The sequence below is a fragment of the Dyadobacter sp. 676 genome, from assembly GCF_040448675.1.
Lineage (GTDB): Bacteria > Bacteroidota > Bacteroidia > Cytophagales > Spirosomataceae > Dyadobacter.
In genome coordinates this window covers 4860761-5322133 of the sequence record NZ_CP159289.1, presented here as the reverse complement: position 1 = coordinate 5322133, position 461373 = coordinate 4860761, and the positions used below count along the sequence as shown (strand labels likewise).

Below are 461373 nucleotides of genomic sequence, written 5' to 3'. Positions count from 1 at the left end.
AATGCACAAATCGTCGACGATCTTGGAAGTATAAGGCAGAAGGTTGCTCACCCATGCCTGCGACTGGCCGTATTGTTTGAAATCCACAAAAGATCCCACCAGCGGGAACGACGCCTGGTTGGCCGTCATGCCGGTAAGCCTCTGCGTACCACGCACCGACGGCGGAATTTCCTGCCCGAACATTTCACGGAGTTTCGGCTTGTAGTCGAAGAGCTCCTGCTGCGAAGGTGCACCGTTCTGAAACAGGTAAATCACCCGTTTGGCCTTGGGCGCGAAATGCGGGATGCCGGGCGCCAGCCCTTCCTCCTCCAAACCTCCTCCTTTCAACAGGTCGGGCATCAGCAGCGAGCCAAGCGCCACGCTTCCTATCCCCAGGCTCATCGTGGAAAGAAAGCGCCGTCTGTTAAAACTGAATCCGTGTTCAATGATTTCCTTTTCCATTTTTTGACTCCGGCATTCGGCAATCAGCCGTCCGCGTTTATTTAATTACTGCACCTATGGTATTACAACATCACATTATTCGACAGCCGATTGCCGACAGCCGAATGCCGTTAAGATTTCGTGATGGTTTCTTCGAGATTATAAATGGTGGAAATGACACGCATCAGCGAGGCCAATGCCTTTTTATCGACATTCTTGGTGAGCGGGTATTCGCCAACCGAGATCATTTTACCGGCCGTTTCCGGCTTCATTTCCGTCAATTCCTTTTGATAATAGCCCGTCAGGATATCCAGTTCTTTCCTGCTTGGTTTACGGCAAACGATCTGCCTGAACGCCCTGGTGATCTTATCCTCGGTGCTGCTTTTCTCCTGCAACAGTTTCGAGGCCAGCACGCGCGACGCTTCAAGCACGGTCGGGTCGTTCATCATCACCAGCGCCTGCAGCGGGGTGTTCGTTTTCAGGCGTCTTACCTCGCACAAATCCCGGTTGCTCGCATCGAAAATCGCCATCGTAGGCGGCGGCACGGTGCGCTTGATGAGCGTGTACATGCCACGGCGATACAAGCTGGCACCATGGTCCTGATTGTAAACCGAGAGCAGGCCACGTCCGGAAGTGGCGCCTTCCCAAAGCCCCGCGGGCTGGTAGGGCTTCACGCTCGGTCCGCCGATGGTACGGTTGAGCAAGCCGCTGCTGGCAAGGACGAGATCTTTTACGAACTCCGCGTGGATGCGGTAACGCGGCCCCCGCGCGAGGTACACGTTGTCGGGGTCGCGCGCCAGGTGCTCTTTCGTCACTACGGCCGATTGCCGGTAAGTAGCCGACATCACCATTTGCTTTACGAACCGCTTGATATCCCAGTTATGCTCCATGAAATCGACGGCGAGCCAGTCGAGCAATGCTGGATGCGTGGGCAATTCGCCCTGCATGCCGAAATCCCCGGAGGTTTTGACGATACCCTTCCCAAAGAACTCCTGCCAGAGAATGTTCACGTACACCCGGGCTGTCAGCGGATTGCGTTTATCAAACAGCCACTGCGCGAGGCCGAGGCGGTTTTTGGGATATTTTTCGTCGAAAGGAAGGATAGCGGTCGGCGTGCCTGCCTGCACTTCCTCGCCCGGAGCATCGTAAGCACCGCGTTTGAGGACGTAAGTCTTGCGCAGCGTGTCCAGATCGCCCATTACCGACACGATCAACTGGTTGGTATCCGGCTTGTTAATGAATGTGAGTATCTCTTTCACATCCTTGTCGGTGATCTCCATCAACGGCTTTTTCGCGTAAGTTTCCGGTCCACCGATCACCGATTCTATCCCGACCTCGTTCACATTATTGAAGAACGCGAACATCTGGTAATATTCCTTTTGCGAAAACGGGTCGTACTTGTGGTCGTGGCAATGTGCGCATTCCAGGGTTACGCCCAGCAATCCTTTTCCAAAGAGGTCGTTACGGTCGGTGACGTACATAATTCGGTACTCCTCCGGAATTACGCCGCCTTCCTCAGTGATTTTATGGTTCCGGTTGAATCCCGTTGCCAGCAACTGCTCCTTGGACGAGTTGGGAAGCAGGTCGCCGGCCAGTTGCCAGGTCACAAAGTCATTATAATGCATGTTTTTATTGAAGGCGTGGATCACCCAGTCGCGCCAGGGCCATTGGGTACGGTAGCCGTCGTCCTGGTAACCGTGTGAGTCGGCATAACGGGCGAGATCAAGCCAATGGACCGCCATTTTTTCCCCGTATGCGGGGTTGGCCAGTAATTTATCTACCATTTTCTCATAGGCGTCCGGGCTATTGTCGGCCAGGAATTCGTCCATTTGTTGCAGGCTGGGCGGCAAGCCGTTCAGATCCAGGCAGAGGCGTTTCAGCAAACGCTCCTTGTCTGCTTCGGCGCTCGGTTCCAATCCTTTTTGTTCCTGCTTTTCGAGAATAAAATAGTCAATATCGTTCCTGGGCCAATCCTTGTGGTCTACCTGGGGCAGCTTTGGCTTTTTCGGTGCCACGAATGCCCAGTGCTTTTCGTATTTGGCACCCTGTTTGATCCATTTGCCTATGAGGTCGATCTCCCGCTGGGTAAGTTTGAGATTGGAAGCGGGTGGCGGCATGCGCAGTGATGTATCTTCGGTCGTCAGGCGCAGATATGCCTGCGAAAGCTCGGGCTTACCGGCTACGATGGCGTGCGCCCCGGGATTATCCTTCAATGCGGCGAAAGCACTCGCGGGATCGTCTAGGCGTAGCCCGGCCTCGCGCTTGTTCGCATCGGGACCATGGCAGGCCAGGCACTTGTCGGACAGAATTGGCCTGATGTCGAAATTATAACTGACCTGCTCGGGCAGTTTTTCCTCCGTGGCGCTTCCCGACTTGTTGTTACACGACTGGAAGCTCAAAGCAGCGGCTACCGCCCCGGCCAGAAGCAAAAAGCTTTTCCTCAAATACATCATCTTGGGTTCAGGTTCACTCGTTACATTTTTTTACCCAGTATATAAATCTAACTAAAAAAATGCACATTTATTGAAGCAATAATGCCAATTTCAAAACAGCTAACTATCCTGTTCTATACTGTTCATGCCGAATTATTTTACTTTTCTTAACAAAGCACCATTTTAGTTATTCTACTGACAATTATTGTGTTGGCAATGTTTATTCGTGTCGGCCAGGCGCAATTCGGGGTTAAAATAAGCCAATGGAGCTTTTCGGAGGCAGCCAGCATCCACGGGACCGGCGGTTCAGCCCAAAACAAAAGAGAGCAACGCCGCTACCGGCATCGCTCTCTCATGCTTTTTAGTCGGACGACCGGCTATTTCGCAGCCTTGATCCAGGCATCGATTTTTTCTTCCAGCAGCTTCAACGGCACGCACCCCGATTCCAGCACGAGCTTGTGGAATGCCCGGATATCGAACTTTGCCCCCATTTGCTTTTCCGCCCTTGAACGAAGCTCACGGATTTTCAGCTGCCCGATTTTATACGATAATGCCTGCCCCGCGCCGGCCATATACCTTTCCACCTCCGCGGTAATGCTCTCCTCCGACTCCGCTTCGTGATCCAGCGAGTATTTGATCGCCTGGTCACGCGTCCAGCCCTTGGAATGCAGGCCCGTATCCACCACCAGGCGGATCGCCCGGTGCATTTCCGCGCTCAGCATTCCGAAGTACTGGTACGGGTCGGTATAAAGGCCCAGCTCTTTCCCCAGCGACTCGGTGTACAGCGCCCAGCCTTCGCCGTAGGCGCTATACCACAGGTTCTTGCGGAATTCGGGCAACGCGGTATTTTCCTGCTGCAGGGAAATCTGATAATGATGACCCGGAATGGCCTCGTGCAGAAAAAGGCTTTCGTCGGAAACGATATTATAGGCTTTCGCGTCGGGCACCGGCACGTAGAATATCCCAGGGCGGGAGCCGTCGGGAAGGCCCGGATTGTATTCGGCGGATGCGGACGCCTCCCTGAAAGCCTCCGTTCTCCGCACCTCGAAAGGCGTTTTCGGGGTCAGCTCGAACAGCTTCTGCAAATTCGGCTTCATCCGCTCGTGGATCTCGTTGAAATGGGCGATCACCTGCTCGGCTTTGGTAAACGGCATCAGTTTCGGATTGCTCCTGACGGCGTTGAAAAAGGATTTCAAGTCGCCCTGGTAGCCTACCTGCACTTTTACTTTCTCCATTTCGGCCGAAATCCGCGCCACTTCCTTCAATCCGATCTGGTGGATTTCCTCGGCGGTGAGCTCGGTGGTGGTGAAATATTTGATGTAATAGTTGTATAAGGCTTTGCCGTTCGGCAATGCGGCAAAGCCGTCCGAAGTACGGCCTGCGGGCAGGTATTCCTTTTCCATAAATACGTGCATTTTCTCGAATGCCGGAATGACTTTGGATTCGACCATCGAAGCATATTCCTTTTCGAGCCGGGCCTTGTCTTCGCTGGAAAAATCTTTCGGGAAGTTTTTTACAGGTGAATAAAAGAGATGGTCCTTCACCGGCCCGTGATCCATGTCGGCCAGCTGCGGGATCACCTTTTTGATCAACGGGGCGGGCAGAACATAACCCAGTTTAATCCCTTTGCGCATATTCACGACTGCCGTGTCGCACCACACCACAAAGCCGTCGACCCGTTTGAGCCAGTTGTCATAGTCCTTAACCGTCTTGAACGGCTGCAAACTGCTCCCGCTGGCCATCTGACCGATCATCAGGTGCGTCGAAAAGATCTGATTGATCGGCATGAGCTCGGTCGGGTATTGAAGGCCTTCCAGGTTGATCCCGCATTCCCATTCGATCAGGTCCCAGCTGGTCCGCTCCTCGGGGGTCAGCTTCTCGCGGTCGTATTTGGCAAGTTCGTCCTGATACTTCCGGTAAAAAGCGATCATCCGCGATTTGCCGGCCTGCGAGAGGTCGTCGGACATCTTGTCGTTATAACGGTTGTCCCCGTTCATGGTCGCTTCCAGCGGATAAAGCGGAAGCCTTTCTTCGTAATATTTTGCGAAAACTTCACTAATCGGCGGCATGGTCTGTTCTGCTTTTTCTGATTTCTGCCGGCAGGCCAGAACAAGGAGAACCGTGGCCGTAAGCACGTAATAAACCAGTTTTTTCATGGAAGATAATGGTTGAGAATCCGTAAAGTAAACGAAAAGTGCCGGAAGAAATCAAAGTTCTCCGGCACTTTCAATATCGTTATCGGGCTGGTTCGCTGGTTAGCCCGTGGTATTAATGGTAAAATTTCCAAGAATATTGAGCTCTCCTCCGCCTTCTACCTGAATGTTGCGAACGGTGATATTCTGCCCTATCGACACGACATGCCCGGGATTCACCCTCACATAGTCGGCCACCCCCGGCGCGCGTCCGGCCGACCAAATCGAGCGGTCGAGCCATGCACCCGACCCGGTGGTCTCGATCACGTTCGAGAAAAGGGAGGTCGTGCGGAAATTCCGGAACAGCAACGAGTCGGTCGTCGAACTTGCCGTACCGAACCAGTCCCTGAGAATATCGGAATACACCCTTCTGAAATCCACCTGCATCTTCACCTCCTGGTTCTGGTTGGATGGCGATGTGGTGGGTGGTTCCAGATCATTGTTCAAATCCGGTACTACGCCTACCATTTGCCTTTTGATACCTTTACCGAAGACGAACATCGGGGCTGCAACACCATGGTCGGTTCCGCGGGAAGCGTTGGAATTTGCCCGGCGTCCAAAGTCGGAGAAAGTCATTCCCACCACGCGATCGGCGGTTCCCTGCAATTTCAGGTCGTTCTGAAACGCCGCCACGCCGTCCGAAAGACGTTTCAGCAAATTGGCATGCAAGCCAATCGTCGTATCGCTGGCCGAAACCTGGTCGCCGTGGGTATCGAACCCGCCCAGCTCCACAAAGTAGATCTTAGTTTGCATTCCGCCGTGGATCAGCCGGGCCACGATTTTAAGCTGTTCGGAAAGGTCCGACGTCCCCACCGGTGTCGGATACGTCGCTTTGGTAGCCCCGAGTTCATAGGCTTTCTTGATCTGCCCCGAATAACCTGTGGAAAGAACCTGCTGCTGTCTGACGTGCTCGATCATTTCGCCCGCATCGCAGCAAGGCAAATCACTCGACGATATTCCGCGGCCACCATTCATCAGATTGTAAAAATTGGTAATATTTTCCACCGAAATATTCATCGGGCTTTCCGGTCCCAGCAAGCTCGTCGAGTTGAGCACGCCGATCTGCAGGGCCAGAGGGTCCTTCATCGTATCGTTCGGATAGTTTTGCGGGTATCCCGGAAAACGGTTGTTAAGGTACCGCCCGGCCCAGCCGCTATTGGCATACTTGTCGGAATCCACAGCCGTCATCCAGATATCGGACGACCGGTGATGCGACTGGTTGAAGTTCGGATAGGCCACCGAATTGATGATCGCCAGTTCGCCATTGTTATACATATCCCGCATACCCGTCATCACCGGATGGAGGCCGGCCTCGGGCATTCCCGAGAGCGGCAGCACCTTGTTTTGAGGGATGGCGATGTTGCTGCGGATGCTCTGATATTTGGAATAATATTGAAGCGGGATTACGGTATTAAGCCCGTCGTTACCGCCATTGAGGTAAATGATTACCAGGATACGGTCCGTATTTACAGCCGCGGTGTTCATAAGTGACTGCACCAGCGAAGAACGGCTGCTCAAACTGGTTATGCCAAATCCGTTTACCATTACAGGTAAGGCCATGGCTGAGGCGGATGCCAGAAAATTTCTTCTTTTCATAAAATTACTCGATTAAAAAACCTCATATTCGGCCATTCTGATCATATACCGCATCAGGGTTGCACACCTGTCGCGGACAGCCTTTTGCGCGCTGGTGCTCGCAGGGTTGTTGCGATAGTTATTCAACTCGTACTGCCATTCAACCCTTGGCAGGTAATTCATCAGTACGGCGTCGATGAGGAAGTTCTTCTGCGTGTCGGTAAGTTCAAGCGCAAAAAGATTTTTCGAGAACTCGGCCAAAACCACATCCGGTGTAATGGACGGCGTGGTGGACACACTCGGGAAGTTGGGCTGTATCTTTTGTATCCATTGAAGGAAGTCGATTCCAAGCATGTAACCCGGCTTGATCTGAAGGTTAGGAAAAACGATCGAATCGCTGTTACCGCGCCGGGCGGTGATCGTCGAGCCATTGATCCAGTTTTTGGAATATCCCACCTGATAATAGGGCGGATAACCGAATACCAGCGGCTGGTTGAGCAGTTCCATATTCATTCCACCCATTCCCCAGAGGAAGAAGCGTATATAGTTCACGAATGCGGGCGTATCCGACATCATATCCGGAACCGGCTGTTCGAAAAACCGCCCCATTCCCACCAGATATTCCGCAGGCGATTTGATAATAGCCCCTACATTCCGGTCGTCGAAGAAAATCTGGCTTTTCAGCAGTTTTTCAACTACCGGTTTGATGTTGTAGTTGTTCTGAGCGCTCGAAAAAAACGAAGCCAGCGGGATGATCACGTTGTCCTCGATATCCTGCGTCACATTCTGGTTGACATACCAGCGGTACAGTTTCCGGCAAATGTGTTTCGGCGTTTCCGGGTGACGAAGCAGCATGTCCATCAACTCGTTAAGCTCCACATCCCCGGCGGTATCGTCCGAGCGTCCCGCGATAACCGTATTTCCGTATTTGGCCGAAAAAGTTTTGGTAGACGTGTCATGAACCGCACGTCCAAATACGGTCCCGAAGGTGGTACTTCCATGGAGATAGTAATTGGAGACCATCCAGCCGGTAAGCACTTTCGCGGCTTCCTTCACATCCGATTCGGTATAGTTAGGATTGCCGTAAAAGTCGTGTTGCCCCACCGTGAAAAGCTCCTGCAATTCCCTTGCGTAGTTTTCATTAGGGTGTTCCTTGTTGTTACCGTTCCCGTTTTGGTAAATCAGCATGGCCGGGTCCTTCGTGATGCCGATCGCCATCGTCTTGAAATTCCCGAGGCTGTTGTCGCGGAGGAATTTCAGATAGCGGTACCCCATCCGGTAGTCGGCCATGATATTCTGGGAGACCACGAAATGGTTCTGCCAGAAAAAGGTAATTTTTTCAAGTACCGACGGTTTCCCGTTCTGTTGCAGCATCAGCCCCAGCCACCAATAGCGCAGGTGAACACCATACTCGCCGCTCTTGGACGCATTGAAAGGAAAACTGATCAGCGACTGCTTATAAGTGGGGCTGGTAGACGTGAGGTCGATCGGCGGTGGCGGATCAGCGGTAACTGCGACATTCGCAAACAACTGGTCGACCGCCGTACCGGGGTTGAGCCCGGTGAATGCGGTAATTTCCGCTCGTGTAGGCCCGAAAGTAGCTCTTCTGAGCAGGTGTGCCGCTTTACTGGCCGTGAGGGGTACTGTATAAGGATCAAGATAAGCCATAAGTGTCGAATTAAATGTTTTTCCGCCCGGCCGGGGTACACGGTCATCGGCTGATAAGGACCTTGTATGATTTGGACAGCCCGTCGGTAAGGGAGAATTTCAGCAGGTAAAGGCCCGGCGACATCCGGCTCACATCTATGCCTTCGTCCGTAACTGTGTCGGAAGTGTACACCGTGCGGCCTGCCGCATCCATAAGCCGGGCGGATGCCAGGCTGCGTATGATGTTCTGAGAGATGAATAATTTGCTGGAAACGGGGTTCGGATAAACCGCCCAATCAGGCCGGCCATCGATGTCGACCTTTACAATGCGGCTGTAAGCGAATGGTTCGTCGTTGCCGTCGGTCGCACGGTCTACCATTTTCAAACGGTAGAAATTGCTGCCGTCCAACGGGTGATTGTCGGTAAACTGGTATTGCGTAGGTGAAGCCGCTGTGGCAATGCCCTCGCCCCGGGCGGCTACCTTCCCGATGCCCTGCCACGACTTCGCGTCACCGCTTCGCTCGATTTCAAAATGGCTGCTGTTAATCTCCTCGGAAGTAAGCCATTCGAGATAGCTCGCCCCCTCGCGTCCGACTGCCGTGAACCGCACGAGCGTTACCGGCAGCGCCCCATCGCGCAGCGCGCCCAGGGTATACACATTATATGTATTCGGGACCACCTCCTGAACCGTAGTGATTGAACCCGACGTGTAGGTGCTGCCTTGACCAAAGAGCGAGGTAGCGTCGACCGCGGACGTCAGATTCACCCATTTGCTGCCGTCCCAGCCCACAACGGTAAGTTTTGAAAGTGCCCGGTTTCCCAGCAAAGCGGCTATGGCGCTGTTTTCGTTCCAGGAAAGGGTTATCCGGCCCGGTGAAGTGCCATTAATGTCCCAGTACTCCTTCGTGCTCACCATCTGCAAATCGCCAACCATGCTTCCGGTATTGAACGGGCCACCTTGCGGCAAAACGCCGTAGTTCCCGCCAGCCGGGTTGCTGGTCACGGCTATCCCGGGGTCGACGCCGAAATAGGCACCCATCGCCTGGTCGGAAGCAATCGAGAAAGGCCGCAGCGTTCCATTGTCCCCGACGGGAAAAACGAAGGGAGCCGAACCGGCTTTTTTGACATAGCCATCGACAAATCCGTCATTGCCAAGTACTCCGGAAGTCACAGCCTCTCCGAAATTTACGACACCGATTGGAGAGTCTCTGCTGGTAGAAAAAGTGCTGTTACCTTGTGCAACCGCCGCGGGGCAGTATTTAAGAAAAAACAGGAGGCATAGAATTATAGAACAAATTCTAAACATAGTTATAAGGTTATCCAATTCTACATCAAAGATAAGATATTTCAGTCACACCATTTGTTACAAATATATACAAATTACTTCTACAAAATGTTTAATTTCTGGTAAAAATACATTAAGAATCAAGCAAATAGTTATCTACAAGCCGCAAAATGCGGTTTTTAAACGCAAAATTTTTTTAAAATTCTTCTACAAATGCTCTAACAATTTATGTACACTGCCAAAACTATTCGTGCACTTTATTTCATTCCCTGCTATGAATCCATGGCAGCGCACATTAATTTGCGGGGACAACATTAGCCAAGCCATGGGATTGAGAACTTATATCAGGGAGAATTTCCTGGAAGACATCCGGCCTTACAAGCCGGCGCAACTGACCGCCCCCCGAAAAATTGCTCGACGTTGTGTCGGCATGGAAGGGACTGGAAATGATAATTGCCGACATCATCAACCGCTTTGGACTGAGGAGAGAGAGCTGCATCGAGTTCGGCGTGGAATTCGGGTATTCGGCGGTGGTTTTTTCTAATTTTTTCGAACGGGTAACGGGCATCGACACTTTCGAAGGCGACATTCATACCGCCAACAAGCAGGAACATTTCCAGCAAACGCAGGAGCGCCTTCGCCCGTATGGTAACATCCATCTGGTCAAATCCGATTACCGCGACTGGATCGTTCGCGACAACCAGCGCTACAATCTGGCGCATGTCGATATCGTCCACAATTACAAGGAAACTTTCGAATGCGGGCTATGGGCGGCACGGCATAGCGACTGCACGATTTTTCACGACACGGAGAGCTTTCCGGAAGTTCGCAAGGCCGTCAAGGATATCGCCCGGGCAACCGGCCAGCAGCTCTATAATTACCCGCACCATTACGGGCTGGGCATTCTGGCGGACACCAAGTCGATCGAAAGGCATAAATGAAGCAGAAGGTTCTGATCATCGGCAGCTCCAACACCGATATGGTGGTCAAAACGGCGCATTTCCCCCGCCCCGGCGAAACGGTGTTGGGCGGCACATTCCTGATGAACCCCGGCGGCAAAGGTGCCAACCAGGCTGTGGCCGCAGCCCGGCTCGGCGCGGATGTGCGCTTCGTCGCCAAAACAGGGCCGGATATTTTCGGCAAACAGGCGCGGGAAGGATTTGAAAAAGAAGGCATCGACATCCGTTTCGTTACCGAGTCGCCCGGCCTGGCCTCCGGCGTGGCGCTTATCACCGTCAACGCGCAAGGCGAGAATGAGATCGTCGTCGCATCAGGGGCCAATATGGACCTGCACCCTGCCGACATACCGGATCAAGCCTTCGATCAGGTCGGATTCGCCCTTTTTCAGCTTGAAATACCGCTTGGGACAGTTCAATGGTCGCTGGGAAAATGTGCCGAAAGGGGCATCCGCGCCGTGCTAAACCCTGCCCCGGCAATGCCGCTGAGCGCACAGACGTTGAAGGGCCTCTACCTGATCACGCCAAACGAAACGGAAACCGAACTCATCACGGGCATTGAAGTGACGAGCGGGGAGGCTTTGCAAAAAGCCGCACAGTCGCTGATCGCACAGGGCGTGCAAAATGTTATCGTCACCCTGGGCAGTAAGGGCATTTACCTCGCAAGCGACGGTTTTACGGGCATTATCCCCGCAGAGGTCGTAGAAGCCGTGGATTCTACCGCCGCCGGCGATGTCTTCAATGGCGCATTGTTAAAAGCCCTGGCCGACAGTGCTACGCTTGAGCAAGCCTGCCGCTTTGCCTGCCGGGCGGCAGCGATTTCCGTCACACGCATGGGCGCGCAAAGCTCGGCCCCTTACCAGCATGAATTAGCCTCTTTTTTTAATGATCATGAATAAAATACCCGTCATCATAGATTGCGACCCCGGCCATGACGATGCCCTGATGCTCATGCTTGCACACGGGAGCCGCCGGTTCGATATCAAAGCGGTAACCATTTCCGCCGGTAACCAGACCCAGGCCAAAACGCTGCACAACGCATTGAAAGTACTTACGCTCATTGGCGCTACCGATGTCCCGGTATACCGCGGGGCCGAGAAACCGCTCTTCCGCGAGCTGGTCGTAGCCGATTATGTGCATGGCGAGACTGGCCTGGACGGTCCGGCCTTGCCTGTCCCCGCCATGCAGGAGCAGCCGCTAAGCGCAGTGGAAGGCATCGCGTCGATCCTCTCAGCGGCGGAAACTCCGGTAACCTTCGTGCCGACAGGCCCGCTGACCAACATCGCGACATTCCTGCTCGCATACCCGCACCTGAAAGGTAAAATCGCACGGATCTCGCTTATGGGCGGGGGGATATTCCGCGGCAACATGACGCCCCTCGCCGAATTCAACGTCTACGCCGACCCGGAGGCCGCCGCCATTGTTTTCAAAGCGGGCGTTCCCATCACCATGTGCGGGCTCGACGTAACGCACAAAGCGCTGGTTTTCCAGAAGGATATCGATCTTTTGCGGGCACTGGGCAACAAAACCGGCCGGGCCGCGGCCGATCTGATGGATTTTTTCTCCATTTTTTACCGCGAAAACCGGGTGGAACTGAACGGCGGCGCAGCTTTACACGATCCGTGCGCGATCGCCTGGCTAATGAACCCCGGTATTTTCACGACAAAATCGTGCTATGTGGATGTGGAAACCAAGGGTGAACTGACCCGCGGGGCAACCGTGGTGGATTTTTACAATACCCTCCGGATGGAGCCGAATGCGACCGTGGCCTATGATATCGACCGCGACGCGTTTATAGATATGCTCTTCAATGCGATAAAGGCATTGCCTTAGAGCAGTACGGAAACTTCCTCCTCCACATCCCGGCTCGCCGCGCGGTGGCGCACCACCACATTGCCGGCATAAAGGATAAGCAACCCGCCAAAGGCGCAAAAGGCCATCATCCCGACCATCGGCATGGCCGTATTGTTATGCAGGAAGCTTACGATCGCAGAAATAACCGCGCCTGCCCCCATTCGCCAGCTACCCATAAGCGCCGACGCACTACCTGTGTGCTTGCGGAACGGTGCCAGCGACAATGCCGATGCGTTGGGCCCTGTAAGCCCCTGGCCTGTGAGGAAGACGAACATCGTGCCTATCAGCGAAAACAGGTTGAACCAGTTATTGTAAACACCCACGATCAGTATCAACCCGACAATACTCTGGTAAACAAGCGTAAACCGGATGATTTGTTCGCTCGTGAATTTTTTGAGCAGAAAGTGGTTCAGTTGGGTCGAGCCGATCATTGCCACGGCCAGGAAGGCGAAAATCCAGCCATATTGCTGCTCGGAAACCTTGTAGATATTCATAAAAACGTCCGAAGAGCCCGAAATATAGGCGAAAGGCGCGGCCGTGGCCAGGCCACCGGCGAGCGTATAAATCAGGAACTGCGGCTGGCTGATCACCGTAATGTAGCCTCCCAGCACCGCATTGGGCCGGAGCGATACCGAATTGTCGGCGCTCCTGCCTGTGGGAAGGAAAAAATAAATGGCTGTGATGATCAGGCTGACAATTCCGGCCAGGATGACAAAGATCCAGTACCATGCTATGGAAGCTGTTACGTAACCTCCTATAGTCGGGGCGATCATCGGCGAAACGGCGATCACCAGGGTAATGAGCGAAAAAACTTCTGCCCGCTTGCTGGCAGGGAACAGGTCGCTGACCAACGCCTGCGAGGCCACCAGTCCCACACATCCGCCCATGGCCTGGAAAAAGCGCATGGCGATCAGCGCGTCTACCGAAGAGGTCATCGCGCAACCGAACGACGCGATCACGTAGAGCACCAGTCCCGCGTATAACGGTTTTTTACGGCCAAAGCGGTCGAGGAGAGGGCCGTACAGCACTTGCCCGATACAAATGCCGATGAGGTAGCTGGTCAGCGAAAGTTGTACTTTGTCGATAGTGGTTTTCAGATCCGATGCGATGCGCGGGAAGCCCGGCAGGTACATATCGATGGAGAAAGGACTGACAGTCGCCAGCGATCCGAGGATCAGGATAATAAAGAAGTATTGCTTACGGCTCATGGACTTACATTCACTCAATGCAAAGATAACGGGTATGCCGGCACTTTAAGTTCCTGCATTTCAATAAGTGCAATCTTTTCATTAAACTATAACAAAAGCCTGTGCAACCATGCCGTTGTCCACCCCGTATTTTTGTATATATTTAATATCACAATCCTAACTGTTCACTTCTGATCCGTACCTATGAGAGCTATCTTTATCCTGGCGGCCATTTTCCTTTTCAAAACGAACCTGCCCGAACCGAAAGCTGCTTCCACCACCATTCCGCTCTGCCATACGCCGGCCAACGCGATGGCGGAACTCGCTGCGAGTCCGAATTTCCGGATGCTACACGAAACACCGCGCGCATTCAGATACCAGGGCGCAGGCGAAACCGTATCTTTTCCTGCCCCGGATGGGAAAACAGCTTCCGGGTTCCTTCTTAAATCTCCCAAAAAGTCGGACAAGTGGCTTTTTGTTTACCAGGAATGGTGGGGACTGAACGATTACATCAAACAGGAAGCGGCCAAATTGCACAAAGATCTCGGCGATGTAAACGTGCTTGCGCTGGATATGTACGACGGCAAAGTGGGAACGACCCGTGAGGAAGCCGCCAAACTGATGCAGGGCGCCTCCGCGGAACGCCTTGCGGCCATTACCAAAGGCGGTATCCAATATGCGGGCCCCAATGCAAAAATCGCCAGCATCGGCTGGTGCTTCGGCGGAATGCTTTCGTTACAGAATGCGATCCTGGGCGGCAGGCGGGTTGTCGGGTGCGTCATGTATTATGGCCGCCCCGAGAACGATATAGAAAAACTCAAAAGCCTCGATACCGACGTACTGGGCATATTCGGCAGCCAGGACCAGGGCATTCCGCCGGCCACTGTCTCCAAATTCGAAGAAGATATGAAGGCAGCGGGCAAAAAAGTGACCATCAAAATGTATGACGCCGTCCACGCCTTCGCCAACCCCAGCAACCCGAAATATGACGCTAATGCGGCTGCGGATGCTTATCAACTCTCGCTGGCATATTTGAAGAAGAAGTTCGGGTAAAAATCGCGTTAGCACGTCAGGGATGTAACAACGACGAAACGCTATTGTAACGACGTATTGGTCGTTGCATGCCCAGGGGGCATTTGGGTAAAGCCCGGCTCATCGCCGGGCTTTGCTATATCTTTCAAAAGAGGCTTATTCCCCTTTTCTTTCCAAACGCGACACGGGCGCCGCATCGGCATTTTGATCCGTATGCGCGGCTACCGTTACTGCCTGCATTTTGTCTTCAACTTTTACGCTTGCAGCGCTATGAGACCCCGTACCGATGTGCGGGGCGATTACCAGCGACACGATCGACATCAGCTTGATGAGAATGTTCATCGAAGGGCCCGACGTATCTTTGAACGGGTCGCCAACAGTATCGCCGGTAACCGCGGCTTTATGCGGGTCCGACTTCTTATAGTAAGTTTCCCCGTTGATTACCACGCCCTTTTCAAAAGATTTTTTAGCATTGTCCCAGGCTCCGCCCGCATTGTTCTGGAATATTCCCATCAAAACACCGGAAACCGTTACACCGGCCAAAGTGCCGCCGAGCACTTCGGGACCGAAAAAGAAACCCACCAGCACCGGAACAATGAGCGCGATCAGCCCCGGGGCGACCATCTCCCTGATCGAAGCCTGCGTCGAAATCGCCACGCATTTATCATATTCCGGCTTGGTATGGCCCTCCATGATGCCCGGCAGCTCGCGGAACTGGCGACGCACTTCCTCTACCATTTTCATGGCCGCACGACCCACCGCCGCAATGGCCAAAGACGAGAAAATGAAAGGGATCATCGCCCCCACAAAAAGTCCTGCGAGCACATTAGCCTTATAAATGTCGATAGAGCTGATCCCTGCCACGCCGCAGAATGCCGCGAACAATGCCAGGGACGTCAACGCAGCGGAAGCGATGGCGAAGCCTTTACCGGTTGCGGCGGTGGTGTTGCCGACGGCATCCAGGATGTCGGTGCGGCCGCGGACTTCTTCAGGCAAATGCGCCATTTCGGCGATCCCGCCGGCGTTGTCGGCAATCGGGCCGAATGCGTCGATAGCCAGCTGCATGGCCGTTGTAGCCATCATACCCGCCGCTGCGATGGCTACGCCGTATAAACCGGCAACTTCATAGCTCAGGAAAATACCCGCCGCCAGTACGAGCGTGGGCACCACCGTGGATTCCATCCCCACCGACAGCCCGCCGATAATATTGGTTGCGTGGCCCGTAGAAGACTGGTTTACAATAGATTGCACTGGCCGCTTACCCATTGCTGTATAAAACTCCGTAATCATCGACATAATCGCTCCCACAACCGAACCCAGCAGAATAGCCCAATACACGTCCATCGCCGTAAAATCCACACCGCGAATATTCAGGTTGCCTTCCGGCAACATCCACATCGTGAGGGGATAGCTTATAACCAATACCAAAATGATCGAACCCCAGTTGCCACGGTTCAGTGCCGCCTGCACATTTCCGTGGTCGTCGTTCACGCGGACGAGGAACATTCCCAGGATCGAAGAAATCAGGCCTACGCCGGCGATCACCATGGGCAGCAGGATCGGTGCGATGCCTCCGAAATTGTCGGTACCGCTCGCAACGATCTCGCGGCCCAATACCATTGTCGCAAGGATCGTCGCCACGTAGGAACCGAAAAGGTCGGCGCCCATGCCGGCCACGTCGCCCACATTATCGCCCACGTTGTCGGCGATGGTGGCCGGGTTACGCGGATCGTCTTCGGGAATGCCGGCTTCTACCTTACCCACAAGGTCGGCGCCCACATCGGCCGCTTTGGTGTAAATACCGCCGCCCACACGGGCAAAAAGGGCTATCGACTCGGCTCCCAGCGAGAAACCGGCGAGTACTTCGAGCACCCGCTCCATCGGCAGGCCATTTACGTCGGTACTGTCCCCGACAAAAATCGAATACAAAACGATAAACAAACCACCCAGGCCGAGCACCGCAAGGCTTGCCACGCCGATCCCCATCACGGAACCGCCCGTGAATGAGACTTCGAGCGCTTTGGTAAGACTCGTACGCGCCGCCTGCGTGGTGCGTACGTTGGATTTGGTAGCGATATTCATCCCGATGTAACCCGCAAATGCGGACACGAATGCACCCACCAAAAACGAAATACCGATAAATGCGCTCGAATTTTCAACCAGCGTACCGGAGTAGCCCAGTAATACGCTCACGATCAGACCAAAAACAATGAGTACACGCCATTCGGCTTTCAGGAAGGCCAGGGCACCGTCTGCAATTGCGTCCGCTATGGTTTTCATTTCAGGATTCCCTACATCCTGCCGGACAACCCAGCCTCTTTTGAAGAACATAACCAGCAAGCCAACAAGGCCTAACGCCGGCACTAAATAGGTAATGTTACTCATGCTCCGATCGATAATTTGGTTAAATGGTTTATAATTCTCGTAAATATAGAGAAAGGCACCTCATATCAAAATCGCAAAACCCTTATTTTTGATCAATTCGTATAGATTTTATAAAAATTTCGTGAGATTTTAACCCCCTTCGGCACCAGATTTTCAGTAACAAACTGGTCCTCAAGGAATAACGAAGGCAGCGACGGGGCATCGCAGTGGGCGCTATTTGTGGTATTAAAAAATGATTGTATTGGGATAATCAATGAAATTTTAGGCAAAAATTGCGGGTTTTATCGCTTCGGGCGAAGCAGGGAGAGCAGTACGAAGCTAGCCACGAAACCCACGGCTCCGGCTGCTGCCGCAAGAAGTGTGCCACCTATCAGATATTGTACTAAGTTGACATGAATGGACTTCAGTGTGAGGTTTTCCCAGGACGTGATCTGCGCGCCGTTCCGGTAAAACAGTCCGCCGAATTTATAGCTTGCGTAAATAATAAAGGGAATCGCCGGTGGAATGCTGATGTGCGCCGCGGTGAGGAAAAGTACCTTGTTCATCCTGAAAAGGATCGAAAGCGGAATGCCTACCATCAGCTGGAATCCCCAGATCGGGACGATACCCATAAAGAAGCCGAACCCAACCGACCTGGCCTTGCTCAGGTTACTCTCGCCGGGCTTTACGGCCTCCTCGCGGATGATCTTCCAGAGCCCTTTCTTCCGGATGTAGCGAAAGAGGCGGCGGGGAAGATAATATACCAGCGTAAGCGTAACCAGCCAGGTATTGAGGATGCTGATGCGCGTAAAGTCCCGGAATGGACGGAAATGCGTTACGCGCTCGTCCTTATCATAAATAACCTGGATATCGATCGGGATTATGGGCACGTCTTTCCATGCCATTTTGACGATCACCTCGATTTCCGTCTCAAATTTGGTAGTGAAAAGCGACATGCGCTTTAATGGCCCGAGCGGGTAAAGCCGGAAGCCGGTTTGTGTATCGGGCAGTGTGAGGCCGGTTTCCAATTTGAACCAGAAATTGGAAAACTTGTTACCGAATGAGCTCTTGCCCGGCACGCCTTCCTGCTTCATATTCCGCGAGCCCATCAATAAAGCGCCCGGATTCTGCCGGGCCGCCTCGATAAAAAGAGGAATATCGGAAGGTAAATGCTGTCCGTCGGAATCAATGGTGATGGCATTCTCGAAACCCAGCCGGACCGCCTCCGCAAATGCCTTTCTGAGCGAAAAGCCCTTGCCTTTGTTCACGGTATTGTCCAGTACCCTGATCTTCGACCCGTAGCCCCCCAGAATCCGGGCCGTGTCGTCGGTCGAACCGTCGTTTACAACGATCACCTCCTGGCCCGTCGCATGCTGCAAAACGCCGTCGATCACCCGCCGCAACGTGTTGCGATTGTTATAGGTAGGAATGATCACACAGCATCGAATTTCCGACAGCGTCATTATGGCTTTAAATTGAAGGTTAAAGAAGCGAACGAAAACCGGCCCTGGCTTTGAAGTAGGTCTTTTCACCGTACTTGCCCGACGCGCTCACGTCCAGTAGCTCGTCCCCTTTGTATTGAATTTGAATCGTCAGTTCGGGTGTTTCGGTGGGGTTAAATACTTCCAGGAACTTGCAGCTGCTCATTTCCCGCAAGGCGAATGCCTTACCGAACGCTTTGGACAAAACCGCCTTCACTATCTCCAATTGCACAACGCCCGGAAGCACAGGGGAGCCCGGGAAATGTCCCTGAAATACGGGATGGGTGGCATCGATTCCTACGGTACAACTAATCTGTCCGGGGGGCCTCGTCCAGGTTGGTAATAGTATAAAGACTGCTCAAAGGCATGATGTTAAAGGTCTTTGAAAAGGTTTTCGGAGATCGGCTGATTGAATTTTTCCTGCTGGAACTTCATAATGCTTTTGTCGCCGCCTTTTTCGAAGAAGGAAAGCTCCTTCAAGCGCAGCGAAGTTTTGGAGAAGTTCATCGCAATTTTGGAATAGATATTTTTCAAACGGCGGTTCACCGGCGTCAGCACGATCTGGTAATCGTCGCTGTCTTCCAGAACTGTCGACGAAAACCCTTTGTTCTGCTGGAAATCGCCATTCACCAGGCCGATCATGAGCTCCTTGACCTGCGCGGCCATCCGCCCCGCCTGTCCTACGTTCTTTTCCTTATTGCCCTCCTGCACCCGCAATTTGTCGCCGTTGATCAGGATTATGTACTTCGATGGCGTCCGTTGCTCCCAACGCATTTTGTCCTTTTGCTGGTAATAGAATACACCCGACGATTTCTCCGGCTCTTTCAGCACGGCCAAGTGCTTTTCTTCGGTAAACCATGCCTGAATGGACGTGGTGGCATGCGAAGTTTTCCGCAGGTCGGCCAGTACTTTTTCCGGGTTGGCCACCGGCCTGAACGACTGCGCCTGCACACAACCGAACACCAGCGCAAACACACCGACAAACAATGCTTTAATACTGTTCATAAGGTTCCTTCCCGATCAGTCGCGGGAGCGGTTCTATTTGAATACCCATTTCACGACAATGCCCGATAATGTCGCTCAGCGAATCGGCGGTCAGCGGTAGACGGTCATGAAACAGAACGATGTCCCGGGGTTTTAATTTTGAAATAATTTTCTGAATGAGCTGGTATTTGTTCTTCGCGCGCGTGTCCATGCTCCTGAGCGACCAGCCAATGGACTGCATTTGCAAGTCTTTCAAAACAGCCGCGTAACGCGGGTTTGTAACCCCGAAAGGCGGCCTGAAAAACACGGGCGTACAGCCGGTAATATCGCGGATCGTTTCATTACAGCGCTGAATATCGTTCTTTAATTTCCTGACCGAAAACAAGGCGATCAGGTAGTGATGGCTGTACGAATGGTTTGCGACCGTATGCCCTTCCTCTACTATCCGCTGCAATAGCCCGGGATGGTCGGCCGCCTTTTTGCCTATCACAAAAAATGTGGCTTTCAGGTTATTCGCTTTCAATGTATCCAGGATGCGTGGGGTAGAATCCGGATCGGGACCGTCGTCGAATGTCAGTGCAACGGCTTTTCCCCGGCCCGCGCCGCGGTTAACCTTATTAATTGATTTCACAAAGTAGTTCGCCTGTATCTGCGCCGATCCGTAGGCTGTTATGCTTACAAAGAGCAATGCAATCGTGGCCAGCACAAGCCACAGGTAATCTGTTTCCCAAAAAATAATGGAACCGAGGGCCGCGGCTGTAATGCAGAAAAACAGAAGGAGGTTATGCTTCAACGGCTTTCAGTAAAGTTAGTCCCAAATTATTTTTTCGCAGCGTATTGCAAATCAGCACGTTTCTGACGCCGACACCGCTTCCCAACACATCCGCCGCATAATGCAGTGCAAATGCGGAGGCTGTCGCATACACGCCGGAAAGCGCCGCGTAGCTGACATTGCTTGCCGCCCCGTGTACAGAATCGCCCGCATACAGCGCCAGATCAATGTCCCCGGCCCGCAGACCATTCCTGTCGAGAAACGCATCGATTTCTTCCCGTATGCTGCCGGTCCCGCCGCAAGTGTAAACGTCGGCAAGTTTGCCCAGGGCGTTACCTGTATTTTCGTTGGAAAGTATAAAAAAGGAGGCGCCCGATGTCAGCGGCGAGGCCGCTTCTAATCCTAACCGCCCGGCTATATCGTCCAGAATTTCAATATGTTCGTCGGCCGCGCCCACGAGTACGTTGCGGTCGCCTTCCCGCAAAAGCATCGAGGCGTCGAGCAGCGCGTGTTCGAAAGAAAGCGTGTTCTGCGTGTGGGTCATATTATAGCCATGATTACCGATGCTGAGCGAAATTTGCCCGGCCATGGTATTGTGCGTCGACTGGATGAATGAAGTGGGCGGAAGCAAGCCTTCGACGGTCAGCGAAGTATTGAGAAACTTTTCGGTATCCTGCAAACATCCCAGCCCGGTGCCTACCACGATCGCGTCCGGCTGCTCAATGCCCGCCTGTGCGATGCAATCCCTGGCGCAAGCCACCGACATGCGCAGGACCTTGCTCATCCGGCGTAACAATCCGGCATCTATATATTCCTTATAATCAGGGTTAATCAATGCGGATGCAGCGCCAACCGGCCCCAACGCCGCTGAAAAACCCGGATTGCGGAAGGTGGGCTGGTGCGAGATCGTGGACGCGCCCGCGATGTACAAGGCTGGCTTACTCATATCTTGTAAAAATCAACGATGAATTATTTCCGCCAAATCCGAACGAGTTCGAAAGAACTGCCTTCACGTTTCCCGTTTCCAGCTGCGTTACCGGCACAAGGCCCGTTTCCGCGATCGGGTTCCGGTAGTTGAGATTCGGGAAAAGCAGGTTATTTTGAATGGATAATACCGAAAATACCGCCTCGATAGCGCCGGCCGCGGCCAATGTGTGCCCCGTAAAGGCCTTGGTGGAGCTGAATGGCGGAATGCGGTCGCCGAAAACGTTTTTCAATGCCACCGATTCGGAATGGTCGTTGTTTTTCGTGCCCGTACCATGGGCATTCACATACGAGATCCCGCCCGTATCGACCCCGGCGCGTCGGATCGCGTTTTCGATCGCCAGCGTGGCGCCCTTTCCGTCCGGCGACGACGCGGTCTGGTGATAGGCATCCGCCGCATTGGCCCAGCCGCTCACCCGGCAAATTGGCCGGTTACCGGTAATTTCGAGGCTCTTGCCGCCTTCCAGCAACAAAAATCCCGCGCCTTCGCCCAGGTTCAGTCCCGCGCGGGTTTCGTCGAACGGCCTGCACCATTGATCGTCGTAAATCATCAGCGACCGGAACCCGTCGATCGTGAAACCGCTCAATGCGTCGGAACCGCCCACGAGCACGCGGTCGAGCGTGCCCTGAAGGATCAGGCGCGCACCCAGCATAATCGCATTCGCGCCGGACGAACAGGCCGTCGAAAGGGTATTGATATAACCCGTAATGCCCAGCTCCTTTGCGATCCGCTCGGTAGTGCTGCCACTGTCGTGTGTGGTCAGCAACTTGTAGTCGGGCGTATTTCGGGAAAGGTAATCCTTATAAAAAACCTCGCTGCGATCCATCCCACCGACAGACGTCGCGGAAATAATGCCGGTTCGGAGCACGCCGGAACGCTTGTTGCCGCCCCAGGCCTCGCGTGCCGCCTGCAAACCCAACAGGGAAGTCCGCGAAACGTATCCGGTGCCAACGTTCAGCGCATTGCGCAGGTCGTCGTTGGAAGCTTTTACTTCCCCGGCCAGCGGAGCTTTGCTGCCCCGCAGATAACGCACGGGCCCAATGCCCGTTTTGCCTTCCTGCAAAGCCCGCAGGTTTTCCGCCACCGACATGCCGATGGCCGACACCACGCCGATACCGGTTATGCAAACGCCCATTCGGTATTAAGCTTCTTTTCTTTTACGGATATACTCTGCCATCGTGTTCACAGACTTGAACGCTTCCTTTCCTTCCTCAGGATTGGTAAGCTGGATGCCGTGGTATTTTTCCAGAAGCACGATGAGTTCCAGCGCATCGATCGAGTCCAGTCCCAGCCCCTGATCATTGAAAAGCAGCGCGTCGTCGGCGATGTCGGCCACAGTCAGGTCTTCCAGGTTGAGCTGTTCGATAATCTGTTTTTTAAGATCTTCTTTTAAACTATCCATACTTGTAATAATTGAGTCCCAGTTAAGATGTTACCTGTGCAGCGGCTTGCGACAGGCGAAGGAGATTTTCCCGGTTAAATTCCACATTGCCTCCTTTGTCCTCCACCGTGAAAAGAAATACATCGGTAGTATTCGCCGTCACTTCCAGCCATCCGCCGAGCAATGCGCGGCTGCCGGAGCCGAACAGGATTTGCCCGTAATTCAGGTAAAAACCGGGGGCGAAGTTAGGCAAAACGGCAAACATATTTTCACCGAACCATTTGTTGAGAATGGCTATTTCTCCCAGCACGATATTGGGTAATGTGTATACAAAAAGCGAAGGGCTCGGCGAGCCGCCATCTTTATAGGACTGTGTAAAACGGCGGTCGGTTTCCGCACTCGACGACGCATTCGCAAATACCATCGCAATTTCGTCATCGGCATACGCACCGGTAATGCCCGGATTGGCGCGTTTGATCAGCTCCGAAGCCAGGTAACCTGCCTGGGAAAGCACGTCCATCTTGTAAAACTTGGGATATGTCAATCCCTGCTTGCGGTAAATCTGCTTGAACCAGGAATCCTCCGAGCCCGCATCGCGCCTCGCGACCAGCTCGCCATTCACCAGACATTCATCCGCCCGCAGATTGCAATATGCTGTTATTACTTTCATAAATACCTGATCATCAACGACGCGTTGCCCCCGCCAAAGCCCGAGGCGGTTTTCAGTACCGTCCGCAATTTTTCCGGTTTGTTTTCGCGAATGATATTCAAAGGTTTGGACGTGCCCGTTTCATGGTAGCCCAGACTTTTGATCAGCATTTCGTTTCGTATCATTTGCAGGCAAACAGCTGTTTCAATTACGCCGGCTGCGCCGAGCGTATGTCCGAAATAGCCTTTCAGGCTGTTCAGCGGCTTGTCGGGCAATCCAAGCCGGTCAAATGCGATGGCCTCCATTTCGTCGTTGAAAACCGTGCCCGTGCCGTGCGCACAGATAAAATCGATTTCGCGGATATCGATTCCGTGGTTTGCCATCGTCCGGCTTACGCTTCTCACCAGCCCCTCGCCTGTCCGCGACGGTCCCGAAATATGGTTCGCGTCATTGGCGCTTGTACCTGTAAGCAGTTCAAGAGGCGAATTTGCGAAAACCGCCTTTATGCCCGAAACCAACATCGCACCGCAGCCCTCGCCCAATGTAATGCCTTTACGCGCCGCATCGAACGGAGCACAAGGCTTGTCACTTACGGCAAAAAGGGATTGAAAACCATAGAGCACAAAGTCGGACGCGACGTCGCAGCCGATTACAATCACATGCTCATATTGACCGGCCGCGACCATATTCCCCGCGGTGTTCAGCGTAAGAACTCCTGAAATACAGGCATTTGAGATCACCATCGGGTAATGCGCCAGACCAAACTGCCGCATTACCGCTTCGCAGGCCCCGCCGAATTGATCGTTCAGATTATCGTCCAGTTCGCCTTTGGTGGAACTGATCAGGACGATGGTCCGGCCGGAGGCCAGGATTGACCGGTCGACCTGCTGGGCAAGAGCCGATAGCGCCCTGATTACCAGCTGCTGAAAGCGCAACGGGCCGTTCAGGCCTGCGATTTTCGACAAATGCATATCCTCGCCACCGAAGCCCGCGCCCGGCGTAAGCGCAATGCCGCTGCGGTTGGCGGAAAGCGCCTCCCAGTTGGCCTCCACGCTGTCGCCTAACGGGCTGACGATCACCTCGGCACCGATGTAAATCATAGGTCGTACTGCGCTTTCCATTCCCTGTAAAAATCCGGCGAGATCAGTTCCAGCTCGCGCGAGTCGCGGTCGAGAAAAACCTGCATCGTTTTACCGGTGGCGCAAAGCTGGCCGGTCGTAACGTTGAGCACCTCGTATTCAAACTGTATTTTCGCAGATTTGGTCGGGATATATTTGGTAATGACCCTGATCGCCTGCCCGTAGTAAACAGGCGCCTTATGGTCAATCTCCGACCTTACGATTGGTGTTACATAGCCTTTGGCATGGATATCGAGGTATTCCAGCCCGTATTTTTTCCCAAAAGCCTCCCTGCCGTCCTCGAAAAATTTCAGGTAGTTGCCGTGCCACACCACACCCATGGCGTCGGTCTCGCTGAACCGTATATCGATATCTATTTCGGAAGAAATCATGCAATCAGTTATTAGGGGTTACTCGCTCACTACGATTTTTAGTTCACATCCCAGCAATATACGCCCATCCAGGAAACTTTCGCCCTTCACAAGGTAAATATTTCCCAACCGGTGCAAGGGAGTGACCACCGTACGAATGGTAGCGCCTGCAGGAGGCAACCCGGTCACAAGCACTTTGCTGACGGCCCCGATAAAGCCGATTTTAGGCTCCCCGCCTTCCTCCCTGTCAAGGTAGCCGAACGACGCCGCGCAAGTCTGCGCAATATGCTCGATCAGTCCGGTTTCCTGAAAAAAACCATCGTTTACCAGCACATTATCCGCCATAACCATAAAATCCGATTCGAACCGTTCGTGGGTAGCGGCGATAAGGTGATCGACCATCACAAACGGCGGGCGGTGGGGGATGTAGTCGGTTATGGCATCTTTCGCGACGATCATTATTGAAAGAAATTAAAGTAGTTAAACCATTGCTCGGGGAATGCCTTCACTTTTCGTTCCAGCTCTTGCACATACAGCCGCGCGATCTGCTCCGGCTTCATTTTCGCTTCAATCGGCTTTGTAGCGCTCAAATGGTAACTATACTTGCCATCTTTCGCCGCAAACACAAATGTGACCGGCGCATCGAACTTCGAGGCGATTACAAAAGGGCCATAGGGAAACTTTGCCTTGCGCCCGAGAAAATCCATTTCGATATATTTGGCGCCTTCCAGGTAACGATCGGCGTGAATCGCAACAAATTCATTGTTGACCAACGCGTTACGGATCGATATAATGTGTGAAAGATCGTCCTTGATGGCGATCACCCTGAACCGAGAGCCGCCGGTGGATAAATCCATGTATTTCTTGATGTTCTCGACCTCCGCGTCCAGCATCACGATATTGATCGTAGGCGTAATTCGGCCTTTCAGCAGGTTACCGGCCGTTTCCCAGTTGCCTACATGGGCGCTTAGCAAAATCCCCCCCCCGGCCTGCGTCGCGGATGTCGATCAGGTATTGTTCGTTTTCGAAAACGTGTGAGAATTGCCGGTCTTTCCCCAACAGGAATGCCGCCCTGTCTACAAGCGTTTGCCCGAAAATATAGAAATTCCGGCGGGCCATTTGGCGGGCATCGGCACCGCTGATATGAAGGGTATTCCGGTAAAAATCCAGCAAGGCCTTCCGGGGCTTTGCGGCAAAAATGTAGTAATAGTAAGTGACCACCCGAAGGAGCCCGTAAGCGAACCCGAGTCCCAGGCTATTGATAAAAAACAGGAAAATTTTGTAACCCGTTAACGATCCCTTGGTCTTACCGTCCCAACGGCTCATTCTTACAATGCGAGTTTCTTGCGGACAAGCTGATAGAAGTCCCCAAAGGTTTCGATTCCTCTGAAATCTTCACCAGTGAGCTTGATATTGAGATTTTCATCGATGAGCACAACCAGGTCGACGTAGTCGAGACTGTCCAGATCCAAAGTGTCTTTCAGACTGTTTTCAGGAAGAATCAAATCCCGGTCCACCTCAAATTCTTCAGATAAAAAATCTCTGGTCTCTTCAATAACTTCTTCCCAACTCATTTTAACGTCGTTAGCATACATAGCTGCAAAATTAGTTTATTCTTACCGATAGTTTAAAAATATTCCCAAATTTTCAAATAAAGACCCCGCCCTGCACAATAATTTCCATTGAAAATCATTGCGGTTGACGGATGGAATATTGGAGGTAAACAAAAATACAAAATTTCGGCAGGCGGAGAACTGCCGTTCACGAAGTTGTAGTAGTAATGTGACCCGGTCGGAGACCCCGTCGGAGACCCGGCGTTTTCAGACCTTCCTGACAATCAATGTGGAATTGGTCCCGCCAAAGCCGAACGAATTGGAAAGGAATACATTGATTTCCTGCTCCTTAGTGTCGGAAATGATATTGATTTTCGCAGAATCCTCATCGGGGTTTTCGAAATTGATGTTGGGCGCTATAAAGGAGTTCTGCATCATCAGAAGGGAATAGACTATCTCGCTGGCCCCGGCCATCCAGCATTCATGGCCGGTCATCGACTTGGTGGAGCTTACCGGCACGTCGCCGCCGAATACCTCGTAAATCGCCCGTGCTTCGCTGCCGTCGCCCACCGGTGTGGAAGTGGCATGGGCATTGATGTAACCGACGTCGGCGGTGGTAATACGGGCCTGTTTGAGCGCCATTTGCAGCGAACGCTTTTGGCCGTCGATACTTGGGTTGGAAATATGGTCACCATTGGAAGAGAATCCGTAGCCAATCAATTCGGCAAGGATCGGCGCGCCCCTTTTGACGGCCGCTTCGTAAGATTCCAGGATCACGGTGGCCGCACCGCCGCTGGGAATCAGTCCGTCGCGGTCGCGGTCGAACGGGCGCGAAGCCTTTTCGGGCTCCGACTCACGTACGGAGAAAGTACCCAGCCCGTCGAAGCTCGCCATCGCCGACGCATTGATTTCCTGCGCGCCCCCGCATATTACGCGCTCCTGCAAGCCCTGACTGATCATCAGGTAACCCATTCCGATCGAATGCGAACCCGACGCACAGGCCGCGCTCAAAGTGAAATTGATGCCTTTCAGTCTGAAAATCGTCGACAGGTTCATGTTCACGGTGCTGTTCATGTTCTGGAAGATGGCACCGCTGCCGATCAGCGTGGTATCGTGCTTTTCGCGGACCTTATCCACCGCCTCCACCACCGACGCCGCCGTGCTGTCGTTCCCGTAAATGATGCCGGTTTCGTTCTGTTCCAGGAAGTCGATATCGAGCCCCGATAATGCCAGGGCCTCGTGGGTGGCCATATATGCATAGAGCGCAGGCTGGTGCATACCCACGCGCTGACGGCGCGAGAGGTAGTTTTTCAGGTCGGGCTCCTGTACCATGCCCGTCAGAGCCGAGCGGAACCCGAAATCTTTCCTGACCTGATCGAACACGATGCCACTTTTACCGGCATATAACGATTTCGCTACCTCGTCCAGGTTTTTGCCCAGACAGGAATAAATGCCGATACCCGTGATGACAACCCTATGGCTCATGGATTATGAATAAATTCCTCCGTTGATATTAATAACCTCCCCGGTAATATACGCCGCCTTGTCCGAAACCAGGAAGCTCACCAGGTGCGCAACTTCCTCCGCTTTGCCAAAACGGTTCATCGGTATCATTTGTTTCAATTCGTCCTCGTTGAGGTCTTTCGTCATGTCGCTGGTAATAAACCCAGGCGCTACGGCGTTCACGGTAATTTTCCGCTTGGCGACCTCCTGCGCGAGCGACCGGGTGGCCGCGATGATAGCGCCTTTGGCAGCCGAATAGTTGACCTGCCCGGCAACGCCCTTCATACCCGATACCGACGCGATGTTCACAATGCGGCCCGAACGTTTTCGCAGCATTTGCTGAATCGCATTCTGGGTTACATTATAAAGGCCTTTCACCGAAATGTCCAGCACATCGTCCCAATCCTGTTCCGGCATCCACATAAACAGCCCGTCGCGGGTAATGCCCGCATTATTCACGAGAACACCGATGAACCTGCCTTCGCTCTTTTCGCGCCAGCCGTTCAACGCCGCATCCACCTCCGCCTTGTGCTGCACATTGAAATGCAGCAGTTCGCCACTGCCTCCGTTAGCCTGGATTTCGGCCAGCGTTTCTTCCGCCGCGGCCCGGTTGGAGGCGTAATTGACCAATATATGTAAACCATGGTCCCGGGCGAGCTGGACCGCGATGGCCCTGCCGAGCCCCCTGGATGCACCGGTTACCAATGCGCAATTCATAAGTGGAAAGGGGTTTCTTTGATATATTCAAAAACGGCTGCAATGCTTTCGGCCTGCGGCACGTCGTCTTTTACAAACTGCGCCCGCTCGCGGATCTGCGCATACACCGATTTGGCGTTTGGAGAAAGCTTTTCCCGCTCCTCGGGGTGCAGTAGATCGATCGCCTGGCAAATCGCCATAATATGAATGGCCATCACCTGGAATGCGTTTTCAAGCACCTGCTTGGCGATCACCGCCGCGTTGGTACCCATGCTCACGATGTCCTGGTTGTCGTTGTTGTTAGGAATGCTGTGAATGTAAACGGAAGTCGACAATGCCTGGCTTTCGGCCGTGGTGGAGGTGGCGGTGAACTGCACGCCCTGAAAACCGAAGTTCAATCCCCAGGTTCCGGCGTTCAGGAACGGCGGGAATTTGCCGTTCAGCTTGCTGTTCATCAGGAAGTTGAGCTGGCGTTCCATGAGCATGGTGAGTTTGGTCAAAACCAGTTTCACCTTGTCCATTTCCAGCGAAATATAGTCGCCATGAAAGTTGCCGCCGTGGAAAACGTTATCGTCTTCCGGCCGCACGATCGGGTTGTCGTTCGTGGAATTCAACTCGTTCTCGACCACTTCCTGCGCATATTGAATGGTATCCAGCACCGGGCCCAGGATTTGCGGCACGCAACGGATCGAATAGTATTCCTGTATTTTTCGTTCGAATTCGGTCTTCTGCATCGCCGTATCGTCGCGGAAAAGCTCCTCGCGGCTGCGGATCAGGCCGCTGCCCGCTACGAAATCGCGCATATGCTGCGCCACTACCTGCTGGCCTTTGTGGTGTTTTACAGCGTTGAGTTGCTTCGAGAAGGAGTCGTCGAAAGACTCGATCGCTTCATTGATCATCGACGAGGCGGTAATGGCCCATTGTACCAGCCTTTTGGCATAGATCAGATTGATGGCAGCCATGCCGGTCATGCAGGAAGTGCCGTTGATCAGTCCCAGGCCGTCGCGAAGCTCCATTTTGAGTGGCTTAATATCTTTTTCGGCCAGCACTTCGGCCGTTTTGCGGCGTATGCCGTTGTCGTACACATAACCTTCGCCGATCAGGTTCAATCCCAGATGCGAAAGCTGCACAAGGTCCCCGCTGGCGCCTACGCTGCCGTGTTCGAAAATTTCAGGAACGATCCCGTTGTTTAGAAACGCAACCAGCTGTCGGATCACGGCCGTACTGACACCGGAATTGGCTTGCAAAAATGAATTCAGGCGCGCGAGCATTACCGCACGCGCATATATTTCGTTGAGCGGCTTCCCTACCCCGCTCGAATGGCTGCGGATCAGGTTGTATTGCAGATTATTGAGCTGATCGGTTTCGATACGGTATTGCGCCATCGGGCCAAAACCGGTATTGATGCCGTAGATGATCTTGTCCTTGGAGAAATTCGTTAAAAAGGCAAATGATTTGGATACTTGATGGAGGGCGTCTTCGGCTAAGATAAATTCCTTCTTTTCAAAAGCATACTGCTCGATCTGAGCTAATGAAATACGATTCATTTAGTGCTGGCGTAATTAATATGGTGTAAAATAAATCTTTTTTCGGCGTTTTGGCAAACACGAACCGGTAAGCGGCAACGGGCACGGAAGTTGCCTGAGTGATACAATTCATTAATTTTGTCGGACATTCACGTTTCCCCTGTCAATGCTAGGAGATTTACTTTTAAGGCTAAACAAATTCCTTTCCAGTCACAAACCCGCGTTTTTTGTTAGCCTGCTCGTCATTGTCAGTATCCTCCTGGCCGGCATCACGCGGCTAAAAGTAACCGAAAGTATTTTCGCCACGCTACCGAAGGGTAAAAGCTTCGAGGAGTTCAATCGATTGGTGGAAAGTAAAAACATCATCAACCAGATCGTTTTCTCTCTTCGGATTCCCGCCGAAACGGACACCGACGCCGCTCGGGAAATAGCCGAAAACTTCACCGATTCGCTTGGCCGCTATACCAATGGCTACGTCCGCAATATCCGGGCCGAACGGCCCAATGTGCAGGAAGATGTTTACCGGTATGTGTACAGCTACTTCCCGCAGCTGATCGACGCCCCTTACTATCGCCATATAGCTTCGCGCATCGTACCCGATTCCATCAGGGCCTCGGTTACTTCCGCCTACAACCAGCTGCTTACACCCGGCGGCTCGTTTTTGAAACAATTCGTATTGAACGACCCACTGGGCATTACCGGACTGTATTTCAAGGAATTGAATGCAGCGAACAACAGCAATGCGATGGTTATGGAGGACGGAATTATGTTCTCCGCCGACCGCAAAAACATCCTTATTTTCGCCTCAACGAGTTTCGATTCGGGCAGTTCCGATAAAAATGTGGAGCTTTTCGAGCTCATGGAAGCCTTCAAAACGAAATGGAACCGGCAGCACCGGCATAACCAGTTCTCATACTTCGGCACATTCGAAATTGCGGCCCGGAATGCGATACAGGTCAAGCAGGATTCCTATTTCACCTCCTTTCTCGCACTGGCGGGCATTCTGGCACTGCTGATCGCCTATTACCGCAAACTGCTTATACCTATATATATTACATTGCCAGGCATTTTCGGCGCATTGTTCGCGCTGGGCGTTGTAGGCTATGTGCGCCCGGAGATTTCCGGCATTTCACTGGCAACCGGCGCGGTGATCTTCGGCATCCTGCTCGATTACGCATTCCATTTCTTCACGCACCTCAGGCATACCCACTCCATTCCGGTCGCGATCAGGGAAGTAAGCGGCCCGCTGCTAACGGGCAGTTTTACGACGGTAATGGCATTCAGCGCGTTGCATTTCGCCAACTCGACCGTCTTGCAGGATTTCGGGCTGTTTTCGTCGCTGGCCCTTTTCGGTGCGGCGGCGTTTACACTCACCGCGTTGCCCGTTATCCTTTCCGCCACCCGTTTCGATATACACAAGATACCCGGCGAACAAGGCTCCTTTCGTATTCCCACCGTTCCCGACCGCTGGCGCGGCGCCACACTGGCAGGCATTGCGGTCCTGACCGTCGTATTTCTCTATTTCTCAGGCGGTACCAAGTTCGACGCCGGCTTTGAAAACCTCAGCATCCAGGACCCCGAGCTAAGCGGCCGCGAGGAAGCGCTGACCGGCATCAACCCGCGAAAACAGAAACGGATCTACGTTTTTGCCTCTGATCCCCGCCGGGCTGTCGCCGAGCAGGTCAATCACGATGCTTACCAAAAACTAGCCGCATTGCGCAGCGAGGGCCGCATTGTCAGTTTTGTATCGTCCGGCGCACTGCTGATTCCGCAGGGCCTCAAACGGGAGCGGATGCAACGCTGGCAGGATTTCTGGACGCCGGGCCGCACCGATTCCACCTTCCGCGTCCTTAACGAGTCGGCGGCTAAAAACGGCTTCAATGCCTATGCATTCAACGATTTCAAAGGCTGGATCGCCGGACGGGGCATTGCCAACGTTTCGCTCGACACGCTTTTGAGCGAACTGGGCGTGGATAACCTGATCGATATAAAATCCAATGGCGCCACCTTCATTTCCACGGTCGTGGTTGACCAGACGAAACTGGCCGGGGTAAAAAAAGAACTGCGCGCTGTCAGAGGCGTGGAGCTCTTCGACCGCGGCGAGCTGGCGGGTGAGCTGCTGGCGATGGTCAGGGACGACTTCAATTACCTGTTATTGATTTCGGCCTCCATCGTATTCTTTACATTGCTGATTGTTTACGGCCGCATCGAGCTCACGTTGCTCTCCTTCCTGCCGATGGTGATCAGCTGGATCTGGATTCTGGGCATCGCGGCCATTCTCGGCATCAAATTCAATTTCGTGAATGTGATCGTGACGACGTTCATATTCGGCCTGGGCGACGATTTCAGCATTTTCGTTACCGACGGACTTTTGAGCAAATACAAATCGGGGAAAGACACGCTGCGCTCCTACCAGGCGGCCATCGCATTGTCGGCCACTACCACCCTCATCGGCACCGGCGTGCTGATATTCGCCAAACACCCGGCCATTCACTCGATTTCCCTCATCAGCGTACTGGGCATTGTATGTATCCTCTTCATATCCTTTGTTTTTCAGCCGGTACTCTTTGATTTTTTTGTTCAAAAACGCGTCGCCAAAAAGAAAGCGCCCGTCACGATGCTGCCGTTCCTGATCAGCATTTCGAGCTTCACCTATTTTCTTTCGGGCTGCCTGTTTTTGCATTCCAAACTGGTGACGATTCTGTTGTTGCCGATGTCGAAGAAGAAAAAGAAGGCGGCGATCAACAATTCGCTTTCTTTTTATGCCAAAACCGTGATTTACTCCGGTCCGCATGTGAAAAAGAATATTTCGGGACGGGAAAACCTGGATATGGACAAGCCGGTGATTTTTATCGCCAACCATACTTCGTTCCTCGACATCCTGCTGGCCATTATGCTCCATCCGAAAATCGTGCTGATGGTGAAAGGCTGGGTTTACAAATCGCCGTTTTTCGGGCCCATTATCCGTTATGCGGGCTACATTTATAGCGAGGACGGTCCCGAAGAGAACCTGGAAAAAGTCCGGGCGCTGGTAGCCGACGGCTATTCCATCCTCATTTTCCCGGAAGGCACCCGCTCCGAAGACGGTAATATCGCCCGTTTTCACAAAGGGGCATTCTACCTCGCCGAACAGCTTGGCCTGGACATTCAGCCCATATTGCTGCACGGGGCACATGACGTACTGCCCAAAAACGACTTCCTCATCCGCCCGGGAGCGCTCAATGTATGTGTGCTGCCGCGTATCGCGTACGCAGACCCGCGCTGGGGCACGACCCTGCGCGACAAAACGAAGGCTATTGCCGCGTTCTTCAAAGACGAGTTCGCCGCGTTCAAGTACGAAATGGAGGATACCGATTATCTGAAACACAAAATTTTCACCAATTACGTGTTCAAAGGGCCGGTGCTGGAATGGTATTTCAAAATCAAGTGGCGGCTAGAAAGCAAAAATTTCACTTACTATAACGAGCTGATCGGTGACCGGAATCGCATTATGGACGTTGGCTGCGGATATGGATACCTGTCGTTTTTCCTGCATTACAAAAATGAAGGGCGGCTGATCACCGGCATCGATTACGACGAGGAAAAGATCGAAATCGCTCAAAACAGCTACAACAAAAGCGCTAACCTGCGGTTTGTGTATCAGGACATTATGGCCGCTGACCTCGGTACGCAGGATGTCCTGTTTTTAAATGATGTGCTGCATTATTTATCCAAAGAAAAACAACGTATTTTGCTCGCCAGGTGTGCGGCCGCGCTGGCACCGAATGGATTGCTTTTTATCCGCGACGGCATTACCGACATGACCGCCAAACACCAGAACACGAAAAAAACAGAAGCATTGTCGACGGGCCTTTTCGCATTTAACCGGAAAACGGATGATTTCCATTTCTTTTCGTCGCGGGATATCCGCGACTTTGCGGATCGGTACGGTTTTAGTTATGAGATGCAAGAACATTCGGCAAATACCTCCAATGTCCTCTTCGTATTGCGTAAACTTTCAACGCCGCTACCCGTTACTACGCCGATTACTAACTAGCATTTCTCCATTAGACATTTAAATGCAAACTTCCGCCGTGCAAAAGGAATACGATTTTGTGATTGTTGGGAGCGGACTAGGCGGTCTGGCTTGCGCCAACATTCTGGCCATGGAAGGTTATAGTGTGGTGGTACTGGAAAAAAACCACCAGATCGGCGGGCATTTGCAGGTTTACAGCCGCGATAAGCACATTTTCGATACCGGTGTGCATTATGTGGGTGGCCTGGACGAGGGCGAAAACCTCTATCAGTTTTTCAAATATTTCGGCATTATCGACAAGCTGAAACTGAAACGGCTCGACGACGACCAGTTCGACCTGATCCGTTTCGACGACGGATGCGAATACGCTTACGCCCAGGGATTGGAGCATTTTGAAGCGAAACTGATCTCCTATTTCCCCGAAGAAGCGGAAGCCATCCGCACCTATTGCCGGAAACTGACGGAGACTTGCGACAAATTTCCGCTCTACAACCTTGAAACCGCCGGCGACAGCTATCTTACCGACGAAGACGTATTGTCGCTGAACGCGTACGACTACATTGCGTCGCTGACTGGCAACGTCCGGCTGCGGAATGTGCTGGCCGGCAGCAACCTTTTATATGCAGGTGTAAAGCACAAAACGCCTTTCTATGTGCACGCGCTGATCCTGAAAAGCTATCTGACGGGCGCTTACAAGTTTGTGGACGGCGGCTCTCAGATCGCCATCCAGCTCAGCCGCACGCTACGGCAACACGGTGGAGAGATTTACAAACATCGAAAAGCCGTGGCTGCCCATTATGACGAAAGGGGCCGCATCACCGAAGTAGTTTGTGAAAACGGCGCGACTTTTCGCGGAAAAGAATTTATTTCCAATGTACATCCTGCGGTAACGATCGATATTTTCGGACAGGAGCGGTTTTTAAGTGTGTATAAAAACCGTGTACAGGCGCTGGAAAACAGTATTTCTACATTCCTGGTACATATTTCGTTCGTTGAAAACAGCTTCAAATACCTGAATTACAACATTTACCAGCACCATATCGACGACGTCTGGGATGGTGTCGAATACGCCCGGGCTACCTGGCCGCAGACCTATTTTATTTGCACGCCATGCATTTCAAAAAAGGGTGAATACGCCGATTCGATGTCGGTTATGTGCTATATGGACGCTTCCGAAACCGCCAAATGGGCCGGGACTTTCAGTACCGTGGCCGAGCCCGGCAAACGGGACGCTGAATACGCTCAGTTCAAAAAAGACAGGGAAGCACAGGTGATCGCAAGGCTCGAAACCGTCTTCCCGGGTATTTCGGCGAAGATCAAAGCGGTGCACAGCGCCTCGCCACTTACTTTCCGCGATTACATCGGCAACGGCAATGGCACGATGTACGGCATTCTTAAGGATTCGACTTCGCCCATGAAGACGCGGATCAACACGCGGACTAAAATCCCAAACCTGCACCTGACAGGCCAGAACGTTGCCCTGCACGGAATTTTGGGGGTTACCGTCGGCGCATTTGTAACGTGCTTCTCCTTTGTAGATAAAGAAAAACTCATTCAAAAAGTAAAAAACGCCTGAATATGCAAACTGTCGATGTGCTGGTCATTGGGGCCGGCCCTGCCGGAACCGTCGCGGCTTCTTACCTGAAAAAGCAGGGCTACGACGTCACGATCCTTGAAAAAGAAAAATTCCCCAGGTTCCAGATCGGGGAAAGCCTGCTGCCGTGCTGTATGGAACATTTAACGGAGGCCGGGCTGCGCGAGGCGATCGAACCGTTGAATTTCCAGAAAAAAACGGGGGCGGCCTTTATGCGCGGGGAGAAGCGCTGCGAGTTCTTTTTCGAAGACCAGTTTACCAAAGGCTGGACGTGGACCTGGCAGGTGAAGCGTGCGGATTTCGACAGCAAACTGGCCGAAGCGACGCGCGAAAAAGGCGTGGACGTAAACTTCGAATGCGAAGTAACCGCCGTGGAATGCGGCCCCGGGAAGCAAATCGTAGATTACAAAGATGCCCAGGGCAACCAGCACCGCATCGAGGCGAAATTTATCATCGATTCGAGCGGTTACGGACGGGTTTTGCCAAGGCTTTTTAATTTGAGCAAACCATCGGCATTCACGCCGCGAGGCGCTGTTTTCTCCCATTTGGAAGATAAAAACCGCTCCGAAGAGGCGAGCAGCAACATTTTCGTGCATTCGTTCGACAACAACAAGTCGTGGATCTGGGCGATCCCTTTCTCGGACGGTTCGACATCCGTCGGTATCGTCGGCGACAGAGAGAAGATCGAGGCGCTTGCGGCAAACAACGGGGAGAAATACAAGGAATTTATCCGCAATTTCGAGGACCTTAACGGCCGTTTTGCCGAATCGGAGTTCAAATTCGAGCCGCGGGCGATCCTGGGTTATTCGATCGGCGTCACTAAAATGTGGGGCGAAGGTTTTGTGCTTTCCGGCAATAGTACCGAGTTCCTCGATCCGATTTTCTCGTCAGGTGTCACTTTTGCGACCGCATCCGGCCTGCTTTCGGCCAAAATGACCCACCGGCATCTGCGAGGCGAAACCGTGGATTGGAAAAAAGATTACGAAGATGTGATCCAGAAAGGTATCGACGTATTCCGCAGCTATGTTTCAGGCTGGTATAGCGGTGATTTCCAGACCATCGTATTTGCGAAACATATCGACGAGGACATCAAGCGGCAAATCTGCTCGGTACTGGCGGGATACGTCTGGGACCAGACCAATCCGTTCGTAAAAAAACACGATACGATTCTGCCAACACTTGCCAAAGTGATCAAAATGAAGGAAAAAGCCGAAGCGGCGGGCTCCTGAGCGAAATCAGGAACCCAATAGTATTAACCCGTGCTGCGAAGCCTTGTAGTGATTGTAGATCATAATATGCTTCGGGGTACGGGTATTTTTTTGTGTCCACACGCAGGCAGCGGGTATGCGCTTGCCCGCGATCATCTGCGCGCCCATCCAGGTAGCGAATGCCGAGGCCGTCGGATAATCACCCACCATGTTTTTGTAGGTATGGCAATTAGCTGCTCCAAACAGCGCTTTTTGAAGATTGAAATACCAGTGGTCGGTGCGGTTGTCGCCGCTGATACCCATGATTACGGCATCGATATCGGTTGCCTGTAACCCGTTTCGCTGCAAAAATGCCGTCACAACCTGCGGCAGCTCTTTTTCGATGAGGTTATTACTTTGAAAAACATCGCGGATCTGCGCTATGGCTTGCTCCGGACGCCCGGCATTCACGACAAACATTGCGGTACCTTCGCCGTTCGCCGAACCGGGCGAATCGAGCTTAAGCAGGTTTTCAGACGTAAAATACCCCCTCTTGAACGAACCTGCGAGCAAGTCGATATTATGGTTATAATCGGATATTTCTTCAATGCTTCCTACCAGGAACTGCTTGCCGCGCTTTTCCTCCAAAAGCAGCATTGTATCCAGCAATGCGGCCTCGAATGCGAGTCCCTTGTGTACATGGGTTGCGTTATAGCCGGTCGTCTTGCTCATCAGCGCCAGGTTACCGGCCACTGCATTGGGCGTGCTCTGCACAAAATTGGTGGGAGTAAGCGTACCCTCGTTGTAATCGACGATCTGGTTCAGGAATTTGAGGCAATCTTCCAGGCCGCCATTAGCCGTGCCCAGGATAATACCTTCTATCGGTGCCTTCCGGATCAGCGGAAGCCCGGCCCCCACGCCCATCCGCACCGCTTTACCCATTCTGCGAAGCAAGCCGGCGGGAATCAATTGGCCATAGGCGGGTTCAATGGCCATATACCTGTCCCCTTCGTGCACTTTGATATCGCCTTCGAAAAAAGCATCGTCAAATGTACGCTGGGGCGATATGCAGGCTGAATCGGTAATATACATTCTTGAAAAATAACTCCCGGTGGTTGCAATTATCGGGCGTCGGAGATAAACTGCCCGATTTCGCTGGCGTACGCGTCTGCATACATCTTTTTTTCCTCTTCGGTCCAACCCAGTTCGCGCGCCATCAGATCAGCAACAACCGGCAGGGAGTTTAAGGTTTCATTCCAGTCGGTAATTTCGAGGCGAATGCGGCGGGCAAGGAAGTCGCGCGGCATAACAACCATTTCATTCCGAACGGCATACACCACTTCCGCTCGGATGTAAGGATAGGCGGGGCTCAGCCGCTCTTTCAGCCGTGCGTCTTCCCTTGCGAGCGTGGCTACCTGGGGAGCGCGGGAGCCATATTTCAATACCAGATGCCGCGCGATGTCCTCGGGCAATGCAAATTGCGCATTCAGATCCTGCCAGCTTTTAGCACGGTAGTTTTCGCCCCCGGCCAGAACGTAATCCGCTGTTTTACAGGCACGCACTTCGCCCAGCACCTTATCGGCCTCGTCGATCGTATCCTTTGCCATCAGGCGGTAGGTCGTCCATTTTCCTCCCAGCAAACTGATCAGCCCCGAGGTTTCGTCGACTTCCACTTCATGGTCGCGGACCAGGCTTTTCGTCGATTTGGAAGGATCGGCTGCCAGCAACGGCCGCAATCCCCCGAAGCCGGCCCGGATTTCAGCCGGATCAATCGGTTTTGCCAGATAGGGGTTCAACGTCGCCGCCAGATACTCCCTTTCCTCATGGTTAAGCGTCGGTTCTTTATCGATCTCGTCGCATTCGGTATCGGTCGTCCCGACCATCGTCGCGCCTTCGAACGGAATGGCGAATACCACACGGCCGTCGGAAGTTTTCGGGATCAGCATGGCATATTCGCTGTTCAGTGTCTGATGGGGCAATGAGAGGTGCACGCCTTTGCTCGGGCGCAGGCGTTCGCTCAGAGCGGCATTCGCCATCAGCCGGATATGGTCCGAAAACGGGCCGGTGCAATTGATTACCAGTTTGGCGCGGATGGATAATGGCCTGCCCGTCGGCACGTCCACTGCCTCAACGGCATCGAGTTTGCCGCTTTCGTTTTTACCAAATGCTTTCACTTCCACATAGTTGGCTACCGCAGCGCCGTTCTCAGAGGCTGACTGTGCCAATGCGAGGCAATACCGCGCATCGTCGAGCTGGCCGTCGTAGTAAAGCACGCCGCTATGCAGCTTCTTGCGGTCCAGCGTCGGAATTTTGGCGAGTACCTCCTTTTTGTTAAGCCATTTACTTTTGGGCAATGTATCGTTCGTAGCGAACGTATCGTACAGCGACAAGCCGATCTTGAAATACAAGCCTTCGAACCACGAATTGACCGGCGTCATCAACGCCAGCGGGCGGGCCAGATGCGGCGCGTTTTTCAACACAATGTGTCGTTCTTCCAATCCGTGACGGACCTGTTTCAGTTGTGCGAAATCGAGTTTCTTGAACGCCTGTTCCAGATAGCGTACGCCGCCGTGAATGAGCTTGGTGGAACGGGAAGAAGTTTCGGAAGCAAAATCTTTTTTATCAATCAGGGCCACCTTGTATCCCCTTAAAACCGCATCCAGGGCACATCCGGCCCCGCTGGCGCCCGCGCCGATGATACAGATATCGAATAATTCATTTTGCAGCCTGGCAAGCGATGTGGTGCGGTTCATTGATACTTAATGCAGATTCAGCGTAGTTGGGACCAGCTGCAAAAGTACAAAGTTGTGCCCGGAAAAACCCATATTATCAAATCAATATCCGTTGGTAATTTTGCGATAATAATTGCATCTTACCGGCAAGAAAGTTAACATTACCGCTACCTTTCATTTACAAACTCAAATCTATTATCTAACCAAAACCAAAAAAACATGGGCTTAATCTCTTTTATCAAAGGTGTTGGAGAAAAAGTATTCGGCAAAGATACTCCCGCAGCCGCCCCTACTCCCGAAGCGGAGCCGCTCCGCGCCAGCGCATTGCTCGCGCACGTGAAGTCGCTCGGACTAGCGTATAACAGTCTCACCGTCAAGACATCCGCCGACACGGTTATTCTCGAAGGCGAAGTAGCGAAACAGGAAGATGCGGAAAAAATCGCATTGGCGGTAGGCAATGTGGAAGGTGTGGAAGTGGTAGACAACCGCCTTAAAGTGGCCACGCCGGAGCCGGAAGCCACCTATCACACGGTAGTAAAAGGCGATACCCTTTCCAAAATCGCGCAGACCGTCTACGGCGACATGATGAAATACCCCATCATCTTCGAAGCCAACAAACCCATGTTAAAAGACCCGGACCTGATTTATCCCGGACAAGTTCTGAGGATTCCGGCGTTGAAGTAGCTGTAAGCTATAAGCTATAAGCCGTAATGTAAATACAGCATATAGCTTAAAGCTTATAGCCTAAAGCGTTTCGAAAGAGCATAAAAAAAGACAACCCGAAAGGTTGTCTTTTTTTATGCTCTTTCGAAACAATCAATCTTCCGCCGCAACAACGTTCAGCGTTACTTTGTGTTTCACTTCTTTATGAAGGTCGATCAATGCGGAGTATGTACCGATTGATTTCACGTCGTCGACAGTGATTTTCTTGCGGTCGATATCGAAGCCTTTTGCTTTCAGGCTGTCGGCCACTTGAGTGTTGGTAACACGTCCGAAGATACGACCGCTTTCACCCACCACAGTTTTGATATCGATGGTCAGGTCGCCGATCGCCGCTGCGATGTCTTCCGCGTCCTTTTTCAGCTTCTCAGCCTTGTGTGCCGCCTGGCGCACGTTTTCGGCAACGATTTTGCGGTTCGACTCATTGGCCAGCAACGCAAAACCCTGCGGGATGAGGTAGTTACGACCGTAGCCTGCTTTCACAGTCACGATATCGTTCTTGTAACCTACCCCTGCTATATCCGTTAAAAGTATGATTTCCATTTTTGTAGCTCTTTACTGTATTATTTCAATTGGTCGGCAACAAACGGCAACAGTGCCAGGTGACGTGCTCTTTTGACTGCCTGGGACACCTTGCGCTGATATTTCAGGCTGGTACCGGTAAGGCGGCGCGGAAGGATTTTACCTTGCTCGTTTACAAGTTTCAAAAGGAAATCCGGATTCTTGTAATCGATGTATTTGATGCCTGCTTTTTTGAAACGGCAGTATTTTTTGCGGTTAATGTTTTTTTCAACCGGCTCGTTTACGAGTGACATAGCTTATGCGTTTTCGGTTTTTGACTCAGTTGCTTCTTCTTTCTTCTTTCCTACCAGACCCTTACGTTTCTTTTCGTTGTAAGCAATAGCATGCTTATCCAGGGCGATAGTCATAAAACGCAAAACGCGCTCGTCACGACGGAATTCGGTTTCCAGAACATCCACCACGTTTCCTTCCTGCGCAGTATATTCTACTACGTGATAGAAACCGGAGTTTTTCTTTTGGATGGGGTAGGCCAGCTTACGCAATCCCCAGTTTTCTTCATGTACAATCTGGGCACCGTTCGAGGTGATGATTGACGTGAATTTTTCAACGGCGTCCTTTGCCTGGGCCTCAGACAAAATGGGAGTTAGAATGAACACCGTTTCATATTGCTTAGACATACGGTAATTGGTTATTGTATGATAAATTAAAAACCTCATCCCGACACAAAGGTCAAAATGAGGGTGCAAAAATAGGGTTTGAAATTTAAAATTCCAAACCCTTCCATGACCTAACGGAAACTTTCGGCGATACTACTTCACGGTGAAATCGCCTTCCCCGATCTTGAAGCCTTCGCTATACAGCTCGATGGTGTATTTCCCATCCTTCATCGGAATGCCGCCACGGCCGTAAAAAATATCCACCGACTGCCCGGTATTGGTAAAGCTCACCGTTTGCTTGGAGCTGTAAATCAATTCCTTGCCATTATGCATAAAGGAACCAGAGCCGGTTGCCATATCCGACAGCACCGCGCCGTCCGGATCGAGTATACGCAGGTAAATATCCTTCTCGTTCTGCTTCGCTACCGCATTTTCGCCAAGCCTGAAGTTCACCCGGAGTTTATCGATACGTTTAGCCTTGTACTTGCCGCCCTCGCGTTCCTTGCCTTTGGAAGAAACCGCATTGACGGTCACGTTTTCGGCCCGCAGTGCCGAGGCCAGCGTTACTTTTTCCGCAAGCTCTTTATTTTGAGCCGAATATGTAGAAACCGAATCCGCAAGCAGTTGCTTTTCCGACTCCAGGCCGGTCACTTTCTGGCTCAGTTCCTCGTTTTTCGACGTGGCGATTCCCAGTTCCTGTCTCAAACGGGCAATTTCGCCGTCCTTTTCCGAAAGTACCGATTCGTAATTCTTGATCTTCTGGTTATAGCTCGCGGCCGAATAGGTATTGGCGTTTTTCAGTTCCTTTTTATCCTTTTCGAGCTGCGCCTTCAATGCCACCAGCGAATCCACGCTTCCGCCCAGCTTCTGGATCTCGGCGATCTTGATATCGAGTTCTGTGGAAATGGAGTCCAGTTTGGTTTTGATGGAAAGCACCTCTTCCGTTTTGGCGGTGATGATCTCATCCTTGGCGAGGTTTTCCTGCTTTTCGTGGTATATAAAGTAAACAAGCACCAAATTAAGCAACAGCAAAACGGCCAATGCGGCCCATAACAGCGTTTTTCTGTCTTGCTTTTGTTCCTGGTTGTAGTCCATACAGAAGGTTAAATTTTGAATTTAGTTGGTAAAAGAAGTATGTTTTTTTCAATTTTGAAATACACAAACCGCGATTTATAGCCTCCGGTAAATAATTTCCGGCATTAACTACCTAGTTCTCAATTTTTTAGTATCTCTCTCATGCCTTCCATTGCCTCCAACCTGGCCCGGATCGAACAAGGACTACGCAAAGAAACACGTCTGGTCGCAGTTACAAAAACCAAGCCGGCTTCCCTGCTGATGGAGGCCTACGAGGCCGGGGCACGGCTTTTCGGGGAAAACAAGGTCCAGGAGATGGTAGGCAAATATGAGGAGCTGCCGAAGGACATCCAATGGCATATGATCGGGCATTTGCAGACTAATAAAGTGAAATACATGGCGCCTTTTGTGAGCCTGGTGCATTCGGTCGACAGTTTCAGATTGCTGAAAGAAATCGATAAGGAAGCTAAAAAGAACAGCCGCATTATCGACTGCCTTTTGCAAATCCATATTGCCCGGGAGGAAACCAAATTCGGCCTTTCGGAAGAAGAAGCGCTTGCAATCATCACATCCCCCGAACTTGCCGCTTTAACGAATGTCCGCATTGTCGGGTTAATGGGTATGGCGTCCAACACGGATGATCCGGAAGTGGTAAGAGCCGAATTCCGCGGTTTGAAAAACACTTTCGAATCCTTTAAATCGTATGAAAGCCAACAGGTTATGATGCGCGAGCTATCCATGGGCATGAGCGGCGACTACCTCATCGCCCAGGAAGAAGGCAGCACGCTCGTACGCGTAGGAAGCGCTATTTTCGGGTCACGATAGCACTTTTGTTGCGCTATCCGCACTTTTTTCGAGAACCGACCTCACCTGTTCCCGCACAAATTCGAACGGAAGCTGCGCACACGGCAGCCCTGCCTGTCTTACAAGCAATGCATTCTCCTGCCGGCCGTATCTGCCCGAATACGGGTTGTAATTCAGAAAGTTGTTCAGCGCCCCCATCAGGATAATACCGAAGGTGCCGGTTGCATTACCCAGATGCGACGGCCCGCTGTCGAGCCCGATGAAGAACGAGGCGCGGCGGATCACTTCGGCGGTTTCCAGAATGCTTAGCTGGCCGCACAGGTTGCGGTATGCGGTTGTTTGTATATTTAAATTGCTTTCCAGACCTATTTCAATCAGGTGATAATCATACTCTTTTGCCAGCCAATGCACGAGCTGGTTCCATCGATCGGCCGGCCAGTCTTTGGGCTCGTAGTTCGAGCGGCAATGCATGACGATGTATTTTTCGGGCAGGCCAAGGCTATCGACTTTTGCTTCGTGCGATGATTGCGGGTACAAACGTGGCTGGTCGTCGGTCGGAAAAGCTGCTTTCGGAGGGATCAGGCCGCCCGTCTGCGCGAAAACTTCCAGCAGATTGCCATAATCGAAGTAGTTGAATACATTGATATCCCGCTTCAACGCCACAGGGTTTTCCGTAAACACCTGGCATTTCGGGCAATGGTTGTTATTCCTGAATTGCAGTTCAAAAACTTTATCGAATACATTGCTTTCCAACAGCACGCGCCGCTCTGTCACGCAAAATTCTTTAAATACCTCGTTCACATTAGGATTATAACGCACAAGCTCCGCGAAAGCGGGTTTCGCAAACCAAACAATGTATGCATTCGGGTGTTGCCCGCGTACATAGCGCGAAATCGGCTCGGCGGCCACGATGTCCCCGAAATGCTCCGTACGAATGACCGCGATCAAGCTCCTGCCCGCTTTTCAACCCTCGTTTCACGCTCCGGAAATGCGCCCTGGCGCGGCGGCCTTTCCAATGGGCCTTTGCAATGTGTGTATATTTATGATAGCGGTGCGTCCACAGCTGAATGAAGCGTTCTATGGTCATTGGTCTGATCGTTTCCTCCGTGATCGGCATCCCGAAATGCCTTTTCGAAGCGCGCAAGTTAATAAAATTGCGATAAACAGTTGGTCGCGCCTGCCCCCGGGCCTAACTTTACCAAGCCGATTTGCCGGGTTCCTATTGAACGGCAAACGGCATTCTATCCCATTTAAACCATACTTAATACCGGTTTATACTATGAAATTCATGATACAGGCAGGCGGCATACTCGGAGCACTGGCCGTCTCACTCGGCGCATTCGGCGCACATGCATTGAAAGGAATGCTGGAAGCGTCCGGCCGCACCGAAACATTCGAAACGGCTGTAAAATACCAGTTTTATCATGCCCTCGCGCTGGTACTCGTGGGCATACTTATGCAACGTGCGGGCGAGGACGCCGTGAAACTCCTCGGCTGGGCAGGCAATGCATTCGCCATCGGCGTGATCATCTTTTCAGGCTCGCTCTACGCGATATGCTTCACAGGCATTACCAAATTTGGGGCCACAGCACCGATCGGCGGACTGGCACTGATCGCAGGCTGGGTGTTGCTGGTTGTGGCGGCGGGGAGGTTATAATGATTGAATGATTGAATGATTGAATGATTGAATAATTGAATAATTGAAAGTAGGGAGGTCATTCATTATAAGTATTAATACAGCTATAAATGACTATCATTCGGTCATTCAGTCATTCAGTCATTCAAAATTTATTCACTCATTAAAGCATCAGCCCCTCGACAACGTAAACGGTCTCTGCGCGTCGATTTTCAGGAAAATGAAGAGGAGTACGGAAAACGACCATAGCGACGAGCCGCCGTAGCTGAAAAAGGGCAGCGGGATACCGATAACCGGCATCAGGCCGATGGTCATCCCGATGTTGACCATAAAGTGGAAGAAAATAATCCCCGCCACGCAGTACCCATATACCCTCGCGAAGCGGCTACGCTGTCGCTCGGCGAGCACAACAAGCCTGGATATCAATGCAATAAAAAGGAATACGACGATGGAAGTGCCCAGGAAGCCATGCTCCTCTCCTACGGTACAGAAAATGAAGTCGGTGCTCTGCTCGGGTACGAAGTCGAATTTGGTTTGGGTACCCTGCAAAAATCCTTTTCCGGTAAGTCCGCCCGAACCGATCGCGATTTTGGACTGGATCACGTTCCAGCCGATACCGCGCGGATCGGAATCCGGATCGAGCAACACCATAATGCGGCCCCGCTGGTGTTTTTGAAGCACATTATTCATAAAGAAATCGACCCCGAACACGATTCCGATCATCACGAAAGCGATGAGGATCGTCGCCCAAAGCCCTCCCCGGCGACGCGTCATTACCGGCATCAGCCATATTACAAGCCCGGCAATCACGATAATGGCCCCGGCGATGTACCATTTCACAAAAAGCAATGTGATGATCAGCAAAGACGCGCCGATCATCCCGATGGCAGGAATAAACCCGGGCATCCCTTCGCGGTAAAGTACGATCGCAAACGAGGCGAAAACCAGCATCGAACCCGTTTCGTTCGACAACAGGATCAGGAATGCGGGCAATGCGATGATCCCCATGATCGGATAGTAATCCTTCAATTTCCGGTTGAGGCTGATCGCCGGATCGCTCAGGTATTTGGAAATCGCCAGACTGATCGCCAGCTTGGAGAACTCAGCCGGCTGCAACGAAAAACTGCCCAGCTTGATCCACGACCGCGATCCGTTGATATTGGAACCCGCAAAAAGCACGACCACGAGCAGGAATATGACCACGGCATATATTACGAAAGAGAACGTTTCGTAAAACTTATAGTCGATCACGAGGATACAGATAATCAGCAATGCGGCCGTTCCGATCCACATCAGCTGTTTTCCGGCATTATTCGAGAGGTCGAACATGCTCGTGTGCGCTTCCGGGTTGTACACGGCGGCATAGATATTCAACCAGCCAATAACAAGGCAAGCGATGTATATCAACACCACCATCCAATCCACATTCTTGGTAATCGGCTTGCTTTCAGCCATTTCAATATCGATGTTTAAGATTTCTGTTAAAGCGCTTTGCCCTTGTTGTCGCGTGGTAGCGCCACCGGCTTACGCATGGCGGCGGGGTTTGCCGGGTGGGGCGCGCCCGCTTTACGATTCGCCGGATCGTTGGGATCAGCCGGCTTTACGGCCTCCGTTTTTTTCTTCGTGCTATCGGCTGCAACGGGTTTCTTTGTCGTGGTCGGCAAAACTACCTTGCTCATCAGGTCGAGCTTCATCATCCGCTCTTCCAGTGCCTTGTTCGTCACCTTACGCGTGAGGTATTTTTCAATGATCAGGCTGGCAATAGGCGCTGCCGCCACACCTCCTGCACCCGCATTCTCCACGAAAACCGCAATCGCGATTTTGGGATCTTCCACCGGCGCGAAAGCGATAAAAATAGAATGGTCGTCCCCGCGTTTGTTCTGCGAAGTACCGGTTTTCCCTGCAATCGTAATGCCTTCCACGCGCGACCGCCGCGCCGTACCGGCCTCCACCGCCCCGATCATTCCTTCGATCACCGGCTCGAAATTATGCGGTTCCACGCCTGTTTCATGCCTTTCGAGGAACTCCGGCTTTACCTTTTTCTTGTCGCCAATCCCATGGATCACATGCGGCGTGTAGTAATACCCGCGGTTGGCGATAATCGCCGCCACATTCGCCATTTTCAAAGGCGTGATCAGCAATTCGCCTTCGCCGATGCTGAGCGAGTAAATGTTGGAGAATTTCCAGCGGTATTCGCCGTAAAAACGGTCGTAATACTTTTTATTGGGCAAGTTCCCCTTGTACTCGCTTGGCAAATCGATCCCGAGCCGCTGCCCGATCCCGAATTTCGCGATATCGTCGTGCCAGGCATCCAGCCCGACGGCCGATGCTTTGAAGGTATTTTTGATATTGTTTTTATAAATCAGCCTTCTGAATACATTATAGAAATAGGGATTGCACGAATGCGCCACTCCGAGCGCGACCGTGCTCGTTGCGGGGTGGTTATGGCATCCTACCGGGCAATTGGCATGCGTAAAACCGCTTCCCGGCGTAATGACACCTTCCTGCAAACCGATCAACGCCTGGATCAGCTTGAATGTCGATCCCGGACGGTAACTCGCCATCACCGGCCTGTTGAACAACGGCTTGTAGGGGTTGCGGGCCAGTGCGGCAAAGTTTTTGGAGAAATAACGGCTTGCCAGGATGTTGGGATCGTATGTCGGTGCGGAAACCATCGAAATGATCTGGCCGGTCTTCGGTTCGATCGCCACCACACTGCCCACCTTGTTGACCATCAGGCTATCCGCATACTGCTGCACTTCCAGGTCCAGGCCAGTGTAAAGGTTCTCTCCCGCAACCGCCATCGTATCGAGCTCGCCATTCTTCCATGGGCCTTTGTAAACGCCGTTCACATTCTGCATTACAAACTTGGTGCCTCTTTTCCCCCTCAGTTCATTCTCATAAATCTTTTCAACACCGCTCTGCCCGATGTAGTCGCCCTGCCGGTAATAAGGCTCCTCCTGCTTTTCGAGCTGGCCTTTGGTGATCTCGCTCACATATCCGAGCGTGTTAGCAAGCGTAGGCGCCGTATACGTACGCAGGGAGCTCTTCGCAAATTCAAACCCGGAGTAATCGACCATAATGTCCTGTATCGACGCAAAATCCTCCTTGGAGAGCTGCCGCAGGAACAGAGAGGGCTTCACGGGGCTATAAGCCCTGGCCGCCGTCATGAGGCTGTCGAAATCGCGGCGTTCGATGCCCAGGACCTTGCAAAATCGCAGTGTATCGTCCATACGCACCTTGGCGGGCGTCACCAGCAGATCGTAAACGGGAGTATTATATACGATGAGTTTTCCATAGCGATCGTAGATCTGCCCGCGGAAAGGAATTTCGGTTACACGCTTGATGGAGTTGCTGGACGACTCGATAGAATAGCTCTCATCCAGCACCTGAAGGTAGAAAAGTCGTAATAAGTATATAACACCTACTAATGCAAAAAAACCAATAATAACAAATCGACGACTTTCGAGCATTCTGCACTAAAAATTCCGGTTCTCAAATTTCACACGAAGTTCGGAATAGCAAAAGATTAATCAAAGGGCGTTTTCTGTTAATAAATAATAAAAACTTCATTTTTAGGACATTTCCCCCTTTTGTTCCCCCCTGGCGACCACCATTACGATATCCTCCTTATCGATCAGCACCAGGCCATCGGGAAGTCCTTTGGGTTTGCGCACGAATTTCTTCGGCGTGACGATCACCGGGCAAAGCGAATCGTTCTTTCGTTTCGAGTAGAACGCAGCCAGTTCAGCCGCCCGCTCGATTACCGGCGCGGGAAATTTGCAGCCGGGCTGGTTTTTGATTATGACGTGCGAACCCACCACATCCTTCGCGTGCAGCCAAAGATCTTCCTTATGCGCCTGTTTCGTCAGCATATCGCTGTTCTTCGCATTCCTGCCGATCAGGATCGTGTAGCCCATGAAATCGATGCGTTTGAAGAGCCCATCGACGGCCGGGCCGGCACTGCCTTGTTCCAGTTTGTGGGTTTTAATGTATGCCCGCAGGTCCCTCAGCGATTCGAGCGATTCTATGTGCTCCAAATGCTCGTGCAACCGCTTCCGTTCCGTTTCACGTGCAGCCAGACTATCGTTCAGGCGGTCGATCTCGACCTTTTCGTTCTTGGCTTTACGGTAATAGCCCTCCGCATTTTTTTGGGCGGAAAGGTCTTTTTTCAATTTAATGGTAATGGGTTGATCCCGGTAAAAATCATAAAGCTCGACCTTTTCCGCCCGCTCGGGAATCGTATGCAGGTTGGCCATGATAATGTTGGCCAGTTCGTCGTTTTTCGTTGCATTTTCCAGATCGACCAGTTTCCGGAATGTGTTTTCAAGGTAATTGTCCGTCTGCTGAATACGTTTTTTCAACAACCGCACAATATCGGCCTTCTCTCTGTCGAGTCCGCTCAACCGGATGTAGGCCAGGTAAAAAGCATTCAATGCGGCGACCGGATCATTCAGGACCTGCATCACCTCGCCGGTTTCGAAAAGCGTCAGCGCTGGGATATTTTCGATTTTGGTAATATAGAAAACGGACGATTCCAGCTCCCTTAAAACCTCCTTCACGATCTCCCAACGTCCGGCTAAATCCTTCGTCCCGGCCAGCTTAGCGGAAAGGTATTTGTTTACCACCTTTCCAAAAGTCGGAAAAAGTGGCTCAAAACGGCCTTCATGCGCGACAAACGCCTCCCACGACTGATCGATATGCCGATTCAGCGAAGCCACCGTCAGGCTGCGGTCGGTCGAGAGCTTGTTATTGAAAAGCTGTGTAACCTCCCCTTCCGCATTCAGGGCGATAAAATTCGAGCGATTCCCGAAGAGCTTGAATATCAAATCCCTGCCGCTTTCAAAATGCACCTGAATCGCCCGCTCGTTTTGGCAAACCTTTACGAAATCCACCTTATCCCCTTCGAAATCATTGAAAAGATTCACGCTGTTCCGGCGCGCGCGGTCGAAGCGATCGGGAAAGCTCAGGCAGGAGAAGCTGTTGGTTAAAGTTGCTTTGATGAAAAATGGCTTTACCAGCTGCTCATTCTGCGCTTCTTCCGCAAAAACGATAATGAGTTCGTCCTTTTGCTGGCTGAATGCTTCAACGAAGCGCTTTCCCGCCAGCTCGGAGTGCAGGCGCGGAGCGAGTTGTTTTAAGAAATGGTAATTCTGATGCACTTTTTAATTCGGGTTGTGTTGGGGCAAAAGTAGGGAGGAATGGAGGAAGGAGGAAAGGGAGGAAGGAAATTCACTAAAAAGGTCCATCCTCAGCCACTATGAGAGCCACGGAGCGGTCACCTGTTTGTAGAAACAGATCACAGCGATATTTTTGGCTCCGTAGGAGGCTCCTAAGGAGCCAAATCGCGAAAAAGCAACATTTGCTATAAACAGGGCGGCCCTCCGGGCCGGAAAGTTGTTTCGAATGTATTCGGAAGGGCGCTACATCCCCCGTGCACCAACCGACCACACCTGACCTTTTTATTCACTCATTCACTCATTAAAAACAAGAGAAGCCTCCCGACACCGGAAGGCTTCTTCTGCAATACTACTACACTTAAAAACACTAGTGCACGGACGAGGCGTCGACTTTCGTTTTGCCGCTCCGGGTCCACAACACAAAAGGAACACAAATCAAAAACATCACGCCCAGGTACAGGAACACATCCATATACGACATTACCTGGGCTTGTTTGGTGACGGTGAAATCCAGCAGCTTATAACCGCTGTTCAGCGCTACGTCGGGAGCCATGCCTTTCGCCATGAAGCTGTGCTGCAGGTTTTCGACACGTTGCTGTACAACGGGGCTATTGATATCCAGCTTACTTACCAGATCGTTACGATGGGCCATGTTCTGGCGTGCGATGAAGGTCGTGATGACCGCAACTCCGAACGAGCCGCCGAGCTGCCGCATCATCCCCGTAAACGCCGCCCCTTCTCCGATCTCACGGCCTTTCAGGGTCGATAACGCAAGGGTGGTAATGGGGACGAACAGCAGCCCCAAGCCGATACCACGAACGATAAGCATGCTGAAAAACGCATCCTTACCGGTGTCCGGCGTCAAAATCAAATATCCCCAATAGCTGTACACAAAGAAGAATATCATCCCGATAGCCACCAGATATTGCTGTTTCACGCCGCGTTGAAGCAACTGTCCTACCACCGGCATCATCATCGCGGTAACAATGGCGGCCGGCACCATGAGCATACCCGATTGCGTGGCCGTCCAGCCTAATGTCGCCTGGGTGTAAAGCGGAATAATGAACGTCGAGCCATACAGCCCGAAACCCAGGATGAAAGACAGTACCGTCCCGACCCGCAGGTTTCCGTTCGCCAATACGCGCAGGTTCACAATCGGGTTTTTGTAAGTCCATTCCCTCCATATAAAGAAGAAAAAGGCAAAAACCGATACGATCGACAGTACCAGGATGATCTCGTCATTGAACCAGTCTTCTTCCTGCCCCTTTTCGAGCACATATTGCAACGAGCCCACGGCAACTGCCAGGAAAATAATGCCCCACCAGTCGATTTCGTTGGCGGCTTTTTTCGCGGCGAATTTCGGACTTCTGACAAATTCCAGCGTCAGCATCGCCGCGATAATACCCAATGGGATATTGATGTAAAAAATGTAAGGCCAGCTGTAATTATCTACGATATACCCCCCCCAGCGGCGGGCCCAATGTAGGACCTACGATCACCCCCAGGCCGTAGATGGCCTGTGCGATACCGCGTTTTTCGGGCGGGTAGCTTTCGGTAATCAGGGTTTGCGCGGTTACGAGCAATGCGCCACCGCCAAAACCTTGTATCAACCTGAAAAATACCAGTTCCCAGATATTATCGGCGTTACCGCAAAGGAAGGATGCCACCGTAAATATGATAATGGAGGCGGCAAAGTAGTTGCGGCGACCAAACTGCTGCGAAAGCCAGCTAGTCATCGGCACGATGATCACATTGCCGATCGCGTAGGCGGTGATCACCCAGCTTACCTCCGACAACGTGCCGCCCAGGTTTCCGCGCATGTCGTTCAGCGCCACGTTCACAATCGTGGTATCCACGATTTCGAGGAGCGCACATAATACGGCCGTGATGGTGATGATTACCCTGCGGTAGCCGTATTCGACGAGTGATTCCTGCATTTCCATCGATTATTGGTTTTTAGAATCAAAAATTCGGTTCAATCGGGAACCTCAGTTCAGCTCCACGTCCACGAACACATTCATGCCCGGGCGCAGTTGCGAGATCATTTCGTCCTGCGCTTTGGTAAATTCGATGCGCACGGGAAGGCGTTGCACCACTTTCACGAAGTTGCCGCTCGCATTGTCGGGAGGCAGCAGGGCGAAACGCGCGCCGGTTGCCGGCGAGAATGAAGCAACTTTCGCCTCGAATTCATGGTCCGGGAATGCGTCGACGTGGACTTTCACGTTCTGACCGATCTTCATTTTGGTCAGCTGCGTTTCCTTAAAGTTGGCGGTAACCCAGGGTTTGTGGGTCGAGATAATGCTGAACAACGACTGCCCGGCTTGCAGGTACTGACCCACCTGGGCATTCACTTTGGACACGCGGCCGTCGGTTGGCGCCGTAATGACGGTGTACGACAGGTTCAGTTCGGCATTCGCAATCTCGGCCTGGCGCGCTTTGATATTCGCACTCGCCACGGCCGATTGCACCGAGGTGGCCTTTGTCTGGCGGCCGGCCGCTTTGGCCTGACGCTCGGCAGCCGCCTTTTGTGCTTCCAGAACCGCCAGCGCACGTTCCGCTTTCTGCTTGGTAGCCTGTGCCTGCTCGAATTCCTGCTGGGTGATCGAGTGGTCTTTGATCAGATTCTCATAACGTGCGAAATCCTGATTGGCTCTCCACACGTTCACTTTCGCTTCTTCGATCTGCGCGGCTACGACTGCAATGTTCGCCTCGTAGGTAATGCCGCTGGCTGCCGATGCATTGGTTGTTTCGTGTGCTACCGTCAGGCTGCTTTCCGATCCGAGGAGGCCCGCTTTGGCCTGTTCCAGTTTTATCAGCTGGTCGCGGTTGTCGAGCACGATCAGCGTATCGCCTTTCTTCACGGTCTGGTTATCTTTTACCCGGATTTCCGTTACGTAACCCGAAATTCTGGGGATTACAGGACTGATATCCGAATCGATCTGTGCGTCGTCCGTCTCTTCGTGGTGCAGGCCGTGGTTATATTTTGTAAAACCCCATGTGCCGCCGCCAATGATCAGCACGGCCAGGATAATGAGGAAGCGGTTATTCTTCTTTTTAGGTGCTTCTTCGGTGGTGGTGTTTTTGGTTTCCATATTCAATGAATGACTGAATGATTGAATGACTGAATATTAGGGAAGGAGAAGGAAAGGGAGGCTCTTCTCCTTTCTTCCTTAATTTATTACTCCCGCGGTTTGTTCTAGTTTCTTGTATGCTACGACCGCATCGGCCTTGGCCGCTTCATAGTCGATGCGGGACTGGACCTGCGCCACATCCGCATCGAGCAGTTCGGTGGTGGTTACGAGGCTGTTGTCGTATTTGTTTTTCGTAATACGGTAATTTTCATTGGCTTGCTCCACTGCTTTGGCATACACATCGATCTTACGTTTGCTGAGCACGTAGTTGTAATAGGCGGTGTTCACTTCCAGGTGAATTTTATCCAAAATGATCTGCTCGTTGGTTTTCAGCTGATAGGCCTTTGTGCGCGCCTCGGCGATTTTCGCATGTGACTTCCAGAGGGACGCGACATCATATTTAAAACCGATACCTGCATTCACCGCATTCGGAACAGTGACCACGCCCGGGATATTCAGTGCCACGTAACCGGCTGAAAGTGCTACGCTTGGGTACAAATCCGCTTTTGCTACTTTGATATCGCTGTCCGCGGCCTTCTGCCGGATGCCATTCGCGGCAATATCCTTACGGTGTGCCAATGCGGTTTGTTCCCATTCGGCAGCGTTGCCTTCTTCCTTTAAAGTTGCGAAGCTGCTTGAGTCGGCCTGGATCACGGTTTCTTCCGGCAGGCCTAGCAGCAGGTTCATATTAATAGTGGTGATTTTCAAATCGTTTTGCGCATTCAGCAATGCGAGTTCCACATTCGACTCCTGTAATTTGGCCTTCATCAGGTCGTTACGGGCGAGCATGCCGTTTTTCTCACGATTGGTGAATTCCTGCACGCGTTCGCGTTCGCTGGCGAGGTTTTCGGTAACCAGGTCCACCGCCTTCTGGGCTTTATATAAATTGCCGTAAGCGGCGACGGTGTTCTGGATTACTGCCTCACGGTCATGGTCGGCGTCCAGCCTGGCTGCTTGTTCGACGTATTTCGCCGATTCGAGACCGTACTTGAAACGAAAACCCGAAAACAGCGGCAGCGACGCGCTCGCCATGCCGTACATCGCCTGATGGACGTTCGGCATACCGCCCGAATTACCGGTGCTATCGTTGCCTTCCTGTTTGATTTTCAGGTTCACATTTGGCGAGTTTACCCGCAGATAGGAACCCGAAACGCTCAGGCTTGGCAGCTGGTTCTCCTTCACCTGACGAATGCCAAGCGTAGCCAGGTCCACATTACTTTGGCTCAGTTTCAATTGCTTGCTGTTCTGAAGACTCATTGCAATGGCCTCTTCTAGCTTGATCGTGCGTGCGCTCTGGGCAAACGAATGTCCGGTCATGGCAATCCAGACGATCCCGGTTGCGAGCGAAACCATTCTTTTAATTCTGGATGTGGTGTTCATTGATTATTGTTGATTTGAATAAGTTCTTAAGATGGTGGCTCAACTCCTGGCGGAGGTGTGCCTGAAACGCTTCCTCGGTCAGATGTTCGAGGCCGTTGATCACTTTGTAGAAATCCTGTGAGGCGATGGCGTAGTTGACCGTTCCGTAGAGCGTCGTGGTCACCAGGCTCACATTAATATCATTCCTGAATTCACCTGCCTCCTGCCCCTCGCGGATCATCCGGCGGATCAGCTCCACGTTCCGCACTTTCAGGCCCCGGATGTATTCGGTAATCACGGGCGTCCGCTCGGACGACAGCTGCTCCCGCATCATGATATTATGAAAGCACTGGTTGCCCATCAGGCGGTCGATCACACTGTCGATAAAGACGTTGAACTTTTGAAGCGCGGAGAGCTCGCTGGCCATCACCAGCGTTTCGAGCCGGGAGCTCGACTCCGTCATGCGCAGCTGGAAAAGCGCCTCGATCAGCTTTTCCTTCGAGCCGAAATAATAGGATATCATCGAGACATTCACATCCGCTTCCTGAGCGATATCCCTTACCGAAGTACCGGCGAAACCTTTCTGTGAAAACAGCCGCTCCGCTACTTCTATGATCTGTAATTGTTTCGCGTTGTATTCCATTAACCAACTCATTAGCAGGGATTTTTCCTTTTATTTTTGCTAATGGTGACACAAAGGTAACCGTCGCTGAAACAAAAATCAAACGATCGTTTGAATTAATTAAACAAACGTTTGATTAGTAACAGCAAATATTGGATTAATACCATTAATTTTTTTTAATTCCATTATTAAAATAGTATTAATGGGACTATACAAAGGCATATTCGTGCCATACGGGCACTTTTGCGCACGCGGCCTTAGCAGGAAAAAGTATAAAAACGATTTACCGGACGCGATCCGGATTTTCACTCACGAATGCACCCCAGCCGCCTTTTTTGGCTTTTTTAGAACCGGTCGTGCTCACCGACGCCGGCGAGTTGGCATGGTACTGATGGCAGACCGCAATAGCAATGCCGTCGGTGGCATCCATGAACTCGCGGTTGAGCTCCATTTTCAGGATCTTTTCAAGCATATAGGCGACCTGCTCCTTCGAGGCGTTACCGCTGCCGGTAACCGATTGCTTTACTTTTTTGGGAGAATACTCTACGATAGGAATGTTACGCGCCAGCGCAGCCGCCATCGCGACGCCCTGAGCACGGCCCAGTTTGAGCATGGATTGAGCATTTTTACCGTAAAAAGGATCTTCGATGGCCATTTCGTCGGGAAGGTAGTCGTCGATAAGTTGGGTAAGACGCTCGAAGATTTTCTTCAATTTCAACTCGTGCGTACTATATTTGCTCAGATGAATCACCCCGTACTGAACCAGCGAGATCTGCTGTCCCTTGACCGATATCACCCCGTAACCCATCACTTGCGTTCCGGGATCGACCCCTATAATGACCTTTTCCGATACCTGCGTTTTTAACATGGTGCAAGATAAGGAACTCTCTCCTCCAAAGCCAAAAAGCGGCCAGGCAAACGTGGTCCGGGCGATCAAGCTCGTAGTGACGATCCTGATCGTCAGCTACATTTACCGCACCTTCCGTAACGAGCAAAAAGGTATTATCGACATCGGTAGCATGTTCGCGACGATATGGTCGGAGGGGAACATGCCGGTACTGGTGATCATGGTAGTCCTCGTGCCTGTAAACTGGGCCCTGGAAAGCCTGAAATGGCAGACACTCACGCGAAAAATCATTCCAATCCGCTTTGCGGAAGCGTTTCGCGGGACACTCACGGGCCTTGCTGTGGGCGTAGCGATGCCCGCCCAGCTGGGAGATACGCTCGGAAGGGTGGCCGCGCTCAAATCCGACCGGAGACTCGAAGCGATAGGAGCGGCGCTGATTTCCAACGGCATTCAGTTTTATATTTCTATACTGGCCGGTACCGCGGGTTGGCTTTACCTGCAAGACGGCATTCCTATGCCACAGGCAATCAAAACGGCGCTGCACATTACGCTCATAACAATTTTACTGCTGGGGCCGGTGGCATTCTTCCTTCGCAAACCCCTGGCCTCCTGGCGACCGGAAAGCACCATATTCCGGAAAATACAGCAATACACAGGCGTAATCGGGACTTATAGCGCCGGGGACCTCTCTCTCGCTACATTATATGGAACGATGCGCTACCTGATTTTTCTCTCGCAATTCCTGCTCGCGTTGTCCCTCTTCGATTTTCAGGTTTCGCTCACAGACCTGTCGGCTTGCGTTACATTGATTTTTCTGGCTAAAACCCTTATTCCGGCCGTCAATGTGCTGGGCGATCTCGGCTTACGCGAATTTACGGCTCTGGTAGTTTTTGCCGGCTATCAGCTGCGCCCGGAACAGGTCATCGCTGCTACGTTTCTGATCTGGGTCATGAACGTCCTCGGCCCAATACTGGTGGGGATTTTCCTGATCTGGAAATACAAATGGAGGAAAATAAGGATATAATGGGCTGTTTCGTATTCACATCATCAGCCACTGCGGTCATCTGGATACTGCTGGGCAGCTACGCCGTTTTCACATTGGCGCTGACTGTGCTCTGGCACCGGATTCGCATGCCGAAAGCAGCAACACCCCTCCCGTCAGACCCTTTCATAACGGTTATCATACCCGTCCGAAACGAGGCTGAAAACATCGTTCCGCTACTGGAAGATCTCGACGGGCAGACTTTTCCGAATTTCGAAGTGCTGGTCATGGACGACAGTTCCACTGACGATACCGCGGCAATCGTACAGGCATTCGCTGCCCGTTCGAAGGCGCGGATAAGGCTTGTTCCCCTACCCGACATCCGCACTTCGGCCCCGAAAAAGCGGGCCATTGAAACGGCCATCGGTCAGGCGCGCGGCAAGCTCATCGTAACCACCGACGGCGATTGCCGCGTCCAGCCGGGATGGCTGCGGGCAATCGCATCATACTATACGCAAACCGGCGCGAAGCTGATCAGCTCCCCGGTGACGTTCGCCAGAGAAGCCAGCCTCGCCGATCATTTGCAAACAGTCGAGTTCGCCAGCCTCATCGGCAGCGGGGCCGCCTCCCTGTCGGCCGGGTACCCGTCCATGTGCAATGGCGCCAATCTGGCTTATGAAAAGGAGGCATTCCTGAAAGTAGGCGGTTACGAGGGCGTCCGCCACATCGCTTCGGGCGACGACGAGTTCCTCATGCACAAGATCGCCGCGCATTATAAGGGCGCAGTCCGCTTCCTGCGCCACCCCGACGCGATTGTCAGTACAGCGCCCCATCGCAACTGGGCGAGTTTTTACCGGCAGCGGAAACGCTGGGCGAGCAAATGGAAGCATTATCAGAGCAAAACACCTCTGGTACTGGCGGTTTACATTTTTGCAAGCAATTTCTCGCTCCTCCTCGCAGGCGCGATGACCCTCGCGGGCGTGATCCCTGGCGGCATATTCGCAGGAATGCTGGCGGTAAAGTGCATTCCGGAATGGTTCTTTCTGGGATCAGTGCTGGTATTTCTTCAAAAAACGAGGTCGCTGGCATTTATTCCGGTCACACAGGTCATTTACCCATTGTATGTCTGCTTCTTCGGATTGGCTGCACAAAAGGGTCAATATGAATGGAAGGGCCGGAAGCTCGACTGATCCGGGCAGGCACATAAAAAAGCTGCCAGCAAAATGCCGGCAGCTTTAAGTTTCACATAACGCTATATAAGATCAATTCATTCTATCTTTTGAGCACCTTGGAGGCGTACTTCCCTTCTGCATTGACCACGCTCACAATATACATTCCTGGTGAAAATGCCCGCACATTTACTTTAATTTCCGTTTCATCGGCTGCCGGTATCAGCCGGTAAACCTGCTTTCCTCCAAGTGTGTAAATTTCAAGTTTTTTCACCGGCGAGAAGCTTTTGACATTCATCTCGTCCTGGGTTGGGTTCGGGAAGAAATCCACCGCCAACCGGCTGTCGAAGCTGCCCGCCTGTACACCGCGGATCGCACTGTATTCGAACGACTCGTCATTATCTACCTGCTTCAGACGATAATAATAGTTCTTTGCAGGTACAGCTTCCGATGAAAAAGGTGTGTCGTTGAAAGTGTATGTATTCTGGGCGGGGTCGTAAGTTATCCGGGCAACGGCGTTGTAAGTCCTGGCGTCCGACGAGCGCTCCACCTCAAAGTGTGAGAAATTTTTCGCCTCTGTTACTTTCCATTTCAGTTCCGCACTGCAATTTACATTTTGTACAGTAAAATATGCTAATGTTACCGGCAAAGCTGTTGAAGGAGGCGGTGTTGTGTAACATGCAGTGGTTGACAAGGGATACGTAACGCTTACCACCGACGAGGGGGTAACCGTTACCCGGATTGTGGCCCCCCGGCGCTCGCAGGGAACCGTTGCGGTCATCGGCGTCTTCCACCCATTTGCCGTTCTCCTGCTTGTAACCCGGCCACGCAATACCGTTTCCGTTCACATCCACGGCGGCTCCGGGAAACAGGATGCTGCCCGACAACGGCATATTGCTGTCCTCCTGGATTACTTTCCCGTCCGGGTTGATCCATTCGATTTTTGCCGTCTGGCTGTTCACATCGTAGTTTGGCGTAACATTATAATCCAGCCACGGCGCATTTTTCAGGCATTTGGAAGAGGCGGTCACATCGATTTTCTTTTCGATCGGCTCGGGGATCGATGGCAGGAACGGCCAGAAATGCACCTCGTCGCTTTTGTGTACGAAGCTTTTCGCGATGATCTGCCCGTTGATATTACCGTTGTTTTCTTTCACCACATCGGCCTGCGGAGCGAAAATGGTACCGCTGATCTGACCATTGCCACCCAATGTGACAGACCTGGTCGCGTCGGGAAAATTATAAAGCACGTAAGCACCCTGCGAATCCGACATTCCGCCGAAGCCCGGAAAATCGATACGGTCGGTCCCGTTTGCCCCGCTGAATGTGGGGAAGTCGACAATGTTGATGATCAGACCAAAATTTCCGTTGTAGGACGTTTGTCCGAGTTGTGGGCCTTGCGGAATGCCCTCGATGTTTGAGTTTCCGATTTTGTTCCAGACAGCAGCCGAGACGGTCAGGACGTTGATCTTGTTCGGATCTACGACAATTTTGGGGTTATTACCTATAATGTTTGGGTCAAGGTAAGGCCCCACGGGGGCCGACGCCATAATATTACCGTTCTGATCACGGATAGGCAGGTTGTCTGCCATTTCTTTCAACTGATTCGACCTCTTGATAAAAGTCACAAATGCGCCGTCGATATCGATCTGGTCGGCTCCGGTCCCGAATACGCTTTCACAAACCGGGTTGGCCGATTCGCCGACGGCCGGCGACCAGGTGTCGACGTTTGCGTTGATCGTGATATTGGGCATTGCCGAATAGTCGCCGGTACTGCCGTTGATACGGATGGTCGAAGCCGCGTTGTTATTATCCTTGTACCACACTTTCAGATTCGATCCGGAACCATCGGAAGGGTTGCAATTACCGATTTTAACGTAGTTATCGCCATTTATCTGCAAGCTTCCGCTGTTAAGTTTCACCGCACCGCGCACCGCCAGTCCTATCGATGCATTGCCCACAAACAGCGCGCCGTGTTCTTTGTTGAAGCTGATCTGATACTGATTGGTGGTCACGTTTCCACCTGCGGCGATGGGTCCTTCGGTTTCGCTGGACTGCAAAGTGGCGTCACCTTTAACGAATATATTGAACCGTTTTGCGGCGGAAGTGGGACTTTGGGCAAAAGTATTAACGGCATCCAACGACAGGAGTGCCAACAAGCTTACTAATAGAGGTTTGGGGGACATGTGTTGAGTCTTTTGATTTCTGACCCGACGAAATTAGACCGCCCATTTTGATCGGCTATTCTTTTTGTGACCACCCTGCGGTAGTTTGGGGTAATGCAGGAATTTTAAGGGGTGACAAGTTTTCCTAAAATTGCACTAATCGAAGATTACGGACAACTATAAACAAAACATTCCCAAAAGGTTACTAATATGTTTGACGCTGCACTATTCACATTTATTCTACAATAATACCTCAAAAATGCATGGTATTTCTAGAACTCCGTGACCTTAGTAGCATAAAACGTTCGAGAAAAGCGTTTTAACCGCATTTTAACAAGTATAACGATTCCAAGTCGCACGTCGCAACAAAATACAAAAAGCCGGGATTGGCACCCCGGCTTATACAATTATTTGTAGGCATTCATTTCGTCATTTGTAGGTCGAGCGGCGCTTCAATTCCCTGATCTCGTTCTGCATTTCCTGCAACATCCGCATGAGCTGCTGCATGTCCGTTTGCGGCTCGGGCAGGGCCTTGCTATGAAAGCTGTAATACTCCCAAAGTTCAATCACTTCGCTAATAGGAACCGTGTATGCAAAATACTGTTTGTTGAATGATTGCAGCAACATCGTACCATCCGCCTGGTTAATGGTTACCTGCTTGAAAACAAAATCCTGGTCACCTTTCAGGATGACGATGCAGGGGGTTTCCGGTTTCAGCGCCGTCCAGTCCTGCACATATCTCGTGATAATATCAGCCCCTTCCGGTACGGGCAGCATGGAGTCGCCCACAGTGGGGAACATCCTGAAAGTGCCGTTTTTGGGCACGGTAGGCAGATTGAAACGCGGCAATGTCGCCAGAAACTCCGGGTCCGCATATCCCGATCGGTAACCCGCCCGCGCCTGTACCGGAACATATTCGATATTCTCCTTGTCTTCCTTGTCCACCGTAATCGCGAGTACGCGGATCTGGTTGCCTTTCATGAAAAGCTCGCTCCCCTCTTCCAGATCTTTCAGCTTCTGGTCCGACAGCTTGCTAAGCTCCATTTTAAGGAGGCTATCGATGCTCATCCGGAAGTACTCCGAGAAGTTGATCAGATCTTCCACCGTGGGATTGGCCGTCCGCCCGCTTTCGATCGCGTTGAGCTTCACCCTGCTGATCCCCAGCTTTTCGGCCAGGGCTTCCTGGCTAAGTTTCTGACGCAAACGGAGGAACTTGATATTGACCGACCAGAAAATGTCCTGCGCACCCATGAGTTGATATTTTTAAAATCAGACATAAGATATTATCAATACCAAAAGTAGCAGCATTTTTTATTTTTCCTACAAAAAAGTGAACAAATAATTTTGACGGGGTATTCAGGGACGACCACGAGCGAAAAACAGGCCGTTTGTCCGGTCCTGTACCGCACCCTGCCAGCCGGCTAAACAGGTCGGTCGAGCGCCTGGCGCTCCGTGTCAGGGCACCAGTTTGATCTTTTATAACGTTTTTGTGTTGTACATGAAGGGAATCTCCCCGATATGGAACCTGAAACCCACCATCCTATGAATGACCAAGTTGTGCTGGTAACCGAAAATGACGAGGCTATCGGCCTGATGCCCAAGCTCGAAGCCCATGAAAAAGGCGTACTGCACCGTGCATTTTCAGTGTTTATTTTTAATTCGAGAAACGAAATGCTGCTACAACGGCGGGCGTTCGGCAAATACCACTCGGAAGGCCTGTGGTCGAACACCTGTTGCAGCCACCCATTTCCCGGTGAAGCGGTGCACGAAGGCGCCGTACGGCGGCTGCGCGAGGAAATGGGGATCGAAGCAGACCTGAAATTCCTGTATACTTTCCGGTACCGCGCCGATCTTGAAAACGGCCTCACCGAACACGAACTCGACCACGTATTCTACGGCGTTTCGGACGAAACGCCCGTCATCGACCCTGCCGAAGTCAGTGATTACAAGTATCTGACAATGCCGGAAATCGAGGCGGATATTGCGCAGAACCCGCACGTCTATACCGAATGGTTTAAGATTTGTATGCCGGTAATCGCCCGAAAACTGGAACCGGGCAACAACGAAACATTCTAAAACGCCGGTCCGTGTGTGAGGGAAATGAGCTTCGTGGTCAGCCGGGGCGTTTTGTCGAGAAATTTCAATGCCAGGTCGGTCGTCAGGCTTTTCCCGAAGAGTTTTTGAAGGTGGTAACCGGCCCTGATCCTCGCCCCGAATGTCGTATTCCAGGCATGACGATAGTTTTTCAGGGCCTGCACGTACGTTTGTTTTCCATCGAAAAGCAGGGAAAGCTGCTCCGCCAGCAATTTGGAGGCCCGCATGCCCATGCTCATTCCGTTTCCGCAAAGGGGGGTAATCGCCCCCGCCGCGTCGCCCAGCAGGAAAATGCCGCCCGAATCGGTTTGTTTTTTGCTGAAATGCACGTTACTGATCACCAACGGCTGCGCATGCACGAACGCCGAATTTGTAAAGTAATGTTTCAAAAAAGGGTTCCGGCACAAGACCCGCTCCTCCATTTGCTTCACATCCTTTCCATTTTCAAGCAGATTCCGCGCGGTGGTGAGGTAGCAAAGGCAATACCAGTCGCGATCGACTTTCGAAATGCCGCAGTAGCCGTTCGAAAAATTATGCAGTTCGATACGATTGGAGGCCAAATCCGTTTTGATATGGTATTTAACACCTATATAATTCTGATCGCCGCTCCTTGACACGACGTTTTCATCCGACTGGATAAATTGCGGCGCATATTTACCATAACTCCCGCAAACGACCTTTGAAGCGAAAACCCCTGCCGTGGTATGGAGCTGAAAACCGTCCGTCGGGTTACCCTCCACACCGGTAACCCGGCATTCCTGCATCGCATGCACGCCTTTGCGTAAGGCGATAGTAAAAAGATGGCTATCCAGACTATACCGGCTGATCCCGAAACCGCCTGTTTCCAGCGGGTGACGAAGCATAAATCCGCGCTCCGAACTAATACCCAGGCTATTGATTTCCGGCAATGCCATTTCGGAAAGCGGCAGTCCGAGACTTTCCAGAAACGGCCGGCTCTCCATTGAAATATATTCCCCGCAAACCTTGTGAAAAGGGTACCTGCCTTTTTCAAACACGACTACGCGGTTGCCCCGGTCCGCCAGCTGGATCGCCAGGCATAACCCCGCTACCCCGCCGCCGATAACCGCACATTCAAAATAGTTAGTCCACGTTTCCATAAACGATCACTTCATGCCTGAATGCCCATTTATTGCGCACCGTAAAACGGCCGGCACCGGCCCGCCTCAACAGGTCCAGCCATTCCCGCTTTTTAAACCCACGTAAAACGGACAACGGCGCGTCGTTTTTGACAAGGTATGATTTCGAAAAAAGACGGGTAAGTATTTTGATCGAATAATGCGCCAAAGGGTTTCTTTCCAGATCATTGATCACCAGAATCGCCCGGTTGCTCAATGCAAACCGGATTAGTCCTATCAGCTCGTCGTTGGTAAGGTGGTGACAAAAAAGGCAGGCATGGATGATATCGATCTGTTGAATATACCTGTACATATTGCGGAAATCATCACAAATAAGCGTCACGCCTGTGTCTTTCAGGTTTTCTTCGGCGTAGGCAATACAATCCGGTTTAAGGTCGACGCCGTAGAGAAAGACGTCAAAACCGGCCGCTTTGTTCCAGCCGGCAATGCGTTTCAGCGTGTCGCCCCCGCCGCAGCCAATGTCGACGAGCGAATACCGTCTGCCTTTTTGCAGCACCTTCTTCAACGCGCCAAAGGAAATGCCGTAGCCACCGAGCCGGTGATTAATAAAATCCAGTTCTTTCAGGTTTTGAAACAGGTCTGCCGACGGGATATCATCCGCATCGAGCAACTCCTTTTGCAAGCTTCTATGCCTGAACATAACGCAACTGCATTGTTTCGATACTTAGTCCCGGACCGAAGGCCGCCGCAAATATGCGGTTGCCCAAATGCGCCGGTGTCGCTTTTTCGAGAACTTCTTTCAGGACAAACAGCACGGTTGGCGAGGACATGTTTCCGTAATTTTTCAACACGTTATAGGTGGGCCCAAGCAGACATTTGTCCAACTCCAATGCCGCCGCGAAGTCGTCCACGATACGTTTTCCGCCCGGGTGCACGGCCCAGTGCCGGTAGTCCTCCGCTTTCAGCCCAACCGCCCCGAGCATCGGCCCGATATTCTCCCGGATCAGATCGGGCACATACGAGGAGAGATTCATGATAAAACCGGTCTCCGAGAGTTGCCAGGCCATATCCGAGTAGCCATTGTGCAGCACCATGGAATTAAAACCGTCGATCTTCACCGCGTGCAGGTAACGCTCGTCGGGCTGCGACGATACCAGTAATGCGGCCGCTCCGTCGCCAAAAATCATGTTGGAAAGCAGGTAATCGTCGTTGTATCTCTTTTGAAAATGGATCGAACAAAGCTCTGTACAAACAACCAGCACTTTGGCATGGGCATTGCTTTTACAAATGGCATCAGCATTCCGTAATGCCAGTATAGCCGCATTGCAGCCCATGAAATTGACGCTGCTGCGCTCGATGGACGGATTAAGCTTCAACTCGCGCATAAGTTCGACGTCCAGGCCGGGCGCAAACAGTCCCGTGCAGGTGACGGTAATCAAATGGGTGATGTTCTTACTGATAGTTTCAAAACCGGGGATTTGCCCGACGGCCCTCCTCGAAAGCGCCGTCGCATGCTTTTGGTAAAGTTGCATCCTTTCCGAGAGCGTAGGCTCGGGCAGCAAATCGACGTTGCGGCTAAAAAATTCGAACTCGCTGGGGTCCTTATCGAAATCGGGGATTACGGAATAGCGCTTTTCAATACCCGTTTTGCCGGCGACGATCCTGATCTTGCGGCGGACCACCGGGTCATCGGTCGATCGCAGGTAGAAATCGGTGAGCGTTTCCTGTGCATAACCATATTCGGGAACGGCTGTTTCAATAGAGGATAAGTAACTCAATGGAATTCTGTTGATAATAATTAAAACGATGAAACAACTATTCATGCAAATCGCCGCCACCCAATTCATCCGCATCGTATTGCGGAAATTGGCTTGCCGGCGGTCTTTCCATACCAGCGAAAACCAGATCCCGAACCATATCACGATGGGGATGAAAAATACCTGGACAATGTAAAAAATCATTCCAAGTTCCCTGGTTGTAAAGTACAAATAATAAAACATATTGCAGAGTAAAAACATGGCGGCCGTAAACACGAAAGTGCCGATGTAGCCCAGTTTATAACTCAATGTAACAATGCCGTCGCGCAGGTCCTGCTCATGCTGGTACACCTGCGTGAGCGGGTATGCGCCCGCGATCTGGAAAGAACACCCCATCAATACGAAGATATTGGCCGTATCGAGCCGTAACGCAGCGCCCGAAATGCCGGCCATCGACATATAGTAGGTAAATGCGCCCTGAAAAACTACCACGGTCAGAAACCCGGCAACCGGATACTTTTTCAACCTGATCTGCCGCGAGCTGTATGCTCGTGACGCGGCGATATACAGCACCAGACATAGCGCGAATAACGCATTTACGAAAACGAAAGCCAGGACGGTTGCGAGGGCATCGAGAAAAAGCGTAAGGTAAAAAAGGCGAACGGTGGGAAGGGGCGGTTTTTCGAGCCCGCCGATGCTCTCCTCATCGCGGTCGATGTAGCTGTTGTAACCGTTGCTGGCAGGGTATACAAGGAAATGGATGATCAGAAAGCTCCACAACGCCTGCCTGTGCATCACCGTTTCGGCCTGGCTGTATGCGAAGAGAAACAGCGGTGCCAGGAAAAACGAGAACGGGATTCTCAGCAACTTGATAGTATTACGGTCGACAAATGCAGACATGCCCCAAGTTATGCAAAAAAGCAACATAACGGCGGGGCGCGGTTTCCAGGCCGAACCTCCGGAGAATAGGCTGTGCGCAGTGGTGCCCGGAGCGCACGGCAATGCCTTCCTTGTTAAGCGCCGCGCCTACCTCTCCCGTTTTATATCCGTCCAGAACGAATGATAACACCGATGCCTTATGTTTTGCTGTGCCAATCAGGCGCAATCCGGGAACGTGTCTGATCAACCCGGTGGCATATTCGAGCAGGAAACTTTCGTAGTTGCAGATGTTTTCGATGCCGAGGCGGGTCACATAATCCAATGCCGCACTGAGCCCAACCGCGTCAGCGATGTTACCGGTACCCGCCTCGAACCGCGACGGGTCACTATGGTACTGAATGTGGTCGAATGTAACGTCGACAATCATATTGCACCGTCCCTGCCACGGCTGGGTTGCATTGAGAATATCCTCCTTCCCGTACAACGCCCCAATACCCGTCGGGCCGAAAACTTTATGCCCCGAAAACACAAACCAGTCGCAGTCGAGCGCGGTGACGTCGGTACGCATGTGAAAAACGGATTGAGCGCCGTCCAGCAAAACTTTCGCGCCCGCCGCGTGGGCCTTGCGGATGATGTCCGAAGAGGGCGTTACGGTCCCCAACGCATTCGAAACCTGCGTAAACGAAACAAGTTTGGTTTTGGAATTTAAAAGATCGGCGTAAGCATCGAGCAAAATCTGGCGGTCGTCGTCCACGGGGATTACCCGCAACACGGTTCCCTTTTTATCAGCCAGCTGCTTCCAGGGAACAATATTGGCGTGGTGTTCAAGATGGCTTATGATGATTTCGTCGCCCGCTTGCAGATGCTGGTCGCCCCAGGTTTTGGCAACCAGGTTGATTGCCTCCGTGGTTCCCCGTACAAAAACGATCTCGTTCCCCGAACCGGCATTCACAAAGGCCCTTACTTTCTCGCGTGCAGCCTCGTAGGCATCCGTTGCGCGGCCAGCGAGCAGACTTGTTTGCGGCTCGCTCAGGTCGAAGCCGGTATGCTTGCTGCGGCATTGAATGCCATTCCTGATTGTTGATCAGTTCGCTCTTCTGCCGTTCCTTATACTCTCGATCGTCAGGCGCAATTGTTCGCTGATCTGGTTATACGGCTTGCTGTACAAATCCGAAACGCGGGTATGCACATCCAGCACCGTGTTCACGGCCGTCAGATTGTATTCGCGCGGGTTCTCGACGTAGTCGATAAAGGTATGCGGCAGTTCGCGCTCGTCGCGCCGTGAGCAGTCCACTTCCGCCGTACTGCCTTCCTTCACTTTGTTCAGACGGTACACGCCGGACTCTACCGGAATCCAGTTCAACAAATGCATAAGCCAGCGCGGCGTAATCAGGCACTTAAAGAAATCCATAACCTGCCACCAGCCTTTCGCCTCCCTATTTGCCGGACCGGCCGGTGCCGATAGATTATACCAGGATTCGCCGCTGACTGGTCCGGTTCCGGTAATATTCTTTGCGGAAACCGCCGATTTCCCTACCAACATTTGGCTCATTTTCCTATGTTTTTATAGAATTCGTGGATTGATCTATTCGGTAATTTACCACTAAAAAATATTCTATATTAATTCGATAGACTATATATTATATTTTGATTTTTCTTAGCTTTGGGCATCTCAATCTATTATTTCATTATGCAGGCGGGCAATCTGATCGACATTTACAAGAACGAAACCATCGCTACAGAGGCATTCAAGGATTTCAGGTTAAGGCGGGGGATCGTCTGCAAGAAATGCGGCGGAACGCATCATTACTGGCTCGCGCCGAAGCAGCAGTTTCAATGCAAGCGATGCAGGTTCCGGACTACCTTGCAAAGCGGGACCGTGCTCGAAGGCAGCAAACTTCCGATCTCCTACTTCTTTATCGCGGTATATATGATCCTGAAAAAAGGGAGTGCGTTCACAATCCAGGATTTCCAGGAAGAAACCGGTCACAAATACTACGAGCCGCTTTACGACTTTATCCGGAAAGTACGCACTTACCTGAACGCCAACGACCCGAACACCGTGCTGATCGATCTGGTGGAGCTATTCAACTACCATTTGGTCAGCAGGAAGTTTCAGGATCGCGTGGCGCAGGACTAATAGGTTTTGGTAAAATGGTTGTCGGCATACTGCACCTCGCCGCCTTTCAGTTTGACATAAGCGCGGTAGGACAACGCATGCATACCCGTAGGAAAGCCGATTTTAAACGACTCGATGTTGACTCCCACCTTCGCCGCCACTTTAAACTTCGCCGCTGGATAAGGCCCGTCTACCACGAGGTCAACCGATGTGGCTTCGGGCAAAAAAGCATACACCACGCCGTATTCGTCGATCGGAATGTTGCCGGTCTTGTCAAAATTGACGCTGAATGTCTCGATGACCCCGCCCAACGGATGGAAGGTCGCCACGCCGGTATGGATTTCCGGGAAAATTTTCTCCTCCGGCTTGACATCGTTCTTATGCGTGTGATTGCTGCATGAGAACATGATGACGGAAAATAACGGAATAGTCAACCATAAGAGTTGCTGTGCCTTGCTGAAACGTTTGTGATTGCCTGCCATGGTTGCTTTTGTTTTTGGCAATGATAATCATCGAAGCCAAACCCAACCGCAATGAACCAGCCAACGGCAACCGTTCAATGATCAAACGTTTCATTTATAAATCTCCTTCAAATCCTTCTCGAAAAGCGTATAAGGATCGTGATAAAACTTCACGAAATCCGCCTCGCTGACCTGGCCGGGAAAGGGAGCGTAAAAATGCGTGGGGTTTTTCGGATCGTTACGCCAGACGAGCACGTAGGCAAGTTGCAGCTTTTCCGCTTTCAGTGTTTTGAGAAGTGTTTCGGTCCACCAGGTCGGATTGGGAATGCTTTCCAGGCCGGTTTCGGTGAATGCGGCGAGTTTGCCTGCTTTTTGTGCATAATCTGAAACGATTTTGAGCTTTTTCAAACCGGCTTCGGGATTGTATTTGCCGTCGCGGCCGAAGTCGCCGTAGTTATCCATTCCCACCATATCCACCCACTCGTTACCGGGGTAGCGTTCGAGGAATTCATATTCGGAACTGAATTTATTATCCGGCGAAAATGCGTAAATGAAGTTGTGCACGTTCAGCTGATCCCGCAGGTAGGACACCGTGAAACGCCAGACGGCAATGAAATCTTCCTTCGAAGTATGCCCCTTGCCCCACCAGAACCAGTCGCCATCGAATTCGTGAAACGGCCTGAAAATCATCGGTGCGAGCGTGCCGTCCCGGCCTTTCACCGAATGCGCGAAATCGGCGATGGTTTTCAGGATCTGCTTGTATTGCTCGTGATGCGAACCACCGGGTTTGATCAGCGCCATGGCGGGTTTTGAAACCCCCTCCTTCCAGTAAAAACCACCTTCGGAGGCCGGATTCGCTAAATGCCAGGCTACGGTGGTAATACCGCCGCGGTTGTACGTAGCCACGACGTTTTTCCGCAATGCCTCGGCCGTCCGGGCGATCTCGTCCGCCGGTCGGCCGGAAAGACCCATAAAGTCGATGCCGATTACGGCCGGGTGCGAGCCGGTCACCGATTTTACGTCCGAGCGTTCTTCGTCGCCCGACCATCCGTGGCCATATTCCGTCGCGTGCTGATGCCCGAAAAGAATATATTGCTCCGAAAGCTTTTTCAGGTTCCGGTAGAGCGCCGCAGTTTCCGGCGTCGCCCGGGGGTCGATTTGCGCGATGGCCGCGGCAGTAAAGAGTAAAGCGGCTAACAGGCTCATTACAAGTCTTTTCATGGAGTGTACAGGTTCAGGATTTTGAGATAATGCAAAGATCGGGAATAATCGCATTCCGCAGGATCGCCGCCAGTTTCAGGATTAATTCGAAGAAAATTCGAAAAATAAGGCACCACGGCGAACTTTTATAAAGCAGCCATTGTAATAGCTGAACTATATTCAAAATATAAGTCGAATTTTTGAATATAATTCTAGATCGACTTAATCTCACAGAATAATGAACGGAAACGACATCGTTCTCGACAAAACCGACCTCAGCATTCTCCGCCTCATGCAGGAGAACGCGCGCATGACAAACGCCGATCTCGCGCGCGAGCTGGAAATGGCGCCCTCGGCGGTACTGGAAAGGGTCAAGAAGCTGGAACAGAAGCAGGTAATCGTCAAGTACACGACGCGGATCAACCCGGTGGCATTAGGCCAAACGTTGCTCGCGTTTATTGCCATGAAATCGTCGGAGGGCATGGGCAGCAACAATACCGCCAAGGAACTCGCCAAGATACCCGAGGTACAGGAGGTGCACCACATTGCGGGCGAGGATTGCTACATGGTGAAAGTCCGTACGGCGGATTCGGCGTCGCTCATGGAACTGATGCGCAATAAGTTCAGTAAAATACAGAATATCATATCCACACGCACCACGATCGTCCTCGAGACGGTCAAGGAAGAGCAACAATTAGTTATACCTGAAAAATGAAATCGCCATGCAAACGTCAACAAAAACTCCGTCAACTTTAATGGTAGTACTGGCATTCGCCACAGTTTACATCGTCTGGGGATCCACTTATTTCTTCATACAGAGAGCACTCGAAGGCTTTCCTCCCTTCTTTCTGGGCGCATTCCGTTTTATCATCGCCGGCCTGCTGATGCTGGGCTGGAGCCTGATGCAAGGTGAAAAAGTATTTTCCTGGAAAGTGATGAAACCCGCCCTCGTGACGGGTTTATTGTTACTGTTCGTCGGTAACGGCGTCGTCATCTGGGTCGAGCAATTCCTGCCGAGCGCGATGGTGGCCATTATGGTATCTTCGGCACCGCTGTGGTTTGTATTATTGGATAAACCGAAATGGGCTGAAAATCTGAAGAATAAATCCACTATTCTCGGCCTGGTGGTGGGTTTCGCTGGTGTGATACTGTTGTTTTATGAAAAAATCATGGCGACGGTTTCCTCGCTGAACAGCGGGCGCGACCTTTTTGCGATGGTGCTCGTCGTTGTCGGCTCGATGGCCTGGGCGGGCGGTTCCTTGTATTCGAAATACAACTCGGTGTCCAACTCCGCAACCGTTAACTCGACCTGGCAAATGCTGGCTGCCGGCGTCGCGTTCATTCCAGGGGCGCTGTTTTCAGGGGAACTGGCGTCCGTCGACCTTGCGGCCGTTCCGGTGAACGCCTGGCTAGCGACAGCCTACCTGATTCTCGTCGGTTCAATTGCCGGTTTCAGTGCGTATGTGTGGCTTTTAAAAGTGCAGCCGGCTACCAAAGTGAGCACCTACGCCTACGTGAACCCGGTTGTAGCCGTCTTGCTGGGCATTTTTTTCGCGCATGAAACCATCACGCCATTGCAGATTTCGGGCCTGATTGTGATTTTAGGCAGCGTTCTTTTGATTAATTTGCACAAATACAGAAAGCCCAAACAGGTGGCGGCTAGCTATTAATCTATACTTCTTAGGTGTAAAAGGCTGCGGCACGTGTTGCTCGCGGTCTTTTTGCATTGTATAGAAGCTCCTACGGAGCCGGACCGCGTTAAATTACGCCGTTTGCCTATAAACAGGTTTCCGCGCCGCGGCCTGTTCTTATCGTAATCGCGACGTTAGTTACCCTGCCAGGCGCACTACTTCCCCAACAACATGCAATGCGAACGCAGGCGGTCACTTGTTTGTAGCCAAAAGACGCTAACATTCCATATCGGCTCCATCGGAGCCTCCTGTGCTCGTATCTACAACATTTTCGTGCTGCCTTGCTATATTTGATCCGGAACTTTTACCTGAAAACAAATGAAATGGATCACGCGTGAGCGCCCGAAAATCGACCGCCTGGCCTGCCCGTGGCTGATACGGCGTTTCATCGATCCGGACGCGGAAATCATTTATGTGCCTGAAAACGAAGTACTGAACCAGGCAAAAACGCTTGGTGCAACGCCATTCGACATTCCCGGCGTCGAGTTCACGCATTATGACGACCAATGTACATTCGATTATTTCATAAAGAAATACGAGCTGAAAGACCCGGCTCTGGGCATTATGGCGCCCATCGTGCGCGGCGCGGATACCGACGACCACACATTGGCATTGCAGTCGTCGGGACTGTGGGCGATTTCCGCGGGGCTGGCTTACAATACCAGGGACGACAGGGAGCTGCTCGAAAAAGGCATGCTTATTTACGACGCCCTGTACAGTTGGGCAACACATTTGCGGAAAGAAAAACATACCCAAAGTCCCACCGAGCATTTGCTTTTGCAGATTTACAAAACGTATATCCGCAAAAAAGGAGAAAAGAAGACCAGGGTGCCCGCCTGGACGAAAGACCTTAAAAACCTTATCCAGGACCACATCGATACCAACCTGAACCTCAACCTCAAAATTGCTTCCGAAGAACTGGATGTGAACCCCGCCTACCTGTCGCGCGAGTTTTCAAGGTATTTCGATAACCTTTCGTTTGGTGAATATATCCGGAAACTGCGGATCGAGAAGGCCATTCAGCTGCTCGGATCTTCGGAGGACACCTTGGCGGAGATCGCCTACCTTACCGGTTTTTCCGACCAAAGCCATTTCAACCGTGTTTTCAAGGCTCATACCGGGCAGACGCCGTCGGAATACAGGAAATTTATGCGAAAAGGTAAAGGAAATACAAAACGTTAAAACCATTCTATCCTTACAGCGCATTGGTTTTTAGAATTGCAGGGCGATTGACCGCTTTTCACTCTAAAATCCAGTGTTATGCCCCGTATTTTTACCGGAAAACTCCTGATTACGTTTTGTAGCCTCCTTTCACTTGCAAATAGCGCTACCCGCGCACAGCAGCAGCCCGCGGCTCAGCCCATATACCCGCGTGTGGCGGGCTACGTAGGCATTCTCCACCCTATTGTGACATTCAGCAAGGAGGGTACTACCACCAATTTTGACAACTATTACGCAGTGGGACTACCTACCGGTATCAATATCTGGAAAAGTCCCGAAATCGGCTTTTCCGCCGAATTCGTGCCGCTCGTAAGGGCCGAACACGGCAGCAGTAAAATGGCCAATTTCCTTTTTCATCCAGGCATACTCGTTACATTAGCACCCGGGCTTACCTTCGCCGGCCGCGCCGCATTCGAGACGGCCGGGAGGTACGGCTTCACGCCGGTTTTGAATAAAATCGTGAAGAAAAACAAGAATAGCGGCTATTTTATAGCGGTGCCGGTGCCATTCCGCTTCGGGAACGGGCACCCGGCATCCGTCACGGCAGGATTTCAGTTCGGGATCACTTTCTGACCACAGGCATCAACACATCGAGGCGTCCATGATTCGCTCCACTTCGGAAATGTCGCGGTTACGGCGGATCAGCGTCATGATTTTTTCAAAGTCGATCAGTTGCGAGGCTTCGAACGCTATTACGCCTACGAAACTTTTGCCTTTGCTTATGAAATTCAAATGCTTGATCTTCGCACCGTTAACAGATTCTACACTGGAAGTAATCTTGTGCAGGCTTACGGCATTCCGGTAAATAATCCGGAGAAAAAAAGTTTTGCCCATTGTCGTGTCGATGTTTAAAGTGGTTTGTTGAGAATGTACTTGTAACCGGCACCAATGGCCGGCCGTTTGTTACCTTTACGCTCGCCAGCCCCGTTTGGTGCCAGGATTTGATATTAAATTTTGTTAAAACTGGCCTGTTCCGCCGCCATGGAATCCGCCCAGGTCCAGCTCGCAATGCTGCTCCATGCTTTGTTCGAAGCTACTTCCGAATCTGATTCATAGATACTTACAATGATATCCACGACCCGGTCGAGCTCGTCAAATGTATTGAATTTGCTGAAAGAAAAACGCACATTCTCCTTATTGGCCTCGCACGCCAGCGCCTGCATCACATGCGAAGCCCCTCCTCCCGAGCAAGCGCTTCCTCCCGACACCGCGATTCCCGCCCGGTCCAGTTCCGTAACGATACTTCCGGCACTCAGGCAAGGGAATGATACGCTCAGTACATTGGCAACGCTGTTTTCGATCGACTTACTTTCGCCATTATAACAAATCCCCTCAATCCCTGCGATCGACAGCTTCGACACCAGGTATTGTTTCAGTTTAGAGATCTTCGCCTGGCTTTCGTCCAGGTTGCGGTACGACACTTCGAGCGCCTTCGCCAGGCCCACTACGCCGGGTACATTCTCGGTTCCCCCGCGTTGCCCCCGTTCCTGGCCGCCGCCGTAAATCAGCGGTTTCAGCCGGTGTTTTTGATCGATATACATGAATCCGGCGCCTTTCGGTCCGTGAAACTTGTGCGCCGAGCCGACGAGGAAATCGATAGCGGCTTCCCGTAAATCAAAACGGACTTTGCCCATCGTTTGGGTCGTGTCGGTAAAAAACACGGCGCTATATCGCTGCGCCAGGACGCCCACCGCGTGGATATCCGTCAGGTTCCCGATTTCGTTGTTTCCGTGCATCAGCGCAATGAGCGTACGCGGATTGGCGCGCAGGAGGTTTTCCAGATGGTAGAGATCGATATTCCCGCGTTCGTCAAGTTTCACAAAACTGATTTCGATATCCCCTTCCTTTTCATGGCGTTTCAATGTTTGTAAAACCGCCTTGTGTTCGATGCGGCTCGTGACGACGTGGCTAAGGTCATAGGCCTGAATGGCGCCCGACAATAACAGGTTGATGCCTTCTGTCGCCCCGGCTGTGAAATATATTTCTTCGGGCAAAGCGCCCAGCAGGCCTGCAACCGTGTGCCGCGCCGCGTCAATGGCATCTTTTGCCTTTCTTCCTGCGCCGTGTACCGACGATGGATTGGCATAATGTGTGGTCAAAAAAGGCAGGATCGCGTCGATCACCTCCGGGTCCGGCGCGGTCGTAGCCGCATTGTCCAGATAAATTTCCATGTTCCTCTGGTTTGTTGTTGAATCAAAAATTAGTGGCAAGCACAGCTTTTCCGGACCCGAAACGGCCCTTTCGGCTATGCAATACCCGATTTACTTCCGTGGTTGGATTCTTAGATTTATCAATAGAATTAGGTTGGGGCACCTTGACGAGTCACAGGTTGCCAGAAGATCACAGAGCCTAACCTCTCCCTTCGTTCTTAATAAATCTATTAATTCGATAGACAAAGATTAATAAAAGAATTCAGGAATGCAAATACGAGGGCGTTTTTTTGATATTTTCACCTCCGGTCTTACAACACAGGTAATGAACATTTGGAGAAATTAGAACGGCGCCGAAAATACACTATACCCGTGCTCCTACGGTCACCGCGCATTACCGTCCATGACCGTAGGCCGGATCATCTTTCGAATCATTTCCCCGCCTGTTGCTCCGTTTCGGGATATCCTTTTCTCAGCAATGCGGCAAGTTCATTCACTGTAATCACGAAATTGCTATCCTTCGCCAGGTTCGTAAACTCGCCCGGATCTTTCTGATGGTCGTACAGCTCCACACCTGCCTTGCCTCCGTCCCATTCTGTATAACGGAAGCGCTCGGTGCGCACGCTGCGGCCGAAGATTTGCCCCCTTCGCACCTGTGTATAAGCGGGTTTATCCCAAACCGCCGACGGATTTTTGAGCAGCGGCACAAGGCTTTTCCCCTGCAAACGTTGCTTCGGATCCAGGCCACAGAGCTCTGCCAGAGTCGGGTAAATATCCAGCAGTTCCACCGTGCGGCCAGACGCTTTGCCCTTTGCAGCTCCTGGAACCGAGATGATCAGCGGTACCCGTGCGGAATTTTCGAAAAGGCTCTGCTTCATCCATTGCCCGTGCTGGCCCACATTGTAGCCATGATCGCTCCAGAGCACGATAATCGTCTTTTCGGCAAGTTTCAATTTATCGACCGCGTCGATTAGCCTGCCTACCTGTGCGTCCATGAAAGTAATGGTTGCATAATAAGCCCGCAACGCTTCGCGGCGTTTCGCTTCGTCGAGGCCCCAGTGCGGCGGCTTGGTAAATAATGCCGCCTCCGGAATGTCGTCGAGGTCGTTCGGTACCTCTTCGGGAAGCGGAACCTGGTCCGCGGGGTACATATCGAAGTATTTTTTAGGAGCTACATACGGCGTATGCGGACGGAAAAAGCCCACTGCCAGGAAAAACGGCTCGTTCTTTTTTTCGGTCATGATTTTAATGGCCTCGTTGGCGATCATCCCGTCGGTCTGCTCGTCGTCGGTGCCTTCCGTTGCCCGCCATGCCAATGCGCTTCCCAGCCCGCGATCCGGTGTAAGATTTTTGATCAGCGGCTCTTCCGTTTTATCCCGGCCTTTCGGATTGGCGCGGTGGTTCCACGAATCGGGATCATCCAGCCCGTCGGTACCAATCTGGCCAGGTACGCCATAATGGAAAATCTTGCCTACCCGCGCGCTGTAATAATCGTTGTTTTTAAAAAGCTGCGGCAGCGTGACAATGTCGGGAAGGTTTTTGCGGAAGTGGGTTTGCAGCTCGTAAATCTTCGTCACATCCGGCCGCTGGCCGGTCAGCAGCGACGATCGGCTGGGGCTGCATAGCGGAAACTGCGTATAAGCCTTGTCGAAGCGCACCCCGCGCCGGGCAAGACGATCGATATTCGGCGACTTGACGAATGTATTGCCGTAAATACCGAGGTCGTTGTTCAGGTCGTCGACTGCGATAAACAGGACGTTATACTTCGGTTTGGCCCTCTTCGGGCCGTCGCCCGCCGCGAATGCTTGCGAAGGAATGTTCAGCAGTGCCGGCAATGCGGGCAGGGCTACTATCCACATGCGCCGCAAAATTTTCCCAAAAGTAATGCGATGTCTTCTTACCATTTTCATTTGCCTTGAATAATCCGTTAAAAGGTGACTCCGATGGAGCCCGGGAACTTTGCATCGATCTTTTTTTACCGGAACAGATCGCTCCTTCGCAGCTTGCAGCACCGCCGAATGCGCCCCGCCCTCATGATCCGCTACTTTCCGCCACGGGCGCTGGATTCCTGCTTCGCTTTATCATAATCGTAAAACCATTTAAAGATCTTGTCGTAGTCTTCTGCGCCTACGCGTTTGTACCAATTCTCATACTTCGCTACCAGCTTTGCGGCAATTTCGGGTTGCCTCCCGAATTGGTCGTTCAGCTCCGTACGGTCTTTTTCCACATTGTACAACTGCCATTTCTCGCTCTTTTCGGCAACCAGTTTCCATTTTCCGTCACGAATGGCGCGATTACCCTCGTGCTCCCAGAAAATCGGGTTCCTGCGATTGACAGGCTTGCCTGTGAATGCCGGTTTCAGGCTCACCCCTTCCAGCGGCTGGATGGTATTACCGGCATACGTGGCCGGGTATCCGGCATTGCCCAAATCCACGAGCGTAGCCATAATGTCGATGATATGAGCAGGTTGGCGTTCGAATTTGCCATTCCGCGCGGCCGGAATTCCCGCCGGCCACGACACAATGCCCGGCGAAGAAATACCGCCCTCGTGCGTATGATGTTTGTAGGCCCAGAAGGGTGTACACGCCGCCTCGGCCCACCCCTGGCCGAGAAAAACCGTCGATTCCGCATTGCCGGGCTGATCGCCTTCATAACGGCCTTCGATGCCAGGCTCTGCATTACCGCCGTTGTCGGACACGAAAAGAATGACGGTATCGTCAAAAACACCCCGCTTTTTCAAACCGGCCACCAGGTCGCCGATACTTTTGTCGAGCCGGTAAATGACGGCTGCGTAAATAGCCATCATATCGTCGTACCGTTTTTTCTCCACATCGCTCAACGCGTCCCATTTCTTCACATTCGGATTGATCGGCGGCAGTTTCCACGACGGGTCGATCAACCCGAGCCTGATCTGTTTCTCGTACCGTTCCTGCCTCAGTTTTTCCCAGCCTTTCAGGTATTTTCCCCGAAACCTTGCAATATCCTCTTCGGGGGCCTGCAACGGAAAATGCGGTGCATTGTGCGCCAGATACAGCATAAACGGCTTTTTCGCGGCAACGGCCTCGTCGATAAACCGAAGCCCGTAGTCCGTCCACAAATCGGTCGAATACCAGTTTTTCGGGAGCTTTTCCGGGTCGTTGGTAACCTCCTGGCCGTTCAGGAACAGCCTGGCGTTATTGCCACCGGGATAGTAGAAGCCTCCCGCAGGCGCGTGAAGCGAGCGATCGAAGCCGCGGTTCGACGGGTACACGCCGTGCTGATGCCCCACGTGCCATTTACCCGTCATCGCGGTGAAATAGCCCGCGGCCTTCATCACCTCGGCGATTGTTACGGTATTATGGCTGAGCTGCCCGCGGTATGCCGGGTGATCGCCGCCCTTGTCGTCCATCATATGCCCGATACCAGCCTGATGACTATATACGCCGGTGAGCAGCGCGGCTCGCGTGGGGCAACAGCGGGCGGTGTTGTAGAAATTGGTAAACCGCACGCCATTCCGGGCGAGTTCGTCAAGATTGGGCGTCGGGATTTCGCTGCCGTAACAACCCAGGTCCGCATAACCGAGGTCGTCGGCGAGGATGACGATCACATTGGGTTTCTTTTGGGCAAAAATAGCCGGCGTTACACATATGAACGCGAGCAGCAGGAGACTAATGATTTGTTTGCCGGGCATGTGAATTTTGGAATTGTGAAATCATAAATTAATATGAGAACATAGTGCTACACCATTGAGGGCTGTACGGCCAGACCACCCACCGGCAATGTCACGCTGATTTATACAGGTTTCCATTTTTATGATGGATGATAAAAAGATAAGAGCCCGATGCCGCCCATGTCTCTCCGACCGCACCGGATCATGGCTATTTGCTGACGGATATCACGCAAATGCATATACAAAAAAGCGCATATTCCAAATCCGTCCCTGTTGTCACAGCATTGCAAGCTTTGCAAATGTACCATCCGGAAATGGCGGTTATTTCCGGCGGGCAGGCTTTAATAATAATACTTATCCTATAAATTTAATAGACAAATTAAAGTTTTCAATTCCAATAATGCAAGGATTCCCCCGCATTACCGGAATATTTTAAGTGTGTGTATCGGGCGGGGTTCCATCAATCGATTTTCGTTACTTTCAAATCGGTGAAATGCCCCAGTGTACCCGGTCCGATCCAGAGCGCGACGCTGCCGCGCAAGTCCTTACCCTGTTTGAGGTCATTGACGATCAAAGTCGGTTGCGATGCTCCGTTGACATAAAATTTCGCCGTCTCATCCTTTACTTCAATCTTCACTTTGGTCCATTCCGCCGGCACCATGTCGGCATAGGCTTCGTACTTTTCAGGCGTTTCGCGGCGCAGCTTTTCCCATGGATATCCCGGCATGGAAACATATTGCGTCGAATGGTTCCTGCGGACCTGATCGTTGGCCCGACCATTGGTCGGGCGTATATAAAAAAGTTCCATCTTGGAAGTGTCCGAGGCCACCCGGAATGCTATTCCGACAAATCCGCGGGCTCCTTCGCCTGCATTGGCCTGCGGCTGTCCCGAAATTTCAGCCTCGATGGTTCCATTATGAAAGTCAACGTCTTTTAAAACAGCGATTGTTTTCTCGTTGGCGACCATCCCGGGCATTTGAAGTGCGACCGCCGGTTTGCCTTTGTAATCACCCGCGCTGACCGACACCTGATAAGGCGTAAGCGAGGCCGGTTTGAGATCGATGTTCTGCGCGTGGGCGCCGTTCACGAGAAACGACAGGGCAAGCGAAAACCCCAGGACGGTGGTTGCTGTTTTTTTCATGGCTTTGATAAATGTTTTGGAATGGTTATCAAACACATAACCATTCCAAAGCTACTTATTTGCCGGCACTTTTTCCAGCGGCCCTTTCGGCTCTTTTTTTAATGTGGCTGTCGTCTGAAGGCATGCGCTGCACAAGAGCCGGCGGAGTGGCGCCGATTCTCCGTTTGTAGGCTTCCAGCGAAAGCAACAACTCTTTGGCTTTCGCGGGGTTGGATCGCAGAAGGTTGTTCTGCTCCCCCACATCTGTTTTGAGGTTGAAAAGTAAGGTATCCGTCGCCGGGACAATCACCACACTTCCCATTTTCACATCCTTCTGTGGCAGGCGGATCTTCCAGTCGCCCTTGCGGTAGGCTTCGATGACGCCGTTGGAATAATAGGCGAATTCATCGCCTTTCCGCTTTCCTTTGCCGAACAGCACCGGACTGATGTCCTCCCCATCCAGCGGCTTTCGGGTTTGTGTTTTCTGGCTGCCAGTGAGGCTGATAATGGTCGGATAAAGGTCGAGCTGCGACGCCAGCCCGTCGTAAACCGAGCCCGCTTTGATTTTCCCCGGCCAGTACGCGACGGCCGGCACGCGCTGGCCTCCTTCGAAAGTAGTTCCTTTGCCCTGACGTAACGGGCCCGCCGAGCCGCCCTCTACATCAAAGATCAGCCAGGGGCCGTTGTCGCTCGTAAAAACGACCAGTGTATTCTCCTCCAAACCGTTCGTTTTCAGCGCTTTCATCACTTCACCCACGCTCCAATCGAGCTCCTCGATTACATCGCCGTACAGACCTCTTTTGGACTTGCCTTCAAATTCCGGCGAAGCGTAAATGGGCACGTGTGGCATATTATGGGTAATGTAAAGGAAAAATGGCCTGTCCTTGTTCTGACCGATGAAACGAACCGCTTCTTTGGTATAGGTCTGCGTAATGTATTTCTGGTTGACCCTGATACTATCGACGTCATTACCGCGCAGGTACACAATGCCCATCATGTCGTTGCTGTACGGAATGCCGTAATATTCGTCGAAACCATTTTGCAATGGCAAAAATTGCCGATGATGGCCCAGGTGCCATTTTCCGAAAATGGCGGTACGGTAGCCATTGCCTTTCAACGCTTCGGCGATCGTGACCTCGTCGGAAGGAATGCCTGTAAAACTTTCCGGGAAAAACACGTGATCGATCCCGAGCCTGCGGGGATAACGTCCGGTGATGAGCGCGGCGCGCGTGGGGCTGCATACGGGCGAAGCAGAGTAAAAAGACGTCAGTTTGATACCATGGGCGGCAAGTCCGTCGATATTCGGCGTGCGGATGTCGGTGGCACCGAAAGCGCCGATATCCCCGTAACCAAGGTCGTCGGCCAGGATTACGACGATATTTGGCTTCCGCTGTGTTTGTGCCTGAGCGGTCAGCATTGCCAATAGCACCGCGGCAGCCGTTATTAATCTTCTCATGGAAGGATATTTGATTTTTTCTTTTTGTAAAAATCCGCTTTCCCCTGTTTCTCCTCACGTCGGACTCTCACCTTCCCGACCGGACCGCCATGCACGGCAGAGCGTACGTGAAAAGCAGGTAAGAGTATGTCCGGCCTTCGCGTGGTTGCGAAATGACGTTTTGTAGGTAGCGTATGTGGAGAAGCGGCGGGCACACCGTTGCGTTGTGCCCGCGGACCTGTGAACCTTATTTTACAGCCTGAAATCGTTCCAGTTTCTCCTTTTCTTCGGCCAAACGTTTCGCGTCCGCTTTCAGATAGCCGAATTGATGAAGGTCCTTGTCGGCATTTTCAGCTACCCAAAGCAGGAATTTCTTCGCTTCGGGGTTGGGATTATTTTTGGCGATTGAAAAATGAATGTTTTCGACCGGCACATTTTTGATTTTACCGGTTTCAAGCGTGGCAAGAACCTCATCGAGATTATCCAGTGCTTTCTCTTCTTTCGAAACACGGCCATTTCCGTCCAGATCAACGGGGATAATCGTCAGACCTTCCAGTGGTTTGCGGGTTTGCAGATCGTACGCGAGACCGGGTGTGGTGTAGGTAATACCTGTTTCATCCTTTAAAAGTGCCTTGATCAAATGCTCGTCGGCTCCCGCAATGGCCTTGCCTTTGATATTCTGCTGTTCATAACCGAAATATCTGGCGAAAGTGAGCGGTGCGCCGGCTTTTTGAAGACGCGTATAAATCGTATACTGGGTTGTAAGCGACTTATCTTTTTCGGCATAAATATCGTGGAAGAAAATCTGTTTGTAAGTCTTCTCGTTCAGCCCTTTATCCGCATATTCTTTCGCAAACGCCGATTTCGCATTTGCCACGGGCAGCAATGCGTAGCGGCCGATCGAAATGTACTCGCGGGTGTCTCTCACGTCCTTTTCCTGCTCATAAGCCTCTATCAGCAGGTCATATTTCGCCGGGTCGGTGACGGTACGTGTTTCGATCGCGATCTGCGCCTTAGGATTGGCAGCGGTATATTCCTTGATCCATTTATCGACGATGGGGTAAGCAAAGCGCACGCCGGTAATAATTACCTTGTTTTCAGTTGATTCCTGAGCAAATGCGTTCAAGGACGCGGCCAGAGCGAGGCCTGTCGCGAGGAAGAAAGTCTTAAAGTTTTTCATGATGTAAGAAATGGCTGGAACTGTGGGCCGGCTGGTCCAACAGTGTAATGAATGATATGTAACCAGGGTGAAAATCGTAATGCGTCATCGGACGTCGCTCATTGACCGCAACAACATGATGTAACCGAGAAAGTACAACGGGAAGAGCCCACCATAGGCACAATCATAATGCGCGAAGAATAACGATCCATCGGTTTCATGTTTGAAAAAGCTTGTGGTATCGATCCTGTCTGCTGGTGGCTAACAAACAAAATCTACTTATTTGATAGACAAAGTAAATTTAAAGAAATTGAAATCGCAAGGGGTTGCGTGGAAATTCGTGGAAAAATAGGTTGCAGAGTATTACCAGACGACTTGCAAGCCTTCGGTCGTGTATTTGCGGATGTCCTTATCGATAGTAATGAGCGAGCAACCCTGATGGAGCGCCTGCCAAATAAGCGTCCTGTCGAACGGATCCTTATGATGATTCGCTGAGAGTTTGTAGAAGGAGGAGCACAGCTCTATTGAAACCGGCAATATCCGGAATTCAGCTTCCTGTGGGCAACAGTAGCTCCCAATGTCCGACCGGTAGTATCGCATTATCAACCGCCTAAGATTTCCGTCTTCTGTTACTCCATTTCCTGAAATCCTTCCAGATCGCATCGGGGTACAGGTTGATTCCGTAGCTGTAATAAAATCCGCTGAACCGCTCCCTGAACTCGCCGGAGGACAGCGCATTGCGGTAACCGATTTGTGAGTTGATGCCGGCCCAGCGCCAGGCGCGGTATTCGCCATACACGCCTGCCTGCAGAGGAACGAAATAATCCTTTCGCGAGCCGGAAGCGAGGCCATCGAACAAGTCGCGGAAACGGGTATTCTCATTGCCGATGCCGATTTCCAGCGGCGCGGACAACACCCAGCGCCTGTTGCGGATCACCGTATGCCAATACGCAAAATTCACAAACCGGACATCGGTAGCGGTGTAATAAGAGAGGTTCAGCGTATTAGAAAGTATTTTACGCCAGTTGACGAGCCGCCGCGCGGCATTGTAACCGAGCCAATAATAACCTGCGGTAAGCCGGTTGCGTTTCTCGCCAAAAGTTATGCCCGCATTGACCCCGAAAACATTGACACGCTTGTGCTGGATAAATGTACCGCGTGCATCAAAATTGAAGAACAGCTTGACTTTGTTTTGTACAGCGGCGCTGGTTTCAAGCGCGCTGGCGGTGTCCGGCGGCACGGGTACAACGAGGGTGTCGGAGGAGCAATCCGCTTGGGCGTGGGCAGGCCATTGTCCGGCAAGTAGCAGGAACCATAGTAAAAAAACAATCTTGCCGGGGCGCTTTCGCGGTTCCTGAAAACCGTATTTCATCTGGACTTTAAAACAAAACGGCGCGGGCCTGCTTCGTCTTTTTGTCTTGTCAGGGACCGCCGGGGCGTATTGCATCAAGTAACGCAAAACCGGCGAAAGAAATTTATGGATTAAAAAAATTTAATCTCCCCGCGTCAGTTTACCCGCTTTGTAAGCGCATTCAGTTCATTATCAGTGGGCGTTGCGGAGGGGACGCCATCGGCGGGAATATCGATCTTTGCGGTCCAGGCAATGGCATTCAACACAAGTTTCCGGAAGTTGTCGTTCTGCCAGTTCTTGTGCATATGCCCGCCGGTAAAGCCAAATCCGCGGCCGCCGTCGGGCCGCTCGAAAGCCCAGGCGAGTGTCTGCATTTCTTTCCGGACAATGACCGCTTCGCGTACGGCAGGGTTGTTGGAATGGGTTCCGTCCGGCTTTTCAAGGGTCGATTCCGGCGGTAATGCCTGCAAAACGGGTGTCACACCCTTCATATCAGGCGCGAAACGCATGTGATAGTACCACTCGTCAACGATAGCGAAAGGCTTTACGCCCCGCGCAACCGGATGATCCGGAAAGCGTGCGAAACTGGCTTCCCAGACGGGATTGACCGACCAGTTGGTTTCAAAATACCCTCCAATCCAATTTAGAAAGCGCGCTCCGCCAGCCTGGGCGTCCACTTCCAGGGAAAAATGCAGGTTAACAATGCCTGTACCCCTTGCCGTTAGTTCTTCCATTTTCGCCGCATGCACAAGCTCCAAATGATCCTTGCCGCCACCATCGAGGTAGAACACGATCGCAGCTGCATTATCCAGTACCGATTCGTCCTTCGGCCAGCCGTTATGCACAACTACGGCTTCCGCGCCCGGCAAACTATCGTTCAACGCCCTGGCAAGCAGTGTGCAGCCGCCGTTATGCTCGTGCTCACCTTTGCCGTGGCTGTCGGGACCAGCAATGAAGACGATTTTCCTGGGCGAACGATCATGCTTATTTTCTGAATTTTGCGCGAATAAAACCGTGCAGAAAAGCATCAGCGCGCATATGAACGTGATTTTCCTGTCCATCGCATCTTTGGGTTAAGTACCGGCTCAGGCGGGGAAGCCTCAATAAACCTGGGAGGGACAGTATAAAAATCAGGCCATTGGTTACTTCATCGCCAGACTAATAAGTTCGGCCGTATTTTTCACATTGGCTTTTCTCATGATGCTGGCACGCTGGTTGGCGACCGTATTGGAACTGATATCGAATTTTTCGGCAATGTCTTTGCTGCTCATACCTTCGGTGAGGCATTTGAGGATTTGCTGTTCGCGCGGGGTAATGATTTTCCAGATGGATTTCTCCTGCGCCTCTTCCTGCGCGGGGCGCGTGTCGGGTACGCGTGCAAGCTGTTTAAGCAGGTTCTTAATGATCACCGACGACGCATACGGCGGGAAATAGAGATCGCCTTTGGCAATAGCCCTGATCGCCCTGAGCATTTCGTCGCGGCTGGTGTCCTTTTCCAGATATCCCGAAGCTCCGTTCAGCGCCGACGAAAGCACGTAATCGGTGTTGTTATGCATACTGAACACCAATATTTTCACGGAAGAGAATACCGGTACGATTTGTTTGATCACATCGAGTCCGGACATCCGGGGCATCGTCAGGTCGAGCAGGATCACGTCGGGCTTTACTTTTTCGACCATATCCCACACTTCGTCACCGTCAGAAGCCTCGCCGGCAATCACCAGGTCGTCCTCATCTTCGAGCAGGGTAATAATGCCCTGCCTCACTACCGAATGGTCGTCCACAACTAAAATCCGAATGGGCATAAGCCGTAAGCTAATCAGCAATAAGTCATTATAAATCAACCTGAACGACCAGCCTCGTACCGCTATCCACTTTGGAAATGATCTGCATTTCGCCGTTGAGCAGCCGCGTCCGTGTACGGATGTTTTCCATTCCGTTGCGGGTCAGGAACTGGCCTTCTTCTGACTTCAAATTACTAATTAAAAATCCTTTTCCGTCATCGGCAATTTCCAAAACGATGCGATTCTTATTTTGTTCCAATTTTATCTTGATCTGATCCGCATTCGCATGTTTGACCGCATTGTTCAACGCTTCCTGGGCAATGCGGTAGAGGCCGGTTTCCATTGGGCGGCCCATCGGGATACGGTCCGCCGTCTCACCTTCGAATGTGACGCTGATTCCCGATACCTCGGCCGTTTGCTGACAAAGCAATTTCAACGCCGACGCCAGGCCGAAATCGCTCAAAACGGACGGCATTAAATTGAACGATATTTGCCTCGTTGTCTGGATGATATCCTGAATGAGCACCACAAGCTGATCGAAGCGTTTCCGGTGTTTTTCGTCGTGAAACTGAACCGCTTTCAGCTTCTCGGCGTGTAGTTTCAGGCCGGTCAGCATCTGGCCAATTCCGTCGTGCAGCTCCAATGCAAAACGTTTCCGTTCCTCCTCCTGGCCTTCTATCAACGCACCGGCCCTTACCCGGTCTTCGGCGAGTTGCAGCTCGTATTTTTCTTCTTCGAGGCGCAGCAGCTCTTTCTGCGTTTCCACAAGCTGGATATTTGCCTCTTTCAACTTCCGGTTGGAGAGCTGCAATGCATCCTCCGACTCGGTGAGCATCCTCACCACCCGGCGTGTCGTGTTCACTACCGGCCTGAAAATCAGCAATCCTTCGGCGACCAGCACGAGAATAGTCATCAAATCGAGTATCCATTCTATGCGTTCGAGGTTTTCGAGCCTTTCGAAGCTCTCCTTATCGAACTGGAACACGATGCGGTCCATCCGGGCCAGGAACTTCGGTTCGCTAAGCAATACCTCATCCAGTGCCCGCCGCTTTTCGGCAAGTTCGGAAGAGTCGCTGCCGATAATCCGGAAATTGTCGTAAATCCCATCGAAAACAGGTCCCATTTCGCGAAACATGGTATCGAGGGCCGGACTTTTCCAGGTAACGAAACCCTTGTCGACGGATAGCTTCTTCGCTAAAAGTGCCTCATGGCTGTCCTTCCAGAGTCCGAGCAGCGCTGCAAAATCAACCGAATCGCGGTGTCCAATGCCGTTGACTTTCAGAATTGCCAGCTTGGTAAGCCGCTGGCTGAGCATTCGCTGGCGGCCGGCGACATTTACCACGCGACTGTCGTGGTTGAGGTTCCGGATCGTTCGCCTGATCAGAAACAGGCCACTTACGGTGAGCAGGGCTACAACGCACAATGCTACTACGTAAAATCGCGTCAGACTACCGGCTACGCGTTTATCGAGTCTTTCCATTTACAGGGCCGAAGGCCGGAAGCGGGGATAACCCCGGGTTGGTGAACTTGTCTGCGACCGGACAGTCGCGGAGGTATCGATGCCCTGGGAGCCGCTGCACGCCGTTCCGCCACAACGACTACAAACCTACGTAAACCCGGTTCTCTTTCACCATCACCGGGAAAGTATTGATCCGGTATTCGTCGTCGTTCAGACACTGTCCGGTTTGCAATGAAAAGGTTTTTTTATGAAAAGGACAAGCTACCTTCGGTTCTTCCCCGTGGCTGCCGATCATTCCACGGGAAAGGGCCATTTGCTGGCGATGCGGGCATTGGTTGTCGGTCGCATACCATTCCCCTCTTCGCGCAAAGTTGTAAATGGCAATTTGCTTGCCACTGATAAACGCGCAGCCCCCGCCGTCTTCGGGGATATCGTCGACATAGCACGCCATGTGCCAGGTTACTGCATTGATTGTGTCGGTGATCGTTTCCATTTTGCTCTAAAGTTGATCGTTGTGCCTCCCCGGGTTGAAACCCGGATTTAAAAATCTTTGCTATTGATTTGCTATTGATCCCCGGGTTAAAACCCGGGGCAATGGGATTTTTCATTTCAATCCATTTCCGTTGGCTTCAGCCGACGGGCAGCGCGGGCAATGGGATTTTTCATTTCAATCTATTTCCGTTGGCTTCAGCCGACGGGCAGCGCGGGCATTGGATTTTTATTTTCAATCCATTTCCGTCGGCTTCAGCCGACGGGCAGCGCGGGCAATGGGATTTTTATTTTCAATCCATTTCCGTTGGCTTCAGCCGACGGGCAGCGCGGGCATTGGATTTTCATTTTCAATCCATTTCCGTTGGCTTCAGCCGACGGATAGCGCGGGCAATGGATTTTCATTTCAATCCATTTCCGTTGGCTTCAGCCGACGGATAGCGCGGGCAATGGATTTTCATTTCAATCCATTTCCGTTGGCTTCAGCCGACGGGCAGCGCGGCCGGGAAGCCGGCAATGCGCCATGGATACCCCGGCGCTATGCCCATTCGGTAGCCCGTTTCTGCTCGCGCATTTCCGCGAACGATACGCTCGGGTCTTTCATCGGGGTGTTCACGAAATGCGTAAAGCGTTTGCGGAGCTCGGGACTTTCCACCACCTCGCGCCATTCGCATTTATAGACGTCGATGAGGTTTTGCATATCGCGTTCCAGTTCGTCGGCGATGCCCAGCACGTCGTCCACAACCACGGCTTTCAGGTAGTTCATACCACCCTCCATTTTGTTGAGCCAGGTTGCAGTACGGGTCAGTGGGTCGGCCGTTTTGATATAGAACATCAGAAAACGGTCGATGAGGCGCAGACAGGTTTCCTTGTCGACGTCGCTGGCGAGCAGCTGCGCATGCTGAGGTTTGGCGCCGCCGTTGCCACACACGAACAGGTTCCAGCCCTTTTCGGTAGCAATTATTCCAAAATCCTTGCTTTGGGCCTCGGCACATTCCCGTACACAGCCCGATACCGCCGATTTCAACTTATGCGGGGAGCGCAGGCCCTTGTAGCGTTCTTCTACTTCAATCGCAAATGATACCGAATCCTGCACCCCGAAACGGCACCAGGTGGAGCCCACACAGCTTTTTACCGTTCTCAAAGACTTTCCATAGGCATGGCCGCTTTCAAAGCCTGCACCTATCAGCTCTTCCCAGATATCCGGCAGGTCGCCCAGGTGCGCACCGAAGAGGTCGATGCGCTGGCCGCCGGTGATTTTGGTATACAAGCCGTATTTCTGCGCTACCTGACCGATCACGATCAGTTTTTCGGGCGTGATTTCCCCGCCCGGAATCCGCGGAACTACCGAGTACGTACCGCCTTTCTGAATGTTTGCCAGATAACGGTCGTTCGAATCCTGCACGACCGCACGGTCTTTTTCGAGGATATTTTCATTCCAAAGACTGGCTAGCACGGAGGCCACAAGCGGCTTACAGACCTCGCAGCCATCGCCCTTGCCATAGTGGTCAAGCACCGCACCGTAAGTCCTCAACCCATTCATTTTCACCAAATCCAGCAATTCCTGGCGCGAATAATCGAAATGCTCGCAGATCACATTACGGACATAAACGCCTTTTTCTTTCATGACGCCTGCGATCAGGTCTTTCACCATCGGGACACATCCGCCGCAGCCGGTGCCGGCCTTGCAGCACTTCTTCAATGCGTCCACGGTGTGATGGCCGTTTTCACCTACCTCGTGGCAAATCATGCCTTTCGTAACCGCCTCGCACGAACATATGAGCGCGTCGTCGGGCAGGCTCATGACGCCCGCGCCCACTTCCTCGCCTCCGCGGGAGCCCAGGATCAAGTCTTCGGAGTCGGGCGGGAGAATGGTTTTATTCTTGCAGGTTTGCAGGAGCATATTATATTGCTCTGCCTCCCCCACGAGGATCCCGCCCAGCAAAGTTTTGCCGTCGGTGCTTACATTGATACGTTTATAAATGCCTTTGGCCTTGTTTTCGTAACGGATTGTGCGGCAAGCAGGCTCTTCCACGAACGGGTCGCCGAAGCTCGCCACGTCAGTACCGATGAGTTTCAGCTTGGTCGACATGTCATAAGGCAAGAACTCCTTCTCGCCGCCGGTCAGCATCGTCGCTACCACGTCGGCCATTTCATAGCCCGGCGCGATGAGGCCGTAGATCATATGATGTGCCAATGCGCATTCGCCGATCGCGAAAATGAATGGATCGGAAGTTTGCAATTGGTTATTCACCACGATACCGCCACGTGGGTGGGTTTCGAGTCCCGCAATTTTGGCAACCTCATCACGCGGACGGATACCCGCCGAAATCACGAGCATATCCACGTCGAGGAAACTATTATCGGCAAACTGCATCCCTTCAATGCGGTCGTCGCCTTTGATTTCCTGTGTACTTTTCGATAAATGTATTTGCAAGCCAAGGGATTCGAGCTGGCTTTGCAGCATGCGTGAGCCGGCGTCGTCGATCTGCCGCGGCATGAGGCGCGGGGCGAATTCTACTACGTGCGCTTCTTCCAAGCCCAGGTCCAGCAATGCTTTCGCCGCTTCGAGGCCCAACAAACCGCCACCGAGCACAGCACCTTTTCTGGCTTTTTTTGCATACGACTGGATCAGTTCCAGATCCTCGATGGTGCGGTACACAAACACCCCGTCCTTTTCGACACCCGGAATCGACGGAACGAATGCCCCTGAACCGGTAGCCATAATAAGGTAGTCATAATATACTATATGTCCATGGTGCGAACGCACCAGTTTCTCTTCCCGGTCGATATCGACTATCGGATCGGACAAAAACAGCCGTATCCCGTTTTCGGCATACCAGTCGGCGCCGGCCATTGAAAGGTCATCTGCCGTCTTGCCTGCGAAAAACTCGCTCAAATGTACTCTGTCATAGGCAGCACGGGGTTCTTCACCAAATACAGTGATGGTAAAATCCTGTCCGTCTTTTTTTCTCGAGAGGAGCTTTTCACAGAATTTGTAGCCCACCATACCATTGCCAACTACGACGACCCGGGTGTTTGAAACAGCTTTCATAGTAATTAATAACTATTTATTTGTGAAAACATAATTATTTTATTGCACTATTCAAATATTGCGAGTGTGTTATCACTTTTTCGATAAGTCAAAAGTAAATCGTGTTTTTCTAAATTCCTAACTTTTAATTCGTGTTTATGATTAAAAACAAACATAAATTTTGGCAAAATGATTGTTTTATAAAATTTGACTAGTAAATTTGAACCAATAATTGATATAGTTACAAAATACTATATATAGTACATTTCTAATATTCACCCTATTATATATAAGAGATGGAAGCGAAACTGACACTGGTAGGAGCCGGTCCTGGCGACAGCGAACTGATCACACTCAAAGGCATGCACGCATTGCAATCCGCAGATGTGGTGCTGTACGACGAGCTCGCCAACGCCGCATTCCTGGAATTTGCACCAGCCCACGCATTGAAGATGTATGTAGGTAAGAAAGTGGGGAACCCTTCCTTCTCGCAGGACGAGATCAACGGCCTGATCGTCCGCCTCGCCCGCAAGCGCGGTCATGTCGTACGGCTCAAAGGCGGCGACCCTTTCGTGTTCGGCCGCGGGCATGAGGAGATCGAATATGCGCAGGACCACGACATCGTTTGCGAAATGGTACCAGGCATTTCCAGCAGCATCGCAGTTCCGGCTTCACTCGGTGTACCGGTTACCCGCCGCGGGGTAAGCGAGAGCTTTTGGGTGATTACCGGCACAACGCAGAACGGCGAACTCTCGGACGATCTCCGGCTGGCAGCTCAGTCGAGAGCGACGGTCATTGTTTTAATGGGTTTGAATAAACTGGAAGAGATTTGCGCATTATACAAACACTTCGGACGCGGACATTTGCCGATGGCCGTGATTCAGAACGGCACCAGGCCAGACGAGAAGAGTGTGGTCGGACAGGTTTGGGAGATGCCCCGTCTCGTACGCGAGAGCGGCATCGGTACGCCGGCGATCATGGTGATGGGCGAAGTAGTGGCCCTTAGCCCGGCTTATGCATTGGAATACCTGCAAAACATGCAGATGGCTTTTTGAACCGCTTGCTTTCACTCCAACCTAAACATAATCACAATGAGAAAAGCTGTTTACCTCCTTTTGCTGGGTATTACCGCGACCGGCTTGCTTGCGCCGACGCGGACATTGGCGCAGTTCAGCCTTTCGGGCCAACTACGGACCCGGACGGAGTTGCTTGACGGACAAGGCGCTATGCTTTCCAAGGGCGAAAAGCCGGCCTTTTTCACTTCCCAGCGTACCCGGCTGAATGCCGGCTACAAGGGTTACCGGACGCAGTTTTTCATTGCCGTGCAGGATGTACGTGTTTGGGGACAGGATGCTTCCACCAACAACCGCATTACCAATTCAGCGATGAATGGGTTGATGCTGCACGAAGCCTGGGGGGGAGATCAGCTTGCTGGATACCAACCAGACAAAGCTGGGTAAAGAGTTCGCATTAAAAATCGGGCGGCAGGAACTGCTCTATGACGACAGCCGTGTACTCGGTAACCTCGACTGGCTGCAACAGGCGCGGCGCCACGATGCGGCCTTGATCAAGTACGGTTTCAATGGCTTTACCGCACATCTGGGAGTCGCGTATAACCAAAACCGTGAGCTCAAAACCGGTACTTTATATGATGGCGTGCCCGTAGGCTACACAGCCGGAACTAACGGCATCGGGACAATGTACAAGTCGCTGCAATTTCTGTTTTTGGGCAAAAAATTAAAACAGGGAAATGCCTCTTTCCTCATTGTAAAGGACGATTTTCAGAAATATATACTGGATACGGCCGGCGTGAAGAAACTGACCAACGGCGTGCGGAGCCGGATTACTTTCGGGCCTTACCTCCAAACCAGACTGGGCAAAAACTGGACTGTGACGGCCAATGCTTTTTATCAGACCGGTAAAGATAAAGACGGTGCGTCGCTAAGCGCTTATATGTATTCTGTCCGGGGGATGTATGCGATGAACCGGGTATTTTCCATTGGTCCCGGCTTCGACTACACCTCCGGCACAGCTACCGGTTCGGCCAAGAACCACACATTCGACCCGCTTTACGGCACGCCGCACAAGTTTTGGGGACAAATGGATTACTTCTATGCCGCTAACGGCTTCGGCAAGGGCGGGCTTTCGGATTTTTACATCAATACGACCATCAAAGCCTCTGAAAAGCTTTCGATCAACACCGACCTGCATCATTTCGCCAGCGCAGCCGCAGTGCGTGTAGCTGACAATCAGAAACTTTCATCCAGCTTCGGCGAAGAGCTCGATATTATCGCCAACTACAATCTCACGAAGACCATCAGCTTCCAGGGCGGCTACTGCACCTTTTTCTCGACCAACAGCCTCGCGCAGGTGAAAGGCGTGAAAAATCCGCAGAAAATGTCCAACTGGGCTTACCTGATGATCAATATCAAGCCCGAATTCCTGAAATAAGTCTGTCATAACCATCACTTTCAAACTCTTATTACTATGGAAACGACCAATAAGCCGCTTGAAAAACTCAATATTTTCAGCTTCAAGGGCGTGCAAATGCGTACCTTCCACCTGACCTGGATGGCGTTCTTCCTTTGTTTTTTCGGATGGTTCGGACTGGCCCCGCTGATGACCGTCATCAAAACCGACCTGGGATTGACTAAGCCGCAGATCGGTAACATTATCATCGCTTCCGTAGCGGCGACGGTGATTGCCCGCATCGCGATCGGGAAACTTTGCGACTCGTGGGGACCGCGTAAAACGTACACCGCATTGCTGGGCCTCGGCTCGATCCCGGTCATGACGGTCGGTTTGGTAAATTCATACGAAGGCTTTTTGCTTTTCCGCCTCGCCATCGGCGTGATCGGCGCTTCTTTTGTGGTGACGCAATACCATACCTCGGTGATGTTCGACAAAAAGATCGTCGGAACGGCCAACGCGGTAGCCGGCGGCTGGGGTAACCTCGGCGGCGGTATTACGAACATGGTGATGCCATTAATTTTCGCCGCATTCGTAGGCGCAGGCTATCTGCCCGAATCGGCCTGGAGGATTGCGATGGTGACCCCGGGAGCCGCATTGCTGATCTTCGCATTTGTATACTACTTCTTTACCAAAGACACTCCGGCAGGGAACTTCGAAGACCTTGCCGTTGCAAACCCGAAAGCTGCCAAAACCAAACGCACATTGGGCATCGCCATGCGCGACCCGCGCACCTGGGCGCTGTTCCTCGCTTACGGGGCATGCTTCGGTATCGAGATCACTTTCGACAATGTGGCTGCATTGTATTTCTCCGAAAACTTCAATACTTCGCTCGCAACCGCGGGTATCCTCGCCGGAACGTTCGGTTTCATGAACATCTTCGCCCGCGCCGTAGGCGGTATCGTGGCCGACAAAGTGGGCAACAAATGGGGAATGCTGGGCAAAGGACGCCTGCTCGCATTGCTGCTGGTACTGGAAGGAATCGGCATCGCATTGTTCGCGCAAAGCGGCAGCATTGTAGGCGCGGTGATCACGATGCTTTGCTTCGCGATGTTCTTGAAAATGGCCAATGGCGCTACTTATGCGATTGTTCCTTTCATTAATCAGAAAGCGATCGGTTCCGTAAGCGGTATCGTAGGTGCGGGCGGTAACGTGGGCGCGGTACTCGCGGGTTTCCTGTTCAAATCGACTTCAATCAGTTACTCGCAGGCATTTATGTACATCGGGGTTGCCATTGCTTGTGTGGCTGCCATCGTTGCATTGATCAATTTCGAAAAAGCACAGACAATCGCAGCGGAAAGCGGCCAATTGGAGCCGGTAGAGGCATAATGGCATCGCAAAATAGATTTCAAATTCAATTGCAATCTCCATTGAAATTGAATTTGAAATCCAAGCTCAATCTCAGTTGACTAAAGTCAACTGCAATAGATGGCTGCTGCTAGCAAATAAAAAATCCCCTTGCCCCGGGTTTTAACCCGGGGATCCAAAGCAAAAGAAAAAAAGAAAGATCGATATTAATACCAGTTCTAGTCATTCAGTCATTCAATCATTCACTCATTAAACATGAAACCAGCCCCCAATTCCTACAAATCGACCTGCTGTTACTGCGGCGTAGGCTGCGGGGTCGTGGTGACGAAAGAAAGCAATGGCCAGCTGAGCCTGGAAGGGGATAAAGAGCATCCTTCGAACAAGGGAATGCTGTGTTCCAAGGGCATGAACCTGCATTACACGGTCATGGACCAGTCGGATCGCCTGCTTTACCCACAAGTGAGGCTGAACCGATCGATGCCTTTGCAGCGCGCGACCTGGGACGAGGCCCTTGAACGCACAGCGGCGGTTTTTAAAGCATTAATCAAAAAATTTGGACCCGATTCGGTAGCATTCTATGTCTCCGGTCAATGCCTCACGGAAGAGTACTACCTGGTAAACAAGCTGATCAAAGGTTTCATCGGGTCCAATAACATCGATACCAACTCCCGCTTGTGCATGAGCTCGGCGGTGGTCGGGTACAAGCTGTCGCTGGGCGAGGATAGCGTTCCGGTTTGCTACGACGACATCGAGGCGGCCGATGTCATGTACGTGACCGGCGCTAACCCGGCCTGGTGCCATCCCATTATCTGGCGGCGCGTCGAAGCGCACAAAGCGGCGAACCCGGATACCAGAATTATCTGCGTGGACCCGCGCGTGACCGACACCGCCCGCTCGGCCGACCTGCATTTGCAGATCCGCCCAGGCACCGACATTGTCCTCAACAACGCGATCGGCCGTTTGCTGGTCGAAAATGATTATCTCGATGAGCGGTTTATTACAGACCACACCGATGGTTTCGAATTATTCCGGCTACAAGTAATGCAGCGCACTTTGGCGGAAGCGGCCGACATTTGTGGTGTTCCTTCCGCCGACATTGCCTTAGCCGCCGAATGGGTCGGCCGTTCGAAAGGCTTTTTGTCATTTTGGACAATGGGTTTGAACCAATCGGTAATCGGGGTAAACAAAAACCTTTCGCTTATCAATCTGCATTTAATTACCGGCAAAATTGGCAAACCGGGTAATGGGCCATTCTCGCTCACCGGCCAGCCGAATGCCATGGGCGGCCGGGAAACAGGCGGCCTTGCCAATATTCTTCCAGGTCACCGGGAAGTCGTGAATACCGAACACCGCGAGGAAATGGAGCAGTTCTGGAACACGCCTGTCCGCATTGCCGACAAACCCGGCCTCACCGCCACCGAAATGTTCGAGGCACTCGCCGACGACAAACTGAAAGCGATCTGGATCATCAATACCAACCCGCTGGTGAGCATGCCGGATATGAATGCCGTGGAGAGCGCATTGAAAAAATCACGTTTCGTGGTCGTTCAGGACGTTTCCAACCGCGCCGATACTGTGCATTTCGCCGATGTGGTACTACCGGCAGCCGCATGGCTCGAAAAGGACGGCACCATGACCAATGCCGAACGTCGCATTACCTACCTTCCCAAAGTGCTCGACGCACCGGGAGAAGCCCTGCCCGACTCAGAAATCCTCTGGCGTTTTGCGAAGAAAATGGGCTTTGAAAAAGCATTTAATTACAAAACCACTTCCGAGGTTTACGATGAATATGTGAAGGTTACGAAGGGAACAACGATCGACGTTACCGGTGTAAGCCACCATTTGCTGAAAGAAAAACGCAGCGTACAATGGCCGTTTCCGGCAATCGGCCATCGGCAGTCGGCAGTCGGCAGTCAGAGGGAGCCGGCACATATCAGCGCCGCGGCCGGTGGTGTGCCATCCGGCGGGCATGGCACGAAACGCCTCTTCACCGACCATCAATTCTATACACCCGACAAAAGAGCAAAAATCCACGCCGTCCCCGACGACAACAATTCCGAACCCACCGACCATCAATTCCCGTTGGTTTTAACCAACGGAAGGATTCGTGACCAGTGGCACACGATGACCAAAACGGGCCGCGTTGCGAAATTGAACAAACACATCCCCCAACCTTTCTTGCAAATACACCCTGAAGACGCGTATGAACGCGGCATTTTGGAAGGCAGCCTCGTCACGGTAAGCAGCCGTCGCGGGGAGGTGCGCGTAAAGGCGCAGATTACCACGGATGTGCGCAAAGGCTTGTGCTTCTTACCTATGCATTGGGGCAAAATATTGGGTAGCACCCTGGTACGGGCCAACAACCTCACCAGCACGCTGGTTGATCCGAAATCCAAAGAACCCGATTTCAAGTTCTCCGCGGTTCAAGTCGCATTATATCAAAAACCGTTTGAAAAAATCATCATCATCGGCGCCGGATCGGCCGGGCTGGGCTTTATCAATTCCTACCGCCAGCTGAATGCCGACGATGAGATCCATGTTTTTTCCAAAGAAATATATCCGTTCTATAACCGGGTAATGCTACCCGACTATATCAGCGGCTCGCAAACCTGGGAACAGCTCGTGAAGCTGCGTGAAGACCAGTTCGCCGAAAACCGCATTACTGTCCACAAAGGCGTAAGCATCGTGCATATCGACCGGAAACACAAAACCGTCACCGACAGCAACGGCACCGAGCACTATTACGACAAGCTTATTCTCGGCACGGGCAGCAAGGCATTTATGCCCAAGGGCGTGCCCAATCTGCCCGGCATATTCAACATGCGCTCGCGCCTCGATGCAGACTCACTCCTACCGTTTTTGAAACAACCCGACCCGCACGCGGTGATTGTCGGCGGCGGCATTTTGGGGCTGGAATTGGCGGCGGCATTCCGAGAAATGGATGTGAAAGTGACCGTCATCCAGCGCAGCGGCCGGTTTATGGAACGCCAGCTCGACCCGCTGGCCAGCGAGCTGCTTTACCAGGAGCTGCTCGACCGGGGTATCGAATGTTATTTCAATGACGAGGTGGCTACCTTCTCGGGTTCGGATACCGTGGAAGGAATCAGGCTCAAATCGGGACGGAAGATCGACTGCCAGGTGGTTGTACTGGCAATAGGCACCGTCCCGACCATCGATCTCGCCAAAGAAGCAGGCTTGGAATGCAAACGTGGCGTGGTCGTGAACGACTATATGCAAACCTCCGACCCTGATATTTACTCGGCGGGAGAAATTGCCGAATGGAATGGCCAAATGTGGGGCATTACCCTCGCCGCCGAGCAACAGGCGGAAGTAATCGCCAACTACCTCGCCGGCGACATTTCGCAACCTTACAAAGGCAGCACATCGATGAATATCCTGAAAATGGAGGGCTTACACCTTTGCAGCATCGGCATGACCGACGCCCCGGCCAACGATCCCGCTTACGAGCAGATCGTATTTATCGATAAATCGAAGCGTTACTATAAGAAATGCATCGTGCACCGCGACAAGCTTGTGGGTGCGATTCTGATCGGCGACAAAAACGAATTTCTCGAATTCCGCGACCTGATCGCGGGCGGCGTGGAGCTTTCCGAAAAGCGTTTGCAACTCCTGCGCGCAAGCCAGAAGGTAGAACCGATGACGGGCAAACTGGTATGCTCTTGTAACAATGTAGGACAAGGAAACCTCGAAAAAGCCATTGCCGGTGGCTGCGGCGATTTCCAAAAGCTCTGCCAGACAACAGGCGCCGGAACCGGCTGCGGCTCTTGCCGGCCGGAGGTGAGGTCGATACTTGAAAAAGCGTTGGAAGCAAATTTGGTGGCGACCTGACTACACTTGACCATTCCTGACTACACTTGACCATTCTTGACTACACCTGACCACAATTGACTACACTTGACCACACTTGACAACACCTGACTACACCTGACAATACCTGACTCCACCCGACCACAAAACCGTAATACACGATGCGCGATTACTACCACATCAAAATCAACCTGCCCGGGGGAATTGCTTCGCCGGGGCACCTGAAAGACATTCTTTTGGCGGCGTGGAATGCGAATGTCCGGAAAGTCCGTTTTGGGTCGCGGCAGCAGTTGCTGATGACCGTGCATTACGAGGATATGCGGTTTCTGGAAAGTGATTTCAAAAACCTGAGTATTTTTTACGAGGTCAATACCGACCGCCGGCCTAATATCGTGAGTTCTTATTGCGGCGAAGAAGTTTTCCGGACAGGGCAATGGCTCAATGCGAGCGAGTACCATTCGGTGCTCGATAGTTTCGATTTCGAACCCAGCTGGAAGCCGGGCCTGAAAGTCAACATTTCGGATTCCAATCAGAGCTTTACACCCTTTTTTACGGGTAATCTCAATTTCATTTCCTCGCCCGAGCCCCATTTCTGGTATTTGTATGTGCGTTTGAAGCAAACCAACACGGTTTTCAAATGGGATGACCTGATCTACACCAACGAAATAGGACGGCTGTCGAAAGTGGTGGAAGAATGCATGTTGGAAGAGGGCCTGAATGACGAAAATGCCTTGAAAACGGCAGTGAGCGAACGCATTCGCTATGTTTTCCAACCCTCACAGCAGGAGTTGGAGTTGCCTTCCTTTTCCCTGCCCTATTACGAAGGTTTCAACCGCTACGAATCGCGCACTTGGCTCGGGCTTTACCGGCGCGACGAGGAATTTTCGATTGAATTCCTGCTCGATGTGTGCGCATTGTGCCTTAAAACCAGGGTGGGAGAAATTTGCTCAACACCATGGAAGTCATTAGTTATCAAGGGAATAGAAGACCAATACCGCGAGGCGTGGAGCAATGTTCTCGGAAAGCACAATATCAATGTCCGCCATGCCGCTAACGAGCTTGCCTGGCAGACCGAAGACCATAACGGCGACGGCGCCCGGCTAAAGAACGAGCTGATCCGCTATTTTTCCAAAAACGACACCCGCACTTTCGGGCTTTGCTTCGGCATCCAGACCCGCCCTAAATCCGAGGTATTCGGCTCGATACTCATTCGTAAACGGCCATTGCTGCGGATTGGACAGCTTCCATTGTTCAGCGTTTACGACCTTTATTATACCGAAAACTTCAACCCAAACAGCCGCGCGCTGGTGCTGTTTGAAAGGGGCTTGTTTAAAATACATTTGCCTGCCCAGCTGGAACGTCTTTGCAGGCGGTTTAACAATCAGCGATCGAGGGATACTCTGAAAACTATGCTGTCCGAGCCCGACGAAGCCAAAGCGGCCGTCAAACCGGCAAAGATGGTGCACCAATGCCCCGATTGCCTGACCATTTATGATCCCGAGTTTGGCGACATCCTCGGCGATATCCCACCCGGGACCGCCTTCGAAGACCTTCCGGCCGGCTACTGCTGCCCTACCTGCGACAACGGCAAAGCCGTTTTCCTGGCCGTCGAATTAACCCGATCATCCAACCTCGAACCAGCCTGACCATGACAGCGACACCCGCCATCGAAACCCGTTTCTTCGCATTCGAAAGCGACTTTGTCGGCAGCCTGCGCTGCATTCCGATGATCGTGCGCTACAAGCTCGACACCTGCCGCGTGAAACTGCAACTTGCGGACTGGGCCAGACTCAATTACGACGAAAAAGACCTGCTGGCGGAAATGCCGTGCCACACGGGGCCGGAAATCGAAATCTATACCGATTACGTGAACGAACTGGTTTGGAAATACACGAACACAGTACCTGGTCTGCTAAAAAACCTCGACCCTTCGTGGCTCTACGCGGACGTTCCCGCGGAGGTGCACGAGCGAACGCAGGAATGGAACTGCCCGGCCATTTCCGCCAGCCAATGGATGCGGCTCGATATCCTTGAACGGTTTGCATTGGTCAAACTCAGTCGCTCGGGGCATGAAGGGCGGAATTTTCCGCGTGCATTGGCGGAGTTGGGGTTGGCGCCCGCTCGCCCGGCTTAGGTACCCACGCTTATTTTTGCGCGACACGACTTACGGTCAATAGCTTGCGCAGTTCTGCCTGAACTTCTCCGGACGACGGCCCCGCCGCGTGTGCTGCTACCATCCGGCCCTGCGCGTCGATCAGCAGATAGCGCGGAATACCCCATACGTGGTATAAATTCCAGATGGATTCAGGCGCATCCGGGCCATTGAGCATATGCAGCCCCCCCTGGGACTTTGCCCGCCGCAACCATTTTCTTCCAGGCCAGCGTATCCCGGTCGACAGACACATACAGAAATGCGACCTGATCATTGCCTTGAAACTCTGCCTGTACTTTTTTGGAATCCGGAAACTCGTCGATACAATAACCGCACCACGTTGCCCAGATATCGACGTAAACAATTTTCCCGCGCAGATCGGCCAACGACACCGTCTTTCCATCCGGCGTTATGCCTGAAAATACGGGCGCCGGTTTCCCCGGGCCCAACTTTCCCCATCGTGCAATATCTTCGCGTATTACGCTTTTGAATTCCCCGGACGCTATCTCTTTTTCAAGTTTTTCAGCGAGTTTGATCATACTTGGCGTAAGGCCGTTCATCCTGATTTGGCAATCAGCACTTTTCACCCGAAGAAAGTCTTCAATTTGTTTGGGATATTTATTTGACTTTATCTCTTCTTCTACAAGCAATGGGAAAATTACATCCAGGGAATCGCTGTCCATCGCTTTGTTTTTATCGTAGATCGCATTATTGATATGGTGCTGGTAAAAAAATGACGCGATCAAAGCATAGTCGTACATCCCGGTTTTCAACGCAATGGTGTCGATCGGCATTTTATTTACAACCTGCCTGACCGGGTCGGGAATTTCCGACGAATCTCTTCCCAATGCGTAATTGTATTGATATAACAGCATACTCATTTCGATATGTCTGGCAAGCAAATCGAGCAAGTCTCCCGATACCTTTTCTTCTGATTTCAGCTTGTTAAACAATTGATCGTAACCTCGCTGCAACGAGTCTTTTGCTTTTAAAAACTCATCCATTTCAAGCTGGATCGCATATTTCCCATTCCATTTTTCCAGGTTATGCCTGAATTGGCCCGCTTCATTAATGAATTGGTTAACCGCCGCTCCGTCGCCTTCGTAGCTTACAGATAACGTCCCTTTCGGTTTCGGCGGCTCGATGGCCACGTCGTTTCCCGGCTCGATAAAAAAGCCTGTTGCCAAATGTTCTGCGCGGGCGTAGGCAAAAACAGGGGCATTCAATTCAAATTGCGCTACGCCTTTTCCGGTGCTGTCCAATACCACTTTCCCCAATTCGATATCATCCAGATTTACCATATTGGCCCGGAAAATTCGCACCGTATCCCCGGCGGCCGGGCGGTGGTTAATCGAGATGGTCACCCGATTCCCCTTCCGATCGCAACCGGCCAGTTGAAAGGCAATACCAGTAAGTAATAAAAGGAAATGGAAAGAATAGCGCATCTGATTGTTAATTTTGGCTTGAATACAGTTCATTCAAACCTTGATACGCTAGTTAGCGATATTTTGTGGAGTATATCTATCCGGCAGTTGAAATTTATTGAACAACAATTTTTTCGTAAATACTATCACCTCCAATAATCAGGGTTATAATGTATGTACCGGATGCCAGCGCTCCGAATGAGACTTTATTCGGATTATTTTCAGAAACTATTTTACTTCTTTTAAGCAAATGCCCGCTGATATCCGTCAGGATTAACTCGCAATTTCCTAATCCCGCCGCTATTTCGACAATGACGTTCCCTCCACCCGAAGGATTAGGCTGAACACGGATCAGGCCGTCATCCGGAACGTCCATTTGTACGGCAATGATACGGGAGACCTGCCTCCGGCCGTCGTGGTCTACCTCGACCAGTCGGTAATAGACCTTCCCCCACCGTCCCGTAACACCCCCGTCCTGGTAATGATAATGCCTCGTCTCCCGCGATTCGCCCGCGGCCGCGATCTTACCGATCGATTCGAAACGACGCCCGTCGGCCGACCGTTCGATCACGAAGTGACTCGCATTGTTTTCCTCGCTCGTCCCCCATTGCAATGTAACGCCGCCGTTTTCCCAAAAGCCCGAAAAACTGGTCAGCCGTACCGGTAACGGATCGGTAACAACAACCGTGATCGTGTCGGAGAGGCACGCATATTCGTCATGCACAATGTATTCGGTGTTTTGAGACGGATTTACTACAATTTCGCAATTCGTATCGCCCGTGCTCCACGCATACGTGCCCACGTAGGAAGCCCTAAGCGTAATACCCTGGCCTTCCGGCATTTGAAGGGATTGCTTCGCATTGACGTCTTTCATGATCGTAAACTGGTCTCGGACAACGCCGTCGGATGCGATCCATTGACCGTCCAGCCGGTTACCTTCCACTTGCAAAAGCAAGGCTCCGCCGTGTTGCGCATCCGCCATGGGCAGGGCGTCATGCGGGTAGCCCGGCGTTGTCGCGCCGAGCTGGCCAGCCGAGCCTGCCACCACGTAAACCGTGCCCGCATTTTCCGGCGATTTTTTAATATAAGGACACGACCCGGCCGAGCCATCATACCTGCCGTTCGACTGGCTTATATTATGAACCGAAGCATCGAAGGAATTTTCGGAGCCATAATGCCCTTTCATCAGTTTCGACCGTTCGTAATCGTGGCTGTGCCCGCACAGAATGAGATCCACGCCATTCCGTTCGAGGATCCGGATAAAATTCTCCCTGATCTTCATCAGCTCGGCCTCGGTGTCCGAATCGTGCGAACCTTTGGTAAAAGGCGGGTGATGCCAGTAGGCTACGACCCAATCCTTGTTTACATTGGCCGCCAGATCCGCTTTGACCCATTGTACCTGCTTGCCGAGCGTGTCGTATAATCTCATGGAGCCATCCTCTTTCCCATAGGAGTCGAGTGATAGAAAATGGATATTTCCATAATCAAAAGAATAGAACGACTTCGTCCCCGATGCCGTGCCCCCCGCCTCGCCGCCCGTCGGGACCGTGAAAATACCATAGTACGGAACCGCGTGGTCAACCTGGCGCGACGCATTGTTGGCATAATCGTGGTTTCCAGGACATGGATAGAGCGGCGACTGTTTTAAAAACCGCTCTTTGTAAATATTGAAGAAACCACTTTGATATTCCGTGTCGTTCCCGTTGGCGTAAGCATTGTCTCCGAGCAAAAGCCAGGCATTCATATAATCCTGACCGAGGTAATCCGCCAGCCGGTCCCGCACGGCCAGCTGGTTCGCGGAATTGTTCCCGCAATCGCCTAACGCCCCGATGCGATACTTACCGGCCTTGGCAGGTGGCGGCGGGGTTTGAAAAAAATTACCGGCGTCGCCTTGCAGCACAATCTGCGAAGAGCCTATCGAGTAATAATATTTCGTTTCCGGTTGAAGGCCGGTGAGTTTTACCTCATGCTCCGTCACAAGCGACGTGCTGTCGACGGTCTCCGACAGTGAACCGGGAGAAAGCCCGAAACTGACGCGGCTATCCGTTGCGATATCGGTACGCCATCGGATGACAATGCTGGCAGGTGTGGCTGATTGCAGATAAGGCCCCCCTCAAAAGTCCGGGGACGGCATGCGATAAAAGCAGCAGGGACAAAATGTATGTTTTCATAGGCGATAGTGTGTGAACCGGTTAATTCATTATTCTTTCAGTATCCTGAACCCCTCCCGCCCCGCTCCGGATGGCAGGGAATACAGACCGGGCCGCAAATGTTGTACATTAAAATTTCGCCTGTCGCCGGCGGGCGAAGACGATTCCAGCAAAACGCGGTTTCCCCGAACGTCAAAAAGCAAAAGTTCGCCAGCCACCGGCTTCCCGAGAGAATTGCTGAGCGTAAAAACATCGCGTACGGGGTTCGGATAAACCTTCCAGCTCTCATTCCCCGCCCCGCACTTCGCGGCGATGATCCGTGTTCCCTGCATCTTGCCGTCCATGTCGGTTTCCCTTATCCGGAAATAACCCTGGCTTAATGCCCCTTCGGTGTCAAAGAAATAGTCGTTCGTTACCCGCGAATTGCCCACGGCCTGCACCCTGCCGACAGTCTTCCATTGCCTGGCGTCCGTACTTTGTTCTATTTCGAAGTAATCCGCATTCACCTCCTCGGTCGTCTGCCAGCATAACCGCGGACTGTTGCCACGGCATTCAATGCTGAACCTGCTGAAAACAACCGGCAATGGTCCGGAGGTCTTGGTAAGCGTATTATTTCGGGTGATCAACCAAACATCCGGATCCAAAAGCACTTCTGTTGCTTCGAAACCAAGATTGTCGGCAAAAAGCTGCCCGTCGGAGGTATGATCGAACACGACGAGTTTCTGCTGGTTGGTATTCGTGTTGCGGAAAAGCAACGGCACAGGCAGCCGAAAAAAGCCCACCGACGCATGCGACTGGGTCTGATTCAGTCTCACCTGCACCGAATTACCCACTGGGTACCATTCCACCTGATACGACGGGTATCCCTGCCCGGTAAACCACTGGTCAAAAAAATAGGTGAGGTCCTTACCGCTTGCCGCTTCCAGATGACTTTTAAGATCGGCCGTCGTCGCGTAACCATACGCCAGCGCAGGGTCGGAGAGGTAATTATTAACTGCCGTAAAGAATGTGGCATCACCCAGGATCCAGCGCAGCATATAGAGCAAATGTGAGCCTTTCAGGTAGCTGAGACGGTTGCTGAAAATGCGGTTAACGTCGCTTACATTGTCTACCCACACGGAGCCGCCCGGCTGGGATGTGATCGTGTTGATCTCGTTGGTCCTGGTGGTCTTGGTGTTGGCCGGGTACTTGGTTTCCATGTAAATGCTGGCGAGATGCGTCGCAAAACCCTCGTTCAGCCAGATATCCTGCCAGGCTCCGCAGGTAACCTTGTCGCCAAACCACTGATGGGCAAGTTCGTGGGCTACCAGCGTTTCGTTCATATTAACCATAAACGAACAGGTTTGATGCTCCATTCCGCCTCCCCAGCCAAACTGTACATGGCCATATTTTTCGTTTTTGAAGGGATAGTCTCCGAACAGGCTGCTGAACTGCACCATCGCATTCAGCGCGTTTTGCGCGCCGTTCTGAAAGGTAAGCTGGCTTTCGGGATAATAATAGGTTTTAAACGGCACGTTTGTCCCCCCGATCATCACGTTATTGTCCAACACGTTATAATTGGTAACGGCCATAGCGACCAGATAGCTTGCGATCGGGTAACGGTGCTGCCAGTGTGTGCGGGTTTTGGAACCGGCGACAGCAGTTTCGCTTTTCAGCAGTCCGTTTGAAGCGGCTTTGTAAATGGCCGGGTGCGTAATGTAAATGTCGATCGAATCGGCCTTGTCGTCGAGGCCATTTTTGCAGGGCCACCAGTCGCGGCTCCCGTATGGCTCGCTTAAAGTCCACAGTACAGGCGTTACCGGCGATCCGTGCGTAGAAACAATAAAAGCCGAATTCGCCGCCGACGGCGTTCCTTCATAGCTGATCGTCACCGAATCCCTGGCGCCCTGTGAAAGCGGGTTTTGCAAAGTAATGGTGAGCGCGTCGCCTGCATGGACAAATGCGACATCGTTGCCCCGCTGCCGCACCGATGAAACGGTAAGTGCGCTCGTCAGATCGAGCGTGATGTCCGCGCCGTCCGCATTCATCACAAAATGGGTCGTTACCATGCCTTTAATGTAACTGACCGCCGGATCCACCTCCCATTCGCAGCGGTCATAGGTAACGTCAAAATTATCGGAAGCCATTACGCGGAGCGACGCGCCATCGATCCGCGCCTTTGCGCTTCTGCCTTCAAGCGCGGCGATGTCCGGCGTAGCGGGATCCGGTTGGCATACCTGCCCGTATGCCCTTCCGGCCAGCCAGAAAAAGAACAGGAGAAAAGATGTCCTCATAGCGTTCCGTTAGCGTCAAGTAAATCACTATCGATACGCTAACTTACCAAATAGCAGGCAATTATGCCCGATTTGCTCCTGAAATGTCCGAATGGCTGGTTATTGTTGAAAAGCGGTCAGTTCCCCGCAAAAAACGAGCAGCTTTTGCAGGTCCGCCGCATCGCCGAAATCGACGTGGTACTCACGTAGGTAGCGCGATAGCCGCCGTTTGTGGCGCGCGTACACGTTCATGAAGGCGCGGCGCGAGGCGGGCCGCACTGTTCCGTTCTGGTCGACCAGAAAAAAGGAGGTTTTTAACGACTGTAAATGCCCCGCCGAATTATTCTCCCACAGAAAATGCCCGCCCTGGTTGCTAACCATCAGGCCGGAGGGAACAGAGCCCGCAGATGCAGAGAACCTCTGCCCCGAATGGCTGAGCTTATTGCCGACGATCTCCGAACGGGTCCTTGCAGCGAGCCGAACGCGTCCGGACGTTGCTACAACCTCCATATCCAGATGCGCGTCCGTGAGCAGAAACCCGCGCCCTGCTATTTCCACGTGGTCGATGAGGTATTTGCCGGTAAATAACATCGTATCCGCCCGCTGGTTAAGAAACTGCATCCTGCCCTCGGTAAAGTGGTAATTCATCAACGCATCGCGCCGGGTCCCGTTGCGGAAACAGACCGTCCCCTTCACGAATCCCGGAAAGAGATAAGCCGAACGTTCAGGGCCCGTCATGCAGCTGCCGGTAAGCGGAGCAACGTTTACCCGGGCATTCGGCGCCATAAGAGGCAAAAAAAGGTACGAGGCAAGCAGTAGCAATTTCATAACTGTTCTGTTTGACCTATGTTTATAACACTTTGTGGTTAAAGATGTTAAAAACGGATTCGCATACTCTGAAAGTGATGAACTTTCATTACAACCGACGGCACAACTATAATATCGCTTAAATTTTCGCGTATTATGAAGAATTTTTCTACAACAATTAATCACAAAAATCACTCTAATTCTATCAGATAGTCATATTACTACTACATTTTTAAATTTAAACGTATATATTGCTGTTCAAAAGGTCCAGTTAAACCATTCAACGTTAACTAATTATTAAGGGAAAGGAACAGGCACGGTTTTGGTGCCTCGATGCCTGCATCAAATACGGATATGATGGAAATCGGAACAATCAAAGCGGTGCACATATATATGCACCGGCAGTTGTATGTAACTGCGGCACTTGAACTGAACCTGAAAGGCGTTAAATATATCTTTGGCGGCCACGAGGTCTTTCTTTCCGGAATGCATGGGGGTGAATCGGCGGATGCTCCGTACCTGGGCAGGTTTCTGTTCCGATGTATGCATGTATGCAAGGCCGATAACTGGGACCAGTTGAAAAGCTCCAAGGTCCTTGTAGAAATAAGAAACGGTAAAGTCGTCGCCATCGCCGATACCGCGGGGAACAATTGGTTTAACCCCAAAGAAGAATTCGAAGCAATGAATCTCGAAAAAGAGCAGATCGAATCGACCGCCAGGGACGCGACAAAATCCTGAAATATCCCTTGGGGGGGCTTATTCCAACCGGATCGCAAAAACCCCGTCCTCGTCTCGCTCGGGTACCGCTACTTCCAGCTGTTCTTTCCGATTAGCCCTCAGGTAATTTTCTACCGCAAGTATGGCGTCGTTCTCCGACGCCGCGCCGGTCACTTTCAGGACCACTCCCGGTTCCAGTTTTCCGGCCTCGTCCAGGTTTTCTATGTTCGGCATCGTGCTGTTTGTTTTAAGTTGAGAAGCGCTATTTGAAAATGGTTATCAGGAAGTGCCGGACATCGGCGACATTCAGCACTTCCTTCTTTCTGATTTCTGACAAACTACTTTTTGGGAATGCTGGTTCCCGTGCCACCCGGAACAGAACTTGGCGTGGTGGCACTGCCCGGAACCGTCGACGACGGGATAGTCGTGCTTTGCGGAACCTGGGACGGTGTCGTGTTGGCGCCGGGGATAGTGGTTCTTGGCACATTCGTATTATTCGGACTTTGCTGCAAGTTGCCCGGCGTGGTCGTCCGCGGAACGGCGGTCGGGTCTGTCGGGGTCGACGGGCGGGTTGTCGGCGACGAAGTGCTGTTAGGCGTGGTCACGCTGCCCGGAACTGTGCTCGAAGGAACGGTCGAAGGCTGTGTGGTGGTACCCGGCACGGTCGTAGGCGACGGCTGCGTGACAGTGCTGCCCGGCCTTACGGCACCCGGCAAGTCCGATGGCTGCAAAGTGCTGCCCGGGACAGTTTTAGGTTGTGTCGTATTGCCCGGGTAAGTCGACGGCTGCGTGGTGCTCGGGACGGTGGATGGCGGCGTACTCGATGGCGTCGCCGCCGGCGTTGTGGTCTGGGCCCAGGCAGCAGTGCCCCCGAATATGGCTAATGCGATGACACTCAATTTCAAAGCTTTCATGATATTTATGTTTGATTGATGAAATTTCAATTACGTGACGTGATTTGTAAAGAATCGTACCAGCGGGAGACTTGCGGCATTAAAATTTCGATCCGGGGACCATATATTCAAGTTTGTCCTAAACACCCCCTTAAATAGACGTTTTTACACATCCTGTTTCAGCTATTAATTAATGAGCTTTGTATGGAACTAAATCCGGATACCAATGGAAAAACAACTGGACACCATAACCGACCGCTGGGAGGAAAGCCTTGCAACACATCCTGTCGTTTCCCGGGAAGAATGGGTGAAAGCGCGGAAGGACCTCCTTAAAAAAGAAAAAGAACTCACCCGGCTCAACGATGAACTCAGCCGCCAGCGACGGGAACTTCCGTGGATGAAGGTCGATAAGTCTTACATTTTCGAAGGTGCCGAAGGGGAACTCCGGCTGTCGGACCTGTTCTACGGCAAAAGTCAGCTGATCGTTTATCATTTCATGTTTGCGCCCGAATGGGAAGAGGGCTGTCCCGGATGCTCATTTCTGGCCGACCATATCGATGGCGCGAACCTTCACCTGAAACATCACGACGTTTCGGTAGTGGTGGTTTCGCGGGCGCCGCTCGAAAAACTGCTCGCATTCAAAAAGCGGATGGACTGGAAATTCACTTGGGTGTCGTCCTACGGCAGCGACTTCAACTACGATTATCATGTTTCCTTCACGGAAGAACAATTGAAAAACGGCACTGTCTACTACAATTTTCAGTATACCCGAAACGACGAAGGGACCGAGTCGCCGGGAACCAGCGTATTTTACAAGGACCGGGCAGGAAACATTTTCCACACCTATTCCAGCTATGGGCGTGGCGGCGACATTCTCATCGGTGCACATAATTATCTGGACCTCACACCGAAAGGGCGAAATGAGAACACCATCATGGACTGGATGCGCCATCACGACAAGTATGAAGATTTCAAAGGCGATTCGGGGTGTTGCTGCCATTAGCGGTAGCCTCCCCCGCTTATTCAGATATGCGATGGTCAGGCTTGTAGAAGCGCTTCTGAAATAATCAGGGGCGCTATCCTTTTTACTCCTCTTCTTCACTGCGCCAAACAGACGATAGTAAAACAAACGGGAAACCGACTTTAACGCATGAGAATCAACGATATCTCGCGTTCCCTAACCCTTTAGAAGAAGCGCTGCTTCTACTTTTATGTCTGGAATCCGACAATTTCAAAAATATGGGAAGAATATTGTCATTTTTCCCGCCATCGCCGTATTTGCCGGCCTGGTAGCCTATCAGAACCGCGAAGGCAACGACCGGTCGTGGGGCATTTACAAGGCCGATGCGGAAAGTACCAGCTATTCTCCCCTGGATCAGATCGATATTTCGAATGTCGGACAATTGCGGCCCGCTTGGACGCATACGTACAGCGATATGAAAGAGGGCAGTCGCCCGGGCAGCAGCGAATGCAACCCGATTATCGTCGACGGTGTGATGTACACGACTTCCGCTAAACACCGGGCGTACGCCATAGACGCGGAAACCGGTGAACAAATATGGTCTTTCGATCCCTTCGACGGAGCTGAGGGAGGCGGTGTGAGCCGTGGCGTTACCTATTGGGAAGAAGGTGAGGATAAACGTATCCTCTTTACCGGTGGCGACAATCTTTTCGCGTTGGATGCGCGCACGGGCAAGCCAGTCGCAAGCTTCGGACAAAACGGTCGGGTGAGCATGAACGTGGGCCTGCGCGACGACCCCGCCACGATCTCGGTAATTCCAACCTCCCCGGGTATCGTGTACAAGAATTTGCTGATCATGGGCGCGGAAGTGTCGGAATTATACGGTGCCCAGCCGGGCTACATTCGCGCTTATAACTGCAAAACCGGCAAACTGGAATGGACATTTCACACAATTCCGCTGCCCGGCGAGCCCGGTTACGAGACCTGGCCGCCCGATGCCTATAAATACGCCGGGGGTGTCAACGACTGGGCCGGCATGAGCCTGGATCTCCGCCGTGGCATCGTATTTCTGGCGCTGGGATCACCCTCCTACGACTTTTACGGTGCCGACCGGAAAGGGAACAATCTCTACGGCAACAGTGTCGTAGCGCTGGACGCAGCCACTGGCAAGCATATATGGCATTATCAGATCGTCCACCACGATCTCTGGGACTACGACCTGCCCGCACCACCGAATCTGGTGACGGTCAGGCGCGACGGCAGGGAAATCGACGCCGTAGCGCAGGTTACGAAGCATGGGTTCGTATTTGTTTTCAACCGGGAAACGGGGGAACCACTGTTTCCTATCGAGGAACGAAAGGTACCGGCTTCGAATATTCCCGGCGAGCATGCTTCCCCTACCCAGCCATTTCCACTCAAACCCAAGCCTTTCGCAAGGCAATGGATGACCGAGGCCGACCTTACCCGTTATAGCGAGGCCGGTCACGATTCAATCGTCAAAAAGTTTCGATCGATGCGATATGAAGGCCTTTTTACCCCACCCGACCTGAAAGGTACGCTAATGCTTCCCGGTACCCGCGGCGGGGCTGAATGGGGCGGGGCGGCTTACGACCCGGCTTCTACCGTACTTTTTGTAAAATCGAACGATTCTCCCGAAATCCAGTCGATGAAAAAAGTCGACCTGGAACAGGAAGCCAGAGACCAGACCGTGTTCGACCAGGGAAAAACATTGTATATGACTTACTGCGTCGCATGTCACGGCAAGGACAAAAATGGCGACGAACCAAATTATCCCTCGCTGATAGGCCTCCGCAACCGCATGACGCGCGAAGCGGCCCTGGACAAAATCAAAAAGGGCGGCGGTAAAATGCCCGCATTCGCATCGGCAGTCAAGGGAAAGGAAAAGAGCATTATCGCATTCCTTTTCGACCGTCCGCAAAACTCCGCCAAAATCACCAGGCAGGAGACCGGTCAGACGCAAAAAGGAGCAGACAAGTATCTCAACCTTACCGCATACGGCCATTTCCGCGATCCGCAGGGAAACCCGGCGCTACGCCCGCCCTGGGGAACCCTGAATGCCATCAACCTGAGTACCGGGGAATACGAATGGCAGGTGACTGTCGGTAATGATGAAAAACGTCAGCAAGGTGGCCCTGAAACCGGGCAGGAGGGCTCTGCGGGACCGATCGTTACGGCCGGCGGGCTGGTTTTCATCAGCGGCACCCAGGATCGGAAACTCCGCGCTTTCGACAAAAAAACGGGCCGGCTCGTCTGGCAGGCAACACTCCCGGGCGTAGCAAACGCAACCGCCTGTACTTACATGAGTGGCGGCAAGCAATACGTGGCCCTGTCGGTTGGCGGTACAAAGGAGAATCCTTCGGGATCCGTTATGGCGTTCAGTCTGCCTTAAAAACTATAATGCCCCCGCTGCGATGCCCAGGACCAGCATCCATAGCATTGCAGCCCGAGGCATTACAGAAATGGCCTTTCGAACAGAAATCAGTCCATCGCTTGCCCAAAAACGTGGGAATCATTGAGCGGCAGTCGCTTTACCCGGCAAAAAAATCAATGGGTCGCGCAGGAAAGCGGCGATCCAGACGAGGGCCATGGGAAGGACCGCATTGAATGGGGTACTATGAGAAAGCTCGGTCGCCAATGCCCCGGCGAAATAACAGGTAAGCAGGATAAACCCGATTTTCATCGTCTTAGGGTAAATGAAAAGGGCCGTAAAACTAATCTCCATCAAGGCCAGAGGAACAAGATAATCCCCTACGCCGACTTTCGTGAGCGTCGCCACGATTTCGGGATTTTGACTCAACTTCATAATTCCGCTAAACACTACCAGTAACGAGGCGATGGCAGTTACGGCAATCGCAGCGATTTTCTTTGCTTTCATATACATTTTGAATTTTTGCCAAAACTAGCTATCTTTACTATACAAAATATAGTAATATACAAAAGGTTAGTAATAACCTTTTAGTTAGCAAATATTCAAAATGGCATTCACTCATCATCAAGGTCCCAAACCCAGCGCTGCACAATGCAATAACAAGCTCAATGCGGCTGGCGATGCGTTATACGTTATCGGTGGAAAATGGAGGTTACGCATCATTATTGCGCTTGCCGAAGGGCACAAGCGATTCAACGATATCCAGCGGGCTCTTCGGGGCATTTCGGCCAGGGTGCTTTCCAACGAGTTGAAGGAACTGGAAATCAACGGGTTTGTAGTGAGGAAAGTTTACACAGACTTTCCCGTATCGATCGAATACGAGCTCACGCCTTACAGCGATACGCTTGCACCTGTTATCGAGTCGCTGATAGAATGGGGCGAAATGCACCGCCGGCAGATCAGGCGGATGGACAAACCGGAAGAAATGCAGGCTACTGCTCTGGCAGCGATACTGTAATATGCCACATATCGCCCGAGTTGCTGACTTTCTCGGTCCCCCAAACGCCCGGCCCGCCGTCGGGCCGCAGGTAAACGCCGAACACGAGCGTGCTGATTTGCGAACCTTTTACCAGGACACTTCCGCATGCGGCTCCATTGTCGCAGTTACCCGTAATCGGTGTTTTCGAATGCAGGATTTTCGTTTTCGACATATCGATCTGCATTTCCTCATTGCCCGAGAGCTTCGTCAATGTCAATGAGGGGGACTGTAATTCGAGCTCGGTGGCAAAACCGAGGCGTTTGTTTCCAAAGTTCGTCGTCGCACCGAGGCCGATGAATGAAAGCACGGGGTCGGTTACCGGACGGTTAAACTGTAACCGTAACTTTCCATAATAATACCGGCTCGTATCGCTCTTGGACGCATTTGCGGCCAGCAGGGGTTTCGCCGAAAGAAATACCTGCAAACCTGCATTCATGAACAGGTTAACACCCTTTCCAACAGGCCCTTGCGGGTGTGCGGTAAATATTTTGCGGGCCGTGTCGGCGTAGTAATAATTAGTATTGACCACCGGCACCGCCCTGACCTGCGTACTGCTCGCTCCCGAGGCAGCACCGAACGTCATTCCGGTCACATGCTGCGGTACGTTGACATACGGCTGATCGTCAAAGCTGAATGTTACCGACAATTCCGTTTTGAGCTTCTGGAAATAAAGTCCCTCGTCGGTACTTCCGTTTTTGTTGTAAAAGAAAGCCATCGTCTGGGGAATGGATGTAGGGCCTTTGGGTACCGGTGGCTGGTAGCTGTTGTTGACCCCGTCCTGCACCAGTTCATAAGTACTGAGGACATTGGCGCCCTGCGCATGGGCAGCACCTGCCGACAAGATGAAAACGGCGCACATTACTGCCCGAATGAGTATTGATAATGAAGATATTAGCATGTGTAAAATGTTAAGAGTCGTTGTGGAAACCAATAGCAATATAAAGTTTATGGTTAAGGCTGTCCAATGATCGGCGCACTTATTTATCGTTTTAGCAGTATAATTCAAATTTATCTCCGCATCTTACTATTACAGGAATCGACTGCTGTAAACCTCAAAGTAAGTATTTGACTATTAATCAAATGTAACGCTATGGTTATTTTTTCCGAGAGAAACTTTTGCGGCAGGTACTTTAGGGCATGAACTGGTACGGCGATGCCGCACAGTCGTTGTTCACCGGCATCACGGATATTTTTGTGCGGTATTACCCAAAATGAACCCGGGCAACCCGATCGAAAATCGGGTTGCCCGGGTTCGCTTATATTGGTGTATTATCGTGGTTCCGTAATGACGTCCTGGACGTACATATTTTTCAGAAAGAATTTGCCATTGGTATAGGTGATTGTGTCCACCGGTCCCGACGCATTCAGAGCGTTATTGACCCTAACAAATTTTGATGCGAACTCTCCATGAATTTCACTCTTTTTCCGATCGTAATACAAGATTTTGAGGTAATTCCAGGGACCTTCGAGAAGCCTGTAAGTAGCCATTCGTTCGTCATTTTCCGGATATGACATCAAGGCAAAAACAGCACGGACCGTATCATGCGGGCATCCATTACCAGCAATGTATTGGATCAAACTATCAGTGAGCGCATAGCTTCCAGGCTTACCGGGAGTATAATCCAGATACATGACTTGATATTTCTCTTCTTCCAGTTTTCTGACCAGGCTCATTGCGACCATATGATCGTCACAAAGATCCGTTCTTACAATCGCCCCCCCTGTCAACCGTGATCCCGGCTTCAAAAGGCACACCGTTGATCTCGGCGCTGATCACTTCCTGTACTATTCCCGGCTTAAAAGGCGGCTGCTTGTCGCAGGATAGCAGGACATAAAGCATTAGCACGAGTATATAGCCGAATCGTTTCATAGCTTTGATACAGGTTGGTATGCTGCGCTTGTTTTTATCGCGGTTCCGTGATGACATCCTGGAAAAACATGTTTGCAAGGAAGAATTTGCCGTTGGTGTAAGTAATTGTATCTACCGCTTCCCTTGCGTGCTGCCGTTTATTGATCCGCACAAATCTTGCCGCGAATTGTCCCTGCATCTCTTTCTTTTCGGGATCATAATACGATACTGTGAGAAAGTTCCACGGGCCTTCGAGAAGCCGGTAGGTGTCCATCGACACATCGTCTCCCGGAAAAGCATCAAAACTTAAACTCGTGGTAACCGAGTCAAGTGTGCACACCACCCGGTTACGGTGGCTATTCGCACTGTCGGTGAGCACGTAATTCCCGGGTTTGGTATGGAAAAAATTCAGGTGGATGATGGCATATTCATCATCTTCGATTTTTCTGACCAAACTCATGGCTACGACATGCTTATCGCACATATCCGTCGTCACCCACGCGCCGTGGGGAACTGTTATTCCTGATTTGAACGGTTTGCCATTCACCTCGCCGGTAATCGATTCGTTCGCCATGAATGGATCCATCGGCGGATGTTTTTCGCAGGAGAGCAGGAAAACGAGTATTAATATGAGTGTATAACTATATTGTTTCACGGCTTTGATGCAGGTTGATATACGACCTTTTTCCGGATTACCTGGCTACCGCAGCGTGCCGTAACGATATAAATACCGGCCGGCAGCCGTTTTCCAGCCAGATCGAGCCTGATAACATTCCTACCTTCGACACCCTGAAAAACCTGCCTATTTACATGCAAGCGCCCGTTCAAGCCGGCCAGGCTTACTTCAATTTGATTAGCCTTCTCCGCATTGAAAGTGAGCTGTACTGCGCCGGACGCCGGGTTAGGCTGCAATATTGTTTCGTCACTTTCGATTTGAAGCGAGTCATTCTCCTTCTGTCCCTTTCGGTATCCACCATTGGGATCGTCGTTCACCCAGATTTGTATCCAGTTCTCGACCACCTGCCCGTCGGAAGACGTAATTTTCAATTTCAGGTAGAAGAGGTGATTGCCATTATGGTACAGCCCAACATTATAAAACTCACCGGTGCCGTTACCCGAATAGTTAATGCCATCCGCGGATTCCTTCCACTGATATGTATAAGGCGGACTCCCACATTTTGCGATAGCCTCGTACGTGTAAGTCTGATACTCATATCCACTCGTCGGCCCTGAAATCCAGCCGTTCAGAACATTAGGCTCAGACTTGAAGGCTTTAACAATTGCGGCCTTATCGTTCATTACTTTCGCATTATTGTGCGTTGCGTCCCCCATTACCGAACCTGCAAAGGATTTGTTAGGATTGGAGTAGTAGAAGATTTTGCTTCCCGGTGCATTCCCCCTAGCAACAAGAGTATTAAAAATTGCGAAAACATAGCCCCTCGAATACGGCAAACCGAAATTGTCATCATCATGGTTACAACCAAACAAATGGCTGAGCTCATGCGCGCCAATTACGGGAACGTTTGTACCGTTCAATGAAACAACCGCAAAAGCACGTGCATTTACGGGATGGAGATATGTTTTAGGATCTGGAACTCCGCCGAACGCCTTAAAGTATCCCTGCCAGGTGAACCAAAGAACTAAATCCGCTTTATACTGATTACGCAGAGCCTGGGCATCCGCATTGTTGGAAAGATTCAATGCTTCATCTAATATTATCCCGGTGGTGGGTTGGTAGGTGGTCTGCGCGACGCCCGCTAGCTCTGCAAGCGCGGTCCCGGTCACCCCGCTATTGATTACAGTCTGATTGAAAATGTCAATAGTATTAGAGGCGTGGTTAGCTGCCGAAACCGGGCTCACGGTATTCGGATAAATAAATAATACCCGAATACCACTTGTGCATGGCTCGATTTTCGCGTTGTCGCCGGGCTTTCTTCCCCGTTCGTCGGATTCGGATAGCGGATCCACTTGCATTGCCGATCCAATGCCGGAGGCGCAAAAATTCGAGCTCCCGGCGTCGTTTTCATGCCCTAGTAGCAACTGCCCGTCCTCACCCAGGTCGCAGATTTCATAAGATCGCTCGAAGCCCTGGATGATTCCGCCTTTCATGCCGTTACGGGAAGTGAGTAACACAGATAGCAGACTCTCCCCCGCTGTCCCGTAGACCTTGTAATTCCGGTCGTCGGAATACTCAATAGTCTTAATGTGGACATCGTATTGCTCCGAACGGCCGGGAATTGTAATCTGCAAGCGGTTGTTCGATAGCACTTCCGCGATCGGTCGCATGCGCACGATGATCGTTTCGCCCCGGTACTGCCCGTTGTTGGTCAAACCGTCGAACAGTTCCTTTCCATTGAGTGAGAGGCTGGCATAATCCGGTGTGTCCGGTAAAAGTAGGTCTTTGGACGTTCCCTGAGCGTGGGCGCATGTGAACGAAGTGCTTGCGACAGCTATGCAACATAGCCAGACAGTAAGAATACGAAAAAACAAGAGGCAGTCATTAACCCGGAGAAAATCCATAAGCGTACCTGTTTTGGTTCCCAAAAAAAACTTATCGAAATGGCCCCGTGACTTGCCACGGGAGGAACGGAGTAGGTAGGTGCCCGACTAGGGGCGGCCGACTAAGCGCCGGCCATGGTTCTTCGAATTAAATGGATATTTTTTTCAAATCAATTTAGAAATGGGCATCGATGATCAAGCAACCTGGATGAGTTACCAAGCGACGGAATTTCACTTTTTCATCACACTTTCTCCTGCAAAATTCTGATAACACGCTCCTCCAACGGCGGGTGAAGGTCACTGAGCAGCCACCATGTGTGAATCTTCGCACCTGCACCAACGAGTTTCCGGACTACTCCCAAATGCCCTGGCTGCAAGCCTTCGTGCGCGGTCGCCCAGAGCGTCTGATCGAGCACGGTGCCCCCGAATTCGTTACGTGCTTCCAATGGTGCTTTGTGCGCGAGCAGGACATCGACCACCTCTTCGTGGCCGAAATAGCAAGCCCAGTGCAATGCCGTCCAGTCCCGATGGTCCCTCGAGGCGGGGTCGACTCCCTTTTCGAGTAAAAAACGGACCGTCCCGACGCGGTTGAGCATCGCTGCCCATACGAAAGCAAGGGCGAGATTGGCTTCCCGAGTCGATGCCACTTTCAACCACGGCACCGCGATCAAAGGCGCATCACCTCTCAGTCTCCCCGCATCATCGAGATATGTGGCCACCTGGCCGGTTTGTCCCATGGCGGCGGCAGTGACCACATTATCGATTCTTGCACCCCTTTTTATCAACATTTCCGCGCTTTCGGGGTAATGGAAGTAGATGGCTGTCACGAGTGGCGCACCGTCGTCGCGAACTCCGTTGACCGCCGCTCCGTAGTCGAGGAGTTTCCCGGCCAGGGCCGTTTGCAGTCCTGCCTTTGCAGGATGTACGCTGGATACCAGTAAATCTAGCGTGGTGCCCCAATTGGTATCATAGGTTTCCGCCAGGGCATCCGGTTCCGCACCTGCCGATAAAAGTATTTCCGCGATCTCCAACGCATTCGCGGGTGTAAGCTGGCGGAAATTCTCAACGCCGTTTGCCGCCAGGTAATGCAGTAATGTAGCCCTGTGCCCGCGCGATGAGCGCTCGCGCACCAACGCGGAATCCGCCTCCAGCAGTGCTTGTAATGTGGCCGCATCGCCCTGCACAATGGCGTCCACGGCCCCTTCGAACTTCGCCACCCGTGACCCGGGCGTGCGCAGGTCGGCAATGTGCGCGGTTAAAGCGGGCCAGTCTGTGAACCCGTGCTCCCGAGCCACCACCAGCCGGGCGTCGTCGAGGCCAAAATTGGTGTCAGGCCGGTTCAATTGCGTAAGTCTTTCGGGCTCAGGATGGTATTTGCGAATATGTTTGGCCGAGTCGTTATGCACAGACCGACAGGCATCCGCCAGGGCGGCAGCCTGTTTTTCGTAGTATTCAGGCGTCGGGTCGGTGATAAGAGGGGTAATATCGGTCGTGTTCATGAGTTCGGTTTGTTGCCAGCTGAAATATAGGACAATTAGAAAGTTTTTGGAGAAAATACAAAACCAGAGTACCGTGCAAGGCAATGCAGATTATTCAAGCTGCGCCCTGAACCAGCGGTAACCGTAGGCCTCGAGAGTAATGGTATGCCGGCCCTTATGATCGAGCACACTTTCGATATTGTTCATGAGGTCGATCAACCGCCCGGTGCCCGCCTGCTGTTCCGGCACGACCAGTTCAAGGGATTTTTCGCTGAAATTATGCCATATAAGCAGCACTTTGCCTTTCCAGGAATAGCGCATACCCAGTATTTCGCGATGGCCGGTTTCCATAATCTCCCAGTCGCCATAGCCGATCTCCGGGCATTCTTTTCTTAGCCTTATCAAAGTCGTCATCCAGTTGAGGAGCGATCCGGGATCGCGCCTTTGGTTTTCGACATTCACGTGCTCGTAAGCATAATAACCTTCTTCGATCACCGGGTTGATCAGTTTGCCGGCCCTCGAAAAACCGGCCTGGGTCTCGCCCGTCCATTGCATGGGAGTGCGGACGGCATCGCGTTCTTTCAGGGCAAGGTTATCCCCCATCCCGATTTCATCCCCATAGCGGATCACGGGTGTGCCGGGAAATGAAAACATCAGACTGTAAGCGAGCTCGGTTTGCTGGCGGTTGCCCAGCATCGGCGAGAGCCGCCGGCGGATACCGCGATCGTACAGCTGCATATTTTTATCGGGACCGAACCGTTCGAAAACGACCTGTTTTTCATCCGGCGTCAGGCGGCCCAGATCCAGCTCGTCGTGGTTGCGCAGAAAAAATGCCCACTGACTTTGTGGCGCTTTTTCGCGGGTTGCTTCGAGCGCTTTGATGAGTGGCTGTGTGTCGGCCGTCGCCAGGGCATAGAATGTATATTGATTTACAAAAAAATTGAACATCAGGTGAATGCCGTCGCCATCTTCCCCGAAATATTGCTTACTTTCTTCAGGCAACACATTGGCCTCGCCCAGCAGCACGGCGTCACCGCGTCGCCATTGCAGGAAACGGCGCATTTCTTTCAGGTATTCAAAATGGAGGGGCGTGGTTTTACCACCGGCATCCGGCGATTCGAGGATGAACGGAACGGCGTCGACCCTGAAACCGGCAATGCCAAGTTCGAGCCAATAACCCATGATCCGGTTGATTTCCGCGCGCACTTCCGGATTATCGGTGTTCAAATCGGGCTGAAATTCGTAAAACCGGTGAAAATAATAGGCTCCGGTCCGCTTGTCGCGGGTCCATGTGGCTTTTTGCACACCGGGAAAAACCATCCCCTTGTTCCATCCTTTCGGTCGTTTATCCGACCAGACGTACCAGTTTCTCTTCGGGTTGTCCCTGGAACTCCTCGATTCGCGGAACCATCGATGCTCGTCGGATGTGTGGTTCACGACGAGATCGATGATGACCTTGATCCCCAGCTTGCGGGCCTTATGAATAAAATCCACAAAATCCCCGCTCGATCCGTGGCGCGGGTCTACGCCGTAAAAATCGCTGATATCGTAGCCGTTGTCGCGGTTTGGGGTTGGCTGGAATGGCGCCAGCCAGATCGTGTCCAAACCCAATGCGTGCAAATAGTCGAGCCGGTTGCATAAACCTTCGAAGTCGCCCGTACCATCGTTATTGCCGTCCATGAAAGTCTCAAGATCGAGGCTGTAAATGACGGCATTCTTGTACCAAAGTTCTTCCAGCATAATGCCCAGGTTGATAATGCCCTGCCATCAAAAAAGCAGTGCCACCGGAGCAAAAAACCGTCAGCGACCTATCACAAAGTGTTTTTGTACTTCGCATTTCCCGCTCGCAGTGGTCACCGTGAGCACATAATTACCCGGAGGCAACATCCCCGTCGCCACTTCAACCTGTTTTCCCCGCGCCTGCAGACTTTTTGCAACCCGCCCTGTGTTGTCGCGGATCAAAATAGTAGAACCGGCGTTCAGGTTTTTAAGCACAATGCGGTTCGCTGCCGGGTTAGGGAACAGTACCGCGGCCTCGTCATTCGTCCGCTTCAATGTTTCCACGGCAGAAAAACTGACGGTACCGTCCGTATCCACCTGCCTGATCCGGTAATAGCTTGTCCCCGGCAGCGGAGCGGCGTCGAGGAATTCGTACCGCTGCTCCACCGATGTATCTCCCGCGCCTTTTACCGCGCCTAAAATTTCAAAATGGCGCGCGTCACCGCTCCGTTCTACTTTAAAATGGTCGTTCCGAACCTCCCCCGCGGTTGTCCAGCTCACGCGTGCCGCCGATTGCTCGACCTCTCGCACTTCTACACTCTTGAATGTCACCGGCAATTCGGAGCAGTCTTCCGCGGAAATGGATTCGATGTTGGTATCCATCCATGCTAGATGGCTGAGTAGCCATGTTTTAAGGTATTGCACCTCTTTGGCGTGGGTATTGCCCGCCAATGTGTAATGCTCGTTGAACATCACCGCGGTTTCCAGGATATTCCATCTTGTAAAATTACGCTGCATGGCATTTTGCGCCGTGAGTTCCCCCTGCCTTTGGTCTATAAAATCGGAAATGGCCTGGTTGCTCCACGACGTTTGCCGAAGCTGCTGGTAACGGTTGATCAGTTTCAGTTTGAAATAACAATCCGTAAGCAGCCGTGCAGGCCAGAAAACGGTCATAGGAGGCCTGTCGGGGCAATAGATATTGAACTGCCATGCCCACGTACCCGTCGGCAACACCGATTGCTCGTAGCACCATTGCTGGTTTCCCATCGATTTATCGAAGTCCCACGGCGCACCCATCACCAATTCTCCACCCTCATCGTCGCGTTTTTTGTAAAAAAAAGTACTTGCCCGCCAGTTGTCCGAATTCTTGGTGATCTCCTGCAACAACAGGTAGTCGATCGTCGCGTCCTCGTCGAGCAATGGCCGGTAGCCGGTGGTAGCATTCCTGAACGTGGAACTCGCAAGCACCTGCTCGAAATGGTCCACATAATTTTTAATGTAATTGAACTGCAAATCCCGGTTAGCGATGTTGGTGTATTTGTGCAACTTGGGATATTCGACGTGAAAAAAGGGCTTCGGCTGTCCGGGTGCGTCGTTTCCAGGGTAAGCCGACGTCCATTTAAGGTCTTCGTCCTCGGCAACCTGCAACAGATACCCGCCGGAAATCTTAGCCGGATCGGCATCAGTTTCACTCAGCTTCTTGATATTGATCCGATTGGAACCTCTTTTTACCTTTTCCATCAATATGTACACGCCGTGGTAAGACATCCCGCCGGTTTCCTGAAGAAATACTTCCACATAGCGCGTTTTCGGAGAGTAACGTCCCGTGCGCGTGTACATTTCATGCGCAAACACGTCACGGATAAACGATTTGTCGCCATAGCAGGCGTTTAACACCCAGTCAGATTCGGCCGGCATGCCGAGCAGCGAAACATCCACACCTGCTCCGGCCGCATCGACCGTTTCGACGCTGTACGACTTTTTCTCCCAGTAAACGGACGTATTACCGCGGATTTCAATGCCAATATTGCTTTCGAACTGAAAACTGTTCGTAACGGAGTTTACATCGAATGTGTGTAGTCCGCCGTTACCGGGTGCGGTGATCTTGAAGGTCGCTGGAATTTTGTCGACATCCGGAATCACCGCGCCGTTGGTGTTGATCACCACAATGGGAAGGTTAGATGTGACGGTAGTTTGAGCAAAAGCCTGCGAGCCGCAAAAGAGCAGCATCAGGAGGCCAAGCCAGTTGGTCGGAAGTAGTAAGTTTTGAGCCATAAACGAAACACTGATTAACTTTCATAAACATTTATCACTTTGTAGAATTCTATGGATAAATATAGAAAGTTAACGATTCCATCATATTGAATTACAGTATATTCCTATTAAGTGGCTCTTTATACCCGCCTATACTTCCAGAAGCTCCCATTTCCTCACGTCCGTCCAGTTATGGGTGGTTAGTTCCGTTGAATAGATCTCGATGAACATTTTGTTTTCGGCATCATATTCGCCATCGCGCCATTCGTCCTCATCCTTCCGCATAAACCGCACGAGCGAACCGTTTTCGGGCAAAATCTTTTCTTCCATAACCTGAATTTTAAGTAAGTACAGGCGTACAGGTTACAAAAACTTTGCCCGAAGCGCCGCCTAGCCTCCGTAAATATCGAATGCCTGCAAATGCTTTCTGAAAATGGCCTCGAAACGGTCGGCCTCCTTGTCCTGACGCGCCCGCCTGCATTCACGAACGATGCTTTGAAGAATGAAAAGATCGGTATTGACGTCACGGCTCTTGCCCCCGTCCGTGCGCTTGATCCAGGACAGGTTCTCGTCCGACCGGGCTGCCATTACGCGGGCGGAATCCAGCGCCTTTTCATTTTCCCCTACATCGAACAATGCACCGACGAACCCAGCGGAAACCTGGTCGTACGGGATCGTGTCGTCGGGCATGACGGCCATTGCCTTGTTTACCACCTTACGGGCTTTTTCGATCTTCTTCTCGGCAATGAGCTGTTGCGCCAGGCGCAGGAACGACAGCCGGGCCGTTATCACCGGCGAGCCCCGATAAGTGTCGTCGTAATACACTTTCGGATTATCCGTTTCCCGCCAGTACATTTTGTTCATCATATTATTGTACATAATGTCGGAATTGACATATCCGTCCGAAGCCCCCGGTACCCGCACGGGCAGCAGGCGATAGGCATAGCCTTCGAGTTGCAGGTATTCCTGCAAACCCAGATTATGCGACGAACCCATTGTAGAGGAGAAATACACGGGCCGTTTCCAGTTATTGCTCGAAATGATATCCAGCATCACCAGATCTCCTTTCAGCAGGTCGGTTTCGCCGATTTTCCAGCTCATGGAGTCGCTCAGGTATGGCAACAGCTCGTTTTTAACAATGTTCATTTTCTTAACTTCGCGGGTATCGACGGGCAAAAAGAGCGTCGACGACGGCAGAATGGACGTCGTTTCGCCACTCGTGAGCGGCACCTGGATCGCTTTGTTGTCCTGATGGATCAGTTCCAGGTATTCTTTCAAATTGATACCACCTTTTACGGAAGGGATTTCATAGAATGGCAGATACTCGTTTTTCCCGAGCTGATAGTTGCCGGAATCGAGCGAGAGCGGCAATGCGTCCGACTGATTGATCTTCCGCTTCAATTGCCGGATATACCAATCGGCGCCCAGGAACGTCTGTACACATACGCGCACATCGGTGCGGAACCCCTCCACCTCCTGCACATACCACAACGGGAACGTATCGTTGTCCCCGCCGGTGAAAAGGATCGCGTTGGGCGCGCAGGAATTGAGCAGGTTACGCGCGAAATCGACCGAGTGGTATCGGTCCGACCGATCATGGTTGTCCCAGCCGTTCGCCACCATGATGGCCGGCACCGAAAAGCACGCCACACTGGCCACGCCTGCACGCAACGCTGGCCTGCGCACGGCTTTTTCCAGAAATTTCGCCGCAGTCAGGACGCCGAAACCGATCCAGACACAAAAAATATAGAATGAGCCGACATAAATGTAATCGCGCTCCCGTGGCTCTGTGGGAGGTGAGTTGAGGTAGATGACCAGCGCCACACCGGTCAGAAGAAACAGCAGGCCGAGTATCAGCAAATCCTTTCTGCGGTGGTAATACATAAAAATGATCCCCGCTATGCCGAGCAGGAACGGGAGCATCAGAAAGTTGTTATGCCCCCTGTTCTGACTGATACTTTTCGGAAACGAATTCTGCCACGGCAACAAAACGCCCGCCCCTTCCCGGTCGCTCTCGCGTCCTACAAAATTCCAGAAGAAATATCGCCAGTACATATGTCCCAGCTGGTGCGAAAAAAGGTACGAAAGGTTATGGCGCATGGTAGGTTTCTCCCCCTCGGCCAGGCCGGTCATTTGCTGGTACAATTTCGAATGTCCGGGCTGCGAGCTATACAATCTGGGCAACAGCATGTGGCTGCCCGGTTCGTACTCGTAGACCGGCTTGTAATCGATAAGAACATATTTCCCGTCCTTTTTGGCGTATACCGGCGCTCCGCGTTTCTGGCTAACGGGCCGGGAAGCGAACGAAGGCCCGTAAAGCAGGGGCCGGCTTTCATATTGCTCTCTTTTTAAATAATACACAAAGCGCAGCACGTCGCTCGGGTTGTTCTCGTTGATCGGCGTGTCGTAACCCGACCGCACGAGCACCAGCGAATAGGAGGCATAACCGATCAGGATAAATGCGAGCGAAAGCAGGCCGGTATTCAGCAGGGCGCGGTTTGTCCGGTGCGAAAAGCGTATGCCCCACACCAGCATCCCTAAAAAAAGAACCGTAAAACATATGATACCGGTGTTGTAGGGAAGCCCGAGCGAATTCACGAAAAAGACTTCGAATTTCCCCGCCAGCTCGGGTAACCCGGGTATGATGCCCGCATTGATGATCCCCAGGACCAGCAGTCCGGCAAGGAAAGCCACCGATCCTCCGAGAACACCGGGGCGCGGATATTTTTTGAAATAATATACCAATGCCAGGGCGGGAATCGTAACAAGGTTCAGCAGGTGAACGCCAATCGACAGGCCGACCAGGTAGGCGGTGAAAATCAGCCAGCGGTTCGCTGTGGCGGGGTCGTCGATGGTTTCCCATTTGAAAACAGCCCAGATGACGATGGCCGTGAAGAAAGACGAAAGCCCGTAAACCTCCGCCTCCACCGCCGAGAACCAGAACGAATCGGACCACGCGTAGGCGAGCGCACCCGCCATGGCCGCACCGTTGACAAGCAGCAGGTCGGCAAAGCTTCCCTCCCCCCGACTGCCTCACGGCCAGCTTCCACGCCAGCAGACTGATTGTTTTGAACAGAAAAAAGATGGTGAACGCGCTGCCCAGCACCGACACCATATTGACCCAATAGGCCACTTTCGTGACGTCGCCAAGGGCCAGCGTTGAAAAAAGCCTCCCGACAAGCAGAAAAAGCGGGGCACCCGGGGGATGTGGTACCTGTAATTTGAAAGCACAGGCGATAAACTCCCCGCAGTCCCAGAAACTGGCAGTCCGCTCCATGGTGAAGACGTAGGTCGCGAGGCTCACGGCGAACACCGCCCAGGCCGCGATGCCGTTCCATTTTTTGAAGGATATCATGTTTGAAGGTGTTTGGGTGAAGCACCAAAACTATCCAACACGATACCCGCGCTGCAAACAGGCCATCTTAAAAAAAGTTAACAAAACCCTTTGATTATGAGGGTTTAACTTTATTTAACATCGCCGGCACCTCGCCGTGCAGACGATGGCAGCCCGCATCAGAAAATCAGGGAAATACAATAAAAAAGAGAGGTCCAGAGTATCGACCCCGCTACCACAGTGATCACAACGCCTCCCAGAAACGGCAATTCAGCAGATTTCGAAAGTTTTACCGATCTTTCCATTCTTCAAAATATTATTAATGACAGAGGACAGGAACCCTGAAAGAGTCAGAATTCCATTTACAAAAATAAATATCTTGTGTGAAATAGGAAGTAGCCTGAATTTATTTGTAGTTTCCGAATATATCGACTGCTATTAGTAGCATTTCGACATAAATATCGTACAATTTCAATCCACCGTCGGGTTACCGAACCCGGCCTTCCTTCGCTTGTAGATTTCGACCTTCTTGAAAAGCTCCAGAATATTGGTCACTTCCAGCTTTTCGAATATCCGCGCTTTATAGGTGGATACGGTACTTTCCTTGATATTGAGGTCGATAGCGATGTCCTTCGTCCATTTTCCCGTGAGCAGCATGTCCATGATTTCCAGCTCCCGGTTCGAAAGGATTTCGAGCGGGCTCTCCTTGCTTTCGCGTTCGAGCAGGGTGTTGTTGACGAGCTGGTCCTGGATCACATTGCTGATGTAAGTCCCGCCGGCGAGCACCGACGTGATGGCCTTTTCCAGTTCCTCGTTCGAAGTATCTTTCGGCAGAAAGCCGTTGGCTCCGGCTTTAACATAATGTATAGCGTACAATTCCTCGTCCTGGGAAGAGAATACCAGAATTTTGACCTTACTCTGAATGTCGCGGATCTTGCCGATCATATTGAACGCTTCGCCTCCCGGAATTTTGATGTCCAGGATAACGAGATCGAAAAACCTTGATTGAAGAAGTTTGAGGGTTTCGCTAAATGTAGCAGCCTCGATAACCGTTACCGAGGGTAAAAAATCTTCAATTAATAATCTGACGCCCATTCGCACAATGGAATGGTCTTCTACTAGCAAAACTGTTTTCATTCAAATACCTTTTACTTCAAATCAGTTTTAAAAGTAGTTTAATATACGTAAAATTTTATGTAGAAAATTAACTACATATCAATTATTTCGAAAAAATAATGTGAACCGAAGTTCCGTGCGGGATATTAGGCTTCGCATGTAACCGGGCGCGGATCAACGAACTGATCTCCTTTACGATCAATAGCCCCATCCCGAAGTTCTGGGCCACATTTTCCGAAACAGGCAACTGCCTGTCGCCGCTGTTGATCCAGCCACTCACCGAGCCGTCCATTCCCGGGCCGGTGTCGCTGATGATCAGGTGCAACTCGTCCCGGAAATCTTCGTGCGTAACGCTGATGGTACCGTCGTTGGTCGCCTTGTTGGCGTTGTCAATGAGGTTGTGCAGGATAATGCCGACCAGTTGCGGGTTGTTTTTAATGATCACCCCGGGCGTAACGCCGTTAACGAACCGGTTGCCGTTCACCTCGGCATCCTGCGTAAAAATAGCAAACTTCTGGTCGACCATCTCGTTCAGGTCGAGATAGGTGAACTGAACGCTCGCATTCTTGTAACGGAACTCGGTGTATTCCAGCAGGTTTTTCATGAAATGGTAGAGACGGTAGCTCGACTGGCTGATCGCCCTCACCGTGGGAAGGTCGGGGTGGTTACGCGCGAGACGCCCCGTGGTCGTCATCAGGAACCGCAACGGGCTTTTGATATCATGGGAGATACTCGCAATCAGGTGCTTCTGGTGCACGTATTCCGTTTCGAGCTTTTTCTGCGAATCTTCCAGGCTCTCGAGGCTCGAACGCAATTCGTCCCGGCGTGCATCGAGGTCGCTGATCGTATCATAGAACGAGCTGAAGAAGAAGTAGTTGATCAGTACGAGGATCATAAAGTTCTGAAACAGCAGGATCGCGATCGATATCCGCCCCGACCCTTGCGGCCCCCACACGATGTAGGCGCCGAGATGGTTCCCCAGCAGCACATATAAAATGAAAGGCACCACGGCGATCACCGAATAGATAATCCCGAGGCGGTTTCCCAGGCCGTAGAAGGCGGCGATGATGATAATCACGACATATTGCAGCGTCACCAGGTCCAGGCCGTTCCGGAACACATACAAATTGGTCCATATAATGACCATAAAGATCACGATAGCAGTATGGACGGCCTTCCGCCATTGAAAACCGCGCGAAAGCGCGATATAATAAACGACCGCTATGACAAGCAAAACAGCCGCCCTGGCAGCCTGTAAGCGGTAATTCTCCAACAGGTAGTAAATAAGCAGGAGACTTGTTGTAAAAATTTTCAGGTGAAGCGCGTAGGAAAGTGCTTTAATGCGGGCCCGGTTAAGAATACTCGGTTCACATTCCAATTGCTTTCGTACAGGCCATTCCAGAATCGATCGGATCATGTATTCAGATTTTCTATATCGCATTCCACGCCGGGGTCAGACGAAGCGACAAGACCCAAATCTACCTAAAAAACGTAAGAGACAATGTAGAGATATTGCCACAAGCGAAACAATGGCAAACTACAATGGCTTTTTAGTACCAATGCTAATTTTGTAAATTCCTGCAAGTGAACGGTAGCGAAGAGTGTGCAGGCGTCCTGAAAGCGAACGTATGAAGTACGTTAATACACGTTGAGTATAATTTACACCTTCCGGTTTTACCGAGAAGGTGTTTTTCAAAAATGGGTGCTTAAAACGAAGGGGCAATCAGCAGAGCAGGACAAAACGCCTGTTGCCGTCGATCCGGATATTTTGACAGATAACCTGGTTTGGCCCGAAGGCCCGGATGATGATGAGAGAGAGGAACGTAGTAAGTAACAGCCGCAGCGTGTGTGTGTGTTTAGCCTTGTTTTCCGGGCTTGTCCTGGGCCTTTTTTGATTTTTTTACTTCACCCGGTGTAAACTCACCGTTAATCCACCGGACAAAATTTTTCGATTGAACCTGATAAACCTGCGCGGACAAAGGTTTCAGATCCGATTTTTCAATTTCAAGAAGATAATCAGCCAGAAGTCTGTTGATCTCTTCCAAATATTTGCTTTGCGTCTTCATGAGAGGATTTGTGTTTTTACAAAGAAAGTACTATTCTGATACTCAATCAAGTGCGTGATTTTTGTATCCCGCTGCAAGTATAACCCATTCCGGCTGATCCGTTTTGGTTTTTGGGGTGAGTGCACTGAATTTGAGGGTGTAATGAGGCCTTCGTGGGGAGACGATCCGGAGCTATCAAATCCCTTCAGTACCCACTAAACTTTTACTACAAAACCGCTCCAAAAGTCGGCTACCGGCGATTTATAGCCTTTACGATGCGGTTTGTCAAACCATCTCTTGGTCCGCCGCGTTTGTAAAAAGGTAAAAATTCCACACACCCGAACCGGCCTGGCAGCACATCCCGCCTACTCCTGCCACACTTTGGGGAATATATCGGTGAAGAAGCGGCGACAGATAATCCAGTTGGTCGTGGAAGCAGTCACAGATCACCCTGGCGAAATACATCTTAAACTACTGGTTTTGAGCGAACAACAAGCTTATCCCCATTCCCCTCCGGCACTTTTCCTCGTGTAACGGTAAGCCATATACTTTCAAAAAGGGCAAAACCCGGTGCCGAATGTACTGTCATTTGTTGTCAATTGTTGTCAGGTATTGTCAATTTCTGGTGGATTGACCACAAACACCCACCTAACCACTATTTGACCCGAACGCAAAACAAAGGGACGCGATCCGAAGCAGACCGCGTCCCCAACGTAGCTATTCCGGCTACTAATCCTTCTTGCGGAGGTACACATTATTGCTGATCGATTCCAGCCTCACTTCGGGTCCGCCGCCGTTGAACTTGCCTTCCAGCAGGTAACCAACGATAGGGTTTTTCTCTTTTTTATTGCCAAAATCGATGTCCAGATCGGAATACACTTCGCCGGTGATGGTCTTCACAGCCACATTGGCACCCCTGGATTTCGGCCAGGTCATGTCCACGTATCCGCTGATCGTTTTCGCGGCTACGGCTGCGGTGGCGCCCTGGATGTCGATATTGCCGTTGATCGTCTCGAGTTTCAGTTTCGCATTACGCGGCAGCGTTACCTGGTAGTTGATGTCGCTGCATACATAGAAGCTGTTATTCCCGTCGTCATTCCGCCACGTGCTTTTTTCGCCCGGACAGTCTTCTCCTTTCCCTCCTTTCAATTTTTCCTTATCCAGGTCGGTTTTAAGGACAATCTCCCCGGATGTGGTGCTGGTAGTCACTACAAATGCGTCATTCAGCTTGTTTTGATTGATTTTCACCGACATATGGACTGCCACTTCCGGTTTATCCCAGTACCGCACCCGTATGCTGTCGCCGAAGCGGAGGTTCAGGTTCACGGTCTTGCCCGATTCATAAGGCAAACTTTTATCGATGATCTTTTGGCCAAAAGCAGGCGCACACATCGCGCCCAGGATGGTCAGGAACAGAATCTTTTTCATGGTAATAGATGCAGGTTAGGTGTTATTTCTGCTTGCGGACGTAAATATTGCTGCTAATGGTTTTGAGCGACATTTCTACGCCCCCCCCCGCCGATGGTGCCATCTACATTGGCGCCGCCGCCTACTTTGGCCATTCCTTCCTTGTTGTTTTTCACGCCCAGATCGAAATCCGTATACATTTCGCCGTTGATCGACCGCAGTTTGAGATTCGATTTGACATTCGCGGGCAGGGTAATGTCAATCTCCCCGCTGATGGACGAAATGGCCGTCGGCTTGTCCTGTGCGAGGTTGGAAAAAACCGCCGTTACCTCGCCGCTGGTCGTATTAGCAACAACAGGACCGGTAATGTTGGTCAGGTTAATATTGGAGTTATTGGTTTTGATTTCCAGGTCGCCGTCCATATTCGAGATCGAAAGCCCCGAACCACCCTGCCAGTTGGTTTCCACAAATTTCACCGCCACCTGGCGCGGCAGCTTGACCGTGTATTTGATCTGCTTGCGGGTAGCCTTCTCGATTCTGAGCCCTGAAGCGTCCGGTGTCACAGCCAACCCTATCCCCGAATTATCCACGGCAGAGTAATACAACGGCTTCCAGTCCCTTCGCCCGTTCCGGCGGCGCCTCGTAACCCGACGACGCCTGAATGATCACCTCGTCGCCGTTATACCCTTCGATTTTCATCGTGCTCGCCGAAAGTTCCAGCACTACTTTTTTGTCTTTCGAATTGGCGAGTTTGGTTCTGTATTCGGGGGTTTGCGCACACGCCATTCCCAGACTCCACAAGAAACCCGCACTGATTAACAGTACTTTTTTCATGGTTTTTGATATAAAAATTGATTGTTTGCTCTTATAAAGGGCTCGAAACCCCTGCACAACATTGCCCCAGGCATTCCGCTTCCCGGACCTCTGCGTTCCCTGGAAATGCATCGCGGGGAAACGGGGCGCGGTTAAACGTCGGCATTCAGCCTGCTTACACCTTCGGTAGCTTTGAGTCGCACCACGTCCAGGACTTCCTGGTTTCGGGCCAGCTGCTGAAACTGGTCGACGGCCCGTTTTTCCCTGATCGCCACGAGCGCTTCGATGAGCGAGATCTGGATATTGGGATCTGTCTGGATCGCCAGCGACCGGATCAGCGCCTCTTTCACTTCGTCTTCGGCGGCAAAGTGCGTCAACGCCTGGCAGGCTGCCAGCCGTACATTCACGTTCGGGTCGAAGTTAAGGGTATTGATCAGCAACTGCGTAATATCGCTGTCGGCCTCGCGAATATCGTAACTATGGTTTACCGCCTGAATGCGTTCGCTGGCAGAAGTGTTGTTCATTTGTTCGAATGCCAGCACCTTTTTCATTTCCCTGACTTCTTCGGTTTCTTTCCCGCCCAAAGCCATCGAACCGCGCTCCGATTTCGATTGCAATACCCAGCCCGCCCCGAAACCGATAACGAGCAGCGCCAGCCCGGCCGCAATGCGCAATAGCCACGTTCCCAGCCGCCGCACGGGCCCCTGTTTAGGCGGATCGAGCATAAGCGCGAGCTCGTGATTGAAAGTCAGCGAGGGCTGTTCTTTCCGCGCATGAACAAAGTAGCCAAACTGCGCCGCGTAGCTTTGCAAATGCTCGGGCACGTCGCCACTTTGAAAAAATTGCTTCAGGGCACGTTCCTCTTCCAGCGACGTTTCTCCGTCATAGTATTTCTCCAGTAGCCTTTCAATATCGGGTACCATAATTCTCTGCTTTTAAGTAATTCTCACGCAACTTCTGCCTTGCCCGCGAAAGGATCGTCCGGATGTTGACGTTGCTCAGGCCGGTTACCTCTTCGATCTCTTCCAAAGTGTACTCCTCCACGTCGCGCAGGTGCAGTACCAGCCGCTGTTGCTCGGGCAGCTCGCTGATCAGCCGGTGCATGAGCCCCGCGCTGTCGCTGTTCTCCACCTGGCGGTAAGGCGATACGTCCGCTGCCTGCATGGCCACCATATCCTCGTCGCGACTTGTTTTCTGCTTATGATGGGATTTCAGCCGGTCGAGACAGAGGTTTTTGGTCATCTGCACGGCCAGCGCCTCCACACTCTGGTAGCTTTCCAGCTGTTGCCGGTTGGTCCAGAGCCTCAGGAACACGTCCTGAATGGCATCCTCGGCCTCCTCGCGATTGCGAAGAAACATCTGCGCCAGCCGGAACAGGCGCCCCTGCACGGGAAGAATGCGTTGGTTGAAGGCTTGTAAATCCATATTCAATGGCATAGACGACCAGCGGCTGAAAACGTTACAGGATTTACGAAAAAATTTTTATCTCCGTCCAGCCCCGGACAAAACTGTCCGCTTTCGGACAAGCTGCTTCCTTCAAAATATGTCCTGATCGACCGGAAACGGCATTTTCGGTTTTTGGCAAAGTATTTGTTTTGCATTATTATAACTAATAGCTGCATCGTATTATGAAAAGAACTTTTCTCGGGGAATTTGAAGAGATCGTCCTGCTGGTAGTTGCGGGCTGTACCGAAGAAGCCTACGGCGTTACGATCTGGGAACGTGTGCAGGAGTACACGGGCCGCTCGGTTTCGCTGAGCGCCGTACATGCCACCTTGTACCGATTGGAGGAAAAGGGGTTTCTGACCTCGGAGATGGGCGGCGCTACGGCCGAGCGTGGCGGCCGCCGGAAACGTTTTTTTACGATTACCAACTATGGCAACCGTGCATTGCAGGAGATCAACGAGATCCGCCGGCAACTCTGGCAGGCCATTCCGGCCGAAAAGCTGCAACCCCGGCTCAGCTTTTCATAATATGGAAAAGGACCCGCAAAACTATCGTCCGCCCCGGTGGATCGACCGGCTGCTGACCGTCATTATAGCGCCGCATTTCCTGGAAGACATTCTGGGCGATCTGCACGAAGTATATGGCCGGCAGGTCGCGCGCGGCAGCCTGCGCAATGCGCGCATACGCTATCTGCTCGCCGCCGCGCGTTATGTGCGCCCCTACTTTATGAAACGCAAACCCCATACCTGTTCCCCCACTTACATTTTCAGTCCTGCCATGATCAGAAACTACCTTAAAATTTCGCTCCGGACGCTGGCCAAAAACAAGGCTTACAGCTTCATCAACATCACCGGGCTCGCCCTGGGTATGGCTGTGGCAATGCTCATCGGCTTGTGGATTTTCGACGAACTGTCGTTCGACCGCTATTTCAAAAACTTCGACCGCATTGCGCAGGTATCGCAGCACCAGACCTTCAACGGGCATGTAGGCACTCAAACGTCGGTACCGTTCCCTATCGGCGACGAGATTCGGAAAAACTACGGAGCAGACTACAAATACGTGGTGATGGCTTCCTGGACGAGCAAGCATATTCTAGCCGCCGGCGACCGGAAATTCAATAAAAACGGGGCATATTTCGAACCCGACGGGCCCGAAATGCTCAGCTTGCGCATGATACACGGCACGCGTGCGGGTTTGAAGGACCCCTATTCCATTATGCTGTCGGAATCCGTGGCAAAGGCATTTTTCGGCGACACCGATCCTGTCGACAAGACGATGAAAATCGATAACAACCTGAATGTGAAGGTAACCGGGGTTTATGAAGATCTACCACATAACACCTCTTTCCGGGAAATGTCGTTCATGCTGCCCTGGCAACTCATGATCATCGCCAGCCCCTGGTTGAAAACGATGGAAGATCCCTGGCGCCCCAATTCCTATCAGACATTCGTCCAACTCATCGATAACGCCGATATCGACCAGGCGACGGCGAGGCTCAGGGACATCAAGAAACGAAATATCAATAGGGAACAACTGAAATACAAGCCCGACGTGTTCCTGAACCCCATGAGCGACTGGCACCTTTATTCCGAATTCAAGGAGGGGCATCGCACGGGCGGACGCATCGAATTTGTGTGGCTGTTCGGTATTATCGGCGTGTTCGTGCTGATGCTGGCCTGTATCAATTTCATGAACCTGAGCACCGCGCGCTCCGAAAAGCGGGCAAAGGAAGTGGGCATCCGCAAGGCCGTCGGGTCAGTCCGTAACCAGCTGATTATCCAGTTTTTTTCAGAATCCTTTCTCGTTGCCGGCTTTGCGTTCGTCCTGTCCGTCGTGCTTGTGGCGCTGTTCCTGCCGTCATTCAACGAGGTCGCCGACAAGAAAATCGCCATGCCATGGACAGAACCCCGGTTCTGGCTGGCAGGTATCGGTTTCAGCATCATTACGGCTATTATCGCCGGCAGTTATCCGGCTTTATATTTATCGTCATTTCAACCGGTAAAAGTGCTGAAAGGAACTTTCCGCGCCGGCCGGTTTGCCGCGGTGCCCCGAAAAGTACTGGTTGTCGTTCAATTCGCGGTATCGATCATCCTCATTATCGGTACAGCGGTGGTTTTCAGGCAAATTCAGTTTGCCAAAAACCGGCCGGTGGGTTACAGCCGCGACGGGCTCATTTCCGTTACCCTGGCGACAGGCGATATCCATAAGCATTTCGAAGCCGTAAGGCATGAGCTGAAAAGCAGCGGCGCCATTGCCGAAATGGCCGTATCCGGTAGCCCCGCTACCGAAACGTGGTCATCGACCAGCGGTTTTGAATGGAAGGGCAAAGATCCCGAACAATCGGTGGATTTCCCGTTCGACGAGGTTTCCTATGAATACGGCAAAACCGTCGGGTGGCAATTCGTGCAAGGCCGCGATTTCTCTCGTGCATTCGCGACAGACTCAGTCGCGTTGGTTGTAAACGAAACCGCGGTTAAGTTCATGGGCTTACAAAACCCTGTCGACGAGCCGATTACCTGGTTCAAAAAACCCTACAAGATCATCGGCGTGATCAAAGACCTGGTCGTCAATTCACCTTATGCACCCGCGCAGCCTCAATTTTTCTGCCTTTCCCATGAATCGGGCAACCTGGTGAATATCCGTCTTAACCCCACTGCCGGTACTTCCGCGTCGATTGAAAAGATCAAAAATGTTTTCGAAAAATACGATCCCGGGTCGCCGTTCGAATATGAATTTGTAGATCAGCTGTACGCCCGGAAATTTTTCGATGAAGAACGAATTGGCAAGCTAACCACATTTTTCTCCGTTCTTGCGATCCTGATAAGCTGTCTCGGGCTGTTTGGCGTAGCCTCGTTCATCGCCGAGCAGAGAACGAAGGAAATCGGGGTAAGAAAAGTGCTCGGCGCGACGGTTATGAACGTATGGGGGCTGCTCTCGCGTGACTTCGTGCTTCTGGTTTGCATCGCATTCCTGATCGCCTCGCCCGGCGCATATTATTTCCTGGATGGCTGGTTGCAGAAATACGAATACCGCACAACAATTTCCTGGTAATTTTTCGCGCTCACCGGGCTCGGAACGCTGCTGATTACGCTATTCACGGTCAGTTTCCAGGCGATCAAAGCCGCTATGATGAACCCTGTCCGCAGCCTGCGCTCCGAGTAGCTGTTCGCAAATGTCGGTTCGATGCATGACTTACACTTCTAAACCATTCAGCTATGTCCGGTCCCCGCCCGCCACGCTGGGCAGCTTACCTGCTCGAAAAGTTTGTGAACCCGCGCTTTCTGGAAGACATCCAGGGAAACCTGGAAGAGCTCTTCGCGCGCCGCGTGCATGAGGCAGGCGCCACACGGGCACGATGCGAATATGCCCTTGCGGCGATCAGGCACCTGACTCCCTATTTTTTAAAAAGAACTCCTGACCCTTACCATTCCAGTCTCAACACCGGTATGCTGAAAAACCATTTTATATCCGCCTGGCGCCATTTCAGGAAAAACATACAGTTTACATTATTGAATGTCGTAGGACTGTCAACAGGATTGGTGTGTGCTTTGCTCATTTACCTCTGGGTGACCGACGAGCTGGCTTTCGACAAATTTCACGAAAAGGATTCGCGCCTTTATCAGTTAATGATCCATGAAAAAGGCGGCGACCGACTGGTAACATCCGAAGGTACAGGGGGAATTCTGAAAGAGTTCCTCCCGGCGGACATGCCCGAAGTGGAAATGGTGGTATGCACGACACCCGCTGCCTGGTTTCAGAAATTCAGTCTTTCACGGGAGAACACGACGGTCGGGGCGTCGGGGAATTTCGTCGGTCCGGATTATTTCCGGGCATTCTCATTCCCGTTGGTCCGGGGCAGCGCGCAATCCGCTCTGGCCGACAAAAATTCCGTTGTCATTTCGGAACAAATGGCCCGCCGCTTGTTCGGGTCGCCGCAGCAGGCCATGAACCGGCTCGTCGAATGGAAATGGCAGGCATTTTCCCGCAAATGTCAGGTAACCGGGGTGTTCCGCGACCTCCCCGCGAACTCGTCCGAGCAAGCCGACCTGCTGATACCGTTGAGTGCCTGGGACGAGATACTGCCGCAAAGCAATATGCCTAACACCGCCAGCGGGCCGTTTCATAACTATGTCGTTCTAAGACCGGACGCCGACGTGCATTTACTCGAACAAAAACTTGCCGGATACGCTAAAAAACGTTTCAACGATGCCAATTCGACATTGTTCCTGCGGAAATATTCCGACGGTTATCTGCACGGGAAGTACGAAAATGGCGCCCGGTCGGGCGGACGAATCGAATATGTCCGGCTTTTCAGTGCCATTGCCGCGTTTATCCTGCTGATCGCCTGTATTAATTTTATGAACCTGTCGACGGCGAAGGCATCGGTGAGGGTCAGGGAAGTGGGCGTCAAGAAAGCACTGGGAGCGAGCCGGCTAACGCTGATCTGCCAGTTCCTCGGCGAGTCGATCCTGATGAGCTTTATCACGCTGGTAATCGCGCTGGGCATCGTGTGGCTGTTGCTGCCGCGGTTTAACCTGATCACCGGCAAGCAACTCACCTTGCAGCCCGACACACAGCTCGTAGCCGCATTACTCGCTATGATGCTGGTCACCGGCCTGCTGGCGGGTAGTTATCCCGCACTGTACCTTTCCCGATTCAACCCGGCGCTTACTTTGAAAGGCAAACTAATGCATGTCGTAGGGGATTTATGGGTAAGAAAAGGACTTGTAGTGTTTCAGTTTGCGGTTTCGGTGATTTTCATCATTTCGGTGGTCGTTGTTTACAAGCAGATCGACTACGTGCAATCGAAAAATCCGGGCTACGAAAGGGCCAATATCGTGTATTTCGAAATGGAGGGACGCGCGGCGGCGCAACGCGATGCGTTCCTGGAACGGCTCAGAACACTGCCGGGCGTCGCGAATGCGTCGAGTATCCAGCAAAAAATCATATTACCCGCATTCCTGCCCGCAACGGGCGTGCGCTGGGACGGTAAAAACCAAAAAGACGAAATCCGGTTTTATCAAATGCCCGTCAACTACGGCCTTACCGAGACGCTTGGCATCCGGATGATTGCCGGCCGGAGTTTTTCGAAAGATTTCGGGTCCGATACGGCGTCCGTGGTGCTGAACGAAACGGCCATCCGCCGGATGGGTATTACCGATCCCGTCGGAAAGCAGATCATGATTGGCGGACGTGCGCGGAACATCGTCGGCGTAGCCCGGGACTTTCATTTCAATTCCTTTCATGAGGAAATCAAGCCATTCATTTTCAGGCTTTCACCTGACGAAACCATGCTGGCTACGGTTAAAATCCGACCCGGCGAAGTACCTGCCACGCTCGCGAAGATCCGGGCGTTTTACAGGGATTTTAACCCCGGTTATGCATTCGACTACCAGTTCCTGGACTACGACTATCAGGTCCAATACGCGTCGGAACAGCTTGTAGCGCAGCTTGCCCGTTATTTCGCGGCGCTGGCGATCCTGATATCCTGCCTCGGGCTGTTCGGCCTGGCCGCATTCACCGCCGAGCGACGTCGTAAAGAAATCGGTGTACGGAAAGTGCTGGGCGCTACCACGGGCAGCGTTGTAGCCATGCTCTCACGTGAGTTTTTAATGCTGGTTTCGGTTGCGATCGCCATAGCCTGTCCGCTGGCGTGGTGGCTCACAGAGCGATGGCTCGGTCAGTTTGCGTACCACATACAAACCGGTGCGGGCATTTTTGCGGGTGCCGCTCTTGCCATGACCGTCATTACCCTGGCCACGATCAGCTTCCAGTCTGTCCGCGCCGCGTTAGCCAACCCGACACAGTCTTTAAAATCGGAATAATTTGCCAATCCGAATGAATTGCACCGCATTCTGCCGCTGCCCGCGCTAATCGCCGGCAGTCTTCGCGAAGCATCGGGCCGACTGTGCGGGAAATGCCCGGCAGGCAATGCAGGCCGGTTATGCGCTTAATGAACCAAATCTGCGCTTCGCACGGTTTCCCCGGCAAGTTTCCCTGGAAGACATCGAAAAACGCTGATCATCGAAGTTTAGGTTCGATCCAGACGGCAGCCAGGCAAAGAACCAATGCGCCAAACCAAACCCAGCCGGGCAATTTCCGGCTGGCACCGGTAACGGCATTTTCCGATTTTTTCAATGTATTTTCCGGGGAGGATCGCATAAAATGCCGCAGTCGTGAAGCATACCGCAACGGTGAATAATCCTGTACGTACATTTCGGCGCTCAGTGAGTCGCCGAGCGCCACCCAACCCTCCTGCACGGGCAGCAATGAAGCCGAAGCCGAGCGGTCGTTCAAAGCCGAAACCATTGTAAAAACGGTATCACGGCCCACTGCCAGAAAGGGCGGAACGATGCCAAAATTGTTCAGGTGAATCGTTACGGGCACATTTTTGAAAACCGGCGCGTCCCAACGGACCGCGTTTACGGGCGCCGGGCGCACGTATGCGAGGATTTCATTCCAAACCTTCCCATATGTAATGCTATCGCCCGAAAGTTGCAAGGGGAATGTTTCGTTCAGCAAGCTTGCGGCTACTTTCCCGGTCGTTTTCCCGACCGCCACAGGGTAATGCGGCACATGCTGCATGAAATGCCCCGGCTCAAACCGGAAAGGCATTGCGGTAAGACCAATCGATACGGGCACTACGGCCTCATTGGAAATTTTGACGGCCTGAAATCGGGTTCCCAACGCATTGTTAATCGCATGAAGTCCGGCAACCGGATCACCCGATTGTATAAAAATCACACTCTTTCCTTCATTGACAACCTTCCTCACGACCGCATTTCTCGCATTCGACGTGTTGGTAATGATAATATCCGGTTCGGTTACCCGGTTGATATTCAGGCTGCTCCGTATATTTCTGGATAATGTGGCATCGTACTGCACCGAGTGTCCCTGCTTTCCAAGCCATGTGGCGAGGGTACGTGTTTCAAAATCGGGATGATCGAGGAGAAAACGAAAGGCGAGTTTCCGCTCGGGCTGCACGAAGAAGCGAAGCGTGTCGACTACCCGGTCATTTAAATGCAAGGTAATCGTCGTCCTTCCCTCGCCGAATGCCGGAAAGGCGAGCCGGAAACGATTGTTGCCCGGGTTCAACATTATGCTATCGAGCGTTTGATCGGCATACCGGATTAGCAACGGTTGTTTCCGGGAAGATTCGATACTGCCCTCCACCCGCTGTAAACCTCCTTTTTCCAACAAACCGTGCCACCAAAGGCCATGAAATTCGTCGGGAGCGAAATAGGGAAGCCATTGCGGGCCGGGGCCAATCCGCGACTGCCGGATGGCCGCAAAGACAGCCTCATCGAATGCCTGGCCCGCTATTACCAGCGTATCGACCTGCGCATTACGAACGTCTTCGGGAGAAAGTACGCGTGCGTCGGGAAGGCTGTCGCGAAGCCGGTCGAAAACATTTCGGGGAACATTTCCGCCGACCAGCAAGCCCTTTTCCGCTTCGCGAGCCGATTTGAAACAGGGGTCCAATATCCATGCCAAAACGACCAGCCAAAGGAACCCGTTCAATACCAGCCGGATAGCCATCCTGCTCGAATGCCGGTGCCGGATAACGAGCAAACCGCATTGCAGGGCCAGCAACGCGAGCATGGCGAAGATCAGCAACAAATTCAGAGGTTCCGTCCAGTTAAAATCGGTTTCGATCATTCGTTATTCAATTCTCCCAAAAACATTTAAATCAGCCTATCGCAAGGCCTTCCAGAATGCGGCTTCCAGCTTCTTCTCCGCTGCCCAGCCCGGCCGGCTTTTCAGTGTTCCGCCCGCCCGGCCATACAAACCGCGTTTCAGGACGACCGTCTCACGGGCAGTTAATTTATGGCCGCCCGTTAGTTTTTGCAGCGCCGCTATCATATCCCAGTTTTGCAAACCTCCATTGAAAGGACCGCTTTCTATCAGCCTTTGTGTCAACTCCATACCCAACCGGGCGAGCCGTCCCTGTTCGGCCCGGGAAAGCGTGCCTTTTTCGAGATAACCCAGCAATGCCGCGGCCAGGTCGGCCGTCTGTTTCGCGTCGAACCGCTTCGTGTAATCCCATTTCGACGCCATTTCCGTGAGCTCGCCGGTGAGTCGCTTTTCCCTTTCCTTAATCGGTGGCGGATCGTACCCGCTCTTTTTTACGTAGGTCCGTGCCTTTTGCTGCGCCGTTTTAAGGTATTCCAATGCCTTGTGTTCAAAAGGAAGCGCTTTTTCGGGTTGATAGGTGCGCAAATGCAGTTCCGATTGCCACATTTGTTCCAGGGCCATTTTAAGCAGGCTGCGGGTCGACTGCTCATAAAACGTATTTGTTTCCGCGTCGTCGTGGGAGTGGGTATATTGCTCCATCAGTGCCGTCAGCGGATCCTTTTCGCCGGGAGGTTTGTGCGCGTGCGTATGGGCATGTTCGCCTGCGGGTTCGCCCACGTGCGCCTCCGCTCCTTCGCCGTGCCCGTCGGAATGGTGCGTGAATGCGTCGATCACATTGCCGCCGTCCTCGGCAGCAGGATGATCGCCCCCGCCGATGCTGGTTTCAAATTCTTCTCCCAGGTATTGACCATAGCGCAGCCGCAGTACTTTCTGATCGAAGCCTATCTCATTGGAAGCCGCATTGAAATCCTTCGCTTTCAGCTTTTTCCGCTTGGCTATAAGCTTTTCCGTGTCGATAATGATCTGCCGCTGGCTCCTGAAATATTCGGGCATAATATTGACGGCCATCGTCGCCAGCTGGGCCTCTTCAACTTTTGCGGTATCTTTAAATACCACGAAATACGTGTCCGACTTGGTAAAATTCTCCTCCGGCTCCCGGTTATCGACCGCCGCCCAGTAGTAATACAGCTCGTCTCCGGGTGCGAAATCCAATGCATTCAGATCAATGGTTTTCTGAACACGGGCTTCCTTAAAGTTGGCCGGAACGAGCGGCATCCTCACCTCCCTGAACTTGACATTTTCTCCCGAACCCCGTGCCACGGTAGCGACAATAAACGCCTGCTTCACCCGAAAATCATCCGCTATGCTGGCCGAAACACGGATCGTTTTGGGATCACTCAAAAGATGATAACGGTACAATTCCTTCGAGGCCGGCTCGATGCGCGGCGCAAGGTCGGGCAGCGCTTCCATTTTGTAAAAATCCGACTGGTAAACCAGCGAGTCTTTCCAGTAAGCTCTGATGGCATACAAACCGGTGCCTGTAATAAGGTCTTTATGCGCAAAGCCGTCACGCGTTTTCTTCAAATTCACCTCTTCGCCACGACTGTTGGCAATGCGTACCGCCACTCCTTCCTCACGATCGAAACGGACCGTCCATTCCACCGCCGAGCCGATAACGGAGCTGATGTTCAGGTCGGACGACCGCCTTCCCGGCAGCCCTGTGTAGTCCGGCGGCGTTACTTCGACACTGGCAAAGCTGAATTTCGGAACGGTTATCCCCGCAGTTGGGCGCCGGACATGCCCTTGCGAAGTTCCCTTATCGGGCCCCTTACCCGTTTCCCGCCATGCAGACCATCCATAGTTAACGCCTGTTGCCAGCAGTAACACACCCAGATATGCCCCTATCCCGCTGTACACGCCACGGCGCGGAAACGATACTGGATTGGAGGCGATCCGTTCGAGTTGCATTTGCTCTACAATGTTCAGATCGGGCTTTTCGAGCAGGTCGAGGCTGTATTCCAGGCCCGGATTACTGCTGTGGATCAACGAAATCGCCATGCGCTTGCTGTCGGTAAATGCCTTTGCGGCAAATGTGCCGATCAACCAGCCAATGCCGCCAATAAACAATTGCAGCCACGGATGGCCGGTCAAAAAGGCCGCTGCCAACAGATAGAAAGCGCCCCCCCAGCAGAAAACATTTGAAAATGGCCAGCCACCGGAGATGGGTATTCACCGATCTGACAAGTTTTTTCAGATTAGCCATGGCTCCTTGATGGTTTACGGAGTGCCAGCAGGCGCTCGGCTATTAGCAAACCTAAAAACAGCAACAGCAGCCACGGCCGCAATGCCGCCTCACTCCCGGCATTCAGCGAAGGCACTTTTTCAAATAACGCATACAACTGACTGTTACTCAAACGACCGACATCCGGTTGCAAATTCAGGTCCCGCACCAATAACTCGCCGAGCCATTCCGGAAACCGCCCGCTCTCGACGAACCGGGAATCCGCCAATGTCAGCGAGTCGGGCAGGAAGATTACGGTAGCCGGGGCGTCCCACTTTGGAGCGGCTCCTGAAACGACATACTTTGTTCCCGCCCCGGCGTGCGTTACCGGCTTGTTGGTAAAGACCCAATCGTAATGCCTTGCCGGGTTGTTTTTATATTCTGTTTCAAACAAAAAGCCGTACACTCCGGCCAATGCGACCAATGCTGCTTCGATGGTCCGTCTTTCACCCGCATCCCCGTTTTCGAGCAGCACGCGAATCGCCTTTTTACGCGCAGGGTTATTTTCAAGGAGTGAAACTCTCTTTTTTCCGGAGGAATCGGCAACCGGAAATAGCTGGTATTCCCCCGGAATATAAATTTTCGGAAAATCGGCCAATGCGGGATCATTGCTGAAATAGAGCTTAAAATTTTTCCCGCTGCCGCCTGCCAACGCATTGATATTCTGCTGCAAATAAGTTAGCGGTGCGGGGACCGCCTGCATCGGGGAAATACCGGTCGCCTTTTCCGGCGCGGCTCCGAGCCAGTAAACCTTCTCCCCGGCGCGCCAGGCGTTTTCAAGTTCGAAACGGTAAGTACCCGTCACCAGCCGATCGGGCTGCACCAGATGGATCGTTTCCAGTCCGCCGGCGTTTTTGAACCATTCCAAAACGGGTTTGCTGATTATCAGCGCGAGCAGCGCCACAAGGAAGCAACGTAACACCATCAGCCACACTTCGTTCAAACGAAGACCGCGGTGCCGTAATGTAGTCGGGTCTCCCAGCCAGCGCATGGCAGCCCATTCGATGGTCCGGCCTCTCTTCTGGTGCCAGAAGTGGATTGCGACGGGTATCGCAACGGCCAGTATCCCCCAAAGCATATATGGTTGCAAGAATGTCATCAGCCTTTTCTCCGGGTTAAGAATGCCTTCAATACCTGTGCTATGGGCTCGCTCATGCGCGCACGGACCAGATGCACGTGCGGAATCTGTAATGCAGTTTTCAAATCCGCGAGGTAAGACCGCATCGATGCCCGGAACGCCGTTGCTGCCGACTCCGCGTCCAGTTCCAGCTCGCGGGCACTTTCCAGGTCGCGGAACCGGTAAAAACCTTTCAGGTCGAAATCGGTTTCCCGGTCGCCGAGCAATTGAAAAACGACGATCTCCCGGTAAGGCCCGGCCAGCGAACGTATCCAGGAAAGCCATTCGTCATCCGCTTGCAGGAAGTCGCTTACGAAAATCAACTGTTCCTTCTTTTTAGTCCGAAATTCAAACCCCTCTATCCCCTCCGTTGTCCAGGGGCCCTCCGCGGAGGCTTTTTCCAGGCCCACCAGGATCTTTTGAAATGCTTGTCTGGCCGACGACGCCGATCCCGCTCCGCTGATCGTTTCCACCTTTCCGGCTTTCAAACCGTACAAACTCATCTGGTCGTTCTGAATGTAACATAAATAAGCCAGCGATGCCAGCAGTATACAAGCGTATTGCAGTCTGCTGACCCCATTTTCAGTATAATTCATCGATCCCGACAGGTCCAGCACGAAGCGGATCTGCCGGTCGCTTTCGGTCGAGGACTCGCGTACAAGATGTTTGTTCGTTCTTGCAAAAAGTTTCCAATCAATGCGTTTGGGATCATCGCCGGGCTCGTAATGGCGGTATTGTTCGAACTCGATGCCTATACCCGAGCGCTTGCTGGAATGAATGCCCAGCATCAGCTCTTCGCTGACCAGTTTCCCGGTCAGTTGCAGGTTTTTCAGCTTGATCAGGCTGGAAGCCAGTAATCCGGTTGTTTTCTGCATTGGTTTGATAAATTGCCTGGTGCTAACGCATTATGCCCGACTGCATTCATTGGGACGGAGCCTGGATCGCATTTGTTACCATCTCTGATGCCTACGAGGGGCAGGGTGGTTCGCATTTCAGGCGAAACTGCCTGAAGTTACAACGCCGTCAACAACTCCTGAATGGCATGATCGCTGGTGATCCCTTCGGCTTCCGCCCGGAAATTCATGGCGATTCGGTGACGCAAAACAGGGTATGCCAGTGTACGGACGTCCTCTGGAACCACCGAAAATCGCTCGTGCAGCACCGCACGCGCCTTCGCGCATAACACAAGCGCCTGTCCCGCACGCGGGCCGGCGCCCCAGTCGCACCATTCACGCACAAATTCCGATGTGGTCGTTTCGGGCCTTGTGGACCGCACCAACTGATTGATTTGAACCAGCAATTCATCGGCGATGTGCACCTGCCGCGTCAATTTTTGCAGGTCAGCCACTTCGGAATCCGACAAAATACGGCCGATTTCGGGTTTGAAAATGCCCGTCGTGGTCTTCAGAACATCCAGCTCCTCCTCTTCGCTGGGATAGCTCAGTTTGATGTACAACAAAAAACGGTCGAGCTGCGCCTCGGGAAGCGGATAAGTACCTGCCTGCTCGATCGGGTTTTGCGTCGCGATGATCAGGAACGGATCAGGCAGCGGATAGTTTTCGCCACCATAAGTCACGCTTTTTTCCTGCATGGCTTCCAGCAATGCGGCCTGCGTTTTAGGCGGCGTCCGGTTGATCTCGTCGGCCAGTACCACATTCGCAAATACCGGTCCACGATTGAATTTGAAGAACTTCCTGCCGGTTTCGTGATCTTCTTCCAATATCTCCGTTCCCACAATATCGCCCGGCATCAGGTCGGGCGTAAATTGTATCCGGCGGAAGCTCATATGCAGCGCCTCGGACATCGTCTTGACCATCAGAGTCTTAGCCAGCCCCGGCACACCTTCCAGCAAACAATGCCCGGATGCCAGCAATGCGGTCAGGATTTCCTCGATGGCATCCTGCTGGCCAACGATAACTTTCGCGATCTCGGCTTTAAGTAATGGTAATTTTGCAACCAATGCGCGGTAATGAGAAGTTGTCGTCGAGTTTTCCAAATCTTGTAGTGTCAATAATATTAAATGGTTAGTAAATATTCCCACCTCCTTTTTCCTCCCTTTCCCGTCACCCCATCAACGCATACACCACAATATTCACCCCAAACCGTGTATTGTCTACCGCGAGGAACCGTTTGTTCCGAAAATCGTAATCCCATTCGCAGCCGTAATCCTTGTTGCTGTACAGGACGCCGATCTTGCCGTTGACAGTAATGGCTTTAAGATAATCGTGCACGAGATCGTCGCCCCATCCGTTCAGCTCGAAAGAAGTGGTCGGCGGACCGTCGTCGAATTTGAAAAAACTGTGGTAGACCGGGTGATTGTTTGGAATTTTCTGCAAGGCTTTCGGGCCGAATGTACGGGCCATTTCCTGCTCGAACGATTTGGCAAAAAGGCCGTCGATATCGTGGTTACAATCGTCCACGAATACGAAGCCGCCGTTTTGTACATACCGTTTAAAATGGTCCCGCTCCCGGGCCGAAAATTCCACCAATTTGTGCCCGCTCATGTAGCAGAACGGGCTTTTGAATATTTCGCTACTGCTCAATTGAACCACTTTTTCCTTCTCGTCGACCGGTATCGTGGTGTACTCGACCAGCGAATGCAGTAAATTGGACGGCATTCGCTGGTCGGTATCCCAGTTACCGGAGGTGTATTGGATTCTGGTGAAGAAAAAAGGTTTCAATACTAAACTGCGTCAGATAACGATGAGAATGTGAACTCCCGGATTTTCATCGGCGGGATCAGATAATTACTGTTGCTTTCGGTGCTCACCACGCGCTCGGGTTTACCGAGCGTTTCGAGGTTGTTGAGCATGATCACCGGACTCTCATTAAAACGGAAGTTTTTGATCGGATGTTTGATGACCCCGTTTTCAATGTAAAAAGTACCGTCGCGCGTGAGGCCCGTAAGCAGGAGCGTCTGCGGATCGACCTCCCGGATGTACCAGAGCTTGGTGACCAGGATTCCACGCTGCGTGGATTTGATCAGCTCTTCCATGGTCGCCGTACCGCCCGCCATAATCAGGTTCGTCGGGAATGGCACCGGTTTTACATTATTCTTTTGCGCCCAATACCGCGAATAAACCAGGTTTTTGACGACTCCTTTCTCGATCCAGCTGACCTTGTTGGCTGCCTGCCCATCCCCCGCCCACGGCGACGCCGGCAAGTCCGGGTGTGTCGGGTCCGAATAGATATTCACCCGCTCATCGACGATCTTTTCGTTCAGCTTGCTTTTCCCACCCGCCTTACTCAGGAAAGAGCGGCCCTCGTCCGCGCTCCGGGCGTCGAGGTTGAAGAATATGTTTTCCAAAAGGACGGCTGCGGCAGTCGGTTCGAGGATTACCGTGTATTTGCCGGGCTCCAATGCTTTGGCATCGATAGAACCTTTGGATTTTTGAATAGCGATTTTAGTCGCGGCCGCCGTATCCAGCTTGGTTACATCGCTATATCCTTTTGCTACATAACCAGAGCCTTTACCGTCCGGCGTGCGCACTGTGAGCGAGAAATTGACGCTCGTGCTCGGATAATAGGCAAAAAGCCCTTTGGAATTCATCATAGCCGAATAGCCTTTCTGGTTCTCGAGAAAACCGGCGGCAGTCATGTTTTGGCTGCGCGTGAGTTCCAGGCTTTTAGCCACGGCATCCGCACGGTAGGCGGGATCGATAGCGGCCGTAGATTCGAAGAAACCATTCGATTTCAAATAAGTCTGGGGTTCCAAAATGCCCACGTACTCCGGGTTTTCCGGAGCCAGTCGGGCCAGTTCTTCCGACCTTCTGACCACCTTTTCAATCGATTCATCGCTGAATTCATCGATTGTCGCAACGCCGACTTTTTTACCAAATGCGGATTGTACCTGCAAATTCTGGTTGATCAGCGAACCGCTGGTCGATACTTCGTTTCGGGCATAGCGCAGATTCCCCCGCTCCTCGCCCAGGATATTTACCTCACATTCATCGGCTTTTGAATAGCCCAGCACTTTCTGACAAAGCGCCTTTGCTTCTGCTTCTGTTAGTATGATGGACATTTGAATGATTGAATGATTGAATGATTGAATGATCGAATGACTGAATGATTGAATGAGCCGCCGTGGAACGGGGAATGAGTGAATGAAATGTCAAGTATAGTCAAGTGTGTTCAGGGGTTGAATCTTGACAATTTCACGACCACATCTGACTCAATGACGATTATTCAATCATTCAGTCATTGCACCGGCGACCCGGTCAATCATTAGATTTTCCTAGCGGTGTTAATAACGTTCACCCCGTTAAAGCGTGCCGTCGAACTGCCGTGCGATACGGCGCTGGATTGCATGGGTTGCCCTTTGCCGTCGAAAAACGAACCACCGAGGCGGTAGTCGCGCTCGTCGCACACCTGCACGCACGAGTTCCAGAATTCCTGGGTATTCGATTGATAGGCCACATCTTTCAGCATGCCGACGATCTTCCCGTCTTTGATTTCGTAAAACAGTTGACCGCCAAACTGAAAGTTGTAACGCTGCTGATCGATCGAGAACGAGCCGTCGCCGATAATGTAAATGCCCTTTTTGACGTCCTTGATCATCTCTTCCACCGACAACGGCGTTTTACCCGCCGCCAGCGACACATTCGGCATGCGCTGGAACTGCACCGAGCTCCAACTGTCGGCGTAGCAGCAGCCATGCGACTCCTTTTCACCAATGATATGTGCCTGGTCGCGGATCGCCTGGTAGTTTACAAGAATGCCATCCTTCACAAGATCCCATTGTTTGGTATTGACCCCTTCATCGTCCCAGCCGACGGCTCCGAGCGAGCCCGTCTGCAATTTGTCGGCCACCAGCGTCACCTGCTTGCTGCCATACTGGAAGTTTTTAGACTTCCATTTATCGAGCGTGGCGAAGGACGTTCCTGCAAAGTTGGCCTCGTAACCCAGCACCCGGTCGAGTTCCAGGGGATGCCCTACCGATTCGTGGATCGTCAGCCATAAATGCGAGGGATCGAGGATCAGGTCGTATTTACCCGCTTCTACGGATTTCGCGGTCAACTTTTCCTTCGCTTGCCGAGAGGCAGCAGCGGCGTCTTCGAGCATGTCGTACCCTTTATTGTAACGGGTCGTAACGCCGGCGACTTTATCGGCGGGATTTGTCTGCAGATAGTCGTAACCCATTCCCATTGGCGCACTCAGCGAGCGGCGCGTTTCAAACTTGCCTGTTTTGGGATCAATGGCCGTCACATTGAAAAGCGGCCAGATACGGTGAATATCCTGATCGATGTAGGAGCCGTCGGTAGAAGCGAAATATTTCTGTTCATTCACCTGAAACAGGACCGAATTCACATAGTTGGCACCGTTTTTCATGGCGGCGTCGTTCACCGAAAGCAGCAGATCCACCTTTTCTTTAATAGGTACTTCAAATGCGTTCTTCCTTATCGGCGCCTTCCAGGTTACTTCTCCAAAACCTTTTTGCGGTGCAAGCTGCACGGGCTCCTTCATAAGCTTTGCATTGGCCTTGGCGATCGCAACTGCCTCTTCTGCCGCTTTCGCCAGCTGCGCTTCGCTCTTGGCATCCACGACGGCAGCGAAACCCCAGCAACCATTGGCAATTACCCGCACGCCGACGCCGTAAGATTCGGTATTGACGATATTTTCGACCTTGTCTTCCCGGGTTGTGACGTATTGATTGAGGTATCGCCCGATGCGTACATCAGCGTACGACGCTCCCTTGGATCTGGCCGCATTGAGGGCCGCGTCGGCGAGCCGCTTTTTGACGGCCACGTCGGCGCCCGGCACCAGAAATACCTCCGGCGAAACCGGTCGGCCGGTAGCAAAGCCCGGCAACATGAACGCTCCCGTCCCGAGCCCGGCGATTTGAATAAAATCTCGTCGTTTCAAAGTGTAGATGTTTAGCTAATAGAATTGATTAGGTGAGTCGAAAAAGTGCAATTCATAAGTTAATGAATGGCTGCACTAGTTTCAACTCACCTGTTATGGATGGCAGGATATTAGTTTAAATGGATTACGTTTACCGCTAAACAGCGTCGGAAAGGCTGGTAAACGTAAAATCGCGGATTTTCAGCGGCGGGATCAGGCTGCCATTCGTGCGCACCGGTTTCCCGATAGCCTCCACATTGTTGAGCATGATCACCGGACTTTCGTTGAACCGGAAATTCTTGACGGGGTATTTGATCTGCCCGTTTTCGATATAGAAAGTGCCGTCACGCGTGAGACCTGTGAAGAGCAGGGTTTGCGGGTCGACGCTGCGGATGTACCAGAAGCGCGTCACGAGAATCCCCTTGTCGGTTCCCTTAATAAGGTCCGCCAGTGATTCGTTACCTCCCTCGAAAATGATGCCTCCCGGGGATGGAATGGCTTTCAGCCCTTTTTTATCCGCCCAGAACCGCGAGTAATACATATTTTTGACCACACCTTTCTCAAACCATGTCACCTTTTCCTGCGGCCGCCCGTCGCTGGCAAACGGGGAGCCCGGCACTTCGGGATGGGTCGGGTCTGAATGGATGGTCACGCGCTCGTCGAGCAGTTTTTCGCCCAGGCGGGTCTCTCCGCCTTTTTTACTGAGAAAACTGCGGCCTTCGTCGGCATTACGGCCGTCCATGCTGCGCATCATATTCAGTACCAGGTCATGGGCCGCGGTTGGTTCAAGGATCACGGTATATTTCCCCGGTTCCAGTGCCTTCGCATTCACGGAAGCGAGCGCTTTTTGCATAGCGATTTCGGTGGCAGTAGCGGTGTTCAGCTTTGATACGTCGTTGTAATCGCGTGCCGCATATCCCGAACCCGTTCCATCGGCTGTGCGCACGGTCACGGAAAAATCGACAGATGTGGATTTATTATAGGCAAAAAGACCCTTGCTGTTTCCCAGCGCAGAAAAACCGCTGTTGTCCTCCATGTATCCGGCGGCGGTAAGGTTCTTTTTTACACAGGGATCGATGCTGCCAAAAGCCGCTTTTGCGCGGTATTCGGCATCGATGCCTGCTGTACTGTCGGCGAATGCTTTGGTTTCGAGGTATTGCTGCGGGCCGAGCATAGGCATATACTCCGGATTCTCCGGTGCCAGTTTCGCGATTTCCTCGGCGCGACGGACAGTTTTTTCCAGCGACGCGTCATCGAATTCATTAATGGTAGCCGTCCCCGATTTTTTACCGTAAACCGCAGTAACGGAAAGGGCCAGATCGGTAGTTTCACCGCTGGTCGATACCGAATTACGTGCGTAGCGGATATTACCGGTACGAACGCCGGTCAGCGAAGCACTGATCTCGTCAGCCTTCGAAAACGCCAGCACTTTATCTATAATTTTCCTTGCTTCTTCTTTCGTTAAAATAGCCATGTTGTTAAGAGTTTGGAGTTGAGGGCGGGACGGTAATGAGTGAATGAGTGAATTTTGAATGATTGAATGATTGAATGATTGAATGATTGAATGATATTTTCATTTAAGAAGCTCGCTCGTCCACATTCGGGGATAGCTTAATATTCATTGAGCTTTCGCTGTTCTACAAAATGACTATTCATGACCACTCCTGATCTTCATGACTAAATATTAACACACTCCCATTCGACGGCGGCTCACTCATTCGGTCATTCAGTCATTCCCCGTTCCACCGCGGCTCATTCACTCATTCAAAATTCACTCATTCAAACCTCATTCACCCCCTATATCTTCCTCCCTGTATTGATAACGTTCACTCCATTAAACCGTGTCGTGGGACAGCCGTGGGATACGGCGCTGATTTGGGCGGGCTGGCCCTTGCCGTCGAAAAACGAACCGAATGTGCGGTAATCGTCCTGGTCGCAAAGTTGCACGCACGAGTTCCAGAATTCCTGCGTATTCGATTGGTAGGCCACGTCGTCGAGCATGCCCGTAATCTCCCCGTTTTTTATCTCATAGAAAACCTGACCGCCAAACTGAAAGTTATACCGCTGCTGATCGATAGAATAAGAACCCCTGCCGATAATGTAAATCCCTTTCTCAACCCCTTTTATCATATCGAGCGCACTGCGTTTTTCGGTTCCGGGTTTCAGGCTGATATTCGGCATACGCTGGAATTGCACCGAACTCCAATTATCAGCATAGCAGCAGCCATGCGACTCTTTTTCACCCAGGATCTGCACCTGGTCGCGGGTTGCCTGGTAGTTTACCAGGATGCCGTCCCGGATAATATCCCATTCCTTGCAGGGCACGCCTTCGTCGTCGTAACCCACGGCGCCCAGCGTCCGCGGCTGCGTTTTGTCGGCCACGATATTGACCAGCTTGCTACCATAATTGAAGCTCTTCGTTTTCCATTTGTCGAGCGTAGCGAAGCTGGTACCGGCGTAGTTAGCCTCGTAGCCCAGCACCCGATCGAGTTCCGTAGGATGCCCTACCGACTCATGAATGGTAAGGCCGAGGTGGTTAGGATCCAGCACGAGGTCGTACTTACCGGGTACAACCGACCGGGCGGTCACTTTTTCTTTCGCTTGCTTCGCGGCCATAATGGCATCCTCCACCATATCGTAGGAATTGCGGTAGCCTACCAGACCATTCGGGCCGGCGATCTTTTCACCTGCCAGGCCATCGAGGTACTCGTAACCCATCCCCATCGGCGAACTGATTGCATCGCGGGTTTTGAATTTGCCCGAAGCCTTGTCGGTAACCGTTACCGTAAATGTCGGCCAGATGCGATGAATATCCTGGTCGATGAACGAGCCGTCGGTTGAAGCGAAATATTTCTGTTCGTTAATGAAGAAAAGGCTGGATGTGACAAAACTGGCGCCGGTGTCCATAGCTGCACCATTAACCTTCATCAGTAAATCTATTTTTTCCCTTACCGGAACTTCAAATGCATTTTTGGTAAGCGGTGTTTTCCATGTTTTGTCTCCTACCCCCTTTTGCGGCGCGAGCACGACGGGCTCTTTCTGGAACTTGGAGTTGGCCCGGGCAATGGCCACAGCCGTGGCGGCACATCTGGCAATGCCGTCGGGAGTCACGTCGCTGGTGGCCGAAAATCCCCATGTGCCGTCGGCGATTACCCGGATGCCAATGCCATACGATTCGGCATTAACGATATTCTGGACCTGTTTTTCCCGGGTAAAAAGGTATTGTTGCAAATAGCGGCCGATGCGGACGTCGGTGTAAGTGGCGCCTTTGTCGCGCGCGGCATTTAGGGCGGTTTCGGCCAGTTTTTTCTTCGTTACGGCATCCAGCCACGGGCCGAGCAGCTGCTCTTCGGCCACGGGATCCCCGACTACGGGAACTTGCGGGAGCATCATCGCGCCCAGGCCAAGGCCCGACATCTGCATGAAGTGTCTTCGTTTCATTGTTAAGGTTTAGCCTTCCGGCAGTAGATGAAGGAATAATCGCATTGAATCTCCAATGTAATCAATATATCCTCAACAAATATTCGTGTGGCAATTTTTTTGCGCTAAAATACGGAGCGCCGGAAACCTCGAGGTTACCGGCGCTCGCCCATTTCGTTAAATCAACATCTAGTATAAACGTGAAACCATCAACGTCCGCAACTGTTGCTCGTCCCACGGCTTGTTGACATAGCTGTGAAAGTATCCCTTTCCTGCTGCCCAACGAAATTCGTCCGTATAGGCATTGCCCGTAAGCAGCACACGCATACTGGCAGGATATTGATCGGAAGCCAGTTTGAGGAATTCCAGCCCTGTCATCTGCGGCATCTGATGATCGGCAAAAATGACGTCGATTGGATGTTCGCCGAGGATTCTCAGCCCTTCTTCGGTCGATTTGGCCAGGTAAATCTTGGCATCCCTCCGGAACGTCGCTTTAAAGGAATTCAGATTATTAATTTCATGGTCAACATAAAGGATGCTCATAGTTATCAGATCGATCGGGGGTTACTACAAAGCAAATTTATGAATTAACTCATTCAACCGGAACTACGTCCCGGACCGTTAAAACAATTGACCTTATCTTACAAATTCCCCAAAGTACCGCATTCTGCGCCCCCGCAACAAAAACCGGCTCAATTCCAGCACCTTAACAACAAAAAACCGATAGAACAGCAGATTTTCTTTGGTTTAAAATATTAAAAAATAATTAAAACATTCGCTTACATATCCTTATAACGGGCTTTCAAAATGTTCATCATATGGACATTTACATCCCATTGGCTCACAAGCGGCATGCAGGTGTAAGGCATCGCAGGCATGTAGGGGGCGGGACCGAACTCGGTGGTAATGGTAAGCGGCGTTCCGTTTCGAGCGTGGAGGGCTGCCACGCGGTCCCACCAGCCCAGGTGGGCGTTCAGCACTTCCTCCCATTCGGGCGCGCGCGGGTCGTTTACCTGCGGCCCCTCGGGATGGCCTACGCGGCTGTGAATGTGGTCGGTACGGGAAATAGCCATATCGACCTCTTCGGGCAGATCGGCGAGCAGCGATTCGTGGACGCTGCACCAGTGCGAAATATCGAGGGCTATGCGAAGACCAGGGTCGGCTTGCAGGTAACCCATGGCCACATGGGCTGCGAAGAGGCATTTGCCGCGATGTGTTTCATGGATGATGGGAATACCCGACTCGGCGGAGAGCCTCGCGGCAAGCGCGAAAAGTCGTTGGTTCCGGGCTGTATCGAAGTAGTCCTTGCCTGTCTGGCAATTGATCAGCACCGGCCTGGCGTCGATCAGGTTCCGCAGGTATTTTTCATAGCTGGCGGCGTGTTCATCGATATTTTTTTCGAACGACTGCCAGTACTGTCCGATCAACTGCAGGCCATGACCCGCCAAAGTATCGAGTATGGTCTGCTTTTCAGCCGTTTCGAAGGGAAGCGCCATTTCGACACCATCATAGCCGGCGGCTTTTACATTCGAACAAAAGGTGTCAAAAGGCAATGTGTTGCCCCATTCGGGGGCATAGAAACGGATGGTCATCGTCGGCGATCAGCTTTTTTGCAATAGTTTTTCAATTTCTTCCAAAGACCTTCCTTTGGTCTCGGGTACGCTGTTCCGGATGAACAGGAAGTAGATCAGACAAATACCCGCATGGATCAAAAAGGTAACGGGTATGCCGAAATACTGATTCATGACGGGGAACAGCGCGGTTGTAAAGAAATTGGCGATCCACAATGCAAGGGTCGCTACGGCCATCGCATTTCCGCGGATGCGGTTCGGAAATATTTCCGACAACGCCACCCAGGTAACAGGCCCGAGCGTGGCCGAATAGACGCCGATGAACAGCAACACGAAAACCAGCACCCAGATACCCGACCATTGCAGGTAAAACGCTGCCGACAATGCGATCGCGTCGACGAACAGCAGGAACGCACCGTATTGCAACAGTTTTTTCCTCCCCGCCTTGTCGATGGTGCCTATGGCGAAAAAGGTGAATACAAAATTGGTGACACCGATAATAATAGATTGCAAAAAGGCCGAATCCTGCGCCATACCCGCCTTTTTAAAAAGCTCCGGCGCGTAGGAAAAGATGGAGTTCTGTCCAACGATCTGCGAAAATACGGCGATCATAATGCCTATAAACACGATGTGCCATACTTCTTTCCGGAAGAGATCGGACACCCTGACGTTTGTTTTATCAGCGAAGCTCTGTTCGATCTGTTCCTGTTCGGCCAGCGCGTAATCCAGCCCGCCGACGCGTTCGAGGACGATATGCGCCTCAAATTCCCGGCCAGCGCGGATCAGCCAGCGGGGACTTTCGGAAGCCGTAAAAAGACTGAAATAGAACAGCAATGCCGGAATGGACTGGGACGAAAACATCCAGCGCCAGTTGTCCTCGACATTCAGCAAGAGATAATTGGAAAGATAGGCGAGCAGGATTCCGACTACAATGGACAGCTGGTAAAACGAAACCGTGGTGCCACGCATGGGTGCGGGCGAGATTTCGGCCAGATATATGGGACATACCAGCGCCGCCGCGCCGACTGCGACTCCGCTGAGCATGCGAAAACCGATAAACATCGGAAAGTTCTCGGCCCAGCCTGTGCCTCCGCCGGTTACGGCAAAAAGGATCGCGCAGATCATCAGCATTTTTTTGCGCCCCAGCCGTTCGCAAAGCCACCCGCCAAGAACCGCCCCGATGGCCGCCCCGAGGTTGATACACCCCACCGCCCAGCCAGTTTCGAACTCGTTGAGCCCGAAATGTGCCTGAAAGAATGCAACCGTGCCGGAAATGATTACGAGATCGAATCCGAACAATATCCCCCCCCAGTGCCGCGATGGCGCTGAGCAGGTAGACGTAACCTTTGTTGATCTGAACGGGACCGGACTGCCAGTCGGAGGAGAACGTACCGGCGGTGTGTGCCATAGTGCGCGAGTTATTTTAATGAAACATCTGCTTCTTTACTTAGAAAATCAGCCTCCGATTCCGCCAGGCCCGCAGTATCCCAGGTCAGCAGGGCCTCGTCGGGAACGATGTCGATCGGCGTAATGCTCGATGAGGACGGAGACGATTCGTTGTGACCGACGTTCGTCGAACGGTTGTAGCAGGAAATCAGCGACCAGCGGGGGCGGTCCGAGACGTTTGCTTCGGAACGGTGGAGGATATTGCTATGAAAAAACAATGCGTCGCCGGCGTTCAGCTCTACAAATACGTGTTCCATCGTTTTCAGCGCGAGGTCCACGTAGCGCTGCGACGCCCCTACCTGTTCACCCGAAAAGCCGTGCTCTACCCTGCCCATTTTGTGGGACCCCTTAATGACCTGTAAACAGCCATTTTCCACATTCGCTTCGGTTATGGCGATCATGACCGACATCATCTGGTCGGGATAGAGAAATTCATTTTTATACCAGTAACCATAATCCTGATGCCACTCCCATGCCCCGCCCACGCGTGGCTCTTTCTGCATGAGCTTGGAATGGTAATGGCACACCGAATGCCCTGTGTCGCCGGGCTGCCGTTCCATCAGCTGATCTACCGCACCCACGAGCGTCCTGCCGCGCGTCAACAGGCCGTAAACATCGTCGCCGGGCTTGTACCATAGCGAGAGCTTGCTGCGCTTGCCGGTGCTGTCGTTGACGTTGATCGCGTGTTTGCTGATCGCCGCGTCATCGATAGCGATGCGATACAGGCGGGACACCTCCTGCTGGTCGTAAAATCCACGGACGATCAGATAGCCGTCCCGGTTGTACTGTTCAATTTGTGCGCGGGTCAATTGTTGCTTTGCCATAGTGACGGGAATAGGAATAGTACTTTAACATCACAAAATTCATTTATTCCGGGAAATAAACGAATGAAGGATTTTGTCCAAAACATGGATTATTTTACCTTTATTTCACATTGTCCATCATCAAAAACACACATTATGCGCAAAAGCCGGGGCTTCGAAGGCGAACTGATTATCGAAATACCCAAAGTAGCCACTTCACATTGCGAACAGCTGCCGCTGATCGCCCAATTGTTCATCGCGAGAATGGGCTATTATCCCAAGGCCATGCACCACTATTACCAGCGCCCCAACGGCATTTCGCAAGCCATTTTACTCTATTGCAGCGACGGCCAGGGATGGGTGGAGACCGGCGGGAACGTCGTGCAGGTGCGGGCGGGCGAAATATTCGTCCTGCCGATGGATGTCCCTCATTCTTACGGCGCCGACGCGAAAAATCCGTGGAGCATTTACTGGATGCACCTCGGCGGCAGCCATTGCGACGCAGCAGCCGCGGCGGTTATGGAACGCGGCGGCGAGCCGGCACGCGCAGTCCAGGTAGGCTTTTCCGAGGAACGGAATGCCCTCTTTACCCACATCGCACGGACATTGCTGAAAGGGTATAGCGCCTCCAACCTTCTGCAAGCCAACCTGGCGCTCCCGCATTACCTCTCGTCGTTTATCGCACCGGAACATTTCGGCTCTCAGAAACAGTCGGTACGGGATGCCAGTCCTACGGAAAAGGCGATCCTTTACATGCAGGAAAATCTCTCGAATAGCCTTACGCTGGATAATATTGCCCGTTCGGTAAATTTATCGGGTTCATTTTTTTCCAGGAAATTCAAAAAGGATACCGGTTATGCGCCGATCGAGTATTTCAATTACCTCCGCATTCAGAAAGCTTGCCAGCTGCTGCATTTCGGCGCAATGCGTGTCAATGAAGTCGCCTCGGCGATCGGAATCGACGATCCTTTCTATTTTTCGAGGCTTTTCAAACAGCAAATGGGTATACCGCCGGCGCACTACCGAAAAAATAAGGGCATATACGGACAGTAAAATTTCCGGCCGGAAGCATTATTATGCATATTTAGACCTAATCTATCATAGTCGGACATGTTCAAAAAAATCCTGCTGGCCCTGCTGGCCGTTCTTATCGCCATTCAGTTTATCCGTCCCGAAAAAAACTTCTCCGATGACCAGTCTCTGGACATTTCCACCAAATACGACGTCCCGGCCGATGTAAAGCACATTCTGTCGGTGGCTTGCAACGACTGCCACAGCAATAAAACCGTGTATCCATGGTATTACAACATCCAGCCTGTTGCGTGGTGGATGAACGAGCATATCGAAGACGGCAAAAGGCATCTGAACTTTTCGACCTTCGCCGGATTGTCGATCGCCCGGCAGAACCACAAGCTGGAAGAGACCGTGGAAATGGTCGAAGACGATGCTATGCCCCTCGGGTCGTATACCGCATTGGGTATGCATCCCGAAGCCAGGCTCTCCACCGCCCAGCGCCAACGGCTTATCGAATGGGCGAAGGCCCAAATGGATACGCTGAAAGCCCGATACCCTGCCGACAGCCTGATCATGCCTAAAAGGAATCCTGCCGGGGGTAACAGCTAGCCGGGTCCCCAATTGAAGAGCGGCAGTACTACCGGCCCGGATGGTACTGCCGCTGATTATTATGCCGCTGACAATCAATTTTTGAAAACAAGCTGCGTGAAAATCCGGTCGCGATCCTTCTCTATCCGGAGTAGGTAAATACCGCCGGCGAGCCCAGGCACGGAAATCCGTCCGTTACCGTCCATATCCCGGTGTATTACTTCCACTCCTGCCATATTGGTCAGCTTCACGGTGGTACGGCCGGTTTGCGGCGGCATTTGAATATCGATGTAGTCGGTTAACGGATTGGGACCGATCCGGAAAGCCGCGTCGCCGTTGCGGTACAATGCGATGATTCTGGAATGCTCGTACCCGCCATCGGCATCCACCTGTTTCAACCGGTAATAAACAGTAGCCGCCGGTACTTCGGTGTCGGTGAAAGTATAGTCATGCGGCTGTGCCGTAGTTTGGCTGCCTTTTACTTCCCCTATCATTTTAAAATCGGTTCCGTTCCCCGAGCGCTCGATTTCGAAACGATCGTTATCCGTTTCGGAAACGGTTTTCCAGTATAGCTGCGCCTGGCCGTTGTCGAGCTCCTTTAAATTGAAATAAGCCAGCTCCACGGGTAACGGATCCTCTACCGGTAATGTCACATGCCCAAGCAGCCTTACATATGCCGCCTGATAATAAATGGCCGGCTCGGTGATCTCCCAGCTGTTGGTCGGCCAGCCGGTGTTGAAATCGAGATAGCTCTTCTGGCGAGGCTGGCCATAAGGAGGCGATTGGGTGGCGATCGTGTAATCGGCATTCGGGCCGCCTACTACGTACCCCGGCGCCGGGCCATTCGGCGATGTGAGCGCGTTGTCGTAAACAGTGCCGTCGTTGAACCAGGTGTGGTAAATTTCATTGGCGCAACGGTCGCCGCCGATTGAATACATGTTCGACAGATACACCAGTCCCTGCGGATTGACGCCGTGGAAATAATGGATTTGCTCCGTGGCCTTGCGTCGCAGGCTGGCCGCATCGCCCAGGCCCGCCTTGAGCATGGTACGGTTCACATTGGCATAATCAGCCTTGGGCATGTTGCTGCCCCAATGATACGACCAGTCGGGCATAAATGCGCGGTACAGATCAGCCTCTGTCCAACCGAAGAAATCGTTCCAGTTGCCGTCCACTGCCGTCCCCGCCGAATTCAGTATCGCGGCAGCCACGGTGGGATTGGCGGCAGGCAGTTTGGCATACCGCAGCAAAGCATCCTGCAATTCGGTGGCATCCACGCCCCAATAACCCGAGCTCATCACATCGGTAGCAGCGTAGTTACTCACTACAAACTGGTTGTAAATCGCATTCCCGGTCCGCTCGAACAGGTAAATCGCCGCTATCACCATCATATTCCGCTGCGGCCCGACGGCCACATCGGCATCCCCCGAAACAATGCTGCCGTCGTCGCAATTGGTCTGGAGCGTATTGGTGTTGAAAAACGGCAGCACATAATCGAAACAGCTCACGGCCTTCGCTTCCAGCTGTGCCGCGTAGGCAGCGAGCGCGGGAATACCCGCATACACGAGGGCCGCGTGCGAGAACACCGACGCTATCGTGGCAGAAGCGGATGTGCAGGTCGGGCCGTAATAGCGGCCGTCGACATTGGCGCTCGGCGGCGAAGAAATGTTTTCGCTGTAATTCCGGCTACCCATTTTGTTGTGGGTGCTGCCGTCGGCATTGGTCATTTTAAAGAGCCAGTCGAGCTCCCACTTCACCTCGTCCAGAATATCGGGAATGCCGTTTTTGCTTTCGGGGATATTAAAATTGTCTGAAAAAACGGTCGGGTTCTCCTCGTACGCGTACAACAGGTCATGCAGGGGACTGTGGGTGAAAGAGACATATTTGTTATAATCCCCGGCATCGAACCAGCCGCCCGTAAGATCCTTTTCGAGGGCCGCATTATCCTGGTCGTAGACATAACGGCAGTTGGCATCCTGCGACGGGTTCATGAAATTATTACCGTCGGTCCACTTGCTTTGAGCGAAAGGTGCCGCCTTGGCCATATTGCAACGGTTATAATAAAACATCTTCATCGCCGCCAGCATTACCTTGCCGTACGGATTGGCCGCGATTTCGAAAACCGCCGAACGCTGGTTATTCACCGGATCGAACACATAATAGGTACCGGCGGCCGTCAATGCGGAAAAGTCGAACCACCAGCCCTGGTCGCCCGAATTGGCTTGGGTATTCCCGTTGTTCCAAATGCTGACCGGACCGGAAAAGGCCACCGCGTTGGTGATGTGGTTGCGCACCTCCATCGTAGCCGGAGGTGAATAATTCAGCGCGGCGTTGTACCCTTGGACCGGATTACTCAAAACCGCCACTTTTTCCGCGGCGGGCGCATAGCCGAACTGATCGACATGAATGAACTGGCTGATCTGCGCAACTCCCCGCACCGATATTAACAGACACAGTAAAAAAGTACAAAAGCCCGTTCCGGGCGAAAGAAGGTAGCTTCCTCATGGCTAGATGGTTTTGAATTGAATAAATCCGGTGTTATAACGAACAACAGCGAAGGCAGGAACGCCTTTTCAAATAGGATGAGAGTCGATTTCGGGCCGTTCAAGCTAACCGGGACCGAAACACTTTCAAAGTTATTCTAATATCCAATAGAACAATCAGCTCCGAAATATAGAAGTTATTAAGCGTACCTATTTTCTTTAATTTAAAAATAATCCAAAAAATTATTTAAATATTGATTTGCTTTTCTTATAATTGCATAGACAATTATTGGCTAACTTACTATCGGAAGGATATGCCGATCTATCAGCAACTAGGGACCATTCCGCCCAAGCGGCACACGCAGTTCCGTAAAAACGACGGCGGGCTTTACTATGAAGAACTTTTCGGAACGATCGGTTTCGAAGGCATGTCGTCCCTCCTCTATCATACCTGGCGGCCTACGCAGGTCAAATTCCTTGGCGAGCCCTACGATGTGGCGCCGCGCATTGCGGTAACGAATAATATGACGATGCGGAAGCTGGTCGGCTTCGACGTGGGGCCTGCAGCCGATTACCTCGAGAGCCGGGTTCCGTTGCTCGTCAACCGCGACGTGGTGCTCGGCCTCGCCGCTCCAACCGGCACGCCGATGGATTATTTTTACAAGAATGCCGATGCCGACGAACTGTTGTTTATCCACCGTGGTTCGGGAAGGCTGCGGACACCCTTCGGAGAGGTGCCTTTCAAGTACGGCGATTACGTGCTGATCCCGCGGGGCACGATTTACCAGATCGGGTTCGATACATCCGACAACCGCCTGCTTTACCTGGAATCGCATTCGCCCGTTTATACCCCGAAGCGCTACCGCAACCATTTCGGGCAATTAACGGAGCATTCGCCCTATTGCGAACGGGATTACATTCTCCCGCGCAACCTGGAAACGCACGACGAGCATGGCGACTTCGTTGTCAAAATCAAAAAACAGGACCATATTCACCCGGTAACCTACGAAACACACCCTTTCGACGTGATCGGCTGGGACGGGTATAACTATCCCTGGGCCTTCTCGATCCACAATTTCGAACCCATCACCGGCCGCATACATCAGCCGCCACCGGTTCATCAGACATTCCAGACCGATGCATTTGTGGTGTGCTCGTTCTGTCCGAGGCTCTACGACTACCACCCGCTGGCGATACCAGCCCCCTACAACCACAGCAATATCGATTCCGACGAGGTGTTGTATTATGTCGATGGCGACTTCATGAGCCGCAACAACATTGCTCCGGGGCACATCACCCTGCACCCGGGGGGTATTCCCCACGGCCCGCACCCCGGCGCATACGAGCGAAGCGTCGGCAAAAAAGAAACGCAGGAGCTGGCCGTAATGGTCGACACCTTCCGGCCCCTGATGCTAACGGAACAAGCCATGGCAATCGACGACGGGCTGTATTGGCACAGTTGGGGAGAAGGCTAGCAAAGCGATCAAGAATTGTCGAGGAATAATCAGCCGTGGTCAAGTATTGCCAGAATGATAGCATTGGAGGGGCAACATCAATTAACTTATTGACAGCTAACAGTTTAATTAAGACCTCTGATCACACCCGACCCACTAACGACAAATAACTATAACTGGCAACTCCTGACAACGCTTGACAATACCTGACAAAACCAGACAACAAACTTAAACACGTCACAATGTCCACACTAACAGCACCAACCGCGCCGTCCGCCACGACCGACTTCTTGCCTATTAACGGTACGGATTATGTAGAACTCTATGTCGGTAATGCGCTGCAATCGGCACATTATTTCAGAAACGCATTCGGGTTTCAGCCGCTGGCGATGGCCGGGCTTGAAACAGGTCTCACCGACCGCGAGTCGTATGTTGTGGTACAGGACAAGATCCGGCTTGTCTTCACTTCTCCCCTGCATGGCGGTACGGCCATCGGCGCCCACATCGATCGCCACGGCGATGGCGTCAAGGCCATCGCATTGTGGGTCGACGATGCTAAAAAAGCCTACCGCGAGACCGTGGGCCGTGGTGCCCGGCCGTTTTTGGAGCCTGCGGTGGAACAAGACAAGGATGGCCGGACCGTCCGGTCGGGAATCTGCACCTACGGGGACACCGTACACATTTTTGTCGAACGAAAGGATTACCACGGCGTTTTCCTGCCAGGCTTTGTCGCCTGGCAACCCGAGCATTCACCCGGTCCGGTCGGCCTGCGTTACATCGACCATATGGTAGGAAATGTCGGCTGGAACGAAATGAACCGGTGGGTGCAGTTCTACGAGGAAGTAATGGGCTTTAAAATGCTGGTTTCGTTTGATGACAAGGATATTTCAACCGAATACTCGGCACTGATGAGCAAGGTCATGAGCAATGGCAACGGGCGCATCAAGTTTCCGATCAACGAACCGGCCGAGGGAAAAAAGAAATCGCAGGTGGAGGAATATCTCGATTTTTACGGCGGGCCGGGCGTGCAGCACATCGCCGTCGCCACCGACCACATCGTCGACACCGTACGCGCCCTGCGCGACCGCGGGGTTGAATTTCTGCGCGTTCCCACGGCCTATTACGACGACCTGATACGCCGCGTCGGGCATATCGACGAAGACATTGCCAGCCTGCGGGACCTGGGCATCCTCGTCGACCGCGACGATGAAGGTTACCTTCTTCAGATTTTCACGAAACCGGTCATGCCACGTCCTACGCTCTTTTTTGAGATCATTCAAAGAAAGGGTGCCCAATCGTTCGGGAAGGGCAATTTCAAAGCGCTATTCGAAGCTATCGAGCGGGAACAGATGCTGCGAGGTACACTTTAACGTAAACCGTTTTTAACCATGAACCAGGATTTTGAACGATACACCGAAGCCGACCACCGGATGTGGCAATTGCTTTTCGAACGACAAATGAAACAATTGCCACAAATTGCCAGCCAGGCTTATCTGGAAGGCATTTCCAAAGTCGGTTTTGTGGCAGGGCACATTCCGCATTTCGAACGGGAAACCAACCCGGCGCTCCGTGCACTGACCGGCTGGGAGGTGTATGTGGTTCCGGGCCTCATTCCGCACCGCGAATTCTATACGCATTTGTACAACAGGCAGTTCCCCGCGACGAGCTGGCTGCGCAAGCCCGAGCAGATCGATTACCTCGAAGAACCCGACATGTTTCATGACACCTTCGGTCACGTGCCGCTCCTTAGCAACCGGTCGTTCTGCGATTTTATGGCACATTTGAGCGAAGTGGCTTTGAAGCACATCGATCACGAGGAAATTCTGCAACGCATTTCGAGATTGTACTGGTACACCGTCGAGTTCGGGCTGATCCGGGAGAACGGCGATCTGAAGATCTATGGCGGTGGTATCATTTCCTCCTCCGGGGAAAGCCGTTACTGTCTGCGCAGCGATATCCCGAAGATCGATTTCGACCTCGCGCTCGTACTCGACACGCCCTACCATATCGACCGCTATCAGGACCACTACTTCGTCATCGACTCGTACAACCAGCTTTATGAATCAGTAACGGGTCTGGAACCATTACTGGAAGCCTATCTGGCCCAACAGGCATAAAAATTCCGATATCATGTTACAATCGTGGCTGCCGGTCCCGTCCGGTTCCGATTTCTCTATATATAATCTGCCGTTCGGCATATTCAGCGACGACCGCCCGGCACGCGCCGGCCTGGCGATCGGTGAATGGGTCGTGGACCTGCCCGCTACCTATGCGTTGAACCTTTTTTCGCGTTATCCGGAGGCTGGTGGTGTTTTCCGCAAGCCGGTATTGAACGATCTGATAGGGCTTGGCAGGGAATTTTCCGGATATGTGCGAAAAACAATCCAGGACGCACTGTGCGACGGTGATTCGATATTGAAGCGGTACTCGGAACATTTGCTTATTCCTCTGAAAGACGTGCAGACGCATATGCCGCTCAGAGTAGGCAATTATACCGATTTCTATTCCAGCGAAGAACACGCATTCAGCGTCGGCAGGCTATTCAGGCCGGAGAACCCCCTTTTTCCCAACTGGAAACACATGCCCGTTGCCTATCACGGCCGGGCGTCGTCCATAACGGTGTCGGGCACGCCGGTGCGGCGTCCGTGGGGACAGACGGCTCAGACGGGTGCCAACCCCTTGTTTCAGCCTACCAACGCACTGGATTACGAGCTCGAACTCGCATTTGTAATCGGCAAAGACTCATCCTGTGGCCAGCCTGTGCCTGTCGCCGAAGCGGAGGATTATATTTTCGGCGTCGTGCTCTTCAACGACTGGTCGGCGCGGGACATCCAGCGGTGGGAATACCAACCCCTGGGGCCATTTACAAGCAAAAATTTCGCTTCGGGCATTTCTCCCTGGGTCGTAACCTGGGAAGCCTTGCAGGTGTTCCGCGTACCCGCGCCCGTGCAATCTCCCATGCCGCTGCCCTACCTCGCCGCCGCTCCCCGGATGAACTTCGACCTCTCGCTGACGGTCGGAGTCAAGCCTGAAAACCATCGCGAATGCACATTATGCGAAACCAATGCAAAACATCTTTACTGGACCGCCGCCCAGCAGATTGCCCATCACACCGTTACCGGCTGCAATCTACAAGTAGGCGACTTGCTGGCTACCGGCACTATCAGCGGCACCGGCCTCGCCCAAAAAGGCTGCCTGCTGGAAGCAACGCTGAATGGAAAACAACCGGTGCAATGCGGTGACGGCATCGAAAGGCGGTTTCTGGAAGACTACGATGAAGTGATTATACGGGGCTTTTGCCAAAATGGGGACATCCGTATCGGTTTCGGTGAGCTGCGGGGACAAGTTTTGCCCGCATTACCGCTGTAAAAAGGTTGCCGACAGGTCTACAACAAATGGGGTTCCGGTTTTGTAAAAATAAATACCAATTGGTATATTTGCAACATGAACATAGGAACTTCCAAAGCCGAGCGCACACGCAACTTTATCATTGAGAAAACCGCCGAGCTTTTCAACCGGAAAGGCTATGCGGGTACGTCTATGTCGGACATTACCGAGGCCACAGGCCTCACGAAAGGCAGCATTTACGGCAACTTCGAGAATAAAGAAGAAGTGGCCCTGGCCGTTTTCGAATACAACCGGTCCCTGGTTTTCAATACCGTGCAGGCGCAACTCGAGAAAGCCGCTACCTATTATGAAAAACTGATGGTGTATGGCCGCGTGTACAAAGATGTGATCGCGACGGTTGGCAACCGTGGCGGCTGCCCGATCCTGAACACAGCCGTGGAAGCCGACGACACCAACGTACCGCTCCGTTTGAGTGCCGCCAAAGCGATTTTCAGCTGGAAAAAGAGCCTGGTCGATATCATTCAAAAAGGAACCGAAGCCGGTGAATTTCAAAAGGACATCGATGCCGAAGAAATGGCGGTTTCCATTATCGCGTTGATCGAAGGAGGGGTGATGATCTCGAAGGTAACCAACGACTACGGCAATATGGACCACGTACTGGCGACAGTCCAATTGCTGGTCAACCGCATTAGGGCATGACCAGCAATTGAACGGCCTCTTTTTATTCCTCCTCCTCCGCGTTTTTCAGCTTGGATAGCAATGCGTAGGCCCCTTTCAAAACGAACTCGGGGCTTTCCCTGCTTTCGGCAGGCATTTTCACTTCCGTAAAACCATTTTCCGAAATGCCCTTCGATACTTCCACCATCCTGAAACGCCTTTCCCCCGCCGAATCTTTGACGAACACGTAGGATTTGCCTTCAAAATCGAGTACAGCCTCGTCGGGCAGGGCGTTTACCGGACTGGCCCCGGTTTCGATAACAGCTTTTACGAAATTTTGCGGCAACAGGTTATGGTCCTCGTTTTCGAGGTGGCAATGCACGCGCACGGTGCGGTCGTCGTTGATTTTCTGATTGATCAGGTAAACGCTGGCCAGGTCCTCCTTCGCGGGATTGTTGCTCACGCGAAACCGGACAAGCTGCCCGAGTTTCACTTTCGGAATGTCCTGTTCAAATACCGACAACTCCACATGCAAATGATCGGTATCGACGATCTCGAACATCACGTCCGTCGGATTTACGTACTTTCCCAGATTCACATTCACGACCGTCACCGAACCCGAAATGGGGGAACGGATAGATGCGGTACTTGCGATATGCCCGTTTTCCAGACCGCTCAGTTCGATACCTGCGGTACGGACACGCTCTTTCAGGCCCGCCAACCGCGCCCGCAGCATTTTCAGCTCGGAAGCCGATTGCTGCAAAGCTTTTTGCGCGTTTACATTCTCCTTACTCAGATCGCTTTGCCGCCGGAACTCCTGCTCGGCGTATTCCAGCTTGCTGCGCGTTTCGAGATAGTCCTGCTGAATGGGGATAAAGTCCGGGTTTTCGATCACCGCAAGCACCTGGCCTTTTCGTACCTTCATCCCTTGTAAAAGCTCCGATTTCCGGAGAAATCCACCCAGCGGCGCCGAAATGCTGACCAGGTTCTGCGGCGGGATGTCGATTACGCCGTTTGCAATGACAGCCCCGCTCAATTTCCTGATGGAGAAACCACCCGTCTCGATACCCGCGGTTTTAAATTGGCTCTCCGTCAGCTCGACGAAGTCGGTTTCTTCCTGCGTATCGGCCGTTTCGGGTTCCCCCGTTTCCCTCTCGCTCCCCGATTGGCAAGCCGCCATTCCGAGCACCAGTAACAAGCATACTATTATATTTTTCATCGATTTATTCGGTTTACTGCTCATTTAAAAGATATTCTACTTGGATAACGGATTGATTGTAAGCATACAACAAATCCAGCCACGTCAGGCGGATACCCAGGGCACGGTTCCAGGCCTGACCGTATTCAATGTACCCGATCTCCCCGGATTCGTACGCCATGACAGCATTATTCTGGATAACGCCCGCCAGCACAAGCGTGGATTGCTCATACAAATCAAGGTTCTGGCGGGCCGTTTCCAGGCTCCGCATGGCCTGCTCCAAATCGCTCCCCAGTTGCAGCCGCACGGCTTCGATCCGGTTCCGGGTAATCTGCTCGCTCACTTCCGACGCCCTTACCCGTGCTCTCCCGGCGCTATTGAAAACAGGCAGTTGCAGCCCCACCTGCACGCCCTGAAAGCGCTTTCCACTACCGTAAAACACTTCGCCGTTGCCGGTATTCTGGAAACCCGTAAGCGATTGGTTGAAATACCCGATGCTGAACTCAGGCAACATGGCCGACTTCTGAACGGCCGTTTGCCGGCTGCCAATCACCGCCTGCTGGCCGAGATAGCGCAAATAGGCGTTTGTCTGCAACGCGGAGGTGTCGGGCACGGCTATGGTCAGGTCCCTGCGTGTAAGCGAGTCGGGTTCGGCTTCGGTAAGGCCGTCTCCGTTCACCAATGCCTGCAATGCCCGCTGGAGATTTAGCAGATCGCCCTGGTTACGGACGAGCTGCGCGCGGACTTCGCCGAGCTGGCTTTGGGCCGTGGCATATTCCAGCTGGCTGGTTTCCCCCGTTCTGAACCTCATTTCCGCGGCTTTCACGAATCGCCCGGCGCGGGCCAGCTCGGCTGCCAGCAGGCTTTGCCGGGTTTTCAGCAGGATTTGCTGCTGATAGTTGATCTTCACCTGTCTCACCAGTTCGGTCCTGCCAAGCTCCAATTCGGCCTGTGCGCCGTTGAGTTCTTCGGTTAAAAGCGATTTCCGCTTGTTTACCGTTACGGGATTCGGCAGGTTTTGCGACAAAAAGAAATGGTTGTCAAACTTGATACTGTTGTATTGCCCTCCCATCCAGGTCAGGTCTGTTTTGGCAAGATCGGTGGCCGTTTTGACCAGTGCTTTCTGATAATCGATACGGTAAGAGCCGCCTTTCATCGTGGGGTTACGTGCCACGGCCTCTTCAATGGCCTGCCTGAGCGTGACTTTCCGTGCGGGTACCTGTGCCTGCTGCGAATGCGAGCGTGAAGGGATTAGTAAACCGGCGATCAATATCGCCGCGATACCGGTCGTTTTAACGGCATTTCCCCACCGTTTCTCGACGATCCAATACCAAACCGGCAACACCAGCAAAGTGAGCAGCGTTGCCGATACCAGGCCGCCAATTACCACCGTCGCGAGCGGGCGTTGCACCTCCGCTCCGGAGCTCGACGATAGCGCCATCGGCAAAAAGCCTAACGACGCCACCAGGGCAGTCATGAGCACCGGCCGGAGCCGCGTTTCAGTACCTTCGAAAATCACTTCCCGCAAATCTTTTGCCCCCGGTTTCCGCAGGAGATTGAACTCGGCGATCAAAACAATGCCATTGAGGACCGCCACGCCGAACAATGCGATGAACCCGATTCCCGCCGAAATACTGAAAGGCATACCCCGTACCCAAAGCGCGAGTACGCCGCCTATCGCCGAAAACGGGATGGCCGTGAGCACCAGCAGGCTTTGCCGCAAAGAATGGAATGTAAAGTAGAGAAGTATAAAAATCAGCAATAGGGCCACCGGCACCGCCACGGCAAGCCGGCGGTTGGCTTCCTTCAAATTCTGAAACTGGCCGCCATAGGTAACAAAGTAGCCGGGTGGCAATTTGACCTCCCGGTCGATCCTGCTTTGCAGCTCCTTCACGATGCTCCCCACATCCCGCCCCCGGACATTAAATGCCACCGTAATGCGGCGTTTGGCATCCTCCCGCTGGATCTGGTTAGCACCGGTTTTCATTTCGATGGTCGCGATCTGCGCGAGCGGCACCTGTTGGCCTTCGGCATTGGTTACAAACAGTCCGCGGACATCGTCGATATTCCGGCGGTCGGTCTTTTGCAGCCGCACCACGAGATCGAAGCGTTTCTCGCCTTCGAACACCAGCCCTGCACCCGCGCCCGCAAAGGCGGCATTCAGGGTGCGGTTAGCCTCCGCGACAGGGATATTGAACTGCGCCAGTTTATCGCGGTCGAACCGTACCACTATTTGCGGCAGGCCGGTTACTGCTTCTACGTAAATATCCTCCGCCCCGCGCACCGCGCCCGCGAGCTTGCCCACGCGCGCCGCATAGCGTGCCAGCACATCGAGATCCTCACCGAAAATCTTGATCGCCACATCCTGCTTTACGCCCGTCATCAGTTCGTTGAAGCGCATTTGAATAGGTTGCTGAAATCCGAATGTCACGCCGGCAATCGATTCCGTGAGTACAGCATGCATTTTTTCTGCCAGTTCCTCCCTGCCCGAAGCCTTTTTCCAGTGGGATTTTTCCTTTAAAATCACCATCATATCCGCCGCTTCTACCGGCATCGGGTCGGTGGGGATTTCCGAGGAACCTATCTTGCCAACCACTTCTATTACTTCATCGGGGAAGTTTTTGAGCAGTATCGCGGATGCTTTCCGGGTCGCATCCACGGTCTCGGACAACGAGCTGCCGGTTAAGACCCGCAGCTCCACAGCAAAATCCCCTTCGTCGAGCTGGGGGATAAATTCGCCGCCCATGCGCGAAAACAGCCACAGGCTTCCACCCAGCAATACGACCGCGAAAGCCGAAACCAGCCATTTTCTCCTGAGCGAAAAATCCAGTGCGGGGAGGTAAGCACGCCGGAAAAACCCGACTATCCTGTCGGAAATGCCCGGTTTGTATTCATTCTTCTTGCTTAAAAACAGAGCCGACATCATTGGAATGTAGGTTAATGACAGGATAAACGCGCCCAGGATCGCGAAACTGACGGTCTGCGCCATGGGCCTGAACATCTTGCCCTCGATTCCGACGAGCGCGAGTATCGGCAGGTACACGATCAGGATAATGATCTCGCCGAATGCCGCCGAGTTACGGATTTTGGAAGCTGACTCATAAACCTCGCGGTCCATTTCGTCCTGGGTGAGCCGGTGCTTGTATCGCTTGGCTACGATATGATGCAAAGTGGCTTCCACGATAATCACCGCGCCGTCGACGATCAAGCCAAAATCAATGGCCCCAAGGCTCATCAGGTTGCCGGAAACCCCAAAGAGGTTCATCATACTCACCGCGAAAAGCATCGCCAATGGAATGACCGAAGCCACAACCAGGCCTGCCCGCATGTTCCCGAGCAGCAATATCAGTACAAAAATGACGATCAGCGCGCCTTCGACAAGGTTTTTCGAAACGGTTCCAATGGCACTGTCGACCAGCTTCGTCCTGTCCAGAAATGGCTCGATCACCACGCCTTTGGGCAGATTTTTGCGGATTTGGGCGATGCGCTCTTTCACATTTCCGATCACTTCCGAAGAATTGGCGCCTTTGAGCATCAGCACCAGCCCGCCCACCACCTCGCCGTCGTCGTTGCGGGTCATGGCCCCGTACCGGACCGCGCTTCCGTAGCCCACCCCGGCAATGTCGCGGATCAGCACCGGCAATCCCGTCGCGGTTTCGCCTACCTGAATTTTCCGGATGTCGTCCAGCGTGCCGATCAGCCCTTCGCTGCGGATGAAATAGGCATTCGGCTTCTTGTCGATGTATGCGCCGCCCGTGTTCTGGTTGTTTTGTTCGAGGGCTTCGAAAATACGGGCAATGGACAATCCCGCGCTCCTCAGCCTGAGCGGATCGATTGCTATTTCATATTGTTTCAAAAAACCGCCGAAACTGCTCACATCCGCGACACCGGGCGTTCCGAGCAGCTGCCTGCGCACGATCCAGTCCTGGATGCTTCGCAGCTCCATGGGCGGATATTTCGTTTCGAAACCAGGCCTGGTATGCAGTACGTACTGGTAAATTTCCCCGAGGCCGGTGGTTACGGGGGCAAGTCCGGGTGTGCCGGTCCCGGGCGGGACCTGTTCTACCGCCGTATGCAGGCGCTCCGAAACCTGCTGACGCGCCCAGTAAACGTCCACATCGTCTTCAAATACAATGGTAACAACCGATAATCCGAAACGCGAGATCGAACGGATTTCTTCGATATGCGGGATCGTCGCCATCACTGTTTCGACAGGAAATGTAACCAGCCGCTCTACCTCCTGAGCGGCCAGCGAGGGGCTTGTGGTGATGATTTGTACCTGGTTATTGGTGATGTCGGGAACGGCGTCGATGGGTAGCCTGGTGAGCGAGTAACTCCCCCACGCTACCAGGGCCAGTGTGAATATTCCGATCACAAGCTTGTTGCGGATCGAAAAATGTATGATTTTATCTAGCATTTCTAATATGAAAAGAATGGATATACCACGTCGCGCCGGACGCTGCCAGGCGACAGGTGCGGCGGCTTCGGGGCAAAGCTTGCATCGCAACGACTTGCCCCGTCGATAAGCGGATTATACCCTTTCTTTCGGCGGTTGCCAGATGCCGGCCATGTCGCCGGCGGAAAGTGTCTGGAGATACGAAAATCCTGTCGGTGGAACCAGTTGTGTTACAGGGTTATCGGGCAGAACCGCGGCTACCGGACTGATGGTTACGCTCGCACAGCACGCACAAATGCAGAGTGGGGAACAAAGGTCGATAACCTCGCTATGGCCGTCTCCGGCATCGGAAACAGCCTTAGCCGCAACGTCGCTGTGCGTCACCGGCTCGTCCTGGCACGGAATGCAGGAAAGGGCAAGCACGTAAAATGCGAATAAATATGCGACCAGGACCTTCATGTTGCAAAATTAGGCTAAATGGCAATGCAACAGGTAGGCAAAAACCAAATCGCGGCGAATAAGCAACCGGCAACCGTTAATCAGTCGTGAAGGCCGATGGTAATTTAGTTACCGAAAATATAACATTGCCGGGAGCGCAACGTATTTCCTTTTTTCTAAATTGGGAAAAAAATGCCTGTCATTAACCAATCTTCCAAGCAAAAACCATTAACACAATGAAAGTAAAGTACTTGCTGACCATGATCCTGGCCGTTGCCATCTTCGCTGTAACTGCCAAAAACGTTAAAACGGCCAACGACCTGATCGGAACCTGGAAATACACGGTTTCCAATGTGCCGCCTGAGTATGAAACAGGCTTCATGACCTTCGAGCAGAAGGACGACAAAACCACCGGCTACCTCGGTCAGCAGGAGCGTATGGAAATGAAGGAACTGACCATCGACCAGGGCAAAGTAACTTTCAAACTGGATTTCCAGGGCGGCATTCTCACCGTCACGATGACGCAGGACGGCGACAAACTCTCGGGCACGATCGTCTCGCAGGACGGCGAGTTTCCGATCACGGCGGTCAAAGAGCCCGCCAAATAGGGGTTGCCGATTTATTTTGAAGCCGGGGATTACATGCATCTCCGGCTTTTTTATCGGCTGCCCGGTCATTTCGACCGCACATACTTCTCGATATTCAAGCGCTCTATCCCTGCCGCCTCCACCTTCTCTATGCCGCGCTGAATCAATGTATCGTCTTTAATGGAGATCGTAAAATGGAATTCGTTCCCCTCCCATTCGCGGGCGGTGCAATATTCGAGCTTTTCGGTGTAGGTACTATCCTTCAACGTGTAAGTCCCGCCACCCGCCGAAAAGCTGGCGGTTGAGTCCTTTCCCTTGTTCAGGTCATGTTGTAAAAAGGCGAAATGGCTTTCGTTGATGATCTTGATAAAGGAAACGTTCTTCGTGTAGTCGGTTACGGTGGTGTCACCTTTCTCGATCAACGTACCGGTCAGGAGCTTCCAGGTGCCTTCGGGTCCGGCCGGGGCCTTTCCGCTTTCCGGGCCGCCTTCCGGCCGGCCACAGGCTGTGAACACCGATATTGCCACAAGCAATGCGGGGAGATGTACTTTCATAAATGGTTAATGGCAGGAGTTTTAAAATTAATTGTTCAACGGAGCACCCAAAGTGAATAAAAACCCGCTATTTTCATAACCTTTTATTCCAGGAATCGAAACACCCCACATTACCGATTGCCCCGCCGAACACGGATCGGCTGGATTTTCTTTTGCGTTTAACTTGTTCGGGCCAGACAGCCTTCCGTTCACACACCCGCAAAATCACCCGGCGGCAGCATACGCCTTTCATAAGCATTCATTCCCATTCTTAACCCCGCATCATCATGAAACACCTGTTCGTTTTCGCTTTGCTCGGCACACTGCCGTCATTTTCAAATATCGCCTCCGCGCAGGTAGGGATCGGTACCACCACGCCGGACCCCAGTGCGCAACTCGACATTGCCGGGGACAAAAAAGGGGTGCTGATTCCCCGAATGGACCTGGACGGGAGAAACGGAATTGCGTCGCCGGCAACTGGTCTGATGATCTATCAGACAGACAACAATCCCGGATTTTACTTTTACAACGGGACTGTGTGGAATAAGGTCGGTACCGCACCTGCGGGCTTTTCCGCCATAGGCAAGCCGTCATCTGTTGTTACGGGCTCACAACGCATTTCGAGCCAATGGTCGACACCGGCATTTGCATCCGGCGGCACATTTGATGGCTCAACGTCGACCTTCACAGTCGCCGAGAGCGGCTATTACAGGCTGTCGGCCAGCATTAATTATGAGTTCAGGGAACAGGGAATCTCCCTTCCCACCAACTCGATTCCTTACGTCGCCGTCCGCAATGCTACCACATCGCAGGTATACGCCAAAGGCATATTTCCCATAACCAATGTTACCATTCCGCCCAATTCCAAGCAACGGCTGCCTGCCGCTACCGGTACGATCAACATCGAGGGCACTGCGCTACTCAATACCGGCGATGTACTCGAATTGTACTTCGATCAAAACAATTCCAGCATGACACTCTCGCTCGACGACGGCGACAACCACCCTGTCGTGCACTGGTCTGCCCTGAAAATCAACTAAATGAATTCCGGGCACCGAATCGTCGCTGCGTTCTGCGCCCACTTCCGCAGCCGGTATGCCACGGCCTTGTCCAGCCCGTTCGCTTCGATCGCGAGCTCGGCCGGGTATTTCCGGTAGCCGCCCGGCCCGTCGGCTCGGTGGTGCCGGGGCCGTCACAAAAACCCGCCCTGAATCATTCCGGAGCGGGCTTTGTTGATTGCATAAAGAAATTTGAAAACAATGTCGCTCCCTGAACGATCGCCTCACATACGCGTACTCCCCCACGCCGCCACGCTCGACATCATTCTTAAAAACACCCATTTCCCGGACGATCTTCTCGACAACACATCTCCAATCCAATGCGCCATCGAGTGGAAGGACAGCGTTCCGGTTCTGGTATTCCGATTCAAAAACACGGCCTATGATTTTAACGAACCGCTTCTTTCTCATGAATTGAAAAACGGCGAGCGCGGCTGGTTAAACCAATCGGCGATTTCCGTCCGCCTGCTGCTCGCGAACAGCGTCATCGCTGATCATGTCACGGAACGGAAATTTATTCTATCTAAAAATGACAGCCAAAGTGTGAAGGAAGTTCTAGGCCTCTAACTGGATCACCAGGCGATAATTGCCATACAACAAATGCCGTCAGGCATGTAATATTGGTGGCAAATCAATCAACGAAAATTTTAACAAAATGCCCCTCGGGCATGTAACAACAATGCATTGCAACAGCATTGTCGTTACATCCCTGACGGGATTGTCATTCAACGGTCATCGGTTCCCTTTCTACCAATCCTACATCGCTACCCGATTCGTCATTCACCCTTTCCCCGTTCCACGTCGGCTCATTCACTCATTCACTCAGTGAAACTCAATACCCCGGGTTCTGCGGCGCCAGGTTCGGGTTCACCTGCAACTCCACACGCGGCAGCGGCATCAGGTAATCCCGGTTAGCATCGAAATTATCATGCGGTTCCAGCGAATTGGGTCCTTTGAAAACTTTTTCGCCGAGGTTGCGCCGCTTGATATCGTACCAGCGCTTGTATTCGAAAGCGAGTTCGAGGCGTCGTTCGTCGAGGATCAGGTCGATAAGCGCCTCTTTGCCGAGACCTGCTTTGACATCCTCCGGAAACGCAGTTTGCTTGCCCGCCCAATTTCGGGCCCGCGCCCTTACCTGATTAATATACCCCAACGCCTCCGCATTAGGCCCGTTCACCTCTACCGACGCTTCGGCGGCGATGAGCAGGATTTCCGCGTAACGCATAGCCGCATAGTTATGGTCCGAATAGCGGCCTTCGGAATTGGAATTTCCCGCAAAACGGGCGTATTTGGCTATATGCGGACGTTTTGTATTCGGGAACTCGGTGTACGGAACGAGCTTGCCGCCGATCAGCAGCGAATCTTCGAAACTTACTTCCTTGCGGTAATCGCGGTTGTCCCAGGTGCTGTACACTTTCAGCGAAGGCACGATTACGCTCCATCCGCTGCGTGGCGCGTCGCCTCCGCGAACACCTGTCATAGGAGCCATAATGTCGTCATTGGCTCCGCCATCGCCCGATTTCTGGCCCAGGAAGTCGATATCAAAAATATGTTCCTTCATGTTCGGGGCCTGCGGCGCTTTAAAGAGCGTCTGGAAATCGGCTTCCAGTGCGTAGCCAAACCTGTCCCTGTTATCGATCACCCATTTCGCTTCGGTATATGCCTTCTGATACTGGCCCATTGTGAGGTGTACGGAGGCTAGGTAAGATGCCGCAGTACCCTTTGTCGCCCGGCTGCGCACTTCCGAAGGCTGTTTTTCGGGCAGCCATTGCTTCGCGAATTCCAGGTCGGCGATGATGTTGGCATAAACCGTTGCCGCGGGCGTTTTGGAGATGGATTTGACCAACTCGGGGTTACTGATAAAATAATCGATATAAGGAATATCGCCGAAAACCTGCACGAGGTGAAAATACGCGAACGCGCGGATAAAGCGCGCTTCGGCGATGAGCGGATTTCCTGTATTTTCGGGCAACGCGAGGCTCTGCGCACCGAAAATAGCCGCATTGGTCGCACTGATTACCTGGTACCATACCGGCCAGAACTGGTTGACCATATTATTATTGTCGTCCATATTGAAATCGTTTACCTGCTGGCGTTCGGCAGGCGTGCCCCGGTCGCCGATGTCCTCCATATCGCTCCTGAGCATCAGCGCCGATACGAACTGGCGGCCGTAGAGGCGTTCGGTGGCTATCCAGCCATAAGCGCCCATAATCGCCGTTTCCACATCTCTGGAAGTCCTGAACAACGCCTCCGGCGCAAGTAGCCCCATAGGTTTTTCGTCGAGGTCCGCGCAGCCCAGGAGCAACGAAACCATCGCCGTCAGGATTACTGATCTATTAAGTAAATGCTTCATTGTCATGTCCGTTTAATGCTTAAAAACCGAGGTTCAAACCAATGGTGTAGGATTTGGCGTTGGGATAGCTGCCATAGTCGAGGCCGAGATTGCGGTTGCTGTCGGTGTTCCCGTCCGACGAATAGTTTACCTCCGGATCGTAGCCCTTGTATTTCGTGAACGTCAGGATGTTCTGGGCGCTGGCATAAATGCGCAATTTACTGATCCTGAGTTTTTCGAGCACGGGTTTAGGAAAATTGTAGCCTAACGCGAGGTTTTTCATCCTGACAAAACTGCCATCCTTCACCCAGCGTGTCGACACCCTGCGCGTACGGCCAACGGCGGCTTTGGGTACGTCCGTATCCGTATTCGCAGGCGTCCAGCGGTTCAATGCTTCCGTGGTCGCATTGTTGATGGCCGAGAGCAGGTTCAGTTCCATGAGCGTGTAGCTGAGCAGATCGTTGCCTTTCGAGGCCTGGAAGAATATGTTCAGATCAAAGCCTTTCCAACTAAAATCGTTGTTCATGCCCCAGGTAAATTTCGGATGTGGGTTACCGATGATCGTACGGTCGTCGCTGTTCAGGGTGCCGTCGGGCTCGCCGGTAAGCTGGCCGTTCGCGTCCTTTTTACCATTGATATCCCTGAATTTCTCCCCTCCCGCTACCGTCTCGAAACCGCCGCCGGGGACGAAACTATCGCCTTCCTGGTAAACACCGTCGTAGATCCAGCCGTAAAAACTGCCTACCGGATAACCTTCACGCAATATCTGGGTCTGCCCCATTCCCACCATATGCCCCGGCGCGGAGCCATAAAGAATATCGGTTCCTGCGGGCAGTTTCAGGATTTTATTACGGTTCAAAGAAAAATTAATGTCGGTACTCCATTTGAAGGCGCCCACGAGGTTACGGGTATTCAATGTAAACTCGACACCCTTGTTTTCAACCTCGCCGATATTCTGCAACTGATTGGTATAACCCGAATACTGCGGCAATTGCACGCTGAAAAGAAGGTCTTTGGTAACACGTCGGTAATAATCGGCCACGAGGTTGATCCGGTTGTTGAACAGGCTTACATCTGCGCCAAGGTCGAACTGATGCGTCGTTTCCCACGTAAGATCGTCGTTGGCGACGGTGGTAGGCCGGACGGCATTCACGGGTGTTCCGTTGATGATCGTATACACATTCGAAAAACGCGCCATCGTCTGATACGGCTCGATGGCCTGGTTGCCCGTAAGACCATAGCTCACGCGCCATTTCCACTGACTGATCGCCGCAATATTTTGCATAAACGGCTCACCCGACATTTTCCAAGCGAATGCGCCGGACGGAAACGTGGCCCATTTGTGGTTTTTGCTGAAATTCGAAGAGCCGTCCTGACGGATATTGGCTGTAAAGAGGTATTTATCGGCCAAAGAATAGGTTAACCGGGCATAGTACGAGGCCAGTACCCATTCTGTGAGTCCTGAATTGGGACTTTGCCAAACGGAGGAGCCACCCAGGTTCCAGTACGAAACGGCATCGGTAATGAACGACTGCCCCGATCCGCCCCAGTTTTCACTCGATGATTTCTGGTAGGAGTAGCCCGCCATTACCGACAGGTCGTGCAATGCGCCTATCTTTTTGTTGTAGGTCAAATAGTTTTCATTCAATAACAACGTGCTCTTGTTGCCGTTCACCGTGGCTGCTCCACCTACATTCCGGCCATCGTTCAGGGTAGTAGGCGTAAATGTGCCCGTGCGGCCGCTATTGGTCGTCGCGCCGAGCGTCACCCTGAATTTCAAATCCTTAAGAATATTGTATTCTGCATATAGGTTGCCCTGGATGCGGTCGGCCAGCGACTCGTTTTGCAGCTGCGTCGCAATCGCATAGGGGTTATCGATAGGGTCGCTCAGCCGTGCGACGGTAAAACGGCCATTGGCGTCGCGAATCGGCTGGTCGGGCTCGAATTTCAGAGCCGCCGACATCACGCCGGGCGTGAGGCCGCCCGAACCTTCCTGGGTTTTCGATTGCTGGCGCGAGACGCGTTGCGCGAACAGGTTCAGCCCCAGTTTGAGCCGTTTGGTAGCGTTGATATCGATATTGCTCGTCACCGAATACCGCTTGTAGCCCGAGTTGAGGATAATGCCTTTCTGGTCGTAATAAGCCCCGGACACATAGTACTTCACCGCCTCGCTGCCGCCTGCTACCGACAACTGGTGGTTCTGGATGCCGCCGCGGCGAAAGATTTGTTCCTGCCAGTCGGTATCGGCCCCCTGTGAAACGATATTGGGCCGTACTTCCTGCACATAGTCGAGAAACTGCGCGGCATTGAGCAAATCCAGCCGGTTGATCTCCTTCTGGCCGGAATACGAAGTATTGAACTCGATACGTGGCTTGCCCGAGGTCCCTTTTTTGGTCGTCACCATGATCACGCCATTGGCACCGCGCGAGCCGTAAATAGCCGTTGCGGACGCGTCTTTCAGGATTTCAATGGATTCGATATCCTCCGGCGGCGGCAACGTACCGCCCACGAAGCCGTCTACGACGTAAATCGGGTCGCTGCTTGCATTAATGGAAGTTCCTCCGCGAATCCGCACTTTGAAAGATGAGCCCGGTTCGCCGTTGTTGGCCTGGATCTGCACGCCGGCGGCACGGCCCTGTAATGCCTGCACTGTGCCTAGCGCGGGGTAGGCAGTCAGTTCCTGCGATTTCACGGAGGCCACCGAACCGGTCACATCGCTTTTCTTTACAGTTCCATAACCCACTACGAGCACTTCTTCGAGCGATTTCTGGTCTGTTTTAAGACCGACGTTGATCTCCGTTCTGCCGCCAACCTGTACTTCCTGCGGTTCGTAACCTACGAAGCTGTAAATCAATGTTGTATTGGGGTTCTCGATTGTCAGGGTGTAGTTACCATCCGCGTCCGTGGACGTGCCCGTTTGGGTACCCTTGACAAGAATATTCACCCCGGGCAAAGGCTCTTTGCTTTCGGCGTCGGTCACGCGGCCCTTGACAGTAACCTGCGAAACCGCCTGCAACCCGTTTTTCGCCGATGCCTCCGGCTCGCCGGCCGGCCCTTTGGGCGCATCCGACGGACGGATAACTATATTTTTGCCCGAAACTTCATATGTAAGTCCCAGCGGCACCAGAAATTCTTCCAGAACCTTCGAAAGTTCCCGGTTCGATTGCTGAATGGTAACCTTCCGCCCCGACTGGATTACCTTGGAGCTGAAAACGAACCGGACGCCGGCCTGCTTTTCGATCTGGTGCAGGACTTTCTTCACTTCCAGGTCCTGCGCCTGCAAGCTGATGCGCTTGTTGAGCAGTTCCTGCGCACGTACGTCCGCTGCGAGCGCATTCCCGACCAGCCATACCGCCATTATCAATTGCGCAACGCTTATCCGCATAAGAACTAACCATTTACGATGGAACTGTACCGGTATTTTCATACATTTGAACGGTTTTGTTAATTGAAACTTGGCAAAATCTTCCTCCTCATCCCATTTGTGTGAGATGTGATGGTCTGCTAACCACTGAGGATATCCGGGCCGGCCATGTTGGCGCATGGGCCGGCTTTTTGTTTACATATTCTTACAGCCTTTTCCTTCTACCACAATCCGCCCGTCAATGCTCTTATAGCCAGCCCCAACGGCTTTGCAAACCAGATCGAGCTGCTCGTAAAGCGACATTTCCGTGAGTGTAGCGGTGATCGGGCATTCATCCATAACGTTCTTGTCGTAAATGATTTCGATGCCATAGGCGTTTTGCAAAGCCGCAAATACATCCGATACCGGTGCTTCATCGAATTCGAGACGGGGCGCCACTTTGCCTTCAGTTACCACTTCCGGTTCGGCCACGATGCTTTTTGTGATTTGGACAGATTTCCGGACAAAAACTACCTGCTGATTAGGCTCGACCACCACACCCGTCAGCTCGCGGGAGCTTTGCTTTTCGATCGCATCGGGATCTTCGCGCGAGAACACAGCTACTTTGCCGGTTTTTACAGCGACCTCCACTTCCTGTTCACCGGCAAAGGACCGGACGGTAAAACTGGTACCTAAAACTTTGGTAACCAGTTCATTGGCGTACACAAAAAACGGCTTGGAAGGATCTTTGGCAATCTCGAAAAATGCTTTTCCCGAAAGAAAAACCTCGCGCTGCGTTTCCCTGAAACGGGCCGGGTAACCCATTTTGCTGCCGGGGTCGAGCGTAACCCGGCTGCCGTCTTCGAGCCGGACCATGAGCGGATACGAAGTCGTGTTCACGGTTTCGCGCATTTCAACTCCGGCGGCAGCCACAAGCTGTTCATAATTGATCACTTTCGATTGGCTTCTAAGCCAGAACAACCATCCCAGGCCCGTCAGAAGCACCAGCACCGCCGCGATTCGCGCCACGCGGCCGGTATACCAGGGCAAAAGGACATCGGCATGGTCCCTGTTCCGGACTTCCAGCCGTTCGACGATCCGCTCAACCGCCTTCCGTTTTTCGGGGTTATTCAAAGCCGCATTTTTGGGACGGACAGCCAGCACCAGTTGGCGTGCACGGTCCACTATTTCACGTTTATCGGGATTGGCTGCGAGCCAGTTCTGCCAGGTTTCGTCGTCCTCCCGCGTTGGGTTCAGTACCCAGTTGCGGAACGATTTGTCCCAAACAAACTCCCCCAGACTGAAATTGCGGTAACGGTCCATATTCGAAATTTAGCTTTTCAAACACCATTAGACCACCGCGACGGCGGGATACTGTATTTTTCAGATTTTTTTTGAAATTTTTAAATGAGGTATTTCAAGCTTTAAAAAGGCAGGGCGAAAGCCAGCGAAACGATGGTCCTCCAATGCGATTTGATAAATTTGAAAGCCTCTTGCAGCAGATTGGAAACCGACTGCGGCTGGATATCCATCACCATCGCGATCTCCTCGCGCTCCAAATCGTTGTAGAAGCGCAGAAAAACGGCTTCCTTTTGCCGTTTGGGAAGCTCATTGAGCATTTCGGTCATCCTCGACGCGAGTAGCCTGTCGTTTTCGGATTCTATGAGCTGGTAATCGGCACCGAATTCGAGGTCGAAAATGATGTCCGATTCGCTGTAATAGTCCATACAGTCCATCCTCGGCCGCGAAGCGATGCGATGCAGGCGGCGGCGTAGCGACGCGAGCAGGTAGGGTTTGGGCGGAATGCCTGGATTCAATGTATTTCTCCTTTCCCAAATAACCAGAAAAACGTCCTGAATGCAGTCTTTGATCAACTCGCGGTCGCTGGAAAACTTGGTGCCGTAGTGAAAAAGAAGGTCGTAGGTGCGATTAATAAGGTGTTCATAAGCGGTTACATTCCCTTCGAGCATTTCCCGCCACAGCCTCTGCTCTTCTTCGACATACAGGTCCGGACGGGTTAAAGCCTTCATGAAATCGATGAATTTTAGTCAGGTTTGCACGAGGAAAAGCAGCCTCCGATGCTTTCTTACTACTATTCATCGCATTTAATCTTCAATTTATTACAATCAGAGGCTACCGCTCGCCCTATACGCACAGTCCCGTTCAAGCGGTTTCAGCGACCCGCTTTTTCCTTCAATTTTTTCAAAGTCCGGGAATCGACGGGGATGATCGTGCCGTGTTTATGTCCGTCGGGAACTGCAATTTCCGTGGAAATATCGGTAAAAGACTTGAAGTCGGCGGTCTTTACGGCACCATAGGTCTTGTCGCGATACTGGTCGAAATAGACCAGCCAATCATTTTTAACTTTCACGACGGTTGGCCCTTCGGTAAGAAAGCCCGTGAAAGGCGCGGATATATTCCGGTAGGGCCCCAAAACGTGGTCGGCAAATGCGACTTTGATATTCCGCTGCGGGCGGGTATTGTCCTTCAAAACCAGCACATAATCATCTTTTTTGCGCTGGGCGATCACGCAATCGATCACACTGAAGCCCGGATCGAGGAACAGTGCCGCTTTGGAAAATGTCTGAAAATCCCTCGTCGTGACGTAGTACATCCGGTGATTGTTGCGCTCGTCTTCCTCTCCTTTGAGAAATTTGAAAGGGATGGTAGAAGCCCAGATGATCACGAAGCGGTCGTTCTCCTCATCGTAAAACAGTTCCGGCGCCCACACGTTCACGACTTCCGGTTCATGCTCCATCACCGGGACGAACCGCTGCTCCGACCAATGCATCAAATCCCTGGAACTCGCATAGCCGAATCCCTTGTCGCCTTTCCAGTTCGTCGTCCAAACCAGGTGAAATGTCCCGTCCTTCCCTCTCGCGATAGAAGGATCCCGCATAAGCCTGCCGCCGACTTCGGGTTTGAGGTAACCGCCGCCGAGGTCCGTCCAGTGATAGCCGTCGCGGCTGTACGCCAGATGCAGGCCGTCGGTCGCCGGTTCGCGGAAAGATGTGAAGAGGTAGGCGTCTTTTTGGCAGGACAATGACAGGAGAGCAAGTATTGCAAAAAGATAGATTCGACTCATATTAATTTTTACAACGGTTGGTCATTCATTCTAACCTTCTGCAATCGGGAGATCGGCACCCGCTACTCATTCTTCCCATTCGACTTATCGATAATCACTGCCAGTAAAATCACCAGCCCTTTCACGACCTGCTGCCAGAACGGCGATACATTTAGCAGCACCAGCCCATTATTGAGCACGCCGATGATGATCGCCCCTTGTACGGTGCCGAGAATGCTCCCGCGCCCGCCCGAGAGCGAGGTGCCGCCAATCACGACGGCTGCGATAGAGTCCAGTTCATAGCTGATCCCCGCATTGGGCTGGGCGGAATCGAGGCGTGAGGTAACCATGATCCCGCCCACCGCTGCGAGCGCTCCGGCAATGGTATAGACGATTATTTTAACCCTGTCGACATTGATCCCCGAAAGCCGCGAGGCACTTTCGTTACCTCCGATGGCATAAATGTAGCGCCCGATCCGCGTCTTGTCGGTCAGAAAGACGGCCAGCGCCACCACTACGATCGATATCCACACCGGCACCGGAATACCGAGGAACCAACCCGTTCCGATAAACAGGAACGTATCCCCCAGCCCGCTGATCGGAAAGCCGCCGGTCCAGAGCATGGTAAGGCCGCGGGCAACCGTAAGCATCGCAAGCGTGGCTACAAAGGGAGGCACATTGAAACGCGTGATAGCCCAGCCGTTGAATGCACCCAACGCGGAGCCCGCGAGCATCCCCGCCAGGATCGCGCCGAGCACGGTAAAACCGATGAAAAGGTTTTGAGCAGGTATTTCAATTCCGTTTTTGAGCAAACCGGCCGTAATCGCGCCACATAGTGCGAGTACCGAGCCGACCGACAAATCGATCCCGGCCGTGAGGACGATTAAAGTCATGCCCACCGAAATGCAGATATTGACCGAAATCTGCCGCATCACATTCCAGAGATTGGAAAAGGTCAGGAACTTGTCCGACAAAATGCTCAATGCCAGGCACAGCAGGAACAATGCGATAAGCGATTGGAACCTGGCCAGGGGGAGAACATTTTTTAACCCTGGCTGTCGGCTGTCGGCCCTCGGCGATTTCTGCGAGGTAGCCGTACGCTCGTTATTGGTTACTTCATGCATCTTTTGTAACAAAAGAATTTACTCGTTCACATTTACATCAATTCAAAAAAAGCCGACTGCCGATAGTCGAAGTCCTGTCAACCTCTCGGCTACCTGCCAACAGTGGAAGTCCCCCTTATCGCCGCTTTCAGAATCCCGTCTTCCGACGCTTCACTCGCTAAAAACTCGCCTGTCAGACGGCCTTCCGACATCACCAGTATCCGGTCCGAAATGGCCAGAATTTCGGGTAATTCCGACGAAACCATTAAAATGCCCAAACCTTCGTCGGCGAGGCGGATGATGAGTTTATAGATTTCCGTTTTGGCATTGATATCGATGCCACGCGTCGGTTCGTCGAGCAGGAGCACTTTCGGACGTGTCGCCAGCCATTTGGCAAGTACAATTTTCTGCTGGTTGCCACCGCTGAGGTTCCGGGCCTTTTGCTCTTTGGACGGCGTTTTAATGCGTAACTCGCTGATATAATGATCGGCCAGCTCACATTCTTTCGAATTATTGAGCGTGCCAAAGTTTTCCATTTCCTCCAACGTGGTGAGACTGATATTGTTTTTAACCCCCAGTCCCAACACCAATCCATCTTTTTTCCGGTCTTCGGGTACGAGCGCGAGCCCGGCCGCGATGGCGCGTGCAGGGGAGTCGCAACAAACGGATTGCCCGGCGATGACCACCTCTCCGGAGGCATGCGCGGGGTACAACCCGAAAATCGATTCCAGCAACTCGGTACGTCCTGCGCCCATCAGACCAAAAAGGCCCACAATTTCTCCCTTACCTATATTAAAAGAAACATTACTAAGCACATTACCCGCCTTCACACGGCTTTTCAGGTTCAGGTCCCTAACTTCCAGTAATGCCTCGCCGGGCGCACGATCCGTCGTTTTGCGCATCACGTCGATTTTCCGACCCACCATTTTGCCGATCAGCAAATCCTGTGTCATACCGGCCATTTCGCCGGATTCGATACTTTTACCGTCGCGGAGCACTACGTAGCGGTCGGCAATGCGAAAGAGCTCGTCGAGCTTATGGGAGACGTAAACGACGGCCTTATTCCGAGATTTGAGATCAGCAATAATATCGAACAAAACCTCTACTTCCGCACCGGTAATGGCCGACGTCGGTTCGTCCATAATGATCAGCTCCGCATCTGTAAGCAGTGCCTTCGCGATTTCGACGATTTGCTGCTGGCCTACCTTGAGTTTAAAGACCCGGACATCCGGACTGACTTTTAGCCTCAACTGGTCGAGTAGCTCCTGGGTGCGTTTGCGCATGCGGCTTTTATCCATCGTGCCATACTGCGTCACCAGTTCGCGGCCGAGGAAAATGTTCTCGGTAATCGTGAGATAGGGTATTAAATTGAGTTCCTGGTGTATGATCGCAACGCCCTGCTGCTGGGCGTCCTTCGGGCCCGCAAACTTCGCCGGTTCGCCTTTGTAGTACATTTCCCCTTCGAAATCGGGGTAAACACCGGAGAGTATCTTCATCAATGTCGACTTCCCTGCGCCGTTCTCGCCAATCAGCGCGGTGACTTTCCCGGCTTCCACCGACAGCGAAACACCGTCCAGCGCGACTACACCGGGGAACCGCTTCGTGATATGCTTCGCTTCCAACAATGTCGTTGTCATGGTTTTTCGATTTGGAGACTTACCGGAATAATTTCGATGTTGTCGAGTTGGAGATGCTCGCGGTTCAACTCGATGGCACCATGGAATGACACCCGATCTCCCTTTCTGACGCCGGATTTAAACGGTGGCACCACCTTTTCGCGGATCAGCTTGTTGATCTCCGCCGATACATTGTTGAAATCCATCGAATTCGTAAAAGCGTCGATATCGATCGCGCCCGATGCATCGCGGACGGCGTTGCCGAAAATGTATTCCGTAGCAATGCGTGCCCGGATATTTCCGACTTCCACGGCTACCTCGTTTTCGTCCACGCCCGTCACCACGCCTTGACCTTTCACGAGGAAATAGCGGATATTCCCGATGCCAAGCGCGTGTGAATGCTGCGCAAATGCTTTATCTTTCTCCGTTTTCAGTTGGGTAACCAATGCATTCAAATCCGCGGCTTTCGACAAACCGGGCATTAACTTTTTGTTCCAGAAATCTCGGGCATAACCCGCTGCATCGAACGTCTCGGCACCGGCCTTCACTTCATCCAGTTTCCTGAAATACACCGAATTATAAGCCAGTAACGCAAACACGGCCACGTAAAGCAGGTATCGGATCGGTTTGGGCATAGCTATTGTTTTTCGCCGTAAGCGGCATAATTTTCGACATTATCCTTTTTTACCAGCTCCACGGCTACCGGCATCTTGCGCGGGAAGTCGCGTTTACCTTTGAAATATTCGTCGGCGAATGTGGCGGCAGTCTGTGCCATCACTTCGGGGAACTGCATGCCGGTTGCCATAATTTTGCCGTCCTGAATGGATTTCACCACGTCCTCGGCCCCGTCGAATCCAAAGACCTTCACGCGATCGGCCTTCCCTGCGGCCACCAACGCCTGGTAAGCACCCATGGCCATGGCATCGTTCCCGCAAAAAACACCGTCGATATCGGGATGCGCTTGCAGAATGGATTCCATGACTTCCATCGCCTTATTCCGGTCGAAATCGGCACTTTGCTGCGCGACCATTTTCAGACCCGGGTAAAAATCGACCACACTATGAAAGCCCTTCGAGCGGTTCCAGGTGTTGTTATCGCCCACCATCCCGAGGATTTCCACATATTTTCCCTTCTTATTCAAAGTCTCGACGAAGTATTTTCCGATCGCCACGCAACCCGAGTAGCTATCCGACAAAATCTGCGAGGTAGCCGCGCCGTTCGCATTCACTTCGCGGTCCATGCAAAACACCGGCACACCCGCGGCAACCGCATTCTTCACATTCACAATGGAGCCGTCGGCGTCGGTGGGATTGAACAGGATCGCGTCATACCCCGACGCAATCGCGTTGTCGAAATGGTCGGTTTCCTGGGCGGTATTATTCTGGGAATCAAAAATTTTGGACTCGTACCCCAACTGCTTCGCTTTCGCTTCGGCTTTCTGAGCGAGAAAAACGAACCACGGGTTATTCAGCGTCGAAATGACGATCGCGATCTTTTTAGGTTCGTTGTCGGGCCGTTTTGTTTTACAACTACTCCATCCCAGTCCGAAAACAATGCACAAAAGCGCTATCCGGTAATATATGCTGGTCTTCATGTTTCAATGGGTTCAGGCGCCCCTTACGGGTACACGGTCACGATCACGCGCCGGTAGCGCGTCAGCGAAGGCGCACCATCGTCGGTTACGGCCAGTACCACGTGAATGGTCTCGGGTTTCTCCACCTTCGGAGCCACAAAAGAAGTTTTCGCGGCCTTTACATCCTTTATTCCGAGCGGTTCCTTGCTATTGTAGCTGCCGGGCTCGGGGTAATAGATCCATTCGTAAGCCAATACATTGCCGTCGGGGTCCTGCGAGCCTTCGGCACTAAGCTGCACGGTTTCACCCGACTTGGCGGTGATGCGCGTACCGCCTTTCACGGCCACTTTCGGCGGGTGGTTGGCCTCCTTGTAAGGTTTGATTGTCCAGTCCATTCGCGCCGCGAAATCGTGCTGAAAGGCCTCGCGCCACCGCCAGAGCGTGGCCTTGTTGCTGGTGTGGTAAGCGCCGTCGACGCCCTTCACTTCGTCCATAGCGTCGGTATAGATCGGCCGGGTTTCCGGCTCGTAAAAATATTTGAGCGTACGTGGCGTGTAGAGCTCGTACCTTCCGCCCCAGCCGCCGTATTCGGGATGCTCGGGGTCGTTAAGGCCATTATTTACCAACCCCAGAAACGAGGGCGTGTCGCCTTCCATCAAGAATTTGGTAAACGGATATTCCTTGCCCAGCGGTCCGTGGCTGCGCACGTGTTCATCGAGCCAGGGATTGTCCACGATTTCAAAGTTGGCGCCCGCGAAACGGCCGTGAAATTTATCGCCGCTGATACCCGACCACGTCGCATAATGGTAAGCCCCCGCCGCATGGTAACCCGGGCTGCCGACATAAAACAGATCCGGAAAAGTCTTGCGGATCCACGGACCGGTGTCGTCCTGGTCCGAAATGGTATACATTCTTATTTTGGATACGAATTTCTTCACATCTTCCGGCGACCGGGTCATTCTTACCTTCCAAAGCGCCTGTGCGAGGCAGTTGGCTCCGCCCCAGACGGGGATCCACACCGGCCGATCGTCCTTCTTGTCAACGACTTTGATAATCCATTCCGAACCTTCCGAATCCTTGCCCTTGCCTACCGCATTCATACCGAAGTCGGGATAAGCGCTTTTGGTAACACTCAACAGGTAGTCTGCTTCGGGATAACCTTTTTCGTGCAGCAGCAAGTTTGGACGGACTTTGCGGTAAGCCTCGATGAGCTGCCTGATCTTTTCCGGCGCAACGCGTTTTTGCTGGTGTATGGAAGTTGTTGCTACCAGGCCCTCGACATCCCATTGGTTGGAATAGGTCAGAAAGCGGATCATCGATTGCGTGTCGTCCGGCTCGTTTTCAATGTCCGTCAGCACCAGTACGCGGTGCCTCGGCGTATCCACGCCGGGCGTATCCACGCGGGGCGTATCCACGCGGGGCGCATCCACGCGGGGCGCATCCTGCGCGTACGTGACGCCGGCAAACAGCAATGCGGTGCCGCAGCACATTTGTCTTATCAGTTTCATAAATTTTGACCAAATAACCCTATTTGAGAAACCCCTGGTTGTATAACGACTTATTAACCGTCCGGTTACACCTACACGGGCGGCCGCTTAGCCGATCAGGCCGAGCGCCGCGGCGGCAATGCCTTCTTCCGAAATACCGTAATGATTGAAAATTTCCGTCTGAGAGCCGGTAACCGTGTATTCGTCGGGAATACCAATGATTTTGAACCGGTTATGAAGGCTATTCTGGATCAGAAAAGAAGCACACGCCTCGCCCAGTCCGCCGTAAATACTGTGCTCCTCGACCGTCACGATGGGCTGCCCGGAAGCTGCAATATTTTGTAAAAGATCGTAGTCGAGCGGCTTAATCGTGTGCATGCTCACTACCGTAGCAGAAATATTATTCGCACGTTCCAGCTTCTCGGCCGCCAGTAATGCAGGCGCCACGGTTTCGCCCGTTCCGATAATGGTAATGTCGGTTCCCTCGCGGACAATACGCCCTTTTCCGAAGGCGAACGTCCTCTCTTCCTCCGAAAGCAGCGGCATCGGCTTCTTGCCGAAACGGATGTAGACCGGCATACCGGTGTCAGCAGCCAGCAGAATAGCCTGTTCGGTTTCGAAATTATCCGCCGGAGCCACTACGATAAGATTGTGGATGGTGCGTAATACGGCGAAATCGTGCAAGCTGTGGTGTGTAGAACCCAACGCTCCGTAGCTCACGCCCGCACTGATACCGATGAGTTTCACCGGGTTATTGGAATATGCCACATCGTTCTTGATCTGCTCCAACGCCCGCGCCGTCAGGAAGCAGGCCGGCGAAACGGCGAAGACTTTTTTACCTGTGGAAGCCAGGCCCGCCGCAACGCCCACGAGGTTCTGCTCGGCGATCCCGACCTCGATGATCTGGTCGGGAAATTGCTGGCCGAACGGCACCAGCTTGCCCGAGCCACGCGAATCGCTCGTTACCACGATAATATCCCTGTCGGTTTGGGCGAGTTGCTGCAATGTGCCCGAAAAAACTTCGAGGTTGGCGCGTTGGCTCACGCCTATGTTTTCGATAGTCGCATCCACTATTTCTTCAATTTAAATTCATTGTCAGGTATTGGCTCACGCCAGCGTTTCTTCCAGCAGGTCCAGCTCCTGTATCGCCTCGGCGTACTGCCGGGTATCCGGCACGCCGTGGTGCCATTTCAACTGATTCTCCATATAACTCACCCCCTTGCCCTTCACGGTGTGCGCAATAATAAGGCTCGGTTTACCCGCCTCGAACGGCAACGCATCGAATGCGGCCATCAGCTCGCCGATATTGTGTCCGTCCACATGCCGCACGGCCCAACCGAATGCTTCGAACTTCCCGTCGACCGGGTCCGTATTGCACACGGCGCTGGTGGGGCCGGTGATTTGCAAGGTATTTTTATCCAAAATCGCGCACAGGTTGTCGAGCTTGTAATGCGAGGCCGACAATGCGGCTTCCCAGTTGGACCCTTCGGGCAACTCGCCATCGCCCAGAACGGTAAAAACGCGGTAATCGCGTTTGTCGAGCTTGCCGGCAATGGCAGTCCCCACACTCAGCGAAAGCCCGTGGCCCAATGCGCCGGTATTCTGCTCGACCCCATGGACCTTGCGCGTAGGATGGCCGATATAATGTGACTGGTACTTGCACAAAGTTTCCAGATCGGATTCAGGAAAAAAGCCACGCGAGGCCAGCACTACGTACAATGCTTCCACCGTGTGTCCTTTGCTCTGGATATAGCGGTCGCGGTCCGGCGAGTCGAAACGCGCTGCGTCCACATTCATCGTATAATTGTAGAGCACATTCAAAATATCGATACACGACAGGCTCCCGCCGGTATGGCCAGCCTTGGCCTGGTAGATATATTTGAGTATTTTTTTGCGGTACTCCACCGATTTCTGCGCCAGTTCCTTTTCCGACATGACTTTTAGCATTAGTCCGGCCTCGCGGCCGGTATCCGTAATTTTCCGATAGTTCAGGGTTAGTTTTGCGAAACGAGGTCGGGGTCGGGCACGCGGGTTGCGAACGGCTGCTGCGCGGGTTCATCGAACACCTGCACCTCCCAGCCCATATAATTGCCCAATGCTTCTTTCAGAATGCCGGCAGTTTTCGACGCATTCATTACCACGTGGTGCTCGAAACCATTGCGGCAGACGTAATTCATAAGATTTTGCAGGTTCGGGATTTCAGCTACGGCACGGTTACCGAAGGTTTTCAACGAATCGTCCGTCAAACGTCCCTCGCCTACATACGCCTTCATGATCCCGCGCGGGTCGTCCGTGCTGATGCGCCCGTACGTGAGCGGCATCGCGGGCGTGCGACCGGCCAATGCGCCCCAGGTATTCTCCTCTCCCACCGATGTCCCCAGGATCGGCGCCGTCGCGATTTCGATATCCGGCAAAAACGACTTCGCCCAATTGCCGCAATGGAAGAGCACGCATTTATTTTCGTCGTTTGCGTAATTGTTATTCCAATCCACCAGCGCGCTCGGCGAGCCCGAAGCGAGTTGCAGCGCATACATGCTCAATGTTCCCGTCACATCCACCTCGCAGCCGCTCGGCATCATATTTTCGCTCATGATGCTCATGCTTGTGCACACATTGCAGCCGTAATTCTGCTGCACCGACGTCCAGCATTGAATGGCCGTCGCGTCCAGCGCATTCGCTTCCATAAATTCACCCAAAACCACGTCCAGCTTCGCCATCTGGATCAAGGCCTCGTCAGGTGTGCGCCCGCGTGAGGCATAGGAAGTGATTTTGTCCAGACGTTCCTTCACCTTCGAATCCTGGGCCGTGAGCTTATTCGCATTGCCCAAAATCTCCGACAGATCCACCGTCACGACTGAAATGCCATTGCGTTGTAAAATCTTCTCGCTGTAACGCACCGTGTTGAACCCGCCCGGACGAGCGCCGATAGCGCCGATCCGCACATTACGAAGCCCTTTGGTTACCCGGCACACCGCCACGAAATCGTTCAGATCTTTGACGAACGAAGGATCGGTCGGATGTACGACGTGCCTGGTTGTAAGCGTATATTTAATACCATATTGATACAAATTATTGCAGGCGGAAATCTTCCCGCACCACGAATCGCGGCGGCGGGCCACATCCAGCTTGTCGAGATCGTCGGGGTAACCCTGGACCAACACCGGCACATTCAGATCGGCCAGCTTGAGCGTTTCGGCGATGCCGCGTTCATCCCCGAAATTGGGCAGAACCACCAGCACGCCAATAATCTCATCCCGGTACGCCCGGAACAATGCCGCGCATTTCTGCGCATCCTGAAACGTTTCGACCCCTCCGAGCTTCGTAGCTTCGGTATCGAGCATGACGCCGTTGATATTCAATTTTTTCAGCAAATCGACGATCTCCACCCGCGCCTCGGCCACCAGCCGGTCCGGAAAAAAATCCCTGTTGCCAATAATTACTCCGATACTTTCTTTCATGTTCATGGGTTTGATGGCTGTCGGCTATCGGCCGTCGGCTGTTAGCTTTAAGCTATAAGCCCTAAGCTTTAAACTTTTTTTATTCACTCATTCAATCATTCACTCATTCAAAATTCAATCCTCCTACTCCGCAATAATCAGCTCGATCTCATTATCATGAAAAACCTGCTGGAACTTCTCCTCGATGCCCGCGTCGGTGATGATATAGTCGATCAGCGACAGGGCGCCGAGGCTTGCGAATGCACTTTTGCCGACCTTGGTCGAATCGGCTACCAGGTAAGTCGTATCCGCCGCGTCGATCATTGCCTTTTTCACGACCAGGTCGCTGATACTCGGATAGGTAAGTCCGGCTTTAAGCGATAATCCCGCCGTTGCCAGGAACAGCTTCTGCACATTGAGGCCTTTGAAAAAGTCGGCCGCTTTCTGACCCGTCAGCGACAAGGTAGGCGGCTTAAATTCCCCGCCGGTCATGATCACCTCGATACCCGTTTCGGCACCGAGAATCAACGCGATATTCAATGCGTTGGTGATCACTGTCAGATGCTTGTTGCTGCCTCTCAGCTTCTTCGCGATCTCCGTCGTGGTCGACCCGGAGTCGAGAATGATCGTGTCGCCGTTCGAAATAAATTCCAGGCATTTCGCGGCGATCAGTTCTTTCTTATCGAGGTTTTCCTGATTGGCGAGCGAGAAATTGCGCACCTGGTCTTCGACATTCTTCAAAAACGCCCCGCCGTGTTCCTTGATCACCAGGCCGTCCTTTTCGAGCTTGTCCAGATCCTGCCGGATGGTCACCTCGGTCACTTTAAAGAGCCTCGCCAGGTCGATCACCTTCGCCGAGCCGTCTTCTTTTAACAGTTCAAGTATTTTTTCTCTTCTCTGATTTGCCAGCATTGTATCAACTTTTGTTTTTTACCTAAAAATAGGCGGAAAAGAAACAATCCGTCACATACCGACAAAAAATAAACCTATTCACAGCTCAAATAGAACGCTTAAACTTATCAAAAGCAAATTTACGTAAATAAAAGAAAATAAAAATAGAAAATTGAAAATAATAGTGAATTATTGTGCTATTATTTCTTTGTTTAACAACAATGGGATTACTTATGCTTGATTTCGATGTTTCATTCCTGCAATACTCATGTATTATGAAAAAGCTTTTCACCGGAATGCTCCTGCTGGCAGCCAGCACGTTGGCCGCCGCCCAATCCGAAAAAGAAGAAAAACTGCCACCTCCTGCGGCAACCGAGGACTGGTCGTTTAAACCCCCGCTTGTAACCCCGGGCGAAACGTGCGCACAACCGCCTTCGGATGCCATCATTCTGTACAGCGGCCAAACGGACCTCGCCAAATGGGAACACCCCGACGGCTCGGCCGTCAGATGGAAACCCGACGGCGACGCGCTGGTTATCGTGCCCAGGGCCACCGATATCCGCACGAAACAAAAATTCGGCAACATGCAGCTACACGTCGAATGGCGCACGCCCGATCCATCCGAAGACAAGGATTTCAACCGGGGCAACAGCGGCGTGCTCATTATGGGTCTTTACGAATTGCAGATCTACGAATCCTGGAACTACAACACCAAAATCTACTACAACGGCCAGGCCGGCAGCGTCTACAAACAACACACGCCACTGGTGAATGCCGCCCGCAAGCCGCAGACCTGGCAGACTTACGACGTCGTTTTCGAAGCACCTGTCTTCCGCGCCGACAAAACCGTTGAAAAGCCTGCATACATGACCGTTTTCCACAATAATGTATTGATTCTAAACCACGTGGAATTGAAGGGACCCATGGTTTACCAGGGCTATCCGAAGTACAAGTACCACGATGCGAAGCTGCCTTTGCAATTGCAGGAGCATGGAAGCCGCGTGAGCTTCCGGAATATCTGGATCAGGGAGTTGTAGAGTACCGTTTGATAAGCGGGAAATTGCACTTGAAAACAACATTTCAATCAAATCATTAAGGTTTTTCAAATTGAAGCTGTAACTTCAAAAAACAAACTGGTGGTTATCGTTCTCACAGGGCGATCAGATCGTTTTGTATCAATAATCCGGAGCTGGAAATCCCGTTAGACAAATGGTATGTTGAGACCCTGAATGCAGACTGGCCCAATTTCGCAGCAGTCAGGCAGACTTTCAACTCCGCTGATTCGGTGGGTAACGCATTGTTTGTATTTAATATGGGTGGTAATAGGTGCAGGTTGATCGCTCGAATCATATTTAGGACACGAACAGTGTACATTCGTTTCATTGGCACACATAAGCAATATGATGATGTAAATTTGTCTGCGTTATAAGACATTGGTATGGAAACTTTGCAATCAGAGAAAAAATACGAGGCGGCACTTGAAGAACTCAACCGCTTGATGAAAAAGGGGGAGGGCAATATTTCTGATAAGGAAGCGGACAGAATTGAAACACTCGCGTCAGCAATTCAGGCATATGAAAAAGTGCACTACCCTTTCCCGATGCCCAAATCGATTCCTGAAATAGTCGAAAGAAAACGTTTTGAACTCAATTTGACGATAGCCGGCCTTGCCGATTTACTAGGACTGGGAAAGGACAAACTCTCACAAATCCTGAACGGCAAGCGTGAACCGGATGTGCCTTTCCTGAAGGCCGTTTATCACAAACTGGATATCGATCCCGGCGTATTGCTGGACAATGCCTAAGCGCAACACGAGGCCGAGCCACCGGGGCAAAGCGGCCACCTGTTGGAGCTCCGCTCATATTGGCGCGTTCAAATCTTAATCACTATGCTCATTTACAGAACCGGAGGCGGAATTACGATGCCGCGGGGGGCTCGGCAGGTGCCTTCCGGATTGGTCGTATTCGGTATTGCCACCAATATTTCGTCCCTGACGGGGCTTGCGTTTTACCAAACCGATCCCGCCAGGAATGAAAACATCGGTGGCAAGATCGATACAAAAACTACCCCGGCGTACCGCTAGGTACGCGACAACGGGTACACAGCGGCGCTCCCTGCCCCAAACGTGAAAATCAGGCCCCGAAGCCGACGTTACCGCACCAGCGGTAGCCATACCGACATATCCCCGTGCCCCCGGTTTCCCCAGGCGTAGTATGGAACCAGCCGCACAGGAATGGTTTTCGGTGTCCCGACTGCAACTTCGCGATACAACTTGTTGTCCCAATCCGAATTGTCGAGGAGCAGAGCGTCGCCTTGCAGGGCCATTACGGGGCTGTTTTCAATGGTCAGCGGAGCTGGTTTGAAATTGTTTCTAGCTGCGATAGCAACGTCGAAAATGGTTTTACCCTTCGGTAAATCAACGGATTCCACGCAATACACTACCGGACCGCGTTTCACGGCCACCTGGTTCCGGGTTTCTTCTACCAAAGGATTCGATTCGATCAGTTTTACGGGCATATCGAGCGTCAGTTCGATTTTATCGCCCGATTTCCACGCTCGCTTGACCTCCGCGTAAGAGCCGGAGCCGGGTTTTGTATTTTCTTTTTTACCATTAACTATTAAGGAAGCATTGCTGCACCAGTCCGGAATGCGAAAAAATAGCGCTAATGCGTTTTCCGGTGCTTCGTCGATAGTGACGGAAATTTTCCCGTTCCACGGATAATCGGTCGTTTGCGTCAGGCGCAAATGTCCGCCTTTAAATGCTGTCTTAAATTTATTCCCGCCATACAAATTGAAGAAAACACCGGCGTCCGAAAGGCTGTAAGCATATTGGCTCACCTCCGCAACGGTGCGTACGGTGTTGGGCGGGCAGCAGTTCGATTTGGAAATGTATGCCTGCCGGTCTTTTTCCCAGCGCTGTTTGAAGGGCAATGCGTCGGAATAAGCCAGAGGATTGGTATAAAGAAACTTATCACCTTTCAAATTAATACCCGACAACACGCTGTTGTACAAGGCAAGCTCTACAATATCTGCATATTTGGCTTCGCCGGTTATCTGCAGCATGCGCCAGTTCCAGAGGACATTACCGATGTTGGCGCAGGTCTCGTTGTGCGCGGTAAAGTTGGGCAGCTGGTAATCGCGGCCATAGGCCTGATGGATTTTCTGGACTTCATCGGGCTTATACGAAGTACCATCGGGAGAGACGCCGTCGTAGAGCGCCCCGCAACCGCCGGTGACGTACATTTTATGTCGGGTAACGTCGTCCCACATCGTATGGAGCTGCGCGAGCAACGCTTCGTCGCCCGTCTCCGCATACACGTCCGCGACGCCCGCGTACAGATAGTTGGCGCGCACGGCATGACCCATCACTTTGGTTTGTTTCAGGAACGGGATACGGTCCTGGTTATCGTCCGTGCCTTCGGTGGCTCCTTTAATGGCGATCAGGTGCTTTACCAGCGTGAGATACTTCTCGTCGCGCGTGGTGCGGTAAAGCTCCGAAAGGCCCATATAATGCGATGGGCAAATGGCGTTGCGGCTCTGCTCCGCCGTGGCCGAGTTGTAGAAAGCGACAAGAAAACCGGCAGCCTTTTTTAGCGACATCGAGCAGGGTATTTTTGCCCGTAGCGCGATAATGCACGCAGGCGGCGGTCATCAAATGCCCGAAATTATAGGCCTCGAAACTCAGACGGTCGGCGAACATTTTACCCTCGCCGTTCTGCTTTTGCCCGATAATGGCTTTGGTATAAATGTACCCGTCCCCACGCTGCGCTTTGGCGATTACAGCAATGGCCTTGTCCATGAGCGCATCCAGCTTCGGGTCCCTGGTGGCGGCATACAGACTGGCTACCGCTTCGAGTGTTTTGTAAAAATCCCCGTCGTGAAACGAAGGCCCTTTAAAGTTGCCCGGTTCGAGGCCGGCGGCAATCTCGAAATTACGGAACGAATGACTGACATCCGGGTCGGTATAGGTTTTCCATAGCTGCGGCACCATGGTTTCCCGGCATGCCTTGAAACGGTCGGCCCAAAAGCCCTGCGTCCACTCGACGGCCGTCAGATCCGCACCATGGAGTTTCGCGAATTTACTTTGCGATGTATTGACAAGGGCTTTTTCCTGCGCAAATGCATTGAGCCCCAGCCCGAACGAGAGCGCTATGATGGTTTTGGCGGTCTTCATAATTTCAATAATCGGAGATGCATTATCATACAAAACCGCATTCAAAATGGCTTGGTAATCAGATAATCAATTTCAAAAACAGCTTCCGGGTCCTTCATCCCGGCGTTCGGAAGGTCGTACATCTGATCGGTAGGTGTATCGGCGTCGGGAAAGCGACGGGTATTTCCCGTGCGGAATGCGATCCGGCTCACCGATTCGAGCGGCGCAAAAAGCACACCAGTACCAATCTGTTTGCCGTTTACGACAACGGTGTAAAGCCGCGTTTCGGTGTTGGCTTGTACCTTAATGTCGTAGCGCTGTCCTTTCCGGTAATTCAACAAGGTTTTGTTGCGGTAACCCGCCTTTAACCTGAAAACACCGGCCGAGTCAAAAGATAAACGAATGCCCGGCATACCTTTGGCATCCAGAAATTCAATGTCGAGCAAACCTGTGTTGTTTTGGCCCGCCGTAACAGAAAATTCAGCCACCAGCTTTTTCGTCGCGGGGATCACACGCTCGACGCGCGAGTAGTCGAAATGATCAGAATCCTTCATAATCAATACCTTACCATTTACACCTTTACCAATAGCTGCCTGCGCCTGCAACGGGCTGTAAACATTCCATTCGGCGAGTTCCTTGCCGTCGGGCATTTGCGCAAAGCGGTCGGAAGCGTGTTTTTCAGTCTTATCGCGCACGGGAACCGGAATCTTCGAGACCCAGATATCCTCCTTGTTCATGCTGTAAGTCACCCAAAGATTGCCGTCGGGCGGGGTGCCGTCGCCTTCGGAAATGCCACGAACATATTGCGGCCCGTAGGATTTGTAATTACCACCATAGCGCATGGAAGTAATCTCGCCATTCACCAGCAGCAGGTTTTTGTAGTTCAGCCCATCGTCGCTAACAGAAACCGCAAGCGGCCAGCGGAATTCCGAAGGATTGTAGACCGTAGCATATTTTCCGTCCGACGTTCTCTGGCCCCAGATTTTTGCATTGCTGTTCACAAATCCCGGCGCACGTTTGGGATTGTACAGCCAGGTTTTACCTTCGTTTTTACTGATGCTCGTCAATGCATTTTTCCAGAGCCCCACTACCCGTCCATCCGGCAAGTGGTAGTAGCTGAGTGCCTTATATTCACCTTTCAAACTGATCAGCGGGTCATTGCGGTCGGCCTCTTCTACCCATTGCTGGATTACCAGTCTATTGGAAAGGAGTTCCTCGCAAGCCTCCACAAAGCCTTTGTCCGTACTTTCGGTGTACATCGGGTAATCCGAAGGCTGCTTCCAGGACGCATTGTGGCGTATGAAGTAGATCGGCCCGTAAGTCCCGTCTTTTTTGATTTCCCGCACTACCCTGCCTATCCCCTGCCCATCGTTCGGGTCGTCTTTCGCGTCGAGCACTATTCCGAAATAGCCGAGCGTCAGCAACCGGCCGCTTTTGGAAACATAAAAGCCCATCCGCTGGTGCATAACCGCGTATAAATCCTTCGCGACGCCGGGATGGCCATCTTTTTTTGTACCGTCGGGAATTTTATACGGTGGAAAAATAGCTACCGGTTTAGTCCAGTTCCGCCCGTCATCCGAAGTCTGTAAAAGCGTCTGTCCCGGCGGAATATGCTCACCTACCGGGTTACTCAGGTAATTCAGGTAAAATTTGCCGTTCCAATAGGCCAGCATCGGCGCATGGTTATAGGTCCAGGTAATGGCCGAATCCCCGCCGGGGTCCGTTCGGTTAGCGCGCAATGTCTGGTACGAATGCACACCGATGGCCGCACTAAGCTGGCCGTGATGGTAATCGACGTTCACGAGCGTTTTGCCGGTATAACGGACGGTATCCTGCGCATTTACGGCGCCCATAGCCAGCCATAAGCCCAGCAAGGCTGTTAATTTTTTCTGCATAATCCTATTTTTCCAACACCAAAACCCAATCGTTCCCGTTTCTAACCTCTCCGGGCGGGTCAAATATTTTGATTCCCTTGTTTTCGAACTTCCCCAAAACGACGGTTTGCCCCGTCCGCGGGTCGTACCAGCTTGCATTGACTTTCGCCCCGCCGATCTTACCCATATTCACCTTCATATTGCGGCCGTTCCAGGTGTAAATCAATGCGTAATCCCTACCACGGGTCGCGAGCAGGCGATCGTACCGTTCGCCGTTTTCGGCAATAAGCGACTGATCGGGCACACGTTCGAAATAGGGTTTCGAGAGCATTAAGTTTTTCAAATGGACCATCTGCCCCGCGCCGGGATCATGGATTGCTTCGTCCCAATACGACACTTTCGGGTCCGGCTCCGGGTGGGTACGGGGGTTGCGCATTTGCATTACCGCATTGTTTCCATAGGTAAAACCGCAAGCGCCGGCAAACACCGACCAATAGGCATACCGCCGCACGTCGTCGGCCGTCCATACGGGTTGCGTTTTATCGTGCAGGCCATGCCAGATGTTTTCGTACGACGGCTCGCCGTCGAGCACCGGTTTTACCGGCCGGCGGGCGTAGTCGGCTTCCACGTAGCGCCAGTTATCCTCCCCATACCGCAAATCCCTGGCCTCGTTATCCTGGGCATAGGTACGGTGACCCGATTGAAACATATTGAAATCCAGCCACTCCCGATCGTGAAACCATTTCGAGGATTGCATCCTTCCAAACGGATGAAAGGTAATGAGATGGTTGGGGTCTTCGGTGCGAAGGGTACTGCCTATTGCGTCCCAAACCTCGGGAACGACGTCACCCTGAATATCGCCGCCATTAATCCACACAATATTCGGGTAGTCGCGGTAACGCTTTGCCAGGAACCGGGCGTAGGCTGTTGCCTGTGCAGCGCTGGTTTTCCCGTTTTTCACGGCATTGCCCCAGATCGGCACCATCCCTATTTTAATGCCCCTTTCCGCAGCCCTGCCAACAATGTAGTCGACATGATCCCAGTAGTCGTATTCCTCGGCATTCCCGAAAGAATCGCCCGGCGTGGTTTTCGGGGCGTCGAGGTTTCTGTTTATCAATGCCGAATCACCGTAAACATTCACCGAACGCAAAGCCTGCACCACCATTACCTGCACCACACTGAAACCCTTTTGCTGGCGATCGGCCAGGTAACGGTCGGCTTCTTCGCGGGTCAGGCGCGTAAAAAGCAACCAGCCGGTATCGGCAAGCCAGAAAAACGGCTTCCCGTCCTGATCGGCTAAAAACCGCTTGTTTTCCGAGATTTTCAGCGCCTTCGACTGGCTGTGAGCGGCCTTTTCAGTAACGATCAAAGCGGCGCAGAGAAGCGTCAGGAGTTTAATGTTCATGAGTTTGGGAGTTCATGAGTGGTGAGTTCAAGAGTTTAATGTTCATGAGTCTGTGAGTGTTGGGGTCATGAGTGAATACGCAGGCCTTCAATTCAAACTCCTGATCCCTAAACTCATGAACTCATAAACTCTCAACTCCTAATACCCTGCATTCTGCGTAATTTTGGCGTTCTGGTCTCTCACGATGTTGGGAATCGGGAAAAGCAGTTTGTTCTGTGTCACCGGCTTGCCTTTCGCCGTAAGGACGTCGATTGCGCGGTTGGTGCGTTTCAAATCAAACCAGCGGTGAAATTCGAAAGCCAGCTCTACGCGGCGCTCATGCTCGACGGCCAGCGCAACGGTATTGTATTTAGCCGGATAGCCGTTTTCGCCATACAGCGGTACCCCGGCCCGTTTTCGTACCTGATTCAGGTAAGTGGCGTCGCCGGTCGCCTCGGCAAGCAAAAGTAGCAAGTCGGCATAGCGCAGCACTATGAAGTTGTTATTCGCGGCGATGTTCTGGTTAATCAGCGGCGCCGTTTTGTCCTGCCATTTTTTGGGGAATTTGGCCTTTGTAAAGTTGCCTTTGGCGTCGGTAAAGCCCGTATCGATAGACGCTTCCCGGCGGGCATCGCCTTTCTCGTATTCATTCCAGATATCTTCCACAACCTGGTTCATACCCGCTCCATAGAAGCCCAATGCATTGGAATTAGGGAAAAATTCGAGGTAATAGTTGCTGTAAGGAGCCGTTGCCGAGCCCCCGAGATACTGGATTTCAAAGATCGACTCCCTGGTGTTCTTCGTTTTGGGGTCCCAAAGCGTCGCGAAGGATGGCAACAGCTCATACTGCTTGCTGTCGTAGACCTCTTTGAGTTCCTTGACGCCATTCGCCTTATCACCCGTCGTAAGGTAAACCTTTCCGAGTAATGTCTGCGCTGCGCCTTTGGTGGCACGGCCGGCAACGGCGGAAGTGACGGGCAATTTGGACTTCGCCTCGACAAGGTCACGGGTGATCTGGGCGTAGATTTCCGTCGCCGGCGCACGCAGGATATCGTAGGCTTCGGCGGCATTCACAGGCCTGGTTACCAGTGGCACATCCCCCCCAGAGCTGCACCATGTTGAAATAATACAAAGAGCGCAGGAAAAGCATTTCACCCTGCGTTTGCGCTTTATAGGAAGCGTCCAGATCGGCATTCCGGATTTTGTCGAGGATGATATTGATGTTGTAGATCGAGCGGTAGAAATCCTGCCAGAACTGATACACCATTGTATTCGCGGGCGCCAGCGTGTAGTCGCGAAACTGCCATTTATCGGCCTGGTTGCCGGAAATATTGTAAATCGTGACGTTATCAGACATTAGTTCGCCAGCGTAAGAAACGGGGCCCTGCGGATGGTACACGGTGTACAGCGTGTTGTAGGCCGCATTCGTGGCAAGGTCGAAATCCGATCGCGTTTTGTAAAAATTCTCGGCACTCGGATTCGATACCGGCGCCAGGTCGAGGAATGAGTCCTTGCAGCTCCAAGTGGCGACTACGAGTGCTGCGAGCGTAATCAATTTTATGATTCTTTTCATTTTCTTCGCTTTTTTGAATTGCCACGAAGGCACGAATATTCACGAAGGCATTTGTGTAAATTCGTGTCTTCGTGGCATGAAACCTTAAAAATCAGCCTTAATCCCAACAGTAATCACGCGTGGCAACGGGTAAGATCCGTAATCAACCCCCTGAAATGCCCCCGGCACGGGCGCGTTGCCGCTGCTGTACGATCCGGCCGTTTCCATGCTGCTCGAATAGGAGGTAGTTCCGTAGGTCGTATTCTCCGGATCATAGCCGATATATTTGCTCCACAAATGCACATTCTCCGCATTCACATATACCCGGGCGCTGCTCATTTTCAGCCTCGAGGCCCATTTGGCAGGCACAGTGTAGGATACGCGCACGTTCCGCAGCCGCACGAACGAAGCGTCCTCGACCCAGTAAGACGAAAACTGCTTCTGCAACCCGAGGTAATTAACCGACGGCTTGAAATGCTTTCCGTCCCCGGGCTCGCTTTCCGAACGCCAGTAGTTGTACATGTCCGCGAAAAAATTCCGTCCATTGTCCCATGTACCAAGATAGCGCACGTTATTATTCGCAATCTCGCCGCCGAACGAGCCCTGGAACAGGAACGACAACTCGAAGCCTTTATAACCGACTGTATTTGTGATACCTGCCGTGAAATTCGGCTGGTAGTTGCCCAGAACGGTCCGGTCGGCATCGCTGATCTTGCCGTCGCCGTTTACGTCGCGCACTTTCGGGTCGCCCGGCGTCGTACTCGCATGATGCGGGTAGGCATCGATTTCCGCCTGGTTTTTGAAGACACCGTCGAAAATGTAGCCGTAGAAGTTCGAAACCGGCTGACCAACCTCCGTGCGTACCGTCACGACGTTATCGACGTACTGGATCGGCGCATTGCCCGGGCCGAGTTGCAGCACTTTATTGCGGTTTCTGGAAAAGTTGAAATCGGTTGTCCATGTGAGAGCCCCTGTCAGGTTTTTGGTAGAGATATTCAATTCCACGCCACGGTTGCGCATTTTGCCGATGTTAGTCAGCTGTGTCGAGAAGCCCGTAATGTCGGGCACAGGCACAAAGAGCAGCATATCGCGCGTAACCGAGTTATAATACTCCGCCGACAGGTTAATGCGGTTATTAAAAAGCCCCAGATCTACGCCGACGTTGAATTGGTTGGTCTTTTCCCACTTCAAGTCGGGATTCGCCAGGCTATTCACTTTCAAGCCGTTCGCTAAATTCGAGCCATTCACGTATTGGGCAGCCGCCAACAGGCTGATCGCACCGTAGTTGGGAATCTGGTTGTTGCCCGTTACCCCGTAGCTCGCACGCAGTTTCAGGTTGTTCACAGCCGTCGCACCCGACATGAATGCTTCATCCGAAATCAGCCAGCCTGCCGAAACGGAAGGAAAATAGCCCCATTTGTTGTTCTCGCCAAACCGCGACATACCGTCGCGACGCAATGCGCCCGCCAGGAAATACCGGTTTTTAAAATTATACTGCAAACGCGCCAGGTACGAAAGCAGCGACCATTCGCTGGCGGTGGTATTCCCGGCCGTTACCGTTCCCGCGTTGAGCGTATGCACGAGGTCGTTCGGGAAGTTATTGGCCGCTACATAAATAGTTTCGTCACGCTGTTTCTGGCTGGTGTAACCCAGCAGGCCCGTAAACGAATGCTCCCCGACCTTTTTATCGTAAGTGAACGTGTTCTCGCTCAACCAGTTCAGCATGTAGGCGTCATTCGCATTCCCTTGTGCGGCCAGCACGGCCGAATAGCCATATTTTTGCTTGTCGTTCCAGTAAAAATTGTTGCGCATATTATAAAGGTTCCCGCTGAGGCTGGTACGAAAGCGTAGTCCGTCGATAATTTCATATTCCAGATAACCTGTTGCCAGCGTATTAAACGACTTGCGCCCGCGGTCGACCTCGCGTGTGAGCGAATATGGGTGCCAGAGGTTCATATCGGCATAGGAAGTGAAGCGGAACCAGGTCGAATTCGGGTCGCGGAAACCGAGATTTCCGTTTTCATTGTAAACCGGAAAAATAGGGTCGCTTTGCAGGCCTAGGCTGATCACGTCGCTTTTGCCTTGTGTACCCTCCGTGCGGTCGAAAATCGAGGTAATCCCGATATTCAGACCGGCGCTGAGCCGCTTCGAGATCTGCGTCTTGAGATTTGAACGAATTGCCAGACGCTTATAATAATTGGCGTCCAGAACGGCCGTTTGATCCAGATATGCCCCCGAAAACATGTACTGCGTTTTCTCCGTGCCACCGGTAACGGTCACTTGTGCATTGAAAGACGGGGCCGTACGGAACATCACATCCTGCCAGTCGGTACCCTTCCCAAACTGCTGCGCGTTTTGGGTAAAATCCTCAGGGATACGCAACGTTGCCGGGCGTACGCTGTTAGGATCGCCCGCATTGCCGCCCTGGGCCGTCCAGGCGTTATTTTTAGCGTCGATATAAGTTTCGATAAATTGCTGCGCATCCATCATTTTCACGCGGCGGACCACCTTCTGGGAACCGTATTCCACGTTGGCGCTTACATTCACCTTGCCGGGTTTACCGGTTTTGGTAGTTACAATAATAACCCCGCTCGATCCCCGCGAACCGTAAATAGCCGCCGACGAAGCGTCTTTCAGCACTTCAATGGATTCGATATCCTGCGGGTTGATCAGGTTAAGGTTGAAGTTTTCCAGCGGCACGCCATCCACCACGATGAGCGGGTTGGTTCCGGCCGTAATAGAACTGATGCCGCGGATTTTGATCACGGGCGAAGCGCCCGGCGCGCCCTGTGACTGCGAAATATTAACTCCCGGCAGCGTCCCGGCCAGCGACTGGGTCACGTTACTGAACGACCGGTCTTTGAATTTATCGTAATTAACGGAAATCACCGCGCCCGTCACCGCCCGCTTGCTCTGCGTTCCGTAGCCCACCACCACGACCTCTTCCAGCGATTTGTTTTCCGGCACAAGCCTCACGCCGATGTCGGTGCGCGAGCCGACCGTTTCCTCCACTGACTTGTATCCCACAAAACTGAATACCAGCACCGTAGCCTGGTCCGGCACGTCTATCCGGAACGCTCCGTCCGAATTTGTAGTCGTTCCTCGCTGCGTGCCCTTGATCACGACGCTCACCCCCGGCAGCGGGTCGGCATCGCTCACACCCGTTACCCTGCCCGTGACGGACAGCGTCTGCGCATACATCGCCGGAATAACCAGCAAGTATGCCAGAATGATGCGTAAGAGTTGTTTCATAAACCTTTTTAGTGTTTAGGGGAAGTGTAGATTTTTGCTTTTCTTTCTTTTATATTCTAATTTTTACGAAAAGTATGAACAATTCCATTTATAAAAAACTTTTACAAGCAATTTATGTCTTATTTTTATAAAAAATTGGTAAAAACCGATCCAGGCAGGCCACTAGCGTAAAAAGCCAACTTAAAATAGAATCAAAAGAAACTAGATTCGTAAACATAAATAGACCAACCGGAAACAAATGGAAAGAATCACGGCACGATATTACATTGAAACGCCTTATGAGGTCGAAAAAGCGGCGGCGGTGCTTGCCGGCGAGCAGTCGTCGGGAACGTTCGTAGCCGTGCCGGGCGAAACGAAGGAGCTCAAAGACCGCTTCGCAGCCCGGGTAGAGCGTATCGAAGAACTCGAAACCGTCGCCTCGCCCGCGCTACCCGGTGCAAGTTCATCCTACGGGGGTTACCGGCGCGCGCTGGTGGACGTATCCTGGTCGGCTGAAAATTTCGGATATAACCTCCCGACGCTCGTGTCCACATTACAGGGCAATTTGTACGAAATAACCCGGTTCACAGGCCTGAAACTGGTGGATATCCATTTTCCCGACGCCTACGCCAGCCATTATCGCGGACCGCGGTTCGGCATCGCCGGTTGCCGGTCCCTCACGGGCGTTGGTCCCGGGAGACCGCTGATTGGCACCATTATCAAACCCAGCATCGGTCTGACTCCCGCGCAAACGGCCGGTGTCGTACATACGCTCGCCCAAGCCGGTATCGATTTCGTGAAAGATGACGAGTTAATGGCCTCAGCCGCCAATTCGCGTTTCGAAGATCGTGTAGACGCCGTCATGGAAGTGATCAACCGCCATGCCGATCGTACCGGGAAGAAAATCATGTATGCTTTCAATATCAGCGACGAAATGGAGCCGATGCTTCGGAAATATGATTATGTGATCAAATGCGGCGGAAGCTGCGTGATGATGAGCATTAATAGCGTCGGTCTTTCGGCTGTCAAGCGCATCGGCGACCTCGGGCAACTGGCAATCCATGGCCATCGCAATGGCTGGGGCATGCTCAACCGGCATCCCTTGCTGGCAATCGAATTTCCCGCTCACCAAAAGCTGTGGCGGCTGGCAGGAGTGGATCAGCTTCATGTAAATGGTATTTAAAATAAATTCTGGGAACCGGACGACTCCGTGGTGCGCTCCATCGCCTCGTGTCTCGCAGCAGAGCCGCTCGGTAAGCCTGTTTTACCGGTGGTGTCCTCAGGTCAATGGGGCGGGCAAGCGTTTGAGACTTACCGTCGCACACAGCCATTCCCAGCATAGCCATAGCAATACATATTTTCTTGAAAAACAACATTTTAATCTCCATTAATAACCGAAGCCAGATACCGGATCGCAGTCGGAGGACTAGCGACGATGAGCACTGTCTTTTCCTCTTCCGAAAGCGTATCGACAACCCGCGCCATCGATGCCTGCGCCAGCAGGATCACGTCCGCCTGTGCAGACAGTTCCCGCAATGCTTCTGCAACCATCTGGTCATGCCGCGCGGCATCCCCGCCAATAAGCGCATCGAAAGCACCCTCGCATAGCCGGCTGACGACCTCAACTTCCTTACCCGCAACCTGTGCGCGGCGCCTTACAAGATCGCTGGTGGGCTCGAGAGTTGTACGCAGGGTAGCCACTACGCCGATACGCTTGCCGACGGACACCGCAAGATCCGCCATGGGTTGGTCGACGCGCAGCACAGGAACAGACACCAGCGAAGCGGCCGCTTCCACAGCCCGTCCAATCGATGAGCAGGTTACCAGAATGCGGTCGGCTCCCGCCATTTCCGCCGAAGCAACATGATCGACTACCCGCCTTGCCGTACCCGGTTCCAGTTTCCCTTTCGCGATTACATCTTTTATCAGACTGTCGTCGACGATATTGAATACGTTGACACCCGGCAGGTGTTCGCTGCACAATTGCTGAAAAATCGGCACAAGGGTAGCCGAGGTATGGATCAATCCCAATGTAAAAGGCTTCATGAATAAGGTTTCGGAAAAGTCGGTTAGAAACTTTTGACCAGGAAAGAATTTATTTCGATTATATTCTATTTGTTTCGAATTTAGAAAAAAAGCATTGTAAAAAGAAAAAAGCAAAAAAAGACCAGATATAATCCGGTCTTTTTAATCCTTTACTATCTATGTTAACCAATCAAAGTCTTTAATGCCCAACCTGCCTGATCCGCAAGGCTAAATAGGGCGTCATGGGTAGTCGGATCGGGGTTCTCTTTTTTATCGAAAACGCGGTAGTCTACCGCCTCGTCAGTTTCAAAAATCTCCGGCCGCTCATCGATAGTCATATTCCAGGTATCGATTACCTCCACCCTGAACTTCCGGCCGGCCTTGGGGCCACCTTTTCGGGGCAGGTTAAACGTCCATTCCGGTTGCATATGCTTGCCGAAATAAACCAGATAATGACTGCTGTCTGCCCTCGCTGTGCGGTGATCTTTCCACGGGTCCGACAATTCCAGCGGGCCCGGCGCATCTTCCAGTATTTTTTTCAGAAATCCGATCCTGGCCGGACTACTGCCGGTCAGTCGTCCGCCTTTTGCCCAGAAAATCGTATCGCCTGCGTTCCTGAATGTCTCCCCGTGCGTCACGTACGTTCCGGCAATCACCCCCTGCCAGAAAGCTTCGGTCATTTCCTGCCCGCTCAAATGTCCCCAGCGCTGCGGCAAATCGCCTTCGTAGCAAACTTCATCGTAAACCATCGGCTTAAAAAACACATCTCTCAGCAACACCGCCCGGCCAAAGTCCTCGACTACCGAGCCGTTTTGGATGCTGACGTGTGTAAATTCGGGTTTCCAGTTGTCGTAGTAAACGCTGCCATTGTGGATCGAACAAAGGTGACCGTAAGGATCCGAATCCACGATAGCCTTGGTATAAATGTCCCAATCTGCACGGGGTTTCGTTTTCACATAATCAAACTCGTTCGCCATCGACCACCACACATTCCGGAACGATGCCAGCCGGGCCGTCAGGTACCGGATATATTTCAGATCGTTCTCTTTACCAAGACTGTCAAATCCCCAGTGCCCCTTATCGTAGGGATGAAAAATAATCACGTCGGCCTCAATGCCCAGTTTCTTAAGGTCGTCGATCCGTCTCTCGAGATGTTGAAAAAAAGCAGGCTCAAACCTTGAAAAGTCCCATTCAAATCTCGGCTTGCCCTTTGCGTCCCTTGTTTCGGACTTTTTCGCATAGGGATAAAAGGGCGGCTCGTTTTCCACGTGCGAATAGTACTTGGGAAAAACGCACATTCTCACCTTGTTGAACGGCGCGTTCGCCAGCGTCTTCAGGGTAATTTCCTCCAAGCCTTCGGGCTGATGCGTCCATGCGTATAACGTAGTCCCGAAAGGATAATAGCGCTTGCCGTCCGCATACCTGAAATGAAAAGTGTCGGCGACTTGTACAGGTCCATGATTGTCCTTGCCGGGCTCGGTGCAGGTAAATGCCCCGGTTTTGCCATGCAACGATTTATTATTGCTAATGATTTTGTATTTCCATTCACCGGTCCGCCCAGGCATGAAGCGCACTTTATACCGGCCGTTTCCGTCGTAGAAACCAGCCACTTTTACTTTTTCGCTGCCATTGGTGAATTCGGCCGATAAGGTCACGTCAGCAAACGGGTTGCCCGCCTGCGGCCCTGTCAAAGTCACCTCAAACCGCTCCCATCGCTCTATGCGACGCCCCGCACCGTCCTGTGCCAATGCCAGAAACGAAACCAGAAAAAGCGCAACAAATACCGAAAAATTCCTCATAATGAATCTGTTATAAATACTTGCCGTGCAGAACCCACGGCCTCCTGCCAGCCACGGTAGCCTGCCTTCACTGCTTCGTTCGCCGCGTTCGGCATTACCGAAGATTGACGCTCATTTAATTGCTGTAAATATTCGATGCCAGGATAAACCCCGGAATACAGTCCCGAAAGATACGCCGCTCCCAAAGCGGAAACTTCCGGAAAACCAGGGGTAACAACCGGCTTTTCCAGCAGATCGGCCAGCATCTGCACCACAAAGCCATTGGAAGTCAATCCGCCATCGACCTTCAATTCCCGCAATGCAATGCCTGTGTCGGACTCCATCGCAACAATCACGTCCCTGATTTGATAGGGAATGGATTCGAGGGCTGCACGGACGACGTGGTTTTTATCGGAATTAAATGTCAGGCCGGTAATCGACGCCTTGCGGTTCATATCCCAATGCGGCGCCCCCAAACCGCTGAAAGCCGGAATCAGGTAAACGCCGCCACTATCTTTTACGGAACGTGCCATAGACTCCGTTTCGCGGATGTCGCTAAAAAGGCCCAGATGAGTTTTAAGCCATTCGATCGTCGCCCCACAAGTTACAATCACGCCTTCCAGCGCATACTCGACCCGATCGCCCGCACTCCAGCCGATCGTCGTGACCATTCCCTGATGCGACACTTTCGCCTTCGCACCGATATTCATCAGGATAGAGGACCCGGTGCCCAAAGTGGCCTTTGCAATTCCCAGGCCAAAACATCCTTCCCCGAAAGCGGCGGCATGCGAATCGCCGATCATCGCCGTCACCGGTACGCGGCCCGGCAACAGGCCTCCAAAATCCGTTTCACCGAAAAAAGATGAAGACGGCTGTATATCAGGCAAATGCAAGCCCTCCAATCCGAACGACCGGATGAGCTCGTCGTCCCATGAAAGCGTTTCGAGATTAAAAAAAAGCGTCCTGGATGCGTTGGTGTGATCGGTGAGGTAAGCGGCGCCGCCGGTCAAGCGGTAGAGCAACCATGTATCCACCGTTCCGAAATACGCATTCCCCTCGAAAATCGCCCTTTTGACAGCGTTATTGTATAAGTTCAACCAAATCACTTTTGAGCCCGAGAAATAGGGATCAGCCAGCAGTCCGGTCTTTCGACGGATCATATCTTCGAGCCCGGTCGCACGTAGTTGCTCGCAAACGGCTGTCGATCGTTTGCATTGCCAGACTACCGCATTATACAGCGGTTCGCCGTCGCTATTCCAAACGACAAATGTTTCCCTCTGGTTAGAAATCCCCGACGAACGGATGTCCTCTATACGTCCTCCCTGGCTTATAAAATCTGCGAGGCATTTTGCGACCGAAGCAAGTACGTTTTCAAAAATCTCCTGCGGGTCCTGCTCGACCAGGCCGCCGTCCAGATACATTGTACGCAACGGCTCGCTTCCTCGCGCTACAACCTTCCCTTTCTCATTAAAAATGACAGTTTTAGTACTACTCGTACCCTGGTCGATCGCCAGCACAAATGGGCCATTCAACATCCGGAAGCCTTGTTTTTAAACTTATTAAACCACTTTCTCAAAACAAAGAAAAGAAAAACAATCGAAAACAAAGATAAAAAATATTGATTAATTTATGTAATATATTGCCTTGGATGCAATTTTTATGACTATAAATTCGGCAACCTGAATTTGGACACTATGTTTTTCGCCGCGATCAGTAGTATCATTGCTCCGCTCGGTGCGAGAAACGGCAAATCTATTTTAACATTTACCTACCCTTTAACACACCACATTTGGAGCAAATTACGTCGCTTTTTCTGCTCTCTGGCGTCACCGTCAGGCTCACCATTTTGCCTGCTTTCCATTCGCCTTCTACGGTTGTGTTCAGCGGCGCATGCAGCCTGAACCGCACATCCCAATCATCGGGCCAGGCGGGCAGAAGATAAATGGAATCTCCGCTGGTTTGCATAAGCATTTCCTGCAAGCCGACCATGCCCGAGCCGCCCCAGTTGTGGTCGGGGACCCAGTCGTGGCCGGGACCCCAGAACGCGGGGAAACGACGTCCCGAATCCTGTAACTTTTTAATGGTTAATGCGGCCGCTTCCTCCGTAAGGCCCAGGCGTGCGCAGAAAATCCCGTCCTGGTGCCAACTCGTGTGATTACGGTTTTTAATGGCTTCGGTGTCGTACTTCCAGGTGTTGACTGCGGTTTCAAGGTCGGGTTTACCGATGCCGTAAATACCATACGGAAAAACAGGGTATAGCTGCGGGATTTCGGTATTCTGAATGCGTTCCCAGGCCTGCGCGGGGGCGATCGTACGACGGCTCTGCATTTCGCGGAAACTAAGCGGCGGAACACGACGCAGCATACCCTGCCAGCGCGTGCGCTGCGCCGGGCCGCCGTATTGCGCAGGCAGTGCCAGCATTCTTTCCAGCACCGTTCTTAGACCGGCGACGGTAGTAACCGGATTGTAAGCCATTTTGTAAGTTTCCGCAGCGCTGCCGGGAAAAAGTACGAGGTGGCCGTTCTGGTCCAGCTTCGCTGCACCGCGCCGGGCGGCCAGATACTGGTAATGCTCGTCGAAAAACACGACGCAGCTTTCGATGAGCGGCAAATAACGCCCGATGTCCGCCCCCGTGAAGTGCTGCTGGTCGAGGATCATCAGGCAAAATTCCAGCGATGTGTCCCAGAGATATTCCAGCCATTTGTTGTATTCCAGCCCCGGGTCGTAATCCGCTGGCCGTTTGGAATTATATTCCGCGTAATTGGGCAGGCCGAAGTTTTCGATCTGCTCGGTAAACGAAGCTCCGCTATGCCCCCAGTAATGTCTTGTCCGCGTTTCTGCATTGCCGAGTATGCGTTGATAGAACTCGAATTGCGGCTTCATCATCTCGAAATCACCACTTTTGAGCATCGGCCAGTACACCAGCCGCTGGTTCTGGGCGGTAAAGATTCCCCCACCCCAATTGCGATGGTCCGCGCTGAAATGATAGGAGGTGTCCACAAAAACCGGATCGTAGGTGAACAGCCCCCCCGTTGAACTTCGTCGGATAGGTACCGAATGCATTGCACCCGAGCATGTAGCGAAACAACTGATAGTTACGTCCGACCTGCCATACCGGCGAGGCGGTATCTTTTTTGCCGGTATTTAAGGCGATATAGCTCCGCTGCCAATACTGCCTCCACCATGCCAGCGTTTTTTCCCTCGCCGTTTTTTCGGATCGGTACGCTTCCGAAATGGTTTCCAGAAGTCCTTTTTTCCAAACCGCGATATCTTCCTGACCGGTATGCAGGAAAACTTGGAACTGAATGCGTTTCGAAGGTGATTTGCTTTTCAATCCAAAACCCCTGAAAGGCGTATCGGCGTATTTGCCCGTGGTGATCGCCGGATCGGCTACCATGCCGCTACCGTTCATCCGGCCGCCATAGGTCAGGTTTTTTAGCGGGTTCCATAGTTCAGATCTTACGGGCCCCAGTTGCTGCTGTCTGACGATCGCGTCGAAGATCGTCGAGTCGCGGTTATGGTGATAAAACAGCACCCCGTCGTTCTCGTGCCTGACGCTATCGGGGTATACCGGCACGGTCGGCGCTGCCCATTTGTATGAACTGGCGCTTCTCGCATTGCCCTTCAACTCCCCGGTTACCGTCCGCCAGCTTTCATACCAGGCCTTTGCGGAAACCGGACTGCTGCTTTCCGTATCGATATGGATAACAGGTCGGAAAACATCGACCCAAACCCTTATTGTAGCGCTCAGCTTCCCTTTTTTCCCGTAATTTCAATGTGCCCCTCATTCAACTTCAATTCCTGCCCGAAACTATCGCCAGCATCGAACGGATTCGGTGAAAGCCTCATGCGTATGCGCCCGAGCTTGGGAAAAACGTTATTTTCATCAAAAACGCCGCTACGTGAGATGTAGAAGAGCAGATCACCTTTCTCCACCCACACATTCAGCCCGATGTCGCCTCCCCCGCAAGGCATGGATTCGCCGGAGTTTTTACTCGGGCTCGTCCACTTCAAATTGTATTGTTCCGTTGAAAAGCCCTGTGCAGTAGCGTTTAAACGACTTGTGAATAGCAGTAAAATCGACAACAGCCGGTAAAGATTAACAAGCATGGGCGTACGGTTAAGACGATCGGGTAAGGTCGGCGTATTCAGATCAGGATTGAAAAACGGTTTTCATAAAAGCGGTATTCGCGCTGAAATTACCTTTGACATCGCGTGGCTTGCTGGCATCGCGCGAGCGCTCGATCACCAGCCAGCCCTTCCAGCCCATCCTGTCGAGGGTCGCTTTAACCTTTTTCATATCCAGCCGGGTGTTGTTTTGGAGCCAAACACCGTCTTCATCGGTGCAGTGGATCTGGCAAATGCGTTTTTTACCCAAAATGCGCAGCTCTTCACAGAGATCACGCCCTTCTTTCAGCGGATTCGAGAAGTTGAAATAAATCTGAATGTGCTTCGAACCGATCTCTTTCAACAGCTCTACCTCTCCCCTCGCATCCAATGCGGTTTCGATGCCGATCACAACGCCGGCCTTTTCGGCCATTTTACCTACGGTTTTCAGTCTTTCCACAATAGCAGGCCGTAATTCCGGGTTTTTGACCAGATCGCCCTGAATACCCAGCGGCAGGAATGCCGTTTTGATACCCATCAGCTTCATGGTGTCAATGCAATCGCCTACCATTTTTTCCGCACCGTCGCGTTTCGCGAACGATTGTGCATAAAAGCCGGTCATCGCGAGCGAGCAGATTTCCAGGTTCAGTTCCTTCGCTTTGTCGAGATATTGCCGGCGCACAGCCGGGTCGGCCAATTTGTTATCGAAAGTAGGCCGGTCGCCCAGGCCGCCCATGTCCACTTCGAGGCCGTCGGCACCTATTTCACCGGCGAGCGGCAATGCGCTCAGTTTTTGCCTTTTCAAAATCATCAGATCGATCACGGCAATCTTGTATCGCGTTTTTTTCACTGGACCGGGCAATACCGCTGTCCACGACAATAACGGCAACGTCGCCATCCCGGCGACGCATGCATTAAAAAAGCTTCTCCTTTTCATTATTTCAGGTCAAATGGGCCACTGTTCCTCCACGATCGCCTTGCCTTTCAGTTTCGATGGATCGATTTTAACGTGCTTGATACGCTGGCGGCGCCAGGTGTACACGATGTGCACCATGCCGTCGGCCGTCTGGATCACCGAGGGGTACGAATACTGGCTGATCGGCGAATCTTCGAGCACCAGCACCGCTTCCCACCTTCTGCCGTCTTTCGAAACAGCCACATTAAGCGGCGTACGAGGCCCTTTCGGCTGACCGGCCGGTGGTTTCACGTGGTTGTAAACCAGCAACTGGCGGCCGTCTTTCAACGTGACAGCGTCCGTTCCCGAATTATTGTTGGGCAATGCGGAAGGCGCCATTTCCGACCACGTCTTTCCCCCGTCCTTCGACCATGATTCCACGATCGAACGGCTCTGACTGCGGCAAAGTATCTGCATATCGCCATTTGCGTAGGTCAACAGGCTCGGTTGAATGGCTTTAATCGTCTTCCCGTCGTTCAACGGGCCCACTTTCCGCCAGGTTTTGCCGAAATCGGGCGTTACCTCGAAATGCACCCGCCAGCCTCCCTCGCCCTCGGTACTCGACGGGCACCACAACTCTCCGTTTGCCAGCAATACCGGTTTGTTCTTGATCGGCCCCAAAAATCCCTCCTGCAACTCCGCCGGCTTCGACCAGGTTTTACCATTGTCTTTGGAGGTGACGAGAAACCCCTTCCAGCCTGGCACATTCGGTCCGACTTTGTAAAAGAGCATCAGGTCGCCTTTCGGGATCTGGTATAACACCGGGTTCCAGCACGCATAGCGCAATTTTTCATTCACAATACCATTGGCAACCTCCACGGGTGCGGTCCATTTGCCGTTTTCAAGACGGCTCACCCAAATGCCCACGTCGGGGTTGCGCTCCTTCGTTCCTCCGAACCACGCCGCCACCAGCCCCGCCGGCGTCTCGGCGATGGTCGACGCATGGCTTTCCGGAAAAGGTGCAGTTTCAAAGATGAATTCGTCGACAAGAATGCCGTCTTTGAAGGTCTGGGCGTGGGCCGACAGTGCCATAAGGGCCATGGCTCCGCCATATATCCAGCGGAGTAGTGTTGTTCGAACGGGTCTGTTTTTTTGCATTCTGATATTAATTTGGAGCTGCAATGCAGGGTTATGGGTTAATTAAGATCCTTGAAATCCGATCGGACGAGCCCGCCCTTTTGCCATTCACAAAAACCTGCAAACCGCGCCCTTTTTTGAAATGACTGCCGTCGCGGTCCCAGAGAATGGTGAGGCGTTTGCCGTGATACAATACGTCGTCGAGGCAAAACCAGTCCCATTTGTTCCCGGGAATGAGCGGGTTCACCTCGATTACTTCGTCGGCGCGGGGGCGCAAGCCCATGAGACCGGTAATAATCAGGTCATTAAATGTCGAATGGTTGTAGTAGCGGCTCCGCTCCTGGTCGCCTTTGAGCCAGTAGCCGGTCTTTTCATCCAGATATTCGCCGATGTACGGCTTACCGCGGTAATACTGCGATTCCACGTATTTTTCCAGCAACCCGAAATATGTCGTATCCGCCACCACTTCCGGTTTCGGGGCGTTCAGGCGGTTGGCAAGGCCGGTAAGCGTCTGCGCCGTCGCGAATGGCCACACCGCCCCGTCCCATTCGCATTGGCAGCAGCCGTGGGTGCGAAATCCTGGATGCCGGCGTTCGGCGGTAGTAAGGCCGAAAGGCGCATTAAACCCCGTCGGATCGGACACCTGGTTCCAGGCTGCGTCATGCTTTTCGTCGGGCAGATTGAAATACCACGGAATGAACCCAATCGCTTCGCGCACACCCGCAAAAGGCCCCTTCCCACGCTTTTTTACCGTTTCGAAAAATGCGCTGTCGGCATTCCATAACCGGCTGTCGATCAATCGCTTTAAAGTATCCGCTTTGGCATTGTATAGTTCGGCCATCGTCCCGTCGCCTTTCAATGCCGCTATGGCCGAAAGCGCTTTGGCATTGCCGTACATATAGCTGTTGATGGTCGGGCGGGCATTCTGTTCGCGCCGGCCGCCGCTGAGCGATTCTTCCATGCCGTCTTTCACGTCTGTTTGCCAGAAGAGGCCGCTCTCGGTACGGCGGTCTTTTTCCCAGGCCTTGTATTCCGAATCGAGATCGGGCAGCATGTCGAGCAGGAATGCCTTATCGTGCGTCACTTTGTAGCGGTTGTAGAGCGCGTCGGCGGTCCAGCTGCTAAAATTGAGCAGCTTCTTCATACGCCCGCCATTGTTCCCCCTGAACCACACATGTACATTATCGTCCAGGTAACGACGATCGTGCAACCATCGGCCTTCGTAAATGTGATGACCGAGGGCGCAACTGATCATATTGTATTTGTCGGCATAATTCCTGTCAACCAGAAACTCCGTTATCACAAAGCCCTGGGGCGTGTCGTGAATGTGCTTGCGGTACGTCCACCACCGGTAGTAGTATATTTCCCGGAAATTATCCTGCGGACAGTCGAATAGCGGGATATTGGCCTTCATCCACTCCCAGGATCGTGCATTCGGGATCGCATTCACCTTGTTTTCGTCCTCCATCCGGTTAAAATACGCCACATGATGCCGATAATCCTCCGCTTTCAGAACAGCCGGACCAGCCGCTTTCCGTGCACAGCCCGTCAAGCCGGCAAGGCCGATGCCTATCAATCCAAAACCAATTTTTAAATACCTCATTACTTTTTCGAAAACCAATAGATAACCGGTCCTATCTCTTTGAAAACCAGTGAAACCACTTTTCCTCCTTTTATTTTTTCAGTTTTACCGAGAACGGCACCCGTACGCGCATTCAGGCGCCGCAGACTGTAAACGCCATTAAAATGCGTCAAATCGACATCGAAAGCCGCATTACCTTCCTGGTAAATAACCAATCCTTCACCTTCTCGGGACAATATATATTGACCCGCGGCCTCCGAAGGCTGCATGGCCGCAACCGCTGCCAGAAACGCCTTCGGCAAAGCCGGTACCGCGCTCACCGAGCCTCCGGCCAGCAACACCGCCCAGGCGTGCTGTTCGGCGCCATTGGCATTATAAAGCACCGCTTTCCCGGGATATTTCTTTTTGTACTCCAAAACCGCGCTGTATACCGAGGCGAACGACACCTTACCCGTTTTCTGAATGCGTGCGTGCTGGCGTGGCGCGAGGTTTTTACCGCCCTTCGGCGCGTAATCGGTACCGTTTTCGCGGCGGTGCCAGTAGCGGATATCGATGATATCGATCAGCGCGGCATATTTCGGATCGGCCAGGATAGCGTCCTGCACGTCTTTGGTGGTACTCAATGCCACCCATGCGTTTTTGCCCTTCTCCCGCTCCCACTCGCCGATCACGTCCAGCCAGAACTGTACGAAATGCAACGGCCCGGTATATTCCGCACTAATGAATTGAATCACACCGCTTTGACCCGAAAAATTATCCAGACATTGCCGGATATAGGCCCGGTGCAATGCTTTCCGTTCGGGGTTGGCGATGTCGTAAAACTGGTCGGCAATGAAAATACGCTTGTCGCCCGCGTAAGGCGGCGGCTCCGGGAAGCCCGCCTGATTGATATTGTTCGCAGTCCGCCACGGGAAATCGGCGTAATGCGCACCGGCTTCCAGGATATTGTGCTGGAAATAATTTTGATGATACAGCAAGAGGCCCTTCTGGTCGGCAAGGGTTACAAACTCGCGCAAGCGGTTCCAGTACCATTCGTTGTACTGCTGCAAATCGTATTTGCTGAGATCGTCCCAGGCGGCGTCTTTTCCGCTTCTTGCGAATGGCTGCTCGTAAAAAGGCGGCCAGGTTTCGCCATCGATGCGGCGGATGCGCTCGTGATCGTCGCGGCGGCGGTCGTACCAGAGGCCATAGTTATGGTCCACGGCGGCGATATGCTGCCCCCGGAGCGAGTCGGTCATTTCCTGTAAATCGTCGGTAAAACCTTTGCCCACGCGCCCCGGCACATAGCGGGTAATATGCGGCCTGGCAACAGCCACGTCGTGCGGACGGATGCTTCCGCGCCACCAGGGCACCTCATGGCGTGCGCCTGTTACGAGCTCCTCCCCGCGCACCAGTCGCCCGTTACGGATGGTTAATGCAGGTAATGCATGAATGTTTTCAGGTTGGGGAAACCCGATTTCGTCGATAGACCTGACCATGGCGCCAGCCGCTGTAACCGGGCTGCGCTGCGCGGCCTGATCGATCCAGTCGGTCAGTAAAATCGTCGGCCGGTGCGAACTTTCGACCAATGCTGCCGCCTGTTCGACGGTTGGGCTACTGGACGCTTCGGTTTCATTGGGTATCAGAAAAGACCGGGCTAAAACCTGCTTGCCCAGCCGGTCGGAAAGTTGCGCGAAGTAGAGGCTACGGGGCTGGATATGCTCGTTCACATTTTCCCAGAAACCGTCCCCGGCAAAAGCCGCCCAGGCGCCGAATGCGTAGTTCTGCGTCCCCGGCGGCGCGAAATTCTCGATCCGCGACGCCGAACATTGCCAGAATACCGAATGAGCGGCCGTCCACCCCGCTCCTTGCCCGTCCTGGCCCCGGTTTTTAAAGCTCAACGCGTTTCCATCGACATTCACGATATCGAACAACACACCCGAAGCCCAGCTGTCGATAGTCCCGCTGAATCCGTGCGGCAGCCGGGATTCGCACTGGACAAACGCATTCGGGCCCGGGGCACAGTAACCGGTGGCAAAATCATGGATGCCGTATTCGGCATAACACCGCAGAAAGAGTACCTGCCCGCCCTGGGTGAAAAACGTATTCCGCCGCTGGCCGGCAATTTCCGAAACCGGTTCCAGCGACTTGCAATCCTCGACGGTAATCTTCCCTGCCGATTCGTAAACCGCCACCGCCGAGCCCGCCAGATGCCGGAACGTAACCTGCCGCACCCAGGCGTTTTCCGTATTTTCAAACGTGATACCCATCCAGCGATGGTTCTCGTCCTTGGGGTTATTTGGGTCAAACGTCGATTCAATGCGAAGGCTTTCAATTCCAATGTTATCTATGCGGCCATTCCATTGGTAAGGAACCACAAATCCGCCGCCAAACTTACTGTCCAATGCGGTTGTAACGGGTGCGTCGATAGTGATCCTGTTGCCGCAAATGGCCGTAACGACCCGGTCCCAGGTAACGTCGCGCTGCCCGGGTTTCCAGCCCAGCCAGCCGGTTTCGCCACCAAATTCCTCCATTTTCAAGCTTTGAACCCACTCGGCCGTGGAAGGCCGCACAATGCGGATGCGGTCGCCGACTTTCAGTGAGCCTGCATTTTCCACTTCAAAACCCATTGCATTGACCGGCACATAGGCGTCGGTAATGCGCAGTTCAGGTTTTAATACCGCATTATTATCCCCTAAAACCCGGATTACCGTCTCCCGCGTACGACCGTCACCCAGCAGTACCGTTCCACCGTCGCCCATTCCGGCCCCGCGCAGCACAACACCTGACTTCTTCATGACAATACCCGCCAAAACCCGATGCACGCCGGAACCAAGCAACACCGCCCCCCCGAAGGCCGTTCGCATCCAAAGGCAGGTTGCCGACATAGTCCACCGCCGCCTGAATACGCGCCGTAGCGTCGCCCTCGCGGGCAGGCACCGTTACGCGTACGGGCACGTCGGGGATCGCCTGCGTGCCGGCCATATAACCGGCGTAGGAAAAATCGACAATACGGTTGCCGAGCGAATCGGGCGTGTAGGCAAGCCGGCCATCCTCAGCCAATGCGACCGGCGAAGCCTTTTTGGGTCTCTTCTGGCCGAATGCAATGGGCGCCAAAAGAAAATACAATCCTGTCAGCGACAGGATCGTATCGAATTTCATCACCTTAACCAAGTATCTCAGTTTTTCCAAGTCAAATGCTACTTTTGGCCGGGCGCGCCTTTCAGCGAAGCCAGGGTATCATGGTTATTTTTAGGGTTTTTCCAATCCATTTTCTTTTTCGGATCGATGCCGTTGATGAACTTCTCTATGTTTGAATAACCGTCTCCGCTCATGTCTTTCTGCGCATCGGACGGATCTTTTGGATTCAAACCGTATTTGATTTCCCACTCGTTCGGCATGCCGTCGTCGTCCGAATCCGGATACGGGGTCCCTTTGTACTCGGGGTAGCCTCCTACCTGCGAAATGTCGGTGATAATGCCGTTTTTGTACGAATCGATCGGCAGGCGGCGATGCTCGAACTGCTTCTCGGGCAATTTTACATTATCCAGCGGATTGATCTTTCCTGTACGTACCTGCGTGGTTACGCGGGCATCCACGGGATCGCGGCGCGGAAGCGTGGCCCCGGCATTCGCGAGCACGTACTCGAATGATTCCTTTGCGCTCATGACCGGAAACTGCGGCATCGGAAGCGGCCGGTCCCATTTGATATGGTCGCGGTACTTGCCGGCATTCGGCAGGTCTTCCACCTGCACGCCGCCGTCCCAGTTGTCTTTGGTAACTTTTTCGTTGCCTTCCACGATATTTCCGTTCACGTAAGCGCGGCCGAAAACGAGGTATTTCAGCTTGCTGCGGCCCGCTTCCGGTTTAAGGATGCGGTAACCGATAGGCGAATCTTTCGGAGTCTGCGGCCCCGGTTTGAAATAGTTGTTAATGATATTGTACATTGCCCGGTAATCGCCGCCGTCGATAGAACGGTGCACCCAGTTGAACACGACATTGTTGACGAAATTGAATATCCCGTACCAGCCGATGGACGGGTTACGGCCCGCATTGTTGGCCCAGAGATTGCGCATGAACGTACAATTCTCGCCACCCAATGTACTGCCGAATGCATGGTTCCAGGTATCCAGCGTTTCGGAGAATATCGAGTTCTGGATCGTGATATTAACCGTCGGGAGTTTTTGTTCCTGCGCGCCGGTGCTGTCGTTGTACATATGCCGGTACATCGACATGTTTTCATCCAATCCCCAACTGGCCGAAACGTGGTCGATCATAATGTTGCCGATGGGGTTACCGCCTATGGAATCGTCGCGGCGGCCTACGAACGTTTCGCCCCGGCGGAAACGCATGTGCCGGATCACCACATCGTGCGTGTTGATCCACACGCTCTCGCCTGCCACGCAAACACCGTCGCCCGGGGCCGTCTGGCCAGCAATCGTAATGTAAGGTGCACGGATAATGAGGGGTGTTTTCAAACGGATAATCCCTGCCACATTGAATACGATAATGCGGGCCCCGCCCTGCTCGCAGGCTTCACGAAGCGTTCCGGGACCGCTATCCGCGAGGCTTTTCACCACATACACCTTACCTCCGCGGCCGCCAAAACTGAATGCCCCGCCACCCTCCGCACCGGGAAACGCGGGGATATCGGATTGCGGCAAATCCACCGGGCGCGCCGCCCAGGGAATGTAGGGCTTGCCCTTTTTAGCCTCCGCCTCGATGATCGGCAAAGCCTTCTGCCACGCGATTTCCGATTTGCGCTCGGCTTCCGCCAGCAGCGAATCGCTCGTTTTCTTGGCCGCGGCGGGGATTTTGGGATATTGAGCGAAAGTACCGTGCGCTAAAAGCAGGCCGGCTAATGCTAGTTGGAGTGAGTGTTTAGGAATGGATGTCATATTTATTGCTATGTTGATATTCGCACCTATAAAAAATTGATTATCATATAATATATCGCCCGTAAACGCAGGCGTCATTAAAGTTTTATTACGGTGCTCTGCACCTTACGGCGAAGGCGCAGAGCGCCGCAATAATGCAGGAGAATCGTCAATCAACGATGAGGAGCGGTACCGCAACGATTGCAGGTGCAGAGCACCGTAACATTTGCAGGTGCAGAGCACCGTAACATTTGTAGGTGCAGAGCACCGCAATATTTGTGGGCGCAGAGCACCGTAACAGTTCGCCGTCAGATTAGCATCGTTAATCATTTCAACGGGTCAAATGTGCCGGATGGCCAGCCTATGTTCTGTTCGAGCCGCGGGTTGTTGGTCAATGCCTGCTGCGGGATCGCAAAAAAGTAATATTCCGGCTTCCAGTTCACCAGATATTTGGTATCCAGCTTCTTAGGCACGATTTCGAAATAATTTTTATACACCGAATCCAGGTTCATACCGTCGCGGCGTGCGGCGAAATCTTCGGGGGTAATACCCGTCGTTTTCAGGTTGATGGTCACTCCGTTGCGGCTTTTGCCGTTCAAAACCGTTTCAAATTTTTTCCAGCGGCGCAGGTCATAAAAACGCTTTCCTTCGAATGCCAGCTCTACCTGTCTTTCGTGCAAGATCGCCTCGAACATCTGGGTGCGGGTCATGTTCGGGTTCAAACCGTAATAGCCGTCGGCGCCCGGCTCGATACCCGCCCGTTTGCGGAGTGCCGTCAATTGGGCATAGGCCTCGTCCAGTTTGTTCACACCGCAGGCGGCTTCGGCGAAGTTGAGCATTACCTCGGCATAGCGCATTTCGATCCAGTCGGTGCCGGCGTTGGCCACCGCTCCGGGTGCAAGGTTCGGGTCGATCGCCTTGCGGCAATAGAAGCCTGTGTTGGTCGCCTTTTGCTCTACGGTCTTGTTATTTACAAAATAGGTCCATAGCCGATAATTGGTATTCCCGTTGATCGCCCACGTAGCGCCGTTGAATGCGATGGTCTGGTTGAAGCGTGGGTCGCGGTTTTTATAGAAAAGCTGCGGGTCGTAGCCGGAGCCCTTTTCGTCGATATTCCTACCGTTTTTCATCGGAAACGCCTGTGCTATTTCCCAGGTAGGCTGATTGGAACCGCCGGCCGTTCCGAGATAGGAAGGCCGCGTGTTATTGTCCCAGGTCATGTTTTTGTTGATCTGGTCACCTACTTTATTATTGTAGCAGGTCACCCAAACCGCCTCGGGGTTATTCACCTCCTGAAACCACAAATCGCTGAAACTGCCGTGCAGCTTGAAACCGTTAGCCGAAAGCAGCTCGATCGCCTTTTTTATTGGCATCGTAGGCCGCCTGCCAGCGTTCGGGCAGGTCGTTCGGATTGAATTGCGGGCTCGCGAAATGCAGCAGAATACGCCCTTTGAAACCCGCAGCGGCACCGCTGGTAATACGGCCCCAGTCGTTGGTATTGTTCCAGCGCCCCGGCAGGCTGGCGATACTGTAATCGAGGTCTTTCACGATCATCGCGATGCTTTCGGAAGTGCTGCTGCGGGGAATGGCCGCCTCCTCTTTCGCTTCCTCACCCACACCTTCGAGCGGTTCGAGCACCATCGGAACGCCCCCGTAGAGTTGCACCAAATCCCAGTAGCGAAACGCGCGGAAGAAGATAACCTGGCCCATCAGGCGTTTTTTAACATCCTCGCTCAAACCGCCGTCCGGCAGCTTGGCCAGAAACTGGTTAATGGAGCGGATTTTACCATAATTATTGGTTGCGTTCACACCGATGCCGAAATCCTGCACCGTATTCACCTGCACCGTGCCTTCAAAAAACCGCGACTCCCCGCCGATCTCGTCGGTACATTTCAGGAAGTCACCGCTGGGCCACGTGGGCAGATTTTGATCATAAACATAATCCACATAGCCTTTCGCCAGCAGGGTATCGTTAAAAACCTGCTCCTCATTGAATGCGGAAAGGTCTGTCTTGTCGAGTATATTTTCACAGCTTGTCAATCCAAAACCGAACAATGCTGCCAGTATCCAATGCTTTTTCATCGCTATGCCGATTTTTAGAGTGAAAGGTTTAAACCCAACGACCAGGTCCGCATTTGCGGGTACACATTATAAGCCCCCGTGGCGGCCTTGTAGTCATATGGGTTTACGAAAGTGACCGGGTTCATACCCACGCCGATGATTTTCATCGAACTGATACCTAATTTTTTAGCCACATTCTGACTTAACTGGTATGACACGTTGAGGCTGCGCATGTTGAATGCGAGTGCATTGCGAAACCAGAAAGCCGAAACCATAGAATATGTCTCCTCATAATAAGGATCGGGATATTTCGCATTCGGATTTTCGGGTGTGTAGTGGTCGGCCCAGAAAACCGGGCGGGAAACGTCTTTCGCGGCCTTCTTGCGCGCGTCCCCATCCACAATGCCCTGTCCGCCGAAAGAGCCGGCTGTCACGACATCCACCCGGAACCCTTTAAACCCGAACCCAAACGACAACCCGAAGGTGTAATGGTTGTTCTCTTTTTTGGTGAGGTACTCCTGATCGTCCTCTGTGATCTTGCCGTCCGGCGCGGCATAACTGCCGTCGGTCTGGCGCGGGCCGCGGATATCCTGATAATAGAGCATGCCCGGTTTGGGTGCATAGCCCATAATGGTGTAATCCGGGTTCTTTTCAAGGAAACGGTCCACCTCTTCCTGCGAACGGAACATGCCCAGGTAGCGGTAGCCCTGCAATCCGCGGTCGCTCGATCGCCCCGTCGGGTCGAGCCAGGTGCCCCGGTTGGTAGCGGCCACGTCCACGAAGATATTCTTGTTATCGCTCCACGCCAGGAATGCGCCGATGTTGTAGTCGATGTTCTTGCCGATCCGGTCGCTCCAACCGGTTGCGAATTCGAAACCGAAGGAGTTCACGGTCTCGTAGTTCTCGGCCGGCATGACCGAACCGATCGTTAATGGCACGGACGACGATAATGTGGTAAGCAAATTATAACCATGATCGTGGTACGCGTCGATGGTCGTCGACAAGCGGTTGTTCAGGAACGATGCATCGATACCCACATTCTTCTTGGTCACATCGTCCCAGCGGCCATAGTAATTCGGCAGCTTTTCGAGCTTGATACCGACCGTTCGGTCGCTGTTCCCTCCGAACACCGCCCCATTCGAGGCCTGCGGCGTGTACCGTTGCAGCCATTGCCAGGCAGCCGTCCGGTCTCCTCCGAGGAAACCGATCGACGCCCGTAGTTTCAGATTATTGATGAAGGATAATTTTTCCCGGAAAAAGCGCTCTTCGGACATCACCCAGCCCGCTGAAAGCTGCGGGAATGTTCCCCAGCGGTATTCGGGCGCAAACTTGGTGGAAGCATCCCGGCGGAACGAAAACTCGAAGAGATAACGATCGGCAAAACTGTAATTCAGACGCCCCACATACGAAAGGATACCGCTTTCGTTCGCCGCATTGGGGCCGATGTCTTTGGCACCGAAAGCCGACATCAGGTAGTCGTTACCTCCTTCAAAAATGCCCTCTTTCATCGTGGCAATGCTTTCGGTGTAAATTTCCGACTGCTCCACCAGGGCCAGCGCACTCACGGAATGCCTTCCGAAATCGCGGGCATAGCTCAGGTTGAAGTTCAGCTGGTAGCCGTCGGAATAGCCGGGATTGAAACGCAGGCGGTCGCCGTTGTTAAGGCGCGTGGGCGCATTGGGCGTGCCGCCGTAAATATGCTTGTTATCGCCCAGCATCGAGAAACCATACGCTTTATAATAGGTACCAAACTGCTTGCCCCAGTCGTTGCCGAGGTTTTTGTTGTAAACCGTCCTGATTTTCAGGCCGGGTAGAAAAGGCACATTGTATTCCAGATAGGCATTCACATTCAGCACTACATTGCGCGAGCGGGTGTAATTGTCGAGCTTTTGCGCTTCGAAGAAATGGAAACCGGTCGTCCCCGAACCGCCCGGCAGCAATACGGGCAGGCCGTCGACGTAAGGCGGTATGAACTGGGGTGTGTTAAGCAGGTTGGTCACATCCTTTTCCGCGTTTTCGCCGCCCTGTTTGAGGTAGAACAGCTTGTTATCGGACAGGTTACCGCTCACGCCCAGTCCGACCCTGATGTGCCGGGTCACGTTCACGTCCGTACTGGCGCGGAAGTTCCATTTTTTATAGCTGATGTTGTCGACATTTCCGTTCTGATAAAAATAGGCGGCCCCCGCGAAGAATGTCGCGCGCTCGTTGCCGCCGCTGATATTCACCGCATGCCGGGTGTTGAGCGAGGGCTTCCAGGCCATGTCGAACCAATTGTAATTGTTATTCCTGAAATATTCCAGCTCGTCCGGCGAGTAATATTCGGGATCGGTCGGCGCCAGGCCGCGGCTGCGGTTGAAATCGTTCAGGTACGTCGCCAGTTGGACACCGTTCATCATTTTGGACTTGTAAACGGCGTCCGATACCCCCACCGTGGTGGTGTAATTCACCGTAGGCTTACCCGCCTTTCCCCGTTTGGTACGGACCACCACAACACCCAATGCCGCCCGCGCGCCGTAAACAGCCGCAGCACCGTCTTTGAGGACCGACAGGTTTTCGATTTCCGATGCATCCAGCAGCTGAAAATCGGATTCCGAACGTATTACATCGTCGATGATATACAGGGGCGAATTGCTGCCGCCGTCTTTGGACGCCTTCGTAGGGTTACGGATCACGATAGACGCAGGCGCACCCGGCCGTGCCATGCCACCGCTGACGTTCACTCCCGGCAGTTTTCCGACCAGCGCCGAGGAAATATCGCCGACCGGCAGTTCATCGATGTCCTTCATTTTGACCGTCGCCACGGCGCCGGTCAGGTGCGAACGCTTCTGTTCGCCATACCCGACCACTACCACATCTTCCAGCGCTTTCACATCGGGCTCGAGAACCACCGTAAGCGAACCGCGATTGGCGATGTCGACCGTCTGTTTCACGAACCCGACGTAGCTGATGATCACGGTGCCGCCATTTTCGGGCACATTCAACGCAAATTTACCTTCCGCGTCGGTGGCTGTTCCGGAAGTAGTACCCGAAAGGAGGATCGAAACCCCCGGCATCGGCTCCTTCGAGACGCCATCGATCACAATACCTTTCAGTACGCGGTTCTGCGCCTGCGCGGCCGAAACCGCGAGCAGCAGCGTGAGGATGAGTAGAAGTGGTTTTCTCATGTAATTGGGTCATTTAGAATATAACTATTTCAAGACAATCACCGGTTTTCATTGATAAAGTCCAATTGAAACCACGATCAAGTCTATTTGAGCCCATCGATTCACCCAAACATTTTGTCGGATTTATTTCCGCACACGATACCGGGAACGTTTGCAGACGGTAGTATAACTTCTACTCATCGGCAAGTTAGTGTAAAACAGACACATTTTCGATTATTTGCTTTTATTTAAAATTTAAAAAACAATCGAAGTATATATTGCATTATTCAAATATCCAGGCCGGCATTTGCTTTCTGCAATCATAACGGTTTGAAACCCGTTCGAAACCACGTCCCCTACCCGGTTACCTTATCAAGAATCGGTATAAATCCAAATTTCTCTTCCCGGCGCACAAAAAGGGGACAAGCCGTTGAATCCTTCTCGGAAGCTATGTATGTTTGAATGGACGCTATCAGGAACGGGTTATGGTGAAGCAAAAAGTCTATCGGAAACACATTCAACTTACTGACTTTCAAATTAAAAAATTATACGAGCTGAGCGAGTTCGACGGGATCGATCCGGCAGAACACGCCATGCGCGCCATCGACGCTTATCTGAAAAACAAAAAGACGGACCTGCCTTTGAAGGACCAGGTGCAAATCCGCACGAAGGTGAAGGACCAAAGCTACGATCCGCAGATCGAAGGGGCCGTATGGCTCTCGGGAACAGTGAACCAGTACGAGTTTTCGGCATTGATCCTCAAAACCCCCGCTAAAACAGCCATGGAAAAAGGACGTATCTCGAAGCTCTCGATCTGGGACCCGGCAGTGAGGAAAGCCACGAACAACTTTATCGGTGCGTGTATCGTTAACTACGACCGTGGCTGGGACATCCGCCCGAGCCGCCGCGCTGAGGTTTACTATCACCCGGTAAAAGCATTGCTCGACGAGTTCATCGCCTCACATTGAGCCGCGCCGCTAAATAAGAAGCTGATTTACAAATTGCTACGAGTGACCGGGTGTAACTAATTTCGCGGCATGAAAACAATCACACTCGCAAGCTGGTGCCTTCTGGGCCTCTATACCGCCATCCTTCTCGGCCTCATTTTGTTCTCCCGTTCGGGCTCATCCAACGACCGCATGGCAGGGGGTTTCTTAATGATGCTTTTTGTCCCGCTGATCATCCTGGCGGGTATTAACCTGCTTCCATACAAGTTCACGCACATATTGGTGCTCGTCGTATGTCTTTTTCCCGCGGTTGGCGGCGTGCTGATGCTCATCGCGTCCCCGATCGTAAAAGGTGTGCAGGAGATGATTTGGGCAAACGAAGATGCGGCCAGGGACAATGGTACTTACTATTTCAAAGATCCGCAGCGCCGGAAATTAGCGGCGGACATTGTGGCATTGGACATTGAGAAGCTCCGGACAGACCTGCAAGAGCCGGTACCTGACCTGAACAATGCGGGTCTCGAACAAATCACCTTGTTTGATTTTGCAGCCAAACAATGCTTAAAAACCGATCCTGCCAAAGCCATTGCCTGCTTTGATGTATTGCTCAAAAACGGTGCGACGATCGATAACGGTGATCCCGCGCATACGCCAACTCATTTCCAGGTACTCGAATACGATCCGAGCGTGCTGAGATGGTTTCTCGAAAACGGTGCTGATCCCAATGCACACACTGCCGCTGGACAATACGGCATTTACGAGCCAATCCTGAATGCCGCAGTATCCAGCGGCGGTGCCGAAGCTCCCAGCTCATTGAAAATGGAAAAGGTCCGCCTTCTGCTCGACTATGGCGCCAATCCGGACGGGGACACGCCCGAACCAGGCGAGTCGGTTGTCGGGATCGTACCTTTGGCGAAAGCGGCAAGCCGTTACGACTGGGCAATATGTGAGCTATTGATGGATCGCGGCGCTAATATCCATCTCCAACCGCTGGGGGGGCTTTACGATCACGAAAATCGTAGAAGACAGGCTGAAACAATACAGGTCGTGGGGCAAAGTTCCGGAGGATGACCTGGTCCAGATCGCCAAACGCCTCAATTTGCCCGTAACATCAGATACGCTACAATAAATGCAATAATCGCCGCAATGGGGCCGAATATGAAAGCGGCCGTCATGCTGGCTTCCATCGACTTATCATGCGAGTTCGAGGATAATTTCGTAATCAAATAATAACCGCCCACAGCCGCTATCAAATAAGCCGCGATGGCAATAAACAGGCAGAAGACGAAAATTTTCACAACGAACAAGTTTAGGTTATCCGGAACCCGGCACATAAATTTACTAATCCACCTGCTACGAGTTGAAAATATGGTACAACCCGACGACTATTTATTTGCCGACATTGAAAGGGTAAAACAGATACCTATCGTCAAAACCGTGTTGGAAGTAATCTGCCGTTCGACGGGAATGGGTTTTGCCACCGTAGCCCGGGTAACCGAAAACCGCTGGGTGGCATGCTGCGTACAGGACGAGATCGGATTCGGATTGCAAGAAGGGGACGAACTGGAAATCGGTACTACGATTTGCAACGAAATACGCGCCAGCGGAAAAGCGGTGGTGATCGACCACGTGGACGACAACGATTTTTATGCCGGACATCCCACTCCGAAAATATATGGTTTCAAAAGCTACATTTCGCTGCCCATCATATTAAAAAGCGGGGAATTCTTCGGGACGCTATGCGCCATCGATCCCAAACCCAACCAGTTGCAGAACCCCAGGGTGGTAGGCATGTTCAACCTCTTCGCCGAGTTGCTGGCCTTCCACCTCGACAGCATCCAGCTCATCCAGCGCTCCCGCGAGGCCATTCAGGACCTCGAACGCCAACTGAGCGCTTCTAACGACGAAAACAGGCAGTACCGCCATATTTCAAGCCATAACCTGCAAGAACCACTTCGCAAACTGAGGGTTTTCAGCGATATGCTCGTTAATGCAACCGACCGGTACGAGGTAGAGAAAGCCAGGGACCTGGCGGTGAAGATCCGCAGCAGCGCCCAGCAGTTCTCGATGATGATCAAGGACTTATCCGACCATTCGGAGCCGAATGATGCCCGCACATTTGAAAGCGTGTCGCTGGCCCGCGTTGTGGCTGATGTCGTAAGCCAGTTGACGCCGCAAATCGAGCGCCGCAATATTACCCTTGAAACAGGGCATTTACCCGAGGTACACGCAGTTCCCGAGCAAATGGAGCAGCTTTTTTACCAGCTTCTGCACAATGCGGTCAAGTTCGCCGGCTATGGTCAGCCTCCTAAGATCCGGGTATCCTGCCGGGAACTCGCACTGCATGAGATCGACGAGCTGCTTCCGGAGCCGCTTCAAATGGCTTACGCCGAAATCAGGGTCGAGGATAACGGCATCGGTATCGACGATACACAACTGGAAAAGGTCTTCGATATTTTTGCGCGCCTTCCGACCGGGAATTTCGGGCAGGGAGAAGGGGTGGGACTTGCCTACTGCCGAAAAATCGTAAGAAACCATAAAGGCACCATCAAAGCCGAGCCTAATCCGGGAAAAGGCACGACGTTTGTAGTAATGCTGCCATTACCGAACTAAAACTCATTTGAAATGAAAATAGCAACCTATAACGTCAACGGTGTAAACGGTCGCTTGCCCGTGCTGCTGCGGTGGCTTTCGGAAACCACGCCCGATATAGTCTGTTTGCAGGAATTGAAAGCGCCGCAGGAAAAATTCCCGGAGCAGGCCATTCTTGAAGCGGGTTACAAGGCGATATGGCACGGCCAGAAAAGCTGGAACGGCGTGGCGATCCTTTCACGGGGCGATATCCCCCGGGAAATACGCCGCATTCTGCCCGGCGACCCCGAAGACGTCCACAGCCGCTATATCGAGGCAGAGATTGCCGGGCTAACTATCGGCGGACTATATCTTCCGAATGGCAATCCTGCCCCCGGCCCCAAGTTCGACTACAAACTCCGGTGGTTCGACCGCCTGATCACCCACGCGGAAAGCCTCCTGGCCGCCGGAAAGCCTGCGCTGCTTACGGGGGACTTCAATGTAATGCCTACCGAAATGGACGTTTATAAGCCCGAAAGCTGGATCGACGATGCCTTGTTCCGGCCCGAAACGCGGGCCGCTTTTGCCGAACTGGTAGCCCAGGGCTGGACGGACGCCCTGCGGACTATTTATCCCCATGAAAAGATTTACACGTTCTGGGACTATTTCCGCAATGCATTTGCCCGCAACGCCGGTTTGCGCATCGATCATTTCCTGTTAAGCCCGCAGGTAGCCGAACGCCTCATCGATGCGGGAGTGGACAAGCAGGTACGAGGCTGGGAAAAAACCAGTGACCATGCACCCGTCTGGATCGAACTGAAAGATTAAACCTTCCCAATATCATGAAGACACTGATTTACGGATGTATGCTCGTGGATGCCGCCACTGCCATGTTCCTCTTTTTTTCGCTTTTCGGCAGCGGCCAGGATTCCGCGGGCAAAGGCATGATTTTTCTGCCCATACTCGCGCTCATCGCGTGCGTCGCCGGCGCGTACTTTTTGCTTGGGGCAGGGCACACGGGATGGGCGCTTGGCGTCAGCGGATTTCCGGTTATCATCGTCGCTTACCTGCTGTTCATCAGTTTTACCTGACAGATTATCTCAAAAGCTCCTCCTATGAAAATGATTATCATCCGCACAATCTGCTTCCTGATGTTCCCGGTATGCCCGTTTTTCTCAAATGCGCAGTCGCCAAAAGTGTTCAAAGTAAGGGCGGGCGAATATCCCGACAGGGTTATTCCGTATGCCGACCGGTACCAATTCGCACAGTTTATCACAGGTAAAGCGCAATTCGTCGATGGCCGTACTTCTCAGGCGCGTTTTAACTACAACTATATAGGCGGCCATGTTCTTTTTGTGGATGCAAAACTGGATACACTCGAGATCATCGATAAGGCAATCCTTAAAAACATCACGGTCGGCGAAAAATCTTATCGTTTCGACAAGCGGTTCGGATATAGCGAGGTAATCGGTACTTTTGAGCGCGCCAGTCTCGGAAAGCGGGAAGTGCTTGCCAGCATTGGCACGGAGAAAGGCGGTCCTTATGGCATTTCATACACAGCATCGTCGGTCACGACCTACCGCTCCTATTCCAGCGACCAGGCGGCCACCACAAAGAAGCTGAATACCAATGCCGAAGGCATATTCACCTATCGCACAACCTATTTCCTGATCGACAACAATAACCGCTTCTACATTCCGGCGCCGGGTAGCATTAAGAAATTATATCCAGCCTATAAAAGCCGGATCGACCAATATCTCCGCAAAAACCCGGTTGATTTCGGGAAAGAAGAGGATTTGAAACGTTTGCTCGTCCATTGTGACCAACTATCGAAATAAACAAAAGCTTAATGCTTGCCAGGCAACGCCCTATCCGTTCCAGGTGTCTCTGCGGGTATAAAACTTCAATCTAAAATGCCACGCTATGAAAAGATTCCTGCCGTTCGTCGTTCTATTTCTCGTATTCAGCTGCTGGCCGCCCGGAATGGACCCGGACAGGAAGGCCGGCAAATTTCTTTCGGAGGTTGTGAATCTCGAAGAATTCAACTCGGAGCATGACGATTACAACTCCACTTTACCGCTTAACCGGCACGGTGAGGCCTACCTTGTATTCTCTTCAAAGCGCGACCGGAAAGACGTTTTCAACCTCACCTATTTTCCGGCATATTTGAAATATGACAAGCGCCTTGAATTGAAAAAAGGGAAAGAAAGGCCCGGTCTAAGCTACTATGAAATCTATGACGAAGCCCCACAGCTGATCAACAAAGCAAACGGCAATTTCAATGTATACGGTCCCAGACTGATTTCGCTCCAGCGGGACTTTGTCAACTATGGAACCGCCGACGACCTGTTTCTTTTCTATGCTGACGACTCTTCGGGAAAAATGGACATCAAATGCGCCCGACGCGGAACTGCCGCTCCCGAAGCTGTCAAATATCTGAATTCAAAGGCCAACGACGCTTATCCTGCTTTTTCATGGACGGGCGACCGGATCTATTTCTGCTCCGACCGCGATGGCAACTTCGATATCTACGAGGTGAAGATACCGCGGACGGAGACCGAACGAATTTCCATTGAAAGCCTCCTCGATCCTCCGAGTTACGAGCTGAGAAAAGTCGAAGAACTCTCGGGGCCGTATAATGACAAGTGCCCGTACATCCTGCACGATATGATGGTGTTTGTATCCGACCGGCCGGGGGGATCAGGGGGGCGAAGACATCTATTATTCCGAATATAAAAACGGGAAATGGTCGCAACCCGTCAATGCCGGGCCGCGGATCAACTCGGCTTACAAAGAGTACCGGCCCATCCTGCCCGACCTTTCCAATTTCAGTTACCATCTGATGCTCTTCTCCTCCAACCGGCCCGGTGGCAAAGGAGGGTACGACCTCTACATGACCGGGCTCAAAGAGCGCTGGTAGCTCTGTAAGATTCACTGCTGCACACGACCAAAAGCCGCCGTCATTTCCGCTTCGGAACGACGGCGGCTTTTGGTCGTATTGCGTTGTAACTCAGCATCGTCGGAATGGTTAAATTATTTCACAAATAAATACCACACATATGGCTATTTCTTGTAGTAAGATTTCAATTTAATCTTAGAAGTAATTTCTCCAATTATAAATTATGTATATTTCGCCATGAACCGGACGATATCAGTTGAAACCATCTGTAATTCTCCAGACCCTGCCAGCCACAGTCCTCAAAATGCGCTGATTAATAGAGATTTACTTAAAAGAACTACGTTATGAAAAACCTGGAAATGATCGGTGTTAGCCCGATGGAGCGGCCGGACGTGCCCCTTGCGTTAGCGCTGTCGGAAGCAGGAGCTTTCCCCGTAATCCACCTCGGACGAGATCAACAAACCGCTACGAACGCACTGGGAAAAATGACTTCCAGAAGCAGAAAGCCCTTCGGCGTATGCTTCTCCGAAAACACGCCGTTAACAATTTCTTTACCTGAGCAAGTAACCTTAGCAATACTACCATATGGTCTGACTTTTCCTAACCTTTCAAATTCCATCCGGATTATCCGCCAGGTCCGCAGCGTAGCCGAAGCGCGGCAGGCCAAAGCCGAAGGGGCCATGGGCGTCATCGCCAAAGGCAACGAAGGCGCCGGGCCGGTCAGCAACGACTCGTCTTTCATTCTTTTCCAACGTATAATGAAAGAAGTTAGCGACATTCCGGTGTGGGTACAGGGCGGGATTGGAATCCACAATGCCGCGGCCATTACCGCACTGGGCGGCAGCGGCGTTGTACTCGACAGCCAGCTATTGCCGTTTCCCGAAAGTTCGGCACCGGCTTCGTTAAAGGCTGTGAGCGAGAAACTCAACGGCAACGAAACACGTGTAATCGACGGCTTCCGCGTGCTCGTTCGTCCGAATTCGCCGGCATTGCCCGCGCAACCCACGCTGGGGGACCTGCAACCGTTCCTGCACACGGCAGACCTCGACAAAGGGTACATTCCACTCGGGCAGGACATTGCCATCGGAACCGACCTTGTAAAACAATATAAAAAGCTTCCGCGTCTTGTTTTCGCGTTCAGGGAAGCGATGTACGGACACCTGCGCCAGGCTAAAAACCTGAACCCGCTTGCTGCGCACAACACGCTCGCACAGGCGCTGGGCACCCGCTACCCGATCGCGCAAGGGCCTATGACGCGTGTGAGCGACGTTCCGGCGTTCGCACAGGCGGTTGCCAATGCGGGCGCATTGCCGTTCGTGGCATTATCGCTGCTGAAAGGCGACCAGGCCCGTAACCTCATTCGCGAAACCCGCGAACTGGCGGGCGACAAGCCGTGGGGCGTCGGTATCCTCGGTTTTGCCGACCAGGAACTCCGGGATGAGCAGCTTTCATACATTACCGAAGAAAAACCGCCGGTGGTGCTCATTGCGGGCGGAAGGCCATCACAGGCCAAGCCGCTGGAAAAACTGGGTATCAAAACATTCCTGCACGTGCCTTCCGCACCATTGCTGGATATGTTCCTGAAAGAAGGGGCTAAACGGTTTATTTTCGAAGGCCGCGAATGCGGTGGCCACGTAGGCCCGCTTTCCAGCTTTGTGCTTTGGGAAAAACAGATCAACCGGCTTTTGCAGGAAGAGCAAACCGGGCAGCTGGAAATATTCTTCGCCGGGGGAATCCATGACGATTTTTCGGCAGCCATGATCTCCGTGATGGCCGCGCCGTTAGCGGCAAGAGGCGTAAAAGTGGGTGTGCTCATGGGTACGGCTTATCTGTACACGCAGGAAGCGGTCGCTACCGGCGCCATTCTGCCACAATTTCAGGCCGAGGCTCTGAAGCAGACGGAGACCGTCCTGCTCGAAACAGCTCCCGGCCACGAGACCCGCTGCCTCGACTCTCCTTTCGCTTCCGATTTCAATGCGGAGAAAGCCCGGATGGAAGCGGCCGGTATGGATAAAAAGGAAATTTGGGCCGAACTGGAAAAACTGAATGTAGGCCGCCTGCGCATCGCCGCCAAAGGCATTGAAAGACAGGCCGGCAATCTGGTCGAGATCGGGCCGGCAGAACAGATGAGCCGCGGCATGTACATGATCGGGCAGGCAGCCGCCATGCTCGACAGAATAATGACCATGAACGAGCTGCACGAGCAGGTAGCAACCGGTCATTATGCGCATATTGCAGGCGCTTCTCTGCCCAAAGCGCCCAGAAGGAAGAAAAAAGCATTGAATGTAGCCATCGTAGGTATGGCCTGCATTTACCCGGGAGCACGGAATATCGAAGAGTTCTGGGCCAATATCCTGGCCGGCAGGGATTGGGTAACCGAAGTGCCCGACGATCGCTGGAACAAGGCGCTGTACTATGACCCCACCGTTTCGGACGGCAGCAAATCGCATTCGAAATGGGGCGGTTTTATACCAAAGATCGATTTCGATCCCGTAGAATTCGGCATTCCGCCGCAATCGCTGGCGGCTATCGACCCGACCCAGCTTCTGAGCTTGCTCGTAGCGAAGCAGGCGCTGGAAAACGCCGGGTACGGCGACGACGTCAACCGCGAAAACGTATCCGTGATCATCGGTGCGGAAGGCGGTAACGACCTCGCAAATAATTACGGTTTCCGCTCCCTTTTTACGCAATTTTTTGGTGAAATACCCAAAGAACTCGACGACGCGCTGCCCAAACTGACCGAGGATTCGTTCCCCGGCGTGCTGGCCAACGTAATCTCGGGCCGTATCACCAACCGCCTGAACCTGGGCGGCCGGAACTATACTGTGGACGCAGCCTGCGCCTCATCGCTGGCTGCCATCGACCTGGCGTGCCAGGAGCTCGTATTGGGCCGCTCCGAGATGGTCCTCGCCGGTGGCGCCGACCTTCACAACGGCATTAACGACTACCTGATGTTTTCCAGCACCCACGCGCTCTCGCGCAAGGGCCGATGTGCCACCTTCGATGCCGAAGCCGATGGTATCGCGCTTGGCGAAGGCGTTGCGATGGTCGTTCTGAAACGTGAAGAGGACGCCTTGCGCGACGGCGACAGGATCTATGCGGTAATCAAAGGTGTAGGCGGATCGAGCGATGGCAAAAGCCTGGGCCTCACCGCGCCGCGCAAGTCGGGACAGGTAAAAGCGCTGGAACGTGCCTATGACCAGGCGGGCATTTCTCCGGCCGAACTCGGCCTTGTGGAAGCGCATGGCACAGGCACGGTAGTGGGAGACAAAACCGAGCTCAGCGCACTGACCGAAATGATGCTGGCCTCCGGAGCATTGGTCGCCCAAACTCATCTGGGGTCGGTCAAAACGCAGATCGGCCATACCAAATGTGCAGCGGGCCTCGCAGGCCTCATCAAGGCGACGCTCGCCGTGTACCATGGTGTCAAACCGCCGACCATTAACCTGAAAACGCCGAACACTTACTATAACCCTGAAACCAGCCCATTTGCATTCCAGACCAAACCCGCGCTGTGGACCGATAACCGCCGGGTGGCGGGTATCAGCGCGTTCGGGTTCGGCGGAACAAACTTCCATGCCGTTATCGAAAGTGCCCCTGTGAAAAAACCGCGAAAATCGGTGAAGGCATGGCCCGCCGAAATGCTGATTTTCCGCGGGGAAACACTAGCCGAGGCGCAGAAACTTGCGAAGGCCACTCACGACATTCTCGAAAACGAATCGGTTTCGATGCGCGACGTCGCCAACAGCCTGAACCTGTACAGTGAAAAGCCTGTACAACTGAGTATTATCGCCGAAAACCACGCGGATGCACTTACTAAGCTGAATATTGCACAATCCGGCACGGAAGCAAAGGGTATTTATTATACTAAAGCAACGGGCGGCAAAGTTGCATTTATGTTCCCCGGCCAGGGGAGCCAGCGGGTGGATATGGCACGCGAGCTCTTCGTTGCGTTCCCGGCGATGCGGAAGCTGTTGAAAAAACACCCTTCGTATCAACCTATCATTTTTCCCGATGCCGTTTTCGATGAGCAATCGGCCAAAGCGCAGAAGGAGAAGATCAGGGACACGCGCGTCGCGCAACCCTTGCTGGGTATAGTGGACCTCGCCGTCGCCGATTTGCTGAAAGATTTTGGCATACACCCCGACATGGTGGCCGGCCACAGCTACGGCGAACTGCCGGCACTTTGTTTCGCGGGGGTATTCGAGGACAGCCAACTGGTTACCCTCAGCGAAAAACGCGCAAAATCGATTCTTGACGCGATCGGCGACGATAATGGAGCCATGGTAGCCGTCAATTGCCCCGAGGACGAACTGACCCGCATCGTTTCGGAGATTAACCACATTTACCCGGTTAACCACAACTCGCCGCGCCAGTGGGTGCTTGCCGGTACAACGCCGGCCATAGCCGAACTCACCGCAAAACTGACCGAACTGAAAATCTCCTTCCGCCAGTTGGAAGTAGCCTGTGCCTTCCACAGCCCGCTTCTGGCCGGTTCGAAAGATTTATATGCCGAGGTATTACGCGACGTGCGGTTCAGCGAACCGTCGCTGACCGTGTGGTCGAACACAACCGCCGCTCCCTACCCTGCTTCACCGGAGGCGATCAAGGAACGTCTGGCCGATCATCTCGTGAGGCCGGTGCGCTTCTCGGAAGAAGTCGCGCAGATGTACGACGACGGTGCACGCATTTTCATCGAAGTAGGCCCGGGCAAAGTGCTTACAGGCCTCACGAGATCGATTTTGGGCAAGGAAGAAATTTGCCTCTACACCGAAGACAAAGACCAGGGGGGCATTACGCAGCTGCTGCACACATTGGCGGGCTACGTTGCCACAGGCAGAAATATTGATTTCAATAAACTGTTCGAAGACCGCGACGCGCGCCTCCTCGATCTCGACAAACCGCAACAATACCGCAAGAGCCTCACTACCTGGATAGTGGACGGCCAAATGGCGCTTCCGCTCCACGGCAAACTGCCGGAGCACGGCGCAATGCCCGTAACCGAGCCGCTCCAACTCGCCGCATTCCGCCAGCCGGCAGCGGCCCCGGTGGGCGGCACGGAGGCCGAACGCGTGATCCACGAATACCTCAACAGCGTGAAATACCTGATCCAGGCGCAGCGCGATGTCGTATTGGGTTACCTCGGCCAGTCGGTGCCTCCGTCGCGAAATATCGAGGTCTATGAACCGGCTGCTTTGGGCGGGCTCGCTGCCAATGCACCGTCGCCGGTACCGATCGAGATAGAAAAAGCGGTGACAGCGCAGGAAACGAACGTCGCCAGACCGGCCGCAATCGATGTGAAAGCATTGGTGATGCAGGTGATCAGCGACAAAACCGGCTATCCGCAGGAAATGCTCGGTTTGGATATGGACCTGGAAGCCGACCTCAGCATCGACTCTATCAAACGCATGGAGATCATCGGCGAGCTGCGCAAACAACTGGGCGGCTTCGATGCCGGCCCGCAGAATGAGGAAACGATAATCGAGCAATTAGCTGCCATCAAAACTTTGAACTTATTGATCAACTGGATCACCGAGCATCAACAGCAGAGTGCCCCGGTTACCGGGAATGTACCATTGAGCAAACTGACGGTTACGCAGGATGGCATCATCGAGGAATGGTCGGAAAGCCGCATTAAATCCGTGCTGTTGGAGGCTGTAAGTGCCAAAACCGGTTATCCGCAGGAAATGCTCGGCATGGATATGGACCTGGAAGCCGACCTGAGCATCGACTCCATCAAGCGCATGGAGATTATCGGCGAACTGAAAAACAATATCGACGGGCTCATCCAGATCTATCAGGAACGCGGCGAAGAGCTGGTTGAAAAACTGGCATCCATCAAAACGCTGAACGGGCTGATCGACTGGCTCTCGGAAGCACTTTCCGGTGCGCAGGACTCCATTCAAAAAGCGGAAAGCCTGAATGTAACCCCGGTCCCGAAAGCTGCATTGAACGAAAAACTCTCGCGCCTCAGGTTCGAACTGACGCCGTCGGTTATCCCGGCCCTCAACCCGGCTGCGATAAAAGGGAAACGTTTCGCCGTCACCGACGATGCCGGCGACGTAGCGACATCCATTAAAGCCCTTTTCGAGCAGCATGGTGCGACGGTAAGCATTATTTCGACCGAAGAATCGTTGCAGGGCTTCGAGGGGCTCATTATCCTGAATATTTTCACTTCGCGACTGAAACCGACTATCATCGAGTCGTTCTCGCTGATCAAAAAGCTCGATTTCAGCAAGGTGAAATGGATTTACACAGTGTCCGACACCCAGAGCGCGCTCGATAAGGATACCGATGTAAAGCTGCTCCGCCATTTCCAGGGATACGCCGGACTTCTGAAAAGCCTCGACAAGGAATACGATCAAACCAAGTGCCGGCTTATCAGCATTACCTCGCAGCTTCCGGCCGGGAAAATCGCGTCGGTGACACTGAACGAAATACTTCACACCGACGAGCCTTGTGAAGTTGTGTACGAAGGCGACCAGCGGAAAACCGTCGAACTGATCCGTTCCGAAATCCCGACCGGCGCCGATCCGGACATTCATCTGGACAAAAAATCGGTGGTACTTGCATTGGGTGGCGCACAGGGCATTACTTCCGAGCTGATCGTGCGGTTCTCGAAGGATTATCCCTGCCATTACGTGCTCGTCGGGCGCTCGCCGGACCCGCGTAGCCGGGAGGACCAATCGCTGGCCGGTTTGAAGAATAAAGAAGAAATCCGTAAACGGCTCATTGCGTCGGGGCAGATCAAAACGCCGGCCGAAATCGAGAAAAAGACGGAGGAAATATACAAAGCCAACCAGATCCTCGGCACCATTTCCGCCCTGGAAGCAAATGGCTCGACCGTTACTTACCATTCGCTGGATTTACGTGACGAAAAAGCGCTGATCGCGATGGTGGAAGGTTTATACGAACAATTTGGCCGCATCGACGGCGTGATCCATGGCGCAGGCTTACTGGAAGACAAACTGTTCCATCAGAAAACGCCGGAATCGTTCGAGCGCGTAATGTCGACCAAAGTGACCCCTCTGCGCGTCCTGGCCGAGCATTTGAGGGATGACGTACAATTCGTGACCCTGTTTTCGAGCGTGGCCTCGGTGTACGGCAGCCGCGGGCAAACCGACTATGCGGCGGCCAACAGCGTGCTGGACAAATATGCCCGCGAGCTTCAAAAGAAAATCAAGGGCAAGGTAACGGCTATCAACTGGGGGCCATGGAAGGGTACCGGCATGGTATCGCCTTCGCTCGAAAGGGAATACGAACGCCGCGGTATCCCGCTGATCCCGCTGGGCGACGGCATGGAAACATTTGTCAATGAACTGAAATACGGAACCGAAAGCCAGGTGCTGATCATGGCCGAATAGTGTGCCCGAAGCATTGTACAAATTGTGACCATCATGAAAAGAAATGCAGATATCGCCATTATCGGAATGTCGGGTATTTTTCCGGGGGCGGGCGATCTGGGGGCCTTCTGGGAGAACATCAGCGCTGGTGTGGACGCCATTGAGACAGTGCCCGAAAACCGGATGGGCGGCCTGTTTTTTGAAGAAAACGGGCCGGGCGTCGGAATGGCTGCCGACCGGTTCTACTGCCGGCGCGGCGGTTTTATAGACAATTACGCCGAATTCGACCCGATCCAGTTCGGCATATTGCCACTGGCCGTGGAAGGCACCGAGCCTGAGCAGTTGCTTGCCCTCAGCCTGGCGCACAAAGCATTGGCGGACGCCCGCGCATTCACTAATGGCGCCAATTTTGCCAAAACCGGAATTATCATCGGTAAAGGCAATTACACCGGTCCCGGGGCGACCCGCGCGATCGAGATCGTGCGCACCGGGCAGCAAATCGTAGAAGTGCTGCAGAACATTCTTCCCGATCTCAAAAGCGAAGACCTCGAAAGGGTAAAAAAGGAATTTCAGCAAAAAAAAGGCCGTTTTTCAGCCGATACCGCGATGGGCCTCATTCCTAATCTGACGGCGTCGCTGGTGGCCAACCGCCTCGACCTCGGCGGTACCGCTTACACATTGGACGCGGCCTGCGCAAGTTCGTTGATCGCGATCGATCATGCCGTGCAGGAACTGAACTCAGGCAGGGCCGATATGATGATCGCCGGCGGGGTACACGCATGCCAGAACGCACCGTTCTGGAGCATATTCCACCAATTGGGCGCATTGTCCCGAAACCAGCAGATCAGGCCGTTCGACCGGCGTGCCGACGGATTGCTTATCGGCGAGGGCTGTGGTTTCATTGTATTAAAAAGACTTTCGGACGCTATTGCCGGCGGCGACCGTATTTATGCCGTGATCCAGGGAGTGGGCGTATCGAGCGACGGCGCGGGTGCGAGCGTAATGAGCCCTACCGTGCACGGCCAGGTGAAAGCCATCCGCCAGGCCTGGGAAATGGCCGGTATCAGTACCAACGAGATCGGCTATCTCGAAGCACATGGAACCGGCACGCCGTTGGGCGATAAAACCGAGCTGGAAACACTTGCCGCAGTTTTCGGGCAAGGTGGAGCCAAAGCGGGAATCGGGTCGGTTAAATCGATGATAGGCCATGCGATGCCTGCTGCTGGCATTGCGGGGGTTATCAAAGCCGTCCTGGCGTTGTATCACGGCCAACTGCCTCCCACCCTGCATTGCGAAGAGCCCGTGGAGGCGTTAGCCAATACGCGTTTCGAACCGGTAAAACAACTTACCGACTGGCAGCAATCGGGTTTGCCGCGGTATGCGGGGGTGAATGCATTCGGTTTTGGCGGTATTAATGCGCATATTGTGCTGGAAGGCTGGGACAAAAGTCCTAAAAAGCGGGCAACTGTTGCAACAGGGGGGGGATCCGAATGTCGCGGCCCGCGACGAAGTTTTACTCCTCGCTCGACCGACGCACGAAGCATTGCTCAAAGCGCTGGAAGCCGGCGAAAAAGAAACCGGCAGCGGCAATTACCGCGTGGCCGTTTTCGAGCCGACTCCCGAACGCATTGCCAAGGCTATCAAGATAGTTTCCAAAAACAATGTCTGGCGGAATAAGCAGGATATCTGGTACACCTACGAACCTCTGCTGGCCAACGGCGGCAAAACCGCGTTCATCTTCCCTGGTCTCGACGGCCTTGCCGGTGGAGAAACAGACAGCGTGGCGGATTACTTTAACCTGCCCCGGTTCGAAACCAACGGGACGACCGGCGAACAATCGGTTTTCAACACAGCCATGAAGCTGCTCGAAAAAAGCAGGATTCTCGACTCGGCCCTTAAAAAACTGGGTGTAAAACCCGATATGAATGCAGGTCACAGTCTCGGCGAATGGCTTGCCGGGCGCTCGTCCGGCCTGGCCTCCGAAGCGTCCGTACTGCAACTTCTTACCCGGCTAAACCCTGAACTTTTCGAAGTCAAAAACACCCGGTTCCTCGCGGTGGGCTGCGGCTACGATCAATTGAAACCCTGGCTCGAAGGACGTCCCGACATTTATTTGTCGATCGACAATTGCCCGCAGCAGGTGATCCTTTGTGGTACCGTCGAAGCTGTCGAGGATTTCTCGGCCGTTCTCCGCGCGCATCAGATCTTCCATCAGCAGCTTCCGTTCCAGTCCGGCTTCCATTCGCCTTTCGTCAAGGACAAGCTGGACCGGATACTGGACGGGCTCGAAACGATGGAATTCCGGCAAACGGGTATTCCGTTGTGGTCGGCCACGACGCTGGACCTTTATCCGGAATCATTCGACGAAATCCGTTCGCTTAGCATCGAGCACCTTGTGAAACCGGTGCGCTTCCGCGAGTTGATCGACAAATTGTATGCCGAGAATGTCCGGATGTTCGTGCAGGTAGGTTCGGGCGGGCTTGTAGGCTTCGTAGACGACACGTTGAAAGGGAAATCGTACAGCGCCATCGCCTCGAATGTACCGATCCGCGGCGGGTTACAGCAAATCCAGCGCGTGATGGCCGCATTGTTCGTGGAAGGCAAGGCGATCGACCTCACATTCATGGGCGTCGGGGCGCAGCAAACGGCGCGCAAACCAATGAAGCTGCAATTGGGCTCTCCATTCGTGACATCATTCGATTCCCTTAAAAAGATTACGGTGCACCAGCCGAAAAAGGAGCTTGCGCTCGACGACGTGGCAAATCCGGTGATGCGGGCATTGTCGGCCAACCTGCATGAAATTGCACTGGTGCAGTCGGAAATCGCCGGACTGATCCGTAACCGGCCGGTAGCGGCACCTGCCGCACGCGCCAACGTCCGGCCGGAGACCATTAAACAGCCCGCACAGCGCGCGCCATTTAAAAAACAGCTCGACGTATCCCTGCAAAACAGCCCCTGGCTCATCGACCATTCGCTCCTCAAACAAAAGCCGGGCTGGCATTGTGTGGAGGATATGGACCCGGTAATCCCAATGACAATGATCTTCGAAGTTTTCGGCGACATCGCGCGCGAGCAGGCGCCCGGGCTGCGCGTACAGAAAATCATGGCTATCAAGGTATTCCAATGGATGAATGTGGTGGAGCCCTTCCGCGAAACCGTGACCGGCGAATGGAAAAACCCTGCCCTCGTTTACCTCGACCTTGACAAATACGCGAATGCGGAAGTGCAGCTTTCGGAAACGAAGGGTGTACCCGAAGCAACCGGTTACGATATCGGCGAGTCGCTCGGTATAACCATTACGCCCGAGCAGATTTACCGCGAAAATATGTTCCATGGCCCCGCTTACCAGGGTATCCGGGAGGTAAAAAGCATCGCCCGGAACGGTATTACCGGGCTTATTTCCGGCAGCGCCGGCAAGGGCTCTCTGCTCGACAACGCGGGCCAACTCTTCGGGCTGTGGCTGCAACTGACATTGACCAAAGATCGGATCGCCTTCCCGGTGAAGATCAACGAAGTGGAATTCTACGGCGAAATGGAGGACCAGGCGGGTATTTTCGAATGCACCTGCCGCCTTACCGAGCTCACCGACGAATTCGCCACCGCCGATTTCATTCTCAAACGCGACGGCGAAGTGTGGTCGATCATCCGTGGTTGGCAAAACCGCCGTCTGGAAATCGACGACAAGCTCTGGAACGTATCGATGGCACCCTTGCAAAACGTGCTTTCGGAAGAAGTGGCGCCCGGCGTGTTCCTTTTCCGCAATGCTTACCAGCGTGTTGTTTCGTGGGATTTTATTTTAAAAAGATATTTTAACCAGCCCGAAAAGCAGCACCAGCGAAGCCTGATGCCTAATAAAAAGAAGGAATGGATGATCAGTCGGGTCGCGGCCAAGGATGCCACGCGTATGCTGCTGCTGCGCTCGCGGGGGGAAGCTTACTTTCCGATCGAGTTCGAAATCCGTTCCGACGGGGTGGGCAAGCCGTTCCTGGATGGCCCGATGACCGGAGGCATTCATATTTCCCTGGCTCATAAGAACCTCGAAGCGGTCGCGATTGCCAGCGACAAAGGTCCGGTGGGGATCGATATCGAAGAAATACAACCGCGGAGCTCAGGTTTCACGGAGATCGTTTTCACACCTTTGGAAATGGCGCTGCTGGAAGGCCGGGACCAGGACGAATGGATGACCCGCTGCTGGGTGGCGAAGGAAGCATTCGGCAAAATGCTGGGAAAAGGGCTTATGGGTAACCCCAGGGCTTATCAGATTGAAGAAATTAAAGAAAATGCATTACGCATTCAGGACACCTGGATCAATACTATCAAACATTTTAATTACATCATCGGATGGACCAACTGATACAAGAAAACAAGCTGAGCAAGGAGGAAGTTTTTGAAACGCTCAACCAGTTCATCGCTGAGGTAATTGGCGAGGAGTTTGTGGAGGAAATGGATATCACGCCTGCCAGCTCGTTTACCAAAGACCTCGAAATGGACAGTATAGAGATCGTCTCATTTTCGGAAAAAGTCAAAAACCATTTCGGACCGAACATCGATTTCACCGGTTGGCTGTCGAACATGGACCTGGACGAAATCATCCAGCTGAAACTCGAAGACATTATCAATTACATCCGGGAATGCCAGTAATCACCTTGCCAAACGTTCGCCTGCATGTACAGGAGCTGAATCCGGAAGGCCCGGAGACGATCATTATGATCCACGGGATGTTCAGCAACCTGGCTGTATACTATTTCAATATCGCCCCTATGCTCGCGGCGCATTACCGCGTGGTGCTGTTCGATATGAAAGGTCACGGCATGAGCGAGAAAGTGCGGACCGGCTACGACCTGACATCGATGACCGACGACCTTAGCGACCTGATGGACACGCTCGGTATCGGCTCGGCGCATCTGGCCGGTTACAGCTATGGCGGGCTCGTGGCATTGAAAATGGCCACCCGGTTCCCCGGGCGCGTAGGCAAGCTGGCGGTCATCGAAGGTCCCGATCCCAGCGAACAGGAAACGTTGGCGATCATCGATACATACAGCAAGGAGTTTCTGATCCATTACATCGAAAACTTCGCCGACACCACACGTCTGCTTGCAGGCAAGCGGCAATTGGAAAAAAATCACCGGATGTATGAGTTTTTGTTCAATGAGACTTCCATCCGGTCGGACATGGAATCGGAGAAAACGTTCTTCGACGACCCATCGGTGGCGGCGATTCCGCATGAGACATTGCTGATTTACGGCGAAATGTCGAATTGCGTCCCCTCCGGGCACACACTGGCCGCAAAACTCCGAAACGCGAGGCTGGTACTCGCTCCCGGCGATCACAATGTACCCGTGCAGCAACCGGAAATCATCGGAAAACAATTGACAGAATTTTTCAGACGGCCGTTGACTGAAGTCGACGGAAATGGATTTGAGAAATTCATAGTAGATAATAGATAATCCTCAGCCCCGGACTTGGTCTGGGGAATGATAATAACCCGGCACCATGCCCAAATACGCATTTATCGTCCCGCCGCTAACCGGCCACATTAACCCGACCCTCTCGGTAGGCGCAGAGCTTCTGGCGCTGGGCCACGAAGTGGCCTGGATCAGCCTTGACGAGCAATTACAGACAAAGTTGCCTGCGGGCGGCCAGTTACTGCCGATCCGCTACGACCAGGACGATTCCGAAAAACAGGCCAATGCCGAATACCTCGATATCATTACCAAAAAGAATGTCTATGGCATCGAGAGCATCAAGTTCCTGTACGAGGAAGTCCTCGTGCCGTTGAACCGCTATATGTTCGACGGCATTATGCAAATCCTTCGCAGCTGGCAACCCGATGTGGTCATCAACGACCATCAGGTTTTCGCCGGTGGCATGGCCGCGCATTTGCTGGGCATCCCCTACGCCACATCGGTAACCGCGCCGGCTGCCGTGAAAATGATGGAGGACCTGCCTAAAATCCACGAATGGGAAGTAAAACAAATCATTGGTCTGCAACAGGAGCTCGGCATTAAAGGCGAAAAATCGCTGGCGACATCCGAGCTTTTGACGCTCGTTTTCACGTCCAGGGCATTCTTTGGCGAAATGGAACTGCCCAACTACTACCGCTTTCCCGGCCCGGTTATCGCCAACCGCATTGCCGATATACCATTCGATTGGGAAAGATTGAAGAACCAGACGGCCCCCAAAATCCTCATTTCCATAGGCACCACTTTCGATCATCAGTTCAAAAGGGATTTTTTTACCAAAGTAATCGATGCGTTCGGAGAGGGTGAAATATTTGTGATAGTGGTTTCTGACGAGACTTTGTTCGAAACCTGGCCTTCCAATTTCCTGGTGCAGCAGCGGGTGCCACAGCTCGAATTACTGCCCCACCTCGATGGCGTGGTGTGTCACGCCGGCCATAATACCGTTTCGGAAACGCTATCCAACGGCCTGCCGCTCGTAGTGATCCCGATCGCTTACGACCAGTCGCACGTGGCCGGGCGCGTGGTGGCGAACGGATGCGGCGTAAGGCTCAATTTCAACCGGTTTAAAGCGCCGCATCTTAGAAATGCGGTCGACGAAATTTTAAATTATCCGGGCTACCGGCTCGCCGCGGAGTGCATCCGGGAGTCGTTCCGGGAAGCGGGCGGCACCGCAACCGCAGCCCGCTGGCTCGATCAGATATCCGTTAATGTCTTCCAGAATGTCTTCCAGAATGGCTAAATTTTTATTTGTAGTACCTCCTTTTTTCGGACATATCAGCCCTACCCTCAGCGTGGGCGCCAGCTTGCTTGCCAAAGGCCATGAAGTGGCGTGGACCGGGCTTATTCCCCTTTCAGACAAACACATTCCGGAAGGCGGGCGGTACATCCTGCCGGAAGAGGAGCTCGCACCGCATCGGGACGAGATCGACCGGATCCTGAAACGCCAGGACGACGGGCCATCCCTGTCGGGTCCGGAAGTGATGAAACTTGCCCTGGAAGAAACTTATATTCCCTTTGCCCGGATGATGGTGCCCGGCGTCTCGCGCGTGAGCGACGACTTCCAGCCCGATGTGATCGTCAACGACTGCATTACCTTCGCCGGCGCGCTGGTCGCGTACCTCAAAGGCATTCCGTGCGTCACGACCACGCCCGTGCCGCCCGATGTAATGGGCGATACCGCCAACTCGGCGCCCAGGATCTTCGAGTGGCAGCAGAACCTGATCAAAGGCCTTCAACGCGAGCTGGGCATTTATACCGACGAGTTTGTGATCCATTCGCACCGGATGAATATCGTGTTCACGTCGGGAGAATTCGCCGGTTTTCCCGACCCGGAACCGCATATGAAGTTCGTAGGCCCTGTGAATGGCCGGCCCAACGACACCCCTTTCGACTGGGAGAGGCTTGAAAAAGCCACTACACCTAAGGTATTTGTATCGCTCGGCACGTTGCTGGTCGATATCCGCAGGGAATTTTTTTGAAACTCATCGAAGCATTCGGCAACGAGCCGATCACCATCGTGGCGGCTACCGATCCGTCGGTAATCGACGAATGGCCGGAAAACTTTATTGTGCAGGGCTTCGTGCCCCAGGCGGAGATTATTCCTAAAATGGACGCCGTAATCTGCCACGGGGGCTTCAACACGGTGAACGACACTTTCATGAACGGCCTGCCGATGCTTATCACGCCCATCGCATACGACCATTTCCACACCGCGGCATTGATCGAGCGTGCGGGCTGCGGGATTAAGGTGAGATACAAACGCCTCCGGGTCGCCGACGTGAAAAACGCCATGTGGGAACTGCTCGAAAACCCGAAGTACCGCAAGGCGGCGCAGCATGTCCGGGATACTTTCCAGGCGGCAGGCGGTAATGTCAAAGCCGTGTCGCTCCTCGAAGATTTCGCGCTTGTCCACCGTGTAACCGAAAATGCCTAACGGATGAAACGAAACCTGCTTTTCCTCGAAAGAGTGCTGTTTGGCGATGGTACCGAGCCATTCCACGGGGTTTATGCCCTCAAAATCAATGGAGAGATCGACCATGTGCGGCTGACGATCGCACTCACCCGCTTGCAGGAAAAGTATGCGATGCTACAAACGGCCATCGGCACCGATGCCCATGGAGCACCGTATTTTCACATCCCGGTTTCCCGGCCGCATATCCCGCTCAGGATCGTGGAACGGACAGGTGACCACGACTGGAACCGCGAAACGGTCCGCGAGCTGGGAACTTCGTTCGATATAAAGAACGGTCCGCTGCTGCGCGTTACCTGGGTCCGCTCCGGGGAGGTCTCCGACCTGGTTATGGCTTTCCATCATTGCATGTGCGACGGCGGTTCCGGCGTGGCATTGCTTACGGATTTGCTGACCTTGCTGGACGATCCCCAGGCCGAGATCGGCAAAGCACCGGTATTTGGAAGCATTCGCGACCTTATACCGGCCGAAATACTGGATAATCGCCGCAGCCGGCTCAAAGCCACACTTTCCGCCGCGCTGGTTCATGCCGGGTTGGCGTTAGGCTCATTATTTATTAATAAAAAACAAAAACCAGCCCCGCGTTCGGGCGATTACCTGATCAACTGGAAACTTGCCGCCAACCAGTCGAAAGCGCTATTCGCCTATTGTAAAAAAGAAAGCGTAACGGTGAATACCGCCATCGGTCTGGCTTTGCTCGAGGCATTTAAGGCCATAAATGGCGAAGGTTCGCATGGCAAGGCGACCTGCCCCGTAGATATCCGCCGCTACATGCCGGAGGTGAAACGCGACATGCTCTTTTCATACGGCCTCGCGCTGAATATAGATCTGGCACAATCCATCGGCACCAGTTTCTGGGCGAGGGCCAAAGCCTTGCAGGAGCATGTTTCCAGGCAAATGGCGAAACTTAATCCCTACGAATTCACCATGATCATGGAGGCATCGCACAAATCGGTCCGCCGATTGCGCGAGTTTCTGACCTACGCCAAAGTAGGCAACGATTTTATGTTCTCCAATATGGGCAAGCTCGATATCCCCTCCAGGTACCGGAACTTCACGATCGATACGATTTACAGCCCGACGGTGATCGGGCCATTTGCCAACCCGAACACGATCATTACCACTACTTTTAACGGACAGATGGATTTTTCGTTTGTCTCGAACGAAGCGTTCCTGCCCCGCGAAACAGCCATGCAAATCCGCGAAAAGGCTATGCAAATCCTTTTTCAAACCGTTGCCGTGACAGATTCCGTGCGTTTATGAAAAGAAAAATGGGTTTCCTGGAAGCTTCCATGTACGCGGGCGCCGACACGCCCGTAAATGTGGTATTTCCGGTGACAGTAGATGGGTATTTCGAGGAAACGGACGTTCGTGAAGCATTGCGGAAAATGCAGCAAAAGCATCCGTTCCTGCGGGTCACCGTAGAAACGGGCGCCGATGGCATCCCATGGTACGTAACCCGGGAGCCGATACAGCCAATCCCGCTCCGCGTTACCGGGCGACATTCGGATAACGACTGGGCGGCAGAGGCCGAAACCGAATGGGACACGCCGTTCAACCAGCCCGACGCACCGCTTGCGAGGGTGGTCTGGGTCCGCTCTCCGCAGGTCTCCGAACTGTTGTTCGTTTGCCACCATTGCATTGGCGACGCCACTTCCGTGATGACGCTCATGCGCGAGCTGCTCGAATGCCTCGCCGACCCGGAAACCTGCCTGCAACCCTATCCGCCGTTTTTCCCCGAAGCGCTCGTGCCTGCCAATGTCCGCCGCAATTTGCTCAACCGCCTTGCGGGAAAGTCCCTTGCCGGCGTTACCCGCCTGTTCCTGCTGGCCGTAGCCTGGATGAAAGAGGTAAAAAAGGACCGTTTTTACACGATCCGCTGGAAACTGGGCCCGGAAGAAACGGCTGCATTGCTATCGGCGTGCAAAGAAAAGGACGTTAACCTCAACACGGCGCTGATCCTGGTGTTCATGCGCGCATTCCAGCGTACCGTGCGCACGAGCGGAAATATGTTCGCGTCGGTGGATATGCGCAGGTTTTTACCCGAAATCGCGAAAGATCACCTGTTTGCGTTCCCTTCGATGGTAGGACTTAAAACGCCTGCGGACGGTACCGGTTTTCGTGAACAGGCCAATGCATTGAAAAACCGCCTGTACAAGCAGATAGCCGCAACGAACGCTCCCAAGCTGCTGTTTTTCAGCGAATACCTTTTGCCGCTTTATCCCCGAAGCATCCGGTATGCCAGGGCCGGAAAGGGCGCGCACGATTTCGCATTCGCCAACCTCGGCCGCATTCCGCTCGGCGAAACCTACGGACAATTACGTGTTACCGACGTTCACAGCCCTCTGTCGCGGTTTCCGATGGGGAATCCGTCCAAAGTGTCGGTCTCGACGTTCGGCGGGCGTATGGACTTTGCATTTCACTCCGAAGAAGGCTATATCTCCTGTCAGGATGGTAAATCCATTACGGAAACAGCCATGACATTACTCAGACAACACTTAATGGAAGCCCAACCTATTAGCATTACGGATTGAAATGAACAGACAGATGATTGTCGGGGAGCGTATTATGTATGCAGACGGACTTGCCCCGGTGAACTGCGTTTTTACGGCCACTATCGAAGGAAATATTTCCCTTGAACAGGTAAACGAAGCCCTGGCTAAAATACAAAACCGGCATCCGCTATTAAGGACCAATGTCCGGAGAAGCAAGACAAATGTCCCGATATTTGTTACAAATCCGCAGGTGCAGCCTATCCCCGTGGAGGTAACCGACAGGACATCCGACATTCACTGGCAGGACGTCAGTCGGCGGGAATGGGAGAAACGATTCGATCTGGAAAACGGGCCGGCGGCCAGGCTGATATGGTTGCGGTCGGAACCCGTTTCCGATTTGTTGCTCGTGTGCCCGCATTGCGTATGCGACGGCTCGGGGTTTGTGACGCTCATGCGTGAGCTGCTGACGCTGCTCGACGATCCCGAGGTGCCCCTGGAACCTTACGAAGGCATTCTGTCGATTGATTCGCTGGTGCCCGCGTCGGTCCGTAACAGCAAAGTGATCCATTGGAAGGGAAAGCTGTTTTCGGCACTTGCCAAGGGGCTTTTTGCCGTCTTGAATCCGAAGCCAACCCCTCGCCCGGGCAACTTCTATTTTCTCACGCACACGCTCGATCGCGACACGACCAACGCGCTCGTCAGGAAATGTAAGGCCGAGAAAACGACCGTCCAGGCTGCGTTGTGCACCGCTTCATTGCTGGCGCACCAGTCGGTAAGAGGGAAATCCGCTCGGAATAAGGTCATTAGCCCCGTCGATATTCGTCGCTATTTGCCAGCGATCGGCCGCGATCACCTGTTCGCATTTGCGCCGATCGTCGAACTTTCGCTTGCGCAAAAAGACGCGCAACGCGATTTTTGGTCCGAAGCCCGCCGGTTAAAGGACGATCTTGTAGAGAAGGCCGAAAAGGTGAATGCCGCGGAGATGATGTTCATTACCGAATACTTTCACAGCTCAACCGGCGCATTGCTGCGCCATATGCGTTCCACCAAGGGTAGCCACGACCTCACTATCTCCAACATGGGTATCCTCGACATACCGGCGACGTATAACAATTTCAGCGTTCGTGCTATACACAGTCCCTCCGTAGGCTTTCCCTGGCGTAATCCAAACACGCTGGTAGTAAGTACCTTCGCCGGACGAATGGACTTCTCCTTTTGCTCTCACGAAAGCTTTCTGCCGATGATCGACGCGGAGAAGATTTGCAGGGAAGCGATGTGGCTGTTGTTGGAAGGCGCTCGCACTTCGGCTACTCAGCAGGTGTAAGGATAGTTTTCATTAACGTGCCGTATTTCTGAACTTTGCGGGAACTCACGTTAAAATACCAAAATCTAGCTAGCCGTATTTCCCTTCAACAGCATTCCCATGGCATCGCTCAGTGACCCGGCGCGGTTTACTTCGCCGGAATTCACGAAAAATATTTCATCGGCGTTCTCGATCGTGTTGAGACGGTGGGCGATAATAACCTGCGTGGTCGATTCGGGAAGTTGTTTCAGGATATCCCCGAGAAGCTTTTCGGTGACCGTGTCTATGTTGGCCGTGGCTTCGTCGAGGATCAACAGCTCGGGGCTCCGCAAAACGGCGCGCATGAAGGCAATGAGCTGCTTCTGGCCCAAGCTCGTGCTGTCGCCGGTTGCGGAAACTTTCGTGTCCAGGCCGTCTTCGAACAACGCCAGTATTTCTTCCAGGTTTGCGCTTCGGATCACCTGTTCCAGCTGGTCGTTGGAATAATCTTTCAACTGCTCATTCCCGTAAAGAATGTTCTCACGGATCGTGCCGGTGAACAGGAACGGTTCCTGTAAAATAAAACCGATCTTCCGGCTGCGCTCTTCGGGAGTATAAGTCCGGATGTCGCGGCCGTCGAGCAGCACAGTTCCCTCTCCGGGGTCGTACAAGCGCGCGATGAGCGAAGCCGTGGTGGTTTTGCCGCCGCCGGTAGGACCGATCAGCGCGTAAGTTTTGCCCCGTTCCAGCTTAAAATTCACCTGGTGCAGTATTTCACGACTATCGTAACCAAAGCGCACGTCGCGGAATTCCAGCAATGCGCCATCGGCTTGTCGGGGCGCTTCGGCCACGGTGACAAGGTCGGTTTCCAGCGCGAGGATTTGCGAAATACGGTCCCAGCCGGCCATCGCCACCTGGAAACTCGTCCACAACGCCGCCAGTTGCCTCAACGGGTTGTAAAAATTTACGGCATAAGCGAGGTAGCTGACCAGCAATCCGACCGTAAACTCACCTATGCTGATCAAATGAATGCCGTAGGTCAGCACGAGGAGCTGCGCGATATTGGAAAAGAAAGAATAAGTGGGCAAAAAAATGTTGTTGGCCAGACCGGCGCGGATTGCCGTCCGGTAGTTTTGCAGATTGGCCAACTGAAAGCGTTGCCTGAAATAATCGCGTCGGTTGAAAGCGATCACGACTTTGAAATTGTTCAGACTCTCCTGGATCTCGGCACTCAGCGCCCCGGTGCTTTTCAGGTTTTGGGCGTTGGTCGCCTTTACCCACGGCGAAAGCGCCATTGTAAAAATGAGGATCACCACCGCCGGCGCCAGGGCCGCTGCGCCCAGTTTTACATTGATTACCAATAGAAAAATACCCGCGCCCAACATTGTGAAAATGCTTCCCATGAATTGCATCAGCGACTGCGAAAAGAACTGGTTCAGTTTGTCGGTGTCGTTATTGACGCGCGAGATCAGGTCACCGGCCTTGTTCTGATTGAAAAAAGCGACCGGAAGCTGCTGTAACTTGTTGAAAATGGCATTACGGAGGGTGAAAAGCAACCGCTGCCCTACCCCGCCCATCAGCTTCGTCTGGGTGTAGGCGGTCGCCAGCCCCAGCAGATACATCGCCAACAAAATGCCGCCGAAAACGAGCAGGCCGTGGAACTGCTTCGTTACCACATACCGGTCTATCGCATGCCCGATCAGGAACGGCCCGAAAAGGTTCACGGCCGTGTTGAGCGTCATGGCGCACACCGCCAGTGCCAGGTTTCCTCGCTCATGGGCGATAAGGGTCAGCAACTTGCCCAGCGCCTTGAATGTGGAGGCTTTTTGCTGTTCCTCAGACAGCTTGTTAAGATCGTAATTCATAGTTGCTGGTACTTTGTTGCGAATTGAAAATCTGAACATATTCGGGGCTCGTCTCGATCAGTTCGCCATGCGTCCCGCAGCCGATCAGCTCACCTTCCATTAGCACGGCAATCTGGTCGTAATGCTCGATCGCCGCGATTTTCTGCGTTACGGAGATAAGCGTGATGCCCGGATAATTCCGCTCCACATTCGCGAGGATCTTCTTTTCGGTGTTGGTATCGACACGGGCTGTAAAATCGTCGAGCAGCAACACCTTCGGATTGATTGCAAGCGCCCTCGCCAGCATAATCCGTTGCTTTTGCCCTCCCGAAAGACTCGCCCCCCGCTCCGAGACAACAGTATCCAGCCCATCGGGCAAAGTTTCGAGAAATGCGGCCAGCTCGGCGGTGTCGACGGCTTTTTGCAGCGATTCGTTGGTCACCGTCGTACTGAACGCGATGTTTTCGCGAATGCTCATATTAAAAATAATGCTGTCCTGAAATACGAAGCCAACCTGCCGGTGAAACGATTCGGCGTCGTAATAACCGATCGGGTGGCCGTCGTAGCCGACACTTCCCTCCTGCGGCTGAATGAGCCCCGTGAGCAGGTAAAGCAGCTGCGTTTTCCCCGCCGCGGTCGGTCCGATCACGGCAATGCGCGACCCTGGTTTTACAGACAGGCTTACATCCTTCAACGCCGGTTTTTCGCCATAGCGGACTGTCACATTCCGCAATTCGATACCGCCTTGCAACGCCTCCCGGGAAGAACCTCCCTCCACCGGGTCGGGCATGTTCAGCACGGCTGAAATCCGTTGGTAGGAAGCCGTGGACTGGGCGATCACGTTGCTCATAAAGCCGATTACCAGAATCGGAAAAATAAGAATGGCCAGGTAACTGTTGAACGCAGCGAAGCTACCGAGCGTCATTTCGCCCTCGATTACAAAATGCCCGCCCAGTACCAGGATCGTCAGCATCGAAAGGTTCGCAATGAACGTCACCACCGGGATCAGCCCCGCAAAAAGGTTCAGGATCGCCAGTCCGAACCCCTTTGCCTTCGAATTCGCTTCCAGAAACTTGGCATATTCGAGCTGCTGCGAATTCACGACGCGGATCAGGGCCGAGCCCAGGATGCTTTCATTGATGATCTTGTTGAGCCAGTCGATCACCTCGCGGCTCTGCACAAATAAAGTCCTTACTTTCTTCAAGGTAATGGCGAACATTACCCCTATTACCGGAATGATCGCCAGGATCGCCAATGCCAGTTTCCAGTTGATCGTCAGCAGCAGAATACTTGCGCCGATAATGATAAATATCGAAGAAACGATCGCGACAATGGCCTGGGAAACGAACAGCTTGATCGAATCGATGTCGGCCGTCAGGTTGGTCAGCAGCTTGGCGGCGGTAGTCTGTTCGATGAATGCGTGGCTTTGCTTCGAAATCTTGTCGGACAACCTGGTACGCAGGTCGCGGGCCACTTTTTCGGAGGCATAGGTCTGGATAACGCTTTGCAGGTAACCGAACAGGAAAACGAAAACCACGGCGCCCGTGAATTCGATGAGGGTCCGGTTCAGATCGAAACGGTGGTGCGTGTAGTCGTCGATGCCGTCGGCCACCAGTTTGGGCAGCCAGAGATTAATGCCGTTGCTGAGTAATGCGAATAGCAACAGCAAGGCAATCAACCCCTTGTATGGAGCCAGAATGCTGGATATACCCGGCTGTTTCGGCGCTCCGGGGTTGGCTTTTTCGGACATATGGGTTTAGCATTGGATACGGCGACAAATATAACAAGGTATAGTTTTGAATCACTGCCCGTTGCGGTGGTTAAATTTTGGTTAAATTCCCGCATTTCAAACCCAACCCGTAACCATGCACCGCCTGGATTTCTTGTTGATTGCATTAATGGCGACCACCGCCGCCCTGGCCCAAAATCCCGGACCACGGCTGGATAAGCTGCCAAATATCATTTACATCTACGCCGACGACCTCGGCTACGGCGAGCTGGGCTGCTACGGCCAGCAAAAAATCAAAACGCCCAACCTCGACCGCCTTGCGAAAGAAGGCATCCGTTTCACGCAGCATTACACAGGCACGCCCGTATGCGCGCCCGCCCGCGCGATGCTCATGACGGGCAAGCACGCGGGGCACTCGGCCATCCGAGGCAATTTCGAACTTGGCGGGTTCCGCGACGAGGAAGAGCGCGGGCAAATGCCCCTGCCGGCCGCCGAATTCACCGTCGCGGAGCTCCTGAAACAAAAGGACTATGCCACCGCCCTCACCGGCAAATGGGGAATGGGCATGAACGACACCGAAGGCACACCTACCCGGCAGGGCTTCGATTATTATTATGGTTACCTCGACCAGAAACAAGCCCATAACCTTTACCCTTCGCATTTGTGGGAAAACGACCGTTGGGATACCCTCGCCCAGCCCTGGCAGGATGTCCACCGCAAGCTCGACCCCGCCACAGCCACCGACGCGGATTTCGAGTCGTTCAAAGGCAAGGAATATGCCCCCGCAAAAATGACCGAAAAGGCATTGGCATTTATCGACCGGAGCAAAGACAGGCCTTTCTTTCTCTATATGCCCTATACGATACCGCACGTATCGTTGCAAGCGCCAGACGAATACGTTAAGAAGTACATCGGGCAATTTGACGAGAAACCCTACTACGGAGAGAAAGGCTATGCCTCCACGAAATACCCGCTATCGACTTATGCGGCGATGATCACTTATCTGGACGATCAGGTCGGTATTATTTTGGATAAACTTAAAACCCTGGGCCTGGACGGGAATACAATAGTGATGTTCAGCAGCGATAATGGCGCCACTTTCAATGGTGGTGTAAACGCACAATTCTTTAATAGCGTGGCAGGCCTTCGCGGATTGAAAATGGACGTTTACGAAGGCGGTATCCGCGAGCCCTTCATCGCGCGCTGGCCGGGAAAAATCAAGCCGGGACGCGTAACTGACCATATTTCGGCCCAATTCGACCTTTTGGCTACATTAGCGGAACTGACAGGCCAGCCAACACCTCCAACCGACGGCATTTCCTTTCTGCCTGAACTATTAGGACAGACCAACCGGCAGAAAAAACATCCTTACCTCTATTTTGAATTCCCCGAAAAGGGCGGCCAGATCGCCATCCGGATGGGTGACTGGAAGGGCGTAAAAACCGACCTGCGTAAAAATCCGGGCAATCCGTGGCAGCTTTTCAACCTCAAAACCGATCGCAACGAAACCACCGATCTCGCGACAAAACACCCGGAGATTCTGAAAAAATTTGACGAAATTGTCAAAAAGGAACACCGGGAGCCCGCGAATGCCGCCTGGCAGTTTGTAATGCCGGTGATTGCGGCGAGTGAAAAGTAGCTATGGCCTATATCGAATACCAACCCCATCCGGCGCTGGCGCCCTATATCGATGCCTACTGGCAGGTAGTTGGCGACAATATGCCCGTAACGGTCGCAACAATTCTGCCCGACGGTTGCGTCGACATCATTGTAAACCTCGGAGAGGACGAGCTCCCCCGGGCCGGACGGCTTCTTTATGAAAAACGAGCATTGTTATCTGGTAGGAACGATGTCGACGGCCATCGAAACCAGCATTTCACCCCATTCCCATCTCGCCGGCATACGCTTCCGGCCGGCGGGATTTGCCGCCTTTTATGAATACGACTCCCTGCACGAATATACCGACCGGACTGTCGAATTTGATAATAAACTCGCTCCCGACCTGCGTGGGACCCGCAAAGGGCTCCGCAATGGGCTCAAATATTACCTCGACGAGTTTTTTCTGCGAAAGCTGCCCGAGCGGCAACCGCAACTGACGCCCGTTATAACGGAAATCGAATCCCGGAACGGTTTGGTCGACGTTCCTGTGCTTGCACGCAACCACTGCGTCAGCGTGCGGCAATTGCAACGTGCGTTCAAAATGCACATCGGCCTCAGTCCGAAGGAATTCCTCAATGTGATACGTTTCCGGTACGCTTTGCGATTGATCAAAAACAATGCGATGCCAACCCTGCTCGATATCGCGCTCGAAGCCGGTTACTACGACCATGCCCATCTAAGCAACGAAATCCGCAGGCATGCCGGCGTCGCTCCGTCGCTGCTCTGATTTTGTCGCATTTTTCCAAACAGCGTTGCTGCGGCACCTTCTAATTTTATCGCATCATCCGACAAACAACACCATGGAACAACGACTTAGTGTGCTCACGCTCGCCGCGGACGATCTTTTCGCTCTGCGCGACTTTTATGCCGGCACCCTCGGCTGGAAAATAGAAGCGGCTAACCAGAATATCGTATTTTTCAAACTGAACGGGATTTTACTGAGCCTCTTCGGCAGGAAAGACCTTGCGAAATTCAATAATGCGGACCCGGCAGGAAGCGGTTTCCGGCCATTCAATATGGCGCTGATGGTCAATTCCCGGGATGAGGTGGAAAGCATTTATGAGGAGCTGTCGGCAAAAAAAGTAAACATCGTGCAAACGATCACCGAACCTCCTTTTGGCGGCTGCTACTTCCTGTTTGCGGACCCGGAAGGAAATATCTGGGAAATTTCACAGAACCCGTTCATACACGTGGACCCGTCGGGCAACGTGCTTGGACATAAGCCCATCGATCATCTTTGAATTTCAGTAATATGGCAAAATTCGCATACACCATCCTGTATGTCAGGGACGTAGCAGCGACCATCGAATTCTACGAAAATGCGTTCGGTTTCCGGAGAAAATTCATTTCTCCCGGCAACGATTACGGCGAGCTGCTTACCGGCGACACGATACTCTCTTTCGCTCATACGCAACTGGCGGCAACCAATGTCCCGGAAGGCTTTACGGAAAGCGATCCCACCGCGAAACCGTTTGCATTTGAAATCGGATTTACGGTCGACAATGTGGAGGAAGCATTTCAAAAAGCACTGGATGCAGGCGCAACGCTGGTTTCTCAACCAAAAACCAAACCCTGGGGACAGGTAGTCTCTTACGTGAGGGATTTGAACGGGTTCCTTGTGGAGATTTGCACGGAGACCGACTAGGGGTCAGGCTATCGGCACTATCGGCCAATATAGCAACGGATACCCCACCAGAAACCTTGAAGATCGTTGTTACATGCCTGCGGCATTGATTGCCTAGGTTTACGGCTGTTCGCTACCAATATCCATCGCTAACGCGATTGAGTCTCCTGCCGAAAAAGTGCCGTCAGGCACGCAACATTGGTAGATGGTCGTTCCTGAACCGGTATATCAAAATCCCGTAGGGATATAACAACAATTACTATTTCCTCCTATGACTCGACAGGAAACGGTCCTTCCTCGAAGTCCTCCTCATGATACCCCTTGCTACCGACTTCCCGGGCCAGGTCGCTCCGGAAATCCACGCCATTCCGCAGGCAGCGCAGCACATGCTCAAAATCGTATTGCGGCTCCCACCCGAGCTCCCGCTGCGCACGTGCGTTCACATACACACGATCGATTTCCGGAAATAGTTTCCAGCCCTCCGCTTCGAATAAACCTTCGCATTCGGGGTAGAGCGAACGGATAACCGCGGGCGCATCGGTGTGTAGTTGCGCCAGATGCGCGGGCGTAAATGGTGTGGTGGCGGAAATAATGTATTTGCCGAAACCGATTGTTCCAGCTTTTCCCACGGCTGATAGGTGCGCAGAAACGGCGTCGGCGATGTCGACCCGGCGGTAAAGCAGCTCCAGTGCCTGCACGTTGGGCGTGGCGTACCGCCGGCGGGTTTCGGCATTATCGTCGTCTTCGGGGAAGAAGCGCGAAGTCCGCAGGATCAGTACCGGCAAGCCGGCCTTCCGATGAAAAAGCTCGCAAAGGCTTTCGGCGGCGAGTTTGGTAACGCTGTAAATGTTCTTAGGCTGCGGCATCACGTCCTCGGTTATCCATGCCGCGGGCTCGCCTTTGGCCGGATTCATCGCCGCACCGAACGTGCTGGTGGTACTGGTAAAAAGAAAGGTGGAAATCCCTTGAAGCACCGCTTCTTCGAGCAGATTAAGCGTGCCGGTGATGTTGGTATCCACAAAATCCTGCTTGCTGTGCGTCGCCACGTGGGGCTTATGCAAGGTAGCCGTGTGAATGACGGTACGAATGCCCCGCATGGCTGTCCTGACAAAATCCCTGTCGGCGATATCCCCGACCAGGTCCGTATAGGCCGAATGTTTGATGTCCAGGCCCGTCGCCCGCGTACCGAGTGTGCGCATCAGCGCCTCGCCCAAATGCCCGGCGCTCCCTGTTACTAAAATACTCATGGCGTTTTCAATGCAATTTTCCCGCAAAGGTATGGGCGCTGGTCCCGGAAAAATATTGGGATAGCCGATAAAAACATTGAAATTTGTGTATGGCCTATATCATTGACAATGAATCGTACAGGGAAATCGCAGGCAGAAAGTTTCTTTCGCAGCCTTCGGTGGATATGTTCGAACACCACGCGCCGCGGATTCCCTTTGTAAACCATCGCGTCAGGAATATCTACGCCCGCAATTTCGGAATTATCCGGTTCCAGGCCGATTTCTTGCAGGATATGCAAATCCGCGGGATGAAAAGCGACCCGCATATCAGCCTGCATTTTCAGCTGAGGGGACATTCGAACGCACGGTTCCGTGACATTCCCGGCGAGCACCCGCTGCGCCCGGCCGAATACAACATTTATTATTCCGAAAACTTCGACTCGGATATTTTCTACAATCGGCAAACCGGCTTCGAATACCTCGCATTGATCCTCAAAAAAGAGCATTTGCAGCAATTCCTGCAACAAAACGGCAACCCCGTAAAGCAGCTTGAAAATGCCCTGGAAGAGGGGAAGCCATTGGCGCTTTTCGAAAGAGCCGCGCCGGTAAGTGCCGAAATGCATTCGGTTTTGCAACGCATCCTGCATGCGCCCGTAGCCGACGACCTGTCGGAAATGTACCTGAATGGCAAAATCCTGGAATTGCTGGCTTTGCAATTGCAACAATACCGCGGACAGTCTGCCGCTCCCGCCGTTCGTTCCGATGCCGACCGCGAGCTCGCCGAAATATATGAGTACCTAGGCATGCATTTCCTTACCACCGGATCCCTGGAAGCCGTCGCCAGCCGCTCGCGACTTTCGGAACATCAGATCCGGGAGGGCTTTAAACTGAAATACAATACCACCGTATACGAGCTGGTCCATGAAAAACGGATGCTTCACGCCCGGCAGCTGTTGCTCGACGCGGGCATAACCGTCGATGGAGTGGCGGCGGCAGTCGGTTATGCCAACAGCAGTAATTTTATACAGGCATTCAAAAGGAAATTCGGCATTACACCCAAGCAAATGCAGCTCGGCAGGCTTTGATCAGATCATCCATTTTCGCTCGGTCGTGAATGAAATAGTGAGCCACATTTTGTAATCGCCTTTGATACGGTCGTAAAGTTCCTGCCGGATCGCGTCCAGCTCTTTCACCTGCGTGTGCGCCAGGTCTTCGGGCAGCAGGAAGTCTATTTCAATGGTGTAGCTGCTGCCTGTTTTGGCTACACGCACATATTCGTCTATAAAACCGTAGCGTTTCGAAATCGCTTCGGCTTCCTGATGTATTTTCTCTTCCACCTCGTCGTCGGGCGCGAATTGGAGCAATTCGCGGATGTTTTTCCAAAACGTCCGGACCGGAATGCGCAGAAAAAGAATGGAAATGACGATGACCATTCCGGGGTCGAGGTACGGGATGAGGAAGGCCAGCGACGTACCCCGCAAAAAGTACCCGAGCGATAACACTACCAGCACGCCCGTGCTCAGGAGCGCGTCGAGCTGCCACTCGGTGGCTTCTATGCGAACATATTCCGAGCGGATTTGTAACGCCATTCTTCTGAAATAGATCCAGAGCAAAAAACAGCCGATGATGGAAGCGATCAGGTACGGCAATGCGATATCGAGCTCGACGAGCTTTCCGCCGTTGATGATATCCATGACCGACGTGGCGAGCGAATACAAACAGAGGAAAATGATCACGGCCGACTGCAGCGTCATCGAAAACGGCTCGAACTGCGCTCTGCCGAACGGCAAATCGTCGTCGTCGGGCTTGCGGACGAAGTTGTTCACCAGCAGCGACACCCCCGACAGACTGATCCCGACCATCGAGAAAAGGGCATCGAAAATAATGGATTTGGAATCGCCGGCGATGCCGACCACGATGGCCCAGATCGTAAATGCCGAACCGATAACGATCGATAGCTTGATCAGCCGCCGTTCCCTGAGCCGTTTTTGTCTCTCATTCATAGCACGTGGATAACCGCACGAACACCGGCGCAGTTATCCTGAATAAGTTAAAAAGACCTGCGGCCGAAAGCAAGTTCCGCCGGGCTCATTACCAGTTTGTGAAATTTCCTGAAACCCGGGTTATTTCCCCGCAGTTTGTGCGCCCCTGCGCCCGACGCCGAACTGATCGCCCGCCCGTGCGAGCTTCCCGCCTGTAAACTGCACTTCAACCATCTTTTCACTCGCTACATTGTTGTGGAACTCGTCGGTCAGGGTAGTCACGATTTTGCGGGTTTTGACGTCGATCACCTCGCCGCTCGACGGATAGGCATAGCGCCCGTCCATGCTGAAAGTAACCCAGCCCGGCATATCCTGCACCGGAATGGTAGTCAGTTGCTGGTAAGGTGGTTTCGCGCTGAAAACATGCATCCGCATATTGTGGCCGTCGCAAAGCCATATTTCCGTCTCGTCGGGCGTAAGGCCGATGCCGTGACTAGGGTTACCGTGCCTCCGCACAGGCCCCCGCTCCCAGCCCTGCACTTCGATATGCGCTATTCTCGTGCCTTTTTTAATGTCGCCGACCTCGAAACCCAGCAAGCTGTCGACCGTCACATAAGCGAGGGATTCGTCCGCGTTGACGGTGAATGGCCGCACATAATTATCGAATTCCCCTACGTTACCGACCAGCTCGTGCGTCTTCGGATCGGCGATGTGAAGCCATGGGCTCGCTATGTCGCCCATATATACCGCATTGCCGGCGGCCCCATAGATCGTGTTATGCGCCCTCTTATGCACGTTGATCTTTTTAATAATGTCGCCCGTTTCACAATTCACCACATTCCAGAAACCTTTTTCCAGCGACGGCAGGTACATTATCCGGCCGTCGGGGGAGATTGCCATCCGGTCGCAGCCGCCTTCGAACGGTTCTTCCCAAACCACTTTTTCGGTCGTGAGATCGATGCGTTGCAAGCCTTCGAGGGTGCTGATATAAATGCTGTTCAGCGGCAGGCTTACCGCGATGCCTTTTACGTTCGAAGGTTTGCCGTTGGGATGCAAACCACGGGTGGCGATCCTTTTGACGAAGCGATGGTTGTTGTCGATATCAAAAACGAGCAACCCGTGGCCGCCGTAACCCAGGTAATCGCGGATACCCGGCGTGGCCACATAGAGATACCGCTTCGTTGCGCCCGCCTTCCCGGACGGCTGGGCCATCACCACCTGAATTGTAAACAGCAGGCACCAGATCAAAAAAATACAGCTATTCCTCATATCTTATGAATTGCAATTATGAAACAGACGGCAGCTTATAGCCATTATGATACTCCTTGGCGATGAGCTTGTTGGCCTCACCGTCGGTAAATTTCCCTTTCTCTTTGTCCCAGTAAATTTTCTTTCCCGTCCGGTAGGCGATATTGCCCATTTGGGAAAATATGGCAATATCAGCGCCGACTTGAATAGGCGCATTCAGGTCGGTCATTTTCCTGGACCTTACGACATCGATAAAATTCGCGGCATGCAGGTCCAGCCCATTGTCCGAGGCTTTCCGAAACCCGACGGCTTCCATTCGCTTGCCTTCGGGGATCACTTCCCAGCCGTCGCGGTTCAGGACCAGCGTTCCATTGTTGCCGATATAGGCGATTCCGTGCTCGCGTGCGTACGGGCCTCCATCGATGCCCATGGCGTGTTCCCACTGGATATTGAAATCGTCGAATTCGAACACGGTGGTGAGCGTGTCGGGCGTTTCGGCGCCGGAATCCCGGTTAGCGAACTTCCCGCCTGCGGCCATAATGCTGTTGGGTGTGGCCGATTTCATCCCCAGCAAAGCGTAATCGAGCAAATGCACACCCCAGTCGGTCATGAGCCCGCCCGCGTAATCCCAGAACCAGCGGAAATTGAAGTGAAAACGGTTGGGGTTGAACGGCCTGTTCAGAGCCGGTCCAAGCCACATTTTATAATCCACTCCGGCCGGCGGGTCACCATCCGGCAGTTTCGTAATCGGGTTTACCCACGCGAAATAGCCCCACACCTTCACCAGCCTTATTTTCCCGAGCTTGCCGGAATGTACAAAATCGATCGCTTCTCTGAAATGCTTCTGGCTGCGTTGCCATTGCCCCACCTGCACCACGCGGTTATAGCGCTGCTGGGCGGCTACCATCGCCCGGCATTCGGCAATGGAATTTCCGATCGGCTTTTCCACGTAAATATCCTTCCCCGCCTGACAAGCCTCGACCATCATCAGGCAATGCCAGTGGTCGGGCGTACCGATCACCACCGCGTCGATGTCCTTGTCGGCCAGCAACTGCCTGTAATCGCCGTAGGTCTTGACTTTCGTGCCGCCTTTTGCCAGCTCGGCCGCGCGTTTGTCGAGCACATTCTTATCCACGTCACAAAGCGCCACGCATTCCGTGCCCTGGTTTTTGAGGATTGCATTCAAATCCGCCCAGCCCATTCCATTGATACCGATGGCGCCGATCCTTATTTTGTCGGCTGCCGAAACTGGTGCAAATGCGGAAACGGATGACGGGATAATGGCCGAGAGGCCGGCGCCGGCGGCAAGCGCCGAAGCGGTGGTAAGGAAGTTGCGTCTTGAATGGGTCATAGGTTTGTCGGATCAGGTTGATTACTTCTCAAAAGTTATCAACCCGCCGATGTTACCCACCATGTGTGCGGAATAGCGCCGGCCACGGGGAGTGTTGAGTTTCCCGTAGCCGGCAAGAGGCATCAGAAGGGGTTACGTGGTGTTGCTACAATGCTGTGAATCAGCCTATCCAGCTCTTTCTCCATATCTTTCAGACGAGCGAGGATATCGATGTCGCGCGTGGCAGCATAGGAATTTTGCAAATCCCTGACTTCTTTGATCCGAAGTGCAAAACTGAGGAGCGTCATGAGTTCGTCTAATTGGTGTACAAAAAATAAGCGCAAAGAAAGCGGGAATCGTAAGCACATGTAAGAGGAATTATGGATTATAATAAAAATCTAATCTGCCTTTCGCAACCGCCAACAAAAAACCCGGGACCATGCATCAGCTTCATGGTACCCGGGCAGAAATCAACAACAAAAAACCAAATCGCGGACAAGATAACCGGGACTGTTCCGCAATCCTATTTTGATAATCCTGCGGCTTGAATGAAATTTTTAACGGCAAAGACTTATATTGGCTTCGTCCATGACGTCCTTTCGCACATGAAGAAAACCGCATTGTTTCTTGCCCTGGCGCTCTTCGCCGCAGCCTGCCGCAAAACATCCGAAAAGAAAACCGAAATCGCTGTCCGCGATACGACCATTACGGTCGAGAACTCCTTTACAGAGCTCTTTATCGACACAACGGCGCTGGCTTCCTACGTGGCCGCGCATACGCTGGACGACAGTCTTACCGCCCGGTTACGCAGCTTTTACAACCACCGGAATTACCAGTACGCATGGTTTTTCCCGGATGGCATGGCCGAGTTCGTACCGATCTTCCGGAGCTTGCGGAACGATTACATCCATTATTCAGGCGATAGCTCGCTTTACGATCCGTCGCTCGACAAAGCGGTCGACTCGCTTGCGCAACTGAAAAAGATCAGCCCCGACAACGCGTTGGTCGTGGACACGGAACTGGCATTGACGGCGCAGTTCTTCCGCTACACCGACCGTGCCTATTCCGGCGACCATAAAATCAATACGCAGGAGCTCAACTGGTTTATCCCGCGCCGGAAACTGAACCCGGAAGTTTTCCTGGATTCGCTTCTGAAAAACAAGGGACAGAACCTTTCGGCTTACGAGCCGGTGAACAGGCATTACAATTTACTAAAAGAGAAGGTGTTACAATATTACACCCTGACTAAAAACGGCGAGCCGGCCACGGTGGATACCGAAAAGAAATTCCGCGAGGGCGACCGCGACACGCTTATTACCGCTTTGAAAACGCGCCTGCATTTGCTGGGCGACTTGCCCGAACCGGATAGCACGCCGGTTTTCGACACCACACTCGTAAACGCGGTAAAGCATTTCCAGCAGCGCGTCGGCCAGAAACAGACCGGCATTACCGGCCCGGCATTTTTCAGGGAATTGAATGTACCCATCGCCAGCCGGATCCGCCAGATGCTCATCAATATGGAACGCATTCGCTGGATGCCCGCGGCCCCTCCTACCGACTACATTCTGGTAAATATTCCCGAGTTCACGCTCCATGCCTACGAACAGGGCAAATTGTCATTCGATATGGTCGTTGTGGTCGGTTCGGAGGCCAATAGCACTGTCATTTTTTCAGGTACTTTAAATCAGATAGTGTTCAGCCCTTATTGGAATGTCCCTGCGAGCATTCTCAAAAAGGAGGTTTTACCCGGAATTAAGAAAAATCGTAACTACCTGGCACGCCATAATATGGAGTGGAACGGTGGCTCGGTGCGGCAGAAACCGGGCAAATCCAACTCGCTGGGGCTGGTCAAATTCCTCTTTCCAAACAGTTACAGCATTTATTTCCACGATACGCCCAGTAAAAGCCTTTTCAAGGAAAGCCAGCGGGCGTTCAGCCATGGTTGCATCCGCCTTTCCGAGCCCAAAAAACTGGCGGAATGGCTCTTGCGCAAGGATAGCACGTGGACCAGCGAGAAAATCACAGCGGCTATGAATGCGGGCAAGGAAAAATATGTACGGCTGCGCGGGAAGAATGAAATACCGGTTTTTATTGGCTATTTCACGTCCTGGGTGGACCAGCACGGCAACCTGCAATTTCGCAAGGACGTGTATGGGCACGACCGCAAAATGGAGGAAAGACTTTTCGGCAATACGGAAATGCCTGTTGCCCAGGCCGCCGGTCGCTGACAAACTGTTACGGGCATGATTTTTAAGCCCTGATCAGACAGGCGGAGGTAACCTGTATGTTACCGGTCGGCGGTTGATATTATCGAAAAGCCGTCTTACCTTTGCTAACATCGTTAGGTAAATCTTGAATTACCATGGGAATCCTCGAACGAAAAATACGGCAGAAAGAAAATATGCGGACCAACATTCTGGCCGTGGCTTTGCAACTGGTCAAGGAAGAAGGTTGGCAATCCCTGTCGATCAGGAAGATAGCCGATGCGATCGAATATAGCGTACCGGTGATCTACGATCATTTCGAAAATAAAGAAGCGATCCTTTTTGAACTTTCTATGGATGGTTTCCGGTTACTCGATAGATTGCTGGAAAAGGACAAGCGTAAATACGCGGACCCGGAAGAACGGCTAAGGGCCCACGCCGAAACTTACTGGAATTTCGCTTTTAAAAATCCCGAATACTATCAGCTCATGTACGGTTTGGGAATGCCCTGTTCAAGCCCCGGCAAGGCGAAACCGGAGTTCAACAGCTTCCGCGAACACATCGGCGAGGCAATCCAGGGAATCGTAAAAGATAAAAAATCTTCAGATGAGGAAACTTGCTTCAAAATTTACGCGTTCTGGTCAGTACTCCACGGTCTGATTTCCATCGTTATGATGCGCTGCTCGGATATCGACGACTCTCAAATGAACAAAAAGGTAATGGACGACACGCTTAACGCATTCATCAAGAATCTCTGATTTTTTTTAACCGCTGGCTAACACCGTTAGTAATAATAACTTCACTACCTATTCGCAAACAATTGATTATCACCGCAAAAATGTCCACATCCATGAAAACCGTTCAACTAAAAACAGTAAAAAGGCTATCCGCACTCCTATTACTGGCCGCGGGCTCCGCAGCCATATATAGCTGTGGTTCATCCACCGCCAACGCACCCGCCTCCGCCCCGCCCGCACAGGCGTTACCGGTTATCACCGTTAGCGATCATCAGGTAACCTCCTACCGGGAATTTACGGCGTCGATCCAGGGAAGCCGCGATATCGAGATCCGTCCGCAGGTGGATGGCTATCTCGACCGTATTTCCGTGGACGAGGGCGCGTACGTGCGCAAGGGCCAGGTTCTGTTCCATATCGACGCCCGTCCGTACACCGAGCAGCTCAATACCGCCAAAGCAAGCCTGCAATCGGCCAAAGCCGCCCTGGAAAGCGCTTCGATCAACGTCGAAAAGCTTACGCCACTGGTAGCCAACAAAGTCGTATCCGACGTTCAGCTTAAAACCGCCAAAGCCGCTTACGACGCCGCCAAGGCAAATGTCGCACAGGCGCAGGCAGCTGTGGACGCCGCGAAAATCAATCTCGGCTACACGTCCATTACAGCACCTGCCGACGGGTATATCGGCACTATTCCGTTTAAAACCGGTAGCCTGGTGGGCAAAGGCACAATGGAAGCGCTGACGGTACTTTCGGAAACGAAGGATATCCATGTGTATTTCTCGATGAGCGAGCTCGATTTCCTCGACTTCAAGCAGGAATTTGAAGGTAATACGATCGAACAGAAGATCAAAAACATCCCGCCGGTTGAACTCGTACTGGCCGACAACAGCATCTACCCGCAAAAAGGAAAGGTGGAAGTCGTTGAAGGACAGTTTGATAAAACCATGGGCGCCATTAACTTCCGTGCGACGTTCCCGAACGGAAACGGGCTGCTGCGCTCGGGTAACACGGGCAGGATCCGTATACCGCGCCAACTTGCGAAATCGGTGCTGATCCCGCAGGAAGCGACCTTCGAATTGCAGGACAAGGTGTTTGTTTACACCGTGCTCGACAGCAATAAAGTCGAGGGACGTCCCGTAACCGTGGCCGATCGCAGCGGACGCTATTATGTGATTTCCAAAGGCTTGAAACCGGGAGAAAAAATCGTGTACGCCGGTCTGGACAGGCTGCGCGACGGCATGGCCATCGCACCACAAAAAATGTCGATGGACAGCTTGCTGCACGCCAACCCGATCTAAGCGTGTAAAAGGTTTACAACCGTTCCACACCAATTAGCAGAGCCCCATCGCATTTTTACAGTGCGATGGACCGCTCCCGCTTTGCCAAAACACTCGATCATGAGCCCCGCGACCGGGGACAAATCCAAATAATATGTTTCAGAAATTTATAGAAAGGCCAGTCCTTTCGACAGTAATATCCATCCTGATATTGCTGCTCGGGATCATATCGCTCACCACACTGCCGATTACGAAATTTCCCGACATCGCGCCGCCGACTGTTCAGGTGACCGCCGTATATCCGGGAGCGAACGCAGAAGTGGTTGCCCGCGCAGTGGCAACGCCTATCGAAGAAGCTGTGAACGGGGTCGAAAACATGACTTACATGACGTCGTCGTCCAATAACGACGGCACCATGGCCCTGAATGTGTATTTCAAACAGGGTACCGATCCGGATATCGCCGCGGTAAACGTACAGAACCGTGTTTCCAAGGCTGTAAGCCAGATTCCGCAGGAAGTTGTACAAGCCGGTATTTCCACGCAAAAGCAACAGAACTCGATCATCATGTTCGTGGCGCTTTCGAGCGAGGACAGTACCTACGACGAAACGTTCCTTTTGAACTACATTAAAATCAACCTGGTGCCTCAGCTGCAGCGTATACCGGGGGTTGGTCAGGCGCAGCCTTTCGGCACGCGCGACTATTCGATGCGTATCTGGCTCAAACCCGACCGTCTGGCAGCTTACGGGCTTTCGCCTCAGGAAGTGACGGGCGCCATTCGCGAGCAAAGCCTTGAAGCAGCGCCGGGGCGTTTGGGCGAGGCCAGCAAGGAGGTTTTTGAGTATGTTTTGAAATACAAAGGAAAACTAACGCAAAATAAAGAGTACGAGGACATTATCATCAAAGCGAACAGCGATGGCTCGGTAATCCGGCTTAAAGACGTCGCGCGCGTCGAGTTCGGGTCCTATACTTACTCTTCCAATGGTAAGCTGAATGGTAATCCGTCGTCCGGTGTAGCTGTATTCCAGACCGCCGGCACCAATGCGAACGACATCCTGATCCAGGCCGAAAAGCTGATCGACGAGTTTTCCAAAACATTGCCCAAAGGCCTGAAAACGACCATCATGTATAACTCGAAGGACTTCCTCGACGAGTCGATCAACCAGGTGCGTTCGACGCTTTTTGAGGCATTCATCCTCGTTTTCATCGTTGTATTCATATTCTTGCAGGATTTCCGCTCGACGCTGATCCCGGCCATTGCCGTGCCGGTTGCCATTATCGGAACATTCTTTTTCATGCAGCTATTCGGGTTCACGATCAACTTCCTCACGCTCTTTGCGTTGGTACTGGCGATTGGGATCGTGGTGGACGACGCCATCGTGGTCGTCGAGGCGGTGCATTCGAAGATGGAACGAACGCACCAGCCGGCCAAAATCGCTACTATCGAATCCATGAACGAGATTTCGGGCGCGATTATCTCGATTACCCTCGTGATGGCGGCGGTATTCGTACCCGTCGGCTTCATGCAAGGCCCCGCCGGGGTATTCTATCGGCAGTTTGCATTTACATTAGCCATAGCCATTTTGATTTCCGCATTGAACGCGTTGACCCTCAGCCCGGCGCTTTGCGCATTGTTCCTGAAAAACCCGCATGCGGAAGAAGGCCACGGCCAGCGTAAAGGTTTCGGTGCCCGGTTCTTCGCCGCATTCAACGCAGGGTTCGAGTCGATGACCGGCCGTTACGTGAAAAGCCTGCAATTCCTGATCCGTCGTAAATGGGTAACCATCATCGGTCTGGTGGTAATTTCAGGTACAACACTGTGGCTGACCAAAACCACGCCTACCGGCTTTATTCCGACCGAAGACCAGGGTTTCCTGCTGTACGCGCTCAACACGCCTCCCGGCAGCTCGCTCGACCGGACCGCAAGAGCCATGGCACAGGTAGACAGCATCGTTAAAAAGTCGCCTATCGCCGACCAGCGTTACATTGTGGAGGGTATGAACATCATTTCGAACTCCAACGCATCGCCTTACGGTGTCGGATTTATCCGAATGAAACCGAAAGAGCAACGTGGCGAGGTGCAGGATTTCAACCAGATTGTGGGGATGATGTCGCAGCAGGTGCGTTCGGTGAACGACGCGAATGCGTTCTTCTTTACCTTCCCGACCGTGGATGGCTTCGGTAACGTCAGCGGCTTCGAGTTCATGCTGCAAGACCGCGGAAACGGCTCGCTGGAAAAACTCAACTCAACCACCAATGCCTTCATCGGCGCATTAATGCAACGCCCGGAGATCGCCTACGCATTTACCACGTTCGCGACGGGCAACCCGCAGTTCATGCTGGAAATCGACAACGCCAAAGCGAAGCAGTTGAATGTGCCGGTGAACGAGTTGCTGCAAACGCTGCAAATCTACTACGGTTCGAGCTTCGTGTCGGATTTCAACCGGTTTGGAAAATATTACCGCGTAATGGCTCAGGCCGACCCGACTTACCGCCAGAATCCGCAGTCGCTGGACGGAATTTACGTCAAAAACACCGAAGGCGAAATGGTACCTGCCAACCAGCTGGTAACGCTGAAACGCGTGTTCGGGCCTGAAACCGTAACCCGGAACAACCTGTACAATGCGGTAATGATCAACGGTACGCCAAAACCCGGTTATAGTACCGGTGACGCCATCCGCGCCGTACAGGAAACCGCCGAGAAGGTTTTGCCGAACAACTATAAAACCGAATGGACCGGTATGACACGTGAGGAGATCAACTCCGGCTCGCAGATCATCCTGATCTTCGTACTCAGCCTTGTATTCGTTTACTTCCTGCTGGCAGCGCAATACGAAAGCTACATCCTGCCGCTGGCGGTAATCCTTACAATTCCGCTCGGGGTATTCGGGGTAATGCTGTTCATCAACTGGATGGGCATCGAGAACAATATCTATGTACAGGTCGGTCTGATCATGCTTATCGGTCTGCTCGCGAAAAACGCGATCCTGATCATCGAATACGCCGTGCAGCGCCGCCGTGCGGGTATGAGCATCGTCGAATCGGCGCTGGAAGCGTCGCGCCTGCGCCTGCGCCCGATCCTGATGACCTCGTTCGCATTCATCGTCGGCCTGTTGCCACTGATGCGCGCCACAGGTGGTTCAGCCCTGGGTAACCGATCGATCGGTACCGGTGCGGTGGGAGGAATGCTTACGGGCGTGATCTTCGGGGTGTTCGCGATCCCGGTCCTGTACGTGATCTTCCAGTATTTGCAGGAAAAAGTCGTCAAAAAGCCGGTTCAACCGGAACTGGCCGAGGCGGAGGTGCATTAGCAGCACCCGCAACGATACAAACGATGACTGGTTTATTTAAGATTAACATCATGAAAAATACATTTAGATTAACGCAAATACCCGTTCTGATCCTGCTGGTAACGTTGCTCGCCTCTTGCAAGGTGAGCAAAGATTACCAGCGTCCGGAACTGGCACTGCCCGGCCAATACCGCACCGTACCTTACGGCGACACCGCCACTATCGCGGATATGACCTGGAAGGAGTTTTTTCCCGATACCACGCTGCAAAAGCTGATCGAAAGGGGCATTGCCTACAATTATGACCTACAAATCGCGCTGAAACGCATCGATATCGCACAGCAGCAGGTAAAACAGGCCAAAATGTTGCAACTCCCGCGCCTCGACCTCCGCGTTGCCGGGACATACAACCGCCCGTCGAGCAACAGCTTGAACGGGATCAGCGCGAGCAGCTTCCTCGGTGCGAAACATATCGAGAATTACATTGCGGCAGTGGACCTCTCGTGGGAAGCCGATATATGGGGCAAGATCCGCCGCCAGCAACAGGCTACGATGGGGCAGTACCTGCAAACTTATGAAGCCACCAAAGCCGTACAAACTCGCCTGGTGGCCGATATTGCAAGAGGTTTTTTCAATTTACTGATGCTCGACAAACAGCTCGAAGTAGCCAGACACAACCTCGAACTGAGCAATAACACTCTGAAGCTGACCAACCTGCTCAAAGATGCCGGCGAAGTAACGTCGCTGTCGGTGCAGCAGGCCGAGGCGCAGCGCGAGGCCATTTCTTTGCTCATCCCTCAGCTCGAACAGGACATTGCCATCCAGGAAAACGCATTGCAGATACTGACCGGCCAAATGCCCAATGCGATCGAACGCAAGGTAAAACTGGCGGATTTCAAAGCGAACGACAGCCTTGCTACCGGTATTCCGGCGGCACTGGTGAGCCGCCGTCCCGACGTCCGCGCGGCGGAAATGTCGGTACTCATTGCGAATGCGCAACTGGGCGTAGCGCAGGCAAGCATGTATCCGTCGCTGATCATCTCTGCCAGCGGCGGTATCGAATCGTTCAAATCGAGCAACTGGTTTAATATTCCGGGTTCGCTGTTCGGCATTGCCGCCGGCACCATCGCACGGCCGATTTTTGCAAGGCGCCAACTGAAAACCAACCTGGAAGTAGCCAAAATAGAGCGCGAACAGTCGGTGCTTGCATTCCGGCAATCGGTATTGAATGCGGTAGGCGAAGTTTCGAACTCCCTGGTTCAAACACAGAAACTGAAAGAACAGGAAGCCATCGCGAACAACCAAGTCAACATCCTGCAACAAGCCATTTCCAATGCGCAGCTGTTATATCAGAGCGATATGGCCAATTACCTGGAAGTGATTACCGCCCAGGGCAATGCATTGCAGGCCGAGCTGAACCTCGCATTCATCCGCAGCCAGTCGCTCGTAGCACGTGTAGACCTCTACCGCAGCCTCGGAGGTGGCTGGAAATAGAAGATACAATCAGACTGGTACACACTATGGATAAACGTCTTTGTTAAGTGTAAGTAAGGACAAAAAGCCGTCAGACCCGATCCGACGGCTTTTGTATTTTATATCAACTCCGGTTCAGGGTCTTGTAAATGTTTCCGTGTGATCATCCGCGCCCATGACCACCCTCGTCGCGATATCGATAAACAGCCCGTGCTCCACCACACCGACAATCCGGATCAACTGGTCGGCCAGCATTGCCGGGTCTTTTATTAATCCAAAATCTCCATCGATCAGCACATTGCCTTGCTCGGTGATCAGCGGCTTTCCGTCAACCAACCGGATTTTGCCGTTGCCATTCAGCTTTTTAAGCTGGCCCAAAACGTAGTTCTGCGCATAAGGGATTACTTCGATAGGCACAGTAAACTTGCCCAGGAGCTCCACTTTTTTGGAAGAATCGGTAATGATGATTTCCTGCTTCGAGAGCGATGCTACCACTTTCTCTTTCAGCAAAAAACTGCCTCCGCCTTTAATCAGCTGCAAATCGGTCGTAAACTCATCCGCTCCGTCGATGGTAACGTCTATTGAATCCACATCTTCGATTTTCAGCAAAGGGATATTCAGCGACTCCGCTAGTTCGCGGGTCTTTTCGGAAGTCGGTACACCTTTGATATTCAATCCATTCTTCACCAGCTCGCCTATTTCGGCAATGGCAATATAAGCCGAACTCCCCCGAACCCAGTCCTACGATCTGGCCATTGGAAAGGTATTTGACCGCTTCTTTGGCAGCCAGTGTTTTTTCTTTTTTAAGGTCTTTCATGAAGTATATGCTGACTTATCTAACATGTTTGCCATAGCAGATTCTCCTTTCACCATTTCGCCCGCTCATACTGCACCGGCCAGGTAATGCTTTCCTTCAAATCCCGCGCTGCTTCCAGCGGAAAGTACGGGTTCCGCAAAATCTCCCTGGCCATGATAATCATATCGGCGTCGCCGTTCACGAGAATGGTTTCAGCCTGCGTCGAACTGGTGATCATGCCCACGGTGCCCGTCAGAATGCCGGTTTCCCGTTTGATGCGCGATGCAAATGGCAATTGGTAAGCCGGACCAACGCTGATCTGCTGGTGCGAGGCAAGGCCGCCGGACGACACGTCGATCAGGTCAATGCCCTTATCTTTGAGAATATGGGCAAGCTGCACGGATTCGTCGGGATTCCAGCCGCCTTCAGCCCAGTCGGTGGCAGAAATGCGGGTGAATAGCGGCAGGTCGGCCGGCCATACGGTGCGGATACCATCGATAATGCGGAGCAGAAGGCGGATGCGGTTTTCGAAACTGCCGCCATACTCGTCGGTACGATGGTTGCTCAGCGGCGAAAGGAACTGGTGAACAAGGTAGCCGTGCGCGGCATGGATTTCGATTACTTTGAAACCTGCCCGCAATGCGCGTTTCGCAGCTGCCGTGAAGTCGGAAACCACCTTTTCGATACCGGCTTCATCCAACGCGACCGGCTTGGGGTAAGTATCCGAAAACGGAATAGCCGAGGGCGCTACCGTCTGCCAACCTCCTTCGCTTTCAGGCACTTCGGCGCGGCCTTTCCAGGGTACTGCGGTACTTGCTTTCCTTCCCGCGTGGGCGAGCTGCACGCCCGGCACACAGCCCTGTGCACTGATGAATGCGGTGATCTGCGAGAGCTTTTCGAGGTGCTCGTCCTTCCAGATGCCCAGGTCTTCCGGCGAAATGCGGCCTTCGGGCGATACGGCAGTGGCTTCGGTAATGATGAGACCCGCCCCACCCACGGCGCGACTGCCCAGATGGACCAGGTGCCAGTCGGTAGCGAAACCGTCGGCCGACGAGTACTGGCACATGGGCGAAACAACGATCCGGTTTTTGAACCGGACACTTTTAATAGCAATGGGAGAAAAAAGCTTTGACATATTGGCCAGGTTAGATTGGGCTAATATAAAAACTATTCATACAGCCTGCCCGTTCCAGGGCAAAATGTCTTTTCCCAAATCAAATACGCATAAGTCAAACCGCATTATCCTGCAACCGGCGGATATTCCTGAACAGGACTGCCTTATCCGACTCCGAATGCGCGAGTTTAATGGCCTTTTCGTAATGCGCGATGGCCTGCGCGCCGTCGATCCCGGTGTAGAGATTACCGAGCAACGAATAGTAAAAATGGTTCTGGGTCAGGTTCAAATGCTGAGCTTCCTCGATGGCCTCCTTTTTCCCTCTCACTTTCGCGAGGGCGTAAATGCGGTTCAATGCGGCAATCGGCGAATATTCGATGGCCAGCAAATGGTCGTACAAGCCCAGAATATGCGCCCACTTTTCGTGCGAATCTTCCTTATGGGTATGCCAATAGGCGATTCCGGCTTCGAGATGATAGCGGCTCAGTTTTTCGCCGGTGGATGCGCGGCCCAGGTAATAGGCCCCCCCGCTCGACGAGCTCCCGGTTCCACAGCGATTCATCCTGATCCTCATAAAGCACCATTTCGCCGTTTTGGTTCATACGCGCCTCGAACCGCGATGAATGAAAGCACATCAGCGAAAGCAATGCGCTCACCTCGGGGCGGTCGGTCAGCTCGTTTTCGACCAGCAGAAAATTGAGTCGCATCGCCTCTGCACACAGCTCCTTGCGCAGGGTGGTATTTTGCGAAACAGAGTAATAGCCTTCGGAATAGAGTAAATAAATGGTGGTCAGAACGGTGTCGAGCCGCTCGCCGATCTCGGCCACGGTCGGCTGTGCGATATGGATCTTTCCCTCCTTCAACTTCTCCTTCGCGCGCTGGATGCGTTTGTACACGACCTCCTTATTCAGCAAAAAGGCATCCGCGATTTCCTGGACCCCGAAGCCGCACAGCAAATTCAGCGCCAGCGCTACCTGTGAGTCCGACGGGACCAGCGGATTGCACACGGCGAAGATCATCGCAAGCTGGCTGTCGTTGATATTCCTGGGCGACATGTCGATATCGATTTCCTGCTCTTTCTCCGACGAATAGCGCACTTCCGGCGCCACTTTCTGCTCGAATACCGAGTTCCGTTTCAAATGGTTTTTCGTCCGGTTTTTGGCAACCGTGTAAATCCATGCCACCGGATTTTCGGGCACGCCTTTGATGCCCCACGTTTCGGCAGCCGCCAGGAATGTATCGCTGGCGATGTCCTCCGCGATTTCAACATGTTCGATTCCGAAAAGATAGCAAAGCACCGCTACCAGCTTGCGGTATTCGGTCCTGAAAAGGTGCGGGAGCAGTTCTTTTTCCTCCATGATATAAGGTCCGGCTGGTGCGGCCGGACCTTAAAAGTATCAAAAAAGGATCAGCAAACTGCAAATCAGAGCGCTTTGCGGATTTCTACGTTCCCGCCGATTTCCAGAATGGGCGCAGCTTTGGCCAACTCGACGGCCTCGTCGTAACCGGCCGCCCGGATAACCACCGCCCCGCCGATCGACTCCTTGATCTCGGCATAAGGGCCATTCAACACGGTACTCTGAGCATTCACTACCAGGCCTTCCCCATCCCATCGCCTCCGGAGCACGATCCGGTCCTCGGCGGCCAACTTATCATACCAGGCATGCCATTTCTGAAAATGCTCCTGCAATTGCTCTGGGGACGGCAGATTTTCCCTGTTCTGGAAATCGCGCCGGAATACCAATAAGAACTCGTCCATAATGCGGTACCGTTTTAAGTGTCCTAATCTGTTTAAGTGCGAAAGCTAAGCAGTTTTAATCAAAATCAACCGAACTGGCCCACACGATAGGTTCCGATTCCGGCCGGGAATGAGATGTTGATGCTGTTCCAGCTTCTGATCGCCGTAACCGCCATTGTCAGGTCCACGATTTCCTCTTCGGAAAACTGAGCTGCTACTTCCCTATACACCTCGTCGGTCACGTGCAAAGCGTTAACGGCTTCTGCCCAGGCCAATGCGGCACGCTCGCGATCGGTGTAGTACGGTGCCTCGCGCCACGCGCTCAGGCCATAGAGGCGTTGCTCGGTTTCTCCCATAGCTCGCAGCTCCTTGGAATGCATATCGAGGCAGTACGCGCATCCGTTGATCTGCGATATACGGAAGTCGATCAGCTCCACCAGTTGGCGGCCAAGCGTCGATTTTTTAATATGGCCGCCCAGGGCGAAAAGTGGTTTCACGGCATTTTGTCCTTTTTCGAAGAAATTAAGTCTGGTTTCCATTTTTGAGAATTTTTGAGTTAAAAAACCTAATGACAACCGGTTTTTCAGATCTGGACAGAAACTGAAAATTTTTTTCAAAAATATTTTCAACATTTTTTCCCATGCCTCTAAAACAGCGCCCTAACATCCTCCGGTCATATTTTGTAATAGCAAAACAATAAAAGACAAAAAACTCTTTTATTGTCGAAACAGTGTTTATCTTTGTGATCGGTAAGCGGCAAAAGCGCCGGAAGCTCAGACAATGGGAATATTTTCAAAAACATGTGAATATGCGATGCGGGCGGTGTTTTACATCGCTCAAAGCTCCGAGGAAGGCCGAAAGGTCGGCATCCGGGAGATCGCCGTGCATATTAACTCGCCTGAGCCGTTCCTGGCAAAAATCCTTCAAAAGCTGAGCAAGGATGGGCTCATATTGTCTTCCAAAGGCCCGCATGGTGGGTTTTACCTCGACTCCGGCGGTTTGCAACGCCCCCTGGCCGACATCGTACAAGCCATCGAAGGCGACAGCATTTTCACGGGCTGCGGCATGGGCCTGAGCTATTGCTCGGAGGCCAATCCGTGTCCGCTGCACGACGATTTCAAAAAAATCCGCGTCCAGATCGTGGTTATGCTGCGCAACACCTCCATCGGCAAGTTCAATGAAGGGCTGATTCACGGGCAGCTTACCCTCAATAAATAATATTTTTTTACCCAAATAAAAGACAAAAATGTCTTTTATTAAACTTCAAAATCATGTCCCCACTACAAAAAGACCTCGTAAAAGCCACGGTACCGGTCCTGAAAGAACACGGCGTGCTGCTGACGACCCATTTTTACAACCGCATGTTCACCCATAACCCCGAATTGAAGCACCTTTTCAATATGGGTAACCAGCAAAACCAACGCCAGCAAACCGCCCTTGCAATGGCCGTTCTGGCCTATGCCGAAAATATCGAGGACCCGTCGGTGCTGCTGCCCGTGGTCGACTCGATCGGTCACAAGCATGCCAGCCTGCACGTCCGTCCGGAGCATTACGCGATCGTGGGCGGGCACCTTATCGCTTCCATCGGCGAAGTACTCGGCGAAGCAGCCACCCCGGAACTGCTCGGCGCCTGGACTGCCGCCTATAACCAGCTTGCCGCTTTGATGAGCGGCCACGAGCAGAAACTTTATGATGAAAAAGTGACTTTGCCCGGCGGCTGGTCGGGCTGGCGGCCGTTTGTGGTGCGTAAAAAAGTGAGAGAATCCGAAGAAATCACATCTTTTTACCTCCATCCCGTCGACGGCGGCGCCGTGGCCGATTTCAAACCGGGCCAGTACGTCAGCCTCCGCATCTTCCTGCCGGAATACAACCTGCAACAGCCCCGCCAATACAGTCTTTCGAGCGCGCCGAATGGCGAGTATTACCGCATTTCGGTAAAACGCGAAGCCGGCAGCCGTCATCCCGACGGTATGATCAGCAACCGCCTCCACGATTTTGTTGAACCCGGCGACATTGTCGACCTTTCGGCGCCGTCGGGCAATTTTACGTTGCGGGCGCAGGAAAACAAGCCACAGGTATTTATCAGCGGCGGCGTGGGCCAAACTCCGTTGATTTCGATGCTCGAAACCCTCGTGCGCTCCGGCGCCACCCCGCCGATAACATGGGTGCACGGATGTCGCAACGAGCGCGTCCACGCATTCAAAACCGACCTGCTCGCTATTTCCGGGCAGGTAGCAGAGGTGGAAAAGCACTTCTTTTACGATTCGGCCGAAAAACTTGCCGGCAACGAGTACCTCGGCCGCGTATCGCTCGACCAGCTTCCGGCCGACGCATTGCATGCCGAAGCGGAGTATTACATCTGCGGCCCCAGACCGTTTATCCAACAGCATTACCGGTACCTCGTCGACCGCGGTATCGACAGATCGAATATCCATTTCGAGGAATTCGGGCCGTTGTCGTTCCCGGTCAACTAGCCTGGCAACGGGAGGCGGTCCCTTCCTGCCTCCCCCATGCCACAAACCCGGCCAAAATGCCGAAAACGATATTGAACACCGGTGGCTCACCGCGCCAAATGTGAAATACCATGGCGCAAACCATCAGTACCACCACGCCCGTGGCTGCCAGGAACGTAAGCCGAGGCCTGATGTTCAGCATCCGAGGCAATACCAGGCCAAGTCCGGCCAGCAAATCGATAGTACCGGTCAGTTTCACCACCAGTGGCGGCACCTGCCCCGTCCACGGCCACATGCCCGCGAGCGCTTCCGGCGATTGGAGCAGTTTCATATAAGCGGCCCAGACGAGCGTGACCGACAGCAGCGCCTGTGTGATCCACAACGCGATATGGAGCGTCCCGGATGTTTTTCGGGTTGTCATATTATCCTGTTTTGTGATAAGGCAAAAGTATTTACCTTCGCTATCCGTTCGATAGTACTTTCCCGGCCGGACAATACTATCCGAACGGGTAGTAACGGCATTTACATACATCACAAAACATCCGAATGCTGACAGGAAACGGCTGCCCCAAAACCGCATTGTCCATCCGCGACGCGCTTGAAGCGCTGGAAGGCCGCTGGAAATTGCTTATCCTTTTCGCATTGTCGTCGGGCCCGAAGCGCTTCCGGCAGCTCTCCGCCGAAGTGGCCGGTATTACCGACAAGATATTATCCAAAGAGCTGAAAGCACTGGAAATGAACCAGCTGATCAACCGGCGGGTGTACGATACTTTTCCGCCCACGGTAGAATATTCCATTACCGAACACGGAGCGTCGCTCGAAAAAGTGCTGGAAGAACTGCATTACTGGGGCCTGGCGCACCGGGCGAAGATCATCGGAAAATAATGCCTGCTACCACCTCTCCTCTTCGATTTCCTTCGCTATCCGCACATTGATATCGATCTTTGCATCTCGAAAAACGAACACCGTGGTGCCCCATTCGCGCGAATAGCGGTTGCCGACGGAATCCGCAGCATAGCCCGTCTCGAACAACGGCCCGGTTTCCTGCATTTCCGCCTCCCGCTCCCGCCAGTCCTTGACGCGAATCAGGTGTCTGTATTTTTTCGAAAGATCGAACCAGTTGATGTAGTCGGCATTGAACGTGACCGCTTTGACGCCTTTTCGGGAATAATAGTTGATCGCCCCCGCCTGCCCGTAATTGTCGCAAAGCACGAGCGTCGCCCCGCGGTCGGGCATGGATGCAAAAGCCGCGTCGACTTTCTCCGCGAGTTCCCGCCAGCCTACCATATCCGCAAAGTCCTGTGGCAGCTGGTGGTCCTTACCATCTTCCCAGCGTAACAGTCCGAGCTTTTGATAAGGTCCGGGGTTGGCGGCGATCTGCTCCGGGGTTTTGGTGGGAAATGCAACCATAAAAAGAGGAATGAACAATACGACAGGGATCAGTACAAACACCCCCCGTAACCAGGCAGCCTTTACTTTGGCGCCGATATAAACCGCCCCGAACGCCATGTAAACGGGATAAATGCCGATCGCATAATAGCTTTTGGCACGGAAGTAGGTGAACACGGCAAGGGTAATAGCCATGGCAAAGAAGAACAGGCGGTACGGTGAAAACGGCCGGTAGCTGAGCAGCCCATACAGCCCGGCGACGATCACAAACAGGGCGCCCATGAAGAACAGGAGCTGCTCTTTCAGGAAATCGGCGCGGTTTACATTGACGAGCTGCGTTTCCGCCAGCAGCTTCATGTGGTGAAGCACCGGGAAGTTGTTCTGATATTGCCAGATCAGATTGGGTAAAATGAGCAGGAGCGCGAGTAATGCGGCCAGGTAAACATGCCTGTTCAGCAGCAGCTTGCGTTGCGGCGTCAGCAACATGGCGGGCAACAAACCTGCGACAGCGAATACAATGTTATATTTATTCAAAAAACCAATGGCGAATACCACTGCGAAGCCATAGAGCCAACGCCGTTTCGAGGATTGGATATAGCTGATCAGGAAGAAATAAAGCGTTGTCCAGCACAGCACATCCAGTGAATTGGGCTGGAAAAGCTGGTTCAACCGCAACAGTACCGAAAACAGGGTACAGGAAGCCGCCAGTACACAGGCATACAGGCTGCCGCCAAGCCGCTCCACGGTTTTCCATACGACCAGGATGGTGAGTGCCCCGAACAGCGCCGGAACCGACCGCACGACCCACTCCCCGTTTCCCAACGCACCGATGACCCACGCAAGCCAGGATGTGACCGGCGGCACCGACACAAAGCCCCAGGCGAGGTGATTGCCCTGGTCGAGGTGCAGGTATTCGTCGCGGTGAAGCTCATAGTCGGGAATGATGAGGAAATATTGCAGCAGGAATTTCAGACCGATAAAGGCCAGCAATAAGGCAGTTCTTCGGGTCATAGCTGTTTAAAAATCTACCGGGAAACACAGGTACCATGGGATTGCGACCGTCATGTGCCGAGGCTGATAGCCAGCGGCGTTGGCACGGATTTTGTCCCGCATGCACTCAAAAAAATCAGGATACCATGGATGCAACATCAAATCCGGACAATATACAAAACACGCGCTCAGGCACCAAGCGCATGGAACGCGATGGCGCCAACGACAGTCTCTGGCAGACCACCATTACTGCGCAACCCCACCGCAACGCCGCGGCACCTGCCGAACAAATATTCGACACGCTGATCGTCGGGGCGGGCATTACCGGCCTGACCACCGCATTGCTGCTCCAAAAGGCGGGCCACAAATGCATTGTCGCGGACGCCCATTCGGCCGGCTACGGCACTACGGGCGGTACCACGGCACATATTAATACATTCGCGGACACGACCTACGCGGAAGTGGAAAAAGATTTCGGGCAGGAACAGGCCCGCCAGTTCGCGGAGGCGATTGCCGAATCCGTGGCGCTTATCAGTAATATGGTGGAAACCTACCGGATCGGCTGTGATTTCGAATGGAAAAAGGGTTATGTGTATTCCGAAACGGACGACGAAACGAAGCAGCTCGACGATTTATATCAAAGCGCGATCCGTGCGGGTGTAGCCGTAGAACCGGCGCCCGACGCTCCGGCCCCGCTGCCTTTCCGGAAAGCGGTCGTGTTTGACAAGCAGGCCCAGTTTCATCCATTAAAGTACATTCTCGCACTTCAGGAGGAATTCGTCAAGCTGGGCGGCGTGGTGACGGAAAACACGCTGATCGACAAAATCGATTCGGACGATGAATGCTATACTGCACATTCCAAAGAGCGGGAGATCAAAGCCCGGTCGGTCGTTTACGCCACGCACATTCCGCCGGGCGGGATTAATGTGCTCCATTTCCGCAATGCGCCCTACCGCAGCTACGTCGTAGCGGCCACGTTGAAGCAGGACGCTTATCCGGACGCGCTCATTTACGATATGCAGGAGCCCTACCATTATTTTCGTACGCACACGATCGACGGTCAGAAATACCTTATCGCCGGAGGGCACGACCACAAAACTGCACACGGAGACCCGGAAAAGGCATTTGCGGACCTCATCGCTTATACCGAAAGGTGCTACCCTGTCGATCGGATCGTTGCAAAATGGTCGGCGCAATACTATGTCCCCGCCGACGGCCTGCCCTACATCGGCCAGTTGCCCGGTGCATCCGGCGGCATTTATACAGCCACGGGCTTCAACGGTAACGGAATCATCCTCGGAACTGTTTCGGCGATCGTATTGAGCGAGCTGATCCTGAAAGGTACCAGCCCGTACGAAAAGCTGTTCGACCCCGGCCGGGTAAAACCAGTGGCGGGTTTCACGGAGTTTGTGAAGGAGAATGCCGACGTAGCCGCCCGGTTCGTAGGCGACCGCTTTGGCATCGAAGAAATAAGCTCTTTCGGCGAAATCGCTGTGGGAACCGGCAAAATCGTGGAGTATGACGGCCGGAAACTGGGAGTTTACAAAAAAGAAGACGGAGACGTAACCGTCCTCGATCCCGTCTGCTCGCATGCCGGATGTGTTGTGCAATGGAACGATTCGGAAAAAAGCTGGGACTGCCCTTGCCACGGCGCACGTTACAATTACCATGGCGAGGTACTCACCGGTCCGGCAAGGAAACCGCTCGAACGGGTTGAAATAGCGCAACCATCCGCCAGGTAAAAAATAGCGGCCCACCAGAAGCGGGCCGCTATTTGCATGAATGTAGTATTATAGGCTACTGCGCCGCGGATGCCAGCACCGCCTGCGCACTCATGACAACCATCAGACTGCCGGAAGACTTCGAAGGGTTTACAAATACCATATATACATCGTGCGGTTTGCCATCCGCCGCGGGGAGTTTCAAGGGTATATCGAGGGTCGACGGTTTGAAATCCAGCTTGTCCGAAGGTTCCAGGAACGGTGATTCGCCGATTAGCTTGCCACCCGGGCTATCCAGGCGCAATTCCACTTTCCCTCCTGCCGCATTCAGTTGCGGCTTGGGCGCCATCGCCATCACCCTGATCGCCGAAACGCCGTTCAAATCAACCTGTTTTAAGCCCACATAAGCCCCTGATTTAGACGGAATAGCGAGGTTATTCCCGCCGTAGGACATTTTGTTGACATTGTCGTAGACGTCGAATCCGTGCACGTCCATGTTGGCATTCCGCAACACGAATGTCTGCTCGGAACGCAAGGCAGGCAAACCTTTGGCGCCTTTATCCTCGTACGCGGCGCGTACGACGAACACGCCCTTGCCTTTGTCGCCATCGGGCAACGCAGCCGTATAGCTGCCTTTGACAGGTAACGAGGCCTTCTCGGCGGCATCGCCCGAAAGGTTCAGAATGTATTTTACCATTTCCGAGGCGTCGGCTGCCGAGAGTTGGGGGGTGCGCGGCCATGGGTGTTTCGCCCCAGACACCACTCCCACCGTTGATCACCTTCTTCGTGAGCATTTCCACCGCAGAACCATTGCCTTTATATTTTCGGGCGACGTCGGCATAAGCGGGACCTATCGATTTTTTGCTGATGCTGTGGCAGGCCTTGCAATCGCTTGCCTCGACGAGCTTTTTGCCTGTGGCAAATTGTGCTGCCGCGTCGGCGGAGCGGTGTCCTCTGGCAATAGCCACTTTATCGAAGCCTTCGGGCAGGTAATCGATGTTCACGGCCACGCGGTCGGCATCGATACCGCTTCCGAGCGTGCCGTCTTCTTTGTCCTTCACTTTCACGTCGTATGGGAATGGCTTGCCCGGAACAAAGAACGATTTGTTGGCCCCCGGCATATCCAGGCTCAGCACAGGCGCTTCATTACCGACCGTCACATCGAGCGACTGGGTCGAAACGCCGCCTTTGCCGTCGTTTACCGTCAACGTGGCTTTATACAGACCAGTCCTGGCGAGTGTCAGCTGTACGTCCGGGCTATTTATAGTTTTGACAAACCCATTTTTGGAAGTGATTTTCCAGGAATAGGTCAATGCATCCCCGTCGGCGTCGTCGGTACCTGCCGCGGTGAGTTTCAATGCCAAAGGTGCGGAGCCTCCCTGCTTGTTGGCAGCCATCTCGATCCTGGGCTTACGGTTGCCCCCGTTGTATTCAATGCGGATCAGACGGGCATCGTCGTTAGCCGAGAACCAGCCCGAACCGTATTCCAGCATGTACAAGTCGCCGTTTTCCGCAAATTCCATATCCATCGGATTGGAGAACTTGTAGCTGGGCATAAAGCGCTCCATCGATGCGTAGTTACCTTCCTTATCCATGGTAACCGCCATAATCCAGCCACGCATCCATTCGTAAGCCAGCAATTTGCCATTGTAATAGGCGGGAAATGCGCGCGGCGCTTTCCTGAAATCGTCGGAATAAAATACCGGGCCGGCCATCGCATTGCGCCCACCCGCGCCCACGAGGGGAAATTCAGGGGAGGCGTCGTAAGGATACCAGATGAATGCCTTCTGCGCCGGCGGAAGTATTTTCAGGCCGGTATTGCTCGGCGAATTATTCGTCGGTGCAGCGACGTCCCATTTCTCTCCCGACTGGTTTGCCGCAAAATCATACTTGTTATACGCCTTGTTGTCACCCACAAAGTGCGGCCAGCCGAAATTCCCCGGTTTGCGGGCCTGCCCTATCTCATCGTGGCCGGCCGGGCCGCGGGTAGCATCCGGTTTGGCGGCATCCGGACCAACCTCGCCCCAATATACGTAGCCAGTATGCTGATCGACCGAAATACGGAATGGGTTACGATGGCCCATCGTGTAAATTTCGGGGCGCGTCTGTGCCGTTCCCTTGGGAAAAAGGTTGCCTTCCGGAATCGTGTAAGAACCATCCGGCTGCGGTTTGATGCGGATAATTTTACCTCGCAAATCATTGGTATTAGCCGACGATTTCTGTGCGTCCCAGGCCTGGCGCCCGGGCCGTTCGTCGCTGGGGCTATATCCGTTGGAACCATGCGGATTGGTATTGTCACCCGTCGAAAGGTAAAGGTTCCCGTCCTTGTCCCAGGCGATGGAGCCGGCCGTGTGGCAGCATTCTTCCCGCTGCGTGGGCACATCGAGCAATATCTTCCGCGACGTCAGGTCCAGCTCGTCGCCTTTCAGTTCAAAGCGCGCAAGCACGTTCTTCGATTCGTTCGGATCGGAATAGTAGAGGTAAATCCAGTGATTTTGCGCAAAATTCGGGTCCTTGTTCAACCCAAGCAACCCATCCTCACCCATCGATTCCTTCCCTTCCTTGCTCACATATTTGGTACTGACGGGCAGTTTGGCAATGGTTTTCAGTTCTTTGGTTTGGATATTGTACAACAGCACCTCGCCTTTGCGCTGAATGAACAGGATACGGCCATCGCCCAGCACGCTGAGTTCCATCGGCTCGTCCAGCTTTTCAGCCAGTATCACTTTGGAAAAGCGGTTTTCCTCGGGCCGGGCTTTGGAGAAGTCAATCGGCCTGGGTGCGTCCCCACCGGCTGCATAGCGAATTCCCGCCCAAAGGTGATTCAGGAAAAGCGGTTCCGCGAATGTCTCGTCGGTATGCCCCATGGCCGTGTAGAACGACCGTCCGCCATCGAACTCCTGGTACCAGCTCATCGGGTGAAAATCGGGGTTCTTGCCGCCCTTGTAGCTCTTTTCATCGATTTTGAGCACTACGTTGATTTTCGGGGAAATATTTTTGAAACTGTAAAATTCGTCGGTCCGCTCGAACTCGTCGGGCATGCCTTGTGTGGCCCAGTGGTTCTTTTGGGTCACGATAAACTTCCCCTTCTGCACATTGTCGGGCATGGGGTGGTCGAGAAACCAGGCACCGGCCAATGCGCCGTACCACGGCCATTCGTACTCGGTGTCGGTAGCGGCGTGGATGCCCACATAGCCTCCCCCCGCCTGGATGTAACGCTCGAATGCGCTTTGCTGCGCGGCATCCAGGATATCGCCGGTGGTATTCAGGAATATCACCGCGTTATATTTTTTGAGGTTGCTTTCCCTGAACAGCGCCGCGTCTTCGGTAAAGCTCACTTCAAAACCCCTCTCAGTCGCCATTTTGGCCAGCGCTTTTTTCCCGGCCTCGATGGACGGGTGCCTGAATGCCGCGGTCTTACTGAACACCAGCAGCTGCATTTTGGGCGCCTGCGCGAGGGCGTGGCCCGTCAGGAGCCACACGCAGTAAAACAGCACAGCCGCTCCCTGTAATTTTTTCTTCATCTGGTCAGGTTGTTTGAATTAAACGACAAACAAATGTAGGGTGAAAAAAGGATTATTGTCTATATTTAAGACAATAAAATTTATACCATTAAATATCTTAACAATACAATAAATGGTCGCATTTTCGCTTTTCGGGTATTTATAGCGGTAACGTTCCCAAATGTTTCCGGCCAGTGCCTTGGGCAGGAAGGCTGTATCTGCGATATTGGGAGCTAATTGGCAAATTTCATGAAGGATTTACATTCACTGAGCGAACAGGACTATATTCAGCAGCTTTCCATCGACTGTGTTATTTTTGGTTACCAGGAATCGCAGCTCAGCGTCCTTGTCCCGAAGCTCAATTTCCGGGGCGATTTCTGGGCATTGCCGAGCGGCTTCGTTTACCAGAACGAAGGAATAGACCAGGCGGCACGCCGCATTCTCGAAGACCGCACGGGCATCAAGGATATTTACCTCGAACAATTCAGGGTGTTCGGCGACGCTCCGCGGACCAACATTACCTTTCTCGAACGGCTTATCGAACTCAATAAGGACACCCTTGGCGACAAGCAGTTCAACCGCCGGGAATTCGACTGGATCACCCGCCGGTTCGTTTCCATCGGGTACTATGCGTTGGTAGACATCCGCAAGGTGGTACCCCGCAAGACCGAACTGGACGAGTCCATCGACTGGTATCCCGTCCGGGCATTACCCTCGATGATCATGGACCATGAAGAAATGATCAAATGCGCGCTGCAAACCTTGCAGCTCTACCTGGATCAGAAGCTGATCGCATTCAACCTTTTGCCCGAAATATTCACCATGCGCGAATTGCAGGAATTGTACGAATCGGTTTACGACCGCGCATTTGCCCGCAACAATTTCCAGAAAAAGATTCTCGACCTGAATGTGCTCGAACGGCTTGAAAAAAATTCACCGGCGCGGCCAATAAGGCCCCATACCTGTACCGTTTCCGGCGGGAAGTTGCCGAGCCGGCCGTTTGACGCACGAGCCGGTTTTCGCTCCCCCATTTCACACAATTTCAGGTCTTCCGCTTCCGGAACGCAAAGCGGGATTCGGGCCGCCGGGCGCTCCGCTGGGGCCGGTAGTCCGCTATCCGACGGGCAAACGATTATTTGTGGCTTCAAAGCCACAACCGGTTCGGCAGAAAGCTACCAATCGGGAAATTTCAGGGCGTGATATTTGTACCGACTAAAATTTACACCCCTGATAATGAAACATGACACACCTCTTAAAGTATTAATTTTCGATATGCACCCTATTACCCGTAAGGGAATCCGGCTCATGCTCGAAAACATGGCGCTCCCGATGAACCTCACCGAAGCCGCGGCAAAGCATCAATTTTATAAATATCTGACCTCGTCCGATTTCGATCTCGTTATCCTGAGCGTGAATGAGCCGGGTACTTTTGACTCCCGCAAACTTTCGCTAACGCTTTCAAAAACAGCCCTGCTTTACACCGAAGAAGGCGCCGAAAATGCGATCGGCCTTATGACCCTCGGCGCGGGCGCATGCATGTCCAAGAAATGCGTCGATGCCGAACTCAGGACAGGCATTTTGGCGGTACTCGCCAGGCGGCGCCATACCTGCCTCTATACCCGCGCGCTCACCGACGCGACACATCAGTCCGCACGCCATTTCGATATCCACGCTTTCCATGCGCAACGTCGTTTTATTTGATTCGCATCCCGTGATCCTGACGGGACTCAGGGAATTTCTCGGTGGACTGGGGAAAGATTTCGTTTTCTTCGAAACGAATACCATCTCCGGCGTATCGCAATATCTTTCACAACATAAAATCGACCTAGTCGTAGCCGGCCTGAACGAGAAAGCCGGCATCGATTCCAGGCTGGTTGCCAAATACAGAACCATCCGGTGGGTGATCATGTACAACGACAATCTCTACAAAAAGGCATTGTCGCTCATGCTTTCGGGGGCCATCGGCTGCATTTCGAAAGCCTGCCGCGACGACGAGGCCGAGGCCTGTATCCGCGACGTGCTGGCTGCCAGGCCCTACATTTGCCAAACTACGCTACAAAAGTTCGGCTACGAGTTCATTTTCGACCCCATCAACCATGCCTATATCCGCAATTTTTTGAAATACAACTTTCAAAGAAAGCCCAATACGCTTTCCGCCCGCGAGCACGAGGTTGCCACCCTGCTGGTAACCGGCATGAAAACATCCGAAATCGCCGCGTTGCTGAAAATCAGGAACAGCACCGTAAGCACGATCAAGCGGACAATCATGCTGAAAAAAATGTGATGAACATCGTCGAACTTGCCGCCTCGCTGTAACTTGCACGGTTTGTATCACATTTTGTTATTTAGTTTGAAATCTATAATTTCCGCCATTACGACCGATTCGTGGCGCTGAAATGCCCATTTCAACTATGGCCCTCTCGATACTCATAGCCGACGATCACCAGCTCGTTCGCAAAGGACTTCATATGGTCGTGAAGGACGTGCTTGGATTTAATGTGGCCGTCGAATTCGCCGAAACCGGTCGTCAGGTGATCGAGAAGGTACGGGAGAACGAGTTCGACCTCCTCATTACCGACCTGAACATGCCCGAAACGAACGAACTGGCGCTGCTGCCCGATATTCTGGGCATCCGGCCCAACCTGAAAGTGCTCGTGGTAACGATGAAGCCCGACAAGGTTTTTGCCATGCGCTTTTTCCGCGCCGGCGCCCTGGGGTACGTCAACAAAACCGAACCGGACGAGGTGCTTGCCGAAGCGATCCGCGCCGTAAGCCAGGGCCGCAGGTATATTTCGAGGTCTCAGGGCGATATTTTCTCCAATGCATTGACGGGCAATGCGGCCAATTCTCCGTTCGACAAGCTTTCCAAGCGCGAGTTCGAAGTGGCGCTTCTGCTGCTTAAAGGGTACGGTGCGCTCGAAGTGGCGAATGCGCTGTCGATCAGCGCGTCGACGGCCAGCAGTTTCCGGTGCCGGGTCTTCGATAAGCTGGAAATCAAGAACCTGCTGGAACTGAACCATCTTGCCCAGACGTATCAGATTGACGCAGATCCGGAAGGATAATCGTGAATGTGCTGCCCCTGCCCGCTCCGCTAACCACCGAAATGCTGCCCTGAATATAGTCGAGCATCGTGTGGATGAGCAGGCTGCCCGTTGCCCGGTTGCCGGCATGCCGGTCGCGGCTCATAAAAAGGGCGATCTGCTCGTCGCTGAGCCCCTGACCCGTATCCGAAACGGCGATTCGCAGCATGCCGCCCTCTTCATGACAGGAAAGCGTGATTTCTCCGTTGTGGGTATTCTTGTTGGCATTGTCGATCAGGTTCCGGATCACCACGGAAAGAATCTGATAGTCCGAAACACATGTGAGATCGGTGTATACAATGGTGAGTTTGTTATGATTGACTTTGAAAAGCTCTTTATACAGCGAAGCAATTTCCTCGAATAGCGCATTGACCGCGAACAATACCCTGCTGATCTTGAAACCTTGCTGCTGCGTACCGATCCACATAAAAAACTGTTCGGTAAAACCCAGCAGGTTCTGCGTGCCCATATGAAGGTCGCCCAGGTAAGCGTCCAGGTCCGGGGGGCGTGAGCTGCGTGTGGTTTTTCAAAAGATTACCGCTGATGAGCGAGATGAACCGCAATGGCGAACGCATATCGTGGAGCACCATGGTAATGACATGATCTTTGAAACGATTGCTTTCCAGCAGCGCCATTTCCGACCTGGCCAACTCGTCCACGGCGCTTTTCAGCTCACGGGTACGGTCTGAAATGATATTTTCGAGTGCCACGGCTTCGCGTTCCAGCTTGGTAAGCCTTCTTTTGAACAACAGATAGCCTACCAGCACCGATACGCAAATGCAAAACAGGTAAAACCACCAGGTATTGTAAAACCATGGCCGTACGGTGATCCCGAATTCCAGCGCATTCCGACCCGACGAGCGCACGCCGCCGCTTCGCCGCACCATCAGGCGGTAATTCCCGGCGGGCAGGCTGTTGATCGCCACCTGCCCGGTTTTGTCCACCGGGTGCCAGTCCGCATCGAGGTCGGCTACCCGGTATTCCAGTCCGAGATTCTCCGGATTGCCAAAATACGGAGAGGAGATTTTAATGGAAAGCCGTTTGAAATCCGGATCGAGGGTAATGCCCTGCGCATGAAGGTCCTCCGGCCGGTTGTTGAGCATCAGGCTATCCACAAAAATTCCCCGGGACGGAAAATAGGGTTTCAGCTTGTTGGGATAAAACCAAACCAGCCCTTTCATGGAAGGAAGCGATAACAAGCTGTCTTTCAACCACAAATAAGGCGGATCGCACCCACCGTTGAACTCATTGGTAGGCAGGCCGTCCGACCGCTCGAAACGAAAAAAATAGATCTTTTCGAGCCGTCTTTCGGCATAGGCCGACAAATCGCTTTTCCTTACTTTGAAAAGGCCGTTGTTGCTCGGCAACCAGAAAAAGCCATGACCGTCCTCGATAAAGGAGTGGACCGTTTTCAACGCCTGCCGCGGCCCGAAAGGCATCCGGTGGAGCCTGTTGTTATGCAAAAGATAAAACCCCTTTCCGTAAGTCGAAATCCACATTTTGCCGTCCTTTTCGAGGTACACAGTCCGTATCGCCATCGATTCCAGAACCGATTTATCGATACGGTTACGTTCGTAATCATACCATTTCAGGCCATTCTCCGTGCAAACCAGGAAATAGGACGGTCTCAGCTGCTTCGCGTACAGAATGTTCGTTTTCTCGGGAAATTCCTTGAAACCGGCCCCCTTATCGTTCACCAGTTTGGCGAATCCATTGTTTTGAGCGAAAAAGTAATTGCCTCCACCAGCGGGGCTCATATGAACAAGCCTGCGTTCCACAGCCGCCAGGTCGCGGATCCGTCCGCTCCGGATATCCATTTTCCGGAGTGTGAAGTCCTGTTCATAATACAACTGCCCGTCGGCCGTCGTGAAAAGCAGCGAGGCAATTTCATTTTTAATGGGTAATCGGCGGGGTACTTTGTCTGGCCACACCACCATATTCCTCACGATCAGCCCTCCGTCACCCGAATATGCCTGGGCATAAAGGCTTTCGTTCAGGGGCGGCACCATCACAGGCGGGCCACCGAACGGGGATCGCCTTACTTTGAACAGGCCGTCCGTCGACGAGCCCAGATAGTAAGTGGCCTGCTCCGGCACATAGCGGATGCTGCTCAATCCGTGCACTTGGATATTTTGCAGTTCGATTTCAGATCGGAGACCTCCGCCGTGCAGTGAAACTTTGTAAAGATCAGCGCCCACATATACGAAAAAGCCGTCGGCAGCCGGAAAACTTAAAAAATCCCCTGCCAGAAATTGTGCGTTGGATGCCAACGGACCGGTTACCGACGTGTACTGCGGCAGCAGCCGGCCGTTTTTCCACACCTCGATCCGGTTACCCGGCAGAATGCAAACCAGAAACTGCCCGGCGAACAAGGTGTATTGCGGGTACAGGCCGGAATAAGTCCTGATTTTCACCGGCCTGGTTTGACCGGGCGATATGAATAACAGGCTGTCCTGATTTCGAAGGTATATCTCGCTGTTGGAAACGCTCGACGCGTACAGAAATGGCCCGGTGGTGAGGTGATTATAGAAATCGGCCAGCTTTTTCAGCATCTTTTTTTCATCCACCGCTACCCCTTGCAGGCCTACGTGAACATACCATTTGGGCAATAGTACCGGCGCGGGTGCGGCATATTTTCCCGAAATAGCTATCCGGATGACCTGCTCGCCGTATGCCCGCGCGTAGAGGGTGCCGCGCGCGTCGGCCGTAAGGCCCTCTATCCTGTCCGACTCCAGACCTTCGATTTCGGAGGTACCGTATGTCTCAAAACGTTGACCGTCGTAGCGTACAAGTCCCATTTCGGTGGCGAGCCAACAAAATCCCCATTCGTCGAATGCAATGTCCTTTACGCTGTTCTGAGGCAGGCCATTATCGGTATTGAACTGCAGAACGATCGGCCGCCCCGGCTGTGCACGGGCCGGACACACGCAAAGAACGGCTGTCATCAGCGCATAAAAGAGGGTTTTCATCACGGAGTTGAGCGGGTCGGGGTATTTCTTACGAAGTTTATACAGTATGCAATTTAAATACAATTACACTACTTCATGACAACAATACTATTGCAATTACCAAATCGATACGGCCGACATACGTAAAACTATTGCTTATATGTAAATCAGGCATTATTACAATTTATAGAAATTTTTCTAAACAAAATATCTGCATCAATCGATGCGCGATAACGGCCTGCTCCCTCCCTGAAAATAAAAAATGGCGAAAGTCCCTGCCTTCCGCCATTTTCCAAACTACCATTTAACCTATTCTCAGTTCTTGTTGAATTTAGTATTCTGTACGAGCCCGTCTGCCGATTCCACTTCCACGATATAATTCCCGGCACGCAAGGGCCTGATGCCGGGCACCGAAATAACTTCCGACGGGTTGGTGTAACTCCGGGAAAGCATGCATTTGCCGTTCATGTCCACAAGCCGCACCACCACTTTTCCTTCCAGCGACTGGTTGAGTCTTATATTCAGCTCGTCTGCACCCGGATTCGGATAAATGTTGATCCGCGATTTGGTATCGTCCGCTTTGCGGTAGTTCACCTGCCGGACCACCGATTTTTCCGAGTGTCCGTCGAAATCGACCTGTTTCAAACGATAGTAGTTAATGACGCCGGTCACCGGCGCGAGGTCGTGGTAGGCATAGCGCTTTTCCACGGACGAATCGCCCGCACCCGGCACCTTGCCGATCGCTTTAAATACCTTTCCATCCGTGCTGCGCTCGATTATAAACTCCCTGTTATTCGTTTCGCCGGCTGTTTTCCATTGGAGCAATGTACCGGTATTCGATTTTTCGGCGGTAAAGCTGATGAAAGTCACGGGCAGGGCGGTGTCGTTGAACTCCACGATGGCGGCGTCTGCGGCCGGTACCGTAATGGAAAATGTGCCTTGCACGTGGGTCGCCGCCTGGCGCGCACCGGTGGCGCCACTGAATAGCTCACGGGTGGTATAATTATCGGTGCCGCTCATGCCAGCGCGTTGCAGGTCGATATTGAAAGTTTTGGAGGTTCCGCCGTAGTTAAAAATAGCCAGATATGACCTGTTACCTGCGTTCCTGACAAACACTTCATTGGCCTGGTTGCCCGTGTTGCCTTCAACCGGCGTGAATACCGTACCTCCGGCCGCCAGATTCAGCAGGTCTTCGTTTTGAAGCAGCGCCTGCGCCCTGGCCGTCCACGTGCCGGTGGTCGAAAAATCATCGCCGGTAATGAGCGTCCCGGTCACGATGCCGGATGCAAGCCGGGCACGGTTTTCACCTTCGGTTTGCGAGCCGAAAACAAGATGGTCGGCATCCAGGTAGTTGTAAATATGCTTTTGCCACCAGCCATAAGTGGTGCTGTTGAGCGTGTAGGCGGTTTCGTTGATGTCCTTGTACGCATCGCAGGCGATCCTGCGCATATGTGCATAGCGCCCGGTAGCTAGGTTAGGTGAAATGGCGGCGTATACGAGCATTTTGCCGTCGAGCTGGTCGATAAGGTACTCCATACCCTTGCGGTAGGCTTCCATGCCCGTGTGAATGGTATTGTCGTAATAGCTGTCCGCTTCCAGGGCCGCGTGCCCCAGGAAGTCGATCTTGATCATTTCAAAACCGCAGGCTATGAATTTGCCGATTACCATTTGCAGGCGCGCTTTCGTACCGGGATGTGTCGGGTCCAATGCATAGGCACCGTCGAGTTCAACCGGATTGCCATTCACTTTCGTCCAGGCATCCTGATAGTTGTAGCTGCTGCCCTCCATTTGCCGGGCGAATTTACCCCAATCCACAAACGGTGCCCAGTAAATGCCCGGTTTGAACCCCTTGCTTTTGCAATAGGCGGCAAATTCCGTAAGCTCGCTGAAATTGCCGTTCAGGCCGCCTCCCGACATATTGTCCCAATAAGAATCCAGATCGATGTAAAGGGTGCTGTCGCTGTTCCGGAAACCGGGCGCGCCGGTGGAGAAGAAATCGACCACCGACCTGGCTTTGGGAAGGTTAATCGACGACTGGATCGCTCCCCAGCTGTTCCATCCGAAAGGCGTGCTGGCCGTCCAGTTAAAAACATAGCGCGGCTCGGCGAGTGCATTCGCCTGGCCGTAGGCCTCGAAGCCATTTCGCCAGTCGGCGTCGTAGCTCACCATGATGCGCGGCGATCGGCATGCGGTTTGGCCTACCGACACCCAGCCATGGCCGCGTTTGTCGCGGGTAACGCTCTCCTGTGTCCAGCCGGCCACCACGGCCACATAGTTGGTCGTGCTTCTGCCCTCGCCTACGAGGTTCACGCCCGTTTTCCATACCGAATGCTCCACCGAACCGATCACAAGGCCCTTCCGGCTGGCGTTGTCATAGATCGCACCCGCTTCCGAGCTGAAAAAATTGGCGTAACGAACCTCTTTCGCATCATAGCGCACCCAGGCGTCATTGTCGAACGGCACGAACAAGGCGCGGCGGTCGATGTTGGACTGAATATCGACGTAATTGGACACCAGCGGCGTCATTTTATAGCAATTGGAACCATTGCCCGTCAGTACCAGCTCGGTAAAAAAATGCTCCTTTCCGGGATAGGTGTAAAATATCTGCTGCATACCAATGGCCCCGCTTTTGGTCATCGTGATAACATGCTTGGTACCGCTGCCGAATGCGTCTGTAATGGGCATCGTCGAATAGGTCCGGCCCGTAAAGTCGGTACTCTCGTGCACCTGGTCGGAATTGGCACTGGCGGTAGCTTCGCCGATTACCTTGCTATTGTTGAAGTAAACTGAGTAATGTCCGTTGGCAAGGTCATAATCGATCCGGTTGTTCGTACCGAACGCGATGCTCCGGATATCGGGCGGATTGGCAGGCGAGAATGCGATCTTGTCGATATTCGGGCCGTAACCATACGTATTATCGAGCCGGATACTGTTGCTGCCTGCATTCAAAACTATGCTTACCGTTATGGCCGCAGGTGTGGCCCAGCCTCCGGATGCCGGACAGGAGACGGCCACCGGCGTGCCGCCATTAGGCGTTACGTTAATCGTACGGGGATCGCCGGTGCTGTAAGTGACGGTCAGGTTATAAGTACCCGCCGCGGCGACGTTCACGGGAATCACCACGGCCCCGTTGCCGAGGTTTCCCACCTGGCTGCCGCCCGAGCAGCTGCCGCAGCCCTGGATATCGGCGCCATTGGAGAGCACACCGCTCTCCGCCTCGTAGCTTTGGGCGGAAGCATTCGCGTAGGCGAACAACAGCAGGCACAGGTGAAGCGTTGCCCGGCAAAATCCGGCTGTCCTGCCGAACGGGCGGTGCAGCGCAGTCCCTTCCAGCATCGAAAATATTTTCTTCATACCGAATGATTTTCAGATTAATGTTTAGATAGAACCGGCACTAGTAACCGGCATTTTGCTTCAATGCCCCGCCCGATGCCTGGATTTCGCTCTGCGGGATCGGCTGCCAGTAGTTTTTGTCTTGGAATTTCCGTCCTTCCAATGCGATAATCCGCACATATTCGACGGAACCGTCGGGCTTCTTTTCGGGCCTCACGCCATATGCGGGCACATTTTCGGTAATATTGGCGATTTTCCAGCGGCGCACGTCGTAGAACCGGTGCTCCTCGAAGGCTAGCTCCACGCGGCGCTCGTTACGGATGCGCTCGCGCATGGCCGCCTGTGTGAGGCCGGAGGGCAAATCGGGCATTCCGGCGCGCTTGCGGATCTGGTTAACAGCGCTGTAAACCGTCGCGTCGGGGCCGGAGGCTTCGTTACGCGCCTCGGCGTAGTTCAGCAGGATTTCGCCGTAACGGATGTATTTCCAGGGCTGGGTAGCGGTCTGGTTCGCATTGCGGATCGGGCTTTGGTCATTGATAAATTTGTATACATAATAACCCGTCTTGGTCGTGTTCCAGTTTTCGTTGCCATCCTTGCTGTCCAGCCCACCGGGAACGAATGTCTCCACCTTGCGTTCGCGATACGGCGCGCCGTTGTACAAAATACTCATCGTCAGGCGCGGATCTCGGTTTTTATAGGGATCTTTCGGGTTATAACCCGATTTCGGGTCGGTGATTTTCGTACCGTCCATCATTTCATAATCATCCACGAGGTTCTGTAACGGCGTGTTTCCGGCCCAACCGCCATAGCCATTCGGGCCATTCACGAGTTCGAGATTGGTGTGCTCGTTGGTAGGCGAATACAACCGGATAAAAATATCTTCGGAAGTATTGTTGGTGATAAAAAGCTTGCGGTAGTCGTTGTACAGCGAAAACGCATTCTTGTCCATCACCGCTTTGGCCGCGTCGGCGGCTTTTTGCCACTTGCCCGCGTCGTTCCGGTCATTGTTGTACAACGGGCTTGCGGCATACAGCAGCAACCGTGCTTTCAATGCCAATGCCGCATTTTCCGAACCACGGCCCGGGATTACGGTTGAACCGGCCATACCAGCCGCAGCGGCGTCGAGCTCGCTAATGGCATAGGCGAGGCTTTCCTCGATGCTTTTGCGCTGGTAGAGTTCGGTATAATCGCGGTCTTCGAGGGTGTACACCTTGTCGCCTATAATCGGGATACCACCGAAATTGCGGATCAGGTCATGGTAACGATAGGCGCGGATAAAGCGGAGCTCGGCTTTCAGGCGCTTCCTGCCCGACTCGCTCATAGGCACTTTGTCGAGGTTAGCCAGGCCGTAGTTGCATTCGCGGATGCTGCGGTAGCTGCGCGTCCAGGTGTTGGAAATCCAGCCGGTGCGGTCGGGTGCGGCATTGCCCTGCTGCACGAAATAGGTATCGTTATCGAAATTACAGATCGACTCGTCGGTAACGGAGCTCATCCAGGCATCCTCGAACCCCCGCCCGAAACCCGGCTTGTCGCCCTCGGTCGAAAGCTGCACGCCTACATAACGGCCTACCACATACGCATCGGCCAATGCGGAATCGGCCCAGATGGCCTGGTCGGAGATAATGTCGGTTGGCCGCGTGTCGAGAAACGCGTCGTCGCAGCCGGCAAGCAACCCGGCGAAACCGGCTAGAAAGCTCAATATCAGTTTATTAAATTTCATGTCTTTGTCAAGTTTAGAATGTCACGTTCACGCCCACATTGTAGATTTTCTGTTGGGGATAAAAAAATGCATTGCCATTATCCCCTTCCGGATCGAAATCCTTCACTTTGGTGAATGTGAGCAGGTTAAACCCGTTAGTATAAATCCGCAGGCCGCCCAGCCCGATCCTTGAAATCACTTTCGCGGGTACATTGTAGGCCAGCTCCACGTTTTTCAGGCGCAGGAATGCCGTATTCTGGAACCAGAACGTGTTTTTATAGCTGCCATTCACGCCCGTGCCCGTGCGCGAATCGATGCGCGGCGAATTGCCATCCGGGTTGGCGGGGCTCCACGCGTCCCCGGCGCGCGACTGCATGACGCTGCTGAACTCGCCCGCTTCTACCACCACATATTGCGCCACGCGTGCCTGGCCTTGCAGGAGCACATTCAGGCTCAGGTTTTTCCAGCCGCCGCCGAGATTTACGCCGTAAGTGATCTGTGGCACATTGCTGAACTCCGAACGGATGCGGTCGGCGCCGTCGATCTTGCCGTCCCCATTGTAGTCTTCGTATTTGAGGTCGCCCAAACCCGCGCCCGAAACGTGCGGATAAGCGTCGAGCTCCTGCTGGGTTTTGAACACACCGATGGCCCGGTACATGAGGTCGGCATTGGGATTGCCGAGATCGGAGCCGAGCGGCATGCCGGTAGCGCGCTGGTAATCGAGGGTATTCGGGGCCTCGTCAATAAAGATTACCTCGCTTTTGGCAAATGCAAAGTTGCCGCCAATGTTGTAATTGAAGTTGTTGTGGCTGCCCGCATACTGGATTTGCGTTTCGAGGCCGCGGTTATGCACTTCTGCGATGTTCTCCTTCGGGATCTGCGACGAGCTGATACCCGTCAATGCAGGAATGCTCACATTGCGGCTGGCAAGGATGTGGGTGCGGTTTTCGAAGAACAGGTCGAGGTCGAAAGTCAGCCTTTTGAAAAGCGTAGAATTAAGGCCCAGGTTGTATTTCCTGGCCACTTCCCAGGTAATGTTCGGGTTGGCCAGCAACGAGTACTGGATGATTGGCACGTTGTTCGCATTGTTGCCGGTCGAAAATGCGCCGTTGCGTACCTGGAAGTTGTCGCGGAACTGGTTGGGATTCACCCGGTCATTACCCAATTCGCCATACGAGGCCCTGATTTTAAGATCATTAACCGCATCCCCCGTACGGAACCACGGCTCCTGCGAAACGCGCCAACCCAGCGAAATGCCAGGGAAGAACCCGTAGCGCTTGCCCGGAGGAAACACCGACGACCCGTCGTAACGCAACTGAATCTCGGCCAGGTATTTGCCCAGATAGTTGTAGTTCAACCGCCCGAACACATTCCGGCGCGAGGTACGGTAGCTGCTGCCGCTGTTGCCGTAATCCACCGGCTGGGCGCCGCCCTGGCTCAGGTCGGGCAGCTGCGTGGTGATGAAGTTGTTGCGCGACGCGCTGAAAAACTCCTGCGTCTCGCGGCTCTGCTCGTAGGCAATAAAGGAGGAAAATGCGTGGTCGCCGAAGCTTTTGACATAATTCAGCTTGATATTGCCTGTTAACAGCGCCTTGTTGGTCTGGCTCTCGTACATCTGCGCCTGCGCCGGCCCGCCGAGCACGGTACTGTATTGCCGGGTAGTTTTGTTGTATTGGTAAACGATCCAGTTCGTTTTCATTTCCTTGGTAAATGCAAAACTCTGGTCCGCGGAGAAAAAGCCGTCGAGCGACAACCCGTCGATCGGCAGCTGGTAGCTCGCGCGCAGAATGCCGTTCGAAACCGTGGTAGGGCTCTTGTTGGTCCCGGCCAGTGTCGCCATCGCGATCGGATTTTTGCCCTGCTCCACGCCGGCACCGAGTTTCCCGTCGGGATAGCGTGCCGGTAACGTTGGATAAGTTCTGTACAAAAATTCAAACACGTTGCTCGCGCTAAAACCGGCGATATAGCTGCGGTTCTCGCGCCGTGTCGCGAGCTGGATGCCGAAGCTCAATTTATCATTTACATTGACATTCACATTCGAACGCACGCTGTACTGGCGGTATTTGTTCACGCCGTCGCGGTAAAGGCCGTCCTGGTACAAAGTCCCCGCCGACACGAAGTAGTTGATCTTTTCTGTACCGCCGGAAACGGACAGGTTGTGCTGGTTCTGCAATGCCACAGGTTTCATCAGTTCCTTCACCCAGTTGGTGTTGGGATAGTTGACCGGGTCCGAACCGTCCCTGAATTTCTGGATTTCGGCATCGCTGTACCGCTGATTCATCCCACCCGACGGGTTGCGGTAGTAATCAATGGTATTCAGGATTCCCGCGTACGTGGGCGCATCCACGAACCTGGGCAGGCGTGTAGGCTGCACAAAGCCCTGGTTGAAAGAATAATCGAAACGCGGCTTGCCCGCCAGGCCTTTTTTAGTGGTGATCAAAATTACCCCGTTCGCTGCCTGCGCGCCGTAAATGGCCGCCGAAGCGTCTTTCAGCACCGAGATACTCTCTATGTCGTTGGGATTGAGGCGGTCGAGCCCTCCTATTGCATTGGCGATACCATCGATGACGATGAGCGGGTTGCTGTTCCCGGTCGTCGCGCGGCCACGGATCAGTATATTCGAACCATCCGAACCCGGCTCGCCGGAACGGTTATTGGCGATCAAGCCGGGCAAACGTCCTGCAAACGAGTTGGAAACATTCGCCTGCGGGCTGCGCGTAATTTCCGAGCCCTGCACGGTCGCAACCGAACCGGTAATGTTCTTTTTGGACTGCGTGCCATATCCTACCACCACCACCTCTTCCAGCGATTTGGAATCCACTTTCAGAGTTACATCCACGACGGTCTGCGCCCCAACCGTCACTTCCTGCGACAAATAACCGACAAACGAAAAGATCAGCACGGGGGGGGCCGGGCGTCGCTGCGCCGGCAGCAGCTTTATCGTCCGGAATATCGAGCGCGTAGGTGCCCTGCTCGTCGGTGACCGTGCCACGCTGCGTGCCTTTCAGCACCACGCTTACGCCAGGAAGCCGGTCGCCCTTATCGTCGACGACCGTACCGGTGAGCCGGATGTCGGCGGTGCCCGTTCCGATTGTTTGCGCCCCGTCGGACATAGGTCGCTCCTGTAAAATCGACACTTTTCGGCTGCGTTTTAAGATAATCTGGCCGTCGCCGGGCTGGTATTCGATCTGCAAAGGCATCAGAAGCCGGTCAAGGACGGCCGAGAGCTTCTCGTTACTGGCATTAAGGCTAACCCGCGCGCGCACCGGGATAATGCTGCGGCTGTATGCGAAACGCACGCCCGTGAGGCTTTCCAGCCGATCCAAGGCGCTTCCCAGCGTAATGTTTTCCGCCTGGATGCTCACGTTCTTGCCCAGCAGGTCCTGCGCGCTGATGTCCCTCGCATAACCGCCCGCCGCGATCGCTCCGATCAGGAAGAGCTGTAAAATCGATAACCGCATAATATAGTATGCCGTCTTGCTTTGTAGGAAAAAATACATAAGTTTGAAATGGTTAATATGAACAATAGGAAGCCTTGCATCACCGGCCAGTGATGTTCCACAAGGTCTTCGTTCAGGATCAGGGGTGGCTCCAACACTCCTGATTTTTTTAAGCGGGGATTTTTAAAGCAGGTTGAATTTCGTCATAGAGGGATCGTTAGGTGTCTGTTTGGATTGGATATCGAATTATTTTTTCTATTCCGAAGCGGCGCAGCCTTCACCCCGGATGAGGATTTCATCATTCTGCATCTGGTAGCTGGCATCCACGATCTGCATGGTCATTTCGAGTATTTCGGAAAGCCTGTCGTGGTCGAAAGTGGCCTTTACGCGGCAGTTTTCAAGATTGGGGTTTTCCAAACGGATCTTTACGTCGAATTTTTCTTCCAGGCGCTTCACGACCTCGCCCAGCTTCGCATCGCTGAATGACAGGGAAACGGGTTGCCATAAAGGCGCTTTTTCGGCCACCTCGGGCACCTGCGCGCTTACGAGCTCCCCCGACGCCACTTTGAAAACTGCCTGCTGGTGTGGAAGCAGTGTCACTTCCCGGCCCTCGTCGGCAGTTACGAACACTTTCCCTGTCACGACAGAAACCGCATATTCCGCCTCGCCCTTATTGGCCCGGACATTGAAGCTCGTTCCCAAAACCTTCACCTGTACCGATTCCCCGTGAACGAAGAAGGGCCGCGACGCGTCGTGGGTTACTTCAAAAAACGCTTCTCCTTCCAGGGAAACTTCCCGGGAATCTTTCCTGAAATCGTCTTTCGCATAGGTAATGCGCGTACCGGGGTTCAGCCAGGCTTCGCTGCCGTCGGGAAAAGTGTGCCTGCGGACCTGGCGGGTTTTGTTTACAATCGCGATGGTATCGGTGCCGGGCCTGAAAACAGATTTGCGGGATAAATAATAATACCCACCCACACCGGCCACCAGCAGGAACATCGCCGCGACGGCATACCGCAGGAACCATGGAAACGCGGGACGCCGCAGGGGCACCGCCGGCACTTCATCGGCCGATAACCTCCTGATTTCGTTCTGAACCCTGGCCAAATGCTCTTGCTGGTCGAACGCCTCCTCCGTCGTGGTTTCCGCGGCGAGCGACGCGTACCATTCGTCGACCTGAAACACTTCTTCCAGTGTGCACCGTCCTTCGACGTAGCGCTTCAGAAGTTCCGGCGAGAGGTCGCCCCGCGAGATGTTCTTTTTTATTCATAAAATGCCTGTAATAGCCTTTTGTTTCAATTCCCTATTAACAGGACGCACGGCCCGGGCGTATCCCTAGTGACTTTTGAAGAAATTTTATGACAAATACTATTTGAATCCTTATTACTTTTGAACGACGTTGAAGAAAGCACCCAATGAGTACGGCCTATCGCGAAAGAAACGACCTGGAATTATGGCAGCTGGCAAAGGTTTCGGACGATTCACTGGCCTTTGCGGAACTGCACCGCAGGTATTCGGCGAGGCTCTACGCACTGGCGTTGCGCAAAACGGGAAACGGCGGGGCATCCGAAGATCTCGTACAGGACCTGTTCGTGCATTTGTGGCTGCAACGCGCGGACATCAACATCGAAAAAGCGTTCAATATTTATCTGTTTTCCGCGCTCAAGAACCGCATTATCTCCTATCTGCGGAAACAGATCGTCCATCATACCATTTCACTAAGCGACGTCGACCTGGAAACGCTGTCCTCTCAATCGGCCAATCTGGTGCAGGAATGGCTGTCGCTGAAAGAGGTACAGGAAATCTACTCGCGCGAACTCGGGAACCTGCCCGAAAAAAGCAAGCATGTTTTCGAGATGAGCCGTAGCGGGGTTCCCAATAGGGAAATCGCCGAAATGCTGGGGCTTTCCGAGAAGACGGTCGAGTTTCACATCAGCAAATGCCTGAGGGTGTTGCGGGCCCGGTTCGGATACGTGGTGAATGTGCTCGTATGGATACTGGCCAACGCCATATAGCTCCGGGCATGCATTTTGCACGTATACACTCAAATGCATGGACTATGTTTGAATTCGCAGATTGGAGAAAGATCCTGATGCACGACCACCCGTTCGGCTTCCTGCTGGAAGTCGTGATCCGGACGATCATCATGTTCCTGATCATCCTGCTTGCATTGCGGGCCTCGGGGCGGCGCGGGATCAAGCAACTTTCTATTTTCGAGCTTGTACTCATCATCGGCCTGGGTTCTGCCGCCGGCGACCCGATGTTTTATGACGACGTCGGCATTCTGCCCGCTCTCGTGGTCTTTCTGGTCGTGATTACGCTGTACATCAGCGTCACCAGGCTTTCCGACCGTTTCGTGAAGGTCGAAAAAATGCTCGAAGGCGAGCCGTTGTACGTGATCCGCGAGGGAAAACTGCTCATGGACGCATTCCGCGAGTCGGGGCTTTCGCAGGACGAATTCTTCGCCGAACTCCGGTTGCGCAATGTGGCGCACCTGGGCCAGGTACGGACCGTACTCATCGAAACCTCGGGCGAGTTCAGTGTGCTGTATTATCCCGACGACCAGGTAAAATATGGCCTGCCCATTTTCCCCGACGAACTACAAAAAAAGCTCGGCGATGGCCGTCTTCCCGGTAAAAACTGCGAATACATCGCATGCGCCAAATGCGGCGGCCTGCGCGAAAAAAATCAGGGAGAAAATTTGCCTGCATGTACGGAATGTGACGTTTGTGAATGGGTGGAAGCCTCGAATGCGAAGCGAATAGCCTGACGCTATTTCGGCGACGCAAACCGGCAGGAGCCCCGTCGGGCCGGCTTCCGGCGAAACCGGCCCGACGGGGTTATGCGGGGCGATGCCGAGGTGGCCGGCCGCAGACCTCAGTTCTCCGGCGCAATGGGCAACGGCAAATAGTCGCGGTTCAAAATCATCCAATCCTGCAAACGGGCTTTCAGATCATGCTCGATCGCAGCTACTTCCGGTTTGCCCGAGAGGTTGTCCGTTTCGTCGGGATCGGCCAGTAAGTCATACATTTCGAACATTTTACGACGGTCGGCAAAGAGGAGCTTGTCGTATTTTTCGGCCAGCTTGCCTTCGGCGTGCTGCTGTTTGAGTTCCAGCCAGAACGGCTGCCCCGCGAAATCGACCGGATGGTAAGGGATCTGCCAGATCGCGTTGTAAATCAGCTTGTACTTTTTGTTGAAAATAGTCCTGCCGAGATCAAAATTGGAAGAATTGGTCGGTAAACCCTGCCCGTGCGCCCCGCGGACGGCGAATATGTATTCATGGCCTCCCTGCCGCAGGTCGGCGAATGCCGGTGTGAGGCTTTTCCCGGTGATTTCTTCGGGAACCGGGATGCCGGCGACCGTCAGGAGCGTCGGCGCTATGTCGATGCCGGAAACCAGTACATCGCTGACTTGCCCGCCCCTGATCAGCTTCGGATAGCGAACGATCAGCGGAACGTGAATACCCAGGTCGTACAACGTGCCCTTGCCCCGCAGCAATGCCCCGCCATTATCGCCGATGAAAACGACCAGCGTGTTCTCTTCCAGGCCTCGCTTTTTCAAATCGTCCAGGACACGGCCTACGTCGCTGTCGAGCCGCTGGATTTCGCCCAGGTAGGAAGCAAAATCGGCCCGTAGCGCTTTGGTATCGGGCCAATGGCCCGGCAACGTGAGCGATTGCGGATCAGGTTCGAAGTTTTGGGCGTTGAAAATCCGGTGCGGGTCGCTGTAACCGACCTGCACGAAGAAGGGCTTGTTTTTGGGCGCTTTCCCGAGAAAGTCCGTATACTGCTGGAAAATGCTGTCGCGGTTACCGGTCACATTCAGGTAGTCGACGCGGTTTTTGAAGGTTTCCAAACCATATTTTTCCAGGACGGTCACGGTTTCGGGCACACGGCGGTTGCCGTCGAGATGGAAGTTCCGGCCGAGAATGCCGGTATGATAGCCATTTTTGCGCAGCAGCTCGGGAAAGGCCGTCACGGAGGCGTCGAGGGGCGCGGAGAAGCGGGTCATCTGCACATCGAGCGTGTTACGCCCGGTCATGATCGCCGCACGCGAAAGCACACATTGCGGGGCCGTCGTGTAGGCCCGTGTGAAGCGGATACCCTCCTCCGCCAGCCGGTCGATATGGGGCGTTTTGATCTGCGGATAACCGTAGCTGCCCAAGAACGGCGCACTATGGTCGTCGGATACGATGAGAACGATGTTGGGCGGTTGCGGGGTATTCTTTTTTTGCGCCTGTACTTTCCAAAATCCCGGCGCTAAGAGCATCGCGGTTAAAACTACTTTTCTGAACATAAATTACCATTTAGAATATCGCTACGGACCGGGCGCTGTTTCATCTGGCTTCCTGTTTTTTAGGGTACACTTTATCCATGGAAGCCCCCTCGTCGCCCTGCTGTTTCATCCAGGTTTCGAGCTGCGCCCTCAGCGCGGCAATGCGTTGCGCATATTGCGGATCGGCGGCAAGGTTATCCAGTTCGAACGGGTCGTTCCGAGTATCGTAAAACTCCACCGCAGGCCGGTTTACAAAGCGCTCGATGATTTTTCCAGCCTTCGGGTCGCTGCCGTTTTCCACCCAGGAAAACCAGACGGTATTGCGGTCCTTACGTTCGCGGTTCATCATAAAGCGGTTATAATACTGCCTGTCGGGCGTGAGATTGAGGATCAGCTTGTAACGATGGTCGCGAATGCTGCGGATCGGGTATGGATCGCCCTCGGGAATGTTGTTGTGAATGCCGAATGCATAATCCCGCGCCTCCCTGCTCTTCCCGGCGATTACCGGCAGAAAGCTCCGGCCATCCAGGCCTGCCACGGCTTTGCCGCCCGCTATGTCGATCAGCGTCGGGGTAATGTCTTCGTATTGCACCAATGCGCTGGTTTCCGACGACGGCTTTACCCGTCCCGGCCACCTGATGAGCATCGAACTCCGCTGGCCGGTATCATACAGGTTCCATTTCGCTCCCGGAAACTGCGCCCCCTGCTCGCCCAGGAAGATCACGATCGTATTTTTGTCCTGACCGGTCTCTTTCAACAGGTTCAGCACGTCTCCCACCTGGTTGTCCAGCCGCCGCACTTCCGCCAGGTATTTTACGAATTGCCTGCGCGTAACGGGCGTATCTACCCAGTTGGCGGGAAGTTTCAATTTGGCAGCATCAAATTCCGTCGTATCGCCTACTGTCCACGGGGCGTGCGGATTGATGCTCATGATAAAAAGGCAGTACGGCTTGTCGCCGGCCGTAATGTATTTCTTCACGTCGTCCAGCCGGTAATCGTCGGTCGGGGCAACGCAATTGGGTTCGAAACCGTCGACAATATCGAAAGGAAACACGTTTTTCGGTTTGGTCACATGGTCCTTACCGGTAAGCCCCACACGGTAACCCAGATCGCCAAGATAATGCGCCACGCTTTTCAAGTTGTCGTATACCGGCTTATGGTTCTGAAAAGAGCCGTGCCGCACCGGGTAAAGACCCGTAAAAAGCGACGCCCTCGTCGGCACGCACATGGCTTCGGAAGCGATCAGGTTATGGAATTTCAACCCGTCCTTCGCCAAAGCATCGATATGCGTCGTTTTCAGGTTCCGGCCACCGTAGCAACTCAGCTGGCGACTGTCGAGATCGTCGGCCATAATGATCACGATGTTAGGTCGGACGGCGGCCCGTCGCACGGCGGTCCGTCGCACGGCGCTCCGTCGGGCGGCGACCGGCACTTCTTTCAGTATTTCGCCGCCTTCCGGCGAAAACCTTTCACGAATCGTGCCGGTCGTGCCCAGCGACAGCAACGCGTTGAGAATAATACAGATTTTAAACATTTCAAGCATATTACCGGTGGTTGTCCCTGGTTTTAAAATACATCGCCACCGCATTATCTCGCGTCCGCCGCCGGGGTTTGTTACCGGCAGCGGTTAAAGACCGGTTACGCGTTGACTTTAACCGGCGGTGTGCGCGGATTTAATAAGGTAAAAACCAGACCATTCTAATGGATAATGGCGACAAGACGGGCCAGCAGGGGCCGGCCTTACAACGGGGCCACTTCGGGTTCGTCGAGAAGGACCTCCTTTCGCGAACGCAGTCGCTCCACGAGCGAATCGTAATGCAGCAAGCCCGCCGCCTCGACCACCAGCACGCCCACAAACTCCCGCCCACGCCCTATGACGTTCAACCGCTGTATCCTGACGCCTTTGACCGACTCCACCAGCGACGTGATGTAATGCACGCTGAGTGTTTCCGGATATGTAAGTCGGAGCTGATAGGTTTTCATACGCTCGTATTAATCGTTTATAAATTAATCTACTAATTTCATAGAATTAATATACAAATATAATTAAATACAGGCCCCGGCGAGGAGCAAACCCGGAAAGATCGGGAAACATACCACCGGCCGGGGCCATTAAGGGCGTTCTGATCGAACAAAAGCTTGCTGGTCACGATGTCGGAATCGGGCAGTGGAAGCACATAATTCGTTTACGACGGTACCACTTTCGGGGGCCGGTCCTGCCTTTTTTCGTGTTCCAAGGCTGGAAAACAGGATTAATGGTCTCCGTAACGCTTTTCACCGGCCGAAATGGCAACGGCCAGCTTGTTTTGCTTCGGGGGCAACGGACAGGTCGCATACGGGGAGAATGCACAAGGCGGGTTGATGGCTTTGTTGAAATCGAGCCAGGCTGTGCCGTCAGCTTCGACGGCCGCGTACAGGAAGCGGCCCGAGCCATAAGTTTCGTGCCTATTGGTCTGGTCGGCAAAGATGATGAACAGGTTTTCCGGCTGGCCCACGGCGTCGAGGCTATATTCCCGGCCGTCCACGGTAAAAACCAGCCTGCCGGGCGACACCTGGTCGTCGGTGCGGCCGGTAATGTCGGTAATAGGAACCGTATGGCCTTCGGTAGGCACAAAACGCGCCTTTATACGCCATTTCTCCTGAACGGGGTATCTCTCGATGCCGGTAAAATTCTTTAAAAACGGTCCTTCCAGGTCGCGCAGGCGGATCGCGTACTTCTCGCCGCGCTTGATAACGAACCACCGGAGCGATCCGTGCCTTAGCGTAACCGGCTGGCCGTCGGGGAAAATATCGATCTCCGTCACAGGCTGGTCGCCATTGAATATGCCGGCGCCGGGCCTGGCTTTAAGCGTGATATGGCCGTTTTCGAGCCATATCTCGCCCAGGAACGGACTGCTTTTATCGGCCGGAAAAAGAATGTCGTTTTCCTCGGCCCCACCGAATGTGTTCTTCCCTTCATCGAGCCAGAAAAGCCCGGCCAGGTTAAGCCATCCCGATTCCGCTTTCAGGCTTTCGACACGTTTAAGATGCCATTCTCGGATCTGCTCTTCGTAGGTATGGTCGTTGACCGTAAATGCGCCGAACACCAGCACCGCGGCCAGCCCGAGCAATCGATAAATATATGTTTTCATTTTTCCAGGTTTTGGTAAGCGATACCCCCTTGCTTACGTAAGAGACGCTGAATGGTAGCGGCCGGCACGCAAATTTAAATAAACTATTTATCCTACCAATTTAATAGTTTAAAGTTCCGGAAAGTTCCCATTTTCTATTGACAAAACACATTTTTATCCACGGATAACGGACGTTTTGCCTTACAATAAGAACTGGGAACCCGCTAGCGTCATTTTTTGTAATTTCAAATTATGAATTCAAAAACGGCATTTCCTACGCTGGGCATCGACGCTTTCGACTCTTCCCCGGAGTCGGGTTACAAACTTTTGCGCCACGAGGCGGATGGAAAAAGCCGGATCGAGAAGCCGCACAAGCATGATTTCTTCATGCTTTTTGTGATAAAAACGGGCGGAGGCAAGCATTCGATCGACTTTGTCGATTACCCGGTCGGGGATAACCAGGTGCATCTGCTGTTTCCCGGCCAGGTGCACCGGTGGGAACTGGACGAAGGCACAACCGGCTTTCAGCTCATGGTCGGGCGGCGTGCATTCGAAACCTCCTCCAATTTTTTGCGGCTGTCGTTTATCCTGTACCGCAACCACCAGGTGATCGACCTGCCGCAGGAGGCCTTTCAGGCACTTTGCTACGAGCTGGAAGCTATGGAAAAGGAACTGGGCAGCGGCGGTATCGACTGGGATATGGTACAACTTCGCAGCCGGGTGGCCCTGCAACTGGTTAGCCGCGAGGCCGAACGCATTTTCGACGACATCGGTACTTACCGCGCCAATCCGATCCTGTTCCGGTATCACGCCCTGGTAGACACGCATTTCCGTACGCACAAGACCGTAGCATTCTATGCCGATCAGCTCAACATTTCGGCAAACTACCTCAATATCCTGTGCAAAAGGCACTTGCACGTACCGGCAACGTTCCTTATCCATAACCGCGTGGGGCTGGAAGCGAAGCGTCTGCTGCTTGTATCGGGGCAATCGGCCAAGGAGATCGCTTTTGAACTAGGGTTTAGCGATCTTCCTCATTTCTCCAACTTCTTCAAGGCCCAAACGGGCCTGTCGCCACGTGCTTTTCGCAATGCGTTATAAATTTTACAACTTATAGCATAAATAGCGCATGCATGGGGAACGGCGCCGGGGGTAATTTTGCCAAAACCTTGATCCCAGGCATATGGAGTCCATTTCACGCAAAACATTCATCCGGAATTCCGGCTTGCTGCTTGCAGGCGGGATACTGACCGGAAAACCCGAAACTTCCGTTTCAAGCAAGCCGCACACCGGGAACGGCAGCCATTCCGCGAAGAAATGGACATTGAAAAACGTACGGCTGGAAACCGGCTTTATTTACCGGGACGACGAAGTTACCGCTACCCAAACCGGTCTGTTCAGGATCGAAATAGAAGACGGAAAAATCAAAGCCGTGCTTCCGAACGACCCGAAAGCCGATGCCACCGACGCCCGGGGGCATTTGATGCTTCCGGCGTTCAGGGACATGCACATCCATCTGGACAAAACTTTTTACGGCGGCCCCTGGAAAGCACGCCTGGCAAAGAACCGGACTGTGAAGGACATGATCGCTTTCGAGCAAAAAACATTGCCCGAACTGCTCAAAACCTCCGCTTACCGCGCCGGAAAGCTCATCGGACTGCTGCAATCGAAGGGTACGAATTTTGCCCGGAGCCACGTCAATATCGAGCCTACGTCCGGACTGCAATCTTTAAAGAACCTGCAAAAGGCGATAGAAGATAAAAAAGGTACCTTCGGCGCCGAGCTTGTGGCATTTCCGCAGCACGGTATTTTCTATTCCCATTCGGAACAATGGATGAAGGATGCCGCCACGATGGATATCGATTTCATCGGCGGCCTCGACCCCAATGCCATCGACGGCAGCGTGGAAAAACAAATCGACTTTATCGTACAGCTGGCCCTCGACCACCGCAAAGGTATCGACATCCACTTGCACGAAGGCGGCGAACCCGGCCTGCGAACCGTCGAATATCTGACGCAAAAGGTAATCGAGAACCCCGCGCTCGCAGGCAAAACCTTCCTGAGCCACTGCTTCGTACTCGCCCGCCTTGAAAAAGCGAAGCTGGAAGAAACAGCCGAAAAGCTCGCACACGCACGTGTGGGCGTAATCTCGACCATCCCGTTTGGCGGTACTATCATGCCCATCCCGACGCTCTACCGCTACGGTGTGAATGTGATGACCGGCAACGACAGCATTGTCGACCACTGGAATACCTTCGGCACGGGAAGCGTGTTGCAGAAGGCCAACCTGATGGCCCAGCTTTACGGGCAATCGACTGAACTGGAACTCTCGCGCTGCCTTAAACTGGCCACCGGCGACATTCTGCCGCTCGACGACAAAGGCAGGCAGCAATGGCCCAAGGCCGGCGACGACGCGAGTGTGGTACTGGTTGATGCCAGTTGCTCGGCCGAGGCTGTTGCGCGTATCTCGCCGGTAACGGCGCTGGTGCATCAAGGGAATTTGGTATTCAAAAATAATACGCACAAGTCGTAGCGGGCACAACCTAATGACATTAACCACTTCCTTACCTATTTTTAACACAGAAGGCGCAAGATCGGGCAAGCGTTCGCCATTCCACCTGGCGCAAAACTTTCGAAACCCTCTGGTTTTAAGGACCACCCGGCGACGCCTCCATTCCCATTTGCCACCGATCAAGCGTAAACTGCCACACTTCGCCTAATTATATTCTTCTGCGTTTGAAGCACCGCGGTAGTTTTGGTTTCGATATTCACTGAACTACCAGACGAAAGCGATGAAAAACAGAACAGGAAAATTGGGCGCCGGTATTCCGGTATTATTGCTTCTCCTATTGCCCGCATGCGGGCGCCAGGCGGCCGTCCTGGACCCCGAACGCGAGAAAGCGGCGATCCGCGACGTGATCGTGAAGGAAACAACCGCTTATTACAAACAGGACTATGCTACCTGGAAAAGCACTTATGTAGCGAAGCCCTATTTCCGCGAACATGGGTATTGGGACGGCTACCCGGAGAAGGTCAGAATTTACAACAGTTTCGCCGAGCTCGACAGCCTGAAGAAAAAGCAGTTCGACGACAACAAAACTGTTTGGCAAACCGCGGAAGTGACACGCAGCAACGAGAATTTTCGCATTTACGGCGACGTGGCCTGGTACACCTCCGACCAGGTTTCGACGGACCGAAACACCGGCAAGTTACTGGGAAAATCTGTCGATATCAGGATTTTAGAAAAGGAGAAAGGCGAATGGAAGATTGCCTACCTGGGGTTCTATTATCTGCCGCTGGAAAAGAAATGACGCCTTAGCGCGTTTCCGGGCTTTCCGCACATACTGTCTGACCGACTCCGCCAGCCGTGGACATCGGTCAGGCTTTTATTTTTTCGGGCGAAACACCAAACTTCTCCCTGAACTTAATAACCGAAATGCCGGGCGGAGGAATAACCGATCGAAGCAAACCTATTTTTTACGGACGTCCCTATCGCCGTCCCATTGCTGATGGCCGATGCTGATAATAACACCTTTCTTCCTCAACCTTGTCTGTAAGGCGGCAACGTCGATCTGCTGCACATCCTTGTTCTCCGAGGCAGCCATCGCCGCCGCGATACCCGCGCTGTTCCCCAGCTGCATCCAGGTAGACTCCACCCTTGCCGAACAAAATGCGACATGCGAAACCGACAGACAAACAGGCACCAGTAAATTGGTGCATTCTGCGGCCGTCTGTGTGAGCGTCCGGTAGGAAAACTCGTAGGGCGCCGTAACAGGGTGCCATATCCTGCCTTCGTTCACGAACTGCGTTTTGGAAACGGCCACGCGCTGTACGTGATGGCTGTCGATCCAATGCGAGCCGAGACAAATCGCGTCGGGTTTGGAACGTCTTTCAAGGATATCCTGCTGGGTCTGAATCAGCGCGCCTTTCATTCTCCGAGCCTCCCGGATATAGAGATAGTAAGGGAAGTTGCCGTTATCCCGGAATTCGTCGGCCGTAAATCCGTAGCGGTTCACTTCGTCGTGCAGGCTCTTCGGCACCGACGCGTCGTTGGCCAGAAAGTACAGCAGCCCGAGTGTCCAGTTCTTGTGATCGTCGTAAATCGCTTTCCGTCGGGCGTAATCGGCGTCGGGGTATTCGGTATTACCGCCGAAATGCCCGAGCGATATCACCGATTTCTGTTTGTTATTGGTTTCAAACTTGCCTTCAGGATAATTCCACGCATACAGGTCGATGATGTCATGGAACCGGGTTTCAGGCTTGTTTTTCAAAAGGCGCCTAAGCATTATGAAACGGTCCGGGTCATATTTATCCGGCTTGGGAAACGGCACACGATTGTCGAGAGTCGACATTACGACGCGGAAGTTATAGTTCATCACTCGCCTGTCGGCTTGCCCTTCCGTCAACGTACGGCGTTCTGTGAAACCCGGCAATAGCCTGCCCGAATCGTCGTACGGGCTCGCATCTATCGGTTCATCCATAAACCTCACACCGGCATACGACTCCCCGTATTCGTCCCGGCTTTCGCGTCCGTATGTATAGGACACGCCTGACCGGGCCATGAGGTCGCCTTCATAAGTACAGTCGATAAAGACCTTCCCGGCGACCTGTTGTCCGTTAGTCAGCCGGATAAACCGGATACTTCCCGATCTTTTGTCCACCTTTTCTACAAATGCATTGAAAACGACTTTCACGCCGGCCTCGGAAAGGAGGTCGTTAAAAGTTTTCTCGGCCACATGCGATTCGAAATAAAACTGCACCTTGTCCTTCCCGTAAAATTGGCTCATGCGGGTATAGAACTCCAAAGGCAAGCCGGAGATCGTTTCCTCGATCATGTGCTCGGACTCAGCCGTCCCGATCCCGCTTGTGTTCAGCCCCCCGACATGCGCTGTTTGTTCGAGCAGGAGCACGCTGGCCCCCTCCCGTGCCCCGGCTACCGCCGCGATTACCCCGCCGGGGGTGCCGCCATATACCACAACATCGTATTGCGCCTGCGCAACACCAAACAGTGATCGAAGTAGAATGAATGTCGTCAGTAGGTATTTCATAAACAAGATTATAAAGCCTGCAAGGCGTCCGAACCGATGCTTTTACCGGTAATGACCGGGTAAAACCTGACTCATCGATGCCCGGAGCGTCTCGTCGTCGGTATGTGCATTTTTCGCTTTCAAGGGTCCGGTTTATCCACAAATAAAGCTAAAAAACCTTGAAATAGGTAAAGAACAAACAGTATGTAAGCAAAACCGCCGCAGTGTTTTGCTACGAATTACTTTTGGTACCACAGAATGGTTTTTTATCTTACGGCGTATAAATGATCCAGTAACACCCGAACCGGGCCACCACCACTTCGTCAAAATCCGGACCTTATGCCACTTTTTAAAATGTACTTCCCGCTGATCCTGAGCTGCTTGCTGCTGTGGGGATGCCGCGATAACGAGAAAGAGCAGCAACTTGCCCGGCGCGAGCAGGCATTGCTTCGCAAAGAGCAGGAATTCGCCTTAAAGGAAGCCGACTACTACGCCCTCGTGCGCATGCGGGACAGCCTGCTTGCCCAAAAAAGCGACACCGTCATCATCCGGACGTGGCCCGAAGACCTGGCTGGTATGTGGACGAGCAAATCGGTGTGCCGGGAATCCAATTGCAGCGAATATGTGATCGGCGACCAGCGGTCCAACGCGTGGGAATTCGTGAGCGACTCTACCGGGCTTTTCACGAGGGTTTTCAACAACAACAAACTGATACGGGTATATTCCGCCAGCTTCGACAGCACGGGAATCCGGCTGCATTACAAAAGCGACTCGTCCTCGGCCAGAACGACGGAAATGAACGTCGAGCTGGGACGCGGTAACGGCAGCCTGATCAAGGGAATGCAGACCATCGGCATCGACAATGCCTGTACCGCCAAATTTTCAATCGAGCTGACCCGCCTCACAACCCGATAGCCATGCATTTACTGAACATTCACATCAGTACCCTGCCTATCGAAGATCCGGTACTGAAATTTCTCATCGAGCTCGTCATCATTCTGGGCGCTCCGCTGCTGCTCAACAAGATCAAAGTGCCGCATCTGCTCGGGCTGCTCATCGCGGGGGCGCTCGTTGGCCCCAACGGCCTGAATCTGCTCGCCCGCGACAGCAGCGTGGTTGTTACCGGCACCACCGGGTTGCTCTACATCATGTTCCTCGCGGGCCTCGAAATAGATATGGGCGATTTCAAAAGGAACAAATGGAAAAGTATCGGTTTTACGGCCTACACTTTCGCCATTCCGTTCATCCTGGGGCTGATAGGAGGATATTATGTGCTGCATTTCTCAGTACTTACCACCGTCCTTTTTGCCAGCCTTTTTTCTTCGCACACGCTCATTGCGTATCCGCTCGTGAGCAAGCTGGGTATTTCCAAAAACCTTTCGGTGAACATTACCGTGGGAGGGACAATGCTTACGGACGTCCTCTCGCTGCTGGTACTGGCGGTGGTGGTCGGTATGACGCAGGGCGAAGTCGACAGTGCGTTCTGGATCAGGCTCATTGTGTCGGTGCTGGCGTTCAGCCTGGTTGTGCTGTTTGTTTTTCCGATCATAGGGAGATGGTTTTTCAAAAGGGTGGGCGACAAGATCTCACAGTATATTTTTGTACTCGTGATGATCTACCTGGCGGCGGTACTGGCCGAACTGGCGGGTATCGAAGCCATTATCGGCGCCTTTTTTGCCGGACTTGCCCTTAACCGCCTGATCCCGCATTCGTCGTCGCTCATGAACCGGGTCGAGTTTGTCGGCAATGCGATATTTATTCCCTTCTTTCTGATCAGCGTGGGAATGCTGATCGATTTCAAGGTGATCGTCAAAAGCTGGGAAACCGTCGGCGTGGCGGCGGTGATGCTTGTCGCTTCCATCGGCGGCAAATACCTCGCTGCGCTGTTTACCCAAAAGACCTTCAAACTCACCAAAGACGAGGGAATGCTGATTTTCGGTATGAGTTCGGCATCGGCGGCGGCCACGCTGGCGGCGGTGATGGTGGGTTATAATATTGTAATCGCCGAAACCGCAAACGGCGAACCCGTCCGCCTTTTGAGCGAACACGTGCTGAACGGAAGTATTCTGCTCATTCTCATTTCCTGTACGGTTTCCTCTTTCGTGTCGATGTCGAGTGCCGAAAAAATCGCCGAAGCGGACAAGGAGGATACGGCCTCCGGCATCAACCGCGAAAATGAAAACATCCTGATTGCCGTAAACTACGAAGATACGGTTGAGAAACTGGTGAATCTCGGACTGATGATCAAGGCCGGGCATAACGACGACCGCCTGTTCGCCCTGAATGTCGTGAACGACGACAAAAATGAGTCGTCCGTCAAGAACGCCGAAAAAACCCTGCACATTGCGACAGACACCGCTGCGGCGGCCGATGTGACGATCCGGCAAGTTACCCGCTACGACCAGGACGTTTCCAGCGGAATCAGCAATGTGATCAAGGAGCAGCGGATTACCGACCTGCTCATAGGCCTTCAATCGGGAAAAGGCTTCACGCCTTCGTTTATCTACAACCTTTACAACGGCTACCTTCAGAACGACAACGTCAATACATTCATTTACCACGCAGCGCAGCCTATCGCTACCGTCAAAAGTTATGTGGTGCTGATTCCCGCCAGGGCGGAAAGGGAGCCCGGCTTTTTCCATGCATTGCTGCGGGTGTGGAATATCGCTAAAAATTCGGGCGCCGAAATGCGCTTCTACGCAGGCGAGCCGGTGATCCGAACACTGAAACGCGTGCTAAGCAAGTCGAACATAGAGTCGTCCCTGCACACGATCGCGAGCTGGCGGGAAGCCCAGGAAGCGGCCATGCAGCTCGCCGCCGATGAAGGCCTGATCATCTTCATGGCCAAGCGCGGCATGATTTCCTATTTCCCGCAAATGGGCGACATTCCCGATTTCCTCAACCAGCATGCGAGCGAAAATAATTTCCTGCTGATATTCCCGTTCTCGCAGCAGGACGACGACCAGACCGAACGCCGGTCGGTTAGCAACCACGACGATTTTATCGAGATCGGGAAAATCATCGGGCGGATCTTCCCCGGCTAGCCCCCGTTCCAGGACCGGAGTCCGGAACTGCAGTTTGTCAGGCGGCCGGTGCTCAGTATCAGGTGATCAGGCCCTTTATAACCGTGCCGTGAACGTCCGTCAGTCGGTAACGCCTGCCCTGGTGCTTGAAAACCAGTTTCTCATGGTCCAGTCCGAAAAGGTGCAGCAAGGTAGCCTGAAAATCATGCACATGTACGCCGTCCTTAACCACATTGTAACTGAATTCGTCGGTTTCACCATAAACCTGGCCCGTCCTGACGCCGCCGCCCGTCATCCACATGGTGAAGCAGCCGGAGTGGTGGTCGCGGCCATAGTTATCGGCCGTCAGTTTCCCCTGCGAAAAGCTGGTACGGCCAAATTCGCCACCCCAAACCACCAGCGTATCTTCCAGTAACCCGCGTTGTTTCAGGTCCTTTACCAGTGCTGCCGACGCCTGGTCGACGTCTTTGGCCTGTTTCGCGATATTTTTAGGCAGGTCGCCGTGCTGGTCCCAACCCATGTGGTAAAGCTGGATAAATTTCACATCACGCTCGGCCATTCGTCGCGCCAGCAGACAATTTGCGGCAAAAGTGCCGGGTCTGCGGGCGTCTTCCCCGTACATTTTATAAATATATTCGGGCTCGCTCGTCGTGTCCAGGGCCTCGGGCACGGAAGTCTGCATGCGATAAGCCATTTCGTACTGGCTGATTTTCGACTGGATTTCAGGATCGCCCCAGAGCGTAAACTGGTGTTCGTTCAGTTCCCTGATGCGATCGAGCGCTCGACGCCTGTCTTCCTTGTGCACGCCATACGGGTTTTGCAGGTAGAGCACCGGGTCTTTACCTGCCCTGAGCTGCACGCCCTGATGGTGGGAAGCAAGGAAGCCGTTCGCCCAGGCGGCGGTACTCAATGGCTGGTCGCCTTTGACGCCCTTGGAAATCAAAACCATGAAGTGAGGCAGGTTCTGATTGTCCGACCCCAACCCATAGCTCAGCCACGAGCCCATCGACGGCCTTCCGCTTTGCTGGGAGCCCGTTTGCACGAACATCACCGCCGGTTCGTGGTTAATAGCCTCGGTATAGACCGATTTGACAATACACAAATCGTCCACGATGCCCGCCGTGTAGGGCAAAAGCTCGCTCACCCACGCACCCGACTGACCGTATTGTTTGAAATCATAGATCGACTTGACCAGCGGAAATGTCGACTGCCCCGCCACCATACCCGAGTTCCGCTGCGTCCCTTTTATCGATTCGGGGATTTCCTGACCGTGCCATTTTACCAATGCGGGTTTATAATCGAAGGTTTCCAACTGCGAGGGCCCGCCGCTCTGGAAAAGGTAAATAATCCTTTTCGCCCTGGGAGAGAAATGTGGCCCCCGCACAAATGGCGCTATCGCCGCGTCGGCATTCGCTTCCTCGCGCCGACCGCCGGGGGAAGTCTGTATAATACTGGAAAGTGCGATAGAGCCGAGGCCCAGCCCCGCTTTGGTGAGAAAGTCCCGACGGTTGAGCTGGGTTAATACCTTTTTCAGATCTTCCATATTGCATTATTTGCGGGTATAACCTTCGTCCGTATTCATAACCGCGTTGGCAACTGTGGCCAGTGCGGCGATTTCTTCTGGTTTCAGCGTCCGGTCCCATTTACGTTCGCCCGTGCGCAGGTATTCGAGCGCTTGCGCGGGCCGGGCCCGGAAACGGGCGAGTTCGCCGGCATAAAACTCCGAGAGTATTTTTTTGCTCCGCCCGGTCCGGCCTGCGGCCGGTAATGAGCCTGAAAGCCATATCGGTGGAATTTATGCCCCGCGTTTCGTGCAAAACCCGTTCGGCCAGGGCCCGGGCGGCTTCCACATATTGCGGGTCGTTGAGCAGCACCAGCGCTTGTAACGGTGTGCTCGTGGAGCGACGCTTCGCCACGCATTCGCCGCGCTCGGGGGCGTCGAAGATCAGCATCGAAGGCGGGGGCGAGGTCCTTTTCCAAACGGTGTAAAGGCTTCGCCTGTATAGCCCCTCGCCCGGTTCCTGAAGATATTTGTAGCGCCATACCTTGTCGCTGAGCTCGTCCCAAAGCCCGGCTGGCTGATAAGGATACACACTTTGGCCACCCATTTTATTCACCATCAGCCCACTGATAAACAATGCATTATCCCTGATCATTTCGGCCGTAAAACGGAACCGGGCGCCTCTTGCGAGCAGTTCGTTGTCCGGATCTTTTTCAAGCAGTTCCGGCGTGGTTACGGAACTTTGCCGATAGGTAGCGGAGAGCATAATAAGCTTATGCAGCCGTTTGATATTCCAACCGGAATTCATAAAATCGACCGCGAGCCAGTCGAGCAGCTGCGGGTGGGTCGGCAGGTTTCCCTGGTTGCCGAAATCGGCCGACGAGCGCACTATGCCGTTTCCGAAATGCATTTGCCAAATGCGGTTTACGAACACCCGCGCCGTGAGCGGGTTATTTTTATCGGTGATCCAGCGTGCCAGCCCCAGTCTGTTCGGTGGAAACCTTCCCTCGAAGGGCATTACCGTTTCCAATGCACCCGGCGTCACCTGCTTTCCGGGCGCGTTGTAGGCACCCCTTGTGAGCAGGTAAGTTGGCCGGGGCTTGGGCAGGTCGCCCATTACCATCAGTTCCGGAATGCTGTTTACCAGTTTGTTCTGCGCGTCCATACCGGCTTTCAGGCTATCGCTCAGGGCAGCCACACGGGCGTTGAAACGGGCGTCGTAAAATGCCTTCAACATCGCCATTTCGGCTGGCCGGCCCCGCTTGCTTAGTATTCCGGCAACCTTTCCGGCGTCGTAATTGTACAGAACTTCCAGGGCCGTCAATTCCTTGTCGAAAATTTTCAGTTCGTCGAGCCCCCCATCCTTGAAGGGGATCAGCAGGTTACGCTGACCGAGCATAAATCCCTGAAAACCATACGTATGAATATCCTTTTCATACAAAATGCCTTTGTAAAGATAGTCGCGGTCGACGGTCACCTTTGCCAGCTCCCCATTGATATAGATTTTCGCTCCCGCTGCCCTGCTGGATCCGTCGTAGGTCACCGTTACCTGCGTCCATTTCTGCTTCGGGACCGCCGCTACCGTGCTGACCTGAATGGCGTTCTGCGGATAGGAGTGTGCGATGATGAACTGTAATTTGTTGTCGGCCAGTTTCAGCGAATACCCCTTGTAACCCAGGCGGAGGTCCTCGCAATGGTAAAAAATACCCGCGTCGGGATAAACTGTGGCCGGATTGATCCAAAGCTCCACCGAAAAAGGTTCCGTACGCTCGTGCCAGCCGATGTTATGCCCCAGCCTGACGGAATTATAGTCGGATACAAAGTAGGCATTGCCTTTCACGCCTGGTTTCAGGACGATTTCAGTGCATTGGGCCGGCTGGTTTTTATTCAATAAGTTGGGTGTGACCGTCTCTTTTCCGCCGTTTGCGAAAGCTTTGTCGAAAGGATAATAGGCCACCATTCCACTGGCGGCCTGCCGGCCGACCATCCCGGCGGTCAATTTTCCGGTACCCAGCCAGTTTCTAAAATCGGCCTGCGAATCGGCCCTGGTCTTTTCCAGACGGTTACGCAAGCCGGTGATTTGCCGGTCAAAAAAACGGAGCAGTTCCTCATTTTCCTTGTTGGTGAGCAGCAATGCAGGCCCGGGCGTTTGGTCGGGTCCATACACCGGGCTTCCGGTTTCGTCGGTGCTGTTGAAAAGCCCGAACATTTTATAATATGCTTCCTGACTGATCGGATCGTACTTATGGTCATGGCATCGCGCACATTGCACCGAAAGCCCCAGAATCCCCTGCCCCACCGTCTGCACCCTGTCCGCATTGTATTCCACCCTGTATTCTTCGAAAACGATACCCGCCTCGGAGCTTTTCTTGTGCAGGCGGTTGAATGCTGTGGCCAGAATGCTTTCACGGGTTTTGCCGGGCAACAGGTCACCAGCCAGCTGCATGGTAATAAACCTGTCGTAAGGCATATTCCGGTTGAAGGCGCCGATCACCCAGTCGCGCCAGGGGGGAGAAATCGCGATGCTTGTCGTCGAGGTAACCGTCGCTGTCGGCATAGCGCGAAACGTCCATCCACTCGCCGGCCATGCGTTCGCCATAAGCCGGAGATTGCAACAGGCGGTCGATGAGCCGGGCGTATGCATCGGGGGGATTTATCGGCCACAAATCCATCGATTTCAGCCAATGTGGGCGGCAGACCGGTCAGATCGAAACTTGCCCGACGAATCAGATCTTCGCGGCTGGCCTCCGGCGAAGGGCGCAGTTTTTCCCTGTCCAACCGTTCGAGGATAAAATTGTCGATCGGTGTCCTGGCCCAACCTGCCAGCCTTGGTTTCGGGACTCCGACTTTTTCGGGTTTTATGAACGACCAATGCGGTTTGTATTTAGCGCCCTGCTCGATCCAGCGGGTAAGTACGGCTATTTCCTTTACAGATAATGCAAGGTTAGACGCGGGCGGCGGCATTTTCAACCCGGGGTCTTGCGAGACGAGCCGCGTGTACACTTCGCTCGCGGCCAGATCGCCCGGTACGATCGCATGCCGCCCCTTCGTCTTTTTCAGCGCTTTGTAAGCACCTTCTTCGGTATCCAGCCGCAAGCCGCCCTTCTGCTTTTTTGCGTCGGGGCCGTGGCAGGCAAAGCATTTATCGGAGAGAATCGGTTTGACGTCGTAATTGAAATCCAATTCATCGGGTAGCTCCCTGATCGCCAGTTCCACCTCCCGGGGTTTTTCCACGCCGCAACCGACGAGCGCCAGGCAGAAATACGTCGCAGCCGCGGCTTTCCCGCACTTCAAAAAAGCCCGCTTCTTCGTAAGAGATTTCATGGATTTTCATCGAAATACACCTTAATGAAGTTAAAAGCCAACCTGGTTCAATTCTTAGCCATTGATTATCAATAAAGTTTAAAAAATTAATACAAAAACCCTGAATCCATAACCGTAAGGGCGCAGTAACGGTCATTCGCTTTTTTTGCAGCACCCAGATATCACCTTTCCAGACCGGGTTTCCGCCGGTGTGTTTGCCGCTGAAAAGCCAGATCTGATCGCGGAATACCACGCTATGCAGCCCGCTGCGGACGCTCCATGGCGCATGTCCGTCGTGACGCGTCCAGTCTGCACCATTTGCCGAGTGCCAGACGTCGTTCTGAGCGGCCTTATAATGATCGGGATTGGTATCGCGGCCACCAAAAACCCACAGCTTGCCGTCGAATGCGTGTACGCCCTTGTCGTATCGTTTCCCCCAATCGGCCCCGGCCGTGAGTTGTACCCAGTTTTTTCCGTCCACGGAGCGCCATACGTCGGCCAGGCCCTGCCCGCCGAGCAGGTACAGCGTGTCCCGCAAAACCACCACCTGCGGCGAATCCCGCGGCGACCACGGCGCACCGGCTACTTCCCTCGTCCACGTAAACCCGTCGACCGACGACCAGATGTCGTTCTTCATTTCAAGAGGCTCGAAGTCCCGCGAGACCTTCGTCGTGCCGCCTAAAAGCCATAACTTGTTTTTAAAAACTACCAATGCGTGCCCCTTTCTGGGTTCCCAGGCCGCGTTTCCTGCCCGTTGCCAATCGGAGCCATTCCGGGTAGACCACACTTCATTGACCAGCTCCCTATCCTGGTAACGCATTCCTCCGTAAGTCCAGAGCCTGTTATTAAAATAGATGTTCGACAAATTAATGCGTTCGCCCCAGTCCTTCTTCGCGTGACGCACCCAGGTGGTACCATTCACCGACGACCAGGCCGCTTTTTGTCCGGTCATCCAAAGTTGCCCGTCGAAAGCAACCACGGGAACGATGCCCATCGGAAAAGTGCCGGGTTTCCATTCATGTTGCTGCGTCCCGTTGCCGGGCGGCAGCACTTGCTTCCATTCGTATCGGCCCGGGTTGGCCGGCGGCCGACTAAAAGTTTCAAACGCATTGAAACGGGCAAGGCAGGCCAGCAGTGGTGCGAGAAGCATTACCGCCAGCAGGTTCCGGTATGTTTTCATAACTATAAATGCTGATTTTGAACAACATATATAAAGAAAGCGAAATACCTGCGCCGGCAAAAATAATGTAGACGAAACGCCGGGAATATAGACAACGGAATCGTTTGCGGTGTTCGGCCACCCCATAGGCAGACAATCTCGGTTACGATGGTAGTATCTGATTCCAGTATATATTCAAAACACCCCGCTTTTGTGGTACCGGTCCCCGCGTTTCATTAAAACCCGATCAGCAAATGAAATTCGCCATTCCCGCGCTCCTGATATATTTCGCATTGCTGCCCGTTGTCCGTGCGCAGACCGCCGATAATGCGGAGATCAAAAGAATGTACGACGAAGATCAGTCTGCAAGGAAAGTGGCCAGTATCGATTGGAACCAGCTTAACAAGGACGACGCGCTCAGGCGAAAACGGGTAGCCGAGCTTCTCGATTCCAACAAGGTAGTTACCGGGAAGGATTTCTACCACGGCGCGATGATCTTCCAGCACGGAACAGACACGTTAGCTTCCGGTATGGCGATCCGTTTGATGAAAAAAGCCATTTCACTGGATACGACCATCAATAAGTGGTTGCTGGCGGCGGCCATCGACAGGGACCTGATGCGAAAAGGTATGCCGCAGGTTTACGGGACCCAGTATGTAAAGATGGGCCCCAATGCCCGGTTCGAGCGTTATAAGATCGATTCGACAAAAATTACCGATGAAGAAAGGCGTGCGTACAACGTAGAAACACTCGCCGAACAAAAAATCAAAGAAAGGCGGCTGAATTTGCTTCCGATCTCTCAATACCATGCAACGGCGAAGTCCGTAGACGAAACGATCGCCTTTATCAGAGCGGAGGTCGGGAAAGGGGAAGGATCGCGGTACGACGTCAGCGAGCAGGGCATTAACACTTTTGGTTATCAAATAATTAAGACACCCGAACAGGCCGTCAAGGTATTCCGGCTGAATACGGAACTGTATCCAGAAGCATTCAACACATTCGACAGCTACGGCGAATGCCTGATGCTTTTGAACCGCACGGACGAGGCGATCCCGGCCTACGAGAAATCGCTCTCGCTGAACCCCGGCAACAACGGCGCCCGGGAGGCGCTGGCGAAACTGAAAGCCAGGTAGCCGGTATTAGCTCCGGTTGATCGCGCGGGTGTGTAGCCGCATTCACACATGCCGCCAGGCATTATCTATCGAGGCAATCGGTTAAGCACCGTCCTGGCCGGCGGCCGACCGGCCAGGCGTCCGCTTCATACCTCTTAAATTGCAACCGTTTGTGTGGAAATGCCGATCCGGTTCATAAAATTGATATGACAAATACATATGATGAGATCGGCGATCTCGCCGGCGCTGAAATGGGTTTTTATCCGCTCATAAGTTTCATCCGCGACGCCATCCACCGAAATATGGGTGATTTCTTCCGTCAGTTGCAGGGCGCTTTTCTCAACCTCGGTAAACAGCGGGCTTTCCTTCCAGGCCGAAAGCACGAATATCCGGCGGGGCGACTCCCCGAGCTGCAAGGCCTCGTTGGTATGGTAATCGATACAAAACACGCATTTATTGATTTGGGAGGCCCTTATCTTAATGAGCTCGATCAGGCTTCTGGGAACCGACGAGGCATACACCCGCTTTTCGATGGCCGACATATGGGTCCAGTAGAGGGGTTCTTCTTTCCAGACATCCAGGCGTTTAACAATTTTCTTCATGGTTGACATCGTTTTGTTTTCAATACAAAATTGGCCAACCGGAAGGAGGAACTTCTTAAGCTGGTTTAAGAAAGGGATTTCTTTCGGATTTCGCTGAGGTATTCGGGTGTAAAACCCAAAAAAGATGCGAGCAGGTATTGCGGTACCCGTTGAATGAAGGCGGGATAACTGCTGATGAAGTCGTGGTAGAGTTCCTCCTTGGACAATTCGTACAGCTTTCTGATCCGGACCTGGGAAGCCGCGTATGCCCGCTGGAACACGGCGTGGAAGTACCCGTGAAGTTCAGGTATTTCGTTGGCGAGCATTTCCCGTTGCCGGGCGGCCGAAATGCTCAGGACTTCCGTGGTTTCGATCGCCCGGATGGAAAACTGCGCCGTTCCACCATTCTGAAACGCCATAAAATCGGTCGTCCACCAGTTTTCCAATGCGAAATCAATAGTCTGCTCCACGCCATTTTGCCGGAGGTAAAACAGGTTCACGCATCCTTTTACAATAAAGAACTTCTCGTTGCACCGCTGCCCTTCTTCCAGAAGAAGCTCGCGTTTTTTGAAAGTCCGTGCCTCGAAATATTGTCCTATCTCCGCCAGTTTACCCGCGTCGATCGAACCGAATTTGCTGATATGCGTGATGAGTTGCTGCATTTGTTATGCCAGGTCGGTTAGCGTCAAAATTATTTTGTTTGCATAAAACAACCTGCGTACACCGGCAAAAAGATTAATGTACATTAAGAAAACCCCTGCGAACTGCACACATCCTCTTAATTTTGCCTGCGGCAAATTCCAGCCGAGACCGTTATCAAGTATTTTGAATGAACAAATATCTCCCAGGGCCGAACAACCGCATCCTGACCCGCCTCGGTTCGCTCACGCTCCGGCTTTACGGCGACCCGTCGGAATTTTCACTCCAGAGCAGGATCTTCCATTTCATGGGCGCGATCACGGTTTGTGTGATGGTGTATGTGCTCTTTTTCAGTATCGCCGTCGGTATGACCACCTACGCGCTGATTACCGGAATACTGCTCCCGCTGCAACTGGGACTTTATTATCTGTCGCGCGTCAAAAAACGGACGACTATCGCCGTTTACATTTACTCCCTTCTCTTCCACGGCTTTTTTGTGGTCAGCTACCGGCTCAGCGCCGGCATCAGCGGCTCCACCTTGTTGTCGTTCTGCCTGGTCTTTTACCTGTCGCTCATCACAACGCCGCGGAAAGAATATCTGGTACTGACCATCCTGAATATAGGACTGGTTGGATCGCTGCTCTGGCTCGAATACCACGACCCGGCTTTCGTGATCGTCCATTATGCCGACCGGCGCGAGCAGTTTATCGATGTCGCCTCCACTTACACGATCAACATCCTGCTTTTTCTCGGCGGGCTCGGCTACGTTATCAGCAATTATACCAGGGAAAAAGAGAAGGCCGAACAGCGGGCAGCGCTGCTGGACGAATTGCACGAAGAGAAATCACGGCTTATCTCCGTCATTTCGCACGATTACCACACGCCGCTGGTGTCGCTCGGCAAGTACCTGGATATCATAGGGAATTACGAACTCAATGCCGACGAGCGCAAAATGCTCCAGTCGGAAATGCGGCAGTCGATCGTCAACACGCAGAACCTGCTGATGAACCTGCTCGATATGACCAAATTCGACAGCCGGCTCATAAGCCACGATCATCGCTTCAATGTTCTCGATTCGGTCCGCGACACGCTCCGGGTTTATGGCGACATCGCAAAGCTGAACGGACTGGCATTCACCATCGATCTCCCCGAAAACCTCACGCTAACCGGTAACCCGCAGGTGTTCACGATCATTATCCGGAACCTGATCAACAATGCTGTCAAATTTACGAAGGGTGGCGGAGAAGTTTCTGTCGTTTACCGGCGGGACCAGTCGGACCATCTGTTTTGCATTCGGGACTCCGGTCAGGGAATTTCGAAAGGACGCCGGAAAGACATCCTGGAAACCTGGAAAAACCCGGTACGAGTCCTGTCGCGCTCGGGAGGGCTCGGTCTTTCGCTGGTTAAAAGATACACGGATCTGTTAGGAGGAGAAATAACCTTCGCCAGCAATCCGGGGACCGGAACCACATTTTTTTTAAGATTCCCGGCCAGTGTACAAGCCGTTTCATAATGCTTCCAGAGTCGATACAATTGCCGCAACAAGCCCTTTGTCGATCTTCGAATGATCGCCGGAGTGATCGATAACCCGGTATTTACCCTGATCATCCTTTTCAAAAATCAATATCCTGCCGTCGAGGTCCACATGCAGTCGATAGGCATAGCCGAGAGGCACAATAGTTACCGGAAACTCATGGGTTTCACCCAAATAATCAACAGGAAGTAGTATTGGATCATTCATATGCAAAGTTAAGGCGAATGACCGGAAATCACTCGCCTTCCTTTACATCTGAATTACGTACGGAATTATACCGCCCCGGCGGCTGCGTGCCCATCCGCTCGCGGTTATTCCTGCGGGGATGAATACCGGCATGCGGCGCGTTACAGGAAATTTCGCAACAAACTTCTCTCCAGCAACAAATTGGCCGCTATATCGGGCGTAACCATACCGACCTCGGGGGCCATCAATGCAGAGAAGGTATTGACCGGGCGTGTCGGCATTGGATCGAAAATCAGTTGCTCCGGTAAACGGGTAAGCCGGATTTCCGTACTTCCGTCCTGCTGCTCGACGAAGGTATCCAGATGCGTAAAATTGTTTTTGACAAGATCCAGAACCGGCTCGCGGGACTGTGCCAGTTTTTCCTTGAAGCCGACGGACGTTCCGTAATTGACCATGTATTCGCAAAGCCTCCGGAAGAGCTTGGGCAGGATACAAACGTCCTGCGTAATGGAAACAAGGGAATCCGCGTTGAACCCGCTATTGGTGCCGTCGACCGCATGTAATTCCCTGTTCGCCTGCCGCGCCTGCTCCACAGCTTCGTTCAGTGCCTGGCGCAAATCGAAAAACAAGCCTTCATAATAAGTCGGATAGGCCATTCCCGACAAAAGAGCCTGATAATTGTAGCTCTCGCGGAGGTGTTCGGGCGTAAGAAAGAAATCGTCTCCGTCCCGGATGTTCGTATTCCCTGCGAAAACAAATGCGACCGGCCGGCCATTTTTTTCGACCGCCCTGCTTGCGATATAACCAGGCGTGGCGTCATTGGCCGCCAGAACCGTTTTGTGGGAGCTGTCCCATTCAACCTGGGTAATACCTACGTAGGCTAAGAGCTGGTCCATCGCCTTGTTGGCCAGGCCAAGCGGCTGGTGGTATACGCCGCCTCCGCTCGGCGGGGTGTAATGCGTTTCGAGCGTATCGATTGCTTCAATGCGCAACTGAACGTGATTTCTCGAATTAAACCGCGGCCGGCTGCCGGAAAGCGCCTGAACAAATGCGGCGTTGTCCGGCTCGAATCTGATGGAATCACCATCGGGGGAGTAGTTCCTGATGTGGAACTTACCTTTGATAAGTTTGAAAGGCATGGAAGTATCTGGCTAAGTTTGAGGAAATTGCGCAGTAATTGCTGTTAAGTTAATCGATCGGAACGCAACGACGCCAACCACTAACTAATTATGCTGACAACCTGTCCCGAAATATTCTGTGTCCGAAAACTTGCCAAATAAAAATATATACTACTTTCGCAGTCATCAGATGATCTGATAAATATCAATTATAAAAAAGCAGATTCAATCCCGTACCCGGCTGCCACGACTTACAGCATCCTGTTGGCCATCAGCGTCTCCCATTTGCTGAATGACCTGATCCAGTCGGGCATTTCGGCGATTTATCCACTGTTGAAATCCAATTACAGCCTCACATTCGCGCAAATCGGCATCATCACCCTGGCGTACCAACTGACAGCCTCGATCTTGCAGCCGTTTGTCGGCTCTTCGATTTTTCATCCGGAGGCGTCCAGGGTGGCGCATTTGGCTTTTGGATATCGAGCGTGAAAATAGCGGACGGTGAGGGTTACACGCCGCCTCCCAGATAATTTCCGATACCAAAAACATTGAAACCCAGCACAACGGGATTCCCGGGGGCCGATTGCATACTTATCGTAGTCGATCCGGGCGAGGTGGTAACGGTATTCGAAATCACGGACGATTGTGCCGGGCAGTAAACAGGCCAGTAGCCCATGCTCACCTGCGCTTTGACGATCGCTTGCTCTTCCTCCGTAAAATCGGCATCGGATGTGAGGGTCAGGGTTATTCCGTCGACGGCGAGCAGCGAGCCAATGGCGTGGGTCAGCGTTCCGCTGGCACCAAAATAGGTTTCCCAGTCTGAACTGTCGATCCAGGGCGGCGTGGATTGGGAAACCATCGCCAGGTGCAGCAAACCGGAGTCGTACCACGTGCCGGGCGTTACGGTTACGCAGGCGAAATGTGTGAAGCTGGCCGAGATATTGATCCTGCTCAAAGCAAACTTCCTGCTGATTCGGATCGCGGGCGAACTGCCGGTCCACATGCCGAAATAATTAGGGTCGTCGCCGGGTACCCACGAGTCGGATACGTCGGGATTGTCGTGGGCCGAATCGAACGAAAAACTGGCCCCCTGGGAAGCCAGAAGCGTCGTTTTCAGGTCCGAAAATGACGGCGAGAAATCGGCCGGACGGGCATTTTCCCCTTCAAAAGGCTGTAAAGCCGCCTGTGCGCTGTTGATCAGCAGCTGTGTCGACAGATCCGTTCGGCCGATGTTGGCCACGGACGGCGCATTTACCATAGCCCATTGAAACCAGACGGTCGGTAAGGTGTTCGGCGGCGGCGGAGACGAAAGGCTATTGAGATAGTCCATCCATTTCGCATAAGTAACAGCCCCGATATCGGCCGCAAAGGCGCTGTCGGGAAAAGAAAGCCCGTTTGCAATCGCAGCGTATTGGCTGAAAAAGTCGGGCTGGCTGAAATACCAGCGGTTGTATTTCAGGGTCTCGGGCGGGACATCGAAACAACCCCAAAGGCTCCGATCGTCCACCGGGACCACCGGCGGTTGCAACAACTGGAAACTCCGGACCGACAGGTTCAGGCTGGTCGCCAACTGATTGTACCACCCGTCAGTAACTGCGGTTATCGCATCGGTAGAAATAGCGTCAAATACCATTGTGGTGGAAAAGGTTTGCGAAAGATTACAGGAGATAGCAAATAAAGAAGGCTGGCCAGCGCCAGCCTTCCAAGAGCTTCTAAACGGCAACCAGCCCTTCGGCGATAAAATTTTTGGCCGATTCGTAAAGCGACACTGCTGCGCTCGCCGAGTGGCCCACAAATTCGCCCGCCGACAGTACATTGACGCCCAGGATAATGGGAACGCCGGGTACGCTGGTCGTGCTGATCGTCATTTGGCCGTGTTCGTCAAATGTGACGCGGTTGTTGGAAGAACTGCCGCTATCGCCGGTGTAAAACGGCCAGAACCCGGCCGAACCGCTGGACGTGATAGTCTGCTGATCCAGCGAAGAATAGGAAGCATCCGAAGTAACGGTGATCGTCATACCCGAAGCCACAATAACGTTAGCCGCGAAATACTGCATATTGCCGTTGCCACCAAAAGTATTGTTCCAGTTAATGGACGACGCCGGGCTCCACGGGTTGCCGGTCTGATTGGCATAGGCAAGGCCCATAGCCGACGAGTAGTACCATGCGCCCGGCGTGTTGGAATACACCAGTACATTCTGGAAGTCGGCGGTAACCTTCACACGGCTCGACGCAAACTGTTCGCTGAGCTTGGACGTGGAGCTGCTATTGCCCCAGAGCCCGAAAAATGCCGATTGCGAACCACCGGACCACGAACTGCTCACATTGCTGTTCATGGTAGCGCTATCGAAGGAAAACGACCGGGCCGGACTGTTGTTCAGCTGGTTAACCATGTCGAGATAAGTAAGCTGCCAGTCGAAATTGATCGGCAGCCCCTGGGGATTGGTGTAGATCAACGTCAACTCGTTCTGCGCGGTCGCGATGGGATCGAGCAAAATAGCCGCGTAGTCGGAAGAGCCGATGTTGGCAACGCTCGGCGCATAAAACATCGCCCAGTTGCGGAACATCGTCGGGATCTGGTTCATCGTCGGCAATGTGGGTTGTCTTTGCACATAAGCCTGCCAGTTGTTGTAATTCTCTTCCCCGATGTCCGCCTTCACATCGATGTTGCGTGAAGGGACGAGCGCAGAAAGCAGCGCTCTGTAATTATTGTAAAACTGATTGCCACCGCTTGCGGCAAACTGTTGGGTCAGGGTTTTAGGAGGGATATTGTTGTAATAGGCCCAAAACGTCGTGTTGGCGGCAGTACCGCTCGCGATAGGAGGTGCCGGCTGAATGATCTGGAAAGAATCCTGGCTTTGTCCCAATCCCTGGATCAGACCGTTGTACCAGCCATTTTGTAAATCTAGAAAAGTGCCCATTGTGGATGTATGACTATTTTCCCCGTTCGAAAGCGTACGGGGGCCGCCCTGTAACGAATACTTTTACAGGTAAGTCCGTTTTTTAAAGTGGTAGCTGATCTCCACCATACAAAAGCTTTTGTTCGACAAAGTTGCGTAGAAATAATTCTTCAAAAACGCGTGTAAACACCTGTTTAAAAAAACACGTATTTACACCCGCCACACAAAAAACCCGTTGCCGGCATTGGCAATGGATCGCGTATCCGAGGGGCGGTGCCGGCGAAATGAACCGGCGGCGGGGCCGCCCCGTGACAGCCCAACCCATCGTCATCCCGTTGTAAGGATAAGTAAACTTTTATTTACCAAACATGCTGCAAACGAGCGGCATACCACTGTTCATTATCGGACACCTGATGTTCCCGAATGAACAACTTTCAAGCCGGAACCCCTCTCCGGCATCGCTTTCGGCCTGGTATGGATTTAAAATATCGAGGCATTGGATCCCCCAAAGGCAAAACCTCCTGTTATATGCTGAAAAACTATCTGAAACTGGCATTTCGCACCCTGGTCAAGGACAAATTTTATAGCCTGATCAACATTCTCGGACTTACCATCGGCGTGACCTGCGGGATGTTGTTGCTCCTCTACGTGACCGACGAGCTCAGTTACGACCGTTACCATCAAAAAAGCCTCCCGGATTTACCGCATTGTTTCGTATATCCGCGAGCCGGACAAGATCAATAAATGGGTTAGTACGCAACCTCCGTTGGTCAAAACGCTCAAACAGGACTATCCTTTCGTGGAAAATTACGTCCGTTTCTTTCCGAATGGCCGCACGATGTTCCGGCAAGGCGAACGGCGGTTTTATGAAGAAGATATCTACGCCGCGGATTCCACCGTTTTCGATGTATTCACACACCATTTCGTCGAGGGTGATCCCCGAATAGCGCTGCGGCAACCCGGCAGTATCGTGCTCACGAAACGCGTGGCTGAAAGGTTCTTCGGCCACACACCTGCGTTGGGACAGGTTTTGCAAACCAACGATACCACGTCATATAAGGTGACCGGCGTGATCTACGATGTTCCTAAAAACTCGCATTTCACCTTCAACGCGTTGGTTTCGCTCGACCGGAACCAGCGGAATGCCGACGGCTGGGGCGGTTTCTATATCAATAGCTATATTCTGGTATCGCCCGGCGCCGACCTGAAAAAGCTCGAAGCCGGTTTTCCGCAGCTCTACGAAAAATACATGTCGGGTATTTTCAAAAGAATGGGCATTCATATTACCTATCAGTTACAGCCCCTGACCCGCATTCACCTGTATTCCAAATTCGACGGGGAGTCGAACGGCGATATCGGATACGTCTATACATTTACCGCGGTGGCGTTTTTTATGTTACTGATTGCCAGTATCAACTATATGAACCTGGCCACGGCGCAATCGGCCCGGCGGGCCAGGGAAGTGGGCCTGCGCAAAGTAATGGGCTCGCTGAAAGGTGCGCTGGTACGGCAGTTTCTGACTGAATCGATATTAATCGCAAGCATTTCGCTCATTTTAAGCCTCCTGCTGGTAGCGCTGCTCTTGCCATTCTTTAATAATGTGTCTGGCAAAGCGATCAGCTACATGCAATTGCTCAGTCCCCGGTTCGTATCGATCGCGCTGGGCATCGTGCTGTTCACCGGGCTCATAAGCGGCAGCTATCCGGCATTTTATTTATCGGCTTTCGAACCCGCGCAAGTCCTGAAAGGTACTTTTAAGGCGAAAGGCGGCGGTTTTTTCAGGAAGGCGCTGGTAGTGACACAGTTTTCCATTTCGCTGATCATGCTGATTTGCACCTGGGTGGTTTACCGCCAGCTCAATTATATGAGGGATAAAGATCTGGGCTATGACCGCTCACAAGTGCTAACTATCGATTTCCAGGACCAGCAATCGCCCGAGAAATACAATGCCTTCCGCCAATTGTTGCTGGAAAACCCGAATATCGAGCGGGTGGCGTCCGCATCGGCGCCGGTAAGCAATATCGGCGGCCGGGTGATCTTCACCGTAGAGTCCAATACGGGCATGAAAGAAATGGCTTTCAAACCGACGTTGATTGACGACCAATACCTGAAAACCATGGGTATGAAACTGGTAGCCGGCCGGAATTTTTCGAGCGAGCTTCCGGCAGATACAGCCAATAGCGTGCTGATTAATGAAGCGGCGGTGAAGCGAATGAACTGGAAAGAACCGCTGGGAAAAAAGGTCATGCTGGGCACAGTTCCGGCCGACGGCAAAAATCCGCCGCCGACCACACAGGTGGTAGGGGTCGTCCGCGATTTTCACCAGCAGTCGCTCTACAATCCGATCGAGCCGCTGATTATGATCTACCGCCGGGGAAATGGCGTTATCCATGTCAAGATCCGAACACAACACACTGCGGAAACACTTGCTTACATCGGCCAGAAATGGCAGCAGGTTTATCCCGACAAGCTATTTGAATACCGCTTCCTCGACCAGGATTTCCAGACGGCGTATCACGCCGATGAACTGCGTGGCAGGATATGCACGGCGTTTTCGGCCCTCACAATTCTGATTGCCTGCCTCGGCCTGTTCGGACTTGCCACTTTTACTACCGAACAACGCGTAAAAGAGATCGGAGTTCGTAAAGTGCTGGGCGGGTCGGTGTCCAGCGTTGTCATTTTGTTATCGAAAGATTTCACACGTCTCGTCCTGTTCTCATTTCCGATAGCCGTGCCGGTGGCCTGGTTCGTAATGAACAAATGGCTGCAAAGTTTTCCCTATAAAACCAACATGAGTATCTGGATATTCGTAGCCTCATGTGCGGCGACATTGCTGGTTTGCTGGCTGACGGTCATCTACCAGTCACTCAAAGCCGCGCTTACAAACCCGGTCAAATCGCTCCGCTCGGAATAGGCCGGCTCTGAAACGACGCATCGATATGCCCCAATGGAATTTACCAGGCTATGAATCGGGCAAATTTTGGGATTTTATATTACCGGAATACTTTGATAGCCGTCGGGCCCGATCATCTCCGTTACAAAACCGGGCTGATAATGCTCTTAAGGTCCGAAGGGTACCGGGTAGAACCGGTGATGATCGGAAGGCGGCTCCTATTTCAGCAGGCGAAAACAAACCAGCAAAGGTGATTTCGTAATTTCTGATCGTCCAGGACAAGTTCGCGAATGTCGTCGGGAAGCTGGTCCCGCTGCCATTCGCATTCCTTTGCCATCAGCTCTTTCGCATTTTCTCCAACCGCCTCCCCGACGGCCCTGATCGCATATGCCGCCGCCCCCAGCTCATGTGCCGCCACATGCGCCACGGCCACGGCCTGTCCGGCTGCCAACGCCGCAAACCTGGCAGCATCGGGCATTCCTTTCCCGGCCGCATTCGCAGCGAAAGCGGCTTTGTGAGCTTGTTTCATCGTTATTTCACCTTTCACCCAGGCCCTTGTCAACGCTATCGCTTCCCTTGGCCGCTTGTCGTCTGCATTCACCTGCTCGAACAGGTGCAGCACATGTTCCGCACAATCGGCCGCCCATAACGCGAGTAAACGATGGTTCGAATCTGTTAATGTTCCGCCACGTCTCGTGGTGATAAATCTTGGGTCTCGTTCTTTGGGTAATATCATCGCCTGATGGATTGCAAACCGGAAACGATTGAATTCCTTTAACGGATAATCGAAAACAAATAAAAGCACAAGTCACCGGATTACGTCCGGTCCGCGACAAATTTACCCCGCTTGCGGGTCACGGCAAAGCATTCCGGTTTCGAATGCACTTGCTGCGCGGCGATAAAATTACAAAGACCGGCATTCTCTCATTGCCATCGCAAATTCAAAAAGAATTCAAAATTCGCCAGTAGGTTGAGCACGCAAAGGCCTGAACAGGCCCGACCGACACCTCTCCAATACTGTACGAATGAATACCGTCACCGAGAAAGTTAAAATAACCGGAACATCCGCTTCAAAATCAGTTTTTTTGACGCGCCCCCTAATCCTGACAGCCCTGCTTGTAACCATCTCGACGCTAACGAGGCTTGCGTTGATGATCAAGGCGGGTAAAGATGTGGATTACAATTTCATCAACCTTCTCGGCATGTTCGGCGTCGGCTTGTTCTACGATCTGGTCAACGCGTTGTATTTTGTCTTTCCACTGATGTTATTCGGCTCGATTACACCTGGCAGGCGGGCCGGGAAATGGGGCTTCAAAATCGCTGCGAACGCATTACTTTTCATTCTGGTATTCCTGCTTCTGCTCAACGCGGTCTCCGAGTGGATATTCTGGGATGAGTTCAATTCCCGGTTCAATTTCATTGCGGTCGACTATCTGGTTTACACGCAGGAGGTCATCGGGAATATTCGCCAGTCGTACCCGGTTGAAGCCATTATCTGCACGCTGGTGATATCCGCGGCATTGCTGACCTTGCTCGCCTCCCGGCTAACCAACCGGTTCGCTTTCCGCGTGATGCGATTTGGCAGGCGGTCGGCGATGTTGGCCGTCTATTTTGTTCTGGTTGCAGCAGCTTTCGCATTGGTCGATAACAAGGTCAGGCAATTCAGCGGCAATATCTACGTCAACGAACTGGCCGGCAACGGGATGTACGAGCTATTTGCCGCCTATCGTAACAACGAGCTCGACTACAACCAATTTTACCTGAAGTCAGATGAGAGGCAAGCATCATCCACCATACGCTCGCTGGTAGAAACGCCCGAAAGCCGCTTTGTGGACCGCAAGCTCTTCTCCATCGAAAGGGAAATTGTCAACCCCGGCAGGGAACTGCACAAAAACATTGTCCTGATCAGCGTCGAAAGCCTTAGCGCCGATTTCCTGGGCTGCTTCGGGAATACGCAGGGAATTACGCCCTTCCTCGATTCCCTCGCGGCCAGGAGCCTTCTTTTTACCAATCTTTACGCCACCGGTACGCGAACGGTCCGCGGCCTGGAAGCATTGTCGATATGCACCCCGCCCACCCCCGGCCAATCCATTGTGAGGCGGCCGCAGAACGAGGATCTGTTCTCGATGGGAAGCGTGCTGGCGGGGAAAGGATACCAGGCCCGCTTCATCTACGGCGGCTACGGTTACTTCGACAATATGGGTTATTTCTTCGGCCACAACAGCTACCGCGTAGTCGACCGGACGGCGCTTTCGAAAAAGGATATCGATTACGAAAACATCTGGGGCGTAGCCGACGAAAACCTGTTTGAATTAGCCAGCAGGGAAATCGGCGCGGCGACGGGGAGCGGAAAGCCCGTTTTCGCGCACATCATGACAACTTCCAATCATCGTCCCTACACCTATCCCGAAGGCAGGATCGATATCCCTTCGCACACCGGGCGGGAAGGCGCGGTGAAATACACCGATTTTGCAATCGGCCAGTTTATCCGCCACGCACAGGGCCAGTCCTGGTTCCGAAATACTTTATTCGTCATCGTGGCCGACCATTGCGCATCCAGCGCGGGAAAAACCGACCTGCCCGTTAACCGCTACAAAATCCCGTTGCTCGTCTACGCTCCAGGTTTCATCCGGCCGGGCGTCATGCCCAGGCTCATGAGCCAGATTGATGTCGGGCCGACTGTCCTGGGGCTTCTCAATTTTTCGTACCGCAGCAAGTTTTTCGGATATGATATCTTCAAGCTGCAACCCGGCCGGGAACGCGCCTTCGTGAGCACTTACCAAAGCCTCGGATACATTAAAAATGATTCTCTGATCATACTGAAACCCCAGAAAGTTGCCGCCACATTCACTCCTGACTTCAAAGACGGCTCCGCCCGCCCGACCGCACCAAACAAACACCTGGTTGAAGAGGCGGTGGCCTGGTATCAGGCGGCAAGCTTCCAGTTCAGGAACGGCCTCATGAAAAAATAACCATTACCTTCGTGTAATTCCACCGCCGCATTCGCTTATCCTTTATGAAGATCCTGATCGTCGAGGACGAACCCGAATTATCGCAAAGCATTGGGGCCTATCTGTCCTCGCAGGATTACCTGTGCGAGTACGCAGGCACCTGGGCGCAGGCCCGGGAGAAAGTGGAATTGTACCGGTACGACTGTATTCTGCTGGATCTGATGCTTCCCGGCGGTGACGGCATGGATATTCTCGAAACCCTTAAAAAACAGGGACAGCAGGACGGCGTCATTATCATTTCGGCCAAAGGCGATTATGAATACAAAATCAAGGGGTTACATGCCGGAGCGGACGATTACCTGGCCAAGCCTTTTCATTTGCCGGAGCTCGCCGCCCGCATTTACTCGGTGATCCGAAGAAGGAACTTTGACAACAACAACAGCGTCGTACAAAACGAGTTAAGGGTAGATCTGCTGAGCAAATCGGTCACAGTCCATGGCACGGCGGTCGTCCTGACAAAAAAAGAGCTCGATCTTTTGCTCTTTTTTATCGGGAACAAAAACCGGGTAATCGCCAAAAGTGCGTTGGCGGAGCATTTGTCGGGCGACATTGCCGATATGTTCGACAACCATGACTTTGTGTACGCGCATGTCAAGAACCTGAAAAGGAAGCTGAGCGAAGCCGGTTACGGCAATTACCTGAAAACAATCTACGGAACGGGTTACAAATGGGAAGGATGAAAAAACTGCTCGATCGGAGCCTGCGGCCCCTGGTGGTTTATGCGTTCGTGGTATTGGTCGTCAGCATTCCGGTTTATTTCCTGATCATCGACTGGATCTGGGAAAACGAGCTGGACAAGCACCACTATGCCATCCGTGAGAAGCTGGAAAAACGCCTTACGCACCTGAGCCTGCCCGACACCGCCGTGGATAATATGATCGCCGTACTCGACAAGGTCCAGCCGGGCTTTTCTTTCAGCCAGGCCGCCGCTCCCCGCCCCGACAGCCTTTATACCATTATCCGGTTCGACAGTTTCATGAACGACCGGGAGCAGTTCCGCTGCCTGCTCACAGACATCCGGGTCAACAACAAGCTGTACCGTGTGCTGGTGGAAACGAATATGGAAGAGATCGACGAGACGATCCTGGCCATTGCCGCCGTGACGATCTTTTTCAGTATGCTGCTCCTCGCCGGTTTCATTTATCTCAACCGTAAAACCGCCCTGCGCATCTGGCAGCCGTTTTACGACACGCTAAGTGCCCTGCATAATTTCCGCCTGGAAACGGGCAAGCCTGTGCCGCTACCCGCCTCGGATGTGACCGAATTTACCGATCTGAATGCCAGTCTCGACGCTCTGATGCAGGGCAGCCTGGCGTCGTACCGCCAACAGAAGGAATTTACCGAAAACGCCTCCCATGAATTGCAGACGCCGCTGGCGATCGTCAAGTCCCGGCTGGATATGCTCCTGCAAAGCCAGTCGCTGGATGCGGCGCAAATGCGGATCGTCGAGCAGGTTTACCAGGCGATCAACCGCGTATCCCGGATCAACAAAAACCTGCTCCTGCTGGCACGCATCGAGCATGCGCAATTCGAAGAAAAAGAGCACCTGGCGCTCGACCGGGTGTTTGCGGACGTGGCCGCGCAGTTTACCGACCGGTTTGAAAACAATGCATTGCATTACACCAGAGACATCGGGGCTTTCTCAGTGGAGGCCAACCCGGTGCTTGTCGAGATTTTGCTGACCAATCTGCTCGTCAATGCGGTGCGCTATACGCCCGCAGGCGGCAGCATTCAGGTGCATTTAGTGGAAGGCATGCTGACAATTTCCAATACCGGCACGGCGGCATTACAGGCCGGGAACCTTTTCAGGAGGTTCGCGCAGGCGTCGGGCGAGCATGCGGGCAGCGGGCTCGGGCTCGCGATCGCACGCGAGATCTGCGAGCGTTACGGCTGGCGGATCGGCTACCGTTTCGATGGCCGAATGCACCATTTCTCCCTGTACTTCTGAATTCGAAATTTCTTCCAAATCGGTTTTCATTTTTGCCGTCAGATAATCTGAACATGATCCTGAATGGCCATCAAGAAAATCCTGACCTTGCTTTGTTGCTTTTTTGCCATTCCCCAGCTCAGGGCGCAGGTGAGTAAAGTGACGCTTTCGGGGCAGGTTGTTTCCATAGCTGACGGACAGCCGGTTCCGTTCGTCAATATCATTCTCAAAACCGAAAAAGACAGCGCGTTTGTGACAGGCACGATCACGAACGAGCTGGGGCGGTTCAGCCTGCCGGATGTGAAGAGCGGCAACTACCGCATCGAATGCGCTTCGCTGGGTTTCAAGGCGTCGCGGAAAAACGTCACCGTAGGTACGTTGAGCCCTTTCCTCGACCTGGGCGAGTTCAGGATGGCCGATGATCCCCGGAACTTGCGGGAAGTGACGATCGCCGGCCGGCAGGCGGAAGGCGTGGACGACAAGCTCGACCGAAAGACATTCGAGATCGGCCGTAATGTAAGCCAGAGCGGCGGGTCGGTCTTGCAGGCGCTGAAAAACCTGCCGGGCATCACGGTGGGAGAAGACGGCAAGGTACTCCTGCGCGGGAGCGACAAAGTGGCGATCCTGGCAGACGGCCGCCAGACGGCACTTACCGGCTTCGGCAGCCAGACGAGCCTGGACAACATCCCCGCCTCGGCCATCGAGCGCATCGAGATCATCAATAATCCCTCGGCCCGCTACGATGCGAACGGTAATGCAGGGATTATCAATATCATTTACAAAAAGGAAAAACAGGAAGGCTTTAACGGAAAAATCGGAATGGCGGCCGGACTGGGTGCTTTGCGGGTAAGGAAAGAAAACCTGCCCGATATCCGTCCGCAATACCGCAACACGCTCAAACTGAATCCCTCGCTGGCGCTTAACTATAAGAAACGGAAGGTCAATGTTTTCTTTCAGGGCGATTACCTGCACACGCCTGCGCTGAACAAAAACGAGTTTGTGGACCGGTATTACGACAGCGGGGATACCGTAAGGCAACAAACCAAACGAAACCGCAATACCAATGTCGTAACCGCCAAAACCGGGGCCGACTGGACTTTCGACGAACGCAATGCCCTGTCGGTATCGGCGCTGTTCAGCAGCGAAAAGATACTCGATCGCGGCGACGAGCCCTTTTTCAATGCCAGCCTGACCCGCAGGAGCCGGTTATGGCAGTTTCTGGAAGACGAACTAAAAACGACAGTCACCGCCAGCGCTTCCTACCAGCACAAATATGCGCAGCCGGGACATTTACTGAATATCGGTTTGAATTACACTTTCCACCGCGAAAACGAGCAGTATTTTTTCACCAACATCATGCCCGATTTCACCGGTAAGGACGCGTTCAAGCTGCTTTCCGACGAACATGTATTCGACCTGAACGCCGACTATTTGCGTCCATTGCGATACGGGCGGCTGGAAGGCGGCATAAAACTGCGCAGGCGTTTTATACCCACGGATATGCAGTTTTTCCCGGGCCTGAACTCCCCCATCGACAGCCTCGCGGGCGGTTGGGCGGATTACAAGGAGACCATTCCGGCAGTGTATGGCAACTACGTCTTCGAAAACAGGCATTTCGAGCTGGAAGCGGGGCTGCGGGTGGAGTATATCGATCTCCGTTACGATGTCAATCCGACCCATCCTACCTATCACAGCGATGGTTATACCTACACAAAACCCTTTCCGAACGTTCGTTTCGCATTCAAAATAGACGACCGTAACAAGGTTTCGGTGTTTTACAACCGGCGCGTCGACCGGCCTAATGAGGTGGATATCCGCATTTTTCCCAAGTACGACGACGCGGAAATCATCAAGATAGGGAACCCGGCGCTTAAACCGCAATTTACCAGTTCCTGGGAGGCCGGCTATAAAACCGGCTGGAACAGCGGCTCGCTTTACGCCGCATTATACCGCAAGCAAATCAATGGCACGATTACCCGGATCGGCACGATAGTTCCCGGCAGCACTTTGATTTACAACGTATTCCAGAATGCGGGCAAAAGTTACAATGCCGGTGGCGAGCTGGTATGGCAACAAGAACTCGCGCCGTGGCTGTCGGTGAATATGAATGGGAATATTTATAAAAATACATTCAATGCATTCTCAGTCGAGAATTTATACCCTGTAAAATCCATTTACAGCGCTTCGAAACAGACCTTGATGTCGGGTAACGCCAAAATTGCCGTAATGGTGAAACGTTCCAAAACCGAAGTGCAGGTCGTGGCCGTTTACCAGGCCCCCGATATCGTTCCGCAGGGCAGGACCGGCCACCGGTTTTCGATAGACGCCGGCGCCAAACGGCAACTGCCCAAAGGCGAGCTCTTTGTGAACGCGACAGACCTTTTCGGCACACTGATAATCCGGAAAACGGTGTACGGCGACGGCTTCCATTACAAGAGCAGCGACTATTACGAGACCCAGCTGGTCCGGGCCGGATACAGTTTCAAATTTTGACCTCATTACCTTATGCGCCTCCTCATCTTCCTGCTAATCCCCGTATTATCTTTCGCCCGCCCACAAGTTCCTGCCGACAGCCTGCCGGTCCGCAAGCCGTTAACCCTACGGCAGTTTTACGCGCCTGCCTCGCTGATCGTCGGCGGACTGATCGCCAACGGGCATTCCGAAGAATCCATCAAGAACGAGCTTGCCGAAAGCAGGAACCGGCATATTCCCCGCTTCCGGACGCACATCGACGACTATGTGCAGTTCTCGCCATTGGTAGTCGCCTACGGCCTGGATGCATTCGGCATCAAATCTAAAACCGATGTATTCAACCGCACCGCGATCCTGGTCAAAGGCGAAGCCATGGCCCTGACCACCGCCACCATCCTCAAATCGGCAACCCATACCCTGCGCCCCGATGGCAGCTCGTATAACTCGTTCCCTTCCGGCCACACCACCCAGGTTTTTGCGGCGGCCACATTTCTGAATGAGGAATATAAAGACCGCTACCCCTGGATGCCGTATGCTTCGTACACGATAGCGTCGTCGGTGGGGCTGTTGCGGGTGGCCAACAACCGGCATTATATCAGCGATGTGCTCGTTGGGGCCGGGATCGGGTATTTGTCCATGAAAGTGGCCTACTGGACGCACCGGTATAAATGGGGCAATAAACATCCTGCATCGGGGCAACTTCTTTATTGATCCTCCCGTGCCGACGGTGGTCGAAAATGGCAAAGCACTCCGGCAGGCGATTTTTTGCCGGAGTGCTTCACGATTGGTCTGGTGCTATTTAAAGTAATTGTAAAACACTTCGCCGAGATTGTTCCCCAGCGAAATCCAGTCGGCCGCCAGAGGGGCTTTCTTTAACCCGGCGATCCATTCGTAATTCAGTTCATATACCGCTGCGTGAATCCCGAATCGTGCCATAAAACCCTCTCCCAGCGTGCCGGGATTGCGAAAACTGGGCTTGGTGGAGCCTTCGGTAAACCAGGTATGTTTGCGCAAAAGCATTTCCAGCTTTTCCATGCTCGACAGGTAAGCGCTGATATCGCCTTCCGGCCGGCTCACGTGCAGGTTGCCGCCGGCGTCGTTGTGAATGTCCAGGGCCAGGTCGGGCTTTTTATTCGCTCTGATCATCCGGTGCAGCCATTGTTCGAGGTAATAATTCTCCGGCGCGATGAGCGAGTCGGCGGGTTTGTCCCATTTGCGGTTCAGATCGTAGCCATTTGCATTGAAACGTGTTTTACCGCGCGCCACACCGTCCTTGTTGGCCATGGGAAGGATATACACGCAATAAGTTTTCAGGTACCGCCTGGCGTCCTCGTCGTTGCTGAGTAGTTTTTGCACCAGCCCTTCGACGGTCCAGTTTCCTCCTGCCTCGAACGCATGGGCGCGGGCGCGCAGGAAAAGCCGTTTGGGAGCATTTTCGTTGCCGATGCGTACGATTTCCAGCGACCGGCCTTCGGCTGTTTTGCCGATGGTGGTTACGCTGGCGTTTTTGCTCTGCCTGATCTTCGCCAGCATTCTATCGAGGTCGCTGATCCGGTAAGGCTCCACGCTGGCAATGTAGGCGTGGGGGGCTTCCATTTTGAATTTAATGAAAACACGGCGCCCCGGCAGCGGCACCACCGACCGGCTCTCCCATTTCCTGTTGTCGAAAGAAACCACGTACCGCGACTTTTCCGAAAGATCGCTCGCCAACATGCCGTTCCAGATGTTGTCAAAATTTTCGAGGATCAGGGTCACCTCCGTACCCACGGCGGCTTCTACCCTGAAATGGTAATGGTTCACCGCGCGATTCGGCGAAAAACGTTCGTGGTCGTACACCATGGAGCCGATCACCCGGCCCGCCGAGTCGATGCGCCAGTTCATCGGCGACGCATTCTCGAAGCCCGTGTTGATAAAAATCTTGGGCGTAGCGACCGTATCGGCCGAGGAATTTTCTGGTTCCGCAGCCCGGGCCGGAATAGCCAGCATGGCCGTGCAGATGACCAGTAGCAATGTTACGAATTTCATATAAAAAGGTTGGTTTAAGGTTACTTGATATAAATCCGAGCGAACTGAATCACATTCTGTTCCACGGCCGTTCAATTATTAAAAACTATATCCCGGATTCTGTTTAATACCGCTCGGATTAATGTCGATCTGCGTTTGTGGAATCGGGAAAACGGCATTGAATTCCTGCACGACAGGGCCTTTGAAATGCTCGTTCATAACCGCCACCGCCCGTCCCGTACGTACAAGGTCGAACCACCGGTGCCCTTCGAATGCCAGTTCAACCTGCCGCTCGTGTTCGATCGCCAGCGCAAACGCCGGTTTGGATAAACCTCCCGGCAACGCCGCCAGTTTTGCACGCTTTCTCACCGCGTTGACCGCATCGTAGGCCTCCGCCGTAGGACCGTTTACCGCATTCACCGCCTCGGCGTACATGAGCAGTACGTCGGCATAGCGCAATACCGGCCAGTTGTTGTCCGCGTCGCCATCCGCAAAGGGCGTGTCCTGGAATTTAAGCGTATAAGGGTCGGCAACGTATTTGCCAGTGACGTTGTCGGTATATCCCAGGGCCAGCGAAACGTTTTTCCGGTAGTCCCCCGGTTCATAGGCGGCGATCAGGTCGGCGGTGGGAAGGTTGCGCCCACCGGCGAAGCCGACCTTGATCACAGAACTGCCCGAGTTACGCGGTGCGAAATTATTGTAAAAGCTGCTTCCGGTCCCCGTTCCACCTTTTTTGAATTGTACTTCAAAAATGGATTCCTCGTGATTCGCATTAGCGACAGGCCAGAGCGCCGCGTAGTCGTCCAGCAACTTGTAGGTGCCCGGGTCGATCACCTCTTTCAGCTTGTCTTTGGCCTTGGCAAAATCACCGGTGGTGAGATAAACCTTCCCCAGCAATGCCTTTGCCGCTCCGCGTGTTGCCCGGCCGATGTCGTTGCCTGTGTAAGATACGGGGAGTTTCTGTTCCGCTTCCGCCAGGTCGGCGACGATCCGGGCATATACTTCCGCCTTCGGTACGCGGGGCTGGCTGTAACCTTCGTCCACGGAATTGGTTTCGGACAATACCAGCGGCACGTCCCCGAAAGTCCTGACAAGATTGAAATATTGCAACGCCCGCAGGAATTGCGCCTCGCCGGTGAGCCGCTGCCGGAGCGCGTCGTCCATTTGCGCGCCGCCAATATGATCGAGCACACTGTTGGCGGCGAGGATACCCCGGTAGGTATCCACCCACATCACGCGGATGATTTCATTGGTAGATGCCATTTTAAACTGGTCCAGCTCGGCGTCGGGCAGGTTACCGCCTCCTTCCCAGTTCATGGTGTTGTCCGATCGCACTTCGGCCACATTGTAATAGGCATACCCATATTCGCCGCTGTTGGCGAGCATTCCGTACGCCGCATTGATGGCCGCCTGCATGTCGGATGCATTCCTGTAAAAATTCTTCACATTGGTGGCGTCGATAGGCGCCAGATCGAGAAATCCCGAGCAGCCCGAGGCCAGCAGGCAAAGGAAGCCGAAAATAATGATATTGCGTTTCATGAGTTCGGGTTGGGTTAGAATGTCAGGTTCAGTCCAAGGGTAAACGTGCGGGCCAGCGGGTAACCGTTGAAATCGACGCCGGGCGTGAGCGCGCTGCTGCCGTTCAGGCTTTGCTCGGGGTTATAGCCGCGGTATGGTGTAAATGTGAAGGCGTTTTGTACCGAAAGCGTCACCGCCGCATTTTGCAGATATACCGACTTCGAAACGTTTTCAGGAAGGTTGTATCTCAAATTGATATTCCTGATCCTGAAAAACGAAGCATTTTCGACCAGCAAGCTCGATACGTAGCTCACATTACCGCCCGTCGGCGCCACATTCGCCCGCGGTGTGCGGCCGTCGCCCGGCTGCTGGGGAGACTGCCAGCGGCCCAGTACGTCTTTCCGGCTGTAACTGCCGTTCACCAGCCCGATATTCCGGCGGGAACCGTTCAAAAGCTGGATGCCCTGCACGCCGTCCCCCAATATGCTCAGGCTGAACGGGCCGTAGGAGAAATTATTGGTAATGCCGTAAAAGAAGTCGGGGCTGTTGTCGCCGATGATGGTCACGTCGCTCGGGGTAATGGTGCCGTCGCCGTCGATGTCCCGGAATTTCAGGTCGCCGGGACGCGATCCCGCATTGCCGGTCACCCTCGGGCTGTTGTCGACATCCTCCTGCGACTGGTAAACGCCGATCGCGTCGTATCCCCAGAAACTGCCGATCGGCGAGCCGATCCTGGTGATATGGGTGTTCGGGCTGAAAGAAGGGCTTTTAGAAATGATGGGGTTGCCGGATGGCCCCAGTTTCACCACTTTGTTTTTATTAAAGGAAATATTGAATGCGGTCGACCACTTGAATGCGCCGGTCAGGTTTTTGGAATTAATACTAAACTCCCAGCCGCGGTTATTGAGCTTGCCAATGTTCTGAAGGGCTGTTTCATAGCCGGTGGAAGCCGGCACGGGTACATTAAGCAGTAGGTCGGTGGTGTTTTTGTTATAAAAATCAATGGTAAAACTGAGCCGGTTGCGCAGCAATGCGAAATCGACACCGATATCGAATTGATGCATCATTTCCCAGCCAAGCTGCTCGTTGCTGATCGAACTCGGGTAAAGTCCGTAAACCAGCGAGCCGGTTCCGGCCCCGAAACTGTAACGGCGGTTGGAAAGCAAACCAATGTGGTTATAATTGCCGATCGTGTTGTTACCGGCCAATCCGTAACTGGCCCGCAGTTTCAGGTCGGTTACCGCGTTCTGCGATTTCATGAAACCTTCTTCCGAAATGTACCAGCCCGCTGAAACCGACGGGAACGTCCCCCATTTGTTCCGCGCGCCGAATCGGGACGACCCGTCGCGCCGCATGGTTGCCGAGAAAAGGTACTTGCCGGAATAGGTGTAATTCACACGCGCCAGCAACGACAGCAACGACCACTCCGACATGCCGGTACCACCGCCCGTCACCTGGCCCGCATTCAGCGTGGGCACCAGGTCGGTCGGGAAGTTGGTTGCATTCAGTGCCGCCGACTCGCCATGCGCCTTTTGTGCTGTGAAACCGGCCAGGAGGTCGAGTTCGTGCCTGGTACCGAGGACTTTTTTATAGCTGAGAATGTTTTCGTTGAGCCAGTTCAGATCACGTCCCGTCGACGCTATCGCTCTCGCCTGTACGGGCGCCGGAACGCCGTTCCAGCCCAGGTCGGACGGATAGTACGCATTTTCCCGGGCGTCGGAGTAGTCGAGGCCGAAAGAGGTCCGGAATTTAAGACCGTCAAGCAGCTTTATTTCGGCATACACATTACCCAATGTCCTGAATACCGTGCGTTTGTCCTTGATTTTGCTCGCAATGGCCACCGGATTGTCGATCACCCCGATGTTGTAAGGCGAAGGGCCGAGCAGTGTCGTAAACGAGCCGTCGGGATTGTAAACGGGCACGGTCGGTGGTAATGACAATGCGGAGCCGAGAATCCCTCCTGTAAACACCTGGTCCTCTACGGGCAGAATACGGCTCGTCGCAAACGAAGGCGACAGGTTTATTCCCACGCTTACATTTCTGGAAATATGGTGGTCGAGGTTCACCCGCGCCGAATACCGCTCGAAACCGGTTTTCATGACGATGCCGTCCTGTTTGAAATAGGCCCCTGACAGAAAAAATGTCGTTTTATCATTCCCTCCCGAAACCGACAGCTGGTGATTTTGAATAGCGGCCGTGCGGAAAACCTCGTCCTGCCAGTCGGTGCCTTTACCTAATGTCGCAGGGTTCATAAACATTTCCGGGATTTGCAGCGCCGCGGGCCGCACACTGTTGGGATCGCTGGCATTACCGCCCCGGTCGACCCACGCATTGTTGCGCGCCTCGGTATTGTATTCGGCGTATTCGCGTGCGTCGAGCATATCGATCTTGTTGGCTACCTGCTGAAAACCATAATAAGTATCCAGCTGCACGACCGACTTCCCCGATTTGCCGTGCTTGGTCGTCACCAGCACCACGCCATTGCTTCCGCGCGAGCCGTAGATAGCCGCAGCCGATGCGTCTTTGAGTATTTCGATGGATTCGATATCATTGGGATTGATGGACGAAAGCGGGTTGAAATTGCTGTTGAAATCGCCGGATACCGGGAATCCGTCAATCACGTACAGCGGTTCGTTCCCCGCCCCAATCGACCCCGTCCCGCGTACACGTACGGACACGCCCCCGCCGGGCGCACCCTTCGTCTGCGCCACATTCACCCCGGCGATTTGTCCGCCCAGGGCCTGGTCGAGGCTCGTTAATGGCTGGCTGGCCACATTTTTCATGGGTAACGAAGCTACCGAGCCGGTAATGCTGCTCTGTTTCTGTGTACCGTACCCGATCACCACCACGTCGTTCAGCGCTTTTGTGTCGACGGTCATCCCGAAGTTCAGCTCCATGTTGTTGCCAACGGGAATCTCGCGGTTTTTATACCCTACAAAACTCGCCACGATTACCAGTTCGCCCTGTCCCGCGAGCGACTCCGGTATGCTCAGGCGAAACTCGCCGTTGGCGTCGGTTGCCGTACCGGTTTGCGAGTTTTTGACTACGATGCTCACGCCGGGGAACGGGCTGCCGTTTTCGTCGGTCACACGGCCCCGGACGATGCGGTCGGTGCTTACGGGCAATGGATCGATGGCCCGCTGATTGAGCCGAATCGCGGGCTGCATCGGCGGGACCCGCGCTGGGATCGTGGTTTCCTGCGTGGGAGCTTTCACGGCCTTTTTCAAGACAATATTCCGTTGAAAAATTTTGTAAGACAACGGCATATCTCCGAAAACCGCCAGCAACAGCTCATCGATCGAAGCGTTTTTCAGCTTAACCGACACCCGCTTCGACGATGGCAGATCCAGCTCGTCGTACAGAAACGAGTAGCCTGTCTGTTTTTCAATATCCCGCATCGCTGTCTTCAGGGGCAGGTTCCTGGCATGAAAGGAAATCTTTTGACTGAACCCGTCCGCCACCACGTGGGAGAGGGTTACGATAAGCAAAAGCGCGATCCTGGTCATAGTCATTAAGGTTTGGGCAACAATATGCGCCCTGCAGCCCGCCGGAAGGCGGGGCAAAAGGTTAATTTTCATAACTTTGTTAAAGTTTAGGAATGACAAAAGACTTTTCAGAGAAGCTCGGTTACGCCTGAACTGCGGGGAAAATGTTAGCGCATTTTCCCTTTTGTTTTAGGCACCACGGTTTCAGGGAGGAACATGGAGCGCGATTATCATAGCAAGAAGGGTTTAAATTTAAACGTTTATATGTATACGCAACCTATTGTCCGACCTCGATGGTATTGTTCGCGACGCTGCAATTCACCCCGGCATACCGGAGCATTCCCACGACCTCGGAGAGGTTCACATTGCGCGACACCCTGCCGGTAAACTGCCTCACCGGCACTTCGCCCCGGTAACTGACCTCTACGTCGTACCACCTCGCAAGTTGCCGCATAACCTCTTTCACGCCGGCATTTTTGAAATAAAACATGCCTTCCTTCCAGGCTACGGCCTCCTCCACGGTCGTAAAAGCCGTTTCGATGCGACCACCGGGCAACAGCGCCGCCTGCTGGCCTGGCCGGAGCGTGGCATGTGCGCCCTTGTTGCGGATCGACACGGAACCTTCCACCAGGGTCGTTTTCGAAATACGCTCGTCGGGATAAGCCATTACATTGAAACTCGTCCCCAGCACTTGCACCTCGGAACCGTTGAAACGCACCGTGAACGGCCTGGCGGGGTCTTTCGTCACTTCGAAATACGCTTCGCCCGTAATTTCCACCCGACGCTCCGAGGCCGGAAAAACAGACGGGAACCGGATCGACGAAGAGGCATTCAGCCACACTTTGCTGCCGTCAGGAAGCTGCACCTTGTACTGCCCGCCCCGGGGAGTGGATATCTTATTGAGGCCGGCTGTCGCCGTTTCCGACGGGCGATTATTGTAAACCACCAGACCGTCCTGCTGCTTCGTAATCTCGGTATTACCCTGGCGGGCCACCAAACCGCTGCCGACCCGGTCGAGCTCGATGCCTTGTCCGTCGGCCAGCGTCAGCAGGGCCCTGTTTCTTCCGGGTGCGACGTCCTGTATTTCCCTATTCGCCACGGCTGCGGGTTTTTCGGAGGCCTTCCTGAGCAGCCACAGCCCGGCCACAAGCACCAGCACCGCCGCCGCGGCCGCATATCTTGTCCAAATACCCATGGTCCGATACCCGCGCGCCCGGCCCGAGGCGAGGATCGCACCGAGCATACTTTCGCTTTGCAAGGCATCGAACAATGGCGCCTGATCCGCGGGTTCGAGCCAATTCCGTTTCATTGCCCGCTCGACGGCCTCATCATACCGCCCCGACCGGACGTAAAGCATCAGTTCTTCCTCCTCCGCCGGTGTTGCCCGGCCTGCGTAGTAGCGGTCGAAAAGATGCTGTATCCGTTTTTGTTCTTCGTGGTCCATACCCCTGTCGTGCTTATTCAACAACAGGACAGCAAGGCTTTCCAAAAAGGGGCTATTGCATCCGAAAAATTTTAGAAGAAAATTTTCAAAACCAGAAACGGGCTCATTTTCGCGCTTTTCCCGATGTAGGAAACGATGGACGCCGTAGCGATCTGGAGGTATTTCTTGACCGTCTCCCGGGAGAGGCCCATTTGCATGGCTATTTCATTATAGGACAACCGCTGATGCCTGCTGAGCACATATACCTGCCGCTGCCGGGGAGGAAGCTGGTCGATCGCCTCGTCGATCAATGCGTAGCGGTAATCATCCGGCTGTTCGGGTTCATCTTCGGCAGCCCCGTCGAGGCCGGTGAACCTGGCCCGTTCGGCGGCGATCTTTTTCAAAGCGTTCAATGCCGCGTTTTTTGGACACCACGAAAAGGTAAACCGAAAAGTTTTCGATCTCCGAAAGCAGTTCCCGGTTGCGCCATATTTTCAGGAAAACGTCATGCACCAGCTCCTCCGCGACGGGTTCGGAACGGGTAATGCGGTAAATATGCATCCCCAGACGCTGGTGGTAATGGTCGAACAACGCGGTAAAAGCCCGTTCATCCCCCCCGGCCACGCGCCGCAGGAGCTCCTTTTCATTATTCAATGCGGGCCGGTACATGCGGAAATACGGCAAAATGTGCTCGGAAATAATTGGTGTATCTCTTAAAGCCTGGCTATCACCGAATCTACCACCCGTGGCCGGGAACTTTCGACAGGTCTATCCGGTCGATGAGAAATGTCCACGAGGTATGTTCTCCGGCCCCGGAGATAGATGCGCCGGTAACCTAGCTTTCCGTTTCGGGCCAATTTGGTTTGAAATCCTTAACAATAGGTTTGATTACCATTAGCCACCTATTGCCCCGGCCGCGATACCTTTGCTGGCCGGTACACTATTTTATGGCTACCTTTCAACAGTAATCTATGGTAACTTATTCGATTTCGACGGTTACGAGATCATCCGGATGCCCGAATCCCCCAAAGCAATTCACGTTCATATCGTGGATAGCGACGCCAGGCCGACCGGCGATAACAGTCAGTTCTTTAAAATCTGCGGAAAACACAAACGGCCGATAAGTAACTGCTCCTGACAACTTTTTACCGATCCAGGCAAGTAGATTCCGCTGTTTCCTGCATTCTGGAATAATTATTAAGCTTCTGTGTTAAACCCACTTAACACGGAAAGCGCGCCCCGGAGAATCTTTTCTGAAAGTCAAAGCTCTGATCATTTCAATAATGAAACGGTATATCCTGATTTTTCTCCTGGGGTTGTTATATTCCTGCAAAAAAGAAGCCGATCCCGAAATTCCGGGTGGTGCCTTATATGAAGTTACGGCAAAAGGCAAACTTCAGAAGCGTCTCGAGTACCGCAACGGCCGCGTTTCGCGGGTGCTGGCTTATAGTAGTTGCGGAACACCCTATTCCATCGTTGAATATGGCTATAATGACGGGCAAATAACGGCAACGAGATCGGGCACCCGCCCCCTCTGGTCTTCGTGGAGCGGTACGCCGTGCGACCCGGATATAGCTCTCGAGTATCAGAATCATACATTTCAACTAGATAAGCAGGGGCGATTTAGTAAAGTGACAGGCAAGTATATGACAGCCGTTTATGAATATAGCGGCCAGAATGCGACTATAAGCATAGCCTACAACGACCAAAACTCGTCCAGGATTTCTTATGTGAAATTCGACGGCAAAGGCAATGTTATCGAACAAAGCGATGCCGATTCCGGCGTTTTTGGCATCAAACGTTTCGAATACGATAATAATCCCAATCCTATGCGCGGCCTCAACACTTACGGATTGCCGGACCCGTTCACATGTCCCAATAATGTCGTCCGCTCACTTGATTCGGGAGGACAGGTGCTATGGGAAAGGAAATTCACCTACAACGATGCCGGTTGGCCGCTGACCTGCCACGAGGACAACGGTTCGGTGTATGAATACCATTACAACCCCTGATATCGCCCGCCTTGCCTCCGAAATACCTCCGCGCTTGCCCCGAATGCGGCATTTTGACTCTGCGGCTTGCCGACACAGTATCGCTCGGGGACGATCCGCCGGGGTTTGAACGGTCTCCGCAAAGAGGCATTGACTAATTTACAGGGCGAACTTATCTTTGTCCGCATGTGGGACCCGCTGATCAAGAACCTGAGCAAGTTTGTACCTCTGACTCCCCAGGAAGTCGGGATTATACAGTCCCTTTTTACTTTCAGGAAATACCGCAAAAGGCAATACATCCTGCAAGAAGGAGATGTGGCCCGGTACGAAACTTTCATAGTCAAAGGTGTTACGCGTACCTATCAGGTGGATGAGAAAGGGCAGGAACATGTATTGCAATTTGGACTGGAAGACTGGTGGGTGGGCGATTTGTACAGCTTTCTGACAGAGGCTCCCACGACGTATAATGTGGATTGCCTGGAAGACACGGAGGTCATGCACATTACGAGGGCGGACCTGGAAACTTTATACGAGAAGGTGCCCAAAATGGAACGGCATTTCCGCATTATGATCCAGAATGCATTTATCACATCCACAAGACGGCTATCGGCAACCCTGGCAAAAAGTGCGCAGGAGCGGTATGAAGAGTTCATCGAAAGGTACCCGCAGATAGAGCAGCGCGTCGCCAACCATCAGATTGCTTCTTATCTGGGAATCACCCCGCAGACACTGAGCCGGATCCGGTCGCACGGCCCCGACCGCGCCTGATCATTCACAGAAACAATCCGGACACGGCTTACTCCTTCCGGCGGATCGTCCGGCAGGACACTTGCGCCGTACTTGCCTTCAATAGCCGAAAAATTAATCCATGTTAACGGATTTTATTATCCCATGCGATTGCTCCTGCACGGGATGTCGGGCAAAATTTGCATAAACAATCAGCCATGAAAAAAGCGCGATAAACCAAACAATCACATTAATAAATTATGAATATGAACAGAGATCAGATCGAATCGGCCATTCGCGAGCTCAACGATATGGTACTGAACGGCAAAGCCATGGAGGCATTCGAAAAGTATTACCATGACCAGGTTTCGATGCAGGAAAACCACCTGCCTGCCACGGTATCGAAGGCCGCCAACCGCAAGCGGGAAGAAGAGTTTTTCGACAACGTTCTCGAATTCAGGAGCGCGGCCGTAAAGGGACTTGCCGTAGGCGACAATATTTCATACGTCACCTGGCATTTCGATTACACGCATCGCGAATGGGGCGTCCGCAATTACACGCAGGTTTCCGTCCAGCATTGGCAGGACGGGCAGATCATTCATGAACAGTTTTTTTATAACAATTAAATATCGCTGCCATGTTTGCAAATACATTAAAACCGGATTTGAATTGGGGAGCGCTGTTTCTCCGCCTCTTTCTGGCATTGGTCCTGTTCCCGCACGGGGCGCAGAAAATGTTGGGGTGGTTCAATGGTTTTGGCTTCGAGGGCAGTATGCAGTACTTTACCGGCCAGAGAGGATTGCCCTGGATTATCGGCTTTCTGGTTATCGTCATCGAATTTTTTGGGCCGCTGGCGTTGATATTGGGAGTGGCAGTCCGGCTTTCCGCCGCCGCGATAGCTGTGGTGATGACCGGAATTATCGTGACCACCTTTCATGATCATTTTTTCATGGACTGGTTCGGCAACCAGCATGTCGAAGGAATGGAGTTCTTTCTTCTCGCAATCGGCATGGCGATCACGCTGGTTTTCACAGGTGGCGGCGCCTATGCGGTGGACCGCCTGCGGGAGCGCCAGGCATCGCCGGCCGCATGAAAACCACGTAACCGATGTTGCTGCCGGGCGGGCGGGTTCCCGGTCTACTCTACCTTCCGCGCTTTTTTAGAACGTCGCCCGTTCGTCAGGACCAGGGTTTCCGGCTTATCGCTACCGGTTTCGCTCACAAACTGATAGCTGAGCCGGTTGGAAAAGAGATGAAATTCATGTCCGCTGACCGGGTACAGCGTTTCCCAGTGCGGATCGGCTTTCCCTTTAATTTCCAGATGATGACCGACCCGCCTGATCAGGACACCCGAGTTTTCATCAAAGCGATATTCGCCTGCATACCGCTCCAATACGTCCTCCGGAATCGAGGCCAGCTTCTTAACGACGGGTTTATAGAAACCCTTCCAGTTATAGACGCTGGCAATGCCATTGATAATCTCGTAGATAATTTCATAACTATCGGAATTTACCATGACAACCGCACCTTTGCCGGTATGAAGGCTACCAAAATAATCGCAGTTAAAACCGGCATTACTGCCATTGTGGGCGAAGAAGGGTTCCGTTTCCCCGTTCGACAGAAAGAACCCCAGCGCCACTTTCGAGGAATCCAGATACGGCGTCAGCATTTTTCGCGTCGTTTCCGGTTTCAGGAAGTTGCCCGGCCCGCCTTTCAGCGATTGCTGGACCGCTATGATAAAACGGGCCAGGTCCGTGGGGGTAGTCCACAAGCCATCCGGAGCCAGTTCGGGGTAGATGTGGTATTTGCCCTTGTAGGCCTGGCCTCCCTCATGGTAACCGGTTGCGGCCATCGATGCCTGCTGCCCCGAAAGCGGTTGCGCAAAGGAGCTGTGGTTCATTTGCAGCGGTTTAAGGACTTTTTCGGCGAGTAGAGCGGCATAATCGCCCGATATATTATCTTCCAGGATCTTTCGTGTAATTACCGTCCCGCCGCCGGAGTACTGATATTTGATACCGGGTTTGTTGACCGGTTTCACGGCCGGACTGTTCGCCGGGCGCTGTCCGTTCAATATCTGGTTCAAAGTAGGCAAAGAGTCTCCGTAAGCGTAGCCATCGAACCCGTGGACATTCAAACCCGCCGTATGGCTTAGTAAATGGGCCAGTGTTACAGGCTGGTTCCGGGAAAATTCATTGTCGGGGAAAGACCAGCTTTTCAGGTAATGCCGGATATCGGTATCCAGCGAGAGTTTCCCCTCCTCCACCAGTTTCATGACAGCCAGCGCATTAACCGATTTGCTGATGGAAGCCGCCTGGAAGATCGTATTGGTAGTCGCTTTGCGGTTTTCAGCCACATCCGCCAGTCCGTAGGCCTGTGCCCATTCCACCTGCCCATTGTTAATTACCGCAATGGAAACAGCCGGCACCTGATAGGCTTCCATCCGTTCGCGGATCGAAAACCTTTTAGGGGTACTGTCCTGGAATTGAATCCATGGCATTAACCCGTTTTCGACCTGTTTCATGCGCTCGGCTGCCGTTTGTGCCTGACAGGAGAAATCAGAAAAACCCGCCAGATGGCAAATCAGGATCAATTTCAGGCCAATGAATCGGAACAGGTGCCCCGGGGCCGTCAGCGGCTTAATGAATGTAATTGAAAAATGTGCGTTACGCATTTCAAAGTTTACTATTTTTTCCGCACGCAAGATAGCGGTGCCGGTCGGCAAAAAATAGAATGAAATTAGCGCTTTTCCGATTTATAACTGCCGGAACCGCCCGGGAAGGAATCCGGTCAGCTCCCGAACGCACCGGTTCATATGACTTTGGTCGGCGAATCCGCATTGGTATGCTATTTCAGCCAACGGCCGCGTCGACTCTTTTATCAAAGAAAGAGCCCTGGACACGCGCAGTTTACGAACGTATTCTCCCAGTGTACAATTGAAATACCGGGGAAAGTATTTGGAAACAGTCACAGGATGCACCCCTGCCGCACCGGCCAGGTCTTGCAAAGTAACCGGCTCGCTCCATCGGTCCTGCAACAGTTCGTGAATAATCCTCACCCAGGGAGGCCCGACGCTCGTGGTTGTCCTGAGAGCTACCATACTTTGAACGAGCATATCCATGGACGCCGCCGAAAAACCGTCATTTATTCTGCATTCGTTGTACAGTTTTATGAGCGTCAACGCGGCATCCGGGTGGGCATGGATTCCTTTGTACAAGTGCTCTTCGTCCAGCTGATATCGCTTTAACCACGAGTTTCCTACCTCGAGGTTAAGATGCTGAGCGGGAAACCGCTTATGAATCGTCTGATGAGCTTCACCGGCGTGGTAAAACGTTACGCAACCCGGTCCTCTCTCGTATTGGACGGATTTCTTTCGTTCCAGGTTTCCACCGCTCAGTACCAGACTGATGTGAACATGCTCGTGGAAATGCATGGCATCGGTGGGCTGGTCGGGCAAATACACCGTTCGCTGCAAGCGGATCTCGTTGCATCGAAATGCATCCAGCTGTTCGCCTAAACACTCCCCTGCTTCCAGTGCGATCATATTAAACAGGCAGCTTCGTCGCCGCTTCATTGGTTCGTTGCACTCCTAAAAAACCGGTACCAGTTTACAAAAAGAGGGTTTGAGCTCGCCAGCAGCTATTAACAGACGAAAACGGACGTGCCCGATGTCCGTAACCGGACAGTGAGTGTCCGGTAAAAACGCATAACGTATAGCCATAACAGTCAAAACAAAACATTCATCGTTCCTTTTAGTTATAACGACTTCATTATCGTCTTTTTGCCGGCGCATGGATCAGCAAACGCCCGTATAAACCGGTGGCGGGATGTGGCCAGGGATAGATAAGGTGATCAGAGTAGTCAGGATTGTCACTGACGGTCGGGGGGGCATAATCACAAAAAAGACAATATCCGACTATCTTTGTCCACAAATGACAATCTTTGACAATTACAATTCAAAAAAGCGCGAAAACAGGGCCCGGGAAGCGATCCCGGCGGGTTGTCGGAAATATCTGTCAAGCCAATCACTTTTCAGGGTACGTAAAGATCGCCATTACGCTACTTGGCCAGTTTTTTTAAGAAAGCACTACAACCTAAGAAAGCAGTATTGAGTCATCGGTATCAACAGTCGGGTCTGCCGCCGTACCAACAAACTAAAAAACCTCCCCATGATGAGTTTCGTCACGAACACAAGAAGCCTGACCCAGTATCGCAACATTATATTTTCGCTGCTGTACAAGGGTGGCGCGCTGCTCGCGTCCCTTTTAATGGTCCCCTTGTCGTTGTCATTTTTATCCGAGTCCGCTTACGGCACGTGGCTGGTTATCTATTCGGTTTTAAGCTGGACGACTTTTTTCGATTTCGGCCTGGGCAACGGCCTGAAAAACAAGCTTTCAGAGGCTTTGGCGCTGGATGACGCGCCACGGGCCGTTAGGCTCGTCAGTACGCACTATGTGATACTGCTGCTAGTAGTCACAATCGGGATCGGAATATTCTCCGCCGCCCAACCTTTCATCAACTGGCATCGCCTACTCAATGTGGACAAACAGCAGGTTCATCTTAAGACGTTAATCTGGATCTGCCTGACCATATTCGGGTTAAAACTGGTGCTGGACTCCATTCACAGTGTCCTGCTGGCTTTTCAGAAAGCGGCGATCGTGCAATTGAATGGTTTTCTGGCCAGTTTGCTTTCCCTTGCCGTTGTTTTTGGTCTGAGCCATATGGAGGTTGAAGCGCCCCTGCGGTTACCATTGCTGGGAATCCTCGTGACGATGGCCCCTGCCCTGCTATCCCTCGGTTTCAACATCTATTTCTTCTCAGGCGAGCTGAGGACCGTCCGCCCCTCGCTCCGTCAATTTCATCCAGGCTATATCCGCGACCTGTTTTCGCTTGGAGGGCAGTTTTTCGTCATCCAGATTGCCGCGCTGGTTATCTACTCCACCGACAATATTTTAATATCCAGACTATTCAGCCCAAAGCACGTAACAGTCTACAATGTCGCCTACAAGCTTTTCAGCACGTTTAATATCGCCTGGAACCTGATCATCGCCCCCTACTGGGTTGCCTTCGGAGAAGCCTATGTGAAACGCGACTACGCCTGGATAAAAAAGGCGATGACTACCCTGTTGTACTTTTGGGCGCTGATGAATGCCTGCCTGCTGCTCTGCCTGCATTTCTCCGATCAGCTCTACCGGCTCTGGGTGGGCCAGGAAGTAAGGGTTCCTGCGGACCTTTCCGCGTCGATGGCCCTCTTCGTATCCATTGCAGCGTTTTCCAATATCTTTGCCTATTTCGTCAATGGTCTCGGGAAGATACGGGTACAGTTGATAGTCAGCACTTTTTCCGCGGCCATTAATATTCCACTGGCCATACTTCTCTCCAAAACACTGGGCCTGAAGGGAATCGTCCTGGCAACCTGCATTTGCCTTGCCATCAGCGCAACGGCCGTGTGCCTGCAATATTTCAGGGTTATCAATCAAAAGGCAAAAGGCGTGTGGAACCGGTAATCGGCCACTTCAAAAGGCTTTTCAAAGGAGCCCGGGGCGGCTCCTGCCGGGGTTTTGTCGGGTCCATTCTATTCTCCCGATTGCGCACAGGGTAGCTTTGTCTCATTCAATCACTTATTCAATTATTGAAATTATGAGAAAGCTCATCGTAACAGAATGGATATCCCTTGACGGCGTTTTCGACGCAAGCACTATGAACGAATGGTTCAATCCCTATCACAGCGACAGCAGGGCGGCTGTCATTCGGGAAACCATCGCCGACTGCGACGCCATGCTTTACGGCCGCGTTACGTATGAAATGTTATTCCCCTACTGGTCGTCATTCCGAAACAACGAAATGGGGGTGGCCGAAAAACTCAATAAAGTCAGAAAGTATTTGTACTCGCAGACGACGGAACACGCCGGCTGGCAAAATACCGAAATTCTGCGCGGCGACCTGACGGAAGAAATCACTGCGTTGAAGAACCAGTCGGGCGATAATATCCTCATTCAGGGAAGCGGCAAACTCGTAAATGCATTATTGAATGTGGGGCTGATAGACGAGATCAGGCTCATGGTCCAGCCGCACGTTACGGGAAACGGGGCCAAACTCTTCGGCCAGGATTTGAACGTCAGCCTCGATCTGACCGAGATCCGTCCGCTCGAAAAAGGAGTGACGCTCCTCGTATACCGGCCGGCCAGGTCCTGATGTTTAAGATACCGGATTGTACTGCTGCCGTCTGGCAAGGTACTCTCCCGGTGTCTGGCCTGTAAACTCGCGAAAGACCCTGATAAAATGGCTCTGATCGGCATAGCCGTGTTCAAACGCGACATCGGAGAATTTCCCGAATTGTAGCCGGTTGAGCTGCTGGAAAGCCGCATCGAACTGGCACACGCGGCGGAACATCTTGGGCGACATACCTACGTTATGCTCAAAAAGCCGCTGCATCGTACGCTCGGTCATATTCAGCTGGTCCTGCAGGGTTGTCAGCGAATATTGGCCCCGACTGTTTTTAAGTTGCGCGGCGGCAAAAGTCGCCCGTTGTACTTCATATTTGTCCGGCAATGACATAAGCGACAGAAATTCCTCCATCAGACGGAGCTGTGCCCCGAGGTCGGGGGCATTTAGCAGCCGCTCTTCCAGACCGGCTTCCCTGGCACTGCCCAGGTAACCGATATCTATTCGGCCGTCGGTCAGTTCGCTTGCACCGGTTCCCAGCAGCGGTTTCAGTGCATGAGGATGCAGGAACCATGCAATGAGGGTAAAACCGCCTCTGATCGACAGCTCGTCGGGCCGGATCGTCTGTCCGTGTAGCATCAGGTTCCCGACATTGCCCGCACCCGTTTTGGCGCTGGCGGTCTGAAATACGATGGCCGGCGAGCCATTGGCAAAAAGCGGTAATGTAAAGTCCGATGTACTTTCATGGCGGATCACGAAAATCCCGCTGACGAGATGGGTCAGAGATTGGGATGGAGCAAGATACCGGACCTGCATGGCATTGAGCGAACGTTCGACGAAATATAACGCTAAATCCCGACTTCCGTGAATACTGCCGCGCTGTATCAAAAGTGGTGATCTCCGCACCGGCCGCCATATTCAGGGCCTCGCGGTCGTCGGGCATGCCTTTCAAATTGGAGATCCCGTACGGCATACCCAGCTGAACCGCGCCGAGCGCAGTGTTGCGAAAAACGGTATCCTTTAAATGCGATGGTTTTCATGAACAGGCATAGCAAAGTGCTAGCTAGCCAAACCGCATACGCAGTGCGATTAAAAAAATGCAGCGGGGAGCTAGCGGTGCGATCAGGGAAGGTTCAGGTTACCCTGTGCATATTTATGCTCGTAGCGGATCGCACTTACCTTCCAGCGCCCGTCCGCTTCGGTCAGCCGGAAATAATATTTGCCATACACGGTCCAGATTTCATCGTTGGGCTGCTGATGAATGGCTTGTCCGTAGCAAAAGGCCGTAGCGTGCAGCCCGTTTACCTCTACAAAATGGTTGCAAAGATAGTGCATGGTGAATTTGAATTTGGGGAGAAATGCGGCCCAGTTGGCTGTGATCTGCGCGGATTTTATGGTTTGGGCGGCCTGCCCGGAAAGCGAGTGATAATCGAAATCGACATCTTCGGTAAACGCGTTCGCCAACCCCTCCCAGTTGTGTTCGTCGGCGTATCTGAAAATGGAGCTGTATGTTGTCATGATTGCGTACTCGGGGTTGTTCATATGTATCATGAAAAATTAATATTTAAATATCCTGCTCTAAATACGCTCATGCCGTTGGCTCCCGGAATTTCCAAATCACCACCCGGTTTCGAAATCCTGAATAAATATAGTATTTATTCTATAACACAAATGTCGTAAACAATCGACAGAAGGCTTTTTTAGCAACTGAAAACATGCTTTTAGTACGAAAATATATCGAAAAATTGTAGTAAAGTTAAACTATTTCGACAAAAGAATAGCCTATTAGTACAACTAATTGCATTTTCAATGCATTATATTGTATGTAACCAACACAAGTATACAAAAGTTGATTAATAAAGGTTATAGAATTACATTCCAATATACGTCGCATAAATTCTATAAATCTCAGCTTACCAGTCCCCGGAACGCTATCCGAATGGGAGCAGCTCCTTTGTGCACAGTCGGTATGATTGTCTGGAAAGGTTATGCGGAATTATTGTAAAAATACAAAGTCAAAATATAAAGCGCGTTACGTTTTGCAAAAATGAAAAACGGATTGATCACTCCATTTTGGACATGGATATTACCCGACGGCAACGGGCGTAGAACAACGATAGAACCTGTGAAGTGTTTCGACAGCATGTGAGCTACTTAGCTATATAAACTCTCCCTGCCGGGACGATATCTTTGCAAGTAACTACCAGTATATGAAGCAAAATAAACGTTCAAAATGATCGGCATTCACACACACTAGGCACAGTTAATACCGGAAGGCGAAAGCCCCGATTGTTCCTCCAGAAAACACATATTCTTTATTAACCAACTAAACTTTCATCACATGAAACGACAATTATTACTATTGGCCAGTCTGATCCTTGCCGGGTCTTCTGTCTTTGCACAAAATGGAAACGTAGGCATCGGAACTTCTACGCCTGGCACAAAGCTGGACGTAAATGGCGCTATTACCAATCGCGAGACCGTCCTTACTGTCTCCGGCAACGCCGTAAGCGTGCCGGCCAATACCAGTCAGGTGCAACTAACGGGCTCCGCCACGGCTACCATCGCCGTCAGCGCCCCGGCGGCACCTAATGCAGGCCAGCGCCTGGTGATTTTCAACAATACCACCGGTGGCTTCGAAGCCGTCCTGAACAACTTCCAGGTCCCCGCAGGGCAAGCGGTGGAATTCTCGTACAGCAACGGTAACTGGTGGGCCTTTAAGTACGACGTAGCGAAGCCGCAGATGCTCGTGGTGGAAAAAACAGCTTCGAACAATATGGCAAAAGGAGCAAACGGTACGTCGAGCCTTCTCGCTTCGGACGTATTGAAGGCCAATACAATACCCGGCGCCAGTTATGATGAGTCGAGCAATGCCATTACTGTCCCTGCCGGTACTTATCTTGTGCAGATGGTCATCGAGGGAGACTATGCAGGGGGTGATGCGAGCACCACGGGTGACGGCTTGAAGCCAAACCACAGTTTCTTTTACGATTTTCCCATCAATAACGCTGGATCGAAAAGAATTCACGGAAATACAATAGGTAATTTCGGAGGTGCTTCAAACTTCGGTGTTACCATCCAGTATGTAACGACCATCACGACGCCGAGAACCTTTATTTTTCAATTAGGGTGGGGACAAGGAGGTAACGTCCTCGTAGGCACGAATTACAATATCTCTACCGGAACACAACTGGCGTTGACAAAAATCCTATAACCAGCATCAACAGGAAACTATGAAAAGAATTTTTATATGCTGCCTGCTGACGATGCTGTGCCGCCATGTAGCGCTCGCGCAGTTATACAACGCAGGGACCGTCACGAACGATGGCGGGCTGATCAGCGATTGGGAGAATCAATGGTTCAACGCGTCTACGGGCGTTTTTGATGGGCTTAACAACGGTGTTTTCGAGCACCATGGGCCGTCGTCGCAGACGTTCATGAACGACGGCGTTTATAATGCCAGCGGAGGACACATCGACAAATTCATGGGGCCATTGGGAACCACCGGGGCCCAGGAAATAGGTGGGAGCGTACGTCCTTATTTCTTTAACCTGGAACTGATCAACGGAGCAGGACAATTGATCGAGATTACTAATTCGGACGGTGCAAATGTAAGAAGTTTAGCCACGTTCTCGAATGGGATTACAACGACGATCCGGACTGCCCATCAGCTTGGCGCACTGCGGTTTGAGGATGGAGCCAGTTACACCGGAGGTAACACCGACAGTCAGCACGTAGACGGTTACGTGAGCAAGATCGGGGACGATGCGTTTGTTTTTCCGGTCGGAAGCGGCACGGATATCCGCACGCTCGAAATCAGCGCACCCGCGGCAGCCACCGACCATTACAGTGTCGCCTGGATTGCCGGAGACCCCACATCTACCACCGACCCGTCGGGGACGCCCGCTCAACACCCGATTGCCTCTTTTGCGACGGGACTGCAGGCGGTAAGTCCGGTTGGGCAGTGGGACTGGATTGCCGGGAACACCATTACCACGGAACCGGTAACGCCGGCGACAGGAACCGGTGAAGGCTTGAATATCAAAGTGTCCATCCCGGACATGACAGGTTTTGCGCAGGCGGGGGAATTGCGGCTGGTGGGTTGGAACGGAAGCCAGTGGATGAATCTGAGTACCGGCACTGCACCTTATGCCGGCAACAGCTACGCCAGCGGGAATACCGAGAACAGCATCCTGGAAGGCACTATGATCGCCGGTATCACGGCCATTGGAATCGGACGCACGCCTCCATTACCTGTAAAACTTATTAGTTTCAATGGCAAAAAAGAAGGTACGACGAGCATCCTTACCTGGGAAACAACCGAGGAAACAAACAGCGACTATTTCGAGGTGCAGCACAGCATTAACGGAAAAAAATGGCATGCAATCGGCACTGTTGCGGCCACCGGCGAAAGCAGTGTGCTGAAAGGTTACCGGTTTTCGCATGCGAGCCCCGTGGAAGGAGAAAACCTGTACCGGCTCAGAATGGTAGACAGAGACGGAACCTTCGCGTATAGTGTAATACGTAGCCTGGCATTCGATGATGCGGTGAGTCTGGAACCGTATCCAAATCCTGTTTCGGAAAAATTGTTTTTCAAAAACTATACACAGCTAAAACAGGTTGTTTTGTACAATTCTTCGGGCAGACAGGTACTGGCACAAAAGCAATTGTCGGGTGACGGAATCGATGTCCGTGGGCTGCAGCCCGGCTTGTATGTGGTAAGCCTGACCCTACGCGACGGCACCGTCAAAACCTGCAAGCTAGGCATTACAAAGTAACCTGATACCGATTATGCCCGGCGCCCCCACGGCCCCGGGCATACCTCTCGGTCTTACCGTTCACGGCCAGACTGGTATTCACACACTTAACCAATCAGCATTTCGCTCATGACTACGCTAATCGTGACCGAGAACCTTCTGTTTGCCCTGGGCATGCGGGTGATTCTCGAAGAAAATTGTCCCGGCGCCTGGGTCCTGGAAACCGGCACCGTAAAGCAGGCAACCGACCTGGCGATGACAAACGATATCAATTTGCTGGTTTTGGATATAACTGTCAACGGCGGCAAGGACTTTAGCGGAATCATGAAATTCCGTGAGTCGAATCCGGGAACTTTTATCATCGCATGGTTAGGCGGTGATCCACGACAGGTATTTCCGCTACTGCGTATAGGGGTAAACGGAGTTTTTTCAAACAAAGCAAAACTCGAAGAAATTCGTACCGGCCTGAAAGTATGCGAGCCTAAAACGCGGTTTGTCAGCAACGATCTGCAACAGATTTTACTTGCCCACCTTATTCCGTCATACCAGGAGAACGAGATGACGGCCCGCGAACGACTGATCGCAGATCTTTTGGCTGAGAACAAATCGAGGTTTGAAATCGCATCGATTGCGGGCATCAAGCCCAACTCCGTCGGTTTTTACAAACGGAAAATTTACGGGAAACTGGGCGTCAAAAATGTCGTCGAACTCAATGTGAGCCTCAATAAGTTGGCCGTTGCCCGGCATTGACCCCCGCCGGAGCAGTCTTGCAGTGGCCACCATCGGGTTGACTAATCACCGTGCATTTTGCCTGAGCAGGTAAAATGCGACAAAAATTAATTGCAAAGCAGCGTCGTACAGGTAAACCGGCGAAATAACTTCCGACGCTGCATAGTAAATATCGATAACCGCAAATGCCAGGGCAGAGAAAATGCCGAGGGCAGTCCCCGTACGCTTGCCGGATTTTTTCGAAAGCAGCAGCGTAGCCCCGATGGCACCTGAAAGCAAGCCGACCATTTTAACCAGCCAGATATCGGTTTTATCTCCGGTGGCCCACATGAAACTTCTGAGGTGTATGATCGGCCAAAAGCCGGTTACCAGGTAGTAACAGCCCTGAACCGCCATGATAACGGACAAAGTGATCTTCGACGACTTTTTCGCTTTCATACCAACCCTTGTTACTGTATAATTAACGCAGCAGCGAGCTTACCCTACCAACCCTCTCCTATTTGTTTGCAGGAAAACTAACCGGCATTCGTACACGGAACAACGTACCGCGGCCTGGCTGGGTTTCCACTTCCAGGTTTGCATGCAACATATTGCACAAGTGCTTCACGATCTGCAGGCCCACACCTTCGCCTCGCGGTGCGGCCTCCGACATCGCCTCCAGCTCTTCGCCGGACGGGATTTCCGGAATATTGACCGGCAATACCTGATCCGGCTCGGCCAGGTCCGGGCCCAGCACGGCCGTCGACTCGACCGTCGGCCTGAGCTGTTCCGACAAAACCTTCGTGACAGCACCCGATATTCCCGGCCCCGAATCCTGGATACTTAACACCCAATGGTAGCTTCCCTGCAAGGACCAGGAAACAGAAACGATGCCCTTCTTGTCCGAATCCAGGCTACTGTAAGACAATGCATTGACCAGCAGATTCTGTGCGATGCGGCGAAGTTTGGTGCTGTCGGTCTGCACTGTCAGCGAATCAGGGCCATCCACTTTCAGGATGATCCGATGTTCGCGGGCCATGCCCTGCGCCCCTTCTACCAGTTCCCGAAGGAGCTGGCTGACATCCACCGGCCCGATTTGCAACGCTTCCTGCCCGGATTCCAATCTGGACAAGTCCATCAGCTCGGTGAGCATCGACTGCACATTGGCAAGGTTCCGGTTGAGCATTTCCAGGTACATTTGCCGGTCGTCATCGGTGAGCTCCTGTAATTGCAGCAAGGTAGCCGCCGAGGAAGCGATGCTCACGCTTCCGCGCAGGTCGTGCGATGACTTTCTGAGTATATTCCCGCGCTCCCTGGCCAGTTCGTTCATTGTTTCGAGCGCACTTTCGAGGGTCGTCAGCCGTCCGGCGGCATGCAACCGTTGCAACTCGTCGTACTTTTGCACGCTGGCCGTAAATGTTTCCTGAAGAACCGAAGTGATCTCACGGTGAACGTAAAGGAGCAACGATTTGTCGGTATCGGCGAACAGTTCCTCGTAAGTTTCCAGCTCCCGGTACAGAATCTCCGAAAGGTGGTTCAGTTCCCGCATTGTTTCGATCAGGGCCAACGCCTTATGCCATCGGTGCAGGCCATGCCCGCCGGCCACATACGAAAGGTCCTCCTGCGGCGGCAATCCCAGCAGGCGCTGTTCGAGGATGTCCAGAATAACCGGCATCAGGTTATTGAATTCCTGACGCGTGAGCGAGGAGACTTTGCTCAGTTTGTCATCATTTTCACAGGCCATCCGCCAGTTATTGAGTATGGCCTCCCGCCGGTTAAAAAGGTATTCTGTAATATGTGTCAGCGATTCAGAATCAATTTTTTGCATGTTTATCGAACTGGTTTGTCATCAGAGGATTTCGCACACCGCCTGCTTACCGGGCGGGTTATATACGAATATGTGCAAAAGCCATGCCACGTTCCGGTCTATATGCGCGGCGGTCGTTATTTGAATGTTACCACATTTTTACTCTTGTAAGCCATTCTTTCGCCGGTTAGCGGTACCTTTGTGTAACGGCTTTTCATCAAGGCTGGCTAGTGGTTAAACAATTATACATGCAGCAACGAAACAAAAACGTTGTTTATCTGGTCGATGACGACGAAGATGACAGGATGCTTATCAGGGACGCCCTGGAAAATATTTCCCTTGGGTGTACGATCTTCGAGTTCAGCGACGGCGAGCAATTGCTCAGTCGGCTACCTGCTCATCTGGAGGCAGATGCGCCGTCGGTGATCCTGCTGGATATCAATATGCCGCGGGTAAGCGGAATGGAAGCACTGGTTAAGCTCCGTTCGAATCCGGCTACCTCGCATATTCCCGTTGCGATCTTTTCCACCAGCTCCGACGCCCGCACAATCGCCGCCGCTTACACGGCCGGTGCCAACGCTTACCTGGTCAAACCGGTTTCGATGTCCGACTACCAGCGCATCGCCTGTGCGGTAACGCTCACCTATCTGCAGGCCGACAACTGCCTGCCAGGCGAGGCCACATACAAATGGCCGCAAACCAAACCCAAAGGCGTGCTGGTAATAGAAGACAATAAAGACCATTGGAACTTAATGCGGCCCGCCTGGTCGAAAATGCCGCAGGAATTAAAACCGGCTCATGCCGATTCCGCGTCGACAGCCATGGCTTACCTCGAATCGGCTTACCATGGTGCCGCTCCGCCCGTCGGACTGATTGTTCTGGACCTGTACCTGCCCGACCGCTCCCAGGGATTGCAGCTTCTCAGCAACATCAGGCAGTTTTATTCGCAGCGCAAACTTGCACTGGTCCCGATCATTATTTTCAGCATTTCGGAGGATATGGAGGACGTCCGGGCCAGTTACCGGCGCCTCGCCAGCGCATACATTCCCAAATCTACCGACCTGACAAGGTCGGCTTTTCGCTTAAAAAACGTATGCATGGCGTGGTTGGCTATGATCGTTATGCCTAAGCTGGCATAATTTTCTAGGGGCCTGGGACCATTTTCAACGAGTTCCGAATCTGACTATGCCATTTTTTCGCCCGATCTGCCTGATCGCATTTCATTTCTTGCTTTTGAACCAACCCTGTACTGCCCAGAAGACAGGCCCGGAAAAATTCGAAAAGAGGATTATCGCCAAAGGCCTGTCCGACCCATGGGAGATCATCTACGGGCCGGACAGTCATTTGTGGGTAACCGAATCCAAAGGTTACCGCGTACTGAGGATCGATCCGGCCGGCGGGAAAAAATCGGTGCTGCTCGACCTGAACACCGAAAAATTTTTTCCCGATTATGACTCGATCGATGAGGCTGCCGACGGCGGGAAACCCATGCCTCAAGGTGGCCTGATGGGCATGGCCCTTCACCCGCGGTTACTGACGGGCAAGCCATTCGTTTACCTGGCGTATGTCTACGATTTCGAGGGCAAAAACCACTCCGGCGACGGTCGGGACCCGCAGGATCAGGGGTTTCATTACAAAACCAGGATTGTCCGATACCATTATAACCGGCAGGATAACAAGCTTGAACGTCCCCAAACCATTTGCGATTCCATACCCGGCAGCAACGACCACAATGGAGGCAGGCTGTTGATAGCGGCGGTCAATGGCCGGGATTACCTCTTCTATTCCATCGGCGATATGGGTGCGGGTCAATATCAAAACGCGGCCAGACCTAATTACGCGCAGACCCTGGCGAGCTACGAGGGGAAAATCCTGCGGTTCCACACAGAACCCGAAACGGGCGGCGAATGGGTTCCTGCCGACAACCCGTTCAACAACGAGGGCCGCAGCGCGGTGTGGTCGCTTGGTCACCGCAATGCGCAGGGGCTTGCCTCCATGAAGCTCGGGGGCGACGAAATCATTTTCTCCTCCGAACACGGCCCGTTTTCCGACGACGAAATCAATATCATTAAACGCGGCGGCAACTACGGCCATCCGCTGGTGATTGGCTATCCCGACGGCAACTACAATGGCCTTGCGGCAGGTGTTACTGCGTACGATAGCCTGCCCGGCCCGTGGAACACTACTTATCCGGTGATTGCGGACGAACTGACAAATGCCCGAAAACTCAAAAACTTCGAACCGCCGGTTAAAAGCTTCTTTCCTACCCCAAACAAAACGCTTCTGGCCTACATGGACACCATCCGGACGGGGCAAAAAAGTCCCGTCTGGCCGTCGCTTGCCCCATCCGGCATTGCGGCCTATACCTCCGGCGCAATCCCCGGCTGGGAGGGCTCCCTGTTGCTTACCTCGCTGAAAAACGGCAAAGTGGTCAGGGTACGGCTAAGCGCCGATGGCAAGGCCGTAAAAGGACAAACTGACTATTTCCACAATCAGGTGCGGTACCGCGATGTCGCCATATCGGCCGACGGACGCAGCGTTTACCTGGTAACCGATCGATCGGTGGTCACTTCCGGGCCGTCGGGAGAGAATCCCGAACAATCCGCCGAGCAGGGAGCCATCATCGAATTCACCTATAAGAAGTAATGCCCGACATTCGTGCGCACGCTTCGTGAACCATTAAATGTCCATGAATATACTGGCATATAGCAAGTTAAAACTGCATTATTCCGGCTATGTCAAATTCATTCACTGCAACATAACGGTCATGAAACGCTTCCTTTACCTTTGTTTTTTATCCCTGATCCCTTTCTATGCCCGGGGGAACGACGCAGAAACGCCGGCCGGAATCGGGGCGACGGCGGAACATGTGAATTGCCTCGAAGCCGAGCACGGGAAATTGTGAAGGCATCACCTACACATGGACGACCAACGGCATCAATGCTTCGGGAGAAACCGTCAACCTGACGTCGCCATTACAAGTCGGGTTCTACGTACACCCGGAACGGACCGGGCCTCAACTAAATGGGGCAATTCATCGATATGATCACGCCCGACGCGGCCGGGACCTGCGTTTACACAGTTACCGCTTCAAAAGACGGTTGTGAAAGCAAGACGGTCGAATACACGCTGAACATCCAAAAGCTGCACTCCGCCTTTCACCGAGGACCTCAATGTGTGCCTGGAATCGGAGACCCAGGATGATTCCGCACCGGTAACCAGCGACCCGAACGCTTCCGGCAGCGGAACGAGGGGCGATGACAACAATTATCCGGTAGACGGGGTGCCGGCAAACGGCATATATCGGCTAAGGCTGCGTTATTCGGAAGTTCGAGCCCAATATCCCGGTCCGTCAACGGTGGTTTTATTTTCTATTCCACAACAATTCCCCCGACGAATAGCTGGAATATCGTTTTCCGCGAAGAAGTTTTTAACGTCGGAATAAAAAGCAGGTACGAATGTGGTAACAATTCAGGAAGTTCCCGGCGCCAGCATCAGGTAAAACGACGGATCACAAAAAGGTATTGATCACGCGGTAATAGCTGTCAGATTTCCCGATTTAAAAATACCGGCCAACTTCCCGTTGCTGGGAACCTGGCCGGTATTTTCAAGTACCTTGTGAAGCTCGTCACTCGACTTAAATGGACAAAGGCCATTAGAAGTTCTTTCGTTGTTTTCGCCCGAATTGTTCGGTAATCCGCAAGCTTAATGGTGACAGCCCAGGCGGGAAGCTGCGCGTAATTTTGCCGGCATAAACAACTAAAGACTGTCATGAAGTATTTATCACTCTCGTTTCTTTTCATTTGCAATTCGCTGTCATTTTCCGCCGCGGCGGAGGGAGGTTCCGCAATCACAGGAACTGTTTGGACGGATAAAAAGCCATACAACGGCTTATTCGACGCAGGCGAACAGGTTGTACCGGGGATTCTGGTCAAGCTGCTGAACGCGTCCAACGGACAGGTCGTTTCTACGGCCCTGAGCCAAAGCGACGGCGGGTTTTCACTTCCAACCAAAACGGACGGCAATTTTATTATCGAATACGTCTTCCCTTCGGAAGGATTTAGTGTCGCTTTGAAGCGCCAGGGTAACGACAATTCCATCAACAGCGCCGCCAATACTTCCGGCTATTCGGACCTCATAACCATTTCCGCCGGGGCGCCGGCTGACAGGTATGGGCTGGGCCTGGTTGCGAAGGAGAACACGATCACCTATTGTACCATGAAAACGCCGACCGTAACCACCTGGAAGGAAGACCTCCTCCTGCCCAAATCATCCGTAGCAGCCGTACCGGTGGGCGTAAAGATCTTCGCTGCGGAATCGGTTTGGCATCCCAGCATTGGAATAGAGAACCTGGGAACGCAGGATGCGTATGATATCTCCGTTCAGGGAATTATGAGCATGGAACTACCCCGGGGGGCTTTTCTTAAGATAAATAGCGATGTTCCGCGCAGTGGTATTTTACCAGCGTATGACGGTGTGCAGGATTACGCCGGCACTTCGGGAAGAACCTGGCTGGACGAGTTCTCCTATGCATCCTCCCGCTATGAGTACCCTCCGTTTTTAATAGACAATACTTTTTATGGTGAAGGAAATCTCGCCATCCCGACCGAAGCTAAAAGCGGCGTGACGATCGTGGGCAGCGGTAATCAGCAGACCGTTGTTCAGACCCACGTAAGCGCAGGCGCCTGCGTAGTGTACACATACGAGGAAGGTGCGCTGCCCGTAAAGCTGGTCTCATTCAGCGCCCGGCGGGAACAAGGACAGGTGCAGCTTGACTGGCAAACCGCCGAAGAGACCAATAGCAGCCATTTCATCATCGAACGCAGTAGCAACGGAAAAGACTTCTCGCCGATTGGCCGGGTAAAAGCGGCGGGAGAAAGCAGCGTACGCAACATGTATAGTTACAGCGATCTTTCGGCCACGGCGGGCAGTAATTTCTATCGCCTCAAAATGGTCGATCTGGACGAGACCTATGCTTATAGCCGGATCGTCGTAGTGAAACTGGATAGCCGGGCCGCTTCGTTGTATCCTAACCCGGCAATAGATGAAGTTTCGGTTGCCGATGCGGGCGATTCGTCCGTCACGAAAGTTCAATTCTTTAACCCGGGCTCGCAATTGGTGCTGGAAAGCAGCCAAAATCAAAATATCAATGTATCCGGAATACCTGCCGGCACCTACCTCGTGCGTACGGTCCGGTCCGACGGCACGGTGAATGTCAACCGTTTGGTAATCGCACGCTAGACTATACGCTGCTGTACTTTTGAATTTCGGGGCAACCACAACCGGATAAGGATGTGGTTGCCCTTTTTGCTACTCGATAAACCAGTGCATTTTCTTATACAGCTCGACCATATTCTCCACTTCCAGTTTATCCATGATCCGTTCTTTATAAGTGCTCACGGTCGACTGCTTCATCCGAAGCAGCACACTGATCTCCTTCACGGTAAGCCCGTCCAGCAAACCATGCAAAATGTCCTTCTCGCGGGGCGAGAGCTTGTCATATCCGTTGGTAGGCTCGTTCATTCCAAAATCCAGCAAATAGGCCTGCAACTTCGGGCTCAAATACTTTTTCCCGTCGAGGACGGTCTGCACTGCAATTTGCGTGTCGGCCGGCGAGGCCATTTTATGCAGGTAGCCGTCGGCACCCTCTTGCAGATAAAGCGGCGCATTGAGTACCTCGTCCCTGGATGTGTAGACCAATATCTTCACCTGCGGCCGCATTTGCCGGACTTCCCCGATTGTTTTGGGCCCGCTCCCTCCCGGAATGCTGAGGTCGAGGATCAGCATGTCGATCGCATGCTTATCCAGTATCGCTATCATCTGATCGTAAGTTTCCGCCAGATGTACCTGGCAGTCGGCCACCATCTTTCTGATTTGATAACTCAGCCCCAATTGTACCATCGGGTGGTCATCGACAATTAATATCGCTTTCATCTTTGACTTGCAGGGAGATCGGTCTGCCGGAAAACTGGCTGCGTCCCGCCAATGGCGGACATCCTCCAATCGCCCCGTTTATCCGCCAGCCGTTTCATTTTGCCTTCCATTAAGCTGGCGAATATACAGAAGACCATGTAATGCTACCGCATAGAATAAAATCGAAATTATTGACAACTCTAAGGCTGGCCGGATTTGCGGATGACCCGCCAACGCCCTTTATACACTTCCTAATCGATTTTTATGTAGAACAAGTTCGATAATTTCGTCCGGACATTTCGTCGGCTTGCTGACTTTTCTTCGTCAACATTTCTCCACGCCTCTATTTAGCTTTGCTTCTCGAAATAGTTGTACAACTTCACCGGAAATGTGATCGGCACTCGGGTATCCCGGAGCTTGACATATTGGTACCAGGGCATTGCAGGTAGGATCCATCTGTGAATAACCCAATTACTTGACAGCATCCGTGTTGACTCGGACCGGGAGCCTCCCCTGAGATTGTTGCGTTCGAATATTTTGTAACCAATTGTTTACTTAATACATCTTAATGTATATGAAAAGACAAGTAATTGATTTTAATGTAGTTCAGTTTTTCACCAATCACATTGAGTTATGCAAACACACCTACAATCAAGTTGCATGAACCTATGCGGCATACCGATCCGGAAAAAGTTGTGTACCGGGATGGCCTTGAAATTACCCCGGTACGCATGGATAAAAGCCCTGGCGGTATCGTTGCTGCTGATAACGGGCTTTCATCTGCAAGCCCAGGACGTAGGCTTGCAATGGGCAAATGGCTTTATATCTGCTGCGGGGCAGAATGGCGCTGCATATGCAGTTTCGACCGATGCTACCAAGAATGTATATGTAACCGGACTTTTCACGGGAACCGTAGACTTTGATCCGAGCGCCGCTACTGCGAACCTCGTGTCGGCCGGCAGCAATGATATGTTTGTCGCCAAGTATGATCCAAATGGCAAATACATTTGGGCGAAACGCGTCGGAGGCCCCGGTGTTGACGCCGGTTACGGAATACAGTCTGATGCGGCGGGGAATACCTACATTGCCGGCTATTTTGCGGGAACTGTGGACTTCAATCCGAATGCAGGGGTGAACAACTTGGTTTCCAATGCCGGAAGCCAGGATGCATATATTTTAAAACTGGACCCAAACGGTAACTACGTGTGGGCACAGCGGATGGGAGGCCCATCGGATGAATACAGCTACAATTTGGAAATTGCTCCTGACGGCAATGTCCTGATATCCGGTTATATTGGGCCAGGCGTATCTACCTTTGGAGCCACATCGCTGACTTCTGCCGGAGGAAACGACGGTTTCCTGGCTAAGCTGAGCAGCGGTGGAGTATTCCAATGGGCAAAACGAATCGGGGGGACCGGCCAAGACGTTCTTTGGGGACTGGATACTGACGCAGCAGGAAACATCTATGTCGGTGGAGCAGTTGGGGGCAACACCACCGGCATTGCTAGTATCGCCGGTAACGGTGCCTATATGCTGAAACTGGATAGTGGCGGTAACCTGATATGGTCGACCCTAAAAGCAGGTTTCAACGCTTACAGAGATGTCAAAGTTGATGCTAACGGTAATGTTTACGGAGGTGTTAACGGAATTGGGCCGGATGGATCAAGCCTGATTGCCTTTGACAACAATGGTAACCAGCTTTGGACCAAGGAGTGGGGAAACAACGTCAGCTATATCAGCGTGAGCCCGGACAACAAAGTGTATATCACTGGACGCTATTCAGGCTCGGCTACTTTTGGTTCACTGACCTTGACGACTTCGTCTCAAACCGATCAGGACATGTATGTGCTTCAAACGGATGCAACGGGAACTATCGGATGGGTGAAAAGCATCAAGGGAACCGGCGAAAGTGACAATCCGGTCTGGATTTCTGCCAATCAAGCAGGTGAAATCCTGGTGGCTGGTTGGTTTAGTCAGGTGGCGGACTTCGATCCTAATGAATGCGTCTACAACCTTTCATCGACGGCATCAACGCAAAACAGCGCTTTCGTGATGAAATTGACCGAGAGACCCTTCCCGGACGGCGTAGCCATTTCCGCAAGCACGCTCTCCCCGATGACGCAGGAAGCCTGTATTTTGGGTATCCCGCAGGTCATTCAGGGCAATGCGGTCGGCGTTACAGCGCCCGCGGGTTATTCGACCAGCATTTCCTACCAATGGCAGAAGGCCACCAGCCCGACCGGCCCGTGGACCGACATGGAAGGCGAAGTATTCAAAGACTTGCAGCCGCTGGCTTCCAGCGAAACACTGTATTACCGCCGGATCGTGCTGGGCAAAAGCTACTTCTGTCAGTTTGATTCGCTGGGTGTTTCCCAGGTGGCCTCCGTCACCATCGGCACCAATGCGGCGCCTCTCGCCAATGCCAACGGCCCTCAGTGGTACGTTTGCGGCACAGGCAACAACACCGTTACGCTGAGCGGCTCAGCCACCAGCGGTACCGGCCCTTACAGCTATCAATGGTACCAGGGCAGTTCCAACGGCGGTACGCTGGTGGGCTCGGCAGCTAATTTCACGACGCCGGCCGTAACCCAGGCGACTACCTACACCTTGAAAGTGACCGACGCTTCGGGTTGTATCGATACCGATCAGGTTACGATCGTGCCGGCCGTGGCCAATGCAGGTCCGGACCAGTCGTTCTGCCAGGGCAGCGGCGGTGTGCAAATCGGCTCGGCGCCGGTAGCGAGCCCCTCTGTGGTTTATGCCTGGACCCGCGTCTCGGGCAGCCCCATCACAACGCTAAGCTGTACCAACTGCGCCCAGCCAATCGCCAACCCGACCGCGGCGACCGTTTACCGGCTCACAGTCACAGTCACCAAAAAAGACGGGACTACCTGCTCTACCACCGACGATGTGACCGTCACCCCGGTTACCGCACCGGGCGGCACAACCGCATTCGCCGGTCCCGACCGCACGATTTGTATCAACTCGTCGGTACAGCTCGGTAGCGCTACGGATGCCACCTACGCTTATACTTGGACACCCGGCCAGTTCCTGAATGCAACCGACGTGGCGCGCCCTACATTTACAGCCGGCTCCTCGGGCCTCCCCACCTGCTCGGTCAACTACACCGTGACAGCCGTCAAGAACGGTTGCAGCTTTGTCGACGAAGTGAAGGTCTCCGTATTGAATTCCCAGACTTCCGATAGCGGCGATACCGAATGCGGCCCTCGCTGGGTAACCCACGAAGGGTTCCCCAACTGCCCCGAGGCCGTTTACAGCTGGACCGTCGTCAGCGGGAACGGAACGGTGCTCAGCACCCGCAACGGCGGGGCGGACGCTTACCTGAAAAGCAACGTGGGTACGACTAAATTCCGTCGCACCGTTACGCTCAATGGCGTTTCCTGCTCTTCGGATGTCGACATTATCATCTGCGGCGGCAATTGCGATGTTGAAATCGAGACGATCTCTTCACAAGGATGTCCCAAATCGTTCCCCGGCGAAGAACTGCGCCTGGCTCCGAAGTACATCAACACCACCGACTGGAATTACCGGTGGAGCCCCGCCAACCTGGTCGACAATGCGACTGCCCGTGAAGTGAAAGTACTGACCAGCAGCCCGGCAACGATCACGCTGACCATTACCAACAAGTATGATCCTTCCATTACCTGCTCGGAATCCATCGATATCAACCCGGCAGGCGCTGCCAAGCCGAATATCAATCTGGCCGATAAATTCGCTTGTTACAACAGCGCGACACCGATCGGCACCGACCTGGCCGGATTTGCCTACAAATGGAGCCCGGCGGTCGGACTTGACAATGACTCGATCCCTAACCCGATGGCAACCCTGACCGCAGATCAGCAGTACGTCGTGGAAATCGAGGACCTTGTATACGGCTGTAAAACAATCGACACGGTCAATGTGAAAGTGGCACGCGTGGTAGTCGACGCGGGCGTTGACCGCACCATTTGTAACGGCGCGACCGTCACCCTTGGAACGCCCGCCCCAACCGGCACCAACTGGACCTACGCATGGCAGCCCGCCTCGGCCGCCTGGACCAACGGCACCAATGCAAGCATGCCTCAGCCGCAGGTAGAGTTTTCGGCCACCGGCGGGCAGACGTTTATCCTGACGGTCACAGACCCCGAATCGGGCTGTATGGCAACCGACAGCGTTACATTGAGAAACGAATTGGTACCCGGTGAATACGCCAGCAAAGCGGACACGATCTGCCAGGGCGAAAGCATCCAGCTCGGCCGCGCGCCGGAACCTGGTGTGACCTATCTGTGGACAGGCCCCGGTCTGAGCTGTACGGATTGTGCCAACCCGATCGCAACGCCTACGGCGACTACCACTTACAGCCTGCAAATCAGCTATCCCGGCTGTACCGCTCCGATGATCGACCAGGTGACCATCACCGTCAACCCGGTACCTTCCGTTACGCTCAACGACGCGACTGCATGTTCGGCTGCCGGCGTAGCCATCGGTTTCGGCGCGAACGGTAACCCGCCGGCCCCTGCCGGCGCGACCTTCCTGTGGTCACCATCCACCGGCCTGAGCAGCGCCACAGCAGCCAATCCGACTGCCACCGTATCGCAAAAAACGACCTATTCCGTACTGGTAACCCTGCCGAGCGGTTGTACCTTTACCGATGAAATAGAGGTAACTCCGAATGCAGGCGCAGGCAGCGACGTAACCATCTGTCCGGGTGAATCCACCCAGATCGGAACACCGGCTATCGATGGGGCAACCTATTCATGGACCGGCGCGGGTATTGTAGGCACTGCCAATGTAGCCCAGCCGACCGTCAAACCAACGGCGACCACGACTTACACCGTAACCGTGACCACGCCAACCTGTACCAGCACCGATCAGGTGGTGGTGACCGTCAATACCCCTTCCGCGTTCAATATCACCGGTAATACCACCATCTGTGCCGGTGGCACCACCACCCTGAGCCTGGTGGGCGCACCCGCAGCCGGAACCAGCTGGCAATGGAGCCCGACCACCGGGGTGTCTTCACCGAATGCAACTTCAACGGTCATTACCCCGACGGCCACTACCACTTACCGCCTGACGCAGACCAACCTGGCTTCGGGTTGCAGCAACTTCAAGGAGGTAGTCGTAGTAGTGAATGCGAACACCGTTTCGGCTACCAGCACGCCGCTCGCGGTTTGCGAGGGGACAACTACCCCGATGACATTGAATGTGACTTCCACCGGTAACTATCAATATGTATGGAGCCCGTCGACGGGATTATCCAATGCATTTGTGGCTAACCCCACCGTTACGACCAACACGGCAAGGACCTATCAGGTGACCATTACTGACGCCGACTCCAAATGCCAGCTGGTACAATCCATTCCGGTGAGCATTAAGCCGGCCGTACAATGCCTTGCTCCGGTAGCCTTGCGCGGTAATGTATTCCACGATGCCAACGGCCTTACCGACGTGACGGTTAACACGACTTCGCCCGACCCGATCCCGACCGGCCTGTACGTTTCGCTGATCGGCAGCGACGGCACTCTGCTTTCGACTGTGCCCGTAGGTGCAAACGGCGCGTTCGATTTCGGCACGGTCAATGCCGATACTTACAGCATCGTCCTGCATCAGACTGCCACCGGATCTACCACGCCTTCGCTTCCCACAGGCTGGATCAATATGGGCGAAAACCTGGGCGCCGGTGCCGGCAGCGATGATGCCGTAAACGGTATCCTCACCAACGTGACCGTCCTGAATGTGGATGTGACCAATGCCAACTTCGGCGTCGAAGTCGCACCTTCGGCCGATCCCTACCACCGCATCATCGACCAGCCAAAAGTGGGGGACATCGTTAATTTGAGCGGCAATTTGCCCGAGCTGACCGGTAGCGATCCCGAGGACCAGCCCACATCCGGATCACTGAGCGGCAAAACAGTGGTAATCACCGTCCTTCCGACCAATACCACGCTCTTGTACGACGGGCAGCCGGTAATGTTGGGGGTAGAGATCAAAAACTTCGACCCGCTTAAATTGCAGGTCCAGTTTACCGAGGCGACCATCGGCGATATCAGCACTTCGTTTGAATATGCATGGGTAGATGCAGCCGGTGTATTGGGAACGCCTGCCATTTACAGCCTCGAATGGGCAGACCCTTTGCCGGTGACGCTGGTCAGCTTCCAGGCACGTGTTCAGGAAGGCAAAACGATGCTGGCCTGGGCAACGACCGAGGAGACCAATGCGGACCGCTTCGAGGTCGAGCACAGCACCAACGGCAAAACCTGGACCCTGGTAGGAACAGTTGCTGCCAAAGGCGAAAGCAAATCAAGGGTTGAGTATACATTCGAACATGCGCAGCCGGCGATTGGCGAAAACCTTTACCGTCTGAAAATGATCGATGCGGATGAAACCTTCGCGTACAGCGCCATCCGCAGCGTACGTATGGATGTCCACGCGCAGCTGACAGCTTACCCGAACCCGGTAAGCGAGAGGCTCATGATCCGCAATTATCAGCAGATCAAACAAGTCGTTTTACATAACGCTGCAGGTGTAAAGATCTTCCAGAGCCTGAAAATCACATCCGAGGGAATCGATGTGTCAAAGCTCCAGCAAGGTACCTACACCATTACCCTGACCCTGTTTGACGGCACTATCAGCACACACAAAGTGGCCGTGATCAGGTAGTCTTGATCCGAATCCGGGTAGTTGCTTACTACCCGGATTTTTCACTACCTATGAATACCTCCACCCACAACCCATTTTACGATGAACATTTTGGTCGTTTCCGACAACCCCCTTTTTTCACTGGGACTGCGATCAACCATAATTTCGAAGTTTCCCCTTACCACCTTCTTTGAAGCTAACTCCCTTCAACGGGCATGCGGCGCCACCGGACACACCCGTTTCGATCTGATGGTCCTGGATGCCGTCTCTACCAAAGACAGCAAGACAGTCGAGCTGATTAAGCAGATAAAAGAGCAACTTCCGGCCCCGGCGATCCTGGTGGATCTGGGCGACCAGCTGGCCGACCTGCACTTTTATATCCGGCTGGGCGCCAATGCATTTGTATCCGCAAGGGCAACTCCCGGGGAAGTCCAGGAAGCGGTAACACTTTTAGCTGCCGACCCGAACAACAAATATGTCAGCAGCGACATAGAGCAACTACTGCTTTCGCAACTGACGAGTAATTCGGTAACGATCAGGCTTACATCCAAAGAAAAAATTATCGCCAACCTTTTGATTTCCAGTAAGCCGCGAAGCGAAATCGCTCAGATAGCGGGCATTAACCCCAACGCGGTGAGCACCTATAAACGGGTTATTTTTGAAAAGCTCGGTATAGGGAATATTTCTCAATTAAGGGCGAAATTGCAGCCCGTATGCGATTATGGCTAATACCGGTCGGCGGGGCTGATACACTGCGGCCGCCATGTGGCCGCAGTCAATAGCGAATCCGGTCTTTATTTCACAATGCCGTTTGAGGCATTCATCCAGTCTGTCAAGATGAAAGTATTAATTATTGATGATCACTTCATGGTACGCAAGAGCCTGATATTCATGCTGCGAAATGCATATCATGAGGTTGAATGCGTCGAAGCCGATAACTATTACAATGCCGCCCCGCATTTTACCGATCCGGACATTTCACTGATTATTCTCGACATCGACATTCCCGGCGGCACCGGAACCGATATGGTGAAGGAAATCAGGGCGCTTCGCGACGATGTGCGCATACTGATCTGCTCGGCGGCGGATGAGGAACGGCTGGCCCTCGACTATATTCTTGCCGGGGCCAATGGCTACCTGGCCAAAGCTTCGGACGAGCCGGAAGCGACCAAAGCCGTTTCGACCGTTATGGACGGCAAGCGGTATGTGAGTCCCCTCGTGCAGGCGCAACTGCTCGAAGTATTCCCGTCACGGAGCGGCGTTCCCTTACCGGCTGCCGGACGGCTTTCGGAGCGTGAAAAAGAGGTTATGCACCTGCTTCTGAAGGGGAAATGGACCAAGGAGATTGCGGCGGCGCTTGGCCTGCGGGCCAATACCATCAGCACCTTCAAGGCCCGGCTCTTCCGGAAACTGGGCATCCAGAATCTTTTCGAGCTGGAACGAAGGGCGAAGGAACTTGGTGAGTTTTACTGATCCTTCGAATCCCGCACGTTTGACAGCCACTGTTCCCGGACTCAGGAAACAGACTAAGCTTTGATGCTTCCGGTATTAACTGCCTGCCTGCGAAAAGTCAGCACGACGCGCGTCCCGGGGTTCAGCTGTTCGATCCGGATGTTTTCGGCAACACTCGGGGCCAGCTCTTTGACCATCACCAGGCCGATGCCCTTATGCGTGGATTCCCTTTGGGCGGGTTCTTCGTCTTCGAACCAGTCCAGCAGCCTACGGGGAATTCCAGGACCCGAATCTTCAATAAAAAGCCGCAGAGAATCCGCCTGCGTCGATACGTATGCTTTGATCACGCCGTTGTCGGTGTATTTGTTAGCGTTGTCGATCACATTGTGGATGATGATTTTCAAAAGCGGTGCATTGGTCATCACGCAGGTATCCGGCGGGATCAGGTTCATAAAAGTATTCGGATAAATACGCGTATTTTTCCCATAAAGCTCCATATTCTCCTCCACAAGCCGGTCCAGGCAAACCATCTCATTCTCCGGCTCATGTTTGTAAACACGCAATTTAACATAAGCCAGAAGCTCTTCGAGCGACGCTTTGACTTGCTTCATGGAGTCTTCAACATTTTTACCCACCTCGCAGGCCAGATCGTATTGCCCCCTCCGGATCATTTTCTGCAGTTCCCCCGACACCATTATCGCGGCGCTGAGCGGTGACCGGACGTCGTGTGCAATGGACGCCATCAGGCGGGATTGAAGGCGCATCTGGCCCAGCACCTCGTCCTGCGATTTTTCGAGGTACTGCAAAGCACCACGCAACTGGCTGGTCCGCTCATTGACCTGCTTTTCCAGCAAGAGGTTCATTTTTCGTACCCTGACCGTGCGGTATTTGGCGTATTGGAACATGGCGGCGATCACGATAACAGCCAACGACACATAAAACCACCACGTCTGGTACCAGAACGGCGACACTTCGATCCGGATGGTTTCATAGGAAAAATTGTCCTTTCCGAATCCGTTTGTTTTCCTGACGAAGAGCGTGTACTGGCCTTTCCGCAATGTCGAGATACTGATGACGGCCTTGTTGCCGGATACCGCATCGACACTCAACCAGTCCGTTTCCGAAGGGACCGCCCCTTTTTCCTGTAAAGCATACGAAAATTCCAGATTGTGCCGGTTACCAAAAAACGGCGTAAGCAATTCTATCCGGAGCTCCTTCTGTTTTTGGGAAAACGTCACATCCCGCTGTCCCGTCGGCAAGGTATGCCGGTCTATTTCAATGCGATTGATGATAATCTGCCTGTCGGGGACTTCCGCCGCAACGCTTTCCGGCCTGAACCACACCAGCCCGTTCATCGAAGGAAAGGAAACGTGGTCCGAGCCGACCCGTACGGCACATGGCTCGCACCTGCCATTGAACTCGTTGCTGTTGAAGCCGTCGGCCTTTGAATACAGGTGGTAATACAGCCTGCCGCCATGGCGTGCAAAATTCAAAAGGTCCGCTTTCGACACCTGGAAGAGCCCGTGATTGGTGGTGATCCAGAAATACCCGTTACGATCTTCCAGTATGCAATGCGTATTGGCCAGATAGCCATTCCGGTCGAGTGGAAAGCGGGTCAGTTTTAAATCTTTCAACAAAAAAAAGCCGTCTTTATAACTGGTAATCCACACTTCCGACCCGTCGGGGGAAATATGCAGGCTTCTGACGTAAATGCCATCCAGGTCCTTTATTCTAACCATTTCGCCGCTCACTTTGTTTACACGCAGCAACCCATGCACAGTCGCTATCCACAGAAAGTTCCTTGATTGCTGTATCCATGAAACTTCCGGCAAAGGGCCCGTCTTGAATCGTACCGGGCGGGCACGGTCTTTCAGCGGGGCTTTAATATGGAAAATACCCGCCGCCTGCGTGCCGATCCAGATGGTTGCATCCGGCCCCTGGTATAGCTGCGTAATGCCCGACGGCAAGATCCACGAAGCCTTTATTTTCGATCCGTCCGCATTGATCAGCATTAGTCTGCTCTCATTTTTGCACCAGATATCGCCGTCCGTATCGACGACAATGCTGGTCTTGTCCCAGCCTACGCTTTTCGTAACGAGCGGCAGCTGACGGGCCACGCCGCGACCATCCACGGGATCGATTCCGTAAACAATTCCCTGGCTTGACAACACACTGTGTTTACCTATCGGTGCCTGACCATAATATACCTGATCGGTGCCCGGGAAGGGAGTGGCAAGTGTGACAAATCTTTTTTTGGTAAGAACGAACAGCCCGTTGATATGGCTACCGAGAAAGATCCGCTCCGTTTTTCGGTCATAGTACACCGCTCTGACGACGTCTCTGGAAAAATCGAACCCTTCGAGAATCAGTTCCGAATCCAGGTTCCCGTTTCCATCCTCCGTTACAGCATATAATGACTGATTTAAACGGATGAATGTTTGATTGGCTGCATTGTTCCAAAAAATTTCAAAAGTACGGGGATCATTAAAAGCAGGACTGCGGACCAGTGCGCCCCGAAATACGGCCCGCCTTCCCTGAAAACGCCCGGAAAGCGCACGAAAGCGGTTAAGTTGCCCATTTTCCCAGTGATAAAGGCTGTTGTCAATCCGGAAAAAACCCCAGGGGTGCTTGTCGGGAAACGGGATGTGCCCTGCCAGCCGGTTGTTATCATAATAGCCTAATTTCTTCCGATCGTAAACAAAGTAGCGGCCTTGCCCCATCGGGGCCACAAATGGCCCCAGACCGGGCACATCGTCGAGTTTAGGCAGGCGTTCCAGCAGGTGCCCTTTGTGCTTCGTCGGATATGGGAAAGGTAGTTTCCTTAGTTCGGCAACAAGCGCTGTGTCGGCAACGGCGATGCCGCGGTTAATCCGGATGAAATTGTGATCACTATTAACAGCGTAGAAGCCCCGGGAGCCTGGCCGTGGATCGATGCCGATATTTCCGATGCTGCCCGACGAATATGTACTACCGAAATTGTCGAAAACGGTAAATTCATTCCCATCGAAACGCACTAAACCACGCTCCGTCGATAGCCAGATAAAGCCAAGCTCGTCCTGTACCACCGAATAAACGCTATTCTGGGGAAGGCCGTTTTCGTCGGTATAATGCTCTAAGTAAAAGCGGCTGACATGGCTATCAGGTTGCTGCCGGCCGTAAGCCGGTAAAGACGGGACAGAAACGAATAGCAGAATCGGAAAAACACGGAGGATAAAATCGATCACTTATAGCAGATAACATTGTTGAATAGCAATGCCGAAATTAGAAATTATTCTACAAATGCGCCTGCCGTCGGCGAATAGGCATTTGAGTACGCCGTAGCGAAGGACCGAGGCCAAAGAGCGCCTGCGCCCGGCCTTATTATACTAACCTGTTGTGTTAGTGCAAATTACCTATAAACAAAGAGTCAGAGTGTTGCTACGATCGCGGTAGCTGGTTCCGACATAGCCCACTTATGTCCGGGGAAAAATTAGCCCTAAAATACAAGCGGCATATCGTGACGTGCATAATTTTCCCTAAACCAGGCAACCGGCGAAACCAAAGTTCCGGTAATGTGATTTGCCGGATTTAACGGGAAGTGAAGCTCCCGGACTTTATGTGCCCGTGCGGGGCTGGGGCAAACCGGCGTTTTACCATAACCAAAACGAAATCCGGCTACGACGATTTCGTGAAACGAAGCTGCCCGTCGACGTACAGTTTCCCGCCGGGTTTAAGGGCTTGCCTTATCCGGGCGAGCGCCTTGTCTTCAATTTCCGGATGGCGGCCATCGAGCGCGCCCACTCTGGTTGCAAAGGCAAGGTCGAACGGCGCTTCATCGCCAGCTAACTCAAAATCTTCGATGGCCACTCTGCGAAACGACAGCGTTGCCGGTCCGATTCCTGCGGCGCTGCTTTTCGTCGCCTGCCGGATCGCATTGGCAGAGCGGTCGATCGCCAGTACATAGCCTTGCCCGACCCGCCTCGCGACCTCACGTGCGGCAGCACCCGGGCCGCATCCGATTTCCAACACCCTGAAACCTTCTTCCAGTGGCAAAGCGTCCACGGCTGCCAGGAGTCTGGCCGATAACTTCGTTTTCATCGGCGTAAAAATTGGGGTAACAACGCAATACTTTCTCTTACGAATTCATTTTGCTCCTGGTTTTCGAGTATCAACCGGATTTTCACTTGTAGTTCAATCCTGCCGGCGTAGTGTTAACTGATGAGCTTCTACCGCTTGCGTGCAAATATTCGTCTGCCCGCTATATTAATTTCGACGCGGTTCCAAGCTTCCGCAACATCCGAACATGGGAAACCAGTGCCTGACCGAAATTTGCCTTCGCGTTGTAAGACAACCCGAATTCGAGGGCGGTAGCTTTCACAATCGGCGAAAGGGCATGGTAGTGAATGTGGGAAATTGACGGAAAAAGATGGTGCTCGATCTGGTAATCCAGTCCGCCGATAAACCATGACAACACTCTGTTCTTTCCGGCAAAATTCGAAGTCGTTTGCAATTGGTGAATTGCCCATGCGTTTTCTATATTTCCATCTTCGTCAGGCGCGGGCTGTTCCGCACCTTCTACGATATGCGCCATTTGAAAAATAGTGCTCAGAATCATCCCCGCAGTGATGTGCATAATCAGAAAGCCTGCCAGCCATTGTGCAAAAGTGACGCCCGCAAAACACATGGGGATCGCAAGGATAAAGATAACGTACCCGATTTTCGTCCAGATCAGTCGGATAAGTTCCTTTCTTGGAAACCGTTTGGTCAACCCCGATTTGGCCAGTTCGTCGAACAGCGAAATTTCCCGGAAATCTTTCCACAGAAACGAGAGTGTCATCAGACCATAAAGCATAAACGCATAAATGTGCTGAAAACGATGGATAAACTTCAACCTGTCGCCCTGTGAGAGGCGAAGCAGGAACTTTCCCGTGATATCTTCGTCGACGTCGTGAATATTGGTGAACGTGTGATGCAGCCGGTTGTGCTGGACCTCCCAGTTGTAAGCATTGCCCCCCGAGCAGGTAGATAGAGGCGCCAAAAAAGCGATTCTGCGCCGACGAGCTTGCCAGAGAACCGTGGATTGCGTCATGCATGACCGACATCCCGACCCCGGCCACTCCCAGGCCCATAACCACACAGAAGACTGCCATTGCGCCGACCGTAAACCAACCGCTCAGGATCAGCGCATAGGGAATCAGATACAGGCTAAGCATAAAAATGGCCTTGCACAGCAAGTTCTTCCCTCCCGACTTGCGGATGTTACGGGAGGTGAAATAATCGTCGACACGTTTGCGAAGAGTAGGGAAAAAAGTGCTTGCGGCGGAGTTGGTGAATTTGATTTTTTGACGATGCATGTAAATTCTTGATAACACAGAAAACTTGACTCCGGAATCCTTTAAGATCAATTCGGCTAAGTGTGTGGCGTTTTCCGGAGTCATATTTTTCTGCATATGCGAATCGGACGGCCGCGTTTGCGCCCCGTTGTATTCATAGGGACATTCCGGTCGTTATTTTCATTTTATCGAAATGAATTCGTAACGGAACTGGTTCTTCTCCTGATAATGCGATGAGGTAAATTTGGTTTGGATACAGGAGATTCCGGGTAGATTTTGCGAGAAATACCGGGAATTGGAAGAAGGTGCGCCCGAGTTTTGCGGACATCAAAGCAATGTTCGTAAACGAAAATTCCTCCCGGTTTGGGAGGAATTCAAACGGTTCAATGCAATTTATAATCGACTAAATAACCGTTACGTTAACCGCATTTAGCCCTTTCTTACCATTTTCCACCTCGTACGATACACTGTCGTTCTCACGAATATCATCGGTAAGACCCGATACGTGTACAAAAATATCGGCTCCCCCATCTTCAGGAGCGATGAAACCAAAACCTTTGGTTTCATTGAAAAACTTAACTGTGCCTTTGTTCATAACATTATTTTAAATATTTCTTAAACTTAAAACAAAATTCTGACACTAAAAAATTTTGCCGAAAAATATAGAATTTTATTTTAACCGCCTGTCGACCCGGCTTCCACTATCCGAAGCTTATTGGTAGCGTTTTTGCTCTTCGGTGAAATATGTCTTTCGGCCGCCCACGGATTTTGACAGGATCGCCGCACCACCCGGACTTTTTTCCTTTTTACTGTTGTGAATTTTAAGGAAATCCCTGACCTCGCCGGAAATAATGTCGGGGTTTTCTTTGAGAATTTTTTTCTCCGCATCGCGAAGCACCTTGCCGATTGCCTTACTGAGGGCGTTGACAACGTTGGCCGGAATTTTACCCGCGACCGATTCAGGATCGATTTTTGCTTCCCAAAGGATTTCGTCGGCATAAGCATTGCCGATACCGGCAATAACCTTCTGGTCCATCAAAAGCGTTTTGACCTTCGCGCGGCTACCGGAGAATTTTTCGGCGAGCCAGTCGCCATCGAGCTCTTCGGAAAGTGCATCTACGGCATCACCTGCCTCAGGATTGAGCAGCAAATGCGCGGCTTTTTGGTAATCCGTTAAGTAAAGGGCTTCCGCTCCGAAATTCAGGCTTGCCAGGGTATGCTTGGGCGGGTCGGCATCCGACCGCTGTATCACGAGCCTTCCATGCAACATCAGATGCATAAAAAGCCGGGCATCTTTCCCGAAATCAAAGCAAAGTTGCTTTCCCACCCGGGTGACGTCGCGCAGCTTTTTGCCCACAAGTACCTCGTTGAGTTCTTTTTCGGAAACGCGGGCCTTGCCTGCATTCGCAATACCTATATTTTCAAGCCTTTTCGATTTCAAAGCTTTTGACAAATTGCGGCTAAAAACTTCCAGGTCAGGTAATTCCGGCATAACGCTATTGTTTTTTCTCTTAAAACTCCCCCGGCCTTTTCCGGCCGTTCGGTATTCAGGGAAAAAATTGTGCTAGCGGGCAGACACAGCATAATATGCTGATATCACCGACAAACGGATGTTACCCGGGGAAACAAATATATTCTTCAAACGGCGGCACGGGAACGATTTTGTTGCTATACTACATTAAAATCATATACTCCGATTATGAACCGCCGGGTTGGAAATTCCCCAACCCGGCGCTACCAATTGAAACTCAATATTATATAATGATATACCCCATTGTATCTGGATTTGTTATTGCCTTGGTTATCCTCGCGTATTTTGTATATCACTTTTTTTCTCCGTTAACTTCCCGTTTCAGGACGATTTTCTGCTGATCCAGTTCATTGAGGTAATTTCCGAAGGCAGATCCGACGCCAGGTTCGTCATTACGGAATTGTTTCGCACCTTCAACGATCATAAGGCGGTGATCCCCCGCCTGATTGCGCTTATCGAGTTCAGCATTACCGGAAACCTTAACTTTCGGTTTTACATTGTACTGGTTCTGATCAACCTGATTTACATATTCAGTTTTCTGTATATCCAGTTTCGAAAGACCAGGCTTCCGCTTTACTATTTCCTGCCGGCACCATTCCTGTTTTTCCATCCGCTGTTTCACGATGTCTCCGGCTGGGCCTTGAACGGCATGCAGCACACGTTTCTCACCGCTTTTACGGTGACGGCCATCTTGCTCGTGTCCAGCCGCTTGCGGGGCGCATTTTATATTGCCATGCTTTGCTGTTTTCTGGCGACATTCACCCATGGCAACGGCATTCTTTCTTTTCCCGCCATCGCTTTCTATTTGCTGTGCCGGAAAGATTTCAGAAAAGTGTTTATGACGTGCGTATTCATGTTTATCTGCCTGGGCCTTTACCTGGTCGACTACGAATCGGGACAAGCGGTGAACATGCCCCGGAACGTCACCTCGTTTATGTTTTCCTTCTTCGGCTTCATCGGCTCGGAAATGTCGCTCTGGAGTCGCCCCGAATTGTTGTCCGTGGTGTGGGGCGTGGCGATCACTGCATTTATGGGTTACCTGCTGCTGAAAGTCGCCAGGGTTTACACCAGCCGGCCGGCCCCCATAAAGCCCGGAACCGTGGAACTTTTGACCCTTTTCGCATTTATCGTGTTTACGAGTCTGACGGTCGCGCTGTTCCGGTCGTGGACGGGCAGCACCATTGCCAGCCGCTTTCAATTATACGCCGCGCTTTCTACGGTGTTATTTTACATCTGCCTTCTGGACCATACGGCGATCTTTAGAAAAAGAAGTGCTTTAATCCTTATTACAGCGCTGAGTGTGGCCTATTCGCTTTCTTCATACTATCGCTTTACCGGTGTTGTGGCAACGAAGAAAACCACTTATCTGGCGGATGTGTACAATTGGTCGACCAACCGGAACATGTTTTCCGTGGAAAAAAGTCTGCTCGGAAATGCCGATTTCTACCTGACGCCGGCCTATCGAAAAGGTTTCTTCCATTTGCCGAAACCGGTCTCGGATAAAAAACAGCTCGATTCGATGTTTTCCGCCAATCCGTCCACCAGCAAAGACTATCACATGTATATTGAAACCTGGACGGTCGAGCGGCCGATGCGGGATGGGAACCAGACTCTCGAACAGTTTTTTATCACCAGTCTCGCTGCGCCTCAGCCCAAGCATCTGCTGGCCGACCGCTTCCTCGTCCTGCGCGACAACGACCGGAAGCGGATTCACCTGATGTGCGCAAATCCTAAAACAGAAGGCCGCAGGAAAGTTTTAACCGGAGGGCCTTATTACAAGCCGGGTTTCAATACGCTTGTGCGCAGCGACGACCTTCCCCCGGGCAGTTACGACCTCGGATTGCTGGACGTCGGAAATGATGGCACCCGTACATTTTACAAACTCGACAAAATCTTACTGGCAGAGAGCGGCCGCATTTTTCTTCGTTGAAAAGCCCTGCCGGCATTTTTCACCGGTGCTGAAAACCGTGCACAGCGACCTTGAGCTTTTCGGAACCACGCCGGACGAACAAAGTACCCTCATACCCGATCGTTCCGGCGTCAATTTGCTTTTCGTTTTTCAGCGACAAAATAGCATTATAGTTGGCGCCGGAAAAATACATGCTGAATCCCCTGCCGTTCTTGATGGTCATCGTGTGGCTCATTACAATATTGGTATCCCCGTCAACAAAAATGGCGCGTTTCAACGGATCGGCCAGAAAAATGTAATCTTTCTTGGCTAAGGACACTTCGCGCAACGCGAAAAAATAGCCCGCATCCTGCTGGCAGGATTCCTTACTTTCAATGGATACGGAACCGCGTTTTACGAGATGCCAGGCGTCGGTGACCGGCACCGCCAGACCGGCATATACGATCAGAGTAGCTAGAATAATCATATGGGTAAACTGGTTGGTAGCTGTGTAATATTTCCCCGCACCTGCCCGATGATCAACGGGTTCGGGGGTTATGTAGGGGAACAAATTCCTCTGGGATCGCCCGGTCGTCCATCGACCGGTCCGCCGGCAACTGACAGAGCTTCCCTGCAAAACACGTGCCGGTTCATGAGGTGAATTTCGGCCGAATGCGCGCGGCATGGCGCCCGGCAATCCACGGCGGAGCCCGTAAGGCACTCGCCCAGGCTGGTGGACCGCTGAATTAATGGCGACCCATTCCAACCGGCAATGGCAAGTTCGCCAGCTGGCCTGGCCCGAATGGAGGAATTAGCGCTTCGGTATTACCTGGGGACCAAGGCTAATAAAACAGCTAAATATCTTTGTGCCGCCGGATACGCTTTTGCAACCGCTTTATCGCAATAGGTAAATCGGTTCATCGATCAATTGTTTTTCAACAGCGCATCCGGAAAAATACTTGAACAACAGTTTCCGGGTTACCTTGGTTTTCATCGGTCCCGGTCGGATCATTGTCTTCACAATCCAAATTCAAATCAAGTCATAAAGGCAATATTCTATGAGTCATGAATTATAAAAACTCACAAGGCTATTAATGTTAAAACATATTCCCCTATTACAGGGTGAACATATGCCGGACCTCCACGATATAAACCCAAGGGCCGTAATAAAATTGATCATGCCCGCGGTGTTCGGAACCGGACACGAAATGATCCGATAAGAGACTGGAATTGATGTCACGGCTCTTAAATTCCCGAAGCAAAAAAGCCCATTCAGTAATCTGAACAGGCTTTTGATCATTATTTGAGTGGAGATGGAGGGATGTCAATCGAACACTTGACCAGACTTTTGACGCTGATACAGACTATTAAATTAGACTGACTTTCCCGACGCAAATTGTACGACAGAATAGGTATTTGGGTCTCAGGTCTGAATCCCAGCGAAATAACCGCAAGCACCTCAAAATGTACTTTTTCTGTCTAAAAATTTCTCTTTTAGAATTCTTGCAGATGAATATATCGCTCTGGGTCAAGTCAAAACATTCGGTAACCCGCTTTGTTTGCGAAAAAATCTAGGCCGATTTCCAGGGCTTTTGAATCACAAATTTTCGGAAACCTACCTCTTCCCGCGACCACGGTAACTTCCTTCGCACTAAACACTCGATTTTCAACATTCTTCCTATCTCTCCTTCCTCAGTAGATTTCGCCTGCTAAAAAATCTGCCATGAATGGGATGATTAACAACCCAATATTTTCCACTGGCCAATACCAACCCGCACTCCTTCTTTCTATTTGAACTACCAATATGATAATTTGCTTACCGGCCGGCTGCCGTTCTTCATTGACCTTACCTGCCACGCTTTTGCAATCAATCAGTGTCCATGGATTTAGTTGAATGATTACAAGGTCAACTTGTACTACCAAAATTCACTTCTCAACCTGTCCATTTACAAAAAACGCAATGATCATGAGACACTTCATTTACATCTTGATTTCCTTTGTGATCCCGCTGTCCGCATGGGCAGAAAACGTTGTTGAACCGCTTTGCGAAAGCGCGGCATTGTTTCAGGGTCAGTTCGCATTATGCGTAGAATCCGAGAACGGGACCGGAAATGGGCCGGTCACCAGCGACCCGAATGCATCCAACGGAAGCACCAGAGGTGAGGAAAACAATTATGACCACTATGTCGACTACGCAGTCGATGGCGTGCAAACAACCGGCATCCATCAGGTAACCGTGCGCTACTATGCCGGTGAGGCCGCGCAAGCCAGTATCTCCGTAAATGGGAACATCGCTATTTTATCTGCGAATTTTCCCCCTACCCATTCCTGGAACATCGTTTGGCGGGAAGAGACCTTCTCCATAATGCTCAATCAAGGCAATAACGTAATCAGGATACAGGGACTACCGGGCAGCAGCATTCGTCAGGATAAGATCTGCGTGACCGGTCCGGGAAGCGGGCAGCCAGCATGTGCATTCGAAATAGACCCCGCATCCAATGCCCCAATATACGACCGGAGCAAGCCCATGTCTTTCACCGCCAATTGCACCGGGGATTGCGCAGGTGTGACCTACACCTGGACGGGAAATGGTATCAATGCTACCGGAGAAACCGTTAACCTCACCTCGCCGGCCACCACCGGATACTATACCTATTATGTGACCGCGTCCAAACCGGGATGCATCTCAAAAACAGATTCCATGGCGATCCGCGTTGACTGGGGTGTGGCGCCATGCCGCTTTTATTTTTTCCCGGAGGTTGTTTCTTACAACGTAACCTGCTCCAAACCGATCGTAATGTTTGCGCGATGCCTCGAATATGACTGTGACAACGTGACTTATACCTGGAATGGCCCCGGCCTGAACAATACGACAGGCCAGGTCGTCAACCTGACCACACCCGGCCAAATCGGTGACTACGTATACACTGTGACGGGATCAAAACCCGGATGTGAAACCAAAACCGCTGAATATACATTAAGGATCACTAGCTGTCCGCCACCCGCGAACGAGGAATTCGGTATGTGTGTGGATGCGGAAACTCAGGACGGCTCCGGCCCAATCACGAGTGACCCCAATGCTTCCGGCGGGGCTACCCGAGGCGATGAAAACAACTACAAGCATTATGTGAATTATGCGATCAACGGCGTGCCGGCTGACGGCATATACCGGCTCTCGCTGCAATACGCGGCAAGTTCCAGCCCAAAAATTTCGCTCGCTGGTAACGATGGCTATATCTATTATGCTGTCGCCATTCCTGCCACCCATAGCTGGAATATCGTTTTCCGCGAAGAGATCTTCATGGTACCTCTTAGAGCTGGAAACAATATACTACGGATCGAAGGTGCTCCGGGGGCGAGCATCAGGCAGGACAGGATTTGTATCAATAGCCTGCATTCCGGCGCGAGGGCGGGAGCTCCCGAGCTAACATTCGAATCCGTCGAACCAAAATCGAAACTAAACGTATTCCCGAACCCAGCACCGGGAGAGTTCAATGCAAGTTTCAATATACTGGAAGGCGACGCGAGGGTCACAGTAACAGACGTTCTCGGCAAAGTTTGGTATGACACCAAAGTAAAAGGCAAAGGCTCGCACGATAAAAAGATCAGGTTAGGCAATGCGCCGGCAGGCATTTACATTATGCAGATCAAAAATGGCAGCACCACGGATAGCAAGAAAGTGTTGATTGCACATTGAGTATGACAAAACGGCAAGCTGCTTCCAGCGAGGGATTCAAAAAAGTCTCCTGAAACGGGAAGCAGCTTTTAGGAAGGCGGTGGCACCAGCGCAACCATCCGCGGATGCTGCTTAAAATGCTGCCGTATGCCTGGGAATTTGGCAGCGACTCCGCAACCTTGTTCATTTCAGTTCAGTAAACCCCACAAGATTCGGACTTCCTTTTCGGCCCCGGTTCATAACTTCATGACCATTTTTTGAATTGGAGCTGACTGTACCTCGAAGCTCGACCACCCTCGGATCGACGTTCGCAGTAACTTTCAACCAGACATTTTCTTCTCTTGTAGTCTGTTTGGACAATTCCCGGGTCCTGGTTTGACTTTGCAAGTGAATATCCTCGCCGGACCAACGCCTTTTCGGTGTTTTCAACGCATGATATGTATTGCGCTTTATCATAATGGCTATAATATTAGCGTCTTCCGGGAGCCCATTTTTTTCCTTTGGGATGATTATGACCTGGGCGAAAGCGGACAAAGAGAGCAGAAGAATGAAAGGAGAATTCGGGCCATGCCTATAATTTTTCATGAGGTGCTATTTGTCCTGAGTTAATTTCAGGTAAAACCAGGTGATTGCGTACATGAGCCCGAGCGCCAGGTACGTGCCTGCCAGCGACTCCAATTTCTCGAGATTCGATTTTTCTGACGAGACTATTGAAACTGTAAGGTATATAAAGGCTGCGGCCCAGAAGAATGGGGCGATTTTAAAACGAATTTACGACGGGCGGTAAATAGCTCTTTGAGGCCAATATTGTGATAGTGTTATTTGCTACGGATTGCCTGTCAAGTATCTGGCAGGCCTGCTTATGATCTAATGTTCAAATTTGAACAGTACTCCGCTCAAAAACGAACGCTTTCACCGCGCCATTTGCTTTAAGGACTTCGATTACGGCTTATCAGAGCCGTTTCCACCGCTGGCCTGCTATTTGCTATGCAAAGTGAAAGGATATTATTATTGTCTGATCCCGTGATATATGAAAGGTACCCAATTGGGCGAATTTGAAGAGGTCGTGCTGCTGACGGTTGCCCTGCTTTACGATAATGCTTACAGCGTGGGGGTTTTAGAAACGCTTGACGAACACATGGGACGCCCCATGAGCCTGGGCGTAGTGCACAGGACACTGCAACGCCTGGAAGAAAAGAAACTGGTGGTTTCCCGGTTCGGGGAAGCATCTGCTGAGCGGGGCGGCCGGAGCAAGCGCTTGTTTACAGTGACCTATGAAGGCGAACAGGCCCTGCGTGAGGCAAGGCGCATCCGTAACAAGCTTTGGGATGGTATTTCAGAAACAGCATTTGGACACTGATATGGAACCAAAAACCTTCCAACCGCCACGCTGGGCCGAACAACTCATCGACCGCATCGCCCCGGACCATTTGCGCGAAGAAATTCTCGGCGATCTCTATGAGTTATTTCAAAAACGCTACAGGCGTTTCGGGCCTCTCGCTGCGCAACTGTTCTATGTGCTGGACATTATCCTGCTGATACATCCCAGGCTCTGGCGAGGCGCCCCCCCAGCAGGTGCGGCCGGGCGTCTACCCTGCTGATTCCTCAACATCCAATCCCATAGCCATGTTCACTAACTACATCAAAGTCGCATTCAGAAAACTGAACCGTCACAAATCCTACGCCGCCATCAATACCGTGAGCCTCAGCATGGGCATTGCATGTGCTGTGCTTATTTTTTCTTTGGTTAAATACCACCTGAGCTTCGAGGATTTTCACACCGGCAAAGACCGGATCTTCCGCATTTACTCCGAACTCCACGGTGAAAAGATCGCTTACAACACCGGTGTTCCTAACCCGATGGGCCAGGCATTTCGCACCGAATATACGGTTGCAGAAGCAGTGGGCCGCATCGCATTTTTGCCCAAACGGGTGGTGTCCCTGCCATCTAATAGCCGGTTTGAGGAAGATATTGCATTCGCCGATCCGGAGTTCTTCGCCATTTTCAACTTCCCGCTCATTGAAGGCAGCGCTTCTCATGCCATGCAGGGCCAAAACGCAGCGCTGATTACCGAACAACTCGCCAGAAAATACTTCGGAGATTCAGATGCCATTGGCCAGACGCTCCGGATCGATGACTCGCTGATGGTGCAGGTGACCGGTGTGCTTGCCAACCTGCCAGCCAATACCGACTTTCGTTCGCAGATATTCGTGCCATTCGCTAGTCTGCAACGCCATAGTCCTTGGATGGTCGAAAAAGACTGGTGGCTGAGTGTGAATAAAGAAATGCAATGCTTCGTGAGGCTCAAACCGGGCATATCGGCGGCGTCTGTCAATACGACTGTCCTGCCAGCCATTTCCAATACCCACTATGACAAGGAGGCTTCCAAATACTTCCGCTTCAAGCTTCAACCGCTGGCCGATGTGCATTTCAACATGGAATTGCGCGGCAAAACGGATAAGAAAAACCTGCGCACCTTTGCGTGGGTCGGCTTTTTTCTTGTGTTAACCGCTTGTATCAACTTTGTGAACCTTGCTACGGCGCAGGCAGTTGCCCGGTCGCGGGAAATAGGTGTGCGTAAGGTGCTGGGCAGTCAGCGTGGCGCATTGTTCTGGCAATTCATGACCGAAACGGCGGTTATCGCAACCGGCGCCCTAGTGGTTGCGGTCGCATTGGCATACCTTTCGGTCCCGGTAGTAAATCAGCTTTTTGAAATTAATCTGTCTATTAACCCCTTCAAAGACCCCTACCTGCTTGCATTCCTGGGCTCTTTGCTGGCTGTCGTCGTATTCTGCTCAGGCGCGTATCCTGGCCTGATCCTTGCCCGCTTCCAACCAGTGGTGGCATTAAAAGGTAAACTGACACAAAGTTCCTCCCGTGGGTTCTCGCTTCGCAAAGGGCTGGTTGTCGGCCAGTTTGCCATCTCTCAACTGCTTATTATTGGCGCGCTGGTGATGACCAGCCAGCTACGCTATTCGCAGCAAGCCAATATGGGCTTTGAGAAAGATGCGATCGTAATCGTGCCGGTGCCCGACAATCAAAAGTCTAAAATCACTTCATTGAAAAGCGAATTGAGCAGGCTTTCAACTATCGAAAATGTTACATTTTTTGATACACCGCCCGCATCCGACGCTATTGGCAGCAGCAATATCCAGTTCGACACCCGTCCCGAACAAGAGCCATTCACGATCGCCATCAAAGCCGTTGATGATCAATATGTGCCGATGTTTAAAATGCCCCTACTGGCCGGCCGCAACCTCAACCCTTCCGACACGATCCGTGAGTACCTGCTCAACGAAACGGCCATTAAAGCGTTGGGATTGAAAACAATGGATGATGCCATCGGAAAAACCGCAACGATCAACGGCCGTCGTGGAACGGTTGTCGGCGTCGTAAAAGATTTTCACTTCCGTTCTCTGCGGACAGCCATCGAGCCCCTTTGCATGACCACCCGCGGCGAGGTTTACGGCAGTTGCGGGCTAAAAATCAATCTATCCGACATGTCATCGACCATTGCGCGACTGCAAACCGAGTGGTCTAAAATTTACCCTTCATCTATTTTTACTTACCGGTTTATGGATGAAGACGTCGAGCGGCTTTACAAACTGGATAATATGCTGCTGCGCCTTATTCAGACGTTTGCCGCGATGGCCATTTTTGTTGGATGTCTTGGGTTATACGGCCTGGTTTCCTTTATGGCAACTCAGAAAACAAAGGAAATAGGTGTGCGGAAAGTATTAGGCGCGAAAACATCAGATGTCCTCTGGCTGTTCGGGAAAGAATTTTTACAACTGTTATTGATCGCATTTCTGTTGTCCGCGCCGCTGGGGTACTGGCTTACGAACAACTGGCTACGCGATTTTGCATACCATATCGAGCCTGGTCCCGGGATTTTTGTGCTGGCCATCGTCATTACCGTGATCGTGGCATTTTTCACCGTCGGGTTCCGCAGCGTCAAAGCTTCGCTGGCCAATCCCGTCAAAACGCTGCGCTCCGAATAGTCGGCACAAAATGTTCGCGCTCAGTATAATGTTGAAGCTACATCGGAGTTTCTATCCACCATCAGCCGAGCATCTTGCCCTACACGAATTACAGTTAAACGTATGCGTGATGCTATGACCTGAACCTTTCTCTATCCAAAAGCCGCTAACAGCGGCTTTTTCTTAGTTCGGCTTGTCTTGTTTTAACCATCGTATCGGCGTACACTATTAACTGCAGCACCCATATCTTTCATTCTTAATTACTTATGATCTTAAATCACCAGGTTCGACACTTATTCCGTTTTTGTTTAGCTAAATCAGTGTTTATCTGAATCAATGTTTATCTGATAGATAAACGAAGCCACCTCGTTGATTTTTCCGGTTCGATAGCCGTTTTTTATAAATATGAGTTTTTCGGGGAATATCGAACCAATGATTTCCCGCTTCAATTTAATTGCCAACTACCAACTCGTCCAGCCGCCATCGACCAGCAGGTTATGCCCGGTGATGAATGCGGAGGCGTCCGAGGCCATAAATACAACTGGCCCTTTGATATCCGCGTCATCGGCGAATCGTCCCAACGGGGTGAGTCGTTGGTAGTTTTCAACGAATTCCTCCTTCCCTTCCAGCTGCGCGACCCCGGGCCCGTATCCACCCGGACTAATACAATTGGCCCGGATGTTGTACCGGCCATAAAAATTGGCCAGCCATTTGGTGAAACCTACCATTCCCCATTTGTCGTACGTATAGTTGACCGGACTTGTCATACCTGTTTGTCCATAAACCGGAAAATGCGGCCCTACCGCTCCCTGGATCGATCCGATATTGATAATGCTTCCCCCACCTGCCACCTTCATGGGTTCGATGACCGCCCGGGTCATGAGCACGAGCCCGGTAGCGTTGACGCGCTGCGCCGCTTCCCAGCCGGTAACCTCTATTTCTTCCAGATTCTGAAAACCCTGCCTCGAAACAGCATTATTAACGAGGATATCTATACGTCCGAACATGTCCATCACAGTTTCCACTAGTGCGCGGATGGAAGTTTCTTCTTCCAGGTCTAATGGCATAGCCGTGGCCAGGAGGCCCCGGGCCGACAACCCGGATGCTAAATCTTCGCAGATGCTCACGTTACGCGAGGCAATAACTACCTGAGCGCCTGCTTCCGCCAGGGCTATGGATATGGGTGTACCAAAAAAGCCGGCCCCTCCGGTGACGATCGCAACTTTGCCGGTCAAACTGAATAACTGGTTCATGATCTGATTAAATTTTCCATCTTCCCGGCGTAATGATTTCGTCGGGGACAGCTGTAAATACTTTAACAAATTCGTCCCGAAGCGACGCCGGGATCGCGGGGGCACTGAGCAACTTCACATTTTCTGCCAGTTGGGCAGAAGTAGCCGCTCCCACCACAATGCTATCGATCCCCGGCAGGTCCCTGACGTAAGAAAAGGCCAGGCCGGCGATATCGGCCGGGTATTCTTTCGCAAATGTGTGAAGCTGCTTCAAAAAGGGTATAGCTGGAACAAGGTTGCCGCTCATCTGCCCGGGGTCCATAAAAAACAATCCTTGCAGAAACACACTGCGGGCGAAAACGAGTTTTTGCGCCTGTGCAAGACGCTGCAATGCGCCCGAAACGACCAGTCGCTGATCGAAGATATTCACCGGCACCTGCACCGCCTCGACGAGAGGCTCCGACAGGCAAAAAGCGACATCCGCCGGCTCGTACACCGACACGCCGCCTATATCGATCAACCCCTGCTCCCTGAGCCGCGAAATGATCACCGGTAATATCCCGGCCACCGCATCCGTCGGCTCTTCTCCCTTGTGCAGCAGACAGACGGGCAGCCTGCTGATACCCAGGCATTCAATGGAAGCTCTGACGCTGCCCTCTACCGATTTCCAGGCCCGCTCCAAAGCGCCGGCATCCTGCGGGGAGATTTTAAACTTGGAAACCATATTGAGATCAACCCCGGTATGGCCCGCCAAAAAACGGCCTAATAGTGCCTCGGAGGCACCATATTGCCGTGCCGTATCGAAAGTGGTAACCCCTGCATCCGCTGCCATACGCAGCATATCCAGCGCTTCCCGGTCGTTGGGCATACCTTGTGAATTGGATATTCCGTAAGGCATACCCAGCTGAACGGTCCCCAATGTAAGTTGAGAAATGCGGTATCCTTTAAATGCGATTGTTTTCATAGATCAGCTATTGCCGAAAGTCAATGTATTTTAATAAACTCCAATAATAGCAGGCGTTCTGATACCAGGTTTGATCTCCCCGCTAATGTAAAACCACCGGTTTTGCCAATGCACCACCGGCAGTGTCACCCGGGCCGGGACACGCTGCTGCCGGCCCGCAAACTCCCAGGAGTCGGTATGGGGGAAATAGTAAAGCAGGTCGTTGGTAATCCCCGGGTGCGAGGATGGCGTCTTGTGCTGGGCCGTCACGGCATCGACCCCGCCCCAGAACAAAAACCGGTCGCCCTTTAACACCGGGAGCACCGAACCACCGGCGGACATCCCCCTTGGCATTGCCGCAAGCTTTTCCCAATGCGCACTCCGCTGTCCGCCGGAGTGCTTAATGCTTAGCCGGTAGCCGTCCTGATGAATCAGCCTGTATGAATTTCCTTTGGAATTAACCGCGGTCGCCTCACCGCTGAACATATAAAAGTCGCCGTCGAATGTCGCGCAAACGGGGAAAATGCGCCCGGGACCGGGCCAGGGTTCCATTTCAGCCCAGCCCGTTCCGACTTTTTTCAAATCCAGCACCAGGCATTTATTCAATCCCGGACCTGTGGGCGAAACATTTCCACCCACCACGATCAGCAGGTCGTCAAGCACCGCACCGGACATATTGGCCAGGGGAAAAGGCAGCGAAGGGTATTGATGCTGCACCAGTGCGGTGCCATCCCATTCATAGCCGATCACCCGAGTCAAATGTTCGTGTGCATTGCTGCCGCCAATCAGAATTACCCGTTCCTGGTAGGAAACCGAAACGCCATAGCCCGCGGCGGCTTCCATTTTTTGCGGCAGCTTTTTCCAACTACCGCCTTGTTGGAGTAAAAAAATCCCGTCATACCATTGCTTGACGCCTCCGTCCCAGGGGTAGCCATCAGGGAAATTTGCGCCGCCCAGGCAGAGCAGCGCGCCGTGGCTTACGCCTGCATACATGCCCGCAAACCCGCGCTCGTCAGGCAAATCGGGCAATGCACTCCATTTCAACGCGGTTTGTGCAACAGCCGCTTCAACTACCATCATCATCACTATAATTGAGAAATATTTCATAAAAGCTTTCATATCACATATCGACAGTCATCATCAGCACAGCGCCCGGCCCGGGCTCCGCGTAGCCACCGGTGACCAAAACCGATTTCCGGTGCGGCTGGTCGGACACAAAACACAGGTTACTGGTAAGGGGTAACCCAGTGTCCAGGGTGGCGAGTAACGATCCCTCAGGCGAAAATACCTGAATAGCACCCATACCATAATGGGCCGCCCAAACACGCCCCTCCGCATCGGTCGCCAGTCCATCGGGTAGATTATCCACCGGCCTGCCGGACTGATGCGCGGGCAGGGTGGCCCAAACAGACACCGGCCGGGCCGTTTCCTCGCTTGGCGAAATGGACAGTATCCTGTTCCGATAACTTTCCGCAACGTAGAGCAGCGATTGGTCCGGCGACAGCGCAAGTCCATTCGGATAGTCCAGGCCGGCGGCAATGCATTGCTGCGCCCCATCTTTCCCTACCTTGAAAACCCTCCCGCTTTCGCGTACCGAATCGGTAAAAAACACATTACCATAGCGGTCTTCGATCAGGTCGTTCGGGCAACGTACAGTATACCCGGCGCATTGCCCATTAACCAGCTCTCCGGTACGACTGCCAGTGCGATCGAATTGTACGATAGCCCCCTCTGCACTGTCGCACACCAAATGAATGCCCCCGGCAGTGATAAGCTGACCATTCGGGCACCGGGCTTCGGCCCATTTTACAGGTGCTTCACCCCGCCGCATCCGCAGCAGCTGACCGCCGCTCAATGTGGTAAAGAACAAATTCCCTATCTCGTCGACACAGGGCCCCTCCGTATAGAAAGGCAGGTCCAATAGTTTTAGCGTGGTGCTTTCCAAGTTCATAAACCGTCATACATGTTCTTCAAAAGGAAACAGGGGCACCTTTCGGTTTTTGTATTCAAAAAGGGTCATATCGGCTTGGGTCACTCCGGGCGTATCGACCTGGATAATCGATGGGCAAACCTCCCCGTATGCTGCAATAGGCGCATTAACTCCCTTGGCGACAATCCCCCGGAAACCATGCGGATCCAAACCGAAAGCCGTAAGCTGCCGCAGGCTGTACGGTGGAGTACGCTTCGTTGTAAGCATCACCGTATTGCCGCTCAGCGTACGGACCACCGCCGTAGGGCCCATATCATAACGGACAAACCCGCCGTGGCGCGGGGCATCCTCCGTAAAGTGACCGTCATATAATTCAATTACCTCAACGTCGGTTTGAAAACCATTTTTTCCTCCCAAAGAGAGGGAGATAACCGCCCCGGAAACCGCTTCCCGGCATAGAGCGACGCTTCCGGGATCATGCAAGCAGATAAAAAAGCCTGAGAATCCGCCTGCTTCAAGATGTTCGAGGATCAACGTACCGTCGCCCGGTGCCCCGCCCCCGATATTATCGCCCATATCCAGCAGCAGCGCCGGTTGCGGGTGATCTTTGAAACCTTTCAGTACAGTTTCTATGTCCGATTTTCTCCCGTTGAATGCCTGTTTATGGTCCAGTAAAAAATCGAAAAGCTTACGTGCGGCTTCCTTTGCCTGGCCGGCCGCAACCGGTGACTGGTTACGATCCGCGATCACAATGAACCCCGACCCCATTTCATACACATCCGCATAAGGGAAGCCAAGCAATACGCTCACCGAGAGCAGCCCGGACTGCTGTTTCAACTCCTGCGCAAATGCATAAAGCCCCAGACAGGGCTGTTGGGAAGTAAACTGCTGCTCGATGCTAATGGCGACGGGCGGTTTAACCAACAGCTGTATGGGCGAAATCTCTCCACGCAGCGTCCTGACCAGCAGCCGGGCGGCCGCCATGCCGGTCCGTTTCTGATCGACGTGCGGGTTGGTAGCATAGGCGATCAGGCCATCAGTCGCATCGACCATCGCCTGGCTTACATTGGCATGAGGGTCCAGTGTACCGATAACCGGCACCTTGGCTCCCAGTTTCTGTCTCAGCAACGACAACCAATGCCCGTCCATATCCGGGTATCCCTCGGCCACACCGGCGCCATGCGGCGCGACCAGGCAGGCATCCAACGGGCCTGCCTCGTCCAGTAGCCGCATCATACGGTCCAGCAATTGTTCGTAGCATTCCCTGGTGATCAGCCCTCCCGGCGTAGCCATAGCGTAAAATACAGGCACCAGTTCCATATCCGGAGCGCTGTCTATCACCTCGATCAGTCCGCTGATCTCATGGTTTGCACCCTGGTATTCGTCTCTGATCCGGCCTGACTCGAGCCAGTATCCGTCCCGGAAATCGGCCAACGTCGTGGCCGATTCGATAAACGTGTTGGTCTCATGATAAATACCCAGTAATCCCACCCGTCGGGGTGCATGTTGACAATCAGGTTTCTGAGGCGCTGGTTCAGTCATAACCGGATTACTTGCCTAAATGAATGACTGCGTCGACTTCGAATTTGAGCAGGTCCCCGAGACATCCTATCAGCGTGGTACGTGCCGGAAACGGCTCCCGGAAATACTCCCGGTAAATGGCATTGAAACTGGCCAGATCCTGCTGCCGGCCGACGTAATTTCTTACCTGTACCGCATCGTCAAGTGTCGCTCCTGCGGCTTCGACAATCCTTTTCAGGTTATCGAACGACCGGCGGCATTCGCCCTCAAATGTATCGTTAACGATCTGGCCCTGATCGTCGACGCTCGCCTGTCCGGATACAAACAGATATTCTCCCGACACGATTCCCGGCGAAAAAGGTAAATGGCTCTGCGGGACAGGCCCGGTAACAACGTGCTTTGTTTTCATAATACACCAAATTTCTGATATGCCTCCATGGCCTTCATTCCATTCCTGATCGCGTCGCGCGTGACGTTCTCGGCGGAAACCTTTTCGAGCGCCGCCGCCAGCACCTGTGCTTCTACCTGCTGCGGAATTACCACAATCCCGTCCCGTTCGGCCATAACCAGGTCGCCGGGCGCAAATTTCACCCCGTCGATCTCTACGACCACATCCAGGTCAACTACTTTCTGGCGATTCTGGCTGTCATAGGGGTTTTTGCCAGTCGCAAATACAGGAAATCCCATAGCCGTCATTTTGTCGATATCGCGCACCGAACCGTGCACCACTACGCCCACACAACCGGCATTACTTGCGGCGGTAGAAAGCAGCTCCCCCCAGATACCCGACCGGTTCGAACCGCCGGCCGCACAGATCAGCACATCGCCTGGCTGGCATGAATCGACTGCCTTCAATTCGAGCTCATAAGGATTAGGATCCTGGTGGTACATATCCGCCCAGAGCGTCGTCTTGCAGCGGCCCATCAACTTGTTGATACCGGTATAGGCGAAAAAAGGGGTTCGGGTAGCCTGATGGGTAAACCCCAGCTGATCGAGTACGTCCGCAAGCACGGCCACGTATAGTTTGTCTTTTAGTTCTTCAATATTCATTTTTCAATTTGATTTAATACCTGATTCTCGACAGGCTCTGTCCTGATATATCTTAAAACCACCACGCATACCAGCATCATACCTGCCGCAACCTTGAACATGGCAGAAAGCGGCACATCCGCGTCGCGAAGCATCCCTCCCGCATATATTCCCAGCCCGCCGACGATGCAACTGAACATATTGAGAATGCCATATGCCGTTGCCCGGTAGCGCGCATCGACGATCATGCTCAGGATAGGCATCATGTTCGCATCCGTAAATGTGCGTGTGAGGGCATACAACATGAAACAGCCAATGGCCACAGACAATACTGCCGTATTACCGGCCAGAAAGATGGCAGGCGCGCCGATCAGCAAACCATACAGAGGTACCAGCACCCGCGCGCGGGGATTGCGTCTGCTCCACCGGTCGGCCAAAAAACCACCCAGCAATACGCCGGTCAGTGATGCGGTGTGAAAATACCCCGTCGAATACACCCCGGCCATACTCTGCGACAAGGCAAAATGCTCCTTAAAATACGTGGGTAACCATGCTACCACCACCCATCCGACGATGCTGATCAATCCCCAGTACAGGATTGCAAACAGGTAGGACCGCGTTCGGAGCAGCCCGCCGATCGCTCCCGCAAAACCCGTGGGCCTATCCCCGCTGCTTTCCGATTTTTGAATGGCTGTTTGAGGATCACGCAGCGTAAGTGCCAGCAACATCGCGTAAACGATGCCGAAACCACCGAAGACCTTGAATGCGAAATTCCAGGAATGGTTTTCAGCGAGCCATCCGCCGACAAAACCCAGGCTTTGCCCGAACATCACGCCGCCCATATGGATACCCGTAGCCAGTGATTTGGTCTTTTCAGGGTGATAGTCCATGATCAGGGCCAGTGCAGCGGGAATGTAGCACGCCTCGCTGATGCCCATCAATGCCCTGGTCGCCAGTAGTTGCTCGAAGGTGACCGCCTGCGAGGTAAGCCAGGTCACAAGAGACCACACCAGCAAGCTGACAATGATCACTCTGCTGCGGCTGAAACGATCGGCCAGGAAGCCCGCCACGGGGCTAAGGAGCCCATACACCCAGAGAAAAACGGAGGTCAGCAGCCCAAACTGCGTCTCCGACATCGGGATCGCCGCCACGATGGAGCTGCGCATGGTGGTAATCATCATCCTGTCCAGGTAGTTGAGGCAACCTACCAGGCACAGCATACCAACCACCAGCCAGGCATACGAAGCCGGCTTGTCTTCCGGGAAAGGTTTTGCAATGTTCATGAACCGGGTTTGGGATGTTGCTGGTAAAATCGAGACCTGTGCTTGGTTAGCTGACGGGCGTATAGAAATTCTCTATTTCCTCCATCATGGCCATGATCTGATCGTCGGTCCATGGAAGGGGCTTAGCCAGCAATGGCGGCTTGGGTTCACCAATGACGATATTATAGCGTAAATACATCGCACGATTGAAAAAGGACCATATAACCGGAATGATCGTCTCGATAAACTTCTGAAAAGTAAGCATATACTCCATGGCATGCATCGTTTCTCCGGCCAGGAACGACTCCCTGATGTATTTGCAAGTAGGGCCAAACAGATTGTAGCTCGTACCGATCGCTCCCACAGTACCGCAAAGCGCGGCCTGGCACATCAGCTCATCGGCCCCGCTGAACAGTTTCCATTGCTCCCCTGCCCTGTTTTTGATCGTACTGATTTCCAACATTTTGTCGGTTGTCAATTTCATCCCCTGTACCTGCGGCAGGGTCAGCAGCCGGTCGATCACCTGCATATTGGCGGCATTGCCAATCTGATAGGGAAAGAAAGGAACGTCTGTAGCCTGAGCGATGCGCCGGTAATGCTCAAAAGCCATGTCGGCCGACGCGCCGTAATAGATCGGACCGACAGCCGAAATGCCGTCGGCACCATGGTCGGCGGCGTGCCGTGCCAGGCGTATGGACTCTTCCGTATTGAGGGCGCCCACCTGTACCATCACCGGAATACGTTTTCCGGCTATTTCCAACGTCAGCCGGGTAATCTGCTTGCGCTCTTCTTCTGAGAAAAGGAACCCCTGGCCTGTCGAACCCAGCAGATACAGTCCATCCACCTTTTGGGCGATCAACAATTCGATGAGCTTTTCGAGCTCCTTCGGATTAAGGCTTCCGTCCGGGTTTACCGGTGTAAAAAGCGCAGGCCACAGGCCCTGAAAAATAGAACTTTGCTCACGCATAATCTTGATTAAAAAGAGTTTGAATTGTTTTTATCCATTGATGTGACGGCATTGCGTCCGTCGGAGGGAGTTGAAAACGCTGGTCCACCGCATTCATATCCTTAAAACCGCTGCCGGTTACCAGGCACACTACCGAGCGGCTTTTGTCCAGTTCGTTTTTTCTAAGGGCATTTTCCACTCCTGCCAGCGCTACCGCCCCGGCGGGCTCGCAGAAAATACCCTCTCTTTGGGCCAATGCCCGTTGCCAGGCAAACACCTGCTCGTCGCTGACGCTGTACCCGTTGCCGCCCGACCGCCGGCAATGCCCTATTACCGCATCGCCGTCGATCACGCTGGCCACCTGCAAGCCGCTGACGGCCGTTGTGGAGGCATTTACCGGAACTGCCGCAGCTTCGCCGTTCCGCAGCGCGCCCACAATCGTATTGTTTCCTTCCGGCTGCACGCAATGCACCGTGAAACCGGCTCCCGACCGCTCTGCTCCCCGGCATACCGCCAGCGTGAGGCCCCCGCCACCGGCCGGCGCAAAAATCTGCGCACCGGCCGGCAGCACTTCGGCTATTTCCGCTGCGATTGTTTCGACGCCCCTCATGGCGGACGGACAATACCGGTAGGCGCTAATCGGCAGAGGAAGGTTATGCAAACGGCAAAGCGCTTCCAGCTGATCGAAAACGAATGTGGTGGTCTGCGGATCTTTGCCAAAGTCTTTCACCATGATCACTTCGGCCCCATAGAGCTGCATTTGCCGCACTTTCTGCACCGGCGCCCCGTCCACTGCTACGATCACACAACGGATACCGGCGGCCGCGCAATAGGCGCTCAGCGCTGCCCCGGTGTTGCCGCTCGATGTAGCAATGCACACTTTTTGTCCGCGCATATTCATTTCGGTAACCAGCACGGCCGCAAACCGGTCCTTGTACGAGCCGGTCGGATTAAGGTTTTCCAGTTTGAAATACAATGCATCCAAACCCAGAGCGGCCCCGATACTCTGCGAACGTACCAACGGGGTCTCGGCTTCACCGAGCAAAACCCGGCTTTCTGCCGCCACCTGTGGCAACAGGGAAGCATGTCTCCAGATGTTTTTCAAAATTGATCAGGGAATTGGTTTCTTTTTATACTATACCCGCTGAAATTGGGTTTAAAACCACCGTCAATGACCAATGTCGTTCCGGTGATGTAAGAGGCTCCCTCCGAGGCCAGCCAGCATATTGCGGCTGCGATTTCCTCAGGGCTCGCCCCTCTTCCCAAGGGCACACTATCATTTACCGCGTCGATCAGCCGCGCGCTTACATCGTCTCCGTCAGCATCCCTGTAGTCGCGGCTCAATGCGGTCTCGACGTACCCCGGGCTCACGCCTACCACTCTGATCCCGCTGCGCCCGTAAGTCACCGCCAGCTCGGAGGTCAGGCTGTCGAGTGCGCCCTTCGCGGCAATGTAGGCCGGGGACGTGCCGGCAGGCCGGTCGGCCATCATACTCGACACGTTCACAATCACAGCCGGTCGCTTCAATGCTTCCATTCGCATTGCCACCGCTTGCGAGAGGAACGCCGGCGCGGTCAGGCAAATGCGCAGGGTTTTCTCCCAGGTTTCAACCGGAATTGTCCGCATGGTTTCGATCGTCCGCCAGGCTGCATTATTGACCAGCACATCGACAGTTCCGCATTTTGCAAAAGTATTGGCTATAAGCTCCTTCCAAAAACCGGTTTCGCCCAAATCGCCGGGCAACGATATGATCTGCTGATTATGGTCAGCTTTCAACTCCTCTTCCAGTGCCGCCAATTGCGATAGGTCTATGTCGGTTAACACCAGTCCGCAACCCGCCGAGGCAAATGCCCTGGCTGTGGCCCGGCCAATTCCCCCGGTAGCACCGGTAACCAATACCACCTGGTCCCTATTCATAAATCGTATGTTTTCCTGTTTTAATAATGGGCAAAATGCCCCCCCAGCGCATCGCCGGACTTCACTTTCACGATAGCTCTTTTGAGAAAGACAATTCCCGCAACATCCGCATACACCGAATGGCTAGCACCGGACACCGGATCGAAAATGCGTCCGAAACATTGGCCTGCGCGTACTGTCTCCCCCAATGCGACCTCGGTCATCAGGATACCATCGGCAGGCGAAGGCATTTTCCCCTGAAGATAGCCGCTGTCGGGACGGTGATCTTCCAGCCAATAAGGTTCGGGCGACCGGCTAACCTTCCCATCAACCATCCCCAGAAACCTGAGCAGATTTATCACCCCGTCCACATAGGTATCGACTACTGGTCGGCGGAACCCGGTCCCGCCGCCGAATTCCAGGTAAACAGCCGGAACGTTTGCGTCTCTTGCGACCGATAGAGTCCGCCCCTCCGGCCGGTAATCGGTACCCCAAATCACCGGCACACAGAAACAGCGGGCCATTTGCCGCTGGATATCCAGAATGCTTTCGTCGGGATGCAGCATATATCCCGCCAACGGGTGGATTTCGTAGGTCAACCCGCCTGTGTGCATATCCACATAGTAATCGGCCTGTTCTATCAACGAGCTGATCCGGGCGGCATAGGCTTCGGAAATCGACCCGTTGAGGCTACCCGGACAAATCCGGGCCAGATCCAGGCCGTCGCTGCCTTGCCGTGTCCCATGCCCATAGGCGTCGGGATTTACGACCGTGACCACCGTGACCTGGCCGCGCGTCAGTATTCCCGGCAAAGTTGCAGCAAGCTCAGCTGCCGCAACCATGGGCTCGTACTCGTCGCCATGCACGCCGGCGGAAATCAGCACGGCGGGGCCCTGCTGCTCCGCGGCGATGAAGGTGGTTAGTTCGTTTTCAATGTGCTCCTTCATAATAGGCTGCTCCGCAGGTAGGTTGAGCTGGGTCAAAAATGTTCAGTGCTTTAAAAAGGGCTGCCGCCAACTGCTGATGCCCGGTCTGATTGGGATGCAGCGGATCGTTCAGCCATTCACGATGAATTGCCTCGGCCGACCGGTTTGCTATCCCGGCATTCCATTCGGCGTCATGATCCACTAGGATTGTATTTTCCCGCAGGGAAACTTTTCGGATCACCGCCACGTACTCAGGGAGCGACGCGCGTTCCGGGGCCTTTCCGGCGATGATCGGGTTGGGCGTGTGGAGGATCGGCACGGCATTCATCGCACGGACCTGCGCTACGATCAATACCAGGTTCGCTTCAAAATCCGCCAGGGTTACCTGGTTGCGCGCGCAATCGTTGGTTCCCAGCATGACCGATACCACTCCGGGCCTGAATTGCCCCACACGCCATTCCATATCATTCAGAACCTGCCGGGTCGTGTGCCCGCTCATGCCGGTATTGACGACGATGTCGCCTGCCCGCGCCAGTTCCCAGCGTAGGCGCTCCGCGAAAATTTCAGGATAACTCCGATGCCCGTGGGTGTGCTTGGCTCCCTGGGTAATGCTGTCCCCGGTAAAAACCCAGACACCGCGCGTTTTGCCGTTCAGCAAAGCAGCGATCTTTTTCAGATCCTCTTCTGCCGAGGCTACTTTCTTGCGCGTACGTACATGCGCGGTCGCCCGGGCGGGCAACAGGCCCGCAAACGCGCCAGCCAGCGCACGCAGGAGGAAAAACCTCCGTGAACGATGATGATGTTCTCTCATACAGCCGCTTACTGGTACAACCATTTTTGCGGGAAACGCTTCACGTTCGTCACCGATAAATGTGTCTTTTTCGCCTGGCTTCCGGCACAATAGCCCAGCAGCACGTCATTTTTGGTAAAATGGATCGCGATATAGCAGTACCAGCCATCCGGATCGGTTTCGATGTTCCGGGTGTTGATCCAGGTTTTACCATCGTCTTTGGAAATAGCCACGGTAAGCGGCGTGCGCTTGTCCTTCGTCTGGGGCTGGCTGCCGTCGTTGTTATTCCACACCAGCAGCAGATCGGACGTGCCGGGAATTCTTTTGATAGAAGCCGGTGACAGCGGCGAGGCAATGTTGCTAGGCGCTATATGGGACCAGCTGGCTCCTTTGTCGGATGAATAAGACAACTGCTGTACACCACCGCTCGCGCGAATGAACATCATAATCCGGCCGTCCTTCAATTCGATCAGCCCCGGTTCCTGCGTAATAATCTGTGAGTTATTAGGTACTGCCGAAGACGACTTCCAGCTCGCGCCCTGGTCATCGGAATAATAGCTGTACAGTGTGGCCTGGTTCTGCCATTTGCCGTCGATAGCGCGATGCAGTGCGACAGCCATCATCAGCCGGCCATCGGACAACTGGATCACCCGGCTGTTGTTCAATACGAAATATCCTTTCTTGTCGGTAATGCAGGGCACCGGCGCACTCCACGTCTTACCTTCGTCGGATGAAGTCCTCATCTGTGGAATACAGTCCGTCTCCGAATTCTTTTTCAAGTAAAACAGGGCAATTTTCCCACTCTTCAACCGGAGCAGCGATACGGACATCACATTCATATCGCCTTCCCGCTCCACGATCAGCCTGTCGGTAGAAGTCCATGTCTTACCACCGTCGCGGGACAGTCTTCCGGCCAGGTATGCAGGCGCATGGTCGCTGGTGGAGCTGCCGGTGTAACGGCTGTATATAAAAAGGATATCACCGTTTTTGAGTGTGATAAAATCTCCTTCACTGTTTCTTGGATTATCCGGACCCGGGTTGAGCTGCAATGCAAGCTGCGGCTCACCGCCCGACGGCTTTTGGGCGCATGTGCAAATGCCCGACGCAACAACCAGGAAGATAAGAGCAGTAAGAATTAATTGTTTCATGAAGTTAAGAGTTTAAGTCAGCAATGATCTGATTAATAGCCGGGGTTTTGCTTGACCTGCGGTTCGAGGCTTAATGTAGCTTCTGAAATCGGGAAAAGCAGCAGATAATCTTTACCGGCGCGGTCTTTCAATGAGGGTATTTTTTCGAATGCCTTGCCAAAACGCACCAGGTCCCACCATCTTTTTCCTTCAAAAACCAGTTCGAAAAGGCGCTCCCGGAGAATGGCTTCGTCGTTGGCATCCTTGCTACCGCTTACGAATACATGTTGTTTGTAGGCAACGCCATAGGCCCGTTCCCGCACTTTATTGATTTCAGCGGAGGGATCCTGCCCCAGTGCGTTTTTTGCTTCCGCCTTCATCAGCAGCAGATCGGCGTAGCGGTACAGGATCACATCGTCCAGGAACAACCGGATGCCGGAGTTGACAAAACCATTGAACTTCACGGCCAGCGACCCGACAAATTTTTGCGTGCCCGACGCCGAGGTGTATACTTCGACAAAAGAGGCATTCTTGCGGCTGTCGTCTTCCGTAAACTGGCTTCGGATCGTCGCGGACGGTGCCCAGTAATTCTGGCCCGCCGGCAGACCGATCGCCGCCTTGGTCGCGGCGTCCAGATCGGACGGTAAAAACGCCTGCGGGAAATACATGAGGCTATAATGGTTGTCGGTCACTTCGATATCCTTGAAACGGACTGCCATCAGAATTTCCTTGTTGCCTTTGTTAGTATAATCAAAAACATCTTCGAATTTGGGCAGGAGGCTTATATCTGCTTTCTCAGCCTCGGTAATGGCTGCCAACGCGGTATTGAAATCCGCCTCGCCCCCGCCAAGCCTCTTGGCGGTCCAGAGAAACACATCCGCTTTCAGGGCATTCAAGGCAGGTTTCGACCAGAACTGCCGCCCCTGCGCCAGGGCATTGGATTCACTAAAAAGCTGGGCAGCCTTTGTGATATCCTCCTTGATAAAAGAGAAAATCTCTTTCACCGGTGTGCGCGGCTTCTGGATGGAGGCCGGGTCGTAACCCTCGGTCGGCTCGGTTACCAGTGGCAAGTCGCCCCAGGTTTTGGCCATGGTGAAATACGTGAATGCCCGCATCGTGTACGCCTGGGCAAGGATATTGTTTTTAGTCGCCTCGGAGGAAAAGGTGATTTGCGGCACATATTTCAGGATCAGGTTGGCCTGGTGGACAATATAATACATCCCCAGCCAGTTGGGCCCGGCCGTGGTCACATCCAGGCTGTTGTCGTGATACCGCTCGCGGCCGCCGGAACCCTGCACGCCCAAGCCCATCACCTCGCTGCGGCCTTCGCCCCACAGGTACAGGTTCTCCGATGCCTGTCTTCGCAAAAGCACATACAGGCCGTTCAAAGCGCCGTTCGCGTCGTTTTCCGATTTCCAGTACGAGGCCTCCGTGATCACGCTCACAGGCGCAACATCGAGGTTATCGGTACAGGACTGGTTCACCCCGGCACATAACAATGCCAGGCAAGTCAGCATTTTATATTTTGTCTTCATCTGAATCGTCATGATGGTTTTACAATGAAATATTCAAGCCCAGGATAATGGAGCGGGGTATCGGGTACCTTCCACGGTCCACTCCGCCTTCCTCGGGGTTCAACCCCTTGTAGCCGGTGAAGTAATGCAGGTTGTTCGCCGTGACATTAAGCCGCAAACCGTTGATTTTGGCCCTGTTTAAGATGGATTTGGGTATGCTGTATGCCAGGGTAAGCTCCCGCACAGCCAGATAATCGCCCTTTTCATAGTACATCGAGTTCCCTCCGCCGATGCCGCCACGGTACAGGTTGTTTTGCACCTGCTGATCGGCCCAGTAAAACCTGGGAATGTCGGTAATGTCGCCGGGTGTCTGCCACGACCTTTTCACATCCGAAAGCAGCCCTATTTCCCCCTGAAACTGGCCGATCATCTGCGCCCTGGGATAGTTCTGGATCGTATGGCCTGTCGTGTAATCCATCCGCAGCAGCAGGCTGATCCCTTTGTATTCCAATGAGTTGGTAAAACCACCCGTCCAGACCGGATAGGGATTACCAACATACACCCTGTCTTTTTCATCGATCACCTTGTTCTGATCCGCATCCAGCCAGTTCACATCTCCGCCATACTTGGTCTTGTTCGCTCCCGTTACCAGGTTGTCAACCGGGCCGGCGGCAGCTTCCTCGTCGGTGGCGTAGATACTCAATTGTTTATAAGTATACATGTCGCCGATCCGGCCGCCCTCTTGCAGGCCGCCCATCCAGGCATAGCCATTTGTAGCCGGGTTCCAGACGTACACCCCGCCGATACGGTTGTTTTCAATGCCGTTGTAAGGCAGGCTGAGAATCTTGTGCCTGGTCTGCGCCGCATTGAAGGAGACATTCCAGTTGACCGCGCTGCTGGACGGAAGCACGCGCGCGCTCAATTCGAGCTCTACCCCTTTATTTTCCAGGCTTCCCAGGTTGGTAAGTACGCTCGAAAAACCGGTCGACATGGGAAGCCTCAGCGAGGTCAGCAGGTTATCGGTCACCCTGCGGTAGTAGTCAAAAAGCAAACTGACCCTGTTTCCGAACAAACCGACGTCGGCCCCGACGTCAAATGTCTTCGAACGTTCCCATTTCAGGTCCGCATTGGAGATGGTTGTATTGAGGACCGCGGCATTGGTCGAATACTGATTGCCAACGCTGTAATTCCCCTGGGCGGTGAAGTCGCCCAGGCCGCTGATGTTCCCATTCACGCCGTAACTTGCCCGCAATTTCACGCGCAGGAGATTTTCCGGCAGCATCTTCCAGAACTCCTCCCGATGCAGGTTCCAGCCAACAGACACGCCTGGAAAAACGCCCCATTGGTTATTGCGCCCCAGGTTGGAGGCCCCATCGTAACGTGCGCTCAGCGATAAGAGGTATTTCTGGTCGAAATCGTAGTTGATCCGCGAAAAATAGCCGATCAATACCTGACTGCTGTCCGATCCGCCAACTGCCACCGGCTCAGCCGAAGCATTAAGGGTTGGTACCAGATCGGACGCCGCTTTTCTACCGGTCGCGCGCAACCCGCTATTGTTCCGATTGAAGTAAGAAATACCTGCCTTTACTTCCAGGTTGTGCTTGCCCGCCAATGTTTTGGCATAGGTCAGCACTCCATCGGCCTGGTACTGCTCGGTTTTATCGAAAGAGCCCGTCGCGTTACGCGTATCCACATACAAGCCCGGCCCGTTATAAAATGCCTCCTGGAACGACCGCGCCTCTACCGTAGACTTGAACAACGACAGCTGGGGATCGAAAGAGAGTCCCGGTAAAATATCCCAGTGCGAGCCGATGGCCAGCGTCAGGTTATCGCGGTTGTTCTTTGCCTTGATTTTATTGAGGTGATACACCGGGTTTCCGATACTCTGGCCGGTTCCGGGCGCCAGCGTCCCGTCTTCGTAGGCATATTTGGCCGTCGGGGCCAGGCCGATGGAGCGCTCGAACAGCGCATTGTCGGAAATACCCTGGTTATTGCCCGAACTGGAAAACATCAGCCGGCTGTAAAACCGGAGCTTACTGCTCACGGTGAGGTCACCATTCAGGTCAAAATTCAGCCTCCGGTATTTAGTGGTAATGGCAATCCCCTCGGCATCCATATAGCCGAGCCCCGCGCTGTAAGTAGCCTTTTCCGTCCCACCGCTCACCGAAACATGGTGATTTTGCGATAATGCAGTCCTGAAAAGAAGGTCCTGGTAATCGGTACCTTTGAACAGCAGCGTTTTGCTCGGATCGACCGGATCGGGCATGCTTTCCCATCCTTCTTTGAGCTTATACTCATTGGCGGGCGTCAGATACTGGGTTGTGTAGGCGGTATTATTGGTGAGATCATTCCCTGTGCCGGAGCTGTTGGGCAATGTCAGTTTGTTGAGGTTGGCAGGGTTCTTAACCGAAGAAGCCACCGTGCCCATCCGCTGAAAATAAAGCCAATCCCGCGCAGAAAGCAGGTCATATCCTTTGGCAAGGCTCGATATCGTCGCATCGTACTGATACGAAACCCGCACCTTACCGGCCTTGCCCGATCGCGTCGTGATGATCACCACCCCATTGGAGGCCCTGGCCCCGTAAATGGCCGTAGCCGCCGCATCCTTCAACACCTGCATCGACTCGATTTCCTCCGAGCTGATGTCATTCATATTGGCACGGATCACGCCGTCGATAATAAAAAGCGGCGCCGAGCCATCGGGGTTGTTGATCGACGTCCCTCCCCGCAGGATAATGCGGGGTGCATTACCGGGCAAACCGGACGTGCTCTGCACCCGCAGGCCGGCGATAGACCCCTGAAGGGCCGAAGCCGCATTGGCAAAAGGGATATTTTCAAGAACCTTGCTGTCGAGCTTGGAGATGGAGGAGGTAATATTTTCACGTTCCTGCTTCCCGTAACCCACTACTACCACTTCGTTCAGGTTGTTCTGGTCGGGTTCGAGGACCACATTCAGCTCGGTCCTGCTTCCGACCCGTTCTTCATGCGTACGATAGCCTACGAAACTAAAGATCAAAATGCTCTCCTTGCCTACGTTGATCCTGAATTTCCCGTCGGCGTCCGTATTCACTCCCTGCTGGCTGCCTTTTACCACGACAGTCACAAAAGGCAACGGCTGGTTGTCCTGCCCGGACTTCACCTGTCCGGAAACTACCAGATCTTGCGCATACACCACCGAAACCGCAAACCACAGGCCCGCGAAAATCATCAGTGTTTTGATCGTTTTGCTTTTAATGTAACGCATAAAATTTCAAATCATAAAGGTTTATATCGGGAATTGTCAGAAATACGAAAGAATGATTGGTTGTTTATTTGTCCTACAAATGTAATTATAGGATTTTAATATAAAAATGTTTGTCTGAAAATATTATAAAAGTTGCCGATGTAGCCGTCTTTAACTTACCTTTGTGATCAAAAGGAAACTGAGATCAATGAAAACGAGCGCACTAGGGCCCATGGAGAGCCTGTCGATGACCGACAGGGTGGAAAACATTCTGAGGGAGTATCTGATGGACAATGGTTTCAAACCGGGTGATTCGCTGCCGAATGAAACTGAGATTGCACAAAAACTGAATGTAAGCCGTAATGTGGTCCGCGAAGCGCTGAGCCGGCTAAGAATGCTGGGGCTGATTGAAAGCCGCACGCGACGCGGGATGATCATGGCGCAACCCGACCTTTTCGCGGGGATTGAAAAGGTAATGAGCCCGTCGATTCTGAGTCACGACAATCAGAAAGACATCTTCGAGCTGCGGCTGATCCTTGAAATGGGTATTGCTGAATTCTTGTTCGCCCGCAAAACCGATAAGGACCTCGAAGAGCTCGAGGCGATTGTGAACAAACAGAAGGGGCTTAAATCGCTCTCGCGGGAAGACGAGATCGAGTTTCATGGCAAACTGTACGAAATGACCGGCAATGATACATTCAGACGATTTCAAACGCTGCTGTTCCCGGTCTTCGACCATGTATTCAGGGAATATCTAGATAAGGGGATTCATGCGGATTTGCCCAACCCGGTTTCTCACGCCGATCTTTTCGATGTCCTGAAAAACGGTACCGCCGCGCAGTTCCGCAACGCGATGTACGTGCATCTGACACCCTATTTTATAACAACGCTTAAAAACGGGGCGCACACGCCGTCCTAACCGTTTGTTCCGATCGCTTGTCCGGTAATCCACCAGCGCAAGCCAGTCGAGGCTGGCTCGGGATTCATCCTCGTAACGAAAGTCCAACAAATTGCAGTTGACCTACAAACTCACCACTTGCGTAGAGATACACCGCATAGACGAAATAGTGTTCGATAATAATATCAGCGCTACACTTGACACCGCCAGAATTATTTTTTCTAAAAAGGCTGATGGGACTGCAAAACACTTAGAGCAAGGTGCAGTACTGCACTTATAATGAACCCAAACATCCCTTGGGCGGATAGTATGATAGGTTTCGGCAGCACCTGGAGATTTCACTTCTAAACGACCGGATTTTTGAAGGGATAAGATCGTATAGTGAGAGAATCTCTTACACTTTCGAACGCAAATCAGTTGGCGTAAAAAGCGTAACGGCTACCGAAAAATGGGGCGCAAACGACCGGAAGGCGTAATCATGGTCGCCCCTTTCTCAGCCGCTGCCGTCAGCTCCGCGACGGAATTGGCTACAACACCTTGGAACCGGTGCTGATCTTTTGGGATGCGATGCTTTAAAGAAAGTTGATTTGAAAAGCAATAGCCGGCAAAACGGGTTTGCCGGCTATTGCTTTCAATACATAACCTTTTTTCATAAGCGAAAGAAATGACTCAGGCTAGTCAAACGGGTTTTTAAAACAGGAATTAGCCTACCGACAAACTATTGGTTTTGCTATTTGGCTTTAATGAATTGCCTTTTTTTACAAGTAGCGAGTCAACAGAAAAGACCCCAGCCCCTGTCAGGAAAAGGGAAATCAAACCTGCGATGTACAACAAGTTAATTTCGTATCCAGGAGGGCCGAATAATGGCCCCCGTGGTGTTAATCCTATTGTCTTGACCGAGCTAAAACCATAGTTGATATGTATCGAGAACATAGCTACCAACATAGTGCAGATAAGCGGAATGGCTGTAATACTTACAGAAAATCCAATAAATATTGCCAGCCCGCCCAGTAGTTCAACTAAGGATGCAACCCAGGAAGTAAGGTGGGGAAATGGAACTCCTAGCTGGTTGAGTAGCTTCTCAAAGCCTGCAGGACTTCCTTTGCTTATTTTAGTCCATCCATGGGCCATAAATCCGAAGCCTATGATTAACCGCGAGAACAAGGGTGCCCATTGCTGGTAATTCTTTCTTGATATTGAAAAAAAAGATTGATCATGTCTGTGTTATTGATTTAATTATTATTGATTCAATGAGCGTTAAGTTCTGCCATAAATTATAGCATCGCCCGTCAAGGCCGCAAATGGCATTGAACAGAGAAAAAAACAACGATAGTATCAAATCAACAGGATCCGGTTTTTGAGATAAATAGGAATAGAATTGAGATACGCAATTGAAATTTTCCGCCCAAAGACAAACCCCCTTTCGGAAAAGGAGAATCGCCGGATCAAATAGCCGTATGCAAAAAGTCGAGTTTTAAGCACGGGAGTATCAATCCCTGGCTTAGGCTCGCCGATGGTAACTTTTGTGCCGGAACTATCGTTTGTGCCTTGGCAAGCTGCTGATGCCAGATACCGCTGGGCAGCCGACTGTTCTGTTTGGCGTGTGCCAGTAAGCAGACTTTGAACCGTCTTTCTAAGCGGACAATAGCTCAGCACAAGCAAGGATGTTATCAGCAGAAATACTGACAGCAAGCGTGTCAGGTTGCAGAGTTTGAAAGCCATATAGCAGTCCTTAGTTGTCTTCAATTTTTATCAAGATGATTATTAATCCTATTTTGAAGCTGCTCTTTAAACCCTTTATCCAATTTTAAACCTGCGTAATCTGAGGAAAACAGTTTTTTGGCCATCTGGTTAATGACCGCACTTTGCTTCATAAAGGTTACGCATATCGAACATCCGGCCAGGTGTATTTTCAATTCCATTTGTTCCCTCATGGTTATATTCCCAATCTGTTGCTTCTCTATTAAAAATGTGGCCTTCTTACAATTGTAGGCTATCTTTTTTAAGTCTGCTTCGGTAAATGCTTTCATCTTTGTTGATTTAAATCCAGTTTTTTTGAAGACAGGACCTCAGATTTACCTTAGTTCTGTGAATAATTACCCAAAAATTCGATGACGTGAGTTTAAGTTCACTGCAAATCGACTCTGTGCTCTGATCGTCTATGTGCTTCATCGAAAATACAGAAATCCATAAAGCTGGCAGCTTCTTCATGCAGGCCTGCAATATTCTTTGGAACTCGGTGTTTTCCAAGGCATCGGGCTGCTCAATGCCCAATTCCGCAGGCCTGTGCTGATCGTTCCAGTGCCCGTCATTCCGGTCAAAAAAATCGGTGTCCGTATCTTCTGCACCTTCTGAACCAACCCCCTTGGCAAGTCCCGACGGCTTCGATCGATAAACATCGACTATCTTGTTTTTCAAAATTGAGGTAAGCCACGTCTTTTCCGTGCTCCTTCCCTGAAAGTTTTCCCTGCCTTCCAATGCTGCCAAAAACGTTTCCTGTACCAGGTCCCTGGCCAGGTCCTGATCATTTATACGGAAGGCGGCATACGTATAGAGATAATCCGCATATCTGCTCACCCAGTTGTGTGGATTAAGCACATTGGTATCAATGCTTTCAATCTCTGAATCTTGTGTTTGCATAAGTAAATTTAATGTTCCCTAACGATTTTTGATATCCGTCCGCCTTCTCATCATCACAGTTCCACAATAAGACATTTCTTAGTCGAACCAGTAATTGAATCCTTACAGAAAATTTTAAAAATTTTTGTAAGGATTTGTTGAAGCACCCGACTAAGCAAAAGTGTACTACTTAACCAGAGCTAATGATGGAAAAATTAGGATTACTCGTCAGGCTGGAAGCCAGAGCGGGCAAAGAGCAGCAGGTAGCAGAATTTATCGAAGGCGCCTTGCCGTTAGCCCAACAGGAGAACGAAACCATCAGCTGGTACGCCTTTCAAATAGGGCCTTCAAGCTTCGGTATCTTTGACACCTTTACCAACCAGGAAGGCCGCAACGCACATCTGGGTGGCCAGATTGCAAAAGCATTGATGGAAAATGCCCCCCCAGCTGCTTGCCACAGACCCTCTTATCGAGCAGGTTACAATACTGGCAGTCAAATAATTGACACACCGTTTCAAGCGCACCGCTAATGATAGCTCATTTCGGTGCGCTTCATAATCCTGGTTTGTCAGCCTGCGTCATTACCTTCAAATATACTGCCTGTCAACAGTGGGCCTGATTTTGGTATTAAAGTAATAAAAACGCTTACATAGACCTATGGTTTTTTGTCCGTTTTCTCACGGCTTCAAAATTGTCCGCTGCAACCCGGTCAATTTTTTGCGGCCCCAAAAAGTTCGTTTTGATCTGGTCTTCTCTTTCTTTGCCGCCCATAATTACACTGATTTCTTTCCGCACAAACCCTGATATGGTAGCCCTGGTAACTTCCTCAGCCGTATCCATTCTATCCACCACAGCAGTCTTCATCATATCTGTTTCTGTTGCAGAAGGATATACTGTCATTACATGAATCGGATATTGATAAAGCTCTCTTCTGATAGCATCGGAGAACTGGCCGACGGCTGATTTGGTAGCAGCATACACACCATAGAACGGCATGGAAGTGTAGCCATAACCCGACGAGACATTTATAATGCCGCCTTCCCTGCTTTGTTGTAAAAGAGGTAAAGTCTTTTTGGTCAATAATGTAAGACCTGTCAGGTTTGTGTTGATCTGGCCAACTATATCATCGTCACTCTGCTCGGCAAGCAACCTGCGCTAACCACGCCCGTAAGGCAGCAACCCATCCTGACGTACTCGTCAGCGCAGCCCCGGAAAGTCGCACGGATATCTGAGATAACCGCATTCGGATTCTCATAGTAGCCAAAATGCCCGCCTCTGGATACTGAACTCTTCCTGAGCAGGTGGCAGGCACTTCTGATCTGTGCAGGCCATAAATTCGATTGAGCCTGTTATCGTCGTTGGGCGTTTAAAAGTAATCCACTGTTTGAAGATCACCTGTTTTTCATGCCAGGAGATCTCCATGTTGAAGTTTTTGTCAAAATCAGAAAGGGCCTTTGGCGTTTCCAGCACTTTGCGTGCTAACTGGTATGCCGTTGAATTATCAAAGCTAACGGAGGTAGGTATAGGCCCATCATCTTTAATAAACTGCGAATAAACATGCCAGCCTTGGTCGATGTCTGCTTTTAACACAAGAAAGGCCTGGTGATCATTGATTTTTTCAGACGAAAAGCTCCAATGCACCGGAGTTTCTACCTGAGCTTTCGTCGATATGGAAATCCACATCAAGCTCAGTATGGCAAGAAGTTTTTTTATTTTATTTAAAAGCTCATTTAGATCTCGTCACGAAGTGCAGCAGCAGCAGCTTTCAACAAAGGCCCACTTAGCCTTTGGGTGATATTGGGATTGATATATTCGAAAAGGATATTGCCCTTTTTATTTAAGATAAAGACAGAAGGCACCGGTAAAAGCTTATCGACATTTTTCCCTCCCGAGGCTTGGGGCAAGAATTTGTCATAACTTTTTGGACTTTTAAAAGCGATACCAAACCGCTTGGCCGCATTCAAATCTGCGTCGGACAACAGCGTATAGGAAAGCTTTTCCTTATCCATAGTTTTACTGAGATTTTCCGGGCTGTCGGTACTGATGGCGATGATTTGATAGCCCATTTGCACCAGATCTTTTTCAATCTGTTGTAGTCCCGATAGCTGTTTGGAACAGTAAGGGCACCAGCCCCCCCGATAGAAAACAAGAATGGTCGGCTTTTCAGACACCGACTTGTTTAAGTCGAAGCTCTCACCCGAAGATTTGACCAGGCGTAATACAGGGATTTGCTCGCCTGCCAGAAGGGGGCTTACATCTTCCGGCATCAACGGTACTCCCGCTGTCATCCTTACCGTATCCGTTGCACTGCCCATATGTTGTACAGGGCTAAATGCCGCAGGATTGTTTATGGCTGCATTCAAATTAAGTGAGCAGAAGCTAATCAGGGTTAATGAAACCAACGAATTCCTCACTGCCGCCTTGGGGCTGATATCCTTTTTCATATTCTTTTTGAGGCTTAGTCGGCGGCGCTGATACTTCCTTACAAAAAAAATCTTTCATCAGCCTTATTGATTAGAAACATAGAATCTTGAAAAAATTTGTAAGTATTTCCCATCCACCACGACAAAGCGAGAAAAACAGTTTATATGAAAAAAAATAAAATCGCCCACTGGGTAACGATAGCGCTGTTGCCTCTGACATTTGCAGCTTGTGATGATCACACAGATATACCTGGGGATTCAAGCGGAAAATCCACGATCACGGTTCAAAACGTTCTGGATTCAAAACCTCTTGTTGAATCTGGAACTTTTCAGGGACCCACTACTCCACTTATTTTACCGGGAGAGTCAGCTACCATCAAATTTTCGGCAGCCAAGGGAGAAGCTTTATCATTTGTGACCATGTATGGTGCGTCAAACGATTTGTTTTTTGCCCCTGATAATCCTGGCATTCAGGTTTACGACACCGAAGGCAATCCCATCGAAGGAGATGTATCTGCTCAGGTAAAGTTATGGGACAACGGTACCCGTATCAATCAAAAACCCGGTGCGACTGTTAATCATCCGGGATCAGCTGACAACAATAACGTTACCGAGGTGAACGGCAGTGATGCCCAGAGGAACACTTATTTACCCGCAGCCAAACTAGTGAAGGCATCACTTAAATATGATGGGAATTCTATGTTTACGCTAACACTTAAGAATATGTCCGGCGGTACGCCCAACGAGACACCATTAAGTCCCGGCGTTTGGGCCGTTTCGTATATAGCTGGGGGGAACCTACTCAATGCATCCCCTCTATTTATGAAAGACAAGCCTTCCGCCAACGGGTTGACCTCAGTTGCCGAAGCTGGGGATAATGCACCATTGAGTACCTACGTAAGCAGCATCACAGGAATATTCACACCGCTATCGCCCGTTCTGGTGGTTATCTATAACGGAATTGATAATCCATTGTATAAGGTCGGTGAAAAAGATAGAGGACAGGGGTTGAAAGAACTTGCACAAAAGGGCGACGCATCGGTTCTGGCCAGTTTCTTGAAAGGGAAAACCGGTATTAAGTCTGTTTATGTCCTTGCCGCACCAACCACCAATGTATTGCTTCCAAGAATTGGTGACCAGCCCGGAAGCAGCGTTTCACAGGATATATCTGTTTCAAATGGAGATCGGCTGGCGATTGCCACCATGTATGGATTTTCAAATGATTGGTTTTTTGCAACTGGCGCAGATGGGATAGATCCACAAAAAAAAGGAGATGCTTCCGAAAGCATCGGTTTATATAACAACGGAACTGCTATTGATCAATTCCCAGGCGCAGGGATTACCCAGTTTAATCTGGCAGGAACCCCGCTCTCTGAAAGTATGCCCATTGCGGCGGTGCCAAATCCGAATGCCTTTACGACACTGCCGGCAATTAAGGATATTGTAAAAATTTCCATACAATAAATTGCTTTAAATATCGAATTAATTGGTTTTGGTATTTGCCAAATGCCCACAACAGCAGATATGCCCTGAATTAGTTTACTGTTTTCCGCCATAGTACATACACCAGCTTCCAAATCAAATTTGGAAACTGGTGTTTTGCAATTACCCGTAGCTGTCGAGGTGTCTGAACTTACCACCTTTACAATGTTCCTACCGTCTCTAATGGCACGGTATATATTGTATCTAAGTCAGCCGGAAGTACAGTTTAAGTTACCAGGTTCAAAGTAAATCAAACTATTAAAGACGTTCATCGGCTCCAAACCTACAATTGTTAAAACAGACCAAATTACATTTTAACGACAGCATTAGCGTACCGCCGCCAATCGCCTACCATTCCAATTTTAACCTCACATTCAATAACTTAACTGTAATATTAACTTCAAATCGTCGAGGAAATGGTTCGGCATTTGTCCCGTTGCGAGTGGGATAAATCATCAAAGAGGGGCGACATACAGTATAGCTTGCCTACCTTGTAAAATAATTCCCAGAAGAATCAATTTGGAAAGCTCCAAGGTCAGAAATGAAGGCAGCCGTCGCCTAAGAGGCCTCAATAGAATTCCTCCGATCCTTGGCAGCTAGCTTCGAAATTGTAAATTTGATATGTGGAACCGGTCAAATTTCTACCAAAGGCATCGCGCAGATTGCTGGACACCCAGTTAACTCAACTGGTGGAGCATGGTATATTATCTAAAACCACCTTTGATGAAAAACCATCGAAAGTTGAATACAAGCTCACCCATTTAGGCGAAAGCCTGATACCCGTCATTGAATCGACAGCCAAGTAGGGTGAAGCTAATCGCAGTATATTAGAACCACTATTGAGCACAACATAAACCCGCCGCGCGGTGCCGCGTAGCCGGTCAGGGACCGAATTGGATGAAAAGTTGTTTCCGGTAACTATAAATAATTGATCATCCGCAGTATGCCGAACACCCAGAGTCTGGATGCTTTTTACGCTAATAAATTCGCCCAAACACCGCCCCTTCCCCCGGCAGGAGAAGGGGAATTTAATGTTTTCCGTCTAGGCCATTACGCTGGCATTTCACATGCTATGCCTTACGCCCGCTACGATTTTTACAAAATCATGTTGATCCGTGGCAGGCACCGCTGTCATTATGCCGACAAGAGCATTGAGTTCGATGGAAGCACGCTTCTCTTTTTCAATCCTGCGGTACCTTACAGTTTTGAACGGTTGGATGTAGAATCGTCCGGTTTCTTCTGCCTTTTCAAGGACTCGTTTTTTATAGAGAGCCTGAGAAATGGTGTCCATGATCTGCGGGTCTTCGAACCAAGAAGCAAGCCGGTGTACCATTTGACAGGACCCCAAGATCAGCAGGTGGCTGAGTTGTTTGAAAAAATGCTGGTTGAGGCCGGTTCTGATTATCGTTTCCGGTTTGATCTGCTGCGAAATCAGGTTTCCGAACTGATCCATCTGGCCATGAAAATGCAGCCAGATGAGCAACTATACTACCATCCCGACACCAATGCACGGCTAACGTCCATATTCGTCAAACTACTGGAAAGCCAGTTCCCGATCCAATCGCGGGAGCAACGTATTGGAATGCGCTCCGCCAGGGATTTTGCGGAAAGGCTCGCCGTGCATGTCAATCACCTGAACCGGGCTGTTCGCGCGACCACCGGAAAGACTACTACCGATCACATTGCCGAGCGGCTGGCAGCCGAAGCCACCGCATTGTTAAAACACACCGACTGGAATGTGTCCGAAATCAGTGATTGTCTTGGTTTTGCGCAGCCAGCCCATTTTACATATTTTTTCAGGAAGCAAACAAAGCTTCGGCCCAGCGCTTTCCGGCTTGTTTGATTTTCGATAGCATCCGTTTGATTGCCGTAACACACTTGCTATTGGACGGCCCTACTTTTGCCACATCAAAAGCAAATGATATGGACAACAAAAAAGTATGGTTTATCACAGGCGCTTCGAAAGGCCTGGGATTGACATTGGTCAAACAATTGTTAGCGGCAGGGCACCAGGTAGCGGCTACTTCCCGCAACACTGCAAGCCTTACCGAAGCAGTAAGTGGTCAAGGCGACGCATTCTTGCCGTTGAGCGTGGAACTGGGTAGTGATGAAAATGTGGCAGCGGCGATTCAACAGGCCTATCGGCATTTCGGCAGGATCGACGTAGCTGTCAACAACGCCGGTTATGGGATCGGCGGAAGCATGGAAGAGCTGACGGATAAAGAGACCCGCGACAGTTTCGATATTAATGTATTCGCGACGATTAACGTAATCCGCCACGTTTTGCCCATTATGCGAACGCAGCAGTCAGGGCATATTATTAACATTTCTTCCATCGCGGGCATCGCACCAAGTATGGGTTGGTCTGTCTATGGTGCCGCAAAGCACGCCGTGATCGGCCTGACAGAAGTACTTGCCGATGATGTCCGGCCCTTTGGTATCAAAGTTACCTTGATTGCGCCCGGTGCTTTTCGCACGAATTTCAATAATCCGGATTCTCTGGTGCTTTCGCAACAGAAAATCGATGCCTATGCTGGAATACGATCCTCGCAGGAGCGATTTATAACAACGAGTGGTACCCAGGTCGGCGATCCGTCAAAAGCGGCAAAAGTGATGATGGAAGTGACTGAAATGGCAGAACCGCCCTTGTACCTGCTTTTGGGAAGCGATGCCTATGCGCGCGCATTCCGTAAGTTGGACCTGCTGGCTTCGTCTTACCAGCAATGGGAGGCTCTGACGAAATCGACCGATTTTGATTGACCGGTTGAAGCGCTTAGATAGTCTCTGAAGACTTAGCCCGCCAAGGTCAATGACCCAAATTGCCAAACTGTTGAGCTGACCCGCCAGGACTTTCTGATGCATGAGAATAAGCATTTTGACCTAAGCTTTGTCACTTAACATACTGTTCTTATCAGAATAGCCAGCGGGATAAACATTGATACTTACAGAAACTACTGGACGATCAGGCTAAAAGTACGCTTGACCGCTCTTTCTTGGACTGTTATCAAATAGGTTCCCGGCAGTAGAGAAGCTAATGGTGAAATCTCCACCGCTTGCGTATCCAGGGGTTTGCGCCTGAAAGGTATCGTCTGACCCGATGCGCTACGAGCTTCGATCTTGGCCGTAACCGGTTCGTCTACGCTGACTCGAAAAGACTGGCTTTGAACGGGGTTCGGATACACTGCGTAATCCCGAGAACGTGCGATGACTGAAACAATGCGTGACACAGTGCGCGTACCGTCAATATCGTATTGAATCAGACGGTAGTAGCTTGTACCGGAATAGGGCATCGGATCAACCGCTTTGTATGTTTGTAATGTGCTGGAATTACCGGCGACGTCGCGGATTTCAACCACTGGCTCAAACGAGACAAGGTCTTTGCTGCGCTCGATCACAAAACGCGCATTCTGTGTTTCCTGTGCAGTTGCCCATTCTAATTCTACCGAATGAGTTGCAACCGGTTTGGCCGAAAAAGAAATTAATGTTACGGGAAGCACGTTGCCGAACTCGTAGGCGCCCATATCTACCGACTCGCCGGCTATTCTTCCCTTGCCTGCCAGATCGGCAATACCAATATTTAAACCTGTAGTATCCGGCGTACCTGCATCTATGCAAGGGCTACCGCTTTGCAAGGTAAAATCCATACTTGCGGCGTCGGTAAACAAGGGGTCCAGGCTAAGATTACCCGTGCCGCTAATGACGCCATCTTGCAAATTGCTGTAAGTGACGGTGACTGTCGAGTTCAGGCTAACCAAACCACTTGTATTGCCCCAGATTATGGTATTGGAAATAACCGCACCAGCACGAGAATTAAGTATACCGCCACCGGAGCCGGCCGAATTTGCCGCAAATGTACAGTTCGTAACGGTAACAGATAAAGAAGTATTACATAGGCCACCGCCATATGCGATTGCAGTGTTGCCAGCAAAAGTACAATTGGTAATAACCGAACCCGTAGACGCAAATTCATAAATGGCACCACCATTAAATGCTGAATTTCCTGTAAAAATACAATTCATAATAACCGGCCGGGAAGTACCCGTATTAGCCATGCCGCCGCCGCCGCCGGATTGTGTTGAATTGTTCGAGAAACCACAGTTCGTAATAGTTGGCGAAGAATTATAGTTAAATATACCGCCTCCATAAGAGGCTGCCTGATTGTTGGAAAAAATGCAGTTGCTGATAGTGGGCGAAACACTGCTGTTATATATACCGCCACCAAGGCTTTGGTATCCACTTGTAATGAAAAATCCGTCTAACAAGGCGGCACTCGTCAGGCCGTTGTTGACATTAAGCATAACGTTTGCGCGATTGCCTTGCAAGGTAGCTTTGTTGGCAAGATTGCGCTGCGCGAAATCGGTCTCAGTACCAATGAAACCACCGAATATTTTAACGCCTTCTTTCATGGAAAAAGCGGTATTGGTCGCTGGCTGATACGTCGCTTGGGCTACAAAAATGCTGTCGCCGCTTGCGGCTGCATCAATAGCGGCTTGCAAATTGGTATAAGCATTAGCCCAAGTGGTGCCATCATTATTTCCCGTAGCATTCAGGCTTACATAAAGAACCGTAGCGTTTGTTTTAATAAAGCTGCTTACCAGCAAAGCAAAGGCTAGGAAAACTCTTCTCATATTGCAGATGTGAAATGTTTAATAAAAAATGTCCGTGAATTAACCTAATAGCCAGTAATCATTTAATCGTTTATTTCCAATATTTGATCAACAACTACTACAATTGTTTCTTGCCCATTCGTCATTTCTGTTCCCTCATCCCGAAGGTGGTTGTACCAGGTCCAATTTTGAGCTGATCACAAATTTGCCGGGTAGTATATTTTCTATCCTGGTATAAGGTCGTAGCAAGACATGCAAGTTCTTTGGATTTTTTTGTTGATCCTTTTTAGATATTCCTAGCCAGTGTTCCCGGGCAAAGTACGTCGTCTGAAAGTGGCTTGACATCACTGAGCGAGAATGATCAATAAACTTACAGATTTTTTTCTTTTTCTCGGAGATTTTCGAGCTAAAGCAATTCTGTGAGCGTATGTAGGGAGCCGGTCCAGGATCTTTTTCACAGCGGTGTAACTAAACTTGTAGCATGTCAGGGCACGCGTACGGCTGTTTGCCGTACGGATGGCGTCATAAGACTTGATCAATCTGAGCAGGCCCAGGCAACACGAACATGATTGACCGAGGTCAGTTTGCTGTACATGACTAAAACACAGCAGGCTCACTGCTCTTTGCGGCATAAAAATTCATTGAACTTGTAATAGTTGTAAAAGTATCCGAGTACGATTTTAGAATCGCTTTTATCAACAAATATCTTCCTGCCTGCTACGGTGCGATTTCCGAGAGTATCAACTTTCGAGAATATGCCAGAATCTGAATATTCAGACAAAAATGTATTGATATTACCGCGACTTTGCAGTCCAGAGTCGGCCAGGTAAAGCTTACAAGTAAATCCTACCGCTGCAAAAACTTCTTAGTACTGTAAATCAATCCATTATTTAATGATTATCAAACAAATGCTCGACTCCATATATCAACTGCATGGGCCATTTCAACCTCATCCAGCGAACAGTAGCCTATGCGTACAAAATCATCTGACATGATGTTGTCAGGTTGAAAAAAGTAATTACGGCCATCACTTATCTGTAGCCCTAACTTTTTTGCATTCAAGGCAACCGCACTAGCACTTACATTCTCTCGGTAGTTAGCCCAGATCGCTAGTCCGCCGTTCGGCCGTTCAAAAGTCAAATATTTGCCCAATCGCTCGGAAAGCAGACGGCAAGTATTATCCAGACGGCCTTGGTAAACTTTATGCGACTTTTTGATGTGCCGCGAAATTTCGCCGGTGTTCAAAAGTTCAGCCATTGCTTCTTCCAGCAATTGATCTCCCTGACGGTCAATTAATTTACGAATTGTGGCGGCTTCGTTAATTACAGCCTCAGGTGCGACCATAAACCCGATTCGGATGCCCGGAGCGACGCTTTTGCAAAAGGAGCCAACGTAAATAATATGCGCTGCACTATCAAGGCTGGCCAAAGGTAAAAGTGGGTCGCTGGCAAAGTGGTAATCAAAATCGTAGTCATCTTCAAGCAATGCAATACCGTACTCATATGCCAGGTTCATCAGACGCATCCGCCGTTCTGCACTCATTGTGACGGTCGTCGGCCGGTGGTGATGCGGAATAACATAGATCATTTTGGGGACCTTACGTTTACACAATCGTTCAATCATGTCTACATCCATGCCATCTTTATCAACTGGAATGAAAACCAGATCACCTCCAGCGAGCTGAAAAGTTCGATTCGCATCAAAATAACCTGGCTCAGGTACAAATACTGTGTCGCCACGACTGATAAGTAGCTGAGCGGCCAAATAGATGGCCATCTGCGTCCCTTTGGTAATCAGCACTTCCTTTTCAGTGATTTGCATGCCCCGGGTACGGTTCAAAAACTTAGCAAGTTCGACCCTGAGCCTATAAGACCCATGTTCGGGACCATAATTCAGAAATTGATTAGTGAAACGGCCTTTTCCTAATCTTCGGTATTCCCGCACCAGTTGCTCGATAGGCGCAATTCTAGCATCAGGAAAACCGTCATCGATTTTATACAGCGGCTGCCGGGTGCCCGGGGCATAGATCTCCATTCTTCGGTCCGTTCCGGCAATGGCATCGGCGGGATGCTTTAAGATTTGGTGATAACCAGGTTGACGGCTACGAATTAGCTTCTTACTGTTTTCCTTAATGATACGTTCAGAGGTATCCGGTAGGCTACTTGACACATAGACACCACTTCTTTCCCTTGTTTCAACCCAGCCTTGCGCGTCTAATTCCTCGTAGGTGGCAACGACCGTTTTTCGATTGAGTTTTAGACTTTCGGCCAACGAGCGCGAGGAAGGGAGGGCCTGGCCCGGTTTTAAGATGCCACGACAAATCAACTGAATAATTTCCGACTCTAATTGCTGGTATAGCGGACTGTGCTCACCGTCCTTTTTGAATGAAATTTCTAGCAATCTTTCTATCATATCTGGACCCTTACGTATTTTAGTTCTGGCCCATAAAGGTAACCAAAACGCATTTTAGTTTTATCCCGAGATTAAAAAAGCTAACCAACCATTTATTATCTGAATTATGACCAACGCAGTCATTGAAACTATCCTAAGTCGAAGTGCCGCTAAATATTACGACACCACTGCCGTCCTAAGTGATGAGCAGATCCGCGAGTTAGTGCAAATTGGCACCACTGCACCGACATCTTTTCACTTGCAAAACTGGCGCTTCATCGCCGTTCGGACGCCGGAGGCAAAAGCCAGGTTACGTCCGATCGCCTGGAACCAGCCCGCTATAACCGAAGCTGCAGTGACTTTCATCGTTGTCGGCCAACTGGTTGATACCAGCGTAATACCTGACCGGCTTGCACCATTAGTGGCAGCGGGCGTCATGCCTGCGAGCATGGTGCCTGAATGGGAAATCCCTGCACGTGATTTATATATGGCCTATCCTCAGCGCCGCCGCGATGAAGCTGTACGTACCGCGACGTTTGGCGCAGCGGCTATAATCTACGCTGCACGCTCACTCGGCATGGGTTCTACACCAATGATCGGGTTTGATTTCGACGCAGTGGCCAGTGAGTTTGGGCTTGCTGACGATGAAGTACCGGTGATGCTGTTGTCGGTAGGGCCTGAGCGCCCTGGCAACTGGAAGCAGAAGCCCCGCAGACCGGTTGAAGAAGTACTCGATTTTGCATAACCATTAATAACAAGCTTAAAAACACCGACAATGCCCCGAATTGAAACACCTACGCCTGAAAATGTACCGGCTGATTCGAAGCCTACGCTCGATATGTTCACCAAGAACATCGGGTTTACCCCAAATATGATGGCCACCTTCGCGACGAGCCCAATCGCATTTAACGCATGGGCTGTACTGTTTGGCTCTTTGAGCAAAGCGCTCGATGTAAAGACGCGTGACAGCATCGGTCTTGCCGTATCTGAGGTCAATGGCTGCAACTACTGCCTGACGGTTCATAGTTACACCGCTCAACATATGGCCAAACTTCCCGCTGACGAAATCATTCTTGCCCGAAAAGGCCATTCCAGCGATCCAATGCGTGACGCTGCGGTTCAATTTGCTCGTAAAGTAATCCAGACCCGCGGCCACGTCAGTGACGCCGACTTTGCGGCAGTCCGGGGTGCAGGTTACACGGATGCCAACATCATTGAAATTGTCGCTTTGGTGGCGATGTATTCGCTGACGAACTTGATCAACAACGTATCTGATCCAAAGAAAGACTTTCCACCGGTTGCACTGGCTGGAACAATATAATCCCGGTCAGGCTCACAAATAATGTTGAATACAAAGCTTACAATATAGTCAACAACCTTTATAGAAACGGAGGTAAATTATGAAAGCGATTATCGTAACAAATGAGGCTGAAGGCACAGCCGGAATGAAGCTGGCGGAACGAGCGGACCCCGCTGCGGCGATGAACGAAGTAGTTGTTCAAGTTCATGCTTCGGGGTTCACTTTCGATGAGCTTGCATGGCCATCAACATGGACGGATCGGCTCGATCGTGACCGGACCCCGTCGATTCCCGGACACGAATTTTCCGGAATCGTTACTGCCTTGGGCTATGGGACAACCGGACTTTCCATCGGACAGCGCGTATTTGGCCTGGCTGACTGGTTTCGCGATGGCTCCCTGGCTGAATACATCGCTATTGAAGCGCGAAACCTAGCCCCACTTCCGGGCGATGTTGACTTCACGATCGGCGCTGCTCTGGTTATGCCCGGCTTAACCGCGTTTCAGGGGCTCTTCGAGCACGGCCGCCTTCAATCGGGACAAAGCGTAATAATTCATGGTGCCGCAGGGGTAGTCGGTTCAATGGCAGTTCAGCTGGCGCGCCAGGCGGGTGCTTACATCATCGGAACTGGGCGCGCGAGCGGTCGCCAGACAGCCCATGAGTTTGGCGTACACGAATATATCGATCTCGATAATGGAACGCTGGAAGACGTTGGTAATGTCGATCTGGTTTTCGATGTCCTGGGTGGTGAGATTACTACTCCGTCCGCAGGTGTCATTCGCCCCGGAGGGACGCTGGTGACTATCGCCGGGCCGACTGATGCGCGCCCCATCGACGGTCGTACGATAGATTTCATAGTTGAAGCCGATCGCAGACAATTAACTGAGCTCGTTCAACGAGTGCGAGAGGGCAAGCTAAAAACAAATATTGGAACTATTGCCGGCTTGGATGATGCCATCGCCGCCTTCAATCCTTCGAGCCCGGCAAAGGGAAAAACGATTATACGTGTACATTAATGAATATTCTTCATATTGATTGTAGCCCGCGAGCCGATTCGCACAGCCGTCAACTCTCGGCTTCAATAGTAGAAAAGCTCCTGACGATCCATCCTGATGCAAATATCAGTCGTCGAGACCTTGGATACGAACCGATACCGATACCTCACACGGCGTCAGATTATGCGGCAGCGTTAGCAACACCTGTGACGCTGGCGGCTATCGATCCGTGTGGAGACGCCGTGCGTTTGTCTGAGCATCTAATTCGAGAGATCGAGGCCTGCGATGTGATTGTGATCGGAACACCGATGAATAACTTCACGATCCCCTCCGTGCTAAAGGCATGGATTGACCAGATTCTCCGTGTTGATCGGACGATGCGGTCGACCCCAGCCGGGAAGGTCGGAATGCTGCGAGACCGGCCCGTCTTTGTCGGCATTGCCGCAGGTGCCGTCTTCGCCGGGGACCGGGCTAACCAGCCTGACTTCCTGACGCCATATCTTTCAGCGGCCTTCGGATGCATTGGGCTCAATTCGGTCTACTACCTGCCGTTGCAAGCCACCGCATTCCTGGATAATACACAGGCCGCCGAGAAGCGACAGTTACTCATTTCCATGATCGAACCCGTGATGCTCAGCATATCGGACTTGGCGTAATGCTCATCAAAAGTGTTGGAGTATGTAAACCAGGTATGGCTTACATACTCCGTATGCTACGGAATAGCGTTGACAGCTAGCCAGTTTGCTGAAAATGAGCGCCGTATTGGATATTTCCGAACCGCACTTTTTTATACGGATACCATTTTAGTCGAGCGGGCCTGAGCGTCGATGCGCCTGGTTGGGCGCCAGATATCCGATTGAGGCGTGTGGTCGAAGGTTATTATAGGCTTGAATGGCCCGTTCGATAGAAGTGCTTGCTGCTGAAAAAGAAAGAAAACCTCTCAGTTTAAAATCTTCCTTCAGTGTTCGGAAGACGCGTTCGGCCATTGCATTCTCATTCGGGTCGCCGCTTTCAGCCATGCTGATGGACACGTTTTCGTTTCTCAACCGGTTGACGTATTTCCATGAGCAGTATTGCACGCCGCGATCAGAATGGTGGATCAGTGGTTGCGAAGGATTTGTTCTGGACAACAGGGCCATGTCCAAGGCTTGTACCGATCCCTGCGCCTGCATAGTTTTGTCCAGGTGCCAGCCGACAATTTTGCGTGAGTAGGCATCCAGGATCACCGACAGGTACACGAAGTTGGAACCCAATGGGATATAGGCGGCCGCCGCGCGGTCATATCGGCCACCCAAAGTGCATTGGCACGTTTGGGTATCAGGTTCTTAGCTCGGTTTGGGTACTTGCAATAGCAGTGCTCAGAGTTGGTCGTCCTGACGCATTTGTCTTTTCGTTGTGATAATAAATTATTGTCTTTCAATAATTTATGCAACTTATCGCGACCAAGCTTTATCTGGTGGCCACACACAAAATCCTTCATTAAATCGTGCAATTTCGCAGTTCCAATTCCAGGAATCTGCCGCCTGATACGACGGACTTCACCAAGGATAAGGTCTTGCTCGAAGCATTTCTTCTCACGACGCCTGGCAGCCGCATACCAGGCTTGTCTTGACAATCCAATCGGCCGACGCGGCAATTTAGTAAGCTGTTCCATACCTGCAAGCGGGTAGCGACGGGTCAGCCTTTCGTTGTTTGGGTGGTACGCCACCGCGGCCAGACTTTTTTAGGATCGGAATGTTAAACCGCGCTGGCCGCCCAGTGTTCTTCCGCGATCTGTATGGCAGTTTCAAATGCTTCGGCTTTAAGTCGAAGGAACCGGTTTTCCTTTTCCGTTTCCAAAAGCCTTTGTTCCAGGGCTTTCAGATACGACGCATCAGTTTTCTTTTTCATAGTCTGAATAAATGATTCAAGAAATAAATATGGCTTTAAGCGATGCTTGAAATACCACCGGTTAAGACGGCGGAGCTCGGTCTGCGAAATGTGCAGCGTCTGTTGGATCTGGTCTGCGGTGGCAATCTCCGCCCGGAATGTCTCGACAACCTTTCGTTTGAAAAGCAGCGATTTTCTACTTTTTTTATTTCTACCTAATATGCTAATATACATAATGTTACCAAGTTATTGTACACAATAATCAGTAGCATATGTTAGGACGCATAAGTAGCGATATGTTAAGTAGGGAAGGGTAACCCTATTGTTGGCAGTGACTATTACCAGCGAGGCTAAATAAAAGGTACTTAGAGTAAAGCTCTAAGCCTGGGGTGAAATGGTAAGCCTAAGGGGGTAATAAGTTACTCTTCGATAACAATTGATGTTCAGCTCCAAGAACGCGTAATCTCACACATCATTTTGTACAGAGCAGGCACGCCTCAAAAAAGGTAGGCAAAATTTGGGTAAGTCCTGCAAGCCGTTGAATTAACTACAGCTTGCAGGACGATTTTCATTGTTTGATAAACTGTATGGCCTGTTTATCTTCCTCAGTCCGCATAAACAAAAAGTAGCTACCCGTCATCAGATTGCTAACAGGGATTTTGATCGTTTGATTGGCATCCGGGCTGGCCGAAAGTTGTTGGACCACCCTCCCTGCACTATTTACAATCTGCACCTGGATGTTGCTATAAGCCCTGTTGAGTTGCAGCTGCAATACATCGGCTGTCGGGTTGGGGAAGACCAGGATTTCCGTCACCGTTTTATCCTGCAACAAAACAATCCGGCTGTAATCGGTCTCACCCGTAGCATGGATAGTCTTTAAGCGGTAGTACTGTTTTTTGCCATTGGCCTGAAGGTCAATAAAGTTGTAGGTATGCGTCTCCGCGGCATTTCTGGCATCCAGATGGCCGATCACATTGAAATGAAAGCCATTGTCGCTTTTCTCGACTTCATAGCAACAGATCTCGCTTTCATTCTCGGTCACAAAGTTGACGCGCGCCGTCCGGCCCTGCTGCTGCCAGGCGACTTTGAACGAGATCAAATCTACCGGCAAAGCGCCGCCTGTACCAGCAGTCAGGGAAGGTACATACCGCCATGGGCCATACATCTGTCCGGTGATAGCTGTCACCGGGTCATACTGGGCCCTGGCCCTTACTTTGGTGTACTTTCCTGCTTGCTTGGCCACCAGGCTTTTAAGCTCGGTACCCATTACCGTCAGGTCCGTAAAGCCGGGTTGCCGGGAGGTGTACAGAACACTGTTGGTAATGGGAGTGCCGCTGTAAGGCTCGTAGCTGACCTTGGTTTCCCAAACCAGCTTGCCTTTCGCCCTGCCCAGGAAGGATTTGACATACAGGCCTGTGCCGAAGCTGGCAAGCGGAAAATTGCTGCTGCTGATCGGGGTGGCAAGGTCAACATTGTACAGGTTCAGGTTATTGCGGTTACTGATCGTTGCCTGGTTGCCATAATATACAAAAGCGGCACCTTCATCAGTCTGGCCGTTGTCGTATTGATTCGCCCCGACGATGACATCGCTGTACCCGTCCCCGTTTACATCACCGGCACCGGATACAGAAATGCCCATTAAGGCACCGGACTGGTTGCTTTCTAACATGGTCGTAGCTGCTGTATTAATCCCGGTGACTGAGCCCAGGTAGATAAAGGCAGCCCCCTCGGCACTTTGACCATTGGAGTACCGATACGCCCCTACGATGACATCGCTGTACCCATCCCCGTTCACATCCCCCGCGCTGGCCACAGAAACGCCCATACTTGCACCTGCCGTGTTGCTTTCGATCATACCCGCGGCGGTGGTATTGATCCCTGCCGGCGAGCCATGATAGATAAAGGCAGCCCCCTCATTGGATTCGCCGTTGTCGTAAAAGTATGCGCCCACAATGACATCGCTGTACCCGTCACCGTTCACATCTCCGGTACCGGCTACAGACGAGCCCATTCCTGCACCTCCCTGGTTGCCTTCTACCATAGCGGCGAAGGTGGTACTGATCCCCGTGGCTGAGCCATGGTAGATAAATGCGGCCCCCTCATTGTTATCGCCATTGTCGTAGTTTTGAGCGCCGACGATCACATCGCTGTAACCATCCCCGTTCACATCCCCGGCGCTGGATACCGAACAACCCATGATGGCACCTGCCTGATTGCTTTCTACGACGGCAGCGGCGGTGGCATTGATCCCTGATGCTGAACCGTGGTAGATAAAAGCAGCTCCTTCCTCATTCTGCCCATTACTATAATCGATAGCTCCCACGATCACGTCACTGTACCCATCCCCGTTCACATCCCCGGCACTGGCAACAGAAATGCCCATCTGCGCGCCGGCCTGGTTGCTTTCCAGCGTGGCAGCGGCCGTGGTACTGATCCCTGATGTTGAACCCTGATAGATGAAAGCGATTCCTTCCTCTTCTTGTCCATTGCTATAATAGAGTGCTCCTACGATGACATCACTGTAACCGTCCCCGTTCACATCCCCGGCACTGGCCACGGAATAGCCCATACTGGCATTTGCCTGGTTGCTTTCCACCATGGACGTCGCCGTGGTATTAATCCCACCGGAAGATCCATGATATACAAAGGCCGCACCTTCACTGGGTTCACCGTTGTCGTACCCTGGGGCTCCCACAATCACATCACTATACCCATCCCCATTCACATCCCCGGCGCTGGCCACCGAAAGTCCCATACTGGCGATCGCCTGGTTACTTTCCAGCATGGCAGAAGCAGTAGTACTGACCCCTGTCGCTGAGCCGTGATAGGTAAAAGCGGCCCCTTCATCGGTTTCGCCGTTGTCGTATTGATCGGCCCCGACGATGACATCGCTGTATCCGTCCCCATTCACATCCCCGGCGCTGGCGGCGGAATACCCCATTTGTGCACCGGCCTGGTTACTTTCCAGCATTTGCGGGCCCACGGTAACAACCCCTGTCGCCGAACCATGGTATACGAGGGCGGCCCCTTCATCGGTCTGGCCGTTGTCGTAAAGGAATGCGCCCACAATCACATCACTGTACCCGTCACCGTTCACATCCCCGGCGCTGGCCACCGAAACCCCCCAGTCGTGCATTAACCTGGTTGCTTTCCAGCATGGTGGAAACGGTTGTACTGATCCCCGTCGAAGAACCATAGTATACAAAAGCAGCGCCTTCATCGCTTTCACCATTGTCGTAGAAGTATGCCCCCGCAATCACATCGCTGTAACCGTCCCCATTTATATCCCCGGCACTGGCCACGGAGATCCCCATGTATGCAACTGACTGGTTGCTTTCCACCATTGCAGCGGCTGTCATGTCGATCCCTGTGGCCGAGCCATGATAGACAAAGGCAGCCCCCTCGTTTACCTGACCGTTGTCGTAGGAGTAAGCACCGACAATCACATCGCTGTAACCATCCCCGTTCACATCCCCGGCGCTCGATACAGAAATGCCCATATTCGCATTCGCCTGGTCGCTTTCGACCATAGCAGCAGCAGTCATATTAATCCCTGTGGCCGAGCCATGATAGATAAAGGCTGCCCCCTCGTTTGACTGACCACTGTCGTAGGAGTAAGCACCGACAATCACATCGCTGTAACCATCCCCGTTCACATCCCCGGCGCTAGATACAGAAAGGCCCATACTCGCATTCGGCTGGTTGCTTTCCAGCATCGCGGCTGCGGTAGTGCTGATCCCTGCGACTGAGCCATGGTAGATAAAGGCTGCCCCCTCGTTTTCCTGGCCATTGTCGTAGGAGTAAGCACCGACAATCACATCGCTGTAACCATCCCCGTTCACATCCCCGGCGCTGGCGGCGGAATAGCCCATTTGCGCGCCGACCTGGTTGCTTTCCAGCATGGTGGAAATACCGGTACTGATGCCTGTCGCCGAACCATAATATAGGAAGGCGGCACCTTCGTTGTTCTGGCCGTTGTCGTAGGTACGCGCCCCCACAATGACATCACTATAACCGTCCCCGTTGACATCCCCGGCGCTGGAAACAGAAAAGCCCATATTCGCTGCCGCCTGGTTAGATTCCAGCATGGCAGCGGCTGTGGTACTGATCGGGTCAATGGTGATGGGGTATACCGCCCCCTGGGTGTGGACACGAATAGCGTAGTCGCCGTGGTCTTTTTCGAAGTTTGCTGCCAGTATCTTGCCAGTGGCATCCCAAACCTTTAATTGTTCGTAATTCAAAACCACGCCGCTTTGCCCGTGCACAAATTGCAGCCGGTCGCTGCTCAGCCGCTGTTCCAATGTGGTCTGTACGCTGAAATTCAGTTTCAGGTCTTCATCATCCGACAAAGGCTTCTGAACAATAAAATTCTGCCGCATACCTTCCTGGTTGTTGATATACTGCACGGTGACGTTTTCGGTTTTATATTCGGCTTTGCTTCCGGCAATCTCCCAGGTGCCCGGGCCAATTTGCTCCTTATCCAGGTTAAAGGCGACTTTCCAGTCCGGCAGGGTCTTGTATTGTATTTCATCCGGGGTAGCGCTGATATCGAAATCACCAACGGGTATACGGGTAGTGCGCGGCTGAACGGTAAACCCGTTTTCATCATAATGAAAACGAAGGTTGTTTTTCCGGTTGGGCGTGCTGTAACTGTTCCCTGTTTTCTTGAAATGGTATTCGCTTTCTTGCAGGCTTTTCATCGCAGCTGTGTACCAGTCGCTTTCTTTTAACTTTTCGATCTCGGGACCTTTCAGTGGCTGGCCTCCCAAAGATCCATTAAAAGCTGCCAGCGATGGCTGTGGCGCAGCACAGGGCTGGGTGACTGAGGGTAGTTCTTTAAGCTGCGTAAACGACAGCGGCAAAACCAGCACGGTTAACAGTAAAGGTTTCAGGTTCATACTTTTCGGTTATTTTTTTAAGGCTGTCTGCACCCCCAGGCCATACGCCTGGCTTGCAGCTTTTTACAACGTGAAAAGGTAGGGAAATAGTTATCTATCGTCCGTACGCATAATTATCAGCCTTTTGTAGAAATTGCGCGACATCAAGCGGGGCATGACATGAGTAATAGTTATAACTTGCTCAACAACTGAAAGGCCGAGATTGAATTAAAAACGAATGCTTTCGTATTGATGGAACTTGGAAAACAAGCAATGAAAAGGCAAGTTATAGCCCAACAATCTTAGATTTATTATACAAATTACCGACATTTTGATTATCCTTGACAGTCTGCGCAGCCGCCTGGGCTTCTTCTTTGATCTTTTCAGTTGTGCTTAGCATAATATCGGGTAATAGGTCCGTTGGAAAAGCAACAATAATTATACCATGCAAAGCGAACCAATAGGCTTTTAAGGTTTAGGTTCTATCGTAAAACTGAGGGATCTCGACTTCAATATCAAAAGTTATATGCAACCTAAATGCAGCCCATCGCATCTTACGATTGAAAACAAATCCTAGTCAACTCTTATGAAGTATATCATTAATAACCTGTTTGCAATTTGCTTACTGTGCAGTTCTGCCCATGCGCAACAAATCAAAGGTTCAAATAGTGTAGCACAACTACAAACCCTTGTAGAGCAAACTGGGCCTGATCAGCCCACATCTGTCCATCTTTTGGCAGACAAGCGCGCACTCCAAATTGGTGATTTGATTGTTCCCTTAGCCAAAACTACTCTTATCCGATCTGAAAGAGACGGGGGGAAATACCAAGTCAAGTTTTTTCTCCAAAACGGGACAGCCATAACCAAGGTAAGCGATCCAAATTTTCGCCGGGCGTACTGGGCACTCTCCTTGCAGGATAAAAAGGCGTGTGAGCAATTTGTCACCTTATTCAAGGAGTTACAACTTGATGAAAAGGGATGACTAACTGGTTATATTACCTCGATCCGCTTGTCAAAGTGCTATCGCCTCCTACTTAGTGTGAGAGAGGAAATTTGTAATAATGAAAAGCTTGGCTGCAATACAACCAAGCTTTTTGCTTTACCCTCTGACCTCCCCCCGCAAACGAGACAGCTGAAAATAGAGATTTTCGGTGGCAAAAACGGGTCAAAATTGTAATTTGTCACTATGAAAAAGTCGAAATTCACCGGGTGCAGATTGCGTATGCCCTTAGGCAATCTGAGGCCGGAACGCGGGTCGAAGACATCTGTCGTCAAATGGGCGTCTCTCAGGCAACATTTTTTGCCTGGAAAAAGAAATATGGTGGGCTGGGGGGTTACTGCGCTCCGAAAATTGCGCCAGTTGGAGGAAGAAAACGCCCAATTGAAGAAGCTGGTAGCGTAGCGGCCACTGCGGCCCAAGACGCGCTCTACAACGGCGAACGGTTCCGGGTATTAACTGTAGTCGATAATTGTACGGGGCCGGCGGCAAGATTTGCCTAGGATTACTTCCGGGAAAATCACTAAAAGGGAGCGATGTTGTCGCTGAACTGAGCCGAATCAGCTTGGTAGAAGGCTGCTTTCCAGAGCGTATACAATGTGATAATGGCAGCGAATTTATTTCAAAGGAAATGGACTTATGGGCATATTCGAATGGTGTTACACTGGACTTTTCAAGGCCTGGAAAACCGACAGACAATCCGTATGTTGACCGGGTCGCCGGAGCGATCTGTTAACGGGAAGTTCCGGGATGAATGGCTTTCCGTCAATTGGTTCTTATCTCTCGACGATGCCAGAGAAAAGATCGAGGACTTTCGATGGGAATACAACCACTTCAGGCCGCACAGCGCACTGAATGATTTAACCGCAGCCGCGGACGGTCCCGAAGGAATTTGTTAATTTACATCAAGAAACGCCGGAAACTCTACTTTTAACCGTCTGAATACCTGGGAGGACGTCAATGTTCATTTCGTAAGCATCTTACTGTTTCACAGCACCTTACAAGTGTTAAAGGGACGAATTCGGGACCAAATTCGGTAGGATCAGATCAGTCCCGAATTCGTCCCGTGGCTTTTGATAAAAAATGAATGTTTTGCAATCGCTAGCAGAAAACAAAATGCCCGCAAATGGTTGATTTACGGGCATATTGAGCATTTGATTGTACTTAGAGTGGAAGCGGAGGGAGTCGAACCCTCGTCCAGAACAGGGAAAACCTGCGTCTTCTACATGCTTATCCGCGATTCGGTTTTCGAGCCTGACAAGGTTCACGGCGGACCTGCATCATAGCCTTAGATACTAGGGTCTCGTCAGGTATCCGTATCGCTAACCTGACCAGCACTGCGTTTCGACACCCCTTAACCCACCCGGCAGTACGTAGGATGGAGGGATGATGGCATTAGCTTAATCTCTCCGGATTAGGCAGCCATGGCGTAAGTAGATTCGCCAGTTATTGTTCGAGAACATTATTTCCGGGAGGTGCTCTCAACTCCCGACATGCTTACACACAAGCCCTCAGCCCGCTGTCAAAACCGGTCACCCCCATTTTTGGTCGTGCAGCTTCGGTAAAGCCAAAGTTCGTTTGCAGATAACTTTACAATTTTCAAATGCAGAAAGTTCGTGAGGTTTTATAAAAATCCGAAACACAACAAATAAGCAGTTGAAAAGCAATACATTACATTGGAAAAACATTGCTCATTCAGTCATTCAAAACTCTAAAACTCTACCCGATAACTCAACACCGGAATCAACCCGAGTTGCTTTTGCACTACAACCCGCTTCTGTCGGGTATCAAAATACCGGTAGGCCTCATTTTTAGTCCCTGATACATTCTGCAGATCGATCGCGAGGGTCCGATTGAATTTTACCCGGCCTTTTTTCCAGTATATCCGGAGGTCGGGACGGAAGTAATCTTTCATTTTAACGGAATAATCAGCCTGGTACACATAAATGGTTTGTTTCAAATAGGCAGCATATGCGGCATCGATAGGCCTGTCGCGGAAACCACCCAGCCACAATATCTTTGCATTCACGCCCCATAACCCGCCGTGCCGCGCTTTGAATTCCCTCCCGGTAGTGACGCTGAACGTATGCCCTCCATCAAAGCGGCTATCATGCCGCAGGCCCAGGTAGTCGGTATACGTTGCCTTGTAGAGCGAACCAGAAACAAGCAAATAAAACTGACTGGCGAGGTACTTTTGAAAAGTAGCCTCCAAGCCGTAATTCCGGCCGGTTCCCTGATTGTACAAGCGCACATCCGGACGTTCCTCGATAAGGTTAATGGCCGAATAGTTGTCCCGCATGTCGGTCCCGACCGGCACATCGAACTGGTGCTGCCAATATGCTTCGATTTTCAGACTGCTGCCTCGCTTGAAAAATTGCTGATAGGCAAGGGTTACCTGATGTGCACGGGTCGGTTTCAGATCGAAATTTTGGCCGATATTGGTCATCCCATATACGGATGAATATACATTTGGAGTTTGTAACTGGCTATGCAAGCCATAACTTACGCTCAACTGCTTGTCGGGCGCTCCCAACCACTTCACGCTTAGGCGTGGTTCGACAAGCGCACTGGCTTTTACTCCCGGCCTTTGTACCCGGCTGATCATACCGTGCAAACCAACCTCTGTTACAAATGCTCCCGCCCGATGCGACCAGCTAACAAATGGCTGAATATACCACGACTTTACTTCCAAATCGGGAAAAGCGGGTGGCATCCTGTATTGCTGCGAAGTCATGTATAAACCACCCCTGAATGCCACACCCGAACGGATCTTGTAGTTCAGCGTGGAGTTAAACGAAATTTTGCCGTTCACAATACCATCGTTTCCAATCAGGTCACCGTGCTGCAATGTAGCTGGATCGACTTGATATGCTTTACGGAAAGTGTTGAGGCCGGAGGCCACCAGCGCGGTCCGCAGTGACGCCCGGCGTCCGACCGGCTGGTCTAATGTTGCGCCCGCGGCGCCCATTTTGTTCTCGTAATACACATAGCGGCCATCTTTCTCAAACTGCCACGCAGTCGTGTCCTTATCCGGCTCAAAGGTGTTTTTGCTCACTCCTCCCATGCCGAATATGGCAAACCGGCCACCCTTCCGCGTCGGGAAGTTGAGATGAAAGGCAAGGTCCTGAAACCGGATATCCTCTCCACCAAAATTCACGCCCATCGCACCGAGCAGGCCGGTGAACGAATAACGGTAGTTGACGAGATAGGACGCTTTCGATTTTCTGAAAAGCCGGCCCTCTGCCGCCAGATCGAGGCCAATCAAACCTGCCTGGCCGGTAAATTCCGTTTGCTCGTCGTTACCCTTTCTCAGAGCCATGTCCAGAATAGCCCCAGTGGCATTTCCATACTGTGAAGGAAACGGGCCGCTCATAAAATAGGATGTTCCCATCAACTGCGTGCTCAAAATATTCACCCCTCCCCCGGTCGATGTCGGTCGGTCACTAAACGTTCCTGCATTCGACAGATGGTTCGGGTTCACGATCTCCACTCCTTCCAGGCGCCATTGCATACTGTTCGGCGAGTTGCCGCGTACCACCAGTCCGTTGGCCTGATCGTTGGCTGCGGCTACTCCTGCGAAGGAGGTCGCTACACGCGCAGGATCGAGGTAGGTGGCCGCGTAGCGCAGGGTTTGTTCCGCGGTAATGGCCTGCACGCTGTTGAATGCCGGCGGCCTGTTGCCCGATACGGTTGCCTCTTGTAACTGCCTGCCGGTAGCGCTGAGCCGCACTTCCTGCACGTTTTCCTTGCCCGATTCGAGCAATATCTCCTGGATTACGAGAGTCTGGTAGCCTACGAACGATACCGTTAGAATATGCCGGCCTACCCCTACTCCTTCAAAACGGAACTGCCCCGCTTCGTCGGTCATGCTGCCTTTGTCGTCAAGCTGAACGGTCGCTTGCGCCAGCGGCAGGCCGGTATCGGCGTCTTTCACGCTCCCGCGCACAACGGATGTAAATTCCTGGGCAAAAACAAAATTGACGGAAAGAAAGAGCAGTAAAATGATGCGGATCATAGGTGGACGGTTAATATTCAAAACTACCAGTTACAAAAATAGAGTGAATCGTTGCGCCGGACAACTCGTAAGAGTATGACCGGTTGGTCCAAAAAAGACCTATTCTCCAGGTAGGCTGCTCAAAACACTCATGAATAACCGGATCGTGTTCGTGGAGGTCGCCCTGTTCGAACCGCCAAAAGTAAGGGCGCAAAAAATAGTAGCACGCATAGGGGAAAACAATAGCCGAGTTGTCAGCAACAAAACAAATACTCAATTTAACCGACAACAACTATGAAAAAACTGGCAACGTTTCTGGCCTTTCTCCTGTTTGCTGCCTGTGACAATGAAAAAGTAGTGGATGAAAACAAGCTTCCGGTCAATGCACAGGATTATATCGAGGCCCACTTCCCCGACGCCCGAATTTCGCAGGTAGTGCGCGAGCGCGACAACCTGGAAACCACCTATGACGTCATTCTCGATAACCAGGTAAAACTCGAATTTGATCACAAGGGCGATTGTTACAGTATCGAAAGCCGCCGCACTGAAAAACTGCCAGATACCGTTATCCCCGTCAAAGTACTCGAATACATCCGGGAGCATTACCCCGACGCCTTCATTACCGACTGGGAAAAGGACCGGACAGACCAGGAAGTGCGGCTATCGAACCACAAAGAGCTGGTTTTCAACCTTGCAGGTACCTTCTTGCGCATTGATGACTGAAATGGATGCATATTGGATTCAAAAAGCAGGGTAACCCACCCTGCTTTTTTATGCCCTCAAAGTGCTATTTATCGTACTTTTGCGGCTCGCAGCATGACTCCCGACTATGAAAGTTGAAGATATAGAATCGTTTTTCAAGGATTTACAAGACCGCATTTGTTCAGCTATCGAATCTGCCGATGGCGGTGCGCAATTTCACGAAGACCTCTGGCAGCACCATTCCGGCGGGGGCGGCCGTACGCGGCTGATCCAGCACGGCGGCATAATTGAAAAAGGCGGTGTCAATTTTTCAAGCGTGAAAGGCGAGGTACATCCCAGGTTACGCGCGCAGATGAACCTGGGCGACGACGCCAGCCCGCAGTTCACGGCTACGGGCGTGTCCATCGTGATGCACCCGCGCAATCCTCACGTGCCTATCATACACATGAACGTGCGGTATTTCGAGCTCGATAATGGTACCTGCTGGTTCGGCGGGGGCATCGATCTCACACCGCATTATGTGGTGGAAGAAGACGCGCGCACGTTCCATCGCGCTTTGAAAGACGCCTGCGACAAACATCATCCCGGTTTTTACCCCCGGTTTAAAGCATGGGCCGACGATTACTTTTTCATCCCGCACCGCAATGAAACCCGCGGGGTGGGCGGCATTTTCTTCGATTACCTCAAACCCGACGAACCCGGCAACGGTGAGGGCTTATCCAAAGCCCGGCTTTTCGGATTTGTAAAGGAAATAGGAGAAAGTTTTGCCCCGATTTACACGGCGCTGATGAAGAAGTACGCCGACAAGCCGTTTACCGAACAACAAAAACAATGGCAATATCTGCGCCGGGGAAGATATGTCGAGTTCAACCTGGTATGGGACCGTGGCACGAAATTCGGCCTAGAAACCAATGGCCGGACCGAATCCATTCTGATGAGTCTGCCACCTCAGGCCAACTGGGAATACAATTTCACTCCCGAACCGGGCTCGGAGGAAACCGCAACCCTAGGCTGGCTCCGCAAGGGCATAATCTGGTAACTCCCAGGCGATTTCTTTCCGGTAATATAAATGTCCGTTTTCGACGGTAAGTGGGGAACGGAAGTTATTGGTATAAAGCTGGCCGGTGCCCAGTCCCTGCGGCAGCGGGTTGTTAAACCTGGCCGTATATTGCGCAATTGCGTTCAGCCCGATATTGGATTCCAGCGCCGAGGTGATCCACCACCCGATGCCCAATCTGTTCGCTATTTCGATCCATTCGCTGGTAGCCGAAAAGCCGCCCAGCAACGTCGGTTTGAGGATGATAAAGGGCGGCATCAGTTTTTTGAGCAATGCAAATTTTTCGCGGTAGGCGGCAACCCCTATCAGCTCTTCATCCAGTGCCACAGGCACCGGCGAAGATGCGCAAATTTCCGCAGTGAGCTCATGCTGCCCGGCTTTTACCGGCTGTTCGATGGAATGCAGGTCGAATGCGCTGAGGCGCGCAAGTTTCTCCTTCACATTTTCGGCTGTAAATGCGCCATTGGCATCGACGCGCAGCGTAATCCTATCCTTATCGAACCGTTCCCTGACAGCCTCCAATATCCTGCACTCCTGCGCAAAATCGATAGCTCCCACCTTCATTTTCAGGGTAGTAAAGCCCTGTGAGAGCTTTTCCTCTACCTGCGCCAGCATGTTTTCATAAGAACCCATCCAGATCAGCCCGTTCATCAGGATCCCTTCTTCACTCCCGGAAAAACCGCTCTTAAAAAGGATCCGCCGGCCGCCGTTCATAATGTCGAGCAACGCCATTTCGATACCCGCGCGAACGGAAGGAAGGTTTTCGGGAATAAGCTGTTCGAGAATGATGCCCAGATTGAATGGAAAAACTTCCAGGTCGAGCTCATTGAATATGCTGCAGACATCGGCGAGTTGCGCCTCGAAATCCGGAATATCGTCGACACTCAGGCCCGGTAACGGTCCGCATTCACCGTAACCGGCTACGCCGGGCTTCTCCGAATCGGTGATCATGACGATCCAGGATGTTTTTTGTGTAAGTACCCCGCGAGAGGTGCCCGCTTCTCTACGAAAATGAAGCGTATGTGGCTTATACACAATTTTTAACGGCATGATTTTGCGGTGTCAGATTTTAAAAGGGGCACAATATTAGACAAAATTTACGTAATTATGCACCAGGATGAAAGAACTGCCCCCGATAAAAAAAGCATTGCTGCCCCTCTCGTGGATCTACGGTTTCGTCACCGATGTGCGGAATATCCTCTTTGATACCGGCATTCTGAGTTCCCAAAAAGTACCGCAGAAAGTCATCGCGGTGGGCAACCTCACGGTCGGCGGCACGGGGAAAACACCTGTTATCGAATACCTCGCGTCCCTATTTTCAAATCATGTCCCGACGGCTATTCTGAGCCGCGGATATGGTCGCCGGACGCGCGGCTATGTCGAGGCCGGCGGCTCGGCTACCCCGGATACGATCGGCGACGAACCCTTTCAGTTTTTTGCCCGATTCGGCGAAACGGTAAATGTGGCGGTGTGCGAAAAACGTGTCGAAGGCGCATTCAAAATTCATCAAAAGCATCCCGGCATAAAGCTCCTGCTTCTCGACGATGCATTCCAGCACCGCGCCATTCGCCGCGACGTGAATATCCTGCTCAACGACTACAACCGGCCGTTTTACGAGGACCACCCCTTCCCTGCGGGCAGGCTTCGCGAGCGCCGGCACGGTGCGCGGAGGGCCGATGCGGTGATCGTCACCAAATGCCCGGCCACACTGGATGCCGGGGAGAAAGAGGCGATCAGCCTTCGCATCCGCCGCTACACGCGCCGGAGCACCCCGATTTTCTTCGCAACGACCCGCTATGGCATCCCTTTGTCGTACGAAGGCGCCCCTGTTCAGTTAAAGAATGTTAAAATGGCAGCCGGTATCGCAAATCCCGCCCCATTCGCTGCATATCTTGGCGCCCGGTTCAGCGTTACAGATATGAGGGTATTCCGCGATCATTACAATTACACGGCAAGCGACGTCGAGGACCTTATTAAGAACTTAAAAAACGATACTTTTGTGGTCACGACTGAAAAGGATATGGTCAAATTAAAACCATTGGTTGTCGCGAGAGGCTGCGCTGACCGCTTCGCCTACATTCCGGTTTCTGTAGATTTCGGGGATGGGGAACCGGCCTTTGTGCAATGGGTCACTTCACAGGCCGGCAACCGGTTTTAAATACGGCAGAACGAGTTTTCCTCTATGAGAATTGTTTTATATAGCTTACTGTGTGTTTTATGCAGCTTCATCCTGATTATACCGGCAACCTACGCACAGGTAAAGTTGCCCGGCAATATACGGATGCCGGGCGGTGGAGGAGGCGGCGGGGCACGCGGAGGCGGAGGACAGTCGATTCTGGACGATAGCACCAAGACGGTCTACGGGCCGCAAACAACGCTTCATTTCTACGAACACGATATTTTCAATAACCGCGATTCGGTCCGGTACCGGGTGGATACCAATCTGACAAATTTCCACCGGTGGATGCCAATGGACAAAGCCTGGGGCAAACTCGCCGATCTCGGCAATCATGTAACGGCTTCGCGAAACCTGTTTTTTCAACCACGCGAGGATATAGGAACGCAATTGGGCCTTCGTGCTTACGATGCGTACGCGATCAGGCAGGAAGATGTAGCCTATGTGGATACCAAATCGCAGCATACCGAGCTCGATTTTATGTCGGGACCGAAAAAGACCTCGCTCGGTACATTCGCCTACACCCAGAACGTGCACGCGCGGTTCAATTTCGGGATACGCGGCACGCGTTTGACGTCCAATAAAATATACGGATTCGCCAATAGCATCAACTCCGCTGCATTCCTGGGACAAAACTGGACATTCCTGGCGCATACGAGTTTCTTTTCCAAAAATAAAAAGTACGCGATCCTGGCCCATTACAGGCACCTGAACATGAAAGTACGGGAGCAAGGCGGCGTTATTCCGAATGTCGACGACGTAACGGGCGAAGTGGACAAGTATTCCTACGACGGTTCCGCCCGGCTCAGTGATGACGCCAATTCCTGGGAACGGCGCCACGTGTTCCATGTCTATCAGCAATATCGGCTTGCGAACGGTTTCCAGGTATTTCAGCAGGGCGATTATACCAGCATTATCAACCGTTACACCGACAAGGACATCACACGGGGCATCGAAAAGGGTGTTTACAAGACAGTAAAATTCGATTCTACGGAGACAAGGCAGGACCTTTATTACAAACTACTGGATAACAAAGTAGGCATCAAGGGATTTTATGAAGGCTTCAATTACCGGGCCTACGTCCGGCAGCGGTTTTATGGCATGCGTACCGCGGCGCAGCCCAAGAATGAAACGGGAGATCCCTATGTGACCTATCGTACCGGGCTCAAATTCGACAACATTATCGGCGCATGGCTTGGCTATTATTTGAAGGATTCGGTCCAATATCTCACCGCCGAAGCTGATCTGAACCTCGCCAAAAATGTGGAATATCGCTTGAAAGGCGAACTGAATACCCGCTGGGGGAAGGCCGGCTTCCAGAGCATCCAGACTGCCCCCGACCTGCTCACGCAACGCTACCTCGGCAATCATTTCGATTGGCGTACGAATCTCGACCCTATGAAAGTCCAGACGATATTCGCGTCGTTGGTATTGAAAACGAAGAAGATCGAATTTGTGCCCGAAGCACAAATTCACCAGATCAACGACTACATTTATTACGACACCGCAGCAGTTCCGCGGCAGCTGAATTCGGGATTCCGTTTATTCAGGGTGGGCTTCAATTCGGGCATTCACCTGAACCGCTGGAATTTCACGACGATGGGCTATCTCACGGTCAACGACAACAAGGACGTCATGCGCATTCCCACGGTATTTGCGAGCGGCGAAGTGACTTTCGATTTCGTGTATGCAAAAGTGCTCTTCATTCAGCTCGGCCTGGCGGCACGATACCGTTCCTCCTATCTCGCGGACGCCTACATGCCGGTCACGCAGCAGTTTCATTTGCAGAACGATACCCGGCTGGACCAGAATGTGGTTGTCGACGGTTTTGCCAATGTACGCATCAAACGCGTGCGGTTATTCTTTAAAATGTCTTACCTTAACCAGGGAGGCAACTTCGGTCTTTTCCCGAAAGGCTATTATGTCACACCCGGTTATCTGGGCCTGGCGAGGGCATTTTCGTTCGGGATCAACTGGCCATTGTTCGACTAGACAAAACGCTCATTATGGCTACAACACTCACGACCCTCGGGCTGGAACTTCCAACCGATCCCCGCTGGACCGACATTGCCGCCATGCAGATCGGCGATGTGCTGATCGACCACGCCTATTGCGAGCAGAAAGCGGCATCCAGCTGCATTTCACTGATCGTGCATTATCCGGAAAAAGCATTGCTTGTAGAAACGCTGACACCCATCGTAACCGAGGAATGGGGACATTTCCAGCGGGTTTTAAAGGAATTGAAGAAAAGAAATATTCCCCTTGGCCGCCAGCGCAAGGACGAATACGTGAACCAGCTCATGCTGCTCGTTACCAAAGGCGACCGCGAGAAAATGTTCCTGGACCGCCTGCTCATTTGCGGGCTGATCGAGGCACGGAGTTGCGAACGGTTTAAACTGCTTTCGGAAAACCTGGAAGACGAATCGCTCCAAAAGTTTTACCGAGAACTGATGATCTCCGAAGCCGGACATTACCGCACATTCCTGGAACTGGCCGGAACCTACGTTCCTGCGGACAAAGTGAGGGCGCGCTGGAAGGAGCTCCTCCACGCCGAAGCCCTGATCATGCAATCGCTTTCGCCCCGCGGCGACCGCATTCATTGATATTACCGCATTACATCCCGATTTCCCGATGCCTTCTTTCCTGAACCTCGTCGCCAAACGCCTGCTTGCCAACCATACTTCGCTCGACCGCGTGCAAATTGTGGTCCCGACGCGGCGTGCGGCATTTTTTCTCATGCAGGAACTGGCCGGTCTGACCACCGAGGCCATTATGAGCCCGGGCATTATGGCGATCGACGATTTCGTGGAAAGCATTTGCAGCCTGGAAATCGAAGACCCGGTGCATTTGCTCTTTGACCTGTACGAAACATTCAGGGAAATCGATCCCGACGTGCAGTTCGACCGGTTTATGGGATGGGCGTCGGTATTGCTGAGCGACCTCGATAAAATCGACCAGTACCTGGTGAAAGCGGATTTTCTGTTCGAATACCTCACGGAGGCACACACGCTATCGCGCTGGCAGGAGAACCTGCCCGAAGGTAAAACGCTTCGGAGCGAAGGCGGGTCAAAGCAATATTTTTCGCTTTTCGAGAATATTAACAAGGTGTACCATTCGTTCCGCCGGCGCCTGCTTGCAAAAGGCAAAGCTTACCGCGGAATGGCCTATCGCGAACTGGCGGAGGATATTGCCGGACTTACTTCGGCACGCACCGAGGCCGAACGCATTTATTTTGTGGGTTTTAATGCATTCACCACTTCGGAACGGGTCATTGTAGCCGCATTGGTCAAGGCAAAGAAAGCGGAGGTCCTGTGGGATTCGGACCGGTATTATATGTCGGAAAATACGGTGGTGGAGGCCGGAAAAAGCCTTCGTGAATACCAGCGCAGCAAGGAGTTCGGCGAATGGGACTGGACAAGCGACGATCTGCTTTCGACCGAAAAGCACATTACCATTTACGGCGTGCCCAATGCCACGCTTCAAACGAAAGTGGCAGGCGAGCTTTACCAACGGATGAAGCGCTTCGACGCCGACGATGCACCTGTCCCGACGGCCATTGTCCTGGCCGACGAGAACTTGCTGCTGCCGATGCTGTACTCATTAGACCAGGAAGTCCGCGACCTGAATGTGACGATGGGCCTATCGATGCGAAATTCGCTGCTTTACACGCTGGTCGACGGCATTTTTGAGCTGCAACAAAATGTGGTGGAGTTCCGGACAAGGAGCGGGAAAATGGTCCGTGTACCAAAGTTCGGGCACAAGTCCATCGATAAAATACTCAACCATCCGTTTATCCGGCATTATGAGCACGTGGCAATGGCACCACTGGAAGACGGGCAAACGATCATTCAGCGCACTTTACGCGAAATCACCGAGGGGAATCAGGTTTTCCTGAGTTCGGAAGAGCTGATCGCGCTGGGCGACAACCACCCTTTGTTTCAGGTCCTTTTCACACGCTGGCAGAAAAACAACGCACAGCAGGTCATACGTTCGTTTTATCAACTCGTCGAGTTGCTCCGCGAGGTTTATAAGGACTACAAAAATGCGCTGGAAACCGAGTATCTCTACCTTTTTTACACATTACTGAAACAATTCGAGCAAACGATCGAAGAGCGGACAGAGCTGATTACCTTACGGACACTGAAATCGTTCATGTTCGAGCTTATCCGGCAAACGCGCATTCCGTTCAGCGGCGAGCCCGTCAGTAACCTGCAAATCATGGGTATGCTCGAAACCCGGGCCCTGGATTTCGAGCGGATCATCATCCTGTCGGCGAACGAAGGGATTATCCCGACCGCCAAACGACAAAATTCGCTGATTCCCTACGATGCTGCGCAAGCGGTGGGATTGCCGACACACCAGCATCAGGAGGCGGTGATGTCCTACCATTTTTATCGGCTGCTCCAACGCGCATCCGAAGTGCACGTGCTTTACACCAGCACGAACGACGCGCCCGGCGGAGGGGAAAAAAGCCGTTTTATCAGACAAATCGAGTACGAACTGACGCAGTTTAACCCGCTGATCCGCATCGAGAATAAAACGGTCGTTTTCGAACCCCAGCAACAACGGGAGCTGGAAGAAATAGTGCACAAGGACGACGCGCTCATTGCCGCTATCCGGGCATACCTCGATGGCAAGGGCATTTACCCTACCCACCTCAATGAGTTTATCCGTTGCTCCATGCAGTTTTATCTCAAACACATCGCCGGTGTGAAGGAGAAAGAAGAGGTGGAGGAAGAATTGGGGATGGACAAGATCGGGACCTGGCTCCACGCCTCACTGGAACGCCTCGATCTCGAATTTTTCCTGCTGGACAATGATCCTTCGGAGGAGCAGATCACGACCGTGCTTCGGGAGGAATTCGACCGGCTTTTCAAAGGCTACGTGACCGACCTCGGCCTTAACCGCATTTACTATCAGATCGGCGAACAGCAGATTCTGACCTTCCTCCGCCATCACATGGCCCGGCAGCCGCGCAGAAAGATACTCGCCGCCGAGCAGCCGCTCCACACCCGCATCCAGCTCGTGTTACAGGGCGCCTACACTCCCGTGCGCGTGGGCGGGAAGATCGACCGCATCGAGCTTGCCGACGACCGTACATTGTACATAATGGATTACAAAACCGGCAGCGTGGAGCTTACGGGCAAACAAAAACTCGCCGATCCCGCCGGCCGCGAGGAAGCAATCCGGTTCGATCCCGACCGTAAAATGGGTTATGTGCGCCAGCTCTGGATATACGAATACCTGATGTATCGCCGGATGAAGGAAGAAAAAGGGCTTAAACTCCGGGGAGATACATACAATTTCGGCGACTATGCTGTCAAATCGGGCTTTTACTCATTTCGCGACCCGAAAAACCTGATCGCCAACCCGCTGGAACTGACAGCGCAACTGGCGCCGGAGGAATTCATCGAAAAATCGGAAGCGCTACTGACCGACATCCTGAATGTTATGCTCGATCCGGACATCCCGTTCCGGAAAACAGACGACCTTACCACCTGTAAATTCTGCGACTTTACCGGCATTTGCGGACGGTAGTCTGCTACTCTAAAAATACCCGTCAAGCCTTGCAACCATTGTGTAACCAATGCGATCTTTTTAAAAAAATCGTTTACGGTATGATCGTGGTAGCAAAATTAACCCTCTTCATTATCTGGCTGATGGCCTTTGTCGTAACCTGCCTCGTGATAGGCGTTACATTCCCGGTTTTTGTCTTGTTCGACAAGTTTCAGATGTTTTTTAAAGAAGTATCCCTTTAATACCGAAATCGAAACGCCTCTCAAAAAATAAAGGCGGGTGAGTTGTCTCATCCGCCTTTTTGCTGCATGGAGTGCGGCTATTTCTTTTTGAATTCGAGGTATACTTCTTCATCGGGCGCACCTGTGCTGGCTTCCGAAGTCTTAAGCGTAATGTTGATCTGCGATACCCCGCTGGCATTCACGATTCTGCTACCAATGCCGCTGAGCCGCACACTCAAGGCTTCACCGGTGCTTTGGGTAACATCCACTTTCTCGTTCACCTCGAAATTATCCTGGGCAGTTGTTTTCACGGCCACCAGCGGGTAGTCCTGGGTTAGCGTAATGGTCGTACCGGAAACGGTAACTTTTGTTTCCTTGGTGTATTTGATGCTCAACTGGTTCTTCGCTTCGGTGGTGACGTCCCATTTATAATTACTGGTGATCCCGCCCTCCACAGTGGTGGTTTCATAAACTCCTACAAAGCTCGTTGCATAATCCGTTTCCGGCTCGGGGTCTTTCTTGTCGTCCTTGCAAGCGCCCATCAGAACTACCAGACAGCAAAAAATCAGCTTTTTCATACTTCAATTTTAAGAGTAAACAATTTTCAAATATAAACACGCATCCGAAATTTCCTACTATAACGGTACCGCCCCGGAATGCGCATATCGAGGCAATAATTTATTCATTTCAAACTATTTCAAAACGGTAGCCGTCCCAGGTCGACATTGCCGCCGGAGATGATGATACCTACCTTTTTTTCCTCGAAAATGGCCCTGTTTTTCAAAACCGCCGCAGTGGACACGGCCCCGGACGGCTCCACCACGATTTTCATCCGTTCCCACAGATAGCGCATCGCCCCAACGATTTCCTCGTCGGAAACCGTAAGAATGTCTGTCACCCCGGATTTGATGATGGGAAAAGTCTTGTCGCCCAAATAGGTGAGCAGGCCGTCGGCGATGGTGTTGACATAGGGTGCCTTTTCAATTTTGTCGCTCCGAAAAGACAACACTGCGTCGGCCGCCCCCTCCGGCTCGCCCGCGTATACGCACGTGCCCGGGGAAAAGTATTTCGCCGACAACGCGGTGCCGCTCAGCAAACCGCCCCCCTCCGACCGGCGCGACGATCGCGTCCAGGGTAACCGCAGTATCCCCGATCAGTTCCCTGGCCGCCGTAGCCTGCCCGGCGATCACTTCGTAATTATTGAATGGATGGATGAACGTCGCGCCCGTGCGTGCTACGATCTCATCGACCGTCCGCTGTCTGTCCTCGGGTGTGTTTTTACAAAAAGCAATGGTTGCACCATAGCCTTCCACTGCCGCTATCTTCACTTTCGGCGAGTTTTCGGGCATGACGATGTAACATTTAGCCCCTACTTTCTGCGCCGAAAACGCAATGGCCTGCGCGTGGTTACCCGATGAATGCGTAGTTACACCGTTCGCCAACTGTTCGGCCGGTAGCGAGAGCACTGCATTGAGCGCGCCTCGCGCCTTGAATGCACCAATCTTTTGCAGGTTTTCGCATTTGAAGTACAATTCAGCGCCCGACAGCTCATTCAGGAACTGCGAAGTGAAAACGGGCGTGTGATGAATGTAAGGTTTAACGAGCGCATGAGCCGCTTCGATCGTTTCTCGGGTAGGTACAGTTCCGGTCATATCGGTGTACATTATGAAAATTGTTCCTGCATTAAAAAGAAAAAGGGCCCGTCTTGTTACCGACGGGCCCTCATCTGAAAAATTTCCCAGTTTACCTTATTTACCGGCATTTGGTGTATAAAGGTTAAAGAACTGGTCGAGTTTCGGCGTGATGATGATCTCCGTGCGACGGTTCAGGCTGCGGTTAGGCGCCGAATCGTTAGGCACTTTGGGGAGATATTCGCCACGACCGCCGGCGATCATACGAACCGGTTCGACACCGTATTTCTTTTGCAGCGTACGCGCAACCGCTGTCGCACGCAACACAGAAAGATCCCAGTTGTCGGCAACCTTGTCCGTCGAAATAGGTACATTATCCGTGTGGCCCTCGATCAGGATTTCGATTTCCTTATAATCGTTGAGGATTTTTGCCACCTTGCTCAACACATTGTCGGCAGCGGAGTTGATAACCGAGCTTCCCGAGCGGAAAAGCATTTTGTCGGAAAGCGAAACGTAAACGACGCCCTTTTTAACCTCGATCTGCACGTCTTCGTCGCTTACGTCAGCCAAAGAACGTTTCAGGTTGAGTACCAGCGCCATATTCAGGGAATCTTTGTGCTGGATACTTCTGTTCAGGTCGCGGATCTGGGCACCTTGCTGGTCCATCATCGCGAGCGATTTTTTGATGCTTTCCGAGCCTTCTTTCGAAATCACCGAAAGGTCCGACATGCGGTCAAGAAGATTGTTGTTGTTCTTTTTGAGGAATTCAACCTGGTCTTCCAGCTCTTTCAGTTTTGCGTTTTTGCTGGTCAGTTCGTCATTTTTTGCCTTCAAATCATTATTCAGGCTAGCAGTTCTGCTGTCACAATCATTCAGGTCGGCTCTTGCTTTGTCCAGTTGGATTTGGATCTCATTGGCTTGCTTCTGTGCGGAAAGCAGCTTTTTCTTGCTTGCACATGAGCCCAGTACAAAGAGCATAGCAACGGCTAAAAGCGTTTGTTTCATAATCGTCTTAGGGTTGTTAATAATAGATAAACACTGTTAAGTAAATGATTTGGTACCACTACACTGATCGTTATCAATAATCGAGCCAGAGCCAAGGGTGCTTTTAAAACGCAAAAGTACAAAAAAAGGAAAGAATGTCGTAACGACACACGTCCCTTTTTCCTTGAAAGCAAACAAGTTTCAGTACCGGATGTTCCAATACGGGTTCCGGTGCGACTTTATGCTGTCGTTAATGTACGATTTCAGCATCCTGTCATAGTCTGCCGTCGTAATTTTCTTGCCTTTTATTTTCTTTGGCGGCTTCGGCTCGTCATTAAGCGGCTTTTTCTCCACTTTGATGGCGGTAAAAATAACCTCGCCATCGTTCACGTTCAGCTCCATGATCAAACCCGGCAAGCCGAAGTAGCGCTCAGGACCTGCGTTGAACGCCAGATCATTCGCAAACCAAGCGGTCAGTTTGGCGTCGCGAACGGTATCCTCGGCCACGGCCATCATGCACAGGTAACCGTTGATCTCCTTGATTTTGTTCAATACTTTCCAGGAAGGCGCTTTGAGCGAATCGTCGATCACGAGCGTCTTACCGGCAAATTCCTCGATCTCTATTTTACGTTCCGTATCCAGGTTACGGTAAACCATGAACTCGCTCACACGGCCGCGCCATCCGCCGTCGGCTTCGGGCTCCATATCGTTGTATTTACTTTCGGCGGCGGTTGCGAACAACTGCCCCTTGGTTTTGTACCCTTCGTCACGACTGCCCCAGGTCGTTTTGATACGGCTCCGCTCCTCCTCGGAAAGAAATGTAAGCCTGTCGTAAATCTTCGACCAGAAATGTTCTTTTTCGTAGGTTACCACCACGCCTTCCTGCTGCGCAAAAGCCGGCAAACCGCTCAGCAGCAAACATATCATCCAAAGTTTTTTCATTATATACTGTTATAAATTGCTATCGATGATTATTAAAACCCACCCTTCCGGCGTACCGAATGCGACATACCGCGCATGTTATACGCGAAGCTCAGCATAAAGTACCGCGCGAGCGTGCGCACCTGCTCCTGCGAGACGAAGTTCTGGTAAGCCGATTGCGAGATTCCCCTGTTCTTGTTGAAAAGGTCGAATGCGGAAAGCCGGATTTCCCCCTTTTTACTTTTCAGCATGGTTTTGTAAATCGAAACGTTCAGGATCGGCATATCCTGGTTAAACCCGAAGCGGTCGTTCACGTACCGGTTGTAGTTGAAGCGGCTGTTGAAATAAATGTCTTTGGGCAGCTTGAAATTCATTTCGGCACCGTAAAACGAATTCACGATTTTCTGGTTCTGGGCACTGCTAAGCGAATAACGCGTGTCGGAAACGTTCCAGTTGGCGTTCGCGTAAACCGTGAACTTATCGCTAGGCGTTAAATCGAGCCGCAGGCCTCCGTTATACCCGTTGCTCTTCGTATCGTTGAGCTCGCCATTGATAAATGTGAGGTTCTTGCCGTTGTTATATCCGACATTCATGCTCAGGTTACTTTTCGTTTTCACGATCGGGAAACCGTAATGACCGTAAATATTGAAGTTCCGGCCGCCGCTGATATTGGTCGGCATGGTTCGGGTCACCAGGTTCTCGTCGACGGTCTGGCTGTAAATGATCTGGTCCTTGTACTTGTTGAAATACGCACCGAAGAACATCTGCGTAAACTTCGTCGCATTGAAGTGGTTATACCCGATATTGAACGAATGGCTCTTCGTCGGCGACAGATTGGGATTGCCTTGGGTAATATAAAGCGGATTGCTGTTATCGACAATAGGCTGCAAATCGCGAATATTAGGCTCCTGTACGGAGAAATTATAACCTCCGTATAGATAACGGTTGTTTTTCAGGTTGTAGTTCAAGGAAACATTGGGCACCCAGTTTGTAAACCGGCGATCGACACGCGTACGGGCGGGGTCTTCCTGGTTCACGGCAAACTTCCCGTCCATGTGGATTTGCTGCAAGCCGATCCCGCCAAGGAGGTTCAATCCATTATACGAATAGCGAAGCGATGTTCCGCCGCGGTGGAAAGTGGTATTGTTGGTGTAATACCGGCTGAGGTTCAGGTTTCTTACTGCGCCGCCTTCGTTGTTGTCGAACACGTCGCGATCCACCTCGTCGCTTTTCAGACTGAAATTATAGAATGTTTCGAGCACGAATTTCTTGGATAACGGCTCCGTAAAAAGCGCGCTGCTTTTCAGCTGATTGCGCAGACTTTTGGTATGATTGGTCTGATTGATATTCAACACGCTGTCGGGCTCGGTTTGCGAAGAACGGAAAAACCGGTTGGTTGATCTCTGCCGTACATCGCCCTCGGAATTGTTCACATTGTAACCCGCACTCAAAGCGAAGTTCCGGCCCTTCTTTTTGAATTTAAGGCGATAAATGGCCGTGTTGGCAATGGCGAACGAATTAAAATCCGAGAAATTGGTAATATCGCTCATATTCGAAAGTTGGGTCGAATCCTGCACGCCGCGGAAAAACTCCTGATGGCTTCGGTAATCGGCCGTACCATTACCGAAGCGGAAGTTGGACAGCACTACGAGCGTATTGTTGGAATCCAGGCTTTTTTCGAAACGCACGCTCCCGCGATGGTTCTGATTGGAATTCAGCCGACCATTGGTGTCGAGTTTCGTAAACGCGGAGTTGGTCAGGAAGTTGGTTTGCCGTGAAGTGGCATCGAGATCTTGGGTATTCTTGTTGTAATAATAGCTGGTATTGAACTTGGTTTTCTTCGTATCGAAGTTGTAGTTAGCCCCACCTGCCCAGTTTTTATTAAAACCCCTGTTCTGCGCACCCCGGCCGGCCTGGATGGTCAGGCTTTCTTCGTCGTCGCCACCGAAAGAAATGTACCGCATGCCACCATTGAACCCGAAATCGCCATCATCGCCCCAGTTGAACGACTGGCTGCCTTTAAAGTCCTGGTAATCGTCCCACGACATCCCGCCCTGGTTGGTATTATTTCCAAGCCCGATGAACGAAAACTGGTTCTTTTCATTAAACCGGTTGTAATTGATTTTTCCCTCCAACCGTTTTTCGGTACCGATGCCGGCGGCAACTTTTGCCAAAACCACCTTTCTTGTGGCTGTCTTTCAGTTGCAGGTTGAGCGTTTTCTCATGCTTACCGTCGTCGACACCCGTCAGGCGCGCCTGCTCGGTCTTTTCATTAAAGACCTGCACTTTTGAAATCGCTTCGGCCGGAAGATTCTTGGTTGCGGCCTTTGTGTCGTCACCGAAAAACCGCTTACCGTCTACCGTTACACGTTTGACGGTTTCGCCCTGCGCTTTGATGCTTCCATCCTGCTCAACCTGCATCCCCGGCAGTCGCCTTATCAGGTCCTCAACGTTCGCACCGGGCGGTACTTTGAATGCCTTGGGGTCATACTCGATTGTGTCGCCCCGGATGCTCAATGGCGCCCGGAAGGCTTTGACCACCACTTCATAGAGATTCTGGTCCATAAAGGCCATTTTGATGCTTCCCATGTCGGTCAGGTCGCCATCGTTGGGGTTCACTGTATGCTGGTACGGCAGATAACCTACATAGGTGATTTTCAACAGATAACTACCTCTTTTCAACCCTTTGAACTCAAACGCGCCCTGCTTGGAAGTACGCATGAAATTGACGAGCGTAGAATCTTTGGGAGTAAGCAGCATGACGGTCGCTTCGGGCAGACCCGCCCCGGCGGTGTCGGCTACCACTCCTTTTAACGTAAAACGCCCTCCGGTCTGCGCGTGCGCAGAGAGCATGGGAAGGCATAACCATAACAGAAGTAGGATTTTTTTCAAGGCTAATTTTCGAGGTTATGTGAGTAGAGGTTGTAACTGAGGTATTACAATTTTGCAATTATAGGGAATGCGCATTCAATTTACAACTAAAAATATAGTTTAAAGTTGAATTTATATGGAATTGAGAATTATTTAACTTTTATTAAGAACAACAACTGTAAAAGTATCGATTTTGGTATATATAAGTTACTTAAAGTCCATAAATTTTTCATTAAATTATTTCCGGCTGGATTTCATTGACCATATTTGCCCTTTAGTTTTTATTGTATTAGTGTTGAAATGAAAAGTATCGGAGTAATATCAGACACACACGGCTACCTGGATGAACGCGTTTTCGATCATTTTGCCAATTGTGACGAAATATGGCATGCGGGAGATATCGGCTCGGTGGAGATCATCGGGCAGTTACAGGCGTTCAAACCAACCCGTATTGTTTTTGGGAATATCGATACGTCCCAGGTGCGTGCGCTTACACACGAAAACCTGCATTTCGAGGTAGAGGGATTCCGGGTCTGGATTACCCACATAGGCGGTGCTCCCCCGCGCTACAACCCGCAGGTCATGTCGACACTGAAATCGAATACACCCGATATTTTCGTCTGCGGACATTCCCACATCCTCCGGGTAATGCGCGACAAGACTTTGAATAATATGCTGTACATCAATCCCGGGGCCGCGGGGCGTGAAGGATTCCACAAATTCCGCACATTGCTGCGCTTCAACCTTCATGAAGGGCTGATCAGTCAGATGGAAGCGATCGAGCTGGGCAAACGGGGAGCGGTGTCGTAGTGAGCGGCAGTCAAGAATGCTCAGGTGTTGTCAGGGGTAGTTAGGAATAGTCAAGAATAGTCGGGGGTAGTCAAGAATAATCAGGAAGTGAAAGGACAATCGATTTTGAGAAAAATCAACCCATGAAAATGCCTGACCATTCCTGACCACATTTGACTATTCTTGACTACACTTAACAACACCTGACAACCCTTGACAATACCTGACTACACCTTGACCATATTGCAATGCCCGGCGGTCAGAACGTCACCTTGACAACCTTCGTCTCGCCACCGCGCTGGAGCTCAACCTCGACGGTCTCGCCTTTTTCGTGTTTGCCCAGGATTTCCATGTAATCGTAGATCGTCCCGATCGGCTCTCCTCCAAGTTTTGTAATAATGTCACCAACCACAATGCCCGCTTTCTCGGCAGGACGCGCTTTTGAAACGCCGTCGATTTTCAGGCCTTCGCCCGTATAGCTGTAATCGGGCATTACACCGAGGGTTACCTTGAAATTGCTGGTTGTAGCACCCGAATGCGGGTTGCCGG

The 461373-nt window shown here is 52.5% G+C and carries 374 protein-coding genes, 1 other RNA gene, 13 pseudogenes and 1 riboswitch (2 of these 389 only partly in view); of the genes and pseudogenes, 144 read left to right on the top strand and 244 right to left on the bottom strand.

Features of this window, described 5'->3' with window-relative positions:
- The 6 genes and pseudogenes from ABV298_RS23655 to ABV298_RS23630 form a co-directional block, all read right to left on the bottom strand.
- Positions 1 to 441, bottom strand: a pseudogene (locus ABV298_RS23655) (DUF1501 domain-containing protein); it reaches 1015 nt to the left of the window's first position.
- 110 nt (positions 442 to 551) lie between these two features.
- Entirely contained in the window at positions 552 to 2870 is a 2319-nt protein-coding gene (locus tag ABV298_RS23650; RefSeq protein ID WP_353723235.1) for a PSD1 and planctomycete cytochrome C domain-containing protein, read from the bottom strand.
- Positions 2871 to 3229: 359 nt separating this feature from the next.
- Entirely contained in the window at positions 3230 to 5008 is a 1779-nt protein-coding gene (locus tag ABV298_RS23645; RefSeq protein ID WP_353718621.1) for a DUF885 domain-containing protein, read from the bottom strand.
- 99 nt (positions 5009 to 5107) lie between these two features.
- Positions 5108 to 6640, bottom strand: a complete 1533-nt coding sequence (locus ABV298_RS23640) for a DUF1501 domain-containing protein (RefSeq protein ID WP_353718620.1) — start codon at positions 6638 to 6640, stop codon at positions 5108 to 5110.
- 12 nt (positions 6641 to 6652) lie between these two features.
- On the bottom strand, positions 6653 to 8287 hold the full coding sequence (locus tag ABV298_RS23635) for a DUF1800 domain-containing protein (RefSeq protein ID WP_353718619.1): 1635 nt from the start codon (positions 8285 to 8287) through the stop codon (positions 6653 to 6655).
- A gap of 43 nt (positions 8288 to 8330) precedes the next feature.
- Positions 8331 to 9437, bottom strand: coding sequence for a T9SS type A sorting domain-containing protein (locus ABV298_RS23630; protein WP_353718618.1), 1107 nt, complete (start codon positions 9435 to 9437; stop codon positions 8331 to 8333).
- Positions 9438 to 9973: 536 nt separating this feature from the next.
- Here ABV298_RS23630 and ABV298_RS23625 point away from each other — a divergent pair.
- Genes ABV298_RS23625 through ABV298_RS23615 form a run of 3 tightly spaced genes read left to right on the top strand, consistent with a single transcriptional unit; the run spans position 9974 to position 12340 of the window.
- Positions 9974 to 10492, top strand: coding sequence for a class I SAM-dependent methyltransferase (locus ABV298_RS23625; RefSeq protein WP_353718617.1), 519 nt, complete (start codon positions 9974 to 9976; stop codon positions 10490 to 10492).
- Positions 10489 to 11406, top strand: coding sequence for a ribokinase (gene rbsK, locus ABV298_RS23620; RefSeq protein ID WP_353718616.1), 918 nt, complete (start codon positions 10489 to 10491; stop codon positions 11404 to 11406). The genes ABV298_RS23625 and rbsK overlap by 4 nt, the downstream gene beginning before the upstream one ends.
- Positions 11399 to 12340: a nucleoside hydrolase gene (locus ABV298_RS23615; RefSeq protein ID WP_353718615.1), complete on the top strand. Its 942-nt coding sequence runs from the start codon at positions 11399 to 11401 to the stop codon at positions 12338 to 12340. Before rbsK ends, ABV298_RS23615 begins: the two co-directional genes overlap by 8 nt.
- On the opposite strand, the gene ABV298_RS23610 is transcribed toward ABV298_RS23615, so the two are convergent.
- Positions 12337 to 13569, bottom strand: a complete 1233-nt coding sequence (locus ABV298_RS23610; RefSeq protein WP_353718614.1) for a multidrug effflux MFS transporter — start codon at positions 13567 to 13569, stop codon at positions 12337 to 12339. The two genes, ABV298_RS23615 and ABV298_RS23610, sit on opposite strands and share 4 nt — an antisense overlap.
- Before the next feature lie 183 nt (positions 13570 to 13752).
- Between ABV298_RS23610 and ABV298_RS23605 the strand changes: the two genes are divergently transcribed.
- Positions 13753 to 14601 (top strand): dienelactone hydrolase family protein, encoded by an 849-nt coding sequence (locus ABV298_RS23605; protein WP_353718613.1) that lies wholly within the window; start codon positions 13753 to 13755, stop codon positions 14599 to 14601.
- A gap of 135 nt (positions 14602 to 14736) precedes the next feature.
- Here ABV298_RS23605 and ABV298_RS23600 read toward each other — a convergent pair whose 3' ends face one another.
- From ABV298_RS23600 to ABV298_RS23515, 18 genes are all read right to left on the bottom strand, one after another.
- The gene (locus tag ABV298_RS23600; RefSeq protein WP_353718612.1) at positions 14737 to 16965 is read right to left on the bottom strand and encodes a sodium-translocating pyrophosphatase; all 2229 of its coding nucleotides are present in this window, start codon (positions 16963 to 16965) and stop codon (positions 14737 to 14739) included.
- A 281-nt stretch (positions 16966 to 17246) separates the two neighbouring features.
- The gene (locus tag ABV298_RS23595) at positions 17247 to 18407 is read right to left on the bottom strand and encodes a DUF2062 domain-containing protein (protein WP_353718611.1); all 1161 of its coding nucleotides are present in this window, start codon (positions 18405 to 18407) and stop codon (positions 17247 to 17249) included.
- 19 nt (positions 18408 to 18426) lie between these two features.
- The gene (locus tag ABV298_RS23590) at positions 18427 to 18657 is read right to left on the bottom strand and encodes a hypothetical protein (RefSeq protein WP_353718610.1); all 231 of its coding nucleotides are present in this window, start codon (positions 18655 to 18657) and stop codon (positions 18427 to 18429) included.
- A 140-nt stretch (positions 18658 to 18797) separates the two neighbouring features.
- Complete coding sequence (locus tag ABV298_RS23585; RefSeq protein WP_353718609.1) at positions 18798 to 19430, bottom strand: outer membrane lipoprotein carrier protein LolA; 633 nt, start codon at positions 19428 to 19430, stop codon at positions 18798 to 18800.
- The gene (locus ABV298_RS23580; protein ID WP_353718608.1) at positions 19417 to 20202 is read right to left on the bottom strand and encodes a polysaccharide deacetylase family protein; all 786 of its coding nucleotides are present in this window, start codon (positions 20200 to 20202) and stop codon (positions 19417 to 19419) included. The genes ABV298_RS23585 and ABV298_RS23580 overlap by 14 nt, the downstream gene beginning before the upstream one ends.
- Positions 20192 to 21127 (bottom strand): beta-ketoacyl synthase chain length factor, encoded by a 936-nt coding sequence (locus ABV298_RS23575; RefSeq protein WP_353718606.1) that lies wholly within the window; start codon positions 21125 to 21127, stop codon positions 20192 to 20194. The genes ABV298_RS23580 and ABV298_RS23575 overlap by 11 nt, the downstream gene beginning before the upstream one ends.
- Entirely contained in the window at positions 21120 to 22301 is a 1182-nt protein-coding gene (locus ABV298_RS23570; protein WP_353718605.1) for a beta-ketoacyl-[acyl-carrier-protein] synthase family protein, read from the bottom strand. The genes ABV298_RS23575 and ABV298_RS23570 overlap by 8 nt, the downstream gene beginning before the upstream one ends.
- A gap of 6 nt (positions 22302 to 22307) precedes the next feature.
- The gene (locus tag ABV298_RS23565) at positions 22308 to 22580 is read right to left on the bottom strand and encodes a phosphopantetheine-binding protein (RefSeq protein WP_353723234.1); all 273 of its coding nucleotides are present in this window, start codon (positions 22578 to 22580) and stop codon (positions 22308 to 22310) included.
- 10 nt (positions 22581 to 22590) lie between these two features.
- The gene (locus tag ABV298_RS23560; protein ID WP_353718604.1) at positions 22591 to 23217 is read right to left on the bottom strand and encodes a hypothetical protein; all 627 of its coding nucleotides are present in this window, start codon (positions 23215 to 23217) and stop codon (positions 22591 to 22593) included.
- Complete coding sequence (locus tag ABV298_RS23555) at positions 23214 to 24296, bottom strand: beta-ketoacyl synthase N-terminal-like domain-containing protein (RefSeq protein WP_353718603.1); 1083 nt, start codon at positions 24294 to 24296, stop codon at positions 23214 to 23216. Before ABV298_RS23555 ends, ABV298_RS23560 begins: the two co-directional genes overlap by 4 nt.
- On the bottom strand, positions 24293 to 24706 hold the full coding sequence (locus ABV298_RS23550) for a thioesterase family protein (protein ID WP_353718602.1): 414 nt from the start codon (positions 24704 to 24706) through the stop codon (positions 24293 to 24295). Before ABV298_RS23550 ends, ABV298_RS23555 begins: the two co-directional genes overlap by 4 nt.
- Positions 24707 to 24724: 18 nt before the next feature.
- Positions 24725 to 25144, bottom strand: a complete 420-nt coding sequence (locus tag ABV298_RS23545) for a hypothetical protein (protein ID WP_353718601.1) — start codon at positions 25142 to 25144, stop codon at positions 24725 to 24727.
- Positions 25144 to 25659, bottom strand: a complete 516-nt coding sequence (locus tag ABV298_RS23540; RefSeq protein WP_353718600.1) for a lysophospholipid acyltransferase family protein — start codon at positions 25657 to 25659, stop codon at positions 25144 to 25146. Before ABV298_RS23540 ends, ABV298_RS23545 begins: the two co-directional genes overlap by 1 nt.
- Complete coding sequence (locus tag ABV298_RS23535; RefSeq protein ID WP_353718599.1) at positions 25619 to 26011, bottom strand: hypothetical protein; 393 nt, start codon at positions 26009 to 26011, stop codon at positions 25619 to 25621. Before ABV298_RS23535 ends, ABV298_RS23540 begins: the two co-directional genes overlap by 41 nt.
- A gap of 2 nt (positions 26012 to 26013) precedes the next feature.
- Positions 26014 to 26259: a phosphopantetheine-binding protein gene (locus ABV298_RS23530; protein WP_229240799.1), complete on the bottom strand. Its 246-nt coding sequence runs from the start codon at positions 26257 to 26259 to the stop codon at positions 26014 to 26016.
- Positions 26260 to 26505: 246 nt separating this feature from the next.
- Positions 26506 to 27723: a beta-ketoacyl-[acyl-carrier-protein] synthase family protein gene (locus tag ABV298_RS23525; protein WP_353718598.1), complete on the bottom strand. Its 1218-nt coding sequence runs from the start codon at positions 27721 to 27723 to the stop codon at positions 26506 to 26508.
- Between the two features lie 3 nt (positions 27724 to 27726).
- Positions 27727 to 28458 (bottom strand): 3-oxoacyl-ACP reductase FabG, encoded by a 732-nt coding sequence (gene fabG, locus ABV298_RS23520; RefSeq protein ID WP_353718597.1) that lies wholly within the window; start codon positions 28456 to 28458, stop codon positions 27727 to 27729.
- On the bottom strand, positions 28455 to 29984 hold the full coding sequence (locus tag ABV298_RS23515) for an aromatic amino acid ammonia-lyase (protein ID WP_353718596.1): 1530 nt from the start codon (positions 29982 to 29984) through the stop codon (positions 28455 to 28457). Before ABV298_RS23515 ends, fabG begins: the two co-directional genes overlap by 4 nt.
- 145 nt (positions 29985 to 30129) lie before the next feature.
- Here ABV298_RS23515 and ABV298_RS23510 point away from each other — a divergent pair, with 145 nt between their 5' ends.
- Genes ABV298_RS23510 through ABV298_RS23500 form a run of 3 tightly spaced genes read left to right on the top strand, consistent with a single transcriptional unit; the run spans position 30130 to position 36801 of the window.
- Positions 30130 to 33999, top strand: a complete 3870-nt coding sequence (locus ABV298_RS23510; protein ID WP_353718595.1) for a 1-acyl-sn-glycerol-3-phosphate acyltransferase — start codon at positions 30130 to 30132, stop codon at positions 33997 to 33999.
- 22 nt (positions 34000 to 34021) lie between these two features.
- On the top strand, positions 34022 to 35554 hold the full coding sequence (locus ABV298_RS23505) for an NAD(P)/FAD-dependent oxidoreductase (RefSeq protein WP_353718594.1): 1533 nt from the start codon (positions 34022 to 34024) through the stop codon (positions 35552 to 35554).
- Between the two features lie 2 nt (positions 35555 to 35556).
- Entirely contained in the window at positions 35557 to 36801 is a 1245-nt protein-coding gene (locus tag ABV298_RS23500; protein WP_353718593.1) for an NAD(P)/FAD-dependent oxidoreductase, read from the top strand.
- Between the two features lie 6 nt (positions 36802 to 36807).
- Here the strand turns inward: ABV298_RS23500 and ABV298_RS23495 are convergent, their stop codons facing one another.
- Both ABV298_RS23495 and ABV298_RS23490 read right to left on the bottom strand, forming a co-directional pair.
- Entirely contained in the window at positions 36808 to 37851 is a 1044-nt protein-coding gene (locus ABV298_RS23495) for a beta-ketoacyl synthase chain length factor (protein WP_353718592.1), read from the bottom strand.
- Positions 37852 to 37880: 29 nt separating this feature from the next.
- The gene (locus tag ABV298_RS23490) at positions 37881 to 39512 is read right to left on the bottom strand and encodes an FAD-dependent oxidoreductase (RefSeq protein ID WP_353718591.1); all 1632 of its coding nucleotides are present in this window, start codon (positions 39510 to 39512) and stop codon (positions 37881 to 37883) included.
- A gap of 198 nt (positions 39513 to 39710) precedes the next feature.
- On the opposite strand from ABV298_RS23490, the gene lysM reads away from it, so the two are divergent.
- Positions 39711 to 40175, top strand: coding sequence for a peptidoglycan-binding protein LysM (gene lysM, locus ABV298_RS23485; RefSeq protein ID WP_353718590.1), 465 nt, complete (start codon positions 39711 to 39713; stop codon positions 40173 to 40175).
- Between the two features lie 132 nt (positions 40176 to 40307).
- Here lysM and rplI read toward each other — a convergent pair whose 3' ends face one another.
- The 4 genes from rplI to ABV298_RS23465 all read right to left on the bottom strand — a co-directional run bounded on the left by rplI (position 40308) and on the right by ABV298_RS23465 (position 42484).
- Positions 40308 to 40754, bottom strand: coding sequence for a 50S ribosomal protein L9 (rplI, locus tag ABV298_RS23480; RefSeq protein ID WP_353718589.1), 447 nt, complete (start codon positions 40752 to 40754; stop codon positions 40308 to 40310).
- A 20-nt stretch (positions 40755 to 40774) separates the two neighbouring features.
- The gene (gene rpsR / locus ABV298_RS23475; RefSeq protein WP_353718588.1) at positions 40775 to 41026 is read right to left on the bottom strand and encodes a 30S ribosomal protein S18; all 252 of its coding nucleotides are present in this window, start codon (positions 41024 to 41026) and stop codon (positions 40775 to 40777) included.
- A gap of 3 nt (positions 41027 to 41029) precedes the next feature.
- Positions 41030 to 41410 carry a 30S ribosomal protein S6 gene (gene rpsF / locus ABV298_RS23470; RefSeq protein ID WP_353718587.1) on the bottom strand — a complete coding sequence of 127 codons (381 nt, stop codon included), beginning with the start codon at positions 41408 to 41410 and terminating at the stop codon, positions 41030 to 41032.
- A gap of 132 nt (positions 41411 to 41542) precedes the next feature.
- Positions 41543 to 42484: a hypothetical protein gene (locus ABV298_RS23465; protein WP_353718586.1), complete on the bottom strand. Its 942-nt coding sequence runs from the start codon at positions 42482 to 42484 to the stop codon at positions 41543 to 41545.
- 141 nt (positions 42485 to 42625) lie between these two features.
- On the opposite strand from ABV298_RS23465, the gene ABV298_RS23460 reads away from it, so the two are divergent.
- Positions 42626 to 43288, top strand: a complete 663-nt coding sequence (locus ABV298_RS23460; RefSeq protein ID WP_353718585.1) for a YggS family pyridoxal phosphate-dependent enzyme — start codon at positions 42626 to 42628, stop codon at positions 43286 to 43288.
- Here the strand turns inward: ABV298_RS23460 and ABV298_RS23455 are convergent.
- The gene (locus ABV298_RS23455) at positions 43280 to 44215 is read right to left on the bottom strand and encodes a glycosyltransferase family 9 protein (RefSeq protein ID WP_353718584.1); all 936 of its coding nucleotides are present in this window, start codon (positions 44213 to 44215) and stop codon (positions 43280 to 43282) included. The genes ABV298_RS23460 and ABV298_RS23455 overlap by 9 nt on opposite strands.
- Before the next feature lie 331 nt (positions 44216 to 44546).
- Here ABV298_RS23455 and ABV298_RS23450 point away from each other — a divergent pair, with 331 nt between their 5' ends.
- On the top strand, positions 44547 to 44924 hold the full coding sequence (locus tag ABV298_RS23450; RefSeq protein WP_353718583.1) for a DUF423 domain-containing protein: 378 nt from the start codon (positions 44547 to 44549) through the stop codon (positions 44922 to 44924).
- Between the two features lie 150 nt (positions 44925 to 45074).
- Here ABV298_RS23450 and rodA read toward each other — a convergent pair whose 3' ends face one another.
- The 9 genes from rodA to ruvC form a co-directional block, all read right to left on the bottom strand.
- Complete coding sequence (gene rodA, locus ABV298_RS23445) at positions 45075 to 46358, bottom strand: rod shape-determining protein RodA (protein WP_353718582.1); 1284 nt, start codon at positions 46356 to 46358, stop codon at positions 45075 to 45077.
- Between the two features lie 26 nt (positions 46359 to 46384).
- Positions 46385 to 48376, bottom strand: a complete 1992-nt coding sequence (gene mrdA, locus ABV298_RS23440) for a penicillin-binding protein 2 (protein ID WP_353718581.1) — start codon at positions 48374 to 48376, stop codon at positions 46385 to 46387.
- Positions 48377 to 48478: 102 nt separating this feature from the next.
- Positions 48479 to 50065 carry an NFACT RNA binding domain-containing protein gene (locus tag ABV298_RS23435; RefSeq protein WP_353718580.1) on the bottom strand — a complete coding sequence of 529 codons (1587 nt, stop codon included), beginning with the start codon at positions 50063 to 50065 and terminating at the stop codon, positions 48479 to 48481.
- A 385-nt stretch (positions 50066 to 50450) separates the two neighbouring features.
- Entirely contained in the window at positions 50451 to 51491 is a 1041-nt protein-coding gene (locus ABV298_RS23430; protein WP_353718579.1) for an MFS transporter, read from the bottom strand.
- Positions 51492 to 51528: 37 nt separating this feature from the next.
- A complete protein-coding gene (locus ABV298_RS23425) occupies positions 51529 to 52020 on the bottom strand; it encodes an MFS transporter (RefSeq protein WP_353718578.1) in 492 nt (163 codons plus the stop codon).
- A gap of 51 nt (positions 52021 to 52071) precedes the next feature.
- Positions 52072 to 53175, bottom strand: coding sequence for an HlyD family secretion protein (locus ABV298_RS23420; protein WP_353718577.1), 1104 nt, complete (start codon positions 53173 to 53175; stop codon positions 52072 to 52074).
- A 78-nt stretch (positions 53176 to 53253) separates the two neighbouring features.
- On the bottom strand, positions 53254 to 54594 hold the full coding sequence (locus ABV298_RS23415; RefSeq protein WP_353718576.1) for a TolC family protein: 1341 nt from the start codon (positions 54592 to 54594) through the stop codon (positions 53254 to 53256).
- A complete protein-coding gene (locus tag ABV298_RS23410; RefSeq protein WP_353718575.1) occupies positions 54572 to 55228 on the bottom strand; it encodes a TetR family transcriptional regulator in 657 nt (218 codons plus the stop codon). The genes ABV298_RS23415 and ABV298_RS23410 overlap by 23 nt, the downstream gene beginning before the upstream one ends.
- Positions 55229 to 55478: 250 nt before the next feature.
- A complete protein-coding gene (gene ruvC, locus ABV298_RS23405; protein ID WP_353718574.1) occupies positions 55479 to 56063 on the bottom strand; it encodes a crossover junction endodeoxyribonuclease RuvC in 585 nt (194 codons plus the stop codon).
- On the opposite strand from ruvC, the gene ABV298_RS23400 reads away from it, so the two are divergent.
- Positions 56062 to 57066: a lysylphosphatidylglycerol synthase domain-containing protein gene (locus ABV298_RS23400; protein ID WP_353718573.1), complete on the top strand. Its 1005-nt coding sequence runs from the start codon at positions 56062 to 56064 to the stop codon at positions 57064 to 57066. The genes ruvC and ABV298_RS23400 overlap by 2 nt on opposite strands.
- Complete coding sequence (locus tag ABV298_RS23395) at positions 57045 to 58214, top strand: glycosyltransferase (RefSeq protein WP_353718572.1); 1170 nt, start codon at positions 57045 to 57047, stop codon at positions 58212 to 58214. Before ABV298_RS23400 ends, ABV298_RS23395 begins: the two co-directional genes overlap by 22 nt.
- A gap of 82 nt (positions 58215 to 58296) precedes the next feature.
- Here ABV298_RS23395 and ABV298_RS23390 read toward each other — a convergent pair whose 3' ends face one another.
- The 3 genes from ABV298_RS23390 to ABV298_RS23380 all read right to left on the bottom strand — a co-directional run bounded on the left by ABV298_RS23390 (position 58297) and on the right by ABV298_RS23380 (position 61609).
- The gene (locus ABV298_RS23390) at positions 58297 to 58743 is read right to left on the bottom strand and encodes a T9SS type A sorting domain-containing protein (RefSeq protein ID WP_353718571.1); all 447 of its coding nucleotides are present in this window, start codon (positions 58741 to 58743) and stop codon (positions 58297 to 58299) included.
- Between the two features lies 1 nt (position 58744).
- The gene (locus ABV298_RS23385) at positions 58745 to 60352 is read right to left on the bottom strand and encodes a choice-of-anchor A family protein (RefSeq protein ID WP_353718570.1); all 1608 of its coding nucleotides are present in this window, start codon (positions 60350 to 60352) and stop codon (positions 58745 to 58747) included.
- A 435-nt stretch (positions 60353 to 60787) separates the two neighbouring features.
- The gene (locus tag ABV298_RS23380; RefSeq protein ID WP_353718569.1) at positions 60788 to 61609 is read right to left on the bottom strand and encodes a helix-turn-helix domain-containing protein; all 822 of its coding nucleotides are present in this window, start codon (positions 61607 to 61609) and stop codon (positions 60788 to 60790) included.
- A 291-nt stretch (positions 61610 to 61900) separates the two neighbouring features.
- Between ABV298_RS23380 and idi the strand changes: the two genes are divergently transcribed.
- Positions 61901 to 62434, top strand: coding sequence for an isopentenyl-diphosphate Delta-isomerase (idi, locus tag ABV298_RS23375; protein WP_353718568.1), 534 nt, complete (start codon positions 61901 to 61903; stop codon positions 62432 to 62434).
- Here idi and ABV298_RS23370 read toward each other — a convergent pair.
- From ABV298_RS23370 to ABV298_RS23350, 5 genes are all read right to left on the bottom strand, one after another.
- Positions 62431 to 63570: an NAD(P)/FAD-dependent oxidoreductase gene (locus ABV298_RS23370; RefSeq protein ID WP_353718567.1), complete on the bottom strand. Its 1140-nt coding sequence runs from the start codon at positions 63568 to 63570 to the stop codon at positions 62431 to 62433. The two genes, idi and ABV298_RS23370, sit on opposite strands and share 4 nt — an antisense overlap.
- A complete protein-coding gene (locus ABV298_RS23365; RefSeq protein ID WP_353718566.1) occupies positions 63554 to 64249 on the bottom strand; it encodes a methyltransferase domain-containing protein in 696 nt (231 codons plus the stop codon). The genes ABV298_RS23370 and ABV298_RS23365 overlap by 17 nt, the downstream gene beginning before the upstream one ends.
- Complete coding sequence (locus tag ABV298_RS23360; RefSeq protein ID WP_353718565.1) at positions 64236 to 66206, bottom strand: UbiA family prenyltransferase; 1971 nt, start codon at positions 66204 to 66206, stop codon at positions 64236 to 64238. Before ABV298_RS23360 ends, ABV298_RS23365 begins: the two co-directional genes overlap by 14 nt.
- Entirely contained in the window at positions 66184 to 67197 is a 1014-nt protein-coding gene (locus tag ABV298_RS23355) for a cysteine desulfurase (protein ID WP_353723233.1), read from the bottom strand. Before ABV298_RS23355 ends, ABV298_RS23360 begins: the two co-directional genes overlap by 23 nt.
- A gap of 72 nt (positions 67198 to 67269) precedes the next feature.
- The gene (locus ABV298_RS23350; RefSeq protein WP_353718564.1) at positions 67270 to 67737 is read right to left on the bottom strand and encodes a hypothetical protein; all 468 of its coding nucleotides are present in this window, start codon (positions 67735 to 67737) and stop codon (positions 67270 to 67272) included.
- A 111-nt stretch (positions 67738 to 67848) separates the two neighbouring features.
- Here ABV298_RS23350 and ABV298_RS23345 point away from each other — a divergent pair, with 111 nt between their 5' ends.
- The gene (locus tag ABV298_RS23345) at positions 67849 to 68325 is read left to right on the top strand and encodes an IS1595 family transposase (protein WP_353718563.1); all 477 of its coding nucleotides are present in this window, start codon (positions 67849 to 67851) and stop codon (positions 68323 to 68325) included.
- Here the strand turns inward: ABV298_RS23345 and ABV298_RS23340 are convergent.
- Together ABV298_RS23340 and ABV298_RS23335 are read right to left on the bottom strand one after the other, a co-directional pair.
- Positions 68322 to 68786: a hypothetical protein gene (locus tag ABV298_RS23340; RefSeq protein ID WP_353718562.1), complete on the bottom strand. Its 465-nt coding sequence runs from the start codon at positions 68784 to 68786 to the stop codon at positions 68322 to 68324. The two genes, ABV298_RS23345 and ABV298_RS23340, sit on opposite strands and share 4 nt — an antisense overlap.
- A gap of 90 nt (positions 68787 to 68876) precedes the next feature.
- Entirely contained in the window at positions 68877 to 69971 is a 1095-nt protein-coding gene (locus ABV298_RS23335; RefSeq protein ID WP_353723232.1) for a glycosyl hydrolase, read from the bottom strand.
- Positions 69972 to 70203: 232 nt separating this feature from the next.
- Between ABV298_RS23335 and ABV298_RS23330 the strand changes: the two genes are divergently transcribed.
- The 4 genes from ABV298_RS23330 to ABV298_RS23315 all read left to right on the top strand — a co-directional run bounded on the left by ABV298_RS23330 (position 70204) and on the right by ABV298_RS23315 (position 73450).
- Entirely contained in the window at positions 70204 to 70680 is a 477-nt protein-coding gene (locus ABV298_RS23330) for an Lrp/AsnC family transcriptional regulator (protein WP_353718561.1), read from the top strand.
- 40 nt (positions 70681 to 70720) lie between these two features.
- Positions 70721 to 71635: an EamA family transporter gene (locus ABV298_RS23325; RefSeq protein WP_353718560.1), complete on the top strand. Its 915-nt coding sequence runs from the start codon at positions 70721 to 70723 to the stop codon at positions 71633 to 71635.
- 339 nt (positions 71636 to 71974) lie between these two features.
- Complete coding sequence (locus tag ABV298_RS23320; protein ID WP_353718559.1) at positions 71975 to 72838, top strand: chromate resistance protein ChrB domain-containing protein; 864 nt, start codon at positions 71975 to 71977, stop codon at positions 72836 to 72838.
- Between the two features lie 78 nt (positions 72839 to 72916).
- Positions 72917 to 73450, top strand: a complete 534-nt coding sequence (locus tag ABV298_RS23315; protein ID WP_353718558.1) for a hypothetical protein — start codon at positions 72917 to 72919, stop codon at positions 73448 to 73450.
- A gap of 9 nt (positions 73451 to 73459) precedes the next feature.
- Here ABV298_RS23315 and ABV298_RS23310 read toward each other — a convergent pair whose 3' ends face one another.
- The 13 genes from ABV298_RS23310 to nirD all read right to left on the bottom strand — a co-directional run bounded on the left by ABV298_RS23310 (position 73460) and on the right by nirD (position 87477).
- Positions 73460 to 73711, bottom strand: a complete 252-nt coding sequence (locus tag ABV298_RS23310; protein ID WP_353718557.1) for a hypothetical protein — start codon at positions 73709 to 73711, stop codon at positions 73460 to 73462.
- A gap of 113 nt (positions 73712 to 73824) precedes the next feature.
- Positions 73825 to 75048 (bottom strand): cysteine desulfurase family protein, encoded by a 1224-nt coding sequence (locus ABV298_RS23305; protein ID WP_353718556.1) that lies wholly within the window; start codon positions 75046 to 75048, stop codon positions 73825 to 73827.
- A gap of 113 nt (positions 75049 to 75161) precedes the next feature.
- Positions 75162 to 75255, bottom strand: a riboswitch (SAM riboswitch).
- A 203-nt stretch (positions 75256 to 75458) separates the two neighbouring features.
- Entirely contained in the window at positions 75459 to 76886 is a 1428-nt protein-coding gene (locus tag ABV298_RS23300) for a sulfatase (RefSeq protein ID WP_353718555.1), read from the bottom strand.
- Positions 76887 to 77068: 182 nt separating this feature from the next.
- Positions 77069 to 78697 carry an arylsulfatase gene (locus ABV298_RS23295; RefSeq protein WP_353718554.1) on the bottom strand — a complete coding sequence of 543 codons (1629 nt, stop codon included), beginning with the start codon at positions 78695 to 78697 and terminating at the stop codon, positions 77069 to 77071.
- A 439-nt stretch (positions 78698 to 79136) separates the two neighbouring features.
- Positions 79137 to 79817, bottom strand: coding sequence for a hypothetical protein (locus ABV298_RS23290; protein WP_353718553.1), 681 nt, complete (start codon positions 79815 to 79817; stop codon positions 79137 to 79139).
- A 55-nt stretch (positions 79818 to 79872) separates the two neighbouring features.
- Positions 79873 to 81252 (bottom strand): sulfatase, encoded by a 1380-nt coding sequence (locus tag ABV298_RS23285; protein WP_353718552.1) that lies wholly within the window; start codon positions 81250 to 81252, stop codon positions 79873 to 79875.
- A 226-nt stretch (positions 81253 to 81478) separates the two neighbouring features.
- Positions 81479 to 82411, bottom strand: coding sequence for a hypothetical protein (locus ABV298_RS23280; protein ID WP_353718551.1), 933 nt, complete (start codon positions 82409 to 82411; stop codon positions 81479 to 81481).
- Positions 82412 to 82753: 342 nt separating this feature from the next.
- A complete protein-coding gene (locus ABV298_RS23275; RefSeq protein ID WP_353718550.1) occupies positions 82754 to 82990 on the bottom strand; it encodes a PIN domain-containing protein in 237 nt (78 codons plus the stop codon).
- Positions 82991 to 83000: 10 nt separating this feature from the next.
- A complete protein-coding gene (locus ABV298_RS23270) occupies positions 83001 to 83762 on the bottom strand; it encodes a hypothetical protein (protein ID WP_353718549.1) in 762 nt (253 codons plus the stop codon).
- A gap of 134 nt (positions 83763 to 83896) precedes the next feature.
- Entirely contained in the window at positions 83897 to 84802 is a 906-nt protein-coding gene (locus tag ABV298_RS23265; protein ID WP_353718548.1) for a ThuA domain-containing protein, read from the bottom strand.
- A gap of 81 nt (positions 84803 to 84883) precedes the next feature.
- Entirely contained in the window at positions 84884 to 85546 is a 663-nt protein-coding gene (locus ABV298_RS23260) for a response regulator transcription factor (RefSeq protein WP_353718547.1), read from the bottom strand.
- A gap of 28 nt (positions 85547 to 85574) precedes the next feature.
- Entirely contained in the window at positions 85575 to 87005 is a 1431-nt protein-coding gene (locus ABV298_RS23255) for an ATP-binding protein (RefSeq protein ID WP_353718546.1), read from the bottom strand.
- Between the two features lie 118 nt (positions 87006 to 87123).
- Positions 87124 to 87477 carry a nitrite reductase small subunit NirD gene (gene nirD / locus ABV298_RS23250; protein WP_353718545.1) on the bottom strand — a complete coding sequence of 118 codons (354 nt, stop codon included), beginning with the start codon at positions 87475 to 87477 and terminating at the stop codon, positions 87124 to 87126.
- Positions 87478 to 87578: 101 nt separating this feature from the next.
- On the opposite strand from nirD, the gene ABV298_RS23245 reads away from it, so the two are divergent.
- Positions 87579 to 87914 (top strand): hypothetical protein, encoded by a 336-nt coding sequence (locus tag ABV298_RS23245; RefSeq protein WP_353718544.1) that lies wholly within the window; start codon positions 87579 to 87581, stop codon positions 87912 to 87914.
- A 97-nt stretch (positions 87915 to 88011) separates the two neighbouring features.
- Here the strand turns inward: ABV298_RS23245 and nirB are convergent, their stop codons facing one another.
- Complete coding sequence (gene nirB, locus ABV298_RS23240) at positions 88012 to 90528, bottom strand: nitrite reductase large subunit NirB (RefSeq protein WP_353718543.1); 2517 nt, start codon at positions 90526 to 90528, stop codon at positions 88012 to 88014.
- Between the two features lie 275 nt (positions 90529 to 90803).
- On the opposite strand from nirB, the gene cobA reads away from it, so the two are divergent.
- From cobA to ABV298_RS23205, 7 genes are all read left to right on the top strand, one after another.
- Positions 90804 to 91562 (top strand): uroporphyrinogen-III C-methyltransferase, encoded by a 759-nt coding sequence (cobA, locus tag ABV298_RS23235; protein WP_353718542.1) that lies wholly within the window; start codon positions 90804 to 90806, stop codon positions 91560 to 91562.
- 36 nt (positions 91563 to 91598) lie between these two features.
- Entirely contained in the window at positions 91599 to 91967 is a 369-nt protein-coding gene (locus ABV298_RS23230) for a hypothetical protein (RefSeq protein ID WP_353718541.1), read from the top strand.
- A complete protein-coding gene (locus ABV298_RS23225; RefSeq protein WP_353718540.1) occupies positions 91936 to 92958 on the top strand; it encodes an alginate export family protein in 1023 nt (340 codons plus the stop codon). Before ABV298_RS23230 ends, ABV298_RS23225 begins: the two co-directional genes overlap by 32 nt.
- 36 nt (positions 92959 to 92994) lie before the next feature.
- Positions 92995 to 94305, top strand: a complete 1311-nt coding sequence (locus ABV298_RS23220; RefSeq protein ID WP_353718539.1) for a NarK family nitrate/nitrite MFS transporter — start codon at positions 92995 to 92997, stop codon at positions 94303 to 94305.
- 234 nt (positions 94306 to 94539) lie between these two features.
- On the top strand, positions 94540 to 98133 hold the full coding sequence (locus ABV298_RS23215) for a molybdopterin-dependent oxidoreductase (RefSeq protein ID WP_353718538.1): 3594 nt from the start codon (positions 94540 to 94542) through the stop codon (positions 98131 to 98133).
- A 140-nt stretch (positions 98134 to 98273) separates the two neighbouring features.
- A complete protein-coding gene (locus tag ABV298_RS23210) occupies positions 98274 to 99758 on the top strand; it encodes a rubredoxin (RefSeq protein WP_353718537.1) in 1485 nt (494 codons plus the stop codon).
- 2 nt (positions 99759 to 99760) lie between these two features.
- Positions 99761 to 100246 carry a nitrate reductase associated protein gene (locus ABV298_RS23205; RefSeq protein ID WP_353718536.1) on the top strand — a complete coding sequence of 162 codons (486 nt, stop codon included), beginning with the start codon at positions 99761 to 99763 and terminating at the stop codon, positions 100244 to 100246.
- 10 nt (positions 100247 to 100256) lie between these two features.
- On the opposite strand, the gene ABV298_RS23200 is transcribed toward ABV298_RS23205, so the two are convergent.
- From ABV298_RS23200 to ABV298_RS23180, 5 genes are all read right to left on the bottom strand, one after another.
- Positions 100257 to 100442, bottom strand: coding sequence for a hypothetical protein (locus tag ABV298_RS23200; RefSeq protein ID WP_353718535.1), 186 nt, complete (start codon positions 100440 to 100442; stop codon positions 100257 to 100259).
- Positions 100417 to 101709 (bottom strand): TlpA disulfide reductase family protein, encoded by a 1293-nt coding sequence (locus ABV298_RS23195; protein WP_353718534.1) that lies wholly within the window; start codon positions 101707 to 101709, stop codon positions 100417 to 100419. Before ABV298_RS23195 ends, ABV298_RS23200 begins: the two co-directional genes overlap by 26 nt.
- 94 nt (positions 101710 to 101803) lie before the next feature.
- Positions 101804 to 103741 carry a metallophosphoesterase gene (locus tag ABV298_RS23190; protein WP_353723231.1) on the bottom strand — a complete coding sequence of 646 codons (1938 nt, stop codon included), beginning with the start codon at positions 103739 to 103741 and terminating at the stop codon, positions 101804 to 101806.
- A 147-nt stretch (positions 103742 to 103888) separates the two neighbouring features.
- Complete coding sequence (locus tag ABV298_RS23185; protein ID WP_353718533.1) at positions 103889 to 106111, bottom strand: M1 family aminopeptidase; 2223 nt, start codon at positions 106109 to 106111, stop codon at positions 103889 to 103891.
- Between the two features lie 99 nt (positions 106112 to 106210).
- Entirely contained in the window at positions 106211 to 106918 is a 708-nt protein-coding gene (locus tag ABV298_RS23180) for a hypothetical protein (RefSeq protein WP_353718532.1), read from the bottom strand.
- A gap of 336 nt (positions 106919 to 107254) precedes the next feature.
- On the opposite strand from ABV298_RS23180, the gene ABV298_RS23175 reads away from it, so the two are divergent.
- Positions 107255 to 107635, top strand: coding sequence for a hypothetical protein (locus ABV298_RS23175; protein ID WP_353718531.1), 381 nt, complete (start codon positions 107255 to 107257; stop codon positions 107633 to 107635).
- Between the two features lie 18 nt (positions 107636 to 107653).
- Here the strand turns inward: ABV298_RS23175 and ABV298_RS23170 are convergent, their stop codons facing one another.
- Entirely contained in the window at positions 107654 to 107848 is a 195-nt protein-coding gene (locus ABV298_RS23170) for a hypothetical protein (RefSeq protein WP_353718530.1), read from the bottom strand.
- A gap of 104 nt (positions 107849 to 107952) precedes the next feature.
- Positions 107953 to 108528 carry a hypothetical protein gene (locus ABV298_RS23165; protein ID WP_353718529.1) on the bottom strand — a complete coding sequence of 192 codons (576 nt, stop codon included), beginning with the start codon at positions 108526 to 108528 and terminating at the stop codon, positions 107953 to 107955.
- A 205-nt stretch (positions 108529 to 108733) separates the two neighbouring features.
- Between ABV298_RS23165 and ABV298_RS23160 the strand changes: the two genes are divergently transcribed.
- Both ABV298_RS23160 and ABV298_RS23155 read left to right on the top strand, forming a co-directional pair.
- Positions 108734 to 109510, top strand: coding sequence for a thioredoxin family protein (locus ABV298_RS23160; RefSeq protein WP_353718528.1), 777 nt, complete (start codon positions 108734 to 108736; stop codon positions 109508 to 109510).
- A gap of 208 nt (positions 109511 to 109718) precedes the next feature.
- Entirely contained in the window at positions 109719 to 111878 is a 2160-nt protein-coding gene (locus ABV298_RS23155; protein WP_353718527.1) for a PQQ-binding-like beta-propeller repeat protein, read from the top strand.
- A 120-nt stretch (positions 111879 to 111998) separates the two neighbouring features.
- Here the strand turns inward: ABV298_RS23155 and ABV298_RS23150 are convergent, their stop codons facing one another.
- Positions 111999 to 112364, bottom strand: coding sequence for a DoxX family protein (locus ABV298_RS23150; protein ID WP_353718526.1), 366 nt, complete (start codon positions 112362 to 112364; stop codon positions 111999 to 112001).
- A gap of 100 nt (positions 112365 to 112464) precedes the next feature.
- Between ABV298_RS23150 and ABV298_RS23145 the strand changes: the two genes are divergently transcribed.
- A complete protein-coding gene (locus tag ABV298_RS23145; protein WP_353718525.1) occupies positions 112465 to 112875 on the top strand; it encodes a helix-turn-helix domain-containing protein in 411 nt (136 codons plus the stop codon).
- Here ABV298_RS23145 and ABV298_RS23140 read toward each other — a convergent pair.
- The 19 genes and pseudogenes from ABV298_RS23140 to ABV298_RS23050 form a co-directional block, all read right to left on the bottom strand.
- Entirely contained in the window at positions 112850 to 113755 is a 906-nt protein-coding gene (locus ABV298_RS23140) for a hypothetical protein (protein ID WP_353718524.1), read from the bottom strand. The two genes, ABV298_RS23145 and ABV298_RS23140, sit on opposite strands and share 26 nt — an antisense overlap.
- A gap of 410 nt (positions 113756 to 114165) precedes the next feature.
- Entirely contained in the window at positions 114166 to 114570 is a 405-nt protein-coding gene (locus ABV298_RS23135) for a hypothetical protein (protein WP_353718523.1), read from the bottom strand.
- A 16-nt stretch (positions 114571 to 114586) separates the two neighbouring features.
- The gene (locus tag ABV298_RS23130) at positions 114587 to 114766 is read right to left on the bottom strand and encodes a hypothetical protein (RefSeq protein ID WP_353718522.1); all 180 of its coding nucleotides are present in this window, start codon (positions 114764 to 114766) and stop codon (positions 114587 to 114589) included.
- A 34-nt stretch (positions 114767 to 114800) separates the two neighbouring features.
- On the bottom strand, positions 114801 to 115400 hold the full coding sequence (locus ABV298_RS23125; RefSeq protein WP_353718521.1) for a hypothetical protein: 600 nt from the start codon (positions 115398 to 115400) through the stop codon (positions 114801 to 114803).
- The gene (locus ABV298_RS23120) at positions 115397 to 117265 is read right to left on the bottom strand and encodes a T9SS type A sorting domain-containing protein (RefSeq protein ID WP_353718520.1); all 1869 of its coding nucleotides are present in this window, start codon (positions 117263 to 117265) and stop codon (positions 115397 to 115399) included. Before ABV298_RS23120 ends, ABV298_RS23125 begins: the two co-directional genes overlap by 4 nt.
- A gap of 221 nt (positions 117266 to 117486) precedes the next feature.
- On the bottom strand, positions 117487 to 118743 hold the full coding sequence (locus ABV298_RS23115; RefSeq protein WP_353718519.1) for an ankyrin repeat domain-containing protein: 1257 nt from the start codon (positions 118741 to 118743) through the stop codon (positions 117487 to 117489).
- Positions 118744 to 118833: 90 nt separating this feature from the next.
- Complete coding sequence (locus ABV298_RS23110) at positions 118834 to 120462, bottom strand: alpha-amylase family protein (protein WP_353718518.1); 1629 nt, start codon at positions 120460 to 120462, stop codon at positions 118834 to 118836.
- 60 nt (positions 120463 to 120522) lie between these two features.
- Positions 120523 to 122496, bottom strand: a complete 1974-nt coding sequence (locus tag ABV298_RS23105; protein WP_353718517.1) for a CotH kinase family protein — start codon at positions 122494 to 122496, stop codon at positions 120523 to 120525.
- 129 nt (positions 122497 to 122625) lie between these two features.
- Entirely contained in the window at positions 122626 to 122805 is a 180-nt protein-coding gene (locus ABV298_RS23100) for a hypothetical protein (protein WP_353718516.1), read from the bottom strand.
- Positions 122806 to 122865: 60 nt separating this feature from the next.
- Positions 122866 to 125454, bottom strand: a complete 2589-nt coding sequence (locus ABV298_RS23095) for a DUF2723 domain-containing protein (RefSeq protein ID WP_353718515.1) — start codon at positions 125452 to 125454, stop codon at positions 122866 to 122868.
- Positions 125455 to 125569: 115 nt separating this feature from the next.
- A pseudogene (locus tag ABV298_RS23090) lies at positions 125570 to 125752 on the bottom strand (DUF2723 domain-containing protein); the annotation flags it as partial.
- A gap of 528 nt (positions 125753 to 126280) precedes the next feature.
- Positions 126281 to 126946, bottom strand: coding sequence for a response regulator transcription factor (locus ABV298_RS23085; RefSeq protein WP_353718514.1), 666 nt, complete (start codon positions 126944 to 126946; stop codon positions 126281 to 126283).
- Positions 126947 to 127028: 82 nt separating this feature from the next.
- Positions 127029 to 128342 carry a HAMP domain-containing sensor histidine kinase gene (locus tag ABV298_RS23080; RefSeq protein ID WP_353718513.1) on the bottom strand — a complete coding sequence of 438 codons (1314 nt, stop codon included), beginning with the start codon at positions 128340 to 128342 and terminating at the stop codon, positions 127029 to 127031.
- A gap of 439 nt (positions 128343 to 128781) precedes the next feature.
- The gene (locus ABV298_RS23075) at positions 128782 to 128970 is read right to left on the bottom strand and encodes a hypothetical protein (RefSeq protein ID WP_353718512.1); all 189 of its coding nucleotides are present in this window, start codon (positions 128968 to 128970) and stop codon (positions 128782 to 128784) included.
- Between the two features lie 729 nt (positions 128971 to 129699).
- Positions 129700 to 130398 carry a hypothetical protein gene (locus tag ABV298_RS23070; RefSeq protein WP_353718511.1) on the bottom strand — a complete coding sequence of 233 codons (699 nt, stop codon included), beginning with the start codon at positions 130396 to 130398 and terminating at the stop codon, positions 129700 to 129702.
- Positions 130399 to 130451: 53 nt separating this feature from the next.
- Positions 130452 to 130940 (bottom strand): DUF4097 family beta strand repeat-containing protein, encoded by a 489-nt coding sequence (locus ABV298_RS23065; RefSeq protein WP_353723230.1) that lies wholly within the window; start codon positions 130938 to 130940, stop codon positions 130452 to 130454.
- A gap of 19 nt (positions 130941 to 130959) precedes the next feature.
- Positions 130960 to 131211, bottom strand: coding sequence for a hypothetical protein (locus ABV298_RS23060; protein WP_353718510.1), 252 nt, complete (start codon positions 131209 to 131211; stop codon positions 130960 to 130962).
- Positions 131212 to 131342: 131 nt separating this feature from the next.
- Positions 131343 to 132113: a HEAT repeat domain-containing protein gene (locus tag ABV298_RS23055; RefSeq protein ID WP_353718509.1), complete on the bottom strand. Its 771-nt coding sequence runs from the start codon at positions 132111 to 132113 to the stop codon at positions 131343 to 131345.
- Positions 132097 to 132615 carry a sigma-70 family RNA polymerase sigma factor gene (locus ABV298_RS23050; RefSeq protein WP_353718508.1) on the bottom strand — a complete coding sequence of 173 codons (519 nt, stop codon included), beginning with the start codon at positions 132613 to 132615 and terminating at the stop codon, positions 132097 to 132099. The genes ABV298_RS23055 and ABV298_RS23050 overlap by 17 nt, the downstream gene beginning before the upstream one ends.
- 203 nt (positions 132616 to 132818) lie before the next feature.
- On the opposite strand from ABV298_RS23050, the gene ABV298_RS23045 reads away from it, so the two are divergent.
- The 3 genes and pseudogenes from ABV298_RS23045 (at position 132819) to ABV298_RS23035 (ending at position 138461) form a co-directional block, all read left to right on the top strand.
- Positions 132819 to 133163 carry a PadR family transcriptional regulator gene (locus ABV298_RS23045; RefSeq protein ID WP_353718507.1) on the top strand — a complete coding sequence of 115 codons (345 nt, stop codon included), beginning with the start codon at positions 132819 to 132821 and terminating at the stop codon, positions 133161 to 133163.
- A gap of 1 nt (position 133164) precedes the next feature.
- Positions 133165 to 135798: pseudogene (locus ABV298_RS23040) on the top strand (ABC transporter permease).
- Between the two features lie 53 nt (positions 135799 to 135851).
- Complete coding sequence (locus tag ABV298_RS23035; RefSeq protein WP_353718506.1) at positions 135852 to 138461, top strand: ABC transporter permease; 2610 nt, start codon at positions 135852 to 135854, stop codon at positions 138459 to 138461.
- Between the two features lie 196 nt (positions 138462 to 138657).
- On the opposite strand, the gene ABV298_RS23030 is transcribed toward ABV298_RS23035, so the two are convergent.
- The 14 genes from ABV298_RS23030 to ABV298_RS22965 all read right to left on the bottom strand — a co-directional run bounded on the left by ABV298_RS23030 (position 138658) and on the right by ABV298_RS22965 (position 156771).
- The gene (locus ABV298_RS23030; RefSeq protein ID WP_353718505.1) at positions 138658 to 140295 is read right to left on the bottom strand and encodes a hypothetical protein; all 1638 of its coding nucleotides are present in this window, start codon (positions 140293 to 140295) and stop codon (positions 138658 to 138660) included.
- A gap of 36 nt (positions 140296 to 140331) precedes the next feature.
- A complete protein-coding gene (locus ABV298_RS23025) occupies positions 140332 to 142437 on the bottom strand; it encodes a hypothetical protein (RefSeq protein ID WP_353718504.1) in 2106 nt (701 codons plus the stop codon).
- An 89-nt stretch (positions 142438 to 142526) separates the two neighbouring features.
- On the bottom strand, positions 142527 to 143651 hold the full coding sequence (locus tag ABV298_RS23020) for a BatA domain-containing protein (protein ID WP_353718503.1): 1125 nt from the start codon (positions 143649 to 143651) through the stop codon (positions 142527 to 142529).
- Positions 143651 to 144544: a DUF58 domain-containing protein gene (locus ABV298_RS23015; protein ID WP_353718502.1), complete on the bottom strand. Its 894-nt coding sequence runs from the start codon at positions 144542 to 144544 to the stop codon at positions 143651 to 143653. Before ABV298_RS23015 ends, ABV298_RS23020 begins: the two co-directional genes overlap by 1 nt.
- A 137-nt stretch (positions 144545 to 144681) precedes the next feature.
- Positions 144682 to 145680 carry a MoxR family ATPase gene (locus tag ABV298_RS23010; RefSeq protein WP_353718501.1) on the bottom strand — a complete coding sequence of 333 codons (999 nt, stop codon included), beginning with the start codon at positions 145678 to 145680 and terminating at the stop codon, positions 144682 to 144684.
- A 52-nt stretch (positions 145681 to 145732) separates the two neighbouring features.
- The gene (locus ABV298_RS23005) at positions 145733 to 146350 is read right to left on the bottom strand and encodes a DUF4159 domain-containing protein (protein ID WP_353718500.1); all 618 of its coding nucleotides are present in this window, start codon (positions 146348 to 146350) and stop codon (positions 145733 to 145735) included.
- Positions 146351 to 146352: 2 nt separating this feature from the next.
- Entirely contained in the window at positions 146353 to 147690 is a 1338-nt protein-coding gene (locus ABV298_RS23000) for a TldD/PmbA family protein (protein WP_353718499.1), read from the bottom strand.
- Between the two features lie 203 nt (positions 147691 to 147893).
- The gene (locus ABV298_RS22995) at positions 147894 to 149531 is read right to left on the bottom strand and encodes a TldD/PmbA family protein (protein WP_353718498.1); all 1638 of its coding nucleotides are present in this window, start codon (positions 149529 to 149531) and stop codon (positions 147894 to 147896) included.
- A gap of 136 nt (positions 149532 to 149667) precedes the next feature.
- Entirely contained in the window at positions 149668 to 150984 is a 1317-nt protein-coding gene (locus ABV298_RS22990) for a TldD/PmbA family protein (protein WP_353718497.1), read from the bottom strand.
- Between the two features lie 323 nt (positions 150985 to 151307).
- Positions 151308 to 152951 (bottom strand): TldD/PmbA family protein, encoded by a 1644-nt coding sequence (locus ABV298_RS22985; protein WP_353718496.1) that lies wholly within the window; start codon positions 152949 to 152951, stop codon positions 151308 to 151310.
- Between the two features lie 168 nt (positions 152952 to 153119).
- Positions 153120 to 153473 (bottom strand): response regulator, encoded by a 354-nt coding sequence (locus ABV298_RS22980; RefSeq protein ID WP_353718495.1) that lies wholly within the window; start codon positions 153471 to 153473, stop codon positions 153120 to 153122.
- 236 nt (positions 153474 to 153709) lie between these two features.
- On the bottom strand, positions 153710 to 154522 hold the full coding sequence (locus ABV298_RS22975) for a sugar phosphate isomerase/epimerase (protein ID WP_353718494.1): 813 nt from the start codon (positions 154520 to 154522) through the stop codon (positions 153710 to 153712).
- A gap of 9 nt (positions 154523 to 154531) precedes the next feature.
- On the bottom strand, positions 154532 to 155800 hold the full coding sequence (locus tag ABV298_RS22970; protein WP_353718493.1) for a sugar porter family MFS transporter: 1269 nt from the start codon (positions 155798 to 155800) through the stop codon (positions 154532 to 154534).
- 119 nt (positions 155801 to 155919) lie between these two features.
- Positions 155920 to 156771, bottom strand: coding sequence for a phytanoyl-CoA dioxygenase family protein (locus tag ABV298_RS22965; RefSeq protein WP_353718492.1), 852 nt, complete (start codon positions 156769 to 156771; stop codon positions 155920 to 155922).
- Positions 156772 to 156906: 135 nt separating this feature from the next.
- Between ABV298_RS22965 and ABV298_RS22960 the strand changes: the two genes are divergently transcribed.
- Together ABV298_RS22960 and ABV298_RS22955 are read left to right on the top strand one after the other, a co-directional pair.
- Entirely contained in the window at positions 156907 to 157803 is an 897-nt protein-coding gene (locus ABV298_RS22960) for an AraC family transcriptional regulator (RefSeq protein WP_353718491.1), read from the top strand.
- 57 nt (positions 157804 to 157860) lie between these two features.
- Positions 157861 to 158373: a heme-binding domain-containing protein gene (locus tag ABV298_RS22955; RefSeq protein ID WP_353718490.1), complete on the top strand. Its 513-nt coding sequence runs from the start codon at positions 157861 to 157863 to the stop codon at positions 158371 to 158373.
- Between the two features lie 74 nt (positions 158374 to 158447).
- On the opposite strand, the gene ABV298_RS22950 is transcribed toward ABV298_RS22955, so the two are convergent.
- Positions 158448 to 160790: a glycoside hydrolase family 9 protein gene (locus ABV298_RS22950; protein ID WP_353718489.1), complete on the bottom strand. Its 2343-nt coding sequence runs from the start codon at positions 160788 to 160790 to the stop codon at positions 158448 to 158450.
- A 359-nt stretch (positions 160791 to 161149) separates the two neighbouring features.
- Here ABV298_RS22950 and ABV298_RS22945 point away from each other — a divergent pair, with 359 nt between their 5' ends.
- The 5 genes from ABV298_RS22945 to ABV298_RS22925 all read left to right on the top strand — a co-directional run bounded on the left by ABV298_RS22945 (position 161150) and on the right by ABV298_RS22925 (position 166336).
- Positions 161150 to 162310: a homogentisate 1,2-dioxygenase gene (locus ABV298_RS22945; protein ID WP_353718488.1), complete on the top strand. Its 1161-nt coding sequence runs from the start codon at positions 161150 to 161152 to the stop codon at positions 162308 to 162310.
- A gap of 221 nt (positions 162311 to 162531) precedes the next feature.
- Entirely contained in the window at positions 162532 to 163659 is a 1128-nt protein-coding gene (gene hppD, locus ABV298_RS22940) for a 4-hydroxyphenylpyruvate dioxygenase (RefSeq protein ID WP_353718487.1), read from the top strand.
- An 18-nt stretch (positions 163660 to 163677) separates the two neighbouring features.
- Entirely contained in the window at positions 163678 to 164406 is a 729-nt protein-coding gene (gene phhA / locus ABV298_RS22935; protein WP_353718486.1) for a phenylalanine 4-monooxygenase, read from the top strand.
- Positions 164407 to 164419: 13 nt separating this feature from the next.
- Positions 164420 to 165658 carry a fumarylacetoacetase gene (gene fahA, locus ABV298_RS22930; RefSeq protein WP_353718485.1) on the top strand — a complete coding sequence of 413 codons (1239 nt, stop codon included), beginning with the start codon at positions 164420 to 164422 and terminating at the stop codon, positions 165656 to 165658.
- Between the two features lie 75 nt (positions 165659 to 165733).
- On the top strand, positions 165734 to 166336 hold the full coding sequence (locus ABV298_RS22925) for a TetR/AcrR family transcriptional regulator (RefSeq protein WP_353718484.1): 603 nt from the start codon (positions 165734 to 165736) through the stop codon (positions 166334 to 166336).
- 22 nt (positions 166337 to 166358) lie between these two features.
- On the opposite strand, the gene ABV298_RS22920 is transcribed toward ABV298_RS22925, so the two are convergent.
- From ABV298_RS22920 to ABV298_RS22910, 3 genes are all read right to left on the bottom strand, one after another.
- The gene (locus ABV298_RS22920; RefSeq protein WP_353718483.1) at positions 166359 to 167513 is read right to left on the bottom strand and encodes an efflux RND transporter periplasmic adaptor subunit; all 1155 of its coding nucleotides are present in this window, start codon (positions 167511 to 167513) and stop codon (positions 166359 to 166361) included.
- A 13-nt stretch (positions 167514 to 167526) separates the two neighbouring features.
- The gene (locus ABV298_RS22915; protein ID WP_353718482.1) at positions 167527 to 171909 is read right to left on the bottom strand and encodes a CusA/CzcA family heavy metal efflux RND transporter; all 4383 of its coding nucleotides are present in this window, start codon (positions 171907 to 171909) and stop codon (positions 167527 to 167529) included.
- Between the two features lie 114 nt (positions 171910 to 172023).
- Positions 172024 to 172347, bottom strand: a complete 324-nt coding sequence (locus tag ABV298_RS22910; RefSeq protein WP_353718481.1) for a DUF6660 family protein — start codon at positions 172345 to 172347, stop codon at positions 172024 to 172026.
- Positions 172348 to 172562: 215 nt separating this feature from the next.
- Here ABV298_RS22910 and ABV298_RS22905 point away from each other — a divergent pair, with 215 nt between their 5' ends.
- Positions 172563 to 172934: a hypothetical protein gene (locus ABV298_RS22905; protein ID WP_353718480.1), complete on the top strand. Its 372-nt coding sequence runs from the start codon at positions 172563 to 172565 to the stop codon at positions 172932 to 172934.
- Between the two features lie 65 nt (positions 172935 to 172999).
- Here ABV298_RS22905 and ABV298_RS22900 read toward each other — a convergent pair whose 3' ends face one another.
- On the bottom strand, positions 173000 to 173467 hold the full coding sequence (locus ABV298_RS22900; protein ID WP_353718479.1) for a hypothetical protein: 468 nt from the start codon (positions 173465 to 173467) through the stop codon (positions 173000 to 173002).
- A gap of 266 nt (positions 173468 to 173733) precedes the next feature.
- Here ABV298_RS22900 and ABV298_RS22895 point away from each other — a divergent pair, with 266 nt between their 5' ends.
- Positions 173734 to 174486 (top strand): hypothetical protein, encoded by a 753-nt coding sequence (locus ABV298_RS22895; RefSeq protein ID WP_353718478.1) that lies wholly within the window; start codon positions 173734 to 173736, stop codon positions 174484 to 174486.
- Positions 174487 to 174705: 219 nt separating this feature from the next.
- The gene (locus ABV298_RS22890; protein ID WP_353718477.1) at positions 174706 to 175071 is read left to right on the top strand and encodes a hypothetical protein; all 366 of its coding nucleotides are present in this window, start codon (positions 174706 to 174708) and stop codon (positions 175069 to 175071) included.
- A gap of 265 nt (positions 175072 to 175336) precedes the next feature.
- On the opposite strand, the gene ABV298_RS22885 is transcribed toward ABV298_RS22890, so the two are convergent.
- From ABV298_RS22885 to ABV298_RS22820, 14 genes are all read right to left on the bottom strand, one after another.
- Complete coding sequence (locus ABV298_RS22885) at positions 175337 to 176857, bottom strand: RagB/SusD family nutrient uptake outer membrane protein (RefSeq protein WP_353718476.1); 1521 nt, start codon at positions 176855 to 176857, stop codon at positions 175337 to 175339.
- Positions 176858 to 176876: 19 nt separating this feature from the next.
- On the bottom strand, positions 176877 to 180194 hold the full coding sequence (locus ABV298_RS22880) for a TonB-dependent receptor (RefSeq protein WP_353723229.1): 3318 nt from the start codon (positions 180192 to 180194) through the stop codon (positions 176877 to 176879).
- 201 nt (positions 180195 to 180395) lie between these two features.
- A complete protein-coding gene (locus ABV298_RS22875) occupies positions 180396 to 181502 on the bottom strand; it encodes a FecR domain-containing protein (RefSeq protein ID WP_353718475.1) in 1107 nt (368 codons plus the stop codon).
- A gap of 101 nt (positions 181503 to 181603) precedes the next feature.
- Complete coding sequence (locus ABV298_RS22870; protein WP_353718474.1) at positions 181604 to 182209, bottom strand: sigma-70 family RNA polymerase sigma factor; 606 nt, start codon at positions 182207 to 182209, stop codon at positions 181604 to 181606.
- 143 nt (positions 182210 to 182352) lie between these two features.
- On the bottom strand, positions 182353 to 183222 hold the full coding sequence (locus tag ABV298_RS22865; RefSeq protein WP_353718473.1) for a glycoside hydrolase family 43 protein: 870 nt from the start codon (positions 183220 to 183222) through the stop codon (positions 182353 to 182355).
- Positions 183223 to 183326: 104 nt separating this feature from the next.
- Positions 183327 to 184367, bottom strand: a complete 1041-nt coding sequence (gene rbsC / locus ABV298_RS22860) for a ribose ABC transporter permease (protein WP_353718472.1) — start codon at positions 184365 to 184367, stop codon at positions 183327 to 183329.
- Positions 184368 to 184456: 89 nt separating this feature from the next.
- Positions 184457 to 185983: a sugar ABC transporter ATP-binding protein gene (locus tag ABV298_RS22855; protein WP_353718471.1), complete on the bottom strand. Its 1527-nt coding sequence runs from the start codon at positions 185981 to 185983 to the stop codon at positions 184457 to 184459.
- Complete coding sequence (locus tag ABV298_RS22850; RefSeq protein WP_353718470.1) at positions 185980 to 186597, bottom strand: DUF2291 domain-containing protein; 618 nt, start codon at positions 186595 to 186597, stop codon at positions 185980 to 185982. Before ABV298_RS22850 ends, ABV298_RS22855 begins: the two co-directional genes overlap by 4 nt.
- A 2-nt stretch (positions 186598 to 186599) precedes the next feature.
- The gene (locus ABV298_RS22845; protein WP_353718469.1) at positions 186600 to 187556 is read right to left on the bottom strand and encodes a D-ribose ABC transporter substrate-binding protein; all 957 of its coding nucleotides are present in this window, start codon (positions 187554 to 187556) and stop codon (positions 186600 to 186602) included.
- 23 nt (positions 187557 to 187579) lie between these two features.
- Positions 187580 to 189043: a nucleoside hydrolase-like domain-containing protein gene (locus ABV298_RS22840; protein ID WP_353718468.1), complete on the bottom strand. Its 1464-nt coding sequence runs from the start codon at positions 189041 to 189043 to the stop codon at positions 187580 to 187582.
- An 87-nt stretch (positions 189044 to 189130) separates the two neighbouring features.
- Positions 189131 to 190093 (bottom strand): transketolase C-terminal domain-containing protein, encoded by a 963-nt coding sequence (locus tag ABV298_RS22835; RefSeq protein ID WP_353718467.1) that lies wholly within the window; start codon positions 190091 to 190093, stop codon positions 189131 to 189133.
- A gap of 36 nt (positions 190094 to 190129) precedes the next feature.
- Positions 190130 to 190957, bottom strand: a complete 828-nt coding sequence (locus ABV298_RS22830) for a transketolase (protein WP_353718466.1) — start codon at positions 190955 to 190957, stop codon at positions 190130 to 190132.
- Between the two features lie 59 nt (positions 190958 to 191016).
- Positions 191017 to 192486, bottom strand: coding sequence for an L-fucose/L-arabinose isomerase family protein (locus ABV298_RS22825; protein ID WP_353718465.1), 1470 nt, complete (start codon positions 192484 to 192486; stop codon positions 191017 to 191019).
- Positions 192487 to 192603: 117 nt separating this feature from the next.
- On the bottom strand, positions 192604 to 193371 hold the full coding sequence (locus tag ABV298_RS22820) for a DeoR/GlpR family DNA-binding transcription regulator (RefSeq protein ID WP_353718464.1): 768 nt from the start codon (positions 193369 to 193371) through the stop codon (positions 192604 to 192606).
- 254 nt (positions 193372 to 193625) lie between these two features.
- Between ABV298_RS22820 and ABV298_RS22815 the strand changes: the two genes are divergently transcribed.
- From ABV298_RS22815 to ABV298_RS22800, 4 genes are all read left to right on the top strand, one after another.
- Positions 193626 to 194387, top strand: a complete 762-nt coding sequence (locus ABV298_RS22815) for a DUF1080 domain-containing protein (protein ID WP_353718463.1) — start codon at positions 193626 to 193628, stop codon at positions 194385 to 194387.
- A 122-nt stretch (positions 194388 to 194509) separates the two neighbouring features.
- Positions 194510 to 194779, top strand: coding sequence for a type II toxin-antitoxin system HigB family toxin (locus ABV298_RS22810; protein WP_353723228.1), 270 nt, complete (start codon positions 194510 to 194512; stop codon positions 194777 to 194779).
- A gap of 9 nt (positions 194780 to 194788) precedes the next feature.
- Positions 194789 to 195154, top strand: coding sequence for a helix-turn-helix domain-containing protein (locus ABV298_RS22805; protein WP_353718462.1), 366 nt, complete (start codon positions 194789 to 194791; stop codon positions 195152 to 195154).
- Positions 195155 to 195238: 84 nt separating this feature from the next.
- On the top strand, positions 195239 to 195433 hold the full coding sequence (locus ABV298_RS22800) for a hypothetical protein (RefSeq protein ID WP_353718461.1): 195 nt from the start codon (positions 195239 to 195241) through the stop codon (positions 195431 to 195433).
- A 68-nt stretch (positions 195434 to 195501) separates the two neighbouring features.
- Here ABV298_RS22800 and ABV298_RS22795 read toward each other — a convergent pair whose 3' ends face one another.
- From ABV298_RS22795 to ABV298_RS22765, 7 genes and pseudogenes are all read right to left on the bottom strand, one after another.
- Positions 195502 to 196950, bottom strand: a complete 1449-nt coding sequence (locus tag ABV298_RS22795; protein WP_353718460.1) for a beta-L-arabinofuranosidase domain-containing protein — start codon at positions 196948 to 196950, stop codon at positions 195502 to 195504.
- A gap of 52 nt (positions 196951 to 197002) precedes the next feature.
- Positions 197003 to 197341 (bottom strand): annotated as a pseudogene (locus ABV298_RS22790) (beta-L-arabinofuranosidase domain-containing protein); the annotation flags it as partial.
- 224 nt (positions 197342 to 197565) lie between these two features.
- A complete protein-coding gene (locus ABV298_RS22785) occupies positions 197566 to 199398 on the bottom strand; it encodes a six-hairpin glycosidase (RefSeq protein ID WP_353718459.1) in 1833 nt (610 codons plus the stop codon).
- Between the two features lie 4 nt (positions 199399 to 199402).
- Positions 199403 to 200782, bottom strand: coding sequence for a glycoside hydrolase family 140 protein (locus ABV298_RS22780; RefSeq protein ID WP_353718458.1), 1380 nt, complete (start codon positions 200780 to 200782; stop codon positions 199403 to 199405).
- 138 nt (positions 200783 to 200920) lie between these two features.
- A complete protein-coding gene (locus ABV298_RS22775) occupies positions 200921 to 201835 on the bottom strand; it encodes a RagB/SusD family nutrient uptake outer membrane protein (protein ID WP_353718457.1) in 915 nt (304 codons plus the stop codon).
- Positions 201765 to 202334: a RagB/SusD family nutrient uptake outer membrane protein gene (locus tag ABV298_RS22770; protein ID WP_353718456.1), complete on the bottom strand. Its 570-nt coding sequence runs from the start codon at positions 202332 to 202334 to the stop codon at positions 201765 to 201767. Before ABV298_RS22770 ends, ABV298_RS22775 begins: the two co-directional genes overlap by 71 nt.
- A gap of 84 nt (positions 202335 to 202418) precedes the next feature.
- Positions 202419 to 205565, bottom strand: a complete 3147-nt coding sequence (locus tag ABV298_RS22765) for a TonB-dependent receptor (RefSeq protein WP_353718455.1) — start codon at positions 205563 to 205565, stop codon at positions 202419 to 202421.
- A 238-nt stretch (positions 205566 to 205803) separates the two neighbouring features.
- Here ABV298_RS22765 and ABV298_RS22760 point away from each other — a divergent pair, with 238 nt between their 5' ends.
- Entirely contained in the window at positions 205804 to 206727 is a 924-nt protein-coding gene (locus ABV298_RS22760) for a RuBisCO large subunit C-terminal-like domain-containing protein (protein ID WP_353718454.1), read from the top strand.
- Positions 206728 to 206921: 194 nt separating this feature from the next.
- On the opposite strand, the gene ABV298_RS22755 is transcribed toward ABV298_RS22760, so the two are convergent.
- From ABV298_RS22755 to ABV298_RS22690, 14 genes and pseudogenes are all read right to left on the bottom strand, one after another.
- A complete protein-coding gene (locus tag ABV298_RS22755; protein ID WP_353718453.1) occupies positions 206922 to 207590 on the bottom strand; it encodes an aspartate/glutamate racemase family protein in 669 nt (222 codons plus the stop codon).
- 161 nt (positions 207591 to 207751) lie between these two features.
- Positions 207752 to 209368, bottom strand: coding sequence for a DUF5060 domain-containing protein (locus tag ABV298_RS22750; protein ID WP_353718452.1), 1617 nt, complete (start codon positions 209366 to 209368; stop codon positions 207752 to 207754).
- Positions 209365 to 210882 carry a glycerol kinase GlpK gene (glpK, locus tag ABV298_RS22745; protein ID WP_353718451.1) on the bottom strand — a complete coding sequence of 506 codons (1518 nt, stop codon included), beginning with the start codon at positions 210880 to 210882 and terminating at the stop codon, positions 209365 to 209367. Before glpK ends, ABV298_RS22750 begins: the two co-directional genes overlap by 4 nt.
- Before the next feature lie 229 nt (positions 210883 to 211111).
- Positions 211112 to 212347, bottom strand: a complete 1236-nt coding sequence (locus ABV298_RS22740) for a hypothetical protein (protein ID WP_353718450.1) — start codon at positions 212345 to 212347, stop codon at positions 211112 to 211114.
- Positions 212241 to 213322: pseudogene (locus ABV298_RS22735) on the bottom strand (DUF5703 domain-containing protein). The gene ABV298_RS22740 and the pseudogene ABV298_RS22735 overlap by 107 nt, the downstream one beginning before the upstream one ends.
- Positions 213323 to 213500: 178 nt before the next feature.
- Positions 213501 to 214391 (bottom strand): sugar phosphate isomerase/epimerase family protein, encoded by an 891-nt coding sequence (locus tag ABV298_RS22730; RefSeq protein WP_353718449.1) that lies wholly within the window; start codon positions 214389 to 214391, stop codon positions 213501 to 213503.
- Between the two features lie 9 nt (positions 214392 to 214400).
- The gene (locus ABV298_RS22725; protein WP_353723227.1) at positions 214401 to 215450 is read right to left on the bottom strand and encodes a sialidase family protein; all 1050 of its coding nucleotides are present in this window, start codon (positions 215448 to 215450) and stop codon (positions 214401 to 214403) included.
- 88 nt (positions 215451 to 215538) lie between these two features.
- Positions 215539 to 217089, bottom strand: a complete 1551-nt coding sequence (locus tag ABV298_RS22720) for a glycosyl hydrolase family 65 protein (protein ID WP_353718448.1) — start codon at positions 217087 to 217089, stop codon at positions 215539 to 215541.
- The gene (locus tag ABV298_RS22715) at positions 217089 to 219845 is read right to left on the bottom strand and encodes a DUF6298 domain-containing protein (RefSeq protein WP_353718447.1); all 2757 of its coding nucleotides are present in this window, start codon (positions 219843 to 219845) and stop codon (positions 217089 to 217091) included. The genes ABV298_RS22720 and ABV298_RS22715 overlap by 1 nt, the downstream gene beginning before the upstream one ends.
- Complete coding sequence (locus ABV298_RS22710; RefSeq protein ID WP_353718446.1) at positions 219778 to 220239, bottom strand: hypothetical protein; 462 nt, start codon at positions 220237 to 220239, stop codon at positions 219778 to 219780. Before ABV298_RS22710 ends, ABV298_RS22715 begins: the two co-directional genes overlap by 68 nt.
- An 8-nt stretch (positions 220240 to 220247) precedes the next feature.
- Positions 220248 to 221945: a polysaccharide lyase gene (locus ABV298_RS22705; protein ID WP_353718445.1), complete on the bottom strand. Its 1698-nt coding sequence runs from the start codon at positions 221943 to 221945 to the stop codon at positions 220248 to 220250.
- 305 nt (positions 221946 to 222250) lie between these two features.
- Positions 222251 to 223297 carry a RagB/SusD family nutrient uptake outer membrane protein gene (locus tag ABV298_RS22700; RefSeq protein WP_353718444.1) on the bottom strand — a complete coding sequence of 349 codons (1047 nt, stop codon included), beginning with the start codon at positions 223295 to 223297 and terminating at the stop codon, positions 222251 to 222253.
- Positions 223260 to 224006, bottom strand: coding sequence for a RagB/SusD family nutrient uptake outer membrane protein (locus ABV298_RS22695; RefSeq protein WP_353718443.1), 747 nt, complete (start codon positions 224004 to 224006; stop codon positions 223260 to 223262). Before ABV298_RS22695 ends, ABV298_RS22700 begins: the two co-directional genes overlap by 38 nt.
- A 14-nt stretch (positions 224007 to 224020) precedes the next feature.
- Entirely contained in the window at positions 224021 to 227149 is a 3129-nt protein-coding gene (locus tag ABV298_RS22690; RefSeq protein ID WP_353718442.1) for a SusC/RagA family TonB-linked outer membrane protein, read from the bottom strand.
- 464 nt (positions 227150 to 227613) lie between these two features.
- Between ABV298_RS22690 and ABV298_RS22685 the strand changes: the two genes are divergently transcribed.
- Both ABV298_RS22685 and ABV298_RS22680 read left to right on the top strand, forming a co-directional pair.
- The gene (locus tag ABV298_RS22685; protein WP_353718441.1) at positions 227614 to 228096 is read left to right on the top strand and encodes a hypothetical protein; all 483 of its coding nucleotides are present in this window, start codon (positions 227614 to 227616) and stop codon (positions 228094 to 228096) included.
- A 69-nt stretch (positions 228097 to 228165) separates the two neighbouring features.
- A complete protein-coding gene (locus ABV298_RS22680) occupies positions 228166 to 229146 on the top strand; it encodes a hypothetical protein (RefSeq protein WP_353718440.1) in 981 nt (326 codons plus the stop codon).
- A gap of 23 nt (positions 229147 to 229169) precedes the next feature.
- Here the strand turns inward: ABV298_RS22680 and ABV298_RS22675 are convergent, their stop codons facing one another.
- The gene (locus ABV298_RS22675) at positions 229170 to 229373 is read right to left on the bottom strand and encodes a hypothetical protein (protein WP_353718439.1); all 204 of its coding nucleotides are present in this window, start codon (positions 229371 to 229373) and stop codon (positions 229170 to 229172) included.
- A gap of 70 nt (positions 229374 to 229443) precedes the next feature.
- Between ABV298_RS22675 and ABV298_RS22670 the strand changes: the two genes are divergently transcribed.
- The 17 genes from ABV298_RS22670 to ABV298_RS22590 all read left to right on the top strand — a co-directional run bounded on the left by ABV298_RS22670 (position 229444) and on the right by ABV298_RS22590 (position 252639).
- Complete coding sequence (locus ABV298_RS22670) at positions 229444 to 230688, top strand: GAF domain-containing sensor histidine kinase (RefSeq protein WP_353718438.1); 1245 nt, start codon at positions 229444 to 229446, stop codon at positions 230686 to 230688.
- 12 nt (positions 230689 to 230700) lie between these two features.
- Complete coding sequence (xth, locus tag ABV298_RS22665; RefSeq protein ID WP_353718437.1) at positions 230701 to 231474, top strand: exodeoxyribonuclease III; 774 nt, start codon at positions 230701 to 230703, stop codon at positions 231472 to 231474.
- A gap of 14 nt (positions 231475 to 231488) precedes the next feature.
- Entirely contained in the window at positions 231489 to 231737 is a 249-nt protein-coding gene (locus tag ABV298_RS22660; RefSeq protein ID WP_353718436.1) for a hypothetical protein, read from the top strand.
- Between the two features lie 24 nt (positions 231738 to 231761).
- Positions 231762 to 232484, top strand: a complete 723-nt coding sequence (locus ABV298_RS22655; RefSeq protein WP_353718435.1) for a hypothetical protein — start codon at positions 231762 to 231764, stop codon at positions 232482 to 232484.
- Between the two features lie 85 nt (positions 232485 to 232569).
- Complete coding sequence (locus ABV298_RS22650; protein WP_353718434.1) at positions 232570 to 233382, top strand: hypothetical protein; 813 nt, start codon at positions 232570 to 232572, stop codon at positions 233380 to 233382.
- On the top strand, positions 233324 to 233566 hold the full coding sequence (locus ABV298_RS22645) for a hypothetical protein (protein WP_353718433.1): 243 nt from the start codon (positions 233324 to 233326) through the stop codon (positions 233564 to 233566). Before ABV298_RS22650 ends, ABV298_RS22645 begins: the two co-directional genes overlap by 59 nt.
- Before the next feature lie 323 nt (positions 233567 to 233889).
- Complete coding sequence (locus ABV298_RS22640) at positions 233890 to 240909, top strand: SDR family NAD(P)-dependent oxidoreductase (RefSeq protein ID WP_353718432.1); 7020 nt, start codon at positions 233890 to 233892, stop codon at positions 240907 to 240909.
- A 33-nt stretch (positions 240910 to 240942) separates the two neighbouring features.
- The gene (locus ABV298_RS22635) at positions 240943 to 242565 is read left to right on the top strand and encodes a polyketide synthase (RefSeq protein ID WP_353718431.1); all 1623 of its coding nucleotides are present in this window, start codon (positions 240943 to 240945) and stop codon (positions 242563 to 242565) included.
- Positions 242566 to 242743: 178 nt separating this feature from the next.
- The gene (locus tag ABV298_RS22630) at positions 242744 to 245242 is read left to right on the top strand and encodes an acyltransferase domain-containing protein (protein WP_353723226.1); all 2499 of its coding nucleotides are present in this window, start codon (positions 242744 to 242746) and stop codon (positions 245240 to 245242) included.
- Positions 245230 to 245529, top strand: coding sequence for a phosphopantetheine-binding protein (locus ABV298_RS22625; protein WP_353718430.1), 300 nt, complete (start codon positions 245230 to 245232; stop codon positions 245527 to 245529). Before ABV298_RS22630 ends, ABV298_RS22625 begins: the two co-directional genes overlap by 13 nt.
- Positions 245520 to 246335: an alpha/beta hydrolase gene (locus tag ABV298_RS22620; protein ID WP_353718429.1), complete on the top strand. Its 816-nt coding sequence runs from the start codon at positions 245520 to 245522 to the stop codon at positions 246333 to 246335. The genes ABV298_RS22625 and ABV298_RS22620 overlap by 10 nt, the downstream gene beginning before the upstream one ends.
- A 46-nt stretch (positions 246336 to 246381) precedes the next feature.
- Positions 246382 to 247590, top strand: coding sequence for a nucleotide disphospho-sugar-binding domain-containing protein (locus ABV298_RS22615; protein WP_353718428.1), 1209 nt, complete (start codon positions 246382 to 246384; stop codon positions 247588 to 247590).
- On the top strand, positions 247583 to 248329 hold the full coding sequence (locus ABV298_RS22610; RefSeq protein ID WP_353718427.1) for a hypothetical protein: 747 nt from the start codon (positions 247583 to 247585) through the stop codon (positions 248327 to 248329). The genes ABV298_RS22615 and ABV298_RS22610 overlap by 8 nt, the downstream gene beginning before the upstream one ends.
- Positions 248326 to 248784, top strand: a complete 459-nt coding sequence (locus ABV298_RS22605) for a nucleotide disphospho-sugar-binding domain-containing protein (RefSeq protein WP_353718426.1) — start codon at positions 248326 to 248328, stop codon at positions 248782 to 248784. Before ABV298_RS22610 ends, ABV298_RS22605 begins: the two co-directional genes overlap by 4 nt.
- Positions 248785 to 248787: 3 nt before the next feature.
- On the top strand, positions 248788 to 250083 hold the full coding sequence (locus ABV298_RS22600) for a condensation domain-containing protein (protein WP_353718425.1): 1296 nt from the start codon (positions 248788 to 248790) through the stop codon (positions 250081 to 250083).
- A complete protein-coding gene (locus tag ABV298_RS22595; protein ID WP_353718424.1) occupies positions 250080 to 251354 on the top strand; it encodes a condensation domain-containing protein in 1275 nt (424 codons plus the stop codon). Before ABV298_RS22600 ends, ABV298_RS22595 begins: the two co-directional genes overlap by 4 nt.
- Before the next feature lies 1 nt (position 251355).
- Complete coding sequence (locus ABV298_RS22590; protein WP_353718423.1) at positions 251356 to 252639, top strand: condensation domain-containing protein; 1284 nt, start codon at positions 251356 to 251358, stop codon at positions 252637 to 252639.
- Positions 252640 to 252704: 65 nt separating this feature from the next.
- On the opposite strand, the gene ABV298_RS22585 is transcribed toward ABV298_RS22590, so the two are convergent.
- Positions 252705 to 254462 carry an ABC transporter ATP-binding protein gene (locus ABV298_RS22585; RefSeq protein ID WP_353718422.1) on the bottom strand — a complete coding sequence of 586 codons (1758 nt, stop codon included), beginning with the start codon at positions 254460 to 254462 and terminating at the stop codon, positions 252705 to 252707.
- Positions 254446 to 256191 (bottom strand): ABC transporter ATP-binding protein, encoded by a 1746-nt coding sequence (locus tag ABV298_RS22580; RefSeq protein WP_353718421.1) that lies wholly within the window; start codon positions 256189 to 256191, stop codon positions 254446 to 254448. The genes ABV298_RS22585 and ABV298_RS22580 overlap by 17 nt, the downstream gene beginning before the upstream one ends.
- A gap of 115 nt (positions 256192 to 256306) precedes the next feature.
- Here ABV298_RS22580 and ABV298_RS22575 point away from each other — a divergent pair, with 115 nt between their 5' ends.
- From ABV298_RS22575 to ABV298_RS22555, 5 genes and pseudogenes are all read left to right on the top strand, one after another.
- Complete coding sequence (locus ABV298_RS22575; RefSeq protein WP_353718420.1) at positions 256307 to 257809, top strand: arylsulfatase; 1503 nt, start codon at positions 256307 to 256309, stop codon at positions 257807 to 257809.
- Between the two features lie 2 nt (positions 257810 to 257811).
- Positions 257812 to 257949, top strand: a pseudogene (locus tag ABV298_RS22570) (DUF6597 domain-containing transcriptional factor); the annotation flags it as partial.
- A gap of 37 nt (positions 257950 to 257986) precedes the next feature.
- Positions 257987 to 258556, top strand: coding sequence for a helix-turn-helix transcriptional regulator (locus ABV298_RS22565; RefSeq protein ID WP_353718419.1), 570 nt, complete (start codon positions 257987 to 257989; stop codon positions 258554 to 258556).
- Between the two features lie 73 nt (positions 258557 to 258629).
- The gene (locus tag ABV298_RS22560; RefSeq protein ID WP_353718418.1) at positions 258630 to 259070 is read left to right on the top strand and encodes a VOC family protein; all 441 of its coding nucleotides are present in this window, start codon (positions 258630 to 258632) and stop codon (positions 259068 to 259070) included.
- Between the two features lie 11 nt (positions 259071 to 259081).
- A complete protein-coding gene (locus ABV298_RS22555) occupies positions 259082 to 259474 on the top strand; it encodes a VOC family protein (RefSeq protein WP_353718417.1) in 393 nt (130 codons plus the stop codon).
- Between the two features lie 248 nt (positions 259475 to 259722).
- On the opposite strand, the gene ABV298_RS22550 is transcribed toward ABV298_RS22555, so the two are convergent.
- Positions 259723 to 260700: an NAD(P)-dependent oxidoreductase gene (locus tag ABV298_RS22550; protein ID WP_353718416.1), complete on the bottom strand. Its 978-nt coding sequence runs from the start codon at positions 260698 to 260700 to the stop codon at positions 259723 to 259725.
- An 89-nt stretch (positions 260701 to 260789) separates the two neighbouring features.
- On the opposite strand from ABV298_RS22550, the gene ABV298_RS22545 reads away from it, so the two are divergent.
- Positions 260790 to 261764 carry an AraC family transcriptional regulator gene (locus ABV298_RS22545; RefSeq protein WP_353718415.1) on the top strand — a complete coding sequence of 325 codons (975 nt, stop codon included), beginning with the start codon at positions 260790 to 260792 and terminating at the stop codon, positions 261762 to 261764.
- Here ABV298_RS22545 and ABV298_RS22540 read toward each other — a convergent pair whose 3' ends face one another.
- The 4 genes from ABV298_RS22540 to ABV298_RS22525 form a co-directional block, all read right to left on the bottom strand.
- Positions 261765 to 262682 carry a cation diffusion facilitator family transporter gene (locus tag ABV298_RS22540; RefSeq protein WP_353718414.1) on the bottom strand — a complete coding sequence of 306 codons (918 nt, stop codon included), beginning with the start codon at positions 262680 to 262682 and terminating at the stop codon, positions 261765 to 261767.
- A 120-nt stretch (positions 262683 to 262802) separates the two neighbouring features.
- On the bottom strand, positions 262803 to 263930 hold the full coding sequence (locus ABV298_RS22535) for a hypothetical protein (RefSeq protein ID WP_353718413.1): 1128 nt from the start codon (positions 263928 to 263930) through the stop codon (positions 262803 to 262805).
- A gap of 16 nt (positions 263931 to 263946) precedes the next feature.
- Entirely contained in the window at positions 263947 to 265260 is a 1314-nt protein-coding gene (locus ABV298_RS22530) for a Gfo/Idh/MocA family oxidoreductase (RefSeq protein WP_353718412.1), read from the bottom strand.
- Between the two features lie 122 nt (positions 265261 to 265382).
- Entirely contained in the window at positions 265383 to 265547 is a 165-nt protein-coding gene (locus ABV298_RS22525; RefSeq protein WP_353718411.1) for a hypothetical protein, read from the bottom strand.
- A gap of 240 nt (positions 265548 to 265787) precedes the next feature.
- Between ABV298_RS22525 and ABV298_RS22520 the strand changes: the two genes are divergently transcribed.
- The 5 genes from ABV298_RS22520 (at position 265788) to ABV298_RS22500 (ending at position 274236) form a co-directional block, all read left to right on the top strand.
- A complete protein-coding gene (locus ABV298_RS22520) occupies positions 265788 to 267467 on the top strand; it encodes a L,D-transpeptidase family protein (RefSeq protein WP_353718410.1) in 1680 nt (559 codons plus the stop codon).
- A 134-nt stretch (positions 267468 to 267601) separates the two neighbouring features.
- Positions 267602 to 268201, top strand: coding sequence for a TetR/AcrR family transcriptional regulator (locus ABV298_RS22515; protein ID WP_353718409.1), 600 nt, complete (start codon positions 267602 to 267604; stop codon positions 268199 to 268201).
- 92 nt (positions 268202 to 268293) lie between these two features.
- Positions 268294 to 269475, top strand: coding sequence for an efflux RND transporter periplasmic adaptor subunit (locus ABV298_RS22510; RefSeq protein WP_353718408.1), 1182 nt, complete (start codon positions 268294 to 268296; stop codon positions 269473 to 269475).
- 133 nt (positions 269476 to 269608) lie between these two features.
- A complete protein-coding gene (locus tag ABV298_RS22505) occupies positions 269609 to 272764 on the top strand; it encodes an efflux RND transporter permease subunit (protein WP_353718407.1) in 3156 nt (1051 codons plus the stop codon).
- A 50-nt stretch (positions 272765 to 272814) separates the two neighbouring features.
- Positions 272815 to 274236 (top strand): efflux transporter outer membrane subunit, encoded by a 1422-nt coding sequence (locus ABV298_RS22500; RefSeq protein WP_353718406.1) that lies wholly within the window; start codon positions 272815 to 272817, stop codon positions 274234 to 274236.
- A gap of 114 nt (positions 274237 to 274350) precedes the next feature.
- Here ABV298_RS22500 and rpiA read toward each other — a convergent pair whose 3' ends face one another.
- From rpiA to ABV298_RS22475, 5 genes are all read right to left on the bottom strand, one after another.
- Positions 274351 to 274902 carry a ribose-5-phosphate isomerase RpiA gene (rpiA, locus tag ABV298_RS22495; protein ID WP_353718405.1) on the bottom strand — a complete coding sequence of 184 codons (552 nt, stop codon included), beginning with the start codon at positions 274900 to 274902 and terminating at the stop codon, positions 274351 to 274353.
- 179 nt (positions 274903 to 275081) lie between these two features.
- Positions 275082 to 276146 (bottom strand): NADPH dehydrogenase NamA, encoded by a 1065-nt coding sequence (gene namA, locus ABV298_RS22490; RefSeq protein ID WP_353718404.1) that lies wholly within the window; start codon positions 276144 to 276146, stop codon positions 275082 to 275084.
- A 416-nt stretch (positions 276147 to 276562) separates the two neighbouring features.
- Positions 276563 to 277483: a sigma-70 family RNA polymerase sigma factor gene (locus ABV298_RS22485; protein WP_353718403.1), complete on the bottom strand. Its 921-nt coding sequence runs from the start codon at positions 277481 to 277483 to the stop codon at positions 276563 to 276565.
- Between the two features lie 65 nt (positions 277484 to 277548).
- Positions 277549 to 277884, bottom strand: coding sequence for a YciI family protein (locus ABV298_RS22480; protein WP_353718402.1), 336 nt, complete (start codon positions 277882 to 277884; stop codon positions 277549 to 277551).
- Between the two features lie 65 nt (positions 277885 to 277949).
- Positions 277950 to 278402 carry a carboxymuconolactone decarboxylase family protein gene (locus ABV298_RS22475; protein ID WP_353718401.1) on the bottom strand — a complete coding sequence of 151 codons (453 nt, stop codon included), beginning with the start codon at positions 278400 to 278402 and terminating at the stop codon, positions 277950 to 277952.
- Positions 278403 to 278643: 241 nt separating this feature from the next.
- Here ABV298_RS22475 and ABV298_RS22470 point away from each other — a divergent pair, with 241 nt between their 5' ends.
- A complete protein-coding gene (locus ABV298_RS22470) occupies positions 278644 to 279081 on the top strand; it encodes an Rrf2 family transcriptional regulator (protein WP_353718400.1) in 438 nt (145 codons plus the stop codon).
- Positions 279082 to 279134: 53 nt separating this feature from the next.
- The gene (hmpA, locus tag ABV298_RS22465; RefSeq protein ID WP_353718399.1) at positions 279135 to 280337 is read left to right on the top strand and encodes an NO-inducible flavohemoprotein; all 1203 of its coding nucleotides are present in this window, start codon (positions 279135 to 279137) and stop codon (positions 280335 to 280337) included.
- Here hmpA and ABV298_RS22460 read toward each other — a convergent pair.
- Positions 280330 to 280737, bottom strand: coding sequence for a DoxX family protein (locus ABV298_RS22460; RefSeq protein WP_353718398.1), 408 nt, complete (start codon positions 280735 to 280737; stop codon positions 280330 to 280332). The two genes, hmpA and ABV298_RS22460, sit on opposite strands and share 8 nt — an antisense overlap.
- A 125-nt stretch (positions 280738 to 280862) precedes the next feature.
- On the opposite strand from ABV298_RS22460, the gene ABV298_RS22455 reads away from it, so the two are divergent.
- Positions 280863 to 281201: a helix-turn-helix domain-containing protein gene (locus ABV298_RS22455; protein WP_353718397.1), complete on the top strand. Its 339-nt coding sequence runs from the start codon at positions 280863 to 280865 to the stop codon at positions 281199 to 281201.
- 6 nt (positions 281202 to 281207) lie between these two features.
- Here the strand turns inward: ABV298_RS22455 and ABV298_RS22450 are convergent, their stop codons facing one another.
- Positions 281208 to 282716 (bottom strand): glycosyltransferase family 39 protein, encoded by a 1509-nt coding sequence (locus ABV298_RS22450; protein WP_353718396.1) that lies wholly within the window; start codon positions 282714 to 282716, stop codon positions 281208 to 281210.
- Positions 282717 to 282841: 125 nt separating this feature from the next.
- Here ABV298_RS22450 and ABV298_RS22445 point away from each other — a divergent pair, with 125 nt between their 5' ends.
- On the top strand, positions 282842 to 284437 hold the full coding sequence (locus ABV298_RS22445) for an FAD-dependent oxidoreductase (protein ID WP_353718395.1): 1596 nt from the start codon (positions 282842 to 282844) through the stop codon (positions 284435 to 284437).
- Between the two features lie 55 nt (positions 284438 to 284492).
- On the opposite strand, the pseudogene ABV298_RS22440 reads toward ABV298_RS22445, so the two are convergent.
- Positions 284493 to 287940 (bottom strand): annotated as a pseudogene (locus tag ABV298_RS22440) (ThuA domain-containing protein).
- Between the two features lie 228 nt (positions 287941 to 288168).
- Between ABV298_RS22440 and ABV298_RS22435 the strand changes: the two are divergent.
- From ABV298_RS22435 to ABV298_RS22420, 4 genes are all read left to right on the top strand, one after another.
- On the top strand, positions 288169 to 289119 hold the full coding sequence (locus ABV298_RS22435; RefSeq protein ID WP_353718394.1) for an NUDIX domain-containing protein: 951 nt from the start codon (positions 288169 to 288171) through the stop codon (positions 289117 to 289119).
- Positions 289120 to 289152: 33 nt separating this feature from the next.
- Entirely contained in the window at positions 289153 to 289620 is a 468-nt protein-coding gene (locus ABV298_RS22430; RefSeq protein WP_353718393.1) for a hypothetical protein, read from the top strand.
- Positions 289598 to 290203: a response regulator transcription factor gene (locus ABV298_RS22425; protein ID WP_353718392.1), complete on the top strand. Its 606-nt coding sequence runs from the start codon at positions 289598 to 289600 to the stop codon at positions 290201 to 290203. Before ABV298_RS22430 ends, ABV298_RS22425 begins: the two co-directional genes overlap by 23 nt.
- Before the next feature lie 112 nt (positions 290204 to 290315).
- Entirely contained in the window at positions 290316 to 290981 is a 666-nt protein-coding gene (locus ABV298_RS22420) for a response regulator transcription factor (protein ID WP_353718391.1), read from the top strand.
- Here ABV298_RS22420 and ABV298_RS22415 read toward each other — a convergent pair.
- From ABV298_RS22415 to ABV298_RS22385, 7 genes and pseudogenes are all read right to left on the bottom strand, one after another.
- Positions 290914 to 291426: a HAMP domain-containing sensor histidine kinase gene (locus tag ABV298_RS22415; protein WP_353718390.1), complete on the bottom strand. Its 513-nt coding sequence runs from the start codon at positions 291424 to 291426 to the stop codon at positions 290914 to 290916. The two genes, ABV298_RS22420 and ABV298_RS22415, sit on opposite strands and share 68 nt — an antisense overlap.
- The gene (locus ABV298_RS22410; RefSeq protein WP_353718389.1) at positions 291335 to 293968 is read right to left on the bottom strand and encodes a histidine kinase; all 2634 of its coding nucleotides are present in this window, start codon (positions 293966 to 293968) and stop codon (positions 291335 to 291337) included. The genes ABV298_RS22415 and ABV298_RS22410 overlap by 92 nt, the downstream gene beginning before the upstream one ends.
- Positions 293969 to 294262: 294 nt before the next feature.
- Complete coding sequence (locus ABV298_RS22405) at positions 294263 to 297301, bottom strand: CBM35 domain-containing protein (protein ID WP_353718388.1); 3039 nt, start codon at positions 297299 to 297301, stop codon at positions 294263 to 294265.
- 40 nt (positions 297302 to 297341) lie between these two features.
- Positions 297342 to 299000 carry a RagB/SusD family nutrient uptake outer membrane protein gene (locus ABV298_RS22400; protein ID WP_353718387.1) on the bottom strand — a complete coding sequence of 553 codons (1659 nt, stop codon included), beginning with the start codon at positions 298998 to 299000 and terminating at the stop codon, positions 297342 to 297344.
- 13 nt (positions 299001 to 299013) lie between these two features.
- Complete coding sequence (locus ABV298_RS22395; protein WP_353718386.1) at positions 299014 to 301842, bottom strand: TonB-dependent receptor; 2829 nt, start codon at positions 301840 to 301842, stop codon at positions 299014 to 299016.
- A 136-nt stretch (positions 301843 to 301978) separates the two neighbouring features.
- Positions 301979 to 302440 (bottom strand): annotated as a pseudogene (locus tag ABV298_RS22390) (STN domain-containing protein); the annotation flags it as partial.
- 234 nt (positions 302441 to 302674) lie between these two features.
- Positions 302675 to 303601, bottom strand: coding sequence for a FecR domain-containing protein (locus tag ABV298_RS22385; RefSeq protein WP_353718385.1), 927 nt, complete (start codon positions 303599 to 303601; stop codon positions 302675 to 302677).
- A 230-nt stretch (positions 303602 to 303831) separates the two neighbouring features.
- Between ABV298_RS22385 and ABV298_RS22380 the strand changes: the two genes are divergently transcribed.
- Both ABV298_RS22380 and ABV298_RS22375 read left to right on the top strand, forming a co-directional pair.
- Positions 303832 to 304431, top strand: coding sequence for an RNA polymerase sigma-70 factor (locus tag ABV298_RS22380; protein WP_353718384.1), 600 nt, complete (start codon positions 303832 to 303834; stop codon positions 304429 to 304431).
- Between the two features lie 44 nt (positions 304432 to 304475).
- A complete protein-coding gene (locus tag ABV298_RS22375; protein WP_353718383.1) occupies positions 304476 to 305186 on the top strand; it encodes a DUF421 domain-containing protein in 711 nt (236 codons plus the stop codon).
- Between the two features lie 107 nt (positions 305187 to 305293).
- On the opposite strand, the gene ABV298_RS22370 is transcribed toward ABV298_RS22375, so the two are convergent.
- The 4 genes from ABV298_RS22370 to ABV298_RS22355 all read right to left on the bottom strand — a co-directional run bounded on the left by ABV298_RS22370 (position 305294) and on the right by ABV298_RS22355 (position 309825).
- The gene (locus ABV298_RS22370; protein ID WP_353718382.1) at positions 305294 to 306715 is read right to left on the bottom strand and encodes a sulfatase; all 1422 of its coding nucleotides are present in this window, start codon (positions 306713 to 306715) and stop codon (positions 305294 to 305296) included.
- Between the two features lie 40 nt (positions 306716 to 306755).
- Positions 306756 to 308237: a sulfatase gene (locus ABV298_RS22365; RefSeq protein WP_353718381.1), complete on the bottom strand. Its 1482-nt coding sequence runs from the start codon at positions 308235 to 308237 to the stop codon at positions 306756 to 306758.
- Between the two features lie 197 nt (positions 308238 to 308434).
- Positions 308435 to 308677 carry a hypothetical protein gene (locus tag ABV298_RS22360; RefSeq protein WP_353718380.1) on the bottom strand — a complete coding sequence of 81 codons (243 nt, stop codon included), beginning with the start codon at positions 308675 to 308677 and terminating at the stop codon, positions 308435 to 308437.
- A gap of 269 nt (positions 308678 to 308946) precedes the next feature.
- Positions 308947 to 309825: a DUF1684 domain-containing protein gene (locus ABV298_RS22355; RefSeq protein WP_353718379.1), complete on the bottom strand. Its 879-nt coding sequence runs from the start codon at positions 309823 to 309825 to the stop codon at positions 308947 to 308949.
- Between the two features lie 231 nt (positions 309826 to 310056).
- Here ABV298_RS22355 and ABV298_RS22350 point away from each other — a divergent pair, with 231 nt between their 5' ends.
- The 3 genes from ABV298_RS22350 to ABV298_RS22340 all read left to right on the top strand — a co-directional run bounded on the left by ABV298_RS22350 (position 310057) and on the right by ABV298_RS22340 (position 313115).
- Positions 310057 to 310905 carry a helix-turn-helix transcriptional regulator gene (locus ABV298_RS22350; RefSeq protein ID WP_353718378.1) on the top strand — a complete coding sequence of 283 codons (849 nt, stop codon included), beginning with the start codon at positions 310057 to 310059 and terminating at the stop codon, positions 310903 to 310905.
- A gap of 82 nt (positions 310906 to 310987) precedes the next feature.
- Positions 310988 to 312337: an amidohydrolase family protein gene (locus ABV298_RS22345; protein WP_353718377.1), complete on the top strand. Its 1350-nt coding sequence runs from the start codon at positions 310988 to 310990 to the stop codon at positions 312335 to 312337.
- A 259-nt stretch (positions 312338 to 312596) separates the two neighbouring features.
- Complete coding sequence (locus ABV298_RS22340; protein ID WP_353718376.1) at positions 312597 to 313115, top strand: hypothetical protein; 519 nt, start codon at positions 312597 to 312599, stop codon at positions 313113 to 313115.
- A 159-nt stretch (positions 313116 to 313274) separates the two neighbouring features.
- Here ABV298_RS22340 and ABV298_RS22335 read toward each other — a convergent pair whose 3' ends face one another.
- On the bottom strand, positions 313275 to 314852 hold the full coding sequence (locus ABV298_RS22335) for an FAD-dependent oxidoreductase (protein ID WP_353718375.1): 1578 nt from the start codon (positions 314850 to 314852) through the stop codon (positions 313275 to 313277).
- Positions 314853 to 315170: 318 nt separating this feature from the next.
- Here ABV298_RS22335 and ABV298_RS22330 point away from each other — a divergent pair, with 318 nt between their 5' ends.
- Complete coding sequence (locus ABV298_RS22330) at positions 315171 to 315746, top strand: hypothetical protein (protein WP_353718374.1); 576 nt, start codon at positions 315171 to 315173, stop codon at positions 315744 to 315746.
- Between the two features lie 2 nt (positions 315747 to 315748).
- Positions 315749 to 317875, top strand: coding sequence for a cation:proton antiporter (locus ABV298_RS22325; RefSeq protein ID WP_353718373.1), 2127 nt, complete (start codon positions 315749 to 315751; stop codon positions 317873 to 317875).
- A 58-nt stretch (positions 317876 to 317933) separates the two neighbouring features.
- Here ABV298_RS22325 and ABV298_RS22320 read toward each other — a convergent pair whose 3' ends face one another.
- From ABV298_RS22320 to ABV298_RS22300, 5 genes and pseudogenes are all read right to left on the bottom strand, one after another.
- Positions 317934 to 319397: a DUF1501 domain-containing protein gene (locus tag ABV298_RS22320; protein WP_353718372.1), complete on the bottom strand. Its 1464-nt coding sequence runs from the start codon at positions 319395 to 319397 to the stop codon at positions 317934 to 317936.
- Positions 319398 to 319497: 100 nt separating this feature from the next.
- Positions 319498 to 321954 carry a DUF1553 domain-containing protein gene (locus ABV298_RS22315; protein ID WP_353718371.1) on the bottom strand — a complete coding sequence of 819 codons (2457 nt, stop codon included), beginning with the start codon at positions 321952 to 321954 and terminating at the stop codon, positions 319498 to 319500.
- Positions 321935 to 322027 (bottom strand): annotated as a pseudogene (locus ABV298_RS22310) (hypothetical protein); the annotation flags it as partial. The gene ABV298_RS22315 and the pseudogene ABV298_RS22310, both read right to left, overlap by 20 nt.
- A 37-nt stretch (positions 322028 to 322064) precedes the next feature.
- A pseudogene (locus ABV298_RS22305) lies at positions 322065 to 322571 on the bottom strand (c-type cytochrome domain-containing protein); the annotation flags it as partial.
- Complete coding sequence (locus ABV298_RS22300) at positions 322540 to 323838, bottom strand: hypothetical protein (protein ID WP_353718370.1); 1299 nt, start codon at positions 323836 to 323838, stop codon at positions 322540 to 322542. The pseudogene ABV298_RS22305 and the gene ABV298_RS22300, both read right to left, overlap by 32 nt.
- 233 nt (positions 323839 to 324071) lie before the next feature.
- On the opposite strand from ABV298_RS22300, the gene ABV298_RS22295 reads away from it, so the two are divergent.
- Positions 324072 to 324950, top strand: coding sequence for a hypothetical protein (locus tag ABV298_RS22295; protein WP_353718369.1), 879 nt, complete (start codon positions 324072 to 324074; stop codon positions 324948 to 324950).
- 134 nt (positions 324951 to 325084) lie between these two features.
- On the opposite strand, the gene ABV298_RS22290 is transcribed toward ABV298_RS22295, so the two are convergent.
- Together ABV298_RS22290 and ABV298_RS22285 are read right to left on the bottom strand one after the other, a co-directional pair.
- Positions 325085 to 325531, bottom strand: a complete 447-nt coding sequence (locus ABV298_RS22290) for a carboxymuconolactone decarboxylase family protein (RefSeq protein ID WP_353718368.1) — start codon at positions 325529 to 325531, stop codon at positions 325085 to 325087.
- Positions 325532 to 325596: 65 nt separating this feature from the next.
- On the bottom strand, positions 325597 to 326172 hold the full coding sequence (locus ABV298_RS22285; RefSeq protein WP_353718367.1) for a Crp/Fnr family transcriptional regulator: 576 nt from the start codon (positions 326170 to 326172) through the stop codon (positions 325597 to 325599).
- A gap of 167 nt (positions 326173 to 326339) precedes the next feature.
- Between ABV298_RS22285 and ABV298_RS22280 the strand changes: the two genes are divergently transcribed.
- Positions 326340 to 327662: a HAMP domain-containing sensor histidine kinase gene (locus ABV298_RS22280; protein WP_353718366.1), complete on the top strand. Its 1323-nt coding sequence runs from the start codon at positions 326340 to 326342 to the stop codon at positions 327660 to 327662.
- On the opposite strand, the gene ABV298_RS22275 is transcribed toward ABV298_RS22280, so the two are convergent.
- Together ABV298_RS22275 and ABV298_RS22270 are read right to left on the bottom strand one after the other, a co-directional pair.
- The gene (locus ABV298_RS22275; protein WP_353718365.1) at positions 327657 to 327890 is read right to left on the bottom strand and encodes a hypothetical protein; all 234 of its coding nucleotides are present in this window, start codon (positions 327888 to 327890) and stop codon (positions 327657 to 327659) included. The two genes, ABV298_RS22280 and ABV298_RS22275, sit on opposite strands and share 6 nt — an antisense overlap.
- Positions 327891 to 328030: 140 nt before the next feature.
- Positions 328031 to 329008 (bottom strand): hypothetical protein, encoded by a 978-nt coding sequence (locus tag ABV298_RS22270; protein ID WP_353718364.1) that lies wholly within the window; start codon positions 329006 to 329008, stop codon positions 328031 to 328033.
- Between the two features lie 243 nt (positions 329009 to 329251).
- Between ABV298_RS22270 and ABV298_RS22265 the strand changes: the two genes are divergently transcribed.
- A complete protein-coding gene (locus ABV298_RS22265) occupies positions 329252 to 329476 on the top strand; it encodes a hypothetical protein (protein ID WP_353718363.1) in 225 nt (74 codons plus the stop codon).
- Between the two features lie 19 nt (positions 329477 to 329495).
- Here ABV298_RS22265 and ABV298_RS22260 read toward each other — a convergent pair whose 3' ends face one another.
- Complete coding sequence (locus ABV298_RS22260) at positions 329496 to 330620, bottom strand: hypothetical protein (protein ID WP_353718362.1); 1125 nt, start codon at positions 330618 to 330620, stop codon at positions 329496 to 329498.
- Positions 330621 to 330699: 79 nt separating this feature from the next.
- Entirely contained in the window at positions 330700 to 331908 is a 1209-nt protein-coding gene (locus ABV298_RS22255; protein WP_353718361.1) for a hypothetical protein, read from the bottom strand.
- A 507-nt stretch (positions 331909 to 332415) separates the two neighbouring features.
- Here ABV298_RS22255 and ABV298_RS22250 point away from each other — a divergent pair.
- Together ABV298_RS22250 and ABV298_RS22245 are read left to right on the top strand one after the other, a co-directional pair.
- On the top strand, positions 332416 to 332631 hold the full coding sequence (locus tag ABV298_RS22250; protein ID WP_353718360.1) for an ABC transporter permease: 216 nt from the start codon (positions 332416 to 332418) through the stop codon (positions 332629 to 332631).
- A complete protein-coding gene (locus ABV298_RS22245) occupies positions 332567 to 334801 on the top strand; it encodes an ABC transporter permease (protein WP_353723225.1) in 2235 nt (744 codons plus the stop codon). Before ABV298_RS22250 ends, ABV298_RS22245 begins: the two co-directional genes overlap by 65 nt.
- A 202-nt stretch (positions 334802 to 335003) precedes the next feature.
- Here the strand turns inward: ABV298_RS22245 and ABV298_RS22240 are convergent, their stop codons facing one another.
- Positions 335004 to 335585, bottom strand: a complete 582-nt coding sequence (locus tag ABV298_RS22240) for a putative immunity protein (protein WP_353718359.1) — start codon at positions 335583 to 335585, stop codon at positions 335004 to 335006.
- Between the two features lie 280 nt (positions 335586 to 335865).
- On the opposite strand from ABV298_RS22240, the gene ABV298_RS22235 reads away from it, so the two are divergent.
- From ABV298_RS22235 to ABV298_RS22215, 5 genes are all read left to right on the top strand, one after another.
- The gene (locus ABV298_RS22235; protein WP_353718358.1) at positions 335866 to 337752 is read left to right on the top strand and encodes a sulfatase-like hydrolase/transferase; all 1887 of its coding nucleotides are present in this window, start codon (positions 335866 to 335868) and stop codon (positions 337750 to 337752) included.
- 44 nt (positions 337753 to 337796) lie between these two features.
- Complete coding sequence (locus ABV298_RS22230; RefSeq protein ID WP_353718357.1) at positions 337797 to 338471, top strand: response regulator transcription factor; 675 nt, start codon at positions 337797 to 337799, stop codon at positions 338469 to 338471.
- Positions 338468 to 339739 (top strand): HAMP domain-containing sensor histidine kinase, encoded by a 1272-nt coding sequence (locus tag ABV298_RS22225; protein WP_353718356.1) that lies wholly within the window; start codon positions 338468 to 338470, stop codon positions 339737 to 339739. The genes ABV298_RS22230 and ABV298_RS22225 overlap by 4 nt, the downstream gene beginning before the upstream one ends.
- Before the next feature lie 63 nt (positions 339740 to 339802).
- Positions 339803 to 342211 (top strand): TonB-dependent receptor, encoded by a 2409-nt coding sequence (locus ABV298_RS22220; RefSeq protein WP_353718355.1) that lies wholly within the window; start codon positions 339803 to 339805, stop codon positions 342209 to 342211.
- Between the two features lie 12 nt (positions 342212 to 342223).
- Positions 342224 to 342901: a phosphatase PAP2 family protein gene (locus tag ABV298_RS22215; RefSeq protein WP_353718354.1), complete on the top strand. Its 678-nt coding sequence runs from the start codon at positions 342224 to 342226 to the stop codon at positions 342899 to 342901.
- 84 nt (positions 342902 to 342985) lie between these two features.
- On the opposite strand, the gene ABV298_RS22210 is transcribed toward ABV298_RS22215, so the two are convergent.
- From ABV298_RS22210 to ABV298_RS22185, 6 genes are all read right to left on the bottom strand, one after another.
- Positions 342986 to 344215, bottom strand: a complete 1230-nt coding sequence (locus tag ABV298_RS22210; RefSeq protein ID WP_353718353.1) for a M14 family zinc carboxypeptidase — start codon at positions 344213 to 344215, stop codon at positions 342986 to 342988.
- 78 nt (positions 344216 to 344293) lie between these two features.
- Complete coding sequence (locus ABV298_RS22205) at positions 344294 to 345733, bottom strand: RagB/SusD family nutrient uptake outer membrane protein (RefSeq protein ID WP_353718352.1); 1440 nt, start codon at positions 345731 to 345733, stop codon at positions 344294 to 344296.
- 14 nt (positions 345734 to 345747) lie between these two features.
- Positions 345748 to 349218: a TonB-dependent receptor gene (locus tag ABV298_RS22200; RefSeq protein WP_353718351.1), complete on the bottom strand. Its 3471-nt coding sequence runs from the start codon at positions 349216 to 349218 to the stop codon at positions 345748 to 345750.
- Between the two features lie 256 nt (positions 349219 to 349474).
- Complete coding sequence (locus ABV298_RS22195) at positions 349475 to 350641, bottom strand: FecR domain-containing protein (RefSeq protein WP_353718350.1); 1167 nt, start codon at positions 350639 to 350641, stop codon at positions 349475 to 349477.
- A 71-nt stretch (positions 350642 to 350712) separates the two neighbouring features.
- On the bottom strand, positions 350713 to 351033 hold the full coding sequence (locus tag ABV298_RS22190) for a sigma-70 family RNA polymerase sigma factor (protein WP_353718349.1): 321 nt from the start codon (positions 351031 to 351033) through the stop codon (positions 350713 to 350715).
- On the bottom strand, positions 350963 to 351304 hold the full coding sequence (locus ABV298_RS22185; protein WP_353718348.1) for an RNA polymerase sigma factor: 342 nt from the start codon (positions 351302 to 351304) through the stop codon (positions 350963 to 350965). The genes ABV298_RS22190 and ABV298_RS22185 overlap by 71 nt, the downstream gene beginning before the upstream one ends.
- A gap of 599 nt (positions 351305 to 351903) precedes the next feature.
- On the opposite strand from ABV298_RS22185, the gene ABV298_RS22180 reads away from it, so the two are divergent.
- The 4 genes from ABV298_RS22180 (at position 351904) to ABV298_RS22165 (ending at position 354430) form a co-directional block, all read left to right on the top strand.
- Positions 351904 to 352632, top strand: coding sequence for a hypothetical protein (locus ABV298_RS22180; RefSeq protein WP_353718347.1), 729 nt, complete (start codon positions 351904 to 351906; stop codon positions 352630 to 352632).
- A gap of 66 nt (positions 352633 to 352698) precedes the next feature.
- Complete coding sequence (locus ABV298_RS22175; RefSeq protein ID WP_353718346.1) at positions 352699 to 353379, top strand: Crp/Fnr family transcriptional regulator; 681 nt, start codon at positions 352699 to 352701, stop codon at positions 353377 to 353379.
- A gap of 224 nt (positions 353380 to 353603) precedes the next feature.
- The gene (locus tag ABV298_RS22170; protein ID WP_353718345.1) at positions 353604 to 353963 is read left to right on the top strand and encodes a SnoaL-like domain-containing protein; all 360 of its coding nucleotides are present in this window, start codon (positions 353604 to 353606) and stop codon (positions 353961 to 353963) included.
- A gap of 11 nt (positions 353964 to 353974) precedes the next feature.
- Positions 353975 to 354430, top strand: a complete 456-nt coding sequence (locus tag ABV298_RS22165; RefSeq protein ID WP_353718344.1) for a DoxX family protein — start codon at positions 353975 to 353977, stop codon at positions 354428 to 354430.
- A 44-nt stretch (positions 354431 to 354474) separates the two neighbouring features.
- Here ABV298_RS22165 and ABV298_RS22160 read toward each other — a convergent pair whose 3' ends face one another.
- Together ABV298_RS22160 and ABV298_RS22155 are read right to left on the bottom strand one after the other, a co-directional pair.
- The gene (locus tag ABV298_RS22160; RefSeq protein WP_353718343.1) at positions 354475 to 356007 is read right to left on the bottom strand and encodes a serine hydrolase domain-containing protein; all 1533 of its coding nucleotides are present in this window, start codon (positions 356005 to 356007) and stop codon (positions 354475 to 354477) included.
- Between the two features lie 81 nt (positions 356008 to 356088).
- Positions 356089 to 356907: a helix-turn-helix transcriptional regulator gene (locus tag ABV298_RS22155; RefSeq protein ID WP_353718342.1), complete on the bottom strand. Its 819-nt coding sequence runs from the start codon at positions 356905 to 356907 to the stop codon at positions 356089 to 356091.
- Positions 356908 to 357505: 598 nt separating this feature from the next.
- Here ABV298_RS22155 and ABV298_RS22150 point away from each other — a divergent pair.
- On the top strand, positions 357506 to 358840 hold the full coding sequence (locus ABV298_RS22150; RefSeq protein ID WP_353718341.1) for an MATE family efflux transporter: 1335 nt from the start codon (positions 357506 to 357508) through the stop codon (positions 358838 to 358840).
- 133 nt (positions 358841 to 358973) lie between these two features.
- On the top strand, positions 358974 to 359528 hold the full coding sequence (locus ABV298_RS22145) for a dihydrofolate reductase family protein (RefSeq protein WP_353718340.1): 555 nt from the start codon (positions 358974 to 358976) through the stop codon (positions 359526 to 359528).
- Between the two features lie 3 nt (positions 359529 to 359531).
- Here the strand turns inward: ABV298_RS22145 and ABV298_RS22140 are convergent, their stop codons facing one another.
- Together ABV298_RS22140 and ABV298_RS22135 are read right to left on the bottom strand one after the other, a co-directional pair.
- Positions 359532 to 360314, bottom strand: coding sequence for a helix-turn-helix domain-containing protein (locus ABV298_RS22140; RefSeq protein WP_353718339.1), 783 nt, complete (start codon positions 360312 to 360314; stop codon positions 359532 to 359534).
- Positions 360315 to 360620: 306 nt separating this feature from the next.
- Complete coding sequence (locus tag ABV298_RS22135) at positions 360621 to 361016, bottom strand: nuclear transport factor 2 family protein (protein WP_353718338.1); 396 nt, start codon at positions 361014 to 361016, stop codon at positions 360621 to 360623.
- 823 nt (positions 361017 to 361839) lie between these two features.
- Here ABV298_RS22135 and ABV298_RS22130 point away from each other — a divergent pair.
- From ABV298_RS22130 to ABV298_RS22120, 3 genes are all read left to right on the top strand, one after another.
- Complete coding sequence (locus ABV298_RS22130) at positions 361840 to 362712, top strand: hypothetical protein (RefSeq protein WP_353718337.1); 873 nt, start codon at positions 361840 to 361842, stop codon at positions 362710 to 362712.
- Positions 362713 to 362731: 19 nt separating this feature from the next.
- A complete protein-coding gene (locus ABV298_RS22125) occupies positions 362732 to 364276 on the top strand; it encodes a T9SS type A sorting domain-containing protein (protein WP_353718336.1) in 1545 nt (514 codons plus the stop codon).
- 108 nt (positions 364277 to 364384) lie between these two features.
- Complete coding sequence (locus ABV298_RS22120) at positions 364385 to 365005, top strand: LuxR C-terminal-related transcriptional regulator (RefSeq protein ID WP_353718335.1); 621 nt, start codon at positions 364385 to 364387, stop codon at positions 365003 to 365005.
- 45 nt (positions 365006 to 365050) lie between these two features.
- On the opposite strand, the gene ABV298_RS22115 is transcribed toward ABV298_RS22120, so the two are convergent.
- A complete protein-coding gene (locus tag ABV298_RS22115) occupies positions 365051 to 365422 on the bottom strand; it encodes a hypothetical protein (protein WP_353718334.1) in 372 nt (123 codons plus the stop codon).
- Positions 365423 to 365480: 58 nt separating this feature from the next.
- Positions 365481 to 366791 (bottom strand): HAMP domain-containing sensor histidine kinase, encoded by a 1311-nt coding sequence (locus ABV298_RS22110; protein ID WP_353718333.1) that lies wholly within the window; start codon positions 366789 to 366791, stop codon positions 365481 to 365483.
- Positions 366792 to 367018: 227 nt separating this feature from the next.
- Between ABV298_RS22110 and ABV298_RS22105 the strand changes: the two genes are divergently transcribed.
- The 4 genes from ABV298_RS22105 (at position 367019) to ABV298_RS22090 (ending at position 372011) form a co-directional block, all read left to right on the top strand.
- Positions 367019 to 367909: a response regulator gene (locus tag ABV298_RS22105; RefSeq protein WP_353718332.1), complete on the top strand. Its 891-nt coding sequence runs from the start codon at positions 367019 to 367021 to the stop codon at positions 367907 to 367909.
- A gap of 46 nt (positions 367910 to 367955) precedes the next feature.
- On the top strand, positions 367956 to 369416 hold the full coding sequence (locus tag ABV298_RS22100) for a PQQ-dependent sugar dehydrogenase (RefSeq protein ID WP_353718331.1): 1461 nt from the start codon (positions 367956 to 367958) through the stop codon (positions 369414 to 369416).
- Positions 369417 to 369459: 43 nt separating this feature from the next.
- Positions 369460 to 369675 carry a hypothetical protein gene (locus tag ABV298_RS22095; protein WP_353718330.1) on the top strand — a complete coding sequence of 72 codons (216 nt, stop codon included), beginning with the start codon at positions 369460 to 369462 and terminating at the stop codon, positions 369673 to 369675.
- 866 nt (positions 369676 to 370541) lie between these two features.
- Positions 370542 to 372011 (top strand): SdrD B-like domain-containing protein, encoded by a 1470-nt coding sequence (locus ABV298_RS22090; RefSeq protein WP_353718329.1) that lies wholly within the window; start codon positions 370542 to 370544, stop codon positions 372009 to 372011.
- 69 nt (positions 372012 to 372080) lie between these two features.
- Here ABV298_RS22090 and ABV298_RS22085 read toward each other — a convergent pair whose 3' ends face one another.
- Positions 372081 to 372704, bottom strand: coding sequence for a response regulator transcription factor (locus tag ABV298_RS22085; RefSeq protein WP_353718328.1), 624 nt, complete (start codon positions 372702 to 372704; stop codon positions 372081 to 372083).
- Between the two features lie 684 nt (positions 372705 to 373388).
- On the opposite strand from ABV298_RS22085, the gene ABV298_RS22080 reads away from it, so the two are divergent.
- From ABV298_RS22080 to ABV298_RS22070, 3 genes are all read left to right on the top strand, one after another.
- Entirely contained in the window at positions 373389 to 379346 is a 5958-nt protein-coding gene (locus ABV298_RS22080) for a T9SS type A sorting domain-containing protein (protein WP_353718327.1), read from the top strand.
- 81 nt (positions 379347 to 379427) lie between these two features.
- The gene (locus ABV298_RS22075; protein WP_353718326.1) at positions 379428 to 380054 is read left to right on the top strand and encodes a response regulator transcription factor; all 627 of its coding nucleotides are present in this window, start codon (positions 379428 to 379430) and stop codon (positions 380052 to 380054) included.
- 108 nt (positions 380055 to 380162) lie between these two features.
- Positions 380163 to 380798 (top strand): response regulator transcription factor, encoded by a 636-nt coding sequence (locus ABV298_RS22070; protein WP_353718325.1) that lies wholly within the window; start codon positions 380163 to 380165, stop codon positions 380796 to 380798.
- Positions 380799 to 380851: 53 nt separating this feature from the next.
- Here ABV298_RS22070 and ABV298_RS22065 read toward each other — a convergent pair whose 3' ends face one another.
- From ABV298_RS22065 to ABV298_RS22045, 5 genes are all read right to left on the bottom strand, one after another.
- The gene (locus ABV298_RS22065) at positions 380852 to 384001 is read right to left on the bottom strand and encodes a two-component regulator propeller domain-containing protein (RefSeq protein WP_353718324.1); all 3150 of its coding nucleotides are present in this window, start codon (positions 383999 to 384001) and stop codon (positions 380852 to 380854) included.
- Between the two features lie 430 nt (positions 384002 to 384431).
- Positions 384432 to 384854, bottom strand: a complete 423-nt coding sequence (locus tag ABV298_RS22060; RefSeq protein WP_353718323.1) for a class I SAM-dependent methyltransferase — start codon at positions 384852 to 384854, stop codon at positions 384432 to 384434.
- A gap of 160 nt (positions 384855 to 385014) precedes the next feature.
- Complete coding sequence (locus ABV298_RS22055; protein WP_353718322.1) at positions 385015 to 385794, bottom strand: acyl-CoA desaturase; 780 nt, start codon at positions 385792 to 385794, stop codon at positions 385015 to 385017.
- A gap of 698 nt (positions 385795 to 386492) precedes the next feature.
- Positions 386493 to 386684, bottom strand: coding sequence for a cold-shock protein (locus ABV298_RS22050; protein WP_353718321.1), 192 nt, complete (start codon positions 386682 to 386684; stop codon positions 386493 to 386495).
- Positions 386685 to 386801: 117 nt separating this feature from the next.
- Positions 386802 to 387581, bottom strand: coding sequence for a DNA-formamidopyrimidine glycosylase family protein (locus tag ABV298_RS22045; protein ID WP_353718320.1), 780 nt, complete (start codon positions 387579 to 387581; stop codon positions 386802 to 386804).
- 439 nt (positions 387582 to 388020) lie between these two features.
- Here ABV298_RS22045 and ABV298_RS22040 point away from each other — a divergent pair, with 439 nt between their 5' ends.
- Positions 388021 to 389550 (top strand): hypothetical protein, encoded by a 1530-nt coding sequence (locus ABV298_RS22040; protein WP_353718319.1) that lies wholly within the window; start codon positions 388021 to 388023, stop codon positions 389548 to 389550.
- 19 nt (positions 389551 to 389569) lie between these two features.
- Here ABV298_RS22040 and ABV298_RS22035 read toward each other — a convergent pair whose 3' ends face one another.
- Positions 389570 to 389995: a hypothetical protein gene (locus ABV298_RS22035; protein ID WP_353718318.1), complete on the bottom strand. Its 426-nt coding sequence runs from the start codon at positions 389993 to 389995 to the stop codon at positions 389570 to 389572.
- Between the two features lie 1479 nt (positions 389996 to 391474).
- On the opposite strand from ABV298_RS22035, the gene ABV298_RS22030 reads away from it, so the two are divergent.
- The 4 genes from ABV298_RS22030 to ABV298_RS22015 all read left to right on the top strand — a co-directional run bounded on the left by ABV298_RS22030 (position 391475) and on the right by ABV298_RS22015 (position 397186).
- Complete coding sequence (locus ABV298_RS22030) at positions 391475 to 393205, top strand: T9SS type A sorting domain-containing protein (RefSeq protein ID WP_353718317.1); 1731 nt, start codon at positions 391475 to 391477, stop codon at positions 393203 to 393205.
- A 1009-nt stretch (positions 393206 to 394214) separates the two neighbouring features.
- Entirely contained in the window at positions 394215 to 394544 is a 330-nt protein-coding gene (locus tag ABV298_RS22025; protein ID WP_353718316.1) for a helix-turn-helix transcriptional regulator, read from the top strand.
- A gap of 1 nt (position 394545) precedes the next feature.
- Positions 394546 to 394785, top strand: coding sequence for a permease prefix domain 2-containing transporter (locus ABV298_RS22020; protein WP_353718315.1), 240 nt, complete (start codon positions 394546 to 394548; stop codon positions 394783 to 394785).
- Between the two features lie 25 nt (positions 394786 to 394810).
- Entirely contained in the window at positions 394811 to 397186 is a 2376-nt protein-coding gene (locus ABV298_RS22015) for an ABC transporter permease (RefSeq protein WP_353718314.1), read from the top strand.
- Positions 397187 to 397626: 440 nt separating this feature from the next.
- On the opposite strand, the gene ABV298_RS22010 is transcribed toward ABV298_RS22015, so the two are convergent.
- From ABV298_RS22010 to ABV298_RS21935, 16 genes are read right to left on the bottom strand one after another with little or no spacing between them, the layout of a single operon-like run.
- Entirely contained in the window at positions 397627 to 398418 is a 792-nt protein-coding gene (locus ABV298_RS22010) for an SDR family oxidoreductase (RefSeq protein ID WP_353718313.1), read from the bottom strand.
- 7 nt (positions 398419 to 398425) lie between these two features.
- Positions 398426 to 399361 (bottom strand): aldo/keto reductase, encoded by a 936-nt coding sequence (locus tag ABV298_RS22005; protein WP_353718312.1) that lies wholly within the window; start codon positions 399359 to 399361, stop codon positions 398426 to 398428.
- Positions 399362 to 399391: 30 nt separating this feature from the next.
- A complete protein-coding gene (locus ABV298_RS22000; protein WP_353718311.1) occupies positions 399392 to 400447 on the bottom strand; it encodes a hypothetical protein in 1056 nt (351 codons plus the stop codon).
- 13 nt (positions 400448 to 400460) lie between these two features.
- On the bottom strand, positions 400461 to 401291 hold the full coding sequence (locus ABV298_RS21995; RefSeq protein ID WP_353718310.1) for an SMP-30/gluconolactonase/LRE family protein: 831 nt from the start codon (positions 401289 to 401291) through the stop codon (positions 400461 to 400463).
- Positions 401292 to 401297: 6 nt separating this feature from the next.
- Entirely contained in the window at positions 401298 to 402761 is a 1464-nt protein-coding gene (locus tag ABV298_RS21990; RefSeq protein WP_353718309.1) for a M81 family metallopeptidase, read from the bottom strand.
- A gap of 58 nt (positions 402762 to 402819) precedes the next feature.
- Complete coding sequence (locus tag ABV298_RS21985) at positions 402820 to 403200, bottom strand: RidA family protein (protein WP_353718308.1); 381 nt, start codon at positions 403198 to 403200, stop codon at positions 402820 to 402822.
- Positions 403197 to 403841: an RraA family protein gene (locus ABV298_RS21980; protein ID WP_353718307.1), complete on the bottom strand. Its 645-nt coding sequence runs from the start codon at positions 403839 to 403841 to the stop codon at positions 403197 to 403199. The genes ABV298_RS21985 and ABV298_RS21980 overlap by 4 nt, the downstream gene beginning before the upstream one ends.
- A complete protein-coding gene (locus ABV298_RS21975) occupies positions 403838 to 405103 on the bottom strand; it encodes an MFS transporter (RefSeq protein WP_353718306.1) in 1266 nt (421 codons plus the stop codon). The genes ABV298_RS21980 and ABV298_RS21975 overlap by 4 nt, the downstream gene beginning before the upstream one ends.
- A gap of 46 nt (positions 405104 to 405149) precedes the next feature.
- The gene (locus ABV298_RS21970; protein ID WP_353718305.1) at positions 405150 to 406049 is read right to left on the bottom strand and encodes a dihydrodipicolinate synthase family protein; all 900 of its coding nucleotides are present in this window, start codon (positions 406047 to 406049) and stop codon (positions 405150 to 405152) included.
- Positions 406042 to 407133 (bottom strand): pyridoxal-phosphate dependent enzyme, encoded by a 1092-nt coding sequence (locus ABV298_RS21965; RefSeq protein ID WP_353718304.1) that lies wholly within the window; start codon positions 407131 to 407133, stop codon positions 406042 to 406044. The genes ABV298_RS21970 and ABV298_RS21965 overlap by 8 nt, the downstream gene beginning before the upstream one ends.
- Complete coding sequence (locus tag ABV298_RS21960) at positions 407130 to 407945, bottom strand: SDR family oxidoreductase (protein WP_353718303.1); 816 nt, start codon at positions 407943 to 407945, stop codon at positions 407130 to 407132. Before ABV298_RS21960 ends, ABV298_RS21965 begins: the two co-directional genes overlap by 4 nt.
- A 20-nt stretch (positions 407946 to 407965) precedes the next feature.
- Positions 407966 to 408907, bottom strand: coding sequence for a M14 family metallopeptidase (locus ABV298_RS21955; protein ID WP_353718302.1), 942 nt, complete (start codon positions 408905 to 408907; stop codon positions 407966 to 407968).
- The gene (locus ABV298_RS21950) at positions 408855 to 409661 is read right to left on the bottom strand and encodes an SGNH/GDSL hydrolase family protein (protein ID WP_353718301.1); all 807 of its coding nucleotides are present in this window, start codon (positions 409659 to 409661) and stop codon (positions 408855 to 408857) included. Before ABV298_RS21950 ends, ABV298_RS21955 begins: the two co-directional genes overlap by 53 nt.
- Positions 409662 to 409669: 8 nt before the next feature.
- Positions 409670 to 410788 (bottom strand): sialidase family protein, encoded by a 1119-nt coding sequence (locus tag ABV298_RS21945; protein ID WP_353718300.1) that lies wholly within the window; start codon positions 410786 to 410788, stop codon positions 409670 to 409672.
- 32 nt (positions 410789 to 410820) lie between these two features.
- The gene (locus ABV298_RS21940) at positions 410821 to 412302 is read right to left on the bottom strand and encodes a RagB/SusD family nutrient uptake outer membrane protein (RefSeq protein WP_353718299.1); all 1482 of its coding nucleotides are present in this window, start codon (positions 412300 to 412302) and stop codon (positions 410821 to 410823) included.
- A gap of 19 nt (positions 412303 to 412321) precedes the next feature.
- Positions 412322 to 415525, bottom strand: a complete 3204-nt coding sequence (locus tag ABV298_RS21935; RefSeq protein ID WP_353718298.1) for a TonB-dependent receptor — start codon at positions 415523 to 415525, stop codon at positions 412322 to 412324.
- Positions 415526 to 415712: 187 nt separating this feature from the next.
- Between ABV298_RS21935 and ABV298_RS21930 the strand changes: the two genes are divergently transcribed.
- On the top strand, positions 415713 to 416423 hold the full coding sequence (locus ABV298_RS21930) for a FadR/GntR family transcriptional regulator (RefSeq protein WP_353718297.1): 711 nt from the start codon (positions 415713 to 415715) through the stop codon (positions 416421 to 416423).
- Positions 416424 to 417104: 681 nt separating this feature from the next.
- Here ABV298_RS21930 and ABV298_RS21925 read toward each other — a convergent pair.
- From ABV298_RS21925 to ABV298_RS21910, 4 genes are all read right to left on the bottom strand, one after another.
- Positions 417105 to 417566 (bottom strand): DoxX family protein, encoded by a 462-nt coding sequence (locus tag ABV298_RS21925; protein ID WP_353718296.1) that lies wholly within the window; start codon positions 417564 to 417566, stop codon positions 417105 to 417107.
- 171 nt (positions 417567 to 417737) lie between these two features.
- Positions 417738 to 418124, bottom strand: coding sequence for a hypothetical protein (locus ABV298_RS21920; protein ID WP_353718295.1), 387 nt, complete (start codon positions 418122 to 418124; stop codon positions 417738 to 417740).
- Positions 418125 to 418144: 20 nt separating this feature from the next.
- Positions 418145 to 418432 (bottom strand): hypothetical protein, encoded by a 288-nt coding sequence (locus ABV298_RS21915; protein ID WP_353718294.1) that lies wholly within the window; start codon positions 418430 to 418432, stop codon positions 418145 to 418147.
- Between the two features lie 10 nt (positions 418433 to 418442).
- Complete coding sequence (locus ABV298_RS21910; RefSeq protein ID WP_353718293.1) at positions 418443 to 419042, bottom strand: sigma-70 family RNA polymerase sigma factor; 600 nt, start codon at positions 419040 to 419042, stop codon at positions 418443 to 418445.
- A gap of 185 nt (positions 419043 to 419227) precedes the next feature.
- Here ABV298_RS21910 and ABV298_RS21905 point away from each other — a divergent pair.
- Positions 419228 to 419522, top strand: a pseudogene (locus tag ABV298_RS21905) (antibiotic biosynthesis monooxygenase).
- Positions 419523 to 419666: 144 nt separating this feature from the next.
- On the opposite strand, the gene ABV298_RS21900 reads toward ABV298_RS21905, so the two are convergent.
- The 3 genes from ABV298_RS21900 to ABV298_RS21890 all read right to left on the bottom strand — a co-directional run bounded on the left by ABV298_RS21900 (position 419667) and on the right by ABV298_RS21890 (position 421465).
- Complete coding sequence (locus tag ABV298_RS21900; RefSeq protein ID WP_353718292.1) at positions 419667 to 420170, bottom strand: SDR family NAD(P)-dependent oxidoreductase; 504 nt, start codon at positions 420168 to 420170, stop codon at positions 419667 to 419669.
- A gap of 102 nt (positions 420171 to 420272) precedes the next feature.
- On the bottom strand, positions 420273 to 420704 hold the full coding sequence (locus ABV298_RS21895; protein WP_353718291.1) for a protein-disulfide reductase DsbD domain-containing protein: 432 nt from the start codon (positions 420702 to 420704) through the stop codon (positions 420273 to 420275).
- Between the two features lie 47 nt (positions 420705 to 420751).
- Complete coding sequence (locus ABV298_RS21890) at positions 420752 to 421465, bottom strand: peroxiredoxin family protein (protein WP_353718290.1); 714 nt, start codon at positions 421463 to 421465, stop codon at positions 420752 to 420754.
- A gap of 144 nt (positions 421466 to 421609) precedes the next feature.
- On the opposite strand from ABV298_RS21890, the gene ABV298_RS21885 reads away from it, so the two are divergent.
- From ABV298_RS21885 to ABV298_RS21870, 4 genes are all read left to right on the top strand, one after another.
- A complete protein-coding gene (locus ABV298_RS21885) occupies positions 421610 to 422908 on the top strand; it encodes a spondin domain-containing protein (protein ID WP_353718289.1) in 1299 nt (432 codons plus the stop codon).
- Between the two features lie 641 nt (positions 422909 to 423549).
- Positions 423550 to 423732, top strand: a complete 183-nt coding sequence (locus tag ABV298_RS21880) for a winged helix-turn-helix transcriptional regulator (protein WP_353718288.1) — start codon at positions 423550 to 423552, stop codon at positions 423730 to 423732.
- Positions 423733 to 423998: 266 nt separating this feature from the next.
- Positions 423999 to 424769: a helix-turn-helix transcriptional regulator gene (locus tag ABV298_RS21875; protein WP_353718287.1), complete on the top strand. Its 771-nt coding sequence runs from the start codon at positions 423999 to 424001 to the stop codon at positions 424767 to 424769.
- Positions 424770 to 424849: 80 nt separating this feature from the next.
- Complete coding sequence (locus tag ABV298_RS21870) at positions 424850 to 425686, top strand: SDR family NAD(P)-dependent oxidoreductase (RefSeq protein WP_353718286.1); 837 nt, start codon at positions 424850 to 424852, stop codon at positions 425684 to 425686.
- Between the two features lie 191 nt (positions 425687 to 425877).
- Here the strand turns inward: ABV298_RS21870 and ABV298_RS21865 are convergent, their stop codons facing one another.
- Complete coding sequence (locus ABV298_RS21865) at positions 425878 to 427554, bottom strand: choice-of-anchor Q domain-containing protein (RefSeq protein ID WP_353718285.1); 1677 nt, start codon at positions 427552 to 427554, stop codon at positions 425878 to 425880.
- Between the two features lie 879 nt (positions 427555 to 428433).
- Positions 428434 to 429945 (bottom strand): PLP-dependent aminotransferase family protein, encoded by a 1512-nt coding sequence (locus ABV298_RS21860; protein WP_353718284.1) that lies wholly within the window; start codon positions 429943 to 429945, stop codon positions 428434 to 428436.
- Between the two features lie 106 nt (positions 429946 to 430051).
- Here ABV298_RS21860 and ABV298_RS21855 point away from each other — a divergent pair, with 106 nt between their 5' ends.
- From ABV298_RS21855 to ABV298_RS21840, 4 genes are all read left to right on the top strand, one after another.
- Positions 430052 to 430669, top strand: a complete 618-nt coding sequence (locus ABV298_RS21855; RefSeq protein ID WP_353718283.1) for a nitroreductase family protein — start codon at positions 430052 to 430054, stop codon at positions 430667 to 430669.
- Between the two features lie 30 nt (positions 430670 to 430699).
- Complete coding sequence (locus ABV298_RS21850; protein ID WP_353718282.1) at positions 430700 to 431245, top strand: peroxidase-related enzyme; 546 nt, start codon at positions 430700 to 430702, stop codon at positions 431243 to 431245.
- A gap of 79 nt (positions 431246 to 431324) precedes the next feature.
- Positions 431325 to 432239 carry an NADP-dependent oxidoreductase gene (locus tag ABV298_RS21845; RefSeq protein WP_353718281.1) on the top strand — a complete coding sequence of 305 codons (915 nt, stop codon included), beginning with the start codon at positions 431325 to 431327 and terminating at the stop codon, positions 432237 to 432239.
- Complete coding sequence (locus ABV298_RS21840; RefSeq protein WP_353718280.1) at positions 432239 to 432874, top strand: NAD(P)H-dependent oxidoreductase; 636 nt, start codon at positions 432239 to 432241, stop codon at positions 432872 to 432874. The genes ABV298_RS21845 and ABV298_RS21840 overlap by 1 nt, the downstream gene beginning before the upstream one ends.
- Positions 432875 to 433021: 147 nt before the next feature.
- On the opposite strand, the gene ABV298_RS21835 is transcribed toward ABV298_RS21840, so the two are convergent.
- The 4 genes from ABV298_RS21835 to ABV298_RS21820 all read right to left on the bottom strand — a co-directional run bounded on the left by ABV298_RS21835 (position 433022) and on the right by ABV298_RS21820 (position 438985).
- Entirely contained in the window at positions 433022 to 433513 is a 492-nt protein-coding gene (locus ABV298_RS21835) for an IS3 family transposase (protein WP_353718279.1), read from the bottom strand.
- A gap of 442 nt (positions 433514 to 433955) precedes the next feature.
- Complete coding sequence (locus tag ABV298_RS21830; protein WP_353718278.1) at positions 433956 to 434108, bottom strand: hypothetical protein; 153 nt, start codon at positions 434106 to 434108, stop codon at positions 433956 to 433958.
- Positions 434109 to 434655: 547 nt separating this feature from the next.
- Positions 434656 to 437223, bottom strand: coding sequence for an FG-GAP-like repeat-containing protein (locus ABV298_RS21825; RefSeq protein WP_353718277.1), 2568 nt, complete (start codon positions 437221 to 437223; stop codon positions 434656 to 434658).
- A complete protein-coding gene (locus tag ABV298_RS21820; protein ID WP_353718276.1) occupies positions 437174 to 438985 on the bottom strand; it encodes an integrin alpha in 1812 nt (603 codons plus the stop codon). The genes ABV298_RS21825 and ABV298_RS21820 overlap by 50 nt, the downstream gene beginning before the upstream one ends.
- Before the next feature lie 565 nt (positions 438986 to 439550).
- Here ABV298_RS21820 and ABV298_RS21815 point away from each other — a divergent pair.
- Both ABV298_RS21815 and ABV298_RS21810 read left to right on the top strand, forming a co-directional pair.
- Complete coding sequence (locus tag ABV298_RS21815; RefSeq protein ID WP_353718275.1) at positions 439551 to 439946, top strand: hypothetical protein; 396 nt, start codon at positions 439551 to 439553, stop codon at positions 439944 to 439946.
- 204 nt (positions 439947 to 440150) lie between these two features.
- A pseudogene (locus ABV298_RS21810) lies at positions 440151 to 440860 on the top strand (transposase).
- Positions 440861 to 441128: 268 nt separating this feature from the next.
- Here ABV298_RS21810 and ssrA read toward each other — a convergent pair.
- Positions 441129 to 441501: a transfer-messenger RNA gene (gene ssrA, locus ABV298_RS21805) on the bottom strand.
- Between the two features lie 171 nt (positions 441502 to 441672).
- Positions 441673 to 443976, bottom strand: a complete 2304-nt coding sequence (locus tag ABV298_RS21800; protein WP_353718274.1) for a TonB-dependent receptor — start codon at positions 443974 to 443976, stop codon at positions 441673 to 441675.
- 273 nt (positions 443977 to 444249) lie between these two features.
- On the opposite strand from ABV298_RS21800, the gene ABV298_RS21795 reads away from it, so the two are divergent.
- Both ABV298_RS21795 and hemF read left to right on the top strand, forming a co-directional pair.
- The gene (locus ABV298_RS21795; protein WP_353718273.1) at positions 444250 to 444678 is read left to right on the top strand and encodes a PepSY-like domain-containing protein; all 429 of its coding nucleotides are present in this window, start codon (positions 444250 to 444252) and stop codon (positions 444676 to 444678) included.
- Between the two features lie 106 nt (positions 444679 to 444784).
- Positions 444785 to 445696, top strand: coding sequence for an oxygen-dependent coproporphyrinogen oxidase (gene hemF / locus ABV298_RS21790; RefSeq protein WP_353718272.1), 912 nt, complete (start codon positions 444785 to 444787; stop codon positions 445694 to 445696).
- On the opposite strand, the gene ABV298_RS21785 is transcribed toward hemF, so the two are convergent.
- Complete coding sequence (locus tag ABV298_RS21785; RefSeq protein WP_353718271.1) at positions 445664 to 446764, bottom strand: o-succinylbenzoate synthase; 1101 nt, start codon at positions 446762 to 446764, stop codon at positions 445664 to 445666. The two genes, hemF and ABV298_RS21785, sit on opposite strands and share 33 nt — an antisense overlap.
- Before the next feature lie 67 nt (positions 446765 to 446831).
- On the opposite strand from ABV298_RS21785, the gene lpxK reads away from it, so the two are divergent.
- The 5 genes from lpxK to ABV298_RS21760 all read left to right on the top strand — a co-directional run bounded on the left by lpxK (position 446832) and on the right by ABV298_RS21760 (position 453649).
- Entirely contained in the window at positions 446832 to 447872 is a 1041-nt protein-coding gene (gene lpxK, locus ABV298_RS21780) for a tetraacyldisaccharide 4'-kinase (RefSeq protein WP_353718270.1), read from the top strand.
- Positions 447873 to 447896: 24 nt separating this feature from the next.
- Positions 447897 to 449882 (top strand): putative porin, encoded by a 1986-nt coding sequence (locus ABV298_RS21775; RefSeq protein WP_353718269.1) that lies wholly within the window; start codon positions 447897 to 447899, stop codon positions 449880 to 449882.
- 14 nt (positions 449883 to 449896) lie between these two features.
- Positions 449897 to 450493, top strand: a complete 597-nt coding sequence (locus ABV298_RS21770) for a tRNA-(ms[2]io[6]A)-hydroxylase (RefSeq protein WP_353718268.1) — start codon at positions 449897 to 449899, stop codon at positions 450491 to 450493.
- Positions 450494 to 450521: 28 nt separating this feature from the next.
- Positions 450522 to 453428: a PD-(D/E)XK nuclease family protein gene (locus ABV298_RS21765; protein ID WP_353718267.1), complete on the top strand. Its 2907-nt coding sequence runs from the start codon at positions 450522 to 450524 to the stop codon at positions 453426 to 453428.
- A gap of 80 nt (positions 453429 to 453508) precedes the next feature.
- Positions 453509 to 453649: a hypothetical protein gene (locus ABV298_RS21760; RefSeq protein WP_353718266.1), complete on the top strand. Its 141-nt coding sequence runs from the start codon at positions 453509 to 453511 to the stop codon at positions 453647 to 453649.
- A 77-nt stretch (positions 453650 to 453726) separates the two neighbouring features.
- On the opposite strand, the gene ABV298_RS21755 is transcribed toward ABV298_RS21760, so the two are convergent.
- The 6 genes and pseudogenes from ABV298_RS21755 to ABV298_RS21730 form a co-directional block, all read right to left on the bottom strand.
- Entirely contained in the window at positions 453727 to 454206 is a 480-nt protein-coding gene (locus ABV298_RS21755; RefSeq protein ID WP_353718265.1) for a hypothetical protein, read from the bottom strand.
- Positions 454207 to 454325: 119 nt separating this feature from the next.
- Positions 454326 to 455280: pseudogene (locus ABV298_RS21750) on the bottom strand (threonine/serine dehydratase).
- A gap of 96 nt (positions 455281 to 455376) precedes the next feature.
- The gene (locus tag ABV298_RS21745) at positions 455377 to 456264 is read right to left on the bottom strand and encodes an OmpA family protein (RefSeq protein ID WP_353718264.1); all 888 of its coding nucleotides are present in this window, start codon (positions 456262 to 456264) and stop codon (positions 455377 to 455379) included.
- A 180-nt stretch (positions 456265 to 456444) separates the two neighbouring features.
- The gene (locus tag ABV298_RS21740) at positions 456445 to 457185 is read right to left on the bottom strand and encodes a GLPGLI family protein (RefSeq protein WP_353718263.1); all 741 of its coding nucleotides are present in this window, start codon (positions 457183 to 457185) and stop codon (positions 456445 to 456447) included.
- A gap of 32 nt (positions 457186 to 457217) precedes the next feature.
- The gene (locus tag ABV298_RS21735) at positions 457218 to 459338 is read right to left on the bottom strand and encodes a TonB-dependent receptor (protein WP_353718262.1); all 2121 of its coding nucleotides are present in this window, start codon (positions 459336 to 459338) and stop codon (positions 457218 to 457220) included.
- Positions 459268 to 460056 carry a carboxypeptidase-like regulatory domain-containing protein gene (locus ABV298_RS21730; RefSeq protein WP_353718261.1) on the bottom strand — a complete coding sequence of 263 codons (789 nt, stop codon included), beginning with the start codon at positions 460054 to 460056 and terminating at the stop codon, positions 459268 to 459270. Before ABV298_RS21730 ends, ABV298_RS21735 begins: the two co-directional genes overlap by 71 nt.
- A 279-nt stretch (positions 460057 to 460335) precedes the next feature.
- Between ABV298_RS21730 and ABV298_RS21725 the strand changes: the two genes are divergently transcribed.
- On the top strand, positions 460336 to 460845 hold the full coding sequence (locus ABV298_RS21725) for a metallophosphoesterase family protein (protein WP_353718260.1): 510 nt from the start codon (positions 460336 to 460338) through the stop codon (positions 460843 to 460845).
- Between the two features lie 238 nt (positions 460846 to 461083).
- On the opposite strand, the gene ABV298_RS21720 is transcribed toward ABV298_RS21725, so the two are convergent.
- A protein-coding gene (locus tag ABV298_RS21720) for a M20/M25/M40 family metallo-hydrolase (RefSeq protein WP_353718259.1) crosses the window boundary here: on the bottom strand, positions 461084 to 461373 show its 3' end. The gene runs 934 nt beyond the window's last position; only the last 290 of its 1224 coding nucleotides appear in the window; its start codon lies off the right edge, out of view — the gene reads right to left on this strand; it ends in the stop codon at positions 461084 to 461086.

Coding starts and splice junctions, on each gene's coding strand:
- ABV298_RS23650 (WP_353723235.1), bottom strand. CDS start 2,870: ATGTATTTGAGGAAAAGCTTTTTGCTTCTGGCCGGGGCGGTAGCCGCT.
- ABV298_RS23645 (WP_353718621.1), bottom strand. CDS start 5,008: ATGAAAAAACTGGTTTATTACGTGCTTACGGCCACGGTTCTCCTTGTT.
- ABV298_RS23640 (WP_353718620.1), bottom strand. CDS start 6,640: ATGAAAAGAAGAAATTTTCTGGCATCCGCCTCAGCCATGGCCTTACCT.
- ABV298_RS23635 (WP_353718619.1), bottom strand. CDS start 8,287: ATGGCTTATCTTGATCCTTATACAGTACCCCTCACGGCCAGTAAAGCG.
- rbsK (WP_353718616.1), top strand. CDS start 10,489: ATGAAGCAGAAGGTTCTGATCATCGGCAGCTCCAACACCGATATGGTG.
- ABV298_RS23615 (WP_353718615.1), top strand. CDS start 11,399: ATGAATAAAATACCCGTCATCATAGATTGCGACCCCGGCCATGACGAT.
- ABV298_RS23610 (WP_353718614.1), bottom strand. CDS start 13,569: ATGAGCCGTAAGCAATACTTCTTTATTATCCTGATCCTCGGATCGCTG.
- ABV298_RS23605 (WP_353718613.1), top strand. CDS start 13,753: ATGAGAGCTATCTTTATCCTGGCGGCCATTTTCCTTTTCAAAACGAAC.
- ABV298_RS23600 (WP_353718612.1), bottom strand. CDS start 16,965: ATGAGTAACATTACCTATTTAGTGCCGGCGTTAGGCCTTGTTGGCTTG.
- ABV298_RS23595 (WP_353718611.1), bottom strand. CDS start 18,407: ATGACGCTGTCGGAAATTCGATGCTGTGTGATCATTCCTACCTATAAC.
- ABV298_RS23585 (WP_353718609.1), bottom strand. CDS start 19,430: ATGAACAGTATTAAAGCATTGTTTGTCGGTGTGTTTGCGCTGGTGTTC.
- ABV298_RS23575 (WP_353718606.1), bottom strand. CDS start 21,127: ATGAGTAAGCCAGCCTTGTACATCGCGGGCGCGTCCACGATCTCGCAC.
- ABV298_RS23570 (WP_353718605.1), bottom strand. CDS start 22,301: ATGGGCGTTTGCATAACCGGTATCGGCGTGGTGTCGGCCATCGGCATG.
- ABV298_RS23560 (WP_353718604.1), bottom strand. CDS start 23,217: ATGAAAGTAATAACAGCATATTGCAATCTGCGGGCGGATGAATGTCTG.
- ABV298_RS23555 (WP_353718603.1), bottom strand. CDS start 24,296: ATGATTTACATCGGTGCCGAGGTGATCGTCAGCCCGTTAGGCGACAGC.
- ABV298_RS23550 (WP_353718602.1), bottom strand. CDS start 24,706: ATGATTTCTTCCGAAATAGATATCGATATACGGTTCAGCGAGACCGAC.
- ABV298_RS23545 (WP_353718601.1), bottom strand. CDS start 25,144: ATGATCGTCGCGAAAGATGCCATAACCGACTACATCCCCCACCGCCCG.
- ABV298_RS23535 (WP_353718599.1), bottom strand. CDS start 26,011: ATGAGCCGTTGGGACGGTAAGACCAAGGGATCGTTAACGGGTTACAAA.
- ABV298_RS23530 (WP_229240799.1), bottom strand. CDS start 26,259: ATGAGTTGGGAAGAAGTTATTGAAGAGACCAGAGATTTTTTATCTGAA.
- ABV298_RS23525 (WP_353718598.1), bottom strand. CDS start 27,723: ATGAGCCATAGGGTTGTCATCACGGGTATCGGCATTTATTCCTGTCTG.
- fabG (WP_353718597.1), bottom strand. CDS start 28,458: ATGAATTGCGCATTGGTAACCGGTGCATCCAGGGGGCTCGGCAGGGCC.
- ABV298_RS23515 (WP_353718596.1), bottom strand. CDS start 29,984: ATGAATCGTATTTCATTAGCTCAGATCGAGCAGTATGCTTTTGAAAAG.
- ABV298_RS23510 (WP_353718595.1), top strand. CDS start 30,130: ATGCTAGGAGATTTACTTTTAAGGCTAAACAAATTCCTTTCCAGTCAC.
- ABV298_RS23505 (WP_353718594.1), top strand. CDS start 34,022: ATGCAAACTTCCGCCGTGCAAAAGGAATACGATTTTGTGATTGTTGGG.
- ABV298_RS23500 (WP_353718593.1), top strand. CDS start 35,557: ATGCAAACTGTCGATGTGCTGGTCATTGGGGCCGGCCCTGCCGGAACC.
- ABV298_RS23495 (WP_353718592.1), bottom strand. CDS start 37,851: ATGTATATTACCGATTCAGCCTGCATATCGCCCCAGCGTACATTTGAC.
- ABV298_RS23490 (WP_353718591.1), bottom strand. CDS start 39,512: ATGAACCGCACCACATCGCTTGCCAGGCTGCAAAATGAATTATTCGAT.
- lysM (WP_353718590.1), top strand. CDS start 39,711: ATGGGCTTAATCTCTTTTATCAAAGGTGTTGGAGAAAAAGTATTCGGC.
- rplI (WP_353718589.1), bottom strand. CDS start 40,754: ATGGAAATCATACTTTTAACGGATATAGCAGGGGTAGGTTACAAGAAC.
- rpsR (WP_353718588.1), bottom strand. CDS start 41,026: ATGTCACTCGTAAACGAGCCGGTTGAAAAAAACATTAACCGCAAAAAA.
- rpsF (WP_353718587.1), bottom strand. CDS start 41,410: ATGTCTAAGCAATATGAAACGGTGTTCATTCTAACTCCCATTTTGTCT.
- ABV298_RS23465 (WP_353718586.1), bottom strand. CDS start 42,484: ATGGACTACAACCAGGAACAAAAGCAAGACAGAAAAACGCTGTTATGG.
- ABV298_RS23460 (WP_353718585.1), top strand. CDS start 42,626: ATGCCTTCCATTGCCTCCAACCTGGCCCGGATCGAACAAGGACTACGC.
- ABV298_RS23450 (WP_353718583.1), top strand. CDS start 44,547: ATGAAATTCATGATACAGGCAGGCGGCATACTCGGAGCACTGGCCGTC.
- rodA (WP_353718582.1), bottom strand. CDS start 46,358: ATGGCTGAAAGCAAGCCGATTACCAAGAATGTGGATTGGATGGTGGTG.
- mrdA (WP_353718581.1), bottom strand. CDS start 48,376: ATGCTCGAAAGTCGTCGATTTGTTATTATTGGTTTTTTTGCATTAGTA.
- ABV298_RS23425 (WP_353718578.1), bottom strand. CDS start 52,020: ATGCAGGAATCACTCGTCGAATACGGCTACCGCAGGGTAATCATCACC.
- ABV298_RS23420 (WP_353718577.1), bottom strand. CDS start 53,175: ATGGAAACCAAAAACACCACCACCGAAGAAGCACCTAAAAAGAAGAAT.
- ABV298_RS23415 (WP_353718576.1), bottom strand. CDS start 54,594: ATGAACACCACATCCAGAATTAAAAGAATGGTTTCGCTCGCAACCGGG.
- ABV298_RS23410 (WP_353718575.1), bottom strand. CDS start 55,228: ATGAGTTGGTTAATGGAATACAACGCGAAACAATTACAGATCATAGAA.
- ABV298_RS23400 (WP_353718573.1), top strand. CDS start 56,062: ATGGTGCAAGATAAGGAACTCTCTCCTCCAAAGCCAAAAAGCGGCCAG.
- ruvC (WP_353718574.1), bottom strand. CDS start 56,063: ATGTTAAAAACGCAGGTATCGGAAAAGGTCATTATAGGGGTCGATCCC.
- ABV298_RS23395 (WP_353718572.1), top strand. CDS start 57,045: ATGGAGGAAAATAAGGATATAATGGGCTGTTTCGTATTCACATCATCA.
- ABV298_RS23380 (WP_353718569.1), bottom strand. CDS start 61,609: ATGGGTGCGCAGGACATTTTCTGGTCGGTCAATATCAAGTTCCTCCGT.
- idi (WP_353718568.1), top strand. CDS start 61,901: ATGAATGACCAAGTTGTGCTGGTAACCGAAAATGACGAGGCTATCGGC.
- ABV298_RS23370 (WP_353718567.1), bottom strand. CDS start 63,570: ATGGAAACGTGGACTAACTATTTTGAATGTGCGGTTATCGGCGGCGGG.
- ABV298_RS23365 (WP_353718566.1), bottom strand. CDS start 64,249: ATGTTCAGGCATAGAAGCTTGCAAAAGGAGTTGCTCGATGCGGATGAT.
- ABV298_RS23360 (WP_353718565.1), bottom strand. CDS start 66,206: ATGTCTGCATTTGTCGACCGTAATACTATCAAGTTGCTGAGAATCCCG.
- ABV298_RS23350 (WP_353718564.1), bottom strand. CDS start 67,737: ATGAGCCAAATGTTGGTAGGGAAATCGGCGGTTTCCGCAAAGAATATT.
- ABV298_RS23340 (WP_353718562.1), bottom strand. CDS start 68,786: ATGGCAGGCAATCACAAACGTTTCAGCAAGGCACAGCAACTCTTATGG.
- ABV298_RS23335 (WP_353723232.1), bottom strand. CDS start 69,971: ATGAGCCTGTTAGCCGCTTTACTCTTTACTGCCGCGGCCATCGCGCAA.
- ABV298_RS23330 (WP_353718561.1), top strand. CDS start 70,204: ATGAACGGAAACGACATCGTTCTCGACAAAACCGACCTCAGCATTCTC.
- ABV298_RS23325 (WP_353718560.1), top strand. CDS start 70,721: ATGGTAGTACTGGCATTCGCCACAGTTTACATCGTCTGGGGATCCACT.
- ABV298_RS23320 (WP_353718559.1), top strand. CDS start 71,975: ATGAAATGGATCACGCGTGAGCGCCCGAAAATCGACCGCCTGGCCTGC.
- ABV298_RS23315 (WP_353718558.1), top strand. CDS start 72,917: ATGCCCCGTATTTTTACCGGAAAACTCCTGATTACGTTTTGTAGCCTC.
- ABV298_RS23310 (WP_353718557.1), bottom strand. CDS start 73,711: ATGGGCAAAACTTTTTTTCTCCGGATTATTTACCGGAATGCCGTAAGC.
- ABV298_RS23305 (WP_353718556.1), bottom strand. CDS start 75,048: ATGGAAATTTATCTGGACAATGCGGCTACGACCGCGCCGGACCCGGAG.
- ABV298_RS23300 (WP_353718555.1), bottom strand. CDS start 76,886: ATGTGGATAGTAGCCCTGCCCGCATTGCCGGCACTGCTGAACATTCCT.
- ABV298_RS23295 (WP_353718554.1), bottom strand. CDS start 78,697: ATGCCCGGCAAACAAATCATTAGTCTCCTGCTGCTCGCGTTCATATGT.
- ABV298_RS23290 (WP_353718553.1), bottom strand. CDS start 79,817: ATGAAAAAAACAGCAACCACCGTCCTGGGGTTTTCGCTTGCCCTGTCG.
- ABV298_RS23285 (WP_353718552.1), bottom strand. CDS start 81,252: ATGAGAAGATTAATAACGGCTGCCGCGGTGCTATTGGCAATGCTGACC.
- ABV298_RS23280 (WP_353718551.1), bottom strand. CDS start 82,411: ATGAAAAACTTTAAGACTTTCTTCCTCGCGACAGGCCTCGCTCTGGCC.
- ABV298_RS23275 (WP_353718550.1), bottom strand. CDS start 82,990: ATGCGATACTACCGGTCGGACATTGGGAGCTACTGTTGCCCACAGGAA.
- ABV298_RS23270 (WP_353718549.1), bottom strand. CDS start 83,762: ATGAAATACGGTTTTCAGGAACCGCGAAAGCGCCCCGGCAAGATTGTT.
- ABV298_RS23265 (WP_353718548.1), bottom strand. CDS start 84,802: ATGGACAGGAAAATCACGTTCATATGCGCGCTGATGCTTTTCTGCACG.
- ABV298_RS23260 (WP_353718547.1), bottom strand. CDS start 85,546: ATGCCCATTCGGATTTTAGTTGTGGACGACCATTCGGTAGTGAGGCAG.
- ABV298_RS23255 (WP_353718546.1), bottom strand. CDS start 87,005: ATGGAAAGACTCGATAAACGCGTAGCCGGTAGTCTGACGCGATTTTAC.
- nirD (WP_353718545.1), bottom strand. CDS start 87,477: ATGGAAACGATCACCGACACAATCAATGCAGTAACCTGGCACATGGCG.
- ABV298_RS23245 (WP_353718544.1), top strand. CDS start 87,579: ATGGGATTTTTCATTTCAATCCATTTCCGTTGGCTTCAGCCGACGGGC.
- nirB (WP_353718543.1), bottom strand. CDS start 90,528: ATGAAAGCTGTTTCAAACACCCGGGTCGTCGTAGTTGGCAATGGTATG.
- cobA (WP_353718542.1), top strand. CDS start 90,804: ATGGAAGCGAAACTGACACTGGTAGGAGCCGGTCCTGGCGACAGCGAA.
- ABV298_RS23230 (WP_353718541.1), top strand. CDS start 91,599: ATGAGAAAAGCTGTTTACCTCCTTTTGCTGGGTATTACCGCGACCGGC.
- ABV298_RS23220 (WP_353718539.1), top strand. CDS start 92,995: ATGGAAACGACCAATAAGCCGCTTGAAAAACTCAATATTTTCAGCTTC.
- ABV298_RS23215 (WP_353718538.1), top strand. CDS start 94,540: ATGAAACCAGCCCCCAATTCCTACAAATCGACCTGCTGTTACTGCGGC.
- ABV298_RS23210 (WP_353718537.1), top strand. CDS start 98,274: ATGCGCGATTACTACCACATCAAAATCAACCTGCCCGGGGGAATTGCT.
- ABV298_RS23205 (WP_353718536.1), top strand. CDS start 99,761: ATGACAGCGACACCCGCCATCGAAACCCGTTTCTTCGCATTCGAAAGC.
- ABV298_RS23200 (WP_353718535.1), bottom strand. CDS start 100,442: ATGCTCAATGGCCCGGATGCGCCTGAATCCATCTGGAATTTATACCAC.
- ABV298_RS23195 (WP_353718534.1), bottom strand. CDS start 101,709: ATGCGCTATTCTTTCCATTTCCTTTTATTACTTACTGGTATTGCCTTT.
- ABV298_RS23185 (WP_353718533.1), bottom strand. CDS start 106,111: ATGAGGACATCTTTTCTCCTGTTCTTTTTCTGGCTGGCCGGAAGGGCA.
- ABV298_RS23180 (WP_353718532.1), bottom strand. CDS start 106,918: ATGAAATTGCTACTGCTTGCCTCGTACCTTTTTTTGCCTCTTATGGCG.
- ABV298_RS23175 (WP_353718531.1), top strand. CDS start 107,255: ATGGAAATCGGAACAATCAAAGCGGTGCACATATATATGCACCGGCAG.
- ABV298_RS23170 (WP_353718530.1), bottom strand. CDS start 107,848: ATGCCGAACATAGAAAACCTGGACGAGGCCGGAAAACTGGAACCGGGA.
- ABV298_RS23165 (WP_353718529.1), bottom strand. CDS start 108,528: ATGAAAGCTTTGAAATTGAGTGTCATCGCATTAGCCATATTCGGGGGC.
- ABV298_RS23160 (WP_353718528.1), top strand. CDS start 108,734: ATGGAAAAACAACTGGACACCATAACCGACCGCTGGGAGGAAAGCCTT.
- ABV298_RS23155 (WP_353718527.1), top strand. CDS start 109,719: ATGTCTGGAATCCGACAATTTCAAAAATATGGGAAGAATATTGTCATT.
- ABV298_RS23150 (WP_353718526.1), bottom strand. CDS start 112,364: ATGAAAGCAAAGAAAATCGCTGCGATTGCCGTAACTGCCATCGCCTCG.
- ABV298_RS23145 (WP_353718525.1), top strand. CDS start 112,465: ATGGCATTCACTCATCATCAAGGTCCCAAACCCAGCGCTGCACAATGC.
- ABV298_RS23140 (WP_353718524.1), bottom strand. CDS start 113,755: ATGTGCGCCGTTTTCATCTTGTCGGCAGGTGCTGCCCATGCGCAGGGC.
- ABV298_RS23135 (WP_353718523.1), bottom strand. CDS start 114,570: ATGAGCCTGGTCAGAAAACTGGAAGAAGAGAAATATCAAGTCATGTAT.
- ABV298_RS23130 (WP_353718522.1), bottom strand. CDS start 114,766: ATGAAACGATTCGGCTATATACTCGTGCTAATGCTTTATGTCCTGCTA.
- ABV298_RS23120 (WP_353718520.1), bottom strand. CDS start 117,265: ATGGATTTTCTCCGGGTTAATGACTGCCTCTTGTTTTTTCGTATTCTT.
- ABV298_RS23115 (WP_353718519.1), bottom strand. CDS start 118,743: ATGAACACGACCGATATTACCCCTCTTATCACCGACCCGACGCCTGAA.
- ABV298_RS23110 (WP_353718518.1), bottom strand. CDS start 120,462: ATGCTGGAAGAACTTTGGTACAAGAATGCCGTCATTTACAGCCTCGAT.
- ABV298_RS23105 (WP_353718517.1), bottom strand. CDS start 122,496: ATGGCTCAAAACTTACTACTTCCGACCAACTGGCTTGGCCTCCTGATG.
- ABV298_RS23100 (WP_353718516.1), bottom strand. CDS start 122,805: ATGGAAGAAAAGATTTTGCCCGAAAACGGTTCGCTCGTGCGGTTTATG.
- ABV298_RS23095 (WP_353718515.1), bottom strand. CDS start 125,454: ATGGCGGGTGCGCTCGCCTACGCGTGGTCCGATTCGTTCTGGTTCTCG.
- ABV298_RS23085 (WP_353718514.1), bottom strand. CDS start 126,946: ATGAAAACAGTTTTGCTAGTAGAAGACCATTCCATTGTGCGAATGGGC.
- ABV298_RS23080 (WP_353718513.1), bottom strand. CDS start 128,342: ATGATCCGATCGATTCTGGAATGGCCTGTACGAAAGCAATTGGAATGT.
- ABV298_RS23070 (WP_353718511.1), bottom strand. CDS start 130,398: ATGAAAAAGATTCTGTTCCTGACCATCCTGGGCGCGATGTGTGCGCCT.
- ABV298_RS23060 (WP_353718510.1), bottom strand. CDS start 131,211: ATGAAAAAAGTACTGTTAATCAGTGCGGGTTTCTTGTGGAGTCTGGGA.
- ABV298_RS23055 (WP_353718509.1), bottom strand. CDS start 132,113: ATGGTACCCGATATTGAAAGGCTACTGGAGAAATACTATGACGGAGAA.
- ABV298_RS23050 (WP_353718508.1), bottom strand. CDS start 132,615: ATGGATTTACAAGCCTTCAACCAACGCATTCTTCCCGTGCAGGGGCGC.
- ABV298_RS23045 (WP_353718507.1), top strand. CDS start 132,819: ATGAAAAGAACTTTTCTCGGGGAATTTGAAGAGATCGTCCTGCTGGTA.
- ABV298_RS23035 (WP_353718506.1), top strand. CDS start 135,852: ATGTCCGGTCCCCGCCCGCCACGCTGGGCAGCTTACCTGCTCGAAAAG.
- ABV298_RS23030 (WP_353718505.1), bottom strand. CDS start 140,295: ATGATCGAAACCGATTTTAACTGGACGGAACCTCTGAATTTGTTGCTG.
- ABV298_RS23020 (WP_353718503.1), bottom strand. CDS start 143,651: ATGACATTCTTGCAACCATATATGCTTTGGGGGATACTGGCCGTTGCG.
- ABV298_RS23015 (WP_353718502.1), bottom strand. CDS start 144,544: ATGCAGAAAACAACCGGATTACTGGCTTCCAGCCTGATCAAGCTGAAA.
- ABV298_RS23000 (WP_353718499.1), bottom strand. CDS start 147,690: ATGTCCATCATACTAACAGAAGCAGAAGCAAAGGCGCTTTGTCAGAAA.
- ABV298_RS22990 (WP_353718497.1), bottom strand. CDS start 150,984: ATGGCTATTTTAACGAAAGAAGAAGCAAGGAAAATTATAGATAAAGTG.
- ABV298_RS22985 (WP_353718496.1), bottom strand. CDS start 152,951: ATGAAACGAAGACACTTCATGCAGATGTCGGGCCTTGGCCTGGGCGCG.
- ABV298_RS22980 (WP_353718495.1), bottom strand. CDS start 153,473: ATGAGCATCCTTTATGTTGACCATGAAATTAATAATCTGAATTCCTTT.
- ABV298_RS22975 (WP_353718494.1), bottom strand. CDS start 154,522: ATGACCATCCGTTTCTATGCCCCCGAATGGGGCAACACATTGCCTTTT.
- ABV298_RS22965 (WP_353718492.1), bottom strand. CDS start 156,771: ATGGCAAAGCAACAATTGACCCGCGCACAAATTGAACAGTACAACCGG.
- ABV298_RS22960 (WP_353718491.1), top strand. CDS start 156,907: ATGCGCAAAAGCCGGGGCTTCGAAGGCGAACTGATTATCGAAATACCC.
- ABV298_RS22955 (WP_353718490.1), top strand. CDS start 157,861: ATGTTCAAAAAAATCCTGCTGGCCCTGCTGGCCGTTCTTATCGCCATT.
- ABV298_RS22945 (WP_353718488.1), top strand. CDS start 161,150: ATGCCGATCTATCAGCAACTAGGGACCATTCCGCCCAAGCGGCACACG.
- hppD (WP_353718487.1), top strand. CDS start 162,532: ATGTCCACACTAACAGCACCAACCGCGCCGTCCGCCACGACCGACTTC.
- phhA (WP_353718486.1), top strand. CDS start 163,678: ATGAACCAGGATTTTGAACGATACACCGAAGCCGACCACCGGATGTGG.
- fahA (WP_353718485.1), top strand. CDS start 164,420: ATGTTACAATCGTGGCTGCCGGTCCCGTCCGGTTCCGATTTCTCTATA.
- ABV298_RS22925 (WP_353718484.1), top strand. CDS start 165,734: ATGAACATAGGAACTTCCAAAGCCGAGCGCACACGCAACTTTATCATT.
- ABV298_RS22920 (WP_353718483.1), bottom strand. CDS start 167,513: ATGAAAAATATAATAGTATGCTTGTTACTGGTGCTCGGAATGGCGGCT.
- ABV298_RS22915 (WP_353718482.1), bottom strand. CDS start 171,909: ATGCTAGATAAAATCATACATTTTTCGATCCGCAACAAGCTTGTGATC.
- ABV298_RS22910 (WP_353718481.1), bottom strand. CDS start 172,347: ATGAAGGTCCTGGTCGCATATTTATTCGCATTTTACGTGCTTGCCCTT.
- ABV298_RS22905 (WP_353718480.1), top strand. CDS start 172,563: ATGAAAGTAAAGTACTTGCTGACCATGATCCTGGCCGTTGCCATCTTC.
- ABV298_RS22900 (WP_353718479.1), bottom strand. CDS start 173,467: ATGAAAGTACATCTCCCCGCATTGCTTGTGGCAATATCGGTGTTCACA.
- ABV298_RS22895 (WP_353718478.1), top strand. CDS start 173,734: ATGAAACACCTGTTCGTTTTCGCTTTGCTCGGCACACTGCCGTCATTT.
- ABV298_RS22890 (WP_353718477.1), top strand. CDS start 174,706: ATGTCGCTCCCTGAACGATCGCCTCACATACGCGTACTCCCCCACGCC.
- ABV298_RS22885 (WP_353718476.1), bottom strand. CDS start 176,857: ATGAAGCATTTACTTAATAGATCAGTAATCCTGACGGCGATGGTTTCG.
- ABV298_RS22880 (WP_353723229.1), bottom strand. CDS start 180,194: ATGGCGGTATGGCTGGTCGGGAATGCGCTCGCAGCGGACGTACGTGCG.
- ABV298_RS22875 (WP_353718475.1), bottom strand. CDS start 181,502: ATGGACCGTTACCGCAATTTCAGTCTGGGGGAGTTTGTTTGGGACAAA.
- ABV298_RS22870 (WP_353718474.1), bottom strand. CDS start 182,209: ATGAAGGCTTTAACCCGTCCGGACCTGTATGTCGAAGAAGAGCAGAGG.
- rbsC (WP_353718472.1), bottom strand. CDS start 184,367: ATGCATGAAGTAACCAATAACGAGCGTACGGCTACCTCGCAGAAATCG.
- ABV298_RS22855 (WP_353718471.1), bottom strand. CDS start 185,983: ATGACAACGACATTGTTGGAAGCGAAGCATATCACGAAGCGGTTCCCC.
- ABV298_RS22850 (WP_353718470.1), bottom strand. CDS start 186,597: ATGCCCAAACCGATCCGATACCTGCTTTACGTGGCCGTGTTTGCGTTA.
- ABV298_RS22845 (WP_353718469.1), bottom strand. CDS start 187,556: ATGAAGACCAGCATATATTACCGGATAGCGCTTTTGTGCATTGTTTTC.
- ABV298_RS22840 (WP_353718468.1), bottom strand. CDS start 189,043: ATGAAACTGATAAGACAAATGTGCTGCGGCACCGCATTGCTGTTTGCC.
- ABV298_RS22830 (WP_353718466.1), bottom strand. CDS start 190,957: ATGTCGGAAAAGGAACTGGCGCAGAAATCGGTGGAGTACCGCAAAAAA.
- ABV298_RS22825 (WP_353718465.1), bottom strand. CDS start 192,486: ATGAACATGAAAGAAAGTATCGGAGTAATTATTGGCAACAGGGATTTT.
- ABV298_RS22820 (WP_353718464.1), bottom strand. CDS start 193,371: ATGCTGGCAAATCAGAGAAGAGAAAAAATACTTGAACTGTTAAAAGAA.
- ABV298_RS22815 (WP_353718463.1), top strand. CDS start 193,626: ATGAAAAAGCTTTTCACCGGAATGCTCCTGCTGGCAGCCAGCACGTTG.
- ABV298_RS22805 (WP_353718462.1), top strand. CDS start 194,789: ATGGAAACTTTGCAATCAGAGAAAAAATACGAGGCGGCACTTGAAGAA.
- ABV298_RS22800 (WP_353718461.1), top strand. CDS start 195,239: ATGCTCATTTACAGAACCGGAGGCGGAATTACGATGCCGCGGGGGGCT.
- ABV298_RS22795 (WP_353718460.1), bottom strand. CDS start 196,950: ATGTCGCTAAAAAAGGCTGCCGGTTTTCTTGTCGCTTTCTACAACTCG.
- ABV298_RS22785 (WP_353718459.1), bottom strand. CDS start 199,398: ATGCAGAAAAAATTAACAGCCTTGCTGGGCTTATGGCTGGCTATGGGC.
- ABV298_RS22780 (WP_353718458.1), bottom strand. CDS start 200,782: ATGAACATTAAACTCCTGACGCTTCTCTGCGCCGCTTTGATCGTTACT.
- ABV298_RS22770 (WP_353718456.1), bottom strand. CDS start 202,334: ATGAAAAGAATCATAAAATTGATTACGCTCGCAGCACTCGTAGTCGCC.
- ABV298_RS22765 (WP_353718455.1), bottom strand. CDS start 205,565: ATGAAACAACTCTTACGCATCATTCTGGCATACTTGCTGGTTATTCCG.
- ABV298_RS22760 (WP_353718454.1), top strand. CDS start 205,804: ATGGAAAGAATCACGGCACGATATTACATTGAAACGCCTTATGAGGTC.
- ABV298_RS22755 (WP_353718453.1), bottom strand. CDS start 207,590: ATGAAGCCTTTTACATTGGGATTGATCCATACCTCGGCTACCCTTGTG.
- ABV298_RS22750 (WP_353718452.1), bottom strand. CDS start 209,368: ATGAGGAATTTTTCGGTATTTGTTGCGCTTTTTCTGGTTTCGTTTCTG.
- glpK (WP_353718451.1), bottom strand. CDS start 210,882: ATGTTGAATGGCCCATTTGTGCTGGCGATCGACCAGGGTACGAGTAGT.
- ABV298_RS22730 (WP_353718449.1), bottom strand. CDS start 214,391: ATGAAAAGGAGAAGCTTTTTTAATGCATGCGTCGCCGGGATGGCGACG.
- ABV298_RS22725 (WP_353723227.1), bottom strand. CDS start 215,450: ATGGCCCTTATGGCACTGTCGGCCCACGCCCAGACCTTCAAAGACGGC.
- ABV298_RS22720 (WP_353718448.1), bottom strand. CDS start 217,089: ATGAGGTATTTAAAAATTGGTTTTGGATTGATAGGCATCGGCCTTGCC.
- ABV298_RS22715 (WP_353718447.1), bottom strand. CDS start 219,845: ATGAAGAAGTCAGGTGTTGTGCTGCGCGGGGCCGGAATGGGCGACGGT.
- ABV298_RS22705 (WP_353718445.1), bottom strand. CDS start 221,945: ATGACATCCATTCCTAAACACTCACTCCAACTAGCATTAGCCGGCCTG.
- ABV298_RS22700 (WP_353718444.1), bottom strand. CDS start 223,297: ATGCCAATAAAAAAGGCGATCGAGCTGCTTTCGGCTAACGGTTTCAAG.
- ABV298_RS22695 (WP_353718443.1), bottom strand. CDS start 224,006: ATGAAAAAGCATTGGATACTGGCAGCATTGTTCGGTTTTGGATTGACA.
- ABV298_RS22690 (WP_353718442.1), bottom strand. CDS start 227,149: ATGAGAAAACCACTTCTACTCATCCTCACGCTGCTGCTCGCGGTTTCG.
- ABV298_RS22685 (WP_353718441.1), top strand. CDS start 227,614: ATGGTGAAGCAAAAAGTCTATCGGAAACACATTCAACTTACTGACTTT.
- ABV298_RS22680 (WP_353718440.1), top strand. CDS start 228,166: ATGAAAACAATCACACTCGCAAGCTGGTGCCTTCTGGGCCTCTATACC.
- ABV298_RS22670 (WP_353718438.1), top strand. CDS start 229,444: ATGGTACAACCCGACGACTATTTATTTGCCGACATTGAAAGGGTAAAA.
- xth (WP_353718437.1), top strand. CDS start 230,701: ATGAAAATAGCAACCTATAACGTCAACGGTGTAAACGGTCGCTTGCCC.
- ABV298_RS22660 (WP_353718436.1), top strand. CDS start 231,489: ATGAAGACACTGATTTACGGATGTATGCTCGTGGATGCCGCCACTGCC.
- ABV298_RS22655 (WP_353718435.1), top strand. CDS start 231,762: ATGAAAATGATTATCATCCGCACAATCTGCTTCCTGATGTTCCCGGTA.
- ABV298_RS22650 (WP_353718434.1), top strand. CDS start 232,570: ATGAAAAGATTCCTGCCGTTCGTCGTTCTATTTCTCGTATTCAGCTGC.
- ABV298_RS22640 (WP_353718432.1), top strand. CDS start 233,890: ATGAAAAACCTGGAAATGATCGGTGTTAGCCCGATGGAGCGGCCGGAC.
- ABV298_RS22635 (WP_353718431.1), top strand. CDS start 240,943: ATGAAAAGAAATGCAGATATCGCCATTATCGGAATGTCGGGTATTTTT.
- ABV298_RS22630 (WP_353723226.1), top strand. CDS start 242,744: ATGAAGCTGCTCGAAAAAAGCAGGATTCTCGACTCGGCCCTTAAAAAA.
- ABV298_RS22625 (WP_353718430.1), top strand. CDS start 245,230: ATGGACCAACTGATACAAGAAAACAAGCTGAGCAAGGAGGAAGTTTTT.
- ABV298_RS22620 (WP_353718429.1), top strand. CDS start 245,520: ATGCCAGTAATCACCTTGCCAAACGTTCGCCTGCATGTACAGGAGCTG.
- ABV298_RS22615 (WP_353718428.1), top strand. CDS start 246,382: ATGCCCAAATACGCATTTATCGTCCCGCCGCTAACCGGCCACATTAAC.
- ABV298_RS22610 (WP_353718427.1), top strand. CDS start 247,583: ATGGCTAAATTTTTATTTGTAGTACCTCCTTTTTTCGGACATATCAGC.
- ABV298_RS22600 (WP_353718425.1), top strand. CDS start 248,788: ATGAAACGAAACCTGCTTTTCCTCGAAAGAGTGCTGTTTGGCGATGGT.
- ABV298_RS22595 (WP_353718424.1), top strand. CDS start 250,080: ATGAAAAGAAAAATGGGTTTCCTGGAAGCTTCCATGTACGCGGGCGCC.
- ABV298_RS22590 (WP_353718423.1), top strand. CDS start 251,356: ATGAACAGACAGATGATTGTCGGGGAGCGTATTATGTATGCAGACGGA.
- ABV298_RS22585 (WP_353718422.1), bottom strand. CDS start 254,462: ATGAATTACGATCTTAACAAGCTGTCTGAGGAACAGCAAAAAGCCTCC.
- ABV298_RS22580 (WP_353718421.1), bottom strand. CDS start 256,191: ATGTCCGAAAAAGCCAACCCCGGAGCGCCGAAACAGCCGGGTATATCC.
- ABV298_RS22575 (WP_353718420.1), top strand. CDS start 256,307: ATGCACCGCCTGGATTTCTTGTTGATTGCATTAATGGCGACCACCGCC.
- ABV298_RS22565 (WP_353718419.1), top strand. CDS start 257,987: ATGAAAAACGAGCATTGTTATCTGGTAGGAACGATGTCGACGGCCATC.
- ABV298_RS22560 (WP_353718418.1), top strand. CDS start 258,630: ATGGAACAACGACTTAGTGTGCTCACGCTCGCCGCGGACGATCTTTTC.
- ABV298_RS22555 (WP_353718417.1), top strand. CDS start 259,082: ATGGCAAAATTCGCATACACCATCCTGTATGTCAGGGACGTAGCAGCG.
- ABV298_RS22550 (WP_353718416.1), bottom strand. CDS start 260,700: ATGAGTATTTTAGTAACAGGGAGCGCCGGGCATTTGGGCGAGGCGCTG.
- ABV298_RS22545 (WP_353718415.1), top strand. CDS start 260,790: ATGGCCTATATCATTGACAATGAATCGTACAGGGAAATCGCAGGCAGA.
- ABV298_RS22540 (WP_353718414.1), bottom strand. CDS start 262,682: ATGAATGAGAGACAAAAACGGCTCAGGGAACGGCGGCTGATCAAGCTA.
- ABV298_RS22535 (WP_353718413.1), bottom strand. CDS start 263,930: ATGAGGAATAGCTGTATTTTTTTGATCTGGTGCCTGCTGTTTACAATT.
- ABV298_RS22530 (WP_353718412.1), bottom strand. CDS start 265,260: ATGACCCATTCAAGACGCAACTTCCTTACCACCGCTTCGGCGCTTGCC.
- ABV298_RS22525 (WP_353718411.1), bottom strand. CDS start 265,547: ATGACGCTCCTCAGTTTTGCACTTCGGATCAAAGAAGTCAGGGATTTG.
- ABV298_RS22520 (WP_353718410.1), top strand. CDS start 265,788: ATGAAATTTTTAACGGCAAAGACTTATATTGGCTTCGTCCATGACGTC.
- ABV298_RS22515 (WP_353718409.1), top strand. CDS start 267,602: ATGGGAATCCTCGAACGAAAAATACGGCAGAAAGAAAATATGCGGACC.
- ABV298_RS22510 (WP_353718408.1), top strand. CDS start 268,294: ATGAAAACCGTTCAACTAAAAACAGTAAAAAGGCTATCCGCACTCCTA.
- ABV298_RS22505 (WP_353718407.1), top strand. CDS start 269,609: ATGTTTCAGAAATTTATAGAAAGGCCAGTCCTTTCGACAGTAATATCC.
- ABV298_RS22500 (WP_353718406.1), top strand. CDS start 272,815: ATGAAAAATACATTTAGATTAACGCAAATACCCGTTCTGATCCTGCTG.
- namA (WP_353718404.1), bottom strand. CDS start 276,146: ATGTCAAAGCTTTTTTCTCCCATTGCTATTAAAAGTGTCCGGTTCAAA.
- ABV298_RS22485 (WP_353718403.1), bottom strand. CDS start 277,483: ATGGAGGAAAAAGAACTGCTCCCGCACCTTTTCAGGACCGAATACCGC.
- ABV298_RS22480 (WP_353718402.1), bottom strand. CDS start 277,884: ATGGACGAGTTCTTATTGGTATTCCGGCGCGATTTCCAGAACAGGGAA.
- ABV298_RS22475 (WP_353718401.1), bottom strand. CDS start 278,402: ATGGAAACCAGACTTAATTTCTTCGAAAAAGGACAAAATGCCGTGAAA.
- ABV298_RS22470 (WP_353718400.1), top strand. CDS start 278,644: ATGGGAATATTTTCAAAAACATGTGAATATGCGATGCGGGCGGTGTTT.
- hmpA (WP_353718399.1), top strand. CDS start 279,135: ATGTCCCCACTACAAAAAGACCTCGTAAAAGCCACGGTACCGGTCCTG.
- ABV298_RS22460 (WP_353718398.1), bottom strand. CDS start 280,737: ATGACAACCCGAAAAACATCCGGGACGCTCCATATCGCGTTGTGGATC.
- ABV298_RS22455 (WP_353718397.1), top strand. CDS start 280,863: ATGCTGACAGGAAACGGCTGCCCCAAAACCGCATTGTCCATCCGCGAC.
- ABV298_RS22450 (WP_353718396.1), bottom strand. CDS start 282,716: ATGACCCGAAGAACTGCCTTATTGCTGGCCTTTATCGGTCTGAAATTC.
- ABV298_RS22445 (WP_353718395.1), top strand. CDS start 282,842: ATGGATGCAACATCAAATCCGGACAATATACAAAACACGCGCTCAGGC.
- ABV298_RS22435 (WP_353718394.1), top strand. CDS start 288,169: ATGAAGGATTTACATTCACTGAGCGAACAGGACTATATTCAGCAGCTT.
- ABV298_RS22430 (WP_353718393.1), top strand. CDS start 289,153: ATGAAACATGACACACCTCTTAAAGTATTAATTTTCGATATGCACCCT.
- ABV298_RS22425 (WP_353718392.1), top strand. CDS start 289,598: ATGCGCAACGTCGTTTTATTTGATTCGCATCCCGTGATCCTGACGGGA.
- ABV298_RS22420 (WP_353718391.1), top strand. CDS start 290,316: ATGCCCATTTCAACTATGGCCCTCTCGATACTCATAGCCGACGATCAC.
- ABV298_RS22415 (WP_353718390.1), bottom strand. CDS start 291,426: ATGTGGATCGGTACGCAGCAGCAAGGTTTCAAGATCAGCAGGGTATTG.
- ABV298_RS22410 (WP_353718389.1), bottom strand. CDS start 293,968: ATGAAAACCCTCTTTTATGCGCTGATGACAGCCGTTCTTTGCGTGTGT.
- ABV298_RS22405 (WP_353718388.1), bottom strand. CDS start 297,301: ATGAAGAAAATATTTTCGATGCTGGAAGGGACTGCGCTGCACCGCCCG.
- ABV298_RS22400 (WP_353718387.1), bottom strand. CDS start 299,000: ATGAAATTTAATAAACTGATATTGAGCTTTCTAGCCGGTTTCGCCGGG.
- ABV298_RS22380 (WP_353718384.1), top strand. CDS start 303,832: ATGAGTACGGCCTATCGCGAAAGAAACGACCTGGAATTATGGCAGCTG.
- ABV298_RS22375 (WP_353718383.1), top strand. CDS start 304,476: ATGTTTGAATTCGCAGATTGGAGAAAGATCCTGATGCACGACCACCCG.
- ABV298_RS22370 (WP_353718382.1), bottom strand. CDS start 306,715: ATGTTCAGAAAAGTAGTTTTAACCGCGATGCTCTTAGCGCCGGGATTT.
- ABV298_RS22365 (WP_353718381.1), bottom strand. CDS start 308,237: ATGCTTGAAATGTTTAAAATCTGTATTATTCTCAACGCGTTGCTGTCG.
- ABV298_RS22360 (WP_353718380.1), bottom strand. CDS start 308,677: ATGAAAACCTATCAGCTCCGACTTACATATCCGGAAACACTCAGCGTG.
- ABV298_RS22355 (WP_353718379.1), bottom strand. CDS start 309,825: ATGAAAACATATATTTATCGATTGCTCGGGCTGGCCGCGGTGCTGGTG.
- ABV298_RS22350 (WP_353718378.1), top strand. CDS start 310,057: ATGAATTCAAAAACGGCATTTCCTACGCTGGGCATCGACGCTTTCGAC.
- ABV298_RS22345 (WP_353718377.1), top strand. CDS start 310,988: ATGGAGTCCATTTCACGCAAAACATTCATCCGGAATTCCGGCTTGCTG.
- ABV298_RS22340 (WP_353718376.1), top strand. CDS start 312,597: ATGAAAAACAGAACAGGAAAATTGGGCGCCGGTATTCCGGTATTATTG.
- ABV298_RS22335 (WP_353718375.1), bottom strand. CDS start 314,852: ATGAAATACCTACTGACGACATTCATTCTACTTCGATCACTGTTTGGT.
- ABV298_RS22330 (WP_353718374.1), top strand. CDS start 315,171: ATGCCACTTTTTAAAATGTACTTCCCGCTGATCCTGAGCTGCTTGCTG.
- ABV298_RS22325 (WP_353718373.1), top strand. CDS start 315,749: ATGCATTTACTGAACATTCACATCAGTACCCTGCCTATCGAAGATCCG.
- ABV298_RS22320 (WP_353718372.1), bottom strand. CDS start 319,397: ATGGAAGATCTGAAAAAGGTATTAACCCAGCTCAACCGTCGGGACTTT.
- ABV298_RS22315 (WP_353718371.1), bottom strand. CDS start 321,954: ATGGCGAACGCATGGCCGGCGAGTGGATGGACGTTTCGCGCTATGCCG.
- ABV298_RS22300 (WP_353718370.1), bottom strand. CDS start 323,838: ATGAAAACATACCGGAACCTGCTGGCGGTAATGCTTCTCGCACCACTG.
- ABV298_RS22295 (WP_353718369.1), top strand. CDS start 324,072: ATGAAATTCGCCATTCCCGCGCTCCTGATATATTTCGCATTGCTGCCC.
- ABV298_RS22290 (WP_353718368.1), bottom strand. CDS start 325,531: ATGAAGAAAATTGTTAAACGCCTGGATGTCTGGAAAGAAGAACCCCTC.
- ABV298_RS22285 (WP_353718367.1), bottom strand. CDS start 326,172: ATGCAGCAACTCATCACGCATATCAGCAAATTCGGTTCGATCGACGCG.
- ABV298_RS22280 (WP_353718366.1), top strand. CDS start 326,340: ATGAACAAATATCTCCCAGGGCCGAACAACCGCATCCTGACCCGCCTC.
- ABV298_RS22275 (WP_353718365.1), bottom strand. CDS start 327,890: ATGAATGATCCAATACTACTTCCTGTTGATTATTTGGGTGAAACCCAT.
- ABV298_RS22270 (WP_353718364.1), bottom strand. CDS start 329,008: ATGCCTTTCAAACTTATCAAAGGTAAGTTCCACATCAGGAACTACTCC.
- ABV298_RS22260 (WP_353718362.1), bottom strand. CDS start 330,620: ATGGTATTTGACGCTATTTCTACCGATGCGATAACCGCAGTTACTGAC.
- ABV298_RS22255 (WP_353718361.1), bottom strand. CDS start 331,908: ATGGGCACTTTTCTAGATTTACAAAATGGCTGGTACAACGGTCTGATC.
- ABV298_RS22250 (WP_353718360.1), top strand. CDS start 332,416: ATGCTGAAAAACTATCTGAAACTGGCATTTCGCACCCTGGTCAAGGAC.
- ABV298_RS22230 (WP_353718357.1), top strand. CDS start 337,797: ATGAAGATCCTGATCGTCGAGGACGAACCCGAATTATCGCAAAGCATT.
- ABV298_RS22225 (WP_353718356.1), top strand. CDS start 338,468: ATGAAAAAACTGCTCGATCGGAGCCTGCGGCCCCTGGTGGTTTATGCG.
- ABV298_RS22220 (WP_353718355.1), top strand. CDS start 339,803: ATGGCCATCAAGAAAATCCTGACCTTGCTTTGTTGCTTTTTTGCCATT.
- ABV298_RS22215 (WP_353718354.1), top strand. CDS start 342,224: ATGCGCCTCCTCATCTTCCTGCTAATCCCCGTATTATCTTTCGCCCGC.
- ABV298_RS22210 (WP_353718353.1), bottom strand. CDS start 344,215: ATGAAATTCGTAACATTGCTACTGGTCATCTGCACGGCCATGCTGGCT.
- ABV298_RS22205 (WP_353718352.1), bottom strand. CDS start 345,733: ATGAAACGCAATATCATTATTTTCGGCTTCCTTTGCCTGCTGGCCTCG.
- ABV298_RS22200 (WP_353718351.1), bottom strand. CDS start 349,218: ATGACCAGGATCGCGCTTTTGCTTATCGTAACCCTCTCCCACGTGGTG.
- ABV298_RS22195 (WP_353718350.1), bottom strand. CDS start 350,641: ATGGACCACGAAGAACAAAAACGGATACAGCATCTTTTCGACCGCTAC.
- ABV298_RS22180 (WP_353718347.1), top strand. CDS start 351,904: ATGAAACGGTATATCCTGATTTTTCTCCTGGGGTTGTTATATTCCTGC.
- ABV298_RS22170 (WP_353718345.1), top strand. CDS start 353,604: ATGAACAGAGATCAGATCGAATCGGCCATTCGCGAGCTCAACGATATG.
- ABV298_RS22165 (WP_353718344.1), top strand. CDS start 353,975: ATGTTTGCAAATACATTAAAACCGGATTTGAATTGGGGAGCGCTGTTT.
- ABV298_RS22160 (WP_353718343.1), bottom strand. CDS start 356,007: ATGCGTAACGCACATTTTTCAATTACATTCATTAAGCCGCTGACGGCC.
- ABV298_RS22155 (WP_353718342.1), bottom strand. CDS start 356,907: ATGAAGCGGCGACGAAGCTGCCTGTTTAATATGATCGCACTGGAAGCA.
- ABV298_RS22150 (WP_353718341.1), top strand. CDS start 357,506: ATGAGTTTCGTCACGAACACAAGAAGCCTGACCCAGTATCGCAACATT.
- ABV298_RS22145 (WP_353718340.1), top strand. CDS start 358,974: ATGAGAAAGCTCATCGTAACAGAATGGATATCCCTTGACGGCGTTTTC.
- ABV298_RS22140 (WP_353718339.1), bottom strand. CDS start 360,314: ATGCAGGTCCGGTATCTTGCTCCATCCCAATCTCTGACCCATCTCGTC.
- ABV298_RS22135 (WP_353718338.1), bottom strand. CDS start 361,016: ATGACAACATACAGCTCCATTTTCAGATACGCCGACGAACACAACTGG.
- ABV298_RS22130 (WP_353718337.1), top strand. CDS start 361,840: ATGAAACGACAATTATTACTATTGGCCAGTCTGATCCTTGCCGGGTCT.
- ABV298_RS22125 (WP_353718336.1), top strand. CDS start 362,732: ATGAAAAGAATTTTTATATGCTGCCTGCTGACGATGCTGTGCCGCCAT.
- ABV298_RS22120 (WP_353718335.1), top strand. CDS start 364,385: ATGACTACGCTAATCGTGACCGAGAACCTTCTGTTTGCCCTGGGCATG.
- ABV298_RS22115 (WP_353718334.1), bottom strand. CDS start 365,422: ATGAAAGCGAAAAAGTCGTCGAAGATCACTTTGTCCGTTATCATGGCG.
- ABV298_RS22110 (WP_353718333.1), bottom strand. CDS start 366,791: ATGCAAAAAATTGATTCTGAATCGCTGACACATATTACAGAATACCTT.
- ABV298_RS22105 (WP_353718332.1), top strand. CDS start 367,019: ATGCAGCAACGAAACAAAAACGTTGTTTATCTGGTCGATGACGACGAA.
- ABV298_RS22100 (WP_353718331.1), top strand. CDS start 367,956: ATGCCATTTTTTCGCCCGATCTGCCTGATCGCATTTCATTTCTTGCTT.
- ABV298_RS22095 (WP_353718330.1), top strand. CDS start 369,460: ATGAATATACTGGCATATAGCAAGTTAAAACTGCATTATTCCGGCTAT.
- ABV298_RS22090 (WP_353718329.1), top strand. CDS start 370,542: ATGAAGTATTTATCACTCTCGTTTCTTTTCATTTGCAATTCGCTGTCA.
- ABV298_RS22085 (WP_353718328.1), bottom strand. CDS start 372,704: ATGAAAGCGATATTAATTGTCGATGACCACCCGATGGTACAATTGGGG.
- ABV298_RS22080 (WP_353718327.1), top strand. CDS start 373,389: ATGGCCTTGAAATTACCCCGGTACGCATGGATAAAAGCCCTGGCGGTA.
- ABV298_RS22075 (WP_353718326.1), top strand. CDS start 379,428: ATGAACATTTTGGTCGTTTCCGACAACCCCCTTTTTTCACTGGGACTG.
- ABV298_RS22070 (WP_353718325.1), top strand. CDS start 380,163: ATGAAAGTATTAATTATTGATGATCACTTCATGGTACGCAAGAGCCTG.
- ABV298_RS22060 (WP_353718323.1), bottom strand. CDS start 384,854: ATGAAAACGAAGTTATCGGCCAGACTCCTGGCAGCCGTGGACGCTTTG.
- ABV298_RS22050 (WP_353718321.1), bottom strand. CDS start 386,684: ATGAACAAAGGCACAGTTAAGTTTTTCAATGAAACCAAAGGTTTTGGT.
- ABV298_RS22045 (WP_353718320.1), bottom strand. CDS start 387,581: ATGCCGGAATTACCTGACCTGGAAGTTTTTAGCCGCAATTTGTCAAAA.
- ABV298_RS22035 (WP_353718318.1), bottom strand. CDS start 389,995: ATGATTATTCTAGCTACTCTGATCGTATATGCCGGTCTGGCGGTGCCG.
- ABV298_RS22030 (WP_353718317.1), top strand. CDS start 391,475: ATGAGACACTTCATTTACATCTTGATTTCCTTTGTGATCCCGCTGTCC.
- ABV298_RS22025 (WP_353718316.1), top strand. CDS start 394,215: ATGAAAGGTACCCAATTGGGCGAATTTGAAGAGGTCGTGCTGCTGACG.
- ABV298_RS22020 (WP_353718315.1), top strand. CDS start 394,546: ATGGAACCAAAAACCTTCCAACCGCCACGCTGGGCCGAACAACTCATC.
- ABV298_RS22015 (WP_353718314.1), top strand. CDS start 394,811: ATGTTCACTAACTACATCAAAGTCGCATTCAGAAAACTGAACCGTCAC.
- ABV298_RS22010 (WP_353718313.1), bottom strand. CDS start 398,418: ATGAACCAGTTATTCAGTTTGACCGGCAAAGTTGCGATCGTCACCGGA.
- ABV298_RS22005 (WP_353718312.1), bottom strand. CDS start 399,361: ATGAAAACAATCGCATTTAAAGGATACCGCATTTCTCAACTTACATTG.
- ABV298_RS22000 (WP_353718311.1), bottom strand. CDS start 400,447: ATGAAATATTTCTCAATTATAGTGATGATGATGGTAGTTGAAGCGGCT.
- ABV298_RS21995 (WP_353718310.1), bottom strand. CDS start 401,291: ATGAACTTGGAAAGCACCACGCTAAAACTATTGGACCTGCCTTTCTAT.
- ABV298_RS21985 (WP_353718308.1), bottom strand. CDS start 403,200: ATGAAAACAAAGCACGTTGTTACCGGGCCTGTCCCGCAGAGCCATTTA.
- ABV298_RS21980 (WP_353718307.1), bottom strand. CDS start 403,841: ATGAATATTGAAGAACTAAAAGACAAACTATACGTGGCCGTGCTTGCG.
- ABV298_RS21975 (WP_353718306.1), bottom strand. CDS start 405,103: ATGAACATTGCAAAACCTTTCCCGGAAGACAAGCCGGCTTCGTATGCC.
- ABV298_RS21970 (WP_353718305.1), bottom strand. CDS start 406,049: ATGCGTGAGCAAAGTTCTATTTTTCAGGGCCTGTGGCCTGCGCTTTTT.
- ABV298_RS21960 (WP_353718303.1), bottom strand. CDS start 407,945: ATGAATAGGGACCAGGTGGTATTGGTTACCGGTGCTACCGGGGGAATT.
- ABV298_RS21950 (WP_353718301.1), bottom strand. CDS start 409,661: ATGAGAGAACATCATCATCGTTCACGGAGGTTTTTCCTCCTGCGTGCG.
- ABV298_RS21945 (WP_353718300.1), bottom strand. CDS start 410,788: ATGAAACAATTAATTCTTACTGCTCTTATCTTCCTGGTTGTTGCGTCG.
- ABV298_RS21940 (WP_353718299.1), bottom strand. CDS start 412,302: ATGAAGACAAAATATAAAATGCTGACTTGCCTGGCATTGTTATGTGCC.
- ABV298_RS21935 (WP_353718298.1), bottom strand. CDS start 415,525: ATGCGTTACATTAAAAGCAAAACGATCAAAACACTGATGATTTTCGCG.
- ABV298_RS21930 (WP_353718297.1), top strand. CDS start 415,713: ATGAAAACGAGCGCACTAGGGCCCATGGAGAGCCTGTCGATGACCGAC.
- ABV298_RS21920 (WP_353718295.1), bottom strand. CDS start 418,124: ATGGCTTTCAAACTCTGCAACCTGACACGCTTGCTGTCAGTATTTCTG.
- ABV298_RS21915 (WP_353718294.1), bottom strand. CDS start 418,432: ATGAAAGCATTTACCGAAGCAGACTTAAAAAAGATAGCCTACAATTGT.
- ABV298_RS21910 (WP_353718293.1), bottom strand. CDS start 419,042: ATGCAAACACAAGATTCAGAGATTGAAAGCATTGATACCAATGTGCTT.
- ABV298_RS21895 (WP_353718291.1), bottom strand. CDS start 420,704: ATGTGGATTTCCATATCGACGAAAGCTCAGGTAGAAACTCCGGTGCAT.
- ABV298_RS21890 (WP_353718290.1), bottom strand. CDS start 421,465: ATGAAAAAGGATATCAGCCCCAAGGCGGCAGTGAGGAATTCGTTGGTT.
- ABV298_RS21885 (WP_353718289.1), top strand. CDS start 421,610: ATGAAAAAAAATAAAATCGCCCACTGGGTAACGATAGCGCTGTTGCCT.
- ABV298_RS21875 (WP_353718287.1), top strand. CDS start 423,999: ATGCCTTACGCCCGCTACGATTTTTACAAAATCATGTTGATCCGTGGC.
- ABV298_RS21870 (WP_353718286.1), top strand. CDS start 424,850: ATGGACAACAAAAAAGTATGGTTTATCACAGGCGCTTCGAAAGGCCTG.
- ABV298_RS21865 (WP_353718285.1), bottom strand. CDS start 427,554: ATGAGAAGAGTTTTCCTAGCCTTTGCTTTGCTGGTAAGCAGCTTTATT.
- ABV298_RS21860 (WP_353718284.1), bottom strand. CDS start 429,945: ATGATAGAAAGATTGCTAGAAATTTCATTCAAAAAGGACGGTGAGCAC.
- ABV298_RS21855 (WP_353718283.1), top strand. CDS start 430,052: ATGACCAACGCAGTCATTGAAACTATCCTAAGTCGAAGTGCCGCTAAA.
- ABV298_RS21850 (WP_353718282.1), top strand. CDS start 430,700: ATGCCCCGAATTGAAACACCTACGCCTGAAAATGTACCGGCTGATTCG.
- ABV298_RS21845 (WP_353718281.1), top strand. CDS start 431,325: ATGAAAGCGATTATCGTAACAAATGAGGCTGAAGGCACAGCCGGAATG.
- ABV298_RS21840 (WP_353718280.1), top strand. CDS start 432,239: ATGAATATTCTTCATATTGATTGTAGCCCGCGAGCCGATTCGCACAGC.
- ABV298_RS21830 (WP_353718278.1), bottom strand. CDS start 434,108: ATGAAAAAGAAAACTGATGCGTCGTATCTGAAAGCCCTGGAACAAAGG.
- ABV298_RS21825 (WP_353718277.1), bottom strand. CDS start 437,223: ATGCACGACTGGGGGGTTTCGGTGGCCAGCGCCGGGGATGTGAACGGT.
- ABV298_RS21820 (WP_353718276.1), bottom strand. CDS start 438,985: ATGAACCTGAAACCTTTACTGTTAACCGTGCTGGTTTTGCCGCTGTCG.
- ABV298_RS21815 (WP_353718275.1), top strand. CDS start 439,551: ATGAAGTATATCATTAATAACCTGTTTGCAATTTGCTTACTGTGCAGT.
- ABV298_RS21800 (WP_353718274.1), bottom strand. CDS start 443,976: ATGATCCGCATCATTTTACTGCTCTTTCTTTCCGTCAATTTTGTTTTT.
- ABV298_RS21795 (WP_353718273.1), top strand. CDS start 444,250: ATGAAAAAACTGGCAACGTTTCTGGCCTTTCTCCTGTTTGCTGCCTGT.
- hemF (WP_353718272.1), top strand. CDS start 444,785: ATGAAAGTTGAAGATATAGAATCGTTTTTCAAGGATTTACAAGACCGC.
- ABV298_RS21785 (WP_353718271.1), bottom strand. CDS start 446,764: ATGCCGTTAAAAATTGTGTATAAGCCACATACGCTTCATTTTCGTAGA.
- lpxK (WP_353718270.1), top strand. CDS start 446,832: ATGAAAGAACTGCCCCCGATAAAAAAAGCATTGCTGCCCCTCTCGTGG.
- ABV298_RS21775 (WP_353718269.1), top strand. CDS start 447,897: ATGAGAATTGTTTTATATAGCTTACTGTGTGTTTTATGCAGCTTCATC.
- ABV298_RS21770 (WP_353718268.1), top strand. CDS start 449,897: ATGGCTACAACACTCACGACCCTCGGGCTGGAACTTCCAACCGATCCC.
- ABV298_RS21765 (WP_353718267.1), top strand. CDS start 450,522: ATGCCTTCTTTCCTGAACCTCGTCGCCAAACGCCTGCTTGCCAACCAT.
- ABV298_RS21760 (WP_353718266.1), top strand. CDS start 453,509: ATGATCGTGGTAGCAAAATTAACCCTCTTCATTATCTGGCTGATGGCC.
- ABV298_RS21755 (WP_353718265.1), bottom strand. CDS start 454,206: ATGAAAAAGCTGATTTTTTGCTGTCTGGTAGTTCTGATGGGCGCTTGC.
- ABV298_RS21745 (WP_353718264.1), bottom strand. CDS start 456,264: ATGAAACAAACGCTTTTAGCCGTTGCTATGCTCTTTGTACTGGGCTCA.
- ABV298_RS21740 (WP_353718263.1), bottom strand. CDS start 457,185: ATGAAAAAACTTTGGATGATATGTTTGCTGCTGAGCGGTTTGCCGGCT.
- ABV298_RS21725 (WP_353718260.1), top strand. CDS start 460,336: ATGAAAAGTATCGGAGTAATATCAGACACACACGGCTACCTGGATGAA.